At 72.0% G+C, this 437,051-nt stretch carries 401 protein-coding genes, 4 tRNA genes, 1 rRNA gene and 1 pseudogene; 216 read left to right on the forward strand and 191 right to left on the reverse strand.

The features are described 5' to 3' along the window. Nucleotides 1-79: ribosomal RNA gene (gene rrf / locus JJI54_RS33180) — 5S ribosomal RNA — on the forward strand; the annotation flags it as partial. A 45-nt stretch (nt 80-124) separates the two neighbouring features. Continuing rightward, nucleotides 125-201, forward strand: a tRNA-Met gene (locus JJI54_RS15680). 226 nt (nt 202-427) lie between these two features. Here JJI54_RS15680 and JJI54_RS15685 read toward each other — a convergent pair. Continuing rightward, complete coding sequence (locus tag JJI54_RS15685) at nt 428-1,243, reverse strand: SDR family NAD(P)-dependent oxidoreductase (protein WP_203073964.1); 816 nt, start codon at nt 1,241-1,243, stop codon at nt 428-430. Between the two features lie 312 nt (nt 1,244-1,555). On the opposite strand from JJI54_RS15685, the gene JJI54_RS32740 reads away from it, so the two are divergent. From JJI54_RS32740 to JJI54_RS15725, 8 genes are all read left to right on the forward strand, one after another. Further along, the gene (locus tag JJI54_RS32740) at nt 1,556-8,788 is read left to right on the forward strand and encodes a type I polyketide synthase (protein WP_203073965.1); all 7,233 of its coding nucleotides are present in this window, start codon (nt 1,556-1,558) and stop codon (nt 8,786-8,788) included. Beyond that, nucleotides 8,785-10,029, forward strand: coding sequence for an aminotransferase class I/II-fold pyridoxal phosphate-dependent enzyme (locus tag JJI54_RS15695; RefSeq protein ID WP_203073966.1), 1,245 nt, complete (start codon nt 8,785-8,787; stop codon nt 10,027-10,029). The genes JJI54_RS32740 and JJI54_RS15695 overlap by 4 nt, the downstream gene beginning before the upstream one ends. Then, nucleotides 10,026-10,688 carry a CDP-alcohol phosphatidyltransferase family protein gene (locus tag JJI54_RS15700; RefSeq protein WP_203073967.1) on the forward strand — a complete coding sequence of 221 codons (663 nt, stop codon included), beginning with the start codon at nt 10,026-10,028 and terminating at the stop codon, nt 10,686-10,688. The genes JJI54_RS15695 and JJI54_RS15700 overlap by 4 nt, the downstream gene beginning before the upstream one ends. Beyond that, nucleotides 10,685-11,917, forward strand: coding sequence for a glycosyltransferase family protein (locus tag JJI54_RS15705; protein WP_203073968.1), 1,233 nt, complete (start codon nt 10,685-10,687; stop codon nt 11,915-11,917). Before JJI54_RS15700 ends, JJI54_RS15705 begins: the two co-directional genes overlap by 4 nt. Nucleotides 11,918-12,047: 130 nt before the next feature. Beyond that, on the forward strand, nt 12,048-13,892 hold the full coding sequence (locus JJI54_RS15710) for a sulfotransferase family protein (RefSeq protein ID WP_203073969.1): 1,845 nt from the start codon (nt 12,048-12,050) through the stop codon (nt 13,890-13,892). Between the two features lie 357 nt (nt 13,893-14,249). Beyond that, entirely contained in the window at nt 14,250-15,605 is a 1,356-nt protein-coding gene (locus JJI54_RS15715; protein WP_203073970.1) for a glycosyltransferase family protein, read from the forward strand. Continuing rightward, the gene (locus tag JJI54_RS15720; RefSeq protein WP_203073971.1) at nt 15,598-16,695 is read left to right on the forward strand and encodes a GDP-mannose 4,6-dehydratase; all 1,098 of its coding nucleotides are present in this window, start codon (nt 15,598-15,600) and stop codon (nt 16,693-16,695) included. Before JJI54_RS15715 ends, JJI54_RS15720 begins: the two co-directional genes overlap by 8 nt. Continuing rightward, the gene (locus JJI54_RS15725) at nt 16,637-17,323 is read left to right on the forward strand and encodes a class I SAM-dependent methyltransferase (protein ID WP_203073972.1); all 687 of its coding nucleotides are present in this window, start codon (nt 16,637-16,639) and stop codon (nt 17,321-17,323) included. Before JJI54_RS15720 ends, JJI54_RS15725 begins: the two co-directional genes overlap by 59 nt. A gap of 9 nt (nt 17,324-17,332) precedes the next feature. Here the strand turns inward: JJI54_RS15725 and JJI54_RS15730 are convergent, their stop codons facing one another. The 9 genes from JJI54_RS15730 to JJI54_RS15770 form a co-directional block, all read right to left on the reverse strand. Further along, nucleotides 17,333-18,013 carry an ABC transporter ATP-binding protein gene (locus JJI54_RS15730; RefSeq protein WP_203073973.1) on the reverse strand — a complete coding sequence of 227 codons (681 nt, stop codon included), beginning with the start codon at nt 18,011-18,013 and terminating at the stop codon, nt 17,333-17,335. Then, complete coding sequence (locus JJI54_RS15735) at nt 18,010-19,956, reverse strand: tetratricopeptide repeat protein (protein WP_203073974.1); 1,947 nt, start codon at nt 19,954-19,956, stop codon at nt 18,010-18,012. The genes JJI54_RS15730 and JJI54_RS15735 overlap by 4 nt, the downstream gene beginning before the upstream one ends. Continuing rightward, the gene (locus JJI54_RS15740) at nt 19,946-21,148 is read right to left on the reverse strand and encodes a hypothetical protein (RefSeq protein ID WP_203073975.1); all 1,203 of its coding nucleotides are present in this window, start codon (nt 21,146-21,148) and stop codon (nt 19,946-19,948) included. Before JJI54_RS15740 ends, JJI54_RS15735 begins: the two co-directional genes overlap by 11 nt. A gap of 389 nt (nt 21,149-21,537) precedes the next feature. Next, nucleotides 21,538-22,347 carry an ABC transporter ATP-binding protein gene (locus tag JJI54_RS15745; protein WP_203073976.1) on the reverse strand — a complete coding sequence of 270 codons (810 nt, stop codon included), beginning with the start codon at nt 22,345-22,347 and terminating at the stop codon, nt 21,538-21,540. Continuing rightward, a complete protein-coding gene (locus JJI54_RS15750; protein ID WP_203073977.1) occupies nt 22,347-23,135 on the reverse strand; it encodes an ABC transporter permease in 789 nt (262 codons plus the stop codon). The genes JJI54_RS15745 and JJI54_RS15750 overlap by 1 nt, the downstream gene beginning before the upstream one ends. Then, nucleotides 23,132-23,953: a sulfurtransferase gene (locus JJI54_RS15755; protein ID WP_203073978.1), complete on the reverse strand. Its 822-nt coding sequence runs from the start codon at nt 23,951-23,953 to the stop codon at nt 23,132-23,134. Before JJI54_RS15755 ends, JJI54_RS15750 begins: the two co-directional genes overlap by 4 nt. Continuing rightward, entirely contained in the window at nt 23,953-25,311 is a 1,359-nt protein-coding gene (locus JJI54_RS15760) for an NtaA/DmoA family FMN-dependent monooxygenase (protein WP_203073979.1), read from the reverse strand. The genes JJI54_RS15755 and JJI54_RS15760 overlap by 1 nt, the downstream gene beginning before the upstream one ends. 20 nt (nt 25,312-25,331) lie before the next feature. After that, complete coding sequence (locus tag JJI54_RS15765; protein WP_203073980.1) at nt 25,332-26,288, reverse strand: ABC transporter substrate-binding protein; 957 nt, start codon at nt 26,286-26,288, stop codon at nt 25,332-25,334. Between the two features lie 31 nt (nt 26,289-26,319). Beyond that, complete coding sequence (locus tag JJI54_RS15770; RefSeq protein WP_203073981.1) at nt 26,320-27,279, reverse strand: tripartite tricarboxylate transporter substrate binding protein; 960 nt, start codon at nt 27,277-27,279, stop codon at nt 26,320-26,322. Between the two features lie 566 nt (nt 27,280-27,845). Between JJI54_RS15770 and JJI54_RS15775 the strand changes: the two genes are divergently transcribed. Beyond that, the gene (locus JJI54_RS15775) at nt 27,846-28,676 is read left to right on the forward strand and encodes a TauD/TfdA dioxygenase family protein (protein WP_203073982.1); all 831 of its coding nucleotides are present in this window, start codon (nt 27,846-27,848) and stop codon (nt 28,674-28,676) included. A gap of 42 nt (nt 28,677-28,718) precedes the next feature. On the opposite strand, the gene JJI54_RS15780 is transcribed toward JJI54_RS15775, so the two are convergent. From JJI54_RS15780 to JJI54_RS15855, 16 genes are all read right to left on the reverse strand, one after another. Then, nucleotides 28,719-29,216 (reverse strand): DUF6644 family protein, encoded by a 498-nt coding sequence (locus JJI54_RS15780; protein ID WP_203073983.1) that lies wholly within the window; start codon nt 29,214-29,216, stop codon nt 28,719-28,721. Between the two features lies 1 nt (nt 29,217). Further along, a complete protein-coding gene (locus tag JJI54_RS15785; protein ID WP_203073984.1) occupies nt 29,218-29,649 on the reverse strand; it encodes a hypothetical protein in 432 nt (143 codons plus the stop codon). Between the two features lie 3 nt (nt 29,650-29,652). Continuing rightward, on the reverse strand, nt 29,653-30,852 hold the full coding sequence (locus JJI54_RS15790; protein ID WP_203073985.1) for a HupE/UreJ family protein: 1,200 nt from the start codon (nt 30,850-30,852) through the stop codon (nt 29,653-29,655). Continuing rightward, nucleotides 30,849-31,736, reverse strand: coding sequence for a peptidylprolyl isomerase (locus tag JJI54_RS15795; protein ID WP_203073986.1), 888 nt, complete (start codon nt 31,734-31,736; stop codon nt 30,849-30,851). The genes JJI54_RS15790 and JJI54_RS15795 overlap by 4 nt, the downstream gene beginning before the upstream one ends. Before the next feature lie 3 nt (nt 31,737-31,739). After that, a complete protein-coding gene (locus tag JJI54_RS15800; RefSeq protein ID WP_203073987.1) occupies nt 31,740-32,180 on the reverse strand; it encodes a DUF6152 family protein in 441 nt (146 codons plus the stop codon). A gap of 14 nt (nt 32,181-32,194) precedes the next feature. Next, nucleotides 32,195-33,016, reverse strand: coding sequence for a hypothetical protein (locus JJI54_RS15805; protein WP_203073988.1), 822 nt, complete (start codon nt 33,014-33,016; stop codon nt 32,195-32,197). A 10-nt stretch (nt 33,017-33,026) separates the two neighbouring features. Further along, complete coding sequence (locus JJI54_RS15810) at nt 33,027-35,012, reverse strand: ABC transporter ATP-binding protein (protein WP_203073989.1); 1,986 nt, start codon at nt 35,010-35,012, stop codon at nt 33,027-33,029. A gap of 2 nt (nt 35,013-35,014) precedes the next feature. Beyond that, nucleotides 35,015-35,911, reverse strand: coding sequence for an ABC transporter permease (locus JJI54_RS15815; RefSeq protein ID WP_203073990.1), 897 nt, complete (start codon nt 35,909-35,911; stop codon nt 35,015-35,017). 3 nt (nt 35,912-35,914) lie between these two features. Beyond that, a complete protein-coding gene (locus tag JJI54_RS15820; protein WP_203073991.1) occupies nt 35,915-36,835 on the reverse strand; it encodes an ABC transporter permease in 921 nt (306 codons plus the stop codon). Further along, nucleotides 36,835-38,436, reverse strand: coding sequence for an ABC transporter substrate-binding protein (locus tag JJI54_RS15825; protein WP_203073992.1), 1,602 nt, complete (start codon nt 38,434-38,436; stop codon nt 36,835-36,837). Before JJI54_RS15825 ends, JJI54_RS15820 begins: the two co-directional genes overlap by 1 nt. 63 nt (nt 38,437-38,499) lie before the next feature. Continuing rightward, entirely contained in the window at nt 38,500-39,369 is an 870-nt protein-coding gene (locus JJI54_RS15830) for a TauD/TfdA dioxygenase family protein (protein ID WP_203073993.1), read from the reverse strand. 124 nt (nt 39,370-39,493) lie between these two features. Beyond that, nucleotides 39,494-40,615, reverse strand: a complete 1,122-nt coding sequence (locus tag JJI54_RS15835; protein WP_203073994.1) for an LLM class flavin-dependent oxidoreductase — start codon at nt 40,613-40,615, stop codon at nt 39,494-39,496. 172 nt (nt 40,616-40,787) lie between these two features. Beyond that, nucleotides 40,788-41,768 carry a Bug family tripartite tricarboxylate transporter substrate binding protein gene (locus JJI54_RS15840; RefSeq protein WP_203073995.1) on the reverse strand — a complete coding sequence of 327 codons (981 nt, stop codon included), beginning with the start codon at nt 41,766-41,768 and terminating at the stop codon, nt 40,788-40,790. After that, entirely contained in the window at nt 41,765-44,014 is a 2,250-nt protein-coding gene (locus JJI54_RS15845; protein ID WP_203073996.1) for a rhodanese-like domain-containing protein, read from the reverse strand. Before JJI54_RS15845 ends, JJI54_RS15840 begins: the two co-directional genes overlap by 4 nt. A 17-nt stretch (nt 44,015-44,031) precedes the next feature. Further along, a complete protein-coding gene (locus JJI54_RS15850; RefSeq protein WP_203073997.1) occupies nt 44,032-44,979 on the reverse strand; it encodes an oxidoreductase in 948 nt (315 codons plus the stop codon). A 385-nt stretch (nt 44,980-45,364) separates the two neighbouring features. Next, nucleotides 45,365-45,532 carry a hypothetical protein gene (locus JJI54_RS15855; RefSeq protein ID WP_203073998.1) on the reverse strand — a complete coding sequence of 56 codons (168 nt, stop codon included), beginning with the start codon at nt 45,530-45,532 and terminating at the stop codon, nt 45,365-45,367. A 366-nt stretch (nt 45,533-45,898) separates the two neighbouring features. Here JJI54_RS15855 and JJI54_RS15860 point away from each other — a divergent pair, with 366 nt between their 5' ends. After that, complete coding sequence (locus JJI54_RS15860) at nt 45,899-47,296, forward strand: FAD/NAD(P)-binding protein (protein WP_203073999.1); 1,398 nt, start codon at nt 45,899-45,901, stop codon at nt 47,294-47,296. A 119-nt stretch (nt 47,297-47,415) separates the two neighbouring features. Then, nucleotides 47,416-48,189 (forward strand): phosphoadenylyl-sulfate reductase, encoded by a 774-nt coding sequence (locus JJI54_RS15865; RefSeq protein ID WP_226381817.1) that lies wholly within the window; start codon nt 47,416-47,418, stop codon nt 48,187-48,189. A 279-nt stretch (nt 48,190-48,468) separates the two neighbouring features. On the opposite strand, the gene JJI54_RS15870 is transcribed toward JJI54_RS15865, so the two are convergent. From JJI54_RS15870 to JJI54_RS15895, 6 genes are read right to left on the reverse strand one after another with little or no spacing between them, the layout of a single operon-like run. Then, nucleotides 48,469-49,785 (reverse strand): TRAP transporter large permease, encoded by a 1,317-nt coding sequence (locus JJI54_RS15870; protein ID WP_203074000.1) that lies wholly within the window; start codon nt 49,783-49,785, stop codon nt 48,469-48,471. Nucleotides 49,786-49,789: 4 nt separating this feature from the next. Then, nucleotides 49,790-50,347, reverse strand: coding sequence for a TRAP transporter small permease subunit (locus tag JJI54_RS15875; RefSeq protein ID WP_203074001.1), 558 nt, complete (start codon nt 50,345-50,347; stop codon nt 49,790-49,792). Nucleotides 50,348-50,368: 21 nt separating this feature from the next. After that, nucleotides 50,369-51,445 (reverse strand): C4-dicarboxylate TRAP transporter substrate-binding protein, encoded by a 1,077-nt coding sequence (locus JJI54_RS15880; RefSeq protein WP_203074002.1) that lies wholly within the window; start codon nt 51,443-51,445, stop codon nt 50,369-50,371. A gap of 23 nt (nt 51,446-51,468) precedes the next feature. Beyond that, a complete protein-coding gene (locus JJI54_RS15885; RefSeq protein ID WP_226381818.1) occupies nt 51,469-53,865 on the reverse strand; it encodes a xanthine dehydrogenase family protein molybdopterin-binding subunit in 2,397 nt (798 codons plus the stop codon). Further along, entirely contained in the window at nt 53,862-54,347 is a 486-nt protein-coding gene (locus JJI54_RS15890; RefSeq protein ID WP_203074003.1) for a (2Fe-2S)-binding protein, read from the reverse strand. Before JJI54_RS15890 ends, JJI54_RS15885 begins: the two co-directional genes overlap by 4 nt. Continuing rightward, nucleotides 54,344-55,216 carry an FAD binding domain-containing protein gene (locus JJI54_RS15895; protein ID WP_203074004.1) on the reverse strand — a complete coding sequence of 291 codons (873 nt, stop codon included), beginning with the start codon at nt 55,214-55,216 and terminating at the stop codon, nt 54,344-54,346. Before JJI54_RS15895 ends, JJI54_RS15890 begins: the two co-directional genes overlap by 4 nt. A 125-nt stretch (nt 55,217-55,341) precedes the next feature. Between JJI54_RS15895 and JJI54_RS15900 the strand changes: the two genes are divergently transcribed. The 12 genes from JJI54_RS15900 to JJI54_RS15955 all read left to right on the forward strand — a co-directional run bounded on the left by JJI54_RS15900 (nt 55,342) and on the right by JJI54_RS15955 (nt 70,135). Then, the gene (locus JJI54_RS15900; RefSeq protein WP_203074005.1) at nt 55,342-55,971 is read left to right on the forward strand and encodes a TetR/AcrR family transcriptional regulator; all 630 of its coding nucleotides are present in this window, start codon (nt 55,342-55,344) and stop codon (nt 55,969-55,971) included. Between the two features lie 108 nt (nt 55,972-56,079). Then, nucleotides 56,080-56,640, forward strand: coding sequence for an ANTAR domain-containing response regulator (locus JJI54_RS15905; protein WP_203074006.1), 561 nt, complete (start codon nt 56,080-56,082; stop codon nt 56,638-56,640). A 236-nt stretch (nt 56,641-56,876) separates the two neighbouring features. After that, the gene (locus JJI54_RS15910; RefSeq protein ID WP_203074007.1) at nt 56,877-57,977 is read left to right on the forward strand and encodes a CmpA/NrtA family ABC transporter substrate-binding protein; all 1,101 of its coding nucleotides are present in this window, start codon (nt 56,877-56,879) and stop codon (nt 57,975-57,977) included. After that, on the forward strand, nt 57,974-59,230 hold the full coding sequence (locus JJI54_RS15915) for a CmpA/NrtA family ABC transporter substrate-binding protein (RefSeq protein WP_203074008.1): 1,257 nt from the start codon (nt 57,974-57,976) through the stop codon (nt 59,228-59,230). The genes JJI54_RS15910 and JJI54_RS15915 overlap by 4 nt, the downstream gene beginning before the upstream one ends. A 4-nt stretch (nt 59,231-59,234) precedes the next feature. Further along, complete coding sequence (gene ntrB / locus JJI54_RS15920) at nt 59,235-60,119, forward strand: nitrate ABC transporter permease (protein ID WP_226381820.1); 885 nt, start codon at nt 59,235-59,237, stop codon at nt 60,117-60,119. Nucleotides 60,120-60,133: 14 nt separating this feature from the next. Next, on the forward strand, nt 60,134-60,925 hold the full coding sequence (locus tag JJI54_RS15925) for an ABC transporter ATP-binding protein (protein ID WP_203074009.1): 792 nt from the start codon (nt 60,134-60,136) through the stop codon (nt 60,923-60,925). Between the two features lie 2 nt (nt 60,926-60,927). Further along, nucleotides 60,928-62,118, forward strand: coding sequence for an NAD(P)/FAD-dependent oxidoreductase (locus tag JJI54_RS15930; protein WP_203074010.1), 1,191 nt, complete (start codon nt 60,928-60,930; stop codon nt 62,116-62,118). After that, on the forward strand, nt 62,118-63,845 hold the full coding sequence (locus tag JJI54_RS15935) for a NirA family protein (RefSeq protein ID WP_203074011.1): 1,728 nt from the start codon (nt 62,118-62,120) through the stop codon (nt 63,843-63,845). The genes JJI54_RS15930 and JJI54_RS15935 overlap by 1 nt, the downstream gene beginning before the upstream one ends. After that, complete coding sequence (locus tag JJI54_RS15940; protein WP_203074012.1) at nt 63,842-65,380, forward strand: sulfite reductase subunit alpha; 1,539 nt, start codon at nt 63,842-63,844, stop codon at nt 65,378-65,380. The genes JJI54_RS15935 and JJI54_RS15940 overlap by 4 nt, the downstream gene beginning before the upstream one ends. Nucleotide 65,381: 1 nt before the next feature. Continuing rightward, on the forward strand, nt 65,382-68,012 hold the full coding sequence (locus tag JJI54_RS15945; protein ID WP_203074013.1) for a nitrate reductase: 2,631 nt from the start codon (nt 65,382-65,384) through the stop codon (nt 68,010-68,012). Next, nucleotides 68,012-68,995, forward strand: coding sequence for a uroporphyrinogen-III C-methyltransferase (gene cobA, locus JJI54_RS15950; RefSeq protein WP_203074014.1), 984 nt, complete (start codon nt 68,012-68,014; stop codon nt 68,993-68,995). Before JJI54_RS15945 ends, cobA begins: the two co-directional genes overlap by 1 nt. A 105-nt stretch (nt 68,996-69,100) precedes the next feature. Then, complete coding sequence (locus JJI54_RS15955) at nt 69,101-70,135, forward strand: Atu2307/SP_0267 family LLM class monooxygenase (protein WP_203074015.1); 1,035 nt, start codon at nt 69,101-69,103, stop codon at nt 70,133-70,135. Between the two features lie 15 nt (nt 70,136-70,150). On the opposite strand, the gene JJI54_RS15960 is transcribed toward JJI54_RS15955, so the two are convergent. The 9 genes from JJI54_RS15960 to JJI54_RS16000 form a co-directional block, all read right to left on the reverse strand. Next, nucleotides 70,151-71,125, reverse strand: a complete 975-nt coding sequence (locus JJI54_RS15960) for a Bug family tripartite tricarboxylate transporter substrate binding protein (protein ID WP_203074016.1) — start codon at nt 71,123-71,125, stop codon at nt 70,151-70,153. Between the two features lie 72 nt (nt 71,126-71,197). Then, nucleotides 71,198-71,794 carry a protocatechuate 3,4-dioxygenase subunit alpha gene (gene pcaG, locus JJI54_RS15965; RefSeq protein ID WP_203074017.1) on the reverse strand — a complete coding sequence of 199 codons (597 nt, stop codon included), beginning with the start codon at nt 71,792-71,794 and terminating at the stop codon, nt 71,198-71,200. Then, complete coding sequence (locus tag JJI54_RS15970; protein WP_203074018.1) at nt 71,794-72,510, reverse strand: dioxygenase family protein; 717 nt, start codon at nt 72,508-72,510, stop codon at nt 71,794-71,796. Before JJI54_RS15970 ends, pcaG begins: the two co-directional genes overlap by 1 nt. Nucleotides 72,511-72,597: 87 nt before the next feature. Continuing rightward, nucleotides 72,598-73,392, reverse strand: coding sequence for an aspartate/glutamate racemase family protein (locus JJI54_RS15975; RefSeq protein WP_203074019.1), 795 nt, complete (start codon nt 73,390-73,392; stop codon nt 72,598-72,600). Nucleotides 73,393-73,404: 12 nt separating this feature from the next. Beyond that, the gene (locus JJI54_RS15980; protein WP_203074020.1) at nt 73,405-74,367 is read right to left on the reverse strand and encodes a Bug family tripartite tricarboxylate transporter substrate binding protein; all 963 of its coding nucleotides are present in this window, start codon (nt 74,365-74,367) and stop codon (nt 73,405-73,407) included. Continuing rightward, nucleotides 74,364-75,191: an aspartate/glutamate racemase family protein gene (locus JJI54_RS15985; RefSeq protein WP_203074021.1), complete on the reverse strand. Its 828-nt coding sequence runs from the start codon at nt 75,189-75,191 to the stop codon at nt 74,364-74,366. Before JJI54_RS15985 ends, JJI54_RS15980 begins: the two co-directional genes overlap by 4 nt. A 149-nt stretch (nt 75,192-75,340) precedes the next feature. Continuing rightward, nucleotides 75,341-76,753 carry an FAD-binding oxidoreductase gene (locus JJI54_RS15990; RefSeq protein ID WP_226381821.1) on the reverse strand — a complete coding sequence of 471 codons (1,413 nt, stop codon included), beginning with the start codon at nt 76,751-76,753 and terminating at the stop codon, nt 75,341-75,343. After that, nucleotides 76,750-77,535, reverse strand: a complete 786-nt coding sequence (locus tag JJI54_RS15995; RefSeq protein WP_203074022.1) for a creatininase family protein — start codon at nt 77,533-77,535, stop codon at nt 76,750-76,752. Before JJI54_RS15995 ends, JJI54_RS15990 begins: the two co-directional genes overlap by 4 nt. Nucleotides 77,536-77,603: 68 nt before the next feature. Further along, nucleotides 77,604-77,816, reverse strand: coding sequence for a DUF4287 domain-containing protein (locus JJI54_RS16000; protein WP_203074023.1), 213 nt, complete (start codon nt 77,814-77,816; stop codon nt 77,604-77,606). Nucleotides 77,817-77,956: 140 nt separating this feature from the next. Between JJI54_RS16000 and JJI54_RS16005 the strand changes: the two genes are divergently transcribed. Beyond that, nucleotides 77,957-78,949 (forward strand): Bug family tripartite tricarboxylate transporter substrate binding protein, encoded by a 993-nt coding sequence (locus tag JJI54_RS16005; RefSeq protein WP_203074024.1) that lies wholly within the window; start codon nt 77,957-77,959, stop codon nt 78,947-78,949. A gap of 3 nt (nt 78,950-78,952) precedes the next feature. Here the strand turns inward: JJI54_RS16005 and JJI54_RS16010 are convergent, their stop codons facing one another. Genes JJI54_RS16010 through JJI54_RS16025 form a run of 4 tightly spaced genes read right to left on the reverse strand, consistent with a single transcriptional unit; the run spans nt 78,953 to nt 84,130 of the window. Further along, nucleotides 78,953-79,927: a tripartite tricarboxylate transporter substrate binding protein gene (locus JJI54_RS16010; protein WP_226381822.1), complete on the reverse strand. Its 975-nt coding sequence runs from the start codon at nt 79,925-79,927 to the stop codon at nt 78,953-78,955. Continuing rightward, the gene (locus tag JJI54_RS16015) at nt 79,924-81,504 is read right to left on the reverse strand and encodes a hydantoinase B/oxoprolinase family protein (RefSeq protein ID WP_203074025.1); all 1,581 of its coding nucleotides are present in this window, start codon (nt 81,502-81,504) and stop codon (nt 79,924-79,926) included. Before JJI54_RS16015 ends, JJI54_RS16010 begins: the two co-directional genes overlap by 4 nt. Then, nucleotides 81,501-82,886, reverse strand: a complete 1,386-nt coding sequence (locus JJI54_RS16020) for a hydantoinase/oxoprolinase family protein (RefSeq protein ID WP_203074026.1) — start codon at nt 82,884-82,886, stop codon at nt 81,501-81,503. Before JJI54_RS16020 ends, JJI54_RS16015 begins: the two co-directional genes overlap by 4 nt. Continuing rightward, on the reverse strand, nt 82,883-84,130 hold the full coding sequence (locus tag JJI54_RS16025; RefSeq protein WP_203074027.1) for an NAD(P)/FAD-dependent oxidoreductase: 1,248 nt from the start codon (nt 84,128-84,130) through the stop codon (nt 82,883-82,885). The genes JJI54_RS16020 and JJI54_RS16025 overlap by 4 nt, the downstream gene beginning before the upstream one ends. 98 nt (nt 84,131-84,228) lie before the next feature. Here JJI54_RS16025 and JJI54_RS16030 point away from each other — a divergent pair, with 98 nt between their 5' ends. The 7 genes from JJI54_RS16030 to JJI54_RS16060 all read left to right on the forward strand — a co-directional run bounded on the left by JJI54_RS16030 (nt 84,229) and on the right by JJI54_RS16060 (nt 92,805). Then, nucleotides 84,229-85,200 carry a Bug family tripartite tricarboxylate transporter substrate binding protein gene (locus tag JJI54_RS16030; RefSeq protein WP_203074028.1) on the forward strand — a complete coding sequence of 324 codons (972 nt, stop codon included), beginning with the start codon at nt 84,229-84,231 and terminating at the stop codon, nt 85,198-85,200. A gap of 62 nt (nt 85,201-85,262) precedes the next feature. Continuing rightward, the gene (locus JJI54_RS16035; protein ID WP_203074029.1) at nt 85,263-86,231 is read left to right on the forward strand and encodes a Bug family tripartite tricarboxylate transporter substrate binding protein; all 969 of its coding nucleotides are present in this window, start codon (nt 85,263-85,265) and stop codon (nt 86,229-86,231) included. Nucleotides 86,232-86,438: 207 nt separating this feature from the next. Continuing rightward, on the forward strand, nt 86,439-87,470 hold the full coding sequence (locus JJI54_RS16040) for an ABC transporter substrate-binding protein (protein ID WP_203074030.1): 1,032 nt from the start codon (nt 86,439-86,441) through the stop codon (nt 87,468-87,470). A gap of 37 nt (nt 87,471-87,507) precedes the next feature. After that, nucleotides 87,508-88,527, forward strand: coding sequence for an ABC transporter substrate-binding protein (locus JJI54_RS16045; protein ID WP_226381823.1), 1,020 nt, complete (start codon nt 87,508-87,510; stop codon nt 88,525-88,527). Next, nucleotides 88,524-89,543 carry an ABC transporter substrate-binding protein gene (locus JJI54_RS16050; RefSeq protein ID WP_203074031.1) on the forward strand — a complete coding sequence of 340 codons (1,020 nt, stop codon included), beginning with the start codon at nt 88,524-88,526 and terminating at the stop codon, nt 89,541-89,543. The genes JJI54_RS16045 and JJI54_RS16050 overlap by 4 nt, the downstream gene beginning before the upstream one ends. Continuing rightward, nucleotides 89,540-91,741 (forward strand): ABC transporter permease, encoded by a 2,202-nt coding sequence (locus JJI54_RS16055; RefSeq protein WP_203074032.1) that lies wholly within the window; start codon nt 89,540-89,542, stop codon nt 91,739-91,741. The genes JJI54_RS16050 and JJI54_RS16055 overlap by 4 nt, the downstream gene beginning before the upstream one ends. After that, nucleotides 91,738-92,805, forward strand: coding sequence for an ABC transporter ATP-binding protein (locus JJI54_RS16060; RefSeq protein WP_203074033.1), 1,068 nt, complete (start codon nt 91,738-91,740; stop codon nt 92,803-92,805). The genes JJI54_RS16055 and JJI54_RS16060 overlap by 4 nt, the downstream gene beginning before the upstream one ends. Here JJI54_RS16060 and JJI54_RS16065 read toward each other — a convergent pair. The 4 genes from JJI54_RS16065 to JJI54_RS16080 are packed head-to-tail and all read right to left on the reverse strand — an operon-like array spanning nt 92,795 to nt 97,689. Further along, complete coding sequence (locus JJI54_RS16065; RefSeq protein ID WP_203074034.1) at nt 92,795-94,378, reverse strand: ABC transporter ATP-binding protein; 1,584 nt, start codon at nt 94,376-94,378, stop codon at nt 92,795-92,797. The genes JJI54_RS16060 and JJI54_RS16065 overlap by 11 nt on opposite strands. Then, on the reverse strand, nt 94,375-95,184 hold the full coding sequence (locus JJI54_RS16070) for an ABC transporter permease (RefSeq protein WP_203074035.1): 810 nt from the start codon (nt 95,182-95,184) through the stop codon (nt 94,375-94,377). Before JJI54_RS16070 ends, JJI54_RS16065 begins: the two co-directional genes overlap by 4 nt. Next, a complete protein-coding gene (locus tag JJI54_RS16075; protein WP_203074036.1) occupies nt 95,184-96,128 on the reverse strand; it encodes an ABC transporter permease in 945 nt (314 codons plus the stop codon). The genes JJI54_RS16070 and JJI54_RS16075 overlap by 1 nt, the downstream gene beginning before the upstream one ends. Before the next feature lies 1 nt (nt 96,129). Next, nucleotides 96,130-97,689 (reverse strand): ABC transporter substrate-binding protein, encoded by a 1,560-nt coding sequence (locus JJI54_RS16080; protein WP_203074037.1) that lies wholly within the window; start codon nt 97,687-97,689, stop codon nt 96,130-96,132. Nucleotides 97,690-97,766: 77 nt separating this feature from the next. Between JJI54_RS16080 and JJI54_RS16085 the strand changes: the two genes are divergently transcribed. From JJI54_RS16085 to JJI54_RS16095, 3 genes are read left to right on the forward strand one after another with little or no spacing between them, the layout of a single operon-like run. Beyond that, on the forward strand, nt 97,767-98,621 hold the full coding sequence (locus tag JJI54_RS16085; RefSeq protein ID WP_226381846.1) for a GntR family transcriptional regulator: 855 nt from the start codon (nt 97,767-97,769) through the stop codon (nt 98,619-98,621). Continuing rightward, a complete protein-coding gene (locus JJI54_RS16090; protein WP_203074039.1) occupies nt 98,618-99,889 on the forward strand; it encodes an NAD(P)/FAD-dependent oxidoreductase in 1,272 nt (423 codons plus the stop codon). Before JJI54_RS16085 ends, JJI54_RS16090 begins: the two co-directional genes overlap by 4 nt. Next, complete coding sequence (locus tag JJI54_RS16095) at nt 99,886-101,205, forward strand: aminotransferase class III-fold pyridoxal phosphate-dependent enzyme (RefSeq protein WP_203074040.1); 1,320 nt, start codon at nt 99,886-99,888, stop codon at nt 101,203-101,205. Before JJI54_RS16090 ends, JJI54_RS16095 begins: the two co-directional genes overlap by 4 nt. A gap of 6 nt (nt 101,206-101,211) precedes the next feature. Here JJI54_RS16095 and JJI54_RS16100 read toward each other — a convergent pair whose 3' ends face one another. Then, on the reverse strand, nt 101,212-102,336 hold the full coding sequence (locus JJI54_RS16100; RefSeq protein WP_203074041.1) for a C45 family autoproteolytic acyltransferase/hydolase: 1,125 nt from the start codon (nt 102,334-102,336) through the stop codon (nt 101,212-101,214). A 229-nt stretch (nt 102,337-102,565) separates the two neighbouring features. On the opposite strand from JJI54_RS16100, the gene JJI54_RS16105 reads away from it, so the two are divergent. From JJI54_RS16105 to JJI54_RS16125, 5 genes are all read left to right on the forward strand, one after another. Beyond that, nucleotides 102,566-103,561 carry a Bug family tripartite tricarboxylate transporter substrate binding protein gene (locus JJI54_RS16105; protein ID WP_203074042.1) on the forward strand — a complete coding sequence of 332 codons (996 nt, stop codon included), beginning with the start codon at nt 102,566-102,568 and terminating at the stop codon, nt 103,559-103,561. Nucleotides 103,562-103,578: 17 nt separating this feature from the next. Continuing rightward, on the forward strand, nt 103,579-104,541 hold the full coding sequence (locus JJI54_RS16110; protein WP_203074043.1) for a tripartite tricarboxylate transporter substrate-binding protein: 963 nt from the start codon (nt 103,579-103,581) through the stop codon (nt 104,539-104,541). 52 nt (nt 104,542-104,593) lie between these two features. Further along, complete coding sequence (locus JJI54_RS16115) at nt 104,594-105,751, forward strand: 2-methylaconitate cis-trans isomerase PrpF family protein (protein ID WP_203074044.1); 1,158 nt, start codon at nt 104,594-104,596, stop codon at nt 105,749-105,751. 63 nt (nt 105,752-105,814) lie between these two features. Beyond that, on the forward strand, nt 105,815-107,035 hold the full coding sequence (locus JJI54_RS16120; RefSeq protein ID WP_203074045.1) for an MFS transporter: 1,221 nt from the start codon (nt 105,815-105,817) through the stop codon (nt 107,033-107,035). A gap of 78 nt (nt 107,036-107,113) precedes the next feature. Continuing rightward, a complete protein-coding gene (locus JJI54_RS16125) occupies nt 107,114-107,665 on the forward strand; it encodes a biotin transporter BioY (protein WP_203074046.1) in 552 nt (183 codons plus the stop codon). Nucleotides 107,666-107,669: 4 nt separating this feature from the next. Here the strand turns inward: JJI54_RS16125 and JJI54_RS16130 are convergent, their stop codons facing one another. Both JJI54_RS16130 and JJI54_RS16135 read right to left on the reverse strand, forming a co-directional pair. Then, nucleotides 107,670-108,782, reverse strand: a complete 1,113-nt coding sequence (locus tag JJI54_RS16130) for a pyridoxal phosphate-dependent aminotransferase (protein WP_203074047.1) — start codon at nt 108,780-108,782, stop codon at nt 107,670-107,672. A gap of 76 nt (nt 108,783-108,858) precedes the next feature. Then, complete coding sequence (locus JJI54_RS16135) at nt 108,859-110,115, reverse strand: hypothetical protein (protein ID WP_203074048.1); 1,257 nt, start codon at nt 110,113-110,115, stop codon at nt 108,859-108,861. A gap of 216 nt (nt 110,116-110,331) precedes the next feature. Here JJI54_RS16135 and JJI54_RS16140 point away from each other — a divergent pair, with 216 nt between their 5' ends. Then, nucleotides 110,332-110,580: a hypothetical protein gene (locus JJI54_RS16140; RefSeq protein ID WP_203074049.1), complete on the forward strand. Its 249-nt coding sequence runs from the start codon at nt 110,332-110,334 to the stop codon at nt 110,578-110,580. A 93-nt stretch (nt 110,581-110,673) separates the two neighbouring features. After that, entirely contained in the window at nt 110,674-112,494 is a 1,821-nt protein-coding gene (locus JJI54_RS16145; RefSeq protein ID WP_203074050.1) for a hydantoinase B/oxoprolinase family protein, read from the forward strand. A 2-nt stretch (nt 112,495-112,496) separates the two neighbouring features. Here JJI54_RS16145 and JJI54_RS16150 read toward each other — a convergent pair whose 3' ends face one another. Further along, on the reverse strand, nt 112,497-114,563 hold the full coding sequence (locus tag JJI54_RS16150; protein WP_203074051.1) for a hydantoinase/oxoprolinase family protein: 2,067 nt from the start codon (nt 114,561-114,563) through the stop codon (nt 112,497-112,499). 74 nt (nt 114,564-114,637) lie between these two features. Continuing rightward, nucleotides 114,638-116,221, reverse strand: a complete 1,584-nt coding sequence (locus JJI54_RS16155; RefSeq protein ID WP_203074052.1) for an ABC transporter substrate-binding protein — start codon at nt 116,219-116,221, stop codon at nt 114,638-114,640. A 126-nt stretch (nt 116,222-116,347) separates the two neighbouring features. On the opposite strand from JJI54_RS16155, the gene JJI54_RS16160 reads away from it, so the two are divergent. Next, a complete protein-coding gene (locus tag JJI54_RS16160; RefSeq protein WP_203074053.1) occupies nt 116,348-117,802 on the forward strand; it encodes an N-acyl-D-amino-acid deacylase family protein in 1,455 nt (484 codons plus the stop codon). Here the strand turns inward: JJI54_RS16160 and JJI54_RS16165 are convergent. Beyond that, a complete protein-coding gene (locus JJI54_RS16165) occupies nt 117,796-118,179 on the reverse strand; it encodes a RidA family protein (RefSeq protein WP_203074054.1) in 384 nt (127 codons plus the stop codon). The genes JJI54_RS16160 and JJI54_RS16165 overlap by 7 nt on opposite strands. An 80-nt stretch (nt 118,180-118,259) precedes the next feature. Here JJI54_RS16165 and JJI54_RS16170 point away from each other — a divergent pair, with 80 nt between their 5' ends. The 3 genes from JJI54_RS16170 to JJI54_RS16180 all read left to right on the forward strand — a co-directional run bounded on the left by JJI54_RS16170 (nt 118,260) and on the right by JJI54_RS16180 (nt 120,970). Beyond that, complete coding sequence (locus tag JJI54_RS16170; protein WP_203074055.1) at nt 118,260-119,459, forward strand: Zn-dependent hydrolase; 1,200 nt, start codon at nt 118,260-118,262, stop codon at nt 119,457-119,459. Between the two features lie 42 nt (nt 119,460-119,501). Continuing rightward, entirely contained in the window at nt 119,502-119,837 is a 336-nt protein-coding gene (locus JJI54_RS16175) for a hypothetical protein (RefSeq protein ID WP_203074056.1), read from the forward strand. Nucleotides 119,838-119,917: 80 nt separating this feature from the next. Further along, nucleotides 119,918-120,970 (forward strand): alpha/beta fold hydrolase, encoded by a 1,053-nt coding sequence (locus tag JJI54_RS16180; protein ID WP_226381847.1) that lies wholly within the window; start codon nt 119,918-119,920, stop codon nt 120,968-120,970. Nucleotides 120,971-120,973: 3 nt separating this feature from the next. Here the strand turns inward: JJI54_RS16180 and JJI54_RS16185 are convergent, their stop codons facing one another. The 6 genes from JJI54_RS16185 to JJI54_RS16210 form a co-directional block, all read right to left on the reverse strand. Then, complete coding sequence (locus JJI54_RS16185; protein WP_203074058.1) at nt 120,974-121,804, reverse strand: alpha/beta hydrolase; 831 nt, start codon at nt 121,802-121,804, stop codon at nt 120,974-120,976. Beyond that, a complete protein-coding gene (locus JJI54_RS16190; protein ID WP_203074059.1) occupies nt 121,801-122,763 on the reverse strand; it encodes a D-2-hydroxyacid dehydrogenase family protein in 963 nt (320 codons plus the stop codon). Before JJI54_RS16190 ends, JJI54_RS16185 begins: the two co-directional genes overlap by 4 nt. Then, nucleotides 122,760-124,586, reverse strand: a complete 1,827-nt coding sequence (locus JJI54_RS16195; RefSeq protein WP_203074060.1) for a heavy metal translocating P-type ATPase — start codon at nt 124,584-124,586, stop codon at nt 122,760-122,762. Before JJI54_RS16195 ends, JJI54_RS16190 begins: the two co-directional genes overlap by 4 nt. A 39-nt stretch (nt 124,587-124,625) precedes the next feature. Then, entirely contained in the window at nt 124,626-125,465 is an 840-nt protein-coding gene (locus JJI54_RS16200) for a hypothetical protein (RefSeq protein ID WP_203074061.1), read from the reverse strand. Nucleotides 125,466-125,528: 63 nt separating this feature from the next. Beyond that, on the reverse strand, nt 125,529-125,987 hold the full coding sequence (locus tag JJI54_RS16205; protein WP_203074062.1) for an acyl-CoA thioesterase: 459 nt from the start codon (nt 125,985-125,987) through the stop codon (nt 125,529-125,531). Beyond that, entirely contained in the window at nt 125,984-126,886 is a 903-nt protein-coding gene (locus JJI54_RS16210; protein ID WP_203074063.1) for an ABC transporter substrate-binding protein, read from the reverse strand. Before JJI54_RS16210 ends, JJI54_RS16205 begins: the two co-directional genes overlap by 4 nt. Before the next feature lie 73 nt (nt 126,887-126,959). On the opposite strand from JJI54_RS16210, the gene JJI54_RS16215 reads away from it, so the two are divergent. The 4 genes from JJI54_RS16215 (at nt 126,960) to minE (ending at nt 130,059) form a co-directional block, all read left to right on the forward strand. Then, nucleotides 126,960-127,925: a Bug family tripartite tricarboxylate transporter substrate binding protein gene (locus JJI54_RS16215; protein ID WP_203074064.1), complete on the forward strand. Its 966-nt coding sequence runs from the start codon at nt 126,960-126,962 to the stop codon at nt 127,923-127,925. A gap of 183 nt (nt 127,926-128,108) precedes the next feature. Beyond that, on the forward strand, nt 128,109-128,885 hold the full coding sequence (gene minC / locus JJI54_RS16220) for a septum site-determining protein MinC (protein WP_203074065.1): 777 nt from the start codon (nt 128,109-128,111) through the stop codon (nt 128,883-128,885). Between the two features lie 68 nt (nt 128,886-128,953). After that, nucleotides 128,954-129,772, forward strand: a complete 819-nt coding sequence (gene minD, locus JJI54_RS16225; protein ID WP_203074066.1) for a septum site-determining protein MinD — start codon at nt 128,954-128,956, stop codon at nt 129,770-129,772. After that, nucleotides 129,769-130,059: a cell division topological specificity factor MinE gene (minE, locus tag JJI54_RS16230; RefSeq protein ID WP_092961829.1), complete on the forward strand. Its 291-nt coding sequence runs from the start codon at nt 129,769-129,771 to the stop codon at nt 130,057-130,059. Before minD ends, minE begins: the two co-directional genes overlap by 4 nt. 39 nt (nt 130,060-130,098) lie before the next feature. Here the strand turns inward: minE and JJI54_RS16235 are convergent, their stop codons facing one another. From JJI54_RS16235 to JJI54_RS16255, 5 genes are all read right to left on the reverse strand, one after another. Continuing rightward, nucleotides 130,099-130,632 carry a M10 family metallopeptidase C-terminal domain-containing protein gene (locus JJI54_RS16235; RefSeq protein ID WP_203074340.1) on the reverse strand — a complete coding sequence of 178 codons (534 nt, stop codon included), beginning with the start codon at nt 130,630-130,632 and terminating at the stop codon, nt 130,099-130,101. Further along, on the reverse strand, nt 130,633-132,891 hold the full coding sequence (locus JJI54_RS16240; protein WP_203074067.1) for a calcium-binding protein: 2,259 nt from the start codon (nt 132,889-132,891) through the stop codon (nt 130,633-130,635). It abuts the gene before it with no gap. A 114-nt stretch (nt 132,892-133,005) separates the two neighbouring features. Further along, nucleotides 133,006-133,428 carry a hypothetical protein gene (locus JJI54_RS16245; protein ID WP_203074068.1) on the reverse strand — a complete coding sequence of 141 codons (423 nt, stop codon included), beginning with the start codon at nt 133,426-133,428 and terminating at the stop codon, nt 133,006-133,008. Beyond that, complete coding sequence (locus JJI54_RS32970) at nt 133,416-133,871, reverse strand: TNT domain-containing protein (protein ID WP_203074069.1); 456 nt, start codon at nt 133,869-133,871, stop codon at nt 133,416-133,418. The genes JJI54_RS16245 and JJI54_RS32970 overlap by 13 nt, the downstream gene beginning before the upstream one ends. Nucleotides 133,872-133,874: 3 nt before the next feature. After that, the gene (locus tag JJI54_RS16255; protein ID WP_203074070.1) at nt 133,875-134,624 is read right to left on the reverse strand and encodes an SDR family NAD(P)-dependent oxidoreductase; all 750 of its coding nucleotides are present in this window, start codon (nt 134,622-134,624) and stop codon (nt 133,875-133,877) included. Nucleotides 134,625-134,763: 139 nt separating this feature from the next. Here JJI54_RS16255 and JJI54_RS16260 point away from each other — a divergent pair, with 139 nt between their 5' ends. Beyond that, nucleotides 134,764-135,942, forward strand: a complete 1,179-nt coding sequence (locus tag JJI54_RS16260) for a 4-hydroxybenzoate 3-monooxygenase (RefSeq protein WP_203074071.1) — start codon at nt 134,764-134,766, stop codon at nt 135,940-135,942. Here JJI54_RS16260 and JJI54_RS16265 read toward each other — a convergent pair whose 3' ends face one another. From JJI54_RS16265 to JJI54_RS16285, 5 genes are all read right to left on the reverse strand, one after another. Then, on the reverse strand, nt 135,943-136,419 hold the full coding sequence (locus tag JJI54_RS16265; RefSeq protein WP_203074072.1) for a hypothetical protein: 477 nt from the start codon (nt 136,417-136,419) through the stop codon (nt 135,943-135,945). It abuts the gene before it with no gap. Nucleotides 136,420-136,513: 94 nt separating this feature from the next. Continuing rightward, a complete protein-coding gene (locus JJI54_RS16270; protein WP_203074073.1) occupies nt 136,514-137,161 on the reverse strand; it encodes a histidine phosphatase family protein in 648 nt (215 codons plus the stop codon). Beyond that, nucleotides 137,151-138,107, reverse strand: coding sequence for a Gfo/Idh/MocA family protein (locus JJI54_RS16275; RefSeq protein WP_203074074.1), 957 nt, complete (start codon nt 138,105-138,107; stop codon nt 137,151-137,153). The genes JJI54_RS16270 and JJI54_RS16275 overlap by 11 nt, the downstream gene beginning before the upstream one ends. A gap of 30 nt (nt 138,108-138,137) precedes the next feature. After that, complete coding sequence (locus JJI54_RS16280; RefSeq protein ID WP_203074075.1) at nt 138,138-139,346, reverse strand: MFS transporter; 1,209 nt, start codon at nt 139,344-139,346, stop codon at nt 138,138-138,140. Beyond that, nucleotides 139,346-140,065, reverse strand: a complete 720-nt coding sequence (locus tag JJI54_RS16285; protein ID WP_203074076.1) for a DUF1028 domain-containing protein — start codon at nt 140,063-140,065, stop codon at nt 139,346-139,348. The genes JJI54_RS16280 and JJI54_RS16285 overlap by 1 nt, the downstream gene beginning before the upstream one ends. A 112-nt stretch (nt 140,066-140,177) precedes the next feature. On the opposite strand from JJI54_RS16285, the gene JJI54_RS16290 reads away from it, so the two are divergent. Together JJI54_RS16290 and JJI54_RS16295 are read left to right on the forward strand one after the other, a co-directional pair. After that, the gene (locus JJI54_RS16290) at nt 140,178-141,173 is read left to right on the forward strand and encodes a Bug family tripartite tricarboxylate transporter substrate binding protein (RefSeq protein ID WP_226381824.1); all 996 of its coding nucleotides are present in this window, start codon (nt 140,178-140,180) and stop codon (nt 141,171-141,173) included. Further along, the gene (locus tag JJI54_RS16295; RefSeq protein ID WP_203074077.1) at nt 141,170-141,538 is read left to right on the forward strand and encodes a glyoxalase superfamily protein; all 369 of its coding nucleotides are present in this window, start codon (nt 141,170-141,172) and stop codon (nt 141,536-141,538) included. The genes JJI54_RS16290 and JJI54_RS16295 overlap by 4 nt, the downstream gene beginning before the upstream one ends. Nucleotides 141,539-141,707: 169 nt before the next feature. Here JJI54_RS16295 and JJI54_RS16300 read toward each other — a convergent pair whose 3' ends face one another. The 5 genes from JJI54_RS16300 to JJI54_RS16320 form a co-directional block, all read right to left on the reverse strand. Further along, a complete protein-coding gene (locus JJI54_RS16300; protein ID WP_203074078.1) occupies nt 141,708-142,904 on the reverse strand; it encodes a class I SAM-dependent methyltransferase in 1,197 nt (398 codons plus the stop codon). Between the two features lie 405 nt (nt 142,905-143,309). Next, nucleotides 143,310-144,332 (reverse strand): hypothetical protein, encoded by a 1,023-nt coding sequence (locus JJI54_RS16305; protein ID WP_203074079.1) that lies wholly within the window; start codon nt 144,330-144,332, stop codon nt 143,310-143,312. Between the two features lie 296 nt (nt 144,333-144,628). Continuing rightward, a complete protein-coding gene (locus JJI54_RS16310; protein ID WP_203074080.1) occupies nt 144,629-145,357 on the reverse strand; it encodes a haloacid dehalogenase type II in 729 nt (242 codons plus the stop codon). Next, a complete protein-coding gene (locus tag JJI54_RS16315) occupies nt 145,354-146,253 on the reverse strand; it encodes an isocitrate lyase/PEP mutase family protein (protein WP_203074081.1) in 900 nt (299 codons plus the stop codon). The genes JJI54_RS16310 and JJI54_RS16315 overlap by 4 nt, the downstream gene beginning before the upstream one ends. Nucleotides 146,254-146,265: 12 nt before the next feature. Further along, a complete protein-coding gene (locus JJI54_RS16320) occupies nt 146,266-147,354 on the reverse strand; it encodes an Ldh family oxidoreductase (protein WP_203074082.1) in 1,089 nt (362 codons plus the stop codon). 155 nt (nt 147,355-147,509) lie between these two features. Between JJI54_RS16320 and JJI54_RS16325 the strand changes: the two genes are divergently transcribed. The 5 genes from JJI54_RS16325 (at nt 147,510) to JJI54_RS16345 (ending at nt 150,975) form a co-directional block, all read left to right on the forward strand. Continuing rightward, entirely contained in the window at nt 147,510-147,749 is a 240-nt protein-coding gene (locus JJI54_RS16325; RefSeq protein ID WP_203074083.1) for a hypothetical protein, read from the forward strand. Nucleotides 147,750-147,848: 99 nt separating this feature from the next. Continuing rightward, a complete protein-coding gene (locus JJI54_RS16330; protein WP_203074084.1) occupies nt 147,849-148,037 on the forward strand; it encodes a hypothetical protein in 189 nt (62 codons plus the stop codon). A gap of 29 nt (nt 148,038-148,066) precedes the next feature. After that, complete coding sequence (locus tag JJI54_RS16335) at nt 148,067-148,795, forward strand: SDR family oxidoreductase (protein ID WP_226381825.1); 729 nt, start codon at nt 148,067-148,069, stop codon at nt 148,793-148,795. A gap of 48 nt (nt 148,796-148,843) precedes the next feature. After that, nucleotides 148,844-150,367, forward strand: a complete 1,524-nt coding sequence (locus tag JJI54_RS16340; protein ID WP_203074086.1) for a L,D-transpeptidase family protein — start codon at nt 148,844-148,846, stop codon at nt 150,365-150,367. Beyond that, nucleotides 150,364-150,975: a DUF882 domain-containing protein gene (locus JJI54_RS16345; RefSeq protein ID WP_318987518.1), complete on the forward strand. Its 612-nt coding sequence runs from the start codon at nt 150,364-150,366 to the stop codon at nt 150,973-150,975. The genes JJI54_RS16340 and JJI54_RS16345 overlap by 4 nt, the downstream gene beginning before the upstream one ends. 3 nt (nt 150,976-150,978) lie before the next feature. Here the strand turns inward: JJI54_RS16345 and JJI54_RS16350 are convergent, their stop codons facing one another. The 7 genes from JJI54_RS16350 to JJI54_RS32175 all read right to left on the reverse strand — a co-directional run bounded on the left by JJI54_RS16350 (nt 150,979) and on the right by JJI54_RS32175 (nt 159,363). After that, nucleotides 150,979-152,118 (reverse strand): MFS transporter, encoded by a 1,140-nt coding sequence (locus JJI54_RS16350; protein ID WP_203074087.1) that lies wholly within the window; start codon nt 152,116-152,118, stop codon nt 150,979-150,981. 8 nt (nt 152,119-152,126) lie between these two features. Next, nucleotides 152,127-152,546 (reverse strand): MarR family transcriptional regulator, encoded by a 420-nt coding sequence (locus JJI54_RS16355; protein ID WP_404817623.1) that lies wholly within the window; start codon nt 152,544-152,546, stop codon nt 152,127-152,129. Nucleotides 152,547-152,584: 38 nt separating this feature from the next. Further along, nucleotides 152,585-153,034 (reverse strand): hypothetical protein, encoded by a 450-nt coding sequence (locus JJI54_RS16360; RefSeq protein ID WP_203074089.1) that lies wholly within the window; start codon nt 153,032-153,034, stop codon nt 152,585-152,587. 81 nt (nt 153,035-153,115) lie between these two features. Further along, entirely contained in the window at nt 153,116-153,544 is a 429-nt protein-coding gene (locus JJI54_RS16365; protein ID WP_203074090.1) for a DUF1810 domain-containing protein, read from the reverse strand. Nucleotides 153,545-153,614: 70 nt separating this feature from the next. Then, entirely contained in the window at nt 153,615-154,520 is a 906-nt protein-coding gene (locus JJI54_RS16370) for a manganese catalase family protein (protein ID WP_203074091.1), read from the reverse strand. Nucleotides 154,521-154,633: 113 nt separating this feature from the next. Next, nucleotides 154,634-157,855, reverse strand: a complete 3,222-nt coding sequence (locus JJI54_RS16375) for an error-prone DNA polymerase (protein WP_318987519.1) — start codon at nt 157,853-157,855, stop codon at nt 154,634-154,636. 2 nt (nt 157,856-157,857) lie between these two features. Continuing rightward, nucleotides 157,858-159,363 (reverse strand): Y-family DNA polymerase, encoded by a 1,506-nt coding sequence (locus JJI54_RS32175; RefSeq protein WP_226381826.1) that lies wholly within the window; start codon nt 159,361-159,363, stop codon nt 157,858-157,860. A gap of 251 nt (nt 159,364-159,614) precedes the next feature. Here JJI54_RS32175 and JJI54_RS16380 point away from each other — a divergent pair, with 251 nt between their 5' ends. From JJI54_RS16380 to JJI54_RS32180, 3 genes are all read left to right on the forward strand, one after another. Continuing rightward, the gene (locus tag JJI54_RS16380) at nt 159,615-160,979 is read left to right on the forward strand and encodes a nucleotide sugar dehydrogenase (RefSeq protein WP_203074093.1); all 1,365 of its coding nucleotides are present in this window, start codon (nt 159,615-159,617) and stop codon (nt 160,977-160,979) included. Continuing rightward, entirely contained in the window at nt 160,976-162,052 is a 1,077-nt protein-coding gene (wecB, locus tag JJI54_RS16385) for a non-hydrolyzing UDP-N-acetylglucosamine 2-epimerase (RefSeq protein WP_203074094.1), read from the forward strand. Before JJI54_RS16380 ends, wecB begins: the two co-directional genes overlap by 4 nt. A gap of 75 nt (nt 162,053-162,127) precedes the next feature. Next, complete coding sequence (locus tag JJI54_RS32180) at nt 162,128-162,922, forward strand: acyltransferase (RefSeq protein WP_226381827.1); 795 nt, start codon at nt 162,128-162,130, stop codon at nt 162,920-162,922. Between the two features lie 3 nt (nt 162,923-162,925). Here the strand turns inward: JJI54_RS32180 and JJI54_RS16395 are convergent, their stop codons facing one another. Together JJI54_RS16395 and JJI54_RS16400 are read right to left on the reverse strand one after the other, a co-directional pair. Continuing rightward, nucleotides 162,926-164,263 (reverse strand): UDP-glucose dehydrogenase family protein, encoded by a 1,338-nt coding sequence (locus JJI54_RS16395; protein WP_203074095.1) that lies wholly within the window; start codon nt 164,261-164,263, stop codon nt 162,926-162,928. Between the two features lie 116 nt (nt 164,264-164,379). Beyond that, nucleotides 164,380-170,163 carry a glycosyltransferase gene (locus JJI54_RS16400; RefSeq protein ID WP_203074096.1) on the reverse strand — a complete coding sequence of 1,928 codons (5,784 nt, stop codon included), beginning with the start codon at nt 170,161-170,163 and terminating at the stop codon, nt 164,380-164,382. A 563-nt stretch (nt 170,164-170,726) separates the two neighbouring features. Between JJI54_RS16400 and JJI54_RS16405 the strand changes: the two genes are divergently transcribed. From JJI54_RS16405 to glmS, 8 genes are all read left to right on the forward strand, one after another. Beyond that, complete coding sequence (locus JJI54_RS16405) at nt 170,727-171,707, forward strand: NAD-dependent epimerase/dehydratase family protein (protein WP_203074097.1); 981 nt, start codon at nt 170,727-170,729, stop codon at nt 171,705-171,707. Nucleotides 171,708-171,725: 18 nt separating this feature from the next. Continuing rightward, a complete protein-coding gene (locus JJI54_RS16410; protein WP_203074098.1) occupies nt 171,726-172,847 on the forward strand; it encodes a glycosyltransferase family protein in 1,122 nt (373 codons plus the stop codon). Nucleotides 172,848-172,892: 45 nt separating this feature from the next. Next, nucleotides 172,893-174,713 carry a glycosyltransferase family 2 protein gene (locus JJI54_RS16415; protein ID WP_203074099.1) on the forward strand — a complete coding sequence of 607 codons (1,821 nt, stop codon included), beginning with the start codon at nt 172,893-172,895 and terminating at the stop codon, nt 174,711-174,713. Between the two features lie 341 nt (nt 174,714-175,054). After that, on the forward strand, nt 175,055-176,146 hold the full coding sequence (locus JJI54_RS16420; protein WP_203074100.1) for a class I SAM-dependent methyltransferase: 1,092 nt from the start codon (nt 175,055-175,057) through the stop codon (nt 176,144-176,146). Between the two features lie 9 nt (nt 176,147-176,155). Next, nucleotides 176,156-176,833, forward strand: a complete 678-nt coding sequence (locus tag JJI54_RS16425) for a hypothetical protein (RefSeq protein WP_203074101.1) — start codon at nt 176,156-176,158, stop codon at nt 176,831-176,833. Then, a complete protein-coding gene (locus JJI54_RS16430) occupies nt 176,830-177,906 on the forward strand; it encodes a hypothetical protein (RefSeq protein ID WP_203074102.1) in 1,077 nt (358 codons plus the stop codon). The genes JJI54_RS16425 and JJI54_RS16430 overlap by 4 nt, the downstream gene beginning before the upstream one ends. Beyond that, nucleotides 177,903-178,994: a glycosyltransferase family 4 protein gene (locus tag JJI54_RS16435; RefSeq protein WP_203074103.1), complete on the forward strand. Its 1,092-nt coding sequence runs from the start codon at nt 177,903-177,905 to the stop codon at nt 178,992-178,994. The genes JJI54_RS16430 and JJI54_RS16435 overlap by 4 nt, the downstream gene beginning before the upstream one ends. Nucleotides 178,995-179,125: 131 nt before the next feature. Then, nucleotides 179,126-180,949, forward strand: a complete 1,824-nt coding sequence (gene glmS, locus JJI54_RS16440) for a glutamine--fructose-6-phosphate transaminase (isomerizing) (RefSeq protein WP_203074104.1) — start codon at nt 179,126-179,128, stop codon at nt 180,947-180,949. 259 nt (nt 180,950-181,208) lie between these two features. Here the strand turns inward: glmS and JJI54_RS16445 are convergent, their stop codons facing one another. Beyond that, nucleotides 181,209-181,964, reverse strand: a complete 756-nt coding sequence (locus tag JJI54_RS16445) for an ImuA family protein (RefSeq protein WP_203074105.1) — start codon at nt 181,962-181,964, stop codon at nt 181,209-181,211. Between the two features lie 271 nt (nt 181,965-182,235). Here JJI54_RS16445 and JJI54_RS16450 point away from each other — a divergent pair, with 271 nt between their 5' ends. From JJI54_RS16450 to JJI54_RS16465, 4 genes are all read left to right on the forward strand, one after another. After that, complete coding sequence (locus JJI54_RS16450) at nt 182,236-183,012, forward strand: S1 family peptidase (protein WP_203074106.1); 777 nt, start codon at nt 182,236-182,238, stop codon at nt 183,010-183,012. Between the two features lie 76 nt (nt 183,013-183,088). After that, entirely contained in the window at nt 183,089-183,520 is a 432-nt protein-coding gene (locus JJI54_RS16455) for a septal ring lytic transglycosylase RlpA family protein (RefSeq protein WP_226381828.1), read from the forward strand. A 50-nt stretch (nt 183,521-183,570) separates the two neighbouring features. Beyond that, the gene (locus tag JJI54_RS16460; protein ID WP_203074107.1) at nt 183,571-185,790 is read left to right on the forward strand and encodes a ComEC/Rec2 family competence protein; all 2,220 of its coding nucleotides are present in this window, start codon (nt 183,571-183,573) and stop codon (nt 185,788-185,790) included. Between the two features lie 85 nt (nt 185,791-185,875). After that, entirely contained in the window at nt 185,876-186,031 is a 156-nt protein-coding gene (locus tag JJI54_RS16465) for a hypothetical protein (RefSeq protein WP_203074108.1), read from the forward strand. Nucleotides 186,032-186,071: 40 nt separating this feature from the next. Here JJI54_RS16465 and lexA read toward each other — a convergent pair whose 3' ends face one another. The 8 genes from lexA to JJI54_RS16505 form a co-directional block, all read right to left on the reverse strand. Continuing rightward, nucleotides 186,072-186,809: a transcriptional repressor LexA gene (gene lexA / locus JJI54_RS16470; protein WP_203074109.1), complete on the reverse strand. Its 738-nt coding sequence runs from the start codon at nt 186,807-186,809 to the stop codon at nt 186,072-186,074. A gap of 192 nt (nt 186,810-187,001) precedes the next feature. Further along, on the reverse strand, nt 187,002-188,207 hold the full coding sequence (locus JJI54_RS16475) for a molybdopterin molybdotransferase MoeA (RefSeq protein ID WP_203074110.1): 1,206 nt from the start codon (nt 188,205-188,207) through the stop codon (nt 187,002-187,004). Continuing rightward, entirely contained in the window at nt 188,207-188,680 is a 474-nt protein-coding gene (gene moaC / locus JJI54_RS16480) for a cyclic pyranopterin monophosphate synthase MoaC (RefSeq protein WP_203074111.1), read from the reverse strand. Before moaC ends, JJI54_RS16475 begins: the two co-directional genes overlap by 1 nt. A gap of 1 nt (nt 188,681) precedes the next feature. Further along, nucleotides 188,682-189,500, reverse strand: a complete 819-nt coding sequence (gene trpC, locus JJI54_RS16485) for an indole-3-glycerol phosphate synthase TrpC (protein WP_226381829.1) — start codon at nt 189,498-189,500, stop codon at nt 188,682-188,684. Between the two features lie 8 nt (nt 189,501-189,508). Next, nucleotides 189,509-190,537, reverse strand: coding sequence for an anthranilate phosphoribosyltransferase (gene trpD / locus JJI54_RS16490; protein WP_203074112.1), 1,029 nt, complete (start codon nt 190,535-190,537; stop codon nt 189,509-189,511). Next, on the reverse strand, nt 190,534-191,124 hold the full coding sequence (locus JJI54_RS16495) for an anthranilate synthase component II (protein ID WP_203074113.1): 591 nt from the start codon (nt 191,122-191,124) through the stop codon (nt 190,534-190,536). Before JJI54_RS16495 ends, trpD begins: the two co-directional genes overlap by 4 nt. Nucleotides 191,125-191,188: 64 nt before the next feature. Further along, a complete protein-coding gene (locus tag JJI54_RS16500; RefSeq protein WP_203074114.1) occupies nt 191,189-192,769 on the reverse strand; it encodes a vWA domain-containing protein in 1,581 nt (526 codons plus the stop codon). 90 nt (nt 192,770-192,859) lie between these two features. Next, entirely contained in the window at nt 192,860-193,330 is a 471-nt protein-coding gene (locus tag JJI54_RS16505; protein WP_203074115.1) for a hypothetical protein, read from the reverse strand. Between the two features lie 68 nt (nt 193,331-193,398). Here JJI54_RS16505 and JJI54_RS16510 point away from each other — a divergent pair, with 68 nt between their 5' ends. The 7 genes from JJI54_RS16510 (at nt 193,399) to JJI54_RS16540 (ending at nt 200,772) form a co-directional block, all read left to right on the forward strand. Then, entirely contained in the window at nt 193,399-194,088 is a 690-nt protein-coding gene (locus tag JJI54_RS16510; RefSeq protein WP_203074116.1) for a GntR family transcriptional regulator, read from the forward strand. A gap of 37 nt (nt 194,089-194,125) precedes the next feature. Then, nucleotides 194,126-195,088, forward strand: a complete 963-nt coding sequence (locus tag JJI54_RS16515) for a Bug family tripartite tricarboxylate transporter substrate binding protein (RefSeq protein WP_203074117.1) — start codon at nt 194,126-194,128, stop codon at nt 195,086-195,088. A 7-nt stretch (nt 195,089-195,095) separates the two neighbouring features. Beyond that, nucleotides 195,096-196,004, forward strand: a complete 909-nt coding sequence (locus JJI54_RS16520; protein WP_203074118.1) for a dihydrodipicolinate synthase family protein — start codon at nt 195,096-195,098, stop codon at nt 196,002-196,004. Nucleotides 196,005-196,032: 28 nt separating this feature from the next. Beyond that, nucleotides 196,033-196,995 (forward strand): Bug family tripartite tricarboxylate transporter substrate binding protein, encoded by a 963-nt coding sequence (locus JJI54_RS16525; protein WP_203074119.1) that lies wholly within the window; start codon nt 196,033-196,035, stop codon nt 196,993-196,995. Then, the gene (locus JJI54_RS16530) at nt 196,992-198,197 is read left to right on the forward strand and encodes a mandelate racemase/muconate lactonizing enzyme family protein (protein ID WP_203074120.1); all 1,206 of its coding nucleotides are present in this window, start codon (nt 196,992-196,994) and stop codon (nt 198,195-198,197) included. Before JJI54_RS16525 ends, JJI54_RS16530 begins: the two co-directional genes overlap by 4 nt. A 134-nt stretch (nt 198,198-198,331) precedes the next feature. Continuing rightward, entirely contained in the window at nt 198,332-199,717 is a 1,386-nt protein-coding gene (locus JJI54_RS16535; RefSeq protein WP_203074121.1) for a hypothetical protein, read from the forward strand. Then, complete coding sequence (locus tag JJI54_RS16540; protein ID WP_203074122.1) at nt 199,717-200,772, forward strand: alpha-hydroxy acid oxidase; 1,056 nt, start codon at nt 199,717-199,719, stop codon at nt 200,770-200,772. The genes JJI54_RS16535 and JJI54_RS16540 overlap by 1 nt, the downstream gene beginning before the upstream one ends. Before the next feature lie 59 nt (nt 200,773-200,831). On the opposite strand, the gene JJI54_RS16545 is transcribed toward JJI54_RS16540, so the two are convergent. Further along, the gene (locus tag JJI54_RS16545) at nt 200,832-201,731 is read right to left on the reverse strand and encodes a hypothetical protein (protein WP_203074123.1); all 900 of its coding nucleotides are present in this window, start codon (nt 201,729-201,731) and stop codon (nt 200,832-200,834) included. Between the two features lie 154 nt (nt 201,732-201,885). Here JJI54_RS16545 and JJI54_RS16550 point away from each other — a divergent pair, with 154 nt between their 5' ends. Both JJI54_RS16550 and JJI54_RS16555 read left to right on the forward strand, forming a co-directional pair. Then, entirely contained in the window at nt 201,886-203,085 is a 1,200-nt protein-coding gene (locus JJI54_RS16550; protein ID WP_203074124.1) for a glycosyltransferase, read from the forward strand. Further along, nucleotides 203,082-205,556 (forward strand): polysaccharide pyruvyl transferase family protein, encoded by a 2,475-nt coding sequence (locus JJI54_RS16555; RefSeq protein WP_203074125.1) that lies wholly within the window; start codon nt 203,082-203,084, stop codon nt 205,554-205,556. Before JJI54_RS16550 ends, JJI54_RS16555 begins: the two co-directional genes overlap by 4 nt. A gap of 7 nt (nt 205,557-205,563) precedes the next feature. Here the strand turns inward: JJI54_RS16555 and trpE are convergent, their stop codons facing one another. Together trpE and JJI54_RS16565 are read right to left on the reverse strand one after the other, a co-directional pair. Further along, nucleotides 205,564-207,069 (reverse strand): anthranilate synthase component I, encoded by a 1,506-nt coding sequence (gene trpE / locus JJI54_RS16560; protein ID WP_203074126.1) that lies wholly within the window; start codon nt 207,067-207,069, stop codon nt 205,564-205,566. Further along, the gene (locus tag JJI54_RS16565) at nt 207,066-208,967 is read right to left on the reverse strand and encodes a peptidylprolyl isomerase (protein WP_203074127.1); all 1,902 of its coding nucleotides are present in this window, start codon (nt 208,965-208,967) and stop codon (nt 207,066-207,068) included. Before JJI54_RS16565 ends, trpE begins: the two co-directional genes overlap by 4 nt. Nucleotides 208,968-209,054: 87 nt before the next feature. On the opposite strand from JJI54_RS16565, the gene tpiA reads away from it, so the two are divergent. After that, complete coding sequence (tpiA, locus tag JJI54_RS16570; protein WP_203074128.1) at nt 209,055-209,804, forward strand: triose-phosphate isomerase; 750 nt, start codon at nt 209,055-209,057, stop codon at nt 209,802-209,804. 3 nt (nt 209,805-209,807) lie between these two features. Here tpiA and JJI54_RS16575 read toward each other — a convergent pair whose 3' ends face one another. Together JJI54_RS16575 and JJI54_RS16580 are read right to left on the reverse strand one after the other, a co-directional pair. Further along, complete coding sequence (locus JJI54_RS16575) at nt 209,808-210,194, reverse strand: type II toxin-antitoxin system VapC family toxin (protein ID WP_203074129.1); 387 nt, start codon at nt 210,192-210,194, stop codon at nt 209,808-209,810. Continuing rightward, the gene (locus JJI54_RS16580; RefSeq protein WP_203074130.1) at nt 210,191-210,451 is read right to left on the reverse strand and encodes a type II toxin-antitoxin system Phd/YefM family antitoxin; all 261 of its coding nucleotides are present in this window, start codon (nt 210,449-210,451) and stop codon (nt 210,191-210,193) included. The genes JJI54_RS16575 and JJI54_RS16580 overlap by 4 nt, the downstream gene beginning before the upstream one ends. Nucleotides 210,452-210,566: 115 nt before the next feature. Here JJI54_RS16580 and secG point away from each other — a divergent pair, with 115 nt between their 5' ends. From secG to JJI54_RS16595, 3 genes are all read left to right on the forward strand, one after another. After that, a complete protein-coding gene (gene secG, locus JJI54_RS16585; RefSeq protein WP_203074131.1) occupies nt 210,567-210,890 on the forward strand; it encodes a preprotein translocase subunit SecG in 324 nt (107 codons plus the stop codon). A 103-nt stretch (nt 210,891-210,993) separates the two neighbouring features. After that, nucleotides 210,994-212,631 (forward strand): CTP synthase, encoded by a 1,638-nt coding sequence (locus JJI54_RS16590; protein WP_203074132.1) that lies wholly within the window; start codon nt 210,994-210,996, stop codon nt 212,629-212,631. Between the two features lie 15 nt (nt 212,632-212,646). Then, complete coding sequence (locus JJI54_RS16595; protein ID WP_203074133.1) at nt 212,647-212,811, forward strand: hypothetical protein; 165 nt, start codon at nt 212,647-212,649, stop codon at nt 212,809-212,811. A gap of 16 nt (nt 212,812-212,827) precedes the next feature. Here JJI54_RS16595 and JJI54_RS16600 read toward each other — a convergent pair whose 3' ends face one another. After that, complete coding sequence (locus tag JJI54_RS16600) at nt 212,828-213,697, reverse strand: hypothetical protein (protein WP_203074134.1); 870 nt, start codon at nt 213,695-213,697, stop codon at nt 212,828-212,830. A gap of 130 nt (nt 213,698-213,827) precedes the next feature. Here JJI54_RS16600 and JJI54_RS16605 point away from each other — a divergent pair, with 130 nt between their 5' ends. From JJI54_RS16605 to JJI54_RS16630, 6 genes are all read left to right on the forward strand, one after another. Then, on the forward strand, nt 213,828-214,133 hold the full coding sequence (locus tag JJI54_RS16605) for a hypothetical protein (protein ID WP_203074135.1): 306 nt from the start codon (nt 213,828-213,830) through the stop codon (nt 214,131-214,133). Nucleotides 214,134-214,199: 66 nt separating this feature from the next. Next, on the forward strand, nt 214,200-214,499 hold the full coding sequence (locus tag JJI54_RS16610) for a hypothetical protein (protein ID WP_203074136.1): 300 nt from the start codon (nt 214,200-214,202) through the stop codon (nt 214,497-214,499). A 98-nt stretch (nt 214,500-214,597) separates the two neighbouring features. Beyond that, nucleotides 214,598-215,737 (forward strand): methyl-accepting chemotaxis protein, encoded by a 1,140-nt coding sequence (locus JJI54_RS16615; protein WP_264177191.1) that lies wholly within the window; start codon nt 214,598-214,600, stop codon nt 215,735-215,737. A gap of 66 nt (nt 215,738-215,803) precedes the next feature. After that, nucleotides 215,804-216,085, forward strand: a complete 282-nt coding sequence (locus JJI54_RS16620) for a hypothetical protein (RefSeq protein ID WP_203074138.1) — start codon at nt 215,804-215,806, stop codon at nt 216,083-216,085. A gap of 83 nt (nt 216,086-216,168) precedes the next feature. Next, nucleotides 216,169-217,446 (forward strand): phosphopyruvate hydratase, encoded by a 1,278-nt coding sequence (eno, locus tag JJI54_RS16625; RefSeq protein ID WP_203074139.1) that lies wholly within the window; start codon nt 216,169-216,171, stop codon nt 217,444-217,446. A gap of 311 nt (nt 217,447-217,757) precedes the next feature. Then, nucleotides 217,758-218,120: an FtsB family cell division protein gene (locus JJI54_RS16630; protein ID WP_318987520.1), complete on the forward strand. Its 363-nt coding sequence runs from the start codon at nt 217,758-217,760 to the stop codon at nt 218,118-218,120. Between the two features lie 36 nt (nt 218,121-218,156). Here the strand turns inward: JJI54_RS16630 and JJI54_RS16635 are convergent, their stop codons facing one another. Beyond that, nucleotides 218,157-219,200, reverse strand: coding sequence for a phytanoyl-CoA dioxygenase family protein (locus JJI54_RS16635; RefSeq protein WP_203074140.1), 1,044 nt, complete (start codon nt 219,198-219,200; stop codon nt 218,157-218,159). A 117-nt stretch (nt 219,201-219,317) separates the two neighbouring features. Here JJI54_RS16635 and JJI54_RS16640 point away from each other — a divergent pair, with 117 nt between their 5' ends. Genes JJI54_RS16640 through JJI54_RS16655 form a run of 4 tightly spaced genes read left to right on the forward strand, consistent with a single transcriptional unit; the run spans nt 219,318 to nt 222,767 of the window. Further along, on the forward strand, nt 219,318-220,487 hold the full coding sequence (locus JJI54_RS16640) for a DUF3734 domain-containing protein (RefSeq protein ID WP_226381830.1): 1,170 nt from the start codon (nt 219,318-219,320) through the stop codon (nt 220,485-220,487). Continuing rightward, nucleotides 220,487-221,242 (forward strand): acetoacetate decarboxylase, encoded by a 756-nt coding sequence (locus JJI54_RS16645; RefSeq protein ID WP_203074141.1) that lies wholly within the window; start codon nt 220,487-220,489, stop codon nt 221,240-221,242. Before JJI54_RS16640 ends, JJI54_RS16645 begins: the two co-directional genes overlap by 1 nt. Next, complete coding sequence (locus JJI54_RS16650; RefSeq protein WP_203074142.1) at nt 221,239-221,991, forward strand: acetoacetate decarboxylase; 753 nt, start codon at nt 221,239-221,241, stop codon at nt 221,989-221,991. Before JJI54_RS16645 ends, JJI54_RS16650 begins: the two co-directional genes overlap by 4 nt. Continuing rightward, nucleotides 221,988-222,767, forward strand: coding sequence for a 3-hydroxybutyrate dehydrogenase (locus JJI54_RS16655; RefSeq protein ID WP_203074143.1), 780 nt, complete (start codon nt 221,988-221,990; stop codon nt 222,765-222,767). The genes JJI54_RS16650 and JJI54_RS16655 overlap by 4 nt, the downstream gene beginning before the upstream one ends. 3 nt (nt 222,768-222,770) lie before the next feature. Here JJI54_RS16655 and JJI54_RS16660 read toward each other — a convergent pair whose 3' ends face one another. After that, on the reverse strand, nt 222,771-223,667 hold the full coding sequence (locus JJI54_RS16660; RefSeq protein WP_203074144.1) for an AraC family transcriptional regulator: 897 nt from the start codon (nt 223,665-223,667) through the stop codon (nt 222,771-222,773). Between the two features lie 185 nt (nt 223,668-223,852). On the opposite strand from JJI54_RS16660, the gene JJI54_RS16665 reads away from it, so the two are divergent. From JJI54_RS16665 to JJI54_RS16710, 10 genes are all read left to right on the forward strand, one after another. Beyond that, nucleotides 223,853-224,167, forward strand: coding sequence for a hypothetical protein (locus JJI54_RS16665; protein ID WP_203074145.1), 315 nt, complete (start codon nt 223,853-223,855; stop codon nt 224,165-224,167). An 89-nt stretch (nt 224,168-224,256) separates the two neighbouring features. Continuing rightward, a complete protein-coding gene (locus JJI54_RS16670) occupies nt 224,257-224,454 on the forward strand; it encodes a hypothetical protein (RefSeq protein ID WP_203074146.1) in 198 nt (65 codons plus the stop codon). A gap of 281 nt (nt 224,455-224,735) precedes the next feature. Continuing rightward, nucleotides 224,736-225,785, forward strand: coding sequence for a pyruvate dehydrogenase (acetyl-transferring) E1 component subunit alpha (pdhA, locus tag JJI54_RS16675; RefSeq protein WP_203074147.1), 1,050 nt, complete (start codon nt 224,736-224,738; stop codon nt 225,783-225,785). A 1-nt stretch (nt 225,786) separates the two neighbouring features. Next, a complete protein-coding gene (locus JJI54_RS16680) occupies nt 225,787-227,160 on the forward strand; it encodes a pyruvate dehydrogenase complex E1 component subunit beta (protein WP_203074148.1) in 1,374 nt (457 codons plus the stop codon). Nucleotides 227,161-227,177: 17 nt separating this feature from the next. Further along, a complete protein-coding gene (locus JJI54_RS16685) occupies nt 227,178-228,482 on the forward strand; it encodes a pyruvate dehydrogenase complex dihydrolipoamide acetyltransferase (protein ID WP_203074149.1) in 1,305 nt (434 codons plus the stop codon). Beyond that, nucleotides 228,479-228,970: a GNAT family N-acetyltransferase gene (locus JJI54_RS16690; protein ID WP_203074150.1), complete on the forward strand. Its 492-nt coding sequence runs from the start codon at nt 228,479-228,481 to the stop codon at nt 228,968-228,970. The genes JJI54_RS16685 and JJI54_RS16690 overlap by 4 nt, the downstream gene beginning before the upstream one ends. A 5-nt stretch (nt 228,971-228,975) precedes the next feature. Continuing rightward, entirely contained in the window at nt 228,976-230,370 is a 1,395-nt protein-coding gene (gene lpdA, locus JJI54_RS16695) for a dihydrolipoyl dehydrogenase (protein ID WP_203074151.1), read from the forward strand. Nucleotides 230,371-230,449: 79 nt separating this feature from the next. Then, complete coding sequence (locus JJI54_RS16700; protein ID WP_203074152.1) at nt 230,450-231,187, forward strand: class I SAM-dependent methyltransferase; 738 nt, start codon at nt 230,450-230,452, stop codon at nt 231,185-231,187. Between the two features lie 40 nt (nt 231,188-231,227). Then, complete coding sequence (gene lipA / locus JJI54_RS16705) at nt 231,228-232,205, forward strand: lipoyl synthase (RefSeq protein ID WP_203074153.1); 978 nt, start codon at nt 231,228-231,230, stop codon at nt 232,203-232,205. 7 nt (nt 232,206-232,212) lie between these two features. Next, nucleotides 232,213-232,686 (forward strand): type II toxin-antitoxin system RatA family toxin, encoded by a 474-nt coding sequence (locus tag JJI54_RS16710; RefSeq protein ID WP_203074154.1) that lies wholly within the window; start codon nt 232,213-232,215, stop codon nt 232,684-232,686. Here the strand turns inward: JJI54_RS16710 and JJI54_RS16715 are convergent, their stop codons facing one another. After that, the gene (locus JJI54_RS16715) at nt 232,687-233,328 is read right to left on the reverse strand and encodes a hypothetical protein (protein ID WP_203074155.1); all 642 of its coding nucleotides are present in this window, start codon (nt 233,326-233,328) and stop codon (nt 232,687-232,689) included. 75 nt (nt 233,329-233,403) lie between these two features. After that, nucleotides 233,404-233,952, reverse strand: a complete 549-nt coding sequence (locus JJI54_RS16720) for an amino acid synthesis family protein (RefSeq protein ID WP_203074156.1) — start codon at nt 233,950-233,952, stop codon at nt 233,404-233,406. A gap of 123 nt (nt 233,953-234,075) precedes the next feature. Between JJI54_RS16720 and JJI54_RS16725 the strand changes: the two genes are divergently transcribed. From JJI54_RS16725 to JJI54_RS16735, 3 genes are all read left to right on the forward strand, one after another. Then, on the forward strand, nt 234,076-234,714 hold the full coding sequence (locus JJI54_RS16725; protein ID WP_203074157.1) for a glutathione S-transferase family protein: 639 nt from the start codon (nt 234,076-234,078) through the stop codon (nt 234,712-234,714). Between the two features lie 58 nt (nt 234,715-234,772). Beyond that, entirely contained in the window at nt 234,773-236,296 is a 1,524-nt protein-coding gene (locus tag JJI54_RS16730) for an amidohydrolase family protein (RefSeq protein ID WP_203074158.1), read from the forward strand. A gap of 83 nt (nt 236,297-236,379) precedes the next feature. Beyond that, complete coding sequence (locus JJI54_RS16735) at nt 236,380-237,447, forward strand: threonine aldolase family protein (RefSeq protein ID WP_203074159.1); 1,068 nt, start codon at nt 236,380-236,382, stop codon at nt 237,445-237,447. 36 nt (nt 237,448-237,483) lie between these two features. On the opposite strand, the gene JJI54_RS16740 is transcribed toward JJI54_RS16735, so the two are convergent. From JJI54_RS16740 to JJI54_RS32750, 6 genes are all read right to left on the reverse strand, one after another. Continuing rightward, nucleotides 237,484-240,234, reverse strand: a complete 2,751-nt coding sequence (locus JJI54_RS16740) for a beta strand repeat-containing protein (RefSeq protein ID WP_203074160.1) — start codon at nt 240,232-240,234, stop codon at nt 237,484-237,486. Nucleotides 240,235-240,695: 461 nt separating this feature from the next. After that, complete coding sequence (locus JJI54_RS16745) at nt 240,696-242,084, reverse strand: dipeptidase (protein ID WP_203074161.1); 1,389 nt, start codon at nt 242,082-242,084, stop codon at nt 240,696-240,698. A 2-nt stretch (nt 242,085-242,086) separates the two neighbouring features. Next, nucleotides 242,087-242,578 (reverse strand): CinA family protein, encoded by a 492-nt coding sequence (locus JJI54_RS16750; RefSeq protein ID WP_203074162.1) that lies wholly within the window; start codon nt 242,576-242,578, stop codon nt 242,087-242,089. Then, a complete protein-coding gene (locus JJI54_RS16755; RefSeq protein WP_318987521.1) occupies nt 242,578-243,024 on the reverse strand; it encodes a phosphatidylglycerophosphatase A family protein in 447 nt (148 codons plus the stop codon). Before JJI54_RS16755 ends, JJI54_RS16750 begins: the two co-directional genes overlap by 1 nt. After that, a complete protein-coding gene (locus JJI54_RS16760) occupies nt 243,021-243,854 on the reverse strand; it encodes an alpha/beta fold hydrolase (protein WP_203074163.1) in 834 nt (277 codons plus the stop codon). The genes JJI54_RS16755 and JJI54_RS16760 overlap by 4 nt, the downstream gene beginning before the upstream one ends. Next, nucleotides 243,851-245,809 carry a lytic transglycosylase domain-containing protein gene (locus JJI54_RS32750; protein WP_203074164.1) on the reverse strand — a complete coding sequence of 653 codons (1,959 nt, stop codon included), beginning with the start codon at nt 245,807-245,809 and terminating at the stop codon, nt 243,851-243,853. The genes JJI54_RS16760 and JJI54_RS32750 overlap by 4 nt, the downstream gene beginning before the upstream one ends. Before the next feature lie 127 nt (nt 245,810-245,936). On the opposite strand from JJI54_RS32750, the gene dapA reads away from it, so the two are divergent. The 5 genes from dapA to JJI54_RS16790 all read left to right on the forward strand — a co-directional run bounded on the left by dapA (nt 245,937) and on the right by JJI54_RS16790 (nt 249,609). Next, on the forward strand, nt 245,937-246,815 hold the full coding sequence (gene dapA, locus JJI54_RS16770; RefSeq protein WP_203074165.1) for a 4-hydroxy-tetrahydrodipicolinate synthase: 879 nt from the start codon (nt 245,937-245,939) through the stop codon (nt 246,813-246,815). Nucleotides 246,816-246,843: 28 nt separating this feature from the next. Next, entirely contained in the window at nt 246,844-247,329 is a 486-nt protein-coding gene (gene smpB / locus JJI54_RS16775; protein ID WP_203074166.1) for an SsrA-binding protein SmpB, read from the forward strand. Nucleotides 247,330-247,433: 104 nt separating this feature from the next. Then, nucleotides 247,434-248,291 carry an alpha/beta hydrolase family protein gene (locus JJI54_RS16780; RefSeq protein WP_203074167.1) on the forward strand — a complete coding sequence of 286 codons (858 nt, stop codon included), beginning with the start codon at nt 247,434-247,436 and terminating at the stop codon, nt 248,289-248,291. A gap of 60 nt (nt 248,292-248,351) precedes the next feature. Further along, the gene (locus JJI54_RS16785; RefSeq protein ID WP_203074168.1) at nt 248,352-249,023 is read left to right on the forward strand and encodes a sulfite oxidase-like oxidoreductase; all 672 of its coding nucleotides are present in this window, start codon (nt 248,352-248,354) and stop codon (nt 249,021-249,023) included. Continuing rightward, entirely contained in the window at nt 249,016-249,609 is a 594-nt protein-coding gene (locus JJI54_RS16790) for a glutathione peroxidase (protein ID WP_226381831.1), read from the forward strand. Before JJI54_RS16785 ends, JJI54_RS16790 begins: the two co-directional genes overlap by 8 nt. Before the next feature lie 141 nt (nt 249,610-249,750). On the opposite strand, the gene JJI54_RS16795 is transcribed toward JJI54_RS16790, so the two are convergent. Genes JJI54_RS16795 through JJI54_RS16805 form a run of 3 tightly spaced genes read right to left on the reverse strand, consistent with a single transcriptional unit; the run spans nt 249,751 to nt 251,731 of the window. Next, complete coding sequence (locus tag JJI54_RS16795) at nt 249,751-250,422, reverse strand: hypothetical protein (protein ID WP_203074169.1); 672 nt, start codon at nt 250,420-250,422, stop codon at nt 249,751-249,753. 11 nt (nt 250,423-250,433) lie between these two features. Then, nucleotides 250,434-251,096: a uracil-DNA glycosylase gene (locus JJI54_RS16800; RefSeq protein WP_203074170.1), complete on the reverse strand. Its 663-nt coding sequence runs from the start codon at nt 251,094-251,096 to the stop codon at nt 250,434-250,436. Between the two features lie 2 nt (nt 251,097-251,098). Beyond that, entirely contained in the window at nt 251,099-251,731 is a 633-nt protein-coding gene (locus tag JJI54_RS16805; RefSeq protein WP_203074171.1) for a LabA-like NYN domain-containing protein, read from the reverse strand. A gap of 77 nt (nt 251,732-251,808) precedes the next feature. Between JJI54_RS16805 and folK the strand changes: the two genes are divergently transcribed. From folK to era, 7 genes are all read left to right on the forward strand, one after another. Next, complete coding sequence (folK, locus tag JJI54_RS16810) at nt 251,809-252,327, forward strand: 2-amino-4-hydroxy-6-hydroxymethyldihydropteridine diphosphokinase (protein WP_318987522.1); 519 nt, start codon at nt 251,809-251,811, stop codon at nt 252,325-252,327. Nucleotides 252,328-252,476: 149 nt separating this feature from the next. Further along, nucleotides 252,477-252,872, forward strand: a complete 396-nt coding sequence (rpoZ, locus tag JJI54_RS16815; protein WP_164695802.1) for a DNA-directed RNA polymerase subunit omega — start codon at nt 252,477-252,479, stop codon at nt 252,870-252,872. 64 nt (nt 252,873-252,936) lie between these two features. Next, nucleotides 252,937-255,180: a RelA/SpoT family protein gene (locus tag JJI54_RS16820; RefSeq protein ID WP_203074172.1), complete on the forward strand. Its 2,244-nt coding sequence runs from the start codon at nt 252,937-252,939 to the stop codon at nt 255,178-255,180. 3 nt (nt 255,181-255,183) lie between these two features. Further along, entirely contained in the window at nt 255,184-255,633 is a 450-nt protein-coding gene (gene acpS, locus JJI54_RS16825) for a holo-ACP synthase (protein WP_203074173.1), read from the forward strand. 90 nt (nt 255,634-255,723) lie between these two features. Continuing rightward, on the forward strand, nt 255,724-256,479 hold the full coding sequence (gene lepB / locus JJI54_RS16830; RefSeq protein WP_203074174.1) for a signal peptidase I: 756 nt from the start codon (nt 255,724-255,726) through the stop codon (nt 256,477-256,479). Then, nucleotides 256,476-257,171 (forward strand): ribonuclease III, encoded by a 696-nt coding sequence (gene rnc, locus JJI54_RS16835; protein WP_318987523.1) that lies wholly within the window; start codon nt 256,476-256,478, stop codon nt 257,169-257,171. The genes lepB and rnc overlap by 4 nt, the downstream gene beginning before the upstream one ends. Beyond that, the gene (gene era, locus JJI54_RS16840; protein ID WP_203074175.1) at nt 257,168-258,076 is read left to right on the forward strand and encodes a GTPase Era; all 909 of its coding nucleotides are present in this window, start codon (nt 257,168-257,170) and stop codon (nt 258,074-258,076) included. Before rnc ends, era begins: the two co-directional genes overlap by 4 nt. A gap of 206 nt (nt 258,077-258,282) precedes the next feature. On the opposite strand, the gene JJI54_RS16845 is transcribed toward era, so the two are convergent. Continuing rightward, entirely contained in the window at nt 258,283-258,873 is a 591-nt protein-coding gene (locus tag JJI54_RS16845; RefSeq protein ID WP_203074176.1) for a YcbK family protein, read from the reverse strand. A gap of 120 nt (nt 258,874-258,993) precedes the next feature. Between JJI54_RS16845 and recO the strand changes: the two genes are divergently transcribed. Together recO and JJI54_RS16855 are read left to right on the forward strand one after the other, a co-directional pair. Beyond that, a complete protein-coding gene (gene recO, locus JJI54_RS16850) occupies nt 258,994-259,719 on the forward strand; it encodes a DNA repair protein RecO (protein WP_203074177.1) in 726 nt (241 codons plus the stop codon). An 86-nt stretch (nt 259,720-259,805) separates the two neighbouring features. After that, on the forward strand, nt 259,806-261,020 hold the full coding sequence (locus tag JJI54_RS16855; RefSeq protein WP_203074178.1) for an MFS transporter: 1,215 nt from the start codon (nt 259,806-259,808) through the stop codon (nt 261,018-261,020). A 268-nt stretch (nt 261,021-261,288) separates the two neighbouring features. On the opposite strand, the gene JJI54_RS16860 is transcribed toward JJI54_RS16855, so the two are convergent. Beyond that, complete coding sequence (locus JJI54_RS16860; RefSeq protein ID WP_203074179.1) at nt 261,289-262,503, reverse strand: M24 family metallopeptidase; 1,215 nt, start codon at nt 262,501-262,503, stop codon at nt 261,289-261,291. Beyond that, complete coding sequence (locus JJI54_RS16865) at nt 262,500-264,320, reverse strand: ABC-F family ATP-binding cassette domain-containing protein (RefSeq protein WP_203074180.1); 1,821 nt, start codon at nt 264,318-264,320, stop codon at nt 262,500-262,502. The genes JJI54_RS16860 and JJI54_RS16865 overlap by 4 nt, the downstream gene beginning before the upstream one ends. Nucleotides 264,321-264,462: 142 nt before the next feature. On the opposite strand from JJI54_RS16865, the gene JJI54_RS16870 reads away from it, so the two are divergent. Genes JJI54_RS16870 through JJI54_RS16880 form a run of 3 tightly spaced genes read left to right on the forward strand, consistent with a single transcriptional unit; the run spans nt 264,463 to nt 268,828 of the window. After that, a complete protein-coding gene (locus tag JJI54_RS16870; RefSeq protein WP_203074181.1) occupies nt 264,463-265,428 on the forward strand; it encodes a Bug family tripartite tricarboxylate transporter substrate binding protein in 966 nt (321 codons plus the stop codon). 8 nt (nt 265,429-265,436) lie between these two features. Beyond that, nucleotides 265,437-267,152 carry a M28 family peptidase gene (locus tag JJI54_RS16875; RefSeq protein ID WP_203074182.1) on the forward strand — a complete coding sequence of 572 codons (1,716 nt, stop codon included), beginning with the start codon at nt 265,437-265,439 and terminating at the stop codon, nt 267,150-267,152. Then, the gene (locus tag JJI54_RS16880) at nt 267,149-268,828 is read left to right on the forward strand and encodes a class I SAM-dependent methyltransferase (RefSeq protein ID WP_203074183.1); all 1,680 of its coding nucleotides are present in this window, start codon (nt 267,149-267,151) and stop codon (nt 268,826-268,828) included. Before JJI54_RS16875 ends, JJI54_RS16880 begins: the two co-directional genes overlap by 4 nt. Nucleotides 268,829-268,832: 4 nt before the next feature. Here the strand turns inward: JJI54_RS16880 and JJI54_RS16885 are convergent, their stop codons facing one another. Together JJI54_RS16885 and JJI54_RS16890 are read right to left on the reverse strand one after the other, a co-directional pair. Then, a complete protein-coding gene (locus JJI54_RS16885; RefSeq protein WP_203074184.1) occupies nt 268,833-272,675 on the reverse strand; it encodes a translocation/assembly module TamB domain-containing protein in 3,843 nt (1,280 codons plus the stop codon). After that, complete coding sequence (locus JJI54_RS16890) at nt 272,659-274,518, reverse strand: autotransporter assembly complex protein TamA (protein WP_203074185.1); 1,860 nt, start codon at nt 274,516-274,518, stop codon at nt 272,659-272,661. The genes JJI54_RS16885 and JJI54_RS16890 overlap by 17 nt, the downstream gene beginning before the upstream one ends. Before the next feature lie 133 nt (nt 274,519-274,651). Here JJI54_RS16890 and JJI54_RS16895 point away from each other — a divergent pair, with 133 nt between their 5' ends. Continuing rightward, entirely contained in the window at nt 274,652-275,812 is a 1,161-nt protein-coding gene (locus tag JJI54_RS16895) for an amidohydrolase (RefSeq protein WP_203074186.1), read from the forward strand. Between the two features lie 47 nt (nt 275,813-275,859). Here the strand turns inward: JJI54_RS16895 and JJI54_RS16900 are convergent, their stop codons facing one another. Then, a complete protein-coding gene (locus tag JJI54_RS16900; RefSeq protein ID WP_203074187.1) occupies nt 275,860-276,819 on the reverse strand; it encodes an alpha/beta hydrolase in 960 nt (319 codons plus the stop codon). A 111-nt stretch (nt 276,820-276,930) separates the two neighbouring features. On the opposite strand from JJI54_RS16900, the gene JJI54_RS32755 reads away from it, so the two are divergent. Both JJI54_RS32755 and JJI54_RS16910 read left to right on the forward strand, forming a co-directional pair. Next, the gene (locus tag JJI54_RS32755) at nt 276,931-279,576 is read left to right on the forward strand and encodes a bifunctional acetate--CoA ligase family protein/GNAT family N-acetyltransferase (protein WP_264177193.1); all 2,646 of its coding nucleotides are present in this window, start codon (nt 276,931-276,933) and stop codon (nt 279,574-279,576) included. Nucleotides 279,577-279,653: 77 nt separating this feature from the next. Then, nucleotides 279,654-281,438, forward strand: a complete 1,785-nt coding sequence (locus JJI54_RS16910; protein WP_203074188.1) for a calcium-binding protein — start codon at nt 279,654-279,656, stop codon at nt 281,436-281,438. A 39-nt stretch (nt 281,439-281,477) separates the two neighbouring features. Here the strand turns inward: JJI54_RS16910 and JJI54_RS16915 are convergent, their stop codons facing one another. From JJI54_RS16915 to otnI, 3 genes and pseudogenes are all read right to left on the reverse strand, one after another. After that, nucleotides 281,478-282,353: a helix-turn-helix domain-containing protein gene (locus tag JJI54_RS16915; protein WP_203074189.1), complete on the reverse strand. Its 876-nt coding sequence runs from the start codon at nt 282,351-282,353 to the stop codon at nt 281,478-281,480. Between the two features lie 283 nt (nt 282,354-282,636). Further along, nucleotides 282,637-283,551: pseudogene (locus JJI54_RS16920) on the reverse strand (2-hydroxy-3-oxopropionate reductase); the annotation flags it as partial. Between the two features lie 619 nt (nt 283,552-284,170). Then, nucleotides 284,171-284,950 carry a 2-oxo-tetronate isomerase gene (gene otnI / locus JJI54_RS16925; protein ID WP_203074191.1) on the reverse strand — a complete coding sequence of 260 codons (780 nt, stop codon included), beginning with the start codon at nt 284,948-284,950 and terminating at the stop codon, nt 284,171-284,173. 131 nt (nt 284,951-285,081) lie between these two features. Here otnI and JJI54_RS16930 point away from each other — a divergent pair, with 131 nt between their 5' ends. The 6 genes from JJI54_RS16930 to JJI54_RS16955 all read left to right on the forward strand — a co-directional run bounded on the left by JJI54_RS16930 (nt 285,082) and on the right by JJI54_RS16955 (nt 291,868). After that, nucleotides 285,082-286,155 carry an AI-2E family transporter gene (locus JJI54_RS16930; RefSeq protein ID WP_226381832.1) on the forward strand — a complete coding sequence of 358 codons (1,074 nt, stop codon included), beginning with the start codon at nt 285,082-285,084 and terminating at the stop codon, nt 286,153-286,155. 96 nt (nt 286,156-286,251) lie between these two features. Beyond that, complete coding sequence (locus tag JJI54_RS16935; protein ID WP_203074193.1) at nt 286,252-287,862, forward strand: ABC transporter substrate-binding protein; 1,611 nt, start codon at nt 286,252-286,254, stop codon at nt 287,860-287,862. Nucleotides 287,863-287,926: 64 nt separating this feature from the next. After that, nucleotides 287,927-288,910, forward strand: a complete 984-nt coding sequence (locus tag JJI54_RS16940; protein ID WP_203074194.1) for an ABC transporter permease — start codon at nt 287,927-287,929, stop codon at nt 288,908-288,910. A 3-nt stretch (nt 288,911-288,913) separates the two neighbouring features. Then, nucleotides 288,914-289,837 carry an ABC transporter permease gene (locus JJI54_RS16945; protein WP_203074195.1) on the forward strand — a complete coding sequence of 308 codons (924 nt, stop codon included), beginning with the start codon at nt 288,914-288,916 and terminating at the stop codon, nt 289,835-289,837. Continuing rightward, nucleotides 289,837-290,841, forward strand: coding sequence for an ABC transporter ATP-binding protein (locus tag JJI54_RS16950; RefSeq protein ID WP_203074196.1), 1,005 nt, complete (start codon nt 289,837-289,839; stop codon nt 290,839-290,841). The genes JJI54_RS16945 and JJI54_RS16950 overlap by 1 nt, the downstream gene beginning before the upstream one ends. Then, a complete protein-coding gene (locus JJI54_RS16955) occupies nt 290,834-291,868 on the forward strand; it encodes an ABC transporter ATP-binding protein (RefSeq protein ID WP_318987524.1) in 1,035 nt (344 codons plus the stop codon). Before JJI54_RS16950 ends, JJI54_RS16955 begins: the two co-directional genes overlap by 8 nt. 148 nt (nt 291,869-292,016) lie before the next feature. Here JJI54_RS16955 and JJI54_RS16960 read toward each other — a convergent pair whose 3' ends face one another. Further along, nucleotides 292,017-292,481: a CreA family protein gene (locus JJI54_RS16960; protein WP_203074198.1), complete on the reverse strand. Its 465-nt coding sequence runs from the start codon at nt 292,479-292,481 to the stop codon at nt 292,017-292,019. A gap of 28 nt (nt 292,482-292,509) precedes the next feature. After that, a complete protein-coding gene (gene ggt / locus JJI54_RS16965) occupies nt 292,510-294,189 on the reverse strand; it encodes a gamma-glutamyltransferase (protein ID WP_203074199.1) in 1,680 nt (559 codons plus the stop codon). Nucleotides 294,190-294,227: 38 nt separating this feature from the next. On the opposite strand from ggt (JJI54_RS16965), the gene JJI54_RS16970 reads away from it, so the two are divergent. Continuing rightward, entirely contained in the window at nt 294,228-294,596 is a 369-nt protein-coding gene (locus JJI54_RS16970) for a YraN family protein (protein ID WP_203074200.1), read from the forward strand. Here the strand turns inward: JJI54_RS16970 and panC are convergent. From panC to JJI54_RS16985, 3 genes are all read right to left on the reverse strand, one after another. Beyond that, complete coding sequence (gene panC / locus JJI54_RS16975; RefSeq protein ID WP_203074201.1) at nt 294,580-295,419, reverse strand: pantoate--beta-alanine ligase; 840 nt, start codon at nt 295,417-295,419, stop codon at nt 294,580-294,582. The two genes, JJI54_RS16970 and panC, sit on opposite strands and share 17 nt — an antisense overlap. A gap of 78 nt (nt 295,420-295,497) precedes the next feature. Further along, entirely contained in the window at nt 295,498-297,006 is a 1,509-nt protein-coding gene (locus JJI54_RS16980; protein WP_203074202.1) for a YifB family Mg chelatase-like AAA ATPase, read from the reverse strand. Nucleotides 297,007-297,038: 32 nt separating this feature from the next. Beyond that, nucleotides 297,039-298,070, reverse strand: coding sequence for a histone deacetylase family protein (locus tag JJI54_RS16985; protein ID WP_203074203.1), 1,032 nt, complete (start codon nt 298,068-298,070; stop codon nt 297,039-297,041). An 89-nt stretch (nt 298,071-298,159) separates the two neighbouring features. Here JJI54_RS16985 and JJI54_RS16990 point away from each other — a divergent pair, with 89 nt between their 5' ends. From JJI54_RS16990 to JJI54_RS17025, 8 genes are all read left to right on the forward strand, one after another. Continuing rightward, entirely contained in the window at nt 298,160-299,761 is a 1,602-nt protein-coding gene (locus JJI54_RS16990; protein WP_226381833.1) for an ABC transporter substrate-binding protein, read from the forward strand. A 3-nt stretch (nt 299,762-299,764) separates the two neighbouring features. Next, nucleotides 299,765-300,748, forward strand: coding sequence for an ABC transporter permease (locus JJI54_RS16995; protein WP_203074204.1), 984 nt, complete (start codon nt 299,765-299,767; stop codon nt 300,746-300,748). Beyond that, complete coding sequence (locus JJI54_RS17000; RefSeq protein ID WP_203074205.1) at nt 300,748-301,581, forward strand: ABC transporter permease; 834 nt, start codon at nt 300,748-300,750, stop codon at nt 301,579-301,581. The genes JJI54_RS16995 and JJI54_RS17000 overlap by 1 nt, the downstream gene beginning before the upstream one ends. Beyond that, a complete protein-coding gene (locus JJI54_RS17005) occupies nt 301,578-303,179 on the forward strand; it encodes an ABC transporter ATP-binding protein (RefSeq protein WP_203074206.1) in 1,602 nt (533 codons plus the stop codon). Before JJI54_RS17000 ends, JJI54_RS17005 begins: the two co-directional genes overlap by 4 nt. An 11-nt stretch (nt 303,180-303,190) precedes the next feature. Beyond that, nucleotides 303,191-304,486 (forward strand): ArgE/DapE family deacylase, encoded by a 1,296-nt coding sequence (locus JJI54_RS17010; RefSeq protein WP_203074207.1) that lies wholly within the window; start codon nt 303,191-303,193, stop codon nt 304,484-304,486. Beyond that, nucleotides 304,483-305,721, forward strand: coding sequence for a Zn-dependent hydrolase (locus tag JJI54_RS17015; RefSeq protein WP_203074208.1), 1,239 nt, complete (start codon nt 304,483-304,485; stop codon nt 305,719-305,721). The genes JJI54_RS17010 and JJI54_RS17015 overlap by 4 nt, the downstream gene beginning before the upstream one ends. A gap of 4 nt (nt 305,722-305,725) precedes the next feature. Next, a complete protein-coding gene (locus JJI54_RS17020; RefSeq protein WP_203074209.1) occupies nt 305,726-307,231 on the forward strand; it encodes a M81 family metallopeptidase in 1,506 nt (501 codons plus the stop codon). 89 nt (nt 307,232-307,320) lie between these two features. Further along, nucleotides 307,321-307,818 (forward strand): GNAT family N-acetyltransferase, encoded by a 498-nt coding sequence (locus JJI54_RS17025; protein ID WP_203074210.1) that lies wholly within the window; start codon nt 307,321-307,323, stop codon nt 307,816-307,818. On the opposite strand, the gene JJI54_RS17030 is transcribed toward JJI54_RS17025, so the two are convergent. The 5 genes from JJI54_RS17030 to JJI54_RS17050 form a co-directional block, all read right to left on the reverse strand. Next, nucleotides 307,819-308,748: a sugar kinase gene (locus JJI54_RS17030; protein WP_203074211.1), complete on the reverse strand. Its 930-nt coding sequence runs from the start codon at nt 308,746-308,748 to the stop codon at nt 307,819-307,821. Between the two features lie 96 nt (nt 308,749-308,844). Further along, a complete protein-coding gene (locus JJI54_RS17035; protein ID WP_203074212.1) occupies nt 308,845-309,474 on the reverse strand; it encodes a bifunctional 4-hydroxy-2-oxoglutarate aldolase/2-dehydro-3-deoxy-phosphogluconate aldolase in 630 nt (209 codons plus the stop codon). After that, complete coding sequence (locus JJI54_RS17040; RefSeq protein ID WP_203074213.1) at nt 309,471-310,322, reverse strand: MurR/RpiR family transcriptional regulator; 852 nt, start codon at nt 310,320-310,322, stop codon at nt 309,471-309,473. The genes JJI54_RS17035 and JJI54_RS17040 overlap by 4 nt, the downstream gene beginning before the upstream one ends. Nucleotides 310,323-310,374: 52 nt before the next feature. Continuing rightward, a complete protein-coding gene (locus JJI54_RS17045) occupies nt 310,375-310,704 on the reverse strand; it encodes a hypothetical protein (protein WP_203074214.1) in 330 nt (109 codons plus the stop codon). A gap of 134 nt (nt 310,705-310,838) precedes the next feature. Continuing rightward, a complete protein-coding gene (locus JJI54_RS17050) occupies nt 310,839-311,270 on the reverse strand; it encodes a DUF3429 domain-containing protein (protein WP_203074215.1) in 432 nt (143 codons plus the stop codon). Nucleotides 311,271-311,401: 131 nt separating this feature from the next. On the opposite strand from JJI54_RS17050, the gene JJI54_RS17055 reads away from it, so the two are divergent. Next, the gene (locus JJI54_RS17055; RefSeq protein WP_203074216.1) at nt 311,402-312,709 is read left to right on the forward strand and encodes a hemolysin family protein; all 1,308 of its coding nucleotides are present in this window, start codon (nt 311,402-311,404) and stop codon (nt 312,707-312,709) included. A gap of 83 nt (nt 312,710-312,792) precedes the next feature. Here the strand turns inward: JJI54_RS17055 and gpt are convergent, their stop codons facing one another. Next, nucleotides 312,793-313,287 carry a xanthine phosphoribosyltransferase gene (gene gpt, locus JJI54_RS17060; protein ID WP_203074354.1) on the reverse strand — a complete coding sequence of 165 codons (495 nt, stop codon included), beginning with the start codon at nt 313,285-313,287 and terminating at the stop codon, nt 312,793-312,795. Between the two features lie 26 nt (nt 313,288-313,313). After that, nucleotides 313,314-313,652: a tRNA-binding protein gene (locus JJI54_RS17065; RefSeq protein WP_203074217.1), complete on the reverse strand. Its 339-nt coding sequence runs from the start codon at nt 313,650-313,652 to the stop codon at nt 313,314-313,316. Nucleotides 313,653-313,775: 123 nt separating this feature from the next. On the opposite strand from JJI54_RS17065, the gene JJI54_RS17070 reads away from it, so the two are divergent. The 3 genes from JJI54_RS17070 to JJI54_RS17080 all read left to right on the forward strand — a co-directional run bounded on the left by JJI54_RS17070 (nt 313,776) and on the right by JJI54_RS17080 (nt 317,817). After that, entirely contained in the window at nt 313,776-314,537 is a 762-nt protein-coding gene (locus JJI54_RS17070) for an SDR family NAD(P)-dependent oxidoreductase (RefSeq protein WP_203074218.1), read from the forward strand. Between the two features lie 161 nt (nt 314,538-314,698). Beyond that, entirely contained in the window at nt 314,699-316,306 is a 1,608-nt protein-coding gene (gene ggt, locus JJI54_RS17075) for a gamma-glutamyltransferase (RefSeq protein ID WP_226381835.1), read from the forward strand. 14 nt (nt 316,307-316,320) lie between these two features. Next, nucleotides 316,321-317,817 (forward strand): amidase, encoded by a 1,497-nt coding sequence (locus tag JJI54_RS17080; RefSeq protein WP_203074219.1) that lies wholly within the window; start codon nt 316,321-316,323, stop codon nt 317,815-317,817. Between the two features lies 1 nt (nt 317,818). Here the strand turns inward: JJI54_RS17080 and JJI54_RS17085 are convergent, their stop codons facing one another. After that, the gene (locus JJI54_RS17085) at nt 317,819-318,049 is read right to left on the reverse strand and encodes a hypothetical protein (protein WP_203074220.1); all 231 of its coding nucleotides are present in this window, start codon (nt 318,047-318,049) and stop codon (nt 317,819-317,821) included. Nucleotides 318,050-318,171: 122 nt separating this feature from the next. Continuing rightward, nucleotides 318,172-318,426, reverse strand: a complete 255-nt coding sequence (locus JJI54_RS17090; protein WP_203074221.1) for an Lrp/AsnC ligand binding domain-containing protein — start codon at nt 318,424-318,426, stop codon at nt 318,172-318,174. Between the two features lie 329 nt (nt 318,427-318,755). Between JJI54_RS17090 and JJI54_RS17095 the strand changes: the two genes are divergently transcribed. From JJI54_RS17095 to JJI54_RS17105, 3 genes are all read left to right on the forward strand, one after another. Beyond that, the gene (locus JJI54_RS17095) at nt 318,756-319,805 is read left to right on the forward strand and encodes an efflux RND transporter periplasmic adaptor subunit (protein WP_203074222.1); all 1,050 of its coding nucleotides are present in this window, start codon (nt 318,756-318,758) and stop codon (nt 319,803-319,805) included. A gap of 26 nt (nt 319,806-319,831) precedes the next feature. Beyond that, complete coding sequence (locus JJI54_RS17100) at nt 319,832-322,993, forward strand: efflux RND transporter permease subunit (protein ID WP_203074223.1); 3,162 nt, start codon at nt 319,832-319,834, stop codon at nt 322,991-322,993. Between the two features lie 75 nt (nt 322,994-323,068). Then, nucleotides 323,069-324,739, forward strand: a complete 1,671-nt coding sequence (locus JJI54_RS17105; RefSeq protein ID WP_203074224.1) for a thiamine pyrophosphate-dependent enzyme — start codon at nt 323,069-323,071, stop codon at nt 324,737-324,739. An 85-nt stretch (nt 324,740-324,824) separates the two neighbouring features. On the opposite strand, the gene JJI54_RS17110 is transcribed toward JJI54_RS17105, so the two are convergent. Genes JJI54_RS17110 through JJI54_RS17125 form a run of 4 tightly spaced genes read right to left on the reverse strand, consistent with a single transcriptional unit; the run spans nt 324,825 to nt 328,489 of the window. Continuing rightward, nucleotides 324,825-325,805 carry a Bug family tripartite tricarboxylate transporter substrate binding protein gene (locus JJI54_RS17110; RefSeq protein WP_203074225.1) on the reverse strand — a complete coding sequence of 327 codons (981 nt, stop codon included), beginning with the start codon at nt 325,803-325,805 and terminating at the stop codon, nt 324,825-324,827. A gap of 35 nt (nt 325,806-325,840) precedes the next feature. Further along, complete coding sequence (locus JJI54_RS17115; protein ID WP_203074226.1) at nt 325,841-326,242, reverse strand: hypothetical protein; 402 nt, start codon at nt 326,240-326,242, stop codon at nt 325,841-325,843. A 55-nt stretch (nt 326,243-326,297) separates the two neighbouring features. After that, nucleotides 326,298-326,642: a hypothetical protein gene (locus JJI54_RS17120; RefSeq protein WP_203074227.1), complete on the reverse strand. Its 345-nt coding sequence runs from the start codon at nt 326,640-326,642 to the stop codon at nt 326,298-326,300. A 59-nt stretch (nt 326,643-326,701) separates the two neighbouring features. Then, on the reverse strand, nt 326,702-328,489 hold the full coding sequence (locus JJI54_RS17125; protein WP_203074228.1) for a gamma-glutamyltransferase family protein: 1,788 nt from the start codon (nt 328,487-328,489) through the stop codon (nt 326,702-326,704). 77 nt (nt 328,490-328,566) lie between these two features. Here JJI54_RS17125 and phnN point away from each other — a divergent pair, with 77 nt between their 5' ends. Then, nucleotides 328,567-329,172 carry a phosphonate metabolism protein/1,5-bisphosphokinase (PRPP-forming) PhnN gene (gene phnN, locus JJI54_RS17130; protein WP_226381837.1) on the forward strand — a complete coding sequence of 202 codons (606 nt, stop codon included), beginning with the start codon at nt 328,567-328,569 and terminating at the stop codon, nt 329,170-329,172. Here phnN and JJI54_RS17135 read toward each other — a convergent pair. Genes JJI54_RS17135 through phnG form a run of 8 tightly spaced genes read right to left on the reverse strand, consistent with a single transcriptional unit; the run spans nt 329,111 to nt 335,329 of the window. Next, nucleotides 329,111-329,782 (reverse strand): DUF1045 domain-containing protein, encoded by a 672-nt coding sequence (locus JJI54_RS17135; RefSeq protein ID WP_203074229.1) that lies wholly within the window; start codon nt 329,780-329,782, stop codon nt 329,111-329,113. The genes phnN and JJI54_RS17135 overlap by 62 nt on opposite strands. Then, complete coding sequence (locus JJI54_RS17140) at nt 329,782-330,924, reverse strand: alpha-D-ribose 1-methylphosphonate 5-triphosphate diphosphatase (RefSeq protein ID WP_203074230.1); 1,143 nt, start codon at nt 330,922-330,924, stop codon at nt 329,782-329,784. The genes JJI54_RS17135 and JJI54_RS17140 overlap by 1 nt, the downstream gene beginning before the upstream one ends. Further along, nucleotides 330,921-331,619 carry a phosphonate C-P lyase system protein PhnL gene (gene phnL / locus JJI54_RS17145; protein ID WP_203074231.1) on the reverse strand — a complete coding sequence of 233 codons (699 nt, stop codon included), beginning with the start codon at nt 331,617-331,619 and terminating at the stop codon, nt 330,921-330,923. The genes JJI54_RS17140 and phnL overlap by 4 nt, the downstream gene beginning before the upstream one ends. Then, complete coding sequence (gene phnK / locus JJI54_RS17150; RefSeq protein ID WP_203074232.1) at nt 331,616-332,374, reverse strand: phosphonate C-P lyase system protein PhnK; 759 nt, start codon at nt 332,372-332,374, stop codon at nt 331,616-331,618. The genes phnL and phnK overlap by 4 nt, the downstream gene beginning before the upstream one ends. Next, nucleotides 332,371-333,222, reverse strand: coding sequence for an alpha-D-ribose 1-methylphosphonate 5-phosphate C-P-lyase PhnJ (locus tag JJI54_RS17155; RefSeq protein WP_203074233.1), 852 nt, complete (start codon nt 333,220-333,222; stop codon nt 332,371-332,373). Before JJI54_RS17155 ends, phnK begins: the two co-directional genes overlap by 4 nt. Continuing rightward, nucleotides 333,219-334,289, reverse strand: a complete 1,071-nt coding sequence (locus tag JJI54_RS17160; RefSeq protein WP_203074234.1) for a carbon-phosphorus lyase complex subunit PhnI — start codon at nt 334,287-334,289, stop codon at nt 333,219-333,221. The genes JJI54_RS17155 and JJI54_RS17160 overlap by 4 nt, the downstream gene beginning before the upstream one ends. Nucleotides 334,290-334,292: 3 nt before the next feature. Further along, on the reverse strand, nt 334,293-334,865 hold the full coding sequence (phnH, locus tag JJI54_RS17165; protein WP_203074235.1) for a phosphonate C-P lyase system protein PhnH: 573 nt from the start codon (nt 334,863-334,865) through the stop codon (nt 334,293-334,295). Continuing rightward, on the reverse strand, nt 334,862-335,329 hold the full coding sequence (gene phnG / locus JJI54_RS17170) for a phosphonate C-P lyase system protein PhnG (RefSeq protein WP_226381838.1): 468 nt from the start codon (nt 335,327-335,329) through the stop codon (nt 334,862-334,864). Before phnG ends, phnH begins: the two co-directional genes overlap by 4 nt. 94 nt (nt 335,330-335,423) lie before the next feature. Between phnG and phnF the strand changes: the two genes are divergently transcribed. Both phnF and JJI54_RS17180 read left to right on the forward strand, forming a co-directional pair. Next, nucleotides 335,424-336,182, forward strand: a complete 759-nt coding sequence (gene phnF, locus JJI54_RS17175; RefSeq protein ID WP_203074237.1) for a phosphonate metabolism transcriptional regulator PhnF — start codon at nt 335,424-335,426, stop codon at nt 336,180-336,182. Beyond that, nucleotides 336,183-337,322, forward strand: a complete 1,140-nt coding sequence (locus JJI54_RS17180; RefSeq protein ID WP_203074238.1) for an alpha-D-ribose 1-methylphosphonate 5-triphosphate diphosphatase — start codon at nt 336,183-336,185, stop codon at nt 337,320-337,322. Between the two features lie 16 nt (nt 337,323-337,338). Here JJI54_RS17180 and JJI54_RS17185 read toward each other — a convergent pair whose 3' ends face one another. Then, on the reverse strand, nt 337,339-340,002 hold the full coding sequence (locus JJI54_RS17185; protein WP_203074239.1) for a calcium-binding protein: 2,664 nt from the start codon (nt 340,000-340,002) through the stop codon (nt 337,339-337,341). 58 nt (nt 340,003-340,060) lie between these two features. Beyond that, nucleotides 340,061-340,741, reverse strand: a complete 681-nt coding sequence (locus JJI54_RS17190) for an HAD hydrolase-like protein (protein ID WP_203074240.1) — start codon at nt 340,739-340,741, stop codon at nt 340,061-340,063. 91 nt (nt 340,742-340,832) lie between these two features. On the opposite strand from JJI54_RS17190, the gene JJI54_RS17195 reads away from it, so the two are divergent. Further along, nucleotides 340,833-341,174 carry a hypothetical protein gene (locus tag JJI54_RS17195; RefSeq protein ID WP_203074241.1) on the forward strand — a complete coding sequence of 114 codons (342 nt, stop codon included), beginning with the start codon at nt 340,833-340,835 and terminating at the stop codon, nt 341,172-341,174. An 81-nt stretch (nt 341,175-341,255) separates the two neighbouring features. Here JJI54_RS17195 and JJI54_RS17200 read toward each other — a convergent pair. Together JJI54_RS17200 and JJI54_RS17205 are read right to left on the reverse strand one after the other, a co-directional pair. Beyond that, nucleotides 341,256-341,330, reverse strand: a tRNA-Asn gene (locus tag JJI54_RS17200). Between the two features lie 116 nt (nt 341,331-341,446). Next, a tRNA-Cys gene (locus JJI54_RS17205) sits at nt 341,447-341,517 on the reverse strand. A gap of 37 nt (nt 341,518-341,554) precedes the next feature. Here JJI54_RS17205 and JJI54_RS17210 point away from each other — a divergent pair. The 3 genes from JJI54_RS17210 to JJI54_RS32760 all read left to right on the forward strand — a co-directional run bounded on the left by JJI54_RS17210 (nt 341,555) and on the right by JJI54_RS32760 (nt 344,420). Continuing rightward, entirely contained in the window at nt 341,555-342,340 is a 786-nt protein-coding gene (locus tag JJI54_RS17210; RefSeq protein WP_226381839.1) for a protein-L-isoaspartate O-methyltransferase family protein, read from the forward strand. A 108-nt stretch (nt 342,341-342,448) separates the two neighbouring features. Then, nucleotides 342,449-343,864: a TolC family outer membrane protein gene (locus JJI54_RS17215; protein ID WP_203074242.1), complete on the forward strand. Its 1,416-nt coding sequence runs from the start codon at nt 342,449-342,451 to the stop codon at nt 343,862-343,864. Between the two features lie 67 nt (nt 343,865-343,931). Beyond that, on the forward strand, nt 343,932-344,420 hold the full coding sequence (locus tag JJI54_RS32760; protein WP_203074243.1) for a DUF2497 domain-containing protein: 489 nt from the start codon (nt 343,932-343,934) through the stop codon (nt 344,418-344,420). A gap of 19 nt (nt 344,421-344,439) precedes the next feature. Here the strand turns inward: JJI54_RS32760 and JJI54_RS17225 are convergent, their stop codons facing one another. Beyond that, nucleotides 344,440-345,399, reverse strand: a complete 960-nt coding sequence (locus JJI54_RS17225; RefSeq protein WP_203074244.1) for a Bug family tripartite tricarboxylate transporter substrate binding protein — start codon at nt 345,397-345,399, stop codon at nt 344,440-344,442. A 102-nt stretch (nt 345,400-345,501) separates the two neighbouring features. Here JJI54_RS17225 and JJI54_RS17230 point away from each other — a divergent pair, with 102 nt between their 5' ends. Then, nucleotides 345,502-348,192 carry a valine--tRNA ligase gene (locus tag JJI54_RS17230; RefSeq protein ID WP_203074245.1) on the forward strand — a complete coding sequence of 897 codons (2,691 nt, stop codon included), beginning with the start codon at nt 345,502-345,504 and terminating at the stop codon, nt 348,190-348,192. A 5-nt stretch (nt 348,193-348,197) separates the two neighbouring features. Next, nucleotides 348,198-348,383: a hypothetical protein gene (locus JJI54_RS17235; protein WP_203074246.1), complete on the forward strand. Its 186-nt coding sequence runs from the start codon at nt 348,198-348,200 to the stop codon at nt 348,381-348,383. A gap of 4 nt (nt 348,384-348,387) precedes the next feature. Here JJI54_RS17235 and JJI54_RS17240 read toward each other — a convergent pair whose 3' ends face one another. Beyond that, nucleotides 348,388-348,951 (reverse strand): Uma2 family endonuclease, encoded by a 564-nt coding sequence (locus JJI54_RS17240; protein WP_203074247.1) that lies wholly within the window; start codon nt 348,949-348,951, stop codon nt 348,388-348,390. Nucleotides 348,952-349,096: 145 nt separating this feature from the next. On the opposite strand from JJI54_RS17240, the gene ilvD reads away from it, so the two are divergent. From ilvD to JJI54_RS17255, 3 genes are all read left to right on the forward strand, one after another. Further along, nucleotides 349,097-350,815 (forward strand): dihydroxy-acid dehydratase, encoded by a 1,719-nt coding sequence (gene ilvD / locus JJI54_RS17245; protein WP_203074248.1) that lies wholly within the window; start codon nt 349,097-349,099, stop codon nt 350,813-350,815. Nucleotides 350,816-351,001: 186 nt separating this feature from the next. Beyond that, nucleotides 351,002-351,202: a hypothetical protein gene (locus tag JJI54_RS17250; protein ID WP_203074249.1), complete on the forward strand. Its 201-nt coding sequence runs from the start codon at nt 351,002-351,004 to the stop codon at nt 351,200-351,202. Between the two features lie 137 nt (nt 351,203-351,339). Then, the gene (locus tag JJI54_RS17255; RefSeq protein WP_203074250.1) at nt 351,340-351,615 is read left to right on the forward strand and encodes a neuropeptide-like protein 29; all 276 of its coding nucleotides are present in this window, start codon (nt 351,340-351,342) and stop codon (nt 351,613-351,615) included. Nucleotides 351,616-351,620: 5 nt separating this feature from the next. Here the strand turns inward: JJI54_RS17255 and xth are convergent, their stop codons facing one another. The 5 genes from xth to JJI54_RS17280 all read right to left on the reverse strand — a co-directional run bounded on the left by xth (nt 351,621) and on the right by JJI54_RS17280 (nt 356,401). Next, nucleotides 351,621-352,397, reverse strand: coding sequence for an exodeoxyribonuclease III (xth, locus tag JJI54_RS17260; RefSeq protein WP_203074358.1), 777 nt, complete (start codon nt 352,395-352,397; stop codon nt 351,621-351,623). A 35-nt stretch (nt 352,398-352,432) separates the two neighbouring features. Continuing rightward, on the reverse strand, nt 352,433-353,416 hold the full coding sequence (locus JJI54_RS17265) for a helix-turn-helix transcriptional regulator (RefSeq protein ID WP_203074251.1): 984 nt from the start codon (nt 353,414-353,416) through the stop codon (nt 352,433-352,435). Continuing rightward, the gene (locus tag JJI54_RS17270; RefSeq protein WP_203074252.1) at nt 353,413-355,494 is read right to left on the reverse strand and encodes a molybdopterin cofactor-binding domain-containing protein; all 2,082 of its coding nucleotides are present in this window, start codon (nt 355,492-355,494) and stop codon (nt 353,413-353,415) included. Before JJI54_RS17270 ends, JJI54_RS17265 begins: the two co-directional genes overlap by 4 nt. Next, nucleotides 355,491-355,961 carry a (2Fe-2S)-binding protein gene (locus JJI54_RS17275; protein ID WP_203074253.1) on the reverse strand — a complete coding sequence of 157 codons (471 nt, stop codon included), beginning with the start codon at nt 355,959-355,961 and terminating at the stop codon, nt 355,491-355,493. Before JJI54_RS17275 ends, JJI54_RS17270 begins: the two co-directional genes overlap by 4 nt. Nucleotides 355,962-356,053: 92 nt before the next feature. Continuing rightward, nucleotides 356,054-356,401 carry a HesB/IscA family protein gene (locus tag JJI54_RS17280; RefSeq protein WP_203074254.1) on the reverse strand — a complete coding sequence of 116 codons (348 nt, stop codon included), beginning with the start codon at nt 356,399-356,401 and terminating at the stop codon, nt 356,054-356,056. A 104-nt stretch (nt 356,402-356,505) separates the two neighbouring features. Between JJI54_RS17280 and JJI54_RS17285 the strand changes: the two genes are divergently transcribed. The 12 genes from JJI54_RS17285 (at nt 356,506) to serS (ending at nt 368,426) form a co-directional block, all read left to right on the forward strand. Further along, nucleotides 356,506-357,675, forward strand: coding sequence for a deoxyguanosinetriphosphate triphosphohydrolase (locus tag JJI54_RS17285; RefSeq protein WP_203074255.1), 1,170 nt, complete (start codon nt 356,506-356,508; stop codon nt 357,673-357,675). 10 nt (nt 357,676-357,685) lie between these two features. Further along, complete coding sequence (locus JJI54_RS17290) at nt 357,686-358,678, forward strand: DUF2971 domain-containing protein (protein ID WP_203074256.1); 993 nt, start codon at nt 357,686-357,688, stop codon at nt 358,676-358,678. 13 nt (nt 358,679-358,691) lie between these two features. Further along, entirely contained in the window at nt 358,692-360,467 is a 1,776-nt protein-coding gene (gene argS, locus JJI54_RS17295) for an arginine--tRNA ligase (protein ID WP_203074257.1), read from the forward strand. Next, a complete protein-coding gene (locus JJI54_RS17300) occupies nt 360,464-361,351 on the forward strand; it encodes an SPOR domain-containing protein (RefSeq protein WP_203074258.1) in 888 nt (295 codons plus the stop codon). Before argS ends, JJI54_RS17300 begins: the two co-directional genes overlap by 4 nt. A gap of 7 nt (nt 361,352-361,358) precedes the next feature. After that, entirely contained in the window at nt 361,359-362,366 is a 1,008-nt protein-coding gene (nagZ, locus tag JJI54_RS17305) for a beta-N-acetylhexosaminidase (RefSeq protein ID WP_203074259.1), read from the forward strand. After that, a complete protein-coding gene (locus JJI54_RS17310; protein ID WP_203074260.1) occupies nt 362,363-363,067 on the forward strand; it encodes a site-2 protease family protein in 705 nt (234 codons plus the stop codon). Before nagZ ends, JJI54_RS17310 begins: the two co-directional genes overlap by 4 nt. Nucleotides 363,068-363,069: 2 nt before the next feature. Continuing rightward, entirely contained in the window at nt 363,070-363,840 is a 771-nt protein-coding gene (locus JJI54_RS17315; RefSeq protein ID WP_203074261.1) for a segregation and condensation protein A, read from the forward strand. After that, nucleotides 363,824-364,492: an SMC-Scp complex subunit ScpB gene (gene scpB / locus JJI54_RS17320; protein ID WP_203074262.1), complete on the forward strand. Its 669-nt coding sequence runs from the start codon at nt 363,824-363,826 to the stop codon at nt 364,490-364,492. Before JJI54_RS17315 ends, scpB begins: the two co-directional genes overlap by 17 nt. Further along, on the forward strand, nt 364,489-365,586 hold the full coding sequence (locus JJI54_RS17325; protein ID WP_203074263.1) for an ABC transporter ATP-binding protein: 1,098 nt from the start codon (nt 364,489-364,491) through the stop codon (nt 365,584-365,586). The genes scpB and JJI54_RS17325 overlap by 4 nt, the downstream gene beginning before the upstream one ends. A gap of 103 nt (nt 365,587-365,689) precedes the next feature. Next, complete coding sequence (tatB, locus tag JJI54_RS17330; protein WP_203074264.1) at nt 365,690-366,244, forward strand: Sec-independent protein translocase protein TatB; 555 nt, start codon at nt 365,690-365,692, stop codon at nt 366,242-366,244. 17 nt (nt 366,245-366,261) lie between these two features. Beyond that, nucleotides 366,262-367,059 (forward strand): twin-arginine translocase subunit TatC, encoded by a 798-nt coding sequence (gene tatC / locus JJI54_RS17335; protein ID WP_318987526.1) that lies wholly within the window; start codon nt 366,262-366,264, stop codon nt 367,057-367,059. 95 nt (nt 367,060-367,154) lie between these two features. Continuing rightward, nucleotides 367,155-368,426 (forward strand): serine--tRNA ligase, encoded by a 1,272-nt coding sequence (serS, locus tag JJI54_RS17340; protein WP_203074265.1) that lies wholly within the window; start codon nt 367,155-367,157, stop codon nt 368,424-368,426. 16 nt (nt 368,427-368,442) lie between these two features. Here the strand turns inward: serS and JJI54_RS17345 are convergent, their stop codons facing one another. Beyond that, nucleotides 368,443-368,658: a hypothetical protein gene (locus JJI54_RS17345; protein WP_203074266.1), complete on the reverse strand. Its 216-nt coding sequence runs from the start codon at nt 368,656-368,658 to the stop codon at nt 368,443-368,445. A gap of 204 nt (nt 368,659-368,862) precedes the next feature. Here JJI54_RS17345 and JJI54_RS17350 point away from each other — a divergent pair, with 204 nt between their 5' ends. Then, a complete protein-coding gene (locus JJI54_RS17350) occupies nt 368,863-369,468 on the forward strand; it encodes a hypothetical protein (protein WP_203074267.1) in 606 nt (201 codons plus the stop codon). A gap of 36 nt (nt 369,469-369,504) precedes the next feature. On the opposite strand, the gene JJI54_RS17355 is transcribed toward JJI54_RS17350, so the two are convergent. From JJI54_RS17355 to JJI54_RS17370, 4 genes are all read right to left on the reverse strand, one after another. After that, nucleotides 369,505-369,726: a hypothetical protein gene (locus JJI54_RS17355; RefSeq protein WP_203074268.1), complete on the reverse strand. Its 222-nt coding sequence runs from the start codon at nt 369,724-369,726 to the stop codon at nt 369,505-369,507. A 237-nt stretch (nt 369,727-369,963) separates the two neighbouring features. After that, a complete protein-coding gene (locus tag JJI54_RS17360) occupies nt 369,964-370,779 on the reverse strand; it encodes a glycosyltransferase family 2 protein (protein ID WP_203074269.1) in 816 nt (271 codons plus the stop codon). Continuing rightward, nucleotides 370,779-371,426: an LbetaH domain-containing protein gene (locus JJI54_RS17365; RefSeq protein ID WP_203074270.1), complete on the reverse strand. Its 648-nt coding sequence runs from the start codon at nt 371,424-371,426 to the stop codon at nt 370,779-370,781. Before JJI54_RS17365 ends, JJI54_RS17360 begins: the two co-directional genes overlap by 1 nt. Further along, nucleotides 371,419-372,285 (reverse strand): ATP-binding protein, encoded by an 867-nt coding sequence (locus JJI54_RS17370; protein WP_203074271.1) that lies wholly within the window; start codon nt 372,283-372,285, stop codon nt 371,419-371,421. Before JJI54_RS17370 ends, JJI54_RS17365 begins: the two co-directional genes overlap by 8 nt. Nucleotides 372,286-372,597: 312 nt before the next feature. On the opposite strand from JJI54_RS17370, the gene yajC reads away from it, so the two are divergent. Then, nucleotides 372,598-372,936: a preprotein translocase subunit YajC gene (yajC, locus tag JJI54_RS17375; protein ID WP_203074272.1), complete on the forward strand. Its 339-nt coding sequence runs from the start codon at nt 372,598-372,600 to the stop codon at nt 372,934-372,936. Nucleotides 372,937-373,083: 147 nt separating this feature from the next. Beyond that, nucleotides 373,084-373,680, forward strand: coding sequence for a cysteine hydrolase family protein (locus JJI54_RS17380; protein ID WP_203074273.1), 597 nt, complete (start codon nt 373,084-373,086; stop codon nt 373,678-373,680). A gap of 60 nt (nt 373,681-373,740) precedes the next feature. On the opposite strand, the gene JJI54_RS17385 is transcribed toward JJI54_RS17380, so the two are convergent. Beyond that, a complete protein-coding gene (locus JJI54_RS17385; protein WP_203074274.1) occupies nt 373,741-374,379 on the reverse strand; it encodes a superoxide dismutase in 639 nt (212 codons plus the stop codon). Between the two features lie 136 nt (nt 374,380-374,515). Here JJI54_RS17385 and JJI54_RS17390 point away from each other — a divergent pair, with 136 nt between their 5' ends. The 3 genes from JJI54_RS17390 to JJI54_RS17400 all read left to right on the forward strand — a co-directional run bounded on the left by JJI54_RS17390 (nt 374,516) and on the right by JJI54_RS17400 (nt 376,979). Then, a complete protein-coding gene (locus JJI54_RS17390) occupies nt 374,516-375,334 on the forward strand; it encodes a squalene/phytoene synthase family protein (protein WP_203074275.1) in 819 nt (272 codons plus the stop codon). A gap of 19 nt (nt 375,335-375,353) precedes the next feature. Continuing rightward, nucleotides 375,354-376,163, forward strand: a complete 810-nt coding sequence (locus tag JJI54_RS17395) for a hypothetical protein (protein ID WP_203074276.1) — start codon at nt 375,354-375,356, stop codon at nt 376,161-376,163. Nucleotides 376,164-376,226: 63 nt separating this feature from the next. Next, complete coding sequence (locus JJI54_RS17400) at nt 376,227-376,979, forward strand: molybdate ABC transporter substrate-binding protein (protein WP_203074277.1); 753 nt, start codon at nt 376,227-376,229, stop codon at nt 376,977-376,979. A 10-nt stretch (nt 376,980-376,989) separates the two neighbouring features. On the opposite strand, the gene uvrA is transcribed toward JJI54_RS17400, so the two are convergent. Beyond that, on the reverse strand, nt 376,990-379,866 hold the full coding sequence (gene uvrA / locus JJI54_RS17405) for an excinuclease ABC subunit UvrA (protein ID WP_203074278.1): 2,877 nt from the start codon (nt 379,864-379,866) through the stop codon (nt 376,990-376,992). Nucleotides 379,867-380,074: 208 nt separating this feature from the next. Between uvrA and ssb the strand changes: the two genes are divergently transcribed. The 5 genes from ssb (at nt 380,075) to parC (ending at nt 387,296) form a co-directional block, all read left to right on the forward strand. Continuing rightward, complete coding sequence (gene ssb, locus JJI54_RS17410; protein ID WP_203074279.1) at nt 380,075-380,653, forward strand: single-stranded DNA-binding protein; 579 nt, start codon at nt 380,075-380,077, stop codon at nt 380,651-380,653. 68 nt (nt 380,654-380,721) lie between these two features. Then, a complete protein-coding gene (locus JJI54_RS17415) occupies nt 380,722-381,111 on the forward strand; it encodes a hypothetical protein (protein ID WP_203074280.1) in 390 nt (129 codons plus the stop codon). Nucleotides 381,112-381,195: 84 nt separating this feature from the next. Then, the gene (locus JJI54_RS32770; RefSeq protein WP_203074281.1) at nt 381,196-382,728 is read left to right on the forward strand and encodes a calcium-binding protein; all 1,533 of its coding nucleotides are present in this window, start codon (nt 381,196-381,198) and stop codon (nt 382,726-382,728) included. 132 nt (nt 382,729-382,860) lie between these two features. After that, nucleotides 382,861-384,984, forward strand: coding sequence for a methyl-accepting chemotaxis protein (locus JJI54_RS17425; RefSeq protein WP_203074282.1), 2,124 nt, complete (start codon nt 382,861-382,863; stop codon nt 384,982-384,984). A 77-nt stretch (nt 384,985-385,061) separates the two neighbouring features. Next, a complete protein-coding gene (parC, locus tag JJI54_RS17430) occupies nt 385,062-387,296 on the forward strand; it encodes a DNA topoisomerase IV subunit A (RefSeq protein ID WP_203074283.1) in 2,235 nt (744 codons plus the stop codon). A 7-nt stretch (nt 387,297-387,303) separates the two neighbouring features. Here the strand turns inward: parC and JJI54_RS17435 are convergent, their stop codons facing one another. The 7 genes from JJI54_RS17435 to JJI54_RS17465 form a co-directional block, all read right to left on the reverse strand. Then, a complete protein-coding gene (locus JJI54_RS17435; RefSeq protein WP_203074284.1) occupies nt 387,304-388,026 on the reverse strand; it encodes a hypothetical protein in 723 nt (240 codons plus the stop codon). Nucleotides 388,027-388,286: 260 nt separating this feature from the next. After that, complete coding sequence (locus tag JJI54_RS17440; protein WP_203074285.1) at nt 388,287-389,063, reverse strand: arginyltransferase; 777 nt, start codon at nt 389,061-389,063, stop codon at nt 388,287-388,289. A 39-nt stretch (nt 389,064-389,102) separates the two neighbouring features. Beyond that, on the reverse strand, nt 389,103-389,606 hold the full coding sequence (locus JJI54_RS17445; RefSeq protein ID WP_203074286.1) for an RDD family protein: 504 nt from the start codon (nt 389,604-389,606) through the stop codon (nt 389,103-389,105). Then, entirely contained in the window at nt 389,575-391,962 is a 2,388-nt protein-coding gene (locus JJI54_RS17450) for a penicillin acylase family protein (RefSeq protein WP_203074287.1), read from the reverse strand. The genes JJI54_RS17445 and JJI54_RS17450 overlap by 32 nt, the downstream gene beginning before the upstream one ends. Before the next feature lie 78 nt (nt 391,963-392,040). Continuing rightward, complete coding sequence (locus tag JJI54_RS17455) at nt 392,041-392,862, reverse strand: transthyretin-like family protein (RefSeq protein ID WP_203074288.1); 822 nt, start codon at nt 392,860-392,862, stop codon at nt 392,041-392,043. 133 nt (nt 392,863-392,995) lie between these two features. Continuing rightward, the gene (locus JJI54_RS17460) at nt 392,996-393,553 is read right to left on the reverse strand and encodes a hypothetical protein (RefSeq protein WP_203074289.1); all 558 of its coding nucleotides are present in this window, start codon (nt 393,551-393,553) and stop codon (nt 392,996-392,998) included. Further along, on the reverse strand, nt 393,550-395,061 hold the full coding sequence (locus JJI54_RS17465; RefSeq protein WP_203074290.1) for an aldehyde dehydrogenase family protein: 1,512 nt from the start codon (nt 395,059-395,061) through the stop codon (nt 393,550-393,552). Before JJI54_RS17465 ends, JJI54_RS17460 begins: the two co-directional genes overlap by 4 nt. Before the next feature lie 138 nt (nt 395,062-395,199). Here JJI54_RS17465 and JJI54_RS17470 point away from each other — a divergent pair, with 138 nt between their 5' ends. Continuing rightward, nucleotides 395,200-396,408, forward strand: coding sequence for a CaiB/BaiF CoA transferase family protein (locus JJI54_RS17470; RefSeq protein WP_203074291.1), 1,209 nt, complete (start codon nt 395,200-395,202; stop codon nt 396,406-396,408). A 109-nt stretch (nt 396,409-396,517) separates the two neighbouring features. Further along, nucleotides 396,518-397,357, forward strand: coding sequence for an alpha/beta fold hydrolase (locus JJI54_RS17475; RefSeq protein ID WP_203074292.1), 840 nt, complete (start codon nt 396,518-396,520; stop codon nt 397,355-397,357). A 6-nt stretch (nt 397,358-397,363) separates the two neighbouring features. On the opposite strand, the gene JJI54_RS17480 is transcribed toward JJI54_RS17475, so the two are convergent. Then, the gene (locus tag JJI54_RS17480; RefSeq protein ID WP_203074293.1) at nt 397,364-398,269 is read right to left on the reverse strand and encodes a hypothetical protein; all 906 of its coding nucleotides are present in this window, start codon (nt 398,267-398,269) and stop codon (nt 397,364-397,366) included. A gap of 234 nt (nt 398,270-398,503) precedes the next feature. On the opposite strand from JJI54_RS17480, the gene rfbC reads away from it, so the two are divergent. The 6 genes from rfbC (at nt 398,504) to JJI54_RS32775 (ending at nt 405,767) form a co-directional block, all read left to right on the forward strand. Next, entirely contained in the window at nt 398,504-399,109 is a 606-nt protein-coding gene (gene rfbC, locus JJI54_RS17485; protein ID WP_203074294.1) for a dTDP-4-dehydrorhamnose 3,5-epimerase, read from the forward strand. A 13-nt stretch (nt 399,110-399,122) separates the two neighbouring features. Beyond that, a complete protein-coding gene (locus JJI54_RS17490; protein WP_203074295.1) occupies nt 399,123-400,454 on the forward strand; it encodes an NAD(P)H-dependent oxidoreductase in 1,332 nt (443 codons plus the stop codon). Between the two features lie 82 nt (nt 400,455-400,536). Next, the gene (locus JJI54_RS17495; RefSeq protein WP_203074296.1) at nt 400,537-401,520 is read left to right on the forward strand and encodes a Bug family tripartite tricarboxylate transporter substrate binding protein; all 984 of its coding nucleotides are present in this window, start codon (nt 400,537-400,539) and stop codon (nt 401,518-401,520) included. 170 nt (nt 401,521-401,690) lie between these two features. Beyond that, nucleotides 401,691-402,770 (forward strand): GSCFA domain-containing protein, encoded by a 1,080-nt coding sequence (locus JJI54_RS17500; RefSeq protein ID WP_203074297.1) that lies wholly within the window; start codon nt 401,691-401,693, stop codon nt 402,768-402,770. A gap of 58 nt (nt 402,771-402,828) precedes the next feature. Continuing rightward, complete coding sequence (locus JJI54_RS17505) at nt 402,829-403,605, forward strand: hypothetical protein (RefSeq protein ID WP_203074298.1); 777 nt, start codon at nt 402,829-402,831, stop codon at nt 403,603-403,605. 104 nt (nt 403,606-403,709) lie between these two features. Further along, nucleotides 403,710-405,767, forward strand: coding sequence for a methyl-accepting chemotaxis protein (locus tag JJI54_RS32775; RefSeq protein WP_203074299.1), 2,058 nt, complete (start codon nt 403,710-403,712; stop codon nt 405,765-405,767). On the opposite strand, the gene JJI54_RS17515 is transcribed toward JJI54_RS32775, so the two are convergent. Genes JJI54_RS17515 through JJI54_RS17525 form a run of 3 tightly spaced genes read right to left on the reverse strand, consistent with a single transcriptional unit; the run spans nt 405,768 to nt 408,461 of the window. Further along, nucleotides 405,768-406,115 carry a hypothetical protein gene (locus JJI54_RS17515; protein ID WP_203074300.1) on the reverse strand — a complete coding sequence of 116 codons (348 nt, stop codon included), beginning with the start codon at nt 406,113-406,115 and terminating at the stop codon, nt 405,768-405,770. Continuing rightward, a complete protein-coding gene (gene hemB, locus JJI54_RS17520) occupies nt 406,108-407,172 on the reverse strand; it encodes a porphobilinogen synthase (protein ID WP_203074301.1) in 1,065 nt (354 codons plus the stop codon). The genes JJI54_RS17515 and hemB overlap by 8 nt, the downstream gene beginning before the upstream one ends. Beyond that, nucleotides 407,169-408,461 carry an O-acetylhomoserine aminocarboxypropyltransferase/cysteine synthase family protein gene (locus tag JJI54_RS17525; protein ID WP_203074302.1) on the reverse strand — a complete coding sequence of 431 codons (1,293 nt, stop codon included), beginning with the start codon at nt 408,459-408,461 and terminating at the stop codon, nt 407,169-407,171. The genes hemB and JJI54_RS17525 overlap by 4 nt, the downstream gene beginning before the upstream one ends. A 240-nt stretch (nt 408,462-408,701) precedes the next feature. On the opposite strand from JJI54_RS17525, the gene rpiB reads away from it, so the two are divergent. The 10 genes from rpiB to JJI54_RS17575 all read left to right on the forward strand — a co-directional run bounded on the left by rpiB (nt 408,702) and on the right by JJI54_RS17575 (nt 417,253). Beyond that, a complete protein-coding gene (gene rpiB / locus JJI54_RS17530) occupies nt 408,702-409,160 on the forward strand; it encodes a ribose 5-phosphate isomerase B (protein ID WP_203074303.1) in 459 nt (152 codons plus the stop codon). Beyond that, nucleotides 409,160-410,458, forward strand: a complete 1,299-nt coding sequence (glyA, locus tag JJI54_RS17535; RefSeq protein ID WP_203074304.1) for a serine hydroxymethyltransferase — start codon at nt 409,160-409,162, stop codon at nt 410,456-410,458. The genes rpiB and glyA overlap by 1 nt, the downstream gene beginning before the upstream one ends. A 167-nt stretch (nt 410,459-410,625) precedes the next feature. Beyond that, nucleotides 410,626-411,078: a transcriptional regulator NrdR gene (nrdR, locus tag JJI54_RS17540; RefSeq protein ID WP_092960063.1), complete on the forward strand. Its 453-nt coding sequence runs from the start codon at nt 410,626-410,628 to the stop codon at nt 411,076-411,078. Between the two features lie 23 nt (nt 411,079-411,101). Beyond that, on the forward strand, nt 411,102-412,184 hold the full coding sequence (ribD, locus tag JJI54_RS17545) for a bifunctional diaminohydroxyphosphoribosylaminopyrimidine deaminase/5-amino-6-(5-phosphoribosylamino)uracil reductase RibD (protein WP_203074305.1): 1,083 nt from the start codon (nt 411,102-411,104) through the stop codon (nt 412,182-412,184). Further along, entirely contained in the window at nt 412,185-412,787 is a 603-nt protein-coding gene (locus JJI54_RS17550) for a riboflavin synthase (RefSeq protein WP_203074306.1), read from the forward strand. It abuts the gene before it with no gap. Then, nucleotides 412,784-413,902 (forward strand): 3,4-dihydroxy-2-butanone-4-phosphate synthase, encoded by a 1,119-nt coding sequence (gene ribB / locus JJI54_RS17555; RefSeq protein WP_203074307.1) that lies wholly within the window; start codon nt 412,784-412,786, stop codon nt 413,900-413,902. Before JJI54_RS17550 ends, ribB begins: the two co-directional genes overlap by 4 nt. Before the next feature lie 47 nt (nt 413,903-413,949). Beyond that, a complete protein-coding gene (gene ribH, locus JJI54_RS17560; RefSeq protein WP_203074308.1) occupies nt 413,950-414,432 on the forward strand; it encodes a 6,7-dimethyl-8-ribityllumazine synthase in 483 nt (160 codons plus the stop codon). Further along, the gene (gene nusB, locus JJI54_RS17565; RefSeq protein ID WP_203074309.1) at nt 414,429-414,932 is read left to right on the forward strand and encodes a transcription antitermination factor NusB; all 504 of its coding nucleotides are present in this window, start codon (nt 414,429-414,431) and stop codon (nt 414,930-414,932) included. The genes ribH and nusB overlap by 4 nt, the downstream gene beginning before the upstream one ends. Nucleotides 414,933-415,082: 150 nt before the next feature. After that, nucleotides 415,083-416,042, forward strand: a complete 960-nt coding sequence (gene thiL, locus JJI54_RS17570) for a thiamine-phosphate kinase (RefSeq protein ID WP_203074310.1) — start codon at nt 415,083-415,085, stop codon at nt 416,040-416,042. Beyond that, complete coding sequence (locus JJI54_RS17575; RefSeq protein WP_226381841.1) at nt 416,042-417,253, forward strand: MFS transporter; 1,212 nt, start codon at nt 416,042-416,044, stop codon at nt 417,251-417,253. Before thiL ends, JJI54_RS17575 begins: the two co-directional genes overlap by 1 nt. Nucleotides 417,254-417,365: 112 nt before the next feature. On the opposite strand, the gene JJI54_RS17580 is transcribed toward JJI54_RS17575, so the two are convergent. Further along, nucleotides 417,366-417,926 (reverse strand): outer membrane protein assembly factor BamE, encoded by a 561-nt coding sequence (locus tag JJI54_RS17580; RefSeq protein ID WP_203074311.1) that lies wholly within the window; start codon nt 417,924-417,926, stop codon nt 417,366-417,368. 117 nt (nt 417,927-418,043) lie between these two features. Between JJI54_RS17580 and JJI54_RS17585 the strand changes: the two genes are divergently transcribed. The 11 genes from JJI54_RS17585 to JJI54_RS17635 all read left to right on the forward strand — a co-directional run bounded on the left by JJI54_RS17585 (nt 418,044) and on the right by JJI54_RS17635 (nt 425,233). Continuing rightward, entirely contained in the window at nt 418,044-418,598 is a 555-nt protein-coding gene (locus tag JJI54_RS17585; RefSeq protein WP_203074312.1) for a ubiquinol-cytochrome C chaperone family protein, read from the forward strand. Further along, entirely contained in the window at nt 418,595-419,143 is a 549-nt protein-coding gene (locus tag JJI54_RS17590; RefSeq protein ID WP_203074313.1) for a YceD family protein, read from the forward strand. Before JJI54_RS17585 ends, JJI54_RS17590 begins: the two co-directional genes overlap by 4 nt. Before the next feature lie 91 nt (nt 419,144-419,234). Next, the gene (rpmF, locus tag JJI54_RS17595) at nt 419,235-419,435 is read left to right on the forward strand and encodes a 50S ribosomal protein L32 (RefSeq protein ID WP_092960083.1); all 201 of its coding nucleotides are present in this window, start codon (nt 419,235-419,237) and stop codon (nt 419,433-419,435) included. Between the two features lie 45 nt (nt 419,436-419,480). Then, complete coding sequence (gene plsX, locus JJI54_RS17600; protein ID WP_203074314.1) at nt 419,481-420,548, forward strand: phosphate acyltransferase PlsX; 1,068 nt, start codon at nt 419,481-419,483, stop codon at nt 420,546-420,548. Between the two features lie 46 nt (nt 420,549-420,594). After that, nucleotides 420,595-421,560, forward strand: a complete 966-nt coding sequence (locus tag JJI54_RS17605; RefSeq protein ID WP_203074315.1) for a beta-ketoacyl-ACP synthase III — start codon at nt 420,595-420,597, stop codon at nt 421,558-421,560. 147 nt (nt 421,561-421,707) lie between these two features. Next, the gene (locus JJI54_RS17610; protein ID WP_203074316.1) at nt 421,708-422,025 is read left to right on the forward strand and encodes an integration host factor subunit alpha; all 318 of its coding nucleotides are present in this window, start codon (nt 421,708-421,710) and stop codon (nt 422,023-422,025) included. Continuing rightward, the gene (locus JJI54_RS17615) at nt 422,022-422,438 is read left to right on the forward strand and encodes a MerR family transcriptional regulator (protein WP_203074317.1); all 417 of its coding nucleotides are present in this window, start codon (nt 422,022-422,024) and stop codon (nt 422,436-422,438) included. Before JJI54_RS17610 ends, JJI54_RS17615 begins: the two co-directional genes overlap by 4 nt. Before the next feature lie 42 nt (nt 422,439-422,480). Beyond that, nucleotides 422,481-423,512, forward strand: coding sequence for a zinc-dependent alcohol dehydrogenase (locus tag JJI54_RS17620; RefSeq protein WP_203074318.1), 1,032 nt, complete (start codon nt 422,481-422,483; stop codon nt 423,510-423,512). Further along, nucleotides 423,505-424,152 (forward strand): hypothetical protein, encoded by a 648-nt coding sequence (locus tag JJI54_RS17625; RefSeq protein WP_203074319.1) that lies wholly within the window; start codon nt 423,505-423,507, stop codon nt 424,150-424,152. The genes JJI54_RS17620 and JJI54_RS17625 overlap by 8 nt, the downstream gene beginning before the upstream one ends. Beyond that, nucleotides 424,149-425,102, forward strand: coding sequence for an aldo/keto reductase (locus JJI54_RS17630; protein WP_203074320.1), 954 nt, complete (start codon nt 424,149-424,151; stop codon nt 425,100-425,102). The genes JJI54_RS17625 and JJI54_RS17630 overlap by 4 nt, the downstream gene beginning before the upstream one ends. A 54-nt stretch (nt 425,103-425,156) precedes the next feature. Next, nucleotides 425,157-425,233 (forward strand) — tRNA-Pro (locus tag JJI54_RS17635). Between the two features lie 160 nt (nt 425,234-425,393). On the opposite strand, the gene JJI54_RS17640 is transcribed toward JJI54_RS17635, so the two are convergent. The 13 genes from JJI54_RS17640 to JJI54_RS33115 all read right to left on the reverse strand — a co-directional run bounded on the left by JJI54_RS17640 (nt 425,394) and on the right by JJI54_RS33115 (nt 437,037). Continuing rightward, nucleotides 425,394-426,233 carry a tetratricopeptide repeat protein gene (locus JJI54_RS17640; protein ID WP_203074321.1) on the reverse strand — a complete coding sequence of 280 codons (840 nt, stop codon included), beginning with the start codon at nt 426,231-426,233 and terminating at the stop codon, nt 425,394-425,396. 112 nt (nt 426,234-426,345) lie between these two features. Next, entirely contained in the window at nt 426,346-428,178 is a 1,833-nt protein-coding gene (locus tag JJI54_RS17645; protein WP_203074322.1) for a pilus assembly protein TadG-related protein, read from the reverse strand. After that, entirely contained in the window at nt 428,175-428,768 is a 594-nt protein-coding gene (locus tag JJI54_RS17650) for a TadE/TadG family type IV pilus assembly protein (RefSeq protein WP_203074323.1), read from the reverse strand. Before JJI54_RS17650 ends, JJI54_RS17645 begins: the two co-directional genes overlap by 4 nt. Then, on the reverse strand, nt 428,755-429,237 hold the full coding sequence (locus JJI54_RS17655; RefSeq protein ID WP_203074324.1) for a TadE/TadG family type IV pilus assembly protein: 483 nt from the start codon (nt 429,235-429,237) through the stop codon (nt 428,755-428,757). The genes JJI54_RS17650 and JJI54_RS17655 overlap by 14 nt, the downstream gene beginning before the upstream one ends. Next, entirely contained in the window at nt 429,231-430,157 is a 927-nt protein-coding gene (locus JJI54_RS17660) for a type II secretion system F family protein (protein ID WP_203074325.1), read from the reverse strand. Before JJI54_RS17660 ends, JJI54_RS17655 begins: the two co-directional genes overlap by 7 nt. Continuing rightward, nucleotides 430,154-431,110 carry a type II secretion system F family protein gene (locus tag JJI54_RS17665; protein WP_203074326.1) on the reverse strand — a complete coding sequence of 319 codons (957 nt, stop codon included), beginning with the start codon at nt 431,108-431,110 and terminating at the stop codon, nt 430,154-430,156. The genes JJI54_RS17660 and JJI54_RS17665 overlap by 4 nt, the downstream gene beginning before the upstream one ends. Next, nucleotides 431,107-432,519 carry a CpaF family protein gene (locus tag JJI54_RS17670; protein WP_203074327.1) on the reverse strand — a complete coding sequence of 471 codons (1,413 nt, stop codon included), beginning with the start codon at nt 432,517-432,519 and terminating at the stop codon, nt 431,107-431,109. The genes JJI54_RS17665 and JJI54_RS17670 overlap by 4 nt, the downstream gene beginning before the upstream one ends. Further along, entirely contained in the window at nt 432,516-433,745 is a 1,230-nt protein-coding gene (locus JJI54_RS17675) for an AAA family ATPase (RefSeq protein ID WP_203074328.1), read from the reverse strand. Before JJI54_RS17675 ends, JJI54_RS17670 begins: the two co-directional genes overlap by 4 nt. Further along, complete coding sequence (locus tag JJI54_RS17680) at nt 433,742-434,044, reverse strand: hypothetical protein (RefSeq protein ID WP_203074329.1); 303 nt, start codon at nt 434,042-434,044, stop codon at nt 433,742-433,744. The genes JJI54_RS17675 and JJI54_RS17680 overlap by 4 nt, the downstream gene beginning before the upstream one ends. Continuing rightward, a complete protein-coding gene (locus tag JJI54_RS17685) occupies nt 434,041-435,456 on the reverse strand; it encodes a type II and III secretion system protein family protein (protein ID WP_203074330.1) in 1,416 nt (471 codons plus the stop codon). The genes JJI54_RS17680 and JJI54_RS17685 overlap by 4 nt, the downstream gene beginning before the upstream one ends. Before the next feature lie 47 nt (nt 435,457-435,503). Beyond that, nucleotides 435,504-436,349 carry a Flp pilus assembly protein CpaB gene (gene cpaB, locus JJI54_RS17690; protein WP_203074331.1) on the reverse strand — a complete coding sequence of 282 codons (846 nt, stop codon included), beginning with the start codon at nt 436,347-436,349 and terminating at the stop codon, nt 435,504-435,506. Nucleotides 436,350-436,358: 9 nt separating this feature from the next. Then, entirely contained in the window at nt 436,359-436,850 is a 492-nt protein-coding gene (locus tag JJI54_RS17695; protein WP_203074332.1) for a prepilin peptidase, read from the reverse strand. A gap of 82 nt (nt 436,851-436,932) precedes the next feature. Further along, nucleotides 436,933-437,037: a hypothetical protein gene (locus tag JJI54_RS33115; RefSeq protein WP_226381884.1), complete on the reverse strand. Its 105-nt coding sequence runs from the start codon at nt 437,035-437,037 to the stop codon at nt 436,933-436,935. Between the last annotated feature and the right edge of the window lie 14 nt (nt 437,038-437,051).

Consider the following 437,051-nt stretch of genomic DNA (forward strand, 5'->3'; position numbering starts at 1 on the left):
ATCCCGAACTCGGCCGTGAAACACTCCAGCGCCCATGGTACTGCATCTCAAGATGCGGGAGAGTCGGTCGCCGCCGGGCCACCACGCCGGATCGTACTCCTCACCGTTTGAACACACACACCACCGCGGGGTGGAGCAGCCCGGTAGCTCGTCAGGCTCATAACCTGAAGGTCACAGGTTCAAATCCTGTCCCCGCATCCAACGAACCAAGCCCTTAGATCACCGATCTAAGGGCTGTTTCGCGTCCACAACCCAACAACACAATCAACAACGCCAAAGCGCCAACCCGCGTCCTTTGCCGTCGGCGCTTACCTGTTTGGCGTCACGACGGCCTGGTCACAGCCACCCCTTGCGCGACCCCGCTCTCGACCAGCTCAGTGCGGAAGCCCGGTCGGCGCGTGTGCTGGATGGCTGAGCGCGGGGCGGATCAACGCGCTCCACCACCATGCCAGGGACCACGGTCCAGCCGCCGCGCCAAGCGCGACTGGCGCCAGCGCCCGATCCAGCCCGTCAGCACCGGCAACGCCAGCATCGCGCGCGGGCCCATCCCGGGCGCGACCTGCCGCCGCCCCGCCTCCGTCGCGGCCAGCAGCGCCTTCGCCACCGCCTCCGCCGGCAGGACCGGCGCACCCGCCAGATAGGCGCGCGCCACCGCCGTGCGCTGGCCGAGTTCCGCGTGCAGCTGCGGCGTGTCCGTATCCGGCGGGAAGGCGATGGTCACGCTGACGCCATGCGGCGCCATCTCCAGCGCCAGCGCCTCGCCCAGCGCCCGCACCGCCGCCTTGGAGGGGGTATAGGCGGAGAAGCCATGGAAGGTGCCGAGCGCCGCGGCCGATGACACCAGCAGCAGCCGCCCGCTGCCGGCCGCCGCCATGGCGGGCAGGCAGGCGCGGGCCAGGTGCAGGCTGCCGAGGTAGTTGGTCGCCATCGCCTCCGCGTGATCGGCCGCCGGCAGGTCGAGGAACCGGCCGGGCCTCGCGATGCCGGCGCAGGCGATGGCAAGGGCCGGAGGTCCGTATCGCCCGATCGCCCCGGCACAGGCGGCGTCCAGCGCGGCCGCGGCCCTGACGTCGCAGGCACAGGCCTGGTAGCGCCGGCCCAGCGGGCCGAGGCTCTCCCGCGCCGCGCCCAGCGCCGCCGCGTCGCGCGCGATGGCCAGCACATGCATGCCGCGCTCCAGCAGCAGGCGGGCCATCGCCAGGCCGATGCCGCTGGAGCCCCCCGTGATGATCGCAAGCCCCATCGCCGGATCATCCGCCACCGGACCCCCGGGGTAAACACCCCCTGGTTCTTTGCGGGCGTCCGAAATCGCGTCATGCGTTCTTTCCTCTTCCGGCGCGGGATGGCCTGGGGATATGAATGCGGCATGCCAACGACCATCCGGCCCGGTCCGGCGCTTCGCCACTGCATCGGGTTTGCCGCGGCGCCGGCGCGCGCCCAAGGGGGTAACCAGCGGGCGGCCGGGGGCTGCGCCACGGGACGCCCCGACCAGCGCCAGGGGTTGTCGCCCCTTGTCGCGTGAAGGTCGCGGCGGCGCCTCGCCTGGGATGGGCGGGTGATCTGCTCGCCCGGGAACGGGCTCGATGTGCGGGGTCTCGCCGTCCGCCTGCCTGGCGCGCCGAACCTGGACGCCTTCTGGTCGCTGCTGCGCGAGGGGCGTTGCAGCGTCTCCGATTCGGTGCCGGCCGGGCGATGGCGGCCTGAACGCTTCCTGAGCCCCGACCGCACGGCGCGCGGCACCGCCTACACCTTCGCCGGCGGCTACCTCGACGACATCTTCGCCTTCGACGCCGCCGCCTTCGGCTTCTCCCCGCGAGAGGCCGCGCAGACGGACCCGCAGCAGCGCGTGCTGCTGGAAGTGGTGTGGGAGGCGCTGGAGGATGCCGGCATCGCGCCCTCCAGCCTGGCGCGGCGGCAGGTCGGCGTCTTCGTCGGCGCCTCCGCCACGGACTACGCGAATGTGCCGCTGCTCGACCTCGGCGCGATCGGCGCGCATTTCATGGTGGGCAACAGCCTCTCCATCCTGGCCAACCGCGTCTCCTACGTCTTCGACCTGCGCGGGCCGAGCATGACGGTGGATACCGCCTGCTCCTCCTCCCTCGTCGCGCTGCACCAGGCGGCGGTGGCGCTGGACCGGGGGGAGGTGGAGCTGGCCATCGTGGCGGGGGTGAACATCCTCTCCTCGCCCGCGCCCTTCGTCGGCTTCTCCCGCGCCGGCATGCTGTCGCCGACGGGGCGGTGCCGCCCCTTCGCCGCGGCGGCCGATGGCTATGTGCGGGCGGAAGGCGCCGTCGCCCTGGTGCTGGGGCGGGGCGGGGCCGGCGGCGCGCTGCCCGCGCGCGGCCGGCTGCGCGCGGTCGGCGTGAATTCGGACGGGCGGAAGAACGGCATCGCCTTCCCCTCGGCGGAGGGGCAGCGGGCGCTGCTGGCCGCCACCTACGCCCAGGCTTCGATCAGCCCGCGCGCCCTCGCCTTCGTCGAGGCGCATGGCACCGGCACCGCGGTCGGGGACCCGGTGGAGGCGCGGGCGATCGGGGAGGCGCTGGGCCAGTGCCGGGAGCATCGCCTGCCGGTCGGTTCCGTGAAGTCGAATATCGGGCATCTGGAAGCGGTCTCGGGCCTGGCGGGCCTCGCCAAGGCCATGCTGGCGCTGCGGCACCGCCACCTGCCCGCGACGCTGCACCTGGACGCCACCAACCCGGCCATCGACGTGGCGGCGCTGAACCTGGCCCCCGCCAGCCGGCCGATCGACCTGCCGGCGGGCGAACCCCTGTTGGCCGGCCTGTGCAACTACGGCTTCGGCGGCACCAACGCGCATGCGATCCTGGAAGGGCCTGGCGCCGCCGATGCGGAACCGCCACCCGGGGAGGCGCCGGACCTCCTCGTCGTCTCCGCGCCGACGCGGGAAGGGCTGTCGCGCCTCGCGGCGGGTTACGCGGCGGCAGTGGATGGCCATGGCAGCGCGGCGGTGGCCGGCGCGGCCGCCGCCAGCCGGGACCTGCTGCGCCATCGCCTGGTGATCGACCTGGCGGAGGACCCGGACCCCGCTTCGGCGCTGCGCGGCACGGCGCCCGGCGCGCGGATGGCGGAGGCGCTGGTCCCCCGCGCGCGCATCGCCTTCGTCTTCACCGGCAATGGCTGCCAATACGCCGGCATGGCGCTGGAGGCGCTGGAACGCTCCGCCGCCTTCCGCGCGAGCGTCGAGGCAACGGCCGCGCTGATCCGGGAAGCCGGCGGCGCCTGTCCGCTCGAAACCCTCCATGCCCCGGATGCGGAGGAACGGCTGGCCGCCACCACCGCGGCGCAGACGGCGCTCTACGCCATCCAGCTCGGGCTGGTGGATGCGCTGGCGGCGCAGGGCCTGCGGCCGGCGCTGGTGCTCGGCCATTCGGTGGGGGAGGTCGCGGCAGCGGCCTCCGCCGGCATCCTCGGCCGCGCCCAGGCGGCGCAGCTCATCGTCGCGCGCAGCGCCTGCCAGGAAGCGATCCGCGGCCTGGGCCGCATGGCCGTGCTGGGCTGCGACGCCGCCCGCGCGCGCGCCCTGGCGGAGGCATTGGCGCGGGAGGATGGCGCATCCCCCGCCGCGCGGGTCGAGGTCGCGGCGGAGAACGGCCCGGCCTCCACCACCGTCTCCGGCCCCGCCGCGGCGATCCGCGCCGTCATGGCCGCGGCGCGGCGGGATGCCATCCCCTCCGTCCTGCTCGACATCGACTACCCCTTCCACCACGCGCTGCTGGAGCCGGAGCGGGAGACCATCCTGCAGGCCCTGGCGCGGCTGGCGCCCGGGCCGGCGCGCGTGCCGGTCATCTCCGCCGTCACGGGCCAGCTCGCCGCGGGCACCGCCTTCGATGCGCGCTACTGGTGGGACAATATCCGCTCCCCGGTGCTCTTCGCCCCCGCCATGGCCGTGGCGCTGGACCATGCCGACCTCTTCATCGAGATCGGCCCCCGCCCCCTGCTCGGCAGCGCCATCGCCGACGTCGCGCGCCGCGCCGGCCGGGCGGTGGGTGTCATGGGCAGCCTCGCCATCTCCCCGCCGGTGAAGGCCGATCCGGTGCGCGCCATCGTGGCGGAAGCCGTGGCCCGGGGCGCCACCCCGCGCTTCTGGGGCAGCGGCCGCGGCCGCCGCATCCTGCCCCCCATGGCCTGGAACCGAGGCCATTTCGTCATCGACCGGACGCCCGAAGCCTACAGCCTGTATGAGGGCGAAGCCGGCACCGCGGGCTGCCATCCCCTGGCCGGCACGCGGCTGGCACCCGGCGGACCGGAATGGCGGCATGCGCTGAGCCTGGAAACCGTGCCCTTCCTGGCCGGCCACCGGGTGGATGGCCAGGTCGTGCTGCCCGCGACCGGCTTCATCGAGATGATGGCCGCCGTGGCCGAACAGCTGCTCGGCACGGCGCGGCTGCGGCTCACGGACCTCGACATCCTCCGCGCCCTGGTGCTGGAGCCGGGGGTGACGCGGGAGGTCAGCGTGACCGTGGAGGCGGCGGAGCAGACCATCGCCGTGCGCTCCCGCCCGCGATCGGACCATGGGGAGCCCTTCGTCCTGCACGCCCGCGCCGCCGTGCAGGTCCTGGCCGGGGAGGCTCCCGCGGTGGCGGTCCCGGCGGCGGAGGGTGAGGCCGTGGGGGCGGAGGCGGTCTATGCCGCGGCGGCGCGCGCCCGGCTGGACTACAGCGGGGCGTTCAGGGCGGTCACCGCGCTGCACCGCGTCCCCGGCGGCTTCGTCACGGCGCTCGATGGGCCGGCGCCCGACCTCGGCGCCTTTCCCCCGGTGATGGTGACGGACCCCGCCGCCTTCGACGCGGCCCTGCATGGCCTGTTCCTCGACCTGTTGCCTTCGCCGCAGGTGGCGGCGGGCGAATTGCCGGTCCGGGTCGGGCGGCTCTCGCTCTTCGCGCCGCGGACCAGGATCGCGCGCTCGGTCCTGCGCGTGGTCCGCCGCACCCGCGGCACGCGGGTGGTGGATGTGGATTTCCTGTCCGCCGATGGCGCGCTGGTGGCGCGGGTGGAAGGCGGCGTCATGCGCCGCGTCGTCTTCGCCGCCTGGCGGGACGAGGACCGCATCATCCTGCCCTTCGACCATGACGAGGCCGCCCGCCAGGCCGCGCTGCGGCACCAGGCGGCGCTGCCGGCAGTGGTCGCGGGGCCGGTGCCGGCGCTGGCCAGCTGGGCCGTGGCGACCGCCACCGCGCTGGTGCGCGCCGTCACGGGCCCCGGCCCCGTCCCGGCGGAGGAACCGCCGCTGCCCGAGGCTTCGCGCCCCCTGTGGCACGCGCTGCTGGACCTGCTGCGGGAGAGGGGCGCGCTGGCCGCCGATGGCCAGCTGCGGGAGGCCCCGTCGCCGGAGGCGGCGCTGCGTGACCTGCTGCGGCAAAGCCCGGAGGCGGTGGCCGATCTCCGCGCCGCGTCCGGCGCCATGGACCGGCTCGGCGCCTTCCTGCAGGGCGGCGTGGCGGCGGCGGCGGAGCCGCGGGATGGCTGGCTGGCCCGGTCCCTGCTGGTGGCGCCGACGATGGAGGCGGTGGCGGCGGCGATCCTGGGCCGCGCGGCGCCGGGCGCGCCGCTGCGGGTCGCGCTGCTGGAGCCGGGGCTGGAAGGGCTGCTGCCCCGCCTGCTGCCCGCGCTGCGGGAGGGGAGGCTGGCGCTGGAGGTGCTGACCGCGACCCCGCGCCGGGCGGAAGCGGTGCTGGCGCGCCTGGGCGCGCGCGGCCTGGTCGGCGTGCGCAACGCGGCGGAGACGCCCGCCCCGCCGCCGGACCTCGCGGCCTGCGTCGTCGTGCTGCCGCTGGATGCGACGCCATCCCTGCCGCTGCGGCAGCTGGAGGCGCTGCGCGGCGCGGTGCCCGTCATCCTCGGCGTGCCGCCGCATGACCCGGTGATCGACCTGCTGCATGGGGCGGAGGAGGGGTGGTGGGCGCTGACCGCCGATCCCCGCGCCCCCGTCGGCCAATGGCCCCTGCCGGCCGAGACGCGGGAGGCGGCGCTGGCCGCCGGCCTCGGCCCGGCGCTGGGCGAAAGGCTGGATGACAGCGGCGCGGGGCTGCTGCTCTTCGCCGCGAATGCCGCCCCGCCCGCCGGCCAGGCGGCGCCGCTGCCGGCGCTGCATGTGCGCCCCGCCGCGATGGCGCGCGCGCGCGACCTCTTCCCGGGCTTCGACCTGCTGCCCTTCGCCGGCACCCTGCCCGGCGCGGCCCCCGGCGCCCTGGTGCTGGACCTGGAAGCCGGGCCCGCGGGCGGGGAAAGGGCGGCGCTGCGCGACCGCATCCTGCGCCTGCGCGACCTGGCCCAGGGCCTTGCCGGCCACCGCCTGCTGGTGCTGTGCGAGGGCGATGGTGCGCTGCCGGAGGCGACCGCGGCGGTGGCGCGCAGCCTCGCCAATGAATGCCAGGACGTCGATATCGGCGTGCTCCGGCTGGCGCCGGGCGCGGCGCCGGGTGGCCTGGCGGCGGCGCTGCGGGACCACCTGGCATCGCCGGAGCGGGACATCCGGCTCGGCGCGGGCGGTGCCACCGTCGCGCGTCTGCGCCGGGCGCGGCCCGCCACCCGCCCGCCCGGCCCCGGGGAGAGGACGGTGCTGGCGCAGGCGGGAGCCGGGATCGACGGCCTCGGCTGGACCATCGCCCCGCGCGCGGCACCCGGGCCCGGGGAGGTCGAGGTCGCGGTCGCCGCCACCGGGCTGAACTTCCGCGACGTGATGCTGGCGATCGGGCTGCTGGACGAGGAGATCCTGGGAGAGGGGCTGACGGGCGGCAGCCTCGGCTTCGAATTTGCCGGCCATGTGCTGCGCGCCGGCCCCGGCGTGCCGGACCACCTGCGGCCCGGCGCGGCGGTGGTCGGCTTCGCGGAGAATGCCTTCGCCTCGCACCTGCTGGTGCGGGCGGCGCAACTCCTGCCCGCGCCAACGGGGCTTTCCATCGAAGCCGCCGCGGCCCTGCCGGTGGCGGCGACCACGGCCTGGCACGCGCTGGTGGACCGCGCCGCGCTGCGGGCCGGGGAGACGCTGCTGGTCCATGGCGCCGCCGGCGCGGTGGGGCTGGCGGCACTCGGCATCGCGCGGGCGCGCGGCGCGCGGGTGATCGCCGCCGCCGGCACGCCGGAAAAGCGCGCCCTGCTGCGGCGGCTCGGCGCCGATGCCGTCGTCGATTCCCGCGCCGCGGATTTCGAGGACCGGGTCCGCGCCGTGGTGGATGGCGTCGATGTGGTGCTGAACTCCGTGGCCGGGGAGGCGATGCGCGCGACGCTGCGCCTGGTGCGCCCCTTCGGCCGCTTCGTCGAACTCGGCAAGCGGGATTTCCTGGAGAATACGCGGATCGGCCTCCGGCCCTTCGCGCGCAACATCGCCTTCATCGGCGTCGATCTGGATCAGTTGCTGGCGCATGCGCCGGCCGCGGCGCTGGAAGCCGCCGCCGCCGCGCTGGGCGCGGTGCAGGCCGGCACCCATCCGCCCCTGCCGGCGCTGGTGCTGGATGGCGCGGCGGTCGCGGACGGCTTCCGGCTGATGCAGGCCTCCGGCCATGTCGGCAAGATCGTCGTCCGGCCCGCCCCCCGGGGCGTGGCGCCCCCGCCCCCGGCCTTCGCGCCCGCGCCCGGCCTGCATGTGGTGCTGGGCGGCACGGGCGGCTTCGGCCTCGCCATCGCCCTATGGCTCGCGGATCGCGGCGCGAAGGCGATCCTCGTCGCATCGCGCCGCGGCGTGGTGGAAGCGGCGGCGCTGCCGCGGATCGAGGCGCTGCGCGCGGCGGGGCTGCGGTTCGAGGTGGCGGCGCTGGATGTCACCGATGCCGCCGCGGTGGCGGAGGCGCTGGCCGGCTGGCGCGCCGCGCATGGGCGCATCGCCGGCATCGTCCACACCGCCATGGTGCTGGAGGACGGGCTGCTGTCCGGCGTGGCGGCGGAGACGCTGGACCGCGTGCTGGCGCCGAAGGTCGATGGCATCCGCGCGGTCGGCGCCGCGCTGGCGGGGGATGCGCTGCAATACCTGGTGGCCTGTTCCTCGGTGACGACCATGGTCGGCAGCCCCGGGCAGGGCGCCTATGTCGCCGCCAACGGCTTCCTGGAGGGCGCGGTGCGGGAGATGCGCGGCCGCGGCCTGCCCGCGATCGCGGTCTGCTGGGGCGCCATCGCGGATAGCGGCGTCATCGCGCGCACGCGCGGCCTGGCGGAACGGCTGCGCGCCACGACGGGTGTCGCGGGCATCACGACGGCGGAGGCGCTGGACCATCTCGGCCGTCTGCTCGGCGACCCCGCCGCCGCGCCCGCCGTCAGCGCCTACACGGTGGCGCATTGGGCGCCGGGGGCGCGCGGGCTTGCCACGCTCCGCTCGCCCCTCTTCGCCGAACTCTTCGCCGCGGGGGCGCAGGAGGAAGCGGCCGGCGGCGCGCTGCTGGACCTGGCGCGCCTGCCGCGGGAGGAAGCGGCGGGCAGGCTGCTGGACGCGGTGCGGGAGGAGGTCGGGCGCATCCTGCGCCTGCCGGTGGAGGAGGTGGATGTGGACCGCAACCTCATCGACCTCGGGCTCGATTCGCTGATGGCGCTGGAGCTGCGCATGGCGCTGGAGAAGCGGACCGGCGCGGCGATGACGGGCCTCGCGGCGCTGGGCGGCGGGCAATCCGCCCGCCAGTTGGTGCACCGCCTGCTGCCCTCCCTGCTGGGGGCGGAGGCCGAGGGCGATGCCGGGCCGCCGGCCCGCCCGGCGGCGGGCGGCCCGGCCGATGCCGATGCCGATGCCGATGCCGTGGCGGGGGCGGGGGCGGGGGCGGGGGCGGGGGCGCTGCGCGCATGAACCGCCCGGTGCGGCAGCGCGCCCTGCCGGCGGCGGCGCCGGCGCGGCAGGACCCCTTCCTGCAACACCCCCTCCATGCCGAGATCGAGCAGGAACGCTACTGGGGCGGCGTGCTCGGCGTGCGGGACCCCTATTACCGCGAACGCGACGCGCTGCCCGGCGGGCAGGCTCAGCTCGACGGCCGGGCGATGCGGAACTTCGCCAGCTACGACTACCTCGGCCTGAACCGGCATCCGGCGGTGCTGGAAGCGGCGCGGGACGCCGCGGCGCGGTGGGGCATCTCCGCCGGCGGCAGCCGCATGACCTCCGGCGAGCGCGCGGTGCATGGCGAACTGGAGCGGGAGCTGGCGGATTTCACCGGGACCGAGGCCGCCGCGGTCTTCGTCAGCGGCCATGCCACCGCGATCTCCGTCATCCTGACGCTGATGGGGCCGCGCGACCTCGTGGTGCATGACGCGCTGGCCCATAACTGCCTGGTGCTGGGCGCGGAATCCTGCCGCGCCGCGCGGCTCGCCTTCCGGCACAACGACCTCGACCACCTGGAGGAGGTGCTGCGGCGGTCCCGCCACCTGCACGACAAGGTGCTGATCGTGTCGGAGGGGCTGTTCTCCATGTCCGGCGATGGGCCGGACCTGCGGGCGCTGCTGCGCATCAAGCAGCGCCACGATTGCTGGCTGATGATGGATGAGGCCCATGCGCTGGGCGTGCTGGGCGCGACCGGCCGGGGCATCGCGGAACATGCCGGGGTGGACCCGCGGGATGTGGAGGTCTGGTTCGGCACGCTGTCGAAATCCCTCGTCGGCTGCGGCGGCTATGTCTGCGGGTCGCGCGCGCTGGTGGACATCATGCGGGCGCGGGCGCCGGGGCTGGTGTTCAGCGTCGGCATGCCGCCGCCCGTCGCCGCCGCATCGCTGGCCGCGCTGCGCCTGCTGCGGCAGGAGCCGGATCGCGTGGCGCGGCTGCGCGCCAACAGCCGGGCGCTGGTGGATGGCGTGCGCAACCTCGGCCTCGATGCCGGCACCGCCTGGGGGGAGGGGATCGTGCCGGTGATCCTCGGCGAGGTGCCGGCCACGCTGCATGCCGCGCAGGCGCTGGAGGAGGCGGGCATCTGCACCTTCCCCGTGCTGCCGCCCGGCGTGCCGGAGGGCACGGCGCGGCTGCGCTTCTTCGCCTCCGCCGCCCATGCCGCCCCGGATATCGAGGCCGCGCTGGCGGCGCTGGCCGGGCTGGCGGCGGCGTGACGCCGCTGCGGCGCAATGGCGGGCTGCTGGCGGCGCCGGAGGCGCGCGCGCTGGATGCGCTGCTGCCGCGCCTGCCGGGATGGGTGACGCCCGACATGCTCTCGGCGCTCGGGCTCGCGGGCGCGCTGGCCGCGGCGCTGGGCTTCGCGCTGGCGGCCTCGGGGCCGGGATGGTGCCTGCTGGCGATGGCCGGGATCGGGGCGAACTGGTTCGGCGATTCACTGGATGGAAGGCTGGCGCGGCACCGGGGCGAAGCGCGGCCGCGGCGCGGCTACATCCTCGACAACGGGCTCGACATGCTGGGCTACCTGGCGCTGGCGATCGGCTTCGCCGCATCGGGGCTGCTGTGGCCGGCGCTGCCCTTCATCGCGGTCGCGCTGCATTTCATGCTGGTGAACCTGGCGGCGGCGCGGCTGGTGGTGACGAATGTGCTGGACCTCTCGGCCGGGCCGGTCGGCACCACGGAATTGCGGGTGGTCTTCGCGGCCTGCGCCGCGATGCTGGCGCTGGCGCCGCCCGCTTCGCCCGTGCTGATGGGCTGGACGGTGCTGGACCTCGGCTGCTGGGCCTGGGTCGCGGCCATGGCCTGGGGCTATGCCAGCGCCCTGGTGGCGGATCTGCGCGACGCCGCCGCCCGCGATGCCGGCATGCGGCGATGAGGGGCGAGGAGGCGCCGCGGCTTCGCCTCGCCATGGTCAGCACCTTCGACGAGCTCTGCGGCATCGCCAGCTACACGCGCGCGCTGGTGCCGTTGCTCCAGGCCTCGATGGAGGTGGAGGTCCTCGACCTCGACCAGGGGCTGCTGCTGAACACGCATCCGCGCATCAGCGCGCTGGGCGACCGCCACATCCGGGATATCGCCGCCCGGCTCCGCGAGGCCGATGCGGTGAACATCCAGCTCGAATTCGGCACGCTCGGCCTCACGCCGCCGCAGATCCTGCGCCGGCTGGGCTGGATGATGGAGGCCGCGCGGGCGCTCACCCTGACGCTGCACCGGGTGCCGGAGCCGGAGGGCACGCCCTGGGGCGCCATCCTGGCCGGCGGCGCGCCGGGCGCCTTCGGCCGCTTCGTCGCCGCGGTGCATGAGGCGCGGCTGGCGCGCGGCCTGCACCGGCTGATGCGGCAGGCGGAACGCAGGCGCCCCTTCGGCCTCATCGTGCATGGCGCGCGGGAAGCGCGGCTGCTGCGGGACCTGCATGGCTACCGGACGGTCGAGCATCATCCGCTGGCCTTCCTGCCGCAGGACGCCGCCCGCGCGCTGCGCCAATCCGCGAGCCGCGCCGATTTCCCCCAGCTCGCTGCCCTGCCGCCCGATGCCGTGCTGGTCGGCATCTTCGGCTTCCTGTCCCCCTACAAGGGAATCGAGACGGCGATCGAGGCGCTGCGGCTGCTGCCGCCGACGCATCACCTCCTCCTCTTCGGCAATGTGCACAGCCAGCGCTACCGGCCGCACCAGCCGATCGACCCCTACCTCAAGCGGCTGGTGGAGGCCTGCGGCGGCGGCCTGTTCCACCGCGTGCACTTCATGGGCAGCCCGCCCGATGCGGCATTCGCGCGGGCGATGGCGGTGTGCGACGTGGTGGCGCTGCCCTACCTCGAGGTCGGGCAGACCAGCAGCGGCGCCATCGCCATCGCGCTGGAACTGGGCTGCCGGGTCGTCGCATCCCGCACCCGCAACTTCCTGCAGCTGGATCGCGCCATGCCGGGGCGGATGGCGCTGTTCGATGTCGGCAACCCCGTGGAACTGGCGCAGCGCATCCTGGCGCCGGGGCCGCGGCCGGCGGATGGCGCCGCGCTTCCCTTCGGCACCGCGAGCAACACCGCGCTCTATTGCACGCTGCACCGGCGCCTGGCCGCCGGGGCGTCGGCACAACCCCGTGTTGCATGAGTGTCATGGATAATTGACCCAGGGGCGAATGATGCCGATCATTGCGGTGGCGGCGTCTGGCGCGGCCTGGCTTTCCAACCGCGGCTGATCGGCCGCACGCCAGATGCGGGCCCGGACTGGATGATGCCGGATGAGCACCGAGTTCTGCGTGGATGACCCCGTCGCGCCCCTGGCCGGCAGCCGTGCCGCCGAGGCGCCGGCCCGGCCGATCCGGTTCCTGCACATCCGCAAGACGGGCGGCACGACGATGCATTCGCTGCTGGGCGACCTGGTCGCGACGGAGCGGTCGGCCCGCGCCAGCGATTTGCGGCATGCCGCGATCACCAGCCGCATCACGCCCAACGACCGCGCCCGCTACCTCTACATCCACGGCCACGGCGCCATCGACTGGTTCGAGGAGCCGGGCGCCTTCCTCTTCGCCTTCTTCCGCGATCCGCTGGCGCGCTTCCTGTCCGAGCGGCGGCAATGGTCGCAGGCCAGCGACGAGGACCTGGCCGCGGCGCCGGAGGCCCCGTCGCGGGCCATGGCGCTGTTCAGGACCCTCGACATCTGGGGCTTCATCGACGCCATCACCGACCACCCGATCGCCATGACGTCGGTGTGGAACCACCAGACGCTGTCGATGGGGCTGTGGCCGGTGCTGGCCGCCAGGCTCGGCCGCGAGCGCTGCGAGGAACTGGCCTTCGGCGAACCCTGCACGCTGTTCGGATCGGGGCGGGAATTCCTGGCCTTCCTGGAGAGCGAGGCGGAGGCGATCCTCGATGTCGCCCTGGCCAAGCTGCACCGCCTTTCCTTCATCGGGCTCGCGGACCGGATCGAGGAGGATGTGCCCCTCCTCTGCCGCCATCTCGGCCTGCCCCCGGCGCCCCGGGTGCCGGTGCTGAATGCCCGCAGCGCCATCGGGGATGAGAGCCTGCCAGGCGTCGCGGAGGCCATCGCCCCCTTCATCCGGCTGGATGAGATCCTGCTGCGCGAAGCCCGGCGCATCGCGGCGGCGCGGCCGGCGCTCCGGCCCTCCGCGCGCGCCGACTATCTCGGCCGCCGCGTGGGGCGTGGCGGCCGCGTGGAGGTGGATGCGGCGGCCGCGCCGGGCGGGCCGGGCTGGCACCCGCATCATGTGCGGGAGGATGGCCGCTTCAGCCGCTGGTCGCGCGACCAGCCCTGCCTGTCCTTCCGTGGCGAGATGGGGGGCTATGTGCTCGCCCTCGACGTCTTCGGCGCGGTGGAGGAAAGCGCCCTGCTCGGCGCGCGGCTGCGCTGCGGCGACCGCGTGACGGATTTCGAGGCCGGCGTGATGCCGGACGGCGTCTGGCGGCTGCGCGCGCCCTTCGCGCTGGTGCGGGACGGGCTGTGCGACCTGGCCATCCTGCTGCCGGCGGAAGGCGACCTCGGGCTGGAGGTTGCCGGCTTCACCATCACGGCGGATGACTGGGTCGCGCCCCTGCCGGTCTGCGGGCATGGCGCCGGCTGCCAGGCGACCCGGGCGGCGCTGCGCCGCCATGGGGAGGACCGCGTCCGCGGCCATGTCGCGGTCAAGCAGGCCATCGCCGCGCTGCGCGCGCAGCCCGCGCCGGCCACGGAGATGGAGGCCGTGCTGGGCTTCGGCCGCGTCGCGGAAGCCTTCTGCCGCCGCTTCGACCTGGCCTTCCCGCAAGGCTGGGAACGGGCCGGCGGCTGCCTCTCCCCGGCCGATGTCTTCGCCGCGGTGATCGACCTGGCCGGCGCCGGCGCCGAGGCGGCGGGGCTGCCCGTGGAAAGCCGCGCCCGGCTGGCGGAGGAGGTGCGCGGCCATGCCGCCTATGCGCTGGCGCGCCTCGCGGATGTCCCGCCGCCGCCCGGCTTCGGGCCGGTGGAGCTTGTGCCCGATGCGCCGGGCCGCGGGGATCCCCGCGCGGTCCGGATGATGGGGGAGGCGGTGATGAACTTCGCCACCCTGCTCGACTGGCTGGCCGATGAGGCGACGCGGCAGCCGTGACGACGATCGCGCCATTAACGATCGGCGCGATACTTGCGTGGTTGAGTAGGACAGCCCGCCCGCGACAGTAGAAGCCGGGCCGAGCCGCCGGATCGGCGGGGCGCCGGGGCAGGGCGGTGGCGCGCGGCCCGGCGCCCCCGCCGGCCGGCCATGCGGGCCGGGCGGCGCGCAACGGGCGCCCGAGGATCGCGTGGCGATAGTTTCACAGTGAGTTGTTCTACCCCTGGTGCGAAGTCGCGGGCTTCTGTTAGCGTGGGTTGAAGACCAGTGCGGGCGCCGGGTGCCGCATCGGCTCGATCCGGCTGGCGGTACACCGGCCCGGGGCCGCGATTGGCCCGAGACGGGGGACTGATCCTGATGGGCAAGAGACTGGCGATCGTTTCAAGCTATAACGAGGAATGCGGCGCGGCCTTCTACAGCTCCCGCCTCAAGGTCCATCTCGAAGCCGCGGGCCACCGGGTGGAGGTGAAGCGGCTTCCGGTCTCCCTGCTCCGCGTGCAGACGCCGCGCGTCATCCGCAACAAGGGCGACCAGGCGGTGGCGCAGATCGCCAGCGAATTGCGTGACTACGATGCCGTGCTGCTGCAGTTCGAACCCGGGCTCTATGGCAGCAATCGCCGCACCTCCTACCGCCGCGTGGCGCAGCTGCTGAACGCATCCCGCAACGTCGTCATGACCGTGCACGGCTTCGATCGCGCCTCCGCCGGTGCCGGCGTGATCTCCGCGCTGGATGCGCTGATCGACCGCGACCTGCGGCGTGCCTATGCGCACCTGACCGTCGGCGGCCTGGTGGATGAGATCGGGCGCTTCTGGAAGCTGGTCGGCAAGGCGCGGCATGTGAAGGTGATGACCTTCTGCCGCAGCGACGAGACGCTGCTGAAGCGCTTCTACGGGCTGGACCGCATCACCAACTACCCCATCACCTACTTCACCCGCGAACAGGCGGATGCCGTCCGCGCCTCCGTGGACCGCGACGCCTTCCTGACCAAGGTGGGGCTCGACCCCCGGCACAAGCACTTCGCCGTCTATGGCTTCCTGAATGCCTACAAGGGCCACATGACGGCGATGAAGGCGCTGGAATACCTGCCGGATGACTGGCACCTGTCCATCATCGGCGGGGAACACCCGCAGGGCCTGTCGCCGGATCGCGACATCGGCCCCTATGTGCGCCAGCTCCTGGCCTTCGGCCTGACGCAGAACGGACCGGGCGCGGCCGACCAGGCGGTGGTGGCGATGCCGGGGGAGGGGCAGGCCATGAAGCCGGTATCCTATGAGAAGCAGCAGATCCGAACGGAGCTGTTCCGCTACTCCGAATTCCGCAACTTCCTGCCCAGCCGCGACCTGCGCGACCGCATCCACTTCCTCGGCCAGGTGAGCGACGAGGAGATGCCCCGCTTCTACCACGCCATGGACTACGCCGTTCACCCCTACATCAAGACGATGTCGGGGCAATCCGGATCCGGCCCTGCGACCATGGCGGTGGAATTCGGATCGGACGCGCTGTTCAGCAACGCGCCCGTGTTCCGGGAGATGGGCCAGTACTTCGCGGGCGCGATGAATTTCTTCAACATCGGCAATTTCGTCGAGCTGGCGGAAGCGCTGCAGCGCTTCCCCAACTTCCGCGACGAACTGGCCGGGAACCGGGAGAAGGCCCTCCAGACCTACAATCCCCGCGGCATGGTTCAAACCTACATGGATCTGATCGATGCCTGACCGCGCGCAGTGGAACGTGCTGATCACCGGTGCCTGCGGCATGGTGGGCTCGCACATGTACGAAAGGCTGCAGGCGGAATGCGCCTCGGTGACGGGCACCTACACCAAGCCCACCACGGATCTGCGCGAACTGCCCTGCGCGGACCGGCTGGTGGAGATGGATGTCCGCTACGGCCAGCATGTGATGGAGGTGATCGAGCGGCTTCGCCCGACCGTCATCTTCCACCTGGCGGCGCAGAGCTACCCCACCGTCTCCTGGGAACGGCCGCAGGAGACGCTGGAGACGAACGTCGTCGGCACCGCCAACGTGTTCGAAGCCGTGCGCGCGCTGCGCCGCCGCAGCCCGGCCTATGATCCCGTCGTGGTGGTGGCCTCCTCCTCCGCCTCCTACGGCGCCAGCCTGCTCAACTCCGACGGGCCGATCACGGAGGATGCGGCCCTGCTGCCGCTGCATCCCTACGGCGTCAGCAAGGCGGCGACGGACCTGCTGGCCTTCCAGTACTGGAAATCGGACGGCATCCGCAGCATCCGCGCGCGCATCTTCAACTGCAGCGGCCCGCGCAAGAAGGGCGATGTCGTGTCCGACTTCGCGCGCCGCATCGCGGCGCTGCCGCCGGAAGGGGGCACGCTGCGCGTCGGCAACCTCCGCACCCGCCGCGCCTTCCTGCATGTGGCGGACCTGATCGAGGCGCTGATCGGCCTCGCCCAGAAGGGCGCGCCGGGCGAAGCCTACAACATCAGCGGCGAGGAGGTGGTCGAGGTCGGCGCGCTGCTGCCGATGTTCGAGGCCATTTCCGGCAAGCGCGCCCTGCCCGACGTGGATACCAGCCTGCTGCGCCCGACGGATGAGCCGGTGATCGCCGGCGACAATACGCGGCTGCGCCGCCGTACCGGCTGGATGCCGCTGCGGCGCGTGCGGGACATCGTGGACGATGTCTATGCCGATGCCGCCTGGCGCGTCGCCTCCGCCGCCGCCGCCACACCCCTGCCGCCCGCCATCCGTCGCGCGGCCATCCTGGGAGATCCCCGCCTTGGACTCGCTCTCCGCTCCCTCGCCGGCCAGCACGCTGACAGGCCCGCCGCCAGCTAGCGTCACCGCAGGCCCGCCGCCCACGCTGAAGGGCCTCCTCCCGGCCAGCATCTACAATCTCCGCACGGAAGCGAATCTCGGCGTGATCGAGCCCTGGTTCTTCCGGTCGCTTCCCATCCCCGGCGACATCGTCGAATTCGGCTGCTTCCGCGGCACCATGTCGCTGAAATTCGCCTGGGCGCTGCGCGAACTCGGCCTGGCGGACAGCAAGATGATCCATGCCTTCGATACCTTCGAAGGCTTCCAGATCGACGATCCCGGCGGCGGGGCGCTGCATGTCGGCGCCTATTCGGACAATGACAACGCCTTCGAACACCTGACCGCCTGGTCGCACGTGCTGCCCATCCGCCCCGTCAAGGGCGATGCCACGCAGACCTGGCGGCAGCTCACCAGGCCGCTCTCCTTCGTCTGGCTCGACCTCGACATGGATGTGCTGATGGCGCCGGTGCTGGAAGGCATCATGCCGCTGATCCACCCCGGCACCATCCTCGGCATCGACGATGTCGGCCGGCCGGAGACGCCGACGGTGAAGCCCTGGGTGGAGCCGCTGGTCGAGCAGGGCCTGCTGGTCCAGCTGGCGGAAGACCGCGACGCCTTCATCCGCTTCTTCCGCGTCAACAAGGGATAGCGGCGCGCCCTACGGCCGGGGGCGCGGATCCGCCTCCTGCCGCAGCGTCGCCTCGTAGTGGTCGAAGGCATCGTCCAGCCGCTCGAAGACATCGAGGCGGCCGCCATGCATCACCGCCGCGCAGTCGCAATGCCGGCGGATGGTGTCCATGTTCTGCGACACCAGGATGAGCGAGGCGTCGTGCAGCCGCGCATCGAAGGCGGCGGCGCATTTGGCGCGGAAGGCGGCGTCGCCGACCTCGAAGGCCTCGTCCACCAGGTAGATGTCGAATTCGAAGGCGAAGCTGGCCGCCATCGCCATGCGCGCGAACATGCCGGAGGAATAGGTCGCGACCGGCATGTCGAAATAGGGGCCGAGCTCGGTGAACTCCTCCACCCAGCCCGCGGTCTCGGCATGGTCCATGCCATAGACGGTGCAGAGGAAATGCAGGTTCTGCCGCGCGGAGAGCATGGGCTGGAAGGTGCCGGTGAAGCCGATGGGGAAGGAGACGGCGCCCTCCATCACGATGCGCCCCGAATCCACCGGCTCGCTGCCCGCCAGCAGCTTCAGCATGGTGCTCTTGCCGGCGCCGTTGCGGCCGAGGATGCCGAGGCGCATGCGGCCGGGCAGGTCGAGCGAGACGTCATCCAGGATCACCTGGTGGCCGCCGCGGCGGCGATAGGATTTGGTCACGCGCTCGAAGCGCATCATGGCCGCACATGGCGCCGCAGCGCCACCTCCAGCGCCAGGCCCAGCACGGCCAGGCAGGCCGCCCATTGCAGGACATAGAGCGGTGAGAGCCAGGGCGGCTCGTATTGCGGGAAGACGCCGTGGCGGAACCATTCGATCAGGTGCAGCACGGGGTTCAGCGTCATCCAGTCCCGCACGCCCTCCGGCATGTGCATCGGCAGGTAGAAGACGCCGGAGATCATGTAGAGCAGGCGCTGCGCGCTGACCCAGAATTTCTGCACGCCGCGATTGATGCTGTTCAGCGCGGCGCCGAGCAGCGCCAGCCCCGTGCCCAGCGCGATGCCGCCCAGGAAGGCGCCCGCCACCGTCCACCAGTCATCCACCATGGCGTGGTCGCGCAGCAGCACCATGCCGCCCAGCACCACGAAGCAGGCGATGCCATCCACCACGAGATGCGCCACCGCCACGCTGAGCACCAGGTCCACGCGCCGCAGCTGCGGCACCTGGAGAAGGCTCGCCTCCTCCCGGTAGGCGGTGAAGGCGTGCTGCGTGACATGCGCGAAGGCAAGGAAGACCAGCACGCCGGTGGCGTAGAAGAAGAACAGGTCCTTCCCGAGCGGCGGCCGCCCGTGGTTGAAGTAGTACATGCCCGCCGCCAGCACGGCCATGTGCAGCATCGGCTCCAGCACGGCGGATAGCAGGCCGAAGCGGGAGAACTGCGTCATGTGGTGGATGCGGTAGCCCACCAGCGCTTCCAGCGCGCGGAACTGGCCCGTCAGGCCGCGGCGAAGCATCTCGGCCTCCGACCGCGGCGGGCCCGCCCGGCCGGGGCGGCGGGGCAGCGGGCGGTCCGGCAGCGCGGCGTGGCGGGTGGCGACCTCCGGCTCCGCCTGCAGCAGCAGCGTAGCCCGGTGCTGGCGCAGCCTTTCATCCGCGGGCAGGATCGCGCGCGCCTGCTCCGCCAGGTCGATCGCCCGCTGCCGCTGCCCGGCCGCGGCTTCCAGCTCCACCCGCAGCAGCCAGGCCTCGGCATGGGTGGGCGCGACCTCCAGCAGCCGGTCCAGCAGGCTGCGCGCCTCCGCCAGGTCATGCAGCCGCATCGCGATGGCGGCGGCGTGGTAGAGATGCGCGGGATCGCCCCCGCTGATGCCGACGGCCTTCAGCGCGCTGGCCAGTGCGTCGCGCAGCCGGCCGAGATGCAGCAGCACGGCGCTGCGCAGATGGTGGAAATCCGCATCATCCACGCCCGCCGCCGCGGCACGGTCCAGGACCGGCAGCGCAGCGTCCCAATCCTGTTCCGCGGCCAGGCCCCGGGCCAGGATCATCAGCAGGGTGCTGTCATCCGGCGCATGGCCCAGCCCTTCCAGCGCGGCTTCCGCCATCTCCCGCGCCTGGCCGAGGGAGGAGGCGATGTGGGCGCGCAGCCGGCAGGCCTCCGCATGCGCGGCGGGGTCGTCCCGCGTCACGGCCTCCAGCACCGCCCGCGCCTCGAGCGGCTTGCGAAGGTGCAGCAGGATGCGGGCGCGGATGATGGAAAGGGCGCCGGCCCGGTCCCCCGCGGCCGGCAGCTGCGCCAGCGCCGCCAACGCGCCATCGGGATCGCCGCGGCGGATCAGCATGTCCGCCAGGCGCGTCCAGCCCTCCAGGTCCTCCGGCATGCGCAGCAGGTGGCTGCGCAGCGCCTCCGTCGCCGCCGCCTCGTCGCCGGCGCGCAGCAGCACGCCGACCAGCCGCCAGCGCTGCGCCGGCGTGTCGCGATCGGGGAAGCCGGCGATCAGGGCGCGCAGCCAGATGGCCGCCAGGGAATAGGACGCGGCCCGGTAGGCGACCTCGATCGCGACGTCCAGCGCGCGGGCGTCGAATTCGAAGGGATTGGCCAGCCAGCGCCGGGCGATGGCGTCGAGCGGGGTATCGAGCGTCGGCGGCCATTCGGGCGCCGCCGGCGGGGGCGGGCTAGGCGGCATGCTCGCGGATGGAGCGCAGCGCGAAGCCCACCAGCAGCCACAGCACCACGCCGCCCGCCGCCACCTGCAGCAGGATCAGCCAGCGGCGCGGCCATTCCGACGTCTCCGCCAGGGCGGGGGCCACGAAGGTGGTGAGGTAGACGAGCTGCCGGGCCGCTTCCGCCTGGGTGACGGAAAGCTGGGTCTGCGCGCGTTCCACGCGCTGGATGGCCAGGCGTTCCTCGACCTCCAGCGCCGTATAGCCGCTCAGCCGCGTGGCGATGGAACGGTCCTGCGCCTCGCCCTCCTGCGCGGGCCCCGTCAGCTCCCCGCGCACGCGGCGCACCTCCTGCTCCAGGCTCGCGACGCGGCGGCGCAGATTGTCCACATGCACGGCGTTCGGGTTGCCGCCGCTGGCGATCTGCACCGCCAGCTGGCTGCGCAGGTCCGCCAGCGATTCGCGCAGCCGCGTCTCCACCTGGCTGACCATCTGGGCGTTCAGGCTGGGGAACAGCATCTCGTTCGCGTTGCGGAACTCCGCCATCTGCAGCTGCACGCGCTGCAGGTCGGCCTCGGCTTCCGCCACGTCGCGCTGGGCCTGGCGCAGCCAATCCTCCTGCGATCGCCGGCCGAGGCTGTTGACCAGCGCCTCCGCCTGGTCGCGCAGCGCGGCGGCCAGGCGTGCCGCATCCTCCGGCGTGAAGGCCCAGACGCGGACGGTGGTGACGCCCGTGGTGTTGTCGAGATAGGCCTGCACCATGCCGCGCCAGTAGCGCAGCCGCTGCTCGATCGGCATCGAGGGATCGAGCCGGAACAGCCAGTCCTGCTCCGGCCGGCTCCACATCGCGACGACATCCACCTCGCCGCGCAGGTCGTCCAGCGCCTGGCGGCTGCGCAGGTACTGGTTGATGATCTCGCTGTCCTGCAGCAGGGCGGCGAGCGGGTTGACGCCGGACAGCGCGCCCATGACGGAGGGCTGGTCGGCGCGCGTCACCGCCTGGCGGCGGACGGTGAAGCGGAATTCGGAGACATACTGGTCGGCCGCCAGGACATGCAGGTACCCCGCCGTCACGCCGAGCGGCAGCAGCACGAAGAGCAGCAGGCCGAGGAGGAGACCCTTGCGGGACCGGTGCCGCGGCGCCCAGGCGGTGCGAAGGGGGGCGCCATCGTCGCGCAGCGCCAGCCCGCCCGCAGCCCTGGCCGGCAGTGACACGTCGCCCGATCGGCGCTCGTCACTGGCCGGTCGAATCAAGGGCGCCGATGGCGATGACATACCGGGAAATTCTACCTGTGCGCGATGCGCCGGGCAACAAGGAAGCGCCACCACATCCCAGCCGCGATGGACGTGTCGGTCCGCGACACCGCTGAAGGCGGGTGTCGCGGGTGCAGCCGACCGCTATCGCGCCGGTTGTGGGGCCCAGCACGCGGCGGGGGACCGCCAGACGCGGGCGGGCAACGGGGAGAAGGCGGCGTCTGGCCTCGCCCATCGTCGCGATGCGGCTCGTGCTCATGGTCCTGAAGGCCTGCCATGCCGTCGCGCGGCCCGGGGAACTTGAGCCCGACATCATGCCGGTCATCAGCAACCCCGGGCATCCCGCTCCATCAGCCCGGCCCCAGATCCAGCGCCGCCCAAACCTCGCTGACCAGCGCGCCGAATTCCGGCGTGCCGCGCAGCGCCCGCCCATCCCTCGGCCGTGGCAGGGTGATGGGCAGGTCGAGCCGGATGCGGCCCGGGCGCTGCGACAGGACGACGACGCGGTCGGCCAGCGTCACCGCCTCCTCGATGTCATGCGTGACGAAGATGACGGAGCGGCGATGCGTGGCCCAGACGCGCAGCAACTCCCGCCCCATCACCGTCTTGGTCTGGCTGTCGAGCGCGCCGAAGGGTTCGTCCATCAGGTACAGCTCAGGCTCATAGGCCAGCAGGCGGCCGAGAGCGACGCGCTGGCGCATGCCGCCGGAGAGCTGGTGCGGCAGATTCCGCTCGAAGCCCGTGAGGCGCAGGAAGGCGATGAGTTCCGGGACGCGCCGAGCGATCTCGGCCTTCGACCGCCCGGCCAGCTCGGCGCCGACCGCGATGTTGTCGAAGACGCTGGTCCAGGGCAGCAGCGTGTCCCGCTGGAACATGAAGCCCACCTGTGGCGGCGGCGCGGTGACCGCCACGCCATCCACCAGCACCTGCCCGCCGGAGGGTGGCAGCAGGCCGGAGACGACGCGCAGCAGCGTCGATTTCCCGCAGCCGGAGGGCCCCACGATGGCCAGGAACTCGCCGGCCGCGAGTTCGAGGTCGAGACCCTCCAGCACCGTCACGGGCGGCCCCGCCTGGCCCGGGAAGGTGATGTCGAGGCCGCGGACGGCCACCTTGGGCGGCGCCAGCGTCACGCCTGGCGTTGCGCGTTCGAAGCCATCCATCAGGGGGTCCTCCAGCCGGAGAAGCGGCGATCGAGCGCGGCGACCGCGGCATTGCCGACCATGGCGATGGCCATGAGGGTGACGAGGCCGGTGAAGACGCCGGTGGTGTCGAGGTGCCCGGCGGACCGCTCGATGTACCAGCCGAGCCCCGCGCTGGCGCCGATGAGCTCGCCGACCACCGCGCCGATGAGGGAGAGGCCAACGCCAAGCCTGAGCCCCGCGATCATCCAGGGCACGATCCAGGGCAGGAGCACGCGCCGCGTGATGAAGCCGCGCCGCGCGCGCATGGTGCGGAACAAATCCACCAGGTCCCGGTCCACGGTCTTCAGACCCTCATGCACGTTCAGCATGAAGACGAAGAGCACGGTCGAGAACGCCATCATGACCTTGGAGAAGAGGTCGATGCCGAACCAGATGATGAAGAGCGGCGCCAGCGCCACGCGCGGCAGGCTGTAGAGGCCGAGGACCAGCGGCTCCGCCACGCTGTTCGCGTATTTGTGGGTCGCCATGGCGATGCCGATGGGCACGCCTACCGCGAAGGCGAGCGTCAGGCCGAGCCCGGCCTCCGTGATGGTGCGGGAGGCATGGCGCCAGAGATCACCTGCCAGCGCCAGCGACCAGAGGCGTTCGGCGATCAGGCTCGGCGCGCTGACCCAGATGGGATCCACGCCGAGCAGGCCGAGCGATTCCCATGCACCGATGACGATCGCGAAGAGGATCAGCCGGTCCCGCAGCAGCCGGGCGCCGGGGCTGGCCGCAAGGGTGAGGGGCAGGGTGGAGGCGCTCATCCCCGCGCCTCCCCGGTGGCGATGGGGCGCGACGGATTGGCGGACCAGCCGGACAAGGAGGCGGGGAAGAGAGCGGCCTCGATCCCGATACTGGCGAGGGCCGCGATCTGGTGCGCGGCGGAGACGCCGCCGCCGCAGGAGACGGCGAGGCGCTGGCCGCCATCGATGCCGAGCCCCGCGAAGCGTTGGCGCAGCGCCGCCGCGGACAGGAAATGGCCATCCGGGCCGAGGTTGCCGCTGGTCGGCACGCTCAGCGCGCCCGGGATATGGCCCGCGGCGTAATGCGCGGCGCCGCGCGCATCCAGCAGCGCACCCTCCCGCGCCAGCGCCGCGGCTTCATCGGCCGAGACGGTCGGCAGATGGCCGGCGGAGAGCGTGACGTCGCCGGGATCGGGCAGCGGGATGTCGCGCGTCACGGCACCGCCGGCGGCGATCCAGGCGGCGAGGCCGCCATCCAGGATGCGGACATCGGCGATGCCCGCCCAGCGCAGCACCCACCAGGCGCGGCCGGCCCGCTGGCCCTTGCTGTCGTCATAGACGACCACGCTGCCGCCCTGGCGGATGCCCCAGCGCCGGGCATCGCGTTGCAGGACCTCGACGCGCGGCAGCGGCCGCCGGCCGGCCGGCCCGGCGGGCTCATCCGCGAGTTCGGTGGCGAGGTCCACGAAGACCGCGCCGGGGATGTGCCCCGCGCGGTAATCCGCGCGGCCATCGCCATCCTCCCCGGGCACGCGCACATCCAGCAGCACGGGCGCGAGCTGCGCCTGGAGCAGCGCCGCAAGGTCTGCCGCGCTGACGAAGACCTGGTCTCGCGCCATCAGGCGACCTCCTGCCGCAGGCGGCGCGCGGCGGCGTGGCGGTTCTCCGGCCAGGCCAGGTTGAAGTGGGACCGGAAGGTCGCGCCCTCATACTCAAGCCGGAACAGGCCGCGGCGCTGAAGCTCCGGCACCACATGCGTCGTGAAGGCCTCCAGCGCGCCGGGCATGGTCGGCGGGAACAGGATGAAGCCGTCGGCGGCGCGTTCGTGGAACCAGGTCTCGAAATAATCCGCGACCTCCTTCGGCCCGCCCACGACCTCCGCGCCGCCGCGGCTGCGGCGCCAGGTGCGGAAGACGTCGAGCAGTGTGATGCGGTCATCGCCGTAGGAGAGCTTCGCCTGTTCGATGATGGCGGCGGCATCGGGCGGCAGCGCGGCCAGCGCCGGAACCTCGGCTATCCAGGCATCGGGCCGTTCGGCGGAGAGGTCCACGCCCAGCGCGGCGGCGAGGGGCGAGAGGTTGGGCGGCGCCACGGTCAGTTCCTGCACGCGGCGATACAGCGCGTGGCCCTCCGCCTTGGTCCCGCCGACGTAGTAGGCGATGCCGCAGACCAGCGACTGGCTGTCCGGCGCGCGGCCATGCTTGGCTAGGCGGCCCTTGATGTCGGCGTAATAGGCCTTGGCCTTGCCGAGCTGCAGCGCATGGCCGAAGCGGATATCGGCGTAGCGCGCGCCGTATTCCTTCGACCGCTCGCTCTCCCCTGCCGTCAGGATCGGCACCTGGCCCTGCGGCGGGCGCGTGATGTTGAGGGGGCCGGCGACCTGGAACTGCTCGCCGCGGAAATCGATGCGGTGGACGCGGTCCTGGTCCAGGAAGCGGCCGCGATCCTTCTCCGCCACCAGGGCGCCATCCTCCCAGCTGTCCCAGAGCTGGTGGATGATCTCGGTGAATTCGGTCGCGCTGTCGAAGCGCTGGTCGGTGCCCCAATGGGCGTCGCGGCCGAAATTCGCCGCGGCCTCCGGGTCCCGCCCCGTCACCACGTTCAGCGCGATGCGGCCGCCGGAGAGGTGGTCGAGCGTCGCGGTGGCACGGGCGACGTTGAAGGGATGGGCGTAGGTGGTGTTCACCGTCGCGACCACGCCGATCCGCTCCGTGATCGCGGCGACGTAGCCGGCCAAGGTCAGCGCCTCCGGCCGCAGCACCAAATTCGGGTGCTCGGTCTGCTGTTCGGGCAGCCCGACGACGCGGTCCCCGATGAAGTAGAAATCGAGCTTCGCGGCCTCGCTCAGCAGCGCGGTGCGCTTCAGGAAGGCGGGGTCGAAGGTGCCGTCGGCGCGGGCTTCCGGCAGGCGCCACCCCGCGGGGTGGAAGCCGGTGGCCCAGATGGAGAAGCCGAGGCGGATGTGCTGGCGGGGCATGGCGATCTCTCCGGGCGCGTTCAGCGGGCGGCCTGCAACAGGCGCGTCGGCATCACGACCTCATAGGGCTGGGGGCGGATGCTGGGGTCGGTGGCGATCAGGTCATCCTGCAGGCGGGTGATCTCGTCGCGCGTGTAGATGCCATCCCGGCTCAGCCGGTCCGGCAGCCCGGCGGCGACCTGGGCCGTCACCTCCGCCGGCAATTCGGGATAGAGGCGGCGGAGCGTCGCGGTCGCGACCTCCCGGTCATCCAGCAGCAGCGCCTGGGCGCGCAGGATCACCCGCGTGGCGCGGCGGGCCAGGCCCTCATTCTCCTCCAGCCATCGCTGGCGGGCGATGAGGGCGAGGGAGGGGACGTTCTGCGTGCGCCAGTCATAGAGGATGCGGTAGCCCTGGCCTTCCAGCCGCAGGCTGTCGAGATTGCCGAACATGCCGGCGGCGATGCGGTTGGTGTCGAGCGCCGCCTTCTGCGCGGCGCCGACGCCGGCGCCCAGCAGTTCCACGTCGCGCCCGACCTGCAGGCCGCCATCGCGGGCGAAGGCGAGGCGCGCCAGATTCTCCGTCAGGCTGCCGGCGGAGGTGATGCCGACGCGCTGGCCGCGCAGATCAGCCAGGCTGCGCGCGGGCGAATTGGCGCGGACGAGGAGCGAATAGGTGTGGCGGCGATCCAGCGCGAAGGCGATGGCGCCATCGACGTTGCGGTTGCGCAGCCGCACCGCATGTTCCGGCGCGCAGATGCAGTAGGTGATCCCGTTGCCGACCAGCGCCTGCACCGCTGGCGCGCCGCCGCGGAAGTCGACGATGCGCGCCTGGATGCCGGCGTCGGCGAACCAGCCGCGCTCGATGCCGAGCGCTACGGCGGCGGAGGCATCGCCGAGAGAGCCGGCGGTGCCGAAGGTGATCTCCTGTGCGCGGGCCTCCCGCGTCAGCAGCGGCGCGGCGGCGAGGAGAAGAAGGAGGAGGCGGGGGAGCCGCATGGCGTGGACTCTCAGGCTGTGAAGGGTGGTTTCAGTCGAGCTGCGCGCCGGCTTCGCGCACGATGGCGGGCCAGCGCGGCACGTCCTGCGCCAGGCGATCGGCCAGTGCCGCGGGGGTGCCGCCGATGGGCTCGAAACCCTGCGCGGCGAGCTGCGCGGCCACGGCGGGCTCCGCCAGGATGCGGCGGATTTCCGCGTTCAGCCGGCCGATGATCGTAGCGTCCGTGCCGGCGGGCGCGAGGATGCCCTGCCAGGACACGACCTCGAACCCCGTGAGCCCGCTTTCGATGAAGGTCGGCACATCCGGCAGCGCGGGCGATCGCGTGGCGGTGGTGACGCCGAGCGCGCGGATGCGGCCGCCGCGCAGATGTTCCGTCGCGGCGGGCAGGGTCAGGAAGACGGCGTCGATATGGCCGGCGATCAGGTCCTGCAGCGCCGGGCCGCCGCCGCGATAGGGCACATGCGTCCATTCGGCGCCCGCGCGCTTCTTCAGCATTTCCGCCGCGAGGTGGCCGATGCTGCCATTGCCGGGGGAGCCGAGGGTGATGGCGCTCTGCCGCGTCAGCGCGACGAAGTCGGCGAGCGTCGCCGCGGGCAGGGCGTTGCGCACCACCAGGATCTGCGCCGTGCGCACGGTCTGGATTATGGGCGCGTAGTCGCGCAGCGGATCGTAGGAGACGCGGGGGAAGATGGCCGGGTTGATCGCCAGGCTGTCCCAGCCCACCAGCAGCGTGTGGCCATCCGGCCGGGCGCGCGCCACCTGCTCGAAGGCGATGTTGCCGCCGGCGCCGGCGATGTTCTCCACCACCACGGGCTGGCCGAGCGTGTCGGAGAGGTGGCGGGCGATGAGGCGCGCGAGCGGATCGAGGCTGCCGCCCGGCGCGACAGGCACGATGAGGCGGATGGCGCGGTCCGGCCAGGATTGCGCGAAGGCGGGCGCTGACAGCAGGGCGAGGGCGGCGGGCAGCAGGACGCGGCGTTGGATCGGCATGGGATGTCTCGTCACTCGGCGTGGTGCGGGAAGGGCGGAAGGGCCGTCCGCGGGCGACATCGGCTGTTCGAAGCGGCAGCCACGCACCCCCTGTTCCTGCTCACGGTCATCTCCTGCGCTGCGCGGCGGGTCATGCGGACCCCGCCGGCTTGGATGGAAGAAGCATCCTGATCGCGTGGTTTGTCAAATAACACGATCTAAAAAAGTCTAAGATTCGCCGGGCGCTTCCGGTCGGAGCAGGAAGCTGCCGGGGCATGCCCGTTCCGCAGCAAGGATGCGCTGGCGCCGGGGTGGTGGATCAGGATCGTGGCCCGTCTTTGCTGGGAAGTCGGCGGTGCCCGGATGCCGTGGCGCGATGCGGAGGCGGGGCCGGCGGCGGCCGATCGCCTGCCCCGTGCGCTGCCCGGCGGTTTCTCCGCGCACCGGGGTCGTGAAGGTGGATCTGCCGCACCCGATGGGCCTGGAAGCAGAAAAACCTCCGGGCAAGGTGGTGTTTGACGAACAACGGGATTCGGCTGTTATTCGGGGTCGCGCCCGAAGCCCTTCGCCGGCCGCAGGAGAATGCCATGGACTATGACACGCTGACGCTGCGCCCCATCTCCCCGCATCTGGGCGCCGAGGTCAGGGACATCGACATCACCCGGCCGCTGAGCAATCGCCAGGTCGAGGGGCTGCACCATGCGCTGGGCCATTTCGGCGTGCTGTTCTTCCGCGACCAGCGCTTCGACTTCGACAGCCAGAAGCGCTTCGGCCGCTATTTCGGTGACCTCGACATCCACCCGAACACGCCGGGCCCGGCAGGGCATCCGGAGATCCTGCCCATCCATGCCGATGCCACGACGAAGATGATCGCGGGGGAGAAGTGGCACAGCGACGTCTCCTGCTTCCAGGAACCGCCGCTGGGTTCGATCCTGCACCTGCACACCGTGCCGCCGAGCGGGGGCGACACGCTCTTCGCCAGCCTCGGCGCGGCTTATGATGCGCTGTCGCCGCGCATGAAGACCTATCTGGAGGGTCTGACGGCGCATCACTCCGGGGAGAGGAACTACCGCAAGCGCAACCGGCTGAACGGCGTCGATGATCGTGGCCGGGTCTTCCCGGAAGCCGACCATCCCGTGGTGATCCGCCACCCGATCTCCGGCCGCCGCGGCCTCTACGTCAATCGCCTCTTCACCACGCGCATCAACGAACTGCCGGAGGAGGAGGGGGAGGCGCTGCTGCGCTTCCTGTTCGAGCATTGCGAGCGGCCGGACTTCCAGATCCGCTTCCAGTGGCAGCCGGATTCGGTCGCGTTCTGGGACAACCGGGCCGTCCTGCACCTTGCCATCTGGGACTACTACCCGCAGGTGCGCAGCGGCTCCCGCGTGACGGTGAAGGGCGGCAGGATCGCGGCCTGATAGCCCGTCCGGCCACGCCGCTGGCGGCTAAGGGCCTGGTGTTCAGCGCACGGTGAAGCCGATCCAGCGCCCCGCGACGATGACGCCGGCCCAGAGCAGCAGCGATGCCCCGCCGATCACGCGGAAGCTGGCGGGCGGCGGCTGCCTGGCGCCCTGTTCCGGATGGCGGGGCTGCGCCAGCGCGTGGAAGACCAGCGCGTTAAGCCCCGCCAGCAGCAGCAGCGCCAGCTTGATGCGGAAGGCGATGTTGTCGCCGTAGCGGGTGGCGGCGGAGACGAAGAGCAGCGCGCCGCTGGCCAGCGCGACGGCGAAGCCGGCCCAGCTCCAGGGCAGGGCTTCGCGCGTCACCGCCGCCAGGGCACGGCCGCGCCAGGCCAGGCCCAGTAGCCGCAGATCGACATGCGCGATGGTGCCGGCCAGCACGGCCAGGGCGAGGACATGGATGGATTCCAGGGCGGGGAACAGCACCTCCGAATCCTGGATCGCATGGGCCAGCGGCGTTTCCTGCAGCCAGGCCAGGGCGTCGTGCAGCGTGGCCATCTCAGCCTTCCCCCAGATAGGCGATCCAGCGGCCCGCCACCGCGATGCCGGCCCAGACGGCCAGGCTGAGCGTCGCCGTCACGCGCCGCGCCGGGCGGGACCGGCCCGGCCGCGCCAGCAGCACCAGCGCCACGGCCAGCAGCGCGAGCTTCAGCGTGAAGGCGGGGTTGCCGATCTGCCGTTCGGGCTCGGCCAGGATCAGCAGCAACCCGCTGGCCAGAAGCCCAGGCAGGGCCAGCCAGATCACGCGGCGCAGCGGCGCCTGGTCGGCGTCGTCCCGCAGCACGCGCAGCGCCAGCAGCACGGCGGCGCCGGCCAGCGCCGCGACCAGCAGGATGTGCAGGGATTGCAGGGCCGGGATGATCCAGGCCTGGCCGCGCAGCGCGGCGCTGGCGCCGGTCGAGGCGATGCCGGCGATGAGGTCCTCGATCATCGCTCACCCTCCCGCGCCGTAGCTGCGCGACACCAGCCAGAACACGCCGAGCCCTGTGAGCGCCGGCGCCACCCAATCCACGACCAGGCGCCGCGACGGCGCCAGGCCGAGCCGCGACAGGCCGCGCACCGCCATCCAGACCAGGCCGACGAGGAGGAGCTGGCCGATCTCCACGCCGAGGTTGAAGCCGAGGAGCAGCTCCGCCAGGCGCGCGGGCGGCAGGCCCATCTCCACCAGGTCCCGCGCGAAGGCGAAGCCATGCACCAGGCCGAAGCAGGCGGCGATGCCGGCGCGCAGCGGCGCCCGCGCCGGCGCGGCCTGGACCAGCAGCAGGTAGCAGGCGGTGAACAGCGCGGCGCCCAGCAGCAGGGACAGCGGCAGCCCGCCCAGGCCCAGCAGCCGCAGCGCCGCCATGCCCAGCAGCAGCGCGCCCGCGGCCAGTGCGACCGGGCGGCTGCGCCGTGTGGCCTGGACCACGTTCTCCGCCCCGATGACCGCGATGGAGAGCGCGATCAGCGCATCGATGGGCCCGGTATCGGGCCTCACCAGGCCCGTGACCGCGAGGCCGAGCGTGATGCTGTGGCCGAGCGTGAAGCCCGTGATCACCCAGGCCAGGTCCCGCAGCCCGCGGGAGAGCAGCAGCAGGCCGAGCAGGAAGGCGATGTGGTCAGGCCCGGTCAGGATGTGTTCCACGCCCAGCAGCAGGAAGGCGTGGAAGGGCGCGCTCGCCAGCGTGCCCTCGGCCGGCGTCGCCAGCAGCAGGCGCTGGTCGGTGGTGAAGAGCTGTTCGGCGAAGCGCGCTTCTCCGCCCGCCTCGGTGGTGCGGATGCGGGCCAGGCTGACATGCGTCGGCACCAGGTCGAAAAAGGCGTCGGAACGCAGCGCGATGCCGCGGGGCACGGGGCAGGCGAAGGCCATTTCGAAGCGGCGGAAGCCGGGCGAGGCCGGGATCGCGGTGGGCGGCGCCTGCGGGGTGCAGGTTGTGCCTTCCGCCGTCGCGCCCAGGCGGGGCAGAAGGTAGGTGGCGATGGAAGCGTCGCGCGCGGCGGGGTCGATGCGCCGCGCCTCCTGCTCCGGCAGCGTCACGGTCACGCGCACCAGGCGGTCCGCGATCTCCCACGCCATGTGGCTTTCGCTGCGGCTATGCGCCTGGGCCAGACCGGGTGCGGCCAGCAGCAGCGCGGCCAGCAGCAGGCGCCTCATGGTGCCGCGCCCTCCGCCAGCAGGATGGTCGCGCGGGCGCGCAGGAAGCGGAGGTATTCGGCGTAGAGCGCCTCCCGCGCCTCCCGCCGCGCATCGGCCAGGACGCGGGTGCGGACCGTCTCGAAGGGCAGCAGCCGCGCGGGTTCCCGCGCGCCGCCCCGCAGCAGGTGCAGCGCGCCGTTGGCGGCGATGGGGGCGGGGACCTCGCCGGGCGCGATCGCCCGCGCGGCCGCGTGCAGGGAAGGGGCGAGCAGGCGCAGGATCGCCGCTTCCGGCTGTGGCGTCCCGTCCAGGCGTGGGTCGGCCTGCAGGCCGAAGCGGGCGGCGACCTCGCCGGCCGGCTCCCCGGCGCGCAGCGCCGCCGCCGCGGCCTCCACGCGCGATGCCAGTGCCGCCAGGGGTTCCTCCGGCGTCGGCGTGGCGCTGAGGAGATGCAGGCCGAGGCGCGGTTCGCTGGCGTAGCGGGATGCGTCGCGCTGCCAGCGTTCGCGCAGCGCCGCTTCCTCGATGGTACGGGCCTGGGCGTCGGCGGCGATCTGCTCCTGCACCGCGGCGACCAGCGCTTCGCGCACCGCGGGGTGGGAAGCGGGGAGGCCGACCTCCAGCCCGCGCTGCACCAGCAATTCCTCCGCCAGCATCGCCTCCAGCACCGCCTGGCGCTGGGCTGGTGTCGCGGCATCGGGCGTGACGCCGTGCTCGGCTTCCAGCTGCGCCGCGAAATCGCTGCGGAGGATCAGGCCGTCATTCACCCGCGCCAGCGCGCCCGGCGGCACGGCGACCGCTTCCGCGGGCGCCGCGGTCGCGTCGAACAGGCCGATGGCGGCCAGGCCCAGCCCGGCCAGCGCACCGGCCGCCAGCAGGCCGAGGGAGCGAGCCTCCTGCATCGATCAGGGCCGCGCGGGCTGCACGGTGGAGGGCTCCGCCTGCGGCGCGGCGGTGGTCAGCACCTCCCCGGTCGCGACCTTGCGGAGCTGCCGGAACTGGCCGCCCTGTTCGCCGCTGCGCAGCGGGTTGATGCTGATCTCGATCCGGTCGCCGGGGGACAGCGACCGGCGGCTCCATCCCAGGCGGCTGAGCGGGCCGGGGCTGGTGGAGAGCTCGACCGTCCAGAGATCCTCCTCCGCGCTGCCGGGCGTGCCGTCCGGGCGGTCGTTGAAGAACCAGATCATCACATGCGGCGCGGTCCACTGGAATTCGCGCACCGTGCCGTTCAGCGTGCGGGGCTGGGACGGATCGTACATGGCGAAGGAATGGTGCGCGCCGGCGGGCGTGGCGAAGGGCGCGGCGGCGGCGGCCAGCAGCAGGGCGCGGCGGGTCTGGCGGTGCATGGCGGGCATTCCTGTCAGCGGCGTTGCGTGGGCAGCGGCGCGCCGCCCGGGTCCTGCGCGATGGGGACGAAGACGTGGTTGCCGCGTGCATCGACCTCCGCGCGGAACTCGCCCTGGCGGCAGGAGGATTCGATGAAGTCGTCCGACCGGTTGCGGGACCGCACGAAGCTCTTGGTGATGCGCCAGGGCTCCGTCAGCACCCTCGGCGCGTGCACTTCGAGGTCGAACTCCAGGCGGTTGGGCTCGGCCAGGCCGATACGCTCGATGATCCGCATGTCGCCGTTGTTGGGGATGCCGACGGCCTGGCCGAGCGGGATGAAGACCTGCGGCAGGATGTTCACCGTCTCCACCACCAGCGCGTCGCCGTCCCACCGGCCGATGGAATGGCCGTTGAAGGTGGCGTCGCCATCCTCCGGATGGCCGCGGCCATCGGTCCAGATGCGGCGCAGGCGGTTGCCGTCGAATTCGCCGAGGATCGTCACGCGGCCCGGCGTGAAGAGGATCTCCAGCGGGTTGCGCGTCATGACGATGTGGTTCGGCATGCCTTCCGGCAGGCAGTTGGTGTAGAGCTGGTTCGGCCTGCCGGCGCGTTCCAGCGCGCGCTGTTCCTCGATGTAGGCGGCGGCTTCTGGCGTGAAGGGCGGCTGCCAGCTGTTGAAGGCGAAGTGGCGATGGCGCGTGTCCAGCAGCCAGATGCCGCTCCAATCCGGCAGCCGGCCGATCGCGGCCCAATCCGCCGCGGTGGGGGCGGGGTTCTGGATGCGCGGCTGCTGCGCCGGCGCGGCGAGCGGCGCGAGGCACGCGAGTGCGAGCAAGGCGGGGCGAAGCGATCGCATCGGGGTCCTCCTAGGCAGGGTGGTGGCAGGCGAGGACGCGGCCCTCGCCGACCGGGACCAGGGCCGGGGCCTCCGCCCTGCAGAGCGCGGTGGCGGCGGCGCAGCGCGTGTGGAAGCGGCAGCCCGGCGGCGGGCGGCTGGGGGAGGGGATCTCGCCCGCGATCGGCACGAAGCCGCGGCGCAGCGCGGGATCGGGTTCCGGGATCGCGGCGATCAGGGCGCGGGTGTAGTGGTGCGCCGGCCGCGCGAAGATCGCCTCCGCCGGACCGGCTTCCACCAGCCGTCCGAGATACATCACGCCGATGCGGTCCGAGATGTGGCGGACGATGTTCAGCCCGTGGCTGATGAAGAGGTAGGTGAGGCCGCGCTTCGCCTTCAGGTCCTGCAGCAGGTTCACCACCTGCGCCTGCACGGAGACATCGAGCGCCGCGACCGCTTCGTCCAGCAGCACCAGGTCCGGGTTGACCGCCAGCGCGCGCGCGATGGCCACGCGCTGTCGCTGGCCGCCGGAGAGCTGGTGCGGATAGCGCGCGGTCCAGGCGGGATCGAGGCCCACCTGTTCCAGCAGCGCGGCCGCTTCGCGCAGGCGTTCCACGCGCGGCTGGCTGGCGTGGACGGCCAGCGGTTCCGCGATGATCTCGCCCACGGTCCAGCGCGGGTCGATGGAGCCGAAGGGGTCCTGGAAGACCATCTGCATGTGCCGTCGTGCCGCGCGCAGCGCCGGGCCACGCAGCGCGCCGAGGTCCTGCCCCGCGACGCGCACTTCCCCCTGTGTCGGCCGTTCGAGGCCGAGGACGAGGCGCGCGAGGGTCGATTTGCCGCAGCCGGATTCACCGACCAGGCCGAAGGTCTCGCCGCGATGGATCGTCAGGTCCACGCCATCCACGGCGCGCACCACGCGCCCGCGAGCCCAGGGCCAGGCGGCGGTCAGCGGATAGTGGCGGGATACGCCGGCGAGGGTGACGATGGGTTCGTCCGAGGCTGGCGCGGCGATGTCCGCCTGCGTGACGAGCTTGGGCGCGGGCTCCGGCTCATCGGGGTGCCAGCAGGCCAGGCGCGCGCCGTTACGCGTCTCAAGCGGCGGCGCGTGGCTGGCGCAGATGGCACTCGCGACGGGGCAGCGGGGGTGGAAGCGGCAGCCGCCGGGCGGGTCCGCCAGGCTCGGGATGCTGCCCTCGATCGCCGGCAGGCGGCTGCCGCGCCGCGTGGCGGTGCCGACGACGGAACGCAGCAGGCCGCGCGTATAGGGATGGGCGGGGGCAGCGAAGAGGCGCTGGACCGGCGCATCCTCCACCACGCGGCCCGCATACATGACGACGACGCGGTCCGCGATCTCCGCCGCGATGCCGAGGTCATGGGTGATGAGCAGGATCGCCATGCCGGTCTCGGCCTGGAGGTCCTTCAGCAGCGCCAGGATCTGCGCCTGGATGGTGACGTCGAGCGCGGTGGTCGGTTCATCCGCGATCAGCAGGCGCGGGTTGCAGGCCAGGGCCATGGCGATCATCGCGCGCTGGCGCATGCCGCCGCTGAGTTGGTGCGGGAACTGGTCGAAGCGCTGGTCGGGATCGGGGATGTGGACGCGCTTCAGCAGCGCCACCGCTTCCCGCCGCGCCGCATCCTGGCGCAGGCCACGATGGCGGCGCAGTACCTCCGCGATCTGCGCGCCGATGCTGAAGACGGGGTCGAAGGCCGTCATCGGTTCCTGGAAGACCATGCCGATACGCCGGCCGCGGAGATCCGCCATCTGCCGCTGCGTCAGCCGCGCCAGGTCCTGGCCCTCGAAGCGCAGGCTGCCCGCGGTGATGGTGCCGCCGCGATGGTCGATGAGGCGCGTCACCGCCATGGCCGTCACCGTCTTGCCGCTGCCGGATTCACCGACGAGGCAGACCGTCTCCCGCTCCGCGATGGCGAGATCGACGCCCGCCATGACAGTGAGCGGGCCGGTGGGCGTCGAGACATCGACGGCGAGGCCAGTGATGTCGAGCAGCTCGGCCATGGTCAGAAGCGCCCCATCCGCGGGTCGAGCCGGTTGCGCAGCGCATCGCCCAGCAGGTTGACGGAGACGACCAGCGCCGTGATGGCGAGGCCCGGGAAGGTGGCGAACCACCAGGCGACGGTCAGGTAGTTGCGGCCCTGGCTCAGCAGGAAACCCCAATCCGGTTCGTCATCGATGACGCCGAGGCCGATGAAGCTGAGGCCGGAGCCCAGCAGGATGGAGAAGCCGATGCCGAGCGTCCCCACCACCAGCATCTGCGACAGCGTGTGCGGCAGGACATGGCCGAGCAGGATGAGGCGATGCGGGCTGCCGATGGCGCGCGAGGCCTCGATGAAGGGCCGCGCCTTCACCGCCAGTACCTGGGCGCGCATGACGCGGGCGTAGCGCGGCAGGGTGACCAGGCCGACGGCGATGATGGTGTTGGTCAGGCTGGGGCCGAGCGCCGCGGCCAGGATGATGGCCAGCAGGATGTCCGGCACCGACATCCAGACATCGAGCAGCCGCATCAGCACGCCATCCACCACCCCGCCGGCATAGCCGGAGACGAGGCCGAGCAGCCCGCCGAGCAACCCACCGACCAGCACGGCGCAAGCGCCCATCAGCAGGGATTGCCGCGCACCATGGATCACCAGGCTCAGCACGTCCCGCCCGAAATGGTCGGTGCCGAGCCAGTGTTCGGCGCCGGGTGGCTGGAGGATGGCATAGCTGTCCATGTCCGTCGGCGCGTAGGGCGCGATCCATTCGGGCGCGATCCCGCAGGCCAGGATGGCGGCGACCACCAGCAGCGGCAGCAGGATGCGCGGCCGCAGCAGCGCCGGCAGCGGGCGGCGTGGGCGCGAGGCGCGCTTCGCCTCCGGCAGCGGCAGCTCGACTTCCGCGATGGCGACACGCTCCAGCATCGGTCAGGCCCCCGGCCGCACGCGGCGGTCGATCATGGTGTAGGAGAGGTCTACCACCAGGTTGATCAGCACGAAGAAGACGGAGGCGAAGAGGACGGCGCCCTGCACGACGGGGATGTCCTTCACGCCGATCGCTTCCACCAGCAGCCGCCCGATGCCCTGGCGGGCGAAGAGCGTTTCCACCACGACGGCGCCCGACAGCAATTCGCCGACAAGGATGCCGAGCAGCGTGACCACGGGGATCAGCGCGTTGCGCAGCACGTGGCGGTACAGCACCTGGCGTTCCAGCAGCCCCTTGCCGCGCAAGGTGGTGACGAAGGGCTCGTCCAGCACATCCAGCACGCTGTCGCGGACCATGCGCATCAGCCGCCCGCCGGCGATGAGGCCGAGGCAGGACATGGGCAGGATGAGCTGCGCGAAGCTGCCATTGCCGATGGCAGGCAGCCATTGCAGCGTGACCGAGAAAATCAGGATCAGCAGGATGCCGCGCCAGAAGGACGGCATGGATGTCAGGAACAGCATGACGGACTGGATCGTTTGGTCGATCACGCGGCCACGGTTCACGGCGGCGAGGATGCCGAGGCCGACGCCGCTGACCACGGCGATGGCGACGGCGCCAATGGTCAGCGAGAGCGTCGCTGGGAATTGCGCCCAGAGCCGATTGAACACCGGCTCCCGCGTTGTGAAGGAGGTGCCGAGTTCGCCCCGCGGCAGGCCGGCGAGGTAGGAGAGGTACTGGTCCCAGATCGGGCGATCCGTGCCGAGATGGGCGCGGATGCGCGCGATGGTTTCCTCCGTCGCATCGTCACCGGCGATCAGCACGGCGGGATCGCCAGGCAGCCAGTAGAGGATCAGGAACACCAGGGTGATGGTGCCGAAGACGACGAGGGCGGCACCGCCGAGGCGACGGAGGAGGAAGGCCATCAGCCGGCGATCCAGGCACCGTGGAATTCCGGGAAGCCATGCGCATCGATGGTGATGCCCTGAACCTCCCGCAGCGATGCGATGTTGTAGAGCAGCACGTAGATCGGGATGGCATAGGCCCGCTCCACCAGCTTGCGCTGGACGCGGTGGTAGAGGGCGATGCGCCGTGCCGGATCGGCCTCCCGCGTCCCGGCGACCAGCCATTCGCTGATCTCCGCATCATTGACCTTGGAGATGGAGGCGCGGGCGCGGCCGGCGGGGTGGTGCAGGCGGCGGAGCACGTCGGGGTCCGGCGCGAACTGGCTGGCACCGCCGAGGTCGTAGTCGTTGTTCGACAGCTTCTCCCGGTAGGTGCTGTTGGGCTGGCTGTCGATGGAGAGGTCGAAGCCCGTGCGCTGCACCTGGCGGCGGACAAGCTGGATGACGTCCAGCCGCTTCTCCCGGTTGCCCTGCGTGTCGGCGAAGCTGATGGTCAGGCGCCTGCCATCCTTCTCGCGGATGCCGCGCGCGCCGGGGCGCCAGCCCGCGCGGTCCAGCAGCTGCGCGGCCAGGGCAGGATCGTGCTTCCAGGACCCTGCCAGTTCCCGGTCCGCGGAGGCGAAGAGGCCAGGGGAGAGCGGCGCCCAGGCGCGGGGCTGGGTGCCGAGGTAGATGACGCGCGTGATGGCATCGACATCGATCGAAAGCTGGAAGGCGCGGCGGACATCGTCGTCGTTCCAGGGCGCCTTCGCGACATTCGGGTAGAGCGTGTAGTTGTTGTTCAGCAGCTCCTTCTCGATCAGCCGGAAGGCGGGGTTGGCGCGGAAGCCCAGGATGTGCTGCGGCGGCAGCGCATCCACCGCCTGCACCTGGCGGCTCTGCAGCGCGGCGACGCGGGTTGATTCCTCCGGCACGTTGCGGAAGACGATGCGGTCCAGGAAGGGCGCGCCCTCATGCGTCGCGGTCGGCGGCGCCCAGGCATAGTCCGCGTTGCGCGCGATGGTGATGTCCACGCCCTGGTTCAGGGAGACGAAGCGGAAGGGGCCGGTGCCCACGGGATTCTGCGCGATGGCATCGCCGTGGCGTTGCAGCGCGGTGGGGGAGATGATGGCGAGCGTGGTCTTGGAGAGGTTGCGCAGCAGCGGCGCGTAGGGCTCCGACAGGCGGATGCGGAGCGTATCCTCCGCCAGCACATCGGTGCCGAGATAGGGGCCGAGGTCGATCAGCGCCGCGAGCGCATTGCGTGGATCGGCCACGCGATCCAGGTTGACCTTCACCGCAGCGGCATCGAAGGGCGTGCCGTCATGGAAGCGCACGCCGGGGCGCAGGCGGAAGGTATAGGCGGTGCCGTCCGGGGAAACCGTCCAGGACGCGGCGAGCCAGGGCGCGACATCGCCATCCGGCTTCAGCACGACCAGGCTGTCGAAGAGGGAGCGGATCACGCGCGCATGCGGCGCGAAGCTGGAATTGTGCGGATCGAGCACGAAGCTGGCGACGGCGGCGCCATCCAGCCCGAAGGCGAGTTCACCGCCCCGGCGCGGCGCCGGCTGGGCACCGGCATGGCGGGGCAGGAGCAGCGGCGCGCCGAGCAAGGCGGCGGCCTGGCGGCGGGTGATCGTCATGGTTCGTGATCCCGGCAGGGGAGAAAGGGAGGTGCCCCGCCGCACGGCGGGGCGCGGGGCGGCTCAGAGGTCGGCGTAGAGCCGCTCATCGGCGATCAGGACGCGTTCCATCACGCGCGGGAAATCGCCGTAGTTGCGCACGGCGTAGTGGACCGCCGCGCGGTTGTCCCAGAAGGCCAGCGCGCCCGGCGTCCAGGAGAAGCGGACCTGGTATTCGAGGCGGCGGTACTGGTCGAGGATGATGGTCAGCAGCTCCGCATTCTCGGCGCGGTCGAGGCCGATGAGGTGCGGCTTCTGCGTGTAGTTGACCCAGAGGATCTTCTGCCCGGTCTCCCGGTGGGTGCGCACCACGGGATGGGCGACGATGGGATAGTCATGCCCGCCCTTCAGCAGGGCGCTGCGATAATCATGCGTGACGTGCAGCCCCTCCAGCCGCTGCTTCACATCGTCCGGCAGCCCCTGCCAGGCGAGGTGCGCATCGACCCAGACGGTGTCGCCGCCGGTCTCCGGGATGGTGACGGCGCGCAGGATCGCGCCCCAGGCGGGCACCAGGCGCCAGCTCGTATCCGTGTGGTAGCCGTCGCGCACATCATCCTCGACGCGGATGCGCGTCTGCTCGATGGAGCGGGAGGCTTCCGGCGTGATCGCGTGGATGGCTGGCTTGTCGGCTTCCGGGCGCTTGGTACTGGGGTGGGTGTAGAGCGGGCCGAACTGCCGGGCGAAGGCTTCCTGCTGCGCGCGGTCCAGGTGCTGGTCGCGGAAGAAGACGACCTTGTAGCGCAGCACGGCTGCGCGCAGCGCCGCCACCGCGTCGCTGTCCAGCGGACGCTTCAGGTCGATGTCGCTGATCTCCGCGCCGATCGTGGGCTGGAGGGGACGGACCGTGAAGGCGGCGCGGCCGAGCCGGGCGGCGAGTGATTGGGTGGTGCTCATGGCGGTGTTCCTCGGTTGGTTGGGGGGGGGGGTGGATAAATATCGATAGAAATAGTGGGAAATAGGCCAGCACGGCGGCCGGGCGTTGAACAGGCGCGCGCGTCGCCGCCCGCGCCGGCGCGTCCTATTCGGCCGCGGCCAGCGGCGCCGTCTTCTGGCGGGCAGCGACCAGTTCCCGCACCCGCGGCAGCAATTCGCGGCCGTACTGGATGGCGTCCACCAGCGGATCGAAGCCGCGGATCAGGAAGGTGGAGATGCCGAGGTCCCAGTAGTCCAGCAGCGCTTCCGCCACCTGGTCCGGCGTGCCGACCAGGCCGGTGGAATTGCCGGAAGCGCCGGTCAGGGCCGCGATCTCCGTCCAGAGGCGCTTGTCGAGCCGCTTGCCCTGCGCCGCGGCGGCGAGGAGGCGGCGCGAGCCTTCATTCGCGGGCGCGCCGACGACGCCCTGGCGCGCATTGTGGGGCGCGCGGGCGCTGCCACCGGCCTCCCGCAGCGACTTGGCGCGCGCCAGGATCGCATCCGCCTTGGCCCAGGCCTTCTCCTCGGTCTCCGCCAGCACGGGGCGGAGCGAGAGGCTGAAGCGCGGCGTGCGGCCATGGAGTGCGGCGGCGGCGCGGACGCGGGCGACGAGTTCGCGCACCTGGTCGAGCGTCTCGCCCCAGAGCGCATAGGCATCGGCATGCTTGCCCGCCACCGGCAGCGCGGCATCGGAAGCGCCGCCGAAATAGACGGGGATGCCGGCGGCGTTGAAGGGCTTCACGTCCGAATAGCCGCGCTTGACGGTGTAGTAGCGGCCCGCATGGTCGAAGGGCGTCGTCGCGGTCCATTGCTGGCGCACCACGTCCAGGTATTCGCTGGTGCGGGCGTAGCGCTCATCCTTCGTCAGGTGGTCGCCATCCTGCGCGAGTTCGGTGTCGTTGCCGCCGGTGATGATGTGGACGGCGACGCGGCCGCGGCTGAACTGGTCCAGCGTCGCGAATTGCCGCGCGGCCAGCGTCGGCGCGGTGAAGCCCGGGCGATGCGCCACCAGCACGCCGAGCCGCTGCGTCGCGTGCAGCACATCCTGCGCGATGAGGATGCTCTCCGCGGAGTTGGAGTGGAAAGCGACCAGCACGCGGTCGAAGCCCACGGCTTCCTGCGCCGTGGCGCTGGCGCGGATGAAGTCGGGGTCCAGCGCAGGGCCGCTGCGCCGTATGGTTTCCGACGAATTGTGATGGCCGACATAGCCGATGAATTCGAGGCTCATGGATCTGCGTCTCCTGGATGGCGGGTTCGAGTCAGCACGAAGACGGCGGGAAGCGGGATTAAAAAGCGACAACAAGACGTGCTTAGCAAAAAACGCGACAACCAAACGTGCAACATGCTCCCGGCGAGGCCATCGGGCGAAGGACCAGCCACCGCCCGGATGGCCGATACCGTCAGTCCGCGCGGATTCCGGCCGCGCGCACCACCTCCCGCCACCGCGGCAGGTTCTCCGCCACCGTCGCGGCCAGCGCCTCCGGCGGGCCGGCCACGACCTCGAAGCCCTGGTCTTCCAGCCTGGCGCGCACGGCCGGTTCCTCCAGCACCCGCAGGACCGCGTCATGCAGGCGGCGGATGATGGCGGGCGGCGTGCCGGCGGGGGCGAAGAGGCCCTGCCAGTTGGTGACGTCGAAGCCCGGCACGCCCTGTTCCGCCACCGTCGGCACATCGGGCAGCGCGGCGGCACGGCCCGGCGTGCTGACGGCCACGGCGCGCAGCGCGCCGGCGCGGATATGCGGCACCGCGGGGGCCAGCGTGACCCAGACGCCATCGACATGCCCCGCCAGCACATCCGCCACCGCCGGGCCGCCGCCGCGATAGGGCACATGCGCCCAGTTCGCGCCCGTGCGGAGTTGCAGCAGCGCGCCGGCCAGGTGGCCGCTGCTGGCATTGCCGGGGGAGGCGATGTTCAGGCGGCCGTCCCGCGCCCGCGCCAGGGCGATGAAATCCTGCAGCGTCGCGGGCGGCAGGTCCCGCCGCAGGGCCAGCACCTGCGCCGCCCGCGTCAGCAGCATCACGGGCGCGAAGGAGGTCTCGGCATGGTAGCGCAGCCCCTCGAACAGCGCGGGGTTCACGGTCAGGCTGTCGGGCGCCAGCAGCAGGGTGTGGCCATCCGGCGGCGACCCCGCGACGAGTTCGAAGCCGAGGTTGCTCGCCGCACCCGGGCGGTTCTCCACCAGCACGGGCTGGCCGAGCCCGTCCCGCAGCCGTTCCGCCACGATCCGCGCCAGCGTGTCCAGGCTGCCGCCCGGGGCGACGGGCACGATGATGCGCACGGGGCGGGTGGGCCAGGCCGGGTTCGCCGCCGCCGGCGCGGCAAGGGCCAGCGCGCCGCCCAGGGCCAGCAGCGACCGGCGTGTGGTGGAACCCTCCCTCATGCCGCCACGCCCTGCCGCGCGGCGGGGGATGGCCGCAATACGCGGAAGCGCGCATCGCCATCGCGTTCGATCTGCGCGGGCAGGCCGAATTCCCAGTCGAGGTAGCGGCGCTTCTCCGCCGCCTGGCGTTCCGGCGGATGCTGCGCGGGGGCCAGCCAGACATCGTCATCCGCCAGCAGCCTGGCGCCGCCGGTCTCCACGACGAAGCCCGCATCGCGCCAGGCATCCAGGCCGCCCAGCAGCACGCGCACCTGCCGTCCCGTGGCGGCAAGCTCCTGCGCGGCCAGCGCGGCCTGCCATGCCTCGGTCGCGGTGATGACGACGAGGGTGGCGGAAGGCGCGTGGGTCGCGACAACAGGGATCAGCCGCGTGCGGGTGGTGAACCAGGCGCCGGGGATATGGCCGGCGCGGAAGGCGCGGCTGGAGCCGATGTCGAAGACCGTGGCGCCGCGGGCGAGTTCGTCGCGCAGCCGCGGCGCATCGATCCAGTCCGTGGCGAGTGGTGCGGGAAGCAACACCTGGCGTCGCTCCGGCCCCACCTCCAGCCCGCCGAGCGCGCCGGCGGCGGCGAGCCCGCCTTCCAGCACGACCACATCGGTCCAGCCCATCTGGATCAGCCAGGCGGCGGTGACGGGGGCGCGCACGCCTTCGCCATCCGCCAGCACGATGCGGGACCGCAGCGTGCCGACATAGGCATCCGTCGCCTGCACCAGTTGCCCGCCGGGCGCGGACCGGAAGCCGGGCAGGTGGCCGGCGCGGTATTCCTCCGGGCTGCGGACATCGAGGAAGTAGGTGGTGCGGTCGCCATCCTCCGCCTGCCAGCGCGCGATGGTGGCGGCATCCACGCGCCGCAGCCCCAGGCGGCGCGCCAGCGTGGCGGCGGCGTCGCGCGCCCAGGCCAGGGTCTCGGCGCCGGGGGGCGGCACGCTGGCGGTCTCGCCGTGGGCCAGCGACAGGCCGGCGAATTCCCAGCCCATGGTGCCGTTCTCCAGCGCCGCGACGGGGTTGGGCAGGCCGGCATTGATCAGCGCCTGCGCGCCGATGATGCTGCGCGTGCGCCCGGCGCAGTTCACCACCACCAGCGTGGCGGGATCCGGCGCGGCTTCGCGCGCGCGCAGCACCAGCTCCGCGCCCGGGCAATCCAGCGCGCCGGGGATGCTCATGACGCGGAATTCGGGCAAGGGGCGGCTGTCCAGCACCACCAGGTCCCGCCCTTCCTGGCGCAGCCGATGCACGGCCTCCGCGCCCAGATGCGGCGTGCCGGCCTGCTGTTCCACCACCTCGCCGAAGGCCTTGCTGGGCACGTTGGTGCCCGTGAAGACCTCGTATCCCGCCTCCGCCCAGCCGCGCAGGCCGCCGGCCAGCGCGGCGACGTTCCAGTAGCCGAGCCGTGCCAGGCGCGTGGCGCCGGGGTGCAGCAGCGTGCCATCGCCATCCGTCAGCACGATGCGCGTGGATCGCCGCGGCACCAGCGCGGCGATGATGCCCTCGAGGCGCGAGAGCGGCGCGGGCACGGCGAAGAGGGGATGGCCTTCCTGCGCGAAGGCGCCTTCCTCCCGCAGGTCGAGCAGCGCGATCTCCTCCCCATCCGTGATGGCGGCCTTCACCGCCTGGGGGGGCAGCAGCGGGGCGCGGATCGGCGCGGGCGGGCCGAAGCGTTCCGGCCTGCCGCCCTCCGGCCCCGGGAAGCGCACGCGGTCATGCTGCCGGTCGAGGGCGAGGCCGTAGAAATGCAGGTGCAGCGCGGGGGTGCGGCTGGCGGAGGCCAGGCTGTGCACCTCCTCCGGCAGCAGGGTCAGCACGCCGCCGGGGCCGACCTCCACCTGGCGGACGACCTCCAGCGCCTCGGTGCCCGGGGTGGCGCCGGGGCGGCGGTGGAAGACCGTGTTGCGTTCCACGCCGCGGACACCGGCGATGATCGCCCAGGCGCCATGGTCATGCGGCGGCACCACCGGCCCGGCCACATGGACGGAGGCGTAGAGGGCGAAGCGGCCATCCGCATCCTTCGCCAGGCGGTAGATCGCGCCGCCCTTCGGGCCGGGCGGGAAGTGGTCCGCCGGGAACAGATCCTCCTGCTGCGCGAGCGCGATCAGAAGGTCGGCGATGCGGCCGAGGCCGGCGCGGGTGACGCCATGCGCACGCTCGATCCCGCGCGCGCGCTCCACCAGCGCGGCGATGGCGGCCGCGCGGCGCGTGAGGAGGGAGGGTGGCGGGTCGCCCGTGGCGAGCGCGAGGGCGGGGGACATGAGCGGTGCCTCCGGCATCAGGACAGCAGCGGCGCGTCGTGCGCCGCCTCCGGCACGAGGGTGGTGGCGGGGGGGTGATGGAGGGCGACGGCGTCGGCCAGGCCATCGCGCAGCCAGCTTGCGGCATCGGGTACCTGGCCGGCGGCACCCAGGATGACGGGGCCGCCAAAGGCATCGCGCAGTGCGGCGATGGGCGCTTCCGCCCCCGCCCGGCCCAGGGCTTCCAGGCGCAGCCACGCCAGCCCCGCCGGCCGCAGGCCGCGCAGCAGCGCCAGGGCGGCGGGCAGGGCGGGCAGGGAGGCCAGGCCATCCGGCCAGGGCAGCACCAGCCCCGTACGGCCCGGCCCGGCCACGCGGGCGACGGCCAGCGCGACCTCGATCGGCAGGCGGGCCCGGTCCTCCGCCGTGCCGCCATGGGGGGCGGGGCGGTGATTGGCCTCGGGGTCCAGGAACTGGTGCAGCAGGCCGCCGCCGCCGGCATGCACCTCCACCGCGTCGAAGCCCGCCTGGCGGGCGCGGCGCGCGGCTTCGGCGAAGTGCCGGGCCAGGCCGGGCAATTCGTCCTCGCGCAGCGCGCGGGGGTGGGCGAAGGGGCGCCAGCCGGCCCAGGTTTCCAGCCCGCCTTCCGCGGCGATGGCGGGGGGCGCGACGGGCGTGCCGCCGCCGGGCTGGGCCAGGGGATGGGACAGGCGGCCCGCATGCCACAGCGGCAGCGCGGCCGGCACGCCATCCGTCGCGCAGGCATCGGTGAAGTGGCGCCAGGCGGTGGTATCGGCGTCCCGCCAGATGCCGGCGGCCTCATCCGGCCCGGCGCCTTCCGGGACGATCCAGGCCGGCGGCGCCAAGGCCAGCGCGACCCCCGGCTGCACGGGCTGGCCCCGGCGGAGCCCGGCCTGCACGAGGCGGCCGCGGAGGGCCAGGTCCCCCAGTGCCAGCGGACGGTCGAGGATCTGGTCATCGCGCATGGGCGGACTCCGGCATGACGGGGGTGGGGGAGGGCGACGCCCGGCCGCGCAGGCGGTGCGCCGCGGCGGCCATCGCGGCCGGGCCCGGGAAGCGGCGCCCGTGCAGGGCGGCGAAGGCCGGATCGATGGCGCGGAAGGTCCAGCCGCCGGCATGGCCGAGGGCGACGCCGATGAAGCGGCCATCGATAACGACGGGACGGGAGGTTTCGAGTGCCGCGATGCGGTCGATGGCAGGGGTACGGTCTGCGGCAGGGCCACGGCGATGGCGCCCTCACGAACAGGGTATCGGGTGGGTCGGGGCAGGGGCCAGCGCGGCCCTCGCCCCGGCGGGTTCAGCCTTGGGCGGAACCCGGACAGCGCCGGCGGCAGGGTGTGCGGGGCGGCGTCACGGCCCCACCACCCGGCCGAGGCCCAGGGCGGTGAGCACGAGCAGCGTGGCGACGGCCACGGCGCCAGCGCGCAGGACCAGGCCGAGGCCTTCCCGGCCCAGGATGCCGGGGGCGCTGCGTGGGGTGCGACCCTCGGCGACGGCCGGGAAAAGACGCGAAAGCATGCTGCTCGTCCCTGGTCCGAGGTTGCGTGGGAGACGTAGCGTAGTTTCACGACGTAGAAACTGTCAATAAGTAAAACACCACGAGATAGCGGCAATAAGATCGCCGCGCCGGCAGGCAGCGGCGCCCGAATGCGTGGCAGGACCATCGCCGGCGGCGATGGAATCCGGGATGGAATTGGCGCCCCAAGGGGATTCGCCGGCACTTCCTTGCCCGACACCATCCAGGATCGTGTTTTCAGTTGACCCCTGGCTGGCTGTGGTGGTCCGTTGGCGCGTCCATCCGTCGAGGAGACCGCCATGCGTTGCATCGCCACGCCGCAGGCCCCGGCGCTGGTCGCCGCCAAGCCCTTCCCGGGCCCCGCCTGAATGGCCGGCCCCGTCATCGCCGTCATCGGCGCCGGCTTCAGCGGCACGCTGGTCACGCTGCACCTGCTGCGGCGATGTCCGCCCGGCACGCGGGTGGTGCTGCTGGAACGGAACCGGCGCTTCGCCTGCGGCCAGGCCTATGCGACGGACAATGCGAACCACCTGCTGAACGTGCCGGCGGCGCGGATGAGCGCCTTCCGCGACCGGCCGGACGACTTCCTGCAATGGCTGCGGGGGCGCGAGGGGGAAGACGCGCCCGGCCCGCAATCCTTCGTCTCCCGCGGGCTCTATGGCGACTACATCCGCCATCTCCTCAATGCGGAGCTGGGGCGGGGCGGCGGCGCGCTGGCGCTGGAACGCGCCGATGTGCTGGCACTGGACCCACAGGACGGGGAGCTGCGCCTGACGCTGGACCGCGGGCGCTGCCTGCGGGCGAGCATGGCCATCCTGGCGGTCGGCAATTTCCCGCCGGAACCGCCGCCCGGGCTGGATGCGGCATCGCGCGCCGCGCCGTGGTACCGCGCCGATCCCTGGGCGGCGGATGCGCTGGCGGGGCTGGACCCGGATGCGCCGGTGCTGCTGGTGGGCACGGGGCTCACCACCGTGGATCTCGTGGTGTCGCTGCTCGATGCCGGGCATCGCGGGCCGATCCACGCGCTGTCCCGCCGGGGGCTGCTGCCGCGCATCCATGTGCCCGGCGCCCCGGCCTCCCCGCCCTCGACCTCGCTGCCCACCGACCTGCTGGCGCTGCTGCGCCTGGTGCGGCGGGAAGCGGCGCGCCGCGCGCAGGAGGGGCTGCCCTGGCAGCCGCTGGTGGATTCGCTGCGGCCCTTCACGCAGGACCTCTGGCAGACGCTGCCGGCGGCCGAGAAGGCGCGCTTCCTGCGGCATTTGCGCCCCTGGTGGGACGTGCATCGCCACCGCATGGCGGGGCCCGTGGCCGCGCGCATCGCGGCCGCGCGGGCCAGCGGCCAGCTTTCCATCCATGCCGGCCGCATCCGGGCGACGGAGGAGGCCGCCGATGGCAGCGTGACGCTGGCCTTCCGCCGTCGCAGCGACGGCGCGACGCAGGCGCTGGCCGCGGCGCGCGTCATCAACTGCGCGGGCCCCGGCTGCGACTACGACCGCATCAGCGATCCGCTGGTGCGGCACCTGCTGGCCACGGGCCTGGGGCGGCCCGATCCCTTCCGCCTTGGCCTCGACGTCACGCCGGCCAATGCGCTGCGCGGGCGGGATGGTGCGATGTCCCGCCAGGTCTTCGCGGTGGGCCCCGTCACCAAGGGCGCCTTCTGGGAGATGACGGCGGTGCCCGATATCCGCCGGCAATGCGAGACGCTGGCCGAGCACCTGGCCGGGCTGATCGGCGCGCTGCCGGTGGCCATCCCGGCCCCGGCGTGATCGGGCCGCAACGTTTAATACGATTTATGATCGTCGATCGGTTGTAAAACGATCGTCTGACGTTCACAAGCGTCGCCCGGCCAAGGCGGCCGGAAACGGCCCCGTCAGGACGCGCCATCATGGCCCAGACGATCCCCATGCCCGCCCCGGCCAGCATCGCGGACCAGCTGCGATGCCTCCAGGCGGGGCTCGGCGATGCGCCGGCCGACCGGATCCTCGCCGCCGCCGCCGGGGCCTTCCCCGGCCGCCTCGCCATCGTCTCCTCCTTCGGCACGCAATCGGCGGTGCTGCTGCACCTGGCCTCGCGCATCGATGCGGCGCTGCCGGTGATCTTCCTCGATACCGGCAAGCTCTTCGCGGAGACGCTGCGCTACCGCGACCTGCTCGTGCAACGGCTCGGCCTGCGGGATGTGCGGAGCGTGCCGCCGGATGCGGCGGAGGTGGCGCGGCAGGATCCGCTCGGCGGGCTCTGGCTGTCCGCGCCCGATGCCTGCTGCGCGCTGCGCAAGGCCCGTCCCCAGGCGCGCGCGCTGGAGGGCTTCGACATCGTGGTCACCGGCCGCAAGCGCTACCAGACGACGCAGCGCGCGAGGCTTCCCGTGGTGGAGGAGACCGCCGATGGACGGGTGCGGCTGAACCCGCTGGCCGGCTGGGATGCCGCGGCGATCGAGGCCTATCGCCTGGCCCATGGCCTGCCGCCGCATCCGCTGGCGGAGCAGGGCTATCCCTCCATCGGTTGCCGCCACTGCACGGATCGCGTGGCGCCGGGGGAGGATCCGCGCGCCGGGCGCTGGCGCGGCACGGGGAAGGTGGAATGCGGCATGCATCCCCGCGAACGTCCCGTGCCCACAGCCCTTCCGGGCGCCCGAGCCGTGCCGGCAGAGGGTGCCTAATGCTGATGACCGGCGCCCTTTGCGGGATGAACGGCTGTGGAAGCGAGTTTCGCCAGGCCCGCTGAAGGCCCGACCCGCCGCGAAACCGCCCGCACCCGCGCCGCGCCTTGCCGGCCGCCCTCCGCCTCATCATGACCGGGGAGGAGAGCGTCCGCATCGGCGCAGGAAGCCGTGGTTCTCCGGGATCACCGCCTTGTGGGAGCCGCGCGCCGTCGCGACCCCGCTGCATCTCCACCCCGCCGTCTCGGCGGCCATGGCGGGACGCCTCGAGCGCGCGCCTCAGTTGACCAGGGCGGTCGCGAGCCAGGGGACGAGCGCGATCACCAGCAGCGCGAGGCCCATCACGACGACGAAGGGCATGGAGCCTGCGAAGATCGTCTCGATGCTGACGCGCGGGTCGTTCAATGTCGCCTTCACCGTGAAGACGGAGATGCCGAAGGGCGGCGTCAGCAGCCCCATCTCCACCGCGATGATGGTGACGATCCCGAAGTGGATGAGGTCGAACCCCATGGCGGAGGCGATGGGCGCGCCGATCGGCACCATGATCAGCAGGATCGACGTGCTGTCGAGGATCATGCCCATCAGCAGGATGATGACGACGAAGACGGCGAGGAAGCCGTAGGGGCCGAGGCCCAGATGCTCCACCATCTCACCGATCGCCTGCGGCACGCCGGCCAGCGACAGCATGCGGGAATATAGGCCGGCCGCGATCAGCAGGAACAGGATGGCGGCCGAGACCAGCCCCGTCTCCCGCAGCACGCGCCAGAATTTCGGCAGGTCCAGCCGGCCGCGCAGCAGCGCCAGGATCAGCGCGCCCGCGGCGCCCACGGCGCCGGCTTCGGTCGGCGTGAAGAAGCCGCTGTAGAGCCCGCCGAGGATCAGCACGACCAGCGCCATGATGGGCACGGACTTCACCACCATCTCGCCCGCGGGCATGGCGCGCTGGGTGAGTTCCGGCTGCGTCTGCCGCGTCATGATCCGCGTGGGGAAGAAGGTGGCATAGACCCAGATCATGACGGCGAAGCCGAGGGCGATGATGACACCCGGGATGACGCCGGCGATGAACATGTTGCCGATGGAGACCTCGGCCAGCACGCCATAGACGATCATCAGCAGGGATGGCGGGATCAGCATGCCGAGGATGGAGGACCCCGCCACGGTGCCGGCGGCGAAGCGCATGGTGTAGCCGTGGCGCACCATTTCCGGCACCGCCACCTTGGTGAAGACGGCGGCGGAGGCGATGGAGACGCCGGTGACGGCGGCGAAGACCGCATTGGCGCCCACCGTCGCCATGCCGAGCCCGCCGCGCACGCGCCGCAGCAGCGCCTGCCCGACCTCGAAGGTGTCCTTGCCGATGTCGGAGATGCTGACCAGCAGCCCCATCAGGACGAAGAGCGGGATGGTCGCGAAGACATAGTCCTGGATGCCGGAATAGGTCGCGAGGGCGGTGAAGCGGAAGGCGAGGTCCGGGTTCTCCCGGATCAGCCAGACGCCGATGGCGCCGGTGGAGATCAGCGACAGGCCGATGGGCAGGCCGAAGACGATCAGCCCGACCATCATGCCGATCAGCGCGAAGCCGATGGTCACGTCTTCCATGGCGTCAGCTCCGCGCCGGGCGAAGCGAGGCCCGGATGTCATGCAGCACGAGGACGAGATAAGCGAGGGCGCCGGCCGTGCCGCCCAGCATGATCAGCGCGCGGAAGGGCCAGGTCGGCACGGTGAAGATGCCCTGCACGCCGAAGAATTCCCGCGCCGCCAGTGAATTCCACACGCCGGGCCAGGCGGATTGCGCGATGAAGCCCATGATGGCGGCGCCCAGCAGCATGAACAGGATCTCGATGATCCGCGCCAGGCCAGGCACGCTGCGATGCAGGCGGTCGATCAGGAAGTCCGCCCGCGTCATGCGCCGGTTGTAGACGGTGGCGCCGATCTGCAGGAACACGATGCCCACCACCGAATGCGCCGCGATCTCCGCGACGCCGGTGATCGGCGCGTTGAGGAAGGAGCGCCCGACGACATCGGCGCAGATCAGGCACATCAGGCCGAAGGTCCAGATCGTGCCGATCGCCGCCAGCGCATCCAGCAGCAGCCGCACCGGGTCGAAGGCCTTCGGTGCGGCGGCGGCATCCAGCGCCGCCATGTCGATATCGTCAGCCATGGCGGCGCTCCGTCAGCCCGTTCAGGCGGTCAGTTCGCGGTCCCAGTTGCGGCCGGGGGTCTGGCCGGCCTCCCGGATCGCGGCGAAGTAGGCGTTCAGCACGTCGCGGGAGGCAGCGCCGGAGCTGTCGGCCCAGGTCTTCGCCAGGTTGGGCAGGCCGCGGATCCAGCGATCGCGCTCCGCCGCCGGCAGGGTGGAGACGATGGCGCCCTTCTGCACCATCTCCGACTTCGCCGTGGCGACGCGGTCGGAGACGTCGCGGATATGCGCGACCGTGGAGGCCTTGCCGGCCGCGACCAGCGCGCGGCGGACGATTTCCGGGTAGCGGTCGTAGCGCTGGCGGTTGACGGCGATGCCGCCGACATACATCGCGCCGATGTCGCATTCCGTGATGTACTTCGCGACCTCATAGACCCGCGTCGGCAGGATGCCGACATAGAAGGAGAGCGCGCCCTCGATCACGCCGGTCTGGATATCCGTGTAGTAGGTGGTCAGCGCGCCATCCACCGGCGTCGCCCCCGTGCCGGACAGCCAGCCCGCGCTGGTGCCGGGCGCGGCCAGCTTGCGGTTGCGCAGGTCGTCCAGGCTGCGGATCGGGAAGTTCGACCAGATGTGGTAGGTATCGGTGATGTAGGAGCTGAGCGGGATCATGTTGAGCCCGTTCCAGTTCTGGCGGATCGCCGGAACCGTCTCGTTCATCCGCTCGAAGGCATTGGCGATCAGGCCGTGGTCGCCGGTGGCGAAGGGCGTGAAGTAGGTGACGTTCTGGAGCGGCATGGTGCTGCCTTCCCAGAGGGTGCCGACATAGCCGATGTCGGTGATGTTGTCGCGCACCGCCTCCATCGTGTCCTGGAAGCGGTACAGCGTGCCGCCATAGGCCTCGCGCCAGTTGATGCGGTGGGTGTTGCCGTTGTCGCGGAGGAACTTGTCCACCTCCGGTTGGAACACGTTCTTCATGATGTGGATCCAGAAGTTCTGGACCGGGTGGCTGGCGGCGATCTGGATGTTCAGCGCCGTCTGCGCCTGCGCGGTATGCGCGGCGAAGATCGGCAGCGCGGCGCTGCCGGCGAGCAGGCTGCGGCGACGGATGGTCGTCATGTCTTTCTCTCCTCCCTGCTTGTTCAGACGGTGCCGAGCGCGCGCAGGATGCGCGCCGGCGTGAAGGGCTGTTCGGTGACGCGCGCCGATAGCGGCCGCAATGCGTCGTTGATCGCGTTCATCAGCGCGGCCGGCGCGCCCGCGGTCCCGGCCTCCCCGGCACCCTTGGCGCCGAGGAGGCTTTCGCCGGTCGGTGTCTCGACGTGGCCGATATGCATCTCCGGCATCTCGGCCGACATCGGCACCAGGTAGTCGGCCATCGTGGTCGTCAGCAGGTTGCCCTGCTCGTCATAGACGCAGTGCTCATAGAGCGCGCCGCCGAGCCCTTGCACGATGCCGCCGCGCACCTGTTCGTCCACCAGCAGCGGGTTGATCACCCGGCCGCAATCCTCCACGCACCAATGCTCCAGCAGCTTCACCATCCCGGTCTCGGCATCCACCTCCACCCAGCTGGCCTGGATGCCGTTGGTGAAGGCGAAGGGGTAGTCCTTGGTGATGAAGTGGCGCGTCTGCACCAGTTCCCGCGGCAGGTCCTTGGGCAGCGTGTCGCCGCGGTAGTAGACGATGCGGCCGAGCTCGGAGAGCGGCATGCGTTCGCGGCCCGTCTCCCTGTCCACGACCTGGCCGAGCACGATGTCGAGGCTCTCCGGCACCGCCTGCAGCATGGCGCCGGCGACCACCAGGATCTGCTGCTTCAGCGCGATGGCGGATTGCAGCGCGGCCTCGCCGCCGATGCCCGCGCCGCGGCAGGCCCAGGTGCCGCCGCCATAGGGCGTGGTCTGGGTGTCGCCGGTGATGACCTTCACGCGTTCCAGCGGGACGCCCACGCCATGCGCCACGATCTGGCGCAGGATGCCCTCCGTCCCCTGGCCCTGTTCCGTGACGCCGGACAGCGCGACGATGGAGCCATCGGGGTCCATGCGCACCGTCGCGCCATCCTGCGCGGAAATGCGCGCGCCGCCGATGCCGTACATGAAGGGGGAGGGGTTCGTCAGCTCGATGAAGCTGGCGAAGCCGAGGCCGCGATGGACCCCCTTCCTGCGCTGTTCCGCCTGGTCGGCGCGGATCTTCTCGACCGGCACCATCTCCAGCAGCTTCGCGAGTGCCGCGTGGTGCGACAGCCCCTCAAACCGCATGCCGGGCGGGGAGGTGTAGGGATAGGCGTCGTCGCGGATCAGGTTGCGCCGGCGGATCTCGATCGGGTCGATGCCCAGCGCCTCCGCCGCCAGGTCCACCAGCCCCTCCGTGACCGTCGTGGCGATGGGATGGCCCACGGCGCGGTACTGGCAGGTCGGCGTCTTGTTCTGGAAGACGACCGTGGTCGTACAGCGGTAGTTCGCGAAATCGTAGGGCCCGCCGCAGAGGTTGACGACCTGGTTGCCCTCGATCGCGCTGGTGCGGGGATAGACGGAATAGGGGCCGATGCCGGTGCGGTCATCGATGTCGAAGGCGAGGATCTTTCCCTCGGCGTCCACCGCGATGCGGCCCTTGATGCGGTGGTCGCGGGCATGGATGTCGGAGACGAAGCTCTCGAACCGGTCGGCCACGAATTTCACCGGACGGCCCATCGCCTTGGCCATGGCGGCGACCGCGACTTCATCCGGATAGACATGCACCTTGATGCCGAAACTGCCGCCGACATCGCGGCAGATGACGCGGACGGCCCCTTCCTCCATCCGCAACTGCTTGGCGAAGACGCCCTGCATCATGTGCGGGGCCTGGGTGGAGTGGTGGACGGTGAGCGTGCCCTCGGCCCTGTTGTAGTCGGCCAGGATGCTGCGCCCTTCCAGCGTCACGCCGGTGTGGCGGCCCGTCAGGAAGGTCGCCTCCACCACGCGATGCGCGGCGGCGAAGGCGGCAGCCACGTCGCCCTTCTCCGCGGTGCGGGTGAAGCAGAGATTGTCCCCCAGCGAGGGATGGATCACCACCGCATCGGGGTCGAGCGCCGTCTCGATGTCGAGCTGCGCGGGCAGGGGCTCCCACTCCACGGCCAGCGCCGCGACGCCATCCTCGGCGGCCGCGCGGCTGTCGGCGACCACGGCGACCACCGGCTCCCCCTGCCAGGTCGCGCGGTCCAGCGGCAGCGGGTGCTGCTGCGCGGACTTCATGCCCTTAAGGTGATCGAGCGTCGCGACCCAGGGGTCGCAGACCTTGGCGAGGTCCGCGCCGGTGAAGACGCGCACCACGCCCGGCACCTGCATCGCCGCGGCGCTGTCCACCGACAGGATGCGGGCATGCGCGTAGGGGCTGCGCAGGAACGCCGCATGCACCAGGCGTGGCGGCTGGACGTCGTCCGTGTAGGTGGCGCGGCCCTGCACCAGCTTCGGCAAATTGGGGCGGGGGACGGAGCGGCCGATATAGGAGTTCGGCAGATCCTCCCGCGACAGCCCGATGGAGGCGGGGGTCGGCATGTCGTTCATCGCGCGGCTCCCCCTCGGGCCTCCAGCGTCGCCTCGACCGCGTCCACGATCGCCTGGTAGCCGGTGCAGCGGCAGTAATTGCCGGACAGGTGTTCCCGGATCTCGGCGCGCGTCGCGTTCGGATGGTGCTGCACGATGTCGGCCGCGGCCATCACCATGCCTGGCGTGCAGAAGCCGCATTGCGCGGCGTTGCGGGCGATGAAGGCGTCCTGCAGGTCCGCCATCTCCCCGCTGTCGGACAGGCCCTCGATCGTCGTGACCTCCGCGCCATCCAGGCTCGCTGCCAGCACCAGGCAGCCGCGGACGATCTCGCCATCCACGCGCAGCGTGCAGGCGCCGCAGACGCCGTGTTCGCAGCCCGCATGGGACCCGGTCAGGCCCAGGTCGAGGCGGAGGAAGTCGATGAGGTGACGGCGTGCTTCCACGCTGCGGGTCACGCGTTCGCCATTCACGGTCAGGGTGATGTCCACGCGGCTGGTCATGCGGCGGCCTCCGCGGCGGGCAGGAAACGGGTGAGGGCGCGCTGCGTCAGCACGCCGGCCAAATGGCGCTTCATCTCGGGCGGCCCATGCAGATCGGCCGGCGGGTCGAGGTCCCGGGCCAGGGCGGCGCGGGCGGCGGCGATGGAAGCGGCGTCCAGGCTCCGGCCCTCCAGCGCCGCATTCGCGCCGGCCGCGAGGACCGGGCCGTTGCCGACGCCGAAATAGACGAGCCGCGGCGCGCGGATGACGCCCCCCTCCAGCCGCAGGCTCACGGCAAGACCGGCCATGGCGTAGTCGCCGGAGCGGCGGGCAACCTCCACGATCGCGCTGCGCGACGCGGCGGTCGCGACCGGCACCTCGACCGCCGCGATCAGTTCGCCCGGCCGCAGCGCCGTCTCCAGCAGGCCGGTGAAGAAGGCGCCGGCCGCCACGCGGCGTTCGCCGGCCGCGGAGACCAGCACCACCGTCGCATCCAGCGCCACGATGCAGGCGGGCAGTTCGGCGGCGGGGTCGGCATAGGCCAGGCTGCCGCCGATGGTGCCGCGGTTGCGGATGGCGGGATGGGCGATGAAGGGCACCGCTTCGGCCAGCAGCGGCGCGTGCCGGGCGACCAGCGGGTCCCGCCCCAGCTCCGCATGGCGCGTCAGCGCGCCGATCCGCAGCGCGCCACCCTGCAGCGCGATGCCGCGCAGCGCTGCCACGCGCGTGATGTCCACCAGCAGCTTCGGTTCGGACAGGCGGAAGGCGAGGGTGGCAAGCAGCGTCTGGCCGCCGGCCAGCAGCCGCGCCTCCTCGCCATGCTCCGCCTGGAGGCGGAACACCTCCTCCAGAGTCGATGCCCGTGCATAGCCGAAGGCCGGCCATTTCATGACGTTCGTCCCTCCGTATGCCTGCGTTGGCCGCATGGCGGATCGCTTGTTGATCAACTGATCACCAGAAACTAGGATCATTGTCAAGCAGCGGCTTCAACCGCTGCGGGGAAGGGAGAAAAGCCGTGGACGGCGTGGCGCGACCCGGGCGTCGCCTGGAACCGCAGGCGCGGCGCGACCAGATCGTGGCCGGCGCCGTCGCCTATTTCGCCGAGGTCGGCTTCGGCGGGACGACGCGCGACCTGGCGCAGCGCATCGGCATCACCCAGGCGCTGCTCTACCGCTACTTCGCCAGCAAGGCGGAGCTGGTGGAGGCGGTGTTCGAACGCGTCTTCCTCGACCGCCTGTCGCCGCACTGGAACGCGGAGATCGCCGACCGCTCGAGGCCGCTGGAGGAGCGGCTGCGCCACTTCTACCGCCAGTATGCGGCCGCGATCTTCACCTATGAATGGATGCGCATCTTCATGTGGGCCGGCCTGGCGGGGGAGGCGCTGAACCTGCGCTACCTGTCCCGCGTCGGCGACAGCCTGCTGGCGCAGCTGCGGGAGGAGATCGCGGCGGAGGGCCCCTATCGCGCGCCGGATATGGAGGCGATGTGGGCGCTGCACGGCAGCGTCGTCTATCTCGGCATCCGCCGCTTTATCTACCAGCTGCCGACGCCGGAGGATGTGGGGCCGGTGATCGATGACTCGGTCAACCGCTTCCTGGCCGGCCTCAGGCTGCCGGGCGCCTGCCGGGACGCCTCGCCGGGCTAGGCCGCGGCGGCCCGGCACGGGGCCCTTTCCGCAGCCGGGCGATTGCTTCACTGTGGATGACGGAGGCGACACCATCGCGCGGCCACCTGCTGGAGTGTGGGGGGCTGCTTGCGCGTATTGCTGATCGACGGCGAACCGGACCGCGCCGCGGCTGTGAAGGCGGGGCTGGAGGCCGCGGGCTTCACGGTGGTGGCGACGGCGCCGGAGGCGGTGGACCTGACCCGCCTCGTGCGCGATTCGGCCGCCGACATCATCGTCTGCGACCTCGATGACCCCGGCCGCGACGCGCTGGAGAGCATGCGCGCGCTGAACCGCGACGAGCCGCGCCCCGTCGTCGTCTTCGCGGAGCGTGGCGATCCCGCGCAGATTGAGGCCGCGATCGAGGCCGGCGTCGCCGCCTATGTCGTGGAAGGCCTGGCGCCCGCCCGCGTGCGGCCGGTGCTGGAGGTCGCGATCCGCCGCTTCCGGGCCCACCAGGCGCTGCGGGCGCAGCTGGAACAGGCCCAGGCGACGCTGGCGGAGCGCACCATCATCGAGCGCGCCAAGGGCATGCTGATGCAGCGGCGGCGGCTGTCGGAGGAGGAGGCCTATCGCCTGCTGCGGCGCTGGGCGATGGATCGCAGCCGGCGGCTGGTGGATGTCGCGCATGATTTCCTGCACGAAATCTAGGCGAATTGCCTGAATCGCCGCCGAATTTCGTCTGCGATCCCAAAATCGCCCATTCGCGCGGCGATTTTCCGCTTCACAAGCCCGGCCCTCCCGGGCTTTCTTCCCGCGTCGCAGCAATGCGGCGGGGGTCGGGGCGCAATGGCGTGCCCCAGGCGTGACCCCCGGGTGATCCACCTGGCGGCCCAGTGACGGTCCGCTCTCCGGGGCCCTGACGCGCCCCGCCGGAGCATGACCGCGTGGCCGCACCCTCCCTCCGCATCGGCTTCGTGCCGCTGACCGACGTGGCGCCGGTGCTGATGGCCGATGCGCTCGGCCTGTTTGCCCAGCATGGCGTGCGCGTCACCATCTCCCGCGAGGCGTCCTGGGCGGCGCTGCGGGACAAGCTGGCCTTCGGCGCGCTGGATGGCGCGCATCTGCTCGGGCCGCTCGCCATCGCGCTGGCGACGGGGGCGGCGGGCATCCGGCGCCGCGTGACCGTGACCGCGGGGCTGGCGCGGAACGGCAATACCATCACCCTCTCCCACGGCCTGGCGGCGCGGATCGGGGCCTTCGAGGCGCCGCTCGGCGCCAGCGCCTTCGCCGCCGCCGTGCATGCGCGGGCGGAGGAAGGGCTGCCGCCGCCGACGCTCGCCGTCGTCTATCCTTTCTCCTCCCACAACTACCTGCTGCGGCACTGGCTGGCGCAGGGCGGGCTCGATCCCGACCACGACATCCGCCTGGTGGCGGTGCCGCCGCCGCAGATGGCGCGCGCGCTGGCCGATGGCGCGATCGAGGGCTTCTGCGCCGGCGAGCCCTGGGGGAGCCACGCGGTGGCCATCGGCGTCGGGCGGCTCGCGCTGATGACGGGCGACATCTGGCGCGACCATCCGGAGAAGGTGCTGTCCTTCGCGGAAGGCGTGGCGGAGCGGGAGCCGGAGGCCGTGCTGGCCGCGACCGCGGCGGTGGCCGAAGCCGCGCGCTGGCTGGAGGACCCCGCCAATCGCTGCGCCGCCGCGGCGCTGCTGCATGAACGCGGCTTCCCGAGCGTGCCGCCGGCGACGCTGGCGCTGGCGCTGGAAGGCAAGGTCGCCGCACCGCCCGGTGGCAGCGCCACTGTGCTCGCCGCGCCGATGCGGTTCGAAAGCGCCTCCTGCCCGCAGGTCGACGAGGCCGGCTGGTGGTTCGACGCCATGCGCCGCTGGGGGCACCTGCCCGCCGCGGCGACGCGGGCGGAGGGCATCGCGCCCTGGCGCCCGGACCTCTGGCGGCAGGCCACGGCCCGCCTCTCGCCCCCCTATGCCGAGGGTCGCGCCAGCGCGCCGCCCGCCCAACCCATCACCGAGGAGAGGAACGCATGACGATGCTGACCCGCCGCGCCGCGATCGGCGCCACCACCGCCCTGCTGGCCGCGGCACCGCGCGGCGTCTTCGCGCAGGGCGCCTCCGCGCCGGAGGTGCGCAAGGCGACGCTCGGCTACATCGCGCTGACCGATGCGGCGCCGCTGATCATCGCGAAGGAGAAGGGCTTCTTCACCAAGCACGGCATGCCGGATGTCGATGTGGCGAAGCAGGCGAGCTGGGGCGCGACGCGCGACAACCTGGTGCTGGGCGGCGCATCGGGCGGCATCGATGGCGCGCATCTGCTGACGCCGATGGCCTACCTGATCCACACCGGGCGCATCGTGCAGAACAACCAGCCCGTGCCGATGGCGCTGCTGGCGCGGCTGAACACCAATGGCCAGGCGATCTCGGTCGCGGAGAAGCACAAGGCGCTGGGCGCGCGGCTGGATGCGGGCCCGCTGCGCCGCGCGCTGAACAGCGACAGCAAGGTCGCCATGACCTTCCGCGGCGGCACGCATGACCTCTGGATCCGCTACTGGCTGGCGGCGGCGGGGATCGATCCGGAGCGCGACGTGCAGACCATCGTCGTGCCGCCGCCGCAGATGGTGGCGAATATGCGCGTCGGCACCATGGACGCCTTCTGCGTGGGGGAGCCCTGGAACGGCCAGCTGGTGAACCAGCGCCTGGGCTACACGGCGCTGACCACGGGCGAGTTCTGGAAGGACCATCCGGAGAAGTGCCTCGCGCTGCGGGCCTCCTTCGTCCAGCAGAACCCGCGCGCGACGGAGGCGCTGACGGCCGCGGTGATCGAGGCCGCGCGCTGGTGCGACGAGGCCGCGAACAAGGAGGAGATGTGCACCATCCTCGGCCGGCGCGCCTGGCTGAACGTGCCGGTGCCGGACATCCTGCCGCGGGTGCGCGGCGAGGTCGATTACGGCGACGGGCGCCGCGTGACCAACCCCGACATCGCCATGAAGTTCTGGCGCGACCACGCCAGCTATCCCTTCCGCAGCCATGACCTGTGGTTCCTGACGGAGGATATCCGCTGGGGCGTCTTCCCGGAGGGCACGGACACCAATGCGCTGGTGGCGCAGGTGAACCGGGAGGACATCTGGCGCGCGGCGGCGGAGCGCGCCGGCGTGCGCGCCGCGGAGACGCCGCGCGGTACCTCCCGCGGGCGGGAGACCTTCTTCGACGGCAAGGTCTTCGATCCCGAGAACCCCGCCGCCTACCTCAATTCGCTCGCCATCAAGAAGATGACGGGGGCCTGATCGCATGAACGCCGTCACCCCCGCCAAGCCCGCGACGGAGGGGCTTGCCGTCTCCGTCGCCGCGCCGGCGCCCGCCATGCCATCGCTGGCGGCGCGCATGCTGCCGCGCCTGGCAAGCGTCGCCGCCACGGTGCTGCCGCCGCTGGTCGTCGTGGCCGCGCTGTTCGGGCTGTGGGAATGGGCGGCGTCCGGCCCGGGCGCCACGCTGCCGCCACCCTCCAAGGTCTGGGCGGATAGCGCGGAGCTGATCGTCAACCCCTTCTATGACCGGGGCGGGCTGGACAAGGGGCTCGGCCTGCACCTGGCGGCCAGCCTGCAGCGCGTGGGCGTGGGCTTCGCCTTGTCGGCGGTCATCGGCGTGGCGCTCGGCATGCTGGTCGGCAGTTCGAGACTGGCCATGCGGGGGCTGGATCCGATCTTCCAGGTGCTGCGCACGGTGCCGCCGCTGGCCTGGCTGCCGCTGTCGCTCGCCGCCTTCCGGGAAGCGCAGCCCAGCGCGATCTTCGTCATCTTCATCACCGCGGTCTGGCCCATCATCATCAACACCGCGGTCGGCGTGCGGAACGTGCCGGCGGATTACCGCAATGTCGCGCGCGTCATCCGCCTGCGCCCGCATGAATGGTTCCTGCGCATCGTGGTGCCGGCGGCGGCGCCTTACATCTTCACGGGACTGCGCATCGGCGTCGGCCTATCCTGGCTCGCGATCATCGCGGCGGAGATGCTGATCGGCGGCGTGGGCATCGGCTTCTTCATCTGGGATGCCTGGAACAGCTCCAACCTCTCCGACATCGTCGTGGCGCTGGCCTATGTCGGCCTGGTCGGCTTCGCGCTGGATCGCATCATGGCCTTGGCCGGCCGCGCCGTGACGCGCGGTACAGCGGCGCAGTGAGGGGGGACAGGATCATGGAACGCAGCTTCCTCGAGATCTCGCGCCTCTCGGTGCGCTTCGGCGCCAAGGCGCCGCCGGTGCTGAACGGAATAGACCTGAAGGTCGCGCAGGGCGAGTACATCGCCGTGATCGGCCATTCCGGCTGCGGCAAGTCCACGCTGCTGAACGTGGTGGCCGGCCTGCTGCCGGCGACGCTGGGTGGCGTGGTGCTGGAGGGGCGGGAGGTGAATGAGCCCGGCCCCGACCGCGCGGTGGTGTTCCAGAACCACAGCCTGCTGCCCTGGCTGACCTGCGCGGAGAATGTTGCGCTGGCCGTGGATCGCACGGTCGGGCGCGGCATGACGCGCGCGCAGCGCCGCGACTGGACGATGGAGAATCTGGCGCTGGTGCGGATGGAGGCGCATGCGCAGAAGCGGCCGCATGAGATAAGCGGCGGCATGAAGCAGCGCATCGGCATCGCCCGAGCGCTGGCGATGCGGCCCAAGGTGCTGCTGCTGGACGAGCCCTTCGGTGCACTGGATGCGCTGACGCGCGCGCATCTGCAGGACCAGGTGATGGCGATCCATGCACGGCTCGGCACCACCGTGATGATGATCACGCATGACGTGGACGAGGCGGTGTTGCTGTCCGACCGCATCGTGATGATGACGAACGGGCCGAATGCAACGATCGGGGAAGTGCTGGATGTGGACCTGCCGCGTCCGCGCGATCGCCTCGCCCTCGCCTCCGACGCGCGGTTCCTGGCGGCGCGGGAAGCGGTGCTGCGCTTCCTGCATGAACGCCACGCCCTGCCGGCCGCGGCCTGACCATGCGCGTGCTGGTGATCGGCGCCGGCCCCGCGGGCATGCGCTGCGCGGAGCGGCTGGCCGGCCGCGCCGAGGTGACGCTGGTGGGTGCCGAGGCGGCGCTGCCCTATGACCGCGTGGCGCTTGGCCGCGTGCTGGCTGGGGAGGCTGGGGCGGGCGCCCTGATCACCCATGACGCAAGGCGGCTGCGGGACCTCGGCATCCGCTACCGCGCCGCCACGCGCATCGTCGCGCTGGACCGTGACGCGGGGCTGGCCCGCACGGCGAAGGGCGAGGCGATCGGCTTCGACCGCGCGGTGATCGCGACGGGGTCGGAGGCCGTGCGCCTCAAGCTGCCTGGCGCGGATCTGCCCGGAATCTTCGTCTATCGCAGCATGGCCGATGTGCAGGCGATCCGCCGCCATGCCGTCCATGGCGGGCGCGCGGCGGTGATCGGGGGCGGGCTGCTCGGCCTGGAAGCCGCGGCGGCACTCGCCGCCACAGGGATGCGGGTGACGGTGGTGCATGCGCTGGGCTGGCCGATGGAGCGCCAGCTCGACCCTGCCGCGGGCGCGCTGCTGGCCCGCCAGTTCGGCGCCACGCGCAGCCTCCGCTTCGCCATGCCCGCTGTGACGGAGGCGATCGAGGGCGAGGCGCATGTCACCGGCTTGCGGCTGGCGGATGGCGGGCGCATCGCGTGTGACCTCGTGGTGATGGCGGTGGGCGTGCGCCCTTCCGTCGCGCTGGCGCGGGAAGCGGGGCTCGCTGTGGCGCGCGGCATCGTCGTGGATGACGCGATGCGCAGCAGCGATCCGCAGATCCTCGCGATCGGCGAGTGTGCGGAGCATCGCGGCCAGGTCTGCGGCCTGGTGGCGCCGGCACTCGCCATGGCGGAGGTCGCGGCGGCGACGCTGGCGGGGGAGGGGGCGCGCTACGCGCCACGCCCCGATCCCGCCGCGCTGAAGGTCTCCGGCATCGCCGTCTGGTCGGCGGGGGAGGTGGCGCCGCCGGATGCGGAGGCCGTGCTGCTTTCCGACGAGGAGGCCGGGCTCTACCGCCGGCTCTGGCTGCGGCAGGGGCGGCTGGTGGGGGCGCTGCTCTACGGCGACACCGCGGACGCGCCCTTCTACCTGGACCTCATCGCCAGCGGACGAGAGGTGTCGCCCTTCCGCGCGCGGCTTCCCTTCGGGGCCGCCTATCGGGACGCCGCGTGATGACCGATGCCCCCTTCAGCGCCGAGCAGCAGGAATACCTCAAAGGCTTCATGGCGGGCGTGGAGGCGCGGCGCGGATCGCTGCTGCCCGCGACCGATCCCGGCGCCCCGCCCGATGCGCTGCGCGCCGCGCAGGACGCGACGCTGGCACGCGGCGGCAAGCTGGTCCCGCAGGAGGAGGCGAAGCGCGAACGTCATCCGCTGGACCGCTGGGATGAGATGACGGGCCGTGCCGCTGCGGGCCGCTTCCCGAAGCCGATGGAGGATTTCATCGGCCGCTACCACGGCCTGTTCTTCGTGGGCCCCGCGCAGAATGCCTTCATGTGCCGCCTGCGCATCCCCGGCGGCATCCTCTCCGCCGCGCAGCTGGACGGCATCGCCGGCATCGCGGAGGATTGCGCCGGCGGCTATGCCGATGTGACCACGCGCGCCAACCTGCAGCTGCGCGAGATTCCCGCCGACAAGGGCGTGGAGGTGGTGGAGCGCCTGGCCGACCTCGGCATCGTGCCCAGGGGCACCGGCGCCGACAACATCCGCAACATCACCGCGAGCCCGACGGCCGGCATCGATGCGCGGGAACTGGTTGATACGCGCCCGCTGGTGCGCGCGCTGCACCACCACATCCTCAACACCCGAGACCTTTTCGCCCTGCCGCGCAAGTTCAACATCGCCGTCTCCGGCGGCGGCGCGGTGGAGGTGCTGGGGGAGACGAATGACATCAGCCTGCGCGCGGTGGAGACGCCGGCGGGGCTGCGCTATCGCCTGACGCTCGGCGGCATCACCGGGCATCGCGACTTCGCGCGGCCGACGGGCGTGGTGGTCCGGCCGGAGGAGGCGGTGCGCGTCTGCGACGCCATCCTGCGCGTCTTCATCGCGGAGGGCGACCGCACGGACCGCAAGAAGGCGCGGCTGAAATACGTGCTGGACCGGATGGGGATCGAGGCCTTCCTCGGCCTGGTCGAGCAGCGCCTGGGCTTCGCGCTGGAACGGGTGGAGGAGGCGGCGCTGCGCCCCGCGCCGCCGCCCGCCAAGCACGGCCATCTGGGCATCCATGCGCAGAAGCAGCCCGGGCTGCGCTACATCGGCCTGGTGACGCCGGTCGGGCGGCTGACGGCGGCGCAGTTGCGCGGCATCGCCGATCTCGCGCGGCGCTTCGGCAGCGGCACCATCCGGCTGACGGTCTGGCAGAACCTGCTGGTCAGCGACATTCCCGATGCGGCGATCGGGGCCGCCTGCGCGGCGATCGAGGCCCTCGGCCTTGGCTGGCAGGCCAGCAACATCCGCGGTGGGCTCGTTGCCTGCACCGGGGCGGCGGGCTGCAAATTCGCCGCCAGCCACACCAAGCAGCACGCGGCGGCGCTGGCGGATTTCCTGGATGTGCGGATCGCGGTGGATGCGCCGGTCAACATCCACCTGACCGGCTGCCACCATTCCTGCGCGCAGCACTACATCGCCGATATCGGCCTGCTCGGCGCCAAGGTGGAGCGCGGCGAGGAGCTGGTGGAGGGCTATGACCTGCATGTCGGCGGCGGCGCGGGGCCGGAGCAGAAGATCGGCCGCCTGGTGCTGCCCAAGGTCGCGGCCGATGCGTTGAACGAGACGGTGCTGGCGCTGCTGCGCGCCTGGATGCAGGGCCGCACGCCGGGCGAAAGCTTCCAGCACTTCACCGCCCGCCACGGGGACGCCGCCATCGCGGCCATGGCGCGCGTGACGGAGGACGCGGCATGAACGCCATCATCCCGCAGGCACTCGGGCCAGCGCCGGTTCCCGTCATCCCGGAGAACGCGCCCTTCACCGCGGCGCAGCGCGCCTGGCTGAACGGCTTCCTCGCCGGGCTCTATGGCGGTGCCGCCGCTGCCTCCGCCAATGCCTCCGCCGGCCCGCCGCCGCCCGCCGCGGCGGCGGAGGACTTCCCCTGGCACGACCCGGCGATCGAGCTGGAGGAACGGCTGCAACTCGCCGAAGGCAAGCCGCTGTCGCGGCGCCTGATGGCGGCGATGGCGCAGCTGGATTGCGGGCAATGCGGCTATGTCTGCCAGAGCTATGCGGAGGCGCTGGCGAGCGGCGCCGAAAGCTCCGCCGCGCTCTGCGTGCCGGGCGCCAAGGCGACGCAGAAGGCGCTGAAGGCGCTGCTGGCGGAGAAGCCCGCGACGGCGGCGCCCAGGCCCGCGGTCGCGGCCGCGCCGGCGGGTCGGCCCATCCGCTTCGTCTCCGCCGCGCGGCTCACCGGGCCTGGTTCCGCCAAGGATGTGCGGCACGTCGTGCTGGACCTGGCGGAGAGCGGCCTTGCCTATGAGCCGGGGGACAGCCTGTCGCTGACCGTCGAGAACGACCCCGCGCTGGTGGAGGCGGTGCTTCCCGCGCTCGGCGCCGAAGGGGACGGGGCGCTGCGGGAGGAATTGCGCTGCCGGCGGGACATCGCGCGGCCGCTCGACCGCACGCTGGACCTTTTGGCCGGTGCCGCGCGGCACGCGCCACATGCCACGGCGCTGCGCGCGCTCGCGGATGGCGAGGATGGCGTGGAGCCGGCGGAGGCGGATCTGCTGGACCTGCTGCAGGCCTTTCCCTCCGCACGCCCGCCGGTGGCGGACCTCGTCGCCTCCCTGCCGCTGCTGAAGCCGCGGCTCTATTCCATCGCCTCCTCGCCGCTTGCCTGCCCAGGCCGGGTGGAACTCTGCGTCGGCGTGGTGCGGGCGACGCGCCGCGAGAGGGTCAGGGATGGCGTGGCGTCCTGCCACCTCGCCTTCCGGGCGACACCGGATTTGCCGCTGCTAGCGCAGGTGCAGGTCAGCCATTTCCGCCTGCCCGCCGATCCCGCGAAGCCCGTCATCATGATCGGCCCCGGCACCGGCATCGCGCCCTTCCGCGCCTTCCTGCAACACCTCGCGGCGACGGGCGCGCGCAACCGCGCCTGGCTGTTCTTCGGCGACCAGCGCGGCGCGACGGACTTCCTGTTCCGGGAAGAGATCGAGGCCTGGCGCGCGAAGGGCACGCTCTCGCGCCTGTCGCTGGCCTGGAGCCGCGATGGTGACCGCAAGGTCTATGTCCAGCATCGCATGGCGGAGGAAGCGCCCGATCTCTGGCGCTGGCTGCAGGATGGCGCGCATCTCTATGTCTGCGGCGATGCCAGCCGCATGGCGAAGGATGTGGATGCCGCGCTGCGCCAGGTGGCGATGGGCGAGGGGGGCATGAGCGCGGACCAGGCGCGGGACTGGATTGTCGCCCTGGCCCGCCAGGGCCGCTACCAGCGGGACGTGTACTGAGATGGACGGAAGCTTCGTCGCCCGGCCCGCCCGCACCACCTGCCCCTATTGCGGCGTCGGCTGCGGCGTGCTGGCCACGCCGGATGGGCGCGGCGGCGCCACCATCGCCGGCGATCCAGACCATCCCGCCAACCAGGGGCGGCTCTGCAGCAAGGGCAGCGCGCTGGGCGAGACGCTGTCGCTGGAAGATCGCCTGCTGCACCCCGAGATCGGCGGCAAGCGCGCCAGCTGGGACGCCGCGCTGGACGCGGTGGCGGAGGGCTTCCGGCGTGGCCTGGCGCAGCACGGGCCGGAGGGTGTCGCCCTCTACGTCTCCGGGCAACTGCTGACCGAGGACTACTACGCCACCAACAAATTCGCGAAGGGCGTGCTCGGCACCGCCAATATCGACAGCAACTCCCGCCTCTGCATGGCCAGCGCGGTCGCCGCCCATACCCGCGCCTTCGGCGAGGATGTGGTGCCCGGCACCTATGAGGATCTGGAGCTGGCGGACACGGTGGTGCTGGTCGGCAGTAACCTTGCCTGGTGCCATCCGGTGCTGTTCCAGCGCGTGATGGCGGCGAAGGCGGCGCGGCCTTCCATGACGCTGATCGTCGTCGATCCGCGGCGCACCGCGACATGCGAAGGGGCGGAGCTGCATCTGCCGCTCCGTCCCGGCAGCGATGTCGCGCTGTTCGCCGCGCTGCTCACGCATCTGCAGGACCGGGGCCTGGCGGATCGCGCCTGGCTCGCGGCCCATGCGGAAGGCGCGGAGGCGGCGCTGGAAGCGGCGCGCGCCATCGCGCCACAGGCCGCGGCGCTCACCGGCCTCGACCCCGCGCTGATCGCGCGCTTCTGCGCCGCCTGGGCCGCCAGCCCGCGCACCGTCACGCTCTGGAGCATGGGCGTGAACCAGTCGAGCGCCGGCACGGACAAGGCGAACGCCATCATCAACTGCCATTTGCTGACCGGCCGCATCGGCCGGCCCGGCGCGGGGCCCTTCAGCGTCACCGGCCAGCCCAATGCGATGGGGGGGCGTGAGACGGGCGCGCTGGCCACCATGCTGGCCGGGCATCTGCGCTTTGATGTGCCGGCGGAGCATGCGGCGCTGGCGGCGTTCTGGAACGCACCGGGGCTGCCGCGCGCGCCGGGTTTGAAGGCGACGCAGCTTTTCGCCGCGCTGGAAGCGCAGAGGATCGGCGCGCTCTGGGTGATGGCGACCAACCCGGCGGTATCCCTGCCGGATGGCGATGCGGTGCGGGGCGCGCTGGCCCGCGCGCCCTTCCTGGTGGTGTCGGAGGTGACGCGCCGCTCCGACACCGCCGCCTATGCCCATGTGCGCCTGCCGGCCCTTGCCTGGGCCGAGAAGACCGGCACGGTGACGAACAGCGAGCGCGTCATCAGCCGCCAGCGCGGCTTCCTGCCCGCACCCGGGGAGGCGCGGCCGGATTGGTGGATGGTGGCGGAGGTGGCGCGCCGCCTCGGCCATGAGGGTTTCGGCTGGGCTGGGCCAGCGGCGATCTTCCGGGAGCATGCGGCGGTGACGGGCCTGGCGCGGCCCTCCGCCCGGGCCTTCGACATTTCGGGCCTCGCCGGGCTGGCGGACGATGCCTATGCGGCGCTCGCGCCGACGCGCTGGCCGGTGCCGGCCGACGGGCCCGTGGCGGCGCGCTTCTTCGCCCATGGGGGCGTCCTGGCCGGGCGCGCGCGGCTGGTGCCCACGCCCTTCCGCGCGCCGGTGGAGGATGTCTCCGCGGCCTTCCCGCTGCGCCTGCTGACCGGGCGGCTGCGGGACCAGTGGCACACCATGACCCGCACCGGTGCCGTGCCCCGGCTGATGGCGCACAGCCCGGAGCCCACGCTGACGCTCCATCCCGCCGATGCGCAGGGTCTGGCGCCCGGCGCGCTGGTGGCGGCGGAGTCGGTCCGTGGCCGCGCCATCTTCCGCCTGGCGCTGGATGAGGGCCAGGCGCGCGGCACCGCCTTCGCGCCGATGCATTGGGCGGCGGAACTCGCGCCGAGCGGCCGGGTGAACGCGCTGGTGGCGCCGCATGGGGACCCCGTGAGCTTCCAGCCGGAACTCAAGAACGCGGCCATCCGCGTCTCCGCCTATGGTGCCGCCTGGCATGCCGCGGTGCTCTCCGCCACGCGCCTGCCGCGCGACCTCGCGCCCTATGAGGCCGCGATCGCGGTCGAGGGCGGCTGGCGGCATGAACTGGCGGGGCAGGGGGCGCCGGCGGAGGCCTTCGCGCGCCTTCTCCGCCTGATCGATGCGCCGGGCATGGCATGGCAGCGGATGGAGGACCCGGCGGCCGGCCTGTTCCGCGCCGCGGCGATCCGTTGCGGCCGGCTGGCCGGCGCCGTGCTGCTGGGCCCCGACGCGGCGCTGCCGCCCCGCGCCTGGCTGGCCGCGCTGCTGGCCAGCGAGGGCCCGCTGGAGCCCGCCGATCGCGCGGCGCTGCTGGCGGGGGCGCGGCCGGGAGGCCCGCCGCCCTCGCCCCTGGTCTGCGCCTGCCATGGCGTGACGGCGGCGGCGATCCAGGCCTGCGGCGGCGATGGGGCCCGGGTCGGGGCCGAGACGCGGGCGGGCACCGGCTGCGGGTCCTGCAAGCCGGAGATCGCGGCGCTGCTTGCCCGGCTGGCGCCCGCCTGATGGGCCCCGTCGCGGCCTTCCTCGATCGGTCCCCGCGGCTCGGCGTGCTGGCCGGGCGCCTGCGGGCGCTGCTGGGGCCCGCCCGGCGGCGCGGGCCAGGGGCCGAAGCCGCCTTCGCCCGGGCCATCAGGGGCAAGGCGCCGATGCCGCCGGGCACGGTCTGCCTGGTCGGCGCCGGGCCGGGATCGGCGGAGCTGCTGACGCTGCGCGCGCTGCGGCTGCTGGGGGAGGCCGATGTCATCGTGCATGACCGGCTGGTCTCGGATGAGGTGCTCGACCTGGCGCGGCCCGGCGCCGAGCGGATCTTCGTCGGCAAGTCGCGCGCCAACCACTGCCTGCCGCAGGCGGAGATCAACGCGCTGCTGGTGCGCCTGGCCCGGCAGGGGCGGCGGGTGGTGCGCCTCAAGGGTGGGGATCCCTTCGTCTTCGGCCGGGGCGGGGAGGAGGCGGCCGCGCTGGCCGAGGCCGGCATCCCCTGCCAGGTCATCCCGGGCGTCACCGCGGCACTCGCCTGCGGGGCCGATGCGGGCATCCCGCTGACGCATCGCGATGCCGCGCAGATGCTGACGCTGGTCACCGGCCACCCGCGGGACGGGCGCCTCGACATTGATGCCGCGGCCCTGGCGCGGCCGAACCAGACCCTGGCGATCTATATGGGGCTGGCGAACCTGCCGGACCTGGTGCGGCAGCTGATGGCGGCGGGGCTCGACGCCTCCCATCCCGCGGCGATCGTGGAGGGCGGCGGCACCGGCGCGGCGCGGCGGCTGGACGGCACGCTGGGTTCGCTGCCCGGCATGGCGCCTGCGGTGAGGGCCGGGCAACCGGCGTTGATCATCATCGGGGAAGTGGTCCGCCTGGCACCGCCGGTCGCACCCGCCGCGGTCTCGGCGCCGGGGTTCGCGCCCGGATCGTCCTTCATGCCGGCAGGGCACGCCAGGCCGGCGGAGCCGGTCACCTCCGCCCCGCCTTCCCGGCGGGGATAGGCTGGATCGCCTCTCCGGCCGCGACGCCGCCCCCGCGGCTGACCCGGGGCTTGTCGCCTCCGGAGGCGCGGGGGCAGAAGGGGGCGGGCCGTGGCGGGAATGGGCATGGATATCGGCATCGACAGCTTCGTGGCGACCATCCCCGATCCCCGGACCGGGCACCGCGTCTCGCCGACCGATCGCATGGCGGCGCTGCTGGCGGAGGTGGAGACGGCGGATCGCGTCGGCCTCGACGTCTTCGGGATCGGGGAGCATCACCGGCCGGAATTCCTGGACTCCGCCCCCGCCATCATCCTGGCCGCAGCCGCCGCCCGCACCCGGCGCATCCGCCTGACCAGCGCCGTGACGGTGCTGAGCGCCGCGGACCCGGTGCGCGTGCTGCAGGAATTCGCGACGCTCGACCTGATCGCCCGCGGGCGGGCCGAGATCGTGGTCGGCCGCGGTTCCTTCGGCGAGGCCTATCCGCTGTTCGGCTTCTCCATGGCCGATTACGACGCGCTGTTCGTCGAGAAGCTCGACCTTCTGCTGAAGCTGCGGGACGAGGAGAGCGTGACCTGGCAGGGCCGGTTCCGCCCGCCGCTGCAGGACCAGCGCGTCTTCCCCCGGCCGCACCAGGCGCGGCTCCCGATCTGGGTCGGCGTCGGCGGCACGCCGCAATCCTTCGCCCGCGCCGGGGTCATGGGCCTGCCGCTGATGGTCGCGATCATCGGTGGCAGCTTCGACCGGTTCCGGCCGCTGGTGGATCTCTACCGGGAAGCCGGGCGACGGGCCGGGCATGCGCCATCGGCGCTGCGCGTCGGCGTCCACGCCATGGGCTTCGTGGGGGATAGCGATGCCGCGGCGCGCGACGCCTTCTTCCCGGGCTGGGCCCATATGTTCACCGAGATCGGCCGGGAACGCGGCTGGCCGCCGCCGACGCGCGCGCAATTCGATGCCATGTGCGGCCCGGGCGGCGCCTTCCTGATCGGCGATCCGCACACCGTCGCCCGCAAGCTCCGCGCGGCGGATGAGGCACTGGGCGGCATCGCGCGCGTCACCTTCCAGATGAGCTCCGCGATGCTGGAGACGGCGGCGATGCAGCGTTCGATCGAGCTGCTGGGCACCGCCGTCGCACCCATGATCCGGGCCAGGGCCGCCTGAAGGCGGCCGCCGGCGTCAATCCGCGAACTGCCCCGCTTCCACGATCAGCGGGCGCAGGCGGGCGATCTCGCTCGCCAGGAAGGCCGCGTGGTGCGCCGGCGTCGCCTCCGCGTCCGAGGCCACGGTGGTCAGCGTCTCCGCGAAGCGCTGCTTCAGGCGTTCGTCGCGAAGCGCCACGCGGATGGCCTGGGCCAGGCGGTTCTGGATCTCCGGCGGCGTGCCGGCCGCGGCATAGAGGCCGTGCCAGGCGGACATGATGAGATCGACGCCCTGTTCCCGCGCGGTCGGCACATCGAAGCCCGGGATGCGCTCCGGCAGCGTGACGGCATAGGCCTTGATGCGCCCATCGCGGGCGAAGGGCGCGGCGACGGTCGCCTGCTCGCAGGAGATGTCGAGGCGGCCGGCCATCATCTCCGTCATCGCCGGGGCGCTGCCGCGGAAGACTATGGTGGTGGCGCTGCGGCCGGCGGCGTGCTGCATCAGCATGCCGCAGAGCTGGTTCGACCCGCCCAGGCCGGAATGGCCGAGGTTCAGCCGGTCCCCCTGCTCCCGCAGCACGGCGAGGTAGCTGGCCAGGTCCCGCGCCGGGAAATCGGGGCGGGAGACGATGGCCATGCCGGTGTGGGACACCACGCCGAGCGGCGCGAAGCCACGCTCGATGCTGAAGGGCAATTGCCGGTAGAGCGTCGCGGCGGCGGCCAGGCCGATATGGTGGATCATCAGCGTATGGCCATCGGGGCGGGACTGCGCCACGCGCGCCGCGGCGATGGTGCCGCCCGCGCCGGTGACGTTCTCCGCCGCCACGGGCTGGCCGAGTTCCCGCGACATGCCGTCCGCCAGCAGGCGGGCGATCATGTCGGTCGGCCCGCCCGCCGCGAAGGGAATGGCAATGGTCAGCGGGCGGTTGGGGAAGGCCTGCCCGAAGGCCTGGCTGCCGATGAAAGGCACGGCAAGCGCGCCGATCAGCAGCGTGCGACGGTTGATCCGCAAGGCTTCCTCCCTGAGTGGGGCCGTGAGGCGGCCCTCTGCGGGGGGAGTGTCGCATGCGGGGGCGCGGCGGCGTCAATCCTCGAAGAAGGGGGTTTCCTCCGCCGGCCCGCCGCGCAGGCGGATGTCGAAGCGGAAGACGCGGCTGCTGCCCTCCATCCCCTCCGGCACCGCCACCAGGCGGGGGCGGAGCGGCGGCGGCACCAGCGCCATCACGGGGTCGGCGTCATGCGCGGCTTCGTGATCCGGGAAGAAGACCGTGGTCTGGGCGCGGCGCATCAGCCCGGCGCCCATGACGGCCAGGTTGATGTGGGGCGCGCGGGGGCCGGCGGGGTCGGCATAGCCGCCCGGCATGACGGTGCGGAATTCGTAGCGCCCCTCGGCATCCGTCCAGGCGCGGCCCCAGCCCAGGAAATGCGGATCCGCCTGGTCCCGACCCGGGTCGAGCGGATGGTCGAAATGCCCGCCGGCATCGGCCTGCCAGGCCTCCAGGATCATGTTGAGGCAGGGGACCGCATCCTCCCGCCGCACCTGGCCGCGGAGGATGATGACCTCCCCCTTCGCGGCGCCGGCCGCGCCTTCCTCCGTCACCGTCAGGTCGTTGTCCTGGGCGCGGAAGAAGGTGCGGGGGAAGAAGGGGCCGATGGTGTGTTCGGAACTGGGCGCGGCCATCACGGCGCCTCCGGCGTGGCGTGGCGGCCGCGCAGCACGATGTCGAAGGTGAAGCCGAGATAGAGGTCCCCGACCTCCGCCGGTGGCCGGTCCTTCGCGATCAGGCGCTGGCGCGCGGCCTCGTCCGGCACGGATTGCAGGATGCGGTCGATCGCGTTCAGCGGGTCCCCGGCGAAATACATCTGCGTGACGAGGCGGGAGAGGGAGGAGGGGCCGAGCACGGAGAAGTGCACATGCGGCGGGCGCCACCAGGTTTCCTTCACCGGGACGGGATAGGCGCCGGGCTTGATGGTGAAGAAGGCGTAGCGGCCTTCGTCATCCGTGCGGACGCGGCCATTGCCGACGAAGTTGGGGTCGAGCGGCGCGGCGCGCTGGTCGATCGGGTTGAAGTAGCGGCCGGAGGCATTGGCCTGCCAGAGTTCGACGACGGCGCCGCGGACCGGGCGCCCATCCTCGTCCAGCACCTGGCCGGCAAGGTGCATGAGCTGGCCGATGGCGGGGCGCCCGGGGATGGGCTCGGCCAGATTCGCCTCCCCGCACGGCAGCTTGCGGTGCAGCCGCAGCGGGCCCGTCGCTTCCGTGCGCGTGGCGGGGCGGCGGATCAGGGGCTGGGAGGGGGTGTGCGTCCAGGTATTGGGATAGCCCGCGATGGGGACGTCCGGCTGGATGCCCGGCGGCCAGGGATCGAAGCGATCCGGCACGGTCTCGTGGTTCATGCTCTTGCCTCCCGCGCCCGGGTCAGCGGGCGCGGGGGCAGCGTGGCCCGGGGCGGGGCTACCCGTCAACGTTATGTTGCATAATAATCAGCCGGTGGGCGTGCGGAACATCGGCAGCCCGCGGACATCCGCCACGCGGTTCATCATGGCGGTTGGCGGGCCCTGGTAGTAGTTGCGGCGGCTGACGGCGTGGCCGGTGATGCGGTGCATGGCGATGGCGGATTCCGCGGCCTTCACCAGCAGCCCGTAGCTGTGCAGCAGCGGCACGCCCGCGATGGTGAAGACGCCGCGCGCGGCCAGCAGCGCGGCGGTGGAGCCCGTCAGGAACAGCACCTCCGCCCCCGCATCGACCGCGCGCTGCCCGGCGGCCTCCACCGCCGCGACATAGGCCAGCGCCTCATCCTCCCGCGTGAACATCGCGTTGTTGCCGGGGGAATGGCCCGTGTTCTCGATGGAGGCGAGGCGGCTGGCCAGGCCGTATCCCGTCACGATCTCCCGGTACCGCGACACCATCTTCGGGTGCTGCACCAGCATGCCGAAGCGCTCCCCCATGGTGCAGGCGGTGAAGCACAGCACCTCCATGAAGGAGATGACGGGGATGTCGAGCAGTTCGCGGAGTTCCACCAGGCCGGTGTCGAGCGAATTGGCGATGACGAAGGCGTCGTAGCCGCCATCGCGGCGGAGCTTGAGCGCCGTCTCCACGAATTCCCGCACATCGTAGTGCCAGATGGAGCGGTACTGGTCGCCGAGCGCGCCATGCGGCGTGCCATGCACCTCCACCGTCGTGCCGGGCGCGGCCACGGCATCGCAGAGCGTCTTCGTCGTGGAGAGGAAGTTCGACATCGCCGTCTCCGAGGAGATCAGCTGGTACCAGATCTTCATGCGCGCAGTGCCTCAGTTGAAGGAAAGGCCGGTGGCCTCGACGAGCTTCGTCACATCGGCGATCCGCGCCCCGATGAAGCTGCGGAAGGCGTCCGGCGTGGTGGGGGTGGGGGTGGCGCCGAGCCCGCGCAGCCGCGCGGCCAGGTCCGCATCCTGCACCACCGCCGCGCAGGCCTCCGCCAGGCGTCGCACGATCTCCGGCGGCGTGCGCGCGGGGGCGAGAAGGCCCATGTAGCTGGAGGAGACGTAGCCGGGCACGCCGGCCTCCGCGATGGTCGGCAGCTGCGGCAGCAGGTCGGATCGCTGCGGCGTGCCGACGGCGAGTGCCTTGATGTGGCCGAGCCCGATCGCCTCCATCACCGGGGGCAGGTTCTCGAACAGCAGCTGGATGCGGCCGGCGCGGAGGTCGAGCAGCGATTGCGCGGTGCCGCGATAGGGGACATGGGTGATGCGGACGCCAGCCAGGGCGCAGAACATCTCGCCCGAGAGATGGGCCACGGAGCCCGGCCCGGCGGAGCCGAAATTCAGGTCGCCGGGCGCGGCGCGCGCCGCGGCCAGCAGCTCCGCCACGGAATTCACGGGAAGATCCTTGTTGGCGACGAGGACGATGGGGCTGTCCGTCAGCTGCGCCACCGCCGCCAGGTCGCGCAGCGGGTGGTAGCGGATGCCCGCCTGCATGACGGGATTCACCGCGATGGAGCCCGGCGTGCCGCAGAGCAGCGTGTGGCCATCGGGCGGCGCGTTCACCACCTGCATGGCGCCGATGGTGCCGCCGGCGCCGGCGACATTGTCCACCACCACCTGCTGCCCGAAGCGGTTGGAAAGCCCCTGCGCCACCAGGCGCATCATCACATCCGTGCCGCCGCCCGGCGTGAAGGGGACGATGACGCGGATGGGGCGGCTCGGCCAGCTTTCCTGCGCCAGGGCAGGGGTGGCGAGCAGCGCGGCAAGGCCGGCGCGGCGCGTCAGCATCATGGGGTGCTTCCTCCTGTCAGGCCGGGCACGGTCGGATAGACCGCGCCATAGTGCTTCCGGATTTCCGCGATCTGGTCCTCGCCCGGTGGCGCATAGGCCAGGCGCTTGGAGGTGAAGCGGCCGCCCATCAGGCGGTTCATGCGCACCGCCATCTCCCCCATCTTGATGAGGCTGGTGATGCCGTTGAGGATCGGCGCGCCGCGCCCTGCGTCATGGATACCGGCATCGGCCAGCAGCGCCATGGCGACGCCGCCGGCGGGGATGACGACCTCCGCGCCCCGCTCCACCGTCTCCGCCGCCGCCTGCTGGAATTGCGCCAGGATGCGCGCGCGGGCTTCGGGATCCGTGAACCCTTCCTTCAGGTCCAGGATGCGGTCCATCTGCATGCGCGCCGTGCCGGCAAGCCGCCCGCGCAGGCCGGCGCGGTCCACATTCTCCAGGATGCGCGCGGTGAACTTCTCGTTGAGCGTGACGAGGGAGAAGCTGGCGCCCATGATGCTGGCGAGGTGCAGCGCCGTCTCGCAGAGGCCGAGCACCGGGATATCAGCGATCTCCCGGCATTCGCGGAGCCCCGGATCGGCGATGTTGCCGATCAGGAAGGCGTCGTAGCCCTGCTCCATCGCCGTGACGACGTTCCGCATCACCTCCCCGCTCTCCAGGTATTCGAGGTAGCGGTACTGGTCGGCGACGCCGCCGACCTGGGTGATGCCGTGGACCGTGACCTCGGTCCCGGGGTCCTTCACGCCGTCGATGATGCGGCGGAGCACGGGGTGGTAGTGCCCCCAGGCCGCGCTGCGCGACATGGATTGGTACCAGAGCTTCATCGGCGCGAAGCCCCGCGCGTGACCTGGCCCATCCGGCCGCTTCCTTCCCCTGCCGGGGCTCAGGCGGCCTCGGCTTCCGGGTATTCAACAGGAAGCGGCGGGCGGGCGGTAGTCCATATGTTCCGGATCGCGGGATTTCGTGATGCGGATCAGTCGAGCAGTTCGGGCGGCGCCTCGCGGTCGGTCTCGTAGAGTTCGAGGGGCGGCACGGCGCCGGGCTTCCACTCCGGGTCATCCCAGGCGGCCATCTTGCCGGGGTTGAGCAGCCCCTTCGGGTCCGCCTGGCGCTTGAAGTCGAGCTGCGCCTGGTCCACCAGCTTCATGCCGCCTTCCTCCAGCAGGAAGGTGTGCGGGTTGAAGATGGGGCTGCCGGCTTCCTCGTGCATCCGCATGATCTCGTCGAGGCGCTCCTCCGTCGTGAAGCGGACGATCTGCAGGCCGATGGCGCAGACCTGGCCGGCGAAGCGGACGAGCTCGACATGGAAAAGGACTTCGTCGCCGAAGCGCTTCTCCAGCTGCTCGATCAGGGACAGGTGATCGGGCGCGGGGAAGAGGGATTGCAGGTAGGTGATGGATTTGTCGGTCTTCAGCACCTGCAGCGTGGTGTGGTTCCAGGAATGCTCGTAGCAGGGCACGGCGGCGTCTTCCGTGCGCTCCCGGTGGATCTCCTGCCCGGCGTGATCAGCCACTAATGCATCGAGCCGCGCTAGATCGGGCGCGGCGACCATGAGGCAGGCGACGGCCATGCCGGCCGGCACCTTCGCGCCCCAGTAGCGGAACCTGTCCTGCGGCAGCGGCGCGGGGACGATGCAGGCGAGCTTCTTCGTGATGTCGTCGCGCCGCGCCAGCGCATCGCCGAAGCGGCAGGCGGCCGACAGGGTCGGAAAGGCGACGACGACATCGATCCATTCATGCGCGGGGGCGAGGGGCATCTCCAGCGCCGTGATGATGCCGTTGGTGCCATAGGCGTGGTTGGCCTGCTGGATCTCTGGCCCGCGGAGTTCCAGCACGCGCGGCTCGGCCTCCATCGTCATGACGCGAAGGCCGAGGATGTTGCCCGGCGCGCGCAGCCCGCCCCAGGTGATGCTGCCGACGCCGCCGGAGCCCCCCGCGATGAAGCCGCCCAGCGTCGCGGTGCGCAGCGTGGAGGGATGGATGCGCAACTCACCACCCACCGCGCGCCGGGTCTGCGCATCGAGGTCGATGAGGCGGATGCCGGCCTCGGCGCGCACCATCCCGGGCTCGGCATGCAGCACGCGGTTGAGGCCGAGCAGGTCGAGCACGATGCCGCCGCGCAGCGGCATGGCCTGGCCGTAATTGCCGGTGCCGCCGCCGCGCGGCGTCACGGGCACGTCATGCGCATAGGCCGCGGCGAGGATCGCGCGCAGCTCCGCCTCGTCCCGCGGCGCGACCACGGCCTCCCCGGTGACGCGGTTCAGCTGGCGCTTCAGCACGGGGGAGTACCAGAAGAAGTCACGCGACTTCTGGCGGACCAGCGCCGGATCCGTGGTCCAGTCGAGCCCGGGCAGGGCGTTCATCACCGCCGTCACAGTGCCGGTCATGCCTCGTCTTCCCTGAGCCAGGCCGCGACATCGAAGGCGGCGAGTTGCGTGAACAGTTGAGCGAGCCGTTCCGCCGCGTGGTCCAGCAGCGCCTGGCCCATCGCGGGCGTCGCCGCGGCGGCGTTGCCGACGGCGCCGACGGGATGGAGGTCCTGCGCCTGCCACGCCGGCGGCATGGCGCGCAGCCCGGGCGGCAGCGCCATGAGGCGGCTGGTGAAGTCGCGCGCCGATTCCATCCGGACGGAGGCGGGGGCGAGGGCGAGCATCAGCGCCGTCTCGTCCCGCCCGGCATGGATGCCGAAGGCGGCCTCGATGGGGTCGTGCAGCGCGGCCGGGCGGCCATGGCGCGGCCAGGCGGTGTTGAGGACCAGGATGCGGTGCGCGAGGCGGATGCGGAAGGCCGCCGTTTCCAGCACCGGGATGTTGCCGCCATGGCTGTTGATGATGACCAGGCGATCCATCCCGGCCCGCGCCACGCTCGCGCCGATATCGGCGACCAGCGCCAGCAGCGTCTCGGCCGAGAGGGTCAGCGATCCGGGATAGCGCAGATGCTCGGCGGCCAGCGCGACCTTGACGGTCGGCAGGACCAGCAGCGGGACGCTGTCGGGCAGGCGCGCGAGTGTCGCGTCCACGACGCCCTCGCCGATCACGGTGTCCACCGACAGCGGCAGATGCGGCCCGTGCTGTTCGGTGCTGGCGACCGGCAGCAGCGCGATGGTGTGGCGCGGCAACTCGCGGAAGGCCGGCCAGGGAAGGTCCTGCCAGAGGCGCGTGACGGTCATGCCGGCCGGGGCGTGGCGCTCATGCGCCCGGGGTTATCGAAGCGGGGCAGGGCGCGCAAGCGGGCAGGTCAGCCCTCGGGCGTGGCGAGCACATGCGCGACCAGCGCATTGGCGTGCCCATGCCCCATCCCGTGCTCGGCCTTCAGCATCGCGACCAGTTCCATATGCCGTGCCGGCAAATGCCGGCGCACCAGCGCCTGCCATTCGGCGATGGGCTTGCCGTACTTCTTCTCGATGGAGGGGAAGTAGGACGCCGGGCCCTTGAGGGGTTGGTCGGCCATGGCGCTCTCGGCTCCTGGTGCTGCGGCGGGCTGATGCTCGGCCGTGGCGTCGCGGTCCGCAAGCGGCACCGCGATGCGCCGTTGGACAGGCACCGGCCGGCCGTGAAACTCTGCGCGACCGCCGCTTCCCAGGATGCCTCATGCCGACAATGCCCGCCCCCGTCACCCGCCGTGCGCTGATCGGCGCCGGCGCCGGCCTTCTGGCGGCGCGCGGCGCCACCGCGCAGCGCGCCTGGCCCAGCCGCCCGATCCGCTTCATCGTCATGACGCCGCCGGGGCCGGGCAGCGACCAGATGGCCCGCGCGCTGGCCGGCCACTACCAGACGACCCTCGGCCAGCCGGTGGTGGTGGAGAACCGGCCCGGCGCGGGCGGCGCCATCACGGCGCAGGCGGTCGCGACCGCCACCGATGGGCATACCATCGGCCTGGTCTTCGGCGGGCCGACGACGACGGCGCGGCTGCTGAACCCGGGCCTGCCCTATGATCCCGCCACGGCCTTCTCCGCCGTGACTCTGCTGACGCGCTCCCCCTTCGTGCTGACGGTGCACCCGTCCTTTCCGGCGAAGACATGGGCGGAGTTCGTCGCCGTGCTGCGCGCCAATCCCGGCAGGTACCGCTACGCCTCGATCGGGCCGGGCACGACGACGCACCTGGCGATGGAGGAGACGAAGCAGCGCCTCGGCCTCGATATCGAGCACGTGCCCTATCGCGGCTTCGCCCCCGCGACGCTCGACCTGCTGGCGGGACGGGTGGAGGTGATGTTCCACTCCCCCTTCAGCGCGCTGCAGCACATCCGCGCCGGCGCGCTGACGGCGCTGGTGCAGACCGGCGACCGCCGCGTGGCCCAGATGCCGGATGTGCCGACGCTGGCCGAGGCCGGGCTGCCGGACAGCGCCTTCTTCGGCTGGACCGGCATCATCGCGCCCGCCAGCTTCCCGCCCGCCATCGCCGAACGCCTGGCGACGCTGACGCGCGAGGCGATGGCGAAGGACCCCGCGGCGCGGGGCGGCATGGAGGAGACGGGCGCGGAGATCGTCGGCTCCACGCCCGCGGAGCTGGCGGCGCTGCAGCAGCGGGAGACGACGCGCTGGGGCGCCGTCATCACGCGGCTCGGGCTGACCGTGACGGACTGACCCTCAGTTGAGGGTCACGTTCCCCGCCCGCACCACCTCACGCCACTTCGCGACCTCCTCCCGCACCAGCGTCGCGAACTCGGCAGGGGTGGAGGCGGCGACGATGAAGCCCTGGGCGGCGAAGGGGTCGCGGATCTCGGGCTGGGCGAGGGCGGCGGCGACTTCCGCGTGCAGGCGGGCCAGCACGGGGGCAGGCGTATTGGCGGGGGCGAAGAGGCCCTGCCAGGAGGTCGCCTCGAAGCCCGGCAGCCCGGCCTCCGCCATGGTGGGGACGTTGGGCAGCAGCGGGTGACGCTCCCGCGACGTCACGGCCAGGGCGCGGACGGCGCCGGACTGGATATGCGGCAGCGTGACCAGCACATCGGCGAAGGAGGAATAGACGAGGCCGGCGATGAGGTCCGTCGTCGCCTGGGCGGAGCCGCGATAGGGGACATGCGTCAGCGGCACCCGCGCGGCCTGGGAGAACATCTCCCCGGTCAGGTGCATGGAGGTCCCGTTGCCCGGCGTCGCATAGGTCAGCGGCGCGTTGCCCGCGGCGCGGGCGGCGGCGATGTAGCCCGCCACATCGCGCGCCGGGCTCGCGGGGTTCACGACCAGCACCAGCGGTGCCGAGACCAGGCGCGAGACCGGCGCGAAGTCGCGCACGGGGTCATAGGGCAGGTTGGGGAAGAGGCTGGCCGCGATGGCGTTGCTGCCGGTGACGCCCATCAGCAGCGTGTGGCCGTCCGGCGCCGATTTCGCGACCATGTCGGCGCCCGTCGTACCGCCCGCGCCAGGGCGGTTCTCCACCAGCACGGTCTGGCCGAGGCTCGCCGTCATGCGCTCCGCCAGGCGCCGCGCCAGCAGATCCGTGCTGCCGCCGGGCGGGAAGGGGACGACGATTCGGATGGGGCGCGTCGGCCAGGCCTGTGCCAGCGCGGGCACGGCCAGCGCAGCCAGCGCGATGCCGCCGAGCGTGCGGCGCGTCAGTCTCGTCATGCGTCGATCTCCTTGTTGGAGGGCGGGCCCCAGCCCCCGCCGCCGGCCGTCTCGATGATGAGCAGTTCCCCGGCCCGCCAGGCGAAGCGGGCCTTGGAGGGGAAGTGTCGTTCGGTGCCATCCGCGCCGGCAAGCGTGAGCCGCGCCACGCCGCCCGCGCCGCCCCCCAGCGCGCCCGGCGCGCCGGCGAGGTGCCGTTCGCCGCGATAGGACACCTCCGCGCTGCCCGACAGCAGGCGGTAGGCGCGCCGCACGCCATCGCCACCCGGCATCGCGCCGGCGCCGCCGGAGCCGCGGTGGCGGGCGAAGGCCTCGACCAGGATCGGCGCGATCTCCTCCAGCACCTCGGCCGGCAGGTTGCGGGCGTTGGAGACATCGGCGGAGAGGGCGTGGAGGCCGGGGCGGTCGGGCCCGCCGCCCTCGCCGCCGGCCAGGATCTCGGTGAACATCCAGCGTCTGCCCTCGTTATCGGTGCCGGCGGCGGAGAGCACGACGGCGACGCCGGCATTGGAGGCGCGGGCGCGGCGCGGCGCCAGCCGGGCATGGGCGGCGAAGAGGGCGTTGGTGGCGAGCTTCACCGTCGCGGTGCGGGCATTCACCGCGGCCGGGAAGCGCGGATTGACGACGCTGCCCTCGGGCAGCGCCAGGTCGAGCAGCTCCAGCAGCCCGTGATTGGCCGCGGCCCCCGGCGCGATGCGCCGCAGCAGCGCGAAGCAGGCGGCGAGCAGGCCGGAAGGCGCGGCATTCACCGGCCCCGCCGTCTGCGGCGCCGATCCCGCGAAATCCACCGCGAGGCGCGGGCCCGGCAGGCGCTTCAGCGTGGCGCGGATCGGCACGGGGTCGGGCGTGATCCCATCGCCTTCCAGCGCGACCTCGGCGCTCGCCTCGGCTTCGGGGATGGCGTCCAGCGCCGTCGCCAGCGCCTCCCGTGCCTCCTCCAGCAGCGATGCCGCCAGGCTGGCGAAGACGCGGGCGCCGAGGCGGGTGGCGAGCGCGGAGACTTCCGTCGCGGCCTGCGTGACCGCCGCCCATTGCGCGTCGAGGTCGGCGCGCAGCATGGCGGGGGTGCGCGTGTTCGCGAGCAGGATGGTGGCGATGCCCACATCCTCCAGCCCGGCGCGGCGCCAGCGCAGCGGCGGCAGGCGCAGCCCCTCCTGGAAGATGTCGCGGGCATCGGGCGGGATGGAGCCGGGGGCGATGCCGCCGACATCCTGGTGGTGCAGGATGGTGGCGGCCAGGGCCACGACCACGCCCTCAGCCAGGATCGGGCGCAGCACGATCAAATCCGGCAGATGCGTGCCGCCGGACCAGGGATCATTGGTCAGGAAGCCATCGCCCTCCGCCATGGACCCGGCCGGGAAGGCGCGCAGCATGCCGGCGATGGCGGGTATCATGCCGCCGAGCAGCAGGGGCAGGGAGCGTGCCTGCGCGAGCACGCGCCCATCGGGCAGGAAGAGCGCGGCGGCGCAATCCATGCCCTCCCGCGCCACGGGCGACTTCGCCTCCGCCAGCAGCATGTCCTGCATGCGGTCGGCCAGGCCTTCGAGGGCGATGCGGAGGATGGCCGTGTCGCTCATGCCGCTCGGTCCAGCAGCAGGGCGCCGTCGCTTCGCAGGGAAGCGCGCCAGCCCGCGGGGATGCGGGCGGTGGCGGTGCCGTCATCCAGCAGCAGCGGGCCAAGGGCGCTACCCGCGAAGGGCGTGCCGTCGCGATGCCGCCAGGTGGCGCGCAGGGCGGGGGCGCTGTCCAGCAACCCGCTGGCCGCCATGACGCCGGGGCAGGGCGGGACCAGCACGCGGGGGCAGCCGATGATGCCGGCGATGGCCGCGCCCAGCAGCGGGCCGAAGCCGCCGCCGGCCACCAGCAGCGACAGGTCCGGATGGATGTTCCGGCGGAGCGCGATGCGGCGCGTGGCCTCCGCCAGCCGGGCCTCCGCGATGGCCAGGCTGTCCGTGCCGGCATCGGCTTCGCCCGGCAGCCAGCCCACGGCGCGGGCGGCTTCCGTCAGCGCATCGCCGCCGATGGCCAGGCTTTCGACATCCAGCGCCTTCAGCCGGAAGGCGAGGGGGCCAAGCGTGACGCTGCCCGTTTCCAGCGCCACGCCATCCCGCACCAGGCTGACCTCCGCCGTGGTGCCGCCCATGTCGAGCCCGATGGCGCAGGGCACGCCCGCGGCCCAGCGCGCGACGGCGCGGGCGCCGGCGGCGGGGCCGGAGAGCAGGAGGGGCAGCGGCGCGGCCAGCGCGACGTCGGGCGCCACGGCGCTACCATCGGCAAGGGCGAAGCGCGAGCTGGGCAGGCCGGCCGCGACCAGCGCGCGGGCCACCGGCGCCAGCGTCGTCGCCACCAGCGGCTTCAGGCTCGCATCGAGCATCGTCGCCAGCATGCGCTCGAACTCCCGCGTCTCGGGATCGACGCGGTGGGAGAGCGACAGCGCCGTGCCCGGCGGCAGGGCGGCCGCGATCGCCTGTTCATGCACCGGGTTGCGATGCGCGAAGAGCAGGCAGGCGGCGACGGGCAGGCCGGGCAGCGCGGGCAGGGCCGTCAGGTCGAGCGGCGCGACCTCAACGCCCCTCGCATCGATGCGCCCGGGGATGCCTAAGCGGAGCGCGGGCGGGGACAGCCAGGCCGGCGTCGGCGGCGGCGGGTCCAGCGCATCGGGGTCGCGGCGGGACTGGCGGCCGAGATCGGGCAGGTCCTCGAAGCCCTGCGTGGTGACCAGCACGACGGGTGATGCCGTGCCGGTCAGGATCGCGTTCGCCGGCAGCGTCGTGGCGATGGTGATGCTGGCGGGCGCGATGCCCTCCGCCTCGCAGAAACCAATGATGGCGGCGGCAAGGTTGGCGGCCTCCGCGCGCGGCCGCTTGGCGATGCGGGCAGCGCCGCCGCCTTCCGGCGCGGCGATGATATCGAGAAAACTGCCGCCCTGGTCCAGCGCCAGGGCGTGGCGCGGCCTCACGCCGCGCGCCGGAAGCGGGTGGGGGAGAAGGGCGCCAGGTCCACCTCCGGATCGCGCCCGGCGACGAGGTGCGCGACCTCCCGCCCCGTCGTCGCCGCGCCGCACATGCCGACATGGCCATGGCCGAAGGCGAACCAGGCATTGTCCACGCGTGGCGCCTGGCCGATCACCGGCATGGAATCCGGCAGGCAGGGGCGGTGGCCCATCCATTCGCTGGTGCGCGAGGTGTCGAGATGCGGGAACATCTCCCGCCCCCTTTCCAGCAGCGCAGCCGCGCGGCGCATGTCGGGCGGCGCCGTCAGCCCCGCGAATTCGACGGAACCCGCGAGCCGCAGCCCCATGCGCATCGGGTTCACCATCATGTTGTGCTCGACGGCCATGACGGTGTGGCGCAGCGCCAGGTTGTTGCTCTCCACCGTCACATGGTAGCCGCGCTGCGTCTCCAGCGGGATGGCGGGGCCGAGCTGCGCGGCGAGCTTCGCGGACCAGGCGCCACCGGCCAGCACCACGCCCTCGGTCTCCAGGCTCTCGCCGCTGTCGAGCGTGAGGGCGGTGACGGAGCCGCCCTTCACCGTCAGCCCCGTGACGCGCGCGCGCACCACCTGCGCGCCATCCGCCACGCATTGGTCGAAGATCGCGCGCGTCATCGCGGCGGGGTCGAGGGTCGATCCATTCTCCGGCGCCAGGATGCCGAAGCGGAAGCGGCCCTTCAGGTCGGGCTCCAGCGCGACGAGTTCATCCTCCCCCACGTCGCGCATCTCGACGCCCAGGCTGCGGCGGAGCTTCATGCCCCAGGCCCATTGCCGCGCGGCGGTCTCCCCGGAATAGACGTAGAGGCAGCCGCTGCGGCGCATCAGCCCGGTGGCGTTGGCGCGTTGCAGGATCGGCTCGTAGCACTCGAAGATCGGCGCCAGCAGGCCGCGCATCGCGGTGGCGATCCGCGTCACCTCCGCCGGCGTGGAAGCCTGGAGGAAACGCGCGATCCAGGGCGCCACGATGGGCGCGTACCAGCAGCGCACCGTCAGCGGGCCGAGCGGATCCAGCAGCCAGCGCGGCACCTTCTTCCACATCCCCGGCATGCCGACCGGCAGGCAGGCGGAAGGGGAGAGGGAGCCCGCATTGCCGAAGCTCGTCGCCTCCGCGGGGCCGAGCGGATCGATGAAGGTGACCTGGTGCCCATCGCGCTGCAGCCAGGCGGCGCAGCAACTGCCGACGATGCCGTTGCCGATCACCGCGATGCGCATGAGGAGTCCTTGGCCCTGCCCGGCCCCGAGCGTAACCGCCGCCTTTGCAGGCGTGAACCCCGCTGCCATTCTGGGCGCAACGAACTGGAGGAAACCCCATGACGAGCCGCCGCACCCTGCTGGCCGCCGCCGCGCTGCTGGCCGCGAAGCCCGCCTTCGCCGCCTTCCCGGACCGGCCCATCCGCGTGGTGGTGCCCTTCGCGCCGGGCGGCAATGCCGATGTGGTCGCGCGGCTGCTGCAACCCAGGTTGCAGGACCGGCTGGGCCAGCCCGTGGTGGTGGAGAACCGCGCGGGCGCCGGCGGCAGCCTGGGCGCGCAGACCGTCGCGCGATCGACGCCCGATGGCTACACGCTGCTGATCGGCTCCAACGGGCCGCTCAGCGTGAACCCGGTGGTGCAGGCGCGGCTGCCCTATGACGTGGCGCGGGACTTCGCGCCGATCGGCATGGCGATGCAGGTGCCGCATTGCCTGGTGGTGCAGGCGGCCGCGCCGCAGCGGCGGCTGGCGGAGCTGGTGGCGGCATCCCGCGCGCGGGCGGATGGCCTCGGCATCGGCACGGCGGGCGTGGCCAGCGCCACGCATCTCTCCATGGAAGCCTTCGCCACGGCCAGTGGCGCGCGGCTGCTGCACGTGCCCTATCGCGGCGGCGGCGCGGCGGTGCCGGACTTCATCGCGGGCAACATTCCCCTGCTGTTCACGGAATTCTCGACGGCTCTGCCGCTGCACCGCGCGGGACAGGGACGCATCCTGGCCATCGCCGCCGCCACCCGGCTCTCGGCGCTGCCGGAGGTGCCGACGATGATCGAGGAAGGCGTGCCGGGCTTCCTCGCGGCCTCCTATGTCGGGCTTCTCGCCCCCGCCGGCATTCCGGCGGAGGCCATGCAGGCGCTCTCCGCCGCCATGGCCGCCATCGTGGGGGAGGAGGATTTCCGGGCCCGCATGGTGGCGATGGGGGGTGAGGTGGCCTCCGCCACGCTGGCGACGCCGGCGGGCTTCGCCGCGCTGATCGCGGAGGATCTGCAACGGTCCCGGGCGGCGGCGGAAAAGGCGGGAATCCGGCCGGAATAGCGGCGGCCTGGACAGGGGGGCGCCCCGGCGCGACAAGCGGCGCAACACCAAGGAGGACGTCGATGAAGAAGCGCATGCTGCTGGCCGCCCTGCTGGGCGCCGCGCTGGCCCTGCCCGCCACGGCGCAGGAAGCCTACCCGAACCGCGCCATCCGCTACATCGTGCCCTTCGCGGCCGGCGGCCCTTCCGACATCGTGGCCCGCATCATGGCGCCGCGCATGGCGGCGACGCTCGGCCAGCCCGTGGTGGTGGAGAACCGGGTGGGGGCGGGCGGCGTCACCGGCGTGGATGTGGCCGCCAAGGCGGCGCCGGATGGCTACACCTTCGCCATCGGCAGCGCCGGCGCGCTCGCCATCTCCCCCAATCTCGGCCGGGGCACGCCCTATGACCCGCTGCGGGATCTGGTGCCGATCACGCTCGGCGTGCTGGTGCCGGAACCGGTGGTGGTGCCGGCGGTCTCGCCCTTCCGGACCCTGCAGGAACTGGTGGCCGGGGCGAAGGCGCGGCCGGGGTCGCTGAATTTCGGCTCCACCGGCAATGGCAGCATGCCGCACCTGGCGGCGGAACAGCTGCGCGCCGCGGCGGGCATCGACATCGTCCACATCAGCTACAACAGCGGCGGCCAGCTGGCGACGGCGATCCTGCGGAATGAGGTGCAGCTCGGCTTCGCGGACCTGCCGGTCCTGCTGCCGCAGATCCAGGCGGGGTCGCTCCGCGCGCTGGCCGTCGGCACTCCCCGGCGCCTGTCCTGGCTGCCGGATGTGCCGACCATGACGGAGGTCGGGCTGCCGTCGGTGGATGCCAGCAACTGGCACGGGCTCGTCGCCTCCGCCCGCACGCCGGCCGGGCCGCTGGCCGCGCTGCGCCGGGCGGCGATCGGGGCGCTGCAGGACCCGGAGGTGATCCGCCTGCTGGACGCGCAGGGCGCCATCCCGGGCGGCAACAGCCCGGAGGAGTTCGGCGCCTTCATCCGGCGCGAGAACGAGAAGTGGGGCGAGGTGATCCGCCGGAACAACATCCAGGCGGACTGAACGATATCTGACGGGCAGCCACCGCCCGGCGATTGAGGACATGACAGGATCCACAACCCGCCGTCCCGGGAGGGGCGGCGGGTTTTCCCTGCGCGCAGCAAACTTGCGCGTATGACAGTTTTGTTGCAATGGGATGGCAGGAGCGCGGGGCGACGGGGGCTGTTCTGCTACGCCCGCGGCATCACACGGGGACAAGGAACAAGAACCATGCAACGCCGCCTGCTGATCCCGGCCATCGCGCTTGCCGCGCCGCTGGGCTTCGCCGCCCCTGCCTCGGCGCAGGGATCGCTGAACCTCTACTGCTCCGTCCAGATCGAGTGGTGCCAGGCCATCGCGACGAACTTCACCCGCGACACCGGCATCCGCGTGAACATGACGCAGCGCGGATCGGGCGAGAGCCTCGCCGCCATCCGCGCGGAAGCGCAGAATCCTCGTGGCGACGTGTGGTTCGGCGGCACGGGCGACCCGCATCTGGCCGCGGCGGAGGAGAATCTCAGCCAGGCCTATGAAAGCCCGAACAACGCCGCGCTCCATCCCTGGGCGCTGACTCAGTGGAACCAGTCCGGCCGCCGCGCCATCGGCGTTTATGCCGGCGCGGTGGGCTTCGGCTTCAACAGCGAGCTGCTGGCACGGAAGAACATCGCGCCGCCGACCTGCTGGGCGGACCTGGTGGACCCGCGCTTCCGCGGCGAGATCCAGGTGGCGAACCCCAACTCCTCCGGCACCGCCTATGTCATCATCGCGACGCTGGTGCAGCTGATGGGTGAGGACCAGGCCTTCGACTACATGCGCCGCCTGCATCCCAACGTGAACAGCTACGCCCGCAGCGGCACCGGCCCGATCAAGGCCGTGGCGCGGGGGGAGACGGGCGTCTCGCTCAGCTTCGTGCATGACGCGGTGACGGAGCGGAACGCCGGCTTCCCCGTGGCCTACAACACCCCCTGCGAGGGCACGGGCTACGAGATCGGCTCCATGTCCATTATCCGTGGCGCCCGCAACCTGGCGCAGGCGCGGCGCTTCTATGACTGGGCACTGACGGAGCCCGCGCAGCGGCTGGGATTCGAGGCCGGCGGCCAGCTGCAGCAGCCCTCCAACCGCAGCGCGCCGCTGCCGCCCAATGCGCCGGACCTCGGGCAGATCCGGCTGATCGAATACGATTTCGCGAAGTATGGCCGCGCCGCGGAGCGCCGGCGCCTGATCGAGCGCTGGGACCGCGAGGTCGGCTCCCTGCCGCGCTGATCCCACCGCATCCCCCGAGCCCGACGGAACCCTGCCCATGTCCCTTCGCCTGATCGCCGCCACCGGCGCCGTGCTTGCGCTGTCCACGCCCGCCATGGCGCAGGGCAGCCTCAACATGCTCTGCGCGCCGGCCGCGGATTGGTGCGAGGCGATCGCGGCGCGCTTCCAGCGGGACACGGGCATCCGCGTCGCCATGGCGCGGAAATCGGCCGGCGAGATCCTGGCGCAGATCCGGGCGGAGGCGCAGAACCCGCGCACCGACATCTGGTTCGGCGCCTCGGCGGAGACGCATATCTCGGCGGCCGAGGCCAATTTGCTGCAGCCCTACACCTCCCCCAACATGGCGGGGCTGCACCCCTGGGCGCAGCGCGTGCATGCGATGTCGGGCGAACGCTGCGTCGGCGTTTCTTCCGGGGCGATTGGTCTTGCATGGAACCGGGAGCTGATGGCGCGGAAGAACCTGCCGCTGCCCTCCAGCTGGGCGGACCTGCTGAACCCCGCTTATCGCGGCGAGATCCAGCTGCCCAACCCCAACTCCTCCGGCACCGCCTACACCATCATCGCAGGGCTGGTGCAGCTGTGGGACGAGGATCGCGCCTTCGACTACCTGAGGCGCCTGCATGCGAATGTGAACGCCTATACCCGTTCCGGTGCGGCGCCGATGCAGGCCGTGTCGCGCGGGGAGACGGCGCTGGCGGTGAGCTTCAACATGGAAGTCACCTCCATGCAGCAGGCGGGCTTCCCGATCGAGCTGGTCTTCCCGACGGAGGGCACGAGCTACGAGGTGGCCTGCATGTCCATCATCCGCGGCGCGCGCAACCTGGCGCAGGCGCGGCGCTTCTATGACTGGTACCTGACCCCCGCGGCGCAGAACATCGCGACGACGGTGAACCAGTTCCACACCCCCGCGCATCGCGATGCCGCGCCGGATTCCCGGATCGCCGACCTCTCGCGCGTCAACCTGATCAACTACGATTTCGCCGCCTATGGCCAGGGGGAGGTGCGCCGCCGCATCCTGGCGCGTTGGGACCGCGAGATCGGGTCCCTGCCGCGATGAGGGCCGCGCTCGGCTGCACCGCGATCCTCCTGCTGCCCGCGCTGCCGGCGGCGGCGCAGGGCTCGCTGAACCTCTATTGCTCCGCCACCATCGAATGGTGCACGCCGATCGCGCGCGGGTTCGAGCGCGAGACGGGCGTGCGCGTGGTGCTGAACCAGAAATCGACCGGCGAGATGCTGGCGCAGCTGCGCGCGGAAGCGCGCAACCCGCGCGGCGACGTCTGGTGGGGCGGCACCGGCGACCCGCATGTCGCGGCCGGGGAGGAAGGCCTCACCGTCGCCCATGAGAGCCCGCGCATCGCGGAGCTGCATGACTGGGCGCAGGCGCAGTGGCGCCAGACCGAGGGCCGCACCGTCGGCGTCTATGCCAGCGTGCTCGGCTTCGGCTTCAACACGGAACTGGTGGCGCGTCGCAACCTGCCCGCGCCGCGCTGCTGGGCCGATCTGCTGAATCCCGCCTATCGCGGGGAGATCCAGATGGCCAATCCCAACTCCTCCGGCACCGCCTACATCGTCATCGCGACGCTGGTGCAGATGATGGGGGAGGAGCCGGCCTTCGACTACCTGAAGCGGCTGCACGGCAGCATCAACGCCTATCCCCGCAGCGGCACCGCGCCCATCACGGCGGTGGCGCGCGGCGAGACGGCGCTTTCCATCTCCTTCGTCCACAACGCGGCGGAGGAAGCGGCGGCGGGCTTCCCCGTCGGCCATGCCGTGCCCTGCGAGGGCACGGGCTATGAGATCGGCTCCATGTCCATCATCCGCGGCGCCCGCAACCTGGCGAATGCCCAGCGCTTCTACCATTGGGCATTGAGCGCGGAGGCGCAGATCGCGGCGAGCGGCGAGGCGCGGAAGCTGCAGACCATGGCGAACCGCAACGTGCCGCTGACCGATGGCGCGCCGAACATGGCGACGGCCCGGATCATCGACTACGACAATGCCCGCTTCGGCGCGAGTGCCGAGCGCCGCCGCCTGCTGGCGCGCTGGGACCGCGAAGTCGGCGCGCTGCCGCGATGAGGTTCACCGGCTCCTCCCTGTTCTTCTGGCTGATCGCCGCCATCGGCACCGCGCTGGTGCCCTGGCACATGCAGCAGGATGGCCTGACGATCCCGGGGCTGATGGCGCTGGGGCAGGAGGATGCGGAGGCGTCTTCCGCGCTGTGGCAGGCCCTGGCGCATGGCCGCTGGTGGTTCTGGCCCGTGGTGGTGCTGCTGGCGGTCGCGCTGCCGGGGGCGCTGCCCGCGGGCAGCGCGCGGGCGCGCTCCACCTTCCTGCTCTGGGGCGGCGGGCTCGGGCTCGCGGCCATCGTGGCGCAGGGGCTCGCCATCGGCGTGCAGGGCTGGTCCTTCCCCTGGCTGGAAGCGAGTTTCGGGGAGCTGGGCGACCGGCAATTCGGCTTTGGCCTCGGCGCCTGCATGGCCTTCATCGGCTGCCTGGTGATGCTGACGGATGGGCTCGCGCTGCGCGGGCTGTTCAAGGGGGATCGCTTCGTCTCCGGCGCGGTCGGGCTTCTCGTCGCCTCCATCATCATCTTCACCGCCTGGCCGGTGCTGACGATGATGAGCCAGATGTTCGCGCCGCGCGGCGACATGTCGGTCGCGGCCTCCATGGCCGACCGGTTGTTCGACAACAAGATCTGGGGCCTGGGCTGCGTCGGCGGCCGCGTCAATTGCGGCGTCTTCTGGAACACGCTGGTGCTGGCGACCAGCACCGCGACGGCGGCGACGATCCTCGGCCTGTGCTTCGCCCTCATCGTCACGCGCACGGCCTTCCCGGCCAAGCGGGCGATGCGGCTGCTGACGGTGCTGCCCATCATCACGCCGCCCTTCGTCATCGGCCTCGGCCTGATCCTGATCTTCGGGCGCTCGGGCGTGGTGAACCAGATCGTGCAGGCGGTCTTCGGCGTCGAGCTTGGCCGCTGGATCTATGGCTTCGACGGCGTCTTCCTCGCCCAGGTCTTCTCCTTCACCCCCACCGCCTTCCTGGTGCTGATCGGGGTGGTGGAGGGCATCTCCCCCACCATGGAGGAAGCGTCGCAGACCCTGCGGGCATCGAAGATGCGGACCTTCCGGGCGGTGACGCTGCCGCTGATGGTGCCGGGCCTCGCCAATGCCTGGCTGGTCGTCTTCGTCGAGAGCCTGGCCGATTTCGGCAATCCGATCGTGCTCGGCGGCTCCTTCGGCGTGCTGTCCACGGAAATCTTCTTCGCCGTGGTCGGCGCGCAGCAGGATTTCGGCCGCGCGGCGGTGCTGGCGGCCATCATGCTGGTGGTGGGGCTGCTGGCCTTCATGCTGCAGCGGGCGGTGGTCGGGCGGCGGTCCTATGTCTCCGTCACCGGCAAGGGCGATGGCGGCTTGCAGCAGGTGCTGCCGCGGCCCGTGAAGATCGTGGCCTTCGCCATCGCCATCCCCTGGGCCATCCTGACCATCACCGTCTACACCATGGCGATGGCCGGCGCCTTCGTGCGCGTCTGGGGGCGGGACTGGACCTTCACGCTCAGCCATTTCCAGCGCGCCTTCGCCATCGAATGGGCGGCGGATGGGCGGATGCTGTTCAGCGGCGGCGCCTGGCATTCGCTGGCGACGACGATCCAGCTGGCCGCCGTCGCGGCGCCCATCACGGCGGGCATCGGGCTGCTGGCGGCCTGGGTGCTGACGCGCCAGCGCTTCGCGGGCCGCACGGCGCTGGAATTCGCGCTGATGCTGACCTTCGCGGTGCCCGGCACCGTCATCGGCGTCGCCTATATCCTGACCTACAACATCCCGCCGCTGGAGATCACCGGCACGGCCTTCATCCTCGTCGCCTGCTTCGTCTTCCGCAACCTGCCGGTCGGCGTGCGGTCCGGCGTCGCGGCGATGAGCCAGCTCGACAAGTCGCTGGATGAGGCCGCGATCACGCTGCGCGCCTCCACCTTCCGGGCGCTGACGACGGTGGTGCTGCCGCTGCTGAAGCCCGCCATCGTCACGGCGCTGGTCTATTCCTTCGTCCGCGCCATGACGACCGTCTCCGCCGTCATCTTCCTCGTCTCCGCGGAATACGAGATGGCGACGGTCTTCATCATCAACCGCGTCATCAACGGCGATTACGGCCTCGCCATCGCCTATTGCGCCGTGCTGATCGTGCTGATGATGACGGCGATCGGCCTGATCAACCTCGTCGTCGGCCGCCGCCGCCTCGGCCGCCGAAGCGCCCAGCCTGCCGGAGCCGCCGCATGACCCTGCCCCTGAAGCTCAGCGGCGCGGAGGTGCGCCTGGCCGGCATCGGCAAGCGCTACGGGCAGGTGACGGCGGTGAAGCCGCTGGACCTGGTGATCGAGGGCGGCACGCTGGTCACGCTGCTCGGCCCCTCGGGCTGCGGGAAGACGACGCTGCTGCGCATGATCGCGGGGCTGGAACAGGCGACGGATGGGCGCCTGTTCATCGGCGGCAAGGACGTGACGCTGCTGCCGGCGGGCGAGCGCAACGTCTCCATGGTCTTCCAGTCCTACGCGCTCTTCCCGCATATGAGCGTGCTGGACAACGTCGCCTATGGCCTCGTCTCCTCCGGCATACGCAAGCGCGACGCGCATGCGAAGGCGGAAGCGGCGCTGGAGACGGTGGGCCTCAAGGGCTTCGGCGGGCGCCTGCCCAGCGAGATGTCGGGCGGGCAGCAGCAGCGCGTGGCGGTGGCGCGGGCGCTGGTGCTGGAGCCGGAGGTGCTGCTGTTCGACGAGCCGCTGTCGAACCTCGATGCGCGGCTGCGGCGGAGCATGCGGGAGGAGATCCGCGCGCTGCAGCAGCGGCTCGGCCTGACCGTGGTCTATGTGACGCATGACCAGGCGGAGGCGCTGGCCGTCTCCGACAAGATCGTCGTGATGCGCAATGCGGAGATCGCGCAGGCCGGCACGCCGGAGGAACTCTACACCCAGCCCGGCAATGTCTTCGTCGCCACCTTCATGGGGGAGGCGAACCATGTGCGCGGCGTGGTGGAGAGCATCGACGGCGCCATGGCGACCGTGAAGCTGGACGAGGCGGTGCTGACCCTGCCGCATCGCGGCACCACCCCCGGGCCGGTCGATATCGTCATCCGGCCGGAGGCGATCCGCATCAGCAATTCGCCCGTGGGCCTGCCGGCCAAGGTGGCGCGTGCGACCTATATGGGATCGCACACCGAATATCACTTCGCGACCGCGGCGGGCGAACTGTTCGCCGTGGGCGCGGACCGGCTGAAGCGCCGCGCGCCGGGCGAGAACGTCATGCTGGCGCTGGACCCCGAGGGGGTCGTCCTCGTCAAGCCGTAGCGGGCAGGCGCAGCGACGCCTCCAGCAGCGCCCGCGTATAGGCATGGGCGGGCGCGTCCAGCACCTGGTCGCGCGCGCCTTCCTCCACGATGCGGCCGGACTGCATGACGACGATCCGGTCCGCGATCTCCTCCACCACGCCGAGGTCATGGGTCACGAAGAGGCAGGCGAAGCCGCGCTTGCGCTGCTGGTCGCGCAGCAGCGCGATCACCTGCTTGCGCACCGTCGCATCCAGCGCGCTCACGGCCTCATCCGCCACGACGAAGGCGGGGTTGCGGACCAGCGCGCGCGCGATGGCGACGCGCTGTCGCTGGCCGCCGGAGAGCGCATGCGGGTAGCGGTCGCCAAGGCCGCCGAGCCCGACTTCCGCCAGCATCGCCTCCGCGCGGCGATGACGCTCCGGCACGGGCATGCCCGCGGGCAGGCGCAGCGGTTCCGCCACGATGTCGCGCACGCGCATGCGCGGGTCGAGCGACGAATAGGGGTCCTGGAAGACGATCTGGCAGGCGAGGCGGAAGTCGAGCAACCCGGCCCCCGTCCGTGCCGTCACCTCCTCCCCCCGGAACAGCAACGCGCCGCCGCTCACGGGCAGCAGGCGCAGCATGGCGCGGCCGAGCGTCGTCTTGCCGGAGCCTGAGCCGCCGACCAGCGCCACCACCTCCCCGGGATGGATGCTCAGCGAAACCCCTCGCACCGCCTGCATCGGCGCCGCGCGCGTGAACCATCCGCCGCGGCCGGGATAGGCCACCGACAGCTCCCGCGCCTCGATCAGCGGCGCGGCCGGCGGCAGGGCGCGCGACGGGCCGCGGCGGGGCAGGGCGGCGACCAGCGCCTGGGTATAGGGCTGGCGCGGCGCGGCCAGCAGCGGCGCGGCGGGGCCTTCCTCCACCGCCTGGCCAGCCTGCATGACCAGCGCGCGGTCGGCATGGCGGGAGACGAGGCCGAGGTCATGGGTGATGAGAAGCACGGCGCTGCCCTGTTCCCGCGCCAGCTCCTTCATCAGCGAAAGCACCTCCGCCTGGGTCAGCGTATCCAGCGCCGTCGTCGGTTCATCCGCGATCAGCAGCCGCGGCCGCAGCAGCATGACGGAAGCCAGCATGATTCGCTGGCGCATGCCGCCCGAGAATTCATGCGGGAAGGCCTGCAGCCGGCGCTCGGGATCGCTGATGCCCACACGCTCCAGCATCGCGATGCAGGCCCGGCGTCGCTCGGGCGCGGACAATCCCGTGTGCAGCGCCAGCCCCTCCGCCATCTGCGCGCCGATGCGCTGGGCGGGGTTCAGCGAGGTCATGGGTTCCTGGAACACCATGCCCATGCCGGGGCCGCGCAGCGCGCGCAGCTTTGCCGGTGACAGCGCGGAGAGGTCCTGGCCGGTAAAGGCGATGCGGCCGCCGGATTGGCGCAGCCCCGGCGGCAGCAGGCCGATCACGGCGCGCGCCGTGGCGCTCTTGCCCGATCCGCTTTCGCCGACCAGCGCGAGTGTCTCGCCCTCCGCGACGGTGAAGGAGAGATCGCGCACGACCTCCCGCGCGCTGGCGGCGATGCGAAGGCCCGCGACCTCCAGCACGCTCATGCGCCGTCCCTCGGGTCCAGCAGGTCGCGCAGCGCGTCGCCCAGCTGGTTGGCGCCCAGCAGGCAGGTGGCGATCAGCGCGCCGGGGGCGATGGAAAGCAGCGGTGCCTCCTGCATGAAGGGGCGGGCGGCGGCCAGCATGTTGCCCCAGGTGGCGGCGGGTGGCGGCACGCCGAGCCCGAGGAAGGACAGCGCGCTTTCCGACAGGATCACCCAGCCGAAGAGCGAGGTGGCCAGCACCGTGACCGGCGCCGCGGTATGCGGCAGCACATGGCGCAGCAGCGTGTAGGTCTCCGAATTGCCCAGCGCGCGGGAGGCCTCGACGAATTCCCGCTCCCGGATCGAGAGCACGCTGCCGCGCACCACGCGCGCGACGGTCGGCGCATAGGCGAGGCCGAGCGCCAGCACGATGCCGCTGCGGGATGGCCCGATGACGGCCAGCAGCCCGAGCGCCAGCAGGATGCCCGGGAAGGCCAGCAGCGTGTCGTTGACGGCGCCCAGCACGCGGTCCACCCAGCCGCGCAGGAAACCGCTGGCAAGGCCGATGGCCAGGCCCAGCGCCAGCGCCACCAGCACCGTCGCCGCCGCGACGCCAAGGCTGGTGACGGCCCCCGCCATCAGCCGCGACGCCACGTCGCGCCCGAATTCATCCGTGCCCAGCCAATAGTCCGGCGAGGGTGGCCGCAGGCGGCGGCGGAGGTTCGTGCGCACGGGGTCATGCGGCGTCCAGGCCAGCGCCACCGCGCCCAGCGCGACCACCGCGCCCATCAGCGTGCCGCCGATCACCAGGTTCAGGCGCAGCCGCATCACTCGGCCGCCACGCGCGGATCGAAGACGGGGTAGAGCAGGTCCACCACCAGGTTCACGCTGACATAGACCAGCGCGATGAACAGCATGACGCCCTGGATGACGGGATAGTCGCGGGCGAAGATCGCCTCCACCAGCAGCCGGCCGAGGCCGGGCAGGGTGAAGACCGTCTCGATGACGGCGATGCCGCCGAGCAGGTTGCCGAGCACCAGCCCCACCAGCGTCAGCGTCGGTGCGAAGGCGTTGGGGAAGGCGTGGCGCAGCAGCACGCGGTGTTCGGGCACGCCCTTGGCGCGGGCATGGGCGATGTAGTCGAGGCGCAGCACCTCGATGGTGGAGGCGCGGGCCATGCGGATCAGCACCCCGGTCTCGATCAGCGCCAGCGTTGCGATGGGCAGGATGATGTAGTGCAGCGCGGCGACAGGGTCTTCCGCGAAGGTGACGTAGCCGACGACGGGCACCCAGCCGAGCTTGAGCCCGAAGACCAGCAGCATGATGAGGCCGAGCCAGAAGGAGGGGATGGAGAGCAGCAGCGTCGCCAGCGACACCGCCGCGATGTCGCCCCAGCTGCCCTGCTTCCAGGCCGCCAGCATGCCTGCCGGCACGGCCACCAGCACCGCGATGGCGACGGCGGCCAGCACGATGGCGGCGGTGACGCCGAAGCGGTCCAGGATCAGCGGGCCCACGGCCTCCCCGGAGGTGATCGACAGGCCGAGGTCGCCGGCCAGCAGCTGCGACAGCCAGAGGCCGAACTGCACTGGCAGCGTGCGGTCCAGGCCCATGCTGGCGCGAAGGTCCGCGACGGCCTCCGGCGTCGCCGCATCGCCCAGGATGAGCAGCGCGGGATCGCCGGGGATGAGGCGCATCAGGAAGAAGACGCTGGCGGCGACCAGCAGCAGGGTCGGCAGCGCCGCCAGCAGGCGCTTCAGGACATAGAGCGCCACCTCAGCGAACGATCCGCACGCCCCAGGCGCGGGGCGAATCCACGGCCCAGGAGCGATAGCCCTGCACATGGCGCGGCGTGACGCCGTTGGTGGTGGAGGAATAGAGCGCGACGATCGGCACCTCCTCCATCAGCCGCGCCTGCATCGCCTCGAACAGCGCGCGCCGGCGGGCGGGATCGCCTTCCGCCATGCTCTGTTCCAGCATCGCCTGCACCGCCGGGTTGTCCCAGGCCTTGCGGGGCTGCGTGGCCTTGGGGCCGGTGAACATCTCGAAGGAGAGCGACGGGTCGAGGCGGGCGGAGAAGCCGAAGGCCATCATCTGGTAGTCGCCGCGGTTGTAGCGATCCAGCTGGGTCGCCCATTCCAGCACCTCCAGCTCGCTCTCGATCCCGGCTTCCTTCAGCATGTCCTGGACGACGACCGCGATCTCGTAGAAGGCTTCCCACCGCCGCGTGGTGATGATGCGGAGCTTCTGGCCGCGATAGCCCGCTTCCTGCGCCAGGCGTCGCGAATGCGCCAGGTCACGCGCCGGCACCTCCAGCATGGCGGGCGTGTTGAAGGCGGAGGCCGGCGGGATGGGGGACCGGTTGGGGCGCGACGCACCCTCGCTGACCGCGCGGACCAGTTCCGGCACGTCGATCGCCAGCGCGATGGCGCGGCGCATGCGCACATCCTGCAGCAGCGGATCGCGCGTCTGCATCAGCACGGCCTGCAGGTCCATGGACGGGGCGGAATGCACGCTGAAGCCGGGGCGGGCGCGCAGCTCCGCCAGGTCCCGCGACCGCGCATCGGGCAGGATGTCGATGTTGCCCGCGATCAGCGCGGCGCGCGCCGCGGCTTCGTCGGGGATGATGGTGAAGCGCACGCGCTCCACCATCGGGGTCTTGTTGCCGGCCAGGCCCGTGGGCTCCCCCGGCAGGGCCGCGTAGTCGGCGAAGCGCGTCAGCTCCACGAATTGCCCGCGCCGCCATTCGCCGAGGCGGAAGGGGCCGGTGCCGACCGGTGCGCGCCAGCTGCCATCGGCATTCAGGCTGTCCCGGTGCCAGATGCCGGCCTGGCCGCAATCCGGCCGCGCCAGGATGGTCAGGAACAGCGCGGAGGGTTTCTCGAGGCGCATGACCACCGTGCGCTCATCCGGCGTTTCCACCGCCGCCAGGCGCGTGGCGGCGGAATCGAGGTCCGGCCGGCAGCGCCAGTTCGTCTCCCGCCGCATGTAGCGCTGCATGGCGAAGGCGACGTCGGCCGAGGTCAGTGGCTGGCCGTTGTGGAAGCGCACGCCGGCGCGCAGCGGGAAGGTATAGGTCAGGCCATCCGGCGAGACCTCGACACGCTCCGCCAGCATCGGCGCCACCGTGGCGTCGTCCCGCAGCGCGACCAGGCCTTCCACGACGTGCCAGGCAATGCCATCCGTGTTGGCGTCCCGGTTCACGCCGGGGTCGGTGGAGCGGATATCGGCGTTCAGGCGAATGCGCAGCAGGTCCGGCGCCTGCGCCAGCACGGGGGCGGGGGCTGCCAGCGCGCAGGCGGTGGCCAGCGCCGCCAGGGCGGTGCGGAACGTCATGGATGTACCCTCTCCCAGCCGGTTTCGGTTCTTCATTTGCACGAAATACCAAAATGGCGGTAGGTTCAAGCGTGACGATGACAACGACCTTCTCACCGCTCCATCACGACCTGGCCCGCGCGGCGCGGCAGCTCTGGCTGGCCGAGGGAACGCCCCCGGGCAGCCCCGTGGTGGAAGCGGTGCTGGCCGGGCGGCTGGCCGTCTCCCGCACCCCGGTGCGGGCGGCGCTGCGGCTGCTGGAGGCTGCGGGCATCACGCAGCGGCGCGGCCGCCTGATGGTGCTGGCCGATCCGTCGCGCGACCTGCCGCCGGTGGAGGCGCGCGATCCCGTCGATGCGCTGGTCGGCGCCATCGCCCGGGCGCGGGAGGAGCGGCGCCTGGCCGACATCGTCCGGGAAGCCGATCTGATGCGGGAATTCGGCCAGCCGCGTGGCCTGGTCTCCCGCGCCCTGATGAAGCTCTCGGCGCTTGGCGTGGTGGCGCGCAACCCGGCCCAGGGCTGGCATTTCGCGGCTACCCTGGCGGGGGAGGAGGAGCGGATGCAGGCCATGCGCTTCCGCCTGGTGGTGGAACCCGCGGCGCTGCGCCAGCCCGGCTATGCGCTGGACCCGAATTTCGCCCGGACGATGCGGGAAGCGCATCAGGCGGTGCTGGCGCGCCCCTGGCGGGATGTGGAGGCGGTGCGGCTGTTCGAGATGAATGCGGCCTTCCACCTCGGCCTGGCGCAGGGCAGCGGCAACCGCTTCTTTGCCGATGCGGTGGAGGCGCAGAACCGCCTGCGCGCGCTGGTGAATGCCGATTGGCGCTTCGGCGACAAACGCGCGCATGACAGCTGCCGCGAACACCTGGCGGTGCTGGATGCGCTGGAAGCCGGCGACAACGGCCGGGCCGCGACGCTGCTGGAAGACCATCTGCGCTGCGCGGGCCCATGAGGCAGCGTTCCCTCTGGCAGGAAACCGCGACGCCCCCCGTGCCCCTGCTGCCGCTGGAGGGCGTGGCGGAGACCGAGGTCGCGATCATCGGCGCCGGCTATACCGGCCTGTCCACCGCGCTGGCGCTGGCGGAGCGCGGCGTGGCGGTGACGGTGCTGGAGGCGGAGGCGCCGGGGGCCGGCGCGTCCGGCGCCAATGGCGGGCAGGTGATCCCGGGCCTCAAGCATTTCGTGCCGGATCTGGTGAAGGACTACGGCGACGCGCTCGGCCGGCGGCTGCATCAGGCGGGCGCCGTGGATACGGATGCGCTCTTCACCCTGATCGCGCGGCTCGCCATCGATTGCGAGGCGACGCGCGCGGGCTGGCTGCAGGTGGCTGACAACCCCGTGGCGCTGGAGGAATGCCGCCAGCGCTGCCGCGCCTGGGCGGCATGGGGCGCGCCGGTCCGGATGCTGGGGGCGGAGGAGGTGCGCGCCATGACCGGCGCCGCCGGCTACCTCGGCGGCTGGATCGATGAGCGGGGCGGCAGCGTGCAGCCGCTGTCGCTGGCGCGCGGGCTGGCGCGGGCGGCGATGGCGGCGGGCGCGCGGGTGCATGCGCCGTCGCGCGTCACGTCGATCCGTCCCGATGGCGCGGGCTGGCGGCTGGAGACGGCGGCGGGTTCGCTGCGGGCGCGGCGCGTGCTGCTGGCGACGAATGCGGCGCCCGGGCGGCTCTGGCCCGGCCTGTCCCACACCATCATGGCGGTATGGTCCTTCCAGACGGCGACGAAGGCCGGGGCGGGCGTGCTGCCGGGCGGGCAGGTGGTCTCGGATACAAGGCGCGTGCTGCGCTACTGGCGGCGGGATGCGGCGGGGCGGCTGGTGGTGGGGGGCAAGGGCACGCTGCGCGCGCCGCGCGGCCCGCGTTCCTTCACCGTGCCGGAGCGCATGCGGGCCAGGCTCTATCCCGCGCTGCCGGGGACGACGCCGGAATTCTACTGGGGCGGGCGCGTCGGCATCACGCCGGACCGACTGCCGCGGCTGTTCCGCCTGGCGGAGGGCGTATTCGCCGTGATGCAGGACAACGGCAAGGGAGTCGCCTGGTGCACCGCCAGCGGGCCCGCCTTGGCGGACCTGCTGGCGGGCGCGGCGCCCGAGGACCTCGCGCTGCCGCCCGTCACGCCCCTTCGCCCCATTCCGCTGCACCCCTTCCGCAGCGTCTATGCCGCCGCCGGATCGCTCTACTTCCGGGCGCGGGATGCGCTGGATCGCGCGAGGACCGCATGAACCACCTGCCGAACACGCCCCTGCTGGAAGACGGCGTCTGGCTGCCCTTCACCGCCATGCGCGGTTTCCTCGACGCGCCGATGATCTTCGATCGGGCGGAGGGCATGCACTACATCACGCCCGAGGGTCATCATGTGCTGGACATGATGGCGGGCCTCTGGTGCGTGAATGCGGGGCACGCCCATCCGCGCATCACGGCGGCGATCCGGGAGGCCGCGGGCAGGCTCGACTTCGTCTCCTCCTTCCGCATGTCGCATCCCGGCGCCTTCGCCTTCGCCCGCCGCCTGCTGGACGCGGTGCCGGGCATGGCGCGCGCCTTCTTCAGCAATTCGGGGTCGGAGGCGGTGGACACCGCGCTGAAGATCGCGCGCGGCTATCACCGCGCCCGCGGCGATGCGGCGCGGACGAAGTTCATCGGGCGGGCGAAGTCCTATCACGGCGTCGGCTTCGGCGGCCTCAGCGTCGGCGGCATCGCGCGGCACAAGCGCGATTTCGGGCCGCTGCTGGCCGATGTCTTCCACATGCCCCTGCCGCATGACCCCGCGCAGCGCTTCCTGCGGGACCGCCCCGCCGCCGGCGACCACTGGCTGGCGGGGCTGGACGACATCCTGGCGGTGCAGGATCCCTCCACCGTCGCGGCCATCATCGTGGAGCCCGTGACGGGGTCGGGCGGCGTCTATCCGCCGCCGATCGGCTATCTGGAGGCGCTGCGCGCGCGCTGCGACAGGCACGGCATCCTGCTGATCTTCGACGAGGTCATCACCGGCTTCGGCCGCCTCGGCGCCTGCACGGCGGCGGAGGCGCTGGGCGTCTGGCCGGACATCATGACGATGGCGAAGGGCCTGACCAATGGCGCGGTGCCGATGGGCGCCACGCTGGTGAACAGCCGTGTCTTCGACGCCTACATGCAGGGGCCCGCCGGCGCGCCCGAACTCATGCATGGCTACACCTACTCCGCCCATCCGCTCGCCTGCGCGGCGGGGATGGCGGCGCTGGATGCCTATCAGCAGGAGGGGATGTTCGAGGCCTCCGCCGCGATCGCGCAGCCCTTCGCGCAGGCGCTGCTGGGGTTGCAGGGCGCGCCGCATGTCATCGATGTGCGCCATTGCGGGCTGCTGGCGGCGGTGGAGCTGGAGCCCCGCGCGGGCGCGCCCGGTGCGCGGGGCGCGGCGGTGGCGGATGCCTGCTTCGCCGATGGCGTGCTGGTCCGCGCGGCCGGCGACACCATGGTCCTGTCCCCGCCGCTGGTGGTGACGGAGGCGCAGGTGGCGCAGACGGTGGAGGCGATGGCGCGGGCGCTGCGCGCCATCGCGTAGCGCGGACTACTCCGCCGCCTTCGCCAGCCCCTGCGGCTTCAGGCTGTAGGTCGTGAAGACGCGGTTCAGCGCGGGCAGGGGCGCGATCTCCATGTGCCCCTCCGCCGGCTTCATCAGGATCATGGCCACGGTGGCGGAGAGGTTGCCGCCGAGGCTCATCCGCGGCGGGCGGCAGACGGCCCAGGGCGATTGCCAATCGTCGAAGAAGGCGGTGCGCAGGTCATCCAGCGTGATCGCGCCGGCCTTGGCGCGCAGCGCCGCCAGCACGCGCTGGTCGCGATAGGTGCTGTCCGGCGTGGTCTGGATGCCGGTGTCCTTCAGCTTGGAAAGCGCCACCGGCGACTGCCAGTGATTGGCATGCACCAGCAGCCCATCCGTGGGATGCAGCAGGAAGCTCTCATCCGGCGCGCATTCGATATCCATCGCCCAGCCCGACGCATGGCTGAGCATGACGTTGTTCGAGGCCGATTTCGGCGTGGCGTAGATGGCGCGCACGGCCAGCGCCACCTGCTCCTGCTCCAGCACCTTCCGCCGCAGCAGGGACAGGGGCACGCCCTCCTGCCGGTAGTCGCGATCGGATTCCAGGTAGTTGGCGGTGATGGCGATGCCCGCGGCGTTGAGCCCCGCGCGGGCCAGGCCGCCGGCCTCGACGAAGGTCAGGATGTCCGGGCCATCGTCCCGGCGGATGCGCAGCACCACGCCGGTCTCCGCACATTCGCTCTTCCAGTCCCAGTTCTGGCCGTGCAGCAGCGTGCCATCCGCGCTGGCCGCGGGCGTGACGATGGCGCCGGTGCAGCCGTCGGGATCCGCCTCGGGCAGGCCGCGCTTCGCCAGCTGCAGGATCTCCGTCCGGCAGTTCAGCAGCATCACATCCTCGAAGGCCACGTCGGCGCCGCGGGCGATGCCGCGCATCTCCGCGACGTAAGCCGGATCGAAGGCCTCGACCCGGCCGGCGAAGGCCCTGGCCAGGCGATGGATGCGCGCGGCATCCAGCCCGCCGCCCGTGAGCTGCGCGTGGTAGTGGCCGATGCTGCGTCGGACACGGAGGGCCGCCTGGCGGCCATAGGATTCGCCCCTGGCCTCCGGCGCACCCGACAGCTCGTAGAGGGGGAAGGGGGCGGCCGCGTCCATCAGGTTCTCCGTGCGAAGAAAGTACCGGGCATCTTGCGCGTCGCCGCCCCGGCCGCAAGCGGGGAAAGCCGAATGCGCGGGAAAGCCCTGGCCGAGCATCGATGTATCGCCGCCAGGGGCCGCCAGGGAATGTCCTTTTTTCCTACGGGAATGGTATTGATTCGTCCGCATCGATCGTGAATTCCTCGGTCCAGCGGCGCAGCCGCGTGGTTCACGAGGGAGTTCTCCGATGCATCGACTGGCCCTGACCCGACGCGCCGCGATGCTCGCCTGCTGCGCGCCGCTGCTGGCGCGGCCCGCCCTGGCCAGCCCCGCCTGGCGGCCGACCCAGGCGGTGAAGCTCATCGTCTCCGCCGCCCCGGGCGGCACGCAGGACATCCACGCCCGCGCCGCCGCGCCGGTGCTGTCGGACCGGATCGGCCAGACGGTGGTGGTGGAGAACAACGGCACGGCCAGTGGCCGCGGCGCCGGCGCCATCGTCGCGCGGGCGGCGCCGGATGGCCACACACTGCTCGTCGCCTCCGGCGATGGCCTGGTGCTCAGCGACATCCTCTTCGGGCGCCAGCAGGGGCTGCTCCGGCCGCGCCTCGCCCCCGTCACGCTCACCATCGGCGCGTCCCAGCTGCTGGTGACGCATCCCGGCAGCGGCATCCGCAGCGTGCAGGACTACGTGGCGGAGGCCCGGCGCCGGCGCGGCGCGCTGACGCTCGGCGTGCCCGGCCATGGCGGCATCGCCCATGTGATCAGCGAGATGCTGAACCGCCAGCTCGGCGGCGTGGAGGTCGTGCACGTCCCCTATCGCGGCGGCGGGCCGGCGACGCTGGACCTGATGGCGGGGCAGCTCGATGCCATGATCATCACCCTCCCGGCGGTCACCGCGCATGTGCGGGCGGGGCGGCTGGTGCCGCTCGCCGTCTCCACCGCCGCGCGGGACCCCGCCCTGCCGGAGGTGCCGACCCTGGCGGAGACGGTGGCGCCCGGCTTCGACGTGCCGAGCACACAGGGCATCCTGCTGCCCGCCGGCACGCCCCAGCCGATCATCGAGGCCTGGCACCAGGCCTGGCGCACCGCGCTGTTCGAACCCGCGGTGCACCGGCGGCTCAGCGAGCTCGGCTTCATCGTCACCGGCTCCACCCCCGCCGAATTCCTTGCCTCCATCACCGACAGCGAACGCCGCTTCGCCGCGGCGATCGAGGCCGCCGGCATCCGCGCCGAAACCGTCTGACGCAGGAGATCATCGCCATGCTGAACCGTCGCACCCTGCTGGCCGCCGCGGCTGCCATCCTTCCGCTGCCGGCGCTGGCCCAGCCCGCCACCCGCGCCATCCGCGCCATCGTGCCCTTCCCGCCGGGCGGCGGCGTCGATGCCTTCGCGCGCATCTTCGTCCCCGCCTTCGCCGCCGCCAGCGGGCAGAATGTCGTCATCGAGAATATCGGCGGCGCCTCCTCCCGCCTCGGCACCCAGGCGGTGCTGCGGGCGGCGCCGGATGGGCAGACTCTGCTCATCACCAACGACACGCTGGCGGCGATCGAGGCGCTGCCCGTGCCGGGCAGCGGGCCCTTCATCGGCGGCCTGGCGCCGGTGCTGCTCGGCGCCTCCGCGCCGCAGGCGCTGGTGACGCATCCCCGCTCCGGCATCCCCGATGCGGCGGCCTACCAGGCGCGGCTGCGGGCCGGTCGGCCGACCAATATCGGCGTGCCGGGGCTGGGCTCCTCCCAGCATTTCGCCAGCGAATTGCTGGCCCAGGCGCTGGGCGGGCGGCCGGAACACATCTCCTACCGCGGCGGCGGGCCGCTGCTGATCGACCTGCTGGCCGGCACCATCGATGGCGGCGTGGTGACGCTGGGCGCGGCCATCGACCAGATCCGGGACGGGCGCCTGGTGGCGCTGGGCGTCAGCGGCCTGCAGCGCAGCCCGGCGCTGCCGCAGGTGCCGAGCTTCGCGGAAAGCGTGGCCCCGGGCTTCGAGGCCGAGACCTGGATCGGCGTCCTTGCGCCCCAGGCCACGCCGGCGCCGGTGCTGGCCGCGCTGCATGCGGCCAGCCTGGCCGCGCTCCGCGACCCCGGCGTCACCCAGCGCCTGGCGGGGCTCGGCTTCGACACACCAGGCCATGGGCCCGACCGCTTCGGCCCCCTGCTGCGCGACACCGCCGCGCGCTTCGCCGCCGTGGCGGGCGCCGTCGGGATGCGGGCGGGGGAGGCGTGACGGGCACCGCCCCGGCGCCGTAGAACCGCCCCTCGGTCGGGGAGGGACGGTGATGCCACAGCGGCGCTTCAGGGCGGTGTTCATGCGCGGCGGCACCTCCCGCGCCCTCCTGTTCCGGCGGCAGGACCTGCCGGCGGATCGCGCGGCATGGGACCCGATCTTCCTCGCCGCCATCGGGTCCCCGGACCCGGAGGCCCGGCAGCTCGATGGCATGGGCGGCGGCGTCTCCTCGCTCAGCAAGGTCTGCATCGTCGGCCCGCCGACGCGCCCCGATGCCGATATCGACTACACCTTCGGCCAGGTCGCGGTGAAGGAAGCGCTGGTCGATTACGGCGGCAGCTGCGGCAACATGTCCTCCGCCATCGGCCCCTTCGCGCTGGATGAGGGCATGCTGCCCCACGCGCCCCAGGACGGCCCCGTCGAGGTCCGCATCCACGACACCAATGCCGGCCGCATCATCCGCGCGCGGTTCGAGGCGCGCGGCGGGGAGGCGATGGTGGATGGCGACTTCGTGCTGGACGGCGTCGCCGGCAGCGGCGCGCCCGTGCGGCTGGATTTCCTCGACCCCGGCGGCGCCCGCACCGGCGCGCTGCTGCCGACCGGCCGCGTGCTGGACAGGCTGGAAGTGCCGGGGGTGGGCACGGTGGAGGCGACGCTGGTCGATGCCGCCAGCCCCTGCGTCTTCGTGGCCGCCGGGGCGATGGGCCGGCAGGCCGTGGACACGGCCCAGGCGCTGGATGGCGAGGGCGCGCTGCTGGAACGCCTGGACGCCATCCGCCGCCAGGCGGCCGTCGCCATGGGCGTCGCGCGCGATGCCGAAGCCGCCCGCGCCCGGCCGAGCCTGCCGCGGATCGCGATGCTCTGGGCGCCCTGCGAGGCGCGGCTCGCCAATGGGCGCGTGCTCCAGGCGGCGGAGGTCGATCTCCATATCCGCATCATCTCCATGGGCCAGCCGCATCGCGCCGTGACGGCGACGGGCGCCCTTTGCCTGGCGGTGGCCGGCCGCATCCCGGGCAGCCTGCCGGCGCGGCTGCTGGGCGCGGCGGACCCGGCCGCGCCGATCCGGCTCGGCCATGCCTCCGGCATCGCGGTGGTGGATGCTGCCGTGCAGCCGGATGCCGGGGCGAAGGGCGGCTTCCATTGCGAACACGCGACCCTGTTCCGCACCCAGCGCCGCCTGTTCGAGGGTTCGGTCCTGGTGCGGGGCTGACCGGCTGTCGCGTCCCGGTTGTTGCTGGTAGCCTCCTTCACGCGCAGGGGAGGCGCCGCTGGCATGGAAGGCTCGACCACGACCGGCCCCGCGGCGGGTGCGACGAGACCCGCGCCCGATGGGCCGCCGCGGCTCTGGCGGGGAGATTTCGCGGGCGTCCTGGCGCTGGCGCTGCTGGGCTTCGCCAACCTGGCGGCCTTCTACGGGCTGGAACCCTGGCTGAGGGGCAAGGGGCTGGATGCCGCGCAGGCCGGCGGCACCATCGCGGCCTTCACCCTGGTGGCGCTGGTGCTGATGCCTTCCGTGGCGGCGCGGGTTTCCGTGGCCAGCGCGGGGTGGTGCACCGTCGCGGGCTTCGGCGTCACGCTGGTGGTGCTGCCGCTCTACCTCATCGCCGATGGCTTCTTCGCCTTCGTGGGGCTGCGCCTGCTGCACGGCTTCGGCTTCGTCCTGACGCTGGTCGGCATCACCACGCGCTTCGTGGCGCTGGTGCCGCCGCAGCGGGCCGGGGAGGCCTACAGCCTCTTCTCCGTGGCGGATCTGCTGCCCTTCGCCCTGCTGCCGCCGCTGATGGAACTGACCCTGCCGCGCTTCGGCGGCGACCCGGCCAACCAGTACGCCGCCATGGCGCTGCTGCAGGCCCCGGCGCTGCTGCTGGCCGTGCTGCTGGCCCGCGCCAGCGTGCCGGCCCCCTCCGATGTGGCGGGCGGGCCGGGCGGGCGGGCGGGGCCGCGCAGCGGCCCGGTGCTGGCGCTGCTCGCCATCAACACCGCCGCCTTCGTGGCGCATGCGGTGCTGTTCAGCATGGCGAAGGGCCGCGCGACGGAATTGCAGGGGGAAGCGGTGGTCGGCCTGTTCTTCGCGCTGCAGACCGGCACGATCATGGTGCTGCGCCTGTCGGCCGGGAAGCTGTTCGACCGGCTGGACCAGCGGCGCGTCTCGGCCTTCGGCGTCGCGGTGGTGACGGTGGCGCTGGTGCTGCTGGCGCTGCCCATCGGCGGCACGCCGCTGGGCGCCTGGGTGCTGGTGCCCGTGGCGCTGCTGCTGGGCATCGGCTTCGGCGCGGCGCTGCCGCTGCTGAACGCCCTGATGCACCGCCATTCGCCGCCGGCGCAGCGGGGAGCCAACATCAACCTCATGATGCTGACCCTGCAGGTGGGCTACCTGTTCGGGCCGCTGCTGGGCGGGCTGGTGGTGAACTGGGCCGGCTATCCGGCGGCCTTCGTGCTGGCCGCGGTGCTGCTGGCCCCCGCCGCGCCGATGCTGCTGCGCCTGCCGCGCTGACCCTGCCGCTTGCGCGGGGCGGGGCGGATCGGCCAATCAGGGGCGACGTGCCTGACCAAGCCTCAACAGGGAATCGCCATGTCCATCCTCCATCCCGCCCAGACCGCGCCGGCGGCGCAGCGACTGCTGCACCAGGGCGTCGTCGTGCTGCTCGGCGTCGCGCTGATGACGCTTTCGGCCAAGACGCAGATCCCCTTCTGGCCCGTGCCGATGACCTTGCAGACCATGGCGGTGCTGGGCTTCGCCGTGCTGGCCGGGCCGCGCCTGGCGACCGCCATCATGGCCGCCTACCTGCTGGCCGGGGCCACCGGGCTGCCGGTCTTCGCCGGTTCGCCGGAACGCGGCTTCGGCATCGCCTACATGGCCGGGCCGACGGGCGGCTACCTGGCGGGCTTCCTGGTCGCCTCCTGGCTGACGGGCACGCTGGCGGAGGGCCGCGGCCTGCTGGGCCGCAGCCTGGCGCTGCTGGCGGGCGTCGTCGCCATCTATGGCTGCGGCATCGCCTGGCTGGCGGGCTTCGTGCCGGCGGACCGGCTGCTGGCCATCGGCGTGCTGCCCTTCCTGCTGGGCGAGGCGACGAAGGTCGCCCTGGTGATCGCCGCCTCCGCGCTGTTCCAGCGGGGGCGCTGACCGCTCAGCCCTCGGCCAGCACCGCCTCCAGCGCCGTCGCGAAGGCGGCCATGGCGGGGGCGGGGCCGAGGCTGACGCGCAGCCAGCCGGGGTAGCGGAAGCTGGTCATGGCCCGCGCCATGACGCCGCGCCCCATCAGGCGCCGATGCGCGACCGTGTCGCTCATCGGCAGCCTGAGCATGACGAAGTTGCCGACATCGCCGATCATCGTCAGGCCGAGCCGCCGCGCCAGCGCCGCGACGCCGGCCCGGGCCTCGCGCATATGGGCGCGCGTGGCTTCCACATGCGCATCGTCCCACACCGTCAGCCGCGCGGCCTCCATCGCCAGGATGTTCACGCTGTAGCTGATGGAGGTCTTCTTCACCGTCGCCGCCACGTCGGGGCTCGCCGCCATCCAGCCGATGCGCAGCCCCGCCAGGCCCCACATCTTGGAGAAGGTGCGGAAGACGATGAGGTTGGGGTGGCGCTGCATCAGCGCGAAGCTGTCGGGGAAGGCGGGGTCTTCCGCGAATTCGGCATAGGCCTCGTCCGCCACCACGATGGCGCGGCCATCCACCGCCTGCATGAAGCGGTCCAGCTCCTCATGCGTCCACCAGGTGCCGGTGGGGTTGTTGGGGTTGCAGACGAAGATGACGCGGGTGCGGTCATCGATCGCGTCCAGCATCGCCTCCGCGTCGAAGGCGTAGTCCCGCAGCGGGATCAGCCGCGGCTCCACGCCGGAGAAGCTGGCCAGCCATTCATAGACGGCGAAGGTGCGGTCGGCGGTGACGATGTTGTCCCCCGGCTCGCAGAAGGCCTTGATGACGAAGGCGATGACCTCGTTCGCGCCATTGCCGAGGATCACCTGCTCCGGGTCGATGTCGAACTGCCGGCCGAGCGCGCGGCGCAGGTGCCAGCCATCCCCCTGGGGATAGAGCGCGGCCTGTTCCGGCTTCCAGGCCGCCATCATCGCCTGCGCCGCGCCGGGCGGGCCGAGCGGATTCTCGTTGTTGTTCAGCCGATGCAGGAAGGGCACGCCGAAGCGGCGGCACAGCACGTCATCCGGCGGGCTCGGCACATAGGCCTCGAAGGCCCGGACATGCGCCGGGACCAGCCGATCCAGCGCGAAGTCCTTCATGGCCCGTGCGCGAAGGCTTCGCCCTCGCGCCCCTCCGGCGCCTGGGGCCGCGGCGCGGGCGGCCTGCGATGCGGCCTCATTCCGCGGCAGCCAGCAGCAGCAGGTCGCCCGCCGCGTCGGGGATCAGCGCGGCCGGCGCCAGCCCCGCCTGGACCAGCCCCTCCGCGAAGGCCGCCTGGTCCGGCTTGCCGAGGTCGATGATCGCGCGGATCTCGGAAAAACCCTGGTCGCGGAACAGCGCGACATTGCCGGCGGCGACGGCGGCGGCATCCCCGGCCGCGATCAGGCTGCGCAGCGTGACGCGGCCGCGGGCGCGGTCGGTCTCGGCGGCCATGGCGGCGCCGGTGGCGCGCTTTGGGCGGGCCGGCTCCTCGATATCCCGGCCGAGTGCCAGGCGGCGCGTCGCGCCCGTGATCCACTCCGCCAGCACGCGCGGCGCCCAGCTGATGCCGCCCGGGTCCTCCTCCAGCGCGCGGAACAGCACGGGCCAGGTGGTGCCATCGGCGCCGGGCAGCTGGCCCACCGTCTCGAACCCCGTCCGCGGCATGTCGGGTGAGGGTTCCAGCACGACCAGGCCCTGGATCTTCTTCCGCACCAGGCCGGCCAACGCCGCTTCCAGCAGCGCTTCCGCCACCGCCGCGCGGCCGGGCCCTTCCGGCAGCAGCAGCGCGGGGCCGGAGAGTTCCATCAGGCGCCGGCCGAAGGGCTGCCAGAACAGCCCGCCCACCGGCCGCCGGCGCGCATCCAGCGCCACGCGGGCGAAGAGATCCCCCTGCGCCCGCTGGTCCAGCACCCGCGGCGCCAGGCGGAAGGCCGGCCCGCCGAGGCCCGCCGCTTCCGCCCATTGCACCAGCAGCGCCAGCGTCGCGTCATCCGGGTCCGCCGCCGCGCCGCTGAGGGGGCCGAGCCCCTCCGGCGCCGCGGCCGGCGCCTGGGCCGGATAGGCGCGGCCGACATCGAAGGACAGGCGCAGCCCGCCGCGGTCCAGCGGCTCCGTCGTCAGCCGGTCCGCGAGTCGCGCCGCGAGGTAGAGGCCGATCTCCTCCGCATCCTCCGCCGCGCCCCGGCGGGACTGATCGAGCCCCGCCAAATCCAGGTCGGCGGCGGTGAAATCGACGGAAAGCCGCATCGCGTGCCGGCGGTCGGAGAGCGTGAGGCCGACGAGTCCCGCATTGCCGGGGGCGGCGCCCAGCACCTCCTCCGCGATCAGGGCGAGGCGGTTGGCCAGCCGTTCCTCCGCCCCACCCGCGAGGGCGCAGTCGCGGACGAAGCCGGCGCCGATGCCGGCATGGCGGGGGCCGGCGGGCAGCTGGGCGCGGGGGTCTAGGCTCACGGCCGGGCCGTGCGGTTCAGGGGGGCAGGGATCATGCGGGCGTTCCTCGCTCTGCCCGGAAGCTACAGCAAAACGCGCGGCGCGGCAGGCACCCGGGGGTTGTGGGGGCACAGCGGATGGTTGTGGCGGGGCGCGCCGGTCAAGCGCGTTGCATTTCGGGTGTTGCAGTGCAGCAGCTTTGGGTCATACCTCTGTCCCAAGTTGTAGGAAGGCCTGATGCCCGAACTCCTCGTCGTCCAGACCCGTGAATACCGCCTGCACCGGATGGAGGTGTTCGACCGCGGCAAGGCCGGCTTCACCGTGCTGATCCACCCGCCCGCCAATCGCGGACAGACGCGGGAGATGGTGCGCGAGCATCCGGGCGAGACGCTGGGCGAGATGCTGAACCGCGCCAAGGCGGAGATCGACGCGGTGATGGGCCCGAAGCGCCCGCCGCCGCCGCGCGGCTACGCACGACGCGACTAGCGCGCGACGCAGCGGATCACTCTGATGCCGAGGCTCGCGTTGCGCTCCCCCTAGGCCACCGCTAGCGTCTTCGCCACGCAGGCGGAGACGGTGATGGACGGGTCGGTCGGGCTGACGGCACCGGATGCGGTCACGGTGGAGATCATCAAGGGCGCGCTGCGCTCCGCCCAGGCGGAATGCGAGGCGCTGCTCGAACGCACTGCCATGTCACCGGTGATCCGGGAGAAGCAGGACTACTTCATCGGCTTCTATGCCGCCGATGGCAGCCTGGTGACCGGCACGAAGTTGCCGCTGTTCGGCGACGTGATGCGCCCGATCCTCGACCGCTTCCCGGCCGAGGATATCAGGCCCGGCGACATCTTCTGGTACAATGACTGCTACATCTCGAAGGGTGGCGTCTCCCACACCTCGGACCAGGTCTTCGCCACGCCGGTCTTCGTGGGCGGTGAGCTGGTGGCCTTCGCGCAGAGCTGGGCGCATTTCCGCGATATCGGCGGCGCCTGGCCGGGATCGAACACGCCGGGCACGGAGAGCGTCTTCCAGGAAGGCATCATGGTGCCGCCGGTGCGCCTGTACCGTGAGGGCGTGCTGAACACGGACCTGTTCGAGGTCTTCGTCCGTAATTCCCGCTTCCCCCAGCATGCCCGCGGCGACACGCGGGCGCTGACGGCGGCGGTCAGGCTCGGCGAGAAGCGGCTGGCGGAGCTGTTCAACCGCTTCGGCACCAAGGTGCTGCTGGGCGCCATCGCGGCGATGCGGGAGCAGTCGGCGCGGCTGTTCCGCCGTCGCCTCGCGGAGGTCTTCCCCGCCGGCGGCAGCTGGAAATTCGCCGATCGCGTGGATGGGGACGGCAAGGGCGGCGGCCCCTTCACCGTGCGCTTCGAACTGACGGCGCGGGAGGATGGCTTCACGCTGGACACGCGCGAGTCGGACGGCCAGGCGAAGGGCCCGATCAACTTCCTCATGAACCCGACCGTGCCGAACACGGTCTTCGGGCTGTACCTGCTGGCCAACGAGCCCGACGTGATGATGAATGACGGGCTGCTGCGCACGATCGATGAGGTGCTGGTGAAGTCCGGCACCATCATCCAGCCCGCCTTTCCCGCGCCGCTCGGCCAGCGGTCCAACACGCTGGCGCGCGTCATCTCCGGCTGCCTGGGGCTGCTGGCGCAGGCGACGGAGGGCAACAGCCCCGCGGCGAGCTCGATCTACACCATCTACACGCTGACGGGGCGCCAGCCCTCCGACGGGTCCCTGTTCTACAAATCGGGCGGCCACGGCACGGGGCAGGGGGCCAGGCCCTTCGCCGATGGGCTCGACGTCATCTACTACGTCGCGCAGCAGAACTACCCGATCGAGTTCCTCGAGACCGACATGCCGGTGAGAATCCGCACCTACGCCATCCGGCCGGACAGCGGCGGGCCTGGGCGCTGGCGCGGCGGCTGCGGCATGATCCGGGAGATGGAGATCCTGGTCGATGGCGCGACGCTCAACACGCGCATGGACAATGTCGAGAATCCGCCCTGGGGCGTGAAGGGCGGGCAGAGCGGGCGGCCCGGCCGCTTCATCATCAATCCCGGCCGCGCCGATGAACGCGAAGTCGCCAGGCTGGCACAGGGGATTCCCGTGAAGCGCGGCGATGTCGTGCGCATGGAGAGCACGGGCGGCGGCGGCTGGGGCCATCCCTTCGACCGCGAGGCCTGGCGCGTGCGGCAGGATGTGCTGGGCGGCTTCGTGACGGCGGAGGCCGCGCGCGCCGATTACGGCGTGGTGCTGGCCGCGACGCCCGATCGCGAGGTGGATGAGGAAGCGACCGCCGCGCTGCGCGCCGACCGCCCGGCGGCGGAGGGGATGTTCCACCGCCACGGCGAATACCGCGACGCCGCGGCGTGGTGGGACGCGATGGCGAGCTGAGACTACCCGGCGGGAACCTCGACGACGAGATTCCCGAACGCATCCATCACCGCGCTGTCGCCGGGGTGCAGATAGGTCGTCGCATCCATCTGCACGATGATCGCCGGGCCGAGCACCGTGGCACCGGCGCCCAGCGCATCGCGCCGCCAGACCGGCACGCGGGCGAGCCCCGTCTCCAGATGCACCGGCAGATGGGTGTAGGGCGCGCCAGGCCCCGCCACGGGTGCCGCTTCCGGCGCCGGGCCGGGCAGCGTGCCGAGCGCTGCCACCTCCAGCGTCACGATCTCCACCGGCGTATCGGGCTGCGCGAAGGTGTAGAGGCGCTCATGCTCCGCGTGGAAGCGCGCGATGGCTTCTTCCAGCCCGGTATGGTCCGCGGCGCGGCCGGGCCAATCCACGTAGAGCTCGAAGCCCTGGTGCATGTACCGCATCCCCGCCCGCCACCGGATTTCCCGCGCGGAAGCGGGTACGGATTCCGATTCCAGCCAGGCGGCCGCTTCCGCATCCAGCGCGCCGAAGGCGGCGGCGAGCGGCGCGGGGTCCGCGATGGGCGCGCGCATCATCACGGTGCGGGAGAACTCGTTGCGCAGCGGCGCGGCGAGCAGCCCCTCGGCGGAGAGCACGCCGGGGCTGGACGGCACCAGGATGCGCCGCATGCCGAGCAGCCGCGCGATGGCGCCGGCCTGCAGCGGTCCCGCGCCGCCGAAGGGCAGCAGCGCGAAATCGACGGGGTCATGCCCGCGCTGCACCGAGACCACGCGGATCGCGCCGGCCATGGCATTGTCCGCCACTGCGATGATGCCGCGCGCGGCGGCGTGCAGGTCCATGCCGAGCGGCTTCGCGATCCGTGCCTCGATCGCACGCGCGGCGGCGTCCACATCCAGCGTGATGGCGCCATCCAGCAGCGAGGGCGGCAGGCGGCCCAGCACCAGGTTCGCATCCGTCAGCGTCGGCTCCACGCCGCCGCGGCCATAGGCGACGGGGCCAGGCATGGCGCCGGCACTCGCGGGGCCGACGAGCAGCGCGCCTTCCGGCGAGACGCGGGCGATCGATCCTCCGCCCGCGCCGATGGTGTGGATGTCGATCATCGGCAGGCTGAGCGGCCAGTCGCCGACCTTGCCCTCGCTGGTCAGGCGCGGATCGCCATCGATCAGGCTGATATCGGCGGAGGTGCCGCCGACATCGAGGGTGATGAGCTTCGGATGCCCCGCGCGGAGCCCCAGCGCGCGCGCGCCGACGACACCGGCCGCGGGGCCGGAGAGCGCGGTCTGCACGGGCTGCTTCGCCGCGCCCTCGCCGCGGATCACGCCGCCCGAGGATTTCATCAGCAGCAGCGGCGCGGCGATGCCGCCCTGTTTCAGCCGATCCTCGATCCGGCGGACATAGGTGGCCACGGCGGGCATGACATAGGCGTTGAGGGCGGTGGCCATGCTGCGCTCGTATTCGCGGAAGACGGGCAGCACCTCGCTGGAGAGCGTGATGGGAATGCCCGGCAGCTCCTCCGCCAGGATCGCGCCGGCGCGGCGTTCATGCGTGGGGTCGGCATAGGCGTGCAGGAAGCAGACGGCCACGACCTCCACGCCGAGGCGCCGGAACTCCGCCGCGGCGTCGCGCACGTCCTGCTCGACCAGCGCCTCCACCACGGCGCCGCCGGCGGCGAGCCTTTCACGAGCCTCGCGCACATGTTCCGGCGGGATGGGGCGGCGGGGCTTCTGCCAGGCATAGAGGTTCGCGTGGCGCGGGATGTCGTGGCGGCCGATCTCCAGCACATGGCGAAGCCCGGCCGTCGTCAGCAGGCCCGCCTTGGCGCCCTTCTGTTCCAGGATCGCATTCGTCGCGACGGTCGTCCCGTGCAGCACATGCGTGACCTCGGCGGGCGAGCGCCCGGCGATGGACAGGACCTGCGCGATGCCCTCCGCGAAGGCGCGGGAGCGGTCATCGGGCGTGGAGGAAACCTTGGCCTGCCAGCGCTGGCCACTCGCGCGATCGACCAGCACGATGTCGGTGAAGGTGCCGCCCGCATCGACCGCGACCGAGAGGCTGCCGCGGCCGTCCATGCCATCACTCATCCGCATTCCATCCATGCCAGCACAGCATCGCGTGCGTTTTCACGCTTGATGCTAGGCACCGCCGCGACGACGCGTCAAACGCGCCTGACGCCCGTGAAGGTCGAGAGCCCGACCGGAATATCGACCAGGTTGCGCTGATGCGCGATCACCCGGAAATACTCGCCGAGCGGGAGATAGGGCACGTCCTGCCAGAACTGTGCCTGAATCTCCCGCGCCTTGGCCTGCTGCGCAGCGGTATCGGGCGCCGCCATCCATTCCTGCCGCAGCCGTTCCAGCGCGGGGCTGTCAGGCCAGCCGAACCAGGCGCCCGAGCCATTGGCACGAAGGCCGAGATTAGCAACGGGGTCGAGCAGGCCGGCCGCGCTGAAGCCGGAGATGAAGACGTTCCAGCCGCCGCTTTCCGGCGGATTGCGGGACCCGCGCCGCTGCACGATGGTGCCCCAGTCCGCGGCATAGGCTTCGGCATTCATGCCGGCGCGACGGAACATGTCGACGGCCACTTCGCCCATCGCCTTGAGGAAGGCGAAGTCCATGGGCTGCAGCACCACCACCTTCTCCCCGCGATAACCCGCGGCGGCCAGGTCGCGCTTCACCTTCTCCATGTCACGCGGGCCGCGCAGCACGCCGATGCCCTCCTCATTCGCCATCGGCGTATTCGGCAGGAAGACGCCGACATCGGTGCGCCACAGGCTTCGGTCATCGCTGAAGGCGGCGGTCATGTAGGCGGATTGGTCGAGCGCGCCGAGCATGGCGCGGCGGATGGCGGGGTTGTTGAAGGGCGGATGAAGGTGGTTGAAGCGCAGCACGCTGATGCTGCTGTCCTCCGTGATCTTCACCGTCGCGTTGCGGCTGCGGCGCAGCACCGGCAGCAGATCGTTCGGCGCGTATTCGAGCCAATCGACCTCCCCCTGCTGCAGCGCGGCCGCGGCCGTCGCGGGGTCCGGCAGGATGTGCCACTCGATCCGGTCCATATGCGCGATCTTGGGCCCGGCGGAGCGGCTGGCGGTGCCTGTGGCGCGAGGCACATAGCCGTCGAACTTCGAATAGACGACGCGCGCGCCGGAGACGCGCTCCCGCGCCTCGAACCGGAAGGGTCCGCTGCCGATCATCTCGGCGACGGGGCGCGAAGGATCGGTGCTGGCCAGGCGTTCCGGCATGATGGCCGGCATCGCGGCCGTCACCTTGCCGAGCGCGCGCGGCAGAAGCGGGAAGGGGCGCTTCAGGCGGAAGCGGATGGTGCGGTCGGTCGGTGCCGTCAGCTCGTCCGTCGCCGCGATCAGCTCCGCACCGAACATGTCGCGTGCCGCCCAGCGGCGGATGCTGGCGACGGCGTCGCGGCCGCGCACGGGTTCGCCATCATGGAAGCGGAGCCCCTCGCGCAGCGTCAGCGTCCAGATCCGGCCCTCATCCTCGACCACATGCCCTTCCACCATCTGCGGATGCAGGTTGTAGTCGGCGTCGAGCCCGTAGAGCGTGTCGAAGACCATGAAGCCATGGGTCAGCGTCACCGTCGCGGTATTGAACACGGGGTCCACCACCGCGAGGTCCGCCTGCGGCACGAAGCGAAGCGTGCGGGATGCCGCGCCCTGCGCGCCGACCACGCGGGGGGCAGCGACCATGGCGCCGGCGGTGCCAAGGATCTGGCGGCGGGTGGGCATGGGCGGGCCTCCTCCGGATACGGCGTGGCCACGATGCACCAGGCGATGCAGGCGGGAAACGGTGTTTCTGCACGTCTTGGCGCGCAAGGCCGCGCGTTCCATGCTGCCGCGACGGAGGGCCAAGCCATGACGCTGCGCTGCGACCTGATCATCCGCGATGCCACGCTGGTCGATGGCACGGGCGGCCCGCGCCGTCGCGGCGATGTCGGCGTGAAGGGCGACCGGATCGTGGGCGTCGGCGACCTGTCTGGCATGGCCGCGGATCGGGAGGTGATGGCGCAGGGCCGCATCCTCTCCCCCGGCTTCATCGATGCGCATACGCATGATGACCAGGCGGTGCTCTGCGGCCCCGCCTGCATGCTCTGCCGCGTGTCGCAGGGCGTCACCACCGTCGTTGTCGGCAATTGCGGCATCAGCCTGGCGCCGGAGCCGATGAAGGAACGCCCGCCCGCGCCGCTGGACGGCGTCTGCGCGCCGGAATGGTGGATCTTCGACAGCTTCGGCGCCTATGCGGAGCATCTGGAGAAGAAGCCATCGTCGGTGAACACGCTGGCGCTGGTCGGCCACATGTCGCTGCGCGTGGCCGCCATGGGCGGCGACACCACCCGCGCCGCGACGGACAGGGAAGCGGAGCGGATGCGCCGCAAGCTGGCGCAGTCCCTCGCTGAAGGCGCGGCCGGTTTCTCGACGGGGCTCTTCTACCCGCCCAGCAAGCACGCCCCGACCGAGGAGGTGATCGCGGTGGCGGAGGCGCTGCGGGAGCATCGCGGCCTCTATGTCACCCACATGCGCGACGAGGCCGATGGCGTGCTGGACAGCATCGAGGAGACGCTGCGCATCGGCAAGGCGGTGGGCGCCCCTATCATCATCAGCCACCACAAATGCGCGCAGCCCGAGAATCACGGCCGCTCCGTCCAAACCCTGCCGCTGATCGAGCGCCACGCCGCCGACTACCCCGTGGCCTTCGACGTCTATCCCTATACCGCCTCCTCCACCTCCCTCAGCGCACGCAAGCCGCGGCCCGACGTGCCCGTGCAGGTCACGACGTCACTGCCGCATCCCGCGATGGCGGGCCGCGCGCTGTCCGACATCGCGGAGGAATGGGGCGTGTCGCTGGAGGAAGCGGCGAAGCGCCTGACGCCCGGCGGCGGCGTCTTCCACAACATGGCGGAGGAGGATGTGCGCCGGATCATGGCGCATCGCCTCTCCATGATCGGCAGCGATGGCGGGCCGCTGGCCAAGCATCCGCATCCGCGCCTCTGGGGCACCTTCCCGCGCGTTCTGGGCCGCTACTGCCGCGAACTCGGCCTCTTCGACCTGGAAACGGCCGTCCACAAGATGACAGGCCGCACCGCCGCGATCTTCGGCATCGCCGATCGCGGCACGCTGCGGGAAGGCGCCTTCGCCGACCTGGTGCTGTTCGATGCCGATACGGTGCTGGATCGCGCGACCTTCGTGGAGCCACGCCAGGTCGCCGACGGCATCATCGAGACCTGGGTGAACGGCCAATCCGTCTATACCCACGCCGCCGGCGCCAGCGACACGCCGGCCGGGCGCCTGCTGCGGCGCCAGGTTCAGTAGACCGCCGCGATGCACTCGATCTCCAGCAGGAATTCCGGCACCGGCAGCGCCGCCACCACGCAGGTGGTGCGCGCGGGCAGGTGCTCCGCCGGGAAGGCCTCCGCATAGAGGCGGTTCATCAGCCCCACATCCTCCGCCCGCGTCAGCAGCACGGTCGCCTTGAGGATTCCCTGCATGCTGCTGCCGCCTTCCGCCAGCGCGCGCTTCAGGTGCTGGATGACCAGGGCGAATTGCGCCTCGAACCCCTCCGGCACGCCGTCCGGCCCCATGGGACCGATGCCGGAGACGTAGAGCGTCGGCCCGTGGCGGACCGACTGGGCGAAGGGCGGGTATTGCCGGCCGCCCTGCGGCGGCATGAAGCGCGTGATTTCCGGCATCGGATGTTCCCCCTGGTCTTGCAGGCGCCTGGATGCCGGTTCCACCATGCGCGCGCAACAGCCACGGGTTTCCGTTCCCCATGCCGAAGGTCGATACCGCCCGCTTCCTCGCGGATCTGAACGAGCTGCGGAAGATCGGCGCCTACAAGACCGGCGTGCACCGCCCGACCTATTCGCCGGAGGATATGGAAAGCCGCCGCTGGCTCATGGACCGGATGCGCGAATGCGGGCTGGAACCCACCATGGACGGCATCGGCAACGTCATCGGCCGCCACCAGGGCCCGGGGCCGCATCTGCTGGTCGGCAGCCACATCGAAAGCCAGAACTACGCGGGCTGGCTGGATGGCGCGCTGGGCGTCATGGCCGGCGTGGCGCTGGCGCGCGCGGGCCTGCCCGTGGACGTCGCGGCCTGGGCGGATGAGGAAGGCCATTATGGCGGCTTCATCGGCAGCCGGTCCTTCATTGGCGAATTGCCGGAGGAGGAGATCGACCGCCTCGCCAACCGCTACCACGGCAAGCCCTTGCGCCAGGCGCTGCAGGAAGCGGGCCTGGCCGGCCTGCCGCGCATCGCCATGGAGCCCGGCCGCCACAAGGGCTTTCTCGAGATGCATATCGAGCAGGGGACGCAGCTGGAGGGCGCTGGCCAGCGCGTCGGCGTCGTCACCGGCATCGTCGCCATCTGGCAGTACCGCATCACCATCACCGGCATGCAGGACCATGCCGGCGGCACCACCATGGCGGAACGGAAGGACGCCGGCCTGACCGCGGTGCGCCTGCTGGCCATGCTGGATGAGCGCATGCCCATGGCCTGCGGCCCGCGCAGCACCTGGACCTGCGGCCGCATCGCGCTGGACCCCGGCGCGGCCTCCATCATCCCGGGCAAGGCGGAGGTGCTGTTCCAGTTCCGCGACGTGGAGGAGACGGTGCTGGCCCGGATGGCGCAGGTGCTCGAATCCTGCGTGCAGGAAAGCAACCGCCGCGAACGCTGCCATGCGGTGCTGGAACCCATGAGCCTCTCCAAGCCCGCCCTCTGCGACCCCGCCATGCAGGCCGCGCTGGCCGGGGCGGCGGAGGCGCTGGCGCCGGGCGCCTGGCGGCACATGCCCTCCGGCGCCGGGCATGATGCGCAGTACCTGGCCAAGCGCATGCCGGCCGCCATGCTCTTCACCCCCTCCATCGGCGGCATCAGCCATCATTGGAGCGAGGATACGAAGGAGGAGGATCTGGCGCTCTGCGTCGGGGTCCTGGCCGAAGGCGCGGCGCGCTACCTGGCAGGCTGAGCGCGGCAGCCTATCTGCATCCGGAACGGAGGGGATGGGCCGATGAACACGCTCGGGATCGTGGTGCTGCTGGCGACGCTGGCCTTGGGTGCCCTGGCCGGCTTCCACTACCTCACGCGGACGCGCAGGCGCTGGGTGGTGACGGCGCATCTGGTCGCCGCCATCGCGGCCCTGGCGGTGGTGGCGGCGCGCGTCGTGGCGGGCCCGCCCGGGCCGATGCCGGCCATCATCCCGCCGCTGCTCGTCGCGCTCGCCCTGGCGGGCGGCTATGGCGCCTTCCGCTGGCTGCGGCGCGGGGGCGGCGCCGTGCTCGGCCTGCATGTCGCCCTCGGGGCGGCCAGCTTCCTCGTCTTCCTGGCCTATATCCGCACGCCGTAAAGTTCCGGTAGGCTTCGCGCACAAGAAGCCTTGCGGAGGAACGACCCGTGGAAACCCCGAGCCCTGCGCGGCCTGCCGCCATGCGCCTCACGCGGCGCGCCGCATTCATGATCGGATTGGCGATGGCCGCGACCCCGGCCCTGGCGGCCGACTACCCGGCGCCCCGCGATGCCAGCTGGGTCGCGCGCGACTTCCGCTTCCACACCGGGGAGGTGATGCCCGAACTGCGCATCGGCTACACCACGGTCGGCGATCCCGGCGGCATCCCCGTCCTCGTCCTGCACGGCACCGCGGGGTCCGCCCGCAGCATGCTGACGCCGGCCTTCGCCGGGCAGCTCTTCGGCGAGGGCCAGCCGCTCGATGCCCGGCGCCACTTCATCATCATCCCCGACGCCATCGGCACCGGCCGCACCGCCAAGCCCAGCGACGGGCTGCGCGGCAATTTCCCGCGCTACAACTACGACGACATGGTGCTGGCGCAGCACCGGCTGGTGACGGAGGGCCTCGGCATCCGCCGCCTTCGCCTGGTGATCGGCAACTCCATGGGCGGCATGCATGCCTGGCTCTGGGGCACGAATTTCCCTGACTCGATGGATGCCATCGTCCCCATGGCGGCGCAGCCCACGGAGATGTCGGCCCGCAACTGGATGATGCGCCGCCTGCTGATCGAGACGGTGCGGCGCGACCCCGCCTACAACAACGGCTTCTACACGCAGCAGCCCGCCAGCCTCGGCCTTGCCAATGTCGTCTACGCCACCGGCACCAATGGCGGCACGCTGAACCTCGCTGCCATCGCGCCGACGCGGGAAGCGGCGGACCGCATCATCGACCAGCGCCTGGCCGCGCCGCCGCCGGCCGATGCCAATGACTTCATCTGGCAGTGGGATTCGTCGCGGGACTACAACCCGGCGCCGAGGCTCGACCGCATCAAGGCGCGGGTACTCGCCATCAACGCGGCGGATGACGAACGCAACCCGCCGGAGACGGGGCTGATGCAGGCGGCGATGCGCCGCGTGGCGAACGGCCAGCTGCTGCTGATCCCGGCCAGTGCCGAGACGCTCGGCCACGGCACCACCGGCAATGCGCGCTTCTGGGCGGAGGATCTCCGCCGCTTCATGGCGACGCTGCCCTGACGATCAGTCCAGCAGGGCGGCGGCGATCCTGACCAGGCTGCCGCCCGGCACGCGCAGCGCCTCCAGCACCCGGAAATGGTCGGCGCCCGGAATCGGCACGAGCGCCCCGGGTGCCTGCGCCTCGCTGCGCAACTGGTGAAAGTCGCGGCTGTGGCGGACCAGTTCCGGCAGTTCCTTCGCGCCATAGGCGATGGCCAGCGGCTTCATCACCACCGGCCGCCGCGCGGGCGACAGGTTCTGCACCTCGTCCTCCGTCAGCTTCAGCGCGGCATCCAGGTAGGTCTGCCGGATCGCCTCCAGGTCGAAGACGCCGGAGATGGCGAGCCCCGCCGTCACCGCCGGGTGTTCCAGCGCCATCGCCGTCAGATGCCCGCCGGCGGACCAGCCGGAAGCGATGATCGGCCCGGCGATGCCATGCGCCGCGCCATGGGCGGAGAGCCAGTCCAGCGCCGCGTTCACCTGCCAGCAGATGGTGGTCAGGCTGGCTTCCGGCGCCAGGGTGTAGCCGCAGAAGGCGGCGGACCAGCCCATGGCCAGCACGCCTTCCGCCAGGTGGCAGAAATCCTGCCGCCGGTTGCGCTGCCAGTAGCCGCCATGGATGAAGACCAGGCAGGGCGCATGCGCGTCGCGGCCCGGGAACAGGTCCCAGGCCTCCCGCTCATGCGTGCCGAAGGCCAGGTCCAGATGGCCGGGATGCGCGGCGCGGAAGGCCGCCGCGGCGGCGTCGCGTTCGGCGATCAGGGCCGGGCTGTCAGCCACGGCTTCCGCGTTGTTGTAGGCGCGGTCACGCTCCGCCTGGCTGGCGGCGGCCCAGAAATCCGGCAGCGCCTTCACGGCGCCAGCACCCGGATGGGATTGCCGGCGATGAAGGCCTCGATCACCTCCACCGCGCCCTTGAAATAGGCGCCGTAGTTCTGCTTCGAGACATAGCCGAGATGCGGCAGCAGCAGCGCATTCGGCGCCGACAGCAGCGGATGGGCCGGCGGGATCGGTTCCTGGTCATAGACATCGAGGCCCGCGCCCGCGATGCGGCCTTCCTTCAGCGCCGCGATCAGCGCGTCCTGGTCGATCAGAGGGCCGCGGCTGGTGTTCACGATGAAGGCGCTGGGCTTCATGGCGGCAAGCTCCGCCGCACCCACGATGCCGCGGCTGCGATCCGACAGGATCATGTGCAGCGACACCACGTCGGACTGCGCGAAAAGCTCCTGCTTCTCCACGCGCGTCACGCCGACGGCGGCCGCGGCCTCGCTGGTCAGGTTGGTGGACCAGGCGATGACCTTCATGCCGAAGGCCAGGCCGACCTTCGCCACCGCGCTGCCGAGCTTGCCGAGGCCGAGGATGCCGAGCGTCTGCCCGCCCACCGCCGTGCCGACGCTGGTCTGCCAGCTGCCGGCACGCAGGCTCGCGGCCTGGGCGGGCAGGTCGCGCATCAGGTTCAGGATCAGGCCCCAGGTGATATCGACCGTCGGCGCGCCGCTCGATGACGTGCCGCACACCGTCACGCCCTGCGCCTGCGCCGCGGCGATGTCGAGCGAGCGGTTCCGCTCCCCCGTCGTCATCAGCAGCTTGAGGTTCGGCAGCCGCCTGATCAGCGCGCCGGGGAAGGGGGTGCGCTCGCGCATCGCCAGGATGGCGTCGAAGGGCAGCAGCCGCGCCACCAGCGCATCCTGGTCCTTGATGGTGTCGCGGAAGACGGTCACCTCGACCCCCGCCGGCAGCCGGTCCCATGGCCCCATGGACAGGGCGACGCCCTGGTAGTCATCGAGGATCGCGATCTTCGTCACAGCCGTCATGCCGTTTCATCCCTGCCCGGACCGAGTGCCCGCAATGCGTTGAGCACGACGGCGACGTCAATGCCCTCCTGGATCAAAGCACCCTGCACAGGCGTGAGATACCCCAGCGCGGCGGCGATCATGCCGAGGATCGAGAGCGTGATCCCGGCGGCGACGGACTGCTTCGCGATCGCCTGGGCGCGGCGCGCGGCGAACAGCGCGGTGGCGACGCGGTCCAGGCGATCCACCAGCACCACCGCATCCGCGGCCTCGCCGGACGCGGCCTGGCCGCGTGCCGCCATGGCGATGCCGACATCCGCCATGGCCAGGGCCGGCGCGTCATTCACCCCATCCCCCACCATCAGCACGCGGCCGGACCGGCGTTCCGATTCGATGACGGCCAGCTTCCGCGCGGGGTCATGGTCCGCGAAGACCGCATCGGCGCCGACCTGCCGGCCCACGGCCCGGGCCGGCGCCTCCGCATCGCCGGACAGCAGCACCACGCGGCCGATCCCGGCGCGGCGCGCCGCGGCGATCATCGCCGGCGCGTCGGGGCGGAGCGAATCGCGGAACAGCAGCGTGCCCGCATGCCGCCCCGCGATGGCGACGGTGACGGCGGCGGTGCCGGGTTCATGCGCGGGCGCCTCCGGCAGGGACGCATGGGTGGCGACGAAGCCGCGGGTGCCGATCGCGATGGCCTGCCCCGCCACCACGCCGGAAAGCCCGGCCCCGGCGGCTTCCCGCACCGCTTCCGGCATCGGCAGGGCATGGCCGGCTGCCCGGGCCGCGGCCACCAGCGCTTCCGCCAGCACATGGCCGCTGGCCTGGTCCAGCGCGGCGGCCAGGCGCAGCAACTCGTCCTCCGTGATCCCGGGCGCGGGCTGGATGGCGACGAGGCGCGGCCGCCCCTCGGTCAGCGTGCCCGTCTTGTCCAGCACCAGGACGGAAACGCCGGCCAGGCGTTCCAGCGCCGCGCCGGACTTCACCAGCACGCCCGCCCGCGCCGCGCGGTTCATGCCGGCCACCAGCGCGACGGGCACGGCCAGCAGCAGCGGGCAGGGGGTGGCCACCACCAGCACCGCCAGCGCCCGCGCGGGATCGCCCGTCAGCAGCCAGGCCGCGCCCGCCAGCGCCAGGGTCGCGGCCAGGAAGGCCACGGACCAGCGCTCGGCCAGCCGCGCCAGGGGCGGCTTGGCGGCCGCCGCGCCCTCCACCAGCCGCAGGATGGCGGCATAGGTGCTCTCCGCCGCCGGGCGCGTCGCCAGCAGCACCAGGCTTTCCCCGGCATTGGTGGCGCCGCTGCGGGCGGGATCGCCCGCCTGGCGGGCGATGGGCAGGGGCTCGCCGGTCAGCGCGGCCTCGTCCAGCAGGGCGGGGCCTTCCAGCGCGCCATCCACCGGCAGCACCTCCCCCTTGCGGATCAGCAGGCGGTCGCCGGGGCGGATCGCGGCGATCGGCACCTCCTCCAGCCCGCCCTCGCGCTGCCGCATGGCGGTGCGCGGCTGCCGGGCCAACAGGGCCGTCATCTCCCGCCGCGCCCGGGCACTCGCGCGCGCCTCCAGCACCTGGCCGCCGGCGAACATCAGCGCCACCACCGCGCCGGCCAGCCATTCCCCCAGTGCCAGCGCGCCGGCCATGGCGAGTGCCGCCACCACGTCCAGCGCGAAGTCCCGCCGCGCGATGCTGCGCGCGATCTCCACGACCAGCGCGCCGAGCACGATGGCGGTGCCGAGCGCGAGCGCCAGGGCTGACAGGGTGGGAAGGGCGGCGAGCCGCAGCAGCAGGCCCAGTGCCAGCCCGCAGCCGGCGGCGATCAGCAGGTGCCGTTTCGCCGTCTCATCCATCGCGCAGGCTTCGCGCGGGGCGGCGTTCCTGTCCAGCCCTCAGCGGGCGAGGAGATCCCAGCGCACGGTGCGCCCGGGCCGCAGCGGCAGCGCGCCGGCCGGGCCGGCGGCCACCGTGCCATCCGGGGCGAGGATCGCGACCGGGCGCGGCTCGAAGGGGCTGTGCGGCCCGTCCGGGTCCAGCTGGTCCAGGTCGGCGGGCAGGGCGCCGAGCGGATCCACCGCCAGCGCCGCGGCCAGGCTGGCGGCCGGGGCATGCACGGCCAGGGCGCAGGTGGCGGGCGGGATGCCGGCCTCGCTGTCCGGCAGCAGCAGCGCGAATCCCCCCGCCTCATCCGTCCAGGTGACGACGCGCATCAGCCCGGCATCGGTGCTGGCGGCCAGCCGGGCGAGCGCGATGCCGCGCCCGGTGGCGTCGCGCAGCGTGCCGATCACGGCCGTCATCCCCGTCGGGATGGCGCGGCCCGGCGCCGGACGCAGCAGGACGGTGCGGCGGACAGGGTGGGACGGCACGGGCACGGGCGGGCCGCCGGCGGTCGGGCGCGGCGGGTAGCGGTCCGGCACCTCCACCATCACCGCGGCGGGCAGGAAGCGGCGCTCCGGATCCGTCACCAGGATGCGGCGCGGGCCGGGCGGCAGGTCATGGAAGCGCATCTGGCCGGAAGCCGCATCCCAGGCCGGGCGGGCGCCGATGATGCCGGCCGCCTTCATCGCCAGCCCCGCCACCGGCGGCAGCGCGCCGGGCTGGCCTTCCGCGCGGTAGGCCAGCGCGCGGATGCCGAGGATGGCCTCCCCCGGCGGCGTGGCGGTGCGAACGCCCAGGCGCCAGGGCGACTGCGTGCCGATGATGCTCATGCCGACGCACGTGCCACGGCGCATTCCCTCCGATCCGGGTCTTCCCGACCCGGTCGAACCCTAGGCGATATGACCGGGGGGCTGCAACTATCGGTTGGTATCAACTGTCCCAGGAACGAGAATTCCCGACGCAGCCTGACGCAGCCGGTCGGGCAGGGGCGTCGGCCGGCGCTGCGTGGCGCGGTCCACATAGACGTGCACGAAATGGCCCTCCGCGCTCACCGTCTCCTCCTCGGCCCTGAAGATGCCGATGCCGTAGCGGATGGAGGTATTGCCCAGGCGTTCCACGCGCAGCCCCGCCGTCACCGCCTCGGGGAAGGCGATGGGGGCGTGGAAGCGGCACTGGGTCTCCACGACCACGCCGATGACGGGGCTGTCCACCAGGTTGATCGCGCCTTCCCCCAGCAGGAAGCGCGCGACCACCGTGTCGAAGTAGCTGTAGTAGGTCACGTTGTTGACGTGGCCGTAGATGTCGTTGTCCATCCAGCGCGTCGGGATCGCCAGGAAGAAGCGGTAATCCGCGCGCGTCGGCAGCGCCTTGCTCATCCCAACGCATCCTGCACGACGGCGTTGTCGATGCAGGCATCGTAGCCCGGCGCCGTGGCGATGGCGCCGGCCCGCAGCATGGAGGCCTCGAGTGATTCATAGGCCTCGCGCGGGAAGAAGGGCGTGGGCGCCCAGAGGCCGAGCTTCCGGTAGCGCGCGATGCCGCCCGTCAGCGTCGCGCGGTCGAGGTCCGGGAAGAAGGGCGCGACGGTCGCGGCGACGATGCCGGGGTCCGTGCCCTGCAGCCAGCGCTGCATGGACGCGAGGCCCCGAATCATGCCGAGGATCGCCGGGCGGCGTTCCGCCAGGATGGCGCGCGTCGCGTAGAAGGCGGTGTAGGAGGTGGGGCCCCGGTCCGCCTGGGCATGCCACACCGCGCAGCCCTTCGCCTCCGCCTGGGTCGCGAAGGGTTCGAAGACCTGCGCGACGCCGAGCGTGCCGGCGGCCACCGCCCCGGCATTCTCCGCCATGGTCCGGCCCTGCACGGTCTCCAGCCCGGCGGGGTCGATCCCGGCCTCCAGCAGGTCCCGCTGCAGGCACCACCAGGGGGTGGGCACCTCGCTCACCACGCCGAGCGACTGGCTGCGCAGGTCGCGCAGCGTGAAGCCGGGCCTGGGCCCGCGGCCGACCAGCAGGAAGGGGTCCTTCATCACCACCGCGCCGAAGCTGACCAGCGGGCTGTCCGGGTTGGCCGCATGGTCGCGGATCACGCGCATCGGTCCGGACCAGGCCATGTGCGCGGCGCCCGACAGCAGGTTCGCCACCGCGCGATCGGGCTCCCCCACCGTGATGAGCGTGACATCGACGCCGGCGGCCGCGAAATCGCCCCGTGCGATGGCCGCGTAGAAGGGCGTGTAGAACAGGGCGCGGAAGGGCTCCTGCAGCGTGATGGCGTTCATGGGCCCGGCTCCGGCTGTAAGGTGTCGCGCGATGTGACATGATTGCACCATGCCGGAGAAGAGGGCCCCCCTGATGACGTTGTCGCGCCGACTGCTGCTGGGATCATTGGCCGGGCCGCTGGTGGCGCGCGGTGCCGCGGCGCAGGCGCCCAGGCCGCTGCGCGTGGTGGTGGCCTTCGCGGTCGGCGGGCTGACCGATGTCGTCGCGCGCATCCTGGCGGAGCACATGACGGTCACGCTCGGCCGGCCGCTGGTGATCGACAACCAGGGCGGCGCGGGCAGCACCATCGGCGCCAGCACCGTGGCGCGCGCCGCGCCGGACGGGAACACGATCCTGGTCGGCAGCGTCGGCCATGCGGCCATGTCCGCGCTCTACGCCAGCTTCCCCTTCGACCCGATCACGAGCTTCGCCCCCGTGGCGCTGGTCACGCGCCAGCCCTTCGTCGTGGCCGTCCATCCCGGCGTGCCGGCGATGGATGTGCCGGGCTTCCTCGCCTGGCTGCGGTCCCGCAACGGGGAGGCGAATTTCGGGACGGCGGGCATCGGCGCCTCCTCCCACCTCGCCGCGGAGCTGCTGCGCAAGCTGACGGGGGCGAACTTCACCGTGGTGCCCTATCGCGGCACGCCGCAGGCGGTGGCGGACCTCACCGCCGGGCGCGTGGACTTCATGATCGACAGCCAGACGCTGCTCGGCCCGCTGATGGCGGACAACCGCGTGCGGGGGCTCGCGGTGACCAGCGCGCAGCGATCGACCCTGCTGCCCCAGCTGCCGACGCTGGCGGAAGCCGGGGTCGCGGGCTACGACGCCTCCGCCTGGCAGGCGATCTACGCGCCGGCCCAGACGCCGGACGCGGTGCTGCGCCCCATCGCCGATGCCGCGGCGCGGGCGCTGCGGGACCCCGGCGTGCTGGCGAAGCTGGCGGCGGCCGGCGTCGATGCCTATGCCGACCCCTCGCCGGAAGCCGCCCGCGCCCATCTGGCGGTGGAGGTCGCGAAATGGGGCGGCCTGGTGCGGGAACTGGGCATCCGCGGCGGCTGAACGCCCGATTCGCCGCTGAGGGCGCGTGTGAAGGTCACGCGCCAGCCGTCTCTATTCCGTCATGGCTTCGCGACAAGGCTTCGCTCCGCAGGGCGGCACGGCTATAGGGTGGGGATGGCCGCGCGGCGCCCCCTCCGCGTGGTTCCCGATGCTGACGGATCACCCGAGGAACCCCCCGCCGCGATGTCCTTCGCGCCCAGCCCTTCCGCACCGCGCCTCGAGCCCTTCCGGCTGCGCGGGGCCAACTTCAACCTGCTGGTGATGCGGCTGCTGGACCATCGCGTGGAGGCGGTGGTCCCGGCACTCGGCGACCAGTTCCGCCGCGCCCCCGGCTTCCTGCGCTTCGCCCCCATCGTGGTCGGGCTGGACGACATCCAGGCCCGGCCGCATGAGGTGGATTTCGCCGGCCTCGTCCAGCAGCTCCGCGCCATCGAGATCGTGCCCATCGGCACCGTCGGCGGCACGCCGGAGATGCGCGTCGCCGCCCAGGGCGCCGGCCTGCCGCCGCTGCGCATGGCCGGCGGGCGGGAGGAGGAGGTGCCCCTTCCGCCCCCCTCCGCCGCGCCGCCGCCCGCCTACCAGGCGCCCCCGCCCGCACCCCCGCCGGAACCGCAGCCCCAGGGCATCGCCCAGGCCGCCATGGTCATCGACCAGCCCGTGCGTGCCGGCCAGCGGATCTGGGCGCAGGGCTCGGACCTCATCATCGTCGGCACGGTGAACCGCGGCGCGGAAGTGATCGCGGATGGCAACATCCACGTCTATGGCCGCCTGCTGGGCCGCGCCATCGCCGGCGGGCAGGACAATGCGGAGGCGCGGGTCTTCGCGCAGCATTTCGACCCCGAACTCGTCTCCATCGCCGGCTACTACGCGGTGCGGGAAGGGCTCGGGGAGGCACCGATCGGCAAGGCCGTCATGGCCAGGCTGGTCGGCGAGCATATGCGGTTCGACCCGCTCGGCTGAGCGGGTTTTCGTCAATCGTGGCAGCGCCCGCGGGCGCGCCGGGCAGAGAAGAAGGGCAGGGGGTCAGCATGGCGGAAGTCATCGTCGTCACGTCGGGCAAGGGGGGGGTGGGCAAGACCACGTCATCCGCCGCCTTCGCCACGGGCCTCGCGCAGCGGGGCAAGCGGACGGTGGTCATCGACTTCGACGTGGGCCTGCGCAACCTCGACCTCATCATGGGGGTCGAGCGCCGCGTGGTGTTCGACATCGTCAATGTCATCAGCGGGGAGGCGCGGCTGAACCAGGCGCTGATCCGCGACAAGCGCGTCGATTGCCTGCAGATCCTCCCGGCCTCCCAGACCCGGGACAAGGATGCGCTGACCAAGGAAGGCGTCGGCAAGATCATCGAGGAACTGTCGAAGGACAACGACTACATCCTCTGCGACAGCCCCGCGGGCATCGAGAAGGGCGCGCTCATGGCGCTCTACTTCGCGGACCAGGCGATCGTGGTGACGAACCCGGAGGTTTCCTCCGTCCGCGACAGCGACCGCATCCTCGGCGTGCTGCAATCCAAGTCCCGCCGGGCGGAGGAGAAGCGCGACCCGGTGAAGGAACACCTGCTCGTCACGCGCTACGACCCCGCCCGCGTCGAGAAGGGGGAGATGCTGAAGCTCGACGACATCCGGGAGATCCTGGCGATCCCGCTGCTGGGCGTGATCCCGGAAAGCGAGAGCGTGCTGAAGGCGTCCAACACGGGCAACCCCGTGATCATGGACCAGGACAGCGTGGCCGGCCAGGCCTACAAGGACGCGGTCAGCCGCTTCCTCGGCGAGAAGGTCGAGCACCGGTTCCTGGAACCCGCGAAGAAGGGCATCTTCTCGCGCCTGTTCGGGGGGAGGGCGGCATGAGCTGGCTCGCGGACATCTTCCGCAGCCGCAAGCCGGAGCCGGCAACGGCATCCCAGGCGAAGGAGCGGCTGCAGATCGTGCTGGCGCATGAGCGCATCGGCCGGACGCGCGAGGACTTCCTGCCGAAGCTGCAGCAGGAGATCGTGGCGGTGGTGGCGCGCTACGTCTCGATCGACCCGGGGCGGGTGAACGTCTCGCTCGATCGCGGCGGCGACATGTCCACGCTCGCGATCGAGATCGACCTGCCCGGGCCGGGCGCCCAGGGCGGCCGGCGCGCCAGCGCCTGAGGCCGGGGCCCGGCCCCTGGAGCAGGGGCCGGTTGTCCATCACGCCAGCAGATGCGCCGGCGGCAGGGCGGGCGCGCCGAGCAGCTGGACCTCGAAATCCGCGATCCCGTCGCCGGTCCAGTCCAGCTGCAGGATCCCGCCGGCATAACGGGCCTGGCCCGCGGCGGTGAACGCCGCATCGGCGATGAACTCGAAGGGCTGGCGCCCATCGATATCGGCATTGGCGTCGATCCGGCGCAGGTCGATCAGGTCCCCATCGGCGGCGCTGAAGTCGGTGATCACGTCGCGCAGCGCGCCGGCGCGGGAATGGGTGGCGTTGAAGACGAAGGTGTCGGGCCCCGCGCCGCCGGTCATCCGGTCCGTCCCCGTGCCGCCATACAGCACGTCGTTGCCGGCGCCGCCCAGCAGGGAATCATTCCCCGCGCCGCCATCCAGCGCATCGGCGCCGTCCGCCCCCAGCAGCGTGTCCGCGCCGCCAAGGCCGCGCAGCGTATCGCCGGCCGTGCCGGCGGAGAGCGTATTGGCCCCCCCGTCGCCATCGGCCAGCCGGTGCTCCGCCCCTGTCGCGACCAGCTACAGCTGGAAGGTGGCGGCGCCGGTCTGCACCACCGTCGCGGTGAAGGCCCCGTTGAAGCCGGAGAGGTCGATGAGGTGGTCCGCCACGAGGTCCGCGGTGCTGTCCACCCCCAGGCCCTTCAGGATGTAGGTGCCGTTGACCCAGACATGGTCCAGCAGCACCACCTGCCAGCCCGCATTGCCCGTGAAGCCATCCAGCCCGCGATAGGCCGGCACGACGCTCCCCGTCAGCCCGTCCTGGCGCGTGAAGTCCAGCGCCACCGTCTCCCCCACCGCCAGGTCCAGGATCGTGGCGGTGACGGTGGGGAAGGAAGCGAAGATGGGCCTGATCGCCATGGCGAAGCGATCGGTGCCGGCGCCACCTTCCAGCAGGTCGCCATCCCCGGCGGTCAGCGTGTCGTTGCCGCCGAGACCGCGCAGATGGTCGTAGCCGTTCGTGCCCGCCAGCCGGTCCGCGCCGCCCGTCCCGTTGCGCAGCGCGCGCGCGACCTGGAACACCAGGCTGCCGGTTCCCGTCTCCGCCAGGGCGAAGTCGCCATTGCCCACATCGATGAAGGTCTCGCCGACCCCGTTGCCGTCCCGGTCGATCTCCAGCCCGAAGCGCTGGAGCCGGACCTCCCCCGCCATGCCGGAGAAGGCCGCGTTGCCGATGAAGGACAGGCCCGGCAGGGCGGAGAGGTCCAGCACGTCGCCCGGCGCGAGATCCGTGATGGTGGCGCTGGCGACCTCGGCGAGCACGAAGCGGTCGGCGCCCGACCCGCCGCTGACGGTATCGTCGGCGCCGAGCGTGATCAGGTCCCGGCCCTCGCCACCCCGCACCAGGTCCGCGCCGCCGCCGCCGGCCAGCCAGTCGGACCCCGCATCGCCGGAAAGCGTATCCGCGCCGAGCCCGCCCAGCAGCGTGTCATGCCCCGCCTGGCCGCTGATCTGGTCGGCGCCATTGCCGCCGGACAGGCGATCATCCGCCGCCGATCCGGGCAGCGTGACGGGCAGGCTGTAGCCGAAGACCAGGCTGCCCGGCGTGACCTCATCCAGCGCCAGCTCGCCGCGCGCGATGGCGATGGTGATGCTCCGGTCGGCGATGGCGTCGCCATCCATGTCGATGGCGATGCCGCTGGCGGTCACCATCACCTCCCCGGCCTGGCCGGTGAAGCCGCCGCGGACCAGGCGCAGGAAGCCGGCCATGGCGGACAGGTCGATGATGTCGCCGCCCTCGGCATCCGTGATCACGTCGCCGCCGAAGGACGCCAGGCTGCCGAAGACGAAGCGGTCGTCGCTCACGCCGCCGGTCAGGGTATCGGCGCCCTCGCCGCTTTCCAGCCGGTCGAAGCCCCGGCCGCCGCTCAGCACGCTGCCTTCCGTCCCGGCGACCAGCGTGTCGTCCCCCGCATCGCCCAGCAGCGTGTCCGCGCCGGCATCGCCCATCAGCAGGTCGTTCTCGCTGCCGCCGGACAGGCGGTCATCGCCATCGCCGCCCAGCAGCGTGTCGGCATCCGCATTGCCGTTCAGGCTGTCGGCGCCCGCGCCGCCCGAAAGGCTGTCGGCGCCGATGGAGCCCAGCAGCGTATCCGCGCCGTCGCCGCCGGCCAGGACATCGTCGCCATTGCCGCCATTCAGCAGGTCCGCGCCGATGCCGCCGAGCAGCGTATCCGCCCCGTCCTGGCCATAGGCGGCGCCACCGGCCGCGCCCAGCCGCACCAGATCGTCCCCGCCCTGCGCCCGCACCGTATCCGCGCCGCCGGCGGAATCCAGCGTATCCGCGCCATTCGTCCCGCCGATCAGCCGGTTGGCGACGATGTCGAACAGCCCGCCGCCGGCCGGCACGACATAGACGCCGCCCGCCAGGGTCAGCGTCGCATCCGCGGTCTCGAGGCGCAGCGCGAAGGAGCCGTCCTCCAGCGTGACGCGCTCCGCCCTGATCTCGTTCCCGGCGGCGGAGAAGGCGCCCGAGCCGATGAAGGTGAAGCCCGCGGCGAAGGAGAGATCGAGCCGGTCCCCCGGCCGGGCATCGCCGATGATGTCGCCCGCCATCTCCGCGGCGGTGGCGAAGCGGAAGGTGTCGTTGCCGGCGCCGCCGCTCAGCCGGTCCGCATCCAGCCCACCCAGGATCAGGTCGTTCCCGTCGCCGCCGGCCAGCGTATCGCGCCCCAGGCCGCCGATCAGCGTATCGGCGCCGCCCTGGCCGAACAGCACGTCATGCGCGGCACCGCTGCCGGCAAGCGTCTCCGCGGGGTCGCCGCCGATCAGCGTGGCCATGATGGTCGATCCCCAAAGACGTTAACGAAGAGTATCGACGTTCGCTTGGCCCCGCCATCGCCCCCCGCCGGGCGGTGACGAAGCCGTGATCGGCGCGGCGCGCCTTCCCGCCCGCTAGGCCGCAGGACGGAACAGCAGGAAGCCGGCCGCCAGCCCGGCCAGGGCGGCGGCCGCCACGGCGTAGAGCGCGACATAGGGGATGATGAAGGGGGCGTAGTAGAGCATCAGCGCCGCGCCGCCCGGCCCCGCCTCCGCCCAGGCGCCGGCGGCCAGGGCGAAGGTGACGCCGATGACGCCCGGGATCAGCCCGGCCAGGACGAAGCGCTTCAGCAGGCCGAGCCGCGTCACCATGCCGCCGCGTTCCGCATGCCAAAGCGCCGCGGCGGCGCAGCCCGCCATCACGGCGGATGCGGCCACCATCACGATGCCCGTGGCCCATAGCGACAGCTGCGGCAGCAGGAACAGCCCCAGCAGGAAGAGCGCGACGTTGCGCCGCGCGGGCTGGCGCCAGAGGAGGGGCACGGTCAGCGCGGACACGGCGCCTCCCCCGCCGGCACCGGGACCAGCGTGCCATCCGCCACCAGCTGCGCGGCGGAGGCATCGGTCAGCAGCTGCGTCGCGCCGCCCGGCTCCCCGAACCAGGGCAGGGCGTAGCCCACCCGCGCCAGCAGCGGCGCCTGCACGCGATAGGCGTGGTAGGGCAGGCTGCGGCAGTCGCTCGGCAGGGCGCGGGCGCCGAAGGCCGCGCCGCGGGGGCTGAAGAAGCGGCCATTCTCCGCCCCGAAGCGGTCCAGCAGCATCCCGGGCGGCAGCACCAGGTAGGTGGCGCGTTCCCCGAAGCCGTTGTCAGGCGGCCAGCGATAGCCCTGGGGCGTCACCCATTCGCGCGCCAGGTCCGGGCGCGCGCCGGGCGGCAGGGGCGGTGGCGTCCCGGCACAGGCCGTGACGGCCAGCGCCAGCAGCAGGAAGGCACGACGCACGGCTCAGATCTCCCACTGGAACCCATCGATGACGATGTGCTGGCCGGTGATGAAGTTCGGCTGCTCCGCCGCCAGGAAGGCGACCACGCGCGCCACGTCCTGCGGCTTGCCCACGCGGCCCAGCGCGATCTTCTTCGCCAGCTCCGCGCCGCGGGACCGCGTGAGGGTATTGCCGATCTCCGTCTCGATCACGCCGGGGCAGACGGCGTTCACCGCGATCTCGGGCCCGAGTTCCTTGGCCAGCGCCCGCGTCATGCCGAGGATGCCGGCCTTGGCGCTGGCATAGGCGAATTTGCTGACGGCGCTGGTGACGCCGCCGGTATGGGCGTTGAGGCTGGACATGGAGACGATGCGCCCGCCGCCGGCCTTGCGCATCAGCGGCACGAAGGCCTGGATGTAGTTGAAGCAGGATTTCAGGTTGATCGCGATGGTGCGGTCGAACTCCTCCTCCGGGCATTCCATGATGGTGCGGGGGTTGGACTTGCCGGCATTGTTCACCAGCACGTCGCAATGGCCCCATTCGGCCTCCACCGCCGCCGCGATTTCCTTCGCGCGGGCGTGGTCGGCGACATCGGCCTCGAAGGTCAGCGCCTGGCGGCCCATGGCTTCCAGCTCGCCCTTGGTGCGCGCCATCTCGGGCGCCAGCAAATCCACCAGCACCAGGTCGAAGCCCCGCTCCGCCAGCGCATGGGCGCAGCCGCGGCCGATCCCCCGCGCGCCGCCCGTCACCACCGCCACCTTCCGATCCGCCATGCCCGTTTCCCCCTGCGCAGCCGCTTCCCGGATGCAGCTTCCGCCGTAACGGCCGGGCGCGGAAGGGGGCATGACGCGGCGCGCGGAATGGGGCATGATGCGCCGAATAGTTATTCATCATAACAATCGGGAGACTCCCATGCGTACCCAGGTGGGCATCATCGGCGCAGGTCCGGCGGGGCTGCTGCTCTCGCACCTGCTGCACCTCCAGGGCATCGACAGCGTGGTGCTGGAGGCGCGGAGCCGTTCCTACGTGGAGGAGCGGGTGCGCGCGGGGCTGCTGGAACAGGGCAGCGTCGATACGCTGACGGAAGCCGGCGTCGCGGACCGGCTGCACCGCGAAGGCCTGGTCCATCATGGGATCGAGCTGCGCTACGACGGCGTCGGCCACCGCATCCCGGTGACGGACCTCACCGGCCGCGTGGTGACGATCTATGGGCAGCAGGAGGTGGTGAAGGACCTCATCGCCGCGCGCCTGGCCGCCGGCACCCATTCCGGCAACCCGCCCATCCTGTTCGAGGTGGAGGACGCGGCGGTGCATGACGTCACCTCCGACACCCCCCGCATCACCTTCCGCCATGGCGGGCAGGACCATGTGCTGGATTGCGCCTTCATCGGCGGCTGCGATGGCTTCCACGGCATCTGCCGCCCGGCGATTCCTGACCTGAAGATCTTCGAGCGTGTCTATCCCTTCGCCTGGCTCGGCATCCTGTCGCGCTCCCGCCCCGTCTCGGAGGAGCTGATCTACGCCCGCCACCAGGATGGCTTCGCGCTGGCCACCATGCGGTCCAACAGCATCTCCCGCCTGTATCTCCAATGCACGCCGGAGGAGGACATCAAGGAGTGGCCGGATGCGCGGATCTGGGAGGAGCTGCACCGGCGGCTGGGCGTGGGGAGCGAGCTGGAGGAGGGTGAGATCTTCCAGAAGGGCGTGACGCCCATGCGCAGCTTCGTCTGCGAGACGATGCGCCATGGCCGCCTGTTCCTGGCCGGCGACAGCGCCCACATCGTGCCGCCGACCGGCGCCAAGGGCATGAACCTGGCGATCGCCGATATCCGCGTGCTGGCGCGCGGGCTGGAACGCTTCTTCGCCAAGGGCGACACCGATCTGCTCGACCGCTACTCCGAGATCTGCCTGCGCCGGATATGGAAGGGGCAGCGCTTCTCCTGGTGGATGACGTCGATGCTGCACCGCTTCGGCGCCGACGATCCCTTCGAGCATCGCGTGCAGGTGGCGGAGCTGGAATACGTCTCCACCAGCAAGGCCGGCATGACCACGCTGGCGGAGAACTATGTGGGCCTGCCCTACGAGGTCTGATCAGGGCAGCGTGAGATCGGTGATGGAGCAGGTGTCCACGCGCCGGCGCTCCATCGCCTGGCCATTGGCGAAGACCACGCGCACATCGTTCACGCATTGGCCGGCGGGCAGCCTGACCACCAGGCGCTGCCCGGGCTGCAGCACCTGGCTGCCGAGCCGGTCCGGGCCCCAGCCCTGGTCGTTCGCGGCGGAGACATAGACTTCCCGCATCGTGATGCCCGCGGCATTGCCGAGGCGGAAGCTGGGATCGGCCATGGCGGAGACCGGCGGCACGTAGCTGCCGCCGGAAGCGCGCTGGCGTTCCCATTGCCGCTGCTGCATGTGGCGTTGCAGCAGGTGTTCGTTGATGGTGCCTGTCAGCGAACCCTGCGGGTTGTTGTACGTCGTGCCGCCCGGGCCGTTGGGCAGCCAGTATTGCTGCGCCTGCGCGGCCGGGGCGAGGGTGAGGGCGAGGAGGGCGATCAGGGTCGGGCGCATGCGGCGTTCCGTTGTTCTGGACGGCCGGCGCTATAGAACCCTTCGCGACTTCCCTGATGTCGCCGCGTGTTTCGCTGTTTCGTTCACGCCGATGTCAGCCGCCGCTGCACGCATGGAAGCCGCCGCCGGGCAGGGGGGCGAGTTCCAGGATGCCGAGCACGCGCGGGTTGCCGCCGCGGGGCTCGATGACCAGCGCGCCGCCTTCCGGGAAGGCGCGGCCGGCGACGGGATCGCCGAAGACCATGATGGCGGGCGTGCGATGGCCGACCAGCACGCGGTTGGTGCCGGGGGGCGGGTTCTCGCCATAGAGGCGCCGATGCTCCGCCACCACCCAGGCCAGGCGGTCGCCCGCGTAGTCATCCGCCAGCAGGCTGTCCGTGACCTCCACGGCGCCGAAGGCATGCTCCGCCGTGTCCCGCGCGCGATAGACGGGGCCGGCCAGGATGGGCTGCGCGAGGGGGATGCCGAACTCCCGCAGCCGCTCCCCGATCCGCGCGGATTGCGCGCGGCCGCTCGGGGAGATGTTGCGCTGGCCGGGGCGGTCGCCGATCCGGTAGCTGCGGTCGCAATTCTCGCCGCGCGTATCGGCGTGGCGGAAGAACAGCACCAGGCCGCCGGCGCGCAGCCGCGCGAGCAGCGCCGCGCCCTCCGGCGTCTCGGCCGTGGTCGGCACCAGGCGGGGCTGCGCGGCGGCGGGGGATGCCGCCAGCAGCAGCAGGAAGGCGCGACGCTCAACCGCCAAGGATCGCCTCCACCACCTCCTGCACCTCCAGCGCCTCGCGCAGCGTCGCCAGGTCCACCGCCTCGCCGCGCGTCAGGCGCGCCAGCTTGGAAAGCTGGCCGCGCAGCACCAGGGGGCGCATCTCGGCATTGGGCAGCGCATCCGGCGCGGGGCGGAATTCGCCGTCCCCGTCACGCTTCTCGGCGAAGGACCAGTCGCGCAGGCGGATGCTGCCGCCCTCGCAGGCCAGGCGCCATTCATTCGCCTCCTCCACCCCGGTGGTGCCGACGCCGCCCCGCAGCGCCACCGGCGTGCCGCCCGCCGTCAGCGTCGCGCGCACCGCCGTCTCCGCGCCGTCACCATCCGGGAAGGTGGCGTCGCGGTCGAGCAGGGTGAGCGGGCCGAGCTGCCGGCGCGTGAGGAACAGGAAGTGGGACAGCACTTCCCGCGTGAAGCCGCCATCGGCGCGCTTCGAGAGCCAGGACGCCGCGCCCTGCTGCCAGGCGCGGGGCCAGGCGGCGAAGTCCGCGCTGATGGAAAGGGTGCGCGGCGCGCCGATCCCGCCCCGCCAGGCCGAAAGCTGCGCCACGGCCGGGGAGGAGGCCATGGGGAAGTTGACCGCGGCGCGGGCGCCGGAGGCCTCGGCCGCCGCCACGAAGCGGCTTGCATCGGCCAGGTCGCTCGCCAGCGGCTTCTCCAGGAACACCGCGCGGCCGGCGGCGAAGGCGGCCTTCGCATGCGGGATGTGGGAGGAAGGGGGGGAGGCGATGTAGAGCGCGTCGCAGGCCTCGATCACCGCCTGGGCGCTGGCCAGCATGGGCAGGCCGGGCGCCACCTCCGCCAGCCGGGCGGCGGCGGCCGGGGAGGGATCCCAGGCCGCCACGGGCCGCACCTCCGCATGCGTGAGCGCCGCGCGCAGCAAGCGCTCCCCCATGATGCCGAAGCCGACGATGCCGAGCCTGACCATGCAGCCGATCCCCCGAATACCGGGCGTGACTTAACGCGCGCCCGCGTTCCGTCCAGCCCGCAGCGCGAAGACGATGCAGGAGACCACCGCCAGCACCCCGCAGGCGGTCAGGAAGGGCAGGCGCCAGCTGCCCGTGGCGCCGACCGCCCAGGCGAAGGCGCTGGGCGCCGTCAGGTAGCCCAGGAAGCACAGCAGGATGGCGCCTGACGACGCCTCCGCCACCCGGTCGGGCGGGGAGACGCGGGCGACCTCCGCCAGGAAGATCCCGTTCCAGCTGGCCGCGGTGAAGCCCGAGAGGATCGCGAGCGGGAAGGCCAGCAGCCAATGGCTGCCGGCGCCAAGCGTGATCCAGAGCGCCGAGAGCCCCGCCGCCAGCAGCCCGTGCAGCGCCAGGCTGCGCGTGGCATCGCCGAGCCGGTCCGCCGCCCAGCCCAGCACCAGCCGCCCCGTGACGCCCGCCAGCTGCATGGCGGCGAAGATGCTGCCGGCGGCGGGCAGGCCCATGCCGTGCTCCTCCACCAGCCAGGTGACGGTGAAGCTGAACAGGCTGCCCTGCAGCCCCGCGAAGGCGAAGGCCTGCAGCGTGAGGGGCGGCAGCACCGGGTGCATCCGCAGCGCCACCACCGGCACCAGCAGGCGGCGGAAGGTCAGGCTTTCCCGCCAGCTCCGCGTTCCGTCCCGCTCCGCGTCCAGCGCCGGGCGCAGGGGCTGGATCAGGCAGGCGCAGGCGAGCGCGATGACGATCGCGACCAGCATGGCGTCCTGCCAGCCGAAGGCGGCGGCGATGGGCGCGGCGAGGAAGCCCGCCAGCGCGCCGCCGGCCGGGGCGCCCGCCTGCTTGACGGAGAAGATCAGCACGCGGTGCCGCTTCGGCGCGTGCTGCTGCAGGATGCGGCTGCCGGCCGGGCCGGTCGGGCCATAGCCGAAGCCCAGCAGCAGCGCCGCCACCGGCATCAGCCAGGCCTGGCCGAGGAAGGCCAGCAGCAGCGCCAGGCTGCCGATGGTGGCCCCGGCCTGGATCATGCGCAGCGGCCCGTGCCGCGCCACCAGCGGCGTGCCGAAGAGCAGGAAGGCGATCGCGCCCAGCGTGTTGAGCGAGGAGAAGTTGCCCACGGTCTGCGGCGGCAGGCCGAGGTCGCTCATCATCAGCGGCGCGACCACGGGGATGACCTGGTTCAGGAAGCTGCCGACCGTCTGCATCAGCAGCGTGGCCGACAGCGCCGCGACCCAGGTCTTCATCAACGGCGGAGCCGGATGTCCAGTCCCTGGCGGATCCAGCGCCCCTCGATCATGTCGAGGTCGGTGATGCCGGAGGGCCGCGCCTTGGAGGGCTGTTCGCGCAGGTAGGGCGCGCGGTCGCGCTTCCAGATGTCATAGAGGCGGCGCAGCTCCACCAGCGGCAGCGGGTGGTCATCGACGCGGAGGTTGAGGTCCGGGAAATCCTCCGTCGTCGTCAGCACCAAGGCGGCGGATTGCCGGCCGCGGCGGTCGCCGCCCGCGGCTTCCCCGGCATCCAGCGCCGCCAGCAGCCGCTCCGCCAGCTTGAGGTCGTGGTTGGCGGCGAAGGCGGCGTAGGTATCGGCCAGCACGGCGGGGCCGGCCAGCATGTTGCCGGCGAAGGAGACATGGGCGGAGGTCACGTCCCCGCACCACTCCACGCAGTTCCTGCCCGTATAGGCGGCGCTGCGGCCGTGCCGGTCCACGGCGTGGATCTGCCGCAGGCCCCTTCCCTCATCCGCCGCCAGCGCGCTTTCGATGGCGGCCGCCGGCGACAGGCCGCGCGCCATGCCGTCCAGCACCGCGGGGCCGAGGTAGCGATTGGTCATGGACTGGGTGGAGACGGCGCCCACGCCCGACCGGACGAAGGGGCAGGAGGCACCGACCGCGAAGGCGCAGGTGGTGACGGCGACGGCGAAGGCGCCCGTCTCCGGATCATGGGCGACGACCGACCAGGTCATGGCGAGGTTCCGACTCTAGAAGATGGCGGAGACTACAGGCTGAAGTGCCGTTGCGCGCCAGGGGGTCTGCGGCCATTTTGCGGCGAAGATCACCGTTGGGAGGATATCGTCCATGCGCCAGCCGCTATCGCGCCGCAGCATTCTTGCGGGCCTGCCCCTTCTTGCCGCGCCGGCGCTGATGCCCCGCATGGCCTTCGGCCAGGGCGGCTGGCCGGACCGGCCGATCCGGCTGATCGTTCCCTTCGGCGCCGGCGGCGCGATCGACACGCTGTCCCGCACCGTCGCCGCCAAGTTCCCGGAGGTGACGGGCGGCCAGACGCTGGTGGTGGAGAACCGGCCGGGCGCGGGCGGCACCATCGCGGGCGCCGCCGTCACGCGTGAACGCCCGGATGGGCTGACGCTGATGATGGCGGATATCGGCGCCAATGCCATCGGCAAGGAACTGATCCCGACGCTGAGCTACGACCCGCCCACCGCCTTCACCCCCATCATCCACCTGGTGAACCTGCCCGCGGTGCTGATGGCGCATACCTCCGTCACCGCCACCACGGTGCAGCAGGTGATCGACCAGGCGCGGGCGCGGCCGGATGGCTTCACCTATTCCTCCGCCGGCAACGGCAATGGCAGCCACCTGTTCATGGCGCTGTTCCTGAAGGAGGCCGGCATCAAGATGGTGCATGTCCCCTACCGGTCCGGCGCCGAGATGGTGACGGCGCTGATCCGCGGCGACGCGCAGTTCGGCTTCCCGACCGTCTCCTCCGGCATCGGGCAGATCCGGCAGGGCAATGCGAAGGCGATCGCGGTGGGCAATGCCTCCGGCACCCCGCTGCTGCCGGGCATTCCCGCCGTCTCCACCGTGCTGCCGGGCTTCGAGGTCGCGGTCTGGCACGGCATCGTGGCGCCGCCCGGCATGGATCCGGGCCTGGCGCAGCGCATCAACGAGGTGTTCGGCCGCATCGCCGCCATGGAGGACGTGAAGCAGCGCATCTTCGACGGCCAGGCGGGCAGCGTCGTCGGCGGCACGCCGGAGGATTTCGCCAACCACATCCGGCGCGAGGTCGCGCGCTGGACGCCGGTGATCCGCGAGGGCGGGATCCGCGTGGAATGAGCGGGACGCCCGCGCTGCGCCGCCTGACCGCCGTGCTGGTGGTGCGCGACGTGGCGCGGGCGATCGGCTTCTACGTGGACCGGATCGGCTGCATCGAGTGTTTCCGCGTCGGCGACCCGCCATCCTACGCGGCGGTGGAGCGCGGCGCGCTGGTGCTGAACCTGATGCCGGCGTCGCGCGCGCCGGCGTCGCTCGGCCAGGCGCATCTGCACGTGCTGGTCACGGGGCTCGATGACCTTCACGCGGAGATCGCCGGGCGGGGGGTGGCGATCGAGGTGCCGCCGACGGATTTCGACTACGGGCTGCGGGAGTTCTCGCTCCGCGATCCCGATGGCAACCGCATTACCTTCGGGCAGGTGCTGTGACTTTTTAGTCGCTAAGGGATTTAAGCCGATTATGCCGATTAGGTGCGTTTAGCACCGTTTTTCGGGGGTGCTTGCGGGTTTTCGGGGATGCTTGGGGGCGGCAGGGCGTGGTTCGGGCGGTGATGAGCGCGAACATAGAGCGAACTGATGCGGCGGGCCAGCGGATTCGTCAGGCCTTCCGCGCCAGCAGGGCGAAGGCCAGGGCGTAGTCCGGGCCGGCGCGGCGGCCGAGGATGCGGGCGGCCTCCACGAATTCGGGGTCTTCCTCCAGCGGCGCCAGGGAAGCGGAGGCGCCGGGCAGCGCCCAGCCCGGGGAGAGGAAGAGCCCGTCGCTGCGGATCACCGTCAGCCCCACGGCGCGCAGCATGCCCGTGAGTTCCTGGACCGAGAAGCCGCCGCCCGGCACCGGCAGGTCGAGCCGCCGCAGCGCGCGGAGCGGCAGGCTTTCCTTGTTGTGCGCCGTCACCATCAGGCGGCCGCCGCGGGCCAGCACGCGCGCGGCCTCCGCCAGCGCGGCGGCGGGGTCGGCCAGGGCATCGAGCGTGTCGATCATCAGCGCGGCGTCGAAGCTGGCCTCCGCGAAGCCGAGGCGGGCGGCATCCATGCGCGCGAAGGCGAAGCGGGAGGGGATGGGGTGCCGCGGCAGGGCGCGGGCGAGCGCCCCCTCCGCGATGTCGATCCCCGCGACCAGCGCGGCATCGGGCAGCAGGGCGCCGAGGCGGCCGGCGCCGCAGCCGATATCGAGCACGGCCAGGTTGGCGCCCGGCGCCAGGTAGTCCGCGATCAGGCGGTCCGTCTCATCCTGGAAGGCGCGTTCCCGCGCCACGCCGGGCACGCCGCCGGGGGCGAGCCAGGGGCGGGGGGGCGCGTCCCGCTGCTCCGGCGCGCGGGTGAAGCCGCGGGCGGGGCGGAGCGCCGGGAGGGCGGCGGGCTGGCGGATGGCGGGGGCGACCGGGGCCTCCGCGACCGGGGGCGCCGCGACGGGGGGCGCGGGCTTCGGTTCCTCCGGCGGCAGCGCATCCCGATAGACGTGGAAGGCGCGAACATGGGGCGTCTCGTCCAGATCCTGGTCGCCGGGGCGGGGGCTGGTCGCGAAGACGACGAAGACCTCATTGGCGAAGATCGGGCGCGCGGCGGCGCCGAGCGCCATCAGGAAGGGGCGCGGGATGTCCGCGAGCATGCCCTTGTGGACGACGATCCAGGCGAAGGCGCGGGGCTCCGCGGTTTCGGCCGCGGCATAGCGTTCGGCGCGGGGGATGACGAAGCGGAAGGGCTCCGGCGCCAGGACCCGGTCGGGCGGCGCGAGGCGGGAGCGGAGGAACTCGGCGGTGGCAGCCCAGGGCTTGTCGTCGTGGGGGAAGGACATGGGGATCCAGTGGGACGGCGTGTGGGGGGCAGTGTCGCGAAGGTGGGGGGTGGGGGCAAGCGAGGGGTGTGATGCGGCCGTGGTGGGCGGGAAGCGGCTGTAGGTGGCCGCCGCACAGATGTCTGCCTCACCCTCGTGAGCGGACATGGGCGCACCCGGCGGGAGTTCGCCCGCTATGGCCTAGTGTGGCCGGAAGCAGCCCGTCCGCTTTTCAGCGCAGGTCCCAGCATCCGGGCGTTGGTTCACTATCGAAAGCGGCAGTTTAGCTGTTGCTAATGATTGTCCTGTCACTAACCGCTGTCCCGACGGGTAGCCCTCAAAAGGACTGCAATCGCTGACCGGGATGGTCCGTAGATGTCTTCCGTCGAAGCGAGAGGGGAGCTTGGTCGCTTTAGCCGTTCGCGGTTATAGGACGCGGCGTCGACACCGCTTGATAAAGGCGGCCGGGAACGTAATGCGCGGCTTCCCAGCCTCAACTCCTATATCATAGGTGAAGATAGAAATCTTAGCTGCAGTCAGGGCAGATGCCATCGCCGGCGTCAATGGTCGCTGTTTAGGAGGTCGCGGGTTAGGAATGAGAAGCGCCGGCTCTGGCTGGCCGCGAATTCCAATAAGGTGGGGATACAACTGCAGCTGCCCAACAGCCTCATAAATGCAATGGGCGGAACTACCGGTTTTGATCTCAATAAGTAATCTTGCCGACTCAATTAGCCCATCGACACAATACCCGTTCCCTGTTGGTTTTTTCAGATCATCGCCAACGATTTTTTTAAGTTCTTCAAACACATAGCCTTGCAATGCCAGAACCTCGACCGAACCGCCCGGTCGCGTCCGTATTGTTATCTGTCCTTTCTCATCCATGCCGTAAGTTGGTCTTTTCTGGTCTTCTTCCTCCGCGTTGCCTGCGGGCTTTCCCCCGCCGGCAAGGGTGCGGGCTCGAGCGCAGGCGTGAGCAAAGTCAGCGGCCTGCGCCACGATCTCGTCAGGCTTGGCACTCAGGTCTGCGACAACATACCAGTGGCGCGTTGATCGTTTCCCCGAAACTGTCAAGGGTACCTCAGTCAACCCGCTCAGTTCGGCAAATTGATCCTTGATGAAACCCGAAATTCGATTTGCTACTAGGCGCCCTTCTCGGAGCAGATATCTCCGCCCGGCATCATCAACTGCAAGAACCGTGACCGGCCCTTTGTCGCGCTTTGCCGCGTTAGGCCGAACGATCTTGACAGTTGAAGAGCCAGTGTCCGGATCAAAACCGAGCATCACCTCCCGCGTAATTTCGCCGCGACTTCCATGACCGTAATTTGTGAACAGCACACCCTTCCCGTCGATCAACCAACCGAATTCAGTATGTCTGGTGTTCGCTATCAGGGTGTCAGCCCACAGTCGAAAAGCGTCGTCACACATCGGCTGACTGCTGACAATCTGCACGCCACCCTCCTCAATCACCACTCGGCAGATCTCAAAAAGTGTGTACGACGATCGGTGGTTATGCAACCTAATCGATGATCAAGCACGTTTCCGTGCTTTGCGCGGTGATAGATGAACGGCTGCGTCCGGGAACAAGAGCAGTTCGCTCAAACGGTAACCTTAAGCGCGAAGTCGCCGGTCATGACCGACGGCGCTTAAGATGTGCTCGGCCATCAACACCGGACATACCGGCCGCGGGCCCGAGCGTCGTTGTTGGGTCGGAAGCAGACGCTCCGCCACGGTTCAGCGCCGTCCGCTCACCCTCCACACCCCATCGCATCCGCCAGCACCCCGAAATCCGGCGCCATCACATCCCATTCCTGCGCCGGCGCCAGATCCTTCGTCTGCCCCGGCCCATGCTCCATCGGCCGGGGGATGAACCCCGTGCGGAAGCCGGTGCTGCGCGCCGCGGCGAGGTCCCCGTTATGGGCGGCGCAGAGCATCACCTCCTCCGGCCGTAGCCCCAGCACGGCGGCGGTGTTGAGGTAGGCCGCCGGGCTCGGCTTGTAGGCCTGGGCGACTTCCGCCCCCAGGATCGCGTCCCAGGGCAGGCCGGCGCGCTTGGCCATGTTCAGCAGCAGCGCGACGTTGCCGTTGGAGAGCGGCGCGATGATGTAGCGCGTCTTGAGGCGCGTCAGGCCCGCGACGCTATCTGGCCAAGCGTCCAGGCGGTGCCAGGCGCGATTCAGGTGGTCCAGTTCGGCCTCGGGGACCGTGGCGGGGTCGAGGCCGTGGTCGCGCAGCACGATTTCCAGATTTTCGCGGTGCAGGACATCGAGGCGCGTGAAGGGGCGGGCGCCGCTGCGCACCGCCTCCATCGCCGGCTGGTAGCGGCGCCGCCAAGCATCGGCGAAGGCGGCGGGGTCCGCCGCGATGCCGTGCTTCGCGAGGAAGGGCGCGGCTTCCCGCGCCACCCCGCTGCGCCAGTCCACGACGGTGCCGAAGACGTCGAAGACCAGCGCCTTCACGCCGTGCGGATTGCTCATTCCGCGGCCTTGGCGGGCGGCAGGTTGCCGGCGGCCTCGGCCCATTTCCGGTCGAACTCCCACACATCGGGGAAGCCCATCAGCTCGCACATGCGGGAAAAACTGTAGTCGGCGTTGACGGTCATGTTGTTGGAGTGGCCATCGGCCTTGAGCTTGCCATAGGCGCGTTCGAGGGCGCCGGCGACGGTCAGGAAGCCGACCGCGGGGTAGATGGCGATGCGGTAGCCCATGGCGTGCAGCTTCTCGGCCGGGAGGATCGGCGTGCGGCCGCCCTCCACCATGTTGGCGAAGAGGGGCTTCTTGATGTGGCGGCCGACCTCGGCCATCTCGGCCTCGCTCTCCGGGCTCTCGATGAAGATCACGTCAGCGCCGGCTTCCGCATACATCTTCCCGCGGCGGATCGCCTCATCCAGGCCGTGCGCGGTGCGGGCATCGGTGCGGGCGATGATGAGGAAATCCTCGCTCTGGCGGGCCTCGGCGGCGACGCGGATCTTCAGCGCCATCTCCTCGGCGGGGATCACCTTGCGGCCGGGCGTGTGGCCGCACTTCTTCGGGACTTCCTGGTCCTCCAGCTGGATGGCGGTGACGCCCGCATCCTCATAGCCGCGGACGGTGTGGCGGACATTCAGCAGGCCGCCATAGCCGGTATCGGCGTCGGAGATGACGGGGGTCTTGCAGCCCTTGGCGATGGTGCCCATGCGGCTGACCATGTCGGTGTAGGTGGCGATGCCGGCATCGGCCAGGCCGAGATGCGACGCCGTCACGCCGAAGCCGGTGGCGTAGAGCGCCCGGAAGCCCATGCCGTCGGCGACCTTGGCGGAGATCATGTCGAAGACGCCGGGGGCGAGGATGAATTCGTCGTTCTTCAGCGCCTGGCGCAGGCTGGGATGGGCCATGGTCTCTCTCCTTCAGGCTTGTTCGAGCAGGTAGCCGACATTGGCGCGCAGCGCGATGTCGCGGATCTGGCGGTCGAGCGCGGGCGGGATGGGGATGCCATCGGCGAGGCGCGCCTCCCGCTCCGCCGCCTCGGGGTCGCCGGGGATGAGGACGGGCAGCGCCGGGTCGGCGGGCGGCGTGGCGCGCAGCACCTCCACCATCTCGTCCAGGTCGTGTTCGAAGGCGCCGGGGGCGCGGAAGGCGGTGGGGTCGATGGCCAGCATGAAGTGGCCGATATTGTCCGGATCCTCCGGCCGCTGGGTGCGGTTGCGGATGGGGGAGAAGGAGGCGCCGGCCAGCGTCGCGCCCAGGATATGGGCCATCATGCCGAGGCCGTAGCCCTTGTGGCTCGCCATCTCCGGCGTGCCGCCGATGGGGGAGAGGCCGCCTTCCGGCTTGTTGAAGACCTGCGCCACGGCGGCGTCGCTGTCCGTCACCGCCGCGCCGGACCCGTCCACCACCCAGCCCGGCGGGATCGGCTTGCCGCGCAGCGCCCGGGCGCGGACCTTGTTGGCGGCGGCGGTGGTGGTCGCCATGTCGAGCACCACCGGCGGTTGGCGCCGCCCGGGGGCGGCGAAGGCGATGGGGTTGGTGCCGAGCACGGGCACCGCGCCGCGCGTCGGCACCATGGCCAGCGTCTTGGTGCCGCTGGTGACGAGGGCGACGCAGCCTTCCGCCGCGGCCTGGCGGACATACCAGCCGGCGGCGCCGAAATGGTGGGAGTTGACGACGGCGACGGCGCCGATGCCGGCCTCCTTCGCCTTCCGCACGGCGAGGCGCATGGCGAAGGCGGCGACGGGATGGCCGAGGCCGGCGCCGCCATCGACCAGCGCGGTCGGGCCATTGTCCCGCATCACGACGGGCCGGGCATCGAGCTTCACCTGGCCGGCATGGCGCATGCGCTCATAGCTCGCCAGCATGCCGATGCCGTGGCTGTCCACGCCCATCAGGTCCGTGTCCAGCATGACGGTGGCGGTTTCCTCGGCCAGGTCCCGGGGCATGCCCCAGGCGCCGAGGATGGCGAGGATCTGCATCCTCACGCTGTCTGCCGTTGCGCGCATGGCCGCGTGTCTCCCCCGAGAGGGCGAAAGGGGTGGACCCGCCCGGGCGATGCGTCAACGGGGGCGGGTGCGGTGCCGTTATCTCCAAATCGATACGATTGCATCGCGGTGAGGCGGGGGATAAGTATTGGGTGTTGATCGGGACATGTCCCCCCATGGCAGACCAGCGCATCGAAGCCGCGCCCGGCGCGGAAGCCCCGGCATCCCTCGCCACGCAGCGGCGCGGGCGTGCGGATCCCTTCGCGCATGGCAACCTTCCCATGCGGCCGAACTACCTGCCGGAGGAGGAGGAGGGCGGGGGCAACCGGTCCGAATTGTGGAGCGTGGCCAAGGCGCTGCTGATCGCCGCGGGCGTGATCCTCGTGATGGGATGGCTGCTGGCGCGATCCGCCTGACCGCGTCATCCTTCCCCGGATAGCCGGGGATTCCGACCCATGCCGAATGACCCACCGGTGCACGCGCCACGGCCGGAACACGGGCCGGCGCATCGTGTGGTGCCCCGTCCGGTCGAAGCGCGGCCCGACCCCTTCGCGGTGGAGGGGGACCACAAGACCATGCGGCCCAATTCCCACCCGGAGGAAAGCGGCACGGGCGGCGATGGCTGGACCGCGGCCAAGGGCGCGGTGCTGTTCATCCTGGGGGCCGCGGTGGTGGCCTGGCTGCTCTTCAGCCTGCTGGCCTGAGCATGACGCGGCCAGGGGGACGCCCGGTGATGCTGGTGACGGGCGCGAGCCGGGGGATCGGCGCGGCCGTGGCTCGGCTGGCGGCGGCGCGGGGGCATGACCTGGTGCTGACCTGGCGCGGCGGCGGCAGCGCCATGGCCGAGACCGTCGCGGCCTGCGAGGCCGCGGGCGCGGCGGTGCTGGCGGTCGCCGCGGAGGCGGGCAGCGGGGCCGATACCGCCCGCGTCTTCGCGGCCTGCGATGCGCGCTTCGGGCGGATCGACGCCTTCGTGGCCAATGCGGGCATCACCGGGCCGGCCTCCGACTTCCTCTCCTCCTCCGACGAGACCTGGGAGGCGGTGTTCCGCGTCAATGTGCTGGGCCTGGCGAGCGGGTGCCGGGAGGCGGCGCGCCGCATGGCGACGTCCCGCGGCGGGCGGGGCGGGGGGATCGTGATGGTGTCCTCCCGCGCCGCGCGGATCGGCTCCGCCTTCGAATGGGTGCACTACGCCGCCAGCAAGGGGGCGGTGGATACGATGGTGCTGGGCCTGGCGCGGGAGATGGCCGGGGAGGGGGTGCGGGTGAACGCGGTGGCGCCCGGGATGATCGATACCGACATCCATGCGGAAATCCCGGGGCGGGTGGAGCGCATCCTGCCGGGGGTGCCGATGCGGCGCATGGGCACGGCGGCGGAGGTGGCGGAGGCGGTGCTGTTCCTGCTCTCCCCGGCCGCGGGCTACATCACGGGGGCGGTGGTGCCGGTGGGTGGCGGTCGCTAACCAATCGTAAGGTTTGCAACGGCTTCGGCGCTTCGGTATTTCTCCCGCATGAACACGGCCCGTCGTTCCCTGCTTGCCGCCGCCCTGACCCTGGCCGGGGCGCCGCCTGGGCTGGCGTTGCGCGGTGCCCAGGCCCAGGGGTTGCCCCACGGCCTTTCCCCGGACAGTACCGGCGCGACGCTCCGCCTGGTGGAGCGGCTGCTGCGGCTGGAGGAGGACGGGCTCGACCCGCGGCACTACGCCATCCCCGACACGGCGCTCGCGGCCTCGGACGCCGCTGCCTACCGGCTGGCGCTGCATCGCGCGGCGTCGCTGGCGCTGATGGACCTGCTGGGCGGGCGGGTGCGGGAGATGCCGGGCCGGCCGGATTTGCGGCGGGACGTGGCGGCGGTGGGGATGGAGCGGTGGCTGGCGGAGCTGGCTGCCACGCCGGACCCGGCGGCGGTGATCGACCGCGCGGCGCTGCTGCCGCCGGGCGCGGCGGCGCTGAAGGCGGAATTGCTGGCGCAGAAGCAGATCGCGCGGCGCGGCCAGGGCGCCACCATCCCCGGGGAGGGCACGATCGAGCCCGGCAGCGTGGATGCGGTGCGCATCCCCGCGCTGCGCGCGCGCCTGTCCGTGGAGGACCCGGTGCTGGCGGCCGCGCCGGATGCCGGGGCGCGCTACGACAGCGTGCTGGAAGCCGCGGTGCGGCGCTGGCAGGCGCTTCAGGGCCTGGAGGTGGATGGCCGGGTGGGGCGCATCTCCATCGGGCTGCTGAACCGGCCGCTGGCCCAGCGGGTGGACCAGGTGCGCGTGGCGATGGACGTGGCCCGCGCGCGGATGGCGGAGCCGGCGGAGCGCCGGATCGACGTGAACGTGCCGGACTATACCCTCCGTGTGCTGGAGGAGGGGCGGGAGCTGCTGGCGATGGCCGTCATCGTCGGGCGGCGGGACCGCGCCACGCCGATGCTGCGCGTGCGCATGACGTCGCTGCAGTTCAACCCGCCCTGGGGCGTGCCGGAACGCAATGCGCGGGAGGACCTGCTGCCGCGCTTCCGCCGCGACCCGCAGGCCATGATCGACAAGGGTTTTCGCGTGTTCGGCATGGTGGATGGCACGCGGCAGGAGATCGACCCGCGCACCATCGACTGGGCCAGCATCAACCCGCAGCGCATCCCCTTCTTCATCCGGCAGGATGCGGGGGATTTCTCGGCGCTGGGCCGCATCAAGTTCATCATGCCGAACAACGACGACATCTACCTGCACGACACGCCGGACCGGCACCTGTTCCGGCGGCCGGACCGCGCCTTCTCCTCCGGCTGCATCCGGCTGGAACGGCCGAACGACCTGATGGCGCTGCTGCTGGACGGCATGCCGGGCTGGGACCTGGCGCGCGCCCTGCGGGCGATCGAGGCGCGGACCACCAGCGGCGTGCAGCTGCGCCGGCAACTTCCCGTGCTGCTGCGCTATGAGACCGTGACGGTGGAGGCGGGGGGGCGCGTGCGGATCAGGCCGGACATCTATGAGCTGGACGCGGCCTATGCCCGCGCCATGGCGGCCGCGCGGCCCCTGCAGGTCGCGGCGCGGTGACCCGCCTGTTCGGTGGCGGCTGCCCCTGCTGCGAGCAGCGGGGCCTGCCGCGGAGCGGCGAGAGTGTAGGTTCGCGGCGCGGCTTCTTCGCCGCCGCGGTGGGCGTGGCGGCGGCGGTGGTGGCGCCCCCGGCCCTGGCCCAGGGCGCGATCCAGGCGGGGGGCGCGCCGCGGGTGCTGCGCGTGCGGCGCCAGGTGGTGGGGGACAGCTTCTCCGGCGTCTATTGGCGGGACGGGCGGTATGACCGGGACGCGCTGCGGCAGCTGGACATGGTGTTCCGCGACCTCTCCGCCGCCGAGCTGACGCCGATGGACCCGCGGCTGTTCGACGTGATGTCCACCGTGGCGCGGACGCTGGACAGCGACGAGACCTATGAGGTCGTCAGCGGCTACCGCACGCCGGAGACGAATGCGCGCAATGCCGGGCGCAGCCGCCGCGTCTCCACCGTGTCCCTGCACATGTCCGGCATGGCGGCGGATTGCCGGCTGCCGGGGCGGCAGGGGCTGGGGCTGGCGCGGGTGGCTTCCGAACTGCAACTCGGCGGCGTCGGGCTCTATACCCGGGACGGCTTCGTGCACCTGGATTGCGGGCCGGTCCGGCGCTGGTAGCGGCTACTTCCTGAAGGCGCGCAGGCCGAGCAGCGCACCGGCCAGGGCCAGCATGGCGCCGGCCGCGCCCGTCCAGGGCAGGCCCGCGGCGCCGATGACGATGCCGCCATAGGCCGCGCCCGCGCCCTGGCCCGCGAAGGTGGTGGCGCCGTTCAGCGCGATGGCGACGGCGCGGTCCTGCGGCGCCAGGTGCATCAGCTTGGTCTGCACCAGGGGGGCGAGGGCGAAGAGCGCCATGGACCCCGCGAAGACGCAGAGCGCCAGCGGGGCCGCGTGCCAGAAGGCCTGCGGCGTCAGCAGCAGCAGCGTATAGCCCGCGAGCGCCAGGGCCAGCAGCAGGAAGAGCAGCACCGGCACCCGCGCCCCCGGCATGCCCGCGACGCGGCTGCCGAGTGCGATGCCGGCCAGGCTGCCGATGCCGATGAAGACCTGGATGGCGCCGATGCCGCTGCCCTCGATCCCGGTCGCCGCCGTGACGATGGGGCCGAGATAGGCGGCGATGCAGAACAGCCCCGCGAAGGCCAGCAGCGTGGTGCCGAGCACGCCGGCGATGGCGGGCCGGAGGATGATGCCGAGCGAGGCGGCGCCGCCGCGATCCGTGCTGGGCAGGCGCGGCAGGCCGAAGCGCACGCCGATGGCGGCGATGGCGGAGAGCGCGCCCGAGAAGATGAAGCAGCCCCGCCACCCCACCACGCCGCCGATGGCTGTGCCGAGCGGAATGCCCAGCGAGAAGGCGAGGGTGAGGCCCGACAGCACGATGGCGATGGCGCGGCCACGCTGTTCCGGCGGCACGAGCATCGACGCCGCGACCCCCGGCATGACCAGCGTGACCGCGAGGCCGGCGGCGACGCGCAGCGCCAGCGCCAGGGTGAAGTCCGTGGCGAAGGCTGTCGCGATGTTCAGCACCGCGACCAGGCCGAGGCCCCAGACCAGCATGGCTCGGCGATCGAGCCGGGCCGTCAGCGCGGCGACCGGCGCGCCGGTGATGGCGTAGGTCAGCGCATAGGCCGCCGCCAACTGCCCGGCGGTGGCGAGCGACACGCCGAGATCGGCCGCCAGGTTGGCGAGCAGCCCGGTGAAGGCATAGGCGCCGGTGGCGGAGGCGAATTGCGCCGCGGTGAGCAGCCAGATGCGGCGATCCATGGGGAGCCTTATGCGCGGGCGGGGCGGCCGAGCCGATCGCCCAGTTGTTCGAGGATGGTGATGGCCTGGGCCTGGTCGCCGAGTTCGGCCGCGACGGCATCCTGCGCCGCCTGCCACAGCGGCAGGGCGGCGGCGAAGCGGGCCTCGCCCTGGGGGGTGAGGGCGTGGTCCGGGGCGAGGAGGCCGGCGGCGGCGAGGGTGGCCAGCGCGCGGAGCAGGCTGGTGCGTTCCAGCCCCAGCAGCGCCGCCAGATGGGTCAGGTCCCGGTGCCGGCCCATCCGCAGCGCGGCGAGCACGCTGAACTGGGTGGGCTTGAGGCCGGCGGGGGCCAGGTGCCGTTCGTAGTGCCGCGTCAGCGCCCGCATGGCGCGGCGGGTGCGGAAGCCGAAGCAGGCGCGGAGGTCGGGCTCGGGCGTCACATGGTGCATATGCACCAGGGGTGGGGTCCCGTCATGTTAGGGTTTGGTCACGGTGTCTCGCCCCAGGGATCGGCGAAGCGCAGCCCGGCGCGGCGGAAGGCGCAGCCCATCTCGATGGCGGCGGCCGTCGCGGCATAGGCGTCCCAGGGCGGCAGGCGGCGGAGCAGGCAGGCCAGGGCTTCCCGGCGTGGGCCGCGCTGGGCGCAGGCGAGCGCGAGCAGGAGGGCCGGTTCCTCCCCCACCAGGCGGGGGCAGAGGGGGCAGCCGACGGTGAGCGGGGATTGGGCGAGGGCGCGGAGAAGCCGGTCCAGCGGCTCCGCGGCCTCTCCCGCATCCTCGGTGGCGAGGAGGCGGCGGAGCGCGGGCAGGGCCGGTTCGCCGATGCGGGCGGCGCGGGCCCAGGCGCGGGCGGCATCGATGGCCAGGCGCTCCGCGGGCGGCAGGGCCTCGGCCTCGGCATTGGTCCAGGGCCAGCGGGGAAGGCCGGTTGTCGCCATGGGGAATCGCTCCTCTGCCTGTCGGGACCCAGGCTTATCGCAATTGAGAAGCGTTCGCAATTAGAGCCTGGCCGCGCCGGGTCACAGCAGGGCGAGGGTGCGGGGGTCGGGCTGGCCATCGGCATGCAGCGCCAGGGCCTGGGCGAAGAGGGGATCGTCCGGCGCGGCGGCGGCGAAGAGGGTCATGCAGGAGCGGAACTTCAGCGCATCGATGGCGCCGAGGATGTCCGGGAGGGGCTTCGGCGCGGCGGCGTTGACCAGGGCGGTGCAGTCCCGCAGGCGGGGGCCGAGGATGGGGTGGGCGAGCCAGTCGCGCGCGTCCCGCAGGGAATGCAGCGCGTAGAAGCGGGCGGTGTCGCTGCGGGCCAGGCCATCGAGCTGGGGGAAGATGAACCACATCCAGTGGCTGCGCTTGCGGCCGGCGGCGAGTTCGGCGCGGACCTGGTCGATGACCGGGTCCTGGGCAGCGAGGAAGCGGGTGGGGTCCCAAGGTGGAGATGAGGAGGGCATCGGGTGCACGTTACCCCCACCCCAGCCCTCTCCCGCAAGCGCGGGGGAGGGAGAGGCAAGGCGTAGCTGGTTACGAGGCCTTCCAGAGCTTCTGGGCGATCTCGAAGATCTCCTCCGGCGCGTAGTCCGGCGTGAAGGCGGAGGAGGCGCCGGCGAGGTCGGGGATCTTGCCGGACTCCGGGGGGCCGTTCATCACGACCAGCGGGCCGGTGCCGTCATAGGTGGTCTCGTCCTCCGACCAGATGCCGGCGATCGCCTTGTAGTCCTCCGGGCTGTTCGTATAGAGGCGGCGATGGATGCCCTCCGCCTCGTATTTGGCGGATTCCTTGATGTTGGCCAGCGGGATGTTGGGCACGGGCAGCATCTTCTCGATCGACACGCCCGTGATCTTCTTCAGCGCCAGCGCATAGGCCTGGGCGTGCACGCTGCCGCGCACCAGCAGGTAGCCGCAGACTTCCCGTGCGGTCTCGTCCGAGACGGTCTCATAGACGCGCAGCTTGTGCATGCGCGCGCCGCATTCCAGGAAGAAATTGTGCAGCAGGTCCAGCACCAAATTGCCGGTGTGGAAGACGAAGGTGCCGTTCCAGGGGCGGCCGCTGCTGTCGAAGGGCAGGCCGGCGCCGCCGCCGGTGAAGAAGCCGCCGGGGTCGCGTACATCCTTCATCATGTCGAAGGGCGTGTCGCCGGGCTCGCCCTTGGGCGCCGCGCCGGGCGGGCCATTGGCGAGCAGCGCGCAGCCATTGGTGACGAGTTCGACATGGCCCAGCTCCTCCGCCGTGATGGAGGCGACCAGGTCGTAGAAGGGCCGCAGCTTCGACTTGGAGCGGAAGTTGAAGGACTGGAACATGTAGTTGTTGAGGGTCGACATCTCCCCGAACTTGCCGCCGAGCAGTTCCTGCAGGGCGGAGGCGGCATTGGGGTCGGCGCGCTTCGGCTCCGGCAGGTCGATCAGCAGCTTGTCCATGCGCATGAACATCGGGGCGTCTCCGTTGGTGGTTCGGAGGGGCAACGCGAGCGGTGCGGGATCGCCCATGGATGTTCCGCGTGGGATGTGCAGATGGCAGTCCCGCCGACGGACTGCTTGTTGCGCTAACGGAAATCGCGGGAGGGTGGCAGGGCGGCGGCGTTCCGTTTCGCGTCGCGGATCGCGGGGTCGCGGGGGTCGTGCAGGTTGGGGCGCTCCACCTCATCCGCGCGGGCGAGGGTGCGCTTCCAGGCGGGATCGTCATCGTCGAGGCGGTGCAGGCCGTCCAGCATCGCCGACCAGTCATGCAGCCGCTTCACCAGCAGGTGGATGATGGGCACGGCGGATTGCTCGTGCCGTTCGACGCGGCCTTCCGCCATGACCAGGCGCGCGCCGACCACGGCGGCGCGGTCGCGGGTGACGACATCGGGGTAGAGGACGAGGTTGGCGGTGCCGAACTCATCCTCCACCGTGAAGAACACGACGCCCTTGGCGCTGCCCGGGCGCTGCCGCACCAGCACCAGGCCGGCGAGCTTCAGCCAGCGTGACTGCCGCGCGGCGGTGAGGGCGCGCGTGTCGGCGGCGCCGCGGTCGCGGATGGCGGCGCGGAGCAGCGCCATGGGATGGCGGCGGAGCGAGAGGCCGGTCGCGGCATAGTCCAGCACCGTCTCCTCGCCGGCCGTCTCGGGCGGCAGCAAGGGGAGTTGCGCGTCGCGGGCCTCGGAGAGGGGGAGGGGGGCCTCGATGCCGGCGGCTTCCCAGAGGGCACCGCGGCGGCCCTGCGCGAGGGGGCCGAAGGCATCGGCGCGGGCGAGGGCCTGCATGGCGCCGCGATCGAGCCGCGCGCGGCGGGCGAGGTCGGGGATGTCGGCGAAGGGGGCCTGGTTGCGGGCGGCGGTCAGCGCCTCCGCATGGTGCTGGTGCAGGCCGGCGATGAGGCGGAGGCCGAGGCGGAGGGAGGCCGAGGGCATCTCCAGCATGCAGTCCCAGTCGGAGCGCGTGACGTCGGCGGGCAGCACTGCCACGCCATGCTCCCGCGCATCGCGCACGATCTGCGCGGGCGCGTAGAAGCCCATGGGTTGGCTGTTCAGCAGCGCGGCGGCGAAGGCGGCGGGGTGGTGGCGCTTGATCCAGGCGGAGATGTAGACGAGCTGCGCGAAGCTGGCCGCGTGGCTTTCGGGAAAGCCATAGGTGCCGAAGCCTTCGATCTGCTTGAAGCAGCGTTCGGCGAATTCCTCTTCATAGCCCCGGGCCACCATGCCGCCGCAAAAGTCCTGGCGGAATTTCCAGATCTCGCCGGTGTTGCGGAAGGTCGCCATGGCGCGGCGGAGCTGGTCGGCGCGGGAGGGGGAGAAGCCGGCGCCGACGATGGCGATCTGCATCGCCTGTTCCTGGAACAGCGGCACGCCGAGCGTCTTCGACAGCACGCCTTCGAGTTCCTTGGAGGGATAGGTGGGCTCCTCCTCCCCGTTCCGGCGGCGGAGATAGGGGTGCACCATGTCGCCCTGGATCGGGCCGGGGCGCACGATCGCGACCTGCACGACCAGATCGTAGAACTTCGCGGGGCGCAGCCGCGGCAGCATGTTCATCTGCGCGCGGCTTTCCACCTGGAAGACGCCGACGGAATCCGCGCGCTGCAGCATGGCGTAGGTGGCGGGATCGTCCTGCGGGACGGAGGCCAAGGTCCATTTTTCGCCCGTCGCACCCTCGATCAGGTCGAAGGCGCGGCGGATGCAGGTGAGCATGCCGAGGCCGAGCACATCGACCTTGAGGATGCGCAAGGCCTCGATGTCGTCCTTGTCCCATTCGATGGTGGTGCGGCCTTCCATCGCGGCCTTGACGACGACGGTGTGCTCGATCAGCGGGCCCTTGGTGATGACGAAGCCGCCGACATGCGTCGCGAGGTGGCGGGGGAAGTCCTGCACCTCCTCCGCGATCTCCATGGCCATGCGGAGCTTCGCATCGCCCTCCGGCGCATAGCCATTGTCGGCGGCGAGGTCGTTAAGCGACTTGTCGCCGGCGCCCCAGACGGATTTCGCGAGGCGCGCGGTGACGTCCTCCGTCAGCCCCATCGCCTTGCCGACTTCGCGGATCGCGCTGCGCTCGCGGTAGCGGATCAGGGTCGCGGTCAGGGCGGCGCGGTCGCGGCCGTAGCGGGCGAAGATGTGCTGGATGACTTCCTCGCGGCGCTCATGCTCGAAATCGACGTCGATGTCGGGCGGCTCGTCGCGGGCGGCGCTGATGAAGCGCTCGAACAGCATGTCGTGCTTGTCGGGCGGCACGGCGGTGATGCCGAGCACGTAGCAGATGGCGGAATTGGCCGCCGATCCGCGCCCCTGGCAGAGGATTCCCTTCGACCGCGCGAAGCGCACGATCTCATGCACCGTCAGGAAATAGGCGGCGTAGTCGAGCTGCGCGATGAGGGCGAGTTCATGCGCGATCTGCCGCGCCACCTTGGGCGGCGTGCCGAGGGGGTAGCGTTCCAGGCAGGCGGCCTCCACGCGCAGCGCCAGCGTCTGCTGGGCGGTCAGGCCGGGGTCCAGGATCTCCTCCGGATATTCGTAGGAGAGGTCGCGGAGCGAGAAGCCGCAGGCGCGGGTGACGCGGAGCGTGGCGTCCAGCGCCTCCGGATGGCGGGGCAGGCGGCGGGCGACTTCCTCGGGCGGCAGCAGATGGGCCTCGGCATTGGGTTCGGCGGCGAAGCCGAGTTCCTCCACCGTGGTGCCGAGGCGGATGGCGGCCAGCACATCGGCGACGCGGCGGCGTTCGGGCGCGTGGTAGCGGACGCCGCCGGCGGCGATGAGGCCGAGGCCCGCGCTGCCCGCGGCCTCCGCCAGGCGATCGAGCCGCGCCTGGTCGTCGCCGCGGCAGCGGTGGTCCACCGCGAGCATGAGGGGGAGCGCCAAGCGCCTGCCGAAGGCGTTGGCATCGGCGCGGAGGCGCTGCGCCAGGGCGGGATCGGCGCCAGGGGCCGTGTTGGGGATGCGGGCGAGGACCTGGCCTTCGGCGGCGGCGACCAGGGCATCGCGGGTCAGGCGCGTTTCGCCCTTCTCGCCCTCCATCCGGGCCTCCGAGAGCATGCGGCAGAGGCGGCCCCAGGCGGGACGGTCCGACGGCCAGGCGAGGTATTCGGTGGCGTCGTCGAGCACCAGGCGGATGCCCGGGACGTAGCGGATGCCCACCTGCTCCGCCGCCACCATGCCGCGCACCAGGCCGGCCACCGAGTTGCGGTCCGCGATGCCGATGGCGGGCATGCCGAGCAGCTTGGCGGCGGCGACGAGTTCGCGGGGGTGGGAGGCGCCTTCGAGGAAGGTGAAGTTCGACAGCGCGGCGAGTTCGGCGAACACGCCTAGAGATGCCCGTGGATGAACCACCGCGCCTCCGCCCCGAAGCCGAGGCGGCAGACCCAGAGGCGGGCGCCGGTGGCGAGTTCCAGGCGGTAATAGTCCCGCGCCTGGCGGCCGGGCGGGTCGCGCCACCATTCGGGCTCCAGCCGTTCCGGCCCCTCCGCCGCGCGCACCCGCAGCGCCTGCTGCCCGATCCGCAGCAGCTGGGGTGGTGCATCGGGCAGCAGGGCCATGGCCGAGACCTCCCGCGGGCGGCGCAGCAGGCGGACGGGGCGCATGGCGCGGGGCCAGCCCGGCGGGACGGCGACCTCCGTGGTGGCGGCGACGCGCATCACCTCCCGTTCCGGCCAATGCGTCGGGCGGGGGGCGAGGCGCCAGAGCTGGGTGCGCTGCGCGAGCCGGTCGAAGAGGCGGGCCAGCTCCTCACGCCGCGCGGCCTCACCAGCGCCGGCGAAGCCGGATTGCAGGCCGGTCAGCGGTTCCGTGACGGCGGCGGCCAGGGCCATGCGTTCGAAGCCATGGCCGGGTTCCAGCGCATCCAGCCGGTCGCGGAACAGGCGGGCGAAATGCGCGGGATCCCGGCTGGCCAGGCTGGTGCCGATCGCGATCTCCTGCACCCCGCCATCGACGCGATGCGCCCGCAGCACCAGGCGGCGCGCGCCCTGGGACTGGGCCGTCAGCCGGGCGCAGAGGGCATCGAGCAGGATCGGCATCACCGCATCGATGCCGGCGCGCGTCGCGATGGGTTCCAGGCATTCGCGCGCCACCTCGAAGACCGGGGGCGGGCGCAGCGGCGTGATGGGGGTGTCGAGCAGGCCGGAAGCCTCGTCCAGCGCGCGCAGCAGCGCCGCGCCGAAGCGGCGGGAGAGCGGGCCGCGGGGCTGGCGGTGCAGGTCCGCCACCTGGCGCAGGCCGAGGCGGGAGAGGGCGGCGACGGTATCGGGATCGATCGGCAGGGCCGTGAGGGGAAGGGGGGCGATGGCGGCGCGGTCCCCGCCCGGCGGCACCACCAGCCCGTCCCGCCCGCCCCGCGCAAGCGCCAGGGCGGCGGCGGCGCCATCGGCCACCACGCCGCGGGCCTGGACGCCGAGCCGCGCCAGGCCGGCCGTGGCGCGGGCCATCAGCGCGGCCTCTCCCCCGGCCAGATGGGCGGCGCCGGCGATGTCCAGCAGCAGGGCATCGGCGCCCCGCACCGCCACCAGCGGCGTGAAGCGCAGGCACCAGAGGCCGAGGTCGCGCAGGAAGAGGGCATCGGCGGCGGGATCGGCCTCCAGCGCCGCGGCCTCCGGCGCCACGGCCCGGGCATCGCCCAGCGCCTGGCCGGGGGCGATGCCGGCCACGCCATCGCAGGCCAGCACCGCGCGGCGGGGGCCGATTCCCTGCCAGAGCAGCACCGGGCCTTCGAGCCCGAGGCGCCGCAGCCGGTCCACCGGCAGGGCGGGCAGCAGCAGCGCCAGATGGCGGCGCTGGGGCGAGTCGGGCGCTGCGGCGGTGCTTCCGGCGGTCATGGTCCCTGTCATCCCGGCTGGCATGCGGCGCCCGGAAGCGTCGTCAGGAAGAGGCGCAAACCCGCGGATTCATGCCGAAGTTCATGGTTTGTACCTATGTTGGCGCCGCGGATCAAGTGCGGAAGCATCCTCCCCAGGGCGGATTCGAAAGGAGATAATCACCCCAGGGTTGATTAACGGCCCGGCGCGCGGTTCAATCACGGAAGCGTGATGAGGCCGGGCTGCTACCACCCCGGCGAAGCAGAGGCAGGATGCCTGACACCAACGCGGCGCCCGGATCGATCCCACTGGCCGCCGCCGAACTGATGCAGCGGATCGAGACGCGGGACGCCATCGCGGGGATCATCGGCCTCGGCTATGTGGGGCTGCCGCTGGCGCTGGCGGTGGCGGGGGCCGGCCATCCCGTGCTGGGCTTCGACATCGACGCCCCCAAGGTGGAGGCCCTGAACCAGGGACGGTCGCCGCTTCGCCACATCGGCGATGCCGCGGTCGCCGCCGCCCTGGCGACCAATGCCTTCGAGGCGACGGCGGATTTCGACCGGCTGGAGGAGGTGGACCTCCTCCTCATCTGCGTGCCGACGCCGCTCAGCCGGCACCGGGAGCCCGACCTCTCCTTCGTCGAGGGCACGGCGCGGGCGATCGCGCGCCGGCTGCGGCGCGGGCAGATGGTGGTGCTGGAATCCACCACCTGGCCAGGCACCACGCTGGAGCTGGTGAAGCCGATCCTGGAGGCGACGGGGCTTGCCAGCGGCCTCGACTTCTTCCTGGCCTATTCGCCGGAGCGGGAGGACCCGGGCAACCCGGTCTTCACCACCGCCGCCATCCCGAAGGTGGTGGGGGGCGACGGGCGGGCGGCGCTCGACCTCGCCTGCGCCTTCTATGCCGGCATCGTCTCCCGCGTCGTGCCCGTCTCCTCCGCCGCGACGGCGGAGGCGGTGAAGCTGACGGAGAACGTCTTCCGCGCCGTCAACATCGCCCTCGTGAACGAGCTCAAGACCATCTACGACGCGATGGGGATCGATGTGTGGGAGGTGATCGAGGCGGCCTCCACCAAGCCCTTCGGCTTCATGCCCTTCCAGCCCGGCCCCGGGCTGGGCGGCCACTGCATCCCGATCGATCCCTTCTACCTGACCTGGAAGGCGCGGGAATACGGCATCAACACGCGCTTCATCGAGCTGGCCGGGGAGGTCAACACGCTGATGCCGCGCCTGGTGGTGGACAAGCTGGCCCAGGCGCTGGACCACCAGGCGGGGCGGGGGCTGAACAGGGCGCGCATCCTGCTGCTGGGCATGGCCTACAAGCGCAACGTGGACGATCTGCGCGAAAGCCCGTCCCTGGTGCTGACGCGGCTGCTGGAGGCGCGCGGCGCCCGCGTGGACTACCACGACCCGCATGTGCCGGAGGTGCCGCGCACGCGGGAGCATCCCGAGCTGGCGGGCCGGCGTTCCGTGCCGGCGGATGCGGAAAGCGTCGCGCGCTACGACGCGGTGCTGGTGGCGACGGACCATGACGCGGTGGACCACGCCGCCATCGCCCGCGCCGCGCGGCTGGTGGTGGATACGCGCAACGCCTGCGCGCGGGCCGGCGTGCACGGCCCGCACATCGTGAAGGCGTGACCCTCCTCCACCTGGTCGCGGCCGCGCGGCCGAACCTGCCGAAGATCGCGGCGCTGTGGCGCGCCCTGGCCCGCGACGACGGCTTCTGCACGCCGCGCATCCTGCATACCGGCCAGCACCATGACGATGCGCTGTTCGGCCAGCACCTGGATGACCTCGGCCTGCCGCCGCCGCATATCGCGCTCGGCGTCGCGGGCGGCAGCCATGCGGAGCTGACGGGCCGCACCATGATGGCCTGCGAGGCCGCCTGGCGGGTGGAGCGGCCGCACCTCGTCATCGTCGTGGGCGACGTGGACGGCACGCTGGCGGCCGCGATCGCGGCGCGGAAGATGGGCATCCCCGTGGCGCATCTGGAAGCCGGGCTGCGCGGCGGCGGCTGGAACATGGCGGAGGAGATCAACCGCCGCGCCGTGGATGCCATCAGCGACATCCTCTGGGCCACGAACGAGGCCGATGCGGCGATGCTGGTGGCGACGGGGCATGACCCGGTGCGCGTGCGCGCCGTGGGCAACACCATGGCGGACACGCTTCTGCACAGCCTGGACCGCGCCCGCGCCCGCGCCTTGCCGGCCGGGCTGCTGCGCGGGGGCTATGGCGTGGTGACGCTGCACCGGGCGGAGAATGTGGACCACGCGCCGCGCTTCGGCGACTGGCTGGACGCGATCGGGGAGGTGGCGCGCCACCTGCCGCTGGCCTGGCCGATGCACCCCCGCGCGCGGCTGCGGATGCAGTCCTTCGGCCTGAAGACGCCGCCCGGGGTGCGGGTGCTGCCGCCACTCGGCTACCTGGACTTCCTGGCGCTGCTGGACGGCGCCGCCTTCGCGGCCAGCGACAGCGGCGGCGTGCAGGAGGAGGCGATGCTGCTGGACACCCCCTGCCTGACGCTGCGCGACAGCACGGAACGGCCGATGACGCTGTCGAGCGGCCGGCTGGTCTGCCCCGGCACGCTGGTGCCTTCGGTGGCGGAGGTGCTGGCCGGCGCCTGGCCGCGCGCGCTGCCGGTGCCGCTATGGGACCGGGAGGTGGGGGGGCGGATCAGGGCGCATCTGGGGGAGCTGCTGGGCGGGGGGTGAGGGGGGAGCCCACCCACCAAAACGTGCGCGCCCCACCCGGGCGGCACCCCGCGCCCGGCCTGCTACGGTCCCGCCATGCAGGAACTGGCGCGGGACCCGGACACGCTGCAGGCGGAGGGCGTGATCGGGGCGGATCGCGCCGGGCTGCCATCCACCGCGGGGATGGAGGTGTTCGACCTCTCGCCCGCCGGCATCGCGGCGCTCGGCCGGCGCGGCGTGACGGTGGCGGGGACGCCCGGGGCGGGCAATCGCCTCTGGCTGCCGCGGGAGGGGAGCATCGGCACGCTCGCGCTCTCCGTCACGCCGGGCGCGCGCCACAACACCATCCTGCTCGGCCCGCGCGATCCGCGCAGCCGCGCCCGCATCGCGCTCGGCGCGCGGCAGGGCATCGCGGTGCTGGGGGGCACGGCGGGCACCGTGACCCTGACGCTGTCCATGGGCGGGGAGGGGACGCTGTTCCTCCAGGGGGCGGAGGGCTCCGCCAATGCGCTGAGCTGCAAGCTGGAAGGGCAGGGGCGCCGCCTGACCATCGGCGCGGGCTGCATGATCTCCACCGGGGTGGAGCTGCGCACCTCCGACAGCCACGCCATCCTCGACATCGCGGGCCGGTGCCAGGTGAACCCGCCGGCGGATGTGGCGGTGGGCCCGCATGTCTGGCTGGGGCGGGAGGTGATCGTGATGAAGGGCGTCACCATCGGGCGCGGATCGGTGATCGGCGCGCGCAGCGTGGTGACGGCGGATGTGCCGGCCTATGCGCTGGCCGCCGGCGTGCCGGCGCGCCTGCTGCGGCAGGGCGTGACCTGGAGCCGCCCGGCCCAGCCCGATGCGGCGCGGATCGCCGCCCGCATCGAGGAGGTGGCGGGGCGCTGAGCGTCAGGCCGCCGGCGCGGCGGCCCGGCCGAGCTTCGGCATGGCGCCGACGCGGATGTATTCGAAGCCCGCGCGGGCCACCTCCTCCTCCCGGTACACGTTGCGGAGGTCCACGATCACGGCGCCCTTCATCACCTGGCGCAGGCGCTTGAGGTCGAGCGCGCGATAGGCGTCCCATTCCGTGACCAGCACCAGCACATCGGCGCCCGTGGCGCAGTCATAGGCGCTGTCGGTGTAGGTGACGTTGTGCAGCACGGCCTTGGCCTGCTCGATCCCGACCGGGTCATGCGCGCGGATCTTCGCCCCCGCGCGCTGCAGCGCATCGATGATGTTGATGGCGGGCGCGTCGCGCATGTCGTCGGTGTTGGGCTTGAAGGTCAGGCCGAGCACCGCGACCGTCCGGCCCTGGACGGACCCGCCGCAGGCCCGCACCACCTTGCGCGCCATCGCCGTCTTGCGCGCGTCGTTCACCGCCACGACGCTTTCGACGACGCGGAGCGAGACGCCGTAATCCTGCGCGCTGCGGATCAGCGCCAGCGTGTCCTTCGGGAAGCAGGACCCGCCATAGCCCGGCCCGGCATTCAGGAACTTGGAGCCGATGCGCTTGTCCATGCCGATGCCGCGCGCCACCAGCTGCACGTCGGCGCCGACTTCCTCGCAGAGGTCCGCGATCTCGTTGATGAAGGTGATCTTGGTGGCGAGGAAGGCGTTGGCGGCGTATTTCGTCAGTTCCGCCGTGCGGCGGTCCGTGAACAGGATCGGTGCCGCGTTGAGCGAGAGGGGGCGGTAGAGCTCGGCCATCACCGCCTTGGCGCGTTCCTCATTCGCGCCGATCACCACGCGGTCGGGGCGCTTGAAATCCTCGATCGCCGCGCCCTCGCGCAGGAATTCGGGGTTGGAGACGACGGCGAATTCGGCGTCCGGGCGGGTTTCCCGGATGATGCGCTCCACCACGTCGCCGGTGCCGACCGGGACGGTCGATTTGGTGACGACGACGGTGTAGCGCGTGATCGCCTGCGCGATCTCCTTCGCCGCGGCGCGGACGTAGCTGAGATCCGCATGGCCGTCGCCGCGGCGGGACGGGGTGCCGACCGCGATGAAGACGGCATCCGCATCGGCGACCGCGCTGGCGAGGTCGGTGGTGAAGGAGATGCGGCCGGCGGCGGCGTTGCTGGCGACCAGCGCATCCAGGCCCGGTTCGTAGATGGGGATGCGGCCCTGCTTCAGGTCATCGACCTTCTGCTGGTTCACGTCCACGCAGATCACCTCATGCCCGAAATCCGCGAAGCAGGCCCCGGAGACCAGGCCGACATAGCCGGAACCAATCATCGTCACGCGCATCGGACTACTCCATCTCTCTGGGCAGGCGGGGCCCCGGGCCAGCGGGGTAAGGGGGGAGCACCGGGCCGGTGCCCCCCGGGATCATAACGGGGCGGGGTTAACGCCCCGCCCGGCGCCTATTGCCACACCACGCCGAGGGTGTGCACCAGGACGCCCAGCTTGCGTTCGTCATTGCCTTCCCCGGCCTCGGCCGGGGAGACGGCGCCGGCGCGGCGCAGGCTGACGGGCACTTCCGTCCCGCCGCGGCTGAGCCGGCTGCAGTCGATCTCCACCTTCTGCTGGGTGAAGTCGTCGCTTTCGAAGCGCAGGCTGGTGGCGATCACGCCGTCGACGCGGACCTCCACCATGGCGGGGCCGCTGACCTGCGTGCCGAAGACGCGGCCGAACAGCTCCAGGCTGAGCGACTGGCCGGCTTCCGGCGGGCGGGGCAGGCGGATTTCCGCGCTTTCGGCATGGGACCAGCGGCCATCGGGCTCGGCATCGAACCAGCCGCTGAGGGCGACGCCCTCCATCCGGCCATCGACCGAGAAGTCCAGCATGCTGCTGAGCTTCGGCACCGCCGGCGGGGGCGGGGCCTCCCCGGCTTCCGCGGCCGCCTGCTCGGCGACCGAGGGGGTGGCCTCCGGCACCGGCTCGGGCGCGGGCTCGGGCTCCGGCGGCGGCGGGGGCGGCGGCGGGGGCTCGGGCTCCGGCGGGCGTTCCACTTCCTGTAGCAGGCGGTGGCGGCCGAGGCCGGCGGAGGCCAGGCGGTCCCGCACCTTCCGCTCATTGGTGCCGGGGCCGACCAGCAGCGCCGCCGTCAGCTGCATGCCGAGCAGGCGGCCATCGTTGTTGATGCCGGCATCCTTGGGCGAGATGGCGCCGAGGCGGCGGAAGAACAGCGTGGCCACCGGGGTATCCCCCAGCCTTTCGGCCAGGCCGCGCACCTCCGCCAGCACGGTGCGGTCGCCGGTGAATTCCCAGCGGTCCAGCAGCGTGCCGTTCAGCTCCACCTCCACCACCGCGGGGGCGGCGGGGGTGCCGGCGATGGTGCGGCAGAGCACGAAGAGGCGCCAGGCCTGGTCGTCCCCCACCACCGGGGCGATGGCGAGGCCGCCGCCATCGCCGCGGCTCCAGCAGCCGGACAGCTCCGCCGGGTACCAGTCGCCGCGCATGGTGACGGCGGCGTCCTCCTCCTGCGTCTTGGATTCGGGGTCGATGCCGAACTTCAGGATGCGGTTGCTGCGCAGGATGGGCAGGGCGCGGCGGGTGATTCGGGCCAGGCGCAGGCCGAGCGGCCGTTCATCCGTGGAGCCCTTGGCGACGAAGGGCGACAGCGCGGCATCGACCGACAGCACCAGGTCCACCGCGCCCCCGGCATCGAGGACATGCGGCGGCACCGGCACGTCGATGGTGCCCATGCGGCCGGCATCCATGGTGTAGCGGCCGAGGGTGCGGCCGGCGGCGGTGGCGACGACGTTCACCGCCTTGGCGCCCGGGGCGGGGCGGAAGCCCTCCACCTCCAGCGTCAGCAGCGCGCCGTCGCCGGCCGCTTCCTCCCCCATCAGAAGGGGCAGGGTGGCGGTGGGGCCGAAGCTCCAGGTCGCGACGCGTTCGGGCGCGTGCCAGTCGAGGCCGAGCGCGGCCCGCAGCGCCGACAGCTCCGTCGCCTGCTGGCTGGAGGTGATGGCGAGGGTGCCGCCCGGCGCCAGCGCCAGGCGGCCACGCCGCGGAGCGGTGCCGGCCAGGCGCGCCTCGAAGCCGATCACGCCGAAGCCGTAGGCTTCCTCCGCCGCGCCGAGTTCGAGCGCCTTGGGCGCGCGGGCATCGGCCGCCACCAGGTCGATGGTGATGGGTTCCGACCGCGCGCGCAGCGTGGCGGGCAGGCGGAGCGTGACGGTGACGGGGGTGTCGCTGGTGAAGGTCCAGGCGCCCACCTCCTCCCCATTCGCGAGCGCCAGCATCAGCAGCGGCGCCGCGGCGGTGGCCACCGGGCGCAGCCGCAGGTCGATGTCGAGGTCGCGGCCCGGCATTTCCGTGATGGAGAGTTCGAGCCGCGGGCGGAGGTCCGTGCTGACCATGCCCCAGCCCGAGCGCGTGCCCCAGGCGCCGGCCAGGAAGGGCTGGATCGGCGCCTCCCCCCCCACGCCATAGGTCTGGCCGAGGCTGGCGCGGTAGGCCGGGCGGTTGGCGGTGCCGAAATAGATGCCGGCATCCTTCACGCCGGAGAGCTGCGCCAGCGCCACCTTGGCGATGCCGAGGCCGACCAGGCGGCTGTCATCGGTCTTGCTGACCTGGCGCACGGGCGTCAGGCTGCTGCTCTCGAATTCGATGCGCACCTGGCGGCCGCGGGCGGCCAGCGCCGCGGGCACCACGGCGTAGAGCGCCTGGAGGTCGCCGCCGCGCAGCTTCCAGCGCGCCACCGGCGCGCCATTCGCCAGCACCCGCACCTCGAACGGCGTGTTGGGGAAGGACAGGGCGCGGGCTTCGGCCATCAGCACCAGCGGTTCGCTGGGGGCGACGCCGGGTTCGAAGACCAGTTCGCTGCGCACATGGTTGGCCCAGCAGCCCCAGCGTTCCAGCGGATGCCAGCCGCCGCCGCGGAAGCGCGACGCCGCCACGCGGTCCGCGAAGTTGACGATGGCGCCGAGCGTGTAGGGCCGCGGCGGGCGCGCGCGGTCCTGGCTGGCGGCCAGCAGGTCCAGCAGGTGTTCGGCGGATTCGTTCCAGCCGAAGGGGCGGTAGCCGTCGCGGATCTTCGCCTCCGCCGCCGCGCGGGCGGTGCGGCTGCCGGCGTAGAACTGCACCTTGGTGGCCCAGGCCGCGACATCCAGCGGATCGAGCAGCTCCACCAGCCCCGGCGCGATTTCCGGCACCGAGGAGGTGTCGGAGGCGATGCAGAGCTTGCCGTGGCGCAGGCTCTCCCCCACCGGCAGGCCCCATCCCTCGTAGAGCGAGGGATAGACCGTCATCAGGCAGTTCTCGTAGAGCCAGTCCAGCACCAGGTCATCGACGCCGTCGAGGATGGTGACGTGGTCCTTGAGCCGCGCATCGCCGCGCAGCGCGCGCGCCACGTCATGGCCGTTCCAGGCGACGCCGCCGACGATGACGAGGTGCGGGCAGCGCGATCCCATGCGCTCCGCCAGCTTCAGCCAGACGTCGTAGAGCAGCTTGTGGTTCTTGCGCTGGTGGATGGCGCCGACGGTCAGCACGAAGGGCTTCCTGCCGAACTGCTTCTCCATCGCCGCGGTGGCCTTCGGGTCCTCCGCGTGCAGGATCTGCTGGATCTCGTCGCCCTCGCGCAGCACGACGACTTCCGGGATGAACAGGCCCTGGACGCGCGCGCCGTACTCCTCCACGTCCCGGCGCGTGGCCTGGGAGATGGCGACGATCTGGTCCGCGCCGTCCAGCAGCATGGTCAGGTTCTGTTCGAAGACGGGGGCGTAGCCTTCGTTGAACCAGAAGGGGAACTTGGTCGGGATGATGTCGTGGATGATGGGCGTGAGGCGCAGCTTGTGCAGCCGCGCCAGCGCCACGACGTTCTCGGCATAGAGCGCGTTCTGCATCCAGCCGCTGCCGGGGACGATGTAGTGCGCGCCGGCGGGCAGGGAGAGCAGCGGCGGCGGGTTGTCGTCGTAATGCGCCAGCAGGCGGGAGAGCTTGCCGGCGCGGATGCCCTCGAACGGCATCTCCACGAACTGGCGGGCCTTGTTGTTCCAGGCGATGAAGCGGATGTCGGCGCGCGCATCGGCGCGCAGCGCCAGCGCCAGCGCCGCTTCGACGCGCGCGATGCCGGTCCAGCGGCCGCTGTGGTTGGCGCTGGTCGTCACGTCATAGACGATGGTGACGGGCTTGTAGTCGCCGGCCGAGGCGACGTCCTGGCTGCCGGAGGCGGCGAGCGCGCGGGGCAGGATGGGGGCGCGGTCCGGCGTGGCGGGGGCGCGGGCCTTCGCGGCCTCGATCGCCTTGGTGTAGACGGCTTCCGTGCCGTCCCGGTGGCGGTCCCAGCTGTAGGTGGTGGCGATGAAGTCCTTCTGCGCCTGGATCGCCTCCGCGTCGCGCGGGGTCTCATAGGCTTCCAGGATGGCGCGGCGGATGGAGGCCGGGTCGCCCGGGTCGCAGTAGCGGGCGCGGTCGCCGAAATACTCGCTCTCCCCGCTCTCGTCGCTCAGCACCAGGTTGGCGCCGGAGGCCGCGGCTTCCAGCGCGGCGAGCGGCGCGCCTTCCGCCCAGCTGGCCAGCACGGCCACGCGCGCCGCGGCGAAGGCGGAGGCGAGGAGGGGGGAGTTGGGCGGCAGCCGGTCGATCACCGTCACGTTCGGCGTGCGGTGCTTCTCCAGGATGTCGCGATAGGGCTGGTTGGCGGTGTGGCCGATCAGCACGATCGGCAGGTCCGTGTCCCGCAGCGCATGGACCAGCATGACCTGGTTCTTCCGCGCCTCGATCCGCGCGACGCAGAGGACGAAGTCCTTCAGGCCGTATTCCTGTTCGAACAGGGCGGGATCGGCATCGGCGAACAGCTTGGCATCGACGGGGTTGTGCACCACCGTCCCGTGCTCCACCGGCGCGCCGATGCGGGCGAGGCGGGAGCGTTCCCGCTCGCTCAGGAACACCATGTGGTCGGAGAGCGTCGCCATTTCCCGCACCGCGGCGTGGAAGCCGGGCACGGCCTCGGCGCCCGGCTCGTCGCTGGCGCGGCGGGCGCGGAGTTCCGCCATGAAGGGGGCGAGGGCGGCGTCGGTGGCGGCGCCGGGCTCGGCTTCCGCCAGCAGCTTCGGCAGCTTCTCCTGCCATAGGTCGCGGCGCGTCAGGTCGAGGAAGATGGGGGAGAAGACCAGCGGGCGGCCGGCCTGGCGGCCGCGGCGCAGCAGGTCCAGCGCCGACCAGGGCGACCAGGTGTTGAAGGCATGCACCAAGTCGAGGTCGCCGAAGCCCTTGGCGGCGGGGTGGACGCGCAGCTCCGTCTCGATGCCCGCCAGCGTCATCTCCCGCGCCAGGCGCGGCACGCGGACGGTGGGGCCGCCCTGCGACTTGTTCTCGTTCCCATGCAGGAAGAGGCCGACCTTGCGCGGGCGGTCTGCGCGGCGGACCTTGGTTTCCGGCGCGCGCAGCGTCAGGCCGTGCTTCTTCGCCAGCCCCTGGAAGACGCGGTCATGCCCTTCCGCCCAGGCATCCCAGGTGCGGTCCATGACGGAGGCGCGGAGCGCCCGCTTCTTCTCCACCAGTTCCAGCAGCACGCGGCGCAGGTCGGCGATGTCGCCCACCTGGTATTCCACATGCGGGAATTCGGGCACCCAGCCGATGGCCGGGGCGATCACCTCCGTGCCGGAGGCCAGGGCCTCCACCACGCACATCGGGCCGCCTTCGTAGAGGGCGGGCACCAGCACGTAGTCGAGGCTGCGGTAGTAGTCCGGCAACTGGTCGCCCGGCAGTTCCAGCGCGGGGCCGGGCCAGCCGGTGCCGGTGAAGGACCACTCGATCTCCGGGATGTCCTGCAGCGCGGCGACCAGGTGTTCGCCCTTGCGGCCGGTGTGGTAGGTGCGGCCGACGACGCCGATGCGCAGCTTCGGCTTGAAGGTCTCCGTATCCACGCCGGGGGAGATGGTGGTGACGTTCTCGATCCCCGCCTCGCGCAGCACGCCTTCATACAGGCGCGCGTGGCAGACGCAGTGCTCCACCTCCCTCGCCGTGGTGAAGAACTGCTCATAGGCCGGGCCTTCCGGCTCCAGATGCGCGAAATAGGCGACCTCGATCGGGGAGAGGCGCTGACCGCGGCAGGAATAGGTGACGTAGTACTGGATGGCTGCCTTGGGATCGCGGCCATCGCCGAAGGTGACGTAGGGCAGGCGGTCGGCCACTTCCGAGGCCAGCTTCTCCAGGATCCAGCCGCGATCAGACGTGACGATGTTGACCGTTGTCATGCGTCGGTTCGTCCCAAGGTGTGCTGATGCCGATGCCCCATCTTCGGGGACAGGTCGGGCCCGGTGGCGGCGAAGCGCGGTTGTGGCGGCCGCCGGATCGGCGCGCCCGTGAACCGGACGGCCATCGGGTTGCCCTGCGGCGATGCCGTCCTGGAACCGCCTGATCTACATGTCGGAAACACGGATACCCTCAATGCGCGCGAGTGTGTAGCCCGGACAGGCGGCGCCCTTCCAGCCCCGGAGGCACTTCTTAATGCAACCGCCACTACCGTCGGTGGTTGGTTGATTCTGGTGCAACCTTGCCTTGCTTTTTTGCAGTGCACGCGCCGGCGGGCCGCGCGGCCCGGCCGGGGGCGGGGGGAATGCGGGCGCATCTGGCGGCCCGGCGCCCCGGCCGGTATAGGTCGGGCGCACATCCCCGCATCCGGCAGGGGCGCGCGCCCAGTGCCGCCCGCCCCCGGTCCGTTGCGGCGTTCAAGGAAGCCGCCCCATGCGCCTCTCGCCCCGATCCATCTCGCGACCGATGCCGCACGCCAGCGTCGCCGTCGCGGTGGGCTGAGGCCATGGGCAAGGTCGTCGTCACCGGCGCCGCCGGCTTCATCGGCGCGCATGTCTGCCAGTCCCTGCTGGCGCGGGGGGAGCAGGTGGTCGGGCTCGACAACCTCAACCCCTATTACGACCCGGGCCTGAAGCGGGCGCGGCTGGCGGCGCTGACCGGCGATGCCGCGCCCGGCGCCTTCGCCTTCCACCAGCTTGACCTGTCGGACCAGGAGGCGGTGCTGGGCCTGTTCAAGGCGGACCCCGCGATCGACCGCGTGGTGCATCTGGGCGCGCAGGCCGGGGTGCGCTGGTCGCTGGAGGCGCCCTTCGCCTATACGGCGGCCAATGTCACCGGCCACCTCGCGATCCTGGAGGCGGTGCGGCGGAGCGAGGGGCGGATCGGCCACACCGTCTATGCCTCCACCAGCTCCGTCTACGGGTCCCGCACCGATGGCGCCTTCCGGGAGGGGGACCGGGTGGACACGCCGGCCAGCCTCTATGCCGCCACCAAGGCGGCGGGGGAGCTGATGTCGAAGGTCTATGTGGACCTCTACAAGCTGAAGCTGACGGGGCTGCGCTTCTTCACCGTCTATGGCCCCTGGGGCCGGCCGGACATGGCCTACTGGCTGTTCACCGACGCCATGCTGAAGGGCCGCCCGATCCGGCTGTTCAACGAGGGGAAGATGCGCCGCGACTTCACCTTCGTGGACGACATCGTGGCCGGCATCATCGCGGCGCTGGACCATGCGCCGGCGGCGCCGGCGCACCGCCTCTACAACATCGGCAACAGCAACCCGGAGGAGCTGCTCGACATGGTCGCCATGCTCGAGGAGCTGCTGGGCGTGAAGGCGGTGACGGAGCTGCTGCCGATGCAGCCCGGCGACGTGCCCGCCACCTTCGCCGACGTCTCCGCCATGAAGCGCGATTTCGGCTGGCAGCCGACGACGGACCTCCGCACCGGGCTGACGCGCTTCGTCGGCTGGTGGCGCGGGCATTTCGGCTGAGCGGGCGCGGCCCGAAGCATGTCCGGCGCCAGCCCCGTGGTACAGGCCCCCATCATCATCTTCGCCTTCGCGCGGCCTGAATACCTGCGCCGGCTGTGCCGGTCGCTGAAGGCGCAGCAGGGCGTGACGCTGGACGAGGCCTCCATCCACCTGATGCAGGATGGGGCGAAGTCCCGGCGCTCCGCCATCTCCTACGCCGAGCCGGCGATGATCGAGGCCAGCATCGCGGCGTTCCGGGAGGTGTTCCCGCGCGGCCAGGTGCATGCGGCGCCGGAGAACCTGGGCGTCGCGATGAACATCCTGCGCGGCGAACGCCACGCCTTCCAGGCGCTGCGCGCCGACTTCGCCTATTTCTTCGAGGAGGACCTGGAGCTGGGTCCCGCCTACCTCGCGATGATGGAGGTGCTGGCGGCGCGCTTCGGGCGGCACCCCAACCTCGGCTATTTCGCGGCCTATGGCGACCACCGGCGGCAGGGCAACCCGGCGGCGCCGCAGATCGTGCCGCTGGAACACCATTGGGGGTTCGGGCTGACGCGGCGCTGCTGGCAGGCGATGCAGCCCTGGCTGAAGCCCTTCCACCAGGTGTACCAGCAGGTGGACTACCAGGCCCGGCCGCATCTGCGGATCGTGGAGCTGTTCGCGCAGTGCCGCGTCTCCTCCATGGCGTCGTCGCAGGACGTGGCGAAGACGATGGCCTGCGCGGATCTGGGCTTCGCGCGCATCAACACCGATGTGGGCTTCGCCCGCTACATCGGCGCGGTGGGGGAGAGCTTCCGGGAGGACCGCTTCGTGAGCCACGGCTTCGCCGAGGCGCCGGTGGTGGAGGCGCTGCCGGAGCAGCTGCCGGAGGGGTCCGCCGAGGTGCTGGACCGGATCGCGGCCGAGAAGTTCGAGGCCTGCAGCGCCCACCGGCGCGATGCCTATGAGCGCGAGCTGGCCGTCATGCGCCGCACCTTCTTCAACCCCGACCGGCCGGTGACACGGGAGGAGCTGGAGGCGCTGTGGCGGCTGCTGATGGACCGGCTGCCGACCGATGACGAATACTATGCGAAGAATGTGGGCGTGCGCACGCTGCGCCAGGTGCGCCGCTCCCTGCTCCGCAGCCGGGAGGCGCAGGGCAAGGGTTTCTACCTCGGTTGAGGCCAAGGCATGGCCGGTGCCATGCAGGAGGGGAAGACAGGATCGATGCGCCACCCGCCCATCGCCGTGATGTCGTTCAACCGGCCGGACTACCTCCGGCAGGTGCTGGCCAGCCTGGCGGCACAGGAAGGGGCGGCGATCGAGGAGCGGGAGGTCTTCCTGTTCCAGGACAATTGGCGCAACGCGCAGAGCGGGCGCATCTGCGCCGAGGCCGACGACATCGACGCCTGCATCGCCGTGTTCCGGGAGATCTTCCCGGAGGGGCGGGTGATGGCGTCCCCCTTCAATGTCGGCGTGGCGGAGAACTTCTTCCGGGCCGAGACGCACATGTTCCGGGAGATCGGCGCCGACTGCGCCTATTTCTTCGAGGACGACCTGGTGCTGGAGCCGAACTACCTGGCCACGCTGGACCGGCTGCGCGATGCCTGCGCGCCATCCGGGCCGGGCGGCGGCAAGGTCGGCTACTTCGCGTGCTACGGCAACCTCCAGGCCAGCGAGGCCGACCAGCGCAAGCATGCCCGCACGCTGCGGCGGCTGGGCCATCTCTGGGGCTTCGGGCTGTTCCGGCAGCACTGGGAGGAGATGCAGCCGGTGATGGCGGACTACTACGCCATGGTGCTGGGGCGGGACTACCGGCTGCGGCCGACGCCGGAGATCCTGCGCCACTACCGCGCGCGGGGGATCGAGGTGGGCGTCTCCTCCCAGGACGACGTGAAGAAGGCGGTGACCTACTTCCTGGGGCGCGTGGCGCTGAACACCAACCTGGTGCATGCGCGCTACATCGGCGCCGTCGGCCTGCACATGAACCAGGCGAAGTTCGAGGCGGCGGGCTTCACCCGCACCGTGACGCTCGGCCTGACGGACAACGAATTCGACTTCCCGAGCCCCGCGCGGATCGAGGCGCTGCGGCAGGAGGAGGCGACGGCGCGGGCCAAGGCGCTGGTGCGGGAGCAGGAGACGGCCCGGGCGAAGGCGGAGGCGGCGGCGGCCAAGGCGGCGGCGCGGGAGGCGGCGCTGGCGGCCCGCCAGGCGAAGCCGGGCGCCGCGCCGGTGGCGAGTGCCGCGCCGGCGGCGAGTGCCGCGCCGGCGGCGAGTGCCGTGGCGCCGGCGAGCCCCGCGCCGGCCGCGAGTCCCGCGCCGGTGCCGGCCGCGCCCGCGCCGGTGCCGGTGCCCGCCCCGGCCGTGGCGGCGGCGGGCGACTCGGCGGCGGAGGATCCGGGCGCGGAGGAGGCGGGGGCGAAGCCGGCGCTGAAGCTCGGCCTGCCGCGCATGACGGCGGAGGAGCTGGCGCTGTTCCGCCAGGTGCTCGGCAGCGGGCGGCGGCGCTACGCGGAATTCGGCACGGGCGGGTCCACGCTGCTGGCGGTGCGGCAGGGGTTCGAGGCGGTGGTCGGCGTCGAATCCGACCCGGCCTGGCTGACCAGCGTGCTGCAGGACGCGGAAGTGGCGGCGGAAGTCGCCGCCGGGCGGTGCAGCCTGGTGCATGGCGACATCGGCAAGGTGGGCAATTGGGGATCGCCGGTGGACCGGCAGCAGGTGAAGCCCTGGCCGCGCTACATCGCCGCGATGTGGGAAGCCTGGGACCGGCGCGGCAGCTTCCCCGACCTGGTGCTGGTCGATGGCCGGTTCCGCGTGGCCTGCTGCATCTCCGCCGCGCTGATGGCGGCGGCGCGGGCGGGGCAGGGGCCGGCGCCGCTGGTGATGATCCATGACGTGAGCGACCGCCGGCAGGGCTACCGGCGCGTCTTCGACTACTTCCACCTGGAGGAGCAGGCGGGCACCCTGTGCGTGATGACTCCGCGCCAGCGTGTCTCCCCGGAACGGATGCTGGCCGGGCTGCTCGGCCATCTGTTCGACGTGAACTGAGGAGGACTGAACTATTATATTTAATCTTGCCGTGCTGGCAGGCCGCCACGATAGCTGTACCATTCGCGCATTGGTGGCAAACACACCGCCAAAGGTCGCACGGCTACCCATGCCTTGCGCCGGGGGAGTTGAAAAACAGCCATATCGTGGTGGAACGCCGTCGCGGCCGGATCGGACCGGGCCGCGGCGCGGCATGACCCATGGTGTGTCTGGTGGCTGAGGGGGTTCGGCGTCCGGAGACCGGCGCCCGGCGTCGCGCCGGGGGGCGGCAGGCCGGCAGCGGCGAGGATCCCGAGGCCAAGGGCCAAACGGATACGCTGGAGACGGGGAACAGATCGGTCGTGAGCGCAACACAGACGAGTCCATCCGAGGCCCCGCCGCCGGCCGCCGCCCCGCCCGGCCCCGCCAAGCCGCCGGCCGCGAAGCCCGCGCCTGCCCGCAAGCCCGCGCCGAAGCCGATCGACCGCACCGCCACCGCCGCGGATGTCGTGGCCGCCTATCGCCTGCTGCTGGGCCGCGAACCCGAATCGGAGGCGGTGGTGGCCGCGCACCTGGCCGCGGCGCCGGAGATCGGCGCGCTGCGCGACCGGATCATGGGATCGGCGGAGTTCCAGCGCGTGGCCTATGGCGCCGTCGCGACGCCGACCATCCGCCGCGCCGCCGGCTACGACCCGGTGCCGATGGAGATCGAGGTCTCCGCCAAGGATACCGAGAAGATGCAGGCACAGGCCCGCCGCATCTGGACCCGGCTGGGGCAGGAACGGCCCTTCTTCTCCATCCTGCCGGAGCGGCGGTTCAGCCCCGACTTCGCCGCCAGGAACGCGGAAGCCTTCCAGAAGACCGGGCGCGACGAGATCGAGGTGCTGAAGCGCCGCCTGACGGCGCTGGAGATCGACCCGGCGGACCACCCGGAGGCGGTGGAATACGGCTGCGGCGTGGGGCGCGTGACCGTGCCGCTTTCCGTGCTGTTCCGCAAGGTGACGGGGTTCGACATCTCCCAGCCGCATATCGACCTGGCGCAGCAGGCGGTGCGGGGCGCGGGGCGGAAGGGCGTGTCGCTGTCCGTGGTGAAGGACATCCGCGCGCTGGACGTGCCGCAGCACGACTTCTTCTACACGCGCATGGTGCTGCACCGTAACCCGCCGCCGCTGCAGGCGCAGATCCTGCGCCGCTGCCTGGGCCGCATGCGGGTGGGCGGGATCGCGGTGTTCCAGCTGCTGACGCATCTGGAAGGCTATACCTACGACACCGCGGCCTGGCTGGCCGCCAAGCCGGCGGAGGAGCCGGAGGTGCATGTGCTGCGGCAGGACATCGTCTTCGGCATCCTGAAGGAGCTGGGCTTCCAGCCGCTGCATGTCGCGCGCGACCACAGCCTGCCGGGCTTCGACCGCATCTCCACCCAGTTCATCGCGCGGCGCGTCCGCCTTGACTGACGCGGCCGCATGACGCTGGCGCACCTGGATGCCGTCACGCAGCACGGCGTCATCGAAGGGTGGGCCTGCGACCCGGACCGGCCCGCCGCCACGCTGGCGGTGGCCGTGCTGGCGGAGGACGGGACGGAGGTGGCCGCCGGGCGGGCGGAGCTGTTCCGCGAGGACCTGATGGAGGCGCAGCTCCGCTACGGCTGGTGCGCCTTCCGCCTGCGGGCATCGCTGGAGCCCGAGGCGCTGATGGCGCAGACGCTGCGGCTGGTGGAGGCCGCGACCGGCGCCGTGCTGCATGTGCAGCCGAGCCTGCCCTTCCGCCGCGCGGATGACGGGGATTGCGAGACGGTGGCGGCGGTGGTGGCGGAAGACCCGACCATGCTGCACTCCATCGACCAGCTGGCGGGGTGCGGGGACCTCCTCGCGGCCTTCATCGCGCGGCAGGGCCTCTCGGCCTTCATCCGGGCGGCCTATGGCTATGTGCTGGGCCGGCCGGCGGACCCGGTGGGCTTCGCCAGCTACGAGAAGCTGATGCGCCGCGGCGCGCTGACGCCCTTCGGCCTGCTGGCCATCCTGGCGGATAGCGGGGAGTTCCGGTCGCGGCCGCGGCTGCTGCCATCCCCGGTCCAGCCCGCCTTCGTCTTCGCCACCACGCTGGATGCGCCGGCGGGGGCCGGGCCGGCAGAGGCCGCATGAGCGGCGGCCCCGTGCTGCTGGTCTCCGTGCCGGCGGTCCACCTGGCGGGCCTCGACCTGCCGGGCTCCCTCTATCCCTGGCGCTGCCTGCGGGACGCGGTGCTGCCGCCCGACCTGCGGCTGGCGCTGCTGCTGGTGATGCAGGCGGCGGAAGCGCAGCGGACCGAGATCCGTTTCGTCGCGCGGCCGGAGATCTTCACCCATGGCGCCGCGCGGGAATGGCTGGACGCGCAGGCCGGGGGGGCGGAGGACCACCTGGCGCTGACCGATGGCAACACGCTGCGGCTGATCCCCGGGCTGCGCAACCACCTGTTCTTCTTCCCCCGCGGCCTGCCTTCCCGGGAAGCGGCGCTGCAGCGCCTGGTGCGGCTGGTGCCGGAGGCCTTCGCGGGCCTCGCCTCCCAGGTCAATGGCACGCTGTCCTTCCGGCTCGGCGCGCGCTGGGTGCGGCCGCCGCTGCTGCCGCTGGGCTTCGCCGTGACGCCGGTGGGGGAGCCCGCGCAATACACCCCCTTCGTCTGGCTGCCCGGCAACCATGGCTATGCCGGCGTGCTGAGCGCGAAGGAGGCGATGGAGGGCGTGCCCCTGCCGCAGCCCCCGCATTTCGTGCCGCTGACCCTGGCGGCGCTGGCCGACCACGCCTTCGTGGTGGAGCTGGCGAAGCAGGTGCGGGAGACGCTGCTGGACCCCGCCAGGGGGCCGCTGCTGATCGGCCTGCCGGCGCTGGACCGCGACGACGCCGCCACCAAGGACCAGGTGGAGGCGGTGCTGGAAGCCTTCAGCCGCACCGGTGTCGCGCTGCCGCGCCGGTCTTCCTGGTCCGTCCGCTTCGTGGCCGGCATGCCGGACCCCGCGGCGCTGGCGGGCGCGCGGCTGACGCTGCATGCCAACGTGCCCTTCTGGCATTTCGGGCGGGACGTGCTGGATGCGGTGTCGGAGCTGGCGGTCACGGGCTGCGGGTCGCTCTCCGGCCCGGCCTCCCTCTTCTCCACCTGGCTCGGGCGGCCGGTCACGGTGCGGCGCCTCCGCCCGCAGCAGGGGCTGATGCCGGTCACGACGGGGCAGGTGCCATGAAGCCCGCGCTGACGCTCGACATCACGCCGCTGCTGGAAAGCCAGTGGACCGGCATCCCGGTCTTCACGCGCCGCCTGGTGCAGGCGCTGGACCCGCATCTGCGCCTGTCCTTCTGCATGGGGCCGAACGGCGTGCCCGGGGATGCGGTGCGCCAGGCCATCCGCATCGGCACCGGCACCTACCTGCGCGACGTGGTGCATGCCGAGGTGGAGACGGTGGGGAAGGAGGCGGCGCGGCCGGTGATCGACCCCGCCATCCCGCTGCTCTACCCCTCCGTCAAGCCGAGCCCCGGCGCGGCGGCGCGGGAGGCCAGCACCATCCACGACATCAGCACCCTGGTCATGCCGGACACCCACATGCCGGAGAACGTGGCCTTCCACCTGGACCCGCTGCGGGACCAGCTGGCCTCCGACGAGGCGGTGTTCTGCTGTTCGGAGGCGACGCGGGAGGCGCTGTGCGCCTATGTCCCCTGGGTGCGGCCCAAGGCGCGGGTGATGTACCAGTATGTGGACTGGCCCGAGGGGTTCGAGGCCATGGACCGGAACCAGCCGCCCATCCGGCTGGGCCGCTACGCCGTGGTGATCGGCACGGTGGAGCCGCGCAAGAACCTGAAGCTGCTGCTGCGGGCGCTGGAACTGCCCTCCGCCGCCGCGGCGGAGCTGACCTTCATCGTCATCGGCGCGCGGGGCTGGATGGCGGACCAGGCGCTGGCGCAGCTGTCGCCGGAAGCCCAGGCGCGCATCCGCTTCACCGGCTTCATCTCCGAATTCGCGAAGTACCGGCTGCTGCGGCACGCGGAATTCCTGGTCTATCCCTCGGTCTATGAGGGCTTCGGGATCCCGGCGGTGGAGGCGATGAGCCTCGGCAAGCCGGTGCTGGCCTCCCTGAGTTCCAGCTTCCCGGAGGTGATCGGGCCGGCGGGGCTGTTCTTCGACCCCTTCAGCGTGGATGGCTTCCTGGCGGCGCTGGAGGAGATGGCCAACCCCGCCTGCCAGGCGGAACTGGCGGCCCAGGCCATGCCCCAGGCCGCGCGCTTCAACGCCGGGGTGATGGCGGCGCCGGTGCTGGACTGGCTGGCGGGCGGATAGCCCCGCCGCGCAACCTGGCGAAGCATCTTATGATCGGCCCCGCCACGGTTTGCGGCGGCGCAGCATTCCGCCGGGGCGGGGGCATCGCCTAATCTCCGCGCCGGATAGCCTACAGGGGGACGGCCGGCTTCATGTGCGGGATCGTGGGGGTGATCGGCCGGGCCGAGGCGGGCCCGCTGCTGCTGGAAGCGCTGCGGCGCCTGGAATACCGGGGCTACGACAGCGCCGGCATCGCCACCCTGGTGGAGGGCCGCATCGATCGCCGCCGGGCGGAAGGCAAGCTCGGCAACCTGGCCGCCGTGCTGGGGCAGGACCCGCTGCCGGGCACCACCGGCATCGGCCACACGCGCTGGGCGACGCATGGCGCGCCGACCGAACGCAACGCCCACCCCCACGCCACCAGCCGCGTCGCCGTGGTCCATAACGGCATCATCGAGAACCACGCCGAACTGCGCGCCGAACTGGAAGCCGAAGGCGCGGTATTCGAGACGGAGACGGATACCGAGACCTTCGTCCGCCTGCTGGACCACCTGCTGGCCCAGGGCCTGGCCCCCACCGCCGCCTTCGCCGCGGCACTCAAGCGCGTGCACGGCGCCTTCGCGCTGGCCGCCATCTTCGCCGGCCACCCGAAACTGCTGCTGGGCGCCCGGCAGGGCGCGCCGCTGGCCGTGGGCTTCGGGGAGGGGGAGATGTTCCTCGGCTCCGACGCCCTGGCCCTGGCGCCGCTCACCCGCCGCATCGCCTATCTCGAGGAAGGCGACTGGGTGGAGGTGACGGAAGCCGGCGCCCGCTTCCACGATGCCGCCGACCGGCCGGTGGAGCGCGCCATCGTCGTCACCGCCGTCTCCGGCGCCGCGGTCGGCAAGGGCAACTACCGCCACTTCATGGAAAAGGAACTGCACGAGCACCCCGCCGTCATCGGCGATACGCTGCGCCAGTACCTCGACCCCGGCACCCACGCCGTGCGCCTGCCGCGCCTGCCCTTCGACCCGGCGGTGGTGCCGCGCCTGACGCTCTCCGCCTGCGGCAGCGCCTTCCTGGCCGCCCATGTGGGGCGCTACTGGATCGAACAGCTCGCCCGCATCCCCTGCGACGCCGATGTCGCCAGCGAACTCCGCTACCGCGACCCGCCGCTGGCGCCAGGCGGGGCCGCCATCCTCGTCTCCCAATCCGGGGAGACGGCGGACACCATGGCCGCGCTCCGCCTGCTGAAGGAAGGCGGGCAGCGCGTGCTCTCAATCGTCAACGTGCCCGAAAGCACCATGGCGCGCCTGTCCGACGCCGCGCTGCTGACGGTCGCGGGGCCCGAGATCGGCGTCGCCTCCACCAAGGCCTTCACCGCCCAGCTCTCCGTCCTCGCCTGCCTGGCGCTCGGCTTCGCCCGCGCCCGCGGCACGATCGACGCGGCGGAGGAGGAACGGCTGACCCAGGCCCTGCTCTCCATCCCCGGCCACGCCGCCGCCGTGCTGGAACAGGACGACCGCATCAAGGCCCTGGCCGGGGAAATCATGGCCGCGCGGGACGTGCTGTTCCTGGGCCGCGGATCCATGTTCCCCATCGCCATGGAAGGGGCGCTGAAACTCAAGGAAATCAGCTATATCCACGCCGAAGGTTATGCGGCAGGCGAGATGAAGCACGGGCCCATCGCCCTGATCGACCCGGCCGTGCCCGTGATCGCCCTCTGCCCGAGCGGACCCCTCTTCGAGAAGACCGCCTCCAACCTGCAGGAAGCCGCGGCCCGCGGCGGACGCATCATGGCCTTCACCGACGACGCCGGCGCCCAGGCCCTCGGCCGCTTCGCCGAACAGGTCATCACCCTGCCGGGCATCGACCCCTTCGCGGCACCGATCCTGCACAGCATCCCCGTGCAACTCCTGGCCTACCACGTCGCCGCCCTGAAAGGGACCGACGTGGACCAGCCCCGGAACCTGGCGAAAAGCGTGACGGTGGAGTAGCGGGGGGCGGCTGTCGCGCTGGTGATTCACGAGGGGGCTTTGCCCCCTCGCGCTCCCCCACCAAAGGCCAGCGGGCCTTTGGAAACCATGGGATGGGGTGGGGAAAGAGGGGGCCGGCGCACCCGTGCCACGGTCGCTCCGGCCCCCTCTTTCCCCACCCCATTGCTCGCGGTCCAGGGTCCCGTTGGACCCTGGTGGGGAGGGTCCGGGAGGGGCAACGCCCCTCCTGGAATCAACCGGCGCGACACCAGCCCCCCCGCTACGCCCGCCGTCGCCTTGTCGCCGGCATCGGGGTTGTGTCCGCTTCGGTGTCCAGTCGGTCGAGGGTGGTGCGCCAGGTGGCGGTCCAGCTGCGGGGTTGGCCGCTGCGGCAGCGGAGCAGGTCGAGGGACCAGCGGGGGTCGCCGAGGGTGTGCTGGTTGCCGCCGAGGCTGGGCAGGGCGTTGACGCGCCAGCGGGTGAGGGCGGCGGAGGGGCCGGGTTCCTCGGTATCGGGGCGGAGCAGCAGGCCGAGGGCGCCGCCGGCTTCGGCGGCGAGCTGGAGGCGGCGGGCGGCGGTGAGGTCGATGTCCGACAGGGTCAGCAGGGCGCCGGCGACGGCGGGGCAGCGCAGCGCCTCCTCCATGGCCCAGAGGGCGTCGGCGGGGCGGGGGGCGCGGACCATGACGAGGGCGGCGGGGGAGAGGCCGTAGCGGGAGAGGCCGGAGGGCCAGGCATCCGGGTCCGGCCCGATCCAGAGGATGGGCTTGCTGTGGCCCTGGGGGCCGGCGCTGGCGCGGCCGAGGATGAGGCTGGCGAAGCCGGTGGCGGCGCCGGTTTCGGCGGCCAGGATCTCGTGCAGCCCGGCGCGGGCCAGGCCGCCATCGGGCAGGGTGGCGTCGATGGAATCGGCCAGCGGCACGGCGCCGGCTTCGGCCCGGGCGAGGGCGGAGGCGGCGCCGCCTCGTTCCAGGCGGCCGATGCGGGCGCGGAGCGCGGCCATGAGGGCGGGCCGGTCCATGGGGAGGGAGTCCATGGGGGGACCATCCGGCGGGGGCGTCGCGGCGAGGGGGGAGGGGATATCGGGGGCCATGGCTGTTCTTGCTATGTTCCGACCCCGAGGTGGTCGCGGTCAAGCCATTTGGGAAGATGGAAGCGATATGATCGCCCTTGATCCTTCACGAACAAGGAGATGGATGATCGTTCCGACAGATGGCGTGAGCGGGGGCGGGCGGGCCGTTTCCAACCATACGGCGGGTTAACCTTGTTGCCGCACAACCCGGGGGCTTCTTGTCGGGACCCCGAGGATGCGAGTCGCCCCGCTTTTGCGCATGGCCTGGCTGGCGCCGCGCCTCGCCCCCTGGCTTGCGCTGGGGCTGCTGCTGTCCCTGGCCGGCTGTGCCCGCCTGCCGGCGGAGGAGGCGCGGGCCACGCCGGCCGCGGCGGTGGCCGCCTGGGGCTTCGCGGCGCTGTCCAGCCATGGGGCCCCGCTGGGATCGGCCGTGGCCGTGGCCCCGGGGCGGCTGCTGACGAGCGCGCATCTGCTGCCCGCGGGCGTGACGGTGGTGGAGGCCCGCCGTGGCGATGGGGTGGGGCGGGCGGAGGCGCGGGTGCTGGCGCGCAGCGTGGCGATGGACCTGGCGGTGCTGGCGGTGCCGGTGGGGGTGTTCGAGCCGGTGCCGGTGGCGCCGCGGGGCCCCGAGGCGGGGGATCGGCTATGGGCGCTGGGCGCGCCCTCCGCCGGGCCGGCCATGGCTGTCGGGGTGGTGACGCGGCCGGCCGCGGTGATGCCGGGGCGGGGCGAGGGCTTCACCGCCCGGATCGGCGCGCTGATGGGCTATTCGGGCGGTCCGGCGCTGGACCAGGCGGGGCGGCTGCACGGCCTGGTCACGGCGCTGCCGGGGGCGGGCGGCGCCACGGTGCTGGCGGCGCTGACCGGCATGGACCTGGATGGAATCGCGCGCGGGCCGGCGGGCAGGGAGGTTTTCTTCCTATCCATCGAGGCCGCGATGCGGGAATCCGAGCGGATCGCGCCCTCCGCCCCCTTGCTGGCCCACCATGCCGTGAGCGTCCCGCAACCCTGAGCGTCCCGCCACGTCGCCTGCCCGCCAATCAGGCGGAACGCCGTGGCGGGGGCACGGGCAGCAGGAGGAAAGCGGGATGCGGAAGACACGAATGGCGATGGTGGCGGCCCTGGCGCTGGCGGCCTGCGCGGCACCGGCCCTGGGCCCGGTGGCGCCGGGCGAGGCGGTGGCGACCGAATCGCCGGGCCAGGCCCAGCGGGGCCAGGCCTCCTTCTACCATCCGGAGCGCTTCACGGGCCGGCCGATGGCGAATGGCGAGCCTTTCGACCCCGGCTCCAATTCCGCCGCGCACCGCACCCTGCCGCTCGGCACGGTGGCGGAGGTAACGAACCTGCGGAACGGGGAGAGCCGGACGGTCGTGATCGAGGATCGCGGCCCCTATGTCCGGGGCCGGATCATCGATGTCTCCCCGCGCACGGCGGATGAGCTGGGCATGCGGGAGAGCGGGACGGCGCCGGTGGAGGTGCGCCCGATCGGCCGCCAGGCCGATGCCGGACGGGACGAGTAGTCTCAACACCAGGTTGTATGTTGCGCCGGAAATGACGACGATCCGGCGACATGTCCCTGGCCCTGCCCTTCGCCGAACGGCCCGGCGTCCTCGCCCGCCTGCGGGTGGGGGCGCTGGAGCTGCTCGCGCGGCAGCAGGGACGCTTCGCGCCCTGGCTGGCGGTGGCGCTGGGGGCGGGGGTGTTGCACTACCTGGCGCTGGAGCGGGAGCCGGCGTGGCAGCCGCTCTGGCTGGTGCCGCCCCTGGCGGGGCTGGGCTTCTGGCTGGCGCGGCGCTGGCTGCTGCTGGGCTGGGCGACCGGCCTGGCGGCGGCCTTCCTGCTGGGGCTCGGCGTGGCGGGCTGGCATGCCGCGCGCCAGCCGCCGCCGCTGGTGCTGCCCTTCGGCGCGGTGGTGGTGACGGGCGTGGTGGCGGAGGTGCAGCCCCTGCCGGAGGGGCGGCGCCTGGTGCTGGAACAGGCCCGGATCGGGGAGGGGGAGGCGCTGCCGCGCAGCATCCGCGTGCGCATGCGGGCGGAGGATCCGGCGCGGCCGCAGCCGGGTGACGTCGTCACCCTGCGGGCGCTGGTCCGGCAGCCGGGCATGCCGGCGGTGCCGGGCGGGTGGGATTTCCAGCGCGCGGCCTTCTTCAGCGGGCTCGGCGGGTCCGGCTTCGCGCTGGGGCCGGTGGCGGTGGAGCCGGGCGAGGCGGCGCCGCTGCTGGCCGGGCTGCGCGCCTGGCTGGACCGGCGGGTGGCGGAGGCCATCCCGGGCGCCGCGGGGCCGGTGGCGGCGGCGCTGCTGACGGGGACGCAGAGCGCGATCCCGGAGCCCGCCATGCAGGCCATGCGGGATTCCGGCCTGGCGCATCTGCTGTCCGTCTCCGGCCTGCACATGGCGATCGTCATCGGGCTGGTCTTCGGGCTGCTGCGGGGCGCGATCGCGCTGGTGCCCTGGCTGGCGCTGCGGGTGCCGGCCAAGCCGGTGGCGGCGCTGGCCGCGCTGGCGGCGGGGGCCTTCTACATGGTGCTGACGGGGTCGCAGGTGCCGATGCAGCGATGCCTCGGTATGGCGGCGCTGATGACGGTGGCGATGCTGGCCGGACGGCGGGTGCTGTCGCTCCGGGTGCTGGCGGTGGCGGCCGCGGCGGTGCTGCTGGTGGCACCGGCGGAGGTGGCGGGGCCGTCCTTCCAGATGTCCTTCGCCGCGGTGCTGGCGCTGGTGGCGGGGCATGAGGCGCTGCGGCAGCCCATCGCGCGCTTCCGGGCCGGGGGCGTGGCGGGGCCGCGGGCCTGGCGGCGGGTGGCGCTGGTGGGGCTGGGGCTGGTCGCGACCTCCGCCCTGGCCGGCGCGGCGACGGCGCCCTTCGGGCTGCATCATTTCGGGCGGCTGCAGGTCTATGGCATCGCGGCCAATGCGCTGGCGGTGCCGCTGACCTCCTTCCTCATCATGCCGGCGGGGCTGGTGGCCATGCTCGCCTTGCCGCTGGGGCTGGAGGCCTGGCCGCTGGCGGTGATGGGCTGGGGGACGGAGGGGGTGCTGTGGGTGGCGCGGCAGGTGGCCGCCTGGCCGGAGGCGGCGCCGGTGATGGTGCCGCTGCCGGGCTGGGGGCTGGGCCTCGCCGCCTTCGGCTTCTGCTGGCTCTGCCTCTGGCGGGGCGGGGCGCGGCTGCTGGGCGTGCCGGTGGTGGCGGCGGGGCTGGCGGCGGGGCAGGTGACGCCGGCGCCGGACGTGCTCGTCTCCCCGGATGCGCGGATCGTGGCGCTGCGGACGGCGGAGGGGGTGTTCCTGCACCGGGTGCCGGGCGCCACCAATTTCACCCGCGACGCCATGCTGCGGGCCTTCGGCGTGACGGAGGCGCGGCCCCTGCCGGAGAGCGGGGAGGCGGCGGGCGGCGCCATCGCCTGCACGCCCTCCGCCTGCCGGTTCCGGCCGCGCGCGGATGCCGGGGAGGCCGTGCTGCTGCGCAGCCCGCCTCCGGCGCGCGGCAGTTCGCCTCCGGCGAGGGGCCGCCGGGCCGATCCGCCGGATGCGGCGGCGCTGGCGGCGGCCTGCGGGCGGGCGGCGCTGATCCTGGCGCTGGAGCCGGTGCGCCCGCGCTGCGGCCAGGGGGTGACGATCGACCGCTTCGCGATGTGGCGGGATGGCGCGCAGGCGGCCTGGCTGGGCACGGCGGGGGCGCGGGTGGTGTCGGACCGCGCCTGGCGGGGGGACCGCCCCTGGGTGCCGCCGGTGCCGCTGCCGGGGCGGGCGGAGGCGCTGCCCCTGGCGCCGCTGGACCCCGGCGGCTGATCAACTGGCCGGGACCGGCCGGAACGGCGCTGGTTACCGTTTCTTATCACCCCGACGCGCAGGATACGGGGACGGAAACGAGGGAATGCAGGACATGATCGCGACGATCACCGCCCATCCGGCCTTGATGGATATCGGCCTTGTCGCCATGGGGCTGCTGCTGGGTGCCGGCGCGCTGACGGCGTGGCAGCGGCTGCATGCGTGGCGCGAGCAGCGCCTGTCCGAATGGGACCCGTATTGAGGGGCTGAAGGGCCCGGCCAGGCGGCCGGGCCTTCGCTGTTCAGTACTTCCGCAGCAGGCCGATCAGGCGGCCCTGAACCCGGACCCGGTCGGGTCCGAAGATCCGCGTCTCATAGGCGCGGTTGGCCGGTTCCAGGGCGACGGAATTGCCCCGGCGGCGCAGGCGCTTCAGCGTCACCTCCGCCTCATCCACCAGGGCCACCACGATGGACCCGTTCTCCGCCGTGTCGCCGCGGCGGATGATGACGGTGTCGCCGTCCAGGATGCCGGCCTCCATCATCGAATCACCGGCGACTTCCAGCGCATAGTGCTCGCCGCCCGCCAGCAGGGCGGCCGGGACCTCCACCATCGCGGTGGTGTCGCGCAGCGCCTCGATCGGCATGCCGGCGGCGATGCGGCCATAGAGGGGAAGCTGCACCGCGGCGCTGTCATTCGCCGTCTTCTGCACGCCGGCCAGGCCGGGGGCGAAATTGCCGCGGATGACATTGGGCGTGAAGGCGGGCGCGGCGGGCGCCGCCGCCGGCGTGGCGACGGGCGCGGGATCGGCCCTGCGGGGGGAGACATTCTCCGGCAGCCGCAGCACTTCCAGCGCGCGGGCGCGATGCGCGCGGCGCTTCAGGAAGCCCCGTTCCTCCAGCGCCGTGATCAGGCGGTGGATCCCCGATTTCGACTTGAGGCGCAGCGCCTCCTTCATCTCCTCGAAGGACGGGGAGAAGCCGGTGGCGCGCAGGTGCCGGTCGATGAACATCAGCAATTCGTGCTGCTTGCGCGTGAGCATGGGTTTCTCCACTGCCGGTTCCCCGCGGTGCGGTCCGCGGGGTGGGGGCGCCTTCGCCCCGAACAAACAAGCAACCGACGTGGATGTTCTATGTAGGTTCCTGCGATGCCGTCAAATGTTTTCCACAGACCCAGGAAAAACCTGGGCTGAATCGAGATTCTTGAGCGCGCATCTGCCCAGGAATCGGGCGAATCAGAGGCCGAGGCGGTCCAGCGGAATCGCCTCCACCGCCGCGCCCTCGGGCAGGGCGGGGGCGTGGGGGGCGCGCAGGATCAGCGCTTCCGCCCGCGCCAGGGTCTTCAGCATGGAGCTGTCCTGCTGCGGGAAGGGGGTGGCCACGACGCGGCCATCCCGGTCCCGGGACAGGGTGGCGCGGAGGTGGTCGAAGCGCCTGTCGTTCTCCGGCAGCGGCGCCCCGGCATGGACCTGGATGGTGGGCGGGGGTGCCGCCGGTTCGCCGGACAGCACGGAAAGCGCCGGCATCAGGAACTGCACGGCACAGACCATGGCGGAGACCGGGTTGCCCGGCAGGCCCAGCACGGGGGTGGTGCCGAGCCGCCCCCAGATCAGCGGCTTGCCCGGCCGCATGGCGATCTTCCAGAAATCCAGCGCGAAGCCGTCCTGCCCCAGCGCGGTCTGGATCAGGTCATGGTCGCCGACGCTGGCGCCGCCGGTCGTCACCAGCAGGTCGCAGGCCCGGGCCGCGGCCGCGGTGGCGGCGATGGCTTCCCGGTCATCGGGGGCGATGGGCAGCACGAGGGGATCGCCGCCGCCGGCGCGGACCATGGCAGCGATGGCGTGGGCGTTGCTGCTGACGATGCCGCCGGGGGGGATGGGGTCGCCGGGGAGCGCGATCTCGTCGCCTGTCGCCAGGATGCCGATGCGGGGACGCCGATGGACCATCAGCCAGGGGTGGTTGGCGGCGGCGGCCAGGCCGACATCGCGGGCGGTGAGGCGCCGGCCGGGGGCGAGCAGCGCCTCGCCCTCCGTGAAGTCGAGGCCGCGGCGGCGCACCCAGCGGCCGGCGCGCACGGCCTCCCGCACCTCCACCACGCCATCCGCCGCGACGGCGTCCTCCTGCAGCAGGATCCCATCCGCGCCTTCCGGGATGAAGGCACCGGTGAAGATGCGGACGGCCTGGCCGGGGCCGACGCGGCCGGCATAGGGGTGGCCGGCGGGGGCCGACCCCACCACGGCCAACTTCGCGCCCAGCACCGCATCGGCGGCGCGCACGGCATAGCCATCCATGGCGGAGACATCGGCGGGCGGCTGCGTCAGGCGCGCGATGACGGGGCGGGCGAGGATGCGGGACCAGCCCTCCGGCAGGGCCATGGCCTCCGCCGGGGTCGGGGCCAGGCCGGCCAGGATGCGGGCCCGCGCTTCCTCGACCGAGAGCATCAGGGGGCCTCGTAGGTGCCGGACTTGCCGCCTGACTTGTGGACCAGGCGCACATCCTCGATCCGCATCGCGCGGTCGGCGGCCTTGACCATGTCATAGACCGTGAGCGCGGCGACGGTGACGGCGGTCAGCGCCTCCATCTCCACCCCGGTCTGGCCGGTGAGCTTCACCGTCGCCTCGATCTCCACCGCATCGGGGGCCACCGGCACCAGGTCCACCGTGACCTTGGAGATCAGCAGGGGGTGGCAGAGGGGGATCAGGTCGCTCGTCTTCTTCGCGGCCATGATGCCGGCGATGCGGGCCACGCCCAGCACATCGCCCTTGCCGACCTGGCCGGCCTGGATCAGGGCCAGCGTTGCCGGCTGCATGACCACGCGGCCGCGGGCGGTGGCGGTGCGGCTCGTTTCCGCCTTGGCGGAGACGTCCACCATGGCGGCGCGGCCGGCCTCGTCGAAATGGGTGAGCTTGGTCATCTCAGTCGAGGGCGGTGATCAGTTCCCGGGCCGCCGCCTCCACATCCGGCTGGCGCAGCAGGTGCTCGCCGACCAGCAGGCAGCGGGCGCCGGCGCGGCACAGGCGGCGGACATCGTCGGGGGTGCGGATGCCGCTTTCGCCGACCGGGATGCGATCCGCGGGGATCAGCGGGATCAACTCATCCGACGTCCCAAGATCGGTCACCAAGGTCTTGAGATCGCGGTTGTTCACGCCGATCAGCCGCGTCTCCAGCCCCAGCGCCCGGTCCAGTTCCCGGCGGTCATGCACCTCCGCCAGCACGGCCATGTCGAGGGAGCGGGCGACATCCTCCAGCTCCTGCGCCTGGTCGTCGGAGAGCGCGGCCAGGATCAGCAGGATGGCATCGGCGCCCATCGCCCGGGCCTCGAAGACCTGCCAGGGATGCACCATGAAGTCCTTGCGCAGCACGGGCAGGGAGCAGGCGGCGCGGGCCTGGACCATGTGGCCGAGGTCGCCCTGGAACCAGGGGCCGTCCGTCAGGACGGAGAGGCAGGCGGCGCCCGCCCGTTCATAGGCCTGGGCGATGGTCGCGGGCTCGAAGGGGTCGCGGATCAGGCCGCCGGAGGGGGAGGCGCGCTTGATCTCCGCGATCAGGCCGACGCGGCCTTCGCCGACCGCGTCGCAGAGCGCGCGGGTGAAGTCCCGCGGCGCATCGGCGCTCGCGGCGCGCTTCTCCATCTCATGCAGGCTGACGGCGGCCGAACGCTCCCGCACCTCCTCGTATTTGTCGGCGAGGATGCGGGCCAGGGTGTCGGACATGGCGGGGGTAGTCGCGTTCATGGGGGGACTCAGGCGGTCGGTTCAGGGGGGGCAGGCGGCGCCGCGGCGGCGCGGAGGCGGTTGAGCACACCAAGCGCCGCGCCGCCATCGATGGAACGGGCCGCGAGGGGCACGGCATCGCGCAGCGTGGGCGCGACCCCCGCCACGACCAGGCCGGCGGCCGCGTTCAGCAGCACGACGTCGCGGTAGGGGCCGGGGGCGCCTTCCAGCAACGCCAGCAGGGCGGCCGCGTTCTCCGCCGGGTCGCCGCCGCGGAGCGATTCCGCCGGGGCGCGGGGCAGGCCGGCATCCTCGGGCGAAACCTCGAATTCCCGGATCAGCCCGTCCTTCAGCTCCACCACCTGGGAGGGGCCGGCGAGCGTCAGTTCATCGAGGCCCATGCCATGCACCAGCCAGGCGCGTTCGGTGCCGAGGCGGGCCAGCGTCTCCGCCATCGGGCGCAGCCATTCGGGGGCGAAGGCGCCGGTCATCTGCCGCTTCACCCGGGCGGGATTCGCGAGCGGGCCCAGCAGGTTGAAGATGGTGCGGGTGCCGAGTTCCACGCGCGGGCCGGCGGCGTGGCGCAGTGCCGAGTGGTGGCGGGGCGCCATCAGGAAGACCATGCCGGCTTCCGCCAGCACGGCCGGCAGGCGATCCAGCGGCGTTTCCATCACGGGGATGCCAAGCGCCGAGAGCGCATCCGCCGCGCCGGAGCGGGAGGAGAGCGCGCGGTTGCCGTGCTTGGCCACCTTCACCCCCGCGCCGGCCACGACCAGGGCGGCGGCGGTGGAGATGTTCAGCGTGCCGGCGGCGTCGCCACCCGTGCCGACGATGTCGATGGCATCCGGCGGCGCTTCAACCGCGATCATGCGGGCGCGCATGGCCCGCACGGCGCCGGTCATCTCCGCCACCGTCTCGCCCCGCACGCGCATGGCCATGAGCAGGCCGGCGATCTGGGCGGGGGTCGCTTCGCCGGCCATGATCATGCCGAAGGCGGCCTCGGCCTCGCTTTCCGCGAGCCGCTCGCCCTGCGCGAGGCGCGCCAGGATTTTCTTCATGCGGGGACGAAGGCGTTGCGTTGCGCAGCCAGCGCCAGGAAGTTGCGCAGCATGTCGTGGCCGTGCTCGGAGGCGATGCTCTCGGGGTGGAACTGGACGCCCCAGATCGGCAGGTCGCGGTGCGCCAGGCCCATGACCAGGCCGTCCGCGGTCCGGGCCGTGGGGATCAGCGTCTCCGGCAGGTCCTCCACCACCAGGGAATGGTAGCGGGTGGCGCGGAAGGGGGAGGGAAGGCCGGCGAAGATGTCCGTGCCGCCGTGGTTCACGTCCCAGACCTTGCCATGCACGGGCGCGGGCGCCCGCACGACCTTGCCGCCGAAGGCCTGGCCGATGGCCTGGTGGCCGAGGCAGACGCCGAGCAAGGGCAGGCGTTCCTCCGCCGCGGCGGCGATGACATCGAGGCAGATGCCCGCCTCATTCGGCGTGCAGGGGCCGGGGGAGAGGACGATGGCGTCCGGCTTCAGGGCCAGGGCTTCGTCGGCCGACAGGGAATCATTGCGCCGAACCTCCACCACCGCTCCAAGGTCGCCCAGGAAGTGGTAGAGATTCCACGTAAAGCTGTCGTAATTGTCGATCAGCAGGATCATGCGGTGCGATGGTCGCCCCGCGCCCGCGGTTAATCAAGTGTGGCGGAAGCGGGGCGGGGCTGCGTCAGCGTGGCCCCATCGGGTAGCGGGCGGCGGCCAGGCGGACCAGCGCCACGAATTCCGCGCGGCGGCCGTCCTCGTCCACGCCGCGCGCCGCATTGGCCAGGGCGGCGGCCTGGGCGAAGCCCCAGTCGCCGGTATGGGGGGACCGCCGGAGCAACTGGGCGAAGCCGGCGACGGCGGCGGCGAAGCGGGCATCCTCCGGCGCGGCCTCCAGCGTTCCATGCGCATCGCGGGGCGTGATGGCGCGGGCCAGTTCCTGGCTGGCGCGCCCCCCGGGGCGCTTATAGGCGATGCGGAGGAAGGCGATCTCCGCATTCGCGGCCGGGCGGCGCGCGGGGGCGGCGTAGCGCAGCGGTTCCACCGGCGCGCGGGCGGCGCCGACGGGCACGATCTCATAGATCGCGGTCACGCTGCGGCCGGAGCCGAGCTCCCCGGCATCCACCTGGTCGTCGCGGAAATCCTGCTGGCGCAGTTGCCGGGTCTCGTAGCCGATCAGGCGGTAATGGCTGACCACGGCGGGGTTGAATTCCACCTGCGCCTTCACGTCATCGGCGGCGGGGACAATGTTGGCGGCGAAATCTTCCACCAGGCCGCGGCGGAGGTCCTGCAGGTTGCCGGCATAGATGGCGGTGCCGTTGCCGGCGCGGGCCAGCGCCTGCAGCGTGCGGTCATTGTAGTTGTCGAGCCCGACGCCGATGGTCGTGAGGTAGATGCCCCGTTCGCGTTCGCGGGTGATGAAGTCCTTCATCTCCGCGGGCGTGCGGATGCCGATGTTGAAGTCGCCATCGGTGGCCAGCACCACGCGGTTGATGGCACCGCGATCGAGGTTCTTGGCGGCCAGGCTGTAGGCGGTGGCGAGCGCCGCGCCGCCCGCCGTGCCGCCGGCGGCGCGCAGCCCGTTGATGGCGGCCTCCAGCGCCGCGCGGTCATCGCCCCGGACATTGTCGAGCACCACCTGCACGCCGGTCGCATAGGTGACGAGGGAGATGCGGTCCTCCGCCCGCAATTCCGGCAGCAGCATCGCGAAGCCGCGTTGCAGCAGCGGCAGGCGGTCCTCCGGCGCCATGGAGCCCGAGACATCGACCAGCACCACCAGGTTCAGCCGGGGGCGGGCCTGGGCGGCCGGCGGCTGCCAGGCGCGCAGCCCGATATGGACCAGGCGGCGATCGGCATTCCAGGGGGAGGGGTGGACGGAGACGAAGGTGGCGATCGGCTCGGCCGCGGAGGCGGGGCGGGGATAGGCGTAGGTGAAGGCGTTCAGGAATTCCTCGGGCCGGACCATGGCGGGCTGGGGCATGGAGCCCGCTTCGATCAGCCGCCGCGCGAGGGTGTAGGAGGCGGTGTCGCCACCGACCGAGAAGGTGGAGACCGGCGCTTCCGCCGCGCTCTGCCAGGGTTGGTCGGGGAGGTTGGCGAAGCGGTGAGCATCCGGCGGTGCGGCGGGGGCGGGGGGTGCGGCGCCGACAGCCGGAGCGGCGGCCACCGGCGCCAGCGGCGTGCCGGCCGGCATGGGCGAATAGGAGCAGGCCGTTGCGACCAGCAGCAGCAGCGCAGCAGCAAGGCGGGGGAGGCGAGGTGGCATGGCGGCGTCTCCGATGACGGCGCCATTGCGATATCGCATCGTGGCCGAGTCGTGGCAGGCCGGCGGCGCAGCCGGGGCGCCGCCTTCCCGTCAGCGCCGCTGCCGGATGGCCAGCGCCACGGTCAGCGCCCCCGCGGCGATGACCAGCGCATCCTCGATCACCCCGCTGCGGGTCTGGCCGATGCGGGCCATGGCGCGCTTGCGGCCATCGAGCGTCAGATAGGCCAGCGGGATGGCGGCGGCGACGGCGATGGCGGCGCCGTCACGCTCCCGCCCCCTGGGCGCAAGCGCCGCACCGGCGATGCCGGCACTCGCCACGCGCGCCACCAGTCCGGGGGCGACGGTGCGGTCGGGGGCAGATTTCAGCTTGTCGCCCAGGAATTCGCCCACCGCCATGACCAGCGCGCCGACCTTGAACAGCGTATGGTCCAGCAGGAAGAGCCGCCCCGGCATCCGGCTGCCCGCCAACCGAGCGGTGGCGATGGTGGCCATGGGGGTCATGGAGCGCGCACTCGCAACGGCACCGATCAGCGCGGAGGGAAGCAGGTTGGGGAGGGTCATGCGCGATCAACACGATCGGGTATCGCGTGGTTCCAACCGCATGGATTGACGCCCCGCTGCCATCTGCCATGGTAGATGCATTCACACGGGAAACGTCCGCCCTGTCTGTCCTTCGCCCCTTCACCGAGACCGACCTGCAGTCGCTGGCCGCGCGCGCCTATGCGCGGATCCGGGAGGCGATCGTGGCCGGCAGCCTGGCGCCCGGCCAGCGCATCTCCGAACGCGGCCTGGCCGCGGCGCTCGACATCTCCGCCCAGCCGGTGCGGGAGGCGCTGCGGCGGCTCGAGGTGGAGGGGATGGTGGAGACGCGGCCCCGCAGCGGGACCTATGTGGCGGATCTCGGCCGGGACCGGCTGTTCGAGATCGGGCTGATCCGCGCGACGCTGGAAGCGGTCTCCGCGCGGCTGGCCGCGGAACGCGCGACGGCGGCTGACCATGCCGCGATGCGGGCCAGGCTGGAGGCGATCGCCGGCGCGATGCGGAGCGAGGATGCGGCCGCGGTGACGCTGGCGAATGAGGCACTGCACGATGCGATCCACGCCGCCGCCGCCAGCCGCGACGTGACGCGGTTGCTGGAGGGGCTGCGCGCCTATGACCACCTGACGCGGGAGCGCATCCTCTCCACCGCGGAGGAACGCGCCACCGCGCTGGCCGAACACCAGGCCATCGTCGAGGCGATCATCGCGGGCGAGCCCCAGGCGGCGGAGGCCGCCATGAAGGCCCATGCGCTGAGATCACTATCCGTCGCGCTGCCCTGACGGGGCGGCGCCCATGCACCGAGGGAGGAAGGAACCAATGAACCGTCGCCACCTGCTGGGGGCGCTTGCCGTCGCCCTGCCGCTGCCGGCCCTGGCGCAGCCGCGGCCCTGGCCGTCCCAGCCCATCCGCGTGATCATCCCCTTCGCCGCCGGCGTGACGGATACGCTCGGGCGCCTCGTCACCATCGAGATGGGCCGCCGTCTCGGCCAGAGCTTCGTGGCGGAGAACCGGCCGGGGGCGGGCGGGAACATCGGGGCCGAGGCCTGCGCGCGGGCGGCGCCGGATGGCAACACCATCTGCATGGGCACGATCAGCAGCCACGCGATCAACCCCGCCATCATGGCGCGGATGCCCTATGACAACCTGCGCGACTTCGCGCCCATCACGCAGCTGTCGCACCAGCCCAATGCGCTGGTCATCAACAACGACGTGCCGGCGCGGAATCTGGCCGAGTTCATCGCGCTGGTGAAGGCGCGGCCGGGCTTCTACAGCTACGCGACCTCGGGCGTCGGCACCTCCACGCATCTCGCGGGCGAATCCTTCGCGCAGCTGGTGGGCGCGGAGGTGGTGCATGTGCCCTATCGCGGCAGCGGCGGCGTCATGACCTCTGTCATGTCCGGCGAGACGCCGATGTCCTTCGACAATCTTTCCTCGGTTCTGCAGCTGGCCCGGGAAGGGCGCATCCGGCTGATTGGCGTCGGAGCCAAGGAACGGATCGCGGCGGCGCCCGATGTGCCCGCGATCGCGGAGGCGCTGCCGGGCTTCGAGAGCCTGTCCTGGCACGGGCTCTTCGCGCCGGCCAATACGCCGCCCGCCATCGTCGCGCGGCTGCATGCGGAAGCGGTGGCGGCGCTGCGGGAGCCGGCGCTGGCGGCGCGGCTGACGGAGCTGGGCTTCACGCTGGTGGGCAGCAGCCCGGATGAGTTCAGGGCCTTCATCGCGGCGGAGACGCGGCGCTGGGGCGATGTGGCGCGGCGCGCCAATCTCCGGGTGGAGTGAGGGACGGATGGCAGTATCGGCACGCGTGGCGGCGGCGCTGCGCGGCGTCTCCGGCATCCTGGTCACGCCCTTCGATGGGGATGACCAGCCGGTGCCGGCGCGGCTTTCGCCCATCATCGATCGCGCGGTCGGCGCCGGCATCGGGGCGCTGACGGTCAATGGCAATACCTCCGAGTTCTACGGCCTGACTCTCGAGGAAGCGCGGCGGATGCAGGCGGCGGTGCCGGGGCTGGTGGCCGGGCGCGCCATCGTGGTGGCGGGCGTCGGGCGCAGCGTGAAGGAGGCGGCGTCGCTCGCGAAGGCGGCGAAGGCGGATGGCTGCGACGCCATCATGATCCACCAGCCGCCCGACCCCTTCCGCGCGCCGCGGGGCGTGAGCGCCTATGTGGAGCGCGTGGCGGAGGCGGCGGATGGGCTGCCGGTGCTGCTCTATCTGCGGGATGACAGCGGCGGGCTGGATGCCATCGCGCGGCTCTGCGCCGTGCCGGGGGTGGCGGGGGTGAAATGGGCCACGCCCAACCTGCTGAACCTGGCGGCGGCACGGCGGGCGGCGCCGCACCTCGCCTGGATCTGCGGCCTGGCGGAGCCCTGGGCGCCGCCGATGACGGCGATGGGGGCGCGGGGCTTCACCTCCGGCGTCATCAACGTGGCGCCGCATCTGTCGATGGCGGTGCTGCGCGCGCTGGAGGCCGGCGACTTCGAGGCGGCGGACCAGGCCGTGGTCGCCATCGAGAACTTCGAGAAGTTGCGCGCACAGGAAGGCAATGGCGCCAACGTCTCCGTCGTGAAGGCGGCGCTGGCGCTCAAGGGCGAGGATGTCGGTGCGGCACGACCGCCCGCCGCCTGGCCGCTGGCGCCGGCGGCGACCGAGGCGCTGCAGGGCGTGCTCGCGAGTTGGGTCAAGAACGCCGGCTGAAGTAGCCGGTTGGGGAAGGAAACGTGTCATGAAGCGACGCCTGCTGGGCGCGCTCTCCGCGCTGCTGTTCTGCCTGCCGGCGGCGGCGGCGGATCTGCCGGAGCGCCCGATCCGCATCATCGTGCCCGCGCCGCCGGGCGGGACCAGCGACATCATGGCCCGCGTGCTGGCGGAAGCCGCGGGTCCCTTCCTGCCGCGCGGCGCGGTGGTGGAGAACCGGGGCGGCGCCGGCGGCAACATCGCGGCGGCCGAGGTGGCGCGCGCCCTCGCGGATGGCACGACCATCCTGCAATGCAGCTTCGGGCCCTGCGGCGCGAATCCCTCCCTCTACGCCAATCCCGGCTACGACCTGCTGCGCGACCTGGCGCCCGTCATCCTGACCGGCGCGGTGCGCAACGTGATGAGCGTGCGGCGCGACCTGCCGGCGCAGAACGTGCAGGAATTGCTGGCGCTGGCGCGCGCGCGGCCGGGGGCGCTGACCTACGGCTCCTCCGGTGTGGGTGCCTCCAACCATATCGGGCCGGAACTGCTGCGGTCCCTGACGGGGATCGAGATGCAGCACGTGCCCTATCGCGGATCGGGGCCGGCGACGACCGACCTGATCGCGGGGCGCATCGACGTCTTCTTCGACAACCTGCCCTCCATCCTGCCGCATATCCGTGCCGGCGCGGTGCGGCCCATGGCGGCGGTCAGCGCGGCGCGGCTGCCGGAACTGCCGGACCTGCCGACCTTTGCGGAACAGGGCGTGGAGGGCATGGCGATCGACAGCTGGTTCGGCTTCCTCGCGCCCATGCGCACGCCCCAGCCCGCCATCGCCGCGCTCAACACGGCCTTCGGCCGCGCGCTGGAGAATGAGGCGGTGCGGCGTCGCATGGCCGATCTCGGCGTGGTGGTGCTCGGCGGCACGCCGGCGCAGATGGATACCTACATGCGGGCCGAGGTCGCGCGTTGGGCCGAGGTGGTCGCCAAGCAGGGGATTCGCGCGGAATGAGCGCCTCGTCGAAGATCACCTGCGTCCGCACGCTGCGCGTACCGGAACGCGCCAATCTCTGCTGGGTGGAGATCGAGACGGCGGAAGGGCTCACCGGCCTCGGCGAGGCATTCCGGGGCGCCGCGGCCGTCGAGGGCCAGATCCACGACCTCGTGGCGCCCTATCTCCTCGGCAAGGATGCCCGCGACATCGAGCGGCACCACCGCTTCCTGATGACGCCCTATGTCGGCTTCGGCGCATCGAGCGCGGAGATGCGCGCGGCCTCCGCCATCGACATCGCGCTGTGGGACCTGGCGGGGCAGCGGCTCGGCGTGCCGGTGCATGAGGCGCTGGGCGGCCTCTCCCGCGACCGCATCCGCGCCTACAACACCTGCGCGGGCTACGACTACAATTCCCGCCCGAACCGGCGGGAAGTGCAGGGCGCGGAGGATCGCGCCGGGCCCTATGACGACCAGGTCGCCTTCATGAACGCCCCGGATGAGCTGGCGCATTCGCTGCTGGAGGAGGGCTTCACGGCGATGAAGATCTGGCCCTTCGACATCCATGCGGCGGAATCCGGCGGGCAGCTCATCAACCTCGCGGATCTCAACAAGGGCATCGAGCCCTTCGAGAAGATCAGGGCCGCCGTTGGCGACCGGATGGAGGTGATGGCGGAACTCCATTCGATGTGGTCGCTGCCGGCGGCGTCGCGCATCTGCAACGCGCTCGCCCCGATCCGCCCCTTCTGGGTGGAGGACCCGATCCTCAAGATGGACGACACGGCGGCGCTGGCGGAATTGCGGCGCATGGCACCCGGCGTGCCGATCTGCGCCAGTGAAACCCTGGGCGGCAAGGTGGCGTTCCGGGACCTCCTGGTGGCTGGCGCCACCGACATCGTCATGGTGGACCTGACCTGGTGCGGAGGGCTGACGGAGGCGCGGAAGATCGCGGCCATGGCGGAAGCCTGGGCGCGGCCGGTGGCGCCGCACGATTGCACGGGGCCGGTGACGCTGGTGGCGTCGCTTCACTTCGCGCTGCACGCCGCGACGGCGATCTTCCAGGAGGTGGTGCGCGCGACGCTGGCCACCTGGTACCGGGACCTGGTGACGGTGCTGCCGCGGGTGGAGCGGGGCTACTGCCTGCCCATGCAGGGGCCGGGGCTGGGGACGGCGCTGCAGGCGGATACGCGCAGGCGGGCGAGCGTGCGGGAAAGCCGGGCCTAGCCGACGGAAGGCTCGACCTCGACGCCGCGCTCGGGGGCGCGGCGCCGGATCGCCTTTTCCTCGCCACCACCGCCTATCTGCTGCTGCCGGCGCTGATCTTCGCCGGCGGTTTTCTCGAATGGCCCTGGGCGGCGTTGAGTCTCGCGGCGGGCGGGTGCGCCTTCGCCCTGGCGCCGGGCTGGCGGCAGGCCTGGCCGCTGTCGCGCCCCGCGACGCTGGCCTGCGGGCTTGGCGCGCTGGCCTGGGGCTTCGGGTCCAGCGGCACGCATCACCTCCTCTACGCCGCGGTGGATTGGCAGATCCGGGACGCGGTGCTGCATGACCTGGCGACGGGACCCTGGCCGGTGCTCTACGCCATCGGGGACCTTGCCTGGCTGCTGCGCGCGCCGCTCGGCTACTACATGCCGGCGGCGGCGATCGGCCGGCTGGGCGGCGTGGAGGCCGCGCAGCTCGCCCTCTTCCTCTGGACGGCGCTCGGCCTTTTCCTCCTGCTCGCGCAGCTGGCGGCGCTGGGGCGGGAAGCGCTGCCCGGGCGGCGCCATGCGGCGCTGGTCCTCGCCCTGGTCTTCGTCAGCTTCGGCGGGCTCGACCTGCTGCCCAACCTCTGGCTGGACGGGACGCAGGGGGATGGCATCGCGGCCTATTGGGGCCGCGGCGGCGAATGGTGGGCGCGGGAATTCCAGTTCTCCGGCCATGTGACGCTGCTGCTCTGGGTGCCGAACCACGCGCTGCCGGCCTGGCTGCCGGCGCTGCTGCTGCTGCGCCATGCGCGCCAGCCGCGCTTCGCGGCGGCGGCGGGGCTGCCGCTGGCGGCGGCCGCCGTCTGGGCGCCGCTTTCCGCCCTGGGGGCGGGGGTGCTGACGGCGGCGGCCTTCCTGCTGGCGGGCTGGAAGCTGCTGCGGGCGGCGCTGGCGGGGCCGCCCAATTGGCTGTCGGTCGCCATCGTCATCCCGGCGGGCGTCTTCCTGATGGCGGGCTCCTCCTCCATCCCGCATGGCTTCCTCTTCGCGATCCATGGCTGGGACAGCCTGCCGCGGCTGCTGCTGTTCCTGCTGGTGGAGGTCGGCGCTGTGGCGCTGGCGGTGCGGCTGCTGGCGCGGTCCCGCCTGCTGGCCGCGGCGGTCGCCCTGCTGGCGATCCTGCCGCTCTACGTCTTCGGGCCGGGCAACGAGATGACGATGCGCGGCGGCATCGCGGCGCTGTCCTTCCTGGCCGTGGCGGCGGCGCTGGCGCTGGCGCAGGCCGGGCCGGGATGGCGCCGCCTGGTGCTGGCCGGGCTGCTCGCGGCCGGCGCGGCGGGGCAGGCGATGGAGGCCTCCATCCTGTTCAACGAGCCCTGGGAGGCGAGCCGTGGCTGCACCCTGCCAGAAGCGGCCGCGCAATCCGTCTTCACCGACACGGACTGGTCCCACTACGTCGTCCCCTGGCCGGATGCGACGCTCTCCCGCCTCCTGTCGGAGCCCGCCGAGCGCCGGGTGGACCCGGAGACGGTGGCCCGCTGCTGGCCGGAGGCGGATTGATGCTGGTGCCGCGCCGCGGCCTGCTGGCCTCGACCCCGCTGCTGGCGACGGAGCGGCTGGAGGCGGAGGCGGCGCGGGTGCTGCCGCGCGGCGTGGCGGACTGGATCGCGGGCGGGGCGGGGGGAGAGGCGGCGCTTGCCCGCAACCGCGCGGCGCTGGAGGCCGCGACGCTCACGCCCCGCGTGCTGACCGGCGCCGGGCCGGCCGACCTCCGGCGGCGGATCGGGGGGATCGATCTGCCGCATCCCATCGGCATCGCGCCCTTCGGCCTGCACGGGCTGATGCATCCCGACGCCGAGGCCGCGACAGCGCGGGGCGCGGGGAGTGCGCTGTTCATCGTGCCCATGGTGGCCACGCTGCCGCTGGAAGCGGTCGCCGCCGCGGCACCCGGCGCGCCGCGCTGGATGCAGATCTACCTGCAGGCCGATCGCGGCGCGACGCGGGACCTGGCGGCGCGGGCGAAGGCGGCGGGCCATGGCGCGCTGGTGGTCACGCTCTCCGCCCCCGTCGCCGCCTGGCGGGAGAGGGACATCGCCAACCGCTTCGCGCCGGACCCCGCGCGCGGCAACGGCAATGACCGTCCGGCCTATGCCCGGCCTCTGCAGGGCGGCACCGATCCCGCGCCGACCTGGCGGGATATCGAGGCGCTGCAGCGGGAAGGAATGCCGATCATGCTGAAGGGCATCCTGCATCCGGATGACGCGGCGCGGGCGGCGGGGATGGGCTGCGGCGTCATCGTCTCCAACCATGGCGGGCGGCAGATGGAGAGCAACCCGGCCAGCTTCGCCGCCCTGCCGCGCGTGGCGGCGGCGGTGCGGGGCCGCGTGCCCCTGCTGATGGATGGCGGCATCCGGCGGGGGGAGGATGTGGTGAAGGCGCTGGCCGCCGGCGCGGACGCCGTGCTGGTCGGCCGGCCGGCCGCCTGGGCGCTGGCCAGCGGCGGCGCCGAGGGCGTGCGGGACCTGCTGGCCCGCCTGGCGGCGGAGCTTTCGACGGCGATGCGGCTGCTCGGCGTGGAGCGGCTATCGGCGATCGACCGCCGCCTGCTCGACTGAAGCATCTTCAAGCCGGGCGGAACCGCCCGACGACCCGGAAAATGCGTGAAGACAACCGTCTAGGCCAGGGAGGTGGCCGGCAGCGCCGCCGCCGCATCGGCCAGCAGCGAGGGCCCGAACAGGCGCGGGATGTCGTTGTGGGGCGCGCTGGTCAGCAGCACCCGGAAGCGCGGCGCGCCAAGCCCCGCCTGGGCCAGCCCGGCGGCCAGGCGGCGGGAGGGAGCCTCCGTCGCCGTGCCGGGCCGTGCGATCGCGGCCAGCGCGGGCACGGGCACGCCCGGCCGCTGGTCCGCCGCCCGCGCGCGGGCCCAGCGCAGCACCGGGCCGTGGTCGCCATAGAGCGCGTCGAAGAGATGCGCCTCATCCACCCGAAGCGCGCCGCGCAGGCTGGTCTCCAGGATGCGGGCCAGGCCCGACCCGCCGCCGGAATGGGCGGTGAGGACGAGGTGCGTCGGCGCCGGCAGGCGCGGGCCGAAGGGGGCCAGCGCTTCCTCCACCACCGCCTGCAACCCGCCCGGCACGCCCATCGCCGGCCAGTCGAAGGCACCCGGCCGGCCCGGCACGGGGCGGCCGCGCGGCAGGATGGCGATGCTGGGCGGCGTGGGCGGCAGCACCAGGCCGCTGCCGGGCAGGCGCCCCTGCACCAGGCGCAGCGGCTCCCCGGGCGCGCTGAAGCCGTGCAGGTGGACGATGATGCGAAGCTGCGTGGCGCCGGCGGGGATCGCGGTCCAGCGCAGCGCCGCATCGGGCTCCCCGGCCAGGCTGCCATGGGAAGCGAGCGCCGCCAGGCGCGGCACCGCCATCTCCCCGGCCGGGATGCCGCCCGTCACGCCCGGGCGCGGGGAGGCGGCGCAGGAGGCGAGGGCGGGCATCGCCAGAAGGGCAAGGCGCCTTGTCGCCACGATCACTCCTGCCAGCCGGGGGTGGCGCATGATGCCGTGGCGGCGATCCGCCGTCATGTGCCGCTGTCCTGCCACCGCTGCGGTTCCTTCCCTGGCGCGCGGGCCACAACGCGGCGGGGGCGGATTCGTTGACGGGGAAGAACGGGGCGATAATGTCGCGCGGCCGGCGCCGGGGCCGGCGGGCGAGGAGCATGCCGCTGGGTCCTGATCGATGAGGGGTGAGGCGGCGGCGGCGGTGCGGCGGATGCTGCGCGGCAAGCGGTACGGCATCCTCGGCGCGCCGGGGGACCCGCTGGCGCAGCCCGCCCGGTCGCGGCTGGCATGGGCGCACAACACCGCCCAGGCGGTGCAGGATCTGGGCTGCGACGCGCTGCTGGCGGGCGGCGTGGCGGGCCTGCCCATTCCCTTCGACAACCGGGAAGGCCTGGCATCCCTGCGGCGCCTGGTGGCGGGGCTGCACGACCTGCCCGGCGGCTACGATCTGCGCGCCACGCATGACCTGCCCGCGCGCTTCGGCGCCTTGCCGCCCGGCAGATGGGTGCTGGACTACGAGCTGCCGCGCGCCATCCTGCCCTATTGCGGCATCATCCACACCCGCCACGCCGGCGTGCTGGCCGCCGCGCTGGAACGCGGCCTGCCCGCGATCTACGAGGATCACGGCGAGCCGCAGGAGAAGGACGGGGAGGCGGTGGCGCGCCTGCTGGCCCCGGCATCCCCGCCCCGGCTGGCGGTCGCGGCATCCGCCGCGCTGCGGGACCGGCTGGCGGCGGCCGGCGTGCCGGCGGAGCGGATCATCGTGCTGGGGCCCGCCATCCACCCGGCGGCGCTGGCACGGCAGCAGGCGGCGGCGGCTTCCATCCGGCGCAGCCTGCTGCACGGCATGGCGCGGCACCTTTTCGTGCAGGCGGGCGGGATGGCGGAGGAGGGGGGCATCGAGGCGGTGCTGGAAGCGGCGGCGACGCTGCGCGACGCGGTCTTCGTGCAGCTGGGCGGGGAGGCGCCCGCCCAGGCCGCGCTGCGCGACCGGGTGGTGGAGCGCGGCCTGCCCAATGTGATCGTGGCCGGCGCCCTGCCGCAGCGGGAGGCGCGGGCCTTCCAGCAGGCGGCGGATGCGGTGATCGTCGCCTGCGCCCCGGGCCGCCTGGCCGCGCCGCTGCGCTTCCCGGAGGCGCTGGCCGCCGGCGCGCCCATCGCGGCGGCCGCGATCCCGGCGCTGGAGGGGTGGGGGGATCGCGGCCTGGCGATCCGCTTCCATGATCCCGGGCGGCCGGAGACGCTGGCCGGCGCGCTGGAAGCGCTGGTCGCGGCGCATCCCTGGCAGGCCGGGGGCGTGGCCGCCAACCGGGCGGAGGCGGAGCGGCTCGGCTGGCAGGCGCGGCAGCGCGTGGTCTTCGAACGGCTCGTGGCGTGACCCCGCCCGTGGAACCGCCCGCCGATCCGCCGCCGCCGCCCTTCCGGGACGAGGCGGTGGTCTTCGACATCGTCTTCGTGCTGCATGCCTCCGCCCGCGGCTGGATCCTGGAGAAGATCTGCCGCGTGGTGGCGGAGGCCTCCGGCGCGCTGTGCCACTTCCTCTTCGTGGAGCGGAACGAGCGGGCGGATTTCGACCCGCCGGCCGCGCGCAGCTACTTCTTCGCGCATTTCGCGCTCGCCCATCATTTCCTGGCCCGGTACCCGGTGGTGCGGGCGGGCAATGTCTTCGTCTGGGTCACGCACCTCTTCCTCGGCACCCGCCTGACGCGGGACGACCTGGTGGCGATCGGCCGGCGGAGCACGCATCTCTTCACCCCCAACACCCGCAACCGGGAGGAGCTGGCCGCCTGGGGGGTGGACCGGAAAGCGATCAGCGTGCCGATCGGCGGCGCCGACCCCGCGCTGTTCCGGCCGAAGCGCCGCACCGGCACGGGCGCCATCGGCTTCGTCGGCGCCTACTACCCGCGCAAGCAGCCCGACCGGATGCTGGCGATCGCGCGGCTGATGCCGGAGGTGCCGGTCATCCTGCTGGGCCCCGCCGCCGGGGGCCTGGCGGATGAGGCGATGGCCTGGGAAGCCTGGCCGGGGCTGCCTGAATTCCTCGCCCTGCCGAATGTCCGCTACGTCGCCGCCGACTATGCCGACTATCCCGCCTGGTACCGGGAGATGGACGTCTTCTGCTCGGTCTCCGGCCTGGAGGGCGGGCCGATCCCGGCGATCGAGGCGATGATGAGCAACCTCGTCCCCGTGCTGAGCGACACGGGCTTCGCGCGGGACATCCTGAAGCCCGGCGCGGGCGGCGCGATCTTCGACCCCGCCGCGCCGGCGGAGGCCATCGTGCCCCTGCTGCGGGCGGCGCTGGCCGATACCACCAGCGACCTGGCGGCGCAGGCCGCGGGCTTCACCTGGGCCGCCTTCGGGGAGGCGATCTGGCGCCGGATGCGGGGCGACCTGCCGCCGGGGCGCAGCGTGAACCTGGCGCGCCAGTCCAACGCCGCGCGCTACCTGCGGCGGGGCTTCCAGCCCGTCTCCTCCACCGGGGCGGCGATGCGGGCGCGGGATGCGGAGATCGAGATCCCGCTGGCGCGGGGCACCCGGCCGCGGGGGATCGAGCTGCAGGGCTGGGCGCCGCCGGTGCCGGGCGGGGCACGGATCGGCCTGCGCTTCGCGATCGATGGGCAGGAGGTCGCCTCCGCATCCGTCACGGAGAAGGCCGGCACCGTCCAGCTGCCGGTGCCGGCGGGGCCGGCGGGCGGCACGCTGCGCCTCTCGATCCGCGCGGACAGCCTGTTCCAGGCCGACAGGGTCTGGGGCCCGAAGCACGGGACGCGGAAGCTCTCCGCCAAGTTCGCCTGGTTCCGGCTGACGGAGGAGGCGCCGGCCCTGGCGGCCCCCGCCATCGCGGCGCGGAGGCGCGGGCGGGTGCTGCTGCTGGGCGCCTATGCCAACGGCAATATCGGGGACACCTACCAGGCGCTGGCGCTGATGCGGCATGCCGAGGCCTGCCGGCCGGACCTCGACCTGTTCGCGACCTCGCTCTCCCGCAAGCCGAAACCCTATGACTTCCCGGCCGACCGGCTGTTCGAGGGCGGGCTGCACGCGACGAATCCGGAGGGCATGAACGCCTTCGACGCGCTGGTGATCGGCGGCGGCGGGCTGCTGGCGGCGACGCATGCGCCGCTCGACAATCCCGCCTGGGCGGCGCGGCTGACGCTGCCGGTGCTGATCCTGGCCAATGGCGCGACGGCGGCGGTGGCGAAGCCCTCCGCCGCGCTGATCCGGCAGGCGCGCCATGTCTCCGGCCGGGACGAGTATTCGGTGCGGGCGCTGCGGCATTTCCGGCAGGAGGTGTCGCTGCTGAACGACCCGATCCTGGCCGACCTGTCGATCGGGCCCTGGCGGGGCCCGCGGGGCCGGGGGCTCTGCGTCATTCCGCGCAAGATGGGGGCGTACAACCGGGCGGATTACGAGAGGCTGGCGGCGCTGATGACGGCCGACGACCTGGTGCTGAGCATGTTCCCGATCATGGATGGCCACACCGGCGCGCTGCGGACCTTCGAGCCGCATCGCCAGGTGCTGGCGCAGGACATGGCGACGATGGTGGACACGCTGGCCGGCGCGGGCTTCGTGGTGAGCGAGCGCTACCACGGCTGCATCCTGGCGCTGAAGCTCGGCGTGCCCTGCCTCGGCCTGTTCAAGCCGGAGGAGGAGGAGACGAAGATCGTCGGCCTCTACCGGCAGCTCGGCATCGAGCACCTGCTGCTGGACCCGCGGCGGGAGGATCTGAGCCGGGAGACGATCCTGCGCCTGCTGGCGGATTTCGACCCGGCGCCGATCCAGGCCCGGATCGCCGCCATCACCGATGCCTTCCGCGCCGGCCTGGTGGCGGCGCTGGACGGGATCGTCTGAACGCTGGCTACCGCCGTTGCGCCGCGAAGCGGACGGCTTCCTCGGCGGCGCGGAACAGGGCGCGGGCCTTCTGGTGCGTCTCCTGGTACTCGGCTTCCGGGTCGCTGTCCGCCACCACGCCGGCGCCGGCCTGCACATGCATGACGCCGTCCTTCACCAGCGCGGTGCGCAGCGCGATGCAGGTGTCCATGTCCCCATCCGCGCCGAAATAGCCGACGCCGCCGGCATAGATGCCACGGCGGGAGGGCTCCAGCGCCTCGATGATCTGCATGGCGCGCACCTTGGGCGCGCCGGAGAGCGTGCCGGCCGGGAAGCCCGCCGCCAGCGCATCCAGCGCATCGAGGCCGGGGCGCAGCCGGCCCACCACCTCCGACATGATGTGCATGACCTGGCTGTAGCGCTCGACCTGGAATTTCTGCGTCACGCGCACGCTGCCGATCTCCGCCACCCGGCCGACATCGTTGCGGCCGAGGTCGATCAGCATCAGGTGCTCCGCCAGCTCCTTCGGATCGGCGAGGAGTTCGAGTTCGAGCCGCTTGTCCTCCTCCGGCGTCGCGCCGCGGGGGCGGGTGCCGGCGAGCGGCCGCAGCTTCACTTCCCCATGCTTCACGCTGACGAGGATTTCCGGCGATGCCCCGACCAGGGAAAAACCGGAAAAATCGCAGTAGAAGAGGTAGGGGGCCGGGTTCAGGCGGCGCAGCGCGCGGTAGAGCGCGAAGGGCGGCAGGCCGAAGGGCGCGGAGAAGCGCTGGGAGGGCACGACCTGGAAGGCGTCGCCGGCATTGATGTAGTCCTTGGCCTTCAGCACCGCGGCCTTGAAATCCTCCTTCGTGAAGTTGGAGGTGGGGGCGGGCGGCGGCGGCAGGGCGGCGGGCGGCGCCGGGCGGGGCAGGGGGCGGTCGAGCGCCGCCTCGGCCTCGTCCAGCCTGGCATTCGCCAGGTCCCAGGCGGCCTGCGGGTCTGTCCCAGGTTCCGGCCAGACGGGCGTCACCAGCGTCAGCGTGTCCCGCACATGGTCGAAGACGGCGACCAGGGTCGGGCGGATCATTACCGCTTCCGGCACGCCCAGCACATCCGGGTTCTTGGCCGGCAGGCGCTCCATCTGGCGCACCATGTCGTAGCCGAGATAGCCGAAGAGGCCGGCGGCGATGCTGGGCAGCCCGGCCGGCATGGGCATGCGCGTCGCCTGCACCAGAGCGCGCAGGCTGTCGAGCGGCGGGGCCGGGTCCGGCACGAAGGCATGGGGGGCGGAGAGGGCGTGGCGATTGATCTCCGCCTGGCCGCCCCGGCAGCGCCAGACCAGGTCCGGCTCCATGCCGAGGGCGGAGAAGCGGCCGCGCGCCGCGCCGCCTTCTACCGATTCCAGCAGGAAGGCATTGGGCCGGCCCTGCACCAGGCGCAGGAAGGCGCCGACCGGCGTGTCGAGATCCGCGACCCGCTCCCGGAACAGCACCTGGCCGCGCCCGGCGGCCACCGCCTCCCGGAAGGCGGCGAAGGAGGGGGCGGCGCTCACGGCACCACCTGCTGCATCAGCGTCTGGTTGATGCGCGGCGCGGCGCGGCTGCGCAGCGCGGCGAGGTAGGCGGCCTCCAGCTCATCGGCCGACTGGTTCATCAGCGTGCTGCGCGCATTGGCCAGCGCGGCGGGATCGGCGGCGGGGTCGGCGGCGATCACCTCCAGCAGCTGCGCCACCGCGAAGCCGTTGCGGGTCGGCACCATCGTCGCCTCGCCCACACGCAGGTTGAAGATGGCGGGCAGCAGTTCCGGCGGCACGGTCAGGCCGGGCGTGCCGGCCACGGGCTGGCGGCCGAAGGGGCCCATCCGGTCGCTCTGCGCGCCCTGGGCGGTGGCGGCTTCCGCCAGGCTGGCGCCGTTGCGGCTGGCGCCGAGCAGGGCGGCGGCCTTCTCCTCCTGGAAGCGGCGGCGGGCATCGACGAGGAAGGCGAGGCGCACCTCCTCCGCGATGCTCTCCAGCGGCTTCAGCGCGGGCGGCGTGATGGCGCGGAGTTCGACGGCCATGAAGCCCTCGGCCTGGCGAAGCTCGGCCAGGCGCGGGGCGCGGCCCATCTCCGCCGTGAAGATCGCGCGCAGCGCTTCCTGCCGCGCCGCGGCGGGCACGGGCAGGACCACGGGCAGGCCCTCGGCGTCCCGGCCCTCGGCATCCAGCTTCACCGTCGTGACGGTCATGGCGTAGCGGCGGGCCGCTTCCTCCAGCGTCGCGCCGCCGGCGATGGCGTCCTCCACCCGGTTCGCACGCTCGAAGGCCAGGTCGCCGGCGCGTTCCAGCGCGACTTCCCGCCGCAGCCGGTCCGCGACCTCCGCCAGCGGGGTGGTCACGCCGGGGGTGATGCGGGCCACGCGCATGACGTGCCAGCCGAAGGGGGACTGGATGGGCTGGGTGATGCCGCCGGCGGGGGCGGCGAAGACCGCATTGGCCAGCGCCTCGATCGGCAGGTCCGCGCGGGTCAGGTCGCCCAGCGCCAGCGCGCCGCCGCCGGCCGCCGTCGCCGCCTGCTCGATGGCGGCGAAATCGGGGTTGGCGGCCCAGGTTGTGGCGATGGCGCGGGCGGCTTCCTCGGTCGGCACCAGCGCCTGCTGCAGGTCGCGGCGCTCCGGCGTCTCGAACTGGGAATGGCGCGCCTCATAGGCGGCGGTCAGGTCGGCGTCGGAAACCTCGACCTGGTCGGCCAGCGTCTCCGCCGTCAGCACCGCGACGGTGGCCTCTCGCAGCGCAGGGGTGGAGAAGCGGTCGGGGTTGTTGGCGTGGAAGCGGGCGAGGGCGGCTTCCGTCGGCGGCTCCGGCTCCGGCGCCTCCAGCAGCGGGAATTCAGCGACCTGGGCGACGCGCTGCTCGCGCTCGAACCGCACCATGGCGTTGGCGAGCAGGGTGGGGGCCATGGCGCCGGTGCGCACGGCGCCGATCAGCTGGATGCGCTGCAGGTCGTCCCGCACCAGCTGCAGGAACATCGCCTCGTTCATGTCGTTCTGGCGCAGCCACTGGTCGAGGATCAGCCGGTTGAAGCGGCCGCCGGACTGGAAGCTGGGGATGGAGAAGACGTATTCCTGCACCGCCGCATCGGGGGTGGAGATGCCGAGGCGGCCGGCCTCCAGCCGCTGGGCGCGTTCGCTGATCAGGTTCTCCACCGCCTGCATGGCGACGGCGCGGCGCAGCGGCTCCTCCGGCTCGAAACTCGGGCCGAGCTGGCGCGTCACCCGCTGCAATTCGCGGCGGGCGGCGTTCTGCGCCTCCGGCACCTCGATGCTGGCGCCTTCCATGCGCACCACGGCGGATTCCCGCCACAGGTTGCGGACCGTGTCCTCGATCCCCCAGATGCCGAAGGACAGCACCAGGAGGAGGAACAGGACCTTGGCGACCCAGGTCTGGGTGAGCTTGCGGAACCAGGTGATCATGGCCGCCGGGGTAGCCGAGAAATCCGCACGTTGCCAGCCCGGCCCGGTGCCTGTAGGGCCGGCGGCAGTTGGGAAAGGGAGATGGGCATGACCCCGGGCGTCCGGCCGCTGATCGCGGGCAACTGGAAGATGCATGGCACGCTGCGCGAGGCCGCGGCGCTGGCGGAGGCGGTGCGCGCCGGTGCGGTGGCGGAAGCCCTGCCGGCGGAGCTGCTGGTCTGCCCGCCCTTCCTGCATGTCCAGGTCCTCGCGGCCGCCATGCTGGGCCAGCCCGTGGCTGTCGGCGCGCAGGATTGCCACGCCGCCGCCAAGGGCGCCCATACCGGCGACATCGCCGCGCCCATGCTGCGCGACGTCGGCGCCACCTATGTCATCCTGGGCCATAGCGAGCGCCGCGCGGACCATGGGGAGACCGATGCCGTGGTGCGCGCCAAGACGGTGGCCGCCCTGGCCGCCGGGCTGGTGCCCGTGGTCTGCGTGGGCGAGACGGAGGCGGAGCGCCTGGCGGGGCAGGCGGAGGCCGTCGTCTCCCGCCAATTGGCCGACAGCCTGCCGGACGGCTTCGCGGGCGTGGTGGCCTATGAGCCCGTCTGGGCCATCGGCACCGGCCGCACGCCCACGGAAGCCGATATCGCGGCGATCCACGGCACCATCCGCGCGGCGCTGGCGGCGCGGTTCGGGGAGGCGGGGGCCAGGACGCGCATCCTTTATGGCGGGTCGATGAAGCCGGGGAACGCCAAGGGCATCCTGGCGCTGCCGAATGTCGATGGCGGGCTGGTCGGCGGCGCGAGCCTGGTGGCGGCGGATTTCCTGGCGATCGCGCGCGCGGCCGCGTGACGCTCAGCTCGAGGCGCTGAGAATCCGCACGGGGTAGGCGGCGGCATGGCGATCCGCCGTCAGGAAGGTGGCGCCTTCGACCAGCGCCGTTGCGATCAGCAGGTGGTCGAAGGGGTCCCGGTGGTGGGCGGGCAGGGTCTGCAGCGCCGCCAGATGCGGGATCGCGATGTCGAGCAGGCGGAAGCCCTGGTCGCGCATTGCCGCGGCGATCTCCGCCACATCGGCTTCCAGCTTGCCGATCCGCGTCTTGACCGCGATCTCCCACAGCGAGGCGGCGCTGGCCAGCACCTCGTTCAACGGGTCCGCCACCAGCGCCGTGGCGGCGGGGCCGAGCCGCGGGTCGCCGGACAGCCACCAGAGCAGCGCATGGGTGTCGAGGAGGATCCTCACCCCAGCGGGGCCTCCATGGCGTCGAGGAGTTCCGGCGGCGTCTCGTCGAAATCGGACGCGATGCGGATGCGGCCGGCGAGCGTTCCGGGTTGCCGGCGCGGGGCGCTGTCCGGCGGCGGCGGACGGAGTTCGGCCACCACCTGGTCATGCGAGGTGACCAGGATCGCCTTTCCCTCCCGAGCCTCGCGCAGGAAGCCTGTCAGGTTGTCGCGCAGTTCCCGGACGCCGACGCGCCGGGGCAGGTCCAGACCGGGCATGGGCGACCTCCTGTTGCCACAGGATGTGTACACAAAGATCGGCGCCGCTTCCAGCGCCGTCTTCCGTGACCCACCGCTGGCCTTCCCGCGCGCGCCACGCTAGAAGCGGGCCGCCATGACCACTGTCCTCCTCGTCCTCTTCCTGCTCGTCACCCTGGCGCTGATCGGGGTCATCCTCGTTCAGCGGAGCGAGGGGGGTGGGCTCGGCATCGGGTCCTCCCAGGGCATGGGCAGCTTCATGACGGGGCGGGGCACCGCCAACCTGCTGACGCGCACCACCGCCATCCTCGGCACCATCTTCATGGCGCTGGCGCTGGTGCTGGCGATGCTCGGCAAGGGCCAGGCGCCGCGCGGGTCCATCCTGGACGCGGCGCCGCCCGCGGCCACCGTGCCGGCCGTTCCCGCGGCCCCGGCCGCGCCGTCCGTTCCCAACAACTGAGTCCGCCAGCCCCGCGCCCCGCGCGGGGTTCATGGCTGTCTCCCGGTTCCACAAGGCGCGGGTGGCTTTGCTTGCCCGCGCGGCTTCGCTATGAGGGGCGTCCATGACGCGGTTCGTATTCGTCACCGGCGGCGTGGTCTCCTCCCTCGGCAAGGGCATCGCTGCGGCGTCGCTCGGTGCCCTGTTGCAGGCGCGCGGCTACAAGGTGCGCCTTCGCAAGCTCGACCCCTACCTCAACGTCGATCCGGGGACGATGTCCCCGTATCAGCATGGCGAGGTCTTCGTGACCGATGACGGGGCGGAAACCGACCTCGACCTCGGCCACTACGAGCGATTCACCGGTGTCCATGCCTCCAAGGCGGACAACTGGACCACCGGCCGGATCTATTCCGACGTGATCGCGAAGGAGCGCCGCGGCGACTACCTCGGCGGGACCGTGCAGGTCATTCCGCACATCACGGACAAGATCAAGGACGTGATCCAGGCGGAGACGGATGGCTACGACTTCGTCCTGGTCGAGGTCGGCGGCACGGTGGGCGACATCGAGTCGCTACCTTTCCTGGAAGCGATCCGGCAGCTGGCCAACGAACTCGGCCCGACGCGCAGCCTGTTCATCCACCTGACGCTGGTGCCCTACATCCCCTCGGCCGGCGAGTTGAAGACCAAGCCGACGCAGCACAGCGTCAAGGAACTGCTCTCCGTCGGCATCCAGCCGCAGATCCTGCTCTGCCGCTGCGACCGCCCGATCCCGGAGAATGAGCGCCGCAAGATCGCGCTGTTCTGCAACGTACGGCCGGAATCGGTCATCCCGGCCTATGACGCCGACAGCATCTATTCCGTGCCGATCAGCTACCATGCGGAGGGGCTGGACCGCGAAGTGCTGCGGCACTTCAACCTCTCCTTCTACGGCGAGCCCGACATGCGCCGCTGGGAGCGGATCGTGCAGTCCATCCGCGCGCCGGAGGGCGAGGTCACGATCGCGGTCGTCGGCAAGTACACGAACCTGCTCGACAGCTACAAATCGCTGGCCGAGGCGCTGACGCATGGCGGCATCGCCCACAACGTGAAGGTCAAGCTGGACTGGGTGGACAGCCAGGTCTTCGAGGAAGGGGACGAGGAGACGCTGAAGCGCCTGGAAGGCGTGCACGGCATCCTGGTGCCCGGCGGCTTCGGCGAACGCGGCACCGGCGGCAAGATCGAGGCGGTGCGCTTCGCCCGCGAGCGCAAGGTGCCCTTCTTCGGCATCTGCTTCGGCATGCAGATGGCGGTGATCGAGGCCGCGCGGAACCTGGTCGGCCTGAAGGGCGCCTCCTCCACCGAATTCGGGCCCTGCCCGGAGCCGGTGGTGGGCCTGCTGACGGAATGGACGCGCGGCAACCAGGTGGAGACGCGCAGCGCCGGTGGCGACCTCGGCGGCACCATGCGGCTCGGCGCCTATGTGGCGCGGCTGCAGGAAGGCTCCCTGGTGCGGGAGGTCTATGACGGCGCGGCCGAGATCCAGGAACGCCACCGCCACCGCTTCGAGGTGAACGTGGCCTACCGGGAGAAGCTGGAAGGCGTCGGCCTGAAGTTCTGCGGCATGTCGCCCGATGGCAGCCTGCCGGAGATCGTCGAGGTGCCGGACCATCCCTGGTTCATCGGCGTCCAGTTCCACCCGGAGCTGAAGTCCAAGCCCTTCGCGCCGCACCCGCTGTTCCGCGGCTTCATCGGCGCGGCGGTGAAGCAGGCGCGGCTGGTCTGACGGGGAGGTTCCGCGATGGATGAGAAGACGAGGCTCAAGCGGCTGGGTATCGGCGCCGGGGTGACCCTGGTGCTGACCATCGTGGCGGCCGCGGTCTTCGGCTCCATCGCCGTGCCGCTTGCCCTGGCCGTCGGGCTCGGTGCCACGCTGCTGCTGGGCGGCGGGCTCGGCAGGAAGTAGCCGCGCCCGGCCTGCCTCAGGCCGCCTTGGCTTCCGCCGCCGCTGGTTCGGCGGTCGCGGGTTTCGGACGCTCATAGAGCGACAGCAGGCCGCCGGAGGCCTTGGTGGCGGCCTGGAAGGCCTCCGTCAGGCGCGTCGCCTCCGCCAGCGGGTCGGGCGCGCCGGCGCGCCGGCGTTCCTCGCCCTCCAGGCGCTGACGGATGCGCTCGATGATCGCGTCCCGGTCGTCGCCGCCGCGGACGAGCGAGTAGAAATCATGCGCGGCGGTCGGCATGGGCAGCAGCGTGATGCCCTTCCGGCCCTCCAGCAGCCTGGCATGGGCGCTGTCGCGCAGGTTGTTGGCGGCGAAGGCGACGGTGACGCGCAGCGTGCGGCGGCTGGCGCCCCAGGCGGCCTTCAGCCAGGGCCGCGCATCGCCGTAGCGCAGCATGGTGTCGGAGACGCGGCCCGTGCGGCGCGCCTTGAGGATCATGGCCGAATGGTCCGGCCCGCGCGCCCCGGCGACCGGGGGCCATACCGCCACCATCGGGCTGAAGGCGAAGATGGAGACGCGGGTGCGGGGCAGGGCGATGGCCAGCTGCGCGCCGTAGAGCAGCGCCGCGAAGCCGCCGAGGCTGTAGCCCGCGACCTGGATCGCCGGCGCTTCCTGCCAGCCCATGGTGCGGACCACGTCGTCCACCACGGCCTCCGCCGGGCTGTCGAAGCCCAGCATGTCATAGGCGCCGAGCACGGCGAGCGGGCGTTCGGCCAGCACCGGATTCTCGAAGGCCATGGCGGATTTGCTGGCGAATTTCGGTGTGCAGAGCAGCAGGGGCGCGCCCGGGCCGCCGCGGTGCAGCAGCGGATAGGCCGCGGCGCGGCCCTGGTGGAGGGCAGGTTCTGTCATGGGGGTCTGGCGGCGGCGAGGGGTGAAGTAGGGGCAGCCATGCCGCCTGGGCGGACATTGCGAATGATAGTCAGCATCGCCAGCCGCCACATCAATGAAATGACAATCCTTTCGATGACTTAATGGGGGCATGAGGACCATCCCCGGCACCGGCGGCATCGAGACCTATCTGTTCGAGCCTGGCGACCTCGTCCGGCTGCTGAGGGCCGAGACCGGGCCCATCGCCAGCGCGCGGCCGGGGGATTGGGGCGTCGTGATGCGCGTGCATCCCTGCGGGTCGCTCGACCTGAAGCTGGCCGGCTATTCGCGGCCGAAGGACGCCTCCATGGCCCGCGCCATGGCGATTCCCCGCGGCCATGTCGAACCCTGCGACCGGCAGGGCCTGCCGCTGCGCCGCGGCTTCTCCGCCGTGTGGGACACGCGGCCGGGGCGCTGACGCCGGGGCGGGGCCTTCCCGGCCCCCGGTAACATCGCGTCAAAAGTTGTCGGGCCTGCTTGCCCCATGCAGACCCATGACGCCGCGCCTGCCCGTCCCCTCGCCATCGGCGACTTCGTGCGCCTGCGGCGCGACGAACCCGGGGAATTCGTCACCGCCCGCGCCGGGGATTGGGGCCAGGTGTCCCGGGTGTACCGCAACGGCACGGTGGACCTGATGCTGGCCGGCTATTGCCGGCCACGCACCACGCCGCAGCCGCGCGCCACCTCCATCCCGCTCAGCATCGTCGAACGCTGCGACGCCTTCGGCCGCCCGCCGCCCGTCCAGCCGCGCCGGCGCGTCTGGGGGACCGGCGCGCCGGAGTGACACCCGGCGGCCGCAACCCGGCGGTGTGATCCGCGCGCGCTCAAGCCTTTCTTAGTGACGCTACTGTCATGAAGCGCGCGCGCAGCAGGAGCTTGCCGATGGACGGATACGGCTTCGCCACCCGACGCCGCGACGCCACCCCGCCCGGAGCGGCATCGGCCCCCCGCCCCGATGGGCTGGGCGGCGCCGAGGCGGGCGAGGCGACGCCGGAGCGCGTGCTGGCCCTGGTGGACCAGGCCGCGGGCATCGCGGCCACCAAGGTGGAGGCCATCCAGGCCATCACGCACCAGACCCGCATCCTGGCCCTGAACGCCCGGATCGAGGCCGCGCGCGCCGGCGAGGCCGGCCAGGGCTTCACCGTGGTGGCCGGGGAGGTGGGGGCCGTGGCGGCGGAGGTGGCGCGCCTCTCCTCCGAGATGAATGGCGAGCTGCGCGACGCCTTCCGCGCGCTGAAGACGGTCGGCGAACGCATGTCGGCGGAGATGTCGGGCCAGCGCCTGGTGGACCTGGCGCTGAACGCGATCGAGATCATCGACCGCAACCTCTACGAACGGACCTGCGACGTGCGCTGGTGGGCCACGGATGCCGCGGTGGTGGAGGCGGCGGCCGCGCCAGATCCGGCGCGCTGCGCGCATGCCTCCCGGCGGCTCGGCGTCATCCTCGCCGCCTATACGGTGTATCTCGACCTCTGGTTGTGCGACCGGGATGGGCGCGTCATCGCGAATGGCAGGCCGGACCGCTACCCCGGCGTGGCCGGGCTTTCCGTGGCGGGGGAGGGCTGGTTCCGCGATGCGCTGGCCACCGGCTCCGGCGACGATTTCGCGGTGGCGGATGTGGCGCCCTGCGCCGCGCTGGGCGGCGTGCCCGTGGCGACCTATGCCGCCGCGATCCGGGAGGGTGGCGATGCCCATGGCCGCCCGATCGGGGTGCTCGGCATCCATTTCGACTGGGGCCCGCAGGCGGATGCGGTGCTGCGCGGCGTGCGGCTGACGCCGGCGGAACAGGGGCGGACCCGCGCGCTGCTGGTGGATGCGACGGGGCGCGTGCTCGCGGCCTCCGACGCCCGTGGGGTGCTGGAGGACCGGGTGCGCCTGCCCGGCGGCAAGCGGGACCACGGCTTCGTGGTCGATCCCGGCGGCCGCACCACCGCCTTCCACCGCACCCCGGGCTACGAGACCTATCGCGGGCTCGGCTGGTCGGGCGTCATCATCCAGGACCCGGCCGGGCGTCCCGCCTGACGCGGGGCTGCCGCCGGTCGCGGATTGCCGGCATGCTGGCGCGCGGCAACGGGCCGGGGCGGCGGGATGGCGGTTCAATCCAGGGGGGCTGGCAGGCGCGCGGTCTTCCCGCGGGTGCTGCTGTTCGGCGCCGCGACCGCCGCCATGATCGCCGCCGTGGTGAACGACCTGCCAGGCCTTCTGCTGGGTGCCGTCGGGCTGGGCTGGGCCGGGGCGCTGTTCGCGCTGGTCGCCGCGACGCAGGGCGGCATGGCTGGCGAGGAATCGGGCGCCGGCGATGGCGGGGATGAAGGCGGGGATTCCGATGGCGGCTCCGATGGCGGCGGGGGCGATGGCGGCGGCGAATAGCGGGGCCGTGGCCGCGCGCAGGCTTGCCGCGGGGGCCGCACAAGGTTAATCGCGCGCCATCCCACCCCACCCCGGAGTGCATCATGGCCGCCATCGCCGACATCATCGCCCGCGAGGTCCTCGACAGCCGCGGCAACCCGACGGTGGAGGCGGAGGTGGTGCTGGACAGCGGGGCGCGGGGCCGCGCCATCGTCCCCTCCGGCGCCTCGACCGGCGCGCATGAGGCGGTGGAGCTGCGCGACGGCGACAAGGCCCGCTTCGGCGGCAAGGGCGTCCGCAAGGCCTGCGGCAATGTCGAGGGCGAGATCTTCGACGCCATCGGCGGCATGGACGCCTATGACCAGGTCAAGATCGACGAGACGATGATCGAGCTGGACGGGACGCCCAACAAGTCCCGCCTCGGCGCCAATGCCATCCTGGCGGTGTCGCTGGCGGTGGCGAAGGCGGCGGCGGTCGATCTCGACATCCCGCTCTATCGCCATGTCGGCGGCGTCTTCGCCCGCACGCTCCCGGTGCCGATGATGAACATCATCAATGGCGGCCAGCACGCGGACAACCCGATCGACATCCAGGAATTCATGATCATGCCGGTGGCCGCCGGCACGGTGGCCGATGCGGTGCGCATCGGCTCCGAGGTCTTCATGCAGCTGAAGAAGGCGCTGCATGATGCGGGCCTCTCCACCAATGTCGGCGACGAGGGCGGCTTCGCCCCCAATATCGGCAGCGCGGAGGAGGCCCTCGGCTTCATTGCCAAGGCCTGCGAGAAGGCGGGGCATCGCCTGGGCGAGGACATCATGCTCGCCCTCGATTGCGCGGCGACCGAGTTCTACAAGGACGGCATCTACGACATGGAAGGCGAGGGCAAGAAGCTCGACAGCGCCGGCATGGTCGACTACCTCGCCGGCCTCTGCGCCAAGTTCCCGATCGTCTCCATCGAGGACGGCATGTCCGAGGATGACTGGGCGGGCTGGAAGCTGCTGACGGACAAGCTCGGCAAGACCGTGAACCTGGTGGGCGACGACCTGTTCGTGACCAACACGGAGCGGCTGCGCCGGGGCATCGAGAGCGCGACGGGCAACGCCATCCTGGTGAAGGTCAACCAGATCGGCAGCCTGACGGAGACGCTGGAGGCGGTGGAGACGGCGCATCGCGCCGCCTACAAGGCGGTGATGAGCCACCGGTCGGGCGAGACCGAGGACAGCACCATCGCGGACCTGGCCGTCGCCACCAATTGCGGGCAGATCAAGACGGGCTCGCTCAGCCGGTCCGACCGCATGGCGAAGTACAACCAGCTGATCCGCATCGAGCAGGAACTGGGCAGCGCCGCGCGCTACGCCGGGCGTTCCGTCCTCCGCCGCTGAGGGCGAACCGGCGCCGAAGCACGATCCGTCCAGTCGGACGGCTCTCGTGCTCTAGAAGCTATTGTTTCTAAAGCACGAAATCCGATCAGGCTGATTCAGCTTGATCGGATGGTGCTTCAGAGTGCGATCGGCTGAGGCGGAATCGCCGAAAGGCGTGAATCGCACGAGAGAACAGAACGCTGGAGTCCGGCAGGCGCTTCTATCCGCGCCTGGCAGGCTCCAGGCGGCGCCGGTTAACTCTCTTTCGCTGGACAGGGATACAATCTCCTGTTTTCTTGGCGTCGCGGAGACGGGCGGGGGGGCTCGAGGACGTGAATGACGATTACGGGGTGCCGGAACGGCGCGAGGGGATCCTCGCGGCGATCGGGCGAGGGTTGCGGAGCGCGGTGCTGCCGGTGCTGTTCCTGGCGGCCTGCGGCTACTTCATCTGGCATGCGGTGCATGGCGAACGCGGGCTGATCGCCAGCGAGCAGCGCCTGCAATTGCTGGCCGATGCGCGGCAGGAGCTGGAACGCAGCCGCGCGGAGCTGGAAAGCTGGGAACGCCGGGTGCAGGGGATGCGCGGCGACCGGCTGGACCGGGACCAGCTGGATGAGCGGGCGCGCCAGCTGCTGAACTTCGTCGGCAAGGATGAGCTGGTGGTGCCCTACGGGCCGGAACGCCGCCTGTTCTGAACCCGCCCGGCGGGCTCCGGCCGGGCCCGCGCGCGGTCAGGCGGCGGGCGGGTCCGCCGGCCGGCGCGTGCCGGCGAAGCGCCAGCCATTGTCGCGCCCGCGCAGCCGCTTCACCGCATGGTCCAGCCAGCCCAGCGCGCGCGTGCCCACGCCGCGCAGCGGCGCGATGGCCAGATCCCCGCCCGCCCAGGGGATGAAGGGCGTGCCGCGGCTGCGGGCCCAGATGGAGATGCGGCAGGCGAAACCCTCGCTGAGGCCGCGGCGGTGGAAGCCGCTGGTATCGGCGATGATGAGCGTGTTGGGCTGCGCTTCCAGCTTGCGCGGGGGCGCGTAGCGAAGCCGCGCCAGTTCCCCCTCCGAGATGCGGAGTGAACCCTCCCCGGTCAGCCGGTCCCGCGCCTCATGAGCGGTGTAGGAAACGCGGCGTTCCCAGGCCAGGTGCCGGCGGTTCGGCAGGTGGCTGCCGGGGATGTAGGTGAAGCCGGCCTCCGCCTGGTTCACCGGCGTCAGCAGCAGCCAGGACTTCACCGTCGGGAAGAAGGTGTCGGTGTGGTAGAAGCTCTGCACATCCGGCGGGCCTTCCCGCACGCCGGAGAAGATGGTCTGCACATAAAGCCAGGGCAGGCGGCGGAAGCTGCCGATGTAGTGGTGCAGGCCGAGGTAGCGCGGCGTCAGCAGCGCGCCGCGCGTCGCGGGCATCTCCCGCAGCGCCACGGCATCCAGCGGGATCAGCCGCGTCATGGTGTAGCCGTCGAGCGATTCGCGCGCGCGGGCCTCGCGCGCCATCACCTCGGCGCGCATCGCCTCGAAGGTCGCGGGCGGCAGGAAGTCCGGGATCACCAGGTAGCCGTCGCGCAGGAAGGCGGCGCGCTGCTCCTCCGGCAGCAGGGCCGCCATGGCGGCGCGGCGGCGTGCGGCCATGCGATGCGCAAGCCGCTTGCGGGCGATGTGCAGGCCGAGCCGGTTGAGGCGCGGGCTGCCGATGACGGGATTGTCGCGGAACGCCTTGTCGCTGCTGGCCACGCGCAGGGCGTGCCACGGCAGGAGCAGCCAGCGGAACAGCGCGAGGGGGCCGGACATGACCTGCTACCTAGCGCGTTGCGGCATGGCGTTCCAGCCGGGCGAAACAGCGCGTAACCGGGGCCGCCGGCGCCGCGAAAAACCCGCATCGCCGCCGATCGCGAAGGAGATCCCCGCATGGCCGCCTTTCCGCCCCGCCCGCCGGGCTACGACAAGAAGGTCGCGCTGGTGCTGCAGGGGGGCGGGGCGCTCGGCAGCTACCAGGCCGGAGTCTATGAGGCGCTGGCGCAATCGGACTACGAGCCGGACTGGGTCGCGGGCATTTCCATCGGCGCCATCAACGCCGCGATCATCGCGGGCAATGCGCCCGAACACCGCGTGGAACGGCTGCGGCTGTTCTGGGAGACGGTGACGGAGCCCCGCGGCTTCTGGGCCGGCTGGCTGGAGGGGCTGGTGCCGCCGCCCGGCCAGCGGCGCAGCGTGGCGGCGGCGCAGGCGCTGCTGCTCGGCCAGCCCGGCTTCTTCGCGCCCCAGCCCGCCATGGCCTGGTTCGGCGCCACGCCGCCCGTCAGCTACTACGACACCGCCGCGCTGAAGGGCACGCTGGAATCGCTGGTCGATTTTGACCGGATCAACCACGGGCCCATGCGGCTATCCGTTGGCGCGGTGAATGTGCGCACCGGCAACTTCGCCTATTTCGACAGCGCGACGACGCCGATCCGCGCGGAGCACATCATGGCCAGCGGCGCGCTGCCGCCGGGCTTCGGCGCGGTCGAGATCGATGGCGAGCATTACTGGGATGGCGGCCTCGTTTCCAACACCCCGCTGCAATACGTGCTGGAGAGGATCCCCCGGCGATCGCGCCTGACCTTCCAGGTCGACGTCTTCCATGCCCGAGGCAAGCTGCCGACGACACTCGAGGAAGTGGCGGAGCGGGAGAAGGACATCCGCTACAGCAGCCGCACCCGCGCGGCGTCCGACACCGTCCGCGCCATGCATGACGTGCGGCACAACATTAACACGCTGTGGGAGAAGCTGCCGCCGGAGCTGCGCGACACGCCGGAGGGGCGCTTCCTCTACAATTTCGGCTGCGTGACGACGATGGATATCGCGCAGATCATCTATCGCCCCGCGGAGCCGCAGGGGCAGAGCAAGGACTACGAGTTCAGCCGCGGCACCATGCGCGAACGCTGGGCGCAGGGGCTGTCGGACGCGACGGCGACGCTGATGGCATCGCCCTGGCTGGAGCCGATGCCGAAGGAGGTCGGCGCGCGCACCTTCGACGTGCTGCGGCCCCGCCGGACCCAACCGGCCACCGAGGCGCCGCGCCGCAAGGGTGCGGCGTGATGGAGGCGGAGGACGTCCTGGCCGGCGCCTTCGCCATGCCGCGCACCAGCCCCTCCTACCCCCGCGGCCCGTATCGCTTCGTCGGGCGGGAGTATCTGGTGATCGCCTATCGAACCGACCCAGCCGCGCTGCGTCGCCTGGTGCCGGAACCGCTGGTGCCGGCGGGGGAGGAGGCGCGCTTCCAGTTCATCCGCATGCCGGACAGCACGGGCCTCGGCGACTACGCGCTCGCGGCGCAGATCATCCAGGTGCGGCTGCCGGATGGCACGCAGGCGGGCTATGTCCACGCCATGCTGGTGGACAGCCACACCGCCAATTCCGGCGGGCGGGAGCTGTGGGGCTTTCCGCAGAAGCTGGCGAAGCCGTCGCTGACGGTACAGCGGGACACGCTGCTGGGCGCGCTGGATATCGGCCCTGTCGCAGTGGCGCGCGGCAGCATGGGCTTCAAGCATCGCACGCTGGACGCGGCGGAGGCGCTGGCGGAGGTCGCGGGGCCTGGCGTCACGCTCAAGATCATCCCGCATGTCGATGGGCGGCCGCGCATCTGCGAACTCGTGCGCTGGCAGCTCGGCGATGTCGTGCTGCGCGGCGCCTGGACCGGGCCGGCCGCGCTGACGCTCGCCTCCCACGCGCTGGCGCCACTGGCGGAGCTGCCGGTGCGGGAGGTGCTGCGCGGCACGCATGTGGTGGTGGATGCGACGCTGGAGCCCGGCAGCGTGCTGCACGACTACCTCGCGGAAGGAGAGGCGGCATGACACGGGACGAGATTCGCGCCCGCGCCTTCGCGATGCCGCTGACCAGCCCGTCGTATCCGATGGGGCCGTATCGCTTCGTGAACCGCGAATACCTCATCATCACCTACCGCACGGACCCCGACGCGCTGCGGCGTGTGGTGCCGAAGCCGCTCCAATTCGATGAGCCGCTGGTGAAGTACGAGTTCATCCGCATGCCGGACAGCACCGGCTTCGGCGACTACACCGAAAGCGGCCAGGTTATCCCCGTGCGGCTCGGCGACCAGCATGGCGGCTACGTGCACGCCATGTTCCTGGACGACGACCCGCCCATCGCGGGCGGGCGTGAGTTGTGGGGCTTCCCGAAGAAGCTGGCGCAGCCCTCGCTGCGGGTGGAGCGCGACACGCTGCTCGGCACGCTGGACTACGGGCCGGTGCGCGTCGCGACCGGCAGCATGGGCTACAAGCACCGCGCGCTGCCCGAGGCCACGCTGCGCGCCGCGCTGGCGGAGCCGGGCTTCCTGCTGAAGATCATCCCGCATGTCGATGGCACGCCGCGCATCTGCGAGTTGGTGCGCTACCGCCTCTCCGACATCCAGCTGAAGGGCGGCTGGACGGGCCCCGCGGCGCTGGAGCTGGCGCCGCATGCGCTGGCGCCGGTGGCGGACCTGCCGGTGCGGGAGGTCGTCGCCGCCACCCATCTCATCGCCGACCTCACGCTCGATCTGGGCGAGGTCGTGCATGACTACATCGCCGCGAGGGACATGCCATGAGGATGCAGGACCAGGTCGCCATCGTGACGGGCGCCGCCAGCGGCATCGGTCGCGCCATCGCCCATCGCCTGGCGCGGGAGGGCGCGCATGTCGTCATCGCCGACCTCGCCTTGCCGGCCGCCGAGAAGACGGTGGCGGAATTCGCCGCCGACGGCCTGGCGGCCACGGCCATCGCCATGGATGTCAGCGACGAGGCGCAGGTGGAGGCCGGCATCGCGGCCGTGCTGGCGAAGCTGGGCCGCATCGACGTGCTGGTCAGCAATGCCGGCATCCAGATCGTGCATCCGCTGGAGGATTTCCCGCTGGCCGACTGGCGGCGGATGCTGGCCATCCACCTGGACGGCGCCTTCCTGACCACGCGCGCCTGCCTCAGGCCCATGTACGCCGCCGGGCGGGGCAGCATCGTCTATATCGGCTCCGTCCATTCGAAGGAGGCGTCGAAGCTGAAGGCGCCCTATGTCACCGCCAAGCACGGGCTGATCGGGCTGGCCAAGGTGGTGGCGAAGGAAGGGGCGGCGCATGGCGTGCGCGCCAATACCGTCTGCCCCGGCTTCGTCCGCACGCCGCTGGTGGAAAAGCAGATTCCCGAGCAGGCGAAGGCGCTCGGCATCAGCGAGGAAGCGGTCATCCGCGACGTGATGCTGAAGGAGACGGTGGATGGCGAGTTCACGACGGTGGAGGACGTGGCGGAGGCCGTGCTGTTCTTCGCCGCCGCCGGCAGCAATGCGATGACGGGCCAGTCCCTCATCGTCTCCCATGGCTGGTGCATGGAATAGCGGCTAGCGCCGGCCGCGCCGCCACACGCCGGGGGTGACGCCGAGCGCGCGGCGGAACTGCGTGGTGAAATGCGCCTGGTCGGCGAAGCCGCAGCGCTGCGCGACCTCCGCCAGCGGCAGCGACGGGTCCGCCAGCAATTCCCGCGCATGGTCCAGCCGCCGCGCCAGCACATAGGCGCGCGGCGTCTGCCCGGTGGCGAGCTTGAAGGCGCGGCTGAAATGGAAGGCGGACAGACCCGCGCTGGCCGCCATCTCCGCCAGGCCGAAGGGCTCCGCGAGGTTGGCCTGCACCCAGTCCCGCACCCGCGCCAGGCGGGCCGGCGCCAGGCCCTGGGGCAGGGGGGCGGGCGGTGACTCCGGCCGGGCCAGGCGCAGCAGCGTGGCCACCAGCGCGATGACCGCGCCATCGCTGAACAGCCGCGCCGCCGGTCCCTGATGGGCGGCTTCCGCCCACATCATGTCGAGCAGCCCGGCAATGACGGCGGAGGGGAAGGCGGCTTCATGCAGCCGGCCGAAATCCGGCGCATCCCGCCCCGTCGCTTCCCGCGCCAGGGTTGCGACCAGGGCGGGCTGCAGGCTGATGAAGCTTTTCGCATGCGGCTGGTGATTGGCGAAGAAGGTCGGGACGCCAGGCGGCTTCAGCACCAGGTCGCCGCGCCGGAAGGGCTGTTCGCGCCGGCCGAGGCCGATGTCGAAGCGCAGCCGGCCGCGCCCCGTCTCGTTGATCGCAAGGGTGTAGTCGGGGGTCGGCGGGTCCGGGAATTCGCCGCCCGGCTGGGCGAAGCGCACCAGCGGCACGCCGGCGGAGCCCGCGACATGCATCGCGCGCAGGAAGGGCGCGTAGCCGCCATGGCTGTAGAACTGGGCGAGGCTCTGGAGCCCCGCTTCGCCTGGCTGCACCGATGGCCTCCCGCCGCGCCGCCCCCGCCGGGCAGTGCCTTTCGCGCTGCAGCATGACGAGGCGCCGTGACGCCCGTCAATCAGGTTCCGCGGCAAGGCGGCACAAGGCTTCGGCATCGCCGTGCAAGAACGGGGCGCGCCGCCTCCGCCATGCTCGTCGCCGTGAGGTTGGGGAGCCAGCGGTGATGATTCGGGAACCGGTCAGTCCGGCCGCCGCCGGTGCGCTGCGCGACCAGCTGCGCGCCGCCCAGGCGGGGGCGGAGGTGCCGTATCGCGAGGCGCTGGCCTTCGTGGCGGCGCGGGCCGCGGCGGCGGCCACGGCCGAGGGACGCGCCCCCGAACCCGCCGCGGAGGCCGCGCTGCTGCTGCTGCACGCCCATCGCCACACCTATGACCCGCGCCGCGACCCGGTGGCCTGGGTGGATGCCATCATCGCCTGGGCCCTGCCGCGCGCCGGCCGGGCGGCGCCCGCCTGGGGGCTGGAAGGCACGGCGGATTGAGCCTGGCCGCCCTGTTCCGGCGGGAACAGGGGCAGGCAAGGATTCCTTCGCATCCTGCGGTCATCGTCACGCTTCCGAGGGAGCCCCCGATGATCGCGAGCCGCAGCGGCCTTGTCCTTCACGCTGTCACCCTGCTGGCGGTGCTGGCTATCGGCACCACGCTCGGCATCGGCTTCGCGGTGCCGCTGAGCCAGGGCCTCTCCGCCCGGATCGAGCGGGTGCGGGGGCTGATGGACCAGGCAGCGCTGCCGCTGACGCAGCCCCCGGGGCATGGCTGGCACCGCTGAGCGGCGCCGCACGGGCCGTTCCGGCAACAAAGTGGCAGCCGCGCGGCCTGCCGCGCATCATCCTTCAGGATCGGCGGTCCATGCCTTTCGGCTCGCATCCCAAGCCGCTTCCGGGCGTTGCAGGACGGCGTCATCACGACCGGAATGACGATTAACCGCAACTCGGTTAATTGTGGTATTGCGTTGCAGCATCAACGCTTTTCGCGCCGCATGCCGCCTTGCGCAGGCCATCGGGGCCGCGTAGATGCGAAAAAGAAGGCAAGCCCTGAGGAGGATACCGCATGGCCGAGACCGCCGCCCGCAAACCGCGGGGCAAGGGGGCACCCAAGGGCAATGAGCCCGCCATCAGCAAGGCGGAGCTGACGCGCGCCTATCGCGACATGCTGCTGATCCGCCGGTTCGAGGAGAAGGCCGGGCAGCTCTATGGCATGGGCCTCATCGGCGGGTTCTGCCACCTCTATATCGGCCAGGAAGCGGTCGTGGTCGGCATGCAGCTCTGCCTGAAGCCGGGCGACCAGGTCATCACCTCCTACCGCGACCACGGGCACATGCTGGCCACTGGCATGGAAGCGCGCGGCGTGATGGCGGAGCTCACGGGCCGCATCGGCGGCTATTCCAAGGGCAAGGGCGGGAGCATGCACATGTTCTCCCGCGAGAAGGGCTTCTATGGCGGCCACGGCATCGTGGGCGCGCAGGTCTCGCTCGGCGCCGGGCTCGCCTTCGCGAACTGGTACCGGGAGGACGGCGCCGTCGCCGTGACCTATTTCGGCGAGGGCGCGTCCAACCAGGGCCAGGTCTATGAGAGCCTGAACCTGGCCGCGCTGTTCAAGCTGCCCTGCATCTTCGTGATCGAGAACAACAAGTACGGCATGGGCACCAGCGTGGACCGCGCCAGCGCGTCCAAGGACCTGTCGAAGAACGGCAGCCCCTGGGGCATCCCGGGCGAGCAGGTGAACGGCATGGACGTGATCGCGGTGCGGGAGGCCGGGGAGCGCGCCGTCGCCCACTGCCGCGCCGGCAACGGCCCCTACCTGCTGGAGATGAAGACCTACCGCTACCGCGGCCACTCCATGTCCGACCCGGCCAAGTACCGGACGCGGGAGGAGGTGCAGAAGATGCGGGAGCAGAATGACTGCATCGAGACGGCGCGCCGCCTGCTGCTGGACCAGTACGGCGTGGCGGAGGCCGAGCTGAAGGTGATCGACGACGAGGTGAAGGCGATCGTGCAGGACAGCGCCGATTTCGCCCAGACCAGCCCGGAGCCCGATGAGAGCGAGCTCTGGACCGACGTGCTGATCGATGATTCCTCCGTGGTGGCTGGGGGCCGCTGAGATGACCCAGATCCTGATGCCCGCGCTTTCCCCCACCATGACGGAGGGCAAGCTCGCCCGCTGGCTGAAGAAGGAAGGCGAGACGATCAAGGCCGGCGACGTGATCGCCGAGATCGAGACCGACAAGGCCACGATGGAAGTGGAAGCGGTGGATGAGGGCACGCTGACCGCCATCCTGGTGCCGGAAGGCACGGAAGGCGTCGCGGTCAATACGCCGATCGCGGAGCTGAATGGCGGCGCCGGCGCCGCCAAGGCCGCGCCGCAGCGCGAGGTCGCGGCCCCGGCGCCGAAGGCCGAGGATCACGCGGAGGTCGCCGCCAAGGCGACGGCCGCGAGCCCCATCACCGTCCCCGCCCAGGCCAAGGCCCCGGCGGCGGAGAAGGATTGGGGCCCGACCAAGGCCATCACGGTGCGGGAAGCGCTGCGCGACGCCATGGCGGTGGAGATGCGCGCCAGCAAGGACGTGTTCCTGATCGGCGAGGAAGTCGGCCAGTACCAGGGCGCCTACAAGATCAGCCAGGGGCTGCTGGACGAGTTCGGCCCGAAGCGCGTGATCGACATGCCGATCACGGAGCACGGCTTCACCGGCATGGCGGTGGGCGCGGCGATGACGGGGCTGCGCCCGATCGTCGAGTTCATGACCTTCAACTTCTCCATGCAGGCGATCGACCAGATCATCAACTCGGCGGCGAAGACGCTCTACATGTCGGGCGGCCAGCTCGGCTGCCCGATCGTCTTCCGCGGGCCGAACGGCGCCGCCAGCCGCGTCGCCGCGCAGCACAGCCAGTGCTACGCCAGCTGGTACGCGCATTGCCCGGGCCTGAAGGTGGTGGCGCCCTGGTCGGCGGCCGATGCCAAGGGCCTGCTGCGCGCCGCGATCCGGGACCCGAACCCGGTGATCGTGCTGGAGAACGAGATCCTCTACGGCCAGACCTTCGAGATGCCGACGGCGGATGACTTCATCCTGCCGATCGGCAAGGCGAAGGTGGAGCGGGAAGGGACCGACGTCACGATCGTGGCGTTCTCCATCATGGTGGGGCTCGCCATGCAGGCGGCCGAGGCGCTGGCCGCGCAGGGCATCAGCGCGGAGGTCATCAACCTCCGCAGCCTGCGGCCGCTGGATACCGAGACCATCGTGCGGTCCGTGAAGAAGACCAACCGCATCGTGACGCTGGAAGAGGGCTGGCCCTATGCCGGCATCGGCAGCGAGGTCGCGATGCAGATCATGGAGAACTGCTTCGACGACCTCGATGCGCCGCCGGTGCGCGTCGCGGGCCTCGACATTCCCATGCCCTACGCCGCCAACCTCGAGAAGCTGGCGCTGCCGCGGCTCGAGCAGGTGGTCGATGCCGTCAAGCGCGTGACCTACAAGTAAGGGGAGGGAGCAGGACGATGGCGACGAACATCCTGATGCCGGCGCTGTCCCCGACCATGACGGAGGGGACGCTCGCGCGCTGGCTGAAGAAGGAAGGCGACCAGGTCAAGGCCGGCGACATCATCGCCGAGATCGAGACCGACAAGGCGACGATGGAAGTGGAAGCCGTGGATGAGGGCATCCTCGGCAAGATCGTCGTCGCCGGCGGCACGGCGGGCGTGAAGGTGAACGACGTGATCGCGGTGCTGGTGGAGGCGGGGGAGAGCGCGGATGCCGCGCCCGCCGCCAAGCCCGCCCCGGCCGCGGTGGCGCCGAAGACGGAGCCCGCGCCGGCCACCCCGGCGGCAGCGCCTGCCCCGGCGGCGGCCCCGGCCGCTTCCGGCAGCCGCGTCATCGCCTCCCCGCTCGCGCGCCGCATGGCGGAGCAGGCGGGGCTGGACCTCTCGGCCATCGCGGGCAGCGGCCCGAATGGCCGCATCGTGAAGGCGGATGTGGACGCCGCGCTGGCCAAGGGCCCGGCGGCGAAGCCCGCGCCCGCCGCGGCGGCGCCCGCGCCGGCTGCCGCGCCCGCGCCGGCCGCTGCACCCGCTCCGGCGCCGAAGCCGGCCGCGCCCGTCATCACGGCGCCGCACACCGCCGTGCCGAACAGCACCATGCGCAAGGTCATCGCGCGGCGGCTGTCTGAATCCAAGCAGACGGTGCCGCATTTCTACGTCTCGATGGATATCGAGATCGATGCGTTGCTGAAGCTGCGGTCGCAGCTGAACGCGACCTCGCCCAAGGATGGGCCGGGCGCCTTCAAGCTCTCGGTCAATGACCTGGTGATCAAGGCGGCGGCGGTGACGCTGCGGCGCTTCCCCAACGTCAACGCCACCTGGACCGACGACGCGATCATCCAGTACCACGACGTCGATATCTCGGTCGCCGTCAGCATCCCGGACGGGCTGATCACGCCGATCGTGCGCAAGGCGGACCAGAAGGGCCTGGCCGCGATCAGCAACGAGATGAAGGACCTGGCCGCGCGCGCCAAGGCCGGCAAGCTGAAGCCCGAGGAGTTCCAGGGCGGCGGCTTCTCGATCTCCAACATGGGCATGTATGGGGTCCGCGACTTCGCCGCCATCATCAACCCGCCGCAGGCCGGCATCCTCGCGGTCTCGGCCGGTGAGCAGCGGCCGGTGGTGAAGAATGGCGCGCTGGCCATCGCCACGGTGATGACCTGCACGCTCTCCGTCGATCACCGCGTCGTCGATGGCGCGCTGGCCGCCGAGTGGATCCAGGCCTTCAAGCGGATCGTCGAGGAGCCGCTGAGCCTGATGCTGTGAGCAGGGCCTTCTCGCTCCGCGACGCGACCGAGGCGGACCTACCGGAGATCAACCGGCTGGTCCGGGCGCTGGCGGAGTATGAGAAACTGCTGCATGAGGCCGTGGGGACGGAGGAGGATTTCCGCCAGGCCCTGTTCGGCCCGAACCCGACCGTGTTCTGCGTCCTCGCGGAGATCGAGGGCAGGGCGGTCGGGCAATGCATCTGGTTCCCGATCTTCAGCACCTTCACGGGCCGGCACGGCCTCTATGTGGAGGATGTCTTCGTGGAGCCGGCGCACCGCGGCCTCGGCATCGGGGAGGCCTTCTTCCGCCACTGCGCGGGCATCTGCATCGCCCGCGGCTGGAAGCGGATGGAATGGCAGGTGCTGGACTGGAACGAGCCCGCGATCCGCTTCTACCGGAAGATCGGCGCGCGCGGCATGGATGAATGGCGCGTGCAACGCGTGACCGGCGAGGCGCTGGCCGCGCTTGCCGCAACAAAGGGGTGACGGGCATGGCCGACAGCTTCGACATCGTGGTGGTGGGCGGTGGCCCCGGCGGCTACGTCGCCGCCATCCGTGCCAGCCAGCTCGGCATGAAGACGGCGCTGGTGGAGCGCGAGAACCTGGGCGGCATCTGCCTGAACTGGGGCTGCATCCCGACCAAGGCGCTGCTGCGCGCGAGCGAGATCAACCACCTGCTGCACTCGCTCGATGCCTATGGCTTCGCGGCCGACAATATCCGCTTCGATTTCGCCAAGGTCATCAAGCGCTCGCGCGGCGTGGCGGGGCAGCTCTCCGCTGGCGTGAAGCACCTGATGAAGAAGAACAAGGTCACCGTCTATGACGGGCACGGGAAGCTGGCCGGGCCGGGCAAGCTCTCCGTCACCAAGGACGGCAAGCCGGTGGCGGAGATCGCGGCGAAGCATATTGTGCTGGCCACCGGCGCCCGCGCCCGCGTGCTGCCGGGGATGGAGCCGGACGGCAAGCTGATCTGGTCCTACCGGGAGGCGATGACGCCGGCGGCGCTGCCGAAGAAGCTCATCGTCATGGGCTCCGGCGCCATCGGGTCCGAATTCGCGAGCTTCTACCTCAACATGGGCGCGGAAGTGACGCTCATCGAGGTGATGGACCGCATCCTGCCCGTCGAGGATTCGGAGATCAGCGCCTTCGTGCACAAGGCCTTCACCAAGCAGGGCATGAAGATCCTGACGGGCGCGCGGGTGCAGGGCATCCGCAAGGGCGCGGACAGCGTCACGGCGGTGGTGGAGGCCGGCGGCAAGGTGCAGGACATCGTGGCGGACCGCCTGATCTCCGCCGTCGGCATCGTCGGCAATGTCGAGGACCTCGGCCTCGAGGGCACGAAGATCAAGGTCGAGAAGACCCACATCGTCACCGACGCCTTCGGCAATACGGGCGAACCGGGCGTCTATGCCATCGGCGACCTGACCGGCCCGCCCTGGCTGGCGCATAAGGCGAGCCACGAGGCGATCATCTGCATCGAGGCGATCGCGGGGAAGCACCCCCACGCCATGGATGTGCTGAACATCCCGGGCTGCACCTATTGCCGCCCGCAGGTCGCCTCCGTCGGCCTGACGGAAGCCCGCGCGAAGGAACTCGGCCACAGCGTGAAGGTCGGCCGCTTCCCCTTCATCGGCAACGGCAAGGCCATCGCCATGGGCGAGCCCGAGGGGCTGGTGAAGACGGTGTTCGATGCCAAGACCGGGGAGCTGCTCGGCGCGCATATGGTGGGGCCGGAGGTGACGGAGATGATCCAGGGCTATGGCATCGCCCGCACCCTGGAATCCACCGAGGCCGAGCTGATGCACACCGTCTTCCCGCATCCGACCGTCTCCGAAACCATGCATGAAGCGGTGCTGGACGCTTATGGCAGGGTCATCCACATCTGACTGGCGGCGCCTGAACCAGGCCAATTGGGATGAACGCACCGGCGTTCATCTCGGGCCGAGGGGCTATGACCTGTCGGCGGTGCGCGCCGGCATGGGGCGGCTCGACCCGATCGTGGCGTCGGAAATCGGCGACGTCGCCGGCCTCAGTATCCTGCACCTGCAATGCCATCTCGGCGATGACAGCATCGCGCTGGCACAGCGCGGCGCCGCGCAGGTCGTGGGGGTGGATTTCAGCCCACCGGCGCTGGAGGCCGCGCGGCGCCTGGCCGCGGAATGCGGCGTGACCAACACGCGCTTCGTGCTGTCGGACGTGCTGGAGACGCCTTCCGCGATACCGGAGGCTGCCGGCACCTTCGACCTCGTCTTCACGGCATGGGGCACCATCACCTGGCTGCCGGACCTCGATGCCTGGGCCGCCTCCATCGCCTTCGCCCTGCGGCCGGGTGGTGCCTTCTACTTCGCGGACATGCATCCCGTGGCCTGGGTCTTCGATGATGGCGGCATCGCGGCCCCCGGCTTCCCCGGCTGGCGCTACCCCTATTTCGAGCCCGGGCCTGTCCCCATCGACAACCCGACCGACTACATGGACACATCGGCCCGACTCGCGAATCGGCAGACCATCGAGTTTCCGCACAGCCTTGCCGAGATCCTCGGCGCGCTGCGCCGCGCGGGCCTGCAGCTGGACTGGCTGCATGAACATGCGCGCCTCGTCTGGAAACCGTTCGAGGGCAGTGTGCGGGATGCGGATGGCATGTGGACCTGGCCCGACAGGCCTTGGCTGCCCCTCTCCCTCAGCCTGCGCGCGGTGAAGCCATGAAGCCCTCGTCGCCGCGCCGCACCATCGCTATATCGGTGCCATGACCACGCGCGTCGAAATCGATCATCGCCAGACCGCCGCCCGCATCGGTGCCGACCGGCATCCGGAGAAGGCGCACCGTCCGGACAACCCCATCCAGCGGAAACCCGCCTGGATCCGGGTGAAGGCGCCGACCAGCCCGATCTACCGGGAAACCCAGGCGCTGATGCGGGACAACAAGCTGGTCACGGTCTGCGAGGAAGCGGCCTGCCCGAATATCGGCGAATGCTGGTCCCAGCGCCACGCGACCATGATGATCATGGGCGATACCTGCACGCGCGCCTGTTCCTTCTGCAACGTCGCGACGGGGATGCCGAAGCCGCTGGATGGCGATGAGCCGAACCGGGTGGCCGACGCCGTCGCCAAGCTCGGCCTGCGCCACGTCGTCATCACCTCCGTGGACCGGGACGACCTGCCGGATGGCGGCGCGGAACACTTCGCCCGGACCATCCGCGCGCTGCGCCTGGCGGCGCCCGACACCACGGTGGAGATCCTGACCCCCGACTTCCTGCGCAAGGACGGGGCGCTGGAGGTGGTGGTGGAAGCGCGGCCCGACGTCTTCAACCACAACCTGGAAACCGTGCCGGCGCTCTACCCGACCATCCGCCCCGGTGCGCGCTACTACCACTCGCTCCGGCTGCTGGACCGGGTGAAGCAGCTCGATCCCTCCATCTTCACCAAATCCGGGATCATGGTGGGCCTGGGCGAGAAGCGGATCGAGGTGCTGCAGGTGATGGACGATTTGCGCAGCGCGGAGGTCGATTTCCTCACCATCGGCCAGTACCTGCAGCCCACGGTGAAGCACGCCGCGGTGGACCGCTTCGTGACGCCGGAGGAGTTCGAGGACTACGCCAAGGCCGCGCGGGGCAAGGGTTTCCTCCTCGTTTCTTCCACGCCGCTCACGCGGTCCAGCTACCACGCGGACCGTGACTTCGCGGCGCTGCGCGACGCCCGCGCGGCGAAGCTGCGGGCGGGCTGAGCGCGCCATGCCGACGCATGCGGAAAAGCGCGTCCTTCCCTACTCGGAAGAACAGCTCTTCGACATGGTGGCGGATGTGCGCCGCTACCCGGAGTTCCTGCCCTGGTGCGTGGGGGCGCGCGTCATCTCCCGCACCGACAAGGAGCTGATCGCGGACCTCACCATCGGCTTCAAGATGTTCCGGGAGACCTTCCGCAGCCAGGTGCTGCTGGAACGGCCGCACCACGTGCATGTCCGCTACCTCACGGGCCCCTTCCGCTACCTCAACAACCACTGGCGCTTCCGGCCCGTGGCGGGGGGGACGGAGGTCGATTTCTTCGTCGATTTCGAGTTCAAGTCGCGCCTGCTGCAGGCCGTGATCGGCACCGTGTTCAACGAGGCGGTGCGCCTGATGGTGCGCGCCTTCGAACGCCGCGCGGCCGCGCTGTATCGCCGCGCGCCGCCCGCCGCCGCGCCGGCCACGCCCGCCCCCACCGCCTGACTACCGCCCGCGATGCCTGCCATTGGGCAGGTAGGGCCAGTCCAGGCCGTTGAGGCGGTAGAAGCCTTCCAGCCCCGCGGCGCCGGCGACCGGCTCCGCCACGCCGAGGCGGAAGGCCAGGAAGCCGTCATCGGGCTTCACGCCGCGGTTCCTCTCCGCATCCAGCCAGTCATCCTGCGCGCCGTGCTGGATGCGGGTGACCAGGTTGCGGTTCAGCGCCTGCACGATCTCCCGCGCCTCCGCCGACCAGGCGCCGTATTTCGCGCCCGGCGCCACGGCGGTGATGGGGATCCGTCGAAAGCCCGAACCCTCCTGCCGCCAGCAGCCCATGATGTCGTAGTCGGAGACCATCAGCAGCCCGTTCGCGCCCATGACCGCGCCGGAGGAGCCGGATTTTGCGCTGGTCACCGCCGTCTTGGCGGGCAGCAGCCCGTGCAGGGACCGGGCCGCCAGGTTGGGGCAGCGGAAGACCAGCAGCACCGCGCGGGCGGCGCAGAGGCTGCGGATGGTCATCACATCCTGCGGGTCGAAGCCCGTCAGGCGGCTGATGCGGATATCCTCCGCCGTCGCGCCGGAGCGCGCGGCCGCCTGTTCGCGCTGGAAGGACAGGTGGTCGCCGATACTGGCCGTCAGCCCGCTCATGCCGTGCCTCCCTCAGGGCGCGGAAAATTCCACGCGGCGGCGCGGCAGGCCAGGGATGCTTGGTTTCGTCCCGTTTCAGCGGGCCGGCGCGGCCCCGCAGCGGTTCCAGACCCGGCCGCCATCGGCCAGCGCCATCGCCACCAGGATCTCGTTCGGCCGCGGGCCATCGGCCATCGTCACCGTGATGGTGTCGAAATGCGCGAAGCTCCAGGCATCGTCCTTGTGGCCGAGCGGGATGTCGATGGCGGTGCCGGGCGGCGCGACCTTCACGGCGGAGGGCACGGGCGCCGCGCCGCCGCCGATCGCGGCGCGCATGGGCTTGCCGAGGCGGGGGTGGACCAGGGCGCCGCCATGCTCGACCTCCCCCATCACGCCGACGATCGCGGCCTTGCCGTAGCTGACGGCCGGGCCGCCCAGCATCGCCGCGAGTTCCGGCATCAGCCGATCCCCCAGCGCGGCGCCGGCTTCCCAGAGCGTGGTCAGGTCCTCCACCCCCGGCTGGCCGGCGAAGGGGTTCACGATCACGGCCATGGCCACGGCGCGGATGATGGGGCGAGGCGCCTGGTGGCCCAATTCCCCGAAGACGGTCTCCCGCCAGGTCGCGAGTTTGCGGATGGGGGGCATCGGGTCCTCCGTCGGTTCCGGTCCCGATCCTGACGCGTTCGTGCGCGCCATCAATCCCGCTTCTGGCGCCCATCAACGAAATGCGCTGGCATCCCCGCGCGGCCGCGCGCGAGGCTCCTCCGCATGACCTACATCCTCTATGGCGACCTCGGCTCCGGCTCCGCGCCCGTCGAAATGGCGCTGGCGGAGATCGGCGCGCCGGTCGAACTCCGCGCCGTGCCGCTGGAGGGTGACCACCAGCTGCGTGCGGAGTACCGCGCCATCAACCCGATGGGCCGGTTGCCGACGCTGGTGCTGCCGGACGGCACGGTGATGACGGAAAGCCTGGCCATCCTGGTGACGCTGGCGGATCGGCATCCCGGGGCCGCGCTGCTGCCGCCCCCCGGCGATCCCGGCCGCGCCACGGCGCTGCGCTGGATGGCGCTGCTGGCGGGGGAGTTCTACCCGCAGGTCACGCGCTGGGACTATCCCGCCCGCTTCGGCTACGCGCCGGGCCAGGTGGAGGCCGCGCGCGACAATGCGCTGGCGATGGGCCGCGACGTGCTGCGCATCATCGAGGAGCATGCGGGCCTCGACCCCTTCGTGCTCGGCGCCCGCTTCTCCGTGGCGGACCTCTACCTCGCGGTGCTGTCGCGCTGGATGGGCGGGCGGGAATGGGTGCCGGCGACGCTGCCGCGCATCCAGCGCCTGGCGGAGGCGGTGGCGGCGCGGCCGGCCGTGGCGGCGGTGTGGAGCAAGCATCGGATGGCGGGATTTTCTTGAATCGCCCCTCCCTTCCGCGTCACGCTCCCCCCGGGGAAGCGACAGGGAAGGACGGGTGATGACGGGATTTCTCACCGAGGATGACCTCGCGGCGCTGCAACCGGCGGATGAGGCGATGTTCCCGTCGCCGATCCCGACGCAGGTCATTGCCTCCGACGAGTTCTGGCCCATGCCGCAGAATGAGCGGCAGAAGCGCGTCGAGGCGCGGATCAAGGCCATGGCGGATGAGATCGCGCCGAAGCAGGGCATGACGCGCCGGCGCTACCTGCAGACCGCCGCCGGCATGGCCGCGGCCTTCCTGGCGATGAACGAGGAATACGGCCCGCTCTACGGTGTCTCCCGCGCGGAGGCGCAGACGCCGGGCGCGGCGGAGGCGCGCGCGGCGACGCTGGCCGACCAGTTCATCATGGATGTGCACACGCATTTCCTGCGCCCCGACACCAGGCTGATGACCTTCGTGGAGGCGCGGCGGAATGTGGGGCGGGCGGGGTGGAACCCGCAGATCAGGGTCGAGGAGCAGACCATCGAGAGCCTCATGGAGGCGAACTGGTTCAAGGAGATGTTCCTCGACAGCGACACCAAGGTCGCCCTCATCAGCGGCGCGCCCAGCGAGGACCCGCGCGACTGGTTCCTGACCAACGACATGAAGTTCGATGCCCGCAAGCGCGTGAACGATGCGGCCGGCGGCACGCGGCGCGTGCTGAGCCATGGCATCTTCACCCCCGGCCAGCCCGGCTGGATGGAGGAGGTGGAGCGCTGCATCACGGAGCTGAACGTGGACAGCTTCAAGGGCTACACGGTCGGCGACAACACCAACAAGCACCTGGCGCAGCATCCCTGGCGGATGGATGACGAACGCCTGATGTACCCCTTCTATGAGCGCATCCTGCGCGCGGGGAAGGGGATCGTCTGCGTTCACAAGGGGCTCTATCCGCAGCAGGTCACGGACCGCTTCCCGCATCTGCTGCCCTTCGCCGGCGTCGACGATGTGGGCAAGGCGGCGAAGGACTGGCCGCAGATCAAGTTCGTCATCTACCACTCCGCCTATCGCTGGACCGGCGGCGGCGGCGCGGGCACGGGGGTGGAGCAGTTCGCGCGCACCGGCCGCGTGGACTGGACGACGGATTTGGCGGAGATCCCCTCGAAGTATGGCGTGACGAATGTCTATGGCGACCTCGGCCAGATCTTCGCCCAGACGACGGTGATTGAGCCCGGGCTCTGCGCCGCGCTGATGGGCACGCTGATCCGGGGCCTCGGCGCCGACCACGTCGTCTGGGGCACGGACGCCGTCTGGACGGGTTCGCCGCAATGGCAGATCGAGGCGCTGCGGCGGCTCGAGATTCCGGAGGCGATGCAGCGCCAGCACGGCTTCGCGCCGCTCGGCGATGCGGATGGCCCGGTGAAGCGGATGATCTTCGGCGAGACCAGCGCGCGCATGTACAACTACCAGCGCCGCGCCGACCTCCGGCACGACAACGTCGCCAAGGCGAGGGCGGAATACGCGGCGAGGGGCGGGGAGCGCAGCAACCTCGCCTATGGCTATGTCATCCGGAACCCGGGGCTGGAGACCATCGTCTCCTGAGGCGCGCGCGGGGGGCGGTGGCTTCACCCGCCCCCCATTCCCTGCCACCTTGCGCGCCACCCCAGGCCACGCACGGAACACCCATGGTCCACGCCCCCGAACGCCCGCCCGCCGGCGCGCCGCCCATCCGCATCAACCTCTATTCCGATACGCAGACCAAGCCGACGCCCGCGATGCTGGAGGCGATGATGCGCGCCGAGGTCGGCGACGAGCAGCATGGGGACGACCCGACCGTGCATGCGCTCTGCGACCGCATGGCGGCGCTGATGGGCAAGGAAGCCGCGGTCTTCATGCCGTCCGGCACCATGTGCAACGTCGCCGCCACGCTGGTGCATTGCCGGCCCGGGGAGGAGATCATCGCGCATGAGACGGCGCATATCCTGACCAGCGAGGGCGGCGCGCACGCCGCGCTCGGCAGCGTGCAGATCCTGCCGCTGAAGGGCGATCGCGGCATGTATTCGGCGGATGCGCTGCGCGGGGCGCTGCGCGGCAAGTCCCGCCACACGCCGACGCAGCGGCTGGTGGAGGTGGAGCAGACCGCGAATACCGGCGGCGGCGCCGTCTGGGACCGTGCCGTGCTGGCGGAGATCGCGGAGATCGCGCATGGCGCCGGGCTTTCCACGCATATGGACGGCGCGCGGCTGATGAATGCCTGCGTCGCCGCCGGCATTCCGGCCGCGGAGATGACGGCGGGCTATGACAGCGTCTGGCTCGACTTCACCAAGGGCCTCGGCGCGCCGCTCGGCGCCGTGCTCTGCGGCACGCGGGACTTCATCGACGAGGCCTGGCGCTGGAAGCAGCGGCTGGGCGGCGCGATGCGGCAGGCCGGCGTCTGCGCGGCCGGCTGCCTCTATGCGCTGGACCACAACATCGATCGCCTGGCGGATGACCATGCCAATGCCAAGGCGCTGTATCGCGGCCTGTCGCAGATCCCCGGCATCGCGGTGACGGAGCCCGACACCAACCTGGTCTATTTCGACACGGCCGGCACGGGCGTCGCCTCCCTCGACGTGGTGCGGGCGCTGCGCATGGAAGGCGTGCAGGTCAGCTTCCTCGGCGGCCGCATCCGGGCGTGCCTGCACCTCGACGTGACGGCGCCCATGGTGGAGGAAGCGCTGCAGGTGCTGCGGGCGGTGGTGGCGCGGGGGTAGGCCCGTCCCTCCCCGGGACGGGCCGCCCCTTCGCCGTCACGCGATGACGGTGAACTCGGAGGCGGAGAGCGAGCCCAGGCCGCCGAAGCGCGCGACGCTGACGGCGGCGGCACCGCCCGCGCCATCGGCATCCCACCACAGCAGGCCACGGTCGCTTTCGAAGATGAACTGGCCGTGGCCCACGGCATCGGACTTCCCCGTCGTGTTGACGATGAAGCGGTTGCCGGTGGAGAGGTCGAGCCCCTCCGTCAGCCCGCCGCCGAAGCCGGCGGCCGAGACCTCGATCCCGTCCGAGGCGGCCACGTAGTCCGCGACGAAGTCGATGCCGTCGCCGGCGCGCAGGAAGCGCAGGATGTCGGCGCCGTCGCCGGTGGTCAGCACATCGGCGCCGCTGCCGCCCACCAGCGTATCCGCGCCGTCGCCGCCGGTCAGGCGGTCATCGCCGCCGAGCCCGACCAGCAGGTTGTTGCCCGCATTGCCGGTGATGGCGTTGGCGTCCTCGTTCCCGGTGCCGGAGAGGTGCCCGGTGCCCAGCAGGGTCAGGTTCTCCACCGCGGCGGAGAGCGTGAAGCTCACGCTCGCGCGCACCAGGTCGATGCCCTCGGCCGGTGCCTCGGTGACGGTGTCTTCCGTGTTGTCGACCTCGTAGCGGTCATTGCCGGCGCCGCCATTCATGCTGTCCGCGCCGGTCCCGCCGGTCAGGTTGTCATTGCCCAGGCCGCCGGCCAGGCTGTCATTCCCCGCGCCGCCATCCAGCACGTCGTCGCCGCCCGCGCCATCGATCAGGTTGTGGCCCGCATTGCCGGTGATGCGGTTGGCGCCGGCATTGCCGGTGCCGCCGATATCGCCGCTGTCCTGCAGCACCAGCACTTCCACCTCCGCCCCCAGGGTGAAGGTGACGGTGGTGTAGGCGGTGTCGGTGCCGCCGCCGGCATCCTCCAGCAGCTTGGTGTCGCTGCTGCTGACGTAGTAGCTGTCGTTGCCCGCGCCGCCTTCCATGGTATCGGCGCCGCCCATGCCGTAGAGGCGGTCCTTGCCGTCCATGCCCTTCAGGATGTTGGCGCCGCTGTTGCCCCGGATCGTGTTGTCGAGCTCGTTGCCCTTGCCGTTCACGTCCGCGCTGCCCAGCAGCGTCAGGTATTCGAGGTTCGATCCCAGCGTCCAGGTGATGGAGGAGCGCACTTCGTCGAGGCCGCCGCCGGCGGCTTCCACCACCACGTCATCGATGTTGTCCACGACATAGATGTCGTTGTTGCCGAGGCCGATGAGCAGGTCCGCGCCGGTGCTGCCATCCAGCAGATTGCCGCCATTGCTGCCGGTCAGCGTGTCGTTGCCCGAACCGCCCTGCACGCCCTCCACCTCCTGCACCTGGTCGCCGGCCGCATGGCCGAGGGAGAAGGTGCCGGTGGAGAGATCGACCGAGACGGCGGCGCTGCCGGCATAGGTGATGACATCGAAGCCCGCGCCGCCGACCAGCGTATCGGCGCCGGCGCCGCCGGTCAGGTAGTCATTGCCCTCGCCACCCTCCAGCCGGTTGTCGCTGCCGTTCCCGACCAGCGTATCCGCGCCCGATCCGGCCCTGATCCCCTCCACGCCGACGACGCTGTCGCCCTCGGCTTCGCCGGAGGAGAAGGTATTGGTGGCCAGGTTCGCGAGGATGCCGGTGGTGCCGCCGTAGCCGATGACATCGAAGCCCGCGCCGCCGATCAGCGTATCGGCGCCGGCGCCCCCCACGAGCGAATCCGCCCCCTCGGCGCCATCGAAGTAGTTCGCCGATGCGTTGCCGACGAAGGTATCGTCGCCCGCACTGCCCTGGACGCCTTCGATGGCGCCCCAACTGTCTCCAACCCCATCGCCGAAGGTGTTGGTGACGGGGGTGTAGTAGTTGTCGCGGAGTGCGAGCATCCCCGCGGTGCTACCGGCGTAGCTGACGATGTCGAAGCCGCCGGCCGAGTCTTCCTGGAAGGTGTCGTTGCCGGCGCCGCCAATGTAGATGTCGTTGCCATTGCCGCCGAGCAGATAGTCATCCCCGGCGCCGCCGTTGAGTGTATCGGCGTTGTTGGACCCACGAAGGCTGTCGTTCCCCTCGCCGCCGACAAGCAGGCTCGCGGTAAACGCATTGCCAATGATGCTGTCGCCGAAGGCGCTACCGATCACCCCCTCCATCCCGGGTATAATCGTAACATTCGTCCTGTCACCGGCAGCATCGCCGCCCGACCAGATCGCGGTGCCGTTTATGTTCACCGAGACCGCGGCGGCGGAGGCACTGTAGTCGATGACGTCGAAGCCAGCCCCGCCATTCATGAGATCAGAGCCGGCGCCACCGATGAAGGTATCGTCGCCGTTTCCACCGAGGAGCACGTCGTTGCCATCGCCGCCGACCAGCACGTCGTTGCCATCGGCGCCTTCGAGGGTGTTGGCGCCCGCGTCGCCCGTCAGCGTGTCGGCACCGCTGCCGCCCATCACCCTGATGAACCCGCTGTAGACGTCACCCTCCGCATCCCCGCCGCTCGCGGTGCCGGCCAGCAGGTTGATGGCGACGCCCACCGTGGACCCGGCATAGGACAGCGTGTTGGTTCCGGTGCCACCGACCAGGCTGTCGGCGCCCGCGCCGCCGATGATCGTGTCGTTGCCATCGCCGCCATCGATGGTGTCGTCGCCGCCGAGGCCGCTGATGCTGTCGGCATTCGCGGTCGCGGGACCGCCCGGAAGCGCCACGCCGCCTGCGGTCTCCGCGACGGTGGGCGTGATGATGTCGGCACCGGAGGAGCCGCTGATGGTCGCCATGGCGTGGTTCCTGGAGCAGGCCGGCGGCCACCCGTCGGCGCGGTCAAGCGTTGGGAAGGGGCGCCTTCAGGCGCGGCGGAATGAAGGGGGGGCGGGCAGGCGCCGCAGCGCCCATGGCCACCGGCCCGGCGCCGGGGAATGCATCGGCCTGGCCGGCGTCGCCGGGCGACGCGATGCGGCGGACCATGGTGGTGTCACCAACCAACCCTCCTGCCACGGCCCGCGCCAGATCGGCGGGATTGATCAGTGGCCAAGTTCACGGAAAGTCTACTGGCGAACCGAAATAGCAACAATGTGTAATTAATAGTATTCGCAACAAACCGGATGGACAGCAGGCATGAATAGTGTCGATGGACACGGAATGGTTGTGATGACGTTGGTGTTTCCCGCAACGATGCGTGCGGGGCTGCCGCGTGTCGCGGCGTGCGGGCCCGGCGACGCGCGCCGGGCCCGAATCGCGGTCAGCCCGCCAGCCGTGCCAGCAGCCGCGCATGGCTGCGCGTGCCCTGGTGGAAGCAGCGCATGTCGAACTTCTCGTTCGGGCTGTGCACCTGGTCGTCCTCCAGCCCGAAGCCCATCAGCACGGTATCCAGGCCGAGCACGTCCTTCATCGAGGACACCACGGGGATCGAACCGCCGCAGCCGATCATGGCGGCGGGCTTGCCGTATTCATCGGCCAGCGCGGATTGGGCCGCGCGGATGAAGGCGCTGTCGGCCGGCACCTCGATCCCGGGGCTGGCGCTGCCGCCCTGGAAGGTGGCGGTGGCGTCGGCGGGCAGGCGCGCGTTCACGAACTGCTTGAAGGCGTCGAAGACCTTGTCGTGGTGCTGGCCGGGCACCAGGCGGAAGGTGATCTTGGCGTGCGCCTCGCTCGGGATGACCGTCTTGCTGCCGGGGCCGGTATAGCCGCCCCAGATGCCGTTGATATCGGCGGTCGGCCGCGCCCAGAGCCGTTCCAGCGCGCCGCGCCCCTTCTCCCCGACCGGGACGGAAAGCCCGATGGCGCCGAGGAAATCGTGCTCCGAGAAGCCCAGCGACTGCCATTGCGCGCGCAGTTCCGGGGAGACTTCCGGGATGCCGTCATAGAAGCCCGGCAGCTGCACGCGGCCTTCGGCATCGTGCAGGTCGCCCAGGATCTTCGTGATGAGGTTGTTCGGGTTCAGCGCGCTGCCGCCATACATGCCGGAATGCAGGTCCCGGTTCGCCGCCTTGATGTCGAGCTGCACGAAGACCATGCCGCGCAGGCGGGTGGAGAGCGCGGGCGTGTCGATGTCCCACATGCCCGTGTCGCTGATAATGGCGACATCGGCCTTCAGCTCCGCGGCGTTCGCGGCCATGAAGGGGGCGAGGTTGGGGGAGCCGATCTCCTCCTCGCCCTCGATCACCGCGGTGATGGCGCAGGGCGGGCCGCCGGCGATGCCGTGCCAGGCGCGCATCGCCTCGATCCACATCAGCGTCTGGCCCTTGTCGTCCACCGCGCCGCGCGCGACCACGCGCTTGCCATGCGGGCCATCCACCACCACGGGCTCGAAGGGCGGGCTGGTCCAGAGCTCCAGCGGATCGGGCGGCTGCACGTCGTAGTGCCCGTAGTAGAGCAGGTGAGGCGCCTTGGCGTCCTTGGGCCCGGGGTGATGCGCGACGACGACGGGGTGCTTCGGCGTCTGGCGGAGCGAGGCGGTGAAGCCGATCGCCACCAGCTGGTCCCGCACCCATTCGGCGGCGCGCACGCAATCCGCGGCGTGGTCCGGCTGCGCGCTGATGGAGGGGATGCGCAGCCACTCCACCAGGCGTCCGACGGCGGCGTCGTGGTCCTTGTCGATGGCGGCGAGCAGCTTGTCGGTCAGGTCCATACTCACACTCCGGTCTTCAGTCGTCGGATCAGTTGGAAGGCGGCGGCGACCGTCGCGGCGCGAACCGCGGCGCGGTCACCGGGAAACACATGGCGTTCCACCAGCGTCAGCGACGCGCTGGCGGCGCCGATATAGACGAGGCCCACGGGCTTCTCGGCCGATCCGCCGCCCGGCCCGGCGATGCCGGTGCAGGAGACGGCGATGGCGGCGCCGGAGCGCGCCCGCGCGCCCTCCGCCATGGCATGCGCCACCGCTTCGCTGACGGCGCCCACGGCCGCGATGGTCGCGGGCGGCACGCCGAGCATGGCTGCCTTGGCCTCGTCCGAATAGGTCACGAAGCCCGCGAGCACGGTGGCGGAGGAGCCTGGCACGGCGGTCAGCGCGGCGGCGATCAGCCCGCCGGTGCAGCTTTCCGCGGTCGCCAGCGTCTCTCCGGCGGATTGCAGCTCCGCCAGCAGCGTGGCGGCGTCCTGCAGCGTCGTCTCGGGCAGCATCAATCGAGGATCCCCGGATAGAGGCGGGTGAAGGCCAGCAGCCCCGCGGCGCCGATCAGCCCGGCCAGGATGTCATCCAGCATGACGCCGAAGGCGCCGGGCTGGGCATCCGCCCAGGAGATGGGCCAGGGCTTCACGATATCCAGCGCCCGGAACAGCGCGAAGGCCAGGAAGATGCCGGGCAGCGTGGCGGCGGGCAGGGCGGCCAGCACCAGCAGCATGCCCGCGCCCTCATCCGCCACGAACCAGCCGGGGTCTTCCGTCCGCTCGTCCAGCACCTGCGTCGCGGCCCAGTAGCCCGCGATGGCGATGACGATCGCCAGGCCCAGGCACCAGGCCGGCCCGGCCAGCGCCATCGGCAGCACCACCAGGCTGCCCCAGGTGCCGGGGCCGGGGCGCAGCCGGCCCGCGCCACCCAGCGTCGCCACCAGCATCGCCGGCGTCACGGGATGGAATCCAGGAAACGGTCCAGCGCGGCGATGGCGAGCGGTTCCTCCAGCGTCGGGCAGTGGCCGGTGCCGGGGATGTTCACGAACTCCAGGCCGGGGCGCTCCTCGCGCATGCGCCGGGCGGTCTCGGCGGATAGCAGCTCGGACAGCTCGCCCCGCAGCAGCAGCGTCGGCGCATGGGCCAGCGCGCCGAAGGGGCCCCAGAGGCTGGGCAGAGCGCGACCGCCCTGCATGGCCTGGGCGATGCGGGTGTCCCAGCGCGGGTGCCAGCGCCCGTCATCGCCCTTCGCATAGGTGCTCGCCGCGAAGCGCCGCCAGCCCTCCTCGTCGATGGTCAGCGGCGGCAGCGTCGCCTTCAGGTGTTCCACGCAGCGATCCAGCGTCGGCAGCGCGGGATCGCGCGCGACGAAGTTCTGGACGTGGTCGAGCCCCACGGGTTCCAGCACCGGCCCCACATCGTTGAGCACGGCACCCGCGATGGCGCCGGGGCGGACCACCGCCGTGATCATGGTCAGGATGCCGCCGAAGCTGGTGCCGACGAAGACGGCGCGGTGGCAATGCAGCGCCGCCATGGCGTCCAGCACGTCGCGCAGGCTTTCCTCGATGGCGTAGCGGGACAGGCGGTCGGGCCGCGCGCTGTCGCCATGCCCGGCATGGTCCAGGCACAGCACGCGGCGCTTGCCGCCGTGCCGGTCCGCCAGCGCGGCGAAATCGTCGCTGTTCCGCGTGATGCCGGACAGGCAGAGGATCGGCGTGCGCGCCGGGTCGCCTGCGAAATCCTGGGCGGAAAGCCGCAGCCCGTCCCGCGCGCTGAAGAAGATCCTCACGGCCGGCCCTCCAGCAGCGCGGCCAGGGGATGGGGCAGGGATGCCGTCTCCGGGTTCCTCGCGCGGTACACCACGACGTTCTCGATCACGCGCTGGACGTAGTTGCGCGTCTCCGCGAAGGGGATCTGCTCGATCCAGTCCCGCACATCCGGCCCCGACGCCACGCGCGGATCGCCATAGGTGCCGAGCCATTCATCGACGCGCCCGGGCCCGGCATTGTAGGCGCCGGCCGCCAGCGGCATGGCGCCGCCATAGCGGCCCAGCATGTCGCTGATATAGGCGCTGCCGAGCCGCATGTTGTGCGCACCATCCGTCGTCAGCATGCCGAGCTGGTGCGGGATGCCGAGCCTGCGCGCAACTTGCGCCGCCGTGGAGGGCAGCAGCTGCATCAGCCCCCGCGCATTGGCGGAGGACACCGCCGTCAGGTCGAAATTGCTCTCCTGCCGCGTGATGGCGTTGACCAGCGCGGCCTCCGCCCCATCGGGCGGTGCGGGGTAGGGGGTGGGCCAGCCATCCTCCAGCAGGATCACGCCATCGGCGCCGGCGCGGCGCGCCACCCAGACGGCGTGATCGGGCCGCCGGATCGCGACGGCGAGGCGCGCGATCAGCCAGCGGTCGCCGGCATCCGGGGAGAGGTCCTCCATCCGCAGCAGGAAGACCCGCGCGCGGTCGGACTGGCCGAGATCGGCGAGCGTGATGACCGCCCGCGCCATCTCCCGCCCGATGAAATCCGTCGCGACCTGGGCGGAGGGCGCGGGGGAGGGGTGGCGCGTGATCCGCGCGCTCATCTGCGCCGGCGCCTCGCCCAGCGCCAGGCTGGCGAGCTGGCCGTAATAGGCCGTCGGCAGCGCCGCCGCTTCAGCCCATTGCACGCGCGCCTCCGCGGTGCGGTTCTGCGCCGCCAGCGCCAGGCCCTGCCAATAGGCCGCGCGGGCGCGGGTGATGACGGAGACGCTACCCTCCGCCACCCGGGCGAAATGGCGCTGCGCGCCCGCGGCGTCACCCAGGCGCCGCAGCGCGATGAAGCCGGCCAGGAACTCGCCCTCCTGCCGCGGCTCCCCGGGCTCCGCCTGGCCATGCCCGGCGGCGACCCGATACGCATTGGTCGCATCGCCGAGGCGGAGCAGCTTGCGCGCCAGGATCTGGCGTTCCTGCCAGATCCAGCGCGCGGCCTCCGGCGCCAGGTCGCGCTGCAGGGGCTCGGCCGCGATCCAGATGGCGGCGGCCTCCGCATCCCGGTCCTTCCGGCGCAGCATCCGGGCGCGGTCATGGGCCAGGCCGATGTCGCGGCCGCGCGCATCCCCCTCCCGGTCCGCGCGGAAGGCGAGGCGCGCCTCCGCGATGGCGCGGCGGGCGGGGTCCAGCCGGGGCATGGTGCGGCCGGCGGCGCTGGCCTGGTTCTCCCAGATCAGCCGGTCCACGCGGCGCCAATGGTCATCCGCGGTCAGGATGGCGCCGTTGCGTTCCAGGAAGGCGGCTTCCGTCGCCGCATCGGCGGGGCCGTCCCGCCAGGCGGCGCGCAGCATGGGCGCGGCCTGCGCCGCCTGGCCGGCGCGGCCCAGCGCATCCGCGAAGCGCTGCGCGCCATCCAGCGTGCGGGGCGGGCTGCGCGTGAAGTGGCGGAGCACGAGCGCGTCATCGGCCTCCGCCACCAGCAGTTCCTCCGCGCGGCGGGCGATGGTCTCGGGGAAGGGCCAGGCGGGGTTCTCCTCCAGCCAGGCCAGCGTCTCCCGCGCGCTGGCGCCGGACCCGCGCGCCTGGATGCGCCACCAGGCGACGATCTTGCGGGCCAGCGGATCGGCGGCCAGCGCCACGCTCTCGGCTTCCAGGAAGCGGTTCTGCTGGGCCGCGGCCAGCGCCTGGCGGCCGGCGAGGCGCGCGCCCTCGCTCGCCCAGGGCTGGGCGGCGGCAGGCAGGGGAAGGAGGAGGGGCAGGAGCAGCAGGATGCGGCGCATGGGCCGGGACCATAACCCGATCCGGCGCGGATTCCCCATCCCCACCCGCGCCACCGCGCTCCACCTTGCCCCGGCGCGGCCGCGCCACTAGGTTCCACGCCCCACACGAGGCATGGATAGAAGCAAGATGTTCAGGGGTTCGCTGGTCGCGCTGATCACGCCCATGCAGGCCGACGGGTCCCTGGACGCGAAAGCCTTCTCCGACTTCGTCGAATGGCAGATCGCCGAGGGCACCCAGGGCATCATCCCCTGCGGCACTACGGGCGAGAGCCCGACGCTGTCCCATGCCGAGCATCACCAGGTCGTGGACCTCGCCATCAAGGCCTCGAACGGGCGCGTGCCCGTCATCGCCGGCACGGGCAGCAACAGCACGGCGGAGGCGGTGGACCTGACGCGCCACGCCAAGGAAGCGGGCGCGGACGCCGCGCTGGTGGTGACGCCCTACTACAACAAGCCGACGCAGGAAGGGCTCTACCTGCACTTCATGGCCATCGCGGATGCGGTGGACCTGCCCATCATCATCTACAACATCCCGCCCCGCAGCGTGATCGACATGACGGTCGAGACGATGGCGCGGCTGGCGAAGCACCCGAACATCATCGGCGTGAAGGACGCGACCGCGAACCTGACGCGCCCGCTGCACACCCGCGCCGCCTGCGGCCCGGATTTCTGCCAGCTGAGCGGGGAGGACCACACGGCGCTCTCCTACCTCGCCGCCGGCGGGCATGGCTGCATCAGCGTCACCGCCAACATCGCCCCCCGCCTGTGCCGGGAGATGCATGACGCCTGGGCGGCAGGGCGCATCGCCGACGCCATCGCCATCCAGGACCGGCTGGTGCCGGTGCATGACGCGATGTTCTGCGAAACCTCCCCGGGCCCGGTGAAGTACGCCGCCAGCCTGCTGGGGCGCGGGACCGACCATTGCCGCCTGCCCCTCGCGCCGACCTCCGATTCCACCAAGGCGCGCGTGCGCGCCGCGATGACGGGAGCAGGGCTGCTGAACTGAGCGCCCCGCGCCCAGTCGCCCGGACAGCATGGCGGAACCCCGCAAGAAAGGCCTGATCAGCCACGGCATCGCCTCGCAGAACCGCAAGGCGCGCTACGACTACAAGATCGGCGACACGATCGAGGCCGGCATCATCCTGGTGGGGCCGGAGGTGAAGAGCCTGCGCGCCGGCCGCGCCACGCTGACCGAAGCCTGGGCGGGGGAGCGGGACGGGGAGATGTTCCTGTTCAACGCCTATATCCCTGAATGGCAGGCGGGCAGCTACGTCGCCAACTTCGAACCCCGCCGCCACCGCAAGCTGCTGCTGCACCGCAAGCAGGTGCGGGACCTCTCGAGCGCGATCGCGCGGGACGGCATCACGCTGGTGCCGCTGCAGATCCACTTCAACGAACGCGGCATGGCCAAGGTCCTGCTGGGCGTCGGCGAAGGCAAGAAGAAGCACGACAAGCGCGCCGCCATCGCGGACCGCGACTGGCAGCGGGACAAGGCGCGGCTGATGCGGAACCGGGGGTAGCGCCGGGGAACAGGGCTCCGCCCTCTTCCCCGGGCCACCAGCGCCAACCCCTCGACATCCCCGCCCCAGCCGCGCCACGCTCCGCCTGCTGATCGGGGGCGTGCATGCGGCTGGCTGCTCTGTTTCTCGCGCTGATCCTCGCCGGTTGCGCCGCGGCGCCGGCGGGGCGGGAGGAGGTGCACAGCGTGCCCATCCCCGGCGCCTTCCAGGCCATCGTGGTGAAGCTGTGCCGGCCGGGCGTGCCGGGGGTGGTGCCGCTGGCCGTCATCAACCATGGCTCGCCCGCCCAGGCGGCGGACCGGGCGACGGCGCGGCTTGCGGATTGCGGGGCGGAGGCGGTGACCTGGTTCACCCGGCGCGGCTTCGCCGTGGCGCTGCCGCTGCGCCGCGGCTATGGCGAATCGGGGGGCGACTGGGCGGAGGGCTTCGGCCGCTGCGCCGACCCCTTCTTCGCCCCGGCGGGGCGGGAGACGGCGCGGGACATCCGCGCCGCGATCGACTTCGCCATCGGCCTGCCGGACATCCGGCCGGAGGGGGTGCTGGTGGTGGGCCAGTCCGCGGGCGGCTGGGGCGCGCTGGCGCTGGCGGCGGAGGATCCGCCCATGGTCGGCGCCCTGGTCAGCCTGGCGGGTGGCCGCGGCGGCTGGGCGCAGGGGCGGGCCAACACCAATTGCCGGCCGGAACGCCTGGTCTCCGCCGCCGGGGAGTATGGGCGGACGGCCCGGCTGCCGATGCTGTGGGTCTATACGGCCAATGACAGCTTCTTCGATCCGGACCTGGCGCTGGCGATGCACCAGGCCTTCACGGCGGCGGGCGGGGCGGCGGAGCTGGAGATGCTGGGCCCCTTCGGCCGGGACGGCCATTCCCTGTTCTTCGGCCCGGGCGGCAGCGCCGTCTGGGGCCCGGTGGTGGAGGCCTTCCTGACCGCGAACGGCTATGCGCCGCGTTCTGCGACACGGTGATGGCACCGGCCTTGCATCCGGCGGCGGCCGTGACACGTAAGGCCGCCGAGGAGCAACGCGATGGATGAGGGTGACGAGGTCCCGCTGACGGGCAGGGTCCGGGACAAGCTGGTGGAGACGAAGCAGGGCTGGGCGCGGGACGGCCGGCTGCTGACCGGCACGACCAGCTCGCCCGATCGCGACCGCCTGCCCCCCGGCCAGCGGCTGGTGACGGATTTCCCGGTGCTCGACCTCGGCGTCCAGCCCAACGTGACCCGCAGCAATTTCCGCCTGCGGGTGGAGGGGCTCTGCGCCGCGCCGCTGCGCCTGACGCTCGACGAGTTCATGGCCCTGCCGCAGCAGGAACGGGTGAACGACATCCACTGCGTGACGCAGTGGTCCCGCTACGACAATGCCTGGCAGGGCGTGCCGGTGCTGGACCTGCTCGCCATGGCGCGGCCGAAGGCGGAGGCGCGCTTCGTCGCCTTCACCAGCTATGACGGCTACACCACCAACCTGGCGATGGAGGATTTCGCCAGGCCCGAGAACCTCTTCGCCCATTCCTGGGAGGGTTCGCCGCTGGAGCGCCGGCATGGCGGCCCGGTGCGGCTGGTGGTGCCCCATCTCTATTTCTGGAAGAGCCCGAAATGGATCACCCGGGTGGAATTGCTGCGGGAGGACCGGCCCGGCTTCTGGGAAGTGCGCGGCTACAGCAACCGGGGCGACCCCTGGACGGAGGAGCGCTATGCGTGACGTCATGCCCCGGGATGCGGGACCCGCGGCGCCGGCCATCGGCCGGCGTGTGCTGCTCGCGGTGCCGCTGCTGATGGCGGCCGGGGCCAGCGCCCAGCCGGCGCAGACCGCCTTCGACTTCGCGCTGGACAGCCTGGATGGCGGCCCGCTGCCGATGGCGGAGTTCCGCGGCAAGGCGATGCTGGTGGTGAACACCGCCAGCTTCTGCGGCTTCACGCCGCAATACACGGGGCTCCAGCGGCTGCATGACCGCTACCAGGCGCGGGGCTTCCTGGTGCTCGGCGTGCCGTCCAACGACTTCAACCAGGAAAGCCGGGACGCCGCGCGCATCAGGGAATTCTGCGAGACCACCTACGGCATCACCTTCCCGATGGCGACGCTGACCAGCGTGCGCGGGCCGGCGGCGCATCCCCTCTTCGCCTGGCTCGCCGCCCGCGCCGGCGGCCCGCCGCGCTGGAATTTCCACAAGTACCTGGTGGGGCGGGACGGGCGTTCGGTGCGCGCCTTCCCGACCTCGACCGAACCGGACAGCCCCGTGCTGACGCGGGCGGTGGAGGCGGCGCTGGAGGGGCGGCCGCTGGTGTAGCGGGCGGGCGCAACTCTGCGCCGTCACCTCCGTTGTTGCGGCATCAGCAGCGGAGCAAGCCCCATGAACAGCATCGTCTATATCGTCGGCGCCGTCGTCATCGTCCTGGCGATCCTGAGCTTCCTCGGCCTGCGCTGAGCGTCAGGGCGCCTCGTCCCAGCGCCGCCAGGCCCGGCGCATCGCCCAGGCGGCGGCGATGGCGCCGCCGAGCATCGCGGTGACCACCAGGGCCAGGACGAGCCAGGCGGGATCGACACGGTCGAGCGCCGACCCGCCCTTTGCATCATCCACCGCGACCGCCGCGGCCAGCAGCAGGATGACGCTGCCGAGGCCGCCGACCGGCAGGGCGATCAGGCCCTTGAACAGGGCACGTGACCGCCGGGTCGGCCGCCGGGCCTGCCGGTAGCCGAAGCCGGCGAGGAGGAGGGCCGGCGTGCCCGCCAGGATCCAGTGCAGCGCCTCCGGGCCGGCCCAGGCGGTGCCATACACCACGATATCCAGCACGAAGGCGGCGACGATGCCGCAGGCCAGGCCGAAGGCGCCGGCCTTGGCCGCCGGCTTCAGCGAATCGAACATGTCCGCCCGGCGTGCGGCCCCGGCCTGTTCCAGCAGCGCGGCCAGGCCTTCCGCCAGCGCCTCCGGCTTCTCCGGCCGGCCCTCCGCGGCGCCGGGCCAGGCCCGCAGCATCTGGGCGAGGCCCTGGCGCTCCGCCGCCATCAGCTGTTCATCCACCTGCCGCACCAGCGCGTCGAGCCCCTGGCCGAGCCGGGCCTCGCCCCGCCGTATCGCCTCCAGGATGTCGCTGCCGGGCACGTCGAGGGCCGCTACGCGATGCGCGCCAGCACGTCGGCGGTGACCGCCTCGAACATCTCCGTCGTCAGGCGGCCGGTATTCGTGTTGTAGCGGCTGACATGGTAGCTGTCGGCCAGCAGGCGGCCATCCGGCAGGGTGTGCACCGCGCCATGGGCGAATTTCAGCCGCGACATGGGCAGGCCATAGGCCTTCAGCAGCGCGTTATGCGCGACCAGCCCCAGCGCGATCACGGCGCGCAGCCGCGTCAGCGCCGCCAGCTCGGCCTTCAGGAAGCGGTTGCAGGTGGTGATCTCGGTAGGCGTGGGCAGGTTCTGCGGCGGCACGCAGCGCACGCCATTCACGATGCGCACGCCCTTCAGCACCATGCCGTCCCGCGGATCCTCCCGGTACTCGCCCTCCGCCAGGCCGAATTTCAGCAGCGTGGCGTAGAGCAGCTTGCCGGCATGGTCGCCCGTGAAGGGCCGGCCCGTGCGGTTGGCGCCGCGCACCCCGGGGGCGAGGCCCAGCACCAGCAGCCTGGCATCCCGCCCGCCCCAGCTGGGCACGGGCGCGTTGTGCCAGGCGGGCTCCTTCGCCCGGTTCTCCAGGCGATAGGCGACGAGCCTGGGGCAGAGCGGGCAGTCCCGCGGCGGCTCCGCCGCGTCCCGGGATGGCGCCGCCGGGTCGGCCGCCACGCTCACTCCGGCAGGTCCGCCACCGGGTCGCGGAAGGGCTCGGCCGGGGTCGCGCGGGGGCGTTCGGGCGCGCGGGGGGCGGGCACCATGCGGGGGCGGGGGTCCAGCTGGCGGCGGGTGATGTCGGGCGCCAGGTCGGCAAGGTCGATGAACTGGTCCGCCTGGCGGCGCAGCTCATCCGCCACCATGCCGGGCTGGGTGCGGATGGTGGAGAGGACGGAGACGCGCAGCCCCTGCTGCTGCACCGCCTCCACCATCCGCCGCAGGTCGCCATCCCCCGCCACGATCACCACATGGTCGAGCCGCGGCGCCAGCATCATGACATCGACGACGATCTCGACCTCGATGTTGCCCTTCACGCGGCGGCGGCCGGCGGCATCGGTGAATTCGCGCGCGGGCTTGGTGACGACGCTGTAGCCGTTGTAGCCGAGCCAGTCGACGAGCGGCCGGAGCGGCGAGTATTCGTCGTTCTCCAGCAGCGCCGTGTAGTAGGACGCCCGCACCAGCCGCCCGTGCCGCCGGAAGAAACCGAGGAGGTTCTTGTAGTCAACGTCGAAGCCGAGGTTCCGGGAGGCAGCGTAGAGATGCGCCCCATCGATGAACACGCCCAGCCTCTCCTGAGAATCGAATTGCACCGCGTGATCTTTCGCTCAAAGAGGGTGGAAAATAGCGGAAGACGCCGGCAGCGCCACCGTTGCGGTTCGGAAAACCCATGAAGTTGATCATCGTCGCCATCGGCGCGAACCTGCCGGGGCCCGATGGCGCGCCGGCGATCGAGACCTGCCGCCGCGCCGCCGCCGCGCTGGATCGCCTGCCGGGGTATCGCCTGGCTGCCCTTTCCCGATGGTTCGCGACGGCCCCCGTGCCGCCTTCGCCATCATCCCCGGACTACGTGAACGGCGTGGCGCTGCTGCGGCCCGAAGGCGACCGGGATGTGGCAGGGGACCCGGCGCGGCTGCTGCGGGCGCTGCAGGGGATCGAGGACGCCTTCGGCCGCGTCCGGCCCTATCCCAATGCGCCGCGGACCCTAGACCTCGACATCATCGGCGTGGGCGCGACGGTGCGGGATGCGCCGGACCCCATCCTGCCGCATCCGCGCGCGCATGAACGCGCCTTCGTGCTGGCGCCCTTGTGCGACGTGGCGCCGGGCTGGGTGCATCCCCGGCTTGGCCTGGATGCCGCGGCGCTGCTGGCGCGGGTGGGGGAGGCGGGGACGCGGCCCATCGGCTGACGGCCCGGCCCTTGCATGGAACCGCGCTTGCATCCGGCGGCCGGGATGGCTAGATCGGAGGTTCACCAGAGGCGGGGAGGGGTCCGTCCGCGCGCATCCGCGCCCGGCAAGGCCCCGCACACCCCGCGCGTTACGGAACTGGAGCCGCCATGGCACGCGTCACGGTCGAGGATTGCATCCTTCGGGTGCCCAACCGCTTCGAACTGGTGCTGCACGCAGCCCAGCGCGCCCGCAACATCAGCCGGGGCGAGGAGCTGACGGTCGAGCGGGACAACGACAAGAACCCGGTCGTCGCGCTGCGCGAGATCGCGGACGCGACCGTGGACCTGGATCTGCTGCAGGCCGACCTGGTCAAGTCCCTGCAGCGCGCGCCGGAGCCGGAGCCGGCGGAGGAGGAGGTCCTCGACCTCATCGCCACCGACGAGAACATCTTCGGCGTGATGGACGTGAACGAGGAGCAGGTGACCGACGGCGCCGGCCTCGAGGACCTCTCGGCCGACGACATCGAGGCGGCGATCGCCGCCGAGCTCGGCGGGAAGCGCTGACCGCGACAGCCTGCCGCGGGGGCCCCGCCCCCGCGACCCCTGCAACGGCCCCGGGAGGCCGGGCATGAACGCGCCCGGCCACCACCCCAACTTCGCGCCGGAAGGCCTGGCCTCCGGCATCTCCGACGCCACCGGCGCGGATCTGGCGCGGGAGGTGGTGGGCTACGACCCCCGCGCCGACGCGGCCACGATCGAGGCCGCCTACGCCACCGCCCGCGCCGCGCATGAAGGCCAGAAGCGGGACAACGGCGACCCCTACATCACCCATCCCGTCGCCGTCGCGCGCATCCTGGCGCAATACCGGCTCGACAGCGCCTCCATCGTCACGGCCCTGCTGCATGACGTGGCGGAGGACACGAAGGTCGGCCTCGCGGACCTCGAGCGCCGCTTCGGCAAGGAAGTCGCGCGCCTGGTGGATGGCGTCACCAAGCTGACGCGGCTGGAGCTGCAGTCCGAGCGCACCAAGCAGGCCGAGAATTTCCGCAAGCTCGTCCTTGCCATGAGCGAGGATATCCGCGTGCTGCTGGTGAAGCTCGCGGACCGGCTGCACAACATGCGGACGCTCCACTTCGTCCCGCAGGAGCACCGCCGCCGCAAGACGGCGCGGGAGACGATGGACATCTTCGCGCCGCTCGCGGAGCGCATCGGCATGGATGCGCTGAAGACGGAGCTGGAGACGCTGTCCTTCCGGGAGCTGGATCCCGACGCCTTCCAGACCATCGCCGCGCGCCGCGCCTTCCTCTACGGCCAGGGCGCCGACCTGATCGACGAGATCCGCGACGACCTGACCCATGTGTTCCGCGAGGCGGGCGTGGCGGTGGAGGAGCTGACGGGGCGGGAGAAGTCGCCCTACTCCATCTGGCTGAAGATGCACGGCAAGAAGGTGGAGTTCGAGCAGCTTTCGGACATCATGGCCTTCCGCGTCATCGTCGCGGACAAGGCGGCCTGCTACGCGGCGCTGGGGGCCGTGCATTCCGCCTATCGCGTCGTGCCCGGGCGGTTCAAGGACTACATCTCCACCCCCAAGCCCAACGGCTACCAGTCCATCCACACCGGCGTGACGGTGCCGGACAAGCGCAACGCCAAGATCGAGGTGCAGATCCGGACGCGGGAGATGCATGAGGTCGCGGAATACGGCGTGGCCGCGCATTGGATCTACAAGCAGGGCGGCCAGGCGGCGCGGGACAGCGGCAAGTTCCCCTGGGTGAAGGCGCTGCTGGACATCCTGGAACAGGCCGCCGAGCCGCAGGAATTCCTCGATGCCACGCGGCTCGAGCTGCATCGCGACCAGGTCTTCTGCTTCACGCCGAAGGGCGACCTGATCGCGCTGCCGCGCGGTTCCACCTGCGTCGATTTCGCCTACCAGGTGCACAGCCAGGTGGGCGACCAATGCGTGGGCGCCAAGATCAACGGCCAGATCAAGCCGCTGCGCACGCCGCTGGAGAATGGCGACCAGGTCGAGATCATCACGGCGCGCGGCGGCACGCCGAACCCGCAATGGGAACGCTTCGTCGTCACCGGCAAGGCGCGGGCGCGCATCCGCCGCTTCATGCACGCCGAACAGCGCCAGGCGCAGCAGCAGGAAGGCCGCGCGGCCATCGCCAAGGCCTTCCGCCAGGAAGGCGTGGAGTTCAGCGAGAAGCACCTGGACCCCGCGCTGAAGGCGCTGAAGCAGGCGAGCTTCGAGGAGCTGTGCATCGTCGTCGCCTCCGGCGCCGTCAGCCCGAAGGATGTGGTGCACGCCGTCTATCCGGAGCTGCGCGGCCCGCCGCGGCCGCAGGACGTGCTGCCCATCGCGCGGTCCCGCCCCCGCGCCGTGCCGCTGCCGCCGCCGGGCAAGGGCAACCGGCGCGACGTGGCGATGGGCGTCACCGGCCTGGTCGCGGGCATGCAGGTGAATTTCGCGGGCTGCTGCCACCCGCTGCCGGGGGACCGCATCCTCGGCATCGTCACCACCGGCAAGGGCGTCACCGTCCACAAGACGGATTGCCCCAACCTCTCCGGCTTCGCGGACAGCCCGGAGCGGTTCCTCGACATCGACTGGGACTATGCGGGCGGCGCGGGCAGCGGGCATGTCGGGCGGATCGACGTCATCACCGCCAATGACCGCGGCGCGCTTTCCGCCGTGACGGATGCCATCGCGCGCCAGGACGGCGCGATCGAGAACATGCGCATCGTCCATCGCGGCCAGGATTTCCAGGAGATCGCGATCGACGTGGAGGTGAAGGACCTCCGCCACCTCGGCAACATCATCGCCGCGCTCCGGGGCCTGACGGCGGTGGCGCAGGCCGAGCGCGCGAAGGGCTAGGACATGATCATCGGCCTCGGCAGCGACATCCTGGACATCAGGCGGATCGAGAAGACGATCGAGCGCTTCGGCGACCGCTTCCTGAACCGCATCTTCACGCCGGCGGAGCGCGCGAAGGCGGAGCGGCGGACGGAAAAGATCCGCGCCGCCACCTACGCCAAGCGCTACGCGGCGAAGGAGGCGGCGTCCAAGGCGCTCGGCACCGGGTTCCGGCAGGGCGTGTTCTGGCGCGACCTCGGCGTGGTGAACCTGTCCTCTGGCCAGCCGACCCTGCGGATGACGGGCGGCGCGGCGGCACGCCTGGCGCAGATCACGCCGCCGGGCCTGGTCAGCCATGTGGCGCTGACCATGACGGATGAGTTCCCCTATGCGCAGGCGATGGTCATCATCACGGCGGTGCCGCTGCCCCGCATGGCGATGCCAACGGGCGCGCCGGGGATCGCGGTTCCTTGACAGGGCAGGGGTGGGCAGGCTCTATCCGGAGCCGCAGCGACACCCCCGGCACGGGGGTTGGTCCATAGGATGCCCGCGAAAACTCCCTCCATGGTCAAGAAGCAGACGGGCGGCTGGCTCGAATCCACCAAGACCGTGGTCTATGCTGGGCTGATCGCCATCGGCATCCGCACCGTGGCGTTCGAACCCTTCAACATCCCCTCCGGCAGCATGATCCCGACGCTGCTGGTGGGCGACTACCTCTTCGTGTCCAAGTACAGCTACGGCTATTCGCGGCATTCCATGCCCTTCAGCCCGAACCTGTTCCAGGGCCGCATCTTCGGCAGCCTGCCGGCGCGCGGCGACGTCGCCGTGTTCAAGCTGCCGCGCGACAATTCGACCGACTACATCAAGCGCATCGTCGGCCTGCCGGGCGACCGCGTGCAGGTGCGCAACGGCGTGCTGCACCTGAACGGCCAGCCCGTGCGGCGCGAGCTGATCGGCCCCTATACGGTGGAGGGCGACGGCCCGCGCATCGTGGTGCGCGAATACCGGGAGTTCCTGCCGCCGCAGCCCGGCGTCGAGCCCCATGTCCACAACATCCTCGAGATGTCGGACGACCAGATCTACGACAACACCATCGAGTTCCGGGTGCCCGAGGGCCATGTCTTCGCCATGGGCGACAACCGGGACAACAGCCTCGACTCCCGTGAACAGCGCAACGGCGTGGGCTTCGTGCCGGTCGAGAACCTGGTGGGCCGGGCCGAGTTCATCTTCTTCTCCGTCGATGGCTCCGCCCGAATCTGGGAGTTCTGGGCCTGGCCGACCGCCATCCGCTGGAGCCGCCTGTTCAGCGCCGTCCGGTGACCCTGCCCGGTGACGACCCCGTGGAGGCGCTGGCGGCGCGGCTGCCGCACCGCTTCCACAAGCCCGAGCTTCTGCTCCACGCCCTGACGCACCGCTCCGCCGCCGATCCGAAGCGCTCCATGCTCGATTCGAACGAACGGCTGGAGTTCGTGGGCGACCGCGTGCTGGCGCTGGTCATGGCCGAATGGCTGGCGGAGCGCTTCCCGAAGGAGCGGGAGGGCGACCTCGGCAAGCGGCTCGCGGCCCTCGTCTCCCAGGATGCGCTGGCGCGCGTGGCGGCGACGCTGGGCGTGGCGGCGGCGCTGCGGGTGACGCCGAACGAGGAGAAGTCCGGCGTCCGCCACCGCGCCTCCGTCCTGTCCGACGCGCTGGAGGCGGTGCTGGGCGCGATCTACCTGGATGGCGGGCTGGAACCGGCCCGGGCGCTGATCCGGCGCGAATGGGATTCGGCGCTGGAAGCCCCGGTGAAGCCGCCATCATCCCCCAAGTCCCGGCTGCAGGAATGGACGCTGGGGCGCGGGCTCGGCCTGCCGGAATACCTGGCGGTCTCCGCGGCCGGACCTTCCCACCACCCGGTCTTCACCGTGCGCGCGATCGCGGCGGGGCGCGAGGCCGAGGGGCAGGGCGAGAACAAGCGCGCGGCCGAACAGGCCGCGGCCGAACGGCTTCTGGCACTTCTGGGGGCCAAATGAACGAGACAGTCGAACCCACGCGCTGCGGCCTGGTCGCCATCGTCGGCGCGCCCAATGCGGGCAAGTCCACGCTGGTGAATGCGCTGGCGGGCACCAAGGTCACCATCGTCTCCCCCAAGCCGCAGACCACGCGCTTCCGCATCCGCGCCGTGGTGATGGAGGGGCGCAGCCAGATCATCCTGGTCGATACCCCCGGCATCTTCGCGCCCCGCCGGCGGCTGGACCGCGCCATGGTCGCGGCGGCCTGGGGCGGCGCGCAGGATGCGGACCTGTCCGTCCTCATCGTCGATGCCCGCGCGGGGCTGACGGACGAGGTCCGCGCCATCGCGGAGAAGCTGAAGGGCAGCGGGCGGAAGCTGATGCTGCTGCTGAACAAGGCGGACCTGGTGGAGCCGCCGCGGCTGCTGCCGCTGGCCAAGGACCTCAACGACATCGTCCCCTTCGCGGAGACCTTCATGGTCAGCGCGCTGAAGGGCAGGGGGCTCGACCGCGTGAAGGCCGTGCTGGCGGTGAACCTGCCCGAGGGCCCCTACCTGTTCCCGGAGGACGACCTCTCCGACCTGCCGCAGCGCATGCTGGCCGCGGAGATCGTGCGGGAGCAGGTGCTGCGCCAGACGCATGAGGAAGTGCCGCACCACGCGACCGTCGAGACCGAGACCTGGCAGGAACGCAAGGATGGCAGCGCGCGGATCGAGGTGACCATCTACGTCACCCGCGCGACCCAGAAGGGCATCCTGATCGGCGATGGCGGGGCCAAGGTGAAGTCGATCGGCCAGGCCGCGCGGAAGGAGCTGGAGGCGCTGCTGGAGCGGCGCATCCACCTGTTCGTCAACGTCAAGGAGCGCGCGGGCTGGGACGAGGAAGGCGGGCGCATCCGGGCGCTGGGGCTGGACGATCCGGGATGACGCCCCGCGACTGTGACCTTTGAGCCACTAAACCGGTACTGTGACTTAAGCCGATTTAGCCGATTAAGCGCTTTTAGCACCGATTCACGCGATCCGGATTTGGGACAAATTCACGTCCCCCGCGCCGCAGGGCGGGCTGAAGGCGCGGATCGGGCGCTTGATGACTGGAACATAGCCGGAACACCGGCGCGCCGTCCATGGTTTTGTCACCGCCCCCCGCCCTGGGCCCGCCAGGCCGCCGCGATGCGGCCGATGCGGTCCTCCACCGGCGCCGCCACGGCGCCGCCCGGCACATCCCCGTTCCAGTGCCGCACCGGGCCACTGTCCAGGTGCACGAAGCCGCGCCGCGGATAGACGCCGACGCCACCACGGGCCAGCCCCCGCGCAAGCCCGGCCACCTGCTGCACCCGGGCGGGCGCGACTTCCAGATCGATCGCGCCGGCGCGGAGGTGCTGGCTGTCCCCCGCCCCATGCACCGCGGCGTTGATCGCCGGCGTGCGGTAGCCCGACCGCACCACCAGCGGGCCAGGCAGGCGCGCGGCCTCCGCCAGGTCGCAGAGGATGGCCAGCGCCTCGGCATCGAAGGCGCGCGGGCGGATCGCGGCGCTGTCGGCCAGCACGGCGGACAGCTCCGCCATGGCGCCGGGGTCGGGGGCGGTGCCGTCATGCCAGGGGCCATCGAACCGCGCGCCCGTATGGGCGTGGCGGAGCGACAATCGGCGGGGCGTGGCGGCATGGAGGGAGGGCGCGGCCAGGGTCAGGACCCCGGCGCCGAGGAGGATCAGGCGTCGCTTCATGCCCGGGATAAGCGCCGGCACGCGCGAATGAGCCCGGCGCTCACGCCCTCGGCACCGGCCAGGCCCTCACGATGCGCGGCGCGCTTGCCCCGGGGCCCGCGATGTGGAACCCCATCCGGCATGGAATGGGATGCCCCCGCCGTGGTGCTCGATGTCCGCCCGCATGGGGAGGGCGGCGCCATCGTCTCCGTCATGACCGAGGCCCATGGCCGCCACGCCGGCCTGGCCAAGGGCGGCACCTCCCGCGGCCAGGCCGCGCTGTGGCAGGCGGGCAACCTGGTGGAGGCGCGCTGGGTGGGCAGGCTGGCCGACCAGCTCGGCGCCATGAGCGCGGAGATGGTCCACCCCGCCGCGGCGCTGGCCATGGAGGACCCGCTCGCGCTCGCCGCGCTGCGCGCCGCCTGCGCGGTCGCTGAAGGCGCGCTGCCGGAACGGGAGGCCCATCCCCGCATCTTCCACGGCCTGGTCGCCTTCGTGGCGACCCTGGCGCGCGACACCGCCCTCGCCCTGCCCGACCTGGTGCGGTGGGAGGCCGATCTGCTGGCGGAACTCGGCTACGGGCTGGACCTGGCGCGCTGCGCCGTCACCGGCGGGACGGAGGATCTCGCCTTCGTCTCGCCCCGCAGCGGCCGCGCCGTTTCCGAGCCCGCGGCCGGGGAATGGCGGGACCGGCTGCTGCCGCTGCCGCGCTTCCTGCTCGGCCAGGGCCCATCAACCGCCGCCGACTGGGCGGCGGGGCTGAAGCTTACCGGCCACTTCCTGGCGCGCGACGTCTTCGGCGTGCAGCACAAGGGGCTGCCCGCAGCGCGGGAGATGCTGCTGGACCGCGTCGCCGCCGCCACCTGACCCATGCGTGGCGGGCTGCCCGGGGAAGCCCCCGGCGCAAGGCCCCCCGCCTTGTGGAACATCCTTCCGCGGGCGACGCTTCCGCGATGCGAAACATCCCCCGCGCGGCCATCCCCATCCTGATCGCGGCGGCACTCGCCCTGGCGCTGGCGAACGGCATGCGCCAGAGCCTGGGGCTGTTCCTGCAACCCGTGACCAGGGACCTCGGCATCGCGGTCGCGGACTTCACGATCGCCATCGCCATCCAGAACCTGGCCTGGGGCATCGCCCAGCCCTTCGCCGGCGCCGTCGCCAGCCGCTTCGGCTTCCGGCCCACCATGCTGGCGGGCGGCCTGACCTACGCCGCGGGGCTGGCCCTCTTCGCGCAGGCCCAGGGCACCTTCGCCATCATGATGGGCGCCGGCCTGCTGATCGGCATCGCACTCGCCGCCACCGCCTCCGGCATGGCGATGGCCGTGGCCTCCCGCCCCGTGCCCAACGCCGCGCGCAGCACCGTGCTCGGCCTGGTCTCCGCCCTCGGCTCCACCGGGCCGCTGATGGCCGCCCCCATCGCCCAGGGGCTGATGGACGCCTTCGACTGGCGCGCCGGCGCCATCGGCCTGGCGCTGCTCTCGCTCTGCCTGCTGCCCGCCGCCTGGATCGCGGGGCGCGTGGACGCCACCCCCGTGCCGCCCAGCCGGGGCGGCGATACCTCCGCCGCCGTGGCTGCGCGCGCCGCCTTCCGAAACGGACCCTTCCTGATCATGGCCGGGGCCTACTTCGTCTGCGGCCTCCAACTCGTCTTCCTGACCACGCACCTGCCCTCCTACCTCACCATCTGCGGGCTCGACCCGATGCTGGGCGCCACCGCCCTCGGCGTCATCGCCGCCTTCAACGTGGTCGGCAGCCTGTTCTTCGGCTGGGCGGGCGGACGATGGTCCAAGACCCTGCTCCTCGGCCTGATCTACGTCACGCGGTCCCTCGTGCTGGCCTGGTACTTCGCGATCCCGCCTTCCCCCACCTCCACCCTCGTCTTCGCCGCCATCATGGGGTTCCTCTGGCTCGGCGTCGCACCGCTCATCTCCGGCGCCGTCGTCGAGATGTTCGGCCTGCAATGGCAAGCCATGATCCAGGGCTTCGCCTTCGCCAGCCACCAACTCGGCAGCTTCACCGGGGCACTGGGCGGCGGCCTGATCTTCGACGCCATGGGATCCTACACCCTCGCCTGGCAAGCCGGCGTCGCCATGGGCCTCACCGCCGGCACCCTGCAAATCCTGGCGTCGATCCCGCGCGGACCGAGGGCGCGCCCCGCGGCGGCGTGACGGGGGGCGCGGGTTGGAAGCCCCGGAGAGGGGCTGCGCGCCCCTCTCCGGACCTCTCCCGCGCCAGGGGGCAACGGCCCCCTGGACCGCGAGGTTATCGGGGGATGGAGGGAGGGGCGCCGCGCGCGTTCCGGCCAGGCGGTCGCTCCGTGCCCCTCCCTCCATCCCCCGATCTCATGGGTTCAAAGGGGCCGCTGCCCCTTTGCGGGGAAGGGGTCTGGGGAAGGGGCGGAGCCCTTTCCCCAGGGGCCACCGCCGCGCGCCCCCGTCACACCCCCGCGAAGGGCTCGTCCACGCTCCGCGCGGGTTCCGTCAGCCAGGAGGCGCCGGTGGCGGTGATGGCGATGTGGTCTTCCAGGCGGATGCCGAATTCGCCGTAGATGGCCATGGTGGGTTCGATGGAGCCGGTGTTGCCGGGGGCGAGGGGTTGGGTGTTGCCGCCGACGAAGTAGGGGGCTTCGTGGACGTCCATGCCGATGCCGTGGCCGGTGCGGTGGGGCAGGCCGGGGACCTTGTAGCCGGGGCCGAAGCCGGCGGCGGTGATCACGCCGCGGCAGGCGTCGTCGATGGCGCTGCAGGGGGCGCCGGGTTTCGCGGCGGCGAAGCCGGCGGCCTGGGCGCGCTTGGTGAGGTCCCAGATCTCGCGCTGGCGGGCGGTGGGGGTGCCGAAGACGTAGCTGCGGGTGATGTCGGAGACGTAGCCGTGGAGTGGCGCGCCGACGTCCACGAGGACAACGTCGCCCTCCTTCAGCGTCTGCGGGTAGGGCACGCCGTGCGGGTAGGCGGAGGGTTCGCCGAAGAGGACGATGGAGAAGGCGGGCCCGGCGTCGAAGCCGGCCTTGGCGTGGGCGGCGGCGAGGAAGGCCTGCACCTCGGTGGTGGTGACGCCGGGCTTGAGGGCGCGGGCGGCGGCGGCCTGGATGCGGAGTGTCATGCCCATGGCCTGGCGGAGCAGGGCGATCTCGTGGTCCGACTTCTGTTCGCGGAGATGGGAGGTGACGGGTTTGCTGGCGATGAAGTGGTGGTTGGGGAGGGCGGCGCGCAGGCCTTCGGCGACGAAGACGCGGGCCATGTCGTCGATCGCGATGGTGCCGCCGCTGATGTCGGATGCGCGAAGGATGTCGCTGAAGAGGGCGTAGGGGTCCTGGTCTTCCTCCCAGCCGCGGACCTCGCCGGGCAGGGCGAGCATGGTCTTGAGGCGCTCGACCTCGAATTCCGGGCAGAGATAGGTGAGGGGGCCGCGGACGGGGAGGACGGCGCCGACGGGGCGTTCGGACTGGCCGTGCTTGAGGCCGGTGAGCCAGGTGAGGTTGGTGGTGCCGTCGAGCCAGAGTGCGGAGATGCCGAGTTCGGCCATCCGGGATTGGGCGAGGGCGACGCGCTTCGCGTGGTCTTCCGCGGTGATGGGCGGGACGGCGTCCCGTTCGTTTTTGATCGCAGCCAGTTCGGTGGCGAAGTCCGATCCGCCGACGCCGGTTGTCATGCTTCTTTCTCCAGTTCCTCGCGCAGCATTTCGAGCCGCAGCCATTCCTCCTCCGCCGCGTCGCGTTCCGCCTGCTTCTTGGCGAGCAGGCTGGTGCGGGCGGCGAAGCCGGCGGGGTCCTTCGTGTAGAGGTTGGGATCCGCCAGGGCTTTCTGCAGCGCCGCCATTTCCCGTTCCAGCTGGGCGATGCGGTCGGGCAGGGTTTCGAGCGCGTGCTTGTCCTTGAAGGACATTTTCGCGCGGGCGACGGCGCGCGGGGCTTCGGGGGTGGTGGTGTCGCGCGGGGCCGTGGCGGCGGCGGCGATGGCGCGGGCCTGCACGCCGCGGCCGCGCTGCGCGACCATGTCGGAATAGCCGCCGGCATAGTCCTGCCAGCGGCCATCGCCTTCATAGGCGATGACGTTGGTGGCGACGCGGTCGAGGAAGTCTCGGTCGTGGCTGACGACGATCACGGTGCCCCCGTAATCCGCCAGCAGTTCCTGCAGCAGGTCGAGGGTTTCGAGGTCGAGGTCGTTGGTGGGCTCGTCGAGGACGAGGAGGTTGGAGGGCGTGGCCAGCGCGCGCGCCAGCAGCAGCCGCCCGCGTTCGCCGCCCGAGAGCGCGCCGACGGGCGTGCGCGCCTGTTCGGGGAGGAAGAGGAAATCCTTCATGTAGCCGATGACGTGCTTGGCCTCGCCGCCGATGCGCACCACGTCGCCCGATCCGCCGGTCAGCGCGGATTGCAGGGTGCTGGTGGGGTCCAGGCTTTCGCGCTTCTGGTCCATCGTGACCATCTGCAGCGCGGTGCCGAGGCGGATGGTGCCGCTGTCGGGCTGCAAGACGCCAGTCAGCATGTTGAGCAGCGTGGTCTTGCCCGCGCCGTTGGGGCCGACGATGCCGACGCGGTCGCCGCGCAGGATGCGCGTCGAGAAATCGACGACGACGGGCGGCTGGTCGCCGAAGCGCTTGTTCACGCCTTCGGCGGCGGCGACGAGGGTGCCGGACCCATCGCCCTCGGCGGCGGCCATCTTCACCTGGCCGGGCGCGGTGACACGTTCCTTGCGGCGCTTGCGGAGTTCGTGCAGGCCGGCCAGGCGCTTGACGTTGCGCTTGCGCCGCGCGGTGACGCCGTAGCGCAGCCAGTGTTCCTCCCGCACGATCTTGCGCGAGAGCTTGTGCGCCTGCTGCTCCTCATCCTCCAGCACCTGGTCCCGCCAGGATTCGAAACTCGAGAAACCCTGTTCGAGGCGGCGGGTGGTGCCGCGGTCGAGCCAGACCATGGCGCGGGAGAGGCGTTCCAGGAATCGCCGGTCGTGGCTGATGAGGACGAGGGCGCTGCGGAGCTGGCCGAGTTCGCCTTCCAGCCATTCGATGGCGGGCAGGTCGAGGTGGTTGGTGGGCTCGTCGAGCAGCAGGATGTCGGGCTCCGGCGCCAGCGCCCGGGCCAGCGCGGCGCGGCGCGCCTCGCCGCCGGAAAGGCGGCCCGGCTCCTCCTCACCCGTCAGGCCGAGGCCTTCGAGCAGCATGCGCGCGCGGTGCGGGTCATCGCCGGGGCCGAGGCCGGATAGGACATAGGCGCCGGTGGTGGCGTGGCCGGTGAGGTCCGGTTCCTGCGGCAGGTAGCGGATGGTGGCGCCGGGCTGGATGAAGCGCGTGCCGGCATCGGAATCGATGATCCCCGCCGCGATCTTGAGCAGCGTCGATTTGCCGGAGCCGTTGCGCCCGACGAGGGCCACGCGGTCCCCGGGCGCCACGGCGATCTCCGCGCCATCCAGCAGCTGGGTGGAACCGAGGCGGAGCTTGATGTCGCGGAGGTGCAGCAGCGGGGGCAGGGCCATGACGGGTGGGATGGGGGCGGCGGGAGGCGCCGTCAAGCGTGGGGGCTTGCGCGGGCGGCATCGCGGTGGTGCGGAAGTTGCTTAAGCTTGATCGGCCGGCGCGATGCGTGTCGGATCACGCGCCCCTCCCGGAGGACTCCCCATGCGCCGCCGCAGCCTGCTGACCGCCCTTGCGCTGCCGATTGCGGCGCCCGCCCTCGCGCAGGGTGCCTGGCCCAGCCGGCCCGTGCGCATCATCTCCTCCTCGCCGCCGGCCGGGGCGTCCGACATCCTCTCCCGCACCGTGGCGGCGGCGTTGCAGGAACAGACGGGGCAGTCCTTCCTGGTGGAGAACCGCGCGGGGGCGGGCGGCGTGGTGGGGTCCGACTTCGTCGCGAAATCGGCGCCGGATGGCTACACCTGGCTGACGACGAATGTCGGCCCGCAGGCCATCTTCCGCGAACTCGTGCGCAACATGCCCTACGACACGCGCAACGATTTCCGCCACGTCACCATCATCGGCACGCTGCCCGTGGTGCTGATCGTCAACAAGGACCTGCCCTTCCGCACGCTGGCCGAGTACGTCGCGGCGGCGAAGGCACGGCCGGGGGCGATCAACTTCGGATCGGGCGGCAACGGCACGCTGCATCACCTGACGGCGGAGCTGCTGAAGGCCGCGGCCGGCATCGACATCACCCATGTGCCCTATCGCGGCGCGCAGGCGGCCACGGCCGATGTGCTGGGCGGGCGGATCGAGGGGATGATCGACAGCCTGCCCTCGGCGGCCGTGCATATCCGCAGCGGGAATGTGCGCGCGCTGGCCGTCTCCTCCGCGGGCAGGAGCAGCGCCTTCCCGGAGATCCCGACCTTTGCCGAGAGCGGCTACCCGGGCGTGGTGACGACGAACTGGTTCAGCATCGCGGGCCCGGCGCGGGTGCCGGAGGAGATCATCCAGGCGATGTACGCGCAGCTCAAGCGGGCGCTGGAGAGCGGCGCGGTGCGGGAGCGCCTGGCGAGCATCGGCGTCGATCCCCGCGGCGACCCCCCGGACGTGACCCAGCGCTACATCCATGGTGAGATCGACCGATGGGGTGAGGTGGTTCGCCGCACCGGCGTGACGATGGATTGAACACGGCCATGACGACGTCCGAGGAACAGGCGGTGATGAACACCGCCGTGATCGACCACGCCTGGTCGCTGGTCGAGGCCTTCGGCCGCATGCGGCGGCAGGACCCGCAGGAGGCCGCGGCGGCGGGGGAGGAGATCGCGCGCCGCCTCGCGGCGCTCGGCCTGCCGGTCACGGTGCACCGGCCGCGGCTGTACCTGGCGGTGCCGAGGGACGCGCATGTGACGCTGGGCGGGCAGCGCTTCCGCGCGCGGCCGGCGCAGCTGGCGCAGACGGCGCCGGGGGGGCTGACGGCGCCGCTCGTCTTCGTGGAGAACCCGGTCGGCCCGCCGGCGGGCTGGACACCGGGCACGGCGGCGCAGTTCGGCGAGGGCTACGACCCGGCGCCGGGGGTGCCGGATGTGCGGGGCAAGCTGGTGCTGTTCCGGGGCATGATCCTGGCGGAGAGGATCCTGCATTTCGCGGCGCTGGGCGCCGCCGGCGTCATCGCGGTGAATCCCGGGCCCGACATGCATTGGGGCAGCGGCAGCGCCATCTGGGGCACGCCGGACCTGGATGACCTGCCCGCGCGCACGCCGATCCCGGGCTGCGCCGTCAGCAAACCCGATGGCGACGTCCTGATCGCGGCGGCGAAGCGGGGGGAAGCCGCGACGCTGACCACCATCGTGGAGGAAGGCTGGTTCGACCAGGTGCTGCCGGAAGTGCGCATCCCGGGCACGGAGCCCGACTTCGCCCTGCTGCACGGGCATTACGACAGCTGGGATGTCGGCGTCGGCGACAATGCCACGGGCGATGCCTGCATGCTGGAAGTGGCGCGCGTGATCCACGCCAACCGCCAGCACCTCCGTCGCGGCGTGCGCATCTGCTGGTGGCCGGGGCATTCCACGGGGAAGTTCGCGGGCTCCACCTGGTATGCGGATGAATACGCGCGCGACCTGGCGCGGCATTGCGTGGCCCATATGAACTGCGACAGCCCCGGCTGCCGCGATGCCACCGACTACCCGACCATCCCCTGGATGGCGGAGAACCGCGCCTTCGTCACCGATGCCGTGCGGGATGCGACGGGGAAGGTGGCGGGCGGCAAGCGGCCGACGCAGTCCAGCGACTTCTCCTTCAACAACCTCGGCATTTCCGGCTGCTTCTCCGCCTCCTCGCGCATCCCGAAGGCGGAGGTGGAGCGGCGCGGCTGGTATTTCGTCATGGGCAATGGCGGCAACACCGCCTGGCACACGGATCGCGACCAGATGGAGGTCGCCGATCCCGGCGTGCTGCTGACGGATATCCGCCTCTATGCGCTGGCGCTGTTCCGGCTGGCGACGCTGCCGGCCATTCCGCTCGACCCCGGCGCGCTGGTGGCCGATCTGCAGGGGCATCTGCAACGCTACGCCAAGGCGGCGGGGGATCGCTTCGATCTCTCCCCGGCGGCGCGGGCCTTTGACGATCTCGCGCGGCGCCTGCGGGACTTCGAGGCCGCGAACAGCGATCCGGCGGTGGCGACGCGCACGCGGCTTGCGGTGCTGCGCCAGCTCGTGCCGCTCGACTACACACGCGGCACGCGATACCGGCGCGACATCGGCCTGCCGGCGCCGCCGCTGACGCATCTGGCCGTGGCGGCGGAACTGGATCGCTACCCGCCGGCGGCGCTGGGCTTCGCCACCACCAGTCTCAGGCGCGGGCTCAACCACGTGCTGGCCGCGGTGGAGGCGGCCGCGGACGCCATCCCGTGACGGAGGCCTATGGCAGCCACGCCAACCCGGACCTGCTGTCCCGCATTCCCCTGGATGCGGCGCTGGTGCTGGATGTCGGCGCTGGGGCGGGGGGACTCGGCGCCGCCTATCGCCGCCGCAACCCGGCCGCGCGGCTCGTCGCGATCGAGGCGGACGAGGCGCTCGCCGCCGAAGCGGCGCGGCATTACGACGAGGTCCATCGCCTCGACATCGAGGCCACGGCCCCGCCCATCGCGCCGGGCACGCTGGATGCGTGGGTGCTGGGCGACGTGCTGGAGCATCTGCGCGACCCCTGGGCGGTGCTGAAGCGCGATGCCGCGCTGCTGGCCCCCGATGGCGTGCTGCTGGCCTGCGTGCCGAATATCGAGCACTGGTCCTTCGCCGCGCGGCTGCTGGCGGGGCGGTGGCGCTACGATGCCATGGGGCTGTTCGACCGATCCCATCTCCGCTGGTTCACGCGGGACGGGATGAAGGAGGCGCTGGAACAGGCGGGGCTGGTGCCGCTGGAAGCGGCGCCGCGCATCGTGGGGCGGGAGAAGGTGGAGACCTTCGCCCGCCAGGTGGAGCCGACGCTGCGGGCGATGGGCGTCGATCCCGCCGACTGGCTGCGCCGCAGCGCGCCGCTGCAATATGTCTGGCGCGCCACCAGGGCGGCGCCGAAGCCGATGGTGGTGGTGGCGCGCACGCTGAAGCCGGTTGGCGGCGTCAACGACGTGCGCGTGCTGGAACCCTTCGCCGCCATGGCGACGCGCCCGGGGATCGTGACGCGGGCGGGCATGGAGGCGGCGCTGCCGAAGCTCGATGCCGAGATCCCGCGCGTGATGGTGCTGCAGCGCCGGCTGCTGGATCATCCGGAGGCGCCCGGCTACCTGCGTGCGCTGCGCGCCACCGGCGCCGTGCTGGTGCAGGAATTCGATGACGATCCCGCGCATTGGCCCTCCATCGCCGCCAGCGGCAGCCTGGCCTTCCGGGGCGTGCATGCCGTGCAGACCTCGACCGCGCCGCTGGCCGCGCTGCTGCGGGAGCTGAACCCGGAGGTCGCGATCTTCCCCAATGCGCTCTCCGCCCTGCCGGAGCCGCGCAACTTCACGGATCCCGCCCGCCTGACGCTGTTCTTCGGCGCCATCAACCGGGAAGCCGATGTCGCGCCCTTCATCCCCGCGCTGAACCGGGCGCTGGCGGAGGCCGGTCCGCGGCTTTCCATCGCCGTGATGCATGACCGCCGGACCTTCGAGGCGCTGGACACGCCGCACAAATCCTTCGCGCCTCTGGCGGACTACGCCACCTATCGCGCCGCCATGGGGCGCTGCGAGCTGGCCTTCCTGCCGCTGGCGGATACGCGCTTCAACCGCATGAAGTCGGACCTGAAGGCGGTGGAGGCGGGGGGCCATCGCCTCTGCTGCCTGGCGAGTCCCACGGTCTATGAGGGCAGCATCCGGCACGGGGAGACGGGCTTGATCGTCCGGTCGCCGGAGGAGGTGGTGGCGGCGCTGCGCGACCTGGTCGCGGACCCCGCGCGGGCGCGGGCCATGGCGGATGCCGCGCATGGCTGGGTGAAGCGGGAGCGGCTGCACGCGCACCAGGTGGCGGCGCGCATCGCCTGGTATCGCGGGCTGTGGGAGCGGCGCGCCGAACTTGACGCGGCGCTGCTGGAGAGGGTGCCGGCGGTGGGGTAGCGCCCTACCGCCCCCATTGCCATTCCATGGAGACGCCGACGCGCTCCCCCGCCTCGCGGTCGCCGGTCTCGGCCTCCACGCGGATGCGGGGCGTGAGGTCCACGCGGACGCCGACGCGCGACGATCCGCTATCCGTGCCCTGCCGCACGCCGACATAGACGCCATCGGCGATGTAGCGGCCGGCTTCCAGCGTCGGCCCGTTGCGGTCATCGGCGCTGGTGGTGCGCGACGCATTCTCCCCGCCGCCGCCCACCGCCAGCCGGTCCAGCGCGAAGGTGCGGCGCAGCCGGTCCAGCACGCCCGTCGCCCCGCCGCCCGCGGCGCCCGTGGCGCCGAGGATGGCCTGGGCGAGCTGCGCGCCCTCGAAGGGGCTGAGGTCGCTGACCGGGCGGTCGAAGAGCAGCCGGGCCAGGATCTCGTCCTGCGGCAATTCGGGGGAGGAGTTGAAGCCGATCTGCGGCGCATTCGCGGGCCCGGTGACGGTGGCGCGCACCGTGGTGCTGCCGGCCTGGCTGCTCGCCTCCAGGTCCAGTTCCGGGATCACGCCGCCCTGGAAGTCGAGCCGCCCGCGGCTCAGCGTCAGGCGCCGCGCCAGCACGCTGATCTCGCCCCGGCGCAGCGTGATGTCGCCGCCGATATCGGGCGCATCGGCGCGGCCGCCGATCTGCAGGCTGCCGCCGAATTCCGCATCCACGCCGCGGCCGCGGACGAAGATGTTGCGCGGCGCCTCGATCCTGAGCGCGAGCGTGATGGGGGCGGAGGGCTCCTCCGCCGACTGCCGCGTGCGGCGGGGCGGCGGGGCGGGGCGGCCGGGCACGCGGCCCACCTCCGTCACCGGGCCCAGGCTGCGGACGGAGCCCGGCAGCTGGTCCGGGATGCGGATATCCATCCGCGCCACGCGGATCGGGCCCGCGATGGTGAGCCCCGTGCCGACCGCGCCGGTGACGGTGATGGCGGCATCCAGCGTGGCGCGCACCAGGTCGCTGGCCACGGGCTGCGCGGCATCCGCCCGCAGCGACAGGTCCACCGGGATGCCATCCGCCAGCGGGTCGACGCTGCCCGCCAGCGCGATCCGCCCCTGGCCCGCGGTGCGGCCCGAGAGGTCGAGCCGCAGCCGCGTGCCCTCCGCCCGGATGGTGCCGCCGAGGTCGGTGAAGGCGACGCCCAGCACCGCGTTGCGCCAGGAGCCGTTGGAGAGGCGTGCCTCCCCCGACAGGACCGGGGCGGCGAGGGTGCCGGAGGCGCGCAGCGCCACCGTGGCCCGGCCCGCCACGCGGTCGGCGCCCGCGGCCAGCAGCGGCCCGGCCAGGCCGCCGATATCGATGGGCCCGTCCAGCGCGCCCTCGATGCCCCCCTGGGCGTTGAGGCGGCCCGTGGCGGTAAGGCGTGTCTGCGGGCCGAGGCCGAGGGTGGCGCGCAGGGTGGAAAGGCCGGCGGCGTCGCGGCGGATATCGGCGGTCAGCTCCCCGGCCGGCAGGCCGCGCGTGGCGGCGGCGCGCAGGCCCTGGCCGCGCAGCGTGGCGGTGAGTTCGGGCGCGGTGACGCGGCCGGTGAGGCGCGCTTCCGCGGTGACGCGCCCGGCGGGCTCCACCCCCGGGGCGAGGGGCGCCAGCGTGGCCAGGTCCGGGATGGCGAGGCCGAGGCGGATATCCGCGCGTTCCGGGCCCCAGGCGCCTTCCGCGCGCAGCGTGGCGCCGCGGGCGGCCACCAGCGACAGGGCACCGATCTCGATCGCGCCATCGGGGCGCTGGGTGATGCGGCCGGGGGCGGCGAGGCGGATGGTCTCGCCCCCGGTCGTGGCCCGGAACACCGCGAGGTCGATGCGCCGGGCGCCATCGGCCTGGGTGGTGAGGCGGCCGCGCGTCTCGGCCTCGATCTCCAGGGCGCGGCCGGAGGCGCGGAATTCGGCGTCGGCGAGGGTGCCATTCACGCTGGCGGCGAGGTCCCGCGCCTCCACCCCGCCGGCCAGCAGGCGGGGGGCGGCGAGGCGGGCTTCGAGGTGCTGGGCGCCGTCGCGGCGCGTGCCGGTGGCGTCCAGCCGGAGGGCGCCCGCCAGGGGCTGGCCCGCGAGGGCGGAGAGCGGGGCGAGGTCAGGGGCGTCGAGCCGGGCCGTGCCCTCGAAGACCGGGCCTTCCAGGGTCAGCAGCCCCGCGGCTTCCAGCGTGGCGGGGCCGAGGCGGGCGCGGGCGGTGCGCAGCCGCAGCGCGCCCTCGCCCTCCGGCCCGCCTTGCAGGTCGAGCGCCAGGGGCAGGCCCTGGTAGCGGCCTTCCAGCGTCGCCTCCACCGCCGGCAGGGTGGCGGGGGTGGCGATGCGGGCATCGAGCTTCAGCGCCTCCAGCACCTGGCCGGCCGCTTCCAGCCGCTCGGCGGCGGCGGTGACGGTCAGGGTGGGGTTGGCGGCCTCCCCCCTGGCGGTGCCGGACAGGCGGAGCGCGCCGGCGACGCCGGGGACCGCGCCCTCCGCCGCCGCGACATCGGCGGCGAAGCGCAGGTCGAGCCTGGCGCCGGCCAGGCCGGAGGCTTCCGCCTGCAGGGCTGCGCCGCGCAGCGTCAGCAGCGCGATGCGGTCCGGCAGGGTGGCGCGCAGGCTGGCGCGGGGGGCGGGGCCGAGCAGCGCGGCGGCGGGGGCGATGCTGGTCGCGAAGCCTTCGGGCGCCAGGGTGACGTCGAGCGTGGGGGTGGCGAGGGGGCCCTCGGCCTTCACCGTCGCCTCCAGGCTGGTCCAGGACAGCGGCGCCCCGGCCAGCAGGGGGGCGAAGATGTCGCTGGCGGGCAGGGCCAGGCGGGCTTCGGCGCTGATGGTGCCGCCATCGGGCAGGAGGCGGCCGGAGGCTTCCAGCACGCCGGCGCGGCCGGCCAGGCGCAGCGCGGCCAGGTCCACCGCGCCATCGGGCATGCGGCCGGCGCGCAGGGCGACCTCCAGCGGCCCCGCCAGGGCGGCGAGCGGTGCCTCCAGCAGGCCCGACCCATCCACCCGGCCGGTGAGGTCGGCGCCGAGGCGCGTCGCATCCGGCGCGCGGATCGTGCCTTCCAGCGTCGCGCCCAGGCCCGGCCCGGCATCGGCGCGCAGCCGCAGCGCCGCGGCCTCCGCCGGGCCATCCAGTTCCAGGTCGAGCGAGGGGGCGCGGCCCGCGAGGCCGGCGATGCGCGCCACCGGGCCATCCGCCGCGCCGCGCAGCGTGACGCGGGCGAAAAGCCGGCCGCTGCCGGGGCGGAGCGAGGCTTCGAGGCCGAGCGCGTCCTCCGCCCCCAGCGCATTCACGTCCAGCGCCGCCGTCAGGCCCCAGGGGTCGAGCCGGGCATTGCCGGCGAGGCGCAGCGCGGCCGGGGTGCCGGCGAGGGCGGGGCCGATCTCGATGCGCGCGACCTCCAGCCGATCCAGCCGGATGCCGAGGGGGAGTTGCGGCAGGTCCGGGATCAGGGGGCCGGGGGGCTCGGGCGTGGCGGGCTCGGGCCCGGCTTCCGGCAGGCGGTGCAGGGCCAGGCGGTCCGCGGCCAGCAGCGTCACATGCGCCTCCCGCCCCAGCAGGGCGAGGGGATCCCAGGCGAGGCGGGCGCCCTCCACCTCCAGCCACACGCCCTGGCTGTCCGCCAGGGTGAGGCGGCCGAGCGCGAGGCGGCCGGGAAGCGGGCCTTGCAGCCCTTCCAGCGCCAGGCCCGGGACCTGGGCGGCGAGCAGGGCGGCGATGCGGGCGCGGCCCCCCTCGCTGTTGGCGTAGAGCAGCGCGGCCCCGATGGCGAGCACGGGCAGCAGCACCAGCGCCAGCAGCAGGCCGCCCGCCCAGCGCAGCCAGCGCAGGCGGCGGCGGGGCGGCGGCGTGGCGGGCGCCTCAGAAGGCCTGGCCAAGCCCGACATAGATGCCGTAGCCGGCATCCCCCTCCTGCCTGTTCAGCGGCACCGCGACATCCAGCCGCACGGGGCCGATCGCCGTCGCGTAGCGCACGCCGAGCCCGGCGCCGAGCCGCACATCGCTGAAGGATGGCGTTTCCCGCTGCCCGACGCTGCCGGCATCGACGAAGGCCACCATGCCGAAATTGCCGCTGACGCGCTGGCGCAGCTCGACCGAGCCCTCGACGAGCGAGGAGCCGCCATCGGGGCGGTTCCGCGCATCCCGCGGGCCGATGGACTGGTAGCTGTAGCCGCGCACGGAGCCGCCGCCGCCGGCATAGAAGCGCTTGTCCAGCGGCACGGCGCGGTCGGCGCCCACCAGGCTGCCCAGCGTGCCGCGCAGCGCGAGCACGGAGCCGCCATCGCTGGTGAAGTCGTGATAGGTGCGCAGCGTGCCGAGCGCGCGGACGAAGCCGCCGCCATCCAGCACATCCGCATAGGGCGTCGCCGTCACGCTGGCGCGGATGCCCGAACGCGGGTCGAGCAGGTTGTCCGTGCCGTCATACCGCGCGCCCAGCACCCAGCCGGCCAGGTGGAATTCCTGCCAGTTGCCGTCGCGGCCGATGCGCCCCGTCTCCAGGCTCGGCCCGGTCTGCAGCACCCAGCGTTCGCCGAAGGGGCGTTCCAGCAGGGCGGAGGCGACGATCGCGTCGCGGTCATAGGCTTCGAGGCGTTCGCGCAGCGCGGCCACTTCCGCCACCAGCGTGGTGCGGCCATCGATCAGGCCCGGGCGGCGGAGATTGGCGGCGATGCGGCTGTTCACATCCTCCGTGCCCCCGCCGGCGCCGAGGCGGGAGACGGTCGCCTCCAGGCGCAGGCGCTCCGCATTGCCGAAGGCGTTGCGGCGTTCGTAGTAGACGCTGCCGGAGGGGCCGTAATTGGTCTCGTAGCTGAGGTTGAAGCCGGCGGCGTTGCGCGGGCGGTCGGCCAGGGTGAAGGTCACGGGCAGGGCGCCCTGGTCGTCCAGCCGCTGGGCCGCGCGGGCGCGGACGCTGTCGAAGGCGCCGAGCGCCATCAATTCCCGCCGCGTGCGTTCCTGCGTGGCGGGGGCATAGGGCTGGCCTTCCAGCCGCCCCGCGATGCGCCCGACCAGGGCGCGGGAGACGGCGCTGTCCCCCGCGATGACGGGGGGCGCGAAGCGGGCGGCGGGGCCGGGGGAGAGCAGCCAGGTCACGTCCATGGCCTGCGCCTCATGGTCCACCACCACCTCCCGCTCCACCACCGCGGCCAGGGGGTGGCCGGCGCGGCGGAGGCGGTCGATCAGGTCGGCCTCCGCATCCAGCACCGGGGCGGATCGGGCCGGGTCCCCGGCGGCGAGGCCCTGGGGCGTGCCGAGCGCCGCGACGGCCGGGGCCTCCGCCGGCGTGGCGGCGCGCAGCGCGATGCGGCGCAGCGTGTAGCGCGGGCCGGGGTTGGGGCGGACCTCCACGGGCACGGGATCGCCGGGGGCGCGGGCGGCCAGGCGCTCCGCCAGGCCGGGGGTGGTGGCGGGCTGCCCATCCACCAGCACCGTGGCATCGGCGGCCCAGTAGCCTTCGGAGCGGAAGACATCGTCCAGCAGCCGGGGTTCCGCCAGCGCGCGGGCCACCAGGCCGAAGCCGTCCACCGGCGCTTCCTCCGCCAGGCGGCGCAGGCGGGAGGCATCGGAGAGCGGGCCGTCCAGCCCCTCCGCCCCGCTGGGCGCGATGGTGGTGGCGTAGGGAATGCCCGCCTGTTCCTGCGCCGCCCCGGGGCGCGGGAGCGGGACGGCGAGGAGAAGCGCCAGCGCCAGGACAGGAATGGGTTGCGGTCTTCTCACCATGCCTCAGCGCGGTTCGGGGGTTCCGGTTCGGTGCCGGCGCTTCGTCCGGCAGGGACAGGTCGGGATGGGGGCTGTGCCCCAGTTGGATGCATCAGGGGTGGAGCCTGCGGGGCGAAGCGGGTACCACTATGACATGGACACCGCATTCGCCGACACGCTGACGGCCTGGCGCCGCCACCTCCACGCCCATCCCGGCCTGACGCTGCAGGAAGGCGATACCGCCGCCTTCGTCGTGGCGAAGCTGCGGGAGATGGGGGTGGAGGAGATCACGGCCGGCTTCGCCGGGCATGGCGTGGTGGCGACGCTGCGCGGCCGGGCGGGCGGCGGGGGCAACCGCAGCGTCGGCCTGCGGGGCGACATGGACGCGCTGCCGATCCAGGAGATGAACGAGGGCCTGCCCCACCGCAGCACCATCCCCGGCGTGATGCATGCCTGCGGGCATGACGGGCACACCACGGCGCTGCTGGGCGCGGCGCGGCTGCTGCTGGCGGATAAGGGGTGGTCCGGCACCGTCCACCTGGTGTTCCAGCCCGCGGAGGAAGGCGGCGGCGGCGCCATCGGCATGGTGCGGGAAGGGCTGTTCCGGCGCTTCCCGATGGACCGCATCTTCGGCTGGCACAACTGGCCGGGCCTGCCCGCCGGCACCATCGCGGTGCATGACAAGGCGGTGATGGCGGCCGGCGCGCGCTTCGACATCACCTTCGACGGCCATGCCAGCCACGCCGCCCTGCCGCATCTGTCGCGGGACCCGATGGTGGCGGCGGGGCATTGCATCGTCGCGCTGCAATCGGTGGTGGGGCGCAACGTCGATCCGCTGGCGGGCGGCGTGGTCAGCGTGACGATCGTGGAAGGGGGCGAGGCGCAGAACCAGATCCCGGCCCGCGTCGTGCTGAAGGGCACGGCGCGCTGGCTGGCGGACAGCGCCGGCGTGACCATCAAGGAGGGGCTGCACCGCGTGGCCCATGGCATCGCCGCCACCTGCGGGGTGGAAGCCGCCGTGAACTGGAAGCAGGGCGTGGAGGTGACGGCCAACCACCCGGCGGAGCGCGAGCTGGCCGCCGCCGCCGCCGCCGCCGTGGCGCCGCTGCGCCGCGACGTGCCGCCGGCCATGACGGGCGAGGATTTCAGCTGGTTCCTGAAGGAGGTGCCGGGCGCCTTCGTCTGGATCGGCAACGGCCCGGCGGAGCATGGCCGGGAACTGCACAACCCGCGCTACGACTTCAACGACGAGATCCTGCCGGTGGCCAGCGGCTTCCTGGCGGAAGTGGCGAAGCGGGCGCTGGCGGGGGATTGAGGGGCCGCGAGGCCCTTCCCCCCGCCGGGCGCCCGGCCGGCGGCGCCTCAGCTCGCCAGCACCCGGGCGAGCCAGGCGCCACCCTCGCTTGCCGCGCGGCGCGCCGCCGCCACGTGGTTGAGCGAGCGCAGGAAGCCATGCGCGGTGCCGGGGAAGACCGCCTGGTCCACCGCCACCCCGGCGGCGCGCAGCGCATCGCCCATGGCGTGGTTCTCCGACGCCAGCACATCCAGCTCCGCGATGTGCAGCAGGCAGGGCGGCAGGCCGCGGAGGTCGGCGCGCAGCGGGCTGGCCAGCGGGTTCAGCCGGTCCGCGTGCCGGGGCAGGTAGCAGTCGAAGTAGAAGCGCATCTTCTCCCGCGTCAGGAAATAGCCCTCGGCGAATTCGCGGTAGGTCGGCGTGTCGAGGTCGGCGTCGAAGACGCCGTAGTTCAGCAGCAGGCCGCGGAGCTTCAGGGCCGGATCCGTCTCCCGCAGCAGCAGGGCGACGCCCATGGCGAGGTTGGCGCCGGCGCTGTCGCCCCCCACCACGATGCGGGCGGGGTCGAGGCCCCATTCGGCGCCATGCCTGACCACCCAGCGCACCACCGCCGCGCATTCCTCCAGCGCCTGGGGGAAGGCGGCCTCCGGGGAGAGGGCGTAGTCCGGCCCGATCACGGCGCAGCCGCCGGCGGCGGCGTATTCGCGCATCAGGCGGTCATGCGTGTCGATGCTGTTCCAGACGAAGCCGCCGCCATGGATGTAGACCAGCACGGGTAGCCCCGCGGCGGCGACCGGCTTGTGCAGGCGGCATTGCAGGCGGCGGCCGCGGATGGGCAGCCAGCGATCGGCCGATTCCGCCATGGCGGGGCCGCCCGCGGCCAGCGGGATGTTCAGCGCCTCCGTCGTCGCGCGCGCCTCGTCCAGCGGCAGCGTCAGCGTGATGGGCGGCAGCTTCGCGCCCTCGGCCTCCATCAACTGGTTGAAGGCGAGCATTTCGGGGTCCCAGCGCGGGTCCGGTGCGGGCATGATGGCGTCCTGGTTTCCTCTGCGCCGTCATCGGAAGCGTTAACGCGCCATGCCGCAAGCCCCCGTCAGGCCCCCGACATCGTTGGTTGTGCGGGGCCCCGGGCGGGGTTCATGCTGCGCCGCACCATGAGCCTGACCACCACCCTGATCCGCCGCCCCGCCGGGCGATTCCATGAAGAGGCGCTGTACCGCCCGCGCGATGTCGTGCTGGTGGCGGATCCCTCGCTGCCCGTCTCCGCCCTGCTGGCGGCCAACCTGGCGGGGGGCGGGTTCAAGGGCCGGCTCTCCGTGGTCGGCATGGCGGCGGAGGGGCTGGCCGAGGCGGCCTCCATCGCCGCGCTGCCGGAGCCGCCGGACCTGGCCGTGCTGTCCCTGCCGCCGGAGGCGCTGGAAGGCGCGATGCTGGCGCTGGCCGCGCGGGGCTGCCACGCCGCCATCGTGCCCGGCCAGGCGCCGGACCTGCCGGCGCTGTCGCGGCGGACGGGGGTGCGGGCGCTGGGGCAGGGCAGCTTCGGCGTCTGCGTGCCGGCGGTGGGGCTGAATGCCTCGCTCTCCCACCTCGCGCCCCGGCCGGGGAAGCTGGCGCTGGTCTGCCAATCCTCCGCCCTTGCCCGCGCCGTGCTGGACTGGGCGGAGGCGGAGAGCGTCGGCTTCAGCCATGTGATCGGCATCGGGGGCAATGGCGACCTCGGCTTCGCCCATGCGCTGGACTGGCTGTCCCGCGACCCCGGCACGGCGGCGATCCTGCTGGACCTGCGGCGCATCAAGAACCGGCGGATGTTCATCTCCGCCGCCCGCGCCGCGGCGCGGACGCGGCCGGTGGTGGCGATCCGCGCGGGCGGGCGGCTGGACGATCCCTCCGGCGTCACGGATGCGGTGATGGAGGCGGCGCTGCGCCGCGCCGGCGTGCTGCGGGTGGCGGGGCTGGATGACCTGCTCTCGGCGGCGGAGACGCTGGCGCGGGTGAAGCTGAACCCGCAGGGCGGGCCGGGGGACCGGATCGCGGTGGTGGGGAATGCCACGGGCCTCGGCCTGATGGCGGCGGATGCGGTGCTGGCCGGGCGGGCGCGGCTGGCGGAGCTGCCGGAGGCGGCGCTGGCGGCGCTGCGGATCGGCATCGGCGGCGGCTGGACGGGGCGGAACCCCATCACGCTCGGCCCCCGCGCCGGCACCACGCTGGGGGAGGCCGCCTCCATGCTGGCCGGGCTGCCGGAGGTGGATGCGGTGGTCGCCATGCATGCGCCCGTGCCCGGGGAGGATCCGGTGACGGTGGGCGCCGCGCTCTCCGCCGCCGCGCGGGCCACGCGCCGGGCGCCGGTGCTGGTGTGCTGGGCGGGGCAGCAGACGGCGGGCGCGCAGCGCGCCGGCCTGGCCGCGGCGGGGCTGGCCGTCTTCCCCACCCCGGAAGCGGCGGTGCGCGGCGCGCTGCACCTGCTGCATGACCGGCAGAACCGGGCCGCGGCGGCCGAGCTGCCGGGCCGCCAGGTGCTGGCGCTGCGGCCGGACCGCGCCGCCGTCACGGCGCTGTTCGCGCGGGTGCGGGCGGAGGGGCGGCTTTCGCTGACGGAGGATGAGGCGCTGTCCGTGCTGGCGGCCTATGGCCTGCCGGTGGTGCAGGGGCGCGTGGCGCAGACGGTGGACCAGGCCGTGGCGGCCGCGGCGGCGATCGGCTTCCCCGTGGGTCTGAAGCTGCGGAGCGCGGAGGTGGCGGCCAAGACGGAGATCGGCGGCGTCGCGCTCGGCCTGCGCAGCACCATCGCGGTGCGGGAAGCGGCGCTGGCGATGATGGCGCGGGTGAAGGCGGAACGGCCCGCCGCGCGGCTGGCGGGCTTCCTGGTGCAGCGCCAGGCGCCGCGGGCGCAGGAGCTGCGGCTGCGGCTTGGCGATGACCGCATGTTCGGCCCCTATATCGGCTTCGGCATGGGCGGCACCGCGGCCGACCTGCTGGAGGATGAGGGCTTCGACCTGCCGCCGCTGAACCACACCCTGGCCCGCGCCCTGATCGGCCGGACCCGGGCTTCGCGGCTGCTGACGGGCTACCGGGACCACAAGCCCGTGGATATCGAGGCGGTGGTGGAGGCGCTGGTCCGCCTGTCCCAGATCGCGGTGGATTTCCCGGAGGTGGCGGGGCTCGGCATCAATCCGCTCTTCGCCGATGCCGAGGGCGTGCTGGCGGTGGATGCCTCCCTGGAATTGCGCCCGGCGGGAGAGGCCGCGCTGCTGGCGGTGCCGCCCTATCCCGAGGAATGGATGGCGCCCTGGCGCAGCCGCGCGGGGGAGGAGCTGCTGATCCGCCCGATCCGGCCGGAGGATGCCGAGGCGCATGCCGCCTTCTTCCGGCGGCTGACGCCGGAGGATATCCGCTACCGCTTCTTCAGCCAGCTGCGCGAGCTGCCGCGCGTGCAGATCGCCCGCATGACGCAGATCGACTACGACCGGGAGATGGCCTTCGTCGCCATGCGCGCCCTGGCGGATGGGACGGAGGAGATGCTGGGCGTCTCCCGCCTGATCCGGGAGGCGGATGGGGAGAGCGGGGAATTCGCCGTGGTCGTCGATGCCAGCATGAAGGGGCAGGGACTCGGCCGCGCGCTGATGCAGCGGCTGTTCGACTGGGCGCCGGAAGCGGGCATCCGCAGCGTGGTCGGCAGCGTGCTGGCGGACAACGCGCCCATGCTGGCCTTCGTGAAATCGCTGGGTTTCGCGGTGAGGCGCAGCGCGGAGGATGAGGATGTGGTGGAGGCGCGGCGCGCGGTCTGACCGCGACGGCGGGGCCTGTTCAACTCCTGGTGATAAGGCGGGCCGACCACGGAGCCTCATTCTTTCCAGAGGCTTCAATGTCAGTCGTTCAAGGCGCCGGCGTGGTGACGCGGACCGGCACGACCCTGCACGGGACCCGGTACAACGATACGCTGGTCGGCACCACCGGCGACGACCTGCTGTATGGCGAGGGCGGCAATGACAGCCTGATCGCGGGCGCGGGCGCCGACACGCTGGTGGGCGGGGCGGGCAACGACATCTACGTCGTCTCCGACCTCAACAGCCTGGTGGTGGAGGCGGCGGGCGGCGGCATCGACACCGTGCTCTCCTCCGTCACCTTCAGCCTGCTCGATGCCGCGCAGGTGGAGAACCTGGTGCTGACCGGGCGCGCCGCGGCCAATGGCACGGGCAATGCGCTGGCCAACCGCATCACCGGCAACATCGCCGCGAATGAGCTGGATGGCGGCGCGGGCGCGGACAGCATGGCCGGCGGGCTCGGCGACGACACCTACCATGTGGACAATGCCGGCGACCGGGTGACGGAGCTGGATGGCCAGGGCGTCGATCTCGTGCTGTCCGGGGTGGATTTCATCCTGGGCCGCTACATCGAGAACCTCACGCTGCTCGGCACCGCGGCCAGGGGCACGGGCAACGAGCTGGCCAACGAGATCACCGGCAATGCCGTGGCCAACCTGCTGGATGGCGCGACGGGCGCCGATACGATGACGGGCGGCGACGGCAACGACACCTATGTGGTGGACGATGCGGGCGACCTGACCATCGAGGCCGATGCGCAGGGCGATGCGGATGTGGTCCGGGCCTCCGTCTCCTGGACGCTGGCGGCGCATCTGGAGAACCTGGTCCTCACCTCCGGCACCGCGATCCGCGGCACCGGCAATGCGGGCGACAACCTGATCATCGGCAGCACCGGCGCGAACTGGCTGGATGGCGCGACGGGCGCGGACACGCTGCGGGGCGGCGGCGGCAACGACACCTACATCGTCGACAGCGCCGACGACGTGGTGGTGGAGAAGGCGGGGGAGGGTGTCGATGGGGTGCGGTCCGGCATCACGATGACGCTGTCCGCGAATGTGGAGGAGCTGGTGCTGACCGGCGGCGATGCGATCGACGGCACCGGCAACGCGGCTTCCAACCGCCTGACCGGCAATGCCGCCGCCAATGTGCTGGATGGCGGCCTCGGTGCCGATGTGATGCGGGGCGGCGCGGGCGATGACGTGTACCGGGTGGACAACATCAAGGACGAGGTGACGGAGAGCCTGGATGCCGGGCGTGACCGGGTGGAGGCGACCGTGTCCTTCAGCCTGGGCGCCAATGTCGAGGACCTGACGCTGACCGGCGCGCAGGCGGTGGCGGGCAACGGGAACGAGGCCGGCAACCTCATCATCGGCAGCGTCGCCGCCAACCGGCTGGACGGGCGCAGCGGCAACGACACGCTGGTGGGCGGCGAGGGCCGCGACGTGCTGGTGGGCGGCAGCGGCGCCGATGTGTTCCGCTTCGCCACCGCCGCCGATTCGCATTCCGCCGCGGCGGCGCAGGCGGTGGCCTATTTCGAGGCGAACCTGGCGCAGGTGGCGCGGGAGGCCGACCTGGTGACGGATTTCAGCCGCGTGGCGGGCGACCGGATCGACCTGTCCGGCCTGCTGGACGGGCCGGGCGGGCTGCAGCTGGAATTCATCGGCAATCTCGGTTTCACCGCGCCCGGGCAGGTCCGCTACGAGTATTCGCTGCGGGACAAGATGGGGCTGCTCTGGGTGAATACCGACGCCGTCTTCAGCACGGCGGAGCTGGTGGTGGCGATCCAGGGCGTGCCGCAGATCGGCGCGAACGACCTGGTGCTGTAGGGGCGGCGCCGGGCCGCCCCCGCTTCCAGCGGCGGGTGTTCAGCCGCCCGCGGCCTTGATGAGGTCCCGCACGCGCTGGGCGGCGGCGGCGCCCTTCAGCGCATCGCGCCAGGCCACTTCCGCCACGCGCTGATGCGCCGCCACGGCTTCGTCCGCCGCGGTGATGGAGCCGACGCCGAGCCCGCCATTGGGGGGCGTGTCGGCGGGGAAGGGGCAGGCGACGACATGCGCGCGTTCACGCCCGCGCATGACCATGAAGCCGCCGGAGGGCTCGGCGCCCGTCGCGATGCCGAGCTGCACGCCGATGGGCACGCTTTCCATCATGGCGGCGATGGTTTCGGCTTCCTGACGCGCCGCGGCCAGGCAGCGCTGGCGGGTGCGTTCCGGCACGGTGAGGCCGGCGGCGACGCCTTCCGCCAGGAAGCGCTTGATCGCGGCCTCGCTCAGGATGGCGATGATGGTGGGGCGGCGGGAGGCGTGCAGCCGCTTGCGGGCGGCGAGCAGGCCGAGCGCCTGGTCGGCGCTGGCGCGGGCCTGCATGCGTTCCGGCGCCGCATCCGCGGCCTCCGTCCAGGCTTCCCCCACCGCGCCATCGAAGGCATCGCTGGTGACCTGGTAGCAATAGGCGCCGCCGACCACGAGGATCTGGTCCGCCTGTTCCTCCACCTGCCGCAGCCTTTCCTGGAAGGCGAGGGGGCGGGCGAAGTATTCGACGCCGATGCCGAGCAGCGAGAGCGGCGAGATCTTCAGCAGCTCCGCCAGGCGCCGGATCGTGTCCAGCTTGATGACCTCGCCCTTCTCATACCGGTAGAGGGCGGCGCGGGAGACGCCGAGGCGGGCGGCGATCTCCTCCGCGCGGAGGCCGGATTCGAGGCGATAGGCCCTGAGCTGCTGCCCGATATCCGCGAAGCGCATGCAATCCCCCGTAGGTCGCACCATCAAGACACAACCACGCCGGGGAGACAGAATCTCACAGGCGTCGTCCGGGCGCTAAATTGCGGGACGTTCACGCCGGATGCAACGTGAAAAACGCGGAAAAATTGTATCGCGATACGGGAGAATGCCCCCTGGGGTTGTAGAGGGCATGCCCGATCACACGAATCGAGCGGTCCCATGGGCTGGCGCCGGCTTCACCCGATGGATCCAGGCATCCGGACCAATCACAGCATTGGTCCGGATGCAAGACCGGGCCGGGGGCTCAGGCGTCCGGCGCCACCTTGTGGGCGGCCATCGTCTCCAGCGCCTTCACCAGGCCGGAATGGTCCCAGGCCGCGCCCCCCATCGCCGCGCAGGCCGCCATGAGCTGGGCGGTGGAGGCGGTGTTGGGGAGCGCGACGCCGAGTTCCTTGCCGGCGGAGAGGGCGAGCGAGAGGTCCTTCTGGTGCAGCTCGATCCGGAAGCCCGGGTTGAAGGTGCGCTTGATCATCCGCTCCCCGTGCAGTTCGAGGATGCGGGAGGTGGCGAGGCCGCCCATCAGCGCCTGGCGCACCTTGGCGGGGTCCGCGCCGGCCTTGGAGGCGAAGACGAGGGCCTCGCCCACCGCCTCGATCGTCAGCGCGACGATGATTTGGTTGGCGACCTTGCAGGTCTGGCCGGCGCCATTCTCCGTGCCCACCAGGGTGATGTTCTTGCCCATCTTCTCGAAGACCGGCAGGGCGCGGTCGAAGCTGGCCTGGGCGCCGCCGACCATGATGGTCAGCGCGGCGTTCTTGGCGCCGACCTCGCCGCCCGAGACGGGGGCATCGAGGTATTCGCCGCCCAGCGCCTTGATCTTCTCGGCGAACACCTTCGTCGCCGTCGGGCTGATCGAGGACATGTCGATGACGAGCGTGCCGGGCTTGAGGCCGGCGGCGACGCCATCCGCGCCGAACAGCACGGCTTCGACATCGGGGGTGTCGGGCACCATGGTGATGACGATCTCGGCGCCCGCGGCCACGGCGGCGGCGGTCGGCGCGACCGCGAAATTCGCGCGGTCCTCGGCGGTCAGCGACTTCCGCTCCAACACCGTGACGTCATGGCCCGCGGCCTTGAGGTGGCCGGCCATGGGGCGGCCCATGATGCCGAGGCCAATGAAGCCAATCTTGGACATATAACTCTCCTCATGCTGACTGAATTTATCGCGTCGCTTTGCGAACGAATTTCTCGAGCGTTCTCGCGCCCTCTAGAAGCTTCACCACACGGGGGCTCTTGCTGTCTGCGAATACGAATTCGTATGCTTCATCCAACTTAGATGCGGCGTCCCGATTGGCGTGTAATATTGCGTCTGTGACGTCCGGCCATTGCCTTTCAAGTGTCTTGGAGGCCGCTATGCCTCGGTTGCATGCAGCGTAGAGGTCCTGAAGATACGTCTCTAACTCAGCGAACGGCTCTGCTGCATCGCTGCCGAAATAGGTCTCCAGCAAGAGCCTATGCTTCCGGATCTCAATGAAACGCCCACTGTGTGCACGCAATCGTCGGTAAACACCGAAGAATTCTTTACCGGCCGTAGGCTCATCCATCAGCTCCGGCGGTGAGTCAGCGTGCGGAACCGGTAAGCGACTTGAGCCGAGGCGGCAGTGTTCGACTACGTCGAGCATGTCCTGAAAGGCTACGTAAGCCGCTTCGGCAACCTCCGACTGGCGCTTTCCACGCGCCTGAAAGCGCCAGAACCAGCGGCTCGTTGCCAGCGCAACTGCCACGGTCAGCACAGTCTGGAATAGTACTTGCGGAAACCAGCTGGGCACGTTGGTCGCTTAGGTTCGGTACGGCGCGAACCAGCCGAGGCCCGCCACCGTCTCCGCCGCCGGCTTGTATTCGCAGCCGATCCAGCCGCGGAAGCCGTGCTCGTCGATCTTCCTGAAGACGAAGGGCCAGTTCACCTCGCCGGTCCCGGGCTCGTTGCGGCCGGGATTGTCGGCGACCTGCATATGCGCGGTGATGGGCAGGTACTTCTCGATCCGCTTGACCAGGTCGCCCTCGGTGATCTGGCAATGGTAGAGGTCGAATTGCAGGCCGATCCTGTCGGCGCCCACGGCCTCGATCACCGCGGCGCCCTGGGCCAGGGTGTTGAGGAAGAAGCCCGGGATGTCGCGGTGGTTGATCGGCTCGATCACCGGCTTCACGCCGGCGGGGTTCGCCTGTTCGGCGGCCCAGGCCAGGTTGGCGGCCAGCGTGCCGGTCATGCTGTCATGCGCCACGCCGGCGGGGGCCAGGCCGGACATGACATGGATGCGCGGGCAGGACAGCGCCGCGGCGTAGTCGAGCGCGCGGCGAAAACCCTCGCGGAACTCGGCCTGGCGGCCGGGCAGGGCGGCCTGGCCGCGCTCCCCCTTCGTCCAGTCGCCGGGGGGCGCGTTGAACAGCACCTGCTGCAGGCCGTTGTCGCGCAGCCGCGCGGCGATGTCGCTGGCCGCGAACTCATAGGGGAAGAGGAATTCCACCGCCTTGAAGCCCGCCCTGGCCGCGGCCTCGAACCGGTCGAGGAAGGGAACCTCGTTGAACATCATCGAGAGGTTGGCGGCGAAGCGCGGCATGGTCTGTCTCCTGTCCCTGGCGGCGTGATGCCCCGGCGGGCGGGGCGCGGCAAGCCCGGCGGCGGCTGGCGGGGTTGCTGCGCGGCGCCCGCGGTTCCGCTATGGGTTGGGCCTTCCACCCCGGAGAGACCATGGACCAGGAAACGATCCGACCGGCGCGGCTGCTGGGGCTGCTGGCGCTGGGCGTGCTGGGGCTGGGCTGCTTCCTGGTGCTGCGGCCCTTCGTCTCCGCCCTGCTCTGGGCGATGATCCTGGCCTTCACCACCTGGCCGGCCTTCCGGCTGCTGCGCGAAAGGCTGGGGCTGTCCCCTGGCCTGGCGGCGCTGGTGATGGTGCTGCTGGAATTCGTGCTGATCGGCCTGCCGCTCGTCTTCGCCACGCCGACCAGCCGGGAGGAGATCGAGGCGCTGCGCGCCAGCGTGGAGCGGCTGCTGCTGGAGGGGCTGCCCAACCTGGTCACCTGGCTCGGCACCCTGCCCTATGTGGGGGAGACGCTGCGGGGCTACCTGGAGGGGTGGGATTCCACCTTCGGCGGGCTGTTCGACGCGGTCAGGCCCTTCGCGGGCACCATCGCCGCCAATGCGCTGTCCATGTTGCTGGCGGTGCTGTCCGGGCTGGCGGAGCTGCTGCTGGCGATCTTCCTGGCCTTCTTCTTCTACCGGGACGGCCCCGCCATGGCGGCGCAGGCGGAGCGGGTGATGGAGAAGCTGGCGGGCCCGCGGACGCGGCGGCTGATCCAGTTGACGGGGGATGTGACGCGGGGCGTGGTCTATGGGCTGCTCGGAACCGCGGTGGTGCAGGGGGCGATGACGACCTTCGGCCTCTGGGTCGCGGGGGTGCCGCAGCCGGTGCTGCTGGGGGTGGTGGCGGGGGTCATCTCCATCCTGCCGATCGGGGCGCCGGTGGTCTGGATCCCGGCCACCATCTGGCTGTTCACCCAGGGGCAGACGGGCTGGGGCATCTTCATGCTGGTCTATGGGGCGGGGGGCATCTCCTCCGTCGACAACTTCATCCGGCCCTGGATGATCAGCCGCGGCGCGGACCTGCCGCTGCTGCTGACGCTGCTGGGGGCGATCGGGGGCGTCTTCGCCTTCGGCATCCTCGGCCTGTTCCTGGGGCCGGTCCTGCTGGCGGTCGGGTATACGCTGCTGAAGGATTGGGCAAAGGACGGGGCGCCGGCCAGCCTTCCGGGCCGGCCGACCTGAACATCGGGCTTCCCCCTGCCATCGCGGCGGGATAATGACCGGGGCTTCACAGACGCGGACGGTGATCCGCGATGCGAACGGGGGAGTTTCCGGGTGATGCGAAGGACGTTGTTGGCGGCGGCTGCCCTGCTGGGGGCCGGGCTGGGCCTCGGCCTGGGGGCCGGGGACGCGCAGGCGCAGCAGAACCGCACCGTGCGGTGGTCGGCCAGCGGGGATGCGAACACGCTCGACCCGCACAGCCAGAACATCGGCACGGTCGCGATGATCCTGCAGCAGATGTACGACACGCTGATCACGCGCAACGCCGACCTCTCGCTGCGCCCCGGCCTGGCCACGGCCTGGACGGCGGTGGAGCCGACGCGCTGGCGCTTCAACCTGCGGTCCGGCGTCCGCTTCCATGAAGGCGAAGCCTTCACCGCCGACGATGTCGTCTTCAGCATCCAGCGCGCGCTGGCGCCGACCTCCAACTTCGGCATCTTCGTCGATACGGTGGAGCGGGCGGAGAAGGTGGACGACTTCACCGTCGATATCGTGCTGAAGATCCCGGACCCGATCCTGCCGAACAAGCTGGCGTCCGTGTACATGGTCTCCCGCTCCTGGCACGAGAAGCACAACGCCGTCCGCCCGCAGAACACGCGGGCGCGGGAGGAGATGCACACCGTCCGCAACGCCAACGGCACCGGCGCCTTCCGCCTGGTGTCGCGCGAGGGCGATGTGCGCACCGTGATGCGCCGGAACGACGACTGGTATGGCTGGCGGGAGCCCGACAACACCAACGCCAACATCCAGGAACTGATCTTCCGGCCCATCGCCTCCGACGCCACGCGCATCGCGGGGCTGCTGTCCGGCGAGGTGGACTTCGTGCTCGACCCGCCGCTGCAGGACCTGGCCCGGCTGCGCAACGCGCCGAACATCCGCGTGGTGGAGGGGCCGGAGATCCGCACCATCTTCCTGGCGATGGATACCTACCGGGACGAGCTGCTCTACAGCGACGTGCGCGGCCGCAACCCGATGAAGGACCTTCGGGTGCGCCAGGCGCTGTATCACGCGATCGACATCCAGGCGATCCACCGCACGACGATGCGCGGCTTCAGCGTGCCGACGGGCACCTTCTTCCCGCCGCAGGTGAACGGCTACACGGCGGCCGAGGATGTGCGCCTGCCCTTCGACCCCGCGCGCGCCCGCGCGCTGCTGGCGGAGGCCGGCTACCCGCAGGGCTTCGGCATCACGCTGGATTGCCCGAACAACCGCTACATCAATGACGAGCAGATCTGCCAGGCGATCGCGGCGATGTGGGCGCGGATCGGCGTGCGCACCAGCGTCCGCGCGCAGCCGCTGGCGCCCTTCTTCGCGCAGATCCAGCGCGACGATGTCAGCGTCTACCTGCTGGGCTGGGGCGTGCCGGCGCTGGATGCGCTCTATTCCTTCCAGTCGCTGGTTGCCACCCGGAACGGCGCGCAGGGCGACGGCATCTGGAACTATGGCCGCTATTCCAACCCGCGCATGGACGCCCTGATCCAGCGCATGAAGACCGAGACGGGGGAAAGCCGCACCGCCGCCATCCATGAGGCGCTGCGCCTGTACCGCGAGGACGTGCCCCACATCCCGCTGCATCACCAGATGATTCCCTGGGCGATGCGCAGCAACGTCCACGTCCCCCACGCCGCGAACAACCAGCCCTTCTTCCGCTTCGCGCGCGTCGATTGACCAAGGCGCGGGGCGCGTGCCATCCGGCGCGCGCCCCGTGACCGTCTGAAGGAATCCTCCGCCCTTGTTCGCCTTCATCGTCAGCCGCGTGCTGCAGGCGCTTCCCGTCATGCTGACGGTGGCGCTGCTGTCCTTCGCGATGTTCGCCTATGTGGGCGATCCGGTCGCCATCATGCTGGGCCAGGACTATACGGAGGCGCAGCGCACGCAGCTGATCGCCGACCTGGGGCTGGACCAGCCCTTCTTCGTGCAGTTCTTCAAATTCGTCGTGAACGCGGCGCAGGGCGAATTCGGCCTGTCCTACCGCCTGTCGCGCCCCGTCGCGGATCTGATCGCGGAACGCGCGCCGGCGACGCTTGAGCTGGCGCTGTGCGCCGCGGCGCTGGCGCTGGCCATCGGCGTGCCGATGGGGGTCTATACGGGGCTCTATCGCAATTCCTGGCTCAGCCGCTTCTTCCTGACCTTCAGCCTGATCGGCGTCTCCCTGCCGACCTTCCTGATCGGCATCCTGCTGATCCTGACCTTCAGCGTCTGGCTGGGCTGGCTGCCGAGCTTCGGGCGCGGCGACACGATCCGCTGGGGCTGGTGGAGCACGGGGCTCGGCACCTGGTCGGGGCTCAAGGCGCTGATCCTGCCGGCCATCACGCTCGGCCTGTTCCAGCTGACGCTGATCATGCGCCTGGTGCGGGCGGAGATGCTGGAAGTGCTGCGCACCGACTACATCAAGTTCGCCCGCGCGCGGGGGCTGACCAACCGCGCCGTCCATTTCGGCCATGCGCTGAAGAACACGCTGGTGCCGGTGATCACCATCACGGGCCTGCAGCTGGGCGCCATCATCGCCTTCGCCATCGTGACGGAGACGGTGTTCCAGTGGCCCGGCATGGGGCTGCTGTTCATCCAGAGCGTCGGCGCCGCCGACATTCCCGTGATGTCCGCCTACCTGCTGCTGATCGCGCTGATGTTCGTCACCATCAACCTGATCGTCGATCTGCTCTACTACGCCGTGGACCCCCGTCTGCGCATCGGTGGCGGCAAGGGGGGACACTGAACCATGGCCCAGACGCAAGGCGCCGTGGCGCGCTTCCTCGACAGCGACATCTGGTATTCCTTCACCCGGTCGCCCATCACGGTGGCCTCCGCCATCGTCGCCTTCATCTGCATCGGCGGCGCGGTGCTGGCGCCCTGGATCGCGCCGCACAACCCCTTCGACCTGGCGTCGCTGCAGCTGATGGACGCCTTCAAGCCGCCCGCCTGGACGGAGGAGGGCGACCCCGTCTACCTGCTCGGCACCGATGACCAGGGGCGGGACGTGCTCTCGGCCATCATGTATGGCGCGCGCGTCTCGCTGCTGGTGGGCTTCTGCGCGGTGCTGCTCTCCGTCTCCGTCGGCATCACCGTGGGTCTTGCGGCCGGCTATATCGGCGGCACGGTGGATGCGGTGCTGATGCGCATCGCCGACATCAAGCTGACCTTCCCGACCATCCTGGTGGCGCTGCTGATCGATGGTGTCGTGCGCGCGGCGCTGCCGCGGGAGGTGCACGACCAGATCGCGCTCTATGTCGTGATCTTCGCCATCGGCATCTCCAACTGGCCGTCCTTCGCCCGCACCGTGCGCGGATCGACGCTGGTGGAGCGCAACAAGGAATACGTCCAGGCGGCGCGGGTGATCGGCCTGTCGCGGTCCCGCATCATGATCACGCATGTGCTGCCGAACGTGCTCGGCCCCGTGCTGGTCATCGCGACGCTCAACCTCGGCTTCGCGGTGCTGGCGGAGGCGACGCTCTCCTTCCTCGGCGTCGGCGTGCCGCCGACCCAGCCCTCCCTCGGTACCTTGATCAGGATCGGCAACGACTTCCTGTTCAGCGGCGAGTGGTGGATCACCATCTTCCCGGGCATTGCGCTGATCGTGCTGGTGCTGTCCGTCAACCTGCTGGGCGACTGGTTGCGCGACGCCCTGAACCCGAAGCTCCGCTGATGTCCGATACCAAGCCCATCCTCGAGGTCCGCAACCTGCGGGTCGAGTTCCCGACGCGGCGCGGCCTGCTGGTCGCGCTCGACGACGTGTCCTTCAGCATCGCGCCGGGCGAGGTGCTCGGCGTGGTCGGTGAATCCGGCGCCGGCAAGTCCATGACCGGGGCCGCCATCATCGGCCTGCTGGAACCGCCGGGCCGGATCGCCGGCGGGCAGATCCTGCTGCAGGGCCGGCGCATCGACAACCTGCCCTACCAGGAACTGCGCCGCATCCGGGGCCGGGAGATCGGCGCGATCTTCCAGGACCCGCTGACCACGCTGAACCCGCTCTACACCGTGGGGGCGCAGCTGATCGAGACCATGACCACGCATCTGCCGCTGAACCCGGCACAGGCGCGGGCCAAGGCGATCGAGTGGCTGGAACTGGTCGGCATCCCCGCCGCCGCGCAGCGCATCGACAGCTACCCGCATGAATTCTCGGGCGGCATGCGCCAGCGCGTGGTGATCGCGCTCGCGCTCTGCGCCGAGCCGAAGCTGATCGTGGCGGATGAGCCGACGACGGCGCTCGACGTCTCCATCCAGGCGCAGGTCATCGCGCTGCTGAAGCGCCTGGCGCGGGAGAAGGGGACGGCGATGATGCTCGTCACCCACGACATGGGCGTGATCGCGGAGACGGCGGACCGCGTCGCGGTGATGTATGCCGGCCGCATCGTGGAAATCGGCGCGGTGCGCAACGTGGTGAAGCACGCGGCGCATCCCTATTCCTCCGGCCTCATGGGATCGATCCCGCCGGTCAGCCGGCGGCTGGAGCGGATGCAGCAGATCGATGGCGCCATGCCGCGGCTATCCGCCATCCCCAAGGGCTGCGCCTACAACCCGCGCTGCCCGCGCGTCTTCGACCGCTGCCGGGTGGAGCGGCCTGAACTGATGCCGGCGGAAGGCAACCTGGCGGCCTGCTGGCTCTATGCCGATGGCGCGCCTGCGGCGGAGGGTGCTGCCCGTGGCTGACGCGACCCCGATGCTGGAGACGCGCGACGTCGCGCGCTTCTTCGACGTCTCCCGCCCGCCGCTGCAGCGCCTGCTGGCCGGCGAGGGCAGGCGGATGCTGCGCGCCGTGGATGGCGTGAACTTCGCGATCCCGAAGGGCACGACGCTGTCGCTGGTGGGCGAAAGCGGCTGCGGCAAATCCACCGTCGCGCGCCTGGTCGTCGGCCTCTATGAGCCGACGCGCGGCAGCGTGATCTTCGATGGGCAGGACCTGGCGGAGGCACGGGCGGACAGCACCCAGCGCCGCCGCATGCAGATGATCTTCCAGGACCCCTATGCCAGCCTCAATCCGCGCTGGCGCGTGCGGGACATCATCGCGGAGCCGATCCGCGCCTTCGGCCTGATGAAGGACAAGGCGGAGATCGAGGCGCGGGTCGGGCAGTTGCTGACGCAGGTGGGGCTTTCGCCGCTGGATGGCGCGAAGTTCCCGCATGAATTCTCCGGCGGGCAGCGGCAGCGCATCTCCATCGCGCGCGCGCTGTCCTCGAACCCCGAATTCCTGGTCTGCGACGAGCCGACCTCGGCGCTCGACGTCTCCGTGCAGGCGCAGATCCTGAACCTGATGAAGGATTTGCAGCAGCGGCTGGGGCTCACCTACCTCTTCATCAGCCACAACCTGGCGGTGGTGCGGCAGGTCAGCGACCGGGTCGGCGTGATGTATCTCGGCCGGCTGGTGGAGCTGGCGCCGGCGGAGACGCTCTTCGAGACGCCGCGCCACCCCTATACGCGCGCGCTGATGGAGGCGATCCCGGACCTGGAGATGACGGGGCGGCAGCGCATCCCGGTGGGGGGCGAGGTGCCGAGCCCGATCAACCCGCCGACCGGCTGCCCCTTCCATCCCCGCTGCCCGCTGGCGAATGACCGCTGCAAGGCGGAGCTGCCGGCGATGAAGCCGGCGCGCGGCACGGAGCAGACGCTGGTGGCCTGCCACGCGGTGGAGGAAGGGCGCGACCGCATGGGCGCGCCGCTGGTGGAGGCGGTGGGGTAGCACCGGCGGACCGGTCTCTTGACCGGTCCGAGCGCCCGAATGGGCGCCGCGGCCTATGCCGCGAAGCCAAGGAAACCGGAGGTTTCCGCCCGGCGTCTGAGGGGGCCCTGAGCGGCCACGCGAAAGGGCCGTTGGCCTTTGGGCGCCCCTACCGCACCGGCACCACTGCCACCGCGTTGTAGGGGCTGCCGTCGATCAGGCGGGTGCTCCAGGCGAGGTAGACGACCGAGTTCCGCTCCTCATCGATGAAGCGGTGCACGCGCGTCTCCTTGAAGAACAGGCTGGTGTTGCTTTCGAACACCATCTCCCCGCGCTCGCCACGGCGGGCGCCGGGCTGGATCTGGACGGGGCCGGTGGCGGCGCAGCTCAGGGCGAAGCGGGCGGGATCCTCCGCCACGCCGAGCATGCCCGACAGGCCACCGGTGCGTGCCTGGCTGATCCAGCAGGAGACGTTGCGCACCTCCGGATCGTCGAAGCGTTCCACCACCACGCGGTGGCTGCGCGTCAGGCCGAGATTGGTGATGGCCGTGTTCACATGGCCCACCTCCCGCGTCTCCTCCGCCAGGGCGGGAAGCGGGAGCATCAGCAGGGCGGCCAGGATGGCGGCGCGCATGGTCGTGTTCTCCTTCAATCGCCCGGGGTCAGTCACCGAGCGCGACGCCTTCGCGCCGGGGATCGGCGGCGCCGAGCAGGCCGTTCGGCGTGATGCGGATGGCGGTAAGGCCGGATTCGATGACGCGCACATCGGGGCGGTGGCCGCGGGCTTCCAGGGCGGGGGCCAGCGCGGCCGCTGATGTGCCGGCCTCCAGCTCCGTCAGCGCCGTGCCGATCACGCCGATGCGCGGAAGCGCCAGCGCCTCCGCCGGCGGAAGGTTCCAATCCAGCATCGCGATGAGGGATTGGGCGACATGGCCGATGATGCGGGCCCCGCCCGCGGAGCCCACCGCCAGCACGGCGCGGCCGCCGGCATCCAGCACGATGGTGGGGGACATGGAGGAGCGGGGGCGCTTGCCGGGCTCGACGCGGTTGGCGACGGGGCGGCCATCGGCTTCGGGGAGGAAGCTGAAATCCGTCAGCTCATTGTTCAGCAGGAAGCCGCGGACGAGGATGCGGGCGCCCATCACGGCCTCGATCGTCGTGGTCATGGAGACGATGTCGCCCCAGCCATCGACCACGGTGATGTGGCTCGTGCCGGCCTCGTAGTCGTTCTCCTGCGGCGCCAGCGCCGCGTCCCGCCAGGGCGGGTTGCCGGCGCGGGGCGGGGGCATGGCGCGGTCGCGGTCGATCAGCTGGGCGCGGCTGGTGATGTAGCCGGGGTCGAGCAGGCCGCGGACGGGGACGCGGATGAAATCCTCGTCGGCCAAGTAGAGGTTGCGGTCGGCGAAGGCGAGGCGCGAGGCCTCCCCGATCAGATGCGCGGCGTCGAGGCTGCCGGGGGCGAGGGCGCGGAGGTCGAAGTGTTCGAGCAGGCCGAGGATCTGGCCGACCGCGACGGCGCCGGAGCTCGGCGGGCCCATGCCGCAGAGGCGGTACACGCGATAGGGCGCGCAGACGGGGTCGCGGCGGCGGGGCTGGTAGGCGGCGATATCGGCTTCCGTCATGCCGCCGGGATTGGCGTGGCCCTGCACGGCGATGGCGATGTCCTGCGCGATGGGGCCGCGATGGAAGGCATCCGCGCCCTCCACCGCCACGGCGCGGAGCGTGGCGGCCAGCGCCGGGTTGCGGAGGAGGGTGCCGGGCGGGTGGGCGTTGCCCTCCGCGTCGAAGAAATAGGCCCGCGCGCCGGGGTCGCGCCGCAGGCTTTCGGCATTCGCGGCGGCGGCGGCCGACATGCGGCGGGGCACGCGGAAACCCTGCTCGGCAAGGCGGATGGTGGGGGCGATCAGCTGCGCCCAGGGCAGCTTGCCGTGTTCCCGGTGGGCGGCCTCCAGCATGCGGAGCAGTCCGGGCACGCCGACGCTGCGGCCGCCCTCCATCGCCTGGGCGAAGGGCATGGGCGTGCCATCGGGGCGCAGGAACAGCGTGGGCGTGGCGGCGGCGGGGGCGGTCTCCCGCCCATCCCAGGCGGTGACGGCCTGGCTTTCGCTGTCGTAGTGCAGCATCAGCCCGCCGCCGCCGATGCCGGCGGCCTGGGGTTCCGTCAGCGTTAGCATCACCGCGGCGGCGATGGCGGCATCCGTGGCGCTGCCGCCGGCGCGCAGGATCTCCAGCGCGGCTTCCGTGGCGGGCGGGCTGGCGGTGGCGGCCATGTGGCGGCGGGCCGGGGTTTGCGCCTGGGCGGGGATCGCCAGGGCGAGCAGGCAGAGCAGGACGAATCGCATCTCGTTCACCGCGTGTGGCGGGGATAGCCTAGGACACGATGCGCGATCCCGTCATGCGCCGGGCCTCCGAGGGGCGGGGCCGGCACGCCGAAAGCCAGGCCAGCGCGGCGCTGGCGGCCGAGGGTTTTTCCGAAGTCGCGCGGCGCGTGCGCACCGGGGTCGGGGAGATCGACCTGGTGGTGGAGCGGGACGGGCTGCTGGTCTTCGTCGAGGTGAAGGCGCGCGCCACGCTGGGGGAGGCCGCGGTGGCGCTCGGCCCCCGCCAGCAGGCGCGGCTGCTGGCGGCCGGGGAGGCCTGGATGGCGGCCAATCCCGGCCATGGGGCGCAGGGCGTGCGCTTCGACCTGCTGCTGGTGGATGGCGCGGGGCGGGTGCGGCGGATCGCCGACGTCATCCGCCAGTGGTGAGCGGCATGTTGTCCAGCAGCCGCACATCGCCGAGCCGCGCCGCGGCCAGCAGCCGGCCAGGGCCGGATTGCCAGGGGGCCAGCGTCTCGGGCTCCACCAGCGCCAGGTAGTCCGGCGCGAAGCCGGCGGCGCGGAGCTGGTCCTGCGCGTCGCTCAGCACCGGATCGGCCGGCGCACCGGCCGCGATGCGGTCGAGCGATTCGCGCATCAGCTTCGGCAGCAGCGGCGCCAGCGCGCGTTCGGATGGGCTGAGCCGGATGTTGCGCGACGAGAGGGCGAGGCCATCGGCTTCGCGGACGGTCTCATGCGGGATGATGCGGATGGGCAGGTCGAGATCCGCCACCACGCGCTTCACCACCTGGAGTTGCTGCCAGTCCTTCTCCCCGAACACCGCGACATCCGCGCCGGTCTGGCTGAAGAGCTTGGTGCAGACGGTGGCGACGCCGCGGAAATGGCCGGGGCGGGCGGTGCCCTCGAAGCCCTGGGCGGGGCCGGTGACCTCGATCGTGGTGGCGGCGCCGGGCGGGTACATGGTCGGCACGCCGGGCATCCAGACCAGGTCGGTGCCGAGCGATTCCAGCTTGCGCAGGTCGCCATCCTCGTCGCGGGGATAGCGGTCGAGGTCCTCGGTCGGGAGGAATTGCAGCGGGTTGACGAAGATGGAGACGATCACGGCCTCCGCATGGCGGCGCGCTTCCGTCACCAGGGCCAGATGGCCGTCATGCAGCGCGCCCATGGTGGGGACGAGGGCGAGGCGCTGGCCCTGCATGCGGCAGGCGGCGGTGGCGGCGCGCAAGGCCGCAAGGTCGCGGATGACCCGCATGGTGATGGCTGCTCCCGGGCTTGTTGCGCGGGAGAGTGGGTGTGGCGGGTGCGGCGCGGCAAGGGTGCGGGGCGCGGATCACCCATTCCGCCCGGGCATCCGGTGCCGGAAGGCGAGCGCCTCCGCGACATGGGCCCGCGCCGTGCGCGGCAGGCCCGCGAGGTCCGCGATGGTGCGGGCGACGCGCAGCGCGCGGACGGTGCCGCGCGTCGAGAGGCGGAGTCGGGTGCTGGCGGTTTCCAATAGCGTCAGCGCCTCGGACTCGGCCGTCGATTGCAGCGCGTCCCATTCGGCCTCCGCGTTGCAGCGCGCGCCCCCGCGGACGCGCTGGCGGTCCCGCGCGGCGGCGACGCGCGCGGCAACAATCTCGGACTTCTCGCCAATCGGCGCGCGGGCGAGTTCGGCGGGGGGCAGGGGCTGGATCTCGATCGTCAGGTCCATGCGGTCCAGCAGGGGCCCCGAGAGGCGCATCTGGTAGTCCTGGCCGCAGCCCGGCGCCTTGGCGCATTCCCGCGCGGGATCGCCGAGATGGCCGCAGCGGCAGGGGTTCATCGCCGCGATGCACTGGAAGCGCGCGGGGTAGGTGACGTGCGCATTGGCGCGGCTGATCGTGGTGCGCCCCGTCTCCATGGGCTGGCGCAGCGCCTCCAGCGCCGGCCGCGGAAATTCCGGCCACTCGTCCAGGAACAGCACGCCGAGATGCGCCAGGCTGATCTCCCCGGGCCGCGCGCGGTGGCCGCCGCCGACAAGAGCCGCGACGGAGGCGCTGTGATGCGGCTCCCGGAAGGGGGGACGGCGCAGCAGCAGCCCATCCTCCAGCATCCCCGCGACGGAATGGACGAGGGAGACGTCCAGCGCCTCCGCCGGCGTGAGGTCCGGCAGCAGGCCGGGCAGGCGCGCGGCGAGCATGGATTTGCCGGCGCCTGGCGGGCCGACCATCAGCAAATTGTGGCCGCCGGCGGCCGCGATCTCCAGCGCGCGCTTGGCGCTTTCCTGGCCGCGCACCTCGCTGAGGCAGGGCGCGGCCTGGACGCGGTGATCGAGCCGGGGCGGGGAGGGGGCGGAGAGGGTCTGGGTGCCGCGGAAATGGTTGATCAGCGCGGGCAGGTCGGGCGGGGCGAGGACCTGGATGCGCCCGGCCCAGGCGGCCTCCGGCCCCTGGCGTTCCGGGCAGACCAGGCCGAGTTCGCGGGCGCTGGCCGCCATCGCCGCGGGCAGCACGCCGGCCACCGGGGCGAGCGTGCCGTCCAATGCCAATTCGCCGAGGGCCGCGAAATCGGCGAGTTCGTCGCGCGGCAGGATCTCCATCGCCGCCAGCACGCCGAGCGCGATGGGCAGGTCGAAATGGCTGCCCTCCTTCGCCAGGTCGGCGGGCGCCATGTTCACCAGCACCCGCTTCGGCGGCAGGGACAGGCCGATGGCCGTCAGCGCGGCGCGGACGCGTTCACGGGATTCGCCGACGGCCTTGTCCGGCAGGCCGACGACCAGGAAGGCGGGGAGGCCGGGCGCGATCTGGACCTGGACCTCCACAGGCAGGGCTTCGACGCCGCTGAAGGCGAAGGTCTGGATCCGGGCGATCGTGCTCATTCGCCCGAGGGTTGATGAAAATCAGCCCCGGATCAACCGTTCCATCCGCTGATGAAACGGACGAGCAGCGTGCCCAGCAGGTCCACATTGTAGCCGCCCTCCTGCACGATCGCGCTCGGCAGCCCGGCCTTGGCGATCAGGGCGCCGGCGCGGGCGAAGCCGTCCTCCGTGACGGACAGCGCGTTCAGCGGCTCATGCTCGCTGGCATCGAAGCCGAGCGAGACGACCAGCGCCTCCGCCCCGAATTGGCGGATGGCGGCCAGGCCGTGCTCCACCGCCGCCAGCCAGGGCGCGTCGCCGGAGCCGTGGGTGAGCGGCAGGTTCAGGTTGCAGCCGAGGCCCGCGCCGCCGCCGCGCTCGCCCTCGTAGCCGACATACCAGGGGTAGTAGCCCGTGGGGTCGCCATGGACGGAGACGGTGAGGACATCGGGCCTTTCCCAGAAGATGCCCTGGGTGCCGTTGCCATGGTGGCTGTCGATGTCGAGCACGGCGACGCGCGCGGCGCCGGCGCGACGCAGCGCCTCCACCGCGATGGCGGCGTTGTTGAGGTAGCAATGGCCGCCGGCCCGCGCCGCATAGGTGTGGTGGCCGGGCGGGCGGCACAGCGCATAGGCGGTGCGGCCGGCGGCGGCTTCCCCCGCCGCGGCCAGGGCGCAGGCGGCGGCGCCGAGGCTCGCCGCCCAGGTGCCGGGGCCGATCGGGCAGGCGGTGTCGGCGGTGTACCAGCCGATGCGGCCGATCAGGCCGCTGGGGCAGGGCGCGCCCTGGGCCAGCATCTCCGGGCTCGGATGCACATTCGCCACGATCTCCGGCCCCGCGCCGGGCAGCGCGGCCCATTCCGCGGGGGCATCGCGCAGGAAATCCAGGAAGGCGGCGGGATGCACGGCCTCCAGCGCCGCCCGCGATGCATCGGGCGGGGTTTCTGGCGGCAGGCCGAGGTGGTGCAGGCCTTCGAGGAGGGAAGCCGCGCGGGCCGGAACCTCGAAATTCGGGCGCACCTGGCCGCGCATCAGGAAGAAGCGCGGGCTGTGCAATTCCTGGGCAGGATGGGCGAAGGTTTTCATGGCCCCGACGGTAGGTGGCGTTTCGTGGCCTTGTCCATGCGCGGCGCCGCGGTCTAGCGTTCGCGGGCAGGGTTGGGAGACTTCACCGAATGAGCATCTCGCGCCGCGGCCTGATGGCTGCCTCCGCCGGCCTTGCCGGCATGGGTCCGACGCTCATGCGGGTGGAGGATGCGCTGGCGCAGGGCATCGCGCCCCGCCGGGGCGGCACGCTGACCACGATCCTGCAGCCGGAGCCGCCGGTGCTGCAGATCGGCGTGAACAACCAGGGGCCGACGCTGATCGCGGCGGGCAAGATCTTCCAGGGCCTGGTGAAGTTCAGCCCGACGCTGGAGCCGCTGCCGGAGCTGGCGGAAAGCTGGACCATCAGCCCCGACGCGCTGACCTATACCTTCAAGCTGCGGAACAACGTGAAATTCCATGACGGCACGCCGATGACGGCGGATGACGTCATCTTCTCCATCATGAAGTTCCACATGGAGGTGGCGCCCCGCGCGCGGGCCATCTTCCAGCGCATCGACAAGGCGGAGGCGCCGGATCCGCATACCGTCGTGCTGACCTTGAAGGCGCCCTTCGAGCCCTTCCTGCTGATGTTCGACGTGACGGCCTGCGCCATCGTGCCGAAGCATCTGTTCGACGGGCAGGATTATCGCACGGCGCCGGCGGTGCAGCGCCCGGTGGGCACGGGGCCCTTCCGCTTTGCCGAATGGCAGCGCGGCAACTTCATCCGGCTGGAGCGTTTCGCGGATTACTGGAAGCCGGGCCAGCCCTATCTGGATGCGATCATCTACCGCATCGTGCCGGACAGCCAGAGCCGCCGCCTGGCGCTGGAGACGGGCCAGGTGCTGATGACGGCGGCCGGCGACATCGAGCCCTTCGACACCCCCGCGCTGCGCGCGCGGCCGAACCTGGAAGTCCTGACGACGGGGTGGGAATACTTCTCTCCCCTGTCCTGGATCGAGACGAACCACCGCGTCGCGCCGCTCGGCGATGTGCGGGTGCGCCAGGCGATCAGCCGCGCCATCGACCGCAACTTCATCGCGCAGCGGCTGTGGTTCAACATCGGCAAGCCGGCCACGAACCCCGTGGCCAGCACGACGAAGTTCCACGATCCGAGTGCCCGCATCGCGGGCTTCGACCCCCGCGCGGCGATGCAACTGCTGGATGCGGCCGGGCTGCGGCCGAACGCCCAGGGCGTGCGCGCCACGATCAAGCACCTGGTGTTGCCCTATGGCGAGGTCTGGACGCGGCTCGCGGAATATCTCCGCCAGTCGCTCCGCCAGGTCGGCATCCAGCTGGAGCTGGAGAGCACCGATGCCGGCAGCTGGGCGCGGCGGATCGGGGCCTGGGAATACGAGACGTCGATCAACTTCGTCTACCAGTTCGGCGACCCGACGCTGGGCGTGGAGCGGACCTATGTCTCCTCCAACATCCAGCGCGTGACCTTCACCAACACGGGCGGCTATTCCAACCCGCGGGTGGACCAGTTGTTCGCGGCCGCGCGGGATGGCCAGACGGCGGAACAGCGCCGCGTGGCCTTCAGCGAGGTGCAGAAGATCCTGGTGGAGGAAGTGCCGCAGATCTGGCTGATGGAAATGGCCTTCCCGACCATCCACGACAAGCGCGTGCAGAATGCGGTCCGGCTCGGCACCGGCGTGCATGCCAGCTACGACGACGTGTTCCTGACAGCCTGAGGGATGGATCCCGCGAAGCTGCCGGGGTTCCTCGCGCAACGTCTGGTGAAGGCGGCGATCGTCGTGCTGGCGATCGTCGTCTGCAACTTCTTCCTGATCCATGCGGCGCCGGGGGACCCGGCCTCCGTCATCGCCGGGCAGTCCGGCGCGGCGGATGAACGCTTCCTGCAGCAGCTTCGGACGCAGTTCGGGCTGGACCAGCCGCTGCATGTCCAACTCTGGATCTATGTGAAGGGCGTGCTGACGCTGGACCTCGGCTTCAGCCACCGTCAGCAGATGCCGGTGGCGACGCTCATCATGGACCGGCTGCCGGCGACGCTGCTGCTGACGGGGGCGGCCTTCGCCTTCGCCATCACATCAGGCATCACGCTCGGGACGCTGGCGGCTCGGCGGGTCGGCAGCTGGGCGGACAGCGTCATCACCGTGCTGGCGCTGGCCTTCTATGCGACGCCGCTCTTCTGGGTCGGCCTCATGCTCGTGCTGTTCTTCAGCGTCTGGCTGGAATGGCTGCCGAGCTTCGGGATGATGAGCGTGGGCGCCAACCTGGCCGGCATCGCGCTGGTGCTGGATGTGGCGAAGCACCTGCTGCTGCCGGCGCTCACGCTCGGGCTGTTCTACATGGCGGTCTATGCGCGCCTCACCCGCGCCACCATGCTGGAAGTGGCGGACCAGGATTTCGTGAAGACGGCGCGGGCCAAGGGCGTGCCGGAGGGGCAGGTGGTGCGGCGGCATGTGCTGCGGAACGCGCTACTGCCCGTCATCACCTTCGCGGGCATCCAGGCGGGGCAGCTGATCGGCGGATCGATCCTGGTGGAGACGGTCTTCGCCTGGCCGGGCATCGGGCGCCTGGCCTTCGAGGCGCTGCTGGCGCGCGACTATCCCGTGCTGATGGGCGTCTTCTTCGCGACCTCCGTCATGGTGGTGCTGTTCAACCTGCTGACGGACCTGCTCTACGCCGTGGTCGATCCCCGCGTGGAGGTCGCGTGATGAGCTTCTTCCGCAGCTTCGCGCGCAACAAGGGCGCGGTGGTGGGGGTTGTCGTGCTGGCGCTGGTCTTCGCGGTGGCGGCGCTGGCGGATGTGATCTTCCCCGGCACGCCCTGGGACATGGTGGCCGCGCCCTTCATGCCGCCGGGCGAGATGGACATGCTGCTGGGCTCCGACAGCCTCGGCCGGGACGTGGCGGCGGGGATCGCGCATGGGGCGCGCATTTCGCTGCTGGTCGGCGCCGTCAGCACGGTGGTGGCGCTGGCGCTCGGGGTCTCGCTGGGGGCGCTGGCGGGGTATGTCGGCGGCGTGGTGGACGACCTGGTGATGCGCTTCACCGAGTTCTTCCAGACCATCCCGAGCTTCGTGCTGGCGATCCTGCTGGTGGCAATCTTCACGCCGACGATTTCCTCGGTCGTCTTCGCCATCGCGGTGGTGTCCTGGCCGCCCGTCGCGCGCGTGGTGCGGGCGGAGTTCCTCTCGCTGCGGTCGCGGGAATTCGTGCAGGCGGCGGAGGTGCTGGGCAAGTCGAGGCTGTCCATCGTGGTGGGGGACATCCTGCCCAATGCGCTGTCGCCGATCATCGTGCTGTCGTCGCTCATGGTGGCGAATGCGATCCTGCTGGAAAGCGCGCTGTCCTTCCTCGGCCTGGGTGATCCGAACCTCATGACCTGGGGATTCCTGATCGGGTCGGGGCGCAGCGTGATCCGGCTGGCCTGGTGGATGAGCGTCTTTCCCGGCGTGGCGATCTTCCTGACGGTGCTGGCGCTGAATTTGGTGGGGGAGGGGCTGTCGGACGCGCTGAACCCGCGCCTGGCGGGGAGGCGCACATGAGCCTGCTTCGCGTCGAGGGCCTCACCGTGGCCCTGCCGCCCGGCGGGGACCGGCCGCATGCGGTGGAGGGCATCGACCTCACCGTCGATCCCGGCGAGATCGTCTGCGTCGTCGGGGAGTCCGGATCGGGCAAGTCGATCACGGCGAATGCCGTGATGGGGCTGCTGCCGAAGACGCTGCCGCGCAAGGCAGGGCGCATCTGGCTGGGTGACACGGAGCTGACGGCGCAATCGCCGGAACAGCTCCGCGCGCTGCGCGGCAGCCGGATGGCGATGATCTTCCAGGAACCGATGACGGCGCTGAACCCGCTGATGCGCGTCGGCGACCAGATCGCGGAGGCGCTGGCGGTCCATGGCGAGAAGCGCCGCGCGCGCGACCGCGTGCCGGAACTGCTGGCCGCCGTGAACCTGCCGGACCCCGCCGCCATCGCCCGCGCGCATCCCTTCCGCCTTTCGGGCGGGCAGCGGCAGCGCGTGATGATCGCCATGGCGCTGGCGCTGGAACCGGCGCTGCTGATCGCGGATGAGCCGACCACGGCGCTCGACGTGACGACGCAGATGCAGATCCTTCGCCTGGTGCGGGAGATCCAGTCGCGCAAGGGCATGGGGGTCATGTTCATCACCCATGATTTCGGCGTGGTGGCGGAGATCGCCGACCGCGTCGCGGTGATGCAGCGCGGCCGCATCGTGGAGCAGGGCGCCGCGGCGGAGGTGCTGAACAACCCCCGGCACGACTACACCAAGGCCCTCATCGCCGCCGTTCCCCATGGCGCTCCCGCCGAAGCCCGCGCCCCGGTCACGACGGAGACGGTGCTGGAAGCGAAGGGCCTGGCGAAGACCTACACCCGCGGCGGCTGGTTCGGCGCCCGCGCCCTGGTGAAGGCGGTCCATGACGCCGACTTCACGCTGAAGCGCGGCGAGACGCTGGGTCTCGTTGGTGAATCCGGCTCCGGCAAGTCGACGCTGGCGCGCTGCGTGGTGGATCTGGTGCGGCCGGAGGCGGGGCAGATGCTCTTCCACGGCCAGGACCTCCGCCCGCTGTCGCGCAGCGCGCGAAAGCCCTTCCGCAAGCGCATCCAGATGGTGTTCCAGGACCCCTATGCCTCCCTGAATCCAAGGCGACGCGTTGGCGAGATCATCGCGGAGGGCCCCATCACCCATGGGGAGGCGCGGGACAAGGCGCTGGACCGGGCGCGGGACCTGCTGCGGCTGGTGAAGCTGGATGACGGCGCCATGGACCGCTTCCCGCATGAATTCAGCGGCGGGCAGCGCCAGCGCATCGGCATCGCCCGCGCGCTGGCCATGGAGCCGGAACTGCTGATCGCGGATGAACCGGTCTCGGCGCTGGATGTTTCCGTCCAGGCGCAGGTGCTGGCGCTGCTGGCGGAAATCCGCGCCAGGCTCGGCCTGACCATGCTGTTCATCACCCACGACCTTCGCGTGGCCGCCCAGGTCTGCGATCGCATCGCCGTGATGCAGCGCGGCGCGATCGTGGAGCAGGGGCCGACGGCGGAGGTCTTCGGCAATCCGCAGCACAGCTATACGCGCGCGCTGCTGGACAGCATCCCCGGGCGGGGCTGGACTCCGCCCACCTTCTGACGGGACTTCCCATGACCGAACCAGTGCTCGACCCCGGTGCCCGCCGCGCCATCCTGGAGGCCTGCGACCAGTTGCGGGCGGAGGCCGAGCAGGTGCTGATGCGCCTGGTGCGCTGCCCCTCGACGCTGGGCAATGAACACTCGGCCTTGTCGGAGATGGGGCGGCAATATGAGGCGCTGGGCCTCAAGCCCTTCGCGGTGCCGACGGATGTGGCGAAGCTGGAAGGCCATCCCGGCTTCTCGCCGCCGCTGATCCCCTATGCCGGGCGCGACAACATCGTGGCGGTGCATCGCCCCCGCCAGGCCACGGGCCGCAGCCTGGTGCTGCAGGGGCATGTGGATGTGGTGCCGGAAGGGGCGGAGGATGAATGGACCACGCCGCCCTATGAGCCCGCCATCCGCGGCGGCCGCATGTATGGCCGCGGCGCGGGGGACATGAAGGCCGGCATCGTCAGCTACCTCACGGCCTTCCGCGCCCTGCAGCTGGCCGGGCTGCAGCCCGCCGCGGAGGTGCAGATGCACTCCGTGATCGAGGAGGAATGCACCGGCAATGGCGCGCTGGCCTGCATGGTCGCGATGCCCAAGGCCGATGCCGTCATCATCCCCGAACCCGGGCCGGGCCTGCCCGCGCTCTATTCCGCGGAGGTCGGCGTGGTCTGGGCCTGGGTGACGGTGACGGGCCGCCCCGCGCATGTGCGCGACAAGCAGGCAGGGGTTAACGCGGTGGAGGCCGCGATGGCGGTGTGGCGCCGCTTCGAGGCCTATGAGCGCGAGATGAATGACGGCGCCCGCATCCATCCGAGCTTCCGCGGCGTGAACCACCCCGTGAACGTCAACCTCGGCACCTTCGAGGGCGGCGAGTGGAATTCCTCCGTGCCGACGCGCGCGAAGCTCGGGCTTCGGGTCGGCGTCATGATGGGGAACACCGCGACCAACGTGCGCGCCGATATCGAGCGCATCGTGGAGGAGGCGCGCGGCGACGCGGCGATGAAGGGGGCCAAGGTGAAGCTCGCCTTCCAGGGCTTCATGGCCGATCCCTGCGTCTTCGACATGCAGGCGCCGATCGTTCGCATGGCTGCAACAAGTTACGCCGATCTGACGGGGCATGAGCTTCGGCACTACCCCGCCACGGGCCTCACGGATGGCCGCTTCTTCCAGCTCTACCAGGGCACGCCTGTCGCGTGCTTCGGGCCGGATGCGCAGGACATCCACGGCATCGATGAAAGCGTCGGCATGGACAGCATGCACGACATCACGCGGACCATCGCGGTGACGATGGCGGGCTGGTGCGGAGTGGAGAAGCTGTGAGCAATTTCCGGCCTTCGGGCGCGAGGCTCTGGGACAGCCTCATGGAATTCGCCGCCATCGGCGGCACGGCCAAGGGCGGCTGCAACCGGCAGACGCTGACGGACCTGGATGGCCAGGCGCGCGCGCTGTTGCAGCGCCAGGCGGAAGCCGCCGGCGCGACGCTGACGCTCGACCGCCTCGGCAACATGGTGCTGACGCGCCCCGGTCGCGATCCCTCGCGCAAGCCGGTCGCCATCGGCAGCCACCTCGACACCCAGCCGACCGGCGGAAAGTTCGACGGCGTGCTCGGCGTGCTGGCGGGGCTGGAGGTGCTGCGCGCGCTGCACGAGGCGGGGGTGGCGACGGAGGCGCCCGTCACGCTGGTGAACTGGACCAATGAGGAAGGGGCCCGCTTCTCCCCGCCCATGATGGGCAGCGGCGCGGCCATGGGCATCTTCACGGAAGCCGAGGTGCTGGCCAAGCAGGACAGCAGCGGCGCCACCTTCGGGGGCGAGCTGGCGCGCATCGGCTGGGCCGGCAGCGCCGATCCCGCCGCGCTGCAGGGCCTCGGCGCCTATTTCGAGCTGCATATCGAGCAGGGCCCGGTGCTGGAGAGGCTCGGCCTCGACCTCGGCATCGTCACCCATGCGCTCGCGCAGCACTGGTTCGAGGTGACGGTGACGGGGGAGGAGGCGCATGGCGGCAGCGCCATGGCCGGGCGGCGCGACGCCATGATGGCGGCGGCCGAGATGATGACGGCGATCGAGCGCCTGGCGCTGGAAGCCGGCGCCCGCGCCACGGTGGGCCGCGTCACGGTGCATCCGGACAGCCGCAACGTGGTGCCCGGCCGTGTCTGGTTCAGCCTCGACACCCGCCATGACCATGAGGATGACCTGGCGAAACTCGCCGCCGGGTTGCGGGCGGAAGCGGCCGCCATCGGCGCGCGGCGGCCCGGGATCGCGATCGAGGTCGCGGATTTCTGGATCTCGCCGGCCACCCCCTTCGATGCCGGGCTGGTGGGCAGGCTGCGGGATTCCGCGGTTGCCCGCGGGATTCCGCACCAGGAGATGCCGACCGCGATCGGCCATGACGCCGTCTATTGCGCCCGGCGCGTGCCCAGTGTGATGATCTTCGTGCCCTGCCATGGTGGCGTCAGCCACAACGAGGCGGAGAGCATCACCCCAGAATGGGCGGAAGCCGGGTTGCTGGTCCTGGCCGATGCGGTGCTCGCCACCGCCGGCGTGGCGAAGGGGTGAGGGCATGACGCGCATCGCCATCGGCGGCTTCCTGCACGAAAGCCATTCCTTCGCGCCCATCCCGACCACCTGGGCGGATTTCCTGGCGCCCGGCGGCTGGCCCGCGGTGCAGCGGCCGGCCACGCTGCTGGACACGCTCCGCCCCTCCGCCGTGCCGGCGGCGGGCGCGATCAGGACGGCGGAGGCCGCGGGCGTGACCCTCGCGCCGCTCTCCTGGGGCTTCGCCAATCCGGCCGGGCCGGTGACGGCGGAGGCCTTCGAGCGGCTGGCGGCGCTGATCTTCCATGACCTCCAGGCCGCGCTGGAGGAGGGCCCGCTGGATGGCCTCTACCTCGACCTGCATGGCGCCATGGTGGCGGAGCATTTCCCGGATGCGGAGGGGGAGCTGCTGCGCCGCGCCCGCGCGATCCTCGGCCCCGACGTGCCCATCACCGCCAGCCTCGACCCGCATTGCAACCTGACGGCGGCGATGGTGCAGCATGCCGATGCGCTGGCGCCCTTCCGCACCTACCCGCATGTGGACATGAAGGAGGCCGGCGCGCGGGCGATGAAGCTGCTGCTGGAGCGCATCAGGCTCGGCCGGCCCTTCGCCAAGGCCTTTCGGCAGCTGGACTACCTGATCCCGATCACCGGGCAATGCACGCTGGTGCCGCCCATGGCGGATGCCATGGCGGCGCGGGCCGCGCTGGCCTCGCGGACGGAGGTCGCCGAACTCGGCCTCTGCTTCGGCTTCCCCTATGCGGATTTCCCGGATTGCGGCGTCGGCATCGCGGCCTTCGCGGTGGACCAGGCGCGGGCGGATGCGGCGGCGGATGGGCTGCTGGCCGACCTCAAGGCGCGGGAAGCCGCCTTCACGCCCGATATCCTGGCGGCGAAGGAAGGCGTGGCGAAGGCCATCAAGCTGGCGGACAAGGCACGCAAGCCCATCGTGCTGGCCGATACGCAGGACAATCCCGGCGGCGGCGGGCATGGCGACACGACCGGGCTGCTGGCCGAACTCATCGCGCAGCGCGCGGAAGGCGCCGTGCTCGCGCTGATCAACGATGCGGAGAGCGCCAGCGCCTGCCACGCGGCCGGGGAGGGCGCGCTGGTGCCGCTCAGCCTCGGCGGCAAGTCGGATGGCGCGCCGATCGCGGTGCAGGCGCGGGTGCTGAAGCTGACCGATGGCGGCTTCATGTGCACGGGGCCGATGGCGGGCGGGAACTGGGCGGATCTCGGCCCGACCGCGCTGGTCAGCCCCGCGCCCGGCATTCGCGTGATCGTGACCAGCCGGAAGATGCAGGCCTATGACCAGGCGCTGTTCCGGCATGTGGGCATCGAACCCTCCGCCCAGCGCATCCTGGCGCTGAAGTCCTCCGTGCATTTCCGCGCGGATTTCCAGCCGATTGCCGAAGCCGTGCTGGTGGTGGCCGCGCCCGGCCCCGTGGTGGCGGACCCCGCCACGCTGCCCTTCACCAACCTCCGGCCGGGGCTCAGGCTGCGCCCCGGGGACAACCGACGGACCGCATGATCGCTTCCCACCCTGGTGTCGCCGCTTTCCCGCCCCCAATTGCGCCGGTGATCCCGATCGCCGCGCATCGCCCGCAAAGGACCCCGCCCGTGTTCCGCCCCGCCCGCCCGGCCCCTACCGAGATCGGTGTCCCCGGCGGGACGGCGCTGCGCATCGCGCGCGTCGTGCAGCTGCCGGAGGGCTTCGCGGAGCTGGCGGCGGATGCGCATGCCAGCGGGGAGCGGATGCTGGCGGTGCTGCGGGAGGATTGGGAGGCGGGCACCATCCGCTTCGACGGCTGGGGGGAGGCGCTGTTCGCCCTGCAGGGGCCGAATGGCCTGGTCGGCCTGGGCGGGCTGACGCGCGACCCCTTCGCGGGGGATGACGTGGTCGGCCGCGTGCGCCGCTTCTACATCCGGCGTTCGGCCCGCCGGGCGGGCGCGGGGCGCGCGCTGCTCGGCGCCATCGTCGCGGCGGCGACGGAAGCCGGCTATCCCCGGCTTCGCGTCCGTGCGCCGGCCTCGGCCTTCGCCTTCTACGAGGCCTGCGGCTTCCTGCGCGCGGTGCGGGAGAAGGGGGCGACCCACATCCTGCCGCTCGGCGGCTGATCAGCCGCCGCGCGTGGCGAGGAAGGCGTTGACCTCCGCCGCGGTCGGGATGGGGGCGACGGCGCCGTAGCCGGTGGTGGACAGGGCGGCCGCGGCATTGGCGTAGCGCGCGGCCTGCCAGACATCGTCGCCCGCCACGGCGCGGGCCAGGAAGGCGCCGGCGAAGGTATCGCCCGCGCCGGTGGCGTCCACCGCCTCCACCGCGAAACCCTCGATCGTCGCGCGGGCTTCGCGCGTGGCGACCATCACGCCATCCGGGCCGAGCTTCAGCATCACCAGCGGGCAGAGCGCCAGGTAGAAATCGGCGATGGCTTCGGGTTCGTGCAGCCCGGTCAGCTGGCGCGCATCGTCCAGGCTGGGGAAGCAGAGGTCCGACAGCCCCAGCGCCGTGTGGATGCAGGCGGAGGCGCGGCGCAGCGGCCAGAGGCGGAGGCGCAGATTGGTGTCGAAGCTGACGGTGACGCCGGCGCTGCGCGCGACCTCCATGGCGCGGAAGGCGGCGTCGCAGGCGCTGTCGGAAATGCCGAGGCTGATGCCCGAGAGGTGCAGCACCCGCGCGCGGCGGATCGCGTCCTCCGGCAGGTCGCCGGGCCGCAGGCGGCTGGCGGCGCTGCCCTTGCGGTGGAAGGTGAAGTGGTGGCCGGCCTCGTCATGGTTGACGAAGTAGACGGCGGTGGGCGCATCCGGGTCGGTGCGCACCGTGCTGGCATCCACGCCTTCCATCGCCCACAGCGCGCGGAAGCTCTCCCCGGCCGCATCGTCGCCCAGGGCGGTGACCATGCCGACATCGGCGCCGCTGCGCGCGGCGGCCACGGCGGCATTGGCGGCATCCCCGCCATGGCCTTCCAGGTAGAGGCGGCGCCCATCCGTCCCCGGGGGAAGCTGGTTGAATTCCAGCATGGGTTCGCCCAGGCACAGGATGTCCGGCATGGCGGATTCGCTCCCCGATCAGGCCTTCTCAACGATCCCTGCTTGGGCGACTTCGCGGCCTGGATCAAGCGGGGGATCAAGCGGGCGTGAGCGTTTTCAGGCCTGCATGAGGCCGAGCACGTCGCGCGCCGCGGCTTCGATGCCCGCCCGGTCGCCGCGCGCCAGCAGGCCTTCATCCACCAGGCGGCCGCCGATGCCGACGAAGGCGGCGCCCGCCGCCAGGTAGTCCGGCGCGTTGCGCGAATCGACGCCGCCGGTCGGGCAGAAGACGGTGTCGGGGAAGACCGCGCGCAGCGCCTTCACATGGCTGGGCCCGCCGGCGGAACTGGCGGGGAAGATCTTCACCACATCGGCGCCCCCGGCCAGCGCGGCGCGCACTTCCGTCGGCGTCATGGCGCCCAGCATGGCGATGGCGCCCGCGCCATGCGCGGCCTGCGCGACGACCGGATCGACCCAGGGGCAGACGAGGAAGCGCGCCCCGGCGGCCAGGCAGGCTTCCGCCGCCGCGCGGTCCGGCACCGTGCCGGCGCCGACCAGCAGGCCCGGGTCGCTGGCGAGGTCGCGGATCAGCGCCGGCGCGTCGGGCACCGTCATCGTGATCTCGAACACCGAGAGCCCGGCGCCGCGCAGCCATTCGACGGCGCGCGCCGCCAGGCTGGCGCTGGTGGTGCGCACCACGGGGATCACCCGGGCCTGGCGCAGGGACGGGATCAGGGGATGGGTCATGGGTCGATCCTGCGCGCTTCCAGCGCCGCCGTCATCCGCGCCTGCCGCGCCGCGGCGGCGGCGGGTGGCGAAAGCAGCGCAGTTGCGACGCAGATTGCGTCGCCGATCGCGAATTGCACCAGCCTGCCCGTCCAGGGGGCATGCGGCGCGGCCGCTTCCTCCGCCAGGCAGGGCACGGTGATGGCGGCGGCGGCGGCGAGGGGGGAGCCCGGGCGCGTCAGCGCGATGACGGTGGCGCCCGCCAGGGCGGCCTGGCGCGCGGCTTCCACCACCGCGCGCGACCGCCCGCCGAGGGAGAGGCAGAGCGCGACGGATTCCCCATCCAGCAGCGCCGTCGCCATGGCCTGGGCATGCGGGTCGTGCCGCGCGACGACGCCGCGGCAGGTCACCACCAAGCGCTGGGCGAGATCCGCCGCCACGCCGGCGGAGGCGCCGACGGCCCAGACCTCCACCCGCGCGGCGCGCAGCAAAGCGAGCGCCGCGCGTTCCACCGCCGCGGCGTCCAGCCCCGCGCGCGCCTGCGCCAGCGCGGCCATGGCGGCATCCAGCACGGCGGGCGCGGCCTGCGGCACGGGTGTGGCGGCATCGATGCGGGCGGGGGGGCGCGGGGGCGGCGCGGCTTCTGCCGCGGCCTCCGCCCGGTTCAGCGCCAGGCGGAGATCGGCGAAGCCCTCATAGCCCAGGGACCGGCAGAAGCGGACGACGGTGGGTTCGGAGACGCCGGCCGCGCGGGCCAGGCTGGCCGTGGTGGCCGCCATGATGGCGGCGGGGTCGGCGGCGACCAGCTCGGCCACCTTGCGCTCGGCCGGGCTCAGCCGGTCGAGCACCAGGGCAATCCGATCACGCACCAGGCTCCCCTCCGCCATGCGGGGGGTGACTACAATGCGGCGGGGGCCGGGCTCAAGCCAGGCGGGCCATCGCCTCCGCCGTCGCCTGCAGGCGCAGCGCCTCCGCCTGGGCGCGGGCGGTGTCCTCGGCGGCGCTGGCCAGGTTGGCCTTCAGCGTCTCCGCGCTCTCGCCGAGGCCGTTCATGGCGGTGTTCAGGCTGGCGATCTGGGTGCGGAATTCGGCGACGGCGACGCGCTGTTCCTCCAGCGCTTCCTCCAGCCGCCGCAGCGCGAGGCGGAGGCGGCGTTCGCCGGCATCGGGGAAGGCGAGGATGCGCGCGTCCGGCGCCGGGGTGGCCTCGGCCGCCGCGGTCTGGATCTGGCTGGCCGTCTCGTCGCGCATGGGATGCCTCCGGGCTGGAAGTGTTGCCGGAACCTTAATCCGTCTTGGAAAAGAGACAAGCCAAATTTAAAGGGACAATTCATCTTTTCCCTTTACCCACCACGGATTGCGCTTACCCACCGGTGGGCGGGGGATCAGGCCACCAGCGCGCCCAGGCCGAGGCTGGCCGCCGCGCCGGCGGAGAGCGCCCAGCGCAGCCGCATATAGGCGGGCGGCACCAGGCCGCGGGCGGCGCCGCGCGCCTCCGCCGCCGCCGTCGCCAGGATCGCGACGGCGAGCAGGGCGAGGCCCGGCCGCAGCGGCAGCAGCAGCGCCACCCACGCGATGAGGGAGGGCACGACGCCGAGCGCGAGGCGCGGCAGTTCGGCCCCCGATTCCGATTCCGGCGCGCGCAGCGCCAGCCCCCAATGGACGGCGCCGAGGAAGGCGAGGATGGCCGCGCCATAGGCGGCCAGCGCCGGCGCCGCCCAGCCGAAGGCGAGGATGCTGGCCAGGGCCAGGCCGAGGAAGGGCAGCAGCCCGGCGGCGCCGAGCACGAGGGCGGAGGGGGGCAGGGGACGGTCCATGCGCGCAATGTGCGCCGATCCCGGGCAGCGGAAAGCCCCCCGCCTGTCCCGATCGTGCACCGAACGCCGTTTCAACGGGGGGGCGGGACCGCTACATGGGGGCTCCTCCGGAACCTGGGATAGAATGCGCGATGGCCACGGGCCTCGAATTGCTGCTGATCATCATCCTCGTGCTGCTGAACGGGGCCTTCGCGATGAGCGAGCTGGCCATCGTCTCCGCCCGGCGGACGCGCCTGGCGGCGCTGCAGCGCAAGGGCAGCGCGGGGGCGGCGGCGGCCATCGCGCTGGCGGAGGACCCGCAGCGCTTCCTGCCCACCGTGCAGGTGGGCATCACGCTGGTCGGCATCCTGGCCGGCGCCTTCGGCGGCGCGCGCCTGTCCGCCACCATCGCGGAGCTGCTGGCGCCGCTGCCGGTGATCGGCGCCTTCAGCGCGGAGATCGGCTTCGCGCTGGTGGTCATGCTGATCACCTATCTCAGCCTGATCATGGGCGAGCTGGTGCCGAAGCAGCTGGCGCTGCGCAACCCGGAGGCGATCGCGGTCATCGTCTCCCGCCCGCTCGCGACCCTGGCGCGCTTCACGGCGCCGGTGATCTGGCTGCTCTCCACCTCCTCCGCCCTCGTGCTGCGGCTGTTCGGGCGGCACGACCCCTCCGACAATTCGGTGACGGAGGAGGAGGTGAAGGCGGTGGTGGCGGAGGGCGCGACCTCCGGCGCCATCGAGACGGAGGAGCGGCACATGATCGAGCGCGTGCTGCGCCTGGCGGACAAGCCGATCCGCGCGCTGATGACGCCGCGCACCGAGATCGAGTGGATCGACCGCACCGCGCCGCCGGAGGATGTGGCGGCAAGGCTGCGGGCTTCGGGCGTGACGCGCTTCGTCGTCGCCGACCGGCGCGTGGACAATGTGGTGGGCGTGGTCGCGGCCAAGGATTTGCTGGACCAGCTGCTGGAGGGGTCGCCGCTGTCGGTGGCGCGCGCGCTGCGCCAGGCGCGGGTGCTGCCCGACACGCTCTCGGCCCTGGATGCGCTGGAGCGGCTGCGGGACGACCCGATCGGCATGGCGCTGGTGATGGACGAATACGGCAGCTTCGAGGGGGTGGTGACGGCGTCGGACCTGCTGGAGGCGATCGTCGGCGAGCTGGGGCCGGTGGCGTCGGACCAGTCGGTGCCGGTGCTGCGCCATGACGGCAGCCTGCTGCTGGAAGGGATGATGCCGTCGGACGAGCTGAAGGCGCGGCTCGACCTGCCGGACCTGCCGAAGGAGGGGACCTACCACACGGTGGCGGGGCTGATGCTGGCGCTGCTGCAGCGCGTGCCGAAGGAGGGCGACCGCATCGCCTGGGCCGGCTGGCGCTTCGAGATCATCGACATGGATGGCCGCCGCGTGGACAAGGTGCTGGCGGTGAAGGACGAGACGTCTGTCGTGCAGGGGCCCTGACGGGCCCGGGGGTGGTGCAGGGGCCCTGACGGGCCCGGGGGGTGGTGCAGGGGCCCTGGCGGGCCCCTGGTGGTGGCGGGCGCCTACTGCCCGCCGCCATTGCCCCGCGCCTTGGCGATGGGCGCGATGAACTGGGGCTCCGTGTCCCAGGGGAACAGGATCCAGGTGTCCTGGCTGACTTCCGTGATGAAGGTATCGACCGTCGGCTTGCCCGCGGGCTTCGCATAGACGGTCGCGAAATGCGCCTTGGGCAGCATGGCGCGCACCACCTTGGCGGTGGTGCCGGTATCGACCAGGTCGTCGATCAGCAGCCAGCCCTCGCCCTGGCTGTCCAGCGCCGCCTGGGGCGGCTTCACCACCTGCGGCTGGCCGCGCTGCTCCTCGTCATAGGTCACGACGCTGACCGTCTCGATCAGGCGGCAATCGAGTTCGCGCGCCACGATGGCGGCCGGGATCAGCCCGCCGCGGGTGATGGCGACCATGCCCGTCCAGGGGCCGCGTTCCACCAGCCGCCAGGCCAGCGCCTTGCCGTCCCGGTGCAGCTGGTCCCAGGTCACGGTGTAGTAGCGGGGCGCCATCGTCTCATCCTCTGCGTCAGGCACGGTCAGAACATCTTGCCGCCATCGGGCACCTTGAGGTCGGGCTTCAGCAGCACGACGGCGCCGTTCTCGTCCGGCACGCCGAGGACGAGGACCTCGCTCTCGAAGCCGCCGATGCGGCGGGGCGGGAAATTCACCACGGCGACCACCTGGCGGCCGATCAGGCGGTCCGGCGAATAGTGGACGGTGATCTGGGCGGAGGAGCGCCTGGTGCCGATCTCCCCCCCGAAATCGATCCAGAGCTGGATCGAGGGCTTGCGGGCGGTCGGGTGCGGCTGCGCGTCCACGATCGTGCCGGCGCGGATCTCGACCTTCTCGAAATCGGCAAAGGTGATCGGTTCCATGGCGCGTCCTACCGCGGGGCGGACAACAGGGGAAGGGGGTCCACTTGCGCGGAGGGGCCGCCCGGCGCATTGACCGGAACGCCCCGCCGGGCCCCCGCGACACAGAAGGCGAGCCGCACCCTCATGCTGCCGACCACCCCCTCCTTCCGCCTGGATGGCATGCGCGCCCTGGTCACGGGCGCGAGCAAGGGGATCGGGCGGGCCGGCGCGGTGGCGCTGGCGGCCGCGGGGGCGGAGGTGGTGGCCGCGGCGCGCAGCCTGGATGAGCTGGAGGCGCTGACCACCGAACTGGGCGAGGCCGGGCTGGCGGTGCGGGCGGCGCAGCTCGACGTGACGGATCGCGGCGCCGTGCGCGCGCTGGTCGAGGCCTCCGGCCCCTTCGACATCCTGCTGAACAATGCCGGCACCAATATCCGCCAGCCTTTCCTCGATGTGGAGGACGGCGCGCTGGATGCGCTGCTGGACCTCAACCTGCGGTCCATGTTCACGGTGGCGCAGGCGGTGGCGCAGGGGATGGCGGCGGAGGGGAAGGGGGGTGCGATCATCAACCTCTCCTCCGTCAACGGCCATGTCGCGGGCCTGAACCGCAGCGTCTATACGGCGACCAAGCACGGGATCGAGGGCCTGACCAAGGCCATGGCGGTGGAACTCGGGCCCAAGGGCATCCGGGTGAACACCATCGCGCCGGGCTTCGTGGACACGCCGCTGACGGCCGGCTTCCTGGCGGATGAGAAGGTGCGCAGCGCGCAGATCCGCCGCACGCCGATGGGGCGCATCATGACGGTCGAGGACATCATGGGCGCCGTCGTCTTCCTGGCCTCGCCGGCCAGCGCCATGGTCTCCGGCACCTGCCTGCTGATCGATGGCGGCTTCTGCGCGCAATGAGCGGCGGCGCCGCTCATTGCTGCTTTTTTCAAGTGCGCGGCACTGGCCGCGGGCGCCGTTCGGCGCCTCGGCGTGGCGACAGCCACGCCGCCTTTCCGGTGGCGCTGCGTGGCAACCGCCACGCCGCCCGTGTTCTCCATGACGTCCAAGGGTCCTGATCGATGAAGCGCGATTTCCATGCCCCCGGCCGCAGCGCCGTCTATGCCGCGAACGGGATGGCCGCCACCTCCATGCCGCAGGCGACGCTGGCCGCGCTCGACATCCTGCGCGCCGGCGGCAATGCCATGGACGCCGCCATCGCGGCCTGCGCGGTGCTGGGCGTGGTGGAGCCGCAATCCACGGGCATCGGCGGCGACTGCTTCTGCCTCTATGTCCCGGCCGGTTCCAGCCAGGTGATCGCGCTGAACGGGTCGGGCCGCGCGCCGCGCGGGGCGACGCCGGAGGCGCTGCGGGCCTCGGGCCTCACCGCCATGTCGCCGACCTCCGCCCATTCCGTGACGGTGCCGGGCGCCATCTCCGCCTGGGCGAAGCTGAACGAGGCGCATGGGAAGAAGTCGCTGGAGGAAATCCTGGCGCCGGCCATCGGCTATGCCGAGAACGGCTTCTTCCTCTCCGCCCGCGTCGCCAGCGACTGGGAAGGCTCCGTCGGCAAGCTGGCCAAGCATGGCCCGGCCGCCAAGCACTTCCTGAAGGATGGCGCGGCCTTCGCGCTGGGCGACAAGTTCGTGAACCCGAAGCTCGGCGCCACCATGCGCGCCATCGGCAAGCACGGCACCAAGGCCTTCTATGAGGGTGCCATCGCCGCGGACATGGTGAAGACGCTGCGCGAGGCCGGCGGCACGCATACGGAGGAGGATTTCGCCCGCGGCGCCTCCGTGGCCGGCTTCGTCGATCCCATCAAGCGCGCCTGGCGCGACATGGAGGTCTTCCAGTGCCCGCCCAACGGATCGGGCATGATCACGCTGATGGTCCTGGCGCTGATCGACAAGCTCGGCTTCCCCGAGGAAGGCTTCCTGAGCACGGAGCGCCTGCACCGCCATATCGAGGCCGCGCGCCTGGCCTATCGCGACCGCGACGCCTTCCTGGCCGACCCGTCCCAGGTGGAGGTGCCGGTGGAGCACCTGCTCTCCGACAGCTACCTCGATGCGCTGGCGAAGCTGGTGCGGGATGACCGCGCCATGCCGGAGATGCCGCTGGCGGGGCAGTCGGACCTCGCGAAGCACAAGGACACGGTCTATCTCTCCGTCGTCGATCGCGACGGCAATGCCGTCTCCTTCATCAACTCGCTCTTCGAGGGTTTCGGCAGCGGCATCTACGCGCCAGAGGCCGGCGTGATGCTGCAGAACCGCGGCTACGGCTTCCGGCTGGAGGAAGGCCACCCGAACTGCATCGCGCCCGACAAGCGCCCGATGCACACCATCATCCCGGGCATGGTGATGAAGGACGGGCAGGCGGTGATGCCCTATGGCGTCATGGGCGGGCACTACCAGCCGATGGGCCAGACCAACTTCCTGGTGAACCACTTCGTCTATGGCCTCGACGTGCAGGAGGCGATGGACGCGCCGCGCCTCTTCCCGCGCCTCGGCAAGGTGCAGGTGGAGAAGGGCATCCCGGCCTCGGTCGTGGATCGGCTGAACCGGCTCGGCCATGACTGCGAGCTGATCGACAAGCCGCATGGCGGCGGCCAGGCGATCCTGATCGACCGCGAGCGCGGCTGCCTTGTCGGGGGCTCCGACCCCCGCAAGGATGGCTGCGCGATGGGCTACTGAGGACTCCCCCGATCATGACCGCACCCTGCGACCTCTCCGCCGTCGAGGCACGGCGCCTTATCGGCACGCGCAAGCTCTCCCCGGTGGAGCTGCTGGACAGCTGCCTGGCCCGCATCGGCGCCGTGAACCACGCGGTGAACGCGATGGTGGCGATGGATACGGACCGGGCGCGGGAAGGCGCCAAGACGGCGGAGGCCGCGGTCATGGCCGGGGCGAAGCTGGGCCCGCTGCACGGCCTGCCCATCGGCATCAAGGACCTGGAGGAGACGAAGGGGCTGCGCACGACCTGGGGCAGCCCGATCTTCGCCGACCACATCCCGACCAAGGACGAGGCGATGGTCGCCAACCTGCGCGAGGCAGGGGCGATCGTCGTCGGCAAGACCAACACGCCGGAATTCGGCGCGGGCGCCAACACGCGCAACCTGGTCTATGGCGCGACGGGCAATCCCTTCGATCCCACGCGCTCCGCGGCCGGGTCCTCCGGCGGATCGGCCGTGGCGCTGGCCTGCGGGATGGTGCCCATCGCGTCGGGCAGCGACACGGGCGGTTCGCTGCGCAATCCCGCGGCCTTCAACGGCATCGTGGGCTTCCGGCCCTCGCCCGGCCTGGTGCCGGCGGAGCGGCGCGGGCATGGCTGGTCGCCGCTGCCGGTGCTGGGCCCGATGGCACGCAATGCGCGGGATGCGGCGCTGCTGCTTTCCGCCATGGCGGATGACGATGCGCTGGACCCGCTGGCCTATACGCTGCCGGATCGCCGGGTGCGGGGCGGGGACCGCAACCTGTTCCCACCCATGCAGGTCGATCTCGGCGCGCTGCGCGTCGCCGCCACGCCCGATTTCGGCTTCGCGCCGACCGAGCGCCATGTCCGCGAGGTCTTCGCGAGCCGCGTCGCCGCGCTGGCGCCGCTCTTCGGCCGGGTCGAGGAAGCGACGCCGGACTGCGCCGGCACCGACGAAGCCTTCGAGATCCTGCGCGCGACCAGCTTCGTCGCCAGCCATGCGGAGAAGTGCCGCACCCGGCCGCAGGATGTCGGCCCCAATGTGCGGGCGAATGTCGAGGAGGGGCTGCGCTACAGCCTGGCCGACTATGCCCGCGCGGCGACGGAGCAGACGCGGATCTACCGGCTGTGGCAGGGCTTCTTCGCGAAGCACGACATCATCATCACGCCGGCCATCACCATCAGCCCGCGCCCCTGGTCGGAACTCTACCCCGCCGAGATCGATGGCCAGCCGACGCGGACCTATTTCCACTGGCTGGCCATGGCCTATGCGGTGACGCTGGTGGGCCACCCCGCGGTCAGCCTGCCGCTCGGCCTGGACAAGGCGGGAATGCCCTTCGGCCTGCAGATCGTGGGGCCGCGCGGCGGCGATGCGCTGGTGCTTGCCGTCGCGGCGGCGATCGAGGAAGCCGTCGCGGGCGATTCGTCGCTCGCCCGCCCGGTGCCCGATATCGCCAGGCTCACCGCCGCGGCGCCGATCTCGGCCATGCCGGGCTTCAAGAGCTGGGCCTGACCTACCAGCGGCGGTAGCCGCGCTCGTAGCCATAGTCCCGGTGGCCGTAGGACGGCCGGCGGTCGTAGTGGCGGTGCCTCGGCTGGTCATTGGCCGAGGCGATGGCGATGCCCGCCAGCGCCACGCCGGCGCCGAGCGCCAGGCTGGCCGGCAGGTTCACGCTGCCGTCCGGATTCTGGCAGGCGCCGAGCATCAGGGCGGCGGAGAGGGCGAGGGCGGGCAGGATACGCATCGGGGGAACCTCCTGGGCAGGAAGCTTCCCCCTTGGGCAGGGCGGGCGCGGGGCCGCATCATGGCGGCGCCGCGCGGATCATGGCGGCGCGGAGGCGCCTCAGGCCCTCCCGCCGGAGGCGGTCAGGCCCTTCCGCCGGAGAAGGCGTTGAAGGTCTGGATGGTGTAGGTGTCCTTGACCCCGGCCACGCTCTGCACCCGCTCCACCACGAAGAGGCCGATATCCTGGTCCGCCTCCAGGTAGAACTTGCCCAGCAGGTCGTACTGGCCGCTGGTGGAGTGCATCTCCGACAATTCGGGGATGCTGTCCGCCATCTCCCGCGCCACGCGGTAGGCCTGCCCCATCTCGCACTTGATCATGACGAAGATGGCTCGCATCGCGGGGTGCTCCATTAACCAATGAGGGCGCCAGATTGACGCGGCGGGGCGCGCCGGGGAAGGGCGGGGTTCCCGGCACGTTCATTGCATGGCTAAATTTGAGCGTTACGTCTTGCAAACCGCCGCAAAGCGGGTCAACTGCGCTGGGATGAGGTGTCCGCCCAATGGGTGGGACATTTTGTCCGGACTGGCGAATAGCAGGATCGTGGCTCTCGCCCGTCCCCTTCCGGGGCGGGCCAGAACATTGCTGTCAGGACTGGGGTCGCATGCGAACAACCTCCCAGCTAGCCGTTCTGGCCCTCATCGGGGGCCTGGGTGCTGCTTGGCACATGTATGGCGAGCAGTACGGGCTGCCGCGACCGCTGGCCCTGGTGGGGCTTGAAGCCGCGCCGGCGCCCGCGGTGCGCGGCGGCGGCGGCGGGCCGATCGGCGTTGCGGTCGCCCCGGTCCGGGTCGGCACGGTGGTGGACCGGGCGGAGAGCGTAGGCACCGTCCGCGCCCGCGATTCGGTCTCCATCACCGCCAAGGTCACCGGCATCGTCACCGCCATCCGCTTCCAGGAAGGCCAGCGGGTGCGGGAAGGGGATCAGCTGGTGGACCTGGATGCCGCGGCCGTGCGCGCGGAGCTGGACCAGGCCCGCGCCCTGTTCGACGACGCCCGCAGCCAGGTCATCCGCGCCCGCCAGCTGCAGCCCGGCCAGTCCATCGCCGCCCAGCGGCTGGAGACGCTGGAAGCCGTGGCCCGCCAGGCCGAGGGCCGCGTCCGCCAGGCGCAGGCGCGGCTGGAGGAGTTGCGCGTCGCCGCCCCCTTCTCCGGCCGGGTCGGCCTGCGCCAGGTCAGCGTCGGCGCGCTGGTGCAGCCGGGCACGCTGGTCACCACGCTCGACGACATCTCCCGCGTCCGGGTCGAATTCGCGGTGCCGGAGGTCTTCGTGGCGCGCGTGCGCGAAGGCAGCACCGTGACCGCCCGCAGCACCGCCTTCGGCGACCGGCGCTTCACCGGCACCGTCGCGGTGGTGGATACGCGCATCGACACCAACACCCGCACCGTCCGCGTCGTCAGCGAGTTCGACAATGCGGATGAGGCGCTGAAGCCCGGCCTGTTCATGACGGTGGAAGTCGTGCTCAGCCGCCGCGACGACGCGCTGCTGGTGGCGGAGGAGGCGCTGGATCCGCTGGGCGACCGCAACTTCGTCTATGTCATCCGCGACAACCGCGCGCGCCGGGTCGAGATCCGCGTCGGCCAGCGCCTGCAGGGCGAGGTGGAGGTCCTGTCGGGCGTCCAGCAGGGCGACCATGTCGTCGTCCGGGGCATCCAGCGCCTGCGCAACGACGCGCCGGTGCGCGTGACCGAGACCCTGACCCGCCCGACCTCCTGACCGGCTGCAAGACGGGATAACCGGCCATGGTGCTTTCCGACGTCTCCATCAAGCGGCCCGTCTTCGCGACGGTCATCAGCCTGATGCTGATGGTGCTCGGCCTGGCGGCGCTGATGCGCCTGCCGGTGCGCGAATACCCCGCCATCGATCCGCCCGTGGTCTCCGTCACCACCACCTATCGCGGCGCCTCCGCCGCCGTGGTGGATACGCAGATCACGGAAATCCTCGAAGCCGCCGTGGCGGGGATCGAGGGCATCAAGTTCATCACCAGCCAGTCGCGCGACGAACGCAGCCAGATCACCATCGAGTTCCGGCTCTCCCGCAACGTGGATGCCGCGTCGAACGACGTGCGCGACCGCGTGGCGCGGTCGCTCGCCCGCCTGCCGGAACAGGCGGATACGCCTGTCGTGCAGAAGGTGGATGGCGATGCGCGCCCCATCCTCTGGGTCGCGCTGGTGTCCGAGGTGCTGGCGCCGATGGAGCTGACGGAGGTGGCGCGGCGCCGCTTCGTCGATCGCCTCGCCATCGTCGAGGGCGTGGCCCAGGTGCTGGTGCTGGGCGAACGCAAGCCTTCCATGCGCATCTGGCTGGACCGCCAGGCGCTGGCCGCCCGCGGCCTGACGGTGCAGGACGTGGAGGACGCGATCCGGCGCGAGAATGTCGAGCTGCCCGGCGGGCGCATCGAGAGCACGGCGCGGGAGCTGACCGTCCGCACCGATACGCGCATGAGCCGGCCGGAGCAGTTCCGCTCCCTCGTGCTGTCGCGCAACGCCAGCGGCCAGGTGATGCTGGGTGACGTGGCGCAGGTGGAGGTGGCGCCGGAGGATACGCGCGGCGAATACCGCATCAACGGCAAGCCCGGCGTCGGGCTCGGCATCCTGCGGCAATCCACCGCCAACACGCTCTCCGTCGCGCAGGGCGTGAAGGACGAGGTGGAGCGCATCCGCGCCTCCATGCCGGACGGCGTCTCCGTCGTCATCGGCTATGACGAGAGCACCTTCATCGCGCGCTCGATCTACGAGGTGGAGCACGCGCTGGTCACGGCGCTCGTCCTCGTCGTCGTCGTCATCTTCTTCTTCCTGCGGTCCTGGCGCGCCACCATCATCCCGGCGGTCGCCATCCCCGTCTCGCTCATCGCCTCCTTCACCGCGCTGGCGGCGCTCGGCTTCTCGCTGAACGTGCTGACGCTGCTGGGCCTGGTGCTGGCCATCGGCCTGGTGGTGGATGACGCCATCGTGGTGCTGGAGAATGTCCATCGCCGGATCGAGGAGGGGGAGGAGCCGCTGCTGGCGGCCATCCGCGGATCGCGGGAGATCGCCTTCGCCGTCATCGCCACGACGCTGGTGCTGGTGGCGGTCTTCGTGCCGCTGTCCTTCATGGGCGGCAATACCGGCCGGCTGTTCACGGAATTCGGCTTCGCGCTGGCGGCCTCGGTCCTCTTCTCCGGCCTCATCGCGCTGACGCTGACGCCGATGATGTGCTCCAAGCTGCTGAAGGCGCATGAGGGCGAGAGCCGTCTGGTGCGGTGGACGGAGCCCTTCTTCCTCGGCATGAACTGGGTGCTGCGGACGACGCTGAAGCGCGCCCTGGCCGCGCCGCTGATCACGCTCGGCGGCTCCGCCGTGCTCTGCGGCCTGGCGGTGATCCTGTTCAACATCCTGCCCAAGGAATTCGCCCCGGTCGAGGATCGCGGCACCATCATCATCCCGACCACGGGGCCGGAGGGCGCTTCCTTCGGCTATACCCGCGAACAGGTGGTGCGGGTGGAGCGCATCCTGCAGCCCTTCGTGGAGCGGGGCGAGATCGACAGCCAGTTCGCGACCATCGGCGGCTTCCAGCGGCCGGCGCAGTCCAACGTCGCCAACATCTTCATGCGCCTGGCGCCGTGGGACCAGCGCGACCGCAAGCAGCAGGAGATCGCGGCGGAGCTGATGCCCCAGCTCCTCGCCATCCCCGGCGTGCGGGCCTTCGCGCTCAACCCGCCCTCGCTCGGCCAGCGCGGCTTCCAGCCGCCGGTGCAGTTCGTGATCGGCGGTTCGGACTACAACACGCTGGTGCAGTGGCGCGACCGCTTCCTGGAACGCGCGCGGCAGAACCCGCGGCTGCAGAACCTGGATAGCAACTACCGCGAGACCAAGCCCGAGATCCGCGTCGAGATCGACCGCCGCAAGGCCGCCGAGATGGGGCTTTCCATCCAGGCGGTGGGGCGCACGATCGAGACGATGCTGGGATCGCGGGAGGTCGGCACCTATGTCGAGGGTGGCGACGAGTACAAGATCCTGGTGCAGGCGCGGGAACAGGACCGCGCCACGCCCTATGACCTGCAGAACATCTTCGTGCGCACCAGCGCGGGCGGGCAGCTCGGCCTCATCGCCGGCAGCGGCTCCGTGCAGGGGCAGCTCGTGCCGCTCTCCAACGTCGTGACGCTCAGCGAGCGGGCGCGGCCGCAGAGCCTGGCGCGCGAGGACCGGGTGCGCGCCATCACCATCACCGCCTCCCTCGCCCCCGGCTATACGCTGGGGGAGGCGCTGGCCTTCATGGAGCAGACGGCGCGGGACGTGCTGCCGCCGGAAGTGCGCATCAGCTATCGCGGGCAGAGCCTGGAGTTCAAGGAAAGCTCCGGCGCGCTCTACGTCACCTTCGCGCTGGCGCTGCTGGTGGTGTTCCTGGTTCTGGCCGCGCAGTTCGAGAGCTTCATCCACCCGCTGATCATCCTGCTCTCCACGCCGCTGGCGCTGACGGGCGGGTTGCTGGCGCTGCACTTCACCGGCGGCACGCTCAACATCTTCAGCCAGATCGGCATGATCCTGCTGATCGGGCTGATGGCGAAGAACGGCATCCTGGTGGTGGAATTCGCGAACCAGCTGCGGGACCGCGGCCTGTCCGTGCATGACGCGGTGCTGGAAGCCTCCGTCGTGCGGTTGCGGCCCATCCTCATGACCTCCATCGCGACGGTCTTCGGCGCGGTGCCGCTGGCCATGGCGACGGGGGCGGGGGCGGAAAGCCGCCAGGCGCTGGGCGTGGTTATCGTGGGTGGCGTCACCTTCTCCACCTTCATCACCCTCTACGCCGTGCCCGCGCTGTATCTGCTGCTGGCGCCCTACACCAAGCCGATCGGCGCCGTCGCGGCCAAGCTGGCGGAGCTGGAACGCTCACCGGGCAAGCCGCATCCCGCCCCGGCCGAGTAAGCGGGCGGCCGCCGGATAGCCCGGCGGCCGCTTCTGTTTTAAACCCCTTCGGTCAGTTCGAAGGGGAGGCCAGCAGTGGCAGGGATCGAGGCTCGGACCGGGGGTCAGTTGCTCGCGGATGCGCTGGTCGCGAATGGCGCGACGCATGTCTTCGCGGTGCCCGGCGAAAGCTATCTTGACCTGCTCGACGGCCTCTATGCCCAGCGCAACCGCGTGGAACTCGTCACCTGCCGGTTCGAGGCGGGCGCGGTCCATATGGCGGAGGCCCATGGCAAGCTGACGGGGCGGCCTGGCGTCGCCGTCGTCACCCGCGGCCCGGGCGCCTGCCATGCGGCGATCGGCGTGCATGTGGCCTTCCAGGACAGCACGCCGCTGGTGCTGCTGGTCGGCCAGATCCCGATGAACGAGACGGATCGCGAGACCTTCCAGGAAGTGGACTATCGCCGCTTCTTCGGCCCCATCGCGAAATGGGTGACGCAGATCGACGAGGCCGCGCGCATCCCGGAGCTGATGGCGCATGCCTTCGACGTCGCCACCAGCGGCCGGCCGGGCCCCGTGGTGGTGGCGCTGAGCGAGGAGATGCAGAAGCACCTGGTGGAGGCCGTGGATATCGGCCCGGCCCCCGTGCTGCCGCCGCATCCCGCGCCGGATGCGCTGCCGCGCCTGATGGCGATGCTGGAGAAGGCGGAGAAGCCGCTGGCGATCCTGGGCGGCAGCCGCTGGACCGAGCAGGGCCGCGCCGATATCGCGAAGTTCCTGACCGCCAACGACATCCCCGTGGCCGTCGGCTTCCGCCGGCAGGGCCTGTTCGACGGCACCTCCGCCCATTTCGCGGGCGATCTCGGCGTGGGCGCCGATGCGGGGCTGGTGGCGAAGGCGAAGGAGGCGGACCTGATCCTGGCGATCGGGACGCGGATCGGGGAGCCCGTCAGCCAGGGCTACACGCTGTTCGACATGGCGGGTTCCAAGCCCATCATCCATGTCTATCCCGACCAGGCGGAGATCGGGCGCGTCTATCGCCCGGCGCTCGGCATCGTCTCCGACCTCAACGCCTTCGCGGCCGGCGCGGCCGCGCTGCCGCCGGTAGCCGCGCCGCGCTGGGCGGGCTGGCGCGCCAGCGTGCGCGCGGCGCGGGAGGCGCAGGCCAAGGCGCCGTCCTATGAGGGTCCGCTGAACCTCGCGGTAGCGCTGCAGGAGCTGGAGAAGGTGCTGCCCGCCGACACCATCTTCACCACGGATGCCGGCAATTTCGCCACCTGGCCGACGCGGTTCATGCATGTTGGCGCGAAGCAGGATTTCCTGGGGCCGACCAACGGCGCCATGGGCTATGGCATCCCGGCGGCCATCGGCGCGGCCATCACCCATCCCGACCGCACCGTGCTGTGCTTCGTCGGCGATGGCGGCGCGTTGATGACGGGGCAGGAGATCGCGACCGCCTTCCACCACGGCGCCGCCCCCATCGTGATGGTCTTCAACAACGGCATGTACGGCACGATCCGCATGTATCAGGAGAGGACCTATCCCGGCCGCGTTTCCGGCACCGCGCTGACCAATCCCGATTTCCGCCTCTTCATCGAGAGCTTCGGCGGCCACGGCGAGATCGTGGAGACGACGGAGGAGATGGTGCCGGCCTTCCAGCGCGCGAAGGCCAGCGGCAAGCCCGCGATCATCGAGGTGCGGATGAACCCGGAGCAGGTGACGAACCGCGCGACCATCGCGCAGCTGCGGGCGCAGGCGACGAAGTAACTTCGCGCCGAGGCGACGAAGTAGCTTCGCGCCGAGGCGACGAAATAGGGGCTATCGGGGGCGCCCGCTGGCGCCCCCGACCCCGTCACTCCGGCTGGATGCCCGTCGCCCGCACCAGGCCCTGCCACAGCGTGCGCTGCGTGCGCATCAGCGCGCCGAATTCCGCCGGCGTGCTGGGGAAGGGCGCATTGCCGTTGGCGGCCAGGCGCTCCACCAGCTGCGGGTTCTTCAGCCCCTCGTTGATCACGCTGTTCATGCGCGCCACGATCGGCTCCGGGATGCCGCGCGGGCCCATCACGGCGGAGAAGCTCGGCAGGTCGTAGTCGGGCACGCCCTGTTCCTGCACGGTCGGGTATTCCGGGGCCAGCGGCCAGCGCGTCGGGCTCGTCACCGCCAGCGCGCGCACCTGGTTGGCGCGCACCGCGGGGATGACGCCGGAGAAGCTGTCGAACACCACCTGGATGTTGCCCGAGATCAGGTCCGCCAGCGCGGGTGCGGCGCCGCGATAGGGCACATGCGTCAGCTCCACGCCTGTGCGCTGCATGAACAGCACGCCGAGCATGTGGTTGGCGCCGCCCGCGCCGGCGCTGCCGTAGTTCAGCCGGCCCGGATTGGCGCGGGCATAGGCGACCAGCTCCGGGATGGTCCGCACCGGCAGGCTGTTGGTGACGCAGACCATGGCCGTGCCGGTGGCGAAGGTGGCGATGGCGGTGAAGTCGTCCACGCCCTCATAGCCCGGGGTCTTGAACAGCAGCGGCGCGCCGAGGTGGCTGGAGGGGCTCGCCATCATGATGGTGTAGCCATCGGGGGCGGATTGCGCGACATGCGCCGTGCCGATCGTGCCGCCCGCGCCCGCGCGGTTGTCCACCACCACCGGCACGCCCAGCCCATCCTGCAGCACCTGCGCCTGCAGGCGCCCGGCGATGTCGCTGGCGCCGCCGGGGGGATAGGGCACCACCAGGCGGATCTGGCGCGCGGGCCAGGGGGCCTGGGCCAGGGCAGGCATGGCGACCAGGGAGGCACCAAAGGAGGCACCCAGGGCAGGCAGGGCGCGGCGGCGGATCATCGGCGGGGTTCCCGGAGTCGTTGTGGACCCGATGATTAAGCCCTGGAAAGGTTCGGCCGCAAAGCGCCTTGCGGCGCGGCGGGCGCGGCCGGCGGCGGCGCCACCAGGCCCGGGCGCGGGGCGGCGGGCGGCGGCCGCGGCAGGCGTTCCGCGCGGGGCGGCGTGCCCCCGGCCTCCCGCGTCGCGCGGGCCGGGCCCAGCATGAGTTCGCGGCGCTGGCCGGGCGTCATGGCATCCCAGCGCGCCTGCATCTCCGGCCGGTCGGGCCTGGCGTCCCGTTCCTGGTCCCGGCCAAAGCGGCGCACGGCGCGGCCGCGCTGCTGGGCATCCAGCGCGGACCAGTCGCGCTCCACCCAGGAGAGGTCGGGCGCGGCGCGCTGCGCGCCGGCGGGGGCCGACAGCAGCAGCATGGGGAGAAGAAGCAGGATTCTCAGCATGGCGGGGCTCCCTCCCGGAAACCATGGCAGGGGCGGCGGCCCGGATGCCAGTCTTTCAATCAGCGGTGGCAGGGGGGCGGGGCAGGCCGGGGCCGAAGACCAGCGCGTTGCGCTCCGGCAGGCCGAGCCCGTCCCAGACCGGCGCGGCCTCGGCCTCCGTCGTCGCCACCGGCGTCTCCCCCCGGCGCATCCGGGCCAGGACGCGGCGGCGCTGGGCGGGGGTCAGCTGTTCCCAGAAGCGGGTCAGCCAGGCTTCCCGGCGCAGCCGCGTGGCGAGCGTGGGCGGCGGGGCCGGGGCGGGCGGCGGGGCAGGGGGCGCGGGGCGGGGCGGCGGCGGGGCGGGCGCGCAACCGGCGGCCGCCAGCAGCAACCCCCACGCGATGTCCCGTCGTCCCGGCATGGCCGCACCGTTGCAACCACGCCGCCGCCCGGTCAATTCGGCCGGTGCTCAACCCCGCGTCAGCGGCCGACGGCGTAGCCCTGCATGCCCCGGGGATTGGCGCCGGCGAAGAGCTGGCCATCCGCCTCCTGCCGCGCGCCGGTCAGGCGGCCTTCGGACCATTCGCCGCCGACCTCCACCAGGTGGCCGCGGGCCTTCAGCGCCTCCGCGACCTCCGCGGGGTAGCGGCCCTCCACCACGACCTTCCCGGGCTTCGCCACGCGCGGCCAGAAGCTGGAGGGCCAGTGCTCCGTGTGGAAGGAGGGCGCGTCGATCGCCTGCTGGATGGTCAGGGCGTGGTCCACCATGCGGCTGAACATGATGGGCTGCCACTGGTCCTGCTGCTCGCCGCCCGGGGTGCCGAAGCTCAGCCAGGGGCGGCCATCCTTCAGCGCCATGGCGGGGGAGAGGGTGGTGCGCGGGCGCTTGCCGGGCTTCAGCCCGTTCGGCAGCGACTCGTCCAGCCAGAACATCTGCCCGCGCGTGCCGAGGCAGAAGCCCAACCCCGGCACGGCCGGGGAGGATTGGAACCAGCCGCCGGACGGCGTGGCGGAGACCATGTTGCCCTGCGCGTCGATGACATCGATGTGGCAGGTATCGCCGCCGGAGGCGCCGAGGCGGGAGACGGTGGGCTCCCCGGCGCCGGGCGCGCGGGTCAGCAGCTCCGCCCGCGCCGCGGCATCATGGTCCACCCAGGGGGTGGCCATGCCGGGGAGCGAACCGGGGCGGAGTTCCATCGAGGCCGTCTCCCCGATCAGCTTGCGGCGCTCCGCATTGTAGGAATCGGACAGCAGGTGATGGATCGGCACGTCCACGAAGTTGGGGTCGCCGTAGAAGGCCTCCCGATCGGCAAAGGCGAGCTTCATGGCCTCGATCACCGTATGGGCGAAGCGCTCGCCCATCGGGTCCATGGACGCCATGTCGAAGCCCTCGAGCAGCGCCATGGTCTGCAGCATGGTCGGGCCCTGGGACCAGACGCCGCATTTCAGCAGGGTGGTGCCGCGATAGTCGCGCTTCAGCGGCGCCTCGATGCCCGCGCGCCAATGCGCCATGTCATCCGCCGTCAGCACGCCGCGGTGCCGCTGGCCGGAGGTGTCCAGCATCTCATGCTTCGCGAAGAAGTCGCCGATGGCCTCGGCCACGAAGCCGCCATACCAGGCGTTCCGCGCGGCCTCGATCTGCGCGACGCGGTCATGGCCGGCGGATTCGGCCTCCCGCAGCAGGCGCTCCCAGGTATCGGCGAGCGTCGGGTTAGCGTAGAGGCCGCCGGCGACGGGACCGCCATTGCGCAGCCAGATCTCGGCGGATGTGGGCCATTCCGATTCGAAGAGCGGCCGCACCGTGTTCAGCGTGGCGACGACGCGCGGCACGTAGTGGGCGCCGCGGCGGGCATAGCCGATGGCGTAGGACAGCACGTCGCGCAGCGACCAGGTGCCCCAGTCCCGCAGCATCAGCGCCCAGGCATCGAAGGCGCCGGGCACCATGGCGGGCAGGAAGCCCGTGCCCGGCACCAGGTCCAGGCCGAGATCGTCCTTGATGTGCCCGACCGTCAGCTTCGCCGGCGCCACGCCCTGGCCGCAGACCACGCGCTGCGCGCCCGCCTTGGCGTCATGCAGGATGATGGGGCAGTCGCCGCCCGGGCCGTTCAGATGCGGCTCCACCACCTGCAGCGTGAAGCCCGCCGCGGCGGCGGCATCGAAGGCATTGCCGCCACGCTCCAGCACCGACATGCCGACCTGCGAGGCGATCCAGTGGGTGGAGGCGACGACACTGAAGGTGCCGGCGATCTCGGGGCGCGTCGTGAACATTCGGTGTCGGACCCATGCAACTGTCTTGAATGGCGGGATAGGCGCAGGCAGAAGCGGCGCGGTCAATATTGCGGTGCATGATGCTGTCCACGGGGCTGCCCGGAATGCTGGTGGCGGTGGTGGGTCCTTCCGGTGCGGGCAAGGACACGCTGATGGCGGGCGCGCGCGCCAGGCTGCTGGGCGATGCGCGCTTCGTCTTCACCCGCCGCGCCATCACCCGCCCGGCGGAAGCGGGCGGTGAGGATCATGAGGCGCTGGCGGAATCCGCCTTCGCCGCCCGGCGCGATGCCGGCGGCTTCGCGCTGTGGTGGGAGGCGCATGGCCTGTCCTACGGCATCCCCCGCGCCATCGAGGCGGAGATGGCGACGGGCCGCGTCGTCATCGCCAATCTGTCGCGCGGCGTGCTGGCCGAGGCCGGGCGGCGCTATCGCCTGCGGGTGCTGCGCATCACCGCGCCGCTGCCCGTGCTGACGGCGCGGCTGCTGGCCCGGGGGCGCGAGAATGCCGCCGATATCGAGGCCCGCCTGGCGCGGGAGGTGAAGCTGCCGGAGGGCCTCGACGTCGTGACCGTGATGAATGACGGCCCGGTGCAGGCGGGGGTGGAGGATGTGCTGGCCGCGCTCAGCCGAGCAGCGGCAGACGCTCGGCCAGCAGGAAGGGCGCGCCCGGCCCCGCCTGGGTGAAGAGGCAGAGTTCCGTCACCCGGCGCGGCTGCGCGGGCACCTCGCCCAGATGCGCCGCCAGCGCCGGCCAGACCACCGCGCGTTCCTCCGCGCTCAGGCGCCGCGTCAGCGTGACGTGGAACCACCACTGGTCCAGCACATAGTGGTAGCCCCAGAGGCCGAGCAGTTCCCGCTGCCGCTCCGTCATCCGGGCGGGGTTGCGGCGCGCGATCTCGGCTTCCGTCGGCGCTTCGCGATGCGCGTCGAGGCTGGTGACGCAGGCATCGCAGAAATCCTGCAGGGCCTGGCACTTCTCCGATTCCAGCAGGGCGAGGAAGCCGTGATGGTCGGCGAGCCTGAGCGGCGGCAGGGCGAAGGGGCGCGTGCGCGCGGCCAGCGCCATGGCATCCGCCCGCATCGCGGCCCAGGAGGTGCGGAGGCGGAAGGGCGGCTTCAGCGTGGCGTGCAGGCCATAGCCGCGGGCATCGGCGGTGATCTCCGCGATGTCGAGGCCCGGGAGCGCGGGCTGTGGGAGCTTCGCCCCCGTCTCCGCATCCCGCCCCAGCCAGGCGGAGCCGAGGCGGTGCAGCGGGTCCTCCAGCCGTGGCGCCCAGTAGAGCGCGACGCGCATCAGGCCACGCGCTCCCCGGCGCGCCAGACCTGGCGGACGATGGCGTGGCCCTCATGCGGGCGGACCTGCACCAAATCGGCGCGCAGCCCGGCCTCGATGCGGCCGCGATCGGTAAAGCCGGCCATGCGGGCGGCGCGGTCGGTGATCATGGCGACGGCATCGGGCAGCGTCGTGTCGCCATGCCCCACGGCCAGCCAGGCGGCCTCGATCATCGCGGGGGGGACATAGTCGCTGGCCAGCACATCGACGGCGCCGGCGCGCACCAGGTCGGCGGCGGCGACGTTGCCGGAATGGCTGCCGCCGCGGACGATGTTGGGCGCGCCCGCGATGACCTGCACGCCCATCCGCTTCGCGGCCTCCGCGGCCTCCATCGCGACCGGGAATTCGCTGATCATGATGCCGTCGGCGGCGTTCGCCGCGATCTCCTCCGGCGTCGCGTCGTCATGGCTCGCCAGCGGCAGGTTGCGGTGGCGGACGCGGTCGATCAGCCAGCGGCGCTGCGGCTCCCGCAGCCTCTCGCGCTGTTCCAGCAATTCGCCGATGCGCCTGTCCACCGCTTCCGGCGTCAGGCTGTGCTGGCGGACGCGCATCTTCCTGTAGCGCTCCACATCCCGGTACTGGCCGACGCCGGGCGAGTGGTCCATCAGGCTGATCATGCGGACCAGCGGATGGTCGGCCACCGTCTCCACCAGCTCCACCATGTCGGCGGCCGGCAATTCGCAGCGGAGGTGCAGGAAATGGTCGCTGCGCAGCAGGCCGGTGCCCGACAGCGCATCGAGGTCCTGCACCCCTTCCCGGAAGGTCTGGGTGCGCCCCGCATCGAAGCCGAGGTCGCCGAGGCAGAGCGCGTCCAGTACCGTGGTCACGCCCGCCGCCGCCGTCTGGCTGTCATGCGCGATCATGGCGGAGCGCGACGGCCAGCGCGCGGTGGCGCGGGGCTGCACCTGGCGTTCCAGATTGTCCGTGTGCACATCGACGATGCCGGGGATGAGGTGGTCGCCGCCCAAGTCCCGCGCGCCGGCGGCGTGGCTGCGGCCGGGCTGCACCTCCGCGATCCGGTCGCCGCGGATGACGATGGTTCCCTCCAGCACCTCCGTCGGCAGGACGAGGCGGGCGTTGGTGAGAATGACTTCGGGGTTCATGCGGCGTCCTGGATGGGGGCAACGTCGAAAAGGCGGTCGGCGATCCGGTCCCGGACCTCCGTATCGTGGAAGATGCCGATGAGGGCGGCACCGCGGGCCTTGGCTTCCTCCACCAGGCCGATCACGACCTGGCGGTTGGCGGCGTCGAGGCTCGCGGTCGGCTCATCCAGCAGCAGCACGGGGTAGTCGGCGGCGAAGCCGCGGGCAAGGTTGATGCGCTGCTGTTCGCCGCCGGAGAAGGTGGCGGGCGGCAGGCCGTGCAGGCGTTCCGGCAGGTTGAGGCGGAGCAGAAGGTCCCGCGCGCGGGCGCGGGCGGCATCGGGGGCGACGCCGCGCGCCGTCAGCGGCTCCGCCACGATATCCAGCGCGCCGATGCGGGGGATGACGCGGAGGAACTGGGAGACATAGCCGAGCGTATCCCGCCGGATGGCGCGCACCAGGCGCGGATCGGCGCTGGCGAGATCGACGGCATCGCCGCCATGGCGGATCAGGATGCGCCCCGCACCCGTGCCGTAATTGCCGTAGAGGCAGCGCATGAGCGTGGATTTGCCGGCGCCGGAGGGGCCCGCCAGCGCCACGCATTCGCCGGGCATGACGGTCAGCGACACATCCGCCAGTACCGGGATACGGACCCCGCCCTGGAGGTGCAGGCGGAAATCCTTGGAGAGGTTTTCCGCTTTCAGAACCCAGCTCATGCCGCCAGCACCGAGGAGACGAGGAGTTGCGTATAGGCGTGCTGCGGATCGTCCAGCACGCGGTCGGTCAGCCCTTCCTCCACCACCTGGCCCTGGCGCATGACCAGGATGCGATGCGCCAGCAGGCGCGCGGCGGCGATGTCATGCGTCACGATCAGCACGGCGAGGCCAAGGTCCGCGACCAGCGCGCGGATGAGGTCGAGCAGCCGCGCCTGGACGGAGACGTCGAGCCCGCCGGTCGGCTCATCCATAAAGACGAGCTTCGGGCGCGTGACCAGCACGCGGGCGATCTGCAGGCGCTGCTGCATGCCGCCCGAGAACTTGCCGGGGATGTCGTCCATCCGCGCCGGGTCGATCTCGACCCGCTTCAGCCATTCCGTCGCCTCCGCGCGGATGTTGCCGTAGTGGCGCGCGCCGACGGCCATCAGCCTCTCGCCGATATTGCCGCCGGCCGTGACGCCAAGGCGCAGCCCGTCGCGCGGGTTCTGATGCACGAAGCCCCATTCCGTGCGCATCAGGCGGCGCCGCGCCGCTTCCGGCATGGCCAGCACATCCTGGCCGCGATAGGTCACCGCGCCCGCATCGGGGCGCATCAGCCCCGACAGCACGCGCAGCAGCGTCGTCTTGCCGCTGCCAGACTCGCCGACGATGGCCACGACCTCGCCCGGGTGGATGTCGATCGCGACATCATCCAGCGCGGCGACGCGGCCGAAGCGGAGTTGCAGGCCGCGCGCCTCCATGAGCGGCGCACTCATTCCGCGGCCTCCTTCATCGCCTGGCGTTCCTGGCAATGGTCGGTGTCGGAACAGACGAAGATGCGCCCGCCCTTGTCGTCCACCAGCACCTCGTCGAGGTAGGTGTCGCGCGATCCGCAGAGTTCGCAGGCATGCGGCGCGCGGATCGGGCGGAAGGGGTGGTCCTCGAAGTCCAGGCTGCGGACGGGGGTATAGGGCGGCACGGCGTAGATCCGCTTCTCCCGCCCCGCGCCGAACAGCTGCAGCGCCGGCATCATGTGCATCTTCGGATTGTCGAAGGCCGGGATGGGGCTGGGCGACATCAAATAGCGTTCGTTCACCATCACGGGGTAGCTGTAGCTGGTCGCGATATGGCCGTGCTTCGCGATGTCCTCGTAGAGCTTGACGTGCATCAGGCCGTAATCGGCCATGGCGTGCAGGCGGCGCGTCTCCGCGATGCGGGGCTCGAGGCGCGCCAGCGGCTCCGGGATCGGCACCTGGTAGACCAGGATCTGGCCCTCGGTCAGCTTGCGTTCCGGGATGCGGTGGCGGGTCTGGATGATCGTCGCCTCCGCGGTGCGTTCGGTGGTGGCGATGCCCGCGGTGCGGCGGAAGAAGGCGCGGATGGAGACGGCGTTGGTGGTGTCGTCGCTGCCCTGGTCGATCACCTTCAGCACGTCGCGCGGGCCGAGCACCGAAGCCGTCACCTGGATGCCGCCGGTGCCCCAGCCATAGGGCAGCGGCATCTCCCGCGACCCGAAGGGCACCTGGTGGCCGGGGATGGCGACGGCCTTGAGGATGGCGCGGCGGATCATCCGCTTCGTGCTCTCATCCAGATAGGCGAAGTTGTAGCCGGGATCGGTGCTCATTCGCCGCGCTCCACCGCCGCGCGCATGGTTCGCACATTCTCCAGCTCGGACTGGAAATCGACGTAGTGCGGCAGCTTCAGATGCTCCACGAAGCCCGTCGCCTCCACATTGTCGCAGTGGGACAGCACGAATTCCTGCTGCTGCGCCGGCGCCTCCGACCCCTCGCCCAGTTCGGGGGAGCGCAGCGCGCGATCGACGAGCGCCATGGACATGGCCTTGCGTTCGCCATGGCCGAAGACCAGGCCGTAGCCGCGGGTGAATTGCGGCGGCTCCGTCCGGCTGCCCTTGAACTGGTTCACCATCTGGCATTCGGTGACGGTGATGTCGCCGAGGTCCACGGCGAAGCCCAGCTCCTCCGGCACGAATTCCACCGCGATCTCGCCCATGCGGATCTCCCCCACGAAGGGGTGGTTGCCGCCATAGCCGCGCTGGGTGGAGTAGCCGAGCGACAGAAGAAAGCCCTCATCGCCCCGCGCCAGCGCCTGCAGCCGCAGCGGCCGGTCGGCGGGGAAGGAAAGGGGCTGGCGCGTCAGGTCGCCGGGCTCGGCATCCTCCACGGCTTCCCGCTGCATCAGCCCGTCCTGGGCGAGCAGCTCGGTCACGCGGGGCGTCGGCGCCGGGTCCGGTTCGCCTTGGGGCGCCCCGCTGGGCAACCCGCCCGCGGCAGCCAGACGAAAATCGAGCAGGCGGTGGGTGTAGTCGAAGGTCGGGCCCAGCACCTGGCCGCCGGGCAGGTCCTTGTAGGTGGCGCTGATGCGCCGCTGCAGGACCATGGCGTTGGTGTCCAGCGGCAGGCTGGCGCCGAAGCGTGGCAGGGTGGTGCGATAGGCGCGCAGCAGGAAGGCGGCCTCGATCAGGTCGCCGCGCGCCTGCTTCACCGCCAGCGCCGCGAGCCCCCGGTCGTGGCAGGACCCCTCCGCCATCACGCGGTCCACCGCCAGGCCCAGCTGCTGTTCCACCTGCGCCGTCGTGATCTCCGGCTGGGCGGGGTCGCCGCGGCGCATCTCCTCCAGCCAGGCATGGGCGGCGCCGATGGCGCGTTCGCCACCCTTGGTCGCGACATACATCGCTCAGCCCCCCTCGATCGTCACGCCGCGCGGCAGCGCCGCCACCTGGTCCCCGGCGCAGAGGATGACGTCCACGCCGCGCGGGAAGCGCCCGCGGCTGGCCGCCCAATCCGCCAGGAAGCCCGGCGGCGCGCCGGCCACGGCCAGGCGGTGCGTGCCCTGGATGCCGGGGCCGGAAAGCCGCCAGCCCGATCCCTCCGCCAGGCCATCGACCGGCAGCACCAGGGTGGCGCCGCGCTCCGGCTCCTCCTCCGTCCCGCAGTCGAGGTCCGGCAGCCGCGCTTCGGGGTCCAGCACGAAGGCGGCTTCCGCCACGGCCGCGGCGCGGGCGCCGGTGTGGAAGCGGATCCAGGCCTCCGCCGCCGGGCCGGCGGCCAGGCGCACCGGCGTATCGGCATCGGCCAGCGCCAGCAGCACCGCGGCGGCGGCGGGGCCGATCCCCTCCGGCACTTCCGGCGGCACCGGCATGCGCTGCACCCGCCCGGGGCGGCTCATCGCCTCCAGCACCGCGCGGAAGGCGGCCTGGGAATCGAGGACGGGGTCGGCGAAGCCCGCCAGGCTCGTCGCGCCGCTCATCGCATCTGGGTCATGGTGAAGAACTCGACCTTGGTGGCGGCGGCGCGGCGCGCCGTCTCCGCCCGGCGTTCCGCCTGGGCGGCGGCGAGCGGCGCGATGACCAGCGCCTCCAGCCTCTCCCGCCAGGCCTCGTCCTGCAGCAACGCGTCCAGCACGGCGGCGAGTTCCGCCTGCGCATGGTCGCGCCCGGCGGCATGGGCATGGCCGATCGCGCCATCCGCCATCCGGACGGAGCAGCGCGTGACCGTCATCTCGCCGAGGTTGAAGGGCGCGCCATCGCCGCCGGCGCGGCCGCGCACCATGACGAGGCCCGTCTCCGGCCCCCGCAGGCGGCGATGCGCGGGCAGGGGCGGGGCATCGGCCAGGTGGCGGGCGATCTCCGCCGCGCTGGCACGGGCCAGCACGGCCATCCAGCGCTGCCGGGCAGCGGTTCCGGCCGGGCCGGGGGAGGGCGATACGGTCATCTTTGTCACCAAGGTCATCTAGACAACTAGGTATCCGGCTCTTTATGGTCAACTGAAACTGCCACGCCAAAGGCACCGGGAGGTTGAACGTTCCATGACAGATGGTGGCGATCGGGGGGTGCAGCCTGGGCCCGTGCTCGCGCGGGGGGAAGGGGTCGCCTTGTGGCGGCAGATCACCCAGCAGATGGAGCGGGAGATCAGCGGCGGCCGGTACGGGCCGGGCGCGCGGCTGCCCACGGAAGCGGAACTGGCCGAGCGCTTCGGGGTGAACCGCCACACCGTCCGCCGTGCGATGGAGGAGCTGGAAGGCCGCGGCCTGGTGCGGATCGAGCAGGGCCGCGGCAGCTTCGTGGCGGAGGATGTGGTGGATTACCGCCTCGGCCCGCGCACGCGCTTCTCCGAGATCATCCGCCGGCAGAACCGGGAGCCGGGCGGGCGCATCCTGCGCGTTGAGGAACTGCCGGCGGAGGCCTCGATCGCCGATTCGCTCGGCATGCGGCGCGGGCGGTCGATGGTGGTGGTGGAGAGGCTGTCGCTGGTGGATGGCCGGCCGCTGCTGATCGGCACGCACCATTTCCCCGCCGCCCGCTTCGCCCGGATTCCGGAGCTGCTGAAGCAGGACCCCTCCATCACCGCGGCGCTGGTCGCCTGCGGCGTGCCGGACTACCGGCGGAAGGTGACGCGCATCACCGCCCGGCTGCCGACGGCGGAGGAAGCCGACCTGCTGCAGCAATCCCGCAACCGCCCGGTACTGGTCAGCGAGGCGATCAACGTCGATCCGGCGGGCGAGGTGGTGGATGTCACAATCAGCCGCTACGCCGCCGGACGGATGCAGATGGTGGTGGAAAGCTGAATGGACTGGACGATCGCGGCGGGGACGGTCCTCAGGGATGGCGCGCTGGCGCCCGGCGAGGTGGCGCTGGCCGGCGGCGTCATCGCCGCCGCGCCGCGGGCGGGGGCGCGGCGCTTCGATGCCGGGGGCCTGCTGGTCATGCCGGGGCTGGTCGATCTCCATGGCGATGCGCATGAACGCCAGGCGCAGCCGCGCCCGGGCATCGGCTTCCCCGCCGCGCTCGGCATGCGCGACAGCGCGGCGCAGATGCTGGCCGCCGGCATCACCACCGCCTGCCTCGGCGTGACCCTGTCCTGGGAGCCGGGGCTCAGGGGGATCGAGGCCTGGCGCGCCACGCTGGCGGCGGTGGAGGCGGCGCGGCCGCGGGCGGGCTGCGACCTGCGCATCCATTGCCGGTTCGAGGCCGACAACCTGGATGCGCTGGAGGAGCTGCTGGCCGACATGGCGGCGGGGCGCGTGCAGTTGCTGGCCTTCAACGACCACACGCCCGGGATCGTCCGGCGGATCGCGGACCCCGCCAAGGCCGCCGCCTATGCCGCCCGCGCCGGGGTGCCGGCCGCCGAATTCATCGCCCTGGCGCAGCGCGCCGCCGCCATGCGCCCCGACGTGCCGGCGGCCCGCGCGCGGCTGGCGGCGGCGGCGCGGTCGCTTTCCATCCCCATGCTGAGCCATGACGACGCGACCCCCGCGATGCGCGCCGAATTCCGCGCGCTGGGCGCCGCCGTCTGCGAATTCCCGATGAGCGAGGCGGTGGCCGAGGCCGCGCGCGCGGAAGGGGAGGCGGTGGTGATGGGCGCGCCGAACGTGGTGCGCGGCGGCAGCCACATGGGCTGGGCATCGGCCGCGCCGCTGGCGGAACGGGGCCTCGTGACCGTGCTGGCCAGCGACTACTACTGGCCGGCCATGCTGGAAGCCGCCTTCGTGTTGGCATCCCGCGGCGTGCTGGACCTGGCGGCGGCCTGGGCACTGGTTTCCGCCAACCCCGCGGCGGCGGCGGGCCTGGCGGACCGGGGGCGCATCGCGCCGGGGCTGCGCGGGGACGTGGTGGTGGTGGATGCGGAGCGCCGGGCGCCCGTCGCGGCCTTCGCCGCGGGGGATCTGGCCTGGCTGGCGCCCGGGGCGGCGGCGCGGATCGGCTGACCCGCGCCGCGCCGCGTCAGCCGAACAGGTCGATATCCGCCGCCGAGAGGTTGGGCCGGTTGGCGAGCAGCAGCAGCTCCATCCCACCCCCCGCCGCGCCATCCGCCCACCAGGACAGCAGGCCGGTCGCGCGGTCATAGACCAGCTGGGCGGCATCCCCCTGCGCCACGGCGCCGCGCGTCAGCGTCACGGCCGTCATGCCGGGCAGCTCCTCCGCGAAGCGCAGCCGGTCCTGCCCGATCCGCATGTCGAGCAGGACGTCGAGCCCGCCGGCGAGGTCCAGCAGCAGCGTATCGGCGCCGCTGCCGCCCTCGATCAGGTCGCGGCCGGGGCCACCCTGCAGCAGGTCGTTCCCCCTGCCGCCGCTGAGCGAATCATCGCCGCTGCCGCCCTGCAGCGTATCGCCCCCGTCTCCCCCCGCCAGCGTGTCCTGGCCGCCCATGCCGCGCAGCCAGTCCTGCCCGCTGCCGCCATCCAGGCTGTCATGCGGCGCGGCGCCGGCCAGCAGGCCATCGGTGGAGAGGGTGTCGAAGTCATCGCCCTGCAGCACATCGTCCTGGTGGCCGCCGCGCAGCGTATCGGCGCCCCAGCTGCCCCGCAGCGTATCCGCCCCGGCGCCGCCATCCAGCAGGTTGCCGTCATCGCCGATCGCCATCGCGACCAGGTCCCCGCCCCAGAGGAAATCGCTGCCCGCGCCGCCGAGCAGCGTATCGGCGCCGAGGCCCGCGCTGATCGTGTCGTTGCCCGAATCGCCGGACAGGCTGTCCGCCCCGCCCGATTCGACGATGCGATCATGCCCCCGGCCCCCGGCGATGGTGTCGTCCCCGGCTTCCGGCGCGAGGATGCCGAGATCGACGGCGACCAGCTCCGCGGTCAGGATCACGTCGTCGCCGTCGCCGCCCATGACGCTGCCGGCGCCCTCGCCGGGCCGGATCGTATCCGCGCCTCGGCCGCCATCGATGGTATCGGCGTCGGCGCCGATGAGGGAATCATCGCCGTCGCCGCCATCCAGCCGGTCATCGCCCCCGGCGCCCAGCAGGGTGTCGGCGCCGCCGCCGCCGGCCAGCGTATCGGCGGCGCCGCCGCCGCTTGCCCGGTCGTCGCCTTCGCCGAGTTCCGCCCGGGCGGCCTCCTCGCCGGCCTCGAACACATCCTGGCCGGCGCCGAAGCGGAAGGCCTCGATCGAGACGAAGCGGCTGGAGCCGCCGTCCCAGGTGGCGCCGCCCGCGGTGGCGTGGGTCGCGGCGTCGGAGAACACCGCCCAGTCCAGGCCGAGGCCGCCGTCCAGCGTATTGGCGCCCGCGCCGCCCAGCAGCGTGTCGTCGCCCATGTAGCCCTGGAGCCAGTCATTGCCCGCGCCGCCCACCAGGCTGTCCTGCTGCGTCGCGCCGGCCGGGATCTGGCCGGGCAGCAGGAACTCCACCGCATCGCCGACCAGGTGGTCATCGCCATCGCCGCCCAGCAGCGTGTCCGCCGCCCAGTCGCCGCGCAGCGTATCGTCGCCGGCGCCGCCATCCAGCCGGTTGGCCGTGAAGCCGCCCGGCGGGGGCTGCAGGCTGCCGCCGGACAGCGTATCCGCCGGATCGCCGAGGATGATGGTGACGGCATAGGGGCCGCCGCCCCAGAGCGAATCCGCCCCTTCGCCGCCGGTCAGCGTATCCGCGCCGGAATCGCCGACCAGCGTATCGTCGCCCGTGCCGCCATCGATGCTGTCGTCGCCATCGCCCTCGATGACCAGGTCATTCCCGCCGCCGCCCAGGACCCTGTCCCGGCCGGTGCCGAGCCCGTTGGCGCCGGTGCCGAGGATGGTGTCGGCGCCGTCGCCCGCATCGATCCGGTCGTCGCCGCCGCCGGCCAGGACCATGTCGTCGCCATCCCCGCCCAGGATGGTGTCGTCGCCGCCGGGGGCCGCGGGGTCGATGACCTGGCCATCCGCATCGATGACGTCGTGGCCCGACCCGCCCTCCAGCCGGTCGGCGGCGCCGAGGCCGATCAGCGTGTCGTCGCCCGCATCGCCCTTGGCGAAGACGCCGAGCGTGCTGGCGCTGATGAGGTCGTCCCCATCGCCCCCGCGCATGACATCGCGGCCGCGCCGTTCGCCGATGCCGAGTTCCGGCATCTCCAGCAGGAAGCCGGTCAGCGTATCGTCGCCGCTGCCGCCCAGCAGCGTGTCGCCGCCATTCAGCGCGATCAGCGAATCGTCGCCGCTGCCGCCTTCCGCCCGCGCGCTGCCGCCGCTGGCGAAGACGGTGTCGTTGCCCGCGCCGCCCAGCAGCAGGTCGTCGCCGGCGATGCCGTGCAGGCTGTCATTCCCGCCATCGCCCAGGATCAGGTCGCCGCCCAGGCCGCCCAGGGCGGTATCGTCGCCCGCGCCGAGGCGGAGGAAGACGCCGTCCAGCGCGTCGGCCAGGACCACGCGGTCATTCGCCGAGCCGAAGCGGAAGGCCTCGATGTCGATCAGCAGGTCGCCCTCTGCCTCCCCGCCCAGGATCCCGCCGGGGATGTCGATGACGGTCGGCGTATTGCCGTAGAGCACGAGGTCGAGGCCCGGGCCGCCATCCAGCGTATCGGCGCCCAGCCCGCCGAACAGCGTATCGGCGCCTTCCAGGCCGAGAAGGCTGTCCGCCCCCGTGCTGCCATTGATCCGGTCATCAGCCTGCGAGCCGGCCCTGCGCACCATGTCGGACAACCATGCCTTTCCGTGACGGCGCGAAGACAAGTAAGTATAGCGCGGCAGGTCAACCCCGGGTTGGTGCGGCGGGGTCCAGCCCCAGCCAGGTGGCGAGGTCCGCCACGCTGTCGATCAGCGCATCCGGCCGCGCCGCGGCAAGGGCGGGCCGCGTCGCATAGCCCCAGGTCACGGCGGCGATGCGGATGCCCGCGCGGCGCGCGGCCTCGATATCGCGGATCTCGTCACCGATGGCGGCGGCCTCGCGCGGCGGGATGCCGGCGCGCGCCAGCACGCCGCGCATGCGCGCCGGCTTGCCGAACAGGGAGGCGTCGCAGGACCAGTGCACGATGGCGCCGGCGGCCGGGCCGAGGGCGAGCCTGGCATTCGCCTCGGCGTTCGAGGTGACGAGCGCCAGCGCCGTGCCCGCCGCCTGCAGCCGCGCCAGCAGGGCAGGGATGCCGGGGAAGAGCGGCGGCGGCGGCGCCTGCGCGGCCAGGCGGCGCAGATGCAGCGCGATCATCGGCACCTGCCAGGGCCGCACGCGCAGCGACCGCAGGATGGCCGCGGTCGGCAGGCCGCGCAGCGCCTCCGCCTCCTCCGCCGTGATGCGGCGGAAGCCGAAGCGGCGCGCGGCATCGTCCAGCGCGCCCAGGAACCAGGGGCGGCTGTCGGCCAGCGTGCCGTCGAAATCGAGGAGCAGGAGGCGGGCGCGGCCGCCCTCGGCCCGGTCCTGTGCGTTGCGTGTCATTTCCGTCATGTGCCGGCGGGTTGGTTATTCGCTCACGAAATCGCGCCTAGCGTTCGCGCGCGGCGCAATCCCGCGCCTCCAGGAACGTCCCATGCTCCGCCGTGCCCTTTTCGCCCTGCCCCTGCTCGCCATCACGGCCGTTGCCCCGGCGCAGGCGCAAAGCTGCGATACGCGCTTCAACTTCCACAACCGGTCCAGCCGGACGGTGACGGAAATCTACTTCGACCGCTCCAGCAACCCGAACTGGACGCGGGACGAACTCGGCGCCGATGTGCTGCCCGCCGGCCGCAGCCGCGCCTTCCGCGCCGCCTATAGCGGCCTCTACGACTTCAAGGCGGTGCTGGACACCGGGCAGAGCGTGGAGCTGCGCCAGGTGGATATCTGCCGCATCACCGACGTGACGGTGACCGACCGCGGGATGAGCGCGCAATAGCGCGCGCCGGCGCGGCAGGACCTGCCGCGCCATTCGCGGCGCGATGAGTTTCGTGGGGGGAGTTTCGCGGGGGGGGGAAGATGGCTCCGGCGGTTGGATTCGAACCAACGACCAACGGATTAACAGTCCGCTGCGCTACCGCTGCGCCACGCCGGATCAGCCAAGGCGGCGGGCTATAGCGAGCGCCCGACGCCGGGTAAAGACCCTCCGGACCAGAAAGCGAAACCGACCCCGGTCGGCGCGCCCCCGCCCCGGAAGGCAGGAAAAAATCAAGGCCGCGGCCGGAATCGAACCGGCATATACGGATTTGCAGTCCGCTGCATCACCACTCTGCCACGCGGCCCCAGGTGGTGCGCCCCCATATCCGGCAGGCAGCGCCGATGGTCAAGCGCGCCGGCGATGTGACGGCGTGTTGCGCCGCAGCGGCGCCGCTTGGCCGCCGCGGCGGCGGCCCGTATAACCGCGTGATGCATGAGGCTGCGACGATGGAATTGTTAACCGCGCTCGACACCACGGAAGCAAGGCGCCGGATGGTCGATGGGCAGCTTCGCCCGAACAAGGTGACGGACCCCCGCGTCATCGCCGCCATGCTGGACCTGCCGCGCGAACGCTTCCTGCCCCCCGCCCTGGCCGCCCGGGCCTATGGCGACGGGATCATCGCGCTGCCCGGCGGCCGCGCCATGCTGACGCCGATGGTGACGGCGCGGCTCATCCAGCTGCTCGGCCTGCGGGACGGGGACCGGATGCTCGTGGTCGGCGCCGGCACCGGCTACCTCTCCGCCGTCGCGGCCCATTGCGGCGCCCGCGTGACGGCGCTGGAGGAGGATGCGGCGCTCCGCGCCATCGCGGCGCCGGCGCTGGGCGGGCTGTTCCCCGCCGGGGCGGTGACGCTGGTGGCGGGCAGCCTGCCGGAGGGGCATGAAGCCGCCGCCCCCTATGACGCCGTGCTGATCGAGGGCGAGGTCCCCGCCATTCCCGCCGCGCTCAGCGCCCAGCTGGCGGAAGGCGGGCGCCTGGCCGCGATCCTGGCCGCCCGCGGGCCGGCCGCCGGGCCCCGGGCCGTGATCGGCCGCAAGGCCGGCGGCAGCTTCGGCGTGACCGATGCCTTCGACTGCGCCACCGTGCCGCTGCCGGCTTTCCAGCCGGCTCCTGGTTTCGTGTTCTGACGTAACGATATACGGCGTGCGGCCCCGGCACCCCCGGGCGCGCGCCGCTTTGTCTTTGATCCCCGGACGGACCCGCTATGCTCGGCGGGCCGCAGGAGCCGCCAGACCATGACGCTGTCCCGCCACGCGCTTGCCCTGACCGCCCTGATGCTGTCGCCGCCCGCGCTGTACGCCACCGCACGCCCGGCCGAGGCGCAGACGCTGCAGGAAGCGCTGGCGATGGCCTATGCCAACAACCCGACGCTGCAGGCCGCCCGCGCCCAGCTTCGCGCGGTGGATGAGAACGTGCCCCAGGCGCTGGCGGGCTGGCGGCCGACGGTGCAGATCACCAGCAGCGTGGGCCAGGCCACCAGCTCCATCGTCGGCTCCAACGAGCCCACCAACACCTCCCGCACCGTCAGCCCCTGGCGGTCGCGCGACGTGGTGAGCAACCAGGCCTCCGTCACCCAGCCGATCTATCGCGGCGGCCGCACCACCGCCTCCACCCGCCGGGCGGAGAACCAGGTGCTGGCGCAGCGCGCCCGCCTGATCGCGACCGAGCAGCAGGTGATGCAGGACACGGTCAACGCCTATGTCGCCGTGATCCGGGACCAGGAGGAGGTCCGCCTCAACATCAACAACGAGCAGGTGCTGACCCGCCAGCTCCAGGCCACCAACGAACGCTTCCGGGTCGGCGAGATCACGCGCACGGACGTGGCGCAGGCGGAAAGCCGGCTCGCGGGGTCCCGCGCCTCCCGCGCCGATTCGGAAGGGCGCCTCCAGCAGTCCCGCGCCACCTTCGCCCGCCTGGTCGGCCAGCCGCCGCAGCGCCTGGTGGCGCCTCAGCCGCTGCGCGTGCCGGTGGCCGATGCGCGGGAAGCCGGCGCCATCGCCAGCCAGAACAACCCGAACGTCGTCGCCGCGCTGTTCGACGAAGCGGCGGCGCGGGACCTGGTGGATGTGAACTTCGCCTCCCTGCTGCCGCAGGTCAGCGTCACCGGCACCACCTTCCGCAACGACAACTCCACCACCGATGGCCTGCGCCAGAACGGCACGCAGGTCACGGCCAACCTGACCGTGCCGCTCTACCAGGGCGGCGCGGAGCATGCCGCCGTCCGCCAGGCGCGGCAGAGCGCGCAGCAGGCCCGCCAGGTGGTGGAGGACCAGCGCCGCGCCGCCACCCAGCAGGCGACCCAGGCGTGGGAGACGCTGACCGCCGCCCGCGCCCAGGTGGAGAGCGTGCGCGCCCAGATCCGCGCGGCCGAGATCGCCCTCGATGGCGTGCAGCGGGAGGCCGTGGTCGGCAGCCGCACGACGCTCGACGTGCTGAACGCCGAGCAGGAACTGCTGAACGCCCGCGTCAGCCTGGTGCGGGCGCTGGCCAACGTCATCACCGCCTCCCACAGCCTGGCGTCCTCGCTGGGCCGCCTGACGGCGCGGGACCTGAACCTGCCCGTGCAGCTCTACGACATGGAAGGCTACTACCGCGAGGTCCGGAACCGCTGGGCCGGCTGGGGCGACTACAACCCGGCCACGGGGCGCTGAGCGCATGAGCGGCGCGGGCGGCAAGCCGGGCGGGGCACCGGGCGCCGGGCAGGGCGCGGATCCGGCGATGGACGACATCCTCGCCTCCATCCGCCGCATCCTGAACGAGGACGAGACGCCGGCCACCCCGAGCCCCGCCGGCCCGCCGGCGGCGGAGCCGCTGGAACTGACCGAGGCGATGCTGGTGGCGAGCCCGCCGCCGCCGGAGCCCGAGGCCGCGCCCACCCATGTCGCCCTGCCGGCCGATCCGGAGCCGGAGGGCCCGCCGCAGCCCCTGCCGGTGGCCGCCGCGCCGGTGCCGGCCGCGCCTTCCATGGAAGGGCTGGTCGCCCCGGCCGTCGCGGCCGCCACCACGGCGGCGCTCGGCCAGCTGCTGCGCAGCGTGGCGGCGGAACGCCAGGCGCCGGTCTATCGAAGCGGCCCGACCATCGAGGATGTGGTGCGGGAGGAACTCCGCCCGCTGCTGAAGGAGTGGCTCGACCAGCACCTGCCGCCGCTGGTGGAGCGGCTGGTGCGCGCCGAGATCGAGCGCGTGGTGGGCCGGGCGCTGCCCTGAGGCGCCCGCCGGCCGGGGGTCACTCCGGCCGGATGTTGTTCTCCCGGATCACCGCGGCCCAGGTTTCCGTCTGGCGGTCGATGAAGGCGCCGAATTCGGCCGGCGTGTTGCCGACGATCTCGACACCCATCGGGCCGCTCAGGCGTTCCCGCACCTCCGGCACCTGCAGGGCCTTCACGATGGCGTCCCGCATGCGCGTGACGATCTCCGCCGGCACCCGCGCCGGGGCCAGCATGCCCCACCAGGCCAGGGCATCGATGCCCGGCACGCCCGCTTCCGCCACCGTCGGCAGGTCCGGGAAGAGGCTCGACCGCCGCGCGCCGGTCTGGGCGAGGGGGCGGAGCGAGACGCCGACCTGCCCGCCGAGCCCGGCATGGGAGGCGACGGGCATGTCCAGCTCCCCGGCCGCGGCCGCGGCGCTCATCGGGCCGCCGCCGCGATAGGGCACATGGATCATCGTCACCCCCGCCAGCTGCTGCAGGCGGGACATGGTGAGGTGCGCCAGGCTGCCGACGCCGATGGAGCCATAGGTGATGGTATCCGGCCTGGCGCGCGCCGCCGCGATCACCTCCGCGAGCGTCTGCCAGGGCCGGGCGCGATGCGTCGTGATGATCATGGGCGCGGAGCCCACCAGGCTGACGGGCTGGAGGTCCCGCTTCGGGTCGAAGCCCAGATTCGGGATGAAGGACGGGTTCACCGCATGGCTGTCGAACACCATGACGAAGGTCAGCCCATCCGCCGGCGCCCGCGCGGCGACGGCGGTGCCGAGCGCGCCGGAGGCGCCGGGCCGGTTCTCGATGACGATGGACTGGCCGAGATCGGCGGCGATGCGCGGCTGCAGCAGCCGCGTGATCGTGTCCATGCTGCCGCCGGGCGGGAAGGGGACGATGATGCGGATGGGGCCGGACGGCCAGGCGGGCTGCGCCACGGCCGGTGAGGCCAGGGCTGCCAGCAAGACTCCGCGGCGTGTCGCGCGCATGGTCGTTCCCCCGTGTGGTTGGCGGCAGGATGCGGCGCGGCCCCGCGCGCGGCAAGCCACGCGCCCTTGACGCGCGCGCGCCGGCGGGGAAGGGATGCCGCCATGCTCGACAAATCCTTTGACCCCGCCGCCGTGGAAGCCCGCCTCTACAAGGGGTGGGAGGAGAGCGGCGCCTTCGCCGCCAACCCGGCTTCCGCCGCGAAGCCCTTCACCATCATGATCCCGCCGCCCAACGTCACGGGCAGCCTGCATATCGGCCATGCCCTGACCATGTCGGTGCAGGACATGCTGACGCGCTACCGCCGCATGCAGGGGCGGGACGCGCTGTGGCAGCCCGGCACGGACCATGCCGGCATCGCGACCCAGATGGTGGTGGAACGCCTGCTGGGCAGCCAGGGGCTGGACCGCCGGACCATGGGGCGGGAGGCCTTCCTGGCCCATGTCTGGGAATGGAAGGCGCAGTCCGGCGGCACCATCACCCGGCAGCTCCGCCGCCTCGGCGCCTCGCTCGACTGGCCGCGGGAGCGCTTCACCATGGATGAGGGCCTGTCGGAGGCGGTGCGGGAGGTCTTCGTGACCCTCTACCGCCAGGGCCTGCTCTACCGCGACCGCCGCCTGGTGAACTGGGACCCGGTGTTCCAGACCGCGATCTCCGACCTCGAGGTGGAGAGCCGGGAGGTGAAGGGCAGCCTCTGGTACCTGAAATACCCCGTCGAGGGTCAGCCCGGCCGCTTCCTGACGGTCGCGACCACGCGGCCGGAGACGATGCTGGGCGACACCGCCATCGCCGTGCACCCGACGGATGAGCGCTTCGCCGACCTCGTCGGGCAGAACGTCATCCTGCCGCTGACCGGGCGCCGCGTGCCGGTGGTGGCCGATGAATACTCCGACCCCGAGAAGGGCACGGGCGCGGTGAAGATCACCCCGGCGCATGACTTCAACGATTTCGAGGTCGGCAGGCGCCACGGGTTGGCGATGCTCTCGGTGCTCGATGCCGACGCCAAGGTGACGGTGGCGGAGATCGGCGCGGCGCTGACCGCCGATGGCGGCGATCCCGACTTCGTCCGCGGCCTGGACGGGATGGAGCGCTTCGCCGCGCGCAAGGCGATCGTGGCCAAGCTGGAGGAGCTGGGCCTGCTCGAGAAGATCGAGCCCCACACCCACCAGGTCCCGCATGGCGACCGCAGCGGCGTGCCGATCGAGCCGCGGCTGACCATGCAGTGGTACGTGGATGCGAAGACGCTGGCGCAGCCCGCCATCAAGGCGGTGGAGACCGGGCAGACCGTCTTCGTGCCGCGGCAGTGGGAGAACACCTTCTTCGCCTGGATGCGCGACATCCAGCCCTGGTGCGTGTCCCGCCAGCTCTGGTGGGGCCACCAGATCCCCGCCTGGTACGCGCCGGATGGGGAAGTCTTCGTCGCCAAGTCCGAGGAGGAAGCGGCCGCGCTCGCCCGCGAGAAATTCGGCCGCGACGTGACGCTGGTGCGGGACGAGGACGTGCTGGACACCTGGTTCAGCAGCGCGCTCTGGCCCTTCTCCACGCTGGGCTGGCCGCAGAAGACGCCGGAACTGGCGAAGTACTATCCCGGCGATGTGCTGGTGACGGGCTTCGACATCATCTTCTTCTGGGTCGCCCGCATGATGATGATGGGCATCCACTTCATGGGGGAGGTGCCCTTCCGGCACGTCTACATCCATGGCCTGGTCCGGGACGAGAAGGGCCAGAAGATGTCCAAGTCCAAGGGCAACGTCATGGACCCGCTGGAGCTGATCGACGCCTTCGGTGCCGATGCGCTCCGCTTCACCATCGCCTCCCTCACGGGCCCCGGCCGCGACGTGAAGCTCGGCCGCAAGCGCGTCGAGGATTTTCGTTCATTCGGCACCAAGCTGTGGAACGCGGCGCGGTTCCTGGAGATGAACGGGATCGCGGCCGACAAGCGCTTCGACCCCGCCTCGGCCACGCTGCCGCTCTCCCGCTGGATCCTGGATGGCGCGAACCGCGCGGTGGCGGAGGCGACGGCGGCGCTGGAAGCCTATCGCTTCGATGAATACGCCAATGCCTGCTACCGCTTCGCCTGGGGCAGCTTCTGCGACTGGTTCCTCGAATTCGCGAAGCCCGTGCTGAACGGCGGCGACGAGGCCGCGAAGGCCGAGGTGAAGGGCGCGGCGCAGCATGTCTTCGGCACCATTCTGCGGCTGCTGCACCCCGCCATGCCCTACGTCACGGAGGAGCTGTGGCACCTCTTCGGCTATGGCCCCGAATGCTCCCTGATCCGGGAAAGCTGGCCGGCGGCCGCCGAGGTGCGGGATGCCGAGGCGGCGCGGGAGGAGCTGGACTGGGTGGTCTCCTTCGTGGGCGACGTCCGGGCCGTGCGGGCGGAGATGAATGTCCCGCCCTCCGTCACCGTGCCGCTGCTGCTCTCCGGTGCCTCCGGCGCCACGCTGGCGCGGGCGGAGGCCTGGCTCGACGTGATCCGCCGCATGGCCCGCGCGACCGAGGTGAAGGCGCTGGAGGGCGCGGCGCCCAAGGGTGTCGCGCAGGTGGTGGTGGGGGAGGCGACGGTGATGCTGCCGCTCGCCGACGTCATCGACCTGGCCGCGGAGCGCACGCGCCTCGCCAAGGCCCGCGCGGCCGCGGAGGGCGAGGCGAAGAAGATCAGCGGCAAACTCGGCAACGCCGATTTCGTCGCCCGCGCGCCGGAGGAGGTGGTGGAGGAGAACCGGGAACGCCTGGCCGCCGCGCAGGCGGAGATGGCGCGCCTCGATGCCGCCATGGCGCGGATCGCCGGGTAGAGGCGATGGATTCCGGCACGCTGAAGCTCTTCGCCGCCATCTTCCTGTTCAGCCTGCCGGTGCTGCTCGGCACGCCGCTGCTGACGGGAAGGCGGATAGGCAGCCATGTCGTGAGCAAGCCTGAGGCGCAGGCGCTGACGGCGATGGCGGGCCTGGTGCTGGGCGTGGGCTACCTGCTGGTGATCGGCTGAGCTGTCAGTCCTCGAAGAGGCTCTCGACCTGGACGGTGATGCCGGGCGGGTCGAGGGTGAGGGGGCCAGTGGGAAGGATCATGGTCATGATCCGCCCATCCGCCTCCTTCCGGTGGTGGACGACGATCCGCTTCACGGCGTCGATCAGCAGATAGTGCCGGATGCTGTCGAGCCGCATGTAGTCGAGGAACTTCGCCACCGCGTCGACGCGGCTGGTGGAGGGGGAACTGACCTCCACCACGATCACGGGGTTGGGGGCGACTAGGGCGGCCGGCGCGGGCCGCGGTCCGCAATTGACCAGCACATCCGGCTGGTAGGCGGTACTCGGCCCGACGGCGACTGCCAGGCTGTCCCGATAGGCCCGGCCATCGACGCCGGCGGCGCGGATCGCGTTCCGCAGCGCGAGCCAGGCCGCGGCCTTCGCCTCGCCATGGATCGCCCGCTCCGGCGCCATGGCGACGACGCGGCCTTCCTCCAGCTCGCAGCGGGGGCGCGGAGCCGCATCCACCCAGGCGCAGAACGCCTCGACGGTCATGCTCTCGGTCGGCAGTTCGGTCTGTTCGGACATGGCGTCCAGGATATGGGGACCGCGCGCACCCTACGCCACCATCCCCCCTTACCCGCAAGCGCGCCTTGTGGCAGGCAGGGGCAGGGATCGGGCGGCCCTGGCCGGGACAGGGAACGCGCCGACGGGAACAGGGAAGACCGCCAGCATGACCCAGTGGGACAAGTCGAAGCTGCCCAGCCGCCACACCACCGTGGGGCCGGAACGCGCGCCGCATCGCAGCTACTACTACGCGATGGGCCTGACGAAGGAGGAGATCGCCCAGCCCTTCGTCGGCGTCGCCACCTGCTGGAACGAGGCCGCGCCCTGCAACATCGCCCTCTCCCGCCAGGCGCAATCCGTGAAGGTCGGCGTGAAGGAAGCGGGCGCGACGCCGCGCGAATTCACCACCATCACCGTCACCGACGGCATCGCCATGGGCCACCAGTCCATGAAGTCCTCGCTGGCCTCGCGCGACATCATCGCGGACAGCGTGGAACTGACGATGCGCGGCCATTGCTATGACGCGCTGGTCGGGCTCGGCGGCTGCGACAAGACACTGCCGGGGCTGATGATGGCGATGGTGCGCCTCAACGTGCCCTCCGTCTTCATGTATGGCGGCTCCATCATGCCGGGGAAGCATCGCGGGCGGGACGTCACGGTGCTCGACGTGTTCGAGGCCGTGGGCCAGCACGCCGCCGGCAACATGTCCGACGAGGAGCTGCAGGAGCTGGAGGAGCATGCCTGCCCCGGTGCTGGCGCCTGCGGCGGCCAGTTCACCGCCAACACCATGGCCTGCATCTCCGAAGTCATCGGCCTGGCGCTGCCCGGCTCCGCCGGCGCCCCCGCGCCCGACCAGCGGCGGGACCATTGGGCGGTCGAATCCGGCAAGGCGGTGGTGGAGCTGATCCGCCGCAACCTCCGCCCGCGCGACATCGTCACCAAGGATGCGCTGTTCAACGCCGCCGCCATCGTCGGCGCCACCGGCGGGTCCACCAACGCCGCGCTGCACCTGCCCGCCATCGCGCATGAGGCCGGCATCAAGTTCGACATCCACGACGTGGCCGAGATCATGCGCGCCACGCCGCACATCGCGGACCTCAAGCCCGGCGGGAAGTATGTCGCGCTGGATGTCTTCAACGTCGGCGGCGTGCCCGTCATCATCAAGGCGCTGCTGGAAGGCGGCTATCTCCGCGGCGATGCCATCACCGTCACCGGCAAGTCCCTGGCGGAGAACCACCGGGAGGTGATCGTCCCGCGCGACCAGGATGTGGTGCGCCCGACCTCCGACCCCGTCTCCCCCATCGGCGGCGTCGTCTCGCTGAAGGGTACGCTGGCGCCGGAGGGGGCCATCGTGAAGATCGCCGGCATGAAGAACCTGCGCTTCGAGGGCACGGCGCTCTGCTTCGATTGCGAGGAGGATGCCTTCAAGGCCGTGGACATGCGCGCCTACAAGCCGGGCGACGTCATCATCATCCGCTACGAGGGCCCGAAGGGCGGCCCGGGGATGCGGGAGATGCTGTCCACCACCTCCGCCATCTATGGCCAGGGCATGGGCGACAAGGTGGCCCTCATCACCGATGGCCGCTTCAGCGGCGCCACGCGCGGCTTCTGCATCGGCCATGTCGGGCCGGAAGCGGCGGTCGGCGGGCCCATCGCGCTGCTGAAGAATGGCGACCGCATCGTCATCGATGCCGAGAAGGGCACCATCGACGTGCTGGTGGATGAGGCCGAGATGCAGGCCCGCCGCGCCGCCTGGACGCCGCGCAAGACGGACTACACCAGCGGCGCGCTGTGGAAATACGCGCAGCTCGTCGGCCCCGCCTCGCAGGGTGCCGTGACGCATCCCGGCGCGGCCGGGGAGAGCCACATCTACGCCGACCAGTGAAGCGCTGACGGAACGCATGGCGGCCCGCCACGGTGCCGCCATGCCGCCGCCGCGTGGCGCCCGCGGGGTTGCCACCATCGCGGCGTAGGGCAGGGGGGTGCGGCCGATCCGGGCCGCGCGCCAGGACGGCCTGCAAACATTCCGGCGCCTGCGCGTTGGGATGGGCGTGCCGAAGGAGCCCTTGCGATGAAGATGCTTCGCCCCCTGCTGCTGCTGGCGGGGCTGGCCGGGTTGCCAGGCTGCGTGGTCGCCGAGGTCCCGCCGCCCTATGCCTATCGTCCCGCACCGCCGGTCTATGTCGCGCCGCCGCCGCCCCCCGTCTATTACGCGCCGCGCCCCTATTACGGCCCCCGCGCCTATGGCTACCGGCCCTATCGCGGCTGGTGAGGGTGCTGCCATGAAGGCGCCGTCATCGCCGTGACATCGCCCTGATCCCGCCCCGAGCCCGGCACGGGGCGGGCGTTTCATCATCAGGCGCGGCGGAATCGCCTTCCAACCCTCATCCCCGCCGCCGGAGACCGGTCATGCAACGCCTTCGTGCGCTGCTCCTCGTCCTGCCCCTGGCCTTCGCCCCCGGCTGCGTCATCGCCGGGGACCTGACCCCGGTGCATGGGGGCGGATATTACGGCGGCGGCTACGGCTATGGCCGCCCCTACTACGCGCCGCCGCCGCCTCCGCCCGTCTTCTACCGCCCGCAGCCGGTCTACCGGCCCTACTACGCTCCCCCGCCCCGCCACTGGGGCCCGCCGCCGCGGCACCATGAGCGGCATTGGGACCGCCGCTGGGACCGCCGCTGGTAGGGGCGTCAGGCCTCGATATCGACGAGCAGCGGCGTGTGGTCGGAGGGGCTTTCCTCCGCCCTAGGATCGACATCCACCACCGCCGCCGAAAGCCTCTCCGCCAGCTCGGCGGAGAGGAGGGCGTGGTCGATCCGCAGCCCCGCATTGCGCTCGAAGGCGCTGCCATAGTCCCAGTAGGTATAGGTCCGCTCCCCGGGGTGCAGGGCGCGCAGCGCGTCGGTCAGGCCGAGATTCTCCAGCGCCCGCCAGGCGGCCCGTGTCTCCGGCCGCACCAGCGCATCGGTCGGCGGCAGGGCGCCCGGGGCCAGGTCCAGCGCCGTCGGGCAGACATTGAAGTCGCCGAGCACGGCGTAGGGCGTGAAGCGGTCCAGTCGCTCCCGCGCCAGCAGCCGCAGGCGTTCCATCCAGCGCAGCTTGTAGGCGTAGCCTTCCTCGCCGCCGGAATTGCCGTTGGGCAAATAGATGCCCGCCACCTGCATGCCCAGCGCCGCCACCTCGATGTAGCGGGCCTGGCTGTCCTGCTCGTCGCCGGGCAGGGCCTCGGCCACCACCTCGAACGCCACGCCCGGCTTCGCCAGCACCGCCACGCCGTTCCGCCCGCCCTGCTGCCCGACCGCCTTCATCCGGTAGCCGGAGGCGGCGAGTTCCAGCTCGGGAAATTCCTCGGTCCTGCACTTCAGCTCCTGCAGGAACAGCAGGTCCGGCTGCTGCCGCGCCAGGAAGCGCAGGATGTGGGGCGCCCGCTTGCGGACGGAGTTCACGTTGAAGCTGGCGAGGCGGATCATGCGCCGGACACTGCGCCGCCGGCGCGGCCGGATCAACCGCCCCAAGGATTGCCCCGCAGCAGGGCCCGGTAGCGGCCGGGCGGCACGCCGGTGCGGCGGGCGAATTCGCGCGTGAAATGCGCCTGGTCGCTGAAGCCGCAGGCGAAGCCTATGGCGGGCAGGGGCGGCGGATCGGGATCGGACAGCGCCGCGCAGGCCGCCCGCAGCTGCACCGCCCGCTGCACCGCGATGAAGCTGGCCCCGCCTTCCGCCAGCCGGCGCTGCAGGCTGCGCGCGGAGAAGCCGAGCGCCTTGGCCGCCGCCGCCAGGCTCCAGCCCCGCGCCGGGTCCTCCGCCAGCAGCGCCGCCAGCCGCTCCGCCGGCGGCAGCGTGGCGAAGGGCAGGGGCTCGGCGGGTGCCGCGCCAGGCGGATCGGGCTCCGCGGCCCAGCGCAGCTGCCAGGTGCCGGTGGCTTGGCGATCGATCGCCGCTTTTGCGGCGTCCGCCTCCCAGCGCCCCTCCGCCAGCAGGGGGCGGCCATCCATCGCGGCCTCGATTCCCGCGCAGCCGATGGCGGCCAGCAGCCCGGCCTGCATGCCGAGGATCAGCAGATCCTCCGCCGGCGCCGGCGCGCCCGCCGCGCCGATGGCGACATGCCGCACCTGCCAGGCCCGCGCCGCCTCGCCGCCCGGTGCCTCGGCCTCCAGGATCGTGCGGTGGTGGGAATGGGCGTAGCGCTCCAGCCGCTGCCAGCGGCGCAGCACGTCGCCGCCGCCGCGGGCGCGCAGCAGGGTGTGCAGCAGGGGGTGGAAGCCGGTGCCGCGCAGCGCCTCCCCCAGCCGCAGCAGCGCCACCGGCCCATGCGCGGCCAGGATCGCCTGCAGCAGCCCGCGCTTGGCATCGAGCGGCACCGCCGCGCCGCCCAGCCGGTGCGCGAGCGCCGGCCCGCTCGGCATCGGCGCCGGCAGGCCCTGCCGCGCCAGCCCCTCCAGCACCAGGCCCAGCAGGCCCGCGGAGGCGAAGGCCCGAACCGTCATGCCGCCACCGGCAGCGCCGCCGGGTGGCCGCCGCGCAGCCGCCCGATGGCGTTGAAGATCGCCGCGGCGGCGGGGCCGAGCGCCGTCTCCCCGGCGCCGCCGGGCCGCGCATCGCCCTCGATCAGCGCCAGCTCCATCCGGCGCGGCAGCGCGACCGGCGCCGGCAGGCCGAGCGGCATGCCGCCGATGGGCACGGCCTCGCCGCCCCGCAGCGCCAGGCCCTCGGTCAGCACCATGCCGATCGCCCAGACCATGTTGCCCTCCATCTGCGCCCGCACCGCATCGGGGTCGAGCACCCGCCCGCTATCCTGCGCGGCCCAGAGCCCCTCCACCCGCACGCCGCCGGGCGCCGCCGGATCGGCCGCGACCTCCGCCACCACCGCCGCCCAGGAGGCGCCCTTGTAGGGCGCGCAGCCCAGGCCGAGCGCATGCCCCGCCGGCAGCGCCCGGCCCCAGCCGGCCATGGTGGCGGCGCGGCGCAGGCAGGCGGCAAGCCGGGGCTCCGCCGCCAGGTGGCGCAGCCGCAGCGCCAGCGGGTCCTGCCCGGATCGCCAGGCCAGCGCCTCCATCGCCGCCTCGATCGCCAGCGCATTGGGCGCGGCGCCGAGCCCGCGCCAGGGCCCGGTCGGCACCGGCAGGCGCACCGTGTCGAAGGCGCTGCGCGCGGCGCCCGGGGGCAGGGCATAGGGCGGCAGCGCGCCGCGCGCGACGCCGCCATCGGCCGCCACGGCGCCCGCCACGCGCTGCAGCCAGGGCGGCATGGCGGCGGCGGTGAACAGCACATGGCCGGAGGCGAAGCCATGCGACCAGGCCGCGATCATGCCATCCGCGCCAAGCCGCGCGCGCAGGCGGTGGGAGGAAGGCGGGCGGTGATAGGCGGCGCTCAGCTCCTCCGCCCGCGACCAGGCCAGCAGAACGGGCCGGGGGGCGACGGCCCGCGCCAGCAGCGCGGCCTCCACCTCCACCAGCGGCACGGCGCGGCCGCCGAAGCCGCCGCCCATGCGGCAGGAGATGACGGTGACGGCGGCCTCCGCCAGGCCGAAGCGGCGCGCCAGCACGCGGCGGGCGAAGAAGGCATCCTGCGTCCCGGCCCGGACCTCCAGCTGCGTCCCGCCCGCCGACCAGCGGGCGATCGCGGCGCGGGGCTCCAGCGCCGCATGCGCGGCCAGCGGGATGTCGAGGCGGAGGTCCACATCCCAGGGCCCCTCCGGCGACCCGGCGAGCAGGCGGTGGGAAAGGTTGCCCGCGGCGAGCCGCCGGTCGATGTCCATGGCCGCGGCCAGCTCTTCCTCCCCCCAGGCCTCGCCGCCTTCCCAGGCCGGGCGCAGCGCCGCCAGGGCATCGGCCAGCAGCCCCGGCCGTTCCGCCACCAGGCCGGCCTGCCCGCCTTCCCGCACCAGCACCACCCCGGGCGGCAGGGCGCCATCCAGCGCCGCCAGCCGCGCGCCCGGGCGGGGCGGGCGCAGCATGGCCCCGAACAGCCGGTCGGGCGGGGCGAGGTCCGCGACGAAGACTGGATCGCCCGCCAGGATGGCGGCGATCTCGGCCGGCGGGCCCGCCGGCGGGGGCGCGGGTTCCGCCGCCGCGCCGGCCAGCGCGCCCCAGCCGATCCGCTGGCCGCCGGGGGCGGCGAAGCCCGCGGCCTCCACCACCAGCGCATCCGGCGCCACGCCGAGCCGCGCCGCCGCCGCCGCGCGCAGCGCCCCGGCCAGCTGCGCCGCCGCCCTGCGCAGCGGCGGGCCGAAGAGCTGGATGGATTCGCTGCCGACGGTGGCGCGCACCGGGGCCATGGCATCGGTGCGCGGCAGCACCAGCGCGATGGCGGCGGGCGGCACGCCGAGTTCGGCGGCGGCCAGGCGGCGCAGCGCCTCCCCCACCCGTTGCCCCATCTCCTGCCTTGGGCTGTGCAGCAGGAAGCGCCCGTCGCGGCCGAGCGCGAGCCAGTCCCGCGCCGCGGCCTCATCCCCCGGGTCGGGGCGGGGCGGCAGGGGCGGGATGGCGCCGCAGGCCGGCAGCGCCGCCAGCGCCACGAAGGCCAGGCCGTGGCGCAGCGCCAGGCGGCGGGACAGGGCGCTCACGACCGGCCCTCCGCCAGGCGGCGCGCCGCATCGGCGACGGCGTCGCGAATCCGGGGCTGGGTGCCGCAGCGGCAGAGGTTGCCGGCCATCGCGGCCTCGATCGCCGCGCTGCCGGGCGCGGGCGTCGCCGCCAGCAGCGCCGCGGCCGTGACCACCTGGCCGGACTGGCAATAGCCGCATTGCGGCACCGCGGCGGCGGCCCAGGCGGCGGTCACCGCCCGCATCGCCGCGCTGCCGCCCAGCCCCTCGAAGGTCGTGATGGCGCGGCCCTCGGCCTCTCCGGCCGTGATCCCGCAGCTGCGCGCCGCGGCGCCATCCACCAGCACGGTGCAGGCGCCGCAGAGCCCGACGCCGCAGCCGAGCCGCGTGGCTGTCAGCCCGAGCCTGTAGCGCAGCACCGCCAGCAGGCTTTCCCCGCGCCATTCGGCCGGGACCTCCCGCGCCACGCCATTCACCGCCAGCCGCATCCATGCCTCCGTTCGCCGTTGCGGCGCGGAGGTGGGGGCGGGGCGGGGCGCGATCTTGAACGATCACGCCAAGCTTGCGGGCGGGCGGCGGCTCAGCCGACGCTGAAGCTGGTGCCGCAGCCGCAGGCGGAGACGGCCTGCGGGTTCTTCACGGCGAAATGGGCGCCGATCAGCGCCTCCGTCCAATCCAGCTCCGCCCCCGCCAGCAGGTCCAGGCTGACGGGATCGACGAAGACGCGAGCGCCGCCCTGTTCCACCACCAGGTCATCGGCGGCCGGCGCATCCTCCAGCCCGAACTTGTACTGGAAGCCGGAACAGCCGCCGGCATCCACGGCGAGCCGCAGCCCCGCATGGGGCTTGCCCTCGCGCGCCGCGATCTCCGCCACCTGCTGGGCGGCGCGCGGCGTCACGCGGAAGGCGGTGCTGATATTCGTGTCCATGGGGCCCGGTACTCCTTGCCTCCGAAGATAGGACGGTCGCCGCCGGGTTTCCACGCCCGCGGCGATGTTGCCGCGGCGCGCCGCCCGGTGCTACGGCCTGTCGGATGGACCCGACGCGGCTTCCGGACGGCCTGGCCCCTTGGGCGGTCAGGGCCAGCGATTCGCGCGGCCGGCTGCATGCCGAGCCCGCCGGCGGCGCACGTTCGCCCTTCCAGCGCGACCGCGACCGCATCATCCACGCGACCGCCTTCCGGCGCCTGCAATACAAGACCCAGGTCTTTGTCTATCACGAGGGCGACCATTTCCGGACGCGCCTGACCCACAGCCTGGAAGTGGCGCAGATCGCGCGCTCCGTCGCCCGCGAACTGGCGCTGGAGGAAGACCTGGCGGAGGCGCTGGCGCTGGCCCATGACCTCGGCCATCCCCCCTTCGGCCATGCGGGGGAGGATGCGCTGGACGCGGCCATGAAGCCCTATGGCGGCTTCGACCACAATGCGCAGTCCCTGAAGGCCGTGACGCTGCTGGAAACCCGCTACGCCGGATTCGACGGGCTGAACCTGACCTGGGAGACGCTGGAGGGCCTGGCCAAGCACAATGGCCCGCTGCGGCGGCCTTCCCCCTACATCGTCGAATATGACCGGCTGCATCCGCTCGACCTCACCAGCCATGCGAGTGCCGAGGCGCAGGTGGCCGCGCTGGCGGATGACATCGCCTACAACAACCATGACCTGGATGACGGCGTGAAGGCCGGGCTGTTCACGCTGGAGGAAGCGGCGACGCTGCCCCTGGTGAAGACCGCCTTTGAGGAGGCGAAGCGCCAGCACCCGGCCCTGCCGAAGGACCGCGCGACCAGCGAGGTGGTGCGCCGCGTCATCAATGCCATGGTGAATGACGTGGTGGCGGAAACGCGCCGCCGCATCGCCGCGCTGCAGCCGAAGACGGCGGCCGATATCCGCGCGCATGACCGGCCGGTGGTCGCCTTCTCCGACGCCATGATGGAGGCGAACAACGACCTCCGCGCCTTCCTGTTCCAGCGGATGTACCGCCACTGGCGCGTCAACCGCACGACGCAGAAATGCAAGCGGGCGCTGCAGGTGCTGTTCAGCCTGCTGCATGGCGAACCGCGCCTCCTGCCGCCCTGGTGGCAGGAAAAAGCCGGCGAGCCGGGCAGCCAGGCCGCCGCGCGCGCGGTATGCGACTACCTCGCGGGCATGACGGACCGCTATGCGCTCGAGGAGCACAAGCGCCTGACCGACCCGACCATTCCCGGCTGACGAGACAGCGATGGCGCCAACAGACCCGGTATCCCTGAACGGGGACGAGCCCACGTTAGACACGCAATCACTTTTTGCCATCATGTTCCCAAACGCAAATATGCGCCAAGCGGAGATGCTTTCATCAAAACGGCGCTTTGTTCATTATACCTCAGCAGAAGCGGCCGTTAAAATAATTCGGACAAAAACGGTGTGGCTTCGCAATGTCAGGGTAATGAACGATTCTAGCGAAGTTCAGCACGGGCTGGAGTGTTTGGTTGACGCGTGGGGCGGGCCATGCGCCGCTGGTATAAAGTCGGTTCTGGAGGCGCTTCATCCAGGCGGCCTGGATCGGTTTCATGCTTTCTTTGATGGTGCGGTTTGGGCGCTAAAGCATGAAACCTATATTATTTGTCTTTCCGAGCACATACCCGAAACAGAGGACCGTCTTGGTCGCTTATCGATGTGGCGCGCTTACGGGCGTAGCGGCGGCGTTGCGTTAGTCATGAATACAGCGCCATTTTTCGGTGATAGCGACGCGTTGAAGGCATATACTACGCCAGTCGCGTATTTTTCGAAGGACGAATTCGCTGCAGAAATTGAGCGGTTATCGAATTCGATGGTAGAGAATATTTCGCAGCTTAAAAAGCTTAATGAAAGTCATTTTCATCATCTAGTTTTTTCCGCTTTTCGCTTTGCACTGCTTAGCGCAAAACATCCTGGGTTTCGTGAAGAGCGAGAGTGGCGAGTTGTTCACAATCCCACTCTCGATAAATCCGAAAAGGTTCAAATCGAGATCGAAATCGTCAACGGAATTCCGCAGCCTGTGTGTAAAATCCGGCTAGAGAATGACAGTAGCGTCGGCCTGTTGGGTCTCGAGCTAAACGAGCTCCTTGACCGTGTAATAATTGGGCCGACAGCGTATCCCGGCCCGATGTTCACGGCTTTCTGCACTCTCCTGCGCGAGGCTGGGGTTTCAGAGCCAGAAAGCCGCGTATTTGTTTCCACCATCCCCGTTCGCTAGGCTCACATCCGCAATGACCCCGACTAACGACCTCTTCGCCACCATGCGCGCCCATGTGGTGGAGGCGCTGGCGGCGCTGCTGCCGGAATTGCCGCCGGACAGCTTCGCCCGCGTGCTGGTGGAGCCGCCGCGCGACGCCGCGCATGGCGACATGGCAACCAATGCCGCGATGGTGGTCGCCAAGGCCGCGAAGATGGCGCCGCCCAAGCTGGCGGCCGCGCTGTGCGAGAAGCTGGCCGCGCTGCCCGTCATCGTCTCCGCCACGCCGGCCGGGCCGGGCTTCGTGAACATCAAGCTGACCGAGGATTTCGTCCGCGGCGTGGTGCCCGCCGTGCTGGCCGCCGGGCCGGCCTATGGCGATGGCCCGAAGCGGGACGGGGGGCCGGTCAATGTCGAATACGTCTCCGCCAACCCGACCGGGCCCATGCATGTCGGCCATTGCCGCGGCGCCGTCGTCGGCGATGCGCTGGCGCTGCTGCTGCGCAAGGCGGGCTTCGACGTGACGCGGGAATACTACGTCAACGATGCCGGCGCGCAGGTGCTGGCGCTCGCCTATGCCGCCTATTGGCGATACCTCCAGGCGCTGGGCACGACGATGACGGAGGAGGACTACGCCGCCGCCACGCCATCCGGCCTGCAATATCGCGGCGACTACCTGGTCCCCGTCGGCGTCGCGCTGCGCCAGATCTTCAAGGACACGCTCTCCGGCCCTGGCGCGACCCCGGCCGATCCCTCGCTGTGGCTCGACACGGTGCGGGACTTCACGGTGGAGGCGATGATGTCCGCCATCCGCGACGACCTCGCGGCGCTTGGCGTGCAGCACGACGTCTTCATCAGTGAGCGGCAGGTGGTGGCCGAGGGCTGGCTGGAGAAGGCGGAGGCCGCGCTGACGGCCAAGGAGCTGATCTATACCGGCGTGCTGGAGCCGCCGAAGGGCAAGACCCCGGATGACTGGGAGCCGCGCCCGCAGGTGCTGTTCCGCGCCACCCAGTTCGGCGACGACGTGGACCGCCCGCTGCGGAAATCCGACGGCTCCGGCACCTATTTCGCCAATGACGTGGCCAACCACCTGGCCAAGATCGATCGCGGCTTCCCGCAGCTGGTCCAGGTCTGGGGCGCCGACCATGGCGGCTACGTCAAGCGCATGCAGGCCGCCGTCGCGGCGCTGTCGGACCGCAAGGTCTCGCTGGACGTGGTGCTGACGCAGATCGTCCACGTCATGAAGAACGGGGAGCCCGTGCGCATGTCGAAGCGCGCCGGCACCTACATCACGCTCCGCGACCTGATCGACGAGGTGGGGAAGGACGCCGTCCGCTTCACCATGCTGACGCGCAAGGCCGATGCGCAGATGGAATTCGACCTGGACAAGGTGGTGGAGCAGAGCCGGGACAACCCCGTCTTCTACGTCCAATACGCCCATGCCCGCTGCCGGTCGGTGCTGCGCCAGGCCGGGGACCCGGCGCTGGCCGAGCTGGCGGCGGCGCCGCTGGCCAGCCTGGTGGACCCGGCCGAACTCGCCCTGATCCGCCGCATGGCGGGCTGGCCGCGCACCGTTGAAGCCGCGGCGGTGGCGCGGGAGCCTCACCGAATCGCGTTCTTTCTCCAAGACTTGGCCAGCGATTTTCATGTATTGTGGAACAGGGGGCGTGACGATTCCACGTTGCGCTTCATCCGGGCGGAGGAGCCGGAGGCGACACGGGCGCGGTTGGCGCTGGTGGCGGCCACGGCGACCATCCTCCGCTCCGGCCTCGCGGTCATGGGGGTGGAACCCGTCGAGGAGATGCGATGAGCGACGCGATGGTGCCTTCCTATCGCCTGCACCGGCCGGCCTCCGCCGTGCCATGGAGCATGATCGCCATGGCGGGGGGGGTCCTGGCCTTCATCGCCGCCGGCGCGGCGGGGTGGTGGGCGATCCAGCGCATCAGCACCCGCAGCGTCCCGCTGGTGGAGGCGGATCCGAGGCCCTTCAAGGTCCGGCCCAGCGATCCCGGCGGCCTTCGCGTCCCGAACCAGTCCGAACTCGTGCTCGAACGGCCCGGCCAGCGCGCCCAGGGCAATGCCGCCACCACCCGCGCGCCCGGCCTGGCGCCGGAAGCCGAGGCGCCGAATATCGGCGGCCTCCGCGCCGCCGTGGCGCCGCCGCCCGTGGTCGCCCCCGCACCGACCTGGCCGCCCCAGCCCCCGGCCCGCCCGGGGCAGGTGGTGCCCGGCCAGAACGCCCCCGGTGCCGCAGCACCCGGCGCCGCGACGCCGCCGGCCGCCGCCACGCCGCCCGCTTCGCAGGCTCCCGCTTCGCAGGCCCCCGCTTCGCAGACGCAGGCGCCCCAGGCCGCCGCGCGCCAGGCCGCGCCCGCTGCCACCCCGCCGGCCCCGGCCGCCGCCTTGCCCGCCGCCGCCGTCACGCCGCCCGCCCGCCCCGCCGGGGCCGGCCGCGTCCAGGTGCAGATCGCCGCCCTGACCAGCGAGGAGAGCGCCCGCGCCGAATGGGACCGCGTCGCCCGCCGGGCGCCGGAGCTGTTCCAGGGCCGCAGCCCCGCCGTGACGCGGCTGGACCGGGACGGCCAGGCGCCGCTCTTCCGCCTGCGCACCGGCGGCTTCGCGGACCAGGACGCGGCGCGCGAATTCTGCGAGCAGGTCCGCGCCCGCGGCGCCACCTGCATCCCGGTCCGCTGAGGGCGCCATGACCCCACTCGCCGCCGTGGTCGGCATCGCCGGCCCGGTGCTCTCGGCGGAGGAGGCGGCGCTGTTCCGCCGCCACCGCCCCGCCGGCGCCATCCTGTTCCGCCGCAACGTCGAAAACCCGGCGCAGCTGCGCGCCCTGGCCGATTCGCTCCGCACCGAATTGGGGGCGGAGGCGCCGATCCTCATCGACCAGGAAGGCGGCCGTGTCGCGCGGCTGCGCCCGCCCCACTGGCCGGAATTCCCCCCCGCCGCGACCTTCGAGGGCCGGCCGGAGACGACCGCGGAGGCGAATGCCGCCCTGATCGGCATGGCCTGCGCGGAGGCCGGGCTCGACGTGGTCTGCGCGCCCCTGCTGGACCTGCGCCTGCCCGGCATGCACCAGGTGATCGGGGACCGCGCCTTCTCCGCCGATCCGGCGGAGGTCGCGCGCCTCGGCGCCGCCTGGATCAGCGGGCTGCGGCAATCCGGCTGCATCCCCGTCATCAAGCACATCCCCGGCCATGGCCGCGCCCGCGTGGACAGCCATGAGAGCCTGCCGGTGGTGGAGGCGGACCGCGCCACCCTGGCGCCGGATATCGAAGCTTTTCGTCAGATCTGCGCCGATGGCGGTGGCGACGGGCTCTGGGCCATGACGGCGCATATCCTCTACAGCGCGCTCGATGCCCGGCTGCCCGCCACGCTGTCGCCCACGCTGATCCGGGACGTGATCCGGGGCGAGATCGGCTTCGATGGCGTGCTGGTCTCCGACGACCTGGCCATGGGCGCCATGGCCGGGCTGTCCAACGACCTGGCGGGCGACACGGTGCGGGCGGGCTGCGACCTGGTGCTGCATTGCACGGGGGTGCTGGCGGAGACCGCCGCCATCCTCTCGGCCTGCCCGGCCCTGGCGGAGGACGCCGCCCGCCGCCTGGCCGCCGCCCGGGCCGCGACGGCCGCCGCCGCCCGGCCGCTGAACCCCGCGGCGCTGGTCGCCGCCCGGGACGCCCTGCTGGCCGTCACCTCGTGACCGGGGAATGGGTGGGCGAGATCGCGGCGATCGCGCTCGCCGCCATCCTCGCCATCACGCTGCATGAGGCCGCGCACGGCTTCGCGGCCAAGGCGCTGGGGGACAGCACGGCGGCGGAGATGGGGCGGGTCAGCCTCAACCCGATCCGCCACATCGACCTGGTCGGCACCATCCTGCTGCCGGCCTTCCTGCTGGTGTCGCAGCTGCTGACCATCGGGCGGGTGGAGGCGATGTTCGGCTGGGCCAAGCCGGTGCCGGTGAACATCTGGCGGCTGCGCAACCCGCGCTGGGGCATGGTGCTGGTGGCGGCGGCGGGGCCCGCCATCAACTTCGCGCTTGCCTGGGGCTTCGGCCTCGCGGCCCATGGGGTGACGGCGCTGGCCGATTCGCTGCCGGAAGACGGCACGGAATGGCTGCTGCGCTTCATCGCATTGAGCATGCTCTACAACGTGATCCTCGCCTGCTTCAACCTGCTGCCGCTGCCGCCCCTCGATGGCGGGCGCATCCTGGTCGGCATCCTGCCGGCGCCGCTGGCGCGCGCGGTGGCGGGGCTGGAGCGGTTCGGCCTGCTGATCGTCATCGGCCTGGTCTTCGTGCTGCCGCACCTGATCACGGGCTTCGATCCGCTGGGCGCGCTGATCCGCAACGTGGCGCTGCCGGTGCTGCGCTTCATGTTCATGCTGGCCGGACACGGGGGCTGAGGATGGCGGATCCGGTGCTGCACCTGCGGCTGGATGGGTATGAGGGGCCGCTCGACCTGCTGCTGGACCTTGCGCGGTCGCAGAAGCTCGACATCGCCAGCATCTCCATCGTGGCGCTGGTGGACCAGTACCTGGCGGTGATCGAGCAGGCGCGCGGGATGCGGCTGGAATTGCAGGCGGAATGGCTGGTCATGGCCGCCTGGCTCGCCTGGCTGAAATCCCGCCTGCTGCTGCCGAAGGAGGAGACGGCGGAGCAGGAGGACCCGGAGGCGATCGCCGCCCGCCTGACCGACCGGCTGGCGGAGCTGGAGGCGATGCGCGCCGGCGCCGCCTGGCTGCAGGCCCGCCCGCAGCTGGGGCGCGAAATCTTCGCCCGCGGCGCGCCGGAGAACCTGACGGTGGAGGACCGCTCCGGCATCCGCGCCGACCTGGCATCGCTCTGCCAGGCCTATGCGGCCGCCCGCCGCCGGGCGCTCGCGCAGCGGCCCTATCGCCCGAAACCCCGAAAGCTGTTCACGGTGCAGGAGGCGATCCAGCGCCTGAGCCAGGTGCTGGGGGAATTGCCCTCCTGGGCCGTGCTGCAGCGCTTCATGCCGGATGACGCGGCGCTGGACCCGGTGGAGCGGCGGGCGGCCCTTGCCAGCACGCTCATCGCAGGCTTGGAGATGGCCCGCGGCGGCGCGCTGGAGTTGCGCCAGGACCGGGCCTTCGGCCCCATCCTGCTGCGCCGCGCGGAGGCCGTGGAGGGTCAGCGGGATGTGCGCGCCGCCTGAGGAGGAGGGGGAGGGGGAACCCGTGCTGGTTCCCGATGCGATCGAGGCGCCCCCCGCCGTGACGGCGGAGGCCATCCGCATCGCCGAGGCCCTTCTCTTCGCCACGGACCGCCCGCTGGCGCCCGCCCGGCTGCAACAGGTGCTGCCGGAAGGCCAGGCCGCCGATGCCGTGCTGGCCGAACTCGCGATCCTGCTGGATGGCCGCGGCGTGACGCTGGTGGAGGTCGCCGGCGGCTTCGCGCTGCGCACCGCGCCGGAACTGGCGCCGGCCCTGACCCGGGTGGTGGAGGTGCCGAAGCGCCTGCCCCGCGCGGCGATGGAGGCGCTGGCCGTGATCGCCTGGCACCAGCCCGTGACGCGGGCGGAGATCGAGGAGATCCGTGGCGCCAGTCTCTCTCAGGCCACGCTGGAATCGCTGCTGGAACACGGCCTGGTCGCGCCGCGCGGGCAGCGGGAGGTGCCGGGGCGGCCGACGCTGTGGGGCACCACGACGCGCTTCCTGGAGCAGTTCGGCCTGAAGTCGCTGCGCGACCTGCCGCGGCGGGAGGAGCTGGTCAGCGCCGACGCCGCCGCGCCGCTGCTGGCCGCGATGCAGGCGCCGAAGGAACCGGAAAAGCCGGCCGATCCGCCGGGCGAGGCCCCCACCCCTTGAGCATCCGATTCGAGGGCGTCTCCCATGCCTATCCCGAGCGCGGCCAGGTGCTGCGCGGGCTCGACCTCGATGTGGGGCCGGGGGAGATCCTCTGCCTGCTCGGCCCCTCGGGCTGCGGGAAGACCACGCTGCTGCGCCTGGCCTCCGGCCTCGAACCCCTCCAGGCCGGGCGGATCACGCTGGGCGGGCAGCTGATCGCGGAGCCGGGGCGGGAGACGCCGCCGGAAGGCCGCGGCGTCGGCTTCGTCTTCCAGGACTACGCGCTGTTCCCCCATTTGACGGTGGAGGAGAACGTCGCCTTCGGGCTGCGCTTCATTCCCCGCGGCCAGCGCAAGTGGCGGATCATGGACGCGCTGGCCCGCGTCGGCCTGGAAGGCTACGCGGCCGCCTGGCCGCACATGCTGTCCGGCGGCCAGCAGCAGCGGGTGGCGCTGGCCCGGGCGCTGGCGCCGCGCCCCGCCGTGCTGTTGCTGGACGAGGCCTTCGCCAGCCTCGATGCCAGGCTGCGGGAACAGGTGCGGGACGACACGCTGCATGTCCTGCAGGAAGCCGGCATCGCCACCCTGATCGTGACGCATGATGCGGAGGAGGCGATGTTCATGGCCGACCGCATCGCGCTGATGAATGCCGGGCAGATCGAGCAGCTCGGCACCCCCGCGGAACTCTACCTGACCCCCGCCAGCCGCTTCGTCGCGACCTTCCTGGGGGAGGTGAACGTGCTTCCCGCCCGGGTCCATGCCGGGCGGGCGGAGACGCCGATCGGCACGGTCCCGGCCCCCGCCGCGCTCGGCAACCAGCCCGTGCAGGTGCTGCTGCGGCCGGAAGGGCTGCGGGTGATGACCGCGCCCTCCGCCGATGGCCCCGCGGCGCCGCTGGCCGGCGACCTCTCGGGCTGCGGCGCGGTGGCGGAGGTGGAGGCCTGCCGGCTGCTCGGCGCCACCACGCTCGTGCATCTCGCGGTGCCGGACGGGCAGGGGGCGCTGCTGCACCTGCATGCCCGGCTGCCCCCCGGGGTGTGGCTGGCGCGGGGGGAGAAGGTCTCCGTCGCGATGGATCCGCAACGGGCCTTCGTATTCCCGGCCGAGGCTCCCTAGATAAGGGCTGCCGTCATCGGCGCCGGATTGGCGCGACGCGGCGATCCTGCTAACGGGATGGGCCCGCAGGCCGGCACGATGCGCGGCGCGGGAATGGGGAAGAATGCTCGGTCTCGACTGGTCCGAACTCGCGCTGATCGCGGTGGTCGCGGTGGTCGTCATCGGCCCCAAGGACCTGCCCGATGCCGTGCGCGGAATCGCCAAGGGCATCCAGAAGCTCCGCCGCATGGCCGGGGAGTTCCAGGGCCAGGTGGATGAGGTGGTGCGCGAGGCGAAGCTGGAGGATGTGCGGAACTCGATCAACGAGATCCGCAACTTCAACGTCCGCGACATCGTGGAGAAGGAGATCGACAAGGACGGGTCGATCCGGAAGACCTTCACGGAGGACCCGATCGGCAACCCGCTGCGGGATGCCTTCGCCCCCGATGCCGGCCATGGCGCGGCCGTGACGCCGCCGCCCGCCGCCGTGCCGCCCGCGCCGCCGCCGCCCGTCGCGCCCGCCTTCGTGCCGCCCGGCACGCTGCCGCCCCTGCCGGAGCCGCCGCCCCCGCCCGCCGCCGTGGTGCCGCCCGCCTTCGTGCCGCCGGCCGCCATCCCGCCGGCGACCGCCACCCCGGCACCGGTGACCACACCCGCGCCGCCTTCCGCCACCGCCTGAGACAACGGATCCCCCCCGTGCCGCGCGATCCGGACGACCATATCGACGACAAGCCGATGCCGTTGATCGAGCACCTCATGGAGCTGCGCACGCGGCTCATGTGGTCGATCGGCGCCTTCATCATCGCCTTCGCCGTCTGCTACTACTTCTCCACCCAGATCTACGGCTTCCTGGCCGCGCCGCTGGCGGACATCCTGCACGCGCAATCCGGCGGCGCCGACCGGCGCATGATCTTCACCGCGCTGTACGAGGCCTTCTTCACCTACCTGAAGGTCGCCTTCTTCGGCGCAACCTTCTTCAGCTTCCCGATGTGGGCCACGCAGCTCTGGCTGTTCATCGCGCCCGGCCTGTACCGGAGCGAGAAGAAGGCGATCATGCCCTTCCTCATCGCCTCCCCCTTCCTGTTCATCGCGGGCGCGGCGCTGGCCTACTACTTCATCTTCCCGCTGGCCTGGAAATTCTTCATCTCCTTCGAGACGCCGGCCGATGCGGGGTCCATCCCCATCCAGCTGGAAGCCAAGGTCAGCGAATACCTCTCGCTGGTCATGCACATGATCCTGGCCTTCGGCATCGCCTTCCAGCTGCCCGTGCTGCTGACGCTGATGGCGCGCGTGGGCATCGTGACGGTGGATGGCCTGCGCAAGGGCCGGCGCTACGCGATCGTCGGCATGTTCGTCGTGGCCGCCATCATCACGCCGCCCGACATCATCAGCCAGATCGGCCTCGCGGTGCCGCTGATCCTGCTCTACGAGATCTCGATCCTGGCCGCGGTCTGGATGGCGCCGAAGCCGCCGAAGGACGAGGCGAGCAGTTGACGCAGGCCTGAAGGGGGCTTCGGCCCCCGCGCTGCTTCCACTCTCTCTCGCTGACCGATCGGCCCCGAGGGGCCTGCCATCAGGGGCTGCTTCCCATGCATGACATCAAGCTGGTGCGCGCCAACCCCGCCGCCTTCGACGCCGCGCTCGCCCGCCGCGGCGCGCCGCCCGCGGCGGCGGAGGCGCTGCGCCTCGATGACCTCCGCATCGAGGCCATCCGCATCACCCAGGCCGCGCAGACCACGCGCAACGAACTCTCCCGCCAGATCGGCGCCGCCATGAAGCGCGGCGACGCGCAGGAGGCCGAGCGCCTGAAGGCCGAGGTGAAGGCCGCCGTCGATGCCGCCGCCGCCGCGACGCCGGAGGTGCATGAGGCCGCGCGCGACGCCATCCTGGCCGCGCTGCCCAATGTGCTGGACGAGGCGGTGCCGGAGGGCCTGGACGAGAGCGCCAATGTCGTCCTGCACACCCATGGCGCCCCGGCCAACCACGCCTTCGCGCCGAAGCAGCATTTCGAACTCGGCGAAGCCTTCGGGATGGATTTCGCGAACGCCGCCAAGCTGGCCGGCACGCGCTTCACCATCCTGCGCGGGCCGCTGGCGCGCCTCGAACGCGCGCTCGGCCAGTGGATGCTGAACCTGCATGTGGAACAGCACGGCTACACGGAAGTCTCCGTGCCGCTTCTGGTCAACGACGCCACCATGTACGGCACCGGCCAGCTGCCGAAGTTCAGCGAGGATCTGTTCCGCACCACCGATGGCCGCTGGCTGATCCCGACCGCGGAAGTGCCGCTGACCAACCTGGTGCGCGGCGAGATCCTGGCCGAATCCGCGCTGCCGATGCGCCTGACCGCGCTCTCCCCCTGCTTCCGGAGCGAGGCGGGATCGGCCGGGCGCGACACGCGCGGCATGCTGCGCCAGCACCAGTTCCCGAAGGTGGAGCTGGTCTCCATCTGCCTGCCGCAGGACAGCGAGGCGGAGCATGAGCGCATGACCGCCTGCGCGGAGCGGGTGCTGACCGATCTCGGCCTGACCTGGCGGCGCATCGTGCTCTCCGCCGGCGATACCGGCTTCGGCGCGGCCAAGACCTATGACCTGGAGGTCTGGCTGCCCGGCCAGCAGGCCTGGCGGGAGATTTCCTCCTGCTCCAACTGCCGGGACTTCCAGGCAAGGCGGATGGATGCGCGCTACCGCCCGGCCGGCGCCAAGGGCACGGAGTTCCTGCACACGCTGAACGGCAGCGGCGTCGCCGTGGGCCGTGCGCTGATCGCGGTGCTGGAGACCTTCCAGCAGGCCGATGGCAGCGTGCTGGTGCCGGAGGTGCTGCGCCCCTGGATGGGCGGGGTGGAGATGCTGCACCCCGGCTAAGGGGTGCAGCCTGGATTCACTCGCCCGGGATCGGGGCGGGCTTGGGCCGCCGGCTCTGGTCCAGCCAGATCAGCACCACGGCGCCGAACATGGCGAACCAGACGCCATAGAAGGGCTGGCCGAGCAGCGAGAGCGCCAGCGTCATGACGGCGCAGAGGGCGATGGTCGGCCAGGGGTAGCGCCCCACGACACCCGTCAGCAGGGTGTAGGGCAGCAGCAGGATACGCATCACGGTCGGGGGGATCCTTCGCGGACCCCTCGCCACCGGAAGGGCGGCCGGACGGATGCGCCCCGCACCCTCCGCCGCCGGGGCGCCGGGCACAAGGCAATTCGGCGCGTGCCGGCCCGGCCGCGCGAAACAGGGCGAAACCGCCCGCCATCGACAGGCCGCGCCGGCGGGGTCCAGGCTGCGGCTTCCGACGGCAGGAGGCCCGGCATGGCATCGGTGGAGTTGCGGGTGCTCGACACGCGCATCGGCGCGCGGTTCAAGCGGCCGCGCGGCAGCGACATCATCGTCGGCACGGCCACCACGCTGGCGCGGCTGTTCGAACGGGTGACGGCGACGCTGGGCAGCAACAAGCTCTCCCGCCTGTCGGTCTGCTGCCATGGCTACGAAGGCGGCGTGGCGGATGACCGGATGGCGATGTCGCGCATGGGCGGCGGCTTCGGGCTGCAGCTCGGCCAGGATGACCTGACCTTCGACACGGTCGGCGCCTTCAACCTGCTGTCCGGCAAGTTCGCGGCCGGCGGGCAGATGGACATCTATGCCTGCGCGGCGGCGGAGGACAGCTCCAGCACCGGCTTCACCGGCAATGGCCGCCTGCTGATGCGGGAGCTGGCGGGGCAGATCAACGCCACCGTCCGCGCCTCCGATTCCATCCAGACCTACAATGCCGGCGTCGTCACCACGACCATCTTCGGCATCCCCGTCTACAGCGAGTATGAGGGCGTCGATTTCGGGGAGTGGGAGGGCAATGTCTGGCTCTTCCTGCCCGATGGCAGCCGCCGGCAGGACCGGCGCCCGGGACGCGGGGTGAGCTGAGGGCGGGGCGCCGGGCCTGCCGGCGCCCCTTCGCGGTCAATCCCCCGCGGCGACGCCTTCGTCGATGGCGCGCGGATGCGTCGTCTCGTCCACCCAGATCAGGACCATGGAGGAGAGCAGCGCGGCGCAGACGCCGACCACGTCATGGCCGGTGAAGAAGCCGGCGGGCGTGAGGAGCGCGCTGATGATGATCGTGGGCCAGGGGTAGCGGCCGATCGTTCCGAAGATCAGGCCGAAGGGGGCATAGAGGGCAGCCATCAAGGCCGTGGTCCTTTGGAGCTCGGCAGGCCCGGCAGCCACCCCGCTGGTGGGAACGCGGACCCTGCGCCCCGGACGCTCACGCCGCCGAGAGGATGAGGCAAGGGAGTTATCCAAACCCATCGCCGAATTCACCCAAGGGTCAGCCAAGGGCGCCAATCTGCAATGAAGCGCGGTTTCTGCTGAGTTTTGCGTAACTTCGCGGCAGGCTTGGCCTCATCTGCCGGCCCGGCGGCCTCAGGCGACGGGGGCGAAGCGGCAGACTCCCTCCTCCCGCCACCAGCGCGGGGTGGGGTTCCAGTCATGGTGGTCCAGGCCGGGGGCGGCGGTATCGATGGCGCGCTTGCGCAGGCGTTCGAAGCGGGTGGCGTTCTCGGCCTCCGGCAGCGTGTATTGCCGGCCCCAGCCGCGTTCCATGTCCCGCGCGCCGAGCCCCGCGGAGAGCATCGCCTGGCGCCGCACCAGGTAGTCCAGGCCGAGATACTTGTAGTGCAGCAGCAGCAGCTCGTCCCGCTCCGGGCAGACCAGGTCGCCGGTGGGCGTCGCGGCATGCCGGCCGGGGGCGAAGCGCGTCTCCCGCAGCCGGTCCGGGGCGAAGAGGCTGAGCTTGTTCATGCCCTTGAAGGCCGTGCCCCAGGTCAGCGCCTGGCAGAGCGTGGTGTCCGGGGGCGGGAATTCGGTGGCCACCATCTGGTAGCCCAGCGCCGGCACCATGCTGACCCCGGCCGCCTGGCAGCGGGCGAGGTAGCCCGGCAGGTCCGGATGGTGCAGGTGTTCGTCGATGGCGGTGATGACGACCCAATCCGCCCGGCCGCGGCTTTCCTTCCAGGCCGTGTCGTGCAGCCGCTGGGCGGATGCCACGAAGCTGTCCGGCACCACCCGCCGGAAGCGCCGCACCTCCACCCGCCCATGCCGGGCGAGGATGTCGAGCGTGCCGTCCGTGCTGCCATCGTCATAGACGATGTAGCGTTCCACCCAGGGGTCGTAGTGGCGGAAGAAGAAGCCGAGCTGCGCTTCCTCGTTGAGGGACTGGGTGTAGAGGTGCACGCGCATCACCGGGCCTCCCGCATGATCCGGGCCGGATGGCCCGCGACGAGCGCGCCGGCCGGCACGTCCCGCCGCACCACCGCGCCGGGCGCGACGATGGCCCCGGCGCCGATCCGCACCCCCGGCGCGATGACGGCGCCCGCGCCGATCATCGCGCCATCGCCCAGCGTGACCTGGCCGGCCAAGGTCGCGCCGGGGCCCACCGAGGCGAAATCCCCGATCGCCGCATGGTGGCCGATGCCGGCGCCGCGGTTGAGCAGCGCGAAGCGGCCGATCCGGGCCAGCGCGCCGACCAGCACGCCCGCATTGGCGTAGCTCCCCTCCGCCCAGCTGGCGGAGGCCGCATGGGTGCCGGAGGGGTCCCGCAGCGGCGCGGCGGGGCGCAGGCCGAGCGCCAGCGCCTCCTCCACCGCCGCCCGGCGATGGGCGGGGGTGAAGAGGGGGCAGGCGAAGGCGGCGCCGCGCAGCGCGGGCGGCAGGGCCGCGGCATCGGCCAGCAGCGCGGGGTCCAGCGTATAGGCCGGGCCCGCCCGGTTGCGGATGGAGGCCAGGAGGCGCAGGCCGAGCCTGGCCGCCGTCTCCTCCATGTCCACCGCCAGCGGGCCGCCGGCGGCGAAGATGAGGAGCGCGCCCCGCGCCGCCGCCTCAGCCATCCAGCCGGACGCCGAGGCGCCCCGCCATCTCCTGCACGAATTGCCAGGCGACGCGGCCGGACCGGCCGCCGCGCGTGACGGACCATTCGACGGCGGCCTTGCGCAGCTCCTCCTGCCCCAGCGGCAGGCCGAAGGTGGCGGCATAGCCCTCGATCATCGCGAAGAAGGTGTCCTGGTCGCAGTTGTGGAAGCCGATCCAGAGGCCGAAGCGGTCGCTGAGCGACACCTTCTCCTCCACCGCCTCGCCGGGGTTGATGGCGGTGCTGCGCTCATTCTCGATCATGTCGCGGGACATGAGGTGGCGGCGGTTGGAGGTGGCGTAGAACAGGACATTGGCGGGCCGGCCCTCGATGCCGCCATCCAGCACGGATTTCAGCGCCTTGTAGTCCGCGTCCTCGCGCTCGAAGGACAGATCGTCGCAGAAGACCAGGCAGCGGCGCTTCTGGGCGCGCAGCACGTTCAGCAGGTCCGGCAGGGTGCGGACATCCTCCCGCTGGATCTCCACCAGCGCCAGGCTGCCCGGATTCTCCCGGTTCGCGGCGCCATGCGCGGCCTTGACCAGGGACGACTTGCCCATGCCGCGCGCGCCCCAGAGCATGGCGTTGTTGGCGGGCAGGCCGCGGGCGAAGCGCAGCGTGTTCTCCAGCACGATTCCCTTCTGCCGATCGACGCCCTGCAGCAGCGCGATGTCCACCGCGGCCACGCGCGGCACCGGCGCCAGCCGCGCGGGCGGGCCGGGATGCCAGACGAAGGCGTCGGCCCCCTGCAGGCTCGGCGCCGGCGGGGGCGGGGGGGCCAGGCGTTCCAGCGCCTCCGCGATACGGGTCAGGGTGGGGAGGAGGGCATGCGGATCGGACAAGGCGGTGGCCCCGGTTGGTCAGCGGATGAAGGGGAAAGGCGCGGGAACCTAGGGCAATATGCGCCGGGATGAAATCATCCGGGCCCGGTTCCTGCCCGCGATCCAGGGACGCCCGCGCCCGGCGGCGGGCGGCGTGCGCCGGGCCGGGGCGGGTGCCGGCCGCCCCGCTGCCCGCCCCGCTGCCCGCCCCGCTGGCCGCCCCGCTGCCCGCCGATGCGCGCGGGCGCTTGGCCGCCGCGGGAAGTCCAGGCTATCTAGCGCGCCGAAGCGCCGTCCCGCGGCGCAAGCCCCCCAAGAAAGCCGGACGCACCGATGTTCATCTCGCCTGCCTACGCCCAGACCGCCGATGGCGGCACGGCCGCCGTCATCATGCAGCTGCTGCCGCTGATCCTGATCTTCGCGGTCTTCTACTTCCTGCTGATCCGGCCCCAGCAGAAGAAGATGAAGGAACACCGCGCGCTGCTCGGCCAGCTGAAGCGCAACGACAAGGTCGTCACCGCCGGCGGCATCGTCGGCACCATCTCCAAGGTCCGCGACGACAGCGACGAGATCGAGGTGGAGATCGCCCCCGGCGTGCGCGTGACGGTGGTGCGCGGCACCATCGCCAGCGTGGTGAAGCCGCCGGAGCCGGCGAACGACACCAAGGCCTGAGGGCACCCGTTGGTGCCAGGGGGGCGGGCCGCAAGGTCCGCCCCCTTTTTCATGCGCGCATGGCGGCCCTTCGGAGGCATGCGCCCCGCGCGCGGGACAGGGTCCGGCCCGGGTGGCAGAAGGGGCGCCCATCCGAGGAGTGCGACCATGGCCGAACCGAAGACCCTGCTGCAGCTGGCCGGCGCCAGCCTGGCCCCGCCCGCGCTGGCGGAGGCGGTGCTGCTGGTGATCGACGCGCAGGGCGAATACCGCACCGGCCGCCTGCCGCTGGAGGGCATCGAGGAATCGCTGCCCGTCCTGGCCGCCCTGGTCGCCCGCGCCCGCGCCGGCGGCGCCGTGGTGATCCATGTCGCGCATAAGGGCCGCGCCGGCGGGCTGTTCGACCGCGATGCCGCGGGCGGCGCCATCCTGGCCGAGGTCGCGCCCGCGGAGGGCGAGGCGGTGGTGGAGAAGCCGCTGCCCAACGCCTTCGCGGGCACGGACCTGGCGCAGCGCCTGGCCGCCATCGGCCGGAAGGAGCTGATCGTGGCGGGCTACCAGACGCATATGTGCGTCAGCTCCACGGCGCGGGCGGCGCTCGACCTCGGCTATCGCGTGACGGTGCCGCATGATGCCTGCGCGACGCGGGCGCTGCCCGATGCGCTGGGCGGGCCCGCCATCAGCGGCGCGGCGATCCACCGCCACGCTTTGGCCGAATTGGCGGACCGTTTCGCCGTGGTGCTGCCGGCGGCGTCGATCGGCTGAGGGCACGAAAAAGGGCGCCGGATCGCTCCGGCGCCCCCATCGCTTGGACCCTTGAAGGGTTCAGGCCGCCTGGCCGCTGCTCAGGCCGCCCTTGTCCATCAGCCCCTCGACCACTTCCCAGTCCACGAGCTTGTTCAGGAAGTTGTCGAGGTAGTTCGGGCGGACGTTGCGGAAATCCAGGTAGTAGGCGTGCTCCCACACATCCACGCCGAGGATCGGCGTGCCCTCGCCCGTCGCGACGGGGTTGGAGCCGTTCGGGGTCTTGGTGACCTTCAGCTTGCCGTCGGCGCCGATGATCAGCCAGGCCCAGCCGGAGCCGAACTGCGTCACGCCGGCCTGCTTGAAGGCCTCCTTGAACGCGGCGAGGCCGCCGAGATCGCTGTCGATCTTCGCGGCCAGCTTGCCCGGCAGCTTGTCGCCGCCGCCCTTGGGCGACATCACCTGCCAGAACAGGATGTGGTTCCAGTGCTGGCCGGCCTGGTTCAGCACGGGCAGGCCGTCGGCGCCGGCCTTGCCGGCTTCGGCCACGATCTGCTCCAGCGTCTTGCCGGCCAGGCCCTTGGATTCGATCAGGCCGTTCAGCGCCGTCACATAGGCGTTGTGGTGCTTGCCGTGATGGAGCTCGAGCGTCTCCTGGCACATGCCCTGGCCCGCGAGGGCGTTGGTGGAATAGGGCAGGGGCGGCAGGCTGAAGGGCATGGGGGACTCTCCCGTTGGAGGTTCTTGCCCCCGTGTCGTGCCGGAGGCCGGCGTCTGACCTAGGCGTGGTGGGAGGGAGCGTCAACCGCACCTGCCCACGCTTGCCCGTGCTGCGCGGGACGGTCATCAAGCCGCCATGGCCGATGCCCCGCTTTCCCCGATCGCCGCCTTCACCCGGGCGCATGACCCGGACCGCTTCCTGGCGGCGCTGTTCATGCCGCAGGCGGCGCGGGAGGCCTTCTTCACGCTGATTGCCTTCAACCACGAACTCGCCCGGGCGCGCGAAGCCACCACCAACCCCGTCGCGGCGCTGATCCGCCTGCAATGGTGGCGCGATGCCGTGGCGGAAGCCGCCGCCGGCCAGCCGCCCCGGCGGCATGAGGTGGCGGCGCCGCTGCATGCCGCGATCGTGTCCGGCGCGCTGGCGGCGGATGACCTGCTGGGCCTGGTCGATGCGCGGGAGCCGGAGACGGAGGAGGAGGGCATCCCGACGCGGGAGGCCTTCGGCGCCTATCTCCGCGCCGGGGCCGGCGGCTTCGCGGTGGTGGCCGGGCGGCTGGCGGGCGCGCCGGCGGAGTCGCTGCCGCTGCTGCAACGCCTCGGCGCCCTGCAGGGCCTGGCCGGGGTGCTGCGCAGCGTGCCGGCCCATGCCGCCCAGGGCCGCTGCCTGCTGCCGCGGGACGCGCTGGCGGAAGCGGGGCTGGCGGCGGAGGCGGTGATCGCCGATCCCGCCTTGGCCGCGCCGCTGCTGCGCGCCCTGGCGGAGGAAGGCGGCAGCCTGATCGCCAGGGCGATGGCGGAGCCCCTGCCGCGCGCCGCCCTGCCCGCGGCGCTGCCCGCCGTGCTGGCGCGGCGGGACCTGGCGCGGCTGGCGGCGGGGCGGCCGGTGCCGCGCCCGCGCGGGGCGGGGGACCGCCTGGCCGTCACCTGGGCCGCCTTCCGCGGGCGGCTCTGACCATGCGACGCTGGCGGGGATGATCGACGCCATCCTCCACCAGACCGCGGATGCGGAGGCCTACCTCCCGATGCTGTCGGCGACGCTGCCGGCCAACCGGGAATTCTGCCGCCGCCACGGCATCCGGCTGGAGGCCTTCATCGGCATCCGCCGCGGCTGCCACCCCTGGCACGCCGCCTTCAACCGCCTGGCCTTCCTGCGGGACCGGCTGGCGGAGGGGTTCCGCGGCTGGGCGATCTACCTGGATGCCGACGCCTTCGTGGCCGAGATGGACTTCGACATCGGCGCCTACCTGGCCGCGCGGGCGGGCAGCGCGCTGGTCGTGCCGCCCGGGGCGGGCCGCGGCGACTGGGACGTGAACAGCGGCGTCATGCTGTGGAACTTCGCGCAGGCGCCGGCGCGCCTGATGGCGGAGCGCTGGATCGCGCTGTTCGATGCCATCCCCGATGCCGCGCTGCGCCAGGCCGCGGCCTGGGACGAGGTGGAGAACGACCAGCGCCTGCTGCACCGGGTGCTGCAGGCCGACCCGGCCCTGACCGCCACGATCCACCGGGAAAGCGACCAGCTGATCGGCTACCAGCACAGCCGCTTCATCAAGCAGTTCGTGCGCAACGAGGTGCATACGCAGGAACAGCGCGTGCTGCGCATCGCCCGGCAGGTGGCGATCAGCCTGCGGCGGGCAGGGGTCGCGCCCGTGGTGGACGCCGCCCAGGTGATGGCGGCGCATGAGCTGCTGACCGGCGCGCCGCCGCCGACGCTGGAGGCCGCCTTCGCGGCGCTGGAGGCGCCGGACCTGCCCGCGCTGGCGGCGCGGCTGCGCGGGGCGTAGCGCCATTCCCAGCCGATCCGGTGGCGTGGCATGCTGCGCGCAACGAACGGGAGAAGCCACGCCATGCCGAACCGCCGCGCCCTGCTGGCCGCGCCGCTGCTGATGCTGCCCGTCGCCGCCCGCGCCCAGGCTGCCCCCGCCATCTTCGCCGCCGGCGCCACCAAGCATGCGGTGGAGGAATTGCAGGCGCTGGAGCGTGCCGCCGGCCGCCCCGTGCCCAGCGCCGCCTTCGACACCGTCGGCGCCTTGCGCGACCGCATCCTGGGCGGGGAACGCCCCGCCGTGACGCTGCTGTCCGCCGAGGCCGTGGCCGCGATCCAGGCCCGCGGCATCGGCCCCGCCGATGGCGCGCTGGATGTGGGGCGCACGGGCGTCGCCCTCGGCGCCCCCGCCGGGCGCCCGGTGCCCGACATCGCGACGCCCGAGGCCTTCCGCGCCGCGCTGCTGGCCGCCGACAGCATCGCCTATGCCGACCCCGCCCGCGGCGCGACGGCCGGCCGCCACGTGGCCGCGGTGATCGAACGCCTGGGCCTGACGGAGGCGCTGCGGCCGAAGCTGCGCCTGGTGTCCTTCGGCGTGGAGGGCGTGACGATGGCGAGCCGGGGCGAGGTCTCGCTTGCCTTCAGCCAGGCCACCGAGATCATCGACCGCCCCGGCGTGCAGCTGGTGGGGCTGCTGCCGGAGGCGCTGAACCTCTGGACCGTCTATCGCGCCGCCATCGTGCAGGATGGCGCGGAGGCGCGGGCGCTGCTGGCGCTGCTGTCGGGCGAGGCCGCGCGGGCGGCCTATGCGCGGATCGGCTTCCGGCCGGTGTGACGCGGCGGCGTCACGCCTTCTTCCGCCGCTTTGCCACCACCGGCGCCGCCACCGCGCCGTCCCGCGCCAGGATCGGCTTCAGGAAGCGCCCGGTATGGCTTTCCGGCGCTTCCGCCACCTCCTCCGGCGTGCCCTGCGCCACGATGCGCCCACCGCCCTCGCCACCCTCGGGGCCGAGGTCGAGGATCCAGTCGGCGGTCTTGATGACCTCCAGATTGTGCTCGATCACCACCACCGTGTTGCCCTGCGCCACCAGCGCGTGCAGCACTTCCAGCAGCTTGCGCACATCCTCGAAATGCAGGCCGGTCGTGGGCTCGTCGAGGATGTAGAGCGTGCGGCCGGTGGCGCGGCGCGACAATTCCTTCGACAGCTTGATGCGCTGCGCCTCGCCGCCCGACAGCGTCGTCGCCTGCTGGCCGAGATGGATGTAGCCGAGGCCGACATCGCGCAGCACCACCAGCTTGTCGCGGATGGAGGGCACGGCGGAGAAGAACTCCACGCCTTCATCCACCGTCATGTCGAGCACATCCGCGATCGACTTGCCGCGGAACTTCACATCCAGGGTTTCGCGGTTGTAGCGCTTGCCCTTGCAGGTGTCGCAGGTGACGTAGACGTCGGGCAGGAAGTGCATCTCGATCTTCAGCACGCCATCGCCCTGGCAGGCCTCGCAGCGGCCGCCCTTGACGTTGAAGCTGAAGCGCCCGGCCTGGTAGCCGCGGGCGCGGCTTTCCGGCATCTCCGCGAACCAGTCGCGGATCGGGCCGAAGAGGCCCGTATAGGTCGCGGGGTTGGATCGCGGCGTGCGGCCGATCGGCGACTGGTCGATGTCGATGATCTTGTCGAGGTGTTCGAGGCCCTCGATCCGCTCATGCGGGCCGGGCACCTCGCCGCTGCCCATCAGGCGGCGGGACGCGGCCTTGAACAGCGTCTCGATCACCAGGGTGGACTTGCCGCCGCCGGAGACGCCGGCGACGCAGCAGAAGGTGCCGAGCGGGATCTCCGCCGTCACGTCCTTGAGGTTGTTGCCCCGCGCGCCGACGACGCGGATGACGCGCTTCGGGTCGATGGGCCGGCGCGTGGCCGGCATCGGGATGCGGCGCGCGCCGGAGAGGTATTGGCCGGTGACGCTGTCGGGATGCGCCTCCACCTCCTTCGGCGTGCCCTGCGCGATCACGCGGCCGCCGCCCTTGCCGGCGGCGGGGCCGATATCGATCAGGTGGTCCGCGCTGCGGATCGCATCTTCGTCATGCTCCACCACCAGCACCGTGTTGCCGATGTCCCGCAGGCGCCGCAGCGTCTTCAGCAGGCGTTCATTGTCCCGCTGGTGCAGGCCGATGCTGGGTTCGTCCAGCACATAGAGCACGCCGGTCAACCCGCTGCCGATCTGGGACGCCAGGCGGATTCGCTGCGATTCGCCGCCCGACAGCGTGGCGGAGGAGCGGCCGAGCGAGAGGTAGTCCAGCCCCACATCCACCAGGAACTGCAGCCGCTCCTCGATCTCCCGCAGGATGCGGCGGGCGATCTCCTGCCGCTGCGGCGTCAGCGTCGGCATCACCTGCGCGAACCAGTCCCGCGCCTTGCGGATCGACAGGTTGTTGACCTGCCCGATGTGGCATTCCGCCACCTTCACCGAGAGGCTTTCCGGCTTCAGGCGATGGCCCTGGCAGGCGGGGCAGGGGCGGTCGGCCTGGTAGCGGGAGAGGTCCTCCCGCACCCAGGGGTTGTCGGTCTCGCGGTAGCGGCGCTCCAGGTTCGGGATCACGCCCTCGAAGGGCTTCTTCACGTCATAGGCGCGAAGCCCGTCCTTGTATTTCAGCGTGACGATTTCGCTGCCCGTGCCGGTCATCACGACGGAGCGGAAGGCCTTGGGCAGGTCCGCCCAGGGCGTCGTCATCGCCACCTTGTAGTGCCGTGCCAGGCTTTCCAGCGTCTGGTCGTAATAGGGCGATGACGCGCCGGACCAGGGCTGCACCGCGCCATCCTTCAGCGACTTGCTGTCATCCGGCACCACCAGCATCGGGTCGAAGAAGGACTGCGTGCCGAGCCCGTCGCAGGTGGGGCAGGCGCCCTGCGGGCTGTTGAAGCTGAACAGCCGAGGCTCGATCTCCTCGATCGTGAAGCCGCTGACGGGGCAGGCGAATTTCTGGCTGAAGACGGTGCGCTTCTGGTCATCCGCGCCCTCGGCATAGGCGACGCCGTCCGCCAGTGCGAGCGCCGTCTCCAGGCTGTCCGCCAGCCGGCTTTCGATCCCCTCCCGCACCACGATGCGGTCCACCACGACCTCGATGTCGTATTTCAGCTTCTTGTTGAGCGCCGGCACCTCGCCGACCGCATAGAGCGTGCCGTTGACCTTGACCCGTTCGAAGCCGCGCCGCTGGAACTCCTGAAAATCCTTCTTGAACTCGCCCTTCTTGCCCTTGGCGACCGGGGCCAGCAGTAGAAGGCGCGTGCCCTCCGGCATGGCCATGATGCGGTCCACCATCTGGCTGACCGTCTGCGCCTCGATCGGCAAGCCCGTCGCGGGGGAGTAGGGCACGCCGACCCGCGCCCAGAGCAGGCGCATGTAGTCATGGATCTCCGTCACCGTGCCGACGGTCGATCGCGGGTTGTGGCTGGTGGTCTTCTGCTCGATGGAGATCGCGGGCGACAGGCCCTCGATGCTGTCCACATCCGGCTTCTGCATGAGCTGGAGGAACTGCCGCGCATAGGCGCTCAGGCTTTCCACGTAGCGGCGCTGGCCCTCCGCATAGATGGTGTCGAAGGCCAGCGACGACTTGCCGGACCCCGACAGCCCCGTCACCACCGTCAGCGTATCGCGCGGGATGTCGATATCGATGTTCTTGAGGTTGTGCTCCCGCGCGCCGCGGACGCGGATCAATCCGCTCATGGGGTCACCGATCGGTCTGGATGGGCCGGAAGGGCACCGCCCCGCGGAGTCGGGACGGCGTTCGCGTCTTGTTCTAGATGATGCGAAGCCCTATAGGTAGTCCCGCATCGAGAATTGCCAGAGTGCCGGGGCGCGGCGCGTCACGCATGGCTGGCCTGTGGCGTGCCCTGCGCTATAGGGTTCGGCCAAGGATACGAGGGGTGCCGCCATGGCTGGAGTGAACAAGGTTATTCTCGTGGGGCGCCTCGGCCGCGACCCGGAAGTGCGCAACTTCCAGAATGGCGGCCGCGTGGTGAACCTGCGCCTGGCCACCAGCGAGCGCTACAAGGACCGCGAGGGCAACCAGCAGGAGCGGACGGAGTGGCACTCCGTCGCCATCTTCAACGAGAAGCTGGGCGAGATCGCGGAGAAGTACCTGCGCAAGGGCTCGGAGGTCTATGTCGAGGGCCAGCTCGAGACCCGCAAGTGGCAGGACCAGTCGGGCCAGGACCGCTACACGACGGAGATCGTGCTGCGCCAGTTCCGGGGCGAGATCGCGCTGCTGGGCGGCCGCGGCACGGGCGGTGAGATGGGCGACCCCGGCGAGGGCGGCGGCGGCTATGCCGGCGGCGGCGGGGGTGGTGGCGGCGGCTATGGCGGGGGCGGCGGTGGCCGTTCCGCCGGTGGCGGCGGCCGGTCCTCCGGCGGCTGGGACAATAGCGGCGGCGGCAGCCGCGCGCCCGCCGGCGGTGGCCGCGGCGGCCCGCCCAAGGGCGGCAGCGACCTGGACGACGACATCCCGTTCTGATCGTGCGGGCCGCGGCGGGGCAACCCGCTTCGCGGGCCCGCCCGCGCCGGGCCATCGCCATCGCGGCGATGGTCCTCGGCGCCCTGGGCAGCATCCCCGTCATCGTCTTCCTGGCGGGGCTCTGGGCCGAGTTCTTCCCGGAGGCCGCCGGCCTGCTGGGCCTGCCGGGGCTGCGGATCGACAAGGCCCCGCCCGGAGCCGGCGGCCCCTCCCTCATCGATCCCCTGCTGCCGCTGCTCAGCGGCGTCGTGGCGCCGACGCTCTTCCTCTGGGGGCTGATGCGCCTGCCGCGTAGCGGGGAGGCCCGCCGCCGGGTCACCGCCTGGGCCTTCGCCGCCTTCTGCCTCGCCACGCCGCTCTTCGTCGGGCTGGTGCTGGCCGTGCCGCTCATCCTGCTGGTGCTGCTGCCCGCGATCGCCGGCTTCCGGCGGGAAGTCCTGCCGCCGCATCGCCCCTGATCGCCGCGCTGTTCCCCCGGGAACACGGCCCCCGCCCCATCCCCCGCCATTCTCCCCCCACGCCGCGGATGGTCGTGGCAGCGGATGATGGAGACGACGATGGGCCTGTTCGATCCCAAGGGTGGCGCCGGCGATGACCGCTTCACCACCTGGCGCGCCACCGGCATGTTCGGCGAGTTCATCGACCTCGGCGAGGGCAACAACGTCGTCCGCGGTTTCGGCGGCGACGACATGATCCTGGGCGGCGATGGCCGGGATTCGATGTATGGCGATGACGGGGACGACTACCTCCATGGCGGCGGCGGCGCCGACAAGCTCTACGGCGATGCGGGCGACGACGTCCTGTTCGGCCATACCGGCAACGACACCCTCGATGGCGGCGACGGCGACGATGAGCTGAAGGGCTTCGAGGATGATGACAGCCTCTCCGGCGGCAACGGCAATGACGACCTCGATGGCGGCATCGGGAACGACACGCTCTCGGGCGGCGCCGGCGCGGATACGCTGAAGGGCGATACGGGCGAGGACAGCCTGGATGGCGGCGCCGGCAACGATGTCCTGACCGGCGGCCTCGGCGCCGATACGCTGAAGGGCGGCGCCGGCAACGACCAGATGGATGGCGGCGAGCATGCCGACTGGATGGATGGCGGCACGGGCGACGACTGGATGCAGGGCGGCGACGGCGCCGATACGATGTTCGGCGCCGCGGGCAACGACAACCTCTCCGGCGGCACGGCGAATGACAGCCTGGCGGGGGAACAGGGCGACGACGTGCTGGATGGCGGGCAGGGCTTCGACACCCTCCAGGGCGGCATGGGCGCGGACCTGCTGCGCGGCGGCGATGACGACGACCTGCTGGTGGGCGACGTCGTCGGGGAAGCGGGCTTCGGCGCCGACACCCTGCAGGGCGGCAATGGCAGGGACACGCTGCAGGGCGCGGGCGGCCATGACCGGCTGGATGGCGATGCGGGGGATGACCTGCTGGAAGGCGGCGCGGGCAACGACGTGCTGAATGGCGGCGCCGACAATGACCGGCTGCTCGGCGGCGCGGATGACGACACGCTGCGCGGCGATGCGGGGCTGGACACGCTGGAAGGCGGCAATGGCCGGGACGTGCTGGAAGGCGGCGCGGGCAATGACAGCCTGCTGGGCGGCGCCGATGCGGATGACCTCCGCGGCGGCTCCGGCGCCGATATCCTGATGGGCGGCACGGGGGCGGACCGGCTGGCGGGCGGCGCCGGGGTCGATCACCTCTTCGGCGGCGCGGAGGCCGACCTCTTCATCTGGACGCAGGCGGATATCGGCAGGCCGAGCAGCGCGGGCCAGGTGAAATATGCCGGGGAGCGCGACGTGGTGGAGGATTTCCAGGCCGGGGACCGGCTGGACCTCTCCGCCATCGATGCCCATCCCGGCGGCGCGGACGATGCCTTCCTCTTCATCGGCACCGACCGCTTCCTGACCGGCGGCAACCAGGGCCAGGTCCGCTACCAGGCGCAGGGCGCCGATACGCTGGTGCAGGTGGAGATCAACGGGGACGGCATCGCGGATCTGGAGATCGTGCTGACCGGCACCCACGCGCTGCGCTTCGACGCGCAGGTGCAGGACTTCATCCTCTGACCCCCGGGTGGGGGCGCCGGGGGGGCGGCCCCGCCCCCTGGCGCCCCCGCGGCGTTAGAGGCCCGTTCAGCCTTCGCCGCTACTGCTCCGCCGCTGGATAGGCCGGGCCCGCCAGGGCCCGGAGGAGTGACCATGACCCTTCTTCGCAAGCTGGCGCCGATGGCGCTGTCGATCCGCGGCGCGCTGCTGGGGGTGGTGGCCGTGCTGTCGCTGCTGGCCGCCGCCATGGCCGGGCTGCATGCCCTGAACGCCTGGTCCGTGCTGCGGCAGGCGGAGGAGGCGCAGGCCGAGGACCGCGCCGCCAACCGCTTCGCCGCCGGGCTGCACGACCTGCTGCTGGAAAGGCTGTTCACCGGCACCGCCCTGCAGGCGCCCGGCCCCATGCCGGCCGAGGCGCGCCAGCGCATGGAACAGCACCGGGCCGGCAACCGCGCGGCGCTGCGGGCGGAAGGCCTGCCCGCCGCGGCGTCCCTGCCGGGCGGCGCGGCGCTGCTGGAGAATTTCCGCACGGCGCTGCGGGATGCGGATGCGGTCCGCCAGCAGGCGGATCTGGCGCTCGGCCTGCCGCGGGACCAGCGCCAGGCGGCCGCGATCCAGCCCTTCGTGCCCACCATGTCCCGCCTGCTGGAAGCCTCCACCCGGCTCTGGGCGGCCTATGCGCATGACGCGGCCGGGGAGGATGCGGTGCTGACGCGCCTCGCCACGCTGAAGGAGATCGGCTGGCGGATGCGCGAAGCCGCGGGCTTCGAACTCGGCCTGGTCGGCGTCTCCATCAGCGGGGAACGGCCGCTGGAGCAGGGGCAGCTGACGCAGATCGCCGCCATGCGGTCGCGCATCGATGCGCTGTGGTCGCAGGTGGAGAACCTGGCCCCGGCCTCCGACCCCGCCACCCATCCCGCCCTGCGCGCCGCCTTCGAGACCATCCGCCAGCAGTATTTCGAGGGCTTCCGCCGCCGGGTGGATGAGGCGGTGCGGCGCGGCGCGGAAGCGCCCGGCGGCCGCTACGGCATGACCGGCCGCGAATGGATCGAGGGGGCCAACCCCATGGTCGGCACCCTGCTGCTGGTGCGCGACGCCGCCGGCACGGCCAGCGAGGCGCATATGGAGGCGCTGGTCGATGCCAAGCGCGCCGCGCTCGCCTTCTCCGCCGGGGCCGCGCTGCTGGTGCTGCTGGTCGCGGTGGGCGCCGTCTGGATCGTGCTGCGGCGCGTGACGGCGCCGCTGGCGGGGCTTGCCGCCGCCACCGAACGGCTCGGCGCCGGGGAGCTGGAGACGCCGATCCCCGGCATGGACCGGGGCGATGAGGTCGGCGCCGTGGCCCGCGCGCTCGGCAGCCTGCGGGACGGGTCCCGCCGGGCGCGGGAGCTGGAGGCCGCCGCCGCCGCCGACCGCGCGGCGCGGGAGGCCCGCCACCAGGCGATCGAGCGCGAGACGGGCGGCTTCGGCGATGCCGCCGCCGGCATCATGGCGCGGCTCGGCGATTCCGCCACCGCGCTGCGCCAGGCCGCGGATGCCATGGCGAGCGGCGTGGCCAGCGCCGGCCAGGCCGCCGCCACCACGGCGGAGGGCGCGGAGCGCAACGCCGCCAACCTCGCCTCCGTCGCCGCGGCGACCGAGGAGCTGACCGCCAGCATCGGGGAGATCAGCCGCCAGGTCGCCTCCGCCGCCGGCATGGCGCGGGAGGCCGATGAGCGCGCCCGCAGCACCAACGCCACGGTGCTGAGCCTGGCGGAGGCGGCGGCGCAGATCGGCGACGTGGTGCGCCTGATCGGGGAGATCGCGGGCCAGACCAACCTCCTCGCCCTCAACGCCACCATCGAGGCCGCGCGGGCCGGCGATGCGGGCAAGGGCTTCGCGGTGGTGGCGAGCGAGGTGAAGACGCTGGCCGGCCAGACCGCCAAGGCGACGGAACAGATCAGCGCCCAGATCGGCGCCATCCAGTCGGCCACCGACCTCGCCGTCTCCGCCATCAAGGAGGTCGGCGGCAGCATCGCGCGGGTCAGCGAGGTGGCCACGGCCATCGCCGCCGCGGTGGAGGAACAGGGCAGCGCGACGCGGGAGATCGCGGGCAGCGTCCAGGTGGTGGCGCAGCAGAACGAGGAGGCGACCCGCATGATGCAGCAGGTCCAGGCCGCCGTCCGCAGCTCCGAGGCCCAGGCCCAGGCCGTGCAGGCCACCGGGGATGGCGTCTCCGCCGCCTCCGACGAGCTGCGCGGGCGGGTGGACCGGTTCCTGGCGGCCGTCCGGGCCGCCTGAGCCCCGTTCCAGGCTTCGACATCGCGCGCGTGATGGGCTAGACCCCGGGGGACAGGAACGAAGCACGAATCTGACCCATGCCGGATGACATCAAGGCGGTCCCCCCGGGGGGCAATGAGCGAGAGACGCGCCTGGCCGATGCGCTGTCGGAGCGCTACCTGGCCTATGCGCTGTCCACCATCGTCAGCCGGTCGCTGCCGGATGTGCGGGATGGGCTGAAGCCGGTGCATCGCCGGCTGCTCTACGCCATGCACCAGCTGAAGCTGGACCCGGCCGCCGGCTTCAAGAAATGCGCCCGCATCGTCGGCGACGTGATGGGCAAGTACCATCCGCATGGCGACAGCAGCATCTACGAAGCGCTGGTCCGCCAGGCGCAGGAATTCGCCGCGCGCTATCCCCTCGTCGAAGGCCAGGGCAATTTCGGCAATATCGACGGCGATAACGCCGCGGCCATGCGCTACACGGAAGCGCGGCTGACGGAGGTGGCGCAGGCCCTCCTCGACGGGATCGAGGAGAATGCCGTCGATTTCCGCGCCACCTATGACGGGGAGGAGAAGGAGCCGCTGGTGCTCCCGGCGGCCTTCCCGAACCTGCTGGCCAATGGCGCGGCCGGCATCGCGGTGGGCATGGCGACCTCCATCCCGCCGCACAATGCGGGCGAACTCTGCGGCGCCGCCATCGCGCTGATCGAGAAGCCGGACGCCACGGTCGATGACCTGCTGGCCCATGTGAAGGGCCCGGATTTCCCGACCGGCGGCCTGCTGGTGGAAGGCGCGGAGAGCATCCGCGAGGCCTATGCGACGGGCCGCGGCGGCTTCCGGCTGCGCGCGCAGTGGAAGACGGAGCCGCTGAAGAACGGCACCTGGCAGATCGTGGTGACGGAGATTCCCTACCAGGTCCAGAAGTCGCGCCTGATCGAGCAGATCGCGCAACTGATGGAGGAGAAGAAGCTGCCGCTGCTGGGCGATGTGCGTGACGAGAGCACCGATGTCGTCCGCCTGGTGCTGGAGCCGAAGAGCCGCGCCGTCGATCCGAAGATGCTGATGGAGACGCTGTTCCGCAATTCCGCACTGGAGACGCGCTTCCCGCTCAACATGAACGTGCTGGATGCCGACCGCACCCCGCGCGTGATGGGGCTGAAGGAGGTGCTGCGCTGCTGGCTGGACCACCGGCATGTGGTGCTGGTGCGGCGGTCGGAGCATCGCCTGGCGGCCATCGCGCGGCGGCTGGAGATCCTGGACGGCTACCTCATCGTCTATCTCAACCTCGATGAGGTGATCCGCATCGTCCGCTACGAGGACAAGCCGAAGGAGGTGCTGATGAGCACCTTCTCGCTGACCGATGTGCAGGCGACCTCCATCCTCGACATGCGGCTGCGCGCGCTGCGCAAGCTGGAGGAGATGGAGATCCGGAAGGAGCACAAGAAGCTCAGCACGGAACAGAAGCGCCTGCAGGGCCTGCTCTCCAGCGAGGCGAAGCGCTGGGCCGCGATCGCGGAGGAGATCGCGGAGACGCGGCGCAGATTCGGCGAGGAGACGGCGCTCGGCAAGCGGCGCACCGAGGTCGGCGGCGCGGCTTCCGAGATCGTGGTGGATGAGAACGCCTTCGTGGAGCGCGAGCCCATCACCGTGATCCTGTCGGAGAAGGGCTGGATCCGCGCGCAGAAGGGCCACCTGCCCGCCGATGCGGAACTGCGCTTCAAGGAAGGCGATGCGCTGAAATACGCCCTGCATGCGGAGACGACGGACCGCATCGTCGTCTTCGCTACCAATGGCCGCGCCTTCACCCTGAAGGCCGATGCCATCCCGCGCGGCCGCGGCGATGGCCAGCCCGTGCGCCTCATGCTCGACCTGACGAATGAGGACGACGTGGTGACCATGTTCGTCCACAAGGACGGCATCCGCTACCTGGTCGCGGGGCAGGACGGGAAGGGCTTCCTGGTGAAGGCGGAGGACCTGCTGGCGGAGAAGCGCACCGGCAAGCAGGTGCTGGTGCTCGACCCGGGCAAGGAAGCCGCCTGCTGCAAGGTGGCGGAGGGCGACATGGTCGCGGTGATCGGGGACAACCGGAAGCTGCTGGTCTTCCCGCTGGAACAGGTGCCGGAGATGACGCGCGGCCGCGGCGTGCAGCTGCAGGGCTACAAGGATGGCGGCCTGGCGGATGTGCAGGTCTTCGCCGCCAAGGCCGGGCTGCGGTGGAAATACGGGTCGGGCGTGCGGACGGAAACCGACCTGCGCGAATGGCGCGGCAACCGCGCCGGCGCCGGCAAGCAGCCGCCCAACGGCTTCCCGCGCAGCAACCGCTTCGACTGAAGTTCGATCAGGTCGTGCCGGTGCCGATGATGTCGCCGCTGGCCCCGTAGGTGATGGTGTAGGTGGTCCAGGCGAAGTCGTCGTTGAGGTCGTAGTCGGTGGCGGTCCGGCCGCCATCCGCGCGGTATTCGATGACGTAGTCCAGCCGCCCGGCGCTGTCGTAATCCTCCGCCAGGATCGACCCGTCGGTCCTGGTCGTGACGGCATAGTCGCGGTTGCCGGTCCGCGGATCATGGTCGATCGCCTCGACCCGCCCGTCGCGGTAGCGGGTGATGACGTAGTCGAGCAGCCCGGTGGCGGGATCGTAGTCCGAGGCCTTCGAGGTGTAGTCGCGCACCGGCTGCGCGCGGAAGTCGAAGCTCAGGACGGCCTCGTACACATAGTCCACCGCGCCATTCGCCGCGGTCAGCGTGACGGTGTCGCGATGCTGGATCGGCGTGCCGTCGAGCAGGCCGTAATAGGACAGGTCCCGCCGATACCGGCTGCCATCGTCCATCAGCGCCTCGACCCGCTCCAGCACCGGTGTCTGGTTGCGGATGCTCCGGGTCTCCGAATAGCTGGTCCAGGCCTCGCGGTTCGTGAGGTCGTAGTCGGTCAGCGCCAGGACCACCCGCAGCGACAGCACCGGGTCGTCGTAGAGGGTGACGACGATATCGACCCTGCCGGTCGCGTCATCGGTGACCGTGGTCGTGGTGGTGTAGGCGTTGACCGTTGTGACGACGACGCCCAAGGGAGTTCTCCAACCGCGCAGCGCACCGCAGGTGGAACGATCGTCCCGCCGCCGCCGCTGCCCTGTCAAGCGAACGCGGCGCCCGGCTCGCCCGAACGTTACCGCGCCAGCACGTCCATGGTTCGGGACAGGAAGTCGAGGAAGGCGCGCAGCTTGGGGCTGGTCGCGCCTTCCGCGCTGAACAGCGCATGCAGCGCGGCGCCTCACTAGGCGTAAGGTCCAGCAGCTCGCCCCGCGCCTGAAGCGCGGAGGCGGCGCGGTCAGCCGGTGACGCTGACCTTCTCCACGCCCTCGGGCGGCGCGGCTTCCGCGCCATCCTCCGGCAGCACGCGCCAGACGCCGCCGGACAGCGTCTCGCTCGGCCGGAAGCGGGCCTTGTAGGCCATCTTCGGGCTCTGGGGCACCCAGTAGCCGAGATAGACGTAAGGAAGGCCGAGGCTGCGGGCCCGCGACACCAGCCAGAGGATGGCATAGGTGCCGAGGCTGCGGCGCGTCTCCTCCGGCGCATAGAAGGAATAGACGGCCGAGAGCCCGTCGCTCAGCCAATCCGTCAGGCAGGCGCCGAGCAGCCGCCCGCCGCCATCCCGGAACTCGACCACGCCCGTGGTGATGGGCGTGTCCTCCACCATGGCGCGGTAGTCGTAGAAGCCCATCGCCGCCATGTCGCCATCGCCATGCCGGGCGCCCTGGTAGCGCTGGAACAGCGCGAACTGCTCGGCGCTCGCCCGCGCCGGCATCTCCGCCGTCACCAGGTCGGCGTTGAAGCGCATCACCTTCCGCTGGGTGCGGTCGGGGGTGAAGGCGTTGGCGACGATGCGGATCGGGATGCAGGCGCGGCAGCCCGGGCAGACCGGCGAATAGGCGATGTTGTGGCTGCGCCGGAACCCGGCGCGGGAGAGGCGGTCATGCAGCGCCTCCGCATCCCCGCCCGCCAGCTCGGTCACGATCTTCCGTTCCGTCCGGCCTGCCAGGTAGGGGCAGGGCAGCGGCGCGGTGGTGTAGAAGAACTGCGGACGGCGGGTGGCGCGTTGGAGCATGTTTCTCAGGCTCTACTGTCCGCGTTGGCCGCTGGCAAATCAACCATCCTCGGCAATGAATCGGCCCGGGCGGCGTTCGGCCTGCAGCGCCGCGGCCCGCACCACGATGGTGTCGGAAAACAGGTCGTGCAGGGTGCGGGAGCGGGAGGAGAAGAAGGCCGCCAGCAGCGGCACGCCCCCCGCCGCCCAGGACAGGGCGAGCAGGGTGGTGCTGGTGAAGGCCTGGCCGAAGCTCGGATGGCCGGTATCCGACTCCGACCGCACGACCAGCCCCATCAGCGCCTGGCCCGGCGTGGCGGAAAGGGGCGACCCGATCGACAGCGTGCCGTAGAGGATCGGCAGCACCAGCCCCCAGGGCAGCACGAACAGCCCGCCGGCCAGGCCCAGCGTCAGCAGCGCCAGCAGCCCGGTGCCGCCCCAGACCAGCCAGGACAGGATGAACAGGATCGCGCCATCGATCAGCCAGGCGGCGACGCGGCGGCCGATCACGCCCTCATAGGGGCGTGGCCGGTCATCGGCGGCGCTGGCGCGGTTCTGGTTCACTGGGCACTCCCGGTGCTTCGGGCTTGAGGCGGATCGTGCCGGTCACCATGGCCGGCACCCGCCCGAGGCGCACAACGTCCCCATCCCGCCAGCGTTGCAGCAGGTCATCCCAATGCGGTGAAAAAGGATGGCCGGACTGGCCGGTGGCGATGATGGCGACCGCGCCGTCGGGATCGCCGAGGTCGAAGGCCGCGCGCAGCCCCGCGCCATGCAGATGGGTATAGGGCTGGTCGCCGCCGCCCCGCATGCCGCCGCGCGACAGCGTCTCCCCATCCCCCGGGCTCGGCACCTCCAGCCGCGTCATCGGGCCGAGCACGGGGATGAAGCGCAGGATGGGGTGTTCGAAGGTGGCGACATGGGCGCGGCCCCAGAGCCATTTCGCGGGGTCGCCGCCCTGGGCGGCCTCGATCTCCGCCGTCGCCTCGGCCAGGGCGCGGGCCAGCAGGGGGCCGCAGCCCGGCGCCCCGCACCAGGCGGCGGCGCGGGCCGGGTCGGTCAGCAGCAGGCGGGTGAATTCGGGGCCGGCGGCGGTGCCCTCCGGCGCGCCGCCCTGGGCGAGCGCCAGGCGCCGGAAGGCGCGGAGCCAGGCGTGATAGACCAAAGGCTGCGGCGCCTCCGCCCGCATGGCCCCGTCCCAGTCCCGCAGCAGCGCCTGGGCGCGGCCCGGCAGGCCGGGGGGCGCGGGCACCGCCAGCAGGGCGGGCAGCACCTCCCGCGCCAGCAGGGAGACGATGTCGTTCTGCATGGCGGCGAAATGCGCCAGGTCGTGCTTCGGGCGTTCGGCCAGCAATTCCCGGATGCGCCGCAGGCGCCAGTCGCCATACCAGTCCACGCCCAGGAACACCGGGTGGTCCGCCGGCGCCGGCCGCGAATTGGCGTTGGCGATCTGCCCGCTGGCCGGGTTCTCGATGTGCGGCATGGCGTCGAAGGGCACGAAGCCGGTCCAGTCCATGCTGCCATCCCAGCCGCGGGCGGGCAGGCGTCCATCGCCGGCGCGGCGGATCGGCGTGCGGCCCACCAGGTATTGCGCGATCGCGCCCTCGGCCGAGGCCACCATCAGGTTCTGCGGCGGGCTGGTGAACAGGCTCGCGGCGGCGCGCGCCTCCGCGAGGGTTGTCGCGCGGTTCAGCGCCAGCAGCGCCGCCGCCGCCGTGTCCCGCGGCGCCAGGTTGGCCATGGAGACGGCGAGGACATGGCCCTGGTCGGCCGCCAGCCCGTCGAGGCCGGAGATGACCGGGCCGTGCCGCGTCTCCCTGACGCGCAGCACCTCCGGCTCCGCCCGGCCGCGCACGGCGATGCGTTCCTCCCGCACCGTGAAGGGGCGGGGGCCGTCCGGGGTTTCGTAGGCATCGGGCCCGGCCAGGCGTTCGACGAAGACGTCCTGCGTGTCCGAATGGGTGGTGGTGAAGCCCCAGGCCAGGCGCTGGTTGCGCCCGATGACGATGGCCGGCACGCCCGGCGCCGTGGCGCCCGCGCGGAAGCGTCCATCCGGGAAGTCGATGCGCGCGAGGTACCAGAGGATGGGCGCCTGGAAGCCCAGATGCGGGTCGTTCGCCAGCATCGGCGCCCCCGACACGCTCCGCGCCCCCGTCACGGTCCAGGCGTTGGAGGCGCTGTCCGGCAGCGGCGCATCCACGCCGAAGACCGGCACGGCCGCCAGGATGCGGGCCAGCGGCACGGCGCCGGGCAGGGCGGCAAGGTCCGGCCGCCCGGCGCTGGCATCGCGGGGCCAGAGGTCATCCAGCCGGTCCGGCGGCAGCGCCCCGGCCTGGCGGGCATATTCCAGCTCCCGCCGCCAATTGCCGGACAGCCACAGGCCCATGACCTTGCCCCAGAGCAGGCTGTCCACCGGGCGCCAGGGCTCGGGCTCCCCGATCGCGAGGAATTCCGGCGCCGCCAGGCGCCCGCGCGCGGCGATCAGGGCATTCACCCCTTCCGCATAGGCCTCCAGCAGGTCCCGCGCCTCGGCCGGCAGGGCGGCGAGGTCGGCTTCCGCCGACTGCACGAGGCCGAGGGTGCGGGAGAAGCGGTCGAGCCGGAGCGCGGAGGCGCCGGCGATCTCCGCCAGGCGCCCGGCGGCGCCGCGGCGCATCGCCTCCATCTGGAACATGCGGTCGCGCGCATGCAGCCAGCCCAGCGCGACCGCGGCATCGCGTTCGGTCGCGGCCTCGATGCGGGGGATGCCGTGCTCGTCCAGGCTGATGGCGACGGGGGCGGAGAGGGTGGGTATCCCCGGCTCCTCCCGCGCATCGGGCAGGCTGGAGGAGACGAGGCCGAAGCCGAAGGCGACCGCGATGCCGGCGAGGATGAGCAGCAGGACGAGGAGGCGGCCGGCGAAGCCGAGGAGGATGCGCATGGGGCGGGAGATGGACCGCCCGGGCCGGAAAGGGAAGCGGCCGGGCCCGCCGGCCGCCCCCCGCGCGGCCCGGCCGCGCTATTTCTCCAGGTCCAGGACGAAGCAGTAGTCGCCGAGGCTGAGGGACCCGTAGCCCGCGGGCAGCGTGACGCCGAGCTGGTTGCAGGTGTTGGTCTTGACCTTCCGGTAGCCCAGCAGCACGGCGAGCACGACGGCGACGGCAAGGATCCCGACCACGGCAACGACGGCGGTGGCCACGACCGTCATGCAGATGATCGCGCAGCAGGCGACGATCACCCAATCCGCCGGATTCGGGCGGAGCACCAGCGAATCCGCCGGCAGGCCAAGCCGGCTGAGCACCAGCGCGCGCGCCGCGGGCGCCGTGTTGGCGGAGAGCAGCGGCTCCAGCGGCCGTGCCCAATCGCCGTAGCAGACGATGCGGATGCGCGGCGCGCCGCTTTCCGCCAGGTCCTTCACGTGTTCGTACAGCATGTCGGGCTTGGCGCCGGTGACGACCTTGTCGTTCACGACGGCGACCAGGACGCTGTCGGCCGGCTGCTGCCAGGGCACCACGACGGGCACCGGCGCATTGGCGATGAAGGGGGAAATGGTGACGGCCTGCGCGCCCTGGCGCACCTCCATCTTCAGCAGCAACACGTCGGAGGCATCGGCCAGCGTCCTCGGGCCGAGCGGCGTCATGACCTTGATGCTGTCCTGCCAGTCGGCGGAGGTGCCGCTGAACCGGCCCTGCGCATCGGTCCGGCCTTCCCAGATCAGGTCATCGCCGCGACCTGGCGCGTCGATGTCGTAGATCCGGATGGCGGCGCCGCTGACCGGCACCTGGGTACCACCGGGTCCGGGCGCGTGGATGAGGCGCCCGGCAATGGAAATGCTCGGCATGGCTTCGTCCCCCGTTGTGGGGCGGCCGGTCATTGGCCGCCGGGAACGATCCTAGTCCGCCTACAGCCCTGGCGTGTGTCGCGGTGTTTCGCTGCAACCGCCCCGGCCGGCATGGCGGCCGGGGCGGCATCGGTCAGCCCTTGCGGGGCGTCCCGATGGCTTCCAGCCGCTTCACGAAGGCCGCCTTCGCGGCCTCGAAGCTCTCCTCCAGCTTCGCCGGCAGCGCGTCGGCGTTCTGCTGGTCCACATACCAGGCACCACCCGTCTCGGCGTCATCCTCCAGCGTGCGGAGCCAGCCGATGGCCGCGATGGCGTCGCCGCGGCGGTGGGACAGGTAGCGATCCGCCGCCACCGCCTTGCTGCGCTGCCGCCCGCCGACCTTGGGCTTGCCATCCGCGCCGGTGAATTTGTGCGGCTGGCTGGTGCCCTCGGGGGGCGAGAGGTCGAACACCGCGGACAGCTCCACGGCCAGCGCCGCCAGCTGCTCCACCGCCGCGGTGGTCGCTGTGGCGGCCGCCGTGCTGCCGCCGCGCGTGGGCGCGGGCGGGGGCGGCAGGGCTTCCAGCATGGCGCGCGCCTGGGCGTGCAGCTTGGACCGCTTCGGGTCCGCCAGGATGCGCTCGGCATTGGCGCGGAGGTTGGCGAGCTCCGCCTTGTCCTTGCCGCTGTAGTCCACGGGGTTCGTGCTCACGCCATGTTCACCATGATGGTCTTCTTGTGGGTGAAGTGTTCCAGCATCGCTTCCAGCGAGGCCTCCTTGCCGAGGCCGGAGGACTTCACGCCGCCATAGCTGAGGTTGGCCTGCACCACGAGGTTCTGGTTGATCTGCACCAGCCCCGCCTCCAGCCGGTGCGCCAGGTCGAGCCCGACCTTCAGGTTGTTGGTCCAGAGCGAAGCCGCGAGCCCGTATTCGCTGTCATTCGCCTGCGCCAGCACGGCTTCCGGATCGTCGAAGGCCTGGATCACGGTGACCGGTCCGAAGATCTCCTCCCGCACCAGGCGCGACGAATTGTCGAGGCCGGTGAAGATCACGGGCTGGATGAAGAGGCCCTTCTTCAGCGCCGGGTCGGTCGGCATGGCGGAGCAGACATGCGCGGTGGCGCCCGGCGTCGCGGTGCCCTCCGCGATGTAGGCGCGCACCTTCTCCAGCTGCCCCTCGCTGACGATGGTGCCGATGTCGGTCTTCTCGTCCAGCGGATCGCCCATGACCATGGCGTCCACCGCCTTCTTCATCTCGGCCACGAAGCGGTCGAAGATCGGGCGCTCCACATAGATGCGCGACGCCGCGGTGCAGGACTGGCCCTGGCGGGTGAAGCGCATGGAGGTCAGCGCGCCGGACACCGTCTTCTCGAAATCGCAATCCGCGAAGACGATCATCGGCGACTTGCCGCCGAGTTCCAGCGTGACCGGCACCAGCTTCTCGGCCGCGGCCTTGGCGACGATCTTCCCGGTCTCCACGCTGCCGGTGAAGGTCACCTTGCGGACCTTGGGGTGGGCGACGAGCGGCGCGCCGCATTCCGGGCCGAAGCCCGAGACCATGTTGAAGACGCCGGGCGGCAGAATGCGGTTCATGATCTCGCAGATCCGCAGCACCGCGAGCGGCGCTTCCTCCGCGCTCTTCACCACCACCGAATTGCCCGCCACCAGCGCCGGCGCGACCTTCAGCGCCATCAGCAGCATGGGCACGTTCCAGGGGATGATGGCGCCGACGACGCCAAGCGGCTCCCGCACCGTCACGCTCAGCACATTGGGGGCGAAGGGCACGCTCTCCCCCTTCAGCTCCGACCCCAGCCCGCCGAAGAACTCGAAGACATCGGCGACGACATTGGCCTCCACCCGGGATTCGGTGCGGAGCGCCTTGCCCGTCTCCAGCGCGATCAGGCGGCCGAGTTCATCGACATGGGTGCGGATGGCGGCGGCGCAGGCATGCACCAGGGCGCCGCGCTTGCGGGCCGGGACCTTGGCCCAGGCCTTCTGGGCCTCGGCGGCGTTCTGGACGGCGGCATCGACATCGGCGGCATCGCCTTCCGCGGCGCGGGCAACCTCCGCCCCTGTCGCGGGGTTGACCACGGCGAAGGTCTTGCCGGACCGGGCGGGCACATAACGTCCGCCGATGAAATGCACGCCGGACAAGGCCTTCGCGAGGGCGAAGCAGTCCGCCGTCGGGGCATCGGGGGTGGGGTGGGGCAGGTCGAGCATGGGTTTCCTCCGCCGCGGACACGGCACTATAAGCGCGGGCCGCACCATGCGTCGCCCGCCGGCCGGCGGCAATGCTGCGGTGACCGGGACGCCCAGCGGGGGCGCCGGCGAGAGATGGATCGAAGGGGCAGTTGACTGATGGAGAAGGCACCGAGCGGGCCGCTGCGCGGCCTCAGGGTCCTTGACCTGACCCGGGTGCTGGCCGGGCCGACCTGCACGCAGATGCTGGGCGACATGGGCGCCGAGGTCATCAAGATCGAGCGCCCGGAATCGGGCGACGACACGCGCGGCTTCGCGCCCCCCGTCTGGCCGGGCACGGAGGAAAGCGCCTATTTCCTCGGCGTCAACCGCAACAAGAAGTCGCTGACCCTCGACATCGCGAAGGAGGAGGGGCAGGCGATCATCCACCAGCTGCTCGAGACCTGCGACATCCTGGTGGAGAACTTCAAGGTCGGCGCGCTGGCCAAGTACGGCCTGGGCTATGACCAGCTGAAGCTGAAATATCCGGGGCTGATCTACTGCTCCATCACCGGCTTCGGCCAGACCGGCCCCTATGCGCCGCGCCCGGGCTACGATGCGCTGATCCAGGGCATGGGCGGCGTCATGTCCCTGACCGGGGAGCCCGAGGGCCTGCCCCAGAAGGTGGGCGTGCCGGTGGCGGACCTCTTCGCCGGCCTCTATGGCTGCATCGGCATCCTGGCCGCGCTGCGCCACCGCGAACGCACGGGGCAGGGGCAGCAGATCGATATCGGCATGCTCGATACCTCCGTCGCCTGGCTGGCCAACCAGGGCATGAACTACCTGGCGACCGGGGAGAACCCGCCCCGGCTCGGCAACCAGCACCCCAACATCGCGCCCTACCAGGTGTTCCCGACCAAGGACGGGCACATCGTGCTCTCCGTCGGCAACGACCCGACCTTCGAGCGCTTCTGCAAATCCTTCGGCTGCGAGGCGATGCTGGCCGATCCGCGCTTCGCCACCAATGCGGAGCGCGTGGCGAACCGGGATGCGGTGACGGCGGCGCTGACCCCCGTGATGCAGTCGAAGACGACGGCCGAATGGGTGGCGGCGCTGGAGGAGCGGAAGATCGGCTGCGGCCCGATCAACAAGCTCTCCGACGTCTTCGCCGACCCGCATGTGAAGGCGCGCGGCTGCACCGTGGACCTGACGCTGAGCAACGGTGCGAACGTCACCGTCATCGCCAATCCCGTGCGGCTGTCCGCCACGCCGGCCGATTACCGTATCGCGCCGCCGCTGCTCGGCGAACACAGCGAAGAAGTGCTGACGGGCCTGCTCGGCATGACGGAGGCCGAGGTGCAGGCGCTGAAGGACAAGGGCGTCGTCTGAGGCACGGGGTCGCCTCGCCCGCGAAGCCCTCTCCCCCCACGGGGGGAGAGGGTTGGGTGAGGGGGGCTTCCCTGGACACGACCCGCAACCGCCACCAGGACCCCACCCCATGCGCCAAGGCCATGTCAGCTACCTCCTGGCCGGCGCCTTCCATCGGATGGCCTTCGTGGAATGGGGGCCGGCCGATGGCGCGCCCGTCCTTTGCGTCCATGGCCTGACGCGCAGCGGGCGGGACTTCGACGTGCTGGCGCAGGCGCTGGCCGGGCAGGGGCGGCGGGTGATCTGCCCGGACCTGCCGGGGCGGGGCGCCTCCGACTGGCTGCCCGATCCGATGCTGTACCAGCCGCCTTCCTATGTGGTCGCGCTGTCGCATTTGCTGGCGCGGCTCGATGGGCCGGTGGACTGGGTCGGCACCTCGCTCGGCGCCATCTGCGGCATGAGGATCGCGGCGGCGAAGGGCCATCCGATCCGCCGCATGGTGATGAATGACCTCGGCCCCTTCGTGCCGCAGGCCGCCATGGCGCGCATCCGCGACTACATGGCGACGACGCCGCGTTTTCCCGACCTGGCGGCGCTGGAGGCGCATCTGCGCCGCGTCCATGCCCCCTTCGGCGCGCTGACGGATGCGCAGTGGCGGCACTTGGCGGAGACCTCCGCCCGCCCGGCCGAGGATGGCGGCGTGCTGCTGCACTACGACCCCGCCATCGCGACGCCGATCCTGGCGCAGGAAGCGCAGGCGCTGGACATGCACTTCCTCTGGAACGCCCTCGACCTGCCCATCCTGGCCATCCGCGGCGCGGAAAGCGACCTGCTGCTGGCGGAGACGGCGGAGGCGATGGCGGCGAAGCACGGCGTGCGGTTGGCAGTGATCCCGGGCGCGGGCCACGCCCCCGCGCTGATGGATGCCGCGCAGGTGGCGCTGGTGGCGGGTTTCCTGGCGGAGGGCTGAGGCCGCTCAGGTCGCTGCGGCGCCCGGCGGCGGCTCCGCCGGCGCGCGCCGGCGCCGCACCCACCCCGCGATGCCCCGCACGACGATGCCCGCGCGGCGCTTGATGTCGCGCAGACCCTCCTTCGCCTCCGCCCGCCAGAAGAAGGGCTTCACGGGGTGCCAGAGCATGTCCGGCCGCCTGCCCATGCGGTAGAGCGCCGGCTTGAACACCAGCGTCCCGGGGGCGAGGTGCACCTGCTTCGGGCAGTTCAGGTAGAAGCGCCCGCGGTAGCGCGCCGGCGTGAACTCGCCCTCTCCGCCCAGATCCACTACGGAAAGGCCCCGCGCCAGCGCCACCGTGCCCCAGGTCGCCTCGCAATGCCCCGCCCAGCCGGCGCGATAGGCGGCATCAATCGCCGCCACCATCCGCGCGCTGGCCCGGAAGATCGGCAGGAAGACCCGGAGCGAGCGATGGTCGTCGAGCGGCTCCGGCGCCGCCAGGCTCGGCCAGTTGAACCAGCCGGGATCGTCCCGCCGCCGCAGGACGGAGGAGATGAGCAGGTCCGCCCCCTCATCCTCGAAGGCCGCGAAGAAGCGGGACCAGGGGCCGCTGAAGCGGACATCGTATTCGATGGCCCAGTAGTCGTCATAGCCGGGATGGGCGTTGAAGGCGTGCAGCGCGATCAGGTCCGTATGCCCGCCGCGCCAGAGGTCCCAGTCCGGCCCGCCCGCCTTGCCGGGATAGGCGGGGTTCCGCAATTCGCCGGTGGGGACGACGTGGTGCGCCACGCGGGCCAGGCGCTTCGGCAGGGCCACGCCCCGCCCCTGGTGGAACACCACCATGGGCGTGATGTGCGGCGGGCAGCCCGCGGCGATCTCCCGGAAGGCCCTTTCGCACCAGCGGTCGAAGAAATGGGTCTGGAAGACCAGCAAGGCACGCCGCCGTCCCTGGTGGTGCACTGACAACCTTCCCCGGTGATCGATGCGCGGGGAACACGCTCCCCCGGGCAGCCGTTCCGGCATCGCTTCGTCACGAAACCCGGAGGGGCGAAACCGCCGCCCCCGCCGCGCGTCCTGCCGCTGTCGTTTCAGTCACGACGGGTTGTCGCGCGGCCGTTTTCGGGGAGATCGAGGGATGGGCAGCACCAGCGCCGGACGCAGCGCGCCATGACGAGCCTGGCACCCCCCAGGCCGGCCACCGGCAGCATCCGCTTCCAGCCCACCCCCGTCGCGGGCTGCTTCATCATCGACCCCATCCGCCGCGGCGATGACCGCGGCTTCTTCGCCCGCGCCTTCTGCGAGGCCGAATTCGCCGCCGCCGGCCTCGAAAGCCGCTTCGTGCAGGCCAACAACTCGCTGACCCACAAGCCGCTGACGCTGCGCGGCCTGCACTACCAGCTGCCGCCCGCCGCCGAGGTGAAGCTGGTGCGCTGCCTGGCCGGCGCGCTGTTCGACGTGGTGGCGGATCTCCGCCCCGACAGCCCGACCCACGGCCAGTGGTTCGGCGCCACGCTGACGGCCGAGAACCGGCAGATGATGCTGGTGCCGCGCGGCTGCGCGCATGGCTTCCTGACGCTGCAGCCGGATACGGAGGCGCTCTACCTGGTCAGCGCCGCATATGCGCCGCGGCAGGAACGCGGGCTGCGCTACGACGACCCCTTCCTGTCCATCGAATGGCCGGAGGAGCCGGCGGAGCTGTCCGCCAAGGATGCCGCCTGGCCCGCCTACGATCCCGCCTTCCACGGGACCGAACAGCTGCGCGGCCTGATGTGAGCGGGGACATCGCATGATCATCGTGGACCGGCTCCTCGCCGAACGTGCCGCCGCGGGCCGCCCTGTCCGGGTCGGCATGGTGGGCGCGGGCTTCATGGCGCGCGGCATCGCCAACCAGATCGTCAATTCGACGCCGGGCATGGACCTGGTGGCGATCGCCAACCGCACCCTGGCCCGCGCCGCCGCCTGCTACGCGGAAGCCGGCATCACCACGCCGCGCGCCGTCTCCTCCGTCCCGGCGCTGGAACAGGCGATCCGGGATGGCCGGCCCGCCATCACGGACGACCCGATGCTGCTGGTGGAGGCCGAGGGCATCGACTGCCTGGTGGATGTCACCGGCGCGGTGGAGCATGGCGCGCGCGTCACGCTGGCCGCCATCAAGGCGCGGCGGCCCGTCGTCTCCATGAATGCGGAGCTGGACGGCACGGTGGGCCCGCTGCTGCGGCGGATGGCGGATGAGGCGGGCGTGATCTTCACCGGCAGCGACGGCGACCAGCCCGGCGTGCAGATGAACCTGTTCCGCTTCGTGAAGTCCATCGGCCTGACGCCGCTGGTCTGCGGCAACATCAAGGGCCTGCAGGATCCCTACCGCACGCCGGTGACGCAGGCCGCCTTCGCCGCGAAATGGGGCCAGGACCCGCACATGGTCACCAGCTTCGCGGATGGCACCAAGATCAGCTTCGAACAGGCCATAGTCGCCAATGCCACGGGCATGACCGTCGCGAAGCGCGGCATGCTGGGGCGCGACCATGCCGGCCATGTCGATGAGCTGACGCGGATGTACGATGTCGCGGAACTGCGGCGGCTCGGCGGCGTGGTGGACTATGTCGTGGGATCGAAGCCCGGCCCCGGGATCTATGTGCTGGCCACGCATGACGATCCGAAGCAGCGCCACTACCTCAACCTCTACAAGCTGGGGGAGGGGCCGCTCTACAGCTTCTACACCCCCTACCACCTCTGCCATTTCGAGGTGCCGATCTCCGTCGCGCGCGTCGTGCTCTGCGGCGATGCGGTGATCCAGCCGCTCGGCGCGCCGATGGTCGATGTGGTGGCGACCGCCAAGCGCGCGCTGCGCGCGGGGGAGGTCATCGATGGCCTGGGCGGCTTCATGACCTATGGGGAGGCGGAATCCTACGCCACCTCCCGCGCCCAGGGCCTGCTGCCGATGGGTGTCGCGGAGGGCTGCCGCCTGAAGCGGGACCTGCCGAAGGATGCCGCGCTGACCTATGCCGATGTGGACCTGCCCGCGGGCCGGCTGATCGACCGGCTGCGCGCGGAGCAGGACGCGATGTTCCCCGCCACCGCATCCAACGACAGGCAGGCGAGGGTCGCGGCCGCCGAGTGACGCCTTGACGGGGGGGCGGGCCCGGCGGAGGGTTTCCTTACAGCGCCGCAATCCAATCGACGGCGCGACCGGAGGAAACCCCATGCGCCTGACCCGCCGCGCCCTCGCGCTCTCCACCGCCGGCCTGCTCGCCGCCCCCGCGCTGCGGGCGCAGGGCGCCTGGCAGCCCACGGGGCCGATCCGCATCATCGTGCCCTTCCCCGCGGGCGGCACCACGGACATCCTCGCGCGGCTCTACGCGCAGCGCCTGGGGGAGACGCTGCACGTCTCCGTCGTGGTGGAGAACCGCGGCGGCGCGGGCGGGTCCATCGGCGCCGACGTCGTCGCCAAGGCGGCGCCGGATGGCCAGACGCTGCTCTTCCACAACCTCACCTTCTCCACCACCACCGCCGCGCTGGAATTCGTCGGCCGCGCGCCGCATTCCATCGAGCGTGACTTCGCCCCCATCAGCCTCGGCGCCAATGTGCCGATGATGCTGCTGGTGAACGCCCAGGTGCCCGCCACCAACCTGGCGGAGCTGATCGCCTGGGCGAAGGCGCAGTCCTCGCCACCCTTCTACGGATCGACCGGCCCCGGCAGCACCATCAACCTGATCGGGGAGGTGCTGAAGCGCGACGGCGGCTTCGCCATGGAACACGTCCCCTTCCGCGGCGCGGCACCCCTGGTGCAGGAGATGCTGGCCGGCCGCATCGCCTTCGGGGGCGACCAGCTCTCCTCCTCCCTCCAGCACATCCGGGGCGGCGCGCTGCGGCCGATCGCGACGCTGGCCGCGAACCGCGCCAGTGCGCTTCCCAACATCCCGACGGTGCGCGAGCAGGGCTTCGCGAATGCGGAGCTGCTGGGCTGGAACGGCTTCTTCGCCCCCTCCCGCACGCCGGAGCCGGTGCTGGCCCGCCTGCATGCCGAGATCGCCGCCGCCGCCCGCCACCCGCCGCTGGCGTCGCGCATCGCGGAGCTGGGCGCCGAGCCCGGCGGCAACAGCGTGGCGGAGTTCACGGCCCAGGTGCATGGCCAGGTGGCCGCGGTGCGGCCGCTGGTGCGGGACCTGCGCATGCAGGTGGAATAGGCGGCGGCCGGGCCGCCTGGCCCTTCGCGACCTCCGCTTTCGTCAGCGCATGGGTGACCGTCGCCGCCGCCGCGCGGCGGCGGGCTGCGGGAGATCGCGCTTGCGCTTCTGTCACATTGGAGCGATATCGGGTCGACAATAATCGGCAAATGCAGCGAACGGGACCCGGAGTGTCATCACCCTATGACGCTCTCCCCGCGCGCCATTTCTGGCGCAATGCGGTCGCCGGCGCCGCCGCCGGCGCGATCCCGGACCTGTTCCACCCGCGCTTCCCCATCACCAAACTCAGCAATATCGCGACAGCCGGCAGCTGCTTCGCCCAGCATATCGGTCGCTACCTGCGGTCGCTGGGATACAACGTTCTGGATGTCGAGCCCGCCCCGCCGGGTCTCACCGGCGACGCGGCCAAGCGCTACGGCTTCGACCTCTACTCCGCCCGCCACGGCAACATCTACACGACCCTGCAACTCCTCCAGCTGATCAAGGAGGCGATGGGGAGTTTCCGGCCTGGCGATGCCGTCTGGTCCCGCAATGGCCGCTACTACGACGCTCTGCGCCCGACGGTCGAACCGAACGGCCTCGCGCGGGCGGAGAGTGTCCGGGCCCACCGGGCGAAGCATCTGCAGAACTACCGCAAGCTGCTGGAAGGCACCGACCTGCTGGTCTTCACCATGGGCCTGGTCGAGGCGTGGATGCACGCGCCGTCAGGGACGGTGTTCCCCACCGCGCCCGGCGTGGTCGCCGACAGCAGCGTGCCCTCCGAATACGTCCTCAAGTCTTTCAACTACAACGAGATTACGGGCCATCTTCTCGAGATCTATGAAATCCTGCGCCGGATCCGCCCCGACATCCGGATCCTGCTCACCGTCTCGCCGGTCCCGCTGACCGCCACCGCGACGGACGACCATGTGCTGGTCGCGACCACGCATGCGAAGGCCGTGCTGCGGGCGGTGGCGGGCCAGCTGAAGGCGGACCATCCCGCCTTCGACTACTTCCCCTCTTTCGAACTGATCTCGACGCATACGAACCGCGGCCGGTGGTACGCGCCCAATATGCGCGAAGTGACCAGCGACGGCGTCGGCTACGTCATGCGGCACTTCTCCGAGGGCTATGGCGAGGTGGCGGCCCAGCCGGCGCTGCCGGCCGCGCCCGCGCTGCCAGAACTCGACGCCGATGAAGCCGCCGAGGCGGTAATCTGCGACGAGATGCTGCTGGAATCCTTCGACCGGTCTTACGCCCAGGCATCCTGACATCATGCGAATCTGTGTCTTCGGAGTCTCCCACCGCCTGGCGCTCGAGGAAGGCTGGATGAGCCTCCGGGCCGACGGGATCGATATCGGCGCGCAGATCGCCTTCGCCCCCGCCGGCTACCGGCCGCTGACGCTCGACGAGGCTGGCGTGCCGGTGCGCGACTACGCCTTCGCCGACGGCATCGCGCATCTCAAGCCCTACACCAAGGGGCGGCGGCGCTATGTCGAGGATCGCGGCTTGAAGGACGGCGTGGTGCTCCGCGATTTCGATGCCTTCGTCATGGTCGGCGCCATCTGGTCCGGCGTAGCCACGCGTCTCTATGCCCATTGCCGTGCGGAAAGCCATTCGCCGCACGGTGCCTCGCAATGCGTCTCCGACGAATGCTTCCAGGACGCCATTGCCGCCAAGCTGCGCGCCTCGGCCAATTGGCAATTCGTCAGCGACCTCCGTGAAGCGACCACGGCGCCCATCGCCGTCATCGCCGCGCCGCAGGTGGTGGAGCGGGGATATGCGCGCAGCGACGACCGCCGGAAGATGCTGGAGCGCCTGCGCACCAACCGGGATGAGGAACGGCTGCATGCGAGCTGGCGCGCCGCCGTGCTCGGTCTGGCGGGGCCCGGCATCGACCTGATCGATCAGGCCGCCGAGACCCTGGTCTCCCCCTTCGTTAGCCGCGACATCTTCTCGGTCCCCGACTCCCTGAACATGCAGGGTGAGGTCGTGAACGACGATGGCCACCTGAACGACGCCTATGGCCGCATCATGCTGCGTGAATGCGTCGCCTGGGCCAATGCCGCCCTGGCCCGGCGGGGGGCCATGGCCGCGGTGGCGTGACCGCGGCGGGGCGTCTTCCGCCCCGCTTCCCCCGGCTTAAGGGCCGGTCAAGAGCCCTGCGCTACTCTGCCGCCGCCCCGCATCCCCGCGGGCGAGGCATCTTCATGCGCATCCGCCAGGTCTTCCTCCTCTCCACGCTGCTCGGCTCCATCGTCGGCGTCGCCGCCGCGGTGCTCTTCGCCATGGCGCAGTGGTCCGCGCTGCGGTCAGACCGGCAGGCGCTGCGGGACAGCCGCCTGCTGGTCCAGGCGCTGCGGCTGCCGGAAGCGCTGAACTTCGAGCGTGCCTTCATCAACCCCCTGCTGGTGGCCCCGCCCCCCGCCACGGCGGAGCAGACCGGCCCGGTCCGCCAGCAGATCACGGCCGGCGACGCCGCGCTGGCGGAAGCCCGCACCCTGGCCAGCGGGGCGGAGGACCTGGCCGCGCTGGACCGGCTGCAGGCCAGCATCGCGCGCCTGCGCGGCGCCGCGCTGGCGGCCATCGCCCTGCCGCGGGAAGCCCGCGATGCGGGCCTGATGCGCGACTATGTCGGCCAGATGTTCGTGGCGCAGGAACAGGCGGCGGCCTTCGCGGCTTCCGTCCAGCGGCGCATCGCGGCGGCCGGCGGCACCATGGGCCCGGCCGCGCGCCTGTCGCTGCTGGCGTGGGAGATGCGGGACCAGGCCGGGCGGCAGGTGACGCTGGTGGTGCGGGCCGCGGGGCTCCGCCTGCCGATGGAAGGGGAACTGGCGGAACAGGTGGCGCTGCAGCGCGGCCGCGTGGATGCCGCCTGGTCGTCGCTGCGCGAACTGGCGCTGGAAGTCGGCAGCCCCGCGGTGAACCAGGCCATGGCCGGCATCCAGAACGGCTATTGGAGCCGGGGCGGCGACATGTATGCGCGCTACGTCCAGCCCGGCCGCGGCGCCCCGCCCGCCACCACGGTGGACGAGCTGTTCCGCGATGTCGTCCCGGTGCTGAACACCATCACGCCCCTGCGCGATGCGGGGCTGGCGGAGACGCTGCGCCGGGCGGAGGCGGCGATCGATGCCGCCGAGCTGCGCTTCACCCTGGCCTGCCTGCTGGCCGCCACCTCCATCCTGGCCAGCCTGGCCGGCGCCTGGTGGTTCAACCGCCGCGTCGTCGCCCCCACCGGCCAGCTGACCCGCGCCGTGCGGGACCTGACCGCGGGCGCGCGCCAGGTGGCGATGCCGATGCAGGACCGCGGCGACGAACTCGGCGAACTCGCCCAGGCCATCGACGGCATGCGCCGCGACGCCGTGGCGGCGGAAGCCGAGGCGCGCGCCAGCCTGGTGGCGGAACAGGCGCGCGCCGCGCGCGGCACCGCCCTGGAACAGGCCGCCCGTGCCTTCGAGGCCGAGGCCGACCGCGCGCTGGCCGCCGTGACCCGCGCCACGGGCCAGCTGCAGGACCAGGCGCGCACGCTGACCGCCGCGGCCGGGGAAGGCAACCAGCAGGCCGATGCCGTGGCCGGCGCCGCCATGACGGCGTCGGAGAACGTGCAGGTCGTCGCCGCCGCGATCGAGGAACTGACCGCGAGCATCGCGGAGGTGCATCGCCGCGTGGCCGATGCCGCGCGCATCGCCTCCGGCGCCGCCGGCGCGGCGCGGGACGGCAACACGGCCATGACCAGCCTCGCCGACAGCGCCAGCCGGATCGGCGACGTGGTGAAGCTGATCAGCGACATCGCCGGCCAGACCAACCTCCTCGCCCTCAATGCCACCATCGAGGCGGCGCGCGCGGGCGAGGCCGGCAAGGGCTTCGCGGTGGTGGCGCAGGAGGTGAAGGCCCTGGCCTCCCAGACCGCCAAGGCGACGGAGGAGATCTCCGCCCAGATCGGCGCCATGCAGGGCGCGACCGATGGCGCCGTCTCCGCCATCCGCGCGATCGGGGAGACGGTCGGCCAGCTGGAAGGCGTGACCGTCGCCGTGGCCGACACCGCCCGCGAACAGGCGGAGGCGACGCGCAGCATCGCGGAGGCGATCAGCCGCGCCGCGACCGGCGCGCAGGACGCCGCCCATCACGCCGATGCCGTGCGCCACGGCGCCGGGCGCACGCGGCAGACGGCGGAAGCGCTGCAGGGCGCGACCGGGGAACTGGCCAGCCGCGGCGATGAGTTGCAGTCCGGCGTCCAGCGCTTCCTGACGGCGCTGCGCGCGGCCTGATCAGCCCGCGATCCGGCGGGCCAGCCGCGCGGGCGGCCTGGCCCGGTCGAGATCCAGCCAGCCGAGCCGGAGCCGCAGCTTCTGCAAGCCGGTCAGCGCGCCGGCCGGCGGGGCGGGCAGGGGGGTGAGGCGCGCCGCCTCCTCCGCCCCCAGCAGGGTGGCGCGGGCCTGGCGCAGCCCGTGCAGGCGCCACCAGGCCAGGGCCTTCTCCTCCCCCTCCGGCGCGTGGCGGAAGGCGAGCAGCGCATCCACCTCCGCCCGCTGCGCCCGCAGCGCCGCCACGGCCGGGGTCTCCGGCCGGTCGGACGCCCCGTGCCACGGCCGGCGGAGGGGGATGGGTTCAGGCACGGCGCAGCGCCTGCGCGGCTTCCACCGCGAAATAGGTCAGGACACCATCGGCGCCGGCGCGCTTGAAGCCGAGCAGGCTTTCCATCATGGCGCGTTCCCGGTCCATCCAGCCACGCTCCACCGCCGCCATGATCATCGCGTATTCGCCGCTGACCTGGTAGGCGAAGGTCGGCACGCTGAAGGCATCCTTCACGCGGCGGACGATGTCGAGATAGGGCATGCCCGGCTTGACCATGACCATGTCCGCACCCTCGGCCAGGTCCAGCGCCACCTCGCGCAGCGCCTCGTCCGAATTGGCGGGGTCCATCTGGTAGGTCTTCTTGTCGCCGCCCTTGAGGGATGCGCCGGACCCCACCGCTTCCCGGAACGGGCCGTAGAAGGCCGAGGCATACTTCGCCGCGTAGGACATGATCCGCGTGTGGATCAGCCCCCGCGCATCCAGCGCGGCGCGGATGGCGCCGATGCGGCCATCCATCATGTCGGACGGCGCGATGACGTCGATCCCGGCCTCCGCCTGGATCACCGCCTGGGTGCAGAGGATGTCCACCGTCTCGTCATTCGCGACATACATGCCCCCCGGCCCCGCCCGCAGCACGCCGTCATGGCCATGGTCGGTATAGGGGTCGAGCGCCACATCCCCGATCAGGCCGAGCTGCGGGTATTCGTGCTTCAGCAGCCGCGCGGCGCTGCACATCAGGTTCTGGGGGTTCTTGGCCTCAGTCCCCTCGCTGTCCTTCTTCTCGGATGGCGTGGCCGGGAACAGCGCCACGGCCGGCACGCCCGCCGCGACGGCGGGCGCGACGTGATGCGCGAGGCGATCCAACGTCACGCGCTTGACGCCGGGCATGGAGGCGACCTCCGTCTCGATGCCCGTCCCCTCGATGACGAAGATCGGCCAGATCAGGTCATCGACGGAGAGCTTGTTCTCCGCCACCAGCCGCCGCGTGAAGGCATCCACGCGGTTGCGGCGCGGGCGGATGGCGGGGAAGCCGCCGCCCGCCGCCAGGATCGGTGTCGCGGGACTGGTCTTGTCGCCAAGGGGGGCAAACTTGTTCATGCGGCTGCGTCCAGGGCCTGGGAGAGGTCGGCCAGGATATCGTCGATATGCTCGATGCCAATGGACAGCCGCACATAGCCCGGGGAGACGCCGGAGGCCGCCTGTTCCTCCGCGTTCAGCTGGCTGTGGGTGGTGGTGGCGGGGTGGATCGCCAGGCTCCTTGCGTCGCCGATATTGGCGACGTGGTAGAACATCCTGAGCGCCTCGATGAACTTCTTTCCCGCCTCGGCGCCGGCCTTGAGTTCGAAGCCCAGCAGCGACCCGTAGCCGCCCTTCAGCGCCGCATCCGCCCGGCGCTTCGCTTCCCCGGTCATCAGGCTGGGATGGGTGACGGAGGCGACGGCGGGGTGGCTGGCCAGGAAGGACGCGACCTTGATGGCATTGGCGCAGTGCCGCTCGATGCGCAGCGGCAGCGTCTCCAGCCCCTGCAGCGTCAGGAAGGCGTTCATCGGCGCCATGGGCGCGCCGAGGTCGCGCAGCAGGATGACGCGCATGCGGATGATGTAGGCGATGGGGCCGAGCGGCTTCACCGCCTGGGTCCAGACCGCGCCATGGTAGCTGGGATCGGGCTTGTTCAGCGTCGGGAAGCGGGCGGCATTGGCTTCCCAGTCGAAATTGCCGCCATCGACGACGAGGCCGCCGATGCTGGTGCCGTGGCCACCGATCCACTTCGTCGTGGAATGCATCACCACCGCCGCACCCAGCGCGAGGGGCTTGCACAGCACCGGCGCCGCCGTGTTGTCCATGATCAGCGGCACGCCGATCTTGCGGCCGAGCGCGGCCACTTCCGCGATCGGGAAGACGCGCAGCTTCGGGTTGGGCAGCGTCTCCGCATACCAGCAGCGGGTGCGGTCATCGGTGGCGTTGACGAAGTTCTGCGGATCCACCGGATCGACGAAGCGGACCTCGATGCCGAAGGATTTCAGCGTATTGGCGAAGAGGTTCCAGGTGCCGCCATACAGGTCCGTGGAGGAGACGATGTTGTCCCCGGCCTCGCAGAGGTTCAGCACCGCGAAGGTCGTGGCCGCCTGGCCGGAGCCGAGCGCCAGCCCCGCCACGCCGCCTTCCAGCGCCGTCACGCGCTTCTCCAGCACATCGACGGTGGGGTTCATGATGCGGGTGTAGATGTTGCCCAGCTCCGCCAGGCCGAACAGCCGGGCGGCATGGCCGGTATCCTGGAATTGGAAGCTGGTGGTCTGGTGGATCGGCACGGCGACCGAACCGGTGGAGGGGTCGGCCCGCCACCCGGCATGCAATGCGATGGTTTCCGGGTTCGTCGAATCGACCATGTGCCCCTCCTCCTGCCCGCCTCTGGCGGTGCGATGATGGCCGCATCCATCCACGGGGCCGGGGGTGGGCGCAAGGCAGGATGCAACCTGCCGTGGTGCTGGCGGGGGGCAGGACGGGGGTGCTGCCCCTGGGGGCGAAAAGGGAGGTTTCATCTCCCGCCCCGCGCGGGTCTGGGTTGCGCCCCCAAGGGGTGGGGTCGGTGGTTTCGGCAGGGCACCCGCCGTGGTAGTCCTGCGCCCATGACCCCTGCCAATACCCCGATCGCCCTGGGTGCGGACCATGCCGGCGTGGCCCTGAAGGCCGCGATCCGGGAGATGCTGGAGGCCGCCGGCCACCCCGTGGCGGACCTCGGCACCCACGGGACGGAAAGCGTGGACTACCCCGATTTCGGCGCCGCCGTGGCCTCCGCCGTGGCGGAGGGGCGCGCCCGCTTCGGCGTGCTCATCTGCGGCACCGGCATCGGCATCTCCATCGCCGCCAACCGCAACCCCGCCATCCGCTGCGCCCTGGTGCATGATGTCACGGGCGCGCGGCTGACCCGCCAGCACAACGACGCCAACGTCATCGCCCTCGGTGCCCGCATGACGGGCGTGGAGGTGGCGCTGGACGCCGTCCGGACCTTCCTTTCCACCCCCTTCGAGGGCGGCCGCCACGGGCGCCGCATCCAGAAGATCAGCCCCGGTTGGAGCGCGCCCTGATGAACGAAACCACCCCGGCGGTGACGCCCGCCCGCTTCTTCTCCGCCCCCCTGGCGGAGACCGATCCCGAGCTCGCCGCCTCCATCCGGGATGAGCTGATCCGGCAGCAGGACGGGATCGAGCTGATCGCCTCCGAGAACATCGTCTCCCGCGCCGTGCTGGAAGCGCAGGGCAGCGTGATGACCAACAAGTACGCGGAGGGCTATCCCGGCCGCCGCTACTATGGCGGCTGCGAGTTCGTCGATGTGGCGGAGACGCTGGCGATCGAGCGCGCGAAGAAGCTGTTCGATTGCGGCTTCGCCAATGTGCAGCCGCATAGCGGCGCGCAGGCCAACCAGGCGGTGTTCCTGGCGCTGCTCCAGCCCGGCGACAGCTTCATGGGCCTGGACCTGGCGGCGGGCGGCCACCTGACCCATGGCGCGCCGGCCAACATGTCCGGCAAGTGGTTCAAGCCCGTGCCCTATACGGTGCGGCGGGAGGACCAGCGGATCGACATGGCGGAGGTCCGCCGGATCGCGCTGGAGAACAAGCCGAAGCTGATCATCGCCGGCGGCTCCGCCTATGCCCGCACCTGGGACTTTCCCCAGTTTCGCGCCATCGCGGACGAGGTGGGCGCCTATTTCATGGTGGACATGGCGCATTTCGCGGGCCTCGTCGCCGGCGGCGCGCATCCGTCCCCGTTCCCCCATGCCCATGTCGCGACGACGACGACGCACAAGACGCTGCGCGGCCCCCGTGGGGGCATGATCCTGACGAATGACGAGGCGCTGGCGAAGAAGTTCAATTCGGCCGTCTTCCCCGGCCTGCAGGGCGGCCCGCTGATGCATGTCATCGCCGCCAAGGCGGTGGCCTTCGGGGAAGCGCTGCGGCCGGAATTCCGGGCCTATGCCAAGCAGGTCGTGGCGAATGCCAGGGCGCTGGCGGAGGAGCTGAAGGCCCAGGGGCTCGACCTGGTGACGGGCGGCACCGACAACCACCTGGTGCTGGTGGATCTGCGGCCGAAGAAGCTGACGGGCAAGGCGGCGGAGGGTGCGCTGAACCGCGCCCACCTGACCTGCAACAAGAACGGCATCCCCTTCGACCCGGAGAAGCCGATGGTGACCTCCGGCGTCCGCCTCGGCAGCCCGGCCGCCACCACGCGCGGCTTCGGGGAGGCGGAGTTCCGCCAGGTCGGCCAGATGATCGGCGAGGTGCTGGACGGGCTCGCGAAGGCGAATGCGCCGGACGGGAACGAGGCGGTGGAAGCGGCAGTGAAGGGCCGGGTGCTCGAACTCTGCCGGCGCTTCCCGATCTACTGAGATCGTGATGGTCCCCGGCGCACCCACGAAAGGCGGCCCGCGCACTTCCGCGGGCCGAGCGGCCGAATGGCCGCCGCGCCCAGCGCATCCGCATGGCCCTGCACGCCCGTGCAAGGCGCGAAGGCAAGCGCGCGGAGCGCGCGCCCGCCGTTTGAGGGCATAAAGAGATGCGCTGCCCGTTCTGTGGGAACGAAGACACGCAGGTGAAGGACAGCCGCCCGGCGGAGGATGGCGCCTCCATCCGGCGCCGGCGGTCCTGCCCGGCCTGCGGGAACCGCTTCACCACCTTCGAACGGGTCCAGCTGCGGGAGCTGCTGGTCATCAAGACCGATGGCCGCCGCGTGCCCTTCGACCGCGACAAGCTCGCGCGCTCCGTCCGCGTCGCGCTGCGCAAGCGCCCCTTCGACGAGGAGCGGATCGAGCGCATCGTGTCGGGCATCCAGCGCCGCCTCGAAGTGGAGGCCGACAGCGAGGTCACCAGCCGCCGGGTTGGCGAGGTGGTGATGGAGACGCTGCGCGACGTGGACGAGGTCGCCTATGTCCGCTTCGCCTCCGTCTATCGCAATTTCCGCGAGGCCAAGGATTTCCGGGCGTTCCTGGGCAAGATCGAAGGCTCCTGATCCGCGTGGACGATGCGACTCACATGCGGGCCGCGCTCGCCCTGGCGGCGCGCGGCCTCGGCAATACCTGGCCCAACCCCTCGGTCGGCTGCGTGATCGTGGCGGCGGACGGCCAGGTGGTCGGCCGCGGCTGGACCCAGCCCGGCGGCCGCCCGCATGCGGAGACGGAGGCGCTGAAGCGCGCCGGGCCGCGCGCCCGCGGCGCCACCGCCTATGTCACGCTGGAACCCTGCTGCCATTGGGGCCGCACACCCCCCTGCACGGATGCGCTGGCGGCGGCCGGCATTTCCCGAGTTGTCGTCGCCTTGCGGGATCCTGATCCGCGCGTGGATGGCGAGGGATTCCGCAAGCTTGCCGCCGCGGGCATCGCGGTGGAGGAGGGGCTGCTGCGGGAGGAAGCCGCGCGCCTGACCTGGGGCTTCATCAAGCGGCTCCGCCATGGCCTGCCCCTGGTGACGCTGAAGCTCGCGACCACGCTGGATGGCCGCATCGCCACCGCCGCCAAGGAAAGCCGCTGGATCACGGGGCCGGAGGCGCGCCGCGCCGCCCATGGCCTGCGTGCGCGGCACGACGCCATCCTGGTGGGCTCCGGCACCGTGATCGATGACGACCCGGACCTCACCTGCCGCCTGCCCGGCGGCGTGCCGGTGCCCGCACCGCGCGTCGTGGCGGATGCGCGCCTGCGCATCCCCGCCGGGTCCAGGCTGGTGCGGACGGCGCGGCAGGTGCCGACCCTGGTCTGCACCATCCCCGGCCACGACCCCGCCGCCCTGGCGCCGCTGCGCGAAGCCGGGGTCGAGGTGATCGAGGTCGAGCCCGGCCCCGGCGGCCTTTCCATGCGGGGCGTGCTCTCGGCCCTGGCGGCGCGGGGCATCACCCGCGTCCTGGCGGAGGGCGGGTCCGGCATCGCGGCCTCCCTGCTGCGGGAGGGGCTGGTGGACCGGCTGGCCTGGTTCCACGCGCCGATGGTCATCGGGGGCGATGGAATCCCCGCCAGCTACGCCCTGCCATTGCCCGATCTCGCCGCCGCGCCCAAGTTCCGCCGTGTGGCGGTGCGGACCCTGGGGCCTGACCTGCTCTCCGAATACGAATGCGAGGCCGGCTGAATGTTCACGGGTATCGTCACCGCGCAGGGCACCATCACCGCCATCACCCCGATCGGGGGCGGGCAGGACATGCGGCTTGCCATCGCGACGCCGCCGGGCTGGCTGGCGGGGGCGGCGATCGGCGCCTCCATCTGCTGCTCCGGCTGCTGCCTGACCGCGATCGAGTACGGCGCCGACAGCTTTGTGGTGGAGGCCTCGGCCGAGACGCTGTCCAAGACCACGCTGGGCACCTGGCAGGTGGGGCGGCGGATCAACCTGGAACGCTCGCTGAAGCTCGGCGACGAGATGGGCGGGCACATCGTCTCCGGCCATGTGGACTGCGTCGGCCAGGTGCTGGCCGCGGTGCCGGAGAATGGCTCCACCCGCTGGACCTTCGCCATGCCGCGCGACTTCATCCGCTTCGTCGCGCGGAAAGGCAGCATCGCCATCGATGGCTGTTCGCTGACCGTCAACGAGGCAACGGACGAAAACTTCGGCGTCAACATCATCCCCCACACGGCGGAGGTCACGGGCTTCGGCACGCTGAAGCCGGGTGATTCCGTGAACATCGAGATCGACATGCTGGCCCGCTACGTCGCGCGCCTCGCGGAGTTCAAGGCATGAACGTGCAGCCCCGGACCACCAGCTTCGCGGAGTTCCTGAGCCCGACGGAGGAGCTGATCGAGGAAGCCCGCCGCGGCCGCATGTTCATCCTGGTGGATGACGAGGACCGGGAGAATGAGGGCGACCTGGTCATCCCCGCGCAATTCGCGACGCCGGACGCCATCAACTTCATGGCCAAGCACGCCCGTGGGCTGATCTGCCTGGCGATGGCCCGGCACCGCGTGGAACAGCTCGGCCTGCCCTTGATGGCGCAGTCCAACGGCACGCGGCACGCCACCGCCTTCACCGTCTCCATCGAGGCGCGGGACGGCGTCACCACCGGCATCTCGGCGGCGGATCGCGCCAAGACCGTCGCCGTCGCCATCAACCCGGAGCTGGGGCGGGAGCATATCGTGACCCCCGGCCATGTCTTCCCGCTGGTGGCGCGGGATGGCGGCACGCTGGTGCGCGCGGGTCATACGGAAGCGGCGGTGGATTTCGCCCGCCTCGCCGGCCTCAACCCCAGCGGCGTGATCTGCGAGATCATGAACGACGACGGCACCATGGCGCGGATGCCGGACCTCGTCTCCTTCGCCCAGCATCACGGCCTCAAGCTCGGCACCATCGCGGACCTGATCGGCCATCGCCGCCGGACGGAACGCCTGGTGCGGCGCGTCGAGGAAGGGATGGTGGAGGGCGTGGGCGGCCCCTGGCGCGCCGTCGTCTATACCTCCACCCTGCAGGAGGGCGAGCACGTCGCCCTGGTGAAGGGTGATGTCTCCGGCCCGCAGCCGACGCTGGTGCGCATGCACGCGGCCTCCCTGCTGCGGGACATGGTGGGCGGGCGGGTGGAGCAGGACCTGCATGCCGCCATGCGCATGATCGCGGAGGCAGGGCGCGGCGTGGTCGTGCTGCTGCGGGACTGGCGGCCGGACGGCCTTTCCCAGCAGGTCCGCGCACAGCGGGACCGGCGGCAGAGCGCGCCGGAGATCCGGGACTACGGCATCGGCGCGCAGATCCTGGCCGATCTGGGCTTGCGCGACATCATCCGCCTGTCGGACAACCCCCGCCCCCTGGTGGGGCTGGAAGGCTACGGGCTGACGGTGCTCGAAACCCGGCCCATCCCCAAGGACTGACCTGATTCACGCGCCGGCCCCGCTGGCCGGCGCATCGAGGATTGACGATGAGCACGAAGGACGCGCCGACCCGCTCGGCCGCGACGATCCCCGGCCAGCCGCCCCGGCTGCTGGTCATCCAGGCCCCGTATTACGCGGAGGTCGTCGGCGGCATGCTGGCCGGCGCCCGGCGGAGCGTGGAGCAGGCGGGCGGGGTGCTGGAGGTGGTGGACGTCGCCGGCGCCTTCGAACTGCCGGCCGCACTCCGCATGGCGATCGCCGCCAACCGCGGCTGGGATGGCTACATCCTGCTGGGCTGCGTGGTGAAGGGCGAGACGGATCATTACGACTTCATCTGCGACGCCGTCTGCCACGGCGTCATGGCGATCTCGGCCGAGACCGGCGCCGCGCTCGGCTTCGGCCTGCTGACGGTCGCCACCCTTGACCAGGCCATCGCCCGGTCGCGCGACGACGGCATGAACAAGGGCGTGGAGGCCGCGCATGCGGCGCTGACGCAGGTGGCGCTGGCGCGCCGCTGGGGGCGCGCATGAGCGGCGCGCGCGAATCCGGCCGGCTACAGAAGGGCCGCCCCCGCACGGGCGCGCGGCTTGCCGCCGTGCAGGCGCTGTTCCAGTCGGAGCAGGCCGGCGAGAATCCGGAGACGGTGATCCAGCAATTCGTCCGCCACCGCCTCGGCCCCAATGACGCCGATGAGGGGCTGGGGGAGGGCAGGGTGCCCGACGCGGATGCCAAGCTCTTCGCCCGCATCGTGCGGGACACGGCGTCCCGCATCGAATCGCTGGACGAGACGATCGGCAAGGCGCTGGCCAAGGACTGGCCGCTGGAGAAGCTGGACCCCGTGCTGCGCGCGCTGCTGCGGGCGGCGGCGGCGGAACTCTCCACGCCGCATGAGCCGCCGGCGCGCGTCGTGATCAACGAATACCTCGACATCGCGCATGGCTTCTTCGTGGGCGATGAGCCGCGCTTCGCGAATGGCGTGCTGGACGCGCTGGCGCGCACGCTGCGGGCCGATGAATTCGCGCGGCCTTGATGGCCCGCAGGGGAAGCGCCGCGCCCCCTGCAACCCCCTCGCCAAGCGCCGGAAGGCCCTTGGAACCCTTGCATTGACGATGGTCCAGGGGGCTCTGCCCCCTGGCGGATGGGGTGTGGGGAAGGCAGGGCCTTCCCCACGGTGTCGCGGATGACCCTCCCCCCCGAATTCTCCCTCATCGCCCGCCACTTCCTGCCCCTGGCCGGGGAGGGCGCGCTCAACCTTGGCGATGACGCCGCGCTGCTGACGCCACCCCCCGGCCGCACCCTGGTGCTGGCCGCCGATGCCATGGTCGCCGGCGTGCATTTCCTGCCCGAGGACCCGCCGGAGACCATCGGCCGCAAGCTGCTGCGGGTGAACCTCTCCGACCTCGCCGCCATGGGCGCCACGCCGCTCGGCTACCTCATGACCTGCGGCTTCGCCCGCGGGACGCCCGACGATTGGATCGCCGCCTTCGCCCGCGGCCTGGCGGCGGACCAGGCGGAATTCGGCCTTTCCGTGCTGGGCGGCGACACCGTCGCCACGCCCGGGCCCGCGACCTTCTCGCTCACCATCCTCGGCCATGTCGCGCCCGGCCAGGCGCTGCGGCGCGCGGGAGCGAGGGCCGGCGATGATGTCTGGATCTCCGGCACCATCGGGGATGGCGCGCTCGGCCTGCTGGCGCTGACGGGGCGGCTGCCGGCCGACGATCACCTGGCGGACCGCTACCGGCTGCCCAGGCCCCGCCTCGCCCTCGGCCAGCGCCTGGCGGGGCTGGTGCATGCGGCGATGGATGTCTCGGACGGGCTGGTGCAGGACCTCGGCCACCTCGCCCGCGCGGCGGGGCTCGGCGCCGCGCTCGATTCCACGGCCATCCCGCTCTCGCCCCCCGCCGCCGCGGCGCTGGCCGCCGACCCGGCGCTGCTGCCCCGGATCCTGGCCGGCGGCGATGACTACGAACTGCTCTTCGCCGCCCCCCCGGCCAACGCCGCCCTCATCCGCGATGCCGGCATGGAGGCAGGGGTGGCGGTGACGCGGATCGGGTGCTTCATGGCGGGCGAAGGCGTCCGCGTGACGGATGCCAGGGGCGGCGAGGTGCCGCTGCCCCGGGGGGGATGGAGCCACTTCTGATGTCCATGACGACCGCTGCCACGGCCCCTGGCGATCCGCGCGAGGATGCCCGGATGAAGCGCGATGTCTGGCTGCTGTTCTTCTGCCAGGCGCTGATGAATGCCTCGGTCGTGGGGCAGGTGGCGATGTCCGCGCTGGTCGGCTTCAGCCTGGCTTCCGACAAGTCGCTGGCCACCCTGCCCATGGGCATCCAGATGGTCGCCACCATGGCGGCCTCCATCCCGGCCGGCATCGTCTTCGCCCGCCTCGGCCGGCGGGCGGGCTTCATGCTGGGCGCCGTCGCCTCGCTGGCGGGCTGCCTGACCTTCGCCGCCGGGATCTGGCAGCACAGCTTCTGGCTCTATGTCGCGGGCGGCATCCCGGCCGGCATCGGCTTCGGCATCGCCCAGCACTACCGCTTCGCGGCCAGCGAGGTCGCGAGCCCCGCCTATCGCCCGCGCGCCATCGCCCTCGTCATGGCGGGCGGCGTGCTCTCCGCCATCTTCGGGCCGGAGCTGGTGAAGCACAGCAAGGACATGGCGCCGCCCTTCCTCTTCCTCGGCACCTACCTGATCCTGGCGCTGCTGCCGGTGGCCTGCATGGTGCTGCTCTCCCTGGTCCGCCTGCCGCCGGCGCAGCCCCGCCAGGTCAGCCCGACCCCGGTCGGCGAGATCATCCGCCGCCCCGCCTTCATCGCCGCCGCCCTGACCGCGGCCGTCGCCTACGGCACCATGAACCTGGTCATGACCTCCACGCCGCTGGAGATGATGGCCTGCGGCTTCGCGGTGACCGCCAGCGCCACCGTCATCCAGCTGCACGCGGTCTCCATGTTCGCGCCGGGCTTCGTGACGGGGCGGCTGATCGCGCGCTGGGGGGCGCGGCCGATCGTGGCGGTGGGGGCGGTGCTGAACGCGCTCTGCGTCGCCGTGGCGCTCTCCGGCCAGCAATTCTGGCACTTCACCGGCGCGCTGGTGCTGCTCGGCATCGGCTGGAACTTCATGTTCGTGGGCGCCACCACGCTGCTCGGCGAATCGCACAGCCCGGCGGAGCGGGTGCGCGCCCAGACGGCCAACGACTTCATCGTCTTCGGCACCGTCGCCTGCACGGCGATGGGATCCGGCGCCGTGCATGCCGGCGCGGGCTGGAACGTGCTGAACCTGCTGCTGCTGCCCGCGCTGGCGGTGGCGCTGGCGGTCACGCTGTGGCCGCGACGGGCGATGAAGCCGGCCTGAGGCCGGCGCCCGCACAGGTTCCAGCGCCGGCCGCGACGCTGAAGCCGGTCCAGGCCCTTGTCGTCACGCAGGGGCCGGGTCGCCGGGCGATTCCGCCCGGCCTGACGATGCTCTAGCGAGAGGTGGGGGAGGGCGCGCCGACCGTATTGGCGGCGCCGGCGCCCAGGCCCGGGCCGAGGCGGCCGAGATTGCCGAAGAGCTGCTGCAGCAGCGTCCGGTCATTGCCAGGGGAGGGCGTGACCCGGCTGACCACGCGCACGTCCCGCGCATCGTCCTGGCCCAGGCGCTTCACTTCCCGCACCGTGCCGCGGCCGTCGAACAGCACCGCGATCACGCGCTGGTCCTCCAGCGACAGGGTCTGGCCCGGCCGCTGCCGGGTGACGCCGCTGATGTAGTACCAGGCGCTGTCGTCGAAGGTCCCGGTGACGGAAGGCGAGCCGAGCAGCGCCTCCACATCGGCGCGGGAGGACACGCCGACCGTGACCTGGGCCAGCGTCTCCTCATCCACCTGGTGGCCGCGGATGGTGCGCGGGCTTTCGAACAGCCCACCGCCCGGCACGCTGGGCAGCCAGGAGCATCCGCCCGTGGCCAGCAGGGCAATGACGCCCAGGGTGGCGCCGAACCCGCGCGCGGGGCGACGCGAAACGTTGACCGGGTGGCGGTGGCGCTCCATGTGGGCGGTATTCCACCCCCGCGCGGCGCGGTCAACGGCCCTGGCCCCTCGGGCCCGGGCGGCCAGGCGGGGTTGGCCGCGCCGCCCATGGGGGCGGCATCGCGATCGGAGCATCCCATGGGCCTCCTCGGCCTTTTCTCCCGGCGCCCGCACGAACGGGCCGGCTTCGCGCTGTATGGCGCGGCGGTCGGCGCGGCGCGCCAGGCCGTCTATTTCGCCCGCCTCGGCGTGCCGGACACGCTGGACGGGCGGTTCGACCTCGTCTCCTTCCACGTCGCGCTGCTGATCAACCGGCTGCGCCATGACGGGGATGCGGAGGGGCCGAAGCTCGCCCAGGCCGTCTTCGACGCCATGTTCGCCGACATGGACGTGAACCTGCGGGAGATGGGGGTGGGTGACCTCGTCGTCGGCAAGCGCGTGAAGAAGATGTGGGAAGCCTTCCACGGCCGCGCCGCCGCCTACGAATCCGCCTTCGAATCGGGCGACTGGCCGGCGCTGGCGGAGGCCCTGTCCCGCAATGTCTGGCGGGGGGAGGCGCCGGAGGGCGCGGCGGCCGAACTCGCCGCCCAGGCGGGCCGCATCCGCGCGGCGCTGGCGGCCCAGCCGCTGGACGCGCTGCGGAAGGGGGAGGTCCGCTTCCCCCCCGCGCCGCCGGAAGCCGTGGCGGCATGAGCGCCACCCCCGAATTCTCCCGCCCCTACCGCCTGGGGAACGAGCCCAAGGCGCTGGAGCTGGCGGCGACGCCGGCGGAATGCGCGGCGCTCGCGCGGCGCTTCTCCATCCTCGGAATCGCGGGCTTCACGGCAAGCCTGTCGCTGAAGGCGGAGACGGGCGGCACGGTGCGCGCCCGTGGCCGCCTGCACGCCGCGGTGACGCAGGAATGCATCGTCACGCTCGATCCGGTGGATCAGGTGGTCGATGCGGCGATCGACCTCCGCATCCTGCCCGATGGCGTCCCGCCCACGGATGACGACCCCGACAGCCCCGATGAGATCGAGAGCGCCGGCGGCTTCATCGACCTGGGCGAGGCGGCGGCCGAACAGCTCGCCCTGGCGCTCGACCCCTATCCCAGGCGCCCGGATGCCGCGCTTCCGCCGGAACTGGACGCTTCGGGGCTGGACGCGGAGGCGCCGGCGGCGCAAAGAGCGGCGGAGCCGTCACCGGGGGAGTCCCGCCCCAACCCCTTTGCCGCCCTGGCAAGGTTGAAGCGGGATTGATGCCCCCGGTGCGCTTGCGCCCTCTCGGTGCCGGTGGTAATGCCGCCGGCCCCACCTACTTTCCGATTGTTGACGAGAAAGGCTCGGCACCATGGCCGTTCCGAAGAAGAAGGTTTCGCCCTCCCGCCGCGGCATGCGCCGCAGCCATGAGGCGCTGACGGCGGTTGCGAGCCTGGAATGCTCCAATTGCGGTGAGCTGAAGCGTCCGCACCATGTCTGCTCCCATTGCGGCCACTATGATGGCCGTGAGGTGATGGCGGCGGACAAGGCCAAGGGTGTCATCCGCGTCTGATCGCGTTTCCGGGCTGATGCCGATGCGGCGAAGGGTCGGATCCTGATGGCGAGGGCGGTTGCGGCCCGCGGCAATGGCGAGTTCGCCCTGGCCATCGATGCGATGGGCGGGGACCACGCGCCCGATTCCGTGCTCGACGGGCTGGAACTGGCGGCGGAGCGTCACCCGCAGGCCCGCTTCCTGCTCGTGGGCGATGAGGCCCGGCTCGGCGCGCTGCTCGCGCGCCGGCCCCGCGCCGCCAAGGCGTGCAGCCTGCGCCACGCCCCGGAATCGATTCCCGGCGACATGAAGCCGACCGCGGCGCTGCGCGTCCGCGGCTCCTCCATGCGCGGGGCGATCGACGCCGTCGCGAATGGGGAAGCCTCGGGCGTCGTCTCCGCCGGCAATACCGGCGCGCTCATGGCGCTCGCCAAGATCGTGGTGAAGACGCTGCCGGAGATCGACCGGCCGGCGCTGGCGGCCATCGGCCCCTCCGCGCGCGGCGACGTCGTCATGCTCGACCTCGGCGCCAATGTGCAGTGCGATGCCCGCAACCTGGTGGAGTTCGCCGTCATGGGCGATGCCTTCGCCCGCGCGGTGCTCGGTCTGACGGAGCCGACGCTCGGCCTGCTGAATGTGGGGTCGGAGGAGCTGAAGGGCGACGAGCGGGTCCGCCAGGCGGCGGAGATCCTGCGCGACAGCCATATCGGCCCGAATTTCCGCGGCTTCGTCGAAGGCCATGACATCGCCGCCGGCACGGTGGACGTGATCGTCACCGATGGCTTCACCGGCAACGTCGCGCTGAAGACCGGGGAGGGCGCGCTGAAGCTGATGCGCGACCTGCTGCGCCAGGTCTTCACCAGCTCCATCCCCGCCCGCGTCGGCTACCTGCTCGCGCGCCCGGCGCTGGACCGGCTGCGCGAATGGATGGACCCGCGGCGCTACAACGGCGCGGTGCTCATCGGCCTGAACGGCGTCGTGGTGAAAAGCCATGGCGGCACCGATGGCGTCGGCTTCGCCCATGCCGTGGACGTCGCCATGGACATGGTGACGCACCGCTTCAACGAACGGATCCAGGAGGGGCTGGCGCGCCTCTCGGAGACCACGCCGCGCGTCGCGGCCACCCCGCGCTGATCCGCGGGCGACCCGAACCAAACCCGGCCCTGGGGGGGAACGCGCGATGCGCGCCGTGATCGTCGGCACCGGCGGCTACCTGCCGGAACGGGCCGTGACCAATGAGGAACTGGCGGCGGAAAAGGGGCTCGACACCTCCGACGCCTGGATCCGCGAACGCACCGGCATCGCCCAGCGCCACTTCGCCGCGCCCGGGGAGACCGCCTCCTCCATGGGCGCCGCCGCCTGCCGCGCGGCCCTCGCCCAGGGCGGCGCCGATGTGGCGGAGGTGGATGCCATCATCGTCGCCACCGCGACGCCCGACAGCGCCTTCCCCTCCACCGCCGCGCGCATCCAGGGCGCGCTCGGCGTCACCCGCGGCCTCGCCTTCGATGTCGCCGCGGCCTGCGCGGGCTTCATCTACGCGCTCGGCATCGCCGATGCGCTGATCCGCACCGGCCAGGCCCGTGGCGTGCTCGTGGTCGGCACGGAAGTCTATTCCCGCATCCTGGACTGGTCGGACCGCGGCACCTGCGTGCTGTTCGGCGATGGCGCCGGCGCCCTGTTCCTGCGCGCCGGCGACCCCGCGCCGGGCGATGGCCTGCTCTCCACCCACATGCATGCCGATGGCCGGCACGGGGACATCCTGCACGTCGATGGCGGCGCGGGCTCCACCGGCGGCACGGGCGTGGTCCGCATGGCGGGGCGGGAGGTCTTCAAGCACGCCGTCACCAAGCTCGCCTCCGCGGTGGATGAGGCGCTGGCGGCGAACGGGCTGGACCACTCCGCCGTCGCCTGGCTGGTGCCGCACCAGGCCAATGTCCGGATCATCGAGGCGATGGGCAAGAAGCTCGGCCTGCCGCTCGATCGCGTGGTCATCACCGTGGACCGCCACGCCAATACCTCCGCCGCCTCCATCCCGCTGGCGCTGGCGGAGGCGACGCGGGACGGGCGCATCAAGCAGGGCGACCTGGTGCTGATGGAAGCCATCGGCGGCGGCCTGACCTGGGGCGCCGCGCTGGCGCGCTTCTAGCGATTGATAAACCCTTTCAGGGGCTTGTGCCACCCGCCTGCGATGGCGCGCGAAGCGGCCCCGGCCGCCCGCGAACCCGATGGTTGACGCCCCCGGCGGATACCGGTTTTCTTGCGGGATGAATGGCTTGCAGGGGCCTGTTGCGGCATGACGACGATGACCCGCGCGCATCTGGCGGAGGCGATCTACGCCCAGGTCGGGCTCTCCCGTAACGAGAGCGCGGCGCTGCTGGAGACGGTGCTCGAGAAGATGTCGGCGGCGCTGGAGGCCGGCGAGCCCGTGAAGATCTCCGCCTTCGGCTCCTTCGTCGTGCGCCAGAAGGGCAAGCGCGTCGGCCGCAACCCCAAGACGGGCGTGGAGGTGCCGATCCAGCCCCGCAAGGTGCTGGCCTTCCGCCCCTCCCACGTCCTGAAGGCCCGCCTCAACCCCGGCCAGGCGCCCGAAGCCGGCGGCGACGACGAATGAGCGACGAGCAGGTCGATGCCGAGGGCCGCGCCCGGCCGCGCAAGGCCCCCACGGCCTTCCGCACCATCAGCGAGGTCGCGGACGACCTGCAGATCCCGCAGCACGTGCTGCGCTTCTGGGAGACCAAGTTCCCCCAGCTCAAGCCGCTGAAGCGGGGCGGCGGGCGGCGCTACTACCGGCCGGAGGATATCGGCCTGCTGAAGCGCATCAGCGACCTGCTCTACACCCAGGGCTACACCATCAAGGGCGTGCAGCGCCTGCTGCGGGAAGGCGGCATCGAGGAAGCCGGCGGCGCCCCCGAATTGCCGCTCGGCGACCTCGACGAGGCCGATGCGCCCGAGCCGGTGCGGGAGGCGCTGGATGCGCTGGAACGCCTGGCGCATGAACTGCGGGCCCTGGCCGCGAGGGGCTGATCGCGCCACCCTGCACCCCGTGATCGCAGGGCGGGGAAACGCATGAAGGCATGGCGCAAGCGGGCGCCCGGACCGGGCCTCTGGTGCTGCGACGTCCCGCGCCCGCCCGCCCCCGGCCCCGGGGAGGTGCTGGTCCGCGTGGAGGCCGCCGGCATCTGCGGCAGCGACCTGCATATCGAGGACTGGTCGGGCGGCTACGAGTTCATCACCCCCGCCATGCCGGTGACGCTGGGCCATGAGCTGGCGGGCCGCATCGCCGAATCGGGCGACCCCGCGCTGCCGCCCGGCACGCCCGTGGTGGTCATTCCCTCCGTCACCTGCGGCATCTGCGCGGCCTGCCAGGGCGGCGATCCCGATCGCTGCATCGACCGGCGGGGAATCGGCATGACGCGGGATGGCGGCTTCGCGCCCTTCCTCCTGGCCCCCGCTCGCAACTGCCTGGTCCTGCCGCCGGGCTTCGACCCCGCCATCGCCGCGCTGACGGAACCGCTGGTGATCGGCGCGCGCGCCGTCTCCGTCGGCGGGGTCGGCCCCGGCGACCGGGTGCTGGTGCTGGGCCCCGGCGCCATCGGCCAGGCCATCGCCCTGATGGCGCGGGAAGCCGGGGCCGCCGCCATCACGGTCGCGGGCCGCGACGATTCGCCCCGCTTCGGCGTGCTGCGGCGCCTGGGCTTCGACCGGCTGCGGGAGGTGGGCGACCAGGGCCTCGCCCACCTGGCCGCGGAGGGCCGCTTCGACGTGGTGTTCGAGGCGGTGGGCATGCCCACCCTCGTGGCGGAGGCACTCCCCCTGCTGCGGCGCGAAGGCGTGCTGGTCATCGCCGGCATCCACCCCCGCCCGGCGGAAATCCCCCTCAACACCGTGGTCCGGGAACAGCTGCAACTCCGCGGCACCAACCGCGGCAGGCTCGCGGATTGGCGCCGCACGCTGGATTTCGTGCTGCGGCAGGGGGAGGCGCTCGCCCCCATGGTCACGCACCGCCTGCCGCTGCGCGACGCGCCGGCGGGCTTCGCCGCCACCCGCCGCCGCCAGGCCACCAAGGTGGTGCTGCTGCCGGAGCCCGGCGATGAGTGAGCGCGGCTTCCTGGCCCTCTGGAACGACCTGGCCGCGGGGCGGGAGGCCGAGTACGAGGAATGGCACGCCCGCGAACACCTGCCCGAACGCGTGGCAGCCCCCGGCTTCCTCGCCGGCCGCCGCTACCGCGATGCGCTTCACCCCACCCATCGCTGGTTCACGCTGTATGAGGTGGAGTCGCTGGCCGCCTTCGCGACCCCCGAATACCAGGACCTGCTGGCCAACCCGACGCCCTGGTCGGCCTCCATGCGCCCGGATTTCCGCGCCTTCCTCCGCGCCCCCTGCCGGGAGGTGGCGCGCGCCGGCCACGGCTTCGGCGCGGCGCTGGCGGTGCTGCGCCTGCCGGATGCGCGGGGCATGGATGTCGCCGCGCTGGCCGCCATGCCGGGCATGGTCGGCGCCCGGCTCGGCCTGCGGGAGGCGGATGGCGCACCCGCCCATCGCCTCGGCACCGGTGCCACCGAGGACTCCTTCGCCGCCGTGCTGCTGCTGGAAGCGCAGGACCGCCCCGCCGCGGCGCGCGCCCTGGCCGCCGCGGGCGGGTCCGGCGCCGTCTATGACCTTCTTTTCGCCTTCCCCGGCACGGCGCCGGGGGAACGCGCGGCCCATCGCCGCCCCCACTGGAACGCCCCCGCATGAACGCCACGGACCGCATCCCCTTCGGCGCCACCGGCCTGTTGATGTCCCGCCTCGGCATCGGGGGCGGCTCGCTCGCCAGCGCGGCCGGGGAGGGTGGGGTGAAGGCCGTGGTGGATGCGGCCTGGCAGGCCGGGCTCCGCTACTTCGACACCGCCGCCTACTACGCCGGGGGGGAGAGCGAGCGGCGCCTCGGCCTGGCGCTGCAGGGGCGGCCGCGGGACGCCTATGTGCTCGGCACCAAGACCGGCCGCTACCTGCCGCCGGATTGCACGGACCGCTTCGACTACAGCGCGGCGGGGACGGAGGCGACGATCCGCACGGCGCTGGCGCGCCTGCATACCGGGCGCCTCGACATCGTCTTCATCCATGACGTGCAGCCCAGCCTGCATGGGACGGATTACGAGGCGCAGCACGCCCTGGCGCTGAAGGGCGCCTTCCCGGTGCTCCAGCGCCTGAAGGCGCAGGGCGTGATCGGCGCCATCGGTGTCGCCATGCGCGACCCCGTGCCGATCCTCCGCCTGCTGCGGGAAGCGCCCTTCGATGCGGTGATGCTCGCCGGCGCCTGCACCCTGCTGCACCAGGAAGCCTGCGAGGCGCTGCTGCCGCATTGCGTCGCGACCGGCACGCCCGTGCTCTTCGCCGCGCCCTTCGAGACGGGGATCCTGGCCACCGGCGCCAGGCCCGGCGCCCGCTACCGCTACAAGCCCGCGCCCGCCGACCTTCTGGCCCGCACCGCGGCGATCGAGGCCGCTTGCACCCGCCATGGCGTGCCGATCGCCGCCGCCGCCATCCACTTCCCGCTGCTCTGCCCCGCCGTGAAGGGCGTGGTGGTCGGCCACCAGGCCCCGGCGGAACTGGCGGCGAACATGGCGCTGCTGGCCGCGGAGCCCCCCGCCGCGCTCTGGTCCGACCTGCGGGCGGAGGGGTTGATCACCGCCATTCCCGCATAGGGCGGGGCGGCGGGGGTTGGCGGCCCCCATGCCCGATGCTATTGCCCCCGCAGTCGGAGCGTAGCGCAGTCTGGTAGCGCATCAGTCTGGGGGACTGGGGGTCGTGGGTTCGAATCCCGCCGCTCCGACCATCCTGATCCCGTCAGGAATCAAGAAGGCCACGCAGGGCAGCCCGCGTGGCCTTCTTGATTCCGGGCCTGGTGGCTCATGCCCCCAGGCGCCGGGCGCGCGCTGGGCGTCGCGGCCTCGGCCGGCTTCGCCGACCCCACGTCAGCACGGTCGGGCGCCGGCTCAGTTGCCCGCGCCACCCTCCCGCGGGATGGCGCGCAGGGTCGCGGGCTGCAGCAGCAGCGCGCTCGCCTCGGCCTCCGGCGCCGTGGCCAGCCATTCGGCGAAGCTCCGGAACTCCAGCGCCAGCGCCTCGGCATCCGTGCCGGCCGCGTCGCGGCGCAGCAGGCGGACCACGCGGGCATGCTCCCCGCGCGCGGCCAGGATCAGCGCCAGGTTGTGGCGCGCGCGCTGCGGCGCATCGGCTTCCCGCTCCGCCGGCGCCAGGGTGCGCTCGGCCTCCGCCAGCCGCTTGGCCAGCAGCAGGGACACCGCCTGGTTGCTGCGGATCGTCCAGTCATTCGGCGCCACGATGCGCGCCTGCCGGTAGGCTTCCTGCGCGCGGGCCGTGTCGCCCAGCATGTCGAAGGTCAGCGCCAGCCCCGCATGCGCGCCGGCATGGCGCGGCGACAGCGCCCGCGCGCTGGTGAAGGCCGCTTCCGCCGCCGCCAGGTTGCCCGCGCGCAGATGCATGCTGCCCAGCCGCACCAGCCGCTCCGGGCTCGTGCCATCCAGCTCGATCACCCGCTGCAGCGCGGCGGAGGCTTCGGCATGCAGCCCCGCGGCTTCCGCCGCATCCGCCAGCCTCGCCTGGGCGATCCGGTCATCCGGGCTGGCCTGCGCGGCGGCGCGCAGCTGGTCCAGCGGCCGGGGCGCGGGCACGGCGGCGGCCTGCGGGCGGGCCGCCAGCGGGTTCGGCAGGCGCGCGCATCCCGCCACCGTGACGACGCAGGGCAGGGCCAGCAGCAGGATGCGCGCCAGGCGGCCCAGGCGGCGGGGCGATGCGGGGGAAAGGGGGCGCATGGGCGGGTGAAAGGCTCCGTCGCTGGGTTCCGCGGCGCGGCGCGGCCCGCTCTCCGCCGGACCTTGCCGTGGGGTGGTGCGCATCACAAGCCCTGTGATGGGGCGGGCGCGATCACTGCACGATCCGCAGGTTGGTGAGTTCGTTGGCGATCAGCTGGAAGGTCGGCCGCAGCTGGTCCGGCGTGGTCACCAGGTAGTAGTTGGCCGGCGCCGTCGCGCAGTTCTGGTACAGCGTGCGCGTCGCCGTGCTGACGGAGCCCGAGGTGTTGACCACCATCGTGTAGATCATCACCCCGTTGTTCTTGATGGTGGTGCACAGCGCGGCAAGGCGGTTGTTCAGCTCCGCCGTCGCCTGCGCATTGGTGCCGATGCCGCTGCCCAGCCGCCGCTCCGCCAGCCGCCCATAGCCCGTATAGTCCGCATTGCCGGAGATGGCGGGCCCGCCCGCCGCCACCACCACGCTGCTGGTCTGGGAGGAGGAGGGGCAGGCCACCGGCTGCACCGGCATGCTCGGCCCGGGCGCGGCGAAGCCCGCGCCGGAATTGGGGAAGGAATTGCTGTTCACCGACGTGATGGTGCAGTCGCCGGGAAAGCCGTTCGGCGAATCGAACCAGTTCTGGTCGCCATCGGTCATCATCACGATGACCTTGCGCATGTTCGGCGTGTTGTAGGCCAGCGGCAGCGACGTCGCCTGGTTGTCCGGCGCGGGGCCCAGGTTCCAGGTGCCGCGCCAGCGCGGGCTGAGCGTCCACCACCCCGCCAGCAGGCCGAGATTGCCCATCGTGCCGCCCCGGTTGGTGGCCCGCATGCTCTGGATCGTGTCCAGCACCGCCGTCTTGCTGGTGCTGAGCGGCAGCACGGGCGTGGAGGGGCAGCCGGAATTGGGGCCGACCTGGTAGTTGCCGCGGTAGGAGAACCAGGATTCGGTGATCGCGTCCGTGCCCGTCGTCGTCGCGTTCCACAGCCGCCGCGCCCAGTCATTGTCCCCCGGCACGCGGTTGCCGTTGCGCGTGTAAACGCCGAGCGTGGAGGGCCAGTAGAAGGGGCGGAAGGGCACCTCGGACGGCGTGTAGTCGTTGCGGTCGCCATCGGTGGGCGCGCCCGCATAGCCGACCCGCGCCTCGACGCAGCCCCACCAGGTGGTCGGGCTGAAATTGGCGTTGAGGTTCGCCCGCGACGTCGCATCCAGCCAGGCGGTGCGCGTCGGGGCCAGGTTCACGGTGGTGGTGAAGGGCACGACGGAGACGTAGAGGTTGCGCTGCGTCTCGTTGTTGCCGAAGACGATGTTCACCAGGTCCGCCGCCGCGACCCGCATCAGGTCCGCGTTGTTGTTGACGGCGGAGATCACCTGCCCCGGCGCGCGCGGCACGCTGGTGATGGTGCAGTTGGTGGAGGTGCGGTTGGACGGCAGCGTGCAGTTCGTGTCCATCGAACCGGTGATGTCCAGCACCAGCGCCAGCTCCAGCCCCGTATTCGCGCGCTGCGCGCGGGCGGAGGCGCGCATGGTGAAGGTGTTCACGCCGATCAGCTTGGCGAAGGATGTCGGCAGCTGCGCGCTGGCCGTGACCTGGAAGGTCAGCAGGTCCACCGCCGTCAGCGTCTCCAGCCGCACGCTGGAATCGAGGAAGCTGGTCCAGCGCTGCGTCAGCCCGGTGGCCGGCGTCCAGGCGGGCTGGCCGGGCGCCGGCTGCTTCACCGTCATGTTCGCCCAGAACAGGGAGGAGACCTCGTTGTCCCGCGTCGCGGCGGCCACGGCGATGTTGCGCGCCCCGGCCAGCGCCGCGGCATCCAGCGCCGCGGTCAGCCGCGAATAGACCAGCCAGGCGCGCATGCCATCCACCGCGACGGCGGTGAAGCCGACCAGCGGGATGGTCGCCCAGGCCACCATCAGCGCCAGCCCGGCGCGCCGGTCGGCGCGCAGCCCGCGGAACAGCCGCCCGATCACGCGGGGCAGCCCCCGCTCAGCGCGCTGAGCGTGCCGATGCGCGGCCGCACCAGCGCATAGGTGCGGATCGGCCCGGGGTCCGGCACCTCGATCCGCAGGAACTTCGTGATGGTCGCCAGCCGGACCAGCGTCTGCCAGGGGCGGGTGCCGTTGATCACCTCCACCACCACCAGCGTCTGGCCGCTCGGCACCACCAGGCCGTTCGGCAGCGTCCGCTGCCCCGCGATGGTGTTCGGCAGGCTGGAATCGCCCCGGCTGCAGGTCCAGGACAGCGTGTTGCCCGACCCGGTATTGCTCACCACCCCGATCAGCGTGCGCGCGCGCGAACTGGCATTGCCCGTCGCCGAATTGGCGGGGATGGGAGAGGCGATGGAATTCGCGGCGTCGAACAGCTGCCCGACGACGGCGGTCGTCATCGTCTCGTACTGCGACGTGATGTTGGCGATTTCCATCGCCGTGCGATCGAGCCGGTACCAGGTGCGCATGTAGAGCAGCGTCTCCGCCACCGCGACGAACAGCACCAGCATCGCCGGCAGCATGAGGGCGAATTCGAGGGAGGCGAAACCGGCGCGCCCGTCATCGCGTCGCATAGGGTTCGTTGCGGGAAATGACGGTGGTGGAATGCCGGAACAGCCCGTTCGGCACCAGGCTGCGCCCCACCGGCGTCAAGGCATTCGACTGGTACACGATGCGGTAGCGCACGATCTGGCCGGAGGTGCCGAGCCCCGGCGTCGCCACCGTCATCGACCCGATGGAGGCGAAGGATTCCGTCGTCACCGTCAGGTTGGCGGCGACGATCGGCATGCCGGAGGATTGCGCGATGACGCGCGCCACGTATTGCGAACTCGTCAGCCCCGACGGCGCGGTCTGCCCCGTCGCCGCCCAGCGCGCGGCGACGCGCGTGCCGTGGTCGAGCCCCGCCCCGATGGCGAGCTGCCAGGCGATCTCCATCGTCATGGTCAGCAGGGTCAGGAACACCGGCGTCAGCAGCGCGAATTCGATGGTGTAGGAACCCCGGCGGCCCAGCCGCGCGAACAGGGTGCGCAGGCCCCTTACCATGACCGCAGCACCTGCAGGATGGCGGGGCCGCCCACCACCAGGAACAGCGTCGGCAGGATGAAGACGATCATCGGCACGGTCAGCAGCACCGGCAGCCGCGCGGCCCGCGCCTCGAACCGCGTCAGCTGCTCGCCGCGCATTTCATGCGACAGGGTGCGCAGCGCCACCGTGATGGGCGTGCCGAACTGCAGCGACTGCGCCAGCATCACCGCGACCCGGCGCATCACGTCGAGCCGCGTGCGATCCGCCATGTTCATCAGCGCCGCGCGGCGATCCGCCAGGATCCGCAGCTCGCTGCCGCACAGCGAGAGTTCGGCCGCGATCGACCGGTTGGCGGGCGCGATCTCCACCGAGACGCGGTCGATCGCGCCTTCCAGCGAAAGCCCCGCCTCCGTGCAGATCACCATCAGGTCCAGCGCGTCCGGCAGGCCCTGCTCCAGCTCCTTCAGGTAGCGCTTGCGCAGGCGCTTGGCGACCAGGTCAGGGATCAGCATGCCCGCCACCGCGGCGATGGCCAGCAGCATGCCCTTCAGCGGCTGCTGCACCTCCGCCACCGTCACCAGCACGAAGGTGAAGGCCGGCACCGCCACCAGCATGGCGATCTTGGCGCCGAGGAAGACCGGCAGCGCGCCGCTGCTGCGGAAGCCCGCCGCCGACAGCGTCTGTTCCAGGTCCGCCACCGTGCGGGGGGAGAGGATGCCCGCCTTCGTCAGCGCGGAGCCGAGCCGCGCGAAGCCCTGCAGCACCGCGCGCTTCAGGGACCAAGGCACCGCCACCTGGTCCACGCCGACGCTGCGCTGCACCGCCAGCAGCCGCGTCGCCACACGCTGTTCCGCCCGCAGCGTGCGCGCCAGCACCAGCCCGACCAGCGCGACCAGCATGCCCGCCAGCAGCATGACGATGGCGAGTTCCCGCGTCATGACAGGGACTTCTTGATGATGCCCTGCATGCTCAGGATCCCGAACAGCAGCATGCCGATGGCCAGCGCCAGGATTCGCTGGCCGCTTTCGTCGTTGATCAGCACCGCGGCGTAGGAGGGATTGAGCAGCGCGATCAGCCCGCCCGCGCCGAAGGGCAGCCCGGCCAGGATGGCGGCCGAGGTCCGCGCCTCGGAGGCCAGGGCCAGGCCGCGCGCGCGCAGCGCCACGCGCTTGCGCACCACATCGGCCAGGTTCTCCAGGGTCTCCGACAGCCCGCCGCCGGTCTGCGCCTGCAGCGACATGGCGGTGGAGAAGAAGCGGTATTCCGGCACGCCGTTCTTCAGCGCCGTCTCCTCCAGCGCCCGGTCGAAGGGCATGCCGATGGAAAGGCGGTCGGCGATCTTGCGGAACTCCTCGGAGGTCGGCATCGGCGCCTCCTTCGCCACGGTGCGCATCGCCTCCGTCGCGGGGATGCCGATGCGCGTCGCGCGGATCACCAGGCCCAGCGCATCCGGCAGCTGGATGAACAGCCGCCGGCGATGCTGTTCGTGGAAGCGCGCGAACATCACCCGCGCGGCGAACAGCCAGGCCGCCGGCGTCGCCACCAGGATCGCCTCCCCCGCGATCACCGCCACCATGCCGAGCCCGAGCCGCGCCACGACCAGCGACAGCACCAGCACCAGCCACCAGGGCAGGGGGTAGTGGTGGCGCAGTTCCGGCGCGATGCCGAACAGCGCCGCCGCCTTGGCCGCCAGCGGCGACCGCGCCATGGTCGCGGCCAGGCTGGGCCGCGCCGCGCGCACCGTCACGCTCTGCAGATGCGGCGCCACCACGGAAGCCAGCCGCGCCTGCCGCCTGTCCGCGCGGCCGAGCGCGGACAGGCCCAGCACCACGCCGATCGCCAGCGCGGCGAAGAGCACCCCGCCAACCAGGATCAGCGTGCCGGGCGTCATCGCTCTGGCTCGTCGAAGGCGGCCATCCAGGCGCGCTCCAGCCCGAAATAGGCCAGGCGCTGGGAGAAGGCGGGACGCGCGCGGTTGACGCGCCAGCGCACCTTCAGCCGGCCATCCGCATCCTCGCCCTCATGCTCCGCCAGGAAGATGTCATTGAGGGTGAAGACCTCGCCCTCCATGCCCACCAGCTCCGTCACCTGCGTCACGCGGCGCACGCCGTCGCGCTGGCGTTCCACCTGCACGATGAGATCGACGGCGCTGGCGATCTGCGTGCGCACGGCGCGCGTCGGCAGGCCGAAATTGCCCATCGTCACCATGTTCTCGATGCGGATCAGCGCGTCGCGGGAGGTATTGGCGTGGATCGTGCTCATGCTGCCGTCATGGCCCGTGTTCATGGCCTGCAGCATGTCGAAGGCCTCCGCGCCGCGGCACTCGCCGAGGATGATGCGGTCGGGCCGCATGCGCAGCGCGTTGCGCACCAGGTCGCGCTGGTTGATCTCGCCCCGGCCTTCCAGCGAAGCCGGCCGCGTCTCCAGCCGCACCACATGGGGCTGCTGCAGTTGCAGCTCCGCCGCGTCCTCCACGGTGATGACGCGCTCGCCCGGGTCGATCAGCCGGCTCATCGCGTTCAGCAGCGTCGTCTTACCCGAACCCGTACCGCCGGAGATGATGACGTTCAGCCGGCACTGGGAGGCGATCTGCAGGATCCGCGCCATCTGGCGCGGGATCGACTGGTTCTCCACCAGCTTGTCGAAGTCGATCAGCTTGCGGGAGAATTTGCGGATCGAGAGGCAGGGCCCGTCCAGGGCCAGCGGCGGGAAGACGATGTTGATGCGGCTGCCATCCTGCAGGCGCGCATCCACCATCGGGCTGCTTTCGTCGACGCGCCGGCCGACCGCGGCGGCGATTCGCTGCGCGATGTTGGCCAGGTGCTGCGAATCGCGGAAGCGGACGCCGGAGAGCGTGACCTTGCCGCGCTGCTCGATGAACACTTTCTCCGGCCCGTTGACCATGATGTCGGTCACGGTCTCGTCGTCCAGCAGCGGCTCCAGCGGGCCGAGGCCCAGCATGTCGTCCACCAGCTCCAGCGCCAGCTGGCGCTGCTCGCGGGCGTTCAGCTGCCGGCGCTGCTCGGTCGCGATCTCCGCCAGCAGCCGCTCCACCTCCGCCGCCAGCCGCTCATGCGGCATGTCCGCGACCATGGCGGGATCGACCCGCTGCAGGCACAGCGTGCGCAGCTCCGCCATCACCGGGTTGGCGCCCGCCGTCGCCGCCTGGCGCGGCCGGGGCGAGAAGGCGGAAGGGGAGGGCGCGGCCGCGGGCGGCGGGGGCGGCGCCAGCGTCGCCACCGGCGCGGGTGTCGCGTCGCTCCGCCGGCGGCCGAAGGTGGGGGTGGCGAAGCCGCTCATTGGCGCAGCAGCTTCCGCAGCTTGGCCAGGCGGCTGCCGATGCCGGGCGGTGCGGCGGATGCCGCGCCGCAGGCCACGGCCACGCGCGCGATGCCGTCCCGGTAGGCGCCCTGCACGGGCTGGCCGAGCGTCGCCGCTTCCTCCACCTTCCGCGCCTGGTCGGGGATCACGACGTCCGGCTCCTGCTTCATCGCCTCGGTGATCCGGGCGACAGGCAGCCCGCCGGGCCGCCCCGCGCGGTTCAGCACCAGCAGCGGCCTGCTGGCCTGGCCGCTGCCGGGCGGCAGCATCAGCAGCCGCAGCGCATCCCGCACGCAGGCCAGCGTCGGCTCCATGACGATCACGCGCTGCTGCGCGATGTCGAGCAGTTCGTGCCCGAAGCCCACGGGCTGGTAGGGCACGTCGGCCACGATGAAGTTGTAGCGCCGCCGCGCCAGGCTGATCAGCCGCTCCGCCGCGCCGGTCGCGTAGTTCACCGGGCTGCTCAGCTGCTCCTCCGCCGCCAGCACGTGCAGGCGGTCATTCACCGAATGGGCGGTGCGTTCCACGAACAGCTCGTCCACGCGGGCCGGCTGTTCCAGCGCGGTGCGCAGGCCGCCGCCCGCTTCCGCCGCCAGCATCAGCGCCAGCGTGCCGCGCTGCGTATCCGCATCCAGCGCCAGGCTGTGCCGCTTGGCGACATCGGCCAGGTACCAGGACAGGTTGGCCGCGATGGAGGAAGCGCCCACGCCGCCCCGCGCGCCGGTGATGGTCAGCAGCCGGCCGCCGCGCACCGTGCGTTCCTGCCGCTTGCGGGCGACGACGGCGCCGAAATTCTCCGCGATCAGCGCCGCCGTCAGCGGCTTGTACATGTAGTCCGCGACGCCGACGTTGCGCGTGATGTGGCGGTAGAAGCCGAGATCCGTGCGGTCCCCGATGACGAGGACACGGACATCGGGTTCCACCACCTCCGACAGGTCCTCCAGCGCCGCGAAGGGCTGGGGATGGCCGGTCAGGTCCACCAGCAGCGTCCAGGGCGTGGGCGTGGTGCGCAGCAGGGCGATGGCGGCGTTGATGTCGCCGCGGCGGAATTCCGAACCCGGCGGCGCGAGGTCGGCGAATCCCTCCCGCAGCGTCGCTTCCGTCGCGGCATCGGTCGCGAAGCAGATCAGCGGCTTGCGATCCGTGCGGAAGGAAGCGGCGGTCTCCTCCCCCGCCTCCGCCGCCAGCTTGTCGAAGGCGTTCACTGCGCGCCCCCGATGCCCGACGCACCCGCCATGCCCTGGGTGGTGGCGGAGGTCGGCAGGTTGCGCACGCGGTCCTGCAGCAGCCGCTGCACGGCGGAGGTCGCGAGTTCGCCCATCGCATCCGGCGCCGCCTGGCCCTGGGTGTAGTCCGTGGGCGTCGCCAGCATGCGGACCAGGTTGGCCTCGTTGGCGCCGTTCGGGCGCCAGTTGCCTTCCCGCGCGAAGGGGTCGGTCTGGGTGCCGGTGCAGGCGCCGGCCAGCAGCGCCAGGCCCAGGATCGGGGTGCGGAAGCGGCTCATGGCATCATGAACCCCGCCATGCCCGGCAGCCGGGGCGGCCCGCCGCGCGGCGAGCCGAGTTGGCGCGCCAGCAGCCCGCGATCCACGTCATCCGCCTGCAGCTGCCGGTCCGTCGGCGCGCGCAGCGCGTTCGGGTCCGTCGTGCCGCGCACGATGTAGGGGGTGATGATGATCACCAGCTCCGTCTCGTTGCGCTGGAAGCTGTCGGAGCGGAAGAGCTGGCCGATGATCGGCAGCTCCCCGATCCCCGGGATCGCCCGGCCGGTGGTGGTGGAGGCATCGGTCAGCAGCCCCGCGATGGCGAAGGACTGCCCGCTGCCGAGCTCCACCGTCGTCTCCGCCCGCCGCACCGTCAGCGCGGGGATCTGGATGGAGGCATTGCCGCTGGACAGCCGCACCGCGCCCTGCTCGGTCAGCTCGCTCACTTCCGGCCGCACGCGCAGGCTGATGCGGTTCGCCGCCAGCACCGTCGGCACGAAGGCCAGGCCGACACCGTATTCCTTGAACTGGATGGTGATGTTGCCGTCGCGCAGCCCGACCGGGATGGGGAATTCGCCGCCGGCCAGGAAGCTCGCGGTCTCGCCGCTCATCGCCGTCAGGTTCGGCTCCGCCAGCAGGCGGATCAGCCGGTCCCGCGCCAGCAGGTCGATCAGCGCGTTGATGTCGGGCGTGCCGTTGTAGGCGGCGGCGAGTCGCGAGGGGGAGTTGATCGCGCTGGTCAGCAGGTTCTGCGACGTCAGGTTCAGCGTGAAGCGCCCGACATTGCCGATGTTCTGCCAGTCGATGCCGATGGCGCGCGCCACCTCGCGCGATACCTCGGCGATGCGCACACGAAGGTTCACCTGCACCTGGCCCAGCACGACGAGGCGGTTGTCCAGCGTCTGGCCCTCCGCCAGGTGGCCGCGGGCGATGGCGACGGCCTGCTCGGCCTCGGCGGGGGTGTTCACCTCCCCCAGCAGCGCCAGGCCGCCCGGGCGCGTCTCGATACGCGCCGACCGGCTCGGCATCACGCGGGACAGCACGGCCTGCGCTTCCGGCGCGGTGAAGGCGGTGGGCCGCACCGTCACCTCATGCTGCGCCACCACCGTGCCTTCCGCGTCCAGCGCGGCGACGGTGGTGCGCCCCGGCGCGACGCCGAAGACGAAGAGGGAGGTCGGGCTCGCGGGCCGCACCTCCGCCACCCGGGGATCGGCCGCGAAGACCGAGGCGACGGGGCGGGAGGTCTGCACCACGCGGCCGGAACCGGCGCCGAGGGCGAGCGGCACGCCCCCCTGCACGACGGTGCCGCCGGGCGCCATGCCCGGCGTCGCGCCGGGCCGGGCCTGCGGGGGCTGGACCTGCTGCGGCTGCACCGGGGCGGGCGCCACGGTCTGCGCCGGCGCGAAGGCCGGCACGGCCAGCGCCGCGCCCACCAGCGCGGGCAGCAGGAAGGCGGAAAGCCGGGGGCGGAGGGAGGGGATCAGAACCGGAACTCCTCACGACGATTCCCGCCCAGGTGGACCTGGATCGGTCGCGGATTCGTGACCGTTCCCGGTGCCGCGCGCAACGCCGGAGAGACGTCGCCACCCCAGGTCACGGTGTCCTGCCCCTGTGCCGCCTCACCCTCCCGCGCAGCGGCGGCGCGGACGGTCAGGCTCAGCCGGCCCAGCCGCGCGGCGACGGCCAGGCGTTCCGCCGCATGCGGGGCCACTTCCAGCGTCACGGTGCGCACCTGGCGGTTGGCTTCCGGCCCGTCGCCGACGGCGCCCTGCACGATCGCCTGGTCGATGGCGATGACGCGGCTGTCGATCAGCACGGTCTGGCCGGCGATGCGGCGTTCCAGCGGCACCGTCTCGTCGCCGATCGTCTGCGTCAGCACCACGTCCACGCGGTCCCCCGGCCAGATCAGGCCGGAGATGCCGCTGATCGCATCCACGCCGATGGAGGCGGCGCGCATGCCGGGCGCCAGCAGGGCCGCCAGGAAGCCGCGGTCGCCCGGGCGCATCAGGTCCTCCGCCAGGAAGGGGCTGCCCTGGCCGACCGGGCGCAGCGCCATCTGGCCGACCAGCTCCGCGCGGGCCTGGGGCGTGTCCCGCCGCGCCTCCGGCGGCACCGTCGCGACATCCAGCTCGACGGAGGTGATGTCGTCCGGCCGCAGCAGGGACCCCGCGCGGATGGGCCGCGCGGCGGAGAGGAAGCTGCCGCGCACCGGGGCGGCCACCGCTTCCTCCACCGTCGGCGCGGGGCGCAGCCCGATCCAGGCGACGCCGAGGAAGCCCACCAGCCCCAGGATCAGGACGGAGAAGAGGGTGAAGCGGAGGACCATGGGACTACCTCAGCCGGCCAGCGTCAGCAGGACGCCGCCGCAGATCGCGACCCCGTAGGGCAGGGGACCGCCGCGGCGCAGGCGCCACAGCTCCGCGCGCCAGGCGCGGGCGGGCAGGGAGGTCGCGCGGGGGGGAATGGGAAGCGGCCGGCGGCCGCGGAACGCCAGGTAGACCAGGGCCAGCGCGCCACCCGCCAGCGCGACGGCGACCAGCATGTCCGCGACGGAACCCGGCGGCGGCAGCAGCGCGCAGGCGGCCAGCAGCTTCACGTCGCCCCCGCCCATGACGTGGTAGCGCCAGGCGAGCACCGCGACCGCGAAGACGATGACGAAGGCGAGGAGACCCCAGGCGAGGTCGCCCTCGGCGGCGCGCAGCGCCAGGCCGAGCAGGGCGACGAAGGCGGGGATGGCATTCGGGATGGTCCGCGCCACCACATCGTGCAGGGCCGCGGCGATCAGCGCGAAGGCGGCCAGGGCTGCGACGGCGTCCATCATGGACATGGGGGCGATTCCGGAATCCGGCGACGTCGAGGGGAACGCTACCCCGCCGCGCCACCGGGCGCGGCGGGGAAGGGGCAGCCGGTCAGAGCGTCAGCTTGGCGACGACGCTGGTGAAGAAGGTGCCGAGGCCGGTGCCCAGCGTGGTGAAGGCGGTGATGACGGCGGCGCCGAGGATGGCGGCGATCAGGCCGTATTCGAGGG

The organism is Falsiroseomonas ponticola, from assembly GCF_016805305.1.
Taxonomy (GTDB): Bacteria; Pseudomonadota; Alphaproteobacteria; order Acetobacterales; family Acetobacteraceae; genus Falsiroseomonas; species Falsiroseomonas ponticola.

Excerpts from the sequence above, each read along its gene's own strand:
- JJI54_RS15685 (WP_203073964.1), bottom strand. The coding sequence starts at position 1,243 with ATGGGGCTTGCGATCATCACGGGGGGCTCCAGCGGCATCGGCCTGGCG.
- JJI54_RS15695 (WP_203073966.1), top strand. The coding sequence starts at position 8,785 with ATGAACCGCCCGGTGCGGCAGCGCGCCCTGCCGGCGGCGGCGCCGGCG.
- JJI54_RS15705 (WP_203073968.1), top strand. The coding sequence starts at position 10,685 with ATGAGGGGCGAGGAGGCGCCGCGGCTTCGCCTCGCCATGGTCAGCACC.
- JJI54_RS15710 (WP_203073969.1), top strand. The coding sequence starts at position 12,048 with ATGAGCACCGAGTTCTGCGTGGATGACCCCGTCGCGCCCCTGGCCGGC.
- JJI54_RS15715 (WP_203073970.1), top strand. The coding sequence starts at position 14,250 with ATGGGCAAGAGACTGGCGATCGTTTCAAGCTATAACGAGGAATGCGGC.
- JJI54_RS15720 (WP_203073971.1), top strand. The coding sequence starts at position 15,598 with ATGCCTGACCGCGCGCAGTGGAACGTGCTGATCACCGGTGCCTGCGGC.
- JJI54_RS15730 (WP_203073973.1), bottom strand. The coding sequence starts at position 18,013 with ATGATGCGCTTCGAGCGCGTGACCAAATCCTATCGCCGCCGCGGCGGC.
- JJI54_RS15735 (WP_203073974.1), bottom strand. The coding sequence starts at position 19,956 with ATGCCGCCTAGCCCGCCCCCGCCGGCGGCGCCCGAATGGCCGCCGACG.
- JJI54_RS15745 (WP_203073976.1), bottom strand. The coding sequence starts at position 22,347 with ATGGATGGCTTCGAACGCGCAACGCCAGGCGTGACGCTGGCGCCGCCC.
- JJI54_RS15750 (WP_203073977.1), bottom strand. The coding sequence starts at position 23,135 with ATGAGCGCCTCCACCCTGCCCCTCACCCTTGCGGCCAGCCCCGGCGCC.
- JJI54_RS15755 (WP_203073978.1), bottom strand. The coding sequence starts at position 23,953 with ATGGCGCGAGACCAGGTCTTCGTCAGCGCGGCAGACCTTGCGGCGCTG.
- JJI54_RS15760 (WP_203073979.1), bottom strand. The coding sequence starts at position 25,311 with ATGCCCCGCCAGCACATCCGCCTCGGCTTCTCCATCTGGGCCACCGGC.
- JJI54_RS15765 (WP_203073980.1), bottom strand. The coding sequence starts at position 26,288 with ATGCGGCTCCCCCGCCTCCTCCTTCTTCTCCTCGCCGCCGCGCCGCTG.
- JJI54_RS15770 (WP_203073981.1), bottom strand. The coding sequence starts at position 27,279 with ATGCCGATCCAACGCCGCGTCCTGCTGCCCGCCGCCCTCGCCCTGCTG.
- JJI54_RS15775 (WP_203073982.1), top strand. The coding sequence starts at position 27,846 with ATGGACTATGACACGCTGACGCTGCGCCCCATCTCCCCGCATCTGGGC.
- JJI54_RS15780 (WP_203073983.1), bottom strand. The coding sequence starts at position 29,216 with ATGGCCACGCTGCACGACGCCCTGGCCTGGCTGCAGGAAACGCCGCTG.
- JJI54_RS15785 (WP_203073984.1), bottom strand. The coding sequence starts at position 29,649 with ATGATCGAGGACCTCATCGCCGGCATCGCCTCGACCGGCGCCAGCGCC.
- JJI54_RS15790 (WP_203073985.1), bottom strand. The coding sequence starts at position 30,852 with ATGAGGCGCCTGCTGCTGGCCGCGCTGCTGCTGGCCGCACCCGGTCTG.
- JJI54_RS15795 (WP_203073986.1), bottom strand. The coding sequence starts at position 31,736 with ATGCAGGAGGCTCGCTCCCTCGGCCTGCTGGCGGCCGGTGCGCTGGCC.
- JJI54_RS15800 (WP_203073987.1), bottom strand. The coding sequence starts at position 32,180 with ATGCACCGCCAGACCCGCCGCGCCCTGCTGCTGGCCGCCGCCGCCGCG.
- JJI54_RS15805 (WP_203073988.1), bottom strand. The coding sequence starts at position 33,016 with ATGCGATCGCTTCGCCCCGCCTTGCTCGCACTCGCGTGCCTCGCGCCG.
- JJI54_RS15810 (WP_203073989.1), bottom strand. The coding sequence starts at position 35,012 with ATGGCCGAGCTGCTCGACATCACTGGCCTCGCCGTCGATGTCTCGACG.
- JJI54_RS15815 (WP_203073990.1), bottom strand. The coding sequence starts at position 35,911 with ATGCTGGAGCGTGTCGCCATCGCGGAAGTCGAGCTGCCGCTGCCGGAG.
- JJI54_RS15820 (WP_203073991.1), bottom strand. The coding sequence starts at position 36,835 with ATGGCCTTCCTCCTCCGTCGCCTCGGCGGTGCCGCCCTCGTCGTCTTC.
- JJI54_RS15825 (WP_203073992.1), bottom strand. The coding sequence starts at position 38,436 with ATGACGATCACCCGCCGCCAGGCCGCCGCCTTGCTCGGCGCGCCGCTG.
- JJI54_RS15830 (WP_203073993.1), bottom strand. The coding sequence starts at position 39,369 with ATGAGCACCACCCAATCACTCGCCGCCCGGCTCGGCCGCGCCGCCTTC.
- JJI54_RS15835 (WP_203073994.1), bottom strand. The coding sequence starts at position 40,615 with ATGAGCCTCGAATTCATCGGCTATGTCGGCCATCACAATTCGTCGGAA.
- JJI54_RS15840 (WP_203073995.1), bottom strand. The coding sequence starts at position 41,768 with ATGAGGGAGGGTTCCACCACACGCCGGTCGCTGCTGGCCCTGGGCGGC.
- JJI54_RS15845 (WP_203073996.1), bottom strand. The coding sequence starts at position 44,014 with ATGTCCCCCGCCCTCGCGCTCGCCACGGGCGACCCGCCACCCTCCCTC.
- JJI54_RS15850 (WP_203073997.1), bottom strand. The coding sequence starts at position 44,979 with ATGCGCGATGACCAGATCCTCGACCGTCCGCTGGCACTGGGGGACCTG.
- JJI54_RS15855 (WP_203073998.1), bottom strand. The coding sequence starts at position 45,532 with ATGCTTTCGCGTCTTTTCCCGGCCGTCGCCGAGGGTCGCACCCCACGC.
- JJI54_RS15860 (WP_203073999.1), top strand. The coding sequence starts at position 45,899 with ATGGCCGGCCCCGTCATCGCCGTCATCGGCGCCGGCTTCAGCGGCACG.
- JJI54_RS15865 (WP_226381817.1), top strand. The coding sequence starts at position 47,416 with ATGGCCCAGACGATCCCCATGCCCGCCCCGGCCAGCATCGCGGACCAG.
- JJI54_RS15870 (WP_203074000.1), bottom strand. The coding sequence starts at position 49,785 with ATGGAAGACGTGACCATCGGCTTCGCGCTGATCGGCATGATGGTCGGG.
- JJI54_RS15875 (WP_203074001.1), bottom strand. The coding sequence starts at position 50,347 with ATGGCTGACGATATCGACATGGCGGCGCTGGATGCCGCCGCCGCACCG.
- JJI54_RS15880 (WP_203074002.1), bottom strand. The coding sequence starts at position 51,445 with ATGACGACCATCCGTCGCCGCAGCCTGCTCGCCGGCAGCGCCGCGCTG.
- JJI54_RS15885 (WP_226381818.1), bottom strand. The coding sequence starts at position 53,865 with ATGAACGACATGCCGACCCCCGCCTCCATCGGGCTGTCGCGGGAGGAT.
- JJI54_RS15890 (WP_203074003.1), bottom strand. The coding sequence starts at position 54,347 with ATGACCAGCCGCGTGGACATCACCCTGACCGTGAATGGCGAACGCGTG.
- JJI54_RS15895 (WP_203074004.1), bottom strand. The coding sequence starts at position 55,216 with ATGAAATGGCCGGCCTTCGGCTATGCACGGGCATCGACTCTGGAGGAG.
- JJI54_RS15915 (WP_203074008.1), top strand. The coding sequence starts at position 57,974 with ATGACGATGCTGACCCGCCGCGCCGCGATCGGCGCCACCACCGCCCTG.
- ntrB (WP_226381820.1), top strand. The coding sequence starts at position 59,235 with ATGAACGCCGTCACCCCCGCCAAGCCCGCGACGGAGGGGCTTGCCGTC.
- JJI54_RS15925 (WP_203074009.1), top strand. The coding sequence starts at position 60,134 with ATGGAACGCAGCTTCCTCGAGATCTCGCGCCTCTCGGTGCGCTTCGGC.
- JJI54_RS15930 (WP_203074010.1), top strand. The coding sequence starts at position 60,928 with ATGCGCGTGCTGGTGATCGGCGCCGGCCCCGCGGGCATGCGCTGCGCG.
- JJI54_RS15935 (WP_203074011.1), top strand. The coding sequence starts at position 62,118 with ATGACCGATGCCCCCTTCAGCGCCGAGCAGCAGGAATACCTCAAAGGC.
- JJI54_RS15940 (WP_203074012.1), top strand. The coding sequence starts at position 63,842 with ATGAACGCCATCATCCCGCAGGCACTCGGGCCAGCGCCGGTTCCCGTC.
- JJI54_RS15945 (WP_203074013.1), top strand. The coding sequence starts at position 65,382 with ATGGACGGAAGCTTCGTCGCCCGGCCCGCCCGCACCACCTGCCCCTAT.
- cobA (WP_203074014.1), top strand. The coding sequence starts at position 68,012 with ATGGGCCCCGTCGCGGCCTTCCTCGATCGGTCCCCGCGGCTCGGCGTG.
- JJI54_RS15955 (WP_203074015.1), top strand. The coding sequence starts at position 69,101 with ATGGATATCGGCATCGACAGCTTCGTGGCGACCATCCCCGATCCCCGG.
- pcaG (WP_203074017.1), bottom strand. The coding sequence starts at position 71,794 with ATGGCCGCGCCCAGTTCCGAACACACCATCGGCCCCTTCTTCCCCCGC.
- JJI54_RS15970 (WP_203074018.1), bottom strand. The coding sequence starts at position 72,510 with ATGAACCACGAGACCGTGCCGGATCGCTTCGATCCCTGGCCGCCGGGC.
- JJI54_RS15975 (WP_203074019.1), bottom strand. The coding sequence starts at position 73,392 with ATGAAGATCTGGTACCAGCTGATCTCCTCGGAGACGGCGATGTCGAAC.
- JJI54_RS15980 (WP_203074020.1), bottom strand. The coding sequence starts at position 74,367 with ATGATGCTGACGCGCCGCGCCGGCCTTGCCGCGCTGCTCGCCACCCCT.
- JJI54_RS15985 (WP_203074021.1), bottom strand. The coding sequence starts at position 75,191 with ATGAAGCTCTGGTACCAATCCATGTCGCGCAGCGCGGCCTGGGGGCAC.
- JJI54_RS15990 (WP_226381821.1), bottom strand. The coding sequence starts at position 76,753 with ATGACCGGCACTGTGACGGCGGTGATGAACGCCCTGCCCGGGCTCGAC.
- JJI54_RS15995 (WP_203074022.1), bottom strand. The coding sequence starts at position 77,535 with ATGACCGTCACGCGCCTCTGGCAGGACCTTCCCTGGCCGGCCTTCCGC.
- JJI54_RS16000 (WP_203074023.1), bottom strand. The coding sequence starts at position 77,816 with ATGGCCGACCAACCCCTCAAGGGCCCGGCGTCCTACTTCCCCTCCATC.
- JJI54_RS16005 (WP_203074024.1), top strand. The coding sequence starts at position 77,957 with ATGCCGACAATGCCCGCCCCCGTCACCCGCCGTGCGCTGATCGGCGCC.
- JJI54_RS16010 (WP_226381822.1), bottom strand. The coding sequence starts at position 79,927 with ATGACGAGACTGACGCGCCGCACGCTCGGCGGCATCGCGCTGGCTGCG.
- JJI54_RS16015 (WP_203074025.1), bottom strand. The coding sequence starts at position 81,504 with ATGAGCGACACGGCCATCCTCCGCATCGCCCTCGAAGGCCTGGCCGAC.
- JJI54_RS16025 (WP_203074027.1), bottom strand. The coding sequence starts at position 84,130 with ATGCGCATCGCGGTGATCGGCAACGGCATCGTCGGCAGTTGCTGCGCC.
- JJI54_RS16030 (WP_203074028.1), top strand. The coding sequence starts at position 84,229 with ATGACGAGCCGCCGCACCCTGCTGGCCGCCGCCGCGCTGCTGGCCGCG.
- JJI54_RS16035 (WP_203074029.1), top strand. The coding sequence starts at position 85,263 with ATGAAGAAGCGCATGCTGCTGGCCGCCCTGCTGGGCGCCGCGCTGGCC.
- JJI54_RS16040 (WP_203074030.1), top strand. The coding sequence starts at position 86,439 with ATGCAACGCCGCCTGCTGATCCCGGCCATCGCGCTTGCCGCGCCGCTG.
- JJI54_RS16045 (WP_226381823.1), top strand. The coding sequence starts at position 87,508 with ATGTCCCTTCGCCTGATCGCCGCCACCGGCGCCGTGCTTGCGCTGTCC.
- JJI54_RS16050 (WP_203074031.1), top strand. The coding sequence starts at position 88,524 with ATGAGGGCCGCGCTCGGCTGCACCGCGATCCTCCTGCTGCCCGCGCTG.
- JJI54_RS16055 (WP_203074032.1), top strand. The coding sequence starts at position 89,540 with ATGAGGTTCACCGGCTCCTCCCTGTTCTTCTGGCTGATCGCCGCCATC.
- JJI54_RS16060 (WP_203074033.1), top strand. The coding sequence starts at position 91,738 with ATGACCCTGCCCCTGAAGCTCAGCGGCGCGGAGGTGCGCCTGGCCGGC.
- JJI54_RS16065 (WP_203074034.1), bottom strand. The coding sequence starts at position 94,378 with ATGAGCGTGCTGGAGGTCGCGGGCCTTCGCATCGCCGCCAGCGCGCGG.
- JJI54_RS16070 (WP_203074035.1), bottom strand. The coding sequence starts at position 95,184 with ATGCGGCTGCGCCTGAACCTGGTGATCGGCGGCACGCTGATGGGCGCG.
- JJI54_RS16080 (WP_203074037.1), bottom strand. The coding sequence starts at position 97,689 with ATGACGTTCCGCACCGCCCTGGCGGCGCTGGCCACCGCCTGCGCGCTG.
- JJI54_RS16085 (WP_226381846.1), top strand. The coding sequence starts at position 97,767 with ATGACAACGACCTTCTCACCGCTCCATCACGACCTGGCCCGCGCGGCG.
- JJI54_RS16090 (WP_203074039.1), top strand. The coding sequence starts at position 98,618 with ATGAGGCAGCGTTCCCTCTGGCAGGAAACCGCGACGCCCCCCGTGCCC.
- JJI54_RS16095 (WP_203074040.1), top strand. The coding sequence starts at position 99,886 with ATGAACCACCTGCCGAACACGCCCCTGCTGGAAGACGGCGTCTGGCTG.
- JJI54_RS16100 (WP_203074041.1), bottom strand. The coding sequence starts at position 102,336 with ATGGACGCGGCCGCCCCCTTCCCCCTCTACGAGCTGTCGGGTGCGCCG.
- JJI54_RS16105 (WP_203074042.1), top strand. The coding sequence starts at position 102,566 with ATGCATCGACTGGCCCTGACCCGACGCGCCGCGATGCTCGCCTGCTGC.
- JJI54_RS16110 (WP_203074043.1), top strand. The coding sequence starts at position 103,579 with ATGCTGAACCGTCGCACCCTGCTGGCCGCCGCGGCTGCCATCCTTCCG.
- JJI54_RS16115 (WP_203074044.1), top strand. The coding sequence starts at position 104,594 with ATGCCACAGCGGCGCTTCAGGGCGGTGTTCATGCGCGGCGGCACCTCC.
- JJI54_RS16120 (WP_203074045.1), top strand. The coding sequence starts at position 105,815 with ATGGAAGGCTCGACCACGACCGGCCCCGCGGCGGGTGCGACGAGACCC.
- JJI54_RS16125 (WP_203074046.1), top strand. The coding sequence starts at position 107,114 with ATGTCCATCCTCCATCCCGCCCAGACCGCGCCGGCGGCGCAGCGACTG.
- JJI54_RS16130 (WP_203074047.1), bottom strand. The coding sequence starts at position 108,782 with ATGAAGGACTTCGCGCTGGATCGGCTGGTCCCGGCGCATGTCCGGGCC.
- JJI54_RS16140 (WP_203074049.1), top strand. The coding sequence starts at position 110,332 with ATGCCCGAACTCCTCGTCGTCCAGACCCGTGAATACCGCCTGCACCGG.
- JJI54_RS16145 (WP_203074050.1), top strand. The coding sequence starts at position 110,674 with ATGGACGGGTCGGTCGGGCTGACGGCACCGGATGCGGTCACGGTGGAG.
- JJI54_RS16150 (WP_203074051.1), bottom strand. The coding sequence starts at position 114,563 with ATGAGTGATGGCATGGACGGCCGCGGCAGCCTCTCGGTCGCGGTCGAT.
- JJI54_RS16155 (WP_203074052.1), bottom strand. The coding sequence starts at position 116,221 with ATGCCCACCCGCCGCCAGATCCTTGGCACCGCCGGCGCCATGGTCGCT.
- JJI54_RS16160 (WP_203074053.1), top strand. The coding sequence starts at position 116,348 with ATGACGCTGCGCTGCGACCTGATCATCCGCGATGCCACGCTGGTCGAT.
- JJI54_RS16165 (WP_203074054.1), bottom strand. The coding sequence starts at position 118,179 with ATGCCGGAAATCACGCGCTTCATGCCGCCGCAGGGCGGCCGGCAATAC.
- JJI54_RS16170 (WP_203074055.1), top strand. The coding sequence starts at position 118,260 with ATGCCGAAGGTCGATACCGCCCGCTTCCTCGCGGATCTGAACGAGCTG.
- JJI54_RS16175 (WP_203074056.1), top strand. The coding sequence starts at position 119,502 with ATGAACACGCTCGGGATCGTGGTGCTGCTGGCGACGCTGGCCTTGGGT.
- JJI54_RS16180 (WP_226381847.1), top strand. The coding sequence starts at position 119,918 with ATGCGCCTCACGCGGCGCGCCGCATTCATGATCGGATTGGCGATGGCC.
- JJI54_RS16190 (WP_203074059.1), bottom strand. The coding sequence starts at position 122,763 with ATGACGGCTGTGACGAAGATCGCGATCCTCGATGACTACCAGGGCGTC.
- JJI54_RS16195 (WP_203074060.1), bottom strand. The coding sequence starts at position 124,586 with ATGGATGAGACGGCGAAACGGCACCTGCTGATCGCCGCCGGCTGCGGG.
- JJI54_RS16200 (WP_203074061.1), bottom strand. The coding sequence starts at position 125,465 with ATGCGCCGTGGCACGTGCGTCGGCATGAGCATCATCGGCACGCAGTCG.
- JJI54_RS16205 (WP_203074062.1), bottom strand. The coding sequence starts at position 125,987 with ATGAGCAAGGCGCTGCCGACGCGCGCGGATTACCGCTTCTTCCTGGCG.
- JJI54_RS16210 (WP_203074063.1), bottom strand. The coding sequence starts at position 126,886 with ATGAACGCCATCACGCTGCAGGAGCCCTTCCGCGCCCTGTTCTACACG.
- JJI54_RS16215 (WP_203074064.1), top strand. The coding sequence starts at position 126,960 with ATGACGTTGTCGCGCCGACTGCTGCTGGGATCATTGGCCGGGCCGCTG.
- minC (WP_203074065.1), top strand. The coding sequence starts at position 128,109 with ATGTCCTTCGCGCCCAGCCCTTCCGCACCGCGCCTCGAGCCCTTCCGG.
- minD (WP_203074066.1), top strand. The coding sequence starts at position 128,954 with ATGGCGGAAGTCATCGTCGTCACGTCGGGCAAGGGGGGGGTGGGCAAG.
- minE (WP_092961829.1), top strand. The coding sequence starts at position 129,769 with ATGAGCTGGCTCGCGGACATCTTCCGCAGCCGCAAGCCGGAGCCGGCA.
- JJI54_RS16240 (WP_203074067.1), bottom strand. The coding sequence starts at position 132,891 with ATGGCCACGCTGATCGGCGGCGACCCCGCGGAGACGCTTGCCGGCAGC.
- JJI54_RS16255 (WP_203074070.1), bottom strand. The coding sequence starts at position 134,624 with ATGGCGGATCGGAAGGTGGCGGTGGTGACGGGCGGCGCGCGGGGGATC.
- JJI54_RS16260 (WP_203074071.1), top strand. The coding sequence starts at position 134,764 with ATGCGTACCCAGGTGGGCATCATCGGCGCAGGTCCGGCGGGGCTGCTG.
- JJI54_RS16265 (WP_203074072.1), bottom strand. The coding sequence starts at position 136,419 with ATGCGCCCGACCCTGATCGCCCTCCTCGCCCTCACCCTCGCCCCGGCC.
- JJI54_RS16275 (WP_203074074.1), bottom strand. The coding sequence starts at position 138,107 with ATGGTCAGGCTCGGCATCGTCGGCTTCGGCATCATGGGGGAGCGCTTG.
- JJI54_RS16280 (WP_203074075.1), bottom strand. The coding sequence starts at position 139,346 with ATGAAGACCTGGGTCGCGGCGCTGTCGGCCACGCTGCTGATGCAGACG.
- JJI54_RS16285 (WP_203074076.1), bottom strand. The coding sequence starts at position 140,065 with ATGACCTGGTCGGTCGTCGCCCATGATCCGGAGACGGGCGCCTTCGCC.
- JJI54_RS16290 (WP_226381824.1), top strand. The coding sequence starts at position 140,178 with ATGCGCCAGCCGCTATCGCGCCGCAGCATTCTTGCGGGCCTGCCCCTT.
- JJI54_RS16295 (WP_203074077.1), top strand. The coding sequence starts at position 141,170 with ATGAGCGGGACGCCCGCGCTGCGCCGCCTGACCGCCGTGCTGGTGGTG.
- JJI54_RS16300 (WP_203074078.1), bottom strand. The coding sequence starts at position 142,904 with ATGTCCTTCCCCCACGACGACAAGCCCTGGGCTGCCACCGCCGAGTTC.
- JJI54_RS16310 (WP_203074080.1), bottom strand. The coding sequence starts at position 145,357 with ATGAGCAATCCGCACGGCGTGAAGGCGCTGGTCTTCGACGTCTTCGGC.
- JJI54_RS16315 (WP_203074081.1), bottom strand. The coding sequence starts at position 146,253 with ATGGCCCATCCCAGCCTGCGCCAGGCGCTGAAGAACGACGAATTCATC.
- JJI54_RS16320 (WP_203074082.1), bottom strand. The coding sequence starts at position 147,354 with ATGCGCGCAACGGCAGACAGCGTGAGGATGCAGATCCTCGCCATCCTC.
- JJI54_RS16325 (WP_203074083.1), top strand. The coding sequence starts at position 147,510 with ATGGCAGACCAGCGCATCGAAGCCGCGCCCGGCGCGGAAGCCCCGGCA.
- JJI54_RS16335 (WP_226381825.1), top strand. The coding sequence starts at position 148,067 with ATGCTGGTGACGGGCGCGAGCCGGGGGATCGGCGCGGCCGTGGCTCGG.
- JJI54_RS16340 (WP_203074086.1), top strand. The coding sequence starts at position 148,844 with ATGAACACGGCCCGTCGTTCCCTGCTTGCCGCCGCCCTGACCCTGGCC.
- JJI54_RS16350 (WP_203074087.1), bottom strand. The coding sequence starts at position 152,118 with ATGGATCGCCGCATCTGGCTGCTCACCGCGGCGCAATTCGCCTCCGCC.
- JJI54_RS16355 (WP_404817623.1), bottom strand. The coding sequence starts at position 152,546 with ATGCACCATGTGACGCCCGAGCCCGACCTCCGCGCCTGCTTCGGCTTC.
- JJI54_RS16360 (WP_203074089.1), bottom strand. The coding sequence starts at position 153,034 with ATGGCGACAACCGGCCTTCCCCGCTGGCCCTGGACCAATGCCGAGGCC.
- JJI54_RS16365 (WP_203074090.1), bottom strand. The coding sequence starts at position 153,544 with ATGCCCTCCTCATCTCCACCTTGGGACCCCACCCGCTTCCTCGCTGCC.
- JJI54_RS16370 (WP_203074091.1), bottom strand. The coding sequence starts at position 154,520 with ATGTTCATGCGCATGGACAAGCTGCTGATCGACCTGCCGGAGCCGAAG.
- JJI54_RS32175 (WP_226381826.1), bottom strand. The coding sequence starts at position 159,363 with ATGACCGCCGGAAGCACCGCCGCAGCGCCCGACTCGCCCCAGCGCCGC.
- JJI54_RS16380 (WP_203074093.1), top strand. The coding sequence starts at position 159,615 with ATGCCTGACACCAACGCGGCGCCCGGATCGATCCCACTGGCCGCCGCC.
- JJI54_RS32180 (WP_226381827.1), top strand. The coding sequence starts at position 162,128 with ATGCAGGAACTGGCGCGGGACCCGGACACGCTGCAGGCGGAGGGCGTG.
- JJI54_RS16395 (WP_203074095.1), bottom strand. The coding sequence starts at position 164,263 with ATGCGCGTGACGATGATTGGTTCCGGCTATGTCGGCCTGGTCTCCGGG.
- JJI54_RS16400 (WP_203074096.1), bottom strand. The coding sequence starts at position 170,163 with ATGACAACGGTCAACATCGTCACGTCTGATCGCGGCTGGATCCTGGAG.
- JJI54_RS16405 (WP_203074097.1), top strand. The coding sequence starts at position 170,727 with ATGGGCAAGGTCGTCGTCACCGGCGCCGCCGGCTTCATCGGCGCGCAT.
- JJI54_RS16410 (WP_203074098.1), top strand. The coding sequence starts at position 171,726 with ATGTCCGGCGCCAGCCCCGTGGTACAGGCCCCCATCATCATCTTCGCC.
- JJI54_RS16415 (WP_203074099.1), top strand. The coding sequence starts at position 172,893 with ATGCGCCACCCGCCCATCGCCGTGATGTCGTTCAACCGGCCGGACTAC.
- JJI54_RS16425 (WP_203074101.1), top strand. The coding sequence starts at position 176,156 with ATGACGCTGGCGCACCTGGATGCCGTCACGCAGCACGGCGTCATCGAA.
- JJI54_RS16430 (WP_203074102.1), top strand. The coding sequence starts at position 176,830 with ATGAGCGGCGGCCCCGTGCTGCTGGTCTCCGTGCCGGCGGTCCACCTG.
- JJI54_RS16435 (WP_203074103.1), top strand. The coding sequence starts at position 177,903 with ATGAAGCCCGCGCTGACGCTCGACATCACGCCGCTGCTGGAAAGCCAG.
- glmS (WP_203074104.1), top strand. The coding sequence starts at position 179,126 with ATGTGCGGGATCGTGGGGGTGATCGGCCGGGCCGAGGCGGGCCCGCTG.
- JJI54_RS16445 (WP_203074105.1), bottom strand. The coding sequence starts at position 181,964 with ATGGACTCCCTCCCCATGGACCGGCCCGCCCTCATGGCCGCGCTCCGC.
- JJI54_RS16450 (WP_203074106.1), top strand. The coding sequence starts at position 182,236 with ATGCGAGTCGCCCCGCTTTTGCGCATGGCCTGGCTGGCGCCGCGCCTC.
- JJI54_RS16455 (WP_226381828.1), top strand. The coding sequence starts at position 183,089 with ATGCGGAAGACACGAATGGCGATGGTGGCGGCCCTGGCGCTGGCGGCC.
- JJI54_RS16460 (WP_203074107.1), top strand. The coding sequence starts at position 183,571 with ATGTCCCTGGCCCTGCCCTTCGCCGAACGGCCCGGCGTCCTCGCCCGC.
- JJI54_RS16465 (WP_203074108.1), top strand. The coding sequence starts at position 185,876 with ATGCAGGACATGATCGCGACGATCACCGCCCATCCGGCCTTGATGGAT.
- lexA (WP_203074109.1), bottom strand. The coding sequence starts at position 186,809 with ATGCTCACGCGCAAGCAGCACGAATTGCTGATGTTCATCGACCGGCAC.
- JJI54_RS16475 (WP_203074110.1), bottom strand. The coding sequence starts at position 188,207 with ATGCTCTCGGTCGAGGAAGCGCGGGCCCGCATCCTGGCCGGCCTGGCC.
- moaC (WP_203074111.1), bottom strand. The coding sequence starts at position 188,680 with ATGACCAAGCTCACCCATTTCGACGAGGCCGGCCGCGCCGCCATGGTG.
- trpC (WP_226381829.1), bottom strand. The coding sequence starts at position 189,500 with ATGAACGCGACTACCCCCGCCATGTCCGACACCCTGGCCCGCATCCTC.
- trpD (WP_203074112.1), bottom strand. The coding sequence starts at position 190,537 with ATGAAGAAAATCCTGGCGCGCCTCGCGCAGGGCGAGCGGCTCGCGGAA.
- JJI54_RS16495 (WP_203074113.1), bottom strand. The coding sequence starts at position 191,124 with ATGATCCTGCTGATCGACAATTACGACAGCTTTACGTGGAATCTCTAC.
- JJI54_RS16500 (WP_203074114.1), bottom strand. The coding sequence starts at position 192,769 with ATGCCACCTCGCCTCCCCCGCCTTGCTGCTGCGCTGCTGCTGCTGGTC.
- JJI54_RS16505 (WP_203074115.1), bottom strand. The coding sequence starts at position 193,330 with ATGACCCTCCCCAACCTGCTTCCCTCCGCGCTGATCGGTGCCGTTGCG.
- JJI54_RS16510 (WP_203074116.1), top strand. The coding sequence starts at position 193,399 with ATGGTAGATGCATTCACACGGGAAACGTCCGCCCTGTCTGTCCTTCGC.
- JJI54_RS16515 (WP_203074117.1), top strand. The coding sequence starts at position 194,126 with ATGAACCGTCGCCACCTGCTGGGGGCGCTTGCCGTCGCCCTGCCGCTG.
- JJI54_RS16520 (WP_203074118.1), top strand. The coding sequence starts at position 195,096 with ATGGCAGTATCGGCACGCGTGGCGGCGGCGCTGCGCGGCGTCTCCGGC.
- JJI54_RS16525 (WP_203074119.1), top strand. The coding sequence starts at position 196,033 with ATGAAGCGACGCCTGCTGGGCGCGCTCTCCGCGCTGCTGTTCTGCCTG.
- JJI54_RS16530 (WP_203074120.1), top strand. The coding sequence starts at position 196,992 with ATGAGCGCCTCGTCGAAGATCACCTGCGTCCGCACGCTGCGCGTACCG.
- JJI54_RS16540 (WP_203074122.1), top strand. The coding sequence starts at position 199,717 with ATGCTGGTGCCGCGCCGCGGCCTGCTGGCCTCGACCCCGCTGCTGGCG.
- JJI54_RS16545 (WP_203074123.1), bottom strand. The coding sequence starts at position 201,731 with ATGACGGCGGATCGCCGCCACGGCATCATGCGCCACCCCCGGCTGGCA.
- JJI54_RS16550 (WP_203074124.1), top strand. The coding sequence starts at position 201,886 with ATGAGGGGTGAGGCGGCGGCGGCGGTGCGGCGGATGCTGCGCGGCAAG.
- JJI54_RS16565 (WP_203074127.1), bottom strand. The coding sequence starts at position 208,967 with ATGATCACCTGGTTCCGCAAGCTCACCCAGACCTGGGTCGCCAAGGTC.
- tpiA (WP_203074128.1), top strand. The coding sequence starts at position 209,055 with ATGACCCCGGGCGTCCGGCCGCTGATCGCGGGCAACTGGAAGATGCAT.
- JJI54_RS16580 (WP_203074130.1), bottom strand. The coding sequence starts at position 210,451 with ATGCCCGGTCTGGACCTGCCCCGGCGCGTCGGCGTCCGGGAACTGCGC.
- secG (WP_203074131.1), top strand. The coding sequence starts at position 210,567 with ATGACCACTGTCCTCCTCGTCCTCTTCCTGCTCGTCACCCTGGCGCTG.
- JJI54_RS16590 (WP_203074132.1), top strand. The coding sequence starts at position 210,994 with ATGACGCGGTTCGTATTCGTCACCGGCGGCGTGGTCTCCTCCCTCGGC.
- JJI54_RS16595 (WP_203074133.1), top strand. The coding sequence starts at position 212,647 with ATGGATGAGAAGACGAGGCTCAAGCGGCTGGGTATCGGCGCCGGGGTG.
- JJI54_RS16600 (WP_203074134.1), bottom strand. The coding sequence starts at position 213,697 with ATGACAGAACCTGCCCTCCACCAGGGCCGCGCCGCGGCCTATCCGCTG.
- JJI54_RS16605 (WP_203074135.1), top strand. The coding sequence starts at position 213,828 with ATGAGGACCATCCCCGGCACCGGCGGCATCGAGACCTATCTGTTCGAG.
- JJI54_RS16610 (WP_203074136.1), top strand. The coding sequence starts at position 214,200 with ATGCAGACCCATGACGCCGCGCCTGCCCGTCCCCTCGCCATCGGCGAC.
- JJI54_RS16615 (WP_264177191.1), top strand. The coding sequence starts at position 214,598 with ATGGACGGATACGGCTTCGCCACCCGACGCCGCGACGCCACCCCGCCC.
- JJI54_RS16620 (WP_203074138.1), top strand. The coding sequence starts at position 215,804 with ATGGCGGTTCAATCCAGGGGGGCTGGCAGGCGCGCGGTCTTCCCGCGG.
- eno (WP_203074139.1), top strand. The coding sequence starts at position 216,169 with ATGGCCGCCATCGCCGACATCATCGCCCGCGAGGTCCTCGACAGCCGC.
- JJI54_RS16635 (WP_203074140.1), bottom strand. The coding sequence starts at position 219,200 with ATGTCCGGCCCCCTCGCGCTGTTCCGCTGGCTGCTCCTGCCGTGGCAC.
- JJI54_RS16640 (WP_226381830.1), top strand. The coding sequence starts at position 219,318 with ATGGCCGCCTTTCCGCCCCGCCCGCCGGGCTACGACAAGAAGGTCGCG.
- JJI54_RS16645 (WP_203074141.1), top strand. The coding sequence starts at position 220,487 with ATGGAGGCGGAGGACGTCCTGGCCGGCGCCTTCGCCATGCCGCGCACC.
- JJI54_RS16650 (WP_203074142.1), top strand. The coding sequence starts at position 221,239 with ATGACACGGGACGAGATTCGCGCCCGCGCCTTCGCGATGCCGCTGACC.
- JJI54_RS16655 (WP_203074143.1), top strand. The coding sequence starts at position 221,988 with ATGAGGATGCAGGACCAGGTCGCCATCGTGACGGGCGCCGCCAGCGGC.
- JJI54_RS16665 (WP_203074145.1), top strand. The coding sequence starts at position 223,853 with ATGATTCGGGAACCGGTCAGTCCGGCCGCCGCCGGTGCGCTGCGCGAC.
- JJI54_RS16670 (WP_203074146.1), top strand. The coding sequence starts at position 224,257 with ATGATCGCGAGCCGCAGCGGCCTTGTCCTTCACGCTGTCACCCTGCTG.
- pdhA (WP_203074147.1), top strand. The coding sequence starts at position 224,736 with ATGGCCGAGACCGCCGCCCGCAAACCGCGGGGCAAGGGGGCACCCAAG.
- JJI54_RS16680 (WP_203074148.1), top strand. The coding sequence starts at position 225,787 with ATGACCCAGATCCTGATGCCCGCGCTTTCCCCCACCATGACGGAGGGC.
- JJI54_RS16685 (WP_203074149.1), top strand. The coding sequence starts at position 227,178 with ATGGCGACGAACATCCTGATGCCGGCGCTGTCCCCGACCATGACGGAG.
- lpdA (WP_203074151.1), top strand. The coding sequence starts at position 228,976 with ATGGCCGACAGCTTCGACATCGTGGTGGTGGGCGGTGGCCCCGGCGGC.
- lipA (WP_203074153.1), top strand. The coding sequence starts at position 231,228 with ATGACCACGCGCGTCGAAATCGATCATCGCCAGACCGCCGCCCGCATC.
- JJI54_RS16710 (WP_203074154.1), top strand. The coding sequence starts at position 232,213 with ATGCCGACGCATGCGGAAAAGCGCGTCCTTCCCTACTCGGAAGAACAG.
- JJI54_RS16715 (WP_203074155.1), bottom strand. The coding sequence starts at position 233,328 with ATGAGCGGGCTGACGGCCAGTATCGGCGACCACCTGTCCTTCCAGCGC.
- JJI54_RS16720 (WP_203074156.1), bottom strand. The coding sequence starts at position 233,952 with ATGCCCCCCATCCGCAAACTCGCGACCTGGCGGGAGACCGTCTTCGGG.
- JJI54_RS16725 (WP_203074157.1), top strand. The coding sequence starts at position 234,076 with ATGACCTACATCCTCTATGGCGACCTCGGCTCCGGCTCCGCGCCCGTC.
- JJI54_RS16730 (WP_203074158.1), top strand. The coding sequence starts at position 234,773 with ATGACGGGATTTCTCACCGAGGATGACCTCGCGGCGCTGCAACCGGCG.
- JJI54_RS16735 (WP_203074159.1), top strand. The coding sequence starts at position 236,380 with ATGGTCCACGCCCCCGAACGCCCGCCCGCCGGCGCGCCGCCCATCCGC.
- JJI54_RS16740 (WP_203074160.1), bottom strand. The coding sequence starts at position 240,234 with ATGGCGACCATCAGCGGCTCCTCCGGTGCCGACATCATCACGCCCACC.
- JJI54_RS16745 (WP_203074161.1), bottom strand. The coding sequence starts at position 242,084 with ATGGACCTGACCGACAAGCTGCTCGCCGCCATCGACAAGGACCACGAC.
- JJI54_RS16750 (WP_203074162.1), bottom strand. The coding sequence starts at position 242,578 with ATGCTGCCCGAGACGACGCTGCAGGACGCCGCCACGCTGCTGGCGGAG.
- JJI54_RS32750 (WP_203074164.1), bottom strand. The coding sequence starts at position 245,809 with ATGCGCCGCATCCTGCTGCTCCTGCCCCTCCTCCTTCCCCTGCCTGCC.
- dapA (WP_203074165.1), top strand. The coding sequence starts at position 245,937 with ATGTTCAGGGGTTCGCTGGTCGCGCTGATCACGCCCATGCAGGCCGAC.
- smpB (WP_203074166.1), top strand. The coding sequence starts at position 246,844 with ATGGCGGAACCCCGCAAGAAAGGCCTGATCAGCCACGGCATCGCCTCG.
- JJI54_RS16780 (WP_203074167.1), top strand. The coding sequence starts at position 247,434 with ATGCGGCTGGCTGCTCTGTTTCTCGCGCTGATCCTCGCCGGTTGCGCC.
- JJI54_RS16785 (WP_203074168.1), top strand. The coding sequence starts at position 248,352 with ATGGATGAGGGTGACGAGGTCCCGCTGACGGGCAGGGTCCGGGACAAG.
- JJI54_RS16790 (WP_226381831.1), top strand. The coding sequence starts at position 249,016 with ATGCGTGACGTCATGCCCCGGGATGCGGGACCCGCGGCGCCGGCCATC.
- folK (WP_318987522.1), top strand. The coding sequence starts at position 251,809 with ATGAAGTTGATCATCGTCGCCATCGGCGCGAACCTGCCGGGGCCCGAT.
- rpoZ (WP_164695802.1), top strand. The coding sequence starts at position 252,477 with ATGGCACGCGTCACGGTCGAGGATTGCATCCTTCGGGTGCCCAACCGC.
- JJI54_RS16820 (WP_203074172.1), top strand. The coding sequence starts at position 252,937 with ATGAACGCGCCCGGCCACCACCCCAACTTCGCGCCGGAAGGCCTGGCC.
- acpS (WP_203074173.1), top strand. The coding sequence starts at position 255,184 with ATGATCATCGGCCTCGGCAGCGACATCCTGGACATCAGGCGGATCGAG.
- lepB (WP_203074174.1), top strand. The coding sequence starts at position 255,724 with ATGGTCAAGAAGCAGACGGGCGGCTGGCTCGAATCCACCAAGACCGTG.
- era (WP_203074175.1), top strand. The coding sequence starts at position 257,168 with ATGAACGAGACAGTCGAACCCACGCGCTGCGGCCTGGTCGCCATCGTC.
- JJI54_RS16845 (WP_203074176.1), bottom strand. The coding sequence starts at position 258,873 with ATGAAGCGACGCCTGATCCTCCTCGGCGCCGGGGTCCTGACCCTGGCC.
- recO (WP_203074177.1), top strand. The coding sequence starts at position 258,994 with ATGGAATGGGATGCCCCCGCCGTGGTGCTCGATGTCCGCCCGCATGGG.
- JJI54_RS16855 (WP_203074178.1), top strand. The coding sequence starts at position 259,806 with ATGCGAAACATCCCCCGCGCGGCCATCCCCATCCTGATCGCGGCGGCA.
- JJI54_RS16860 (WP_203074179.1), bottom strand. The coding sequence starts at position 262,503 with ATGACAACCGGCGTCGGCGGATCGGACTTCGCCACCGAACTGGCTGCG.
- JJI54_RS16865 (WP_203074180.1), bottom strand. The coding sequence starts at position 264,320 with ATGGCCCTGCCCCCGCTGCTGCACCTCCGCGACATCAAGCTCCGCCTC.
- JJI54_RS16870 (WP_203074181.1), top strand. The coding sequence starts at position 264,463 with ATGCGCCGCCGCAGCCTGCTGACCGCCCTTGCGCTGCCGATTGCGGCG.
- JJI54_RS16875 (WP_203074182.1), top strand. The coding sequence starts at position 265,437 with ATGACGACGTCCGAGGAACAGGCGGTGATGAACACCGCCGTGATCGAC.
- JJI54_RS16890 (WP_203074185.1), bottom strand. The coding sequence starts at position 274,518 with ATGGTGAGAAGACCGCAACCCATTCCTGTCCTGGCGCTGGCGCTTCTC.
- JJI54_RS16895 (WP_203074186.1), top strand. The coding sequence starts at position 274,652 with ATGGACACCGCATTCGCCGACACGCTGACGGCCTGGCGCCGCCACCTC.
- JJI54_RS16900 (WP_203074187.1), bottom strand. The coding sequence starts at position 276,819 with ATGCCCGCACCGGACCCGCGCTGGGACCCCGAAATGCTCGCCTTCAAC.
- JJI54_RS32755 (WP_264177193.1), top strand. The coding sequence starts at position 276,931 with ATGCTGCGCCGCACCATGAGCCTGACCACCACCCTGATCCGCCGCCCC.
- JJI54_RS16910 (WP_203074188.1), top strand. The coding sequence starts at position 279,654 with ATGTCAGTCGTTCAAGGCGCCGGCGTGGTGACGCGGACCGGCACGACC.
- JJI54_RS16915 (WP_203074189.1), bottom strand. The coding sequence starts at position 282,353 with ATGCGCTTCGCGGATATCGGGCAGCAGCTCAGGGCCTATCGCCTCGAA.
- otnI (WP_203074191.1), bottom strand. The coding sequence starts at position 284,950 with ATGCCGCGCTTCGCCGCCAACCTCTCGATGATGTTCAACGAGGTTCCC.
- JJI54_RS16930 (WP_226381832.1), top strand. The coding sequence starts at position 285,082 with ATGGACCAGGAAACGATCCGACCGGCGCGGCTGCTGGGGCTGCTGGCG.
- JJI54_RS16935 (WP_203074193.1), top strand. The coding sequence starts at position 286,252 with ATGCGAAGGACGTTGTTGGCGGCGGCTGCCCTGCTGGGGGCCGGGCTG.
- JJI54_RS16945 (WP_203074195.1), top strand. The coding sequence starts at position 288,914 with ATGGCCCAGACGCAAGGCGCCGTGGCGCGCTTCCTCGACAGCGACATC.
- JJI54_RS16950 (WP_203074196.1), top strand. The coding sequence starts at position 289,837 with ATGTCCGATACCAAGCCCATCCTCGAGGTCCGCAACCTGCGGGTCGAG.
- JJI54_RS16960 (WP_203074198.1), bottom strand. The coding sequence starts at position 292,481 with ATGCGCGCCGCCATCCTGGCCGCCCTGCTGATGCTCCCGCTTCCCGCC.
- ggt (WP_203074199.1), bottom strand. The coding sequence starts at position 294,189 with ATGCGATTCGTCCTGCTCTGCCTGCTCGCCCTGGCGATCCCCGCCCAG.
- JJI54_RS16970 (WP_203074200.1), top strand. The coding sequence starts at position 294,228 with ATGCGCGATCCCGTCATGCGCCGGGCCTCCGAGGGGCGGGGCCGGCAC.
- panC (WP_203074201.1), bottom strand. The coding sequence starts at position 295,419 with ATGCGGGTCATCCGCGACCTTGCGGCCTTGCGCGCCGCCACCGCCGCC.
- JJI54_RS16980 (WP_203074202.1), bottom strand. The coding sequence starts at position 297,006 with ATGAGCACGATCGCCCGGATCCAGACCTTCGCCTTCAGCGGCGTCGAA.
- JJI54_RS16985 (WP_203074203.1), bottom strand. The coding sequence starts at position 298,070 with ATGAAAACCTTCGCCCATCCTGCCCAGGAATTGCACAGCCCGCGCTTC.
- JJI54_RS16990 (WP_226381833.1), top strand. The coding sequence starts at position 298,160 with ATGAGCATCTCGCGCCGCGGCCTGATGGCTGCCTCCGCCGGCCTTGCC.
- JJI54_RS16995 (WP_203074204.1), top strand. The coding sequence starts at position 299,765 with ATGGATCCCGCGAAGCTGCCGGGGTTCCTCGCGCAACGTCTGGTGAAG.
- JJI54_RS17000 (WP_203074205.1), top strand. The coding sequence starts at position 300,748 with ATGAGCTTCTTCCGCAGCTTCGCGCGCAACAAGGGCGCGGTGGTGGGG.
- JJI54_RS17005 (WP_203074206.1), top strand. The coding sequence starts at position 301,578 with ATGAGCCTGCTTCGCGTCGAGGGCCTCACCGTGGCCCTGCCGCCCGGC.
- JJI54_RS17010 (WP_203074207.1), top strand. The coding sequence starts at position 303,191 with ATGACCGAACCAGTGCTCGACCCCGGTGCCCGCCGCGCCATCCTGGAG.
- JJI54_RS17020 (WP_203074209.1), top strand. The coding sequence starts at position 305,726 with ATGACGCGCATCGCCATCGGCGGCTTCCTGCACGAAAGCCATTCCTTC.
- JJI54_RS17030 (WP_203074211.1), bottom strand. The coding sequence starts at position 308,748 with ATGCCGGACATCCTGTGCCTGGGCGAACCCATGCTGGAATTCAACCAG.
- JJI54_RS17035 (WP_203074212.1), bottom strand. The coding sequence starts at position 309,474 with ATGACCCATCCCCTGATCCCGTCCCTGCGCCAGGCCCGGGTGATCCCC.
- JJI54_RS17045 (WP_203074214.1), bottom strand. The coding sequence starts at position 310,704 with ATGCGCGACGAGACGGCCAGCCAGATCCAGACCGCGGCGGCCGAGGCC.
- JJI54_RS17050 (WP_203074215.1), bottom strand. The coding sequence starts at position 311,270 with ATGGACCGTCCCCTGCCCCCCTCCGCCCTCGTGCTCGGCGCCGCCGGG.
- JJI54_RS17055 (WP_203074216.1), top strand. The coding sequence starts at position 311,402 with ATGGCCACGGGCCTCGAATTGCTGCTGATCATCATCCTCGTGCTGCTG.
- gpt (WP_203074354.1), bottom strand. The coding sequence starts at position 313,287 with ATGGCGCCCCGCTACTACACCGTGACCTGGGACCAGCTGCACCGGGAC.
- JJI54_RS17065 (WP_203074217.1), bottom strand. The coding sequence starts at position 313,652 with ATGGAACCGATCACCTTTGCCGATTTCGAGAAGGTCGAGATCCGCGCC.
- JJI54_RS17070 (WP_203074218.1), top strand. The coding sequence starts at position 313,776 with ATGCTGCCGACCACCCCCTCCTTCCGCCTGGATGGCATGCGCGCCCTG.
- ggt (WP_226381835.1), top strand. The coding sequence starts at position 314,699 with ATGAAGCGCGATTTCCATGCCCCCGGCCGCAGCGCCGTCTATGCCGCG.
- JJI54_RS17080 (WP_203074219.1), top strand. The coding sequence starts at position 316,321 with ATGACCGCACCCTGCGACCTCTCCGCCGTCGAGGCACGGCGCCTTATC.
- JJI54_RS17085 (WP_203074220.1), bottom strand. The coding sequence starts at position 318,049 with ATGCGTATCCTGCCCGCCCTCGCCCTCTCCGCCGCCCTGATGCTCGGC.
- JJI54_RS17090 (WP_203074221.1), bottom strand. The coding sequence starts at position 318,426 with ATGCGAGCCATCTTCGTCATGATCAAGTGCGAGATGGGGCAGGCCTAC.
- JJI54_RS17095 (WP_203074222.1), top strand. The coding sequence starts at position 318,756 with ATGTATGGCGAGCAGTACGGGCTGCCGCGACCGCTGGCCCTGGTGGGG.
- JJI54_RS17100 (WP_203074223.1), top strand. The coding sequence starts at position 319,832 with ATGGTGCTTTCCGACGTCTCCATCAAGCGGCCCGTCTTCGCGACGGTC.
- JJI54_RS17110 (WP_203074225.1), bottom strand. The coding sequence starts at position 325,805 with ATGATCCGCCGCCGCGCCCTGCCTGCCCTGGGTGCCTCCTTTGGTGCC.
- JJI54_RS17115 (WP_203074226.1), bottom strand. The coding sequence starts at position 326,242 with ATGCTGAGAATCCTGCTTCTTCTCCCCATGCTGCTGCTGTCGGCCCCC.
- JJI54_RS17120 (WP_203074227.1), bottom strand. The coding sequence starts at position 326,642 with ATGCCGGGACGACGGGACATCGCGTGGGGGTTGCTGCTGGCGGCCGCC.
- JJI54_RS17125 (WP_203074228.1), bottom strand. The coding sequence starts at position 328,489 with ATGTTCACGACGCGCCCCGAGATCGCCGGCACCTTCAGTGTCGTCGCC.
- phnN (WP_226381837.1), top strand. The coding sequence starts at position 328,567 with ATGATGCTGTCCACGGGGCTGCCCGGAATGCTGGTGGCGGTGGTGGGT.
- JJI54_RS17135 (WP_203074229.1), bottom strand. The coding sequence starts at position 329,782 with ATGCGCGTCGCGCTCTACTGGGCGCCACGGCTGGAGGACCCGCTGCAC.
- JJI54_RS17140 (WP_203074230.1), bottom strand. The coding sequence starts at position 330,924 with ATGAACCCCGAAGTCATTCTCACCAACGCCCGCCTCGTCCTGCCGACG.
- phnL (WP_203074231.1), bottom strand. The coding sequence starts at position 331,619 with ATGAGCTGGGTTCTGAAAGCGGAAAACCTCTCCAAGGATTTCCGCCTG.
- phnK (WP_203074232.1), bottom strand. The coding sequence starts at position 332,374 with ATGAGTGCGCCGCTCATGGAGGCGCGCGGCCTGCAACTCCGCTTCGGC.
- JJI54_RS17155 (WP_203074233.1), bottom strand. The coding sequence starts at position 333,222 with ATGAGCACCGATCCCGGCTACAACTTCGCCTATCTGGATGAGAGCACG.
- JJI54_RS17160 (WP_203074234.1), bottom strand. The coding sequence starts at position 334,289 with ATGTATGTCGCGACCAAGGGTGGCGAACGCGCCATCGGCGCCGCCCAT.
- phnH (WP_203074235.1), bottom strand. The coding sequence starts at position 334,865 with ATGAGCGGCGCGACGAGCCTGGCGGGCTTCGCCGACCCCGTCCTCGAT.
- phnG (WP_226381838.1), bottom strand. The coding sequence starts at position 335,329 with ATGACCGTATCGCCCTCCCCCGGCCCGGCCGGAACCGCTGCCCGGCAG.
- phnF (WP_203074237.1), top strand. The coding sequence starts at position 335,424 with ATGACAGATGGTGGCGATCGGGGGGTGCAGCCTGGGCCCGTGCTCGCG.
- JJI54_RS17180 (WP_203074238.1), top strand. The coding sequence starts at position 336,183 with ATGGACTGGACGATCGCGGCGGGGACGGTCCTCAGGGATGGCGCGCTG.
- JJI54_RS17185 (WP_203074239.1), bottom strand. The coding sequence starts at position 340,002 with ATGGTGCGCAGGGCCGGCTCGCAGGCTGATGACCGGATCAATGGCAGC.
- JJI54_RS17190 (WP_203074240.1), bottom strand. The coding sequence starts at position 340,741 with ATGACACGCAACGCACAGGACCGGGCCGAGGGCGGCCGCGCCCGCCTC.
- JJI54_RS17195 (WP_203074241.1), top strand. The coding sequence starts at position 340,833 with ATGCTCCGCCGTGCCCTTTTCGCCCTGCCCCTGCTCGCCATCACGGCC.
- JJI54_RS17210 (WP_226381839.1), top strand. The coding sequence starts at position 341,555 with ATGGTCAAGCGCGCCGGCGATGTGACGGCGTGTTGCGCCGCAGCGGCG.
- JJI54_RS17215 (WP_203074242.1), top strand. The coding sequence starts at position 342,449 with ATGACGCTGTCCCGCCACGCGCTTGCCCTGACCGCCCTGATGCTGTCG.
- JJI54_RS32760 (WP_203074243.1), top strand. The coding sequence starts at position 343,932 with ATGGACGACATCCTCGCCTCCATCCGCCGCATCCTGAACGAGGACGAG.
- JJI54_RS17225 (WP_203074244.1), bottom strand. The coding sequence starts at position 345,399 with ATGCGCGCGACACGCCGCGGAGTCTTGCTGGCAGCCCTGGCCTCACCG.
- JJI54_RS17230 (WP_203074245.1), top strand. The coding sequence starts at position 345,502 with ATGCTCGACAAATCCTTTGACCCCGCCGCCGTGGAAGCCCGCCTCTAC.
- JJI54_RS17235 (WP_203074246.1), top strand. The coding sequence starts at position 348,198 with ATGGATTCCGGCACGCTGAAGCTCTTCGCCGCCATCTTCCTGTTCAGC.
- JJI54_RS17240 (WP_203074247.1), bottom strand. The coding sequence starts at position 348,951 with ATGTCCGAACAGACCGAACTGCCGACCGAGAGCATGACCGTCGAGGCG.
- ilvD (WP_203074248.1), top strand. The coding sequence starts at position 349,097 with ATGACCCAGTGGGACAAGTCGAAGCTGCCCAGCCGCCACACCACCGTG.
- JJI54_RS17250 (WP_203074249.1), top strand. The coding sequence starts at position 351,002 with ATGAAGATGCTTCGCCCCCTGCTGCTGCTGGCGGGGCTGGCCGGGTTG.
- JJI54_RS17255 (WP_203074250.1), top strand. The coding sequence starts at position 351,340 with ATGCAACGCCTTCGTGCGCTGCTCCTCGTCCTGCCCCTGGCCTTCGCC.
- JJI54_RS17265 (WP_203074251.1), bottom strand. The coding sequence starts at position 353,416 with ATGACGGTTCGGGCCTTCGCCTCCGCGGGCCTGCTGGGCCTGGTGCTG.
- JJI54_RS17275 (WP_203074253.1), bottom strand. The coding sequence starts at position 355,961 with ATGCGGCTGGCGGTGAATGGCGTGGCGCGGGAGGTCCCGGCCGAATGG.
- JJI54_RS17280 (WP_203074254.1), bottom strand. The coding sequence starts at position 356,401 with ATGGACACGAATATCAGCACCGCCTTCCGCGTGACGCCGCGCGCCGCC.
- JJI54_RS17285 (WP_203074255.1), top strand. The coding sequence starts at position 356,506 with ATGGACCCGACGCGGCTTCCGGACGGCCTGGCCCCTTGGGCGGTCAGG.
- JJI54_RS17290 (WP_203074256.1), top strand. The coding sequence starts at position 357,686 with ATGGCGCCAACAGACCCGGTATCCCTGAACGGGGACGAGCCCACGTTA.
- argS (WP_203074257.1), top strand. The coding sequence starts at position 358,692 with ATGACCCCGACTAACGACCTCTTCGCCACCATGCGCGCCCATGTGGTG.
- JJI54_RS17300 (WP_203074258.1), top strand. The coding sequence starts at position 360,464 with ATGAGCGACGCGATGGTGCCTTCCTATCGCCTGCACCGGCCGGCCTCC.
- nagZ (WP_203074259.1), top strand. The coding sequence starts at position 361,359 with ATGACCCCACTCGCCGCCGTGGTCGGCATCGCCGGCCCGGTGCTCTCG.
- JJI54_RS17315 (WP_203074261.1), top strand. The coding sequence starts at position 363,070 with ATGGCGGATCCGGTGCTGCACCTGCGGCTGGATGGGTATGAGGGGCCG.
- scpB (WP_203074262.1), top strand. The coding sequence starts at position 363,824 with ATGTGCGCGCCGCCTGAGGAGGAGGGGGAGGGGGAACCCGTGCTGGTT.
- tatB (WP_203074264.1), top strand. The coding sequence starts at position 365,690 with ATGCTCGGTCTCGACTGGTCCGAACTCGCGCTGATCGCGGTGGTCGCG.
- serS (WP_203074265.1), top strand. The coding sequence starts at position 367,155 with ATGCATGACATCAAGCTGGTGCGCGCCAACCCCGCCGCCTTCGACGCC.
- JJI54_RS17350 (WP_203074267.1), top strand. The coding sequence starts at position 368,863 with ATGGCATCGGTGGAGTTGCGGGTGCTCGACACGCGCATCGGCGCGCGG.
- JJI54_RS17355 (WP_203074268.1), bottom strand. The coding sequence starts at position 369,726 with ATGGCTGCCCTCTATGCCCCCTTCGGCCTGATCTTCGGAACGATCGGC.
- JJI54_RS17360 (WP_203074269.1), bottom strand. The coding sequence starts at position 370,779 with ATGCGCGTGCACCTCTACACCCAGTCCCTCAACGAGGAAGCGCAGCTC.
- JJI54_RS17365 (WP_203074270.1), bottom strand. The coding sequence starts at position 371,426 with ATGGCTGAGGCGGCGGCGCGGGGCGCGCTCCTCATCTTCGCCGCCGGC.
- yajC (WP_203074272.1), top strand. The coding sequence starts at position 372,598 with ATGTTCATCTCGCCTGCCTACGCCCAGACCGCCGATGGCGGCACGGCC.
- JJI54_RS17380 (WP_203074273.1), top strand. The coding sequence starts at position 373,084 with ATGGCCGAACCGAAGACCCTGCTGCAGCTGGCCGGCGCCAGCCTGGCC.
- JJI54_RS17385 (WP_203074274.1), bottom strand. The coding sequence starts at position 374,379 with ATGCCCTTCAGCCTGCCGCCCCTGCCCTATTCCACCAACGCCCTCGCG.
- JJI54_RS17390 (WP_203074275.1), top strand. The coding sequence starts at position 374,516 with ATGGCCGATGCCCCGCTTTCCCCGATCGCCGCCTTCACCCGGGCGCAT.
- JJI54_RS17395 (WP_203074276.1), top strand. The coding sequence starts at position 375,354 with ATGATCGACGCCATCCTCCACCAGACCGCGGATGCGGAGGCCTACCTC.
- JJI54_RS17400 (WP_203074277.1), top strand. The coding sequence starts at position 376,227 with ATGCCGAACCGCCGCGCCCTGCTGGCCGCGCCGCTGCTGATGCTGCCC.
- uvrA (WP_203074278.1), bottom strand. The coding sequence starts at position 379,866 with ATGAGCGGATTGATCCGCGTCCGCGGCGCGCGGGAGCACAACCTCAAG.
- ssb (WP_203074279.1), top strand. The coding sequence starts at position 380,075 with ATGGCTGGAGTGAACAAGGTTATTCTCGTGGGGCGCCTCGGCCGCGAC.
- JJI54_RS17415 (WP_203074280.1), top strand. The coding sequence starts at position 380,722 with ATGGTCCTCGGCGCCCTGGGCAGCATCCCCGTCATCGTCTTCCTGGCG.
- JJI54_RS32770 (WP_203074281.1), top strand. The coding sequence starts at position 381,196 with ATGATGGAGACGACGATGGGCCTGTTCGATCCCAAGGGTGGCGCCGGC.
- JJI54_RS17425 (WP_203074282.1), top strand. The coding sequence starts at position 382,861 with ATGACCCTTCTTCGCAAGCTGGCGCCGATGGCGCTGTCGATCCGCGGC.
- parC (WP_203074283.1), top strand. The coding sequence starts at position 385,062 with ATGCCGGATGACATCAAGGCGGTCCCCCCGGGGGGCAATGAGCGAGAG.
- JJI54_RS17440 (WP_203074285.1), bottom strand. The coding sequence starts at position 389,063 with ATGCTCCAACGCGCCACCCGCCGTCCGCAGTTCTTCTACACCACCGCG.
- JJI54_RS17450 (WP_203074287.1), bottom strand. The coding sequence starts at position 391,962 with ATGCGCATCCTCCTCGGCTTCGCCGGCCGCCTCCTCGTCCTGCTGCTC.
- JJI54_RS17455 (WP_203074288.1), bottom strand. The coding sequence starts at position 392,862 with ATGCCGAGCATTTCCATTGCCGGGCGCCTCATCCACGCGCCCGGACCC.
- JJI54_RS17465 (WP_203074290.1), bottom strand. The coding sequence starts at position 395,061 with ATGCTCGACCTGCCCCACCCCACCCCCGATGCCCCGACGGCGGACTGC.
- JJI54_RS17470 (WP_203074291.1), top strand. The coding sequence starts at position 395,200 with ATGGAGAAGGCACCGAGCGGGCCGCTGCGCGGCCTCAGGGTCCTTGAC.
- JJI54_RS17475 (WP_203074292.1), top strand. The coding sequence starts at position 396,518 with ATGCGCCAAGGCCATGTCAGCTACCTCCTGGCCGGCGCCTTCCATCGG.
- rfbC (WP_203074294.1), top strand. The coding sequence starts at position 398,504 with ATGACGAGCCTGGCACCCCCCAGGCCGGCCACCGGCAGCATCCGCTTC.
- JJI54_RS17490 (WP_203074295.1), top strand. The coding sequence starts at position 399,123 with ATGATCATCGTGGACCGGCTCCTCGCCGAACGTGCCGCCGCGGGCCGC.
- JJI54_RS17495 (WP_203074296.1), top strand. The coding sequence starts at position 400,537 with ATGCGCCTGACCCGCCGCGCCCTCGCGCTCTCCACCGCCGGCCTGCTC.
- JJI54_RS17505 (WP_203074298.1), top strand. The coding sequence starts at position 402,829 with ATGAGCCTCCGGGCCGACGGGATCGATATCGGCGCGCAGATCGCCTTC.
- JJI54_RS32775 (WP_203074299.1), top strand. The coding sequence starts at position 403,710 with ATGCGCATCCGCCAGGTCTTCCTCCTCTCCACGCTGCTCGGCTCCATC.
- hemB (WP_203074301.1), bottom strand. The coding sequence starts at position 407,172 with ATGAACAAGTTTGCCCCCCTTGGCGACAAGACCAGTCCCGCGACACCG.
- JJI54_RS17525 (WP_203074302.1), bottom strand. The coding sequence starts at position 408,461 with ATGGTCGATTCGACGAACCCGGAAACCATCGCATTGCATGCCGGGTGG.
- rpiB (WP_203074303.1), top strand. The coding sequence starts at position 408,702 with ATGACCCCTGCCAATACCCCGATCGCCCTGGGTGCGGACCATGCCGGC.
- glyA (WP_203074304.1), top strand. The coding sequence starts at position 409,160 with ATGAACGAAACCACCCCGGCGGTGACGCCCGCCCGCTTCTTCTCCGCC.
- nrdR (WP_092960063.1), top strand. The coding sequence starts at position 410,626 with ATGCGCTGCCCGTTCTGTGGGAACGAAGACACGCAGGTGAAGGACAGC.
- ribD (WP_203074305.1), top strand. The coding sequence starts at position 411,102 with ATGCGGGCCGCGCTCGCCCTGGCGGCGCGCGGCCTCGGCAATACCTGG.
- JJI54_RS17550 (WP_203074306.1), top strand. The coding sequence starts at position 412,185 with ATGTTCACGGGTATCGTCACCGCGCAGGGCACCATCACCGCCATCACC.
- ribB (WP_203074307.1), top strand. The coding sequence starts at position 412,784 with ATGAACGTGCAGCCCCGGACCACCAGCTTCGCGGAGTTCCTGAGCCCG.
- ribH (WP_203074308.1), top strand. The coding sequence starts at position 413,950 with ATGAGCACGAAGGACGCGCCGACCCGCTCGGCCGCGACGATCCCCGGC.
- nusB (WP_203074309.1), top strand. The coding sequence starts at position 414,429 with ATGAGCGGCGCGCGCGAATCCGGCCGGCTACAGAAGGGCCGCCCCCGC.
- thiL (WP_203074310.1), top strand. The coding sequence starts at position 415,083 with ATGACCCTCCCCCCCGAATTCTCCCTCATCGCCCGCCACTTCCTGCCC.
- JJI54_RS17575 (WP_226381841.1), top strand. The coding sequence starts at position 416,042 with ATGTCCATGACGACCGCTGCCACGGCCCCTGGCGATCCGCGCGAGGAT.
- JJI54_RS17580 (WP_203074311.1), bottom strand. The coding sequence starts at position 417,926 with ATGGAGCGCCACCGCCACCCGGTCAACGTTTCGCGTCGCCCCGCGCGC.
- JJI54_RS17585 (WP_203074312.1), top strand. The coding sequence starts at position 418,044 with ATGGGCCTCCTCGGCCTTTTCTCCCGGCGCCCGCACGAACGGGCCGGC.
- JJI54_RS17590 (WP_203074313.1), top strand. The coding sequence starts at position 418,595 with ATGAGCGCCACCCCCGAATTCTCCCGCCCCTACCGCCTGGGGAACGAG.
- rpmF (WP_092960083.1), top strand. The coding sequence starts at position 419,235 with ATGGCCGTTCCGAAGAAGAAGGTTTCGCCCTCCCGCCGCGGCATGCGC.
- plsX (WP_203074314.1), top strand. The coding sequence starts at position 419,481 with ATGGCGAGGGCGGTTGCGGCCCGCGGCAATGGCGAGTTCGCCCTGGCC.
- JJI54_RS17605 (WP_203074315.1), top strand. The coding sequence starts at position 420,595 with ATGCGCGCCGTGATCGTCGGCACCGGCGGCTACCTGCCGGAACGGGCC.
- JJI54_RS17610 (WP_203074316.1), top strand. The coding sequence starts at position 421,708 with ATGACGACGATGACCCGCGCGCATCTGGCGGAGGCGATCTACGCCCAG.
- JJI54_RS17615 (WP_203074317.1), top strand. The coding sequence starts at position 422,022 with ATGAGCGACGAGCAGGTCGATGCCGAGGGCCGCGCCCGGCCGCGCAAG.
- JJI54_RS17620 (WP_203074318.1), top strand. The coding sequence starts at position 422,481 with ATGAAGGCATGGCGCAAGCGGGCGCCCGGACCGGGCCTCTGGTGCTGC.
- JJI54_RS17625 (WP_203074319.1), top strand. The coding sequence starts at position 423,505 with ATGAGTGAGCGCGGCTTCCTGGCCCTCTGGAACGACCTGGCCGCGGGG.
- JJI54_RS17630 (WP_203074320.1), top strand. The coding sequence starts at position 424,149 with ATGAACGCCACGGACCGCATCCCCTTCGGCGCCACCGGCCTGTTGATG.
- JJI54_RS17640 (WP_203074321.1), bottom strand. The coding sequence starts at position 426,233 with ATGCGCCCCCTTTCCCCCGCATCGCCCCGCCGCCTGGGCCGCCTGGCG.
- JJI54_RS17650 (WP_203074323.1), bottom strand. The coding sequence starts at position 428,768 with ATGCGACGCGATGACGGGCGCGCCGGTTTCGCCTCCCTCGAATTCGCC.
- JJI54_RS17655 (WP_203074324.1), bottom strand. The coding sequence starts at position 429,237 with ATGGTAAGGGGCCTGCGCACCCTGTTCGCGCGGCTGGGCCGCCGGGGT.
- JJI54_RS17660 (WP_203074325.1), bottom strand. The coding sequence starts at position 430,157 with ATGACGCGGGAACTCGCCATCGTCATGCTGCTGGCGGGCATGCTGGTC.
- JJI54_RS17665 (WP_203074326.1), bottom strand. The coding sequence starts at position 431,110 with ATGACGCCCGGCACGCTGATCCTGGTTGGCGGGGTGCTCTTCGCCGCG.
- JJI54_RS17670 (WP_203074327.1), bottom strand. The coding sequence starts at position 432,519 with ATGAGCGGCTTCGCCACCCCCACCTTCGGCCGCCGGCGGAGCGACGCG.
- JJI54_RS17680 (WP_203074329.1), bottom strand. The coding sequence starts at position 434,044 with ATGAGCCGCTTCCGCACCCCGATCCTGGGCCTGGCGCTGCTGGCCGGC.
- cpaB (WP_203074331.1), bottom strand. The coding sequence starts at position 436,349 with ATGGTCCTCCGCTTCACCCTCTTCTCCGTCCTGATCCTGGGGCTGGTG.
- JJI54_RS17695 (WP_203074332.1), bottom strand. The coding sequence starts at position 436,850 with ATGTCCATGATGGACGCCGTCGCAGCCCTGGCCGCCTTCGCGCTGATC.